This is a genomic window from Acidiphilium multivorum AIU301, from assembly GCF_000202835.1.
Taxonomy (GTDB): domain Bacteria; phylum Pseudomonadota; class Alphaproteobacteria; order Acetobacterales; family Acetobacteraceae; genus Acidiphilium; species Acidiphilium multivorum.
The window spans coordinates 2,350,599-2,801,763 of sequence record NC_015186.1 but is presented as its reverse complement, the minus strand read 5'-3'; the positions used below and the strand labels follow the sequence as shown (position 1 = coordinate 2,801,763).

Genomic DNA, 451,165 nt, shown 5'->3' with positions numbered 1-451,165 from the left:
CGATCGGATGGGCACGCCGCTGCTGGTCGGCCGCACCGCGGCGATCATGCAGCGGATCGCCGCACTCGGCCTGCGGATGAAGCCGGAGCAGGATTTCCGCATCGTCGATTTCGAGCGCGAGCAGGGGCTGTTCCGCCGGCTGCTGGAGACGTACCAGCACATCGTCAACCGCCGCGGCGTGCCGCCGGATGCGGCGCAGCGCCAGCTCTCGCGCCGGCCGACCGTGGCCGCCGGGATGCTGCTCGCCGCCGGCGAGGCGGATGCGGCGATCTGCGGCGGGCTCGGCGACTGGTCGCGCCAGTTCCGCTACGCGATGCCGATCATTCCGCGCAAGCCTGGGATCAAGCGGGTATCGGCGATGACGGCGCTGATCCTGCAGAGCGGCAACCTCTTCTTCTGCGACACGCATGTGAACGAGGACCCCTCGTCGGAGGACATCGCCGAGATGACCCATCTGGCGGCGGGAATGGTCTCGCATTTCGGGATCACGCCGAAGGTGGCGCTGCTGTCGCATTCGAATTTCGGGGCGTCGAACTCGGCCTCCGCGCGCAAGATGCGCCGGGCGCTGGCGCTGATCCACGCGCAGGATCCGGAACTCGAGGTCGATGGCGAGATGCACGCCGACGCGGCACTGTTCGAACCGATCCGCGCCCGCGCGGTGTGCGACAGCCGGCTGACCGGCTCGGCCAACCTGCTGGTGATGCCCTCGATCGACGCGGCGAATATCGGCTTCAACCTGCTCAAGGCCGCTGGCGAGGCGGTGACGGTCGGCCCGTTCCTGCTCGGCTTGTCGAAGCCGCTACATATCGCGATCCCGAGCGTGACCGCCCGCGGCCTCGTGAACATGAGCGCTGTCGCCGCGATGGAGGCCGCGCTGATGGCGGGGTAACGGCGCTGCGGTTTTTGCACCGCAGCACTTTCAGATTTCAGGGAAACTTGCCATACTCGAAAGAAATTTAAGGAGGAACCAGGCATGTCGCAGCCCGAAACCATTCCCGTGAAGCCGGAGATCGCCGCTAACGCGCTTGTCGATCGTGCGAGATACGGCGACATGGCGCGCCGCGCGGCGGAAAATCCCGAGGCGTTCTGGGCCGAGGAATCCAAGCGCATCACCTGGATGACGCCGCCGACCCGCATCAAGAACGTCACCTTCACCGGCAATGTCTCGATCAAGTGGTTCGAGGACGGCGTGCTGAACGCATCGGCCAACTGTCTCGACCGGCATCTCGCCACCCGCGGCGACCAGGTTGCGATCATCTGGGAAGGTGACGATCCCGGCGAACAGAAGCATGTGACCTATCGCGAGTTGCACGCCGAAGTGTGCCGCATGGCGAATGTGCTGAAGTCGCTCGGCGTGCGGAAGGGCGACCGCGTCACCGTCTACATGCCGATGATCGTCGAGGCGGCGGTGGCGATCCTCGCCTGCGCGCGCATCGGCGCGGTTCATTCCGTGGTGTTCGGCGGGTTCTCGCCGGACAGCCTCGCCAACCGCATCCAGGATTGCGACAGCTCGGTCCTGATCACCGCCGATGAAGGCCGTCGCGGCGGCCGCAAGGTGCCGCTGAAGGCCAATGTCGATGCCGCGGCGAAATCCTGCCCGATGCTGAAGAAGGTTGTCGTGGTGAAGGCGACCGGCGGCCAGGTCGACATGCAGGACGGCCGCGACGTCTGGTATCACGAGGCGGCGGCGACCATGCCGCTCGACTGCCCCCCCGAGCCGATGAATGCCGAGGACCCGCTCTTCATCCTCTACACCTCCGGCTCCACCGGCAAGCCCAAGGGCGTGCTGCACACGACCGGTGGTTACATGGTCTGGGCGAGCTTCACCCACCAGTATGTGTTCGATTACCATGACGGCGAGGTCTACTGGTGCACCGCCGATGTCGGCTGGGTGACCGGCCATACCTATATCGTCTATGGTCCGCTCGCCAACGGCGCCACCACGCTGATGTTCGAGGGGATTCCGAACTACCCCGACACCAGCCGCTTCTGGCAGGTGGTGGACAAGCACAAGGTCAACATCTTCTACACCGCCCCGACCGCGATCCGCGCGCTGATGCGCGACGGCGAGGGGCCGGTGAAAAAGACCTCGCGCGCCTCGCTGCGGGTGCTGGGTTCGGTCGGCGAGCCGATCAATCCCGAAGCCTGGCTCTGGTACTATCGCGTCGTCGGCGACCAGCGCTGCCCGATCGTCGATACCTGGTGGCAGACCGAAACCGGCGGCATCCTGATCTCGGCGCTGCCCGGCGCGATCGACCAGAAGCCAGGCTCGGCGACGCTGCCGCTGCCCGGCGTGAAGCCGGTTCTGGTCGATGGCGACGGCAACGTCCTGGAAGGGGCGACTGAAGGCAATCTCTGCCTCGCCGACAGCTGGCCCGGCCAGATGCGGACGGTTTACGGCGATCACGAGCGGTTCATCCAGACCTATTTCTCGACCTTCCGGGGCTTCTACTTCTCCGGCGACGGCGCCCGCCGCGACGAGGATGGATATTACTGGATCACCGGCCGGGTGGACGACGTCATAAACGTCTCCGGCCACCGGATGGGCACGGCCGAGGTCGAGAGCGCGCTGGTCGCGCACGCCAAGGTGGCCGAGGCCGCGGTGGTGGGCTTCCCGCACGACATCAAGGGACAGGGCATCTACGCCTATGTGACGCTCGTCGCCGGCGAGGAGCCGACCGAGGAACTGCGCAAGGAACTGGTGATGTGGGTCCGCAAGGAAATCGGCCCGATCGCCGCGCCGGATGCGATCCAGTGGGCGCCCGGCCTGCCCAAGACGCGCTCGGGCAAGATCATGCGCCGAATCCTGCGCAAGATCGCCGCGAACGAGACCGACAGCCTGGGTGATACCTCGACCCTCGCCGACCCGGCGGTGGTCGACGATCTTGTCCGCAACCGGATGGCCTGATTGACCGGCGCCGAAGTGAGCGGGATGATCGAGCACGAGGCCGGCCGGGTCCATCGGGTGATGGGCTCGGGCGGTGTCGGATTGCATGTGCGGGAATGGGGGAGCGAGCACGCGCAACCCATCCTGTTCATCCATGGCTGGTCGTCCTGCTACCTTGCATGGCGGTCGCAGTTCGACAGCGCGCTACGCGAGCGGTTCCGCCTGGTCTGCATCGACCTGCGCGGGCACGGGTTTTCCGACAAACCGCTCGATCCCGCGATGTACCAGACCAGCGCCCACTGGGCCGACGATATCGCGGCGGTGATGATCGCGCTCGGGCTCAGGCGGCCGGTTCTGGTGGGCGCGAGCTATGGTGGCTACGTGATCGGCGATTATCTGGCCCGCCATGGCACCAAGAATGTGAGCGCTGTAAACTTCGTGGGTGCCGCCGTGATTTCGTCGAACCCGCCCGTCAATATCGGTCGCCGCTTCATCGAGGGGGCCTTGATGGCGGCCAGCGACGATCCCGCCGTGATGATCGAGGGGGCGCGCAGCGTGATCCACGCCACCACGCATCGCCCGCTGCCGCCGGCCGATGCCGAGCGCGCGCTGGTCGCGTTCGCGCTCACGCCACCCGCGATCCGCGCCTTCCTGCTGATGCGGACGCTCGATTTCACAAGGACATTGGCCGAACTCGACCGTCCGGTGCTGATCACCCAGGGGGATGAGGATGCGATTGTTCTGCCGTCGATGGCCGAGCATATTGCCGCAACCGTCCCTGAGGGACGGTTGTCTCTGTATCCGGAATGCGGTCACACGCCACAATACGAATTTGCTGAACGGTTCAACGGGGAACTCGCCGAATTTGCGGGCGCGATCTGACGAAAGGCGACTTATGCAGGTTATGCGATAAATTCATGGCGGGTTCACAGAGTGAACCCTTTATTCCCGTCTGTGCCGTCTTATGTGACAGACAGGCCGGTTGCTCCGGTCGAGAGTTCGGCAGAGATGCCGCGAGTGATCCGGTCCTGACCGACCGGATAGGGATCTTCGGATCCCGACGTCTCCCAGACGTGAAGCCTCCCTGTTGACTTCCCCGCCGGTCCGCCGGCGGGGATTTTTTTGTGTCAGATCGGCAACACCATGATTTTGTAGCCAAATGTTGCGGAAATCGCAATCTATGCAATCGTTCCGCCGCTAATTCGCGGTCCGGTGTTGCCATCGAGACACGCTTTGATCACGGCGCGGCCTGCCGCGATCATCCGATCGAGTGGCAGGGATGCGGCGCCGTCCTGGGCGGCGGGCATATCCGGCAAGCAGGGCACATGCACGAACCCGACCAGAGCCGGCCGGGCCATTGTCTCCGCGATGTGCTGCGCGAGATAGAAGGTGGCGTTGCACACGAAGGTGCCCGCGGTATGCGAGACGGCGACGGGTATGTCGGCCGCGCGCACCGCCTGCAGCGCGCCCTTGACGGGCAGAGTGCTGAAATACGCCGCGGGGCCGTCGAAGGCGACAGGCTCGTCGATCGGCGCATTGCCGTCATTGTCGGGAATGCGCGCGTCGACCAGGTTGATGGCCACCCGCTCGATGCTGATGCCCGATCGTCCGGTGGCGAGGCCGAAACCAATCACCACGTCGGGCGCCCAGTCCGTCATCGCCTCGCGCAGGGCGCTTTCGAGCGGCGTGAACGCGCAGGGCAGGACGTGCCGGCGGGTCTCGGTGCCGGCGACAGGTTCCGCGGCAAGTCGCTCGACGAGCAGGGCGGAGGGATTGACGCTGTCGCCGCCGAACGGCTCGAACCCGGTGACGAGGATTTTCATGCCTTCGATATAGGCACCGGCGCATGCCGACGCCACCGGGCAGCGGCGCTACCCCAGTTTGTCTCCGCCGCGCGAGTGTGGAATTCTGCCTGCTCATCGAGCGGAGGAGCGGATGACATTCAAGCAAATCTGGGAGTCGGGCCGTGCCGTGCTGAACGGCTGGCTGTCGGTTCCGGCCGGGTTCGCCACCGAACTCATGGCGCGTCAGGGCTGGGACAGCCTGACGGTCGACATGCAGCATGGGCTGATCGAGTATGGCGACGCGGTTCGGATGCTCACCGCGATCACGACGACCGGGGTGATCCCGATGGTGCGGGTGCCCTGGTTCGAGCCCGGCATCGTCATGAAGTCGATCGACGCCGGCGCGCTCGGCGTGATCTGCCCGATGATCAATTCCCGCGCCGAGGCCGAAGCCTTCGTCTCCTGCCTGCGCTACGCGCCGCGCGGCCGGCGCAGCTACGGCCCGATCCGCGCCGCGCTGATCCATGGCGCCGACTATGCCCAGCGCGCCAACGACATGGTGACAGGCTTCGCGATGATCGAGACCCGCGCGGCGCTTGAGGCGATCGACGACATCGTCTCGCTTCCGGAACTCGACGCGGTCTATATCGGCCCGAGCGATCTCGCGCTGTCGCTCGGCGAGGCGCCGCGGTTCGATCCGGTGGACTCTCCCGTTCACGACGCGATCCTGCATATCCTCGCCCGCGCCAAACACCACGGCAAGCGTGCCGCGGTGCATACGGGCTCGGCCGCCTATGCGCGCAAGATGGTCGATGCGGGTTTCGATCTCGTCACCGTCGGCTCGGATGCCGCCTTCATCGCGCAGGGCGCCTCGGCGGCGGTGCAAGCCTTCCACGGAGGGACCTGACGCCGATGCCGCCGCCCCGGCAAGACTGCCGGATTTGACGCGCCCCGTGCCGGCGAGGTCATGCGCGGCAACTTTCATGTCGCTGCGCATGCGGGTCATGTTCGGCATCATCCTGGTCACGCTTGGCGCCGTCGTCATCTGGAACGGATGACGGCATGTGCATGCCGAGCTGAACGCGGCGCAGGAGGTCGCGAAAGCAACCGTTCTGAACGATTTCCGGCTGTTGCGCGACCGGCCGGATCGCAACGGCGTTCTGCGCGGCCTCGTGCATATCTTCGACGGCTCGCGCAACATCCGCGCCATGCTTTACGATTCCGCGCGCCGGGAACTCGCGGCGTCGCGACTGCGGGAGCCCACGACATCATCGTGCTGGATCTCTCGGCGCGCGACGAGACATCCGAGGTGTGAGCCAACATCTCGGATGACACGCTGTTCGTCGTTCTCTTCGTTGGCGCCTCCCTGCTGCTGGGCTGGCGGCTGATCGGCTGGATCCTGGCGCCGCTCGCCAAGCTGGCAAGCGGCATCGCCGATCTGCGCGCCGGCCGCACCGCCGGCCCGCGTGAACGGCGCTCGTTGGTCGCCGCCTTCAACGGTCTGGTGCGCGGCCTCGCGGCACGCGCGGCCGAGGCACGCCAGCTCAGGATCAGATGGACCGGATTCAGGAGGAAGAGCGGGTCGACCTTGCCGTGACCTGCACGACGATGTCGGTCCGCAACTCTCTCTCACCAAGATAGAGTTCGACACGCCGAGGCCATGCCGGTGCGATGCTGGTGGTGACGGTGTTCAGATCCGGATGTCCTCGCGCGCGCTGGCCAGAAGCCGTCCCGAGAGCCTGAGGTCGACGCCACGCTCTCGCCGCGCCAGGCGGAGATCGTCCATCTGCTCGGCATGGGCAATTCGATCGGCCAGATCGCCGATGCGATGGGGGTGAGCTACAAGACGATCGCCAACAACTGCACGCGGATCCGCGGCAAACTCGGGCTTGCCGATGTAAAGGAGCTGGCGCGCCACGCGGTCGAGCGCCGCTTTCGCGGCACCGGGTTCGGTTAGAGCATCTTTATCAATACAATCGAGCATTACATCCGATCTGGAAGGATCGGAAAATGCTCGAGGTTCTGTACCATTTCCGTGACTACAGAGCGTTAGATTCAAGCCTCCACGCAGGGCTTGGAACATGGCGGACCGCTTCTGACTGAACGACACGCGATGGGCGGCGATCGGCCGATCGAGGGGTGGACGAACGACCAGGATCCACGCCGCCGCGGATGAGCAGGGTGCGCATCGCCGCCGTCCTCCTGACGCCGGGACAGGTATCCGACATCAGCGGCGCCCGATCGCTTCTGCCGACCATGCCGCCGCCAGAAGACCTGATCGCCGACAAGGCCTACGACGCCGATGACCTCCGCGCCTTCCTCACCCGGCAGGGCACAAGGCTCGTGATCTCGACGATGCCCAACCGCCGCGCCATACCGGCTTTCGACTCCGTCGCCTACAGATTGGGCAATCTCATCGAGTGCGCCTTCTGCAGGCTCAAGGACCGGCGCGCCATCGTCACACGCTAGGACAAAGCCGCACGTGACGTTCTTGCTGTTAGATGCCTCGTCCTCGCCGTCACGGCATGGGTCTGCTGAGTCCAGAACCTAGGACTAACATTCCGTAGTCCCAAATCTTTCGACATGGACACCATATGATCATATTTTATGTAATCAAATGATATACTTCATCTGAAAGCGTCATCACTCGGCACCCCTCCTTGATGCAGATCAAAGTGACATTTTGAATTGTCACTATAACCTGACATATCAAAATCACCGGGAGGGATGGATGCGGATCCTGCTGTTGCATCCGAATTATCATTCGGGCGGCGCCGAAATCGCCGGAAACTGGCCGCCCGCCTGGGCCGCCTACATCGCCGGCGCGCTGAAATCCGCCGGCTTCACCGATCTGCGCTTCATCGACGCGATGACCAACGACCTGTCGGACGACGCCCTGCGCGACATCCTCCGCGCCGAACGGCCGGACATCATCGGCAGCACCGCGATCACCCCCTCGATCTACAAGGCCGAGCGCCTGCTCAAGATCGCGCGCGAGGAACATCCCGGCGCGCTGACGGTTCTCGGCGGCGTGCACGCCACCTTCATGTATGGCCAGGTTCTCGCCGAAGCCCCCTGGATCGACGTGATCGTCCGCGGCGAGGGCGAAGGGATCATCGTCGATCTCGCCCGTGCCGTGGCGGCGGGGAATTTCGCGGCAACCCGCCACGACATCCGCGGCATCGCCTTCCGCGAGGCGGGCAAGGTCGTCGCAACCGAAGCCGCCCCCACCGTCAAGGATCTCGACGCCCTCGCCCCCGACTGGAGCATCCTCGACTGGGACCGCTACCGCTACATCCCGCTCGGCACCCGTGTGGCCATCCCGAACATGGCGCGCGGCTGCCCCTTCACCTGCTCGTTCTGCTCGCAATGGAAATTCTGGCGCGACTACCGCTACCGCGATCCCTCGAAAGTGGTCGATGAAATCGTGCGTCTGCGCGATGAGCACGGCGTCGGCTTCTTCATCCTCGCCGACGAGGAACCGACGATCAACCGGAAGAAATTCGTCGCCTTCTGCGAGGAGCTGATCGCACGCGATGTCGGCCTGCTCTGGGGCATCAACACCCGCGTCACCGACATCCTGCGCGACGAGGCGCTGCTGCCGCTCTACCGCCGCGCCGGGCTCATCCACGTCTCCCTCGGCACCGAGGCCGCCGCCCAGATGAAGCTCGACCGTTTCAACAAGGAAACCACGATCGAGCAGAACCGCAAGGCGATCGCCCTGCTGCGCGCCGCCGGCATCGTGGTCGAGGCGCAGTTCATCGTCGGGCTGGAGAACGAAACACGCGAAACGCTGGAGGAAACCTACCGCATGGCGCGCGACTGGGCGCCCGATCTCGCCAACTGGTCGATGTACACGCCCTGGCCCTTCTCCGACCTGTTCCGCGACCTGGCCGACAAGGTCGAGGTGTTCGACTACGAGAAATACAATTTCGTCACCCCGATCATCCGCCCCGCGGCAATGGACCGCGCCGAACTGCTCGACCGGGTGATGCACAATTACCGCCGCTTCTACATGCGCAAGGCGTTCTTCTCCTACCCCTGGGCCGGCTCCGGCGCGCGGCGGCGCTACCTGCTCGGCTGCCTCAAGGCGTTCATGAAATCCGGCTTCGAGCGGAAATTCTACGATCTCGGCCGGGTCGGCTACTGGGGGCCGCAATCGAAGCGCAAGGTCGATTTCCATTTCGACGGCGCGCGAAGCAGGGCCGGCGCGGAACAGGTCGAATGGCGCACCATGCATGACAACAAGCGGCACCCAAGCAAGGCGCCCAGCCCTGCGGAACCACCACCCTGACCGCGCTCGACAATCCGTCGGGGCCGCGCATCGGGCCGAACGCGATCCTCCAGGTCTTCGCCGCCCTCGCCGCCGCCGGCGGGCCAGCCTGCGTTGCCAGGGTCGCGCGCGTGGCTGGCGCCGATCCCCATCTCGCCCATCCGCCCGCCGCGATGGTCCCAGCGGCGGAGGTGCTGGGGCTGCACCGCGCGGTGCGCGCCTGCCTCGGCGCCGGGCCGGGCGGGGCGGTGCTGCGCGCGGCGGGCGAGGCGACCGGGCGCTATCTCCTCGCGCACCGGATTCCGCGCCCGGTCCGCCTCGCGCTCCGCGCCGCCCCGGCGCCGCTCGCCGCCCGCCTGCTGGTCGCGGCGATCCGCCGCCACGCCTGGACTTTCGGCATGCCGGACGGGCTCGATGCCGCCTGGCGCGGCGGGCTGCGCCTGTTCCTCGCGGCAAACCCTATCGCGGTGCCCGGCGCGGCCGGTCCCGGCTGCGACTTTCACGCCGGCACCTTCGAGGTGCTGTTCCAGGCGCTGGTCGACCGCCACCTTGTCGTGCGCGAAACCGCCTGCCGCGCCGCCGGCCACCCCGCCTGCGTCTTCGCGATCCGGCGCGGCTGATCTCCCGGCAATAGACCGGCGGCGCGGATGATGCTCTACCGGCCTGCCCGATACCCACCCGGCCTCGCCGCCGCGAGGGCTTCGCCTTCGATTTCGGCGCCCAGTTCTGGGTCTGAACCAAACGCCGTGCGGCCTTGAGGGGATTGATCTGTGGTCTGCCCACTTCTGCTACCAGATGGCCTGGAGGAAAAGGTCGGTGGGTATAAAGACGTGGGACAGCAGCCTGTCGCTGCCGGGCTTGATCGTGGAGCGCAAGATGCTCGTTGGCGGTGTTGTGCAGATGTCGGGCCGGCTGTCCGCTTCGCAGGCAACGTGTCCGGACTACGGCACGCCGTCGACATCCTGCCACAGCCGGCGCGATCGCATGCTCTCGGAAATGCCCGTCAGTGGGAGCGCGGTCCAGCTTCGGCTATTGATACGACGTTTCGGTGCGGACACGCCTCTTGCCGGCGGCAAACGCTCAGCGAGCTGTTAGCACCCGCATTTGGCCGCCGGTACGGTCGGTGGGTCGGGCGCTGCAATGCGCTGGTGTGCGGGGTGATCCGCTGACAGAGCCACCGCCGCCCGCGCGGGTGATCGGTATCGACGACTTCTCCTGGCGCCGCGGGGATAGCGACGGCGGCATCGTCGTCGATCTCGAAGTCGTCAGGTCATCGACCTGTTGACGGACAGGTGGCGCGAGACCGTGACCGCCTGGCTTGAGCAGAGCCCGCAGGTCGAGATCATCTGCCCCGTGATCGCGGCCCTGGCTATGGCGCTGCCGCCACCGCAGCGGCGCCCCAGGCGCGTCAGGTAGCCGAGCGCTGGCACATGTTCGAGAATGCGTCTGCGGTGTGCTTGCGCGGTTCGATCCGAGATGCAGTGCCTGCGCCGTACGCCCGCACCCGCGCGGCCGGTCATCCCGCGACCCTGACCCGCGCCGAGCATATCCAGTGGGATGGCACTCAGCTTCGCCAGGCACTCAACCGACAGATTGTGGATCTTGCCGGGCGAGGCGTGCCGATCAAGACGATGGCGCGCACCACCGGCGCGTCGTGCCAGACGTTCCGCAAGATCCTGAGCGGCCAGCGCCACGATACATTCCGGCAGCGTCAGAGCGCGCTCGATGCCTGGTCGCTCACGCTCGAGGCCGAGTGGAACGCAGGATGCAGGGTTGGTTCCGAACTCTGGCGGCGCCTGAAGGCATCAGGCTTTACAGGCCGCTGCGCATGGTCAGCGAACGGACCACGCGCCGCCGCTGTCTCGTCGCCATGGGCCAGCGGTCAGGTCGAAGGCAAAATTACACGCCTCAAATCCATAAAGTGCCAGATGTACGGCCGCGCCAAGATCGATTTGCTCAAGGCACGGTTCATGGTGCCCGCATGACCACATCTGCAGGGAATTTGAGTCAGACCCTGCCATCCATGCCGACCACCTTCACCAGTACGGATTCTGGATCAGAATTCTGCGCAAGCTGGAATCGCCCATCAATTCAATCCGGTCGAAAAACACCCGAGGATAAATCTCCATGATCTGGAATACATCTTTATTATCTGGTTCACAATTTCATTATCCTTCGACAACTAAAATTCGTCCCGATGATTGATTATTCGACGGTTACCGATTTCGCAAGATTACGAGGCTGATCGACATCGGTGCCCTTGAGGACGGCGACATGGTAGGCGAGAAGCTGAACCGGGATCGCGTAGAGAATGGGCGCGACGAACGGATCGCACTCGGTGATGATGATGGTCCGGTTCGCGATGCCAGCGAGGCGGGCGGCGCCGGCCTTGTCGCTGAACAGTATGATCCGTCCACCGCGTGCCGCGGCTTCCTGCAGGTTGGACGCAGTCTTTTCGAAGAGCGGGCCGGAAGGCAGCACGGCGATGACCGGCACCGAGGGATCGATCAGCGCGATCGGCCCGTGCTTCATTTCGCCGGCGGGGTATCCTTCGGCGTGGATATAGCTCAGTTCCTTCAGCTTCAGCGCGCCTTCGAGGGCGATCGGCATCATCGAGCCGCGGCCGAAGAACAGCACGTCGCGCGCATCGCGGATGTCTTCGGCAAGGGCGCGGATCTCCGTATCATCGGCAAGGAGCTGGGCCATCTTGCCGGGAAGCTCCATCAAGGCGGCGACCAGCGGCGCGATTTCCGCATCGCTCCGCGCGTCGCGGGCGCGGGCGAGGGCGAGGGTGAAGCCGGCGAGCACGGCGAGCTGTGCGGTAAAGGCCTTGGTGCTGGCAACACTGATTTCCGGGCCGGCGATGGTTTCCAGCATCAGGTCGCTCTCGCGCGCCATCGTGCTTTCCGGCACGTTGACCACCGACATCACCTTGCAGCCCTGGCGCTTCATGTAGCGCAGCGCCGCCATGGTATCGGCGGTTTCGCCGGACTGGCTGATGACGAGGCCGAGCCCCGCGGGGTCGAGCGGTGGCTCGCGGTAGCGGAACTCGCTGGCTACATCGGCATCCATCGGAATCCGCGCGATCTCCTCCAGCCAGTAACGCGCCGTCAGACCGGCATAGTAGGCCGAGCCGCAGGCCGAGAGGCTGATGCGCGGAATGGCGGCGAGGTCGACCGCGAGGTCCGGCAGGACCGGCAGGCGGGTTGCCGGGTCGATCATGCGGTTCAGTGTGTCGCCGATGATCGCGGGGTTCTCGTGCAGCTCCTTTTCCATGAAATGGCGGAAATTGCCCTTGCCGATGGACGCGCCGGTCAGGCGGGTCAGCTTGACCTCGCGGGCGACCGGGTTGTTCGCGGCGTCGCGGAATTCGGCACCGCTGCGCGAGACGATCACCCAGTCGCCATCGTCGAGATAGGCGATGCGGCGGGTCAGCGGCGCGAGGGCAAGGGCATCGGAGCCGAGATACATCTCCTCCTCGCCGAAGCCGACCGCGAGCGGGGCGCCGCGCTGCGCGCCGATGATCAGCTCGGGATGACCGGCGAAGATCAGCGCCAGCGCATAGGCGCCTTCGAGCCGGGCGAAGGCGGCGGCGGCGGCCTCGACCGGGGCGAGGCCGCGGGCGAGATGAAGATCGACGAGCTGGGCAACGGTTTCGGTGTCGGTCTCGGTGGAGAAGACCTGGCCGGCGGCTTCGAGCTCGGCGCGCAGTTCGGCATGGTTCTCGATGATGCCGTTATGCACGACGGCGACGCGGGCGGTGCCGTGCGGATGGGCGTTGCCTTCGGTGGGCGCGCCATGCGTCGCCCAGCGGGTGTGGCCGATGCCGGTGGTGCCGGCGAGCGGTGCCGCGGCGAGGCTGGCGGCGAGGTTGGCGAGCTTGCCCTCGGCCCGGCGGCGGGTGATCGCGCCCTCGACCAGGGTGGCGATGCCGGCGCTGTCATAGCCGCGATAGGCGAGGCGGGAGAGACCGTCGAGCAGCAGGGGAGCGGCGTCGTTCCGCCCGATCAGTCCGACAATGCCGCACATCAGCGTTTTCCCTTCGTCATGCGCAGTTCGGCCGCGCGGCCGGGTTTTTCGACCTGCCGGCCGCGCGCGAGCGCCAGCGCATCCGCCGCTACCGGGTCGGTGATGACGCTGCCGGCGGCGATGATCGCGCGGTCGCCCACCGAAACAGGGGCGATGAGGGCGACGTCCGAGCCGATGAAGGCGTCGGCGCCGATCGTGGTGCGGTGCTTGGCGAAGCCGTCGTAATTGCAGGTGATGGTGCCGGCGCCGATATTGGCGCGCGGACCGATTTCGGCATCGCCGAGATAGGTCAGGTGGTTGGCCTTGGCGCCGGCACCGAGGCGGGCGGCCTTGAGCTCGACGAAATTGCCGACATGGGCGCCGGCGCCGATGTCGCTGCCCGGGCGTAGCCGCGCATAGGGGCCGATGATGGCGCCGGCGGAGATGGCGCAGCCCTCGAGATGGGAGAAGGCGCGGATCGTGACATCCGGCCCGACCGTCACGCCGGGGCCGAAGACGACATGCGGCTCGATCGTGACATCGGCGGCGAGTGCCGTGTCGGCGGCGAGGAAGACGGTTTCGGGGGCGGTCATCGTCACCCCGGCGGCGAGGGCGGCGGCGCGCAGGCGGGACTGCATCGCCGCCTCGGCGGCGGCGAGCTCGGCGCGGGAATTCACGCCCCGGCATTCGTCCCACGGCGCCTCGACCACGGCGACGGAGGCACCTTCGGCGCGGGCGACGGCGACGAGGTCCGTCAGGTAGTATTCGCCTTTCGCGTTGTCGTTGCCGATGCTCCCGAGCCAGCGGCGCATGTCGGCGGCGGCGGCGGAGAAGCCGCCGACATTGCACAGGCCGATCGCGCGCTCGGCCTCGGTCGCGTCGGCGAATTCGACGATGCGTTCGGCGAAGCCGGCGGGCCCGATGATGCGGCCGAAGGCGCCGGGTTCCGGCGGGCGGGTGCCGAGCAGCACCAGCGCCGCATCCCCCGCGCCGAGCCGCGCGCCGAGGCGCTGGAGAGTCGGGCCGGTGACCAGCGGATTGTCGCCATAGACGAGGGTGACGGCGCCGGCGCCGAAATGGTCCGCGGCGGCGAGGGCGGCATGGGCGGTGCCGAGGCGCTCGCGCTGGATCACGGTCGGGTGCGGGGCGGCGGCGCGGGCGACCTCGTCCATGTCCGGCCCGGTGACGACCACGGTGGCCGCGAAGGCCGTCTTGCAGGCGGCGAGGAGATGGGCGAGCATCGGCCGGCCGGCGATGTGGTGCAACACCTTGGGTCGGCTCGACTTCATGCGGGTGCCGAGGCCGGCGGCAAGAATCACGGCGGTATTGTGCATGAGCGAAGCGGTAGCCCTGGCCAGCCGCGCCTGTAAAGTGTCCGGCCATCAAATAGGATTTCGGAGTGTGTCATGAATGCTGCACGCGGTGTTGTTTTCGATCTGGACGGCACGGTCATCGACAGCCTGCCGGATCTCGCGGCAGCGCTGAATCGCTCCCTCGCGCGCCATGGCATGGCGCCGGTCCCTCGGGAAGAGGTGGCGCCGATGGTCGGCGATGGCGCGAAAATGTTGCTGAAACGGGGCTATGAAGCCCGCGGAATGACGCCGGATGACGAGGACGAGGCCATCTTCCTCGCCGATTACGAGGCCCATGTGACCGACCTGACCGAGCCCTATCCGGGCATCGCCGAGGCGCTCGGCACGTTGGCCGCGCGCGGCTACAGCCTGGGGATGTGCACCAACAAGCCGGAGGCCTCGGCGCGCAAGGTGCTGGCGGCGCTGGACCTCGATCGCTTCTTCCCGGTCCTGATCGGCGGCGACGCCACCACGTTCCGCAAGCCCGACCCCCGCCATCTCGGCGCGGTGCTCGAGGCAATGGCGGTCGGCAAGGATGCGGCGGTGATGGTCGGCGACCACCACAACGACATCGCCACCGCGGACGGGCTGGGCGTGGCGTCCATCTTCGTCCGTTGGGGGTATGGGCGCGCGGAAGCGACGGTGTCGATCGACGAAACGGCGGCGCTCGTGCCGGCGGTGGAGCGCCTGCTCGGGGCGGGCTGATCGGCTGCCCCGCGCACGCGGCCGATTCGCGTGGGCGCCATCCCGCAACCGGCCTTGACGGGCGCTGCCCGATAGCCCATGTGCGGAAACAGGACCTGCATTGTCCGCAATCGGGTGAGCCATGTTGAGATTGTCACGACTGACCGACTACGCCGTGGTGGTTCTGGTGCGTCTGGCCCAGGCTGGATGCGTCGAGACCGCGCCCTCGATCGCCGCCGGAACCGGCATCCCGGAGCCGACCGTGGCGAAGGTGCTGAAGGGATTGGCGCAATCCGGCCTCGTGTCGTCGCAGCGTGGCGCGCATGGCGGGTATCGGCTCGGGCGGCCGCTCGCCGCGATTCCGATCGCCGATGTGATCGTGGCGATCGACGGACCCATTGCGCTGACCGCCTGCGTCGAAGGCACCGGCGGATCGTGCGACAGCGCTTCGCTGTGCCCGATGGCGGGGCGCTGGGGCGTCGTGAACGATGCGATCAGCGATGCGCTCAACGCGATCTCGCTGGATGACATGCAGGCGGCCGCATTGCCCAGGGCGTTGCGGGTCGAAGGATCGGATGTCGCGGCGCGCGCGCCGTCAACTGTCGAATAGGGGTTTCCATGCCTGCCGTGAACGAGACGATCGAGACCGTCGACCGGATATCCGGCGGCGGCTACAAGTTCGGCTTCGAGACCAATATCGAGATGGAGTTCGCGCCCAAGGGGCTGAACGAGGACATCGTCCGGCTCATCTCGGCGAAGAAGGGTGAGCCGGAATGGCTGCTCGAATGGCGGCTCAAGGCCTATCGCGCCTGGCTCTCCATGGAAGACCCGGCTTGGGCGCGCATCCGCCATCCGAAAATCGACTATCAGGACCTGCATTATTACGCGGCGCCGAAGAAGCCGGCGCCGAAGTCGCTGGACGAGGTCGATCCCGAACTTCTCGCGATGTACGAGAAGCTCGGCATTCCGCTGAACGAGCGCGCGGCGCTGGCGGGAATCGCCGTCGATGCCGTGTTCGACAGCGTTTCGGTCGCGACCACGTTCCGCGAGTCGCTGGCCAAGGCCGGGGTGATCTTCTGCTCGATTTCCGAGGCGGTGCGCGAGCATCCCGATCTGGTACGGAAATATCTCGGCAGCGTCGTGCCGGCGGGCGACAACTATTACGCGGCGCTGAACTCGGCGGTGTTTTCCGATGGCAGCTTCGTCTTCGTGCCGAAGGGCGTGCGCTGCCCGATGGAGCTTTCGACCTATTTCCGCATCAACGCCCGCAACACCGGCCAGTTCGAGCGCACACTGATCGTCGCCGAGGCTGGGGCCAGCGTGTCGTATCTCGAGGGCTGCACGGCGCCGATGCGCGACGAGAACCAGCTTCACGCCGCGGTGGTCGAGCTCGTGGCGCTCGACGAGGCGACGATCAAGTATTCGACCGTGCAGAACTGGTATCCGGGCGATGCCGAGGGGCGCGGCGGCATCTATAACTTCGTGACCAAGCGCGGCGCCTGCCGGGGGCGGAACTCGAAGATTTCCTGGACCCAGGTGGAAACCGGCTCGGCGATCACCTGGAAATATCCCTCCTGCATCCTGCAGGGCGAGGGCTCGACCGGCGAGTTCTACTCGGTGGCGGTGACGAACAATTTCCAGCAGGCCGATACCGGCACCAAGATGATCCATCTGGCGCCGAACACGACGAGCACGATCGTCTCCAAGGGGATTTCGGCCGGACGCTCGAACAACACCTATCGCGGCCTGGTGCGGATCATGCCGCGGGCGACGAATGCGCGGAACTTCACCCAGTGCGACAGCCTGCTGATCGGCGATCGCTGCGGCGCGCATACGGTGCCCTATATCGAGAGTCGCAACCGCACCGCCAAGGTGGAGCACGAGGCGACAACCTCGAAGATCGCCGATGACCAGCTGTTCTACTGCCGCTCGCGCGGGCTTTCGGAAGAGGACGCGGTGGGGCTGCTGGTCAACGGGTTCTGCCGGGACGTTTTGAAGGAATTGCCGATGGAGTTCGCGGTCGAGGCGCAGAAGCTGCTCGCCGTGTCTCTCGAAGGCTCCGTGGGCTGAGGACGCAACATGCTTGAAATCAAGGGACTGACCGCGACCATCGATGGCAAGGAGATCCTGCGCGGGATCGACCTGACCGTGCCGGAGGGCGAGGTGCACGCGATCATGGGGCCGAACGGGGCGGGAAAATCCACCCTGTCCTACGTGCTGTCGGGCCGCGAGGGCTACGAGGTCACCGGCGGCAGCGTGACGTATAACGGCGCCGACCTGCTGGCGATGGAGCCGGAGGAGCGGGCGGCGGCGGGTGTGTTCCTCGCCTTCCAGTATCCGGTCGAACTGCCGGGGGTGGGCAACGCCAATTTCATCCGCACCGCGCTGAACGCGATCCGCCGGGCGCGCGGCGAGGCGGAGCTCGACGCCGTTCAGTTCCTCAAGGAAGCGCGGGCGGCGGTGAAGGCGCTGAAAATGCCGGACGACATGCTGAAGCGGAACGTCAATGTCGGGTTCTCGGGCGGCGAGAAGAAGCGCAACGAGGTGCTGCAGATGGCACTGCTGAAGCCGACCCTGGCGCTGCTCGACGAGACCGACTCCGGGCTCGATATCGATGCGCTCAAGATCGTCGCCGAAGGGGTGAACGCGCTGCGCGGGCCCAGTTTCTCGGCGTTGGTGATCACGCATTATCAGCGGCTGCTCGACCATATCGTGCCGGACCGGGTGCATGTGCTGGCGGCCGGCAAGATCGTCCGCTCCGGTGGGCCGGAGCTTGCGCGCGAACTGGAGGCCAACGGTTATGCGGGGCTGGAGGCGGCATGAGCGGGACTGACCTGCTCGACGGTTTCGATCTCGCCGCGCTGCCGGGCGCGGCCGCGCGGGAGGCGGCGGCAGCGCGGGTGCGCGCCGGCGGCTGGCCGACGAAGCGCGACGAGGCCTGGCACTATACCGATCTCGCGGCCGGGCTGCGCGGTTTTGCTCTCGGCCCCGCCCCGGCGGTGGAGGTCGCGGCTGAACTGCCGGAGGGGCCGCGCGTCGTGTTCGTCAACGGCCGGTTCGATGCCGCGCGTTCGGCGGCGCCCGACTGGGTGAGCCAGCTGGGCGATGCGGCGGCGGATCCGGCGCGCGGCGGCGTGGTCGTCGCGCTGAACACCGCGCTGGCGGAGGATGGCGTGGCCATCACCCTGGCGCCGGGCCAGCAGGGCGGCACGCTGTTCCTGGTGGCGCTGGCGGCGGGCCGGGGCGAGACGATGCCGGCCATCGCGCCGCGCCACCGGATCGTGCTCGGCGCCGGTGCGACGCTGACGCTGATCGAGACGGCGCGTGGCGAGGGCAGCTACCTGCATGCGCCGGTCTTCGAGGTTGACCTCGGCGCGGGGGCGCGGCTCAACCATTATCGGCTCCAGGACGAATCCGCCGAGGCGGTGCATGTCGCGACCATCTTCGCCGAGATCGCGGGCGGAGCGGGCTATGAGAGCTTCACCCTCAATCGCGGCGCCCGGCTCAGCCGCAACGAGACCCATGCGCGGCTGACCGGCCCTGCGGCGGATGTGCATCTCAACGCGGCGCAACTGCTCGCCGGCACCCAGCATGGCGACGTGACCACGGTGGTGCGGCACGACGCGCCGGACTGCGCCTCGCGGCAGACGGTGAAATCGGTCCTGGCCGGGGCGGCGCGCGGTGTCTTCCAGGGCCGGATCGAGGTCGATCGCATCGCGCAGAAGACCGACGGCTATCAGATGAACCAGGCGCTGCTGCTCTCCGACGAGGCGGAGATCGACAGCAAGCCGGAGCTGGAAATCTTCGCCGACGACGTGAAGTGCAGCCATGGCGCGACGATCGGCGCGCTCGACCCCGAACAGCTTTTCTACCTGCGCAGCCGCGGCGTGCCGGCGGCGGAGGCAAAATCGATCCTGATCCGCGCCTTTCTCGACGAGGCGCTGGAGCCGGTGACCGATGAGGCGGCGCGGGCCGTCTTCGAGGCGGCGATCGGCGCCTGGTGGCGGGAGGGGGCATGAGCGCGGCCATCGAGCAGCCCGGCTTCGACATCGCGCGCATCCGCGCCGATTTCCCCATCCTGTCGCAGACGGTGCATGGCAAGAAACTGGTGTTTCTCGATAGCGGCGCCTCGGCGCAGAAGCCGCGCGCGGTGATCGATGCGATGGTCCGCTCGATGGAGACACGCTACGCCAATGTCCATCGCGGGCTGCACTGGCTGAGCGAGCGCGCCTCGGACGACTACGAGGCCGCGCGCGACAAGGCGGCGGCTTTCCTTAACGCGGCGCGGGAGGAGATCGTCTTCGTGCGCAACGCGACCGAGGGGATCAACCTCGTCGCCGCGACCTTCGGCCGGTCGGCGCTGCGTCCGGGCGATGCGGTGGTGGTGAGCGAGATGGAGCACCACGCCAATCTCGTGCCCTGGCAGATGCTGCGGGATTCGCACGGCATCGAGCTGCGCATCGCGAAGATCACCGATGCCGGCGAGCTCGACTTCGCCGATCTGGAGCGGCAATTCGCCGATGGGCGGGTGCGGCTGCTGGCGATCACCCATATGTCGAACGTGCTCGGCACCTACACGCCGGTGGAGCGGCTTGCCGCCTTTGCGCACGAGCGCGGGGCGCGGCTGCTGCTCGATGGCGCGCAGGCGGTGGTGCACCGGGCGGTGGACGTCCGTGCGATCGATGCGGATTTCTACGTGTTCTCCGGCCACAAGCTCTACGGGCCGTCCGGCATCGGGGTGCTGTTCGGCAAGCGCGAGCTGCTCGACGCGATGCCGCCCTTCCTCGGCGGCGGCGACATGATCCGCAGCGTGAGCTACGAAAAATCGACCTGGGCGGAGCCGCCCTACCGGTTCGAGGCGGGCACGCCGGCGATCGTCGAGGCGGTGGGTCTCGCGGCAGCGATCGATTATGTGAACGCGATCGGGTTTCCGGCGATCGCGTCGCATGAGCGGGCGCTGACCGATCACGCGCTGGCGACGCTCGATGCGATCGGCGGCGTCCATGTGGTCGGGCGGGCGCAGGACCGCGGCGGGGTCGTCGCCTTCACCATGGACGGGGTGCATGCGCACGACGTCGCCACCCTGCTCGACAAGCAGGGGATCGCGGTGCGGGCCGGGCACCATTGCGCCGAACCGCTGACCCGCCGGCTCGGGCTTGACAGCACCGCCCGCGCGACGTTCGGCGTCTATACGACGATGGAGGAGATCGACGCGCTGGCGGCGGGGCTGCGGCGCGTGCAGCAGGTGTTCGGCGGATGAGCGGTGCGGCGGATGTCGGCGATCTCTACCAGCGGCTGATCATGGAACGCGCCCGCGCGCCGCTGCATGCCGGCCGGCCGGCGCGCTTCGATGCCGAGGCGGAGGGCGACAACCCGATGTGCGGCGACCGGGTGCATCTGCGCCTGAGCTGCGCGGGCGGGGCGATCGGCGAGGTGTGGCACGAGACCCGCGGCTGCGCGATCTGCGTCGCCTCGGCCGATCTGATGGCGGATGCGGTGGCCGGGCGCTCGCGCGCGGCGGCCGAGGAGCTTGCCGGCGCCTTCGAGGCGATGGTGGCGACCGGGGCGGTGCCCGACCGCGAGGAGTTCAGCGAATTGCGGGCGCTGTCGGGCGTTCATGAATATCGCTCGCGCCACCGCTGCGCCACACTTCCCTGGCAGGCGCTGCGCGCCGCGCTGACCAAGACGATGGAGACCGGACATGGCGGATGACATGGCCAGGACCGAACCCGTGACCACCTGGACGCCGGAGGGCGAAACCGCGCCGCTGGTGAGCGAGGAGAACGTGATCGCGGCGATTTCCACGGTCTATGACCCGGAAATTCCGGTGAACATCTTCGAGCTCGGCCTGATCTACGCGATCGAGATCGAGGGTGGGGCGGTGAAGGTGGAGATGACGCTGACCGCGCCAGCCTGCCCCAGCGCGCAGGAACTGCCCGAGGCGGTGCGCCTCGCGGTGGGGACGGTGCCGGGGGTGAGCGAGGTAGAGGTCGAGACCGTGTGGGATCCGCCCTGGGATCCCTCGCGGATGAGCGACGAGGCGCGCCTCGCCCTCAACATGTTCTGAGGAGTCTGCGATGACCACGATCCGCACCGAATCCGCACCGCCCCGCCGCAGCCTGCCGCCGCTGATGCAGCTGACCGACGCCGCCGCCGATCGCCTTCGCGCGCTGTATGAAAACGGCCAGCAGGGCCGGCTGCTGCGAATCAGTGTTGGTACCAAGGGGTGTTCCGGCCTGTCCTACGAGATGAACTGGGTGGACGAGCCGGCGCCGACCGACGAACAGGTGAGCGACAAGGGGGTCACGGTGCTGATCGACCGCAAGGCCACCCTGTTCCTCATCGGCACGGTGATGGACTACAAGGTGGAAAAATTCACCTCGGGCTTCACCTTCGAAAACCCGAACGAGAAGGGCCGCTGTGGCTGCGGCGAGAGTTTCCACGTCTGACGCGCCGCGTTGACGCCGCGGCCTGACGGCCGAAAACTGCTTAGAGCATCATCCGATCAGATGGAGTCATCTGATCGGATGGAGATGCTCTGTTTATCAATATGATAGAGCACTACATCCGATCCGAAAGGATCGGAAAGTGCTCTAGGCGATCTCCTCCAGCCCGTCTTTGGTGACACGGCGGAAGAAGCAGTTATGCGCGCCGGTGTGGCACGCCGGCCCGGTCTGCTCGACAAGGAGCAGCAGCGTATCGCCATCGCAGTCGAGCCGCATCTCTACGAGGCGCTGCACATGGCCCGAGCTTTCGCCCTTGCGCCAGAGCTTCCCCCGGCTGCGGCTGAAATAGCAGACCTGCCCGGTGGCGAGGCTCTCGGCGATCGACTCCGCGTTCATCCAGGCCATCATCAGCACCTCGCCGGTATCGTGCTGCTGCGCGATGGCGGGAATGAGTCCGGCTTCGTTGAAGCGGGCGGCGGTGATGACGGGGTGGGTCATGCCGTGCCGTCCGGGCTGAAGCCGTCTTGCAATTCCCCGGCCATGCAGGGGGGCGAGGCGCAGGTGGTGCGGGCTTGGCCGCGCAGCACGGCGAGGCCCTGTTCGAGATCGGCGATCAGGTCGTCGGTGTGTTCGAGGCCGATCTGCAGCCGCAGCATCTCGCCGCCGAAGCGGCCGGTGCCTTCGGTGCGGGTGATGGTGTTGGTGGTCGGCAGGGCGAGGCTCTCATAGCCGCCCCAGGACGCGCCGATGCCGAACAGGCGCAGCGCGTCGGCCATCGCGCAGACGGCATCGTAATCATGCTCGGGCTGGAACACCACGCCGAACAGGCCGCAGGCGCCGGTGAAATCGCGCTTCCAGAATTCGTGGCCGGGGCAGGAGGGCAGGGCGGGATGCAGCACGCGCAGCACTTCCGGCCGGTCCGCGAGCCAGGTGGCGACGGCGAGGGCCGCGCGTTCCTGCTCGGCGAGGCGGACCGTGAGGGTGCGCGCGCCGCGCAGGGCCAGCCAGCAATCGTCCGGCGAGGCGTACTGGCCGAGATCGAGCGCGCCGGCGCGCAGCCAGGCCCAGTCCTCATCCGTCGCGACGGTGATGGCGCCGAGCACGATGTCGGAATGGCCGCCGACATATTTCGTCAGCGCCTGGATCGACACGTCGACACCGTGGCGGAAGGGCTGGAAGGTGCGGATGCCCCAGGTATTGTCCATGAACAGCTTGGCGCCATGCGCGTGGGCGACGCGGGCGAGCATCGGCACGTCCTGCACCTCGAAAGTGTGGCTGCCGGGGCTCTCGGAAAAGATGGCCGTGGTTTGCGGGCGCATCAGCGCCGCCAGCCGGTCTTCGGTAATCAGCGGATCGTAATAGGTGGTGGCGACGCCATAGCGGGCGAGTACACTGTCGCAGAAGCGGCGCGTCGGGCCATAGACGGAGTCCGGCACCAGCATGTGGTCGCCCGCCTTCAGCCAGGCGAGCAGCGGCACGGTGATGGCGGCAAGGCCCGAGGAGACGATCTGGCAATGCGTGCCGCCCTCGATTTCGGCGACAACGTTTTCCAGCGCGAAATGGGTTTCGCTGCCATAGAGGCCGTAGATCTCCTCCTGTTCGAGGCGGCGCTTGCCGATTTCGCGGCGCGCGGCACAGGAGGGATAGAGCACGGTGGAGCCGCGGACGAGCTTGGGATTCACATAGCCGTGCGACTTGACCGGCCGGCGTGAGGCCAGGGAGAGGCGGGTTTCGAAGCGATCTTCAGTCATGCGGGATCCTCTCCGGTGGCAACCGGGGTGTCGGGCAGGGCGCCCCATTCGGCCCATGAGCCGTCATAGAGCGCGCCCATCGGCAGGCCGGCGCGCGCCAGGCCGAGGGTGAGAACCGCGGCAGTGACGCCCGAGCCGCACATCGTGACCGGGCGGCTGGTATCGTCGATGCCGGCGGCGGCGAAGCGGGCGCGCAACGCATCCGGCGGGAGCATGGTTGCGTCAGCGCCCAGAAGTTCGGAATAGGGTAGCGAACGGGCGCCGGGGACGTGGCCGCCGCGCATGCCGGCGCGCGGCTCCGGCACTGTGGCGGCGTAGCGGCCGGCGGCCCGGGCATCGAGCACGGTTTCCGCTCGACACGCCACATTGGCTTCAATCGCCGCGCGGTCCCGCACACGGGAGGGATCGAAACGGGCAATGAAGCGGCCAGGTGGTCGCAGGTTGGCTTTGCCCTGTTCGAGCGGGCGGCCCTCGGCGCGCCATTTCGGTAATCCGCCGTCGAGCACGAAGACGTTCTCGTGGCCAAAGACGCGAAACATCCACCAGCCGCGAGCCGCCGAAAACAGGCCTCGCTGGTCATAGACCACGATCCGACTGTCATTGCCGACCCCGAGCGCCTCGACGGCAGAGGCAAAACCTCCTTCATCCGGGAGCATATGGGGCAGGTGCGAGGTCGTATCGGCAATGCGCTCGATATCGAAGAAGGCGGCGCCCGGCAGGTGCGCCTCGTCAAACAGCGACAGCGCATCCTGTGGCTCGTTCGGCAGGTAAAACGACGCGTCGAAAACGACGAGGGCCGGGTCGTCGAGCGTTGCAGCGAGCGCTTCCGTCGAGATCAGTGGGGATGACATGCCCGAGCATTAACCCGCCGGCGAAGATTTGTCTCCCCGCCGGCGCGTCGGGTCAGGCCATGGCAGGCTCGAGCATCCGTCGCACCTCCGCGGCGGCGGCGCGGCCCTTGATGGCATCGCGCCAGGCGCCTTCGGCGATACGCTGATGCGTCATCACGGCATCTTCCGCGCTCGTAATCATGGCGACGCCGGTCTGAGCATCCGGCGGCGCGTCGGTCGAGAAGGGATTGATCGACAGCGATGCGCGCTCGCGCGCGCGCAGAATCGTAAAGGGGCCGTTCGGTTCGGCCCCGGACATGAGGCCGAATTGCAGGCCGATCGGCTCGCTCTCCATCAGTTCGACCATGCGTTCGACTTCCCTGCGAGCGGTTTCGCGGCACTTCCGACGCAGCTTTTCGGAAAGCGGCAGCGCGCTGGCGATGCCCTGCTCCATGAATCGTCGTAGCGCGGTGGTCGTGAAAATCGCGATGACCGACGGGCGGCGCGCCACGAACATGCGTTTGCGAACCGAGAGCACGCCCAGAACCTGTTCCGCCGCCGAGCGGGCCATGGCCCGATCCTGTCCGCTCGATTCCGCGTTTTCCTCGAACACCTGGGTCAGGGTCGAGTCATATTCATCCGAGGTCGTCAGGTAGCAGACCGGCCCGAAAAATTGCAGGATTTGATCGGATGTCTCCTCGATCTGTCGCAGCCTTTCGAGGTAGCCGATCGGACGGCTGTAATATTCGATGCCGATCCCGAGCAGGGTCAGCGGCGAGATCTTGAGCAGCTCCGCGAGGCGCTTGACGGTGTCGAGCTTGATGACCTCGCCTTTCTCATAGCGGTAGAGAGCCGCGCGGGATACGCCGAGACGGGCAGCAATTTCCTCGGCCTTGAGACCGGATTCCATGCGGTAGGCCCGGAGTTGCTGACCAATATCGTTAAAATGCATCATCCGTTCTCACTTTTAAAACACGAATTCGTTCCAAATGCGGAGCCTAATTTTCAATCCGTTTCTATCAGAAATAGATCGGGACGCAAAACATTATCGGCATACTAAATTCTGGGCATGAACCTCGATTATCCTGACATCGGACCGAATCGTCATGGCTATGGCATCTGAAAAATTGCATATGCCGTATTCTTATTAATTTGTCGAGACAATCGGTGTGAGAAACGAATCTGAAAGACGGGCAGCCGCCCGTCGGCGGGCCGAGCATCGAGGGCGCGATGCCGAGAGGCGTGTCGCCGGATGGTACGCCGCACAAGGCTTTGTTGTGCTTGCGCAAAGGCTGCGCACGGCGGCGGGCGAACTCGACCTCGTGGTGGCCGACCGCACAACGCTCGTCTTCGTGGAGGTAAAGGCACGGAATGCTCTGCGGTCCGCGATCGAATCGGTTGCGCCGCGCCAGCGCCGGCGTCTTGTCGCCGCGGCGGCCATCGTCCTCGCCGGCCAGCCGGACTGGGGGCGAGCGGAGACACGTTTCGACGTTGTGCTGCTCGTCGGGGATGACGTGCACGCGATACGCGACGCGTTCCGCGCCGATGATCCCTGACCTGTTTGGCCGAGCGGCCCGGGAACGGCTATAAGCCTCTCATGAGTGATCCCATGCCCGAGCCGGCCCGGCTCACCGGTACCCGCGCAGACATGCCGGTGAGTGCCGAACTGCGTCGGAACGTGGCGTTCTGGATGCTTCGCGAAATGGAATGTCGCCTTGGCGAGGCGCGGTCGGACCTCGTGATCGACTTCGCGGCCCGCCGAACGACGATCGATGAAGCCGCGGGGGCGGCCGTTGCGCGCGTTGCCGCGAGACTGGCCGGCGAATGGATGCTCCTGGCGCGCGCGGGCGTTCCGCTTCCTCTGGCCGGACTTGCGGCTGCGCGCGTCGCGGCCCAGTTCGCGGAAGCCGAACATCTGACCCTGCCAGACGGCATGGGCTGGGCAGCGACGATGGCGGCGGAACTGCCGCCCAGTGCCGCCAGCTTGGCAGATGTGTCGCGCCGTCTGGCGGACTATGTGGCCGGCGCCGGGGCGGCCGTGGCGGACGAGGCGGCCATCGCGAGGCTGCGCGCCCTATGGCCGGTGATCGGGATCGCCGAGTCGATCATGGAGACGGGGGGCGACATCCGTCTGATGCGCGATCCCCAGAGCGATCTGAACGGCTATGGTTGCAGCCATCGGCCCCGCCCCTGGGCGGTGACCTTTGCCTCGTCGACCGCATCGTCGGTCTCCGAACGGGGATACGAAGCGGCGGACCGCCTCCGGCTGAAGATCACGGCCGCGATGCTGCTGGAGGGTACGCGTCGCCCGATCGAGCGTCAGGCCATAGCCGTAAGGCGGACGATCGGCCGCGATTTCGGCCTTCCGCGCGGCGGAGCCGTCGTGCTTGCGGCTTCCGGCACCGACAGCGAATTGCTGGCGCTGGCGCTGAGCCATCTGCCGGACGCGGTGCGCCCCATCACGACCATCCTGCTCGCGCCCGAGGAGACGGGAAGCGGTGTGCCGATGGCGGCGGTCGGGCGGCATTTTGCGATCGATACGGCAAACGGGCATGACGTTTCGCGCGCGGCACCCATCGAGGGCTTCCGTCCGGATACCGAACTGGTTTCGATTCCGTTGCGGGACGAACGCGGCGCTCCGCGTCATCGCGATGCGGTCGAGGCGGAGATCGTCGCAGCTGTCGAGGCCGCCGTGGCATCAGGCCGGCGCGTGATCCTGCATGCGCTCGATCTGTCCAAGACCGGGCTGCTCGCACCATCGATGGCGTTGCTGCGGCGGCTGAGGGCCCGCTTCGGCGACAGTCTGGATATCGTCGTCGATGCCTGTCAGCTGCGGATGGCGCCGGCGCGGATCCGCGCCTATCTCGGCCTTGACGCCGTCGTGCAGGTGACCGGCTCGAAGTTTCTCACCGGCCCGCCCTTTGCGGGGGCCGCGCTGATTCCGCCGGCGATCGCCCGGCGGCTGGGGCGCGGCAGGCTGCCCGCGGGGCTTGAGGCCTATTTCAGCCGGGGCGAATGGCCCCCCGCGGCAAAGGCGGCGCGGGCGCTTCCGGAGGGCGCCAATTACGGTCTGCTGTTGCGCTGGCGGGCGGCGCTCGCCGAATTCAGGGCGCTCGCCTCGGTGTCGGATGCGCGCAAGGCCGAGGTGATCCTGCGCTTCCGCAAGGCAGTCGAGGCGGCGGTTGCCCGTCATGATGTCTTCGTGCTGCAGGATGTGCCCGATCCGGCGCGCGAGGGCGAAGGATGGGATACGCTGCGCAGCGTCTTTGCCTTCGCCGTGCGCGCGCCGGGGGCGGCGGAACGCCTGCTCGACCCGGCGGCGGCCCGGCGGCTTTATCACTGGCTGAATGCGGATTGCGCTGCCCTGTTCGACACCGCCGCCGAGCGGCGCGTGGCGGCGCGGATCTGCCATATCGGCCAGCCTGTCGCCCTGCCGGACGGCGCGGGCGGGCAGGTCGGCTGGCTCAGGGTCTCGGCGGGGGCGCGGCTGATTTCCGGCGAGCCGTCGCATCGCGGCCTTGCCACCGAGCGGCGCCTTGCGCGCGAAATGGCGGACCTCGCACTGGTGTTCGACAAGATCGCGCTGCTGCGCGCGCACTGGGAGCGGGTGGCCGAGGCCGACCCGCGCCCGTGTTACCGATAGGCCGGCTCAGCCGTCGAGGGCGGCTTCCAGCGCGTCCATCCCCTCGCCCAGAACCGTGTCGCTCACCGTCAGCGGCACCAGCAGGCGGATGGCGTTGCCATAGACGCCGCAGGAAATCACGATGAGCCCGTGTTCGCGGGCGCGCGCGATGACCTGCTTCGTAGTGTCGGGGTCGGGCTCGTAGCTGCCGCGCTGCCTGACGATGTCGAAGGCGATCATCGCCCCCGGACCGCGGATCGCGGTGATCGGCGCCACATCGTTGCGCGAGGCGATGCGTTCCAGCCGGCTCTTCATCGTGGCGCCGATCGCATTGGCGCGCTCCACCAGGTTTTCATCCCGGATGACGTCGAGCACGGCGAGGGCGGCGGCGCAGGCGAGCGGATTGCCGGCATAGGTGCCGCCGAGGCCGCCCGGCTCCGGCGCATCCATCACCGCGGCGCGGCCGATCACGCCGGAGAGCGGGAAGCCGCCGGCGAGGGATTTCGCGATCGTCATCAGGTCCGGCTTGACGCCCGAATGCTCGATGCCGAACATCTTCCCGGTGCGGCCGAAACCGGTCTGCACCTCGTCGACGATCAGCAGGATGCCGTGGCGGTCGCAGATCTCGCGCAGCGCCACCAGCAGCTCGGTCGGCGCCGGGATGAACCCGCCCTCGCCCTGGACAGGCTCGATCACGATGGCGGCAACGCGCTCGGGCTCGATATCGGCACGGAACAGCATGTCAATGCCGCGGATACTGTCGGCCACGCTGACGCCGAAGGGCTCGTACGGGAAGGGCGCGTGGTAGATCTCGGCCGGCATCGGCGCGAAGCGCTTCTTGTAGGGAATGACCTTGCCGGTCATCGCCATGGTCAGCAGGGTGCGGCCGTGATACCCGCCGGCGAAGGTGATCACGCCGGGGCGGCCGGTGGCGGCGCGGGCGATCTTGATCGCGTTTTCCAGCGCCTCGGCGCCGGTGGTCAGGAACACGGTCTTGGCCGGCCCCTCGATCGGCGCGATCGCGTTGAGCCGTTCGGCGAGCGCCACGTAAGGCTCGTACGGCGTGACCTGGAAGCAGGTATGGGTGAAGCGGTCGAGCTGCGCCTTCACCGCCTCAATCACCTTCGGATGGCGATGCCCCGTGTTGAGCACCGCGATCCCGCCGGCGAAGTCGATGTAGCGCTTGCCGTCCGCGTCCCACAGCTCGGCGTTCTCGGCGCGGGCCGTGTAGGCCATCGGGTGGCTGATGCCCACACCGCGGGCCACGGCGGCCTCGCGCCGCGCATGGAGGTCGGTATTCGTGCTCATTCCTCGATCTCCGCGGCGGCGGGGTTACGGTGCATCGTGCTGTGCACCACGAAATCGGCTTCGGTCGCGTCGCGGATCTGCTCGATCGTCACGTCGTCGGGCTTGTCGACCAGGACGAGCGACGGGGATCGCGCATGGTCGACCTCGAACACCGCCATGTCGGTGACGATCATGCTGACCACACCCTTGCCGGTGAGCGGCAGCGTGCATTTCTTCAGGATCTTGGGCTCGCCCTTCGCCGTGTGCTCCATCAGCACGACGACGCGCGGCACGCCGGCGACGAGGTCCATCGCCCCGCCCATGCCCTTCACCATCTTGCCGGGGATCATCCAGTTCGCGAGATCGCCGTTCTCGGCCACCTGCAGCGCGCCCAGGATCGAAATATCGATATGCCCGCCGCGCACCATGGCGAAGGATTGGGCAGAATCGAAATAGCTCGTGGTCGGCAATGCGGTCACGGTCTGCTTGCCGGCGTTGATCAGGTCGGCGTCCTCCTCGCCCTCGTAGGGGAAGGGGCCGATGCCGAGCATGCCGTTCTCCGAGTGCAGCTGCACGGAGATGCCCTCGGGAATGTGGTTCGCCACCAGCGTCGGGATGCCGATGCCGAGATTGACGTAGAAGCCGTCCTTCAGTTCACGGGCGGCGCGGGCCGCCATCTGATCGCGTGTCCAGGGCATGTTTCCCTCCTCAGGCCCGCTCGCGGACGGTGCGTTTCTCGATGTGCTTCTCGACGTGCGCGAGCTTGACGATGCGTTTGACGTAGATGCCGGGGGTGACGATGTGGTCGGGGTCGATCGTGCCGGGTTCGACGAGTTCCTCGACCTCGGCGACCGTCACCTTCGCGGCGGCAGCGCAGATCGGATTGAAGTTCCGCGCCGTCTTCCGGTAGACGAGATTGCCCTCGGTATCGCCCTTCCAGGCATGGACCACGGCGAGATCGCCGAAAATGCCGCGTTCCATCACGTAGTGCCGGCCGTCGAACTCGCGGGTTTCCTTGCCTTCGGCAACCTGCGTGCCATAGCCGGTGGCGGTGAAGAAGGCGGGGATGCCGGCGCCGCCGGCGCGGATGCGCTCGGCCAGCGTGCCCTGCGGGTTGAACTCGATCTCCAACTCGCCGGCGAGATACTGCCGGGCGAAGGTGGCGTTCTCGCCGACATAGGAGGAGATCATCTTCTTCACCTGCCGCGTGTCGAGCAGGATGCCGAGACCGACCCCGTCGATCCCGGCATTGTTGGAGACGATGGTCAGGTTGCGCACGCCGCTTTCGCGGATCGCCTCGATCAGCGCCATCGGCACGCCGCACAGGCCGAAGCCGCCGGCGAGGATGGTCATGTCGTCGCGCAGCAGACCGGCGAGCGCCTCGACGGCGCCGGAATAGACCTTACGCATCCGGTTGGTTTCCTCCCTGGTGTTTCAGCGTTCGACGCACATGGCCACGCCCATGCCGCCGCCGATGCACAGCGTGGCGAGCCCCTTGCGGGCGTCGCGCTTCTGCATCTCGAACAGGAGCGTGGTGAGTACCCGCGCGCCAGAGGCGCCGATCGGGTGGCCGATGGCGATGGCGCCGCCGTTCACGTTGACCTTCGCCGGGTCGAGATTGAGGCCCTTGTTCACCGCGCAGGCCTGTGCCGCGAAGGCCTCGTTCGCCTCGATCAGGTCGAGATCGACGACCGACCAGCCGGCGCGGGCGAGCGCCTTCTGCGAGGAGGGGATCGGCCCGGTGCCCATCACCGCGGGATCGACGCCGGCGGTGGCGAAGCTGGCGATGCGGGCCAGCGGCGTCAGGCCGCGCTTCGCCGCTTCCTTCGCCGACATGACGACGAGGGCGGCGGCGCCGTCATTGATGCCGGAGGCGTTGCCGGCGGTCACGGTGCCGTCCTTCGAGAAGGCGGGCTTGAGCTTCGCCATGCTCTCGGCCGAGGCGTCATGGCGGATGTATTCGTCATCGGCGATCACGACCTCGCCCTTGCGGGTAACGATCGTCACCGGCGCGATCTCGTCGCGGAAGCGGCCGGACTTCTGCGCCGCCGAGGCCTTCTGCTGCGAGGCGAGGGCGAGGGCGTCCTGCTCCTCGCGGGTGATCTGATAGGACCGGGCGACGTTCTCGGCGGTGGTGCCCATGTGGTAGCCGTTGAAGGCATCCCACAGCCCGTCCTTGATCATGGAGTCGATGAACTTGACGTCGCCCATCTTGGTGCCGGCCCGCAGATGGGCGACATGGCTGCTGAGCGACATGCTCTCCTGGCCGCCGGCGATGACGATGTCGGACTGGCCGGACATCACCTGCTGCGCGGCCAGCGCGACGGCGCGCAGGCCGGAGCCGCAGACCTGGTTGATGCCGAACGCGGTCTTGGCATCCGGGATGCCGGCATTGCGCGCGGCCTGGCGGGCGGGGTTCTGGCCCGCGCCGGCGGAGAGCACCTGGCCGAGGATCACCTCGTCGACCTCGTCGGCGGAAAGTCCGGCACGCTCCATGGCGGCCCTGATGGCAACCTCGCCCAGCACATGCGCCGGGGTGGCGGCAAAGGCGCCGTTGAAGCTGCCGACCGGCGTGCGGGCGGCCGCGGCGATGACGATGTCGTCCATTGTGCTCCTCCTCTCGGTTCCGTGCGGTGCAGCATAGACCTTTGCCGCCGCAAGGGCTACAGCCCGGCCACCCATTCGCCGAATGGTTGCCATAGGGCTTGCGGCGCGCTCATGCCGGCGATCATGCCGATGTGGCCGGCCTTCGGCGCGATCACCGTAGCGTGCGGAACGACCGTGGCGAGGGCGGCGGCGGAGGCCGGGGGCACCAGCCGGTCGCGCGCCGGTGTCGCGATCAGGGTGGGACAGGTGATGGCGGCGGGGTTCACCGGCAGGCCGGCGATGCGCCATGCGCCCTGCGCGGTCGCGTTCTCGCCATACCATCCGCCAAGGGTTTCCCGCGCCACCGGGGCGGCGAGCGGCACGCCGTCGTTCAGCCAATCCTCGAGCGCAACGAAGCGGACCGCGCGCGGGCTCGCGGGGTCGAGGGCGGCGAATGCCCGGTATTTCGCGGTGACGCCGAACGGATCGAGGGTTGCGAACAGCGTCTGCAGAGCGTCGATCGGCACTGTGCCGGTGGCCGCCATCAGCGGTTCGAGGATGGGCAGGCTGGTGGCGAGGCTGCGCGCCGCCTCCTCGTCCTCGGCATGGAAATCCCACGGCGTCGCCAGCAGGGCGAGGGCACGGATACGCTCCGGCGCGCGCAGGGCGGCGGCCAGGGCCAGCAGCCCGCCCATGCAGTAGCCGACCAGGACGACCGGACCGGCCACCGCCTCCAGCGCCCGTTCAAGGCGGCCGGCGACATAGTCGGTCAGCGTGAATTGCCGTTCGATGGCGCCGGGCCAGCCCCAGTCGAGCAGCAGCGGATGGGCGCCATGCGCCGCGAGAAAACGCAGGAACGAGGCGTCCTCGGCGAGATCGAGGATATGGGCGCGGTTGACGAGGCTGGGGACGAAGAACAGCACGGGTCCGGTGCCGCCGTAGTCGAGTAGACGCGAAGAGCCCTCGGCCCACACGGCAGGCGGATCGGCCAGGGTGCGGCGCCACGGGTGGCGGCGATAGGCGGCGATGCCGGCAAGCAGGGCGGCATCCTGCGCAAGGGCCTCGCGCACCACCGCCGCGGCGAAATCAGGATCCGCCAGACTGTCCGTCGCGTTCCAGTGCGGCCAGACGTGCCTCAAGTTCGGCAATGCGGCGATGGAGGCGTTCGACCGCATCGCCGCCAGCATCAGGTGCAGCAGGAGAGGACGCGGGCCGCGGCGCTCCATCGGGCCGGGCGCGTCGGGGCGGGTCATGGCGGGACAGCGCCTCGGCCGTGCCGATCGCGGCGGTCGCGGCGCCGGCCCAGAGCGTCATCAATCCGGTCCAGCCCTCGCGCCACTCGCGATCCTGCGCGAGGGCGGTCAACTCGCTCTGCCAGAGCGTGATCCAGTCGCGCGCAAGCTCGCCGAGGCGCGATTCGGCGTTCGGAGGTTCGGCTTCGTGCTTGTCGCCCTGTCCGGCGTCTGTCATGAGGCATCCTGGCAACCGCGCTATACCGAGAATTTTCTAGCGCGAAAGGCGTCCCTTCTGCCAGTGGTCGCCTGACAAGGAGTGGCCATGTCGCCGGCATTCGTGCTCACCGGGTTCGTCGTCGGCCTGCTCATCGGGCTCACCGGCGTGGGCGGCGGATCGGTGATGACGCCGATCCTCGTTCTGCTCTTCGGCATCCGCGCCTCCACCGCAATCGGCACCGACCTGCTGTTTGCGGCCTTCACCAAGGCGGTCGGGACCGCGGTTCACGGCGCGAACCGCACCGTGGCGTGGCCGGTGGTCTGGCGCCTTGGCGCCGGCAGCGTGCCGGGCGCCGCGCTGGCGATCCTGCTGCTTGCCCGCCTCGGCGTTCACGGTGCCGCGGCGAACCGGCTCAGCCTGCTGCTGCTCGGCGCGATGCTGCTGTTCGCGGCGGCTTCGCTTGCCGTGAAGCCCTGGGTCACGCATCGCGGCGCCGGCGGATTGCATCGTGCGCCACCGGCATGGATGACCATCGCTCTCGGGATCGTGCTGGGCGTGACGGTGACGCTCTCCTCGGTCGGCGCCGGCGCGCTCGGCACGGTCGCGCTCATCTATCTCTACCCGCGGCTGTCGATGCGGGAGGTGGTCGGCTCCGACATCGCCCATGCGCTGCTGCTGACGCTGGTTGCCGGGTTTGGCCGGCTCTGGCTGCACGGAATCGATGCGCCGATGCTCGGCGCCCTCCTCGCCGGATCGCTTCCCGGCGTCGTGATCGGCAGCCTGTTCGTGAAGCGCGCCCCCGAGCGCCTGCTGCGGTTGCTGCTCGCCGCGATGCTCGGCCTGGTCGGACTGCGGATGCTCCTCGAACTGGCATGAGGCGGCGCTGGCCTTTGCCGTTCGTCTCTGTCATGGTGTTGCATTGCAAACTGCCGAATCAACGGCGACCGGATTCCACGCCTTGCGACGAGGGGAAAGGGCGAAGAAAATGCCTCAGACGCCGGACGGCACCAAGCCGATCGTCATCAAGAAATACGCCAACCGGCGCCTGTACAATACCGAAAGCTCGACCTACATCACGCTCGAAACCCTTTCGGAAATGGTGCGGGAAGGGCGCGATTTCGAAGTATTCGACGCCAAGACGGGTGAGGACATCACCCGGGCGGTGCTCACCCAGATCATCGTCGAGGAGGAGAGCAAGGTTGGCCAGGCCATGCTGCCGACCAATTTCCTCCGCCAGCTTATCGGTCTGTACGGAAACAACATGCAGGGCGTCGTGCCGCGCTTTCTCGAGCAGGCGATGAGCCAGTTCAGCCGCCAGCAGTCGCAGATGCGCGCGGCGATGCAGCAGACGATGGGAAATTTCATCCCCCCCGGCATGGAAGAGATCGGCCGCCAGAACATGGCGATGATGGAACGGGCCATGAGCCTGTTCTCGCCGTTCGGGGCGCAGGGCGAGGCATCCGCCGCCGGTGCGGACGATCATGGCGCCGCCGAGGAAATCGAGACCCTGCGCGCCGAGGTCGAGAGGCTGCAGGCGGAACTTGCCGCGCTCAGGGCGAGGGCGCCGAAGCGGGCGTGACGACGTCCCGCCGACGGAACGGCTCATGAGCGAACGGACGGTACTGGTCAGCGGGGCCGCCGGGTTCATCGGCCGGGCGGTGACTGCCCGCCTTGCCCTGTCGGGCGCGGAAGTCGTCGTCGCGCTGCGTCGGGCGCGCGCGGTGCCCGGGGCGGCGCGCGCGGTCGACGCCGGGGACCTTGCCGCCCCCGCTCCCGCCCTCGTCAACGCGATGCGCGGGGTCGGCGCGGTGGTTCACGCGGCGGGACTGGCGCATCGCACCGGCGTTGATCCGGCGGCGCTGGCGGCGGCGAATGTGACGGCGGCCCGCCGGGTGGCCGAGGCCGCGGTCGCGCGCGGGGTGCCGCGCCTGGTTCTGGTTTCCTCGGCGGCGGTGTTCGGCAAGCGGCGGGACGAGATGTTCGACGAGATCAGCGCCCCCCGGCCGGACGACGCTTATGCCGCAAGCAAGCTCGAAGGCGAGGCCGCCGTGCGGGCGGCGGTGGCCGGCAGCGCGACGCGGCTGGTGATCGTGCGGCCCTGCGCGGTGATCGGGCCGGGATGTGCCGGCAACATTCCGCGACTTGTCCGGCTGATCCGCCGTGGCTTGCCGCTGCCCTTCGGCGCCATCAGCAATGCCCGCAGCTTCATCGCGGTGAACGATCTCGCCCTCCTGATCGAGCGGGCGGTGAGCGCGGAAGATCCGCCGGACTGCGTGATCGGCGCGCATCCCGAGCCGGTTTCAACGACAGGGCTGATCCGCGCGCTGGGCCGTGGCCTCGGCCGGCGGGTCACGCTGCTGCCGTTTCCGCCCTCATGGCTGGGCGCGGCCGCACGCATGGCCGGGCAGGGTGAGTCGTGGCGGAGCTTCGCCGGCTCGTTTCATGCCGATGTCGCCCTTGCCAGGGATTCCCTCGGATTTTCGGCATCCACGCCGGTGCCGACGGCCCTGGAAGCGACCGCGTCCGCTTTGCGGTAATCGGTTACCGCTCACTGATCCGCTTGACGCGATGGCGCATTTCGCGCATACGCGCCGCCATCGTATGGATGATGTCACGAGGACTCCCGTCATGAAGACCACCGTTTCGCTGAAACCGGCGGACGTGCAGAAGGACTGGGTGCTGATCGACGCCGACGGGCTTGTGCTCGGCCGGCTCGCCGCCCTGATCGCCAATCGTCTGCGCGGCAAGCACAAGCCGCAATTCACCCCGCATGTCGACTGCGGTGACCACATCATTGTCGTCAACGCGGAAAAGGTGAAGGTGACGGGCAAGAAGATGGACGATTCCGTCTTCTACTACCACACCGGCTATCCGGGCGGCATCAAGGGGCGGTCAATCCGCCAGCGCCTCGAAGGCAAGAATCCGGAAAGCGTGATCGAAAAGGCGGTCGAGCGAATGATCACCCGTGGACCGCTGCAGCGCCAGCAGATGAAGAACCTGCACATCTATGCCGGTCCGTCGCATCCGCATCATGGCCAGCAGCCGCAGGCGCTCGACGTCGCGGCGCTGAACCGCAAGAACACCAACCGTAACGCGAGGGCGTGAACATGTCCGGAACCGGTACGCTCGCCGATCTGAAGACCATCATCACCCCGACCGCCGGCACCGCCGCCGACGCCGAGGCCCCCAAGCGCGAGCCGAAGCGCGATGCGTTGGGCCGCTCCTACGCAACCGGCCGCCGCAAGGACGCGGTCGCCCGGGTCTGGATCAAGCCGGGTAAGGGCGAGATCGTGATCAATGGCCGCAAGGCGGCACAGTATTTCGCGCGGCCGGTGTTGCGGATGCTGATCACCCAGCCGTTCCTCGTCGCCGACCGCTACAATCAGTTCGACGTGATGGCGACCGTCACCGGCGGCGGGCTTTCGGGCCAGGCCGGCGCGGTGCGGCACGGCATTTCCCGCGCGCTGACCTATTACGAGCCGGACCTGCGCGGCATTCTCAAGGCGGCGGGCTTCCTCACCCGCGACCCGCGCACGGTGGAGCGCAAGAAATACGGCAAGGCGAAGGCCCGCCGGAGCTTCCAGTTCTCCAAGCGCTGAGCGAAGCGGATTTCGGCATGCAGCCGCCCCGGCACCGTCCGGGGCGGTTCGTATTTGTGCCGTTTCCATTTTTTTGTCATTTAGGCTCTGGCGGTGGTGCACGGGGCGATTCGGAACGCGCCTGCCGATTTGGCAAAAGCAACGGGATCGGGTCAGATGGCCGCAGCGCGTGAGGGTTTCAGCAATCTGTGTCTGGGCGAGCAGCTCTGTTTCGCGCTCTATGCCGCGACACATGCGATCACGCGGGTATATCGCCCCCTGCTGGCCGAGTTCGGCCTGACCTATCCGCAATACATCGTCCTGCTCGTGCTGTTCGAGCGCGCCGAGTCCACGGTCAACGGCATTGCGGAGGCGCTCCGCCTCGATGCGGCGACGGTAACGCCGCTGCTCAAGCGTCTGGCCGAGGCCGGGTGGGTGTCACGGGAACGCAGCCAGGCCGACGAGCGCGTGGTTGTCGTCAAGCTGACCGCCAAGAGCCACGCTGCCGCCGCCCAGCTTTCCGCCGTGCAGCATAAGGTGCGCTGCCGCGCAGGTCTCGACGATCTGCAGTTTGAACGGCTGCGGACGGAACTCATCGACCTTACGCAAAGGCTCAGTGTCGAGGTCGAAGAGCCTGCGTGATCGCGGGACTCCGGCGCTCGTGCCCGGCATGACGACGGGCATCGGGCGCAATATCGGGCAATAGGCAGGGCCTCCCCTGGCCAGCCTCAGGAAAATCAGTGCGGCAGATGGCGTTCGATGGCTGTGGCCATCCGGTCGGCCACGCGGTCGAGCATGATGTGGTCGTCGGATTTCACTTCGAAGGTTCTTCCCATCAACTCGCGCCCGGAACGCAGGTCGAGCAGATAGCCCTTCAGATAGACGATCAGATCGCTGACCCGGTGCAGGGTGCCGACGAAGAGGAACCGGGCGTGCGCCTTCCTCGCGGCGGTGGCGAGGCATTCCGGGCATGTCGACGGATGATCGTAATCGTCGTTGATCGGCGCCATTCTCGCGCGCGTCTCCGCGGTACCGACGGCCTTGACCGGACCCGCATGGTCGAGATCGGCCCGGATCCGGGCGGCGGCCTCATGTAGCCAAAGACGCTGGTCGGCGACGGCGGCCGGCCTTTGGTCGGCCGCCGTGTCGAACAAGTCGATCGGGGCGACGAACACCGTCGCCCGCGGTGCAGCGGTTGCGGTGGGAACGATGCCGGCCAGCATCGATGGCAGAAAGAGCGGTGCGGCAAGAAGAGGCCGGAGCCGCATCCGATCAGGTCACCCTGCCGTGGCAGTATTTGTATTTCTTGCCCGAGCCGCATGGGCAGGCGGCATTGCGCGGCGTGGACGCCCAGGTCTCCGGTCGGTTGGGATCAACCGATTCGGCCCGGTAGGTGCTGACCGCCATCTCCGGCGCGAGCGTCGGCTGCGGTTCCGCCAGGGCGACGCCGTCATACGGGCCGCTGGCGGGATGGCTGGTGAACATCGATGCCGGATCGAAGGCGGGCGCCGGTGCCGTGGCCGGGTCGGAGCCGAGTTCAACATGTGCGAGCACCGACGAGACCTGTTCCTTCAGGTCCTCGAGCATCGCGGTGAACAGGGCGAAGGCCTCGGCCTTGTATTCGTTGAGCGGGTCGCGCTGGCCATAGGCGCGCAGGCCAATGCCCTGACGCAGATGGTCAAGCGCGAGCAGATGTTCCTTCCAGAGATGATCCAGCGTTTGCAGCAGGATCGATTTCTCGAGGAAGCGCATGAAATCCGGGCCGAAATTGGCGGCCTTGGCGGCCATGTGGGCCTCGACCGCCTCGCTGATGCGCTCGCGCAGATGGCTCTCGTCGATGCCTTCCTCGGCGGCCCAGTCGATGACCGGCAGCTCCAGGCCGAACACACGCTTCACGTCCTCGGCGAGTTCCGCGCTTTCCCACTGCTCGGCATAGGCCTTCTCGGGGATTCGCCGCTCGACCATCTGGGCGATCGTGTCGGCGCGCATTTCGCCGATCACATCGGCGACGCTTTCGGCGCGCATGAACTCGCGGCGCTGGGCATAAACCTCCTTGCGCTGGTTGTTCATCACGTCATCGTATTTGAGAAGGTTCTTGCGGGTGTCGAAGTTCCGCGCCTCGACCTTCTTCTGGGCCTTTTCGAGGGCCTTGTTGATCCACGGATGGATGATCGCCTCGCCGTCCTTGAGGCCGAGCTTCTCCAGCATCGGGCCCATCCGGTCGGAGCCGAAGATCCGCATCAGGTCGTCTTCGAGGGAGAGGAAGAAGCGCGAGGCGCCGGGGTCTCCCTGGCGGCCGGAGCGGCCGCGCAGCTGGTTGTCGACCCGGCGGCTCTCGTGCCGCTCGGTACCGATCACGAACAGGCCGCCGGCGGCATGGACGATGTCGTGCGCCGCCTCGATCTCGGCGCGGATCTCCGCCTCGCGTGCCGGGCGGGCGGATTCGGGCAGCCTTTCGAGTTCGGTCTTCAACCGCATCTCGAGATTGCCGCCGAGCTTGATGTCGGTGCCGCGGCCGGCCATGTTTGTCGCGATCGTGACAGCACCCGGCGCGCCGGCTTCGGCGACGATCGCCGCTTCCTGCTCGTGAAACCGCGCGTTCAGCACGGCGTGGGGAATTTTCCGGCTGTTGAGCAGGTTCGAGATGATCTCCGATTTCTCGATCGAGGTGGTGCCCACCAGCACCGGCTGCTGGCGCTGGCGGCATTCCTCGATCAGCGCGGCGACGGCCTCGTATTTCTCGTCGGCCGAGCGATAGACCTCGTCATCGCCGTCCTTGCGGGCGACGGGCACGTTGGTCGGGATTTCGACCACCGCGAGCTTGTAGATCTCGTCGAACTCGTCGGCCTCGGTCATTGCCGTGCCGGTCATGCCGGAGAGCTTGGGGTAAAGGCGGAAATAGTTCTGGAAGGTGATCGAGGCGAGGGTCTGGTTCTCGCGCTCGACCGTGACGTGCTCCTTGGCTTCCAGCGCCTGGTGCAGCCCGTCGGAATAGCGGCGGCCCTCCATCATGCGGCCGGTGAACTCGTCGATGATGATGACCTGGCCGTCCTTGACGATGTAGTCCACATCGCGGGTGAACAGCGTGTGCGCGCGCAGCGACTGGTTCGTGTGATGCACCAGCGAGACGTTGAAGACGTCGTAGAGATTGCCCTCGGTGAGCAGCCCGGCCTCGGAGAGCATCTGCTCGACCCGCTCGGAGCCGAGCTCGGTGAGGTTCACCGTCTTGAACTTCTCGTCCTTGTCGTAGGTCTCGGGGTCCTCGACAAGCTGCTTCACGATGCCGTCGACCTGGTTGTAGAGTTCGGTCGGCTCGTCGGAGGGGCCGGAGATGATCAGCGGGGTGCGGGCCTCGTCGATCAGGATCGAGTCGACCTCGTCGACGATCGCGTAATTGAAGTCGCGCTGCACCATGTCGGCCAGCGCGTATTTCATGTTGTCGCGCAGATAGTCGAAGCCGAACTCGTTGTTGGTGCCGTAGGTGATGTCGGCCGCGTAGGCCTCGCGCCGCGCATCGTCCTCCAGCCCGGGCACGATCACGCCGACGGACAGGCCGAGGAAGTTGTAGAGCTGGCCCATCCAGCCGGCGTCGCGTTTGGCGAGATAATCGTTGACGGTGACGACATGCACGCCCTTGCCGCTGAGCGCGTTGAGATAGACCGGCAGCGTGGCGACGAGCGTCTTGCCCTCGCCGGTCTTCATCTCGGCGATCTTGCCATCGTGCAGCACCATGCCGCCGATCAGCTGCACGTCGAAATGGCGCATGCCGAGCACGCGCTTCGCGGCTTCGCGGCAGACGGCGAACGCCTCGGGCAGCAGGCGGTCGAGGCTTTCGCCGGCGGCGAGGCGGTCGCGGAATTCGGAGGTCTTGCCCTGGAGGGCCGCATCATCGAGCGTGGCCAGGGCGGCTTCGTGGCCATTGATTTCGGCGATGCGGCGGCGATAGGCTTTCAGCGCGCGGTCGTTGCTGGTGCCGATGATGGCGCGGGCGATGCTTGAGAACATGTTGGAGCGAGCTTCCGGTCTATCCGCGAGTCTGAAACTGTCTGTCCCGAGTGGTCTGGGTGTGAAGGCAGCCCGCCCGCGCGCCATTCTGCGCGGCGGCCGGACTGCGGGCGCTGATCTGACATAAGAGTGTGCGCCGATCTGGTCAAATCAAGCATCGTTACGGGTGGGGGCATGGCCGCAAATGTAAGCGAAGCCGGAGGCGGGCGGGTTGCGGGCGATGCGCGCTTCAGTCATGGTGCGGCCGATTTCCACTAGGGACCAGCAGCATGAAGCGTTCTCTCTCAGGATATTCGGTCGGTTTCGCCTTCGCCGCGGTGATTGCGCTGGGGTTGGCCGGCCCTGCGCAGGCGGCCACCGGCGGCGATGCGGGTGCAACGGCACCGGCGGCCGCAACCAAGGCCCAGCCCGCCGCGAAGGCGCAGAAGGACACGGTTGTCGCGATCGTCGATGGCCATGACATCCACCTTTCGGACGTCGCCAAGGCGGCGCAGGATCTCCCGCCGCAGTTGCAGAACGCGCCGCCGCAGGAGCTTTTCCCGGTGCTTCTCAACCGCCTCGTCGATGAGCGCGCCCTGCTGGTCAAGGCCCGCAAGGCCGGCACCGCCAAGGATCCGAAGGTGGCCGCCGAAATGAAGGCGGCAGCGGACCAGGCGCTTGAACGCGCCTATCTCCGCGCGCTGGTCGAGCCGAAGCTGACGGATGCGGCGGTGAAGGCCTATTACGACTCGCATTACGTGAAGGCGAAGCAGCCCGAGGAAGTAAAGGCGCGGCAGATCCTGGTGAAGACCCAGCAGGAAGCCGAGAAGATCATCGCCCAGCTGGGCAAGGGTGCGAAGTTCTCCGCCCTAGCGAAGAAGTACAGCATCGATCCCGGCGCCAAGAACGGCGGCGAACTGGGCTGGTTCACCAAGGACGAGATGGTGAAGCCCTTCGCGGATGCGGCCTTTGCCCTGAAGCCGGGCACCTACACCAAGACACCCGTTCATTCGCAGTTCGGCTGGCATGTCATCGAGAGCCAGGGCAAGCGCGAGAAGCCGGTGCCGCCGCTGGCGGATGTGAAGGACCAGATCCGGCAGCAGATCACCAACAAGGCGGTCACCGCCGCGCTGGAGGATGCGCGCAAGGGGCTGGATATCAAGCTCTTCAATCCGGACGGCACGCCGGTGCAGGGCGGCGCTTCCGCCGCGCCCGCGAAGAACTGAGCGGGACGCCGTGGCGAAGGACCTGCCGGTATCGCCGCTGGCGGTGCCGTTGCCCGAGCTTCCGGCCATCGGCGGCGTGCGGTTTGCGACCGCCGCCGCCGGCATCCGTTACCGCGGGCGGGATGACGTGCTGCTCGCTTCCTTCGCGCCCGGCACGACGGTTGCGGGCGTCTTTACCCGCAACAAGTGTCCCGGCGCGCCGGTGACCTGGTGCCGCGACATCCTGCCCGGCGGAACCGCGCGGGGCCTCGTCGTCAATGCCGGCAACGCCAACGTCTTCAACGGCGCGGCAGGTGCGGCGGCGGCGCGGCTGAGCGCCGAAGCTGCGGCGCGCACGCTCGGATGCGCTCCGGAGCAGGTGTTCCTGGCGTCGACCGGCGTGATCGGGGAGCCGATGCCGGCGGAGCGGATCGTCGCGGTCATGGATGGGCTCGCCGCCGATCTGGCGCCGGAGCGCTGGGCGCAGGCCGCGCGCGCGATCATGACGACCGACACCTTTCCCAAGGCGTCGACCCGCACGGCGAAGATCGGCGGGGTCGAGGTGCGGATTTCCGGGATCGCCAAGGGCAGCGGCATGATCGCGCCCGACATGGCGACGATGCTCGCCTTCATCGTGACCGACGCGGCGGTGCCCGCCGCGACCCTGCAGGCGCTGCTCCGCCGCGGCGTCGGCCCCAGCTTCAATTCGATCACCGTGGATTCGGACACGTCGACGTCCGATACGGTGCTGCTGTTCGCGACCGGCGCGGCCGGAAATCCACCCGTCGAAGACGCGCGCGACCTGGCCGCCTTTCGCCGGGCGTTGAACGCCGTGCTGCATGATCTGGCCCTGATGGTGGTGCGCGACGGCGAAGGGGCGCGGAAACTGATCGAGATCAACGTCGCCGGCGCCGTCTCCGCGCGCTCGGCGCGGCGGATCGGGCTCGCAATCGCGAATTCGCCGCTGGTCAAGACCGCCGTGGCGGGCGAGGACGCAAACTGGGGGCGGATCGTCATGGCGGTGGGCAAGTCCGGCGAGCCGGCCGACCGCGACCGGCTGGCGGTGGCCGTCGGCGGCGTCTGGATGGCCCGCGACGGGCGGGTGGTCGAGGGCTACGACGAGGCGCCGGTGGTCGCGCATATGCGCGGGTCGGACATCCGTATCGATGTCGATCTCGGCTTGGGGCGCGGGCGCGGGCGGGTTTGGACCTGCGACCTCACGCATGGCTATATCGACATCAACGGCAGCTATCGCAGCTGATCTGCCGGCGGGGCGGCACGAATGGCCGCCTCGCACTCCTGTCCTCACGATCTCGTGACCGAGGAAATCTTTCCGCAACTCATCCGTTTGAATGCCCGCTGCGTAACCGGGGCATGAGATCGCCGCCGGCGATCGAGCAGAGGAGATAACGGACCATGAAACTCAGCCATCTGGCCCTGGGCAGCGCGCTTGCCCTCGCCGCCTGCGGCGCGGCCTTCGCCGCGATGACGAACGATTCGGTGATGGTCGGCGGCGCGCCGATGTATCCCACCCGGAACATCGTGCAGAATGCCGTGAACTCGAAGGACAACACGACGCTGGTGGCCGCCGTGAAGGCCGCCGGCCTCGTGAAGGCGCTCGAGGGCAAGGGGCCGTTCACCGTTTTCGCGCCGACCAACGAGGCTTTCGACATGCTGCCGAAAGGCACGGTCGCCACGCTTCTCGAGCCGAAGAACAAGGCGGAACTCACCTCGATCCTGCTTTATCACGTCGTCCCTGGTGACTTCACCTTCGACACCCTGCGCGCCGACATCGAAGGCCATGGCGGCATGGTGAAACTGCCCACCCTCGACAAGGGGCACGACCTCACCTTCCGGATGAACGGCCCGCACAATATCGAGGTCGTCGATGACAAGGGCAATGTGGCGCAGATCGAGACATACGACGTCAATCAGTCGAACGGCGTCATTCAGGTGATCGACCGTGTTCTGATGCCCTGAACCGGGTTTCCCGCGATCCGGCGGGGCCCCGCCCGGCCGGAATTCGAGCCAGCGGCATGCACGCCGCTGGCTCTTTTTTGATGCGAAACGCATCCGGATGTCTCCCGGGGCAGGCGCATCGTGGATCTGAATCGGCGAGCGGTCTTCTGCGGCAAGGGAATTTCACGAAGCTGGGGAGTGCCGCGGCTACCGGTTTGGAGCACCATCCGATCCATCCGGATCGGATGTAGTGCTCTATGATATTGATAATTAGAGCATCTTTATCCGATCAGATGACTCCATCTGATCGGATGATGCTCTAGCCGGGCGCGCGGAGAATGCGGGCACGGTAGGCGGCGCGGATATGGGCGCGGGCCTCGCGCTCGGCGCCGGCGGAATCCCGCGCGGCGATCCGCTCGACGACCGCGCGGTGCTCCGCGACGGAGTCGGCTCCGCGCCCCTGGACCGCGAGGGTGGTGCCGCCCAGCAAAGCGAGGGAGAGGCGCATGCTTTCGAGCATTCCGTTGAGGTAGCGGTTGCGCGCCGCGTTCCGGATCTGCCGGTGAAAGATGCGGTTGTTGGCCGCCAGCTCCTCGGGCCGGTCGACCAGCGCCGCGTCGCGCTCGACGAGGGCGGCCAAGAGCGAAATCTCCGCCTCGGTCGCGTGAAGCGCGGCGAGGCGCGCGGCGGTTCCTTCCAGGACCTCGCGCATTTCATAAAGCTCCGCCAGCTGGGTATCGTCGAGTGTCGCCACGATCGCGCCGTGATGGGGTTCGTGGACGACAAGCCCCTGATGCTCGAGGCGCTTCAACGCCTCGCGGACCGGCGTGCGGCTGATCCCGAAGCGTCGCGCGAGTTCGACCTCGCGGAGCCGGGCGCCGGGCGCGAACTCGCCGCCCTCGATGGCCGAGAGCAGGCTTTCATAGGCATCCAGGGAACTCGGCCGGCCGGCTGCCTTTGCGCCGGCCGGTTCCGTCCCACCCAGCTCGTGCTCACCGGCAGGCGTCATTCCGCACTCATACGCGACCGTGGTGAGGCCTCCAAGCCTGGCCCGCCGCCTTCCGCATCATGCGTGGGGGGCGGCGTCCCGCGTCGCGATGCGCTGGACGGTGGGCGGCGCGGCGGGCAGCGCCACGCCCGGCGTTGCCAGTTCGACACGTTTCAGGGCCTGCCGCGCCGCGAGCCGGTCCGGATGGCGCGGCGGCTTCCTGTGCGCGAGGATATAGGCGTAGGCATTGGCGCCGGGCGGAAACGGATGACCCGGGCCGAGCGCGGTGCGCCCCGGCGGAACGGGAGGGTCGAGCGGAATGTCGAACCGCCGGTTCACCTCGGCAAGCCGTGCGCCTTCCAGGGGGGCGATGCCGAGCATCGGGCCGATCCGCGCAATGATCCGCCCGACCGCCGGCGCGGCGACATAGCCGCCGGTGGTGAAGCCGTGCGAAAATCCGGCCATCTTCTTCGTCGGCCTCGGATGGATCACCAGCACGTAGATGACGTAGCGCGGATCGTCGGCCGGAAACACCGCCATGAAGGACGAGTTGTTGAGATGGTTCCGATAGCGGCCATCCCGGCCGACGACCTGCGCCGTGCCGGTCTTGCCGCCAACGCGATATCCCTTCACCCGCGCGTAGACGCCGGTTCCCGACAGCACGACGCCCCGCATCAGCCGCCTCATCGTTTCCGATACGCCCGGCCGCATGACCCGGACGCCCGTGCGCGGCGGCGCGCCGGGCCGGCGCGCGAGCAGCGTCGGGCGGAAGAGGATGCCGCCGTTCACGTCCGCGACCACGGCATTGACCAGCGTCAGCGGCGCCATGGCGATGCCGTTGCCGAAGCTCACCGTCATCGTCGTCAGCAGCTTCCAGGTATCGGCGGGATGCCAGATCGGCGGCTGGGCGCCGGTCATCTGGATCGGCGGCGGCTTGAAGAATCCCATCTTGCGCAGCCAGGCGCGCTGCAGTTTCGGCCCGAGGATGGTCGCGATCCGCGAGGCGCCGATATTCGACGAATACGCAAGGATCGACGGCATCGCCAGCCAGCGGTGCACCGGCTCGTAGTCGGTGATCGCGAAACCGTTCATGACGAGCGGATGGGTCGTGTTGAACTTGTCCCAGTAATGCATCAGCCCCGATTGCAGCGCCGCCGGCAGGGTCATCAGCTTCATCACGCTGCCAGGCTCGTAGTCGCCCGAGATGCAGCGGTCGAACAGGGTGTCGGCCGGCGCGTCGTGGTAATCGTTGGCGTTGTAATCCGGCAGGCTGACCATGGCGACGATCCGCCCGCTCATCGATTCCACGATTCCGCAGGCGCCGCGTGCCTTGTAGTCGCGCATGGCGCGCGCGACCTCGTGGTGGACGATGGCCTCCACCCGCAGGTCGATCGACAGGCGCAGCGGCTGGCCGGGCTTGCTCAGCAGCCGCTTGTCGTAATAGGCCTCAACTCCGGAAAGGCCGTGCTGGCCCGGGGTGACGCCGCCCAGGATATGCGCGGCAAGGTCGCCCTGCGGATAATGCCGCTGCCAGGTTCTCTGGAAATACAGGCCGGGAATGCCGAGCCGGTTCACCGCGAGCTCCTGCGTGGCGGTGAGGTGCCGGGAGATATAGACGAATCCGTAATGCTTCATGCCGAGCCGGCGCGCCGTCGATCTGACGTCCAGGCCCGCGATCTTCCTGGCCAGCGCCCTGGCGTCGCGCCACGGATGGCGAATCTGGCGCGGATCGGCATAGAGCGAGGCGCCGGGCAGCGAGACGGCCAGCAGCCGCCCATTGCGATCGAGAATGGCGGCGCGGTCCGGTTCCAGGGGTCTGGTGCTCAGGTCGGGCCTGAGCGCCGAGAGCGCCGCCTGGTTCGGCGGAAGCGGATCGATGACCGTGGCATCGGTCAGCTTCACCGCGACCGCCACGAACAGCACGACGAATCCGGCGGCGCCGAGGCGCATCCGCCGCCGGAACCGGCGCGCCCAGCCGGACGTCGCGGACTCGCCGGAAGCAGGCGGTCTCGGCGTCATCGCTCACCGCGAGGTGAAGAAGTCACAATAGCCTCGCGCCCCCACGAGACCCGCGACGACCATGCAGTTTCCGGTCGGCGCCCCCGGGTGTGCGGGTTCGTAGAACTGGCATACGGCGCAATCGGCGCCGCCCGGCCCCGGATGCGGCACGTAGCGGGCGCTGGCCTTCGACTGCATGTCGGCCGCGGCGAAAGAGATCGGCAGTCCCCGCAACGCCCAGCCAGAGCGCCCCTGCGGCGCGGTCCCGGCATCTGCCCCCATGTTCGGCATCCTCGCAAATCCATCCCGCGGGCGGCCCCAATGCGCCCGCGCGCCGCGAGTGTAGCCCGAACTCGTCAAAAACGATCATCAAATATATGATATTAAATAATATTCCCGGCCAGTTCGGAAATTCCGGCAGCCGGGCCGCGAAACCGGCCTGCCTTGGGGCGGGGCATTGTCCGGCGGCGGTGCTCCGGGCGGGCGCGGGGGCGATCAGACCGGGCAGTTGGAGAAGGCGAGGTCGCGCGAAATCCGTTCCGCGGCGCTTCTGACCTCGGGCGCCAGCGCGGCGACGCGATCGTCATTCATGCGAACGGCTGGTGCGGTCACGCTGACGCTGGCGACGGGATGGCCCTGCCGGTCGAAGATCGGCGCCGCGACGCAGACGATGCCTTCCTCATGCTCCGCGCGGTCGAACGCGACGCCGTCGCGGCGGATCCGCTCGAACTCCGCGCGCAGGCCGGCCCGCGACGTGATGGTGCTCGGCGTATGGCGCGTCAGGGTGAGGCGGGCGAGGACATCGTCGCGCTCGGCGGCGGGAAGATGCGCGAAAATCGCCTTGCCCACGCCTGTGCAGTACAGCGGCCCGCGCCGCCCGATCGAGGAAAACAGCCGCAGCGCCTTCGGACTTTCCCGCTTGTCGACATAGATGATCTCGATGTCGTCGCGCACGGCGACGTGCACCGTCTCCTGCGTGCTGTGCCACAGCGCGTCGACATGGCGGGCAGCCACCTGCCGCAGGTCGATCGAGTCCCAGGCGCGGCTGGCGAGTTCCAGCAGGCCGAGCGCCGGCCGATAGGTGCGGTCGGGCGAATGATGGCGGACCAGCCCGGCATCGGCGAGTTCGCGCAGCAGCCTGTGCAGCGTCGCCTTCGGCAGGCCGGTCCGCTCCAGCAGGGCGTTGAACCCGGCGGGCGGCTCGGCGAGGCTGACGGCACGCAGCAGCGCCAGGGCCTTGGCAACGCTCGATGACGCCTCGTTGGCGGGAGTGTCGATCCTCATGGGGCCTTCAGCGTAGAGCGGGACGTTGCGCTGTCAATTCGCTAACCCCCCCCCCTTGGTTGCAAAAAACCGAATTTATCCGCAGCGGCCAGAACGGGCTGCGAAATCCCCGCCATTCGCGGCGGCATCCCGGGCCGTGGCGCCGATGTCCGATCCGCATTTGACAGCTTGTAACAGCCCGCTTAGCATGAATATAGAACTAAGTTCCATTATACGGAACTACAACGGCCAACCGGCCCGATAACGCCGAAGAGAGCGAATGGAGGGGACATGAAGACCAGAACGATATTGCTTGCGGCCACGTGCATCGGCGCTGCCATGCTGACGGTCGCATCCGCACAGGCGGCGAAGCAGACTGCCGCGCAGATGATCCTGGGAACGTCGAAGGCGGTGTGTGTGAACCCGCACCCGAGCCACGCGAAGCTGTCGAGCCTCGTGGTCGGCTTCTCCCAGTCGCAGGGCAACCAGAACCCGTTCCGCGCCGAAGAGACGCGGTCGCTGCGGGAAGCCGCGCATCAGGTGCACGCGAAGCGTTACATCTACACCAACGCGCATTCCAACGAGGCGAAGCAGGTCGCCGATGTCGAGAGCATGATCAACCAGGGTGCGCAGGCCCTGGTCATCGCGCCGCTCAACTCGACCGGGCTGCAGCCGGCCTTCGCCCAGGCGGTCGCGAAACATATCCCGATCATCACGATCGACCGCGAGACGGCCGGAACCCATTGCTCCGACTTCCTGAGCTTCGTCGGGTCGGATTTCTACAACCAGGGTGTGATCGACGGCCGCGAACTGGCCAAGGCGACGGGCGGGCACGCCGTGATCGCCGAGATCCAAGGCGCCTACGGCAATTCGGTGGAAACCGCGAGAACCAAGGGCTTCGCCGCCGCGATATCGAAATATCCCGGCATGAAGGTCATCGCCGCGCAGACCGGCAACTGGTCGACGACCGACGCGCAGAAGGTGGTCAGCCAGATTCTGCTCGCGCATCCCGATGTCAACGCGATCTACACGCAGAGCGACACGATGGCCTACGGCGCCATCACCGCCCTGCGCGACGCCGGCAAGAAGCCGGGGCAGGTCAAGATCGTGACCATCGACGGCACCAAGCAGGGCGTGCAGGACATCGTCTCCGGCTGGATCTATGCCGATGACGAGACCAATCCGCGCTTCGGGCCGATCGCCATGCACGAGATCCAGAACTGGCTCGACGGCAAGCCGGTGCCGCAGAAGATCACGATCCGCGATCATCTCTACACGCCCGCCAATGCCAAGGCGGCGCTGGCCAGCGGCGTTCCCTACTGACGCCCATGTCTGTGCCGGTTCTTGAAACGGTCGCCGTTTCAAGGCGTTTCGGTGCGGTGCGGGCGTTGGAGGGGGTGTCGCTGACGCTCAATGCCGGCGAGGTGCATGGACTTGCCGGCGAGAACGGCGCCGGCAAGTCGACGCTGATCAAGCTGCTGACCGGGTTCCATCAGCCTGACGACGGAACGATCAGGCTGGGCGGCGCGGCGGTGCGGTTCGACTCCCCCCGCACCGCCCAACGCCACGGCATCAGCGCCGTCTACCAGGAGATCAACCTGATCCCCGAACGGGACGTGGCCGAGAACCTCTTCCTCGGCCACGAGCCGAGGCGGTTTGGCTGGCTGATCGACCGGCGCCGGATGGAGGCGGAGGCGCAGTCGCTGCTGGCGCGCTACGAGTTGCGCATCGACCCGCGGGCGCGGCTCGGCACGCTCGGGCTCGGGCTCCAGCAGATGGTCGCGATCGCCCGCGGCATCCGGCTCGGCGCGAAGGTCGTCATTCTCGACGAGCCGACCTCCGCGCTCACCGGCGGCGAGGTCGAGACCCTGTTCCGCGTGGTCGACCGGCTGAAGGCCGAGCGCATCGCGATCCTGTTCGTCAGCCACCGGCTGTCGGAATGTTACCGGCTGTGCGACCGCTTCTCGGTGCTGCGCGACGGCCGCCTGGTCGCCAGCGCGCCGGCCGCCGACCTGCCGCGCCAGGCGCTGATCGCCGCGATGCTGGGGCGGAGCGCGGAGACGCTGCAGCGCCAGCACGCGCCGCGCGCGGCGGCTTCGGGCGCCCCGGCGCTGGCCGCGCGCCATCTCACCTGGCGCAACCGGGTGCGGGACGTGTCCTACGAGGTCATGCCCGGCGAGGTGGTCGGCCTGGCCGGCCTGCTCGGCTCCGGCCGCACCGAGACGATGAAGGCGAGTTTCGGGATCGAGACGCCGGGTGCCGGCACGGTCGAGGTCGGCGGCCGGCCGCTGCCCGCCCCCGCGCCGGAGCGGTCGATTGCCGCCGGCCTCGCCTTCCTGTCGGAAGACCGGCGGGCGGAGGGGATCTTTCCGAAGCTCTCGGTCGCCGAGAACCTGACGGCCTGCGCGCTGCGGCGCATCTCCCGCTACGGCTTCGTCTCCCGCCGCCGGCAGGCCGAAATGGTGGCCGAGTTCGTCCGCCTGCTGGGGATCAAGACGGCGGGCGCCGAAGCGCCCATCACCTCGCTTTCGGGCGGCAACCAGCAGAAGGTCCTGCTGGCCCGCTGCCTCGCCACCGACCCGCGCGCCATCATGCTCGACGACCCGACGCGGGGGATCGATGTGGGCGCCAAGGCCGAGGTGCATGACGCGATCCGCCGCCTGGTCGAGCGCGGCCTCGGTGTGCTGGTGACGTCTTCGGAAATGGAGGAGCTGATGGTGCTGGCCGACCGGCTGGTGATCCTCGACGAGGGACGTGTCGCGGACACGATGGAAACCGCCGGCGCCGGCGTGCAGGACGTGCTCGACCGGCTGGCCGCCCCGCACGAGCGGGCGGGAGCATGAGCGCCGTCATGAACAGGCCGTCCCGCCTTGCCGGGCTTGCGGCGCGCGCCGGCCACGACACGCCGGCGGCGATGCTGCGCGCGCAGAGCGTCTACATCGCCTTCGCCCTGCTGGTGATCGTCGACCTGATCTTCACGCCGGGGTTCCGCAACCCGATCGTGATCCGCAACCTGCTGTTCCAGGCCGCGCCGATCATCCTCATCACGCTCGGGCAGAGCCTGGCGATCGGCACGCGGGGGATCGACCTGTCGGTCGGCTCGTCGATGGCGCTCGCCGCATCGGTGATGGCCCTGGCGCTGCCGGGCGGCGCGGGTGTTTCCGTCGTCGCGGCGCTGGGCACCGGCCTCGCGGTGGGCCTGCTGAACGGCGCGCTCATCGCCTTCCTCGACATCAATCCGCTGATCTCGAGCCTGGCGCTGCTGGTCACCGCCCGCGGCCTGGCCGAGGCGCTGCTGGACGGATCGCGCGTGTCGCTGCCCACGGGCGGGGTGTTCGACTGGCTCGGCATCGGCGCCGTGTCGCTGGTGCCGATGGTCGCGATCATCGCCCTCGCGCTGGCCGCCACGGTCGCCCTCGTCGTGCGCACCACCGTCTTCGGGCGCAGCCTCGTCTTCATCGGCGCCAACCAGGCGGCGGCGGTGATCGCCGGCATCAAGGTGCGGCGGACGCTGTTCGCCGTCTATGCGGCGAGCGGCCTGCTTGCGGGGCTTGCCGGCCTGTTCGCCGCCGCCCGGCTCGGCGCGGCGGATCCCAACTATATCGGGCTGAATTTCGAGCTTGACGCGATCGCCGCGGCCGTGATCGGCGGCACGCCGCTCTCCGGCGGCCGGGTCTCGATCGCCGGCGGCGTCTTCGGCGTCCTGCTGCTACAGGTCCTGGGAGCGAGCTTCATCATGAACGACATCAATTTCAGCTACGCGCAGATCCTCAAGGCGGCCTTCATCGTCGCCGCGCTGTACCTGCAGCGGGCCGGCGGATGAGCGGCGCGCCAGCCGCCGGTGCGGGCATCGCAGCACCGGACACCGAACGCCGCGCGCGGATCATCGCGCTGATCCGGTCGCGCGGCGCCATCGTGGTCCTCGCCATCGCCGCGATCATCGCCAGCGCGGTCTTCCCGTATTTTGCGACGGTCAACAATTTCGAGAATATCGGCGTCGCGGCGAGCTTCGTCGGCCTGGTGACGATCGGCCAGACCTTCGTGATCATTCTCGGCGGGTTCGACCTGTCGGTCGGCTCGGTCATCGGCCTCGGCTCGGTGCTGGCGGCCTATGCGGTGCCCTATGGCTGGGTGCCCGCCCTGCTGGTGCCCTGCCTGGCGGGCGCGGCGGTCGGGCTGATCGACGGGCTGCTGATCGCCCGCGCCGGCATGGCGCCGTTCATCGTCACGCTCGCCGCCCTGCTCGGCGTGCGCGGCCTCGACCTCGTCCTGGCCAGGAGCAGCATGGTCATCCTCCACCCCGGCCTGTTCGGCCAGATCGCCAACGGCACATTGCTCGGGGTCGGCAACCTGATCTGGATCCTGCTCGCCGGCTTCGCGCTGGCGGCGCTGGTGCTGAACCGGTCGCGCTTCGGCGTCGCCGTGTTCGCGATCGGCGGCAACGAGGAGGCGGCGCGGATGCTCGGCGTCCCGGTCGCCACCGTCAAGGTCGCGACTTACGTGCTGTCGGGCACGCTGGCGGGCCTCGCCGGCGCGCTGCTGGGCGCGCATCTCTCCTCCGGCCTGTCGACGGCGGGGCAGGGCGACGAACTGCGCTCGATCGCCGCCGCCGTCATCGGCGGGGTGCTGCTGACCGGCGGCGTCGGCACCATGGCCGGCGCCCTCTCGGGCGTGCTGCTGCTCGGCGTCATCGAGAACGTAATCGACCAGATCGGCAATCTCAGCTCGTATTACCAGAACCTCGCCTCCGGCCTCTTCCTGCTGATGGCCGTCCTGATCCAGACTGGGCTGGTGCGGAAGCGGTGATAGGCTCCGCTGTCCCGACGCTGGACTCAGCGCCCTGCGCAGGCCCGGGAATCAGGGGCTGGCTGGCGGTGGAGGCGCGGGTCGGGCGCAAAGCGCTCTTGATGCCTGATCGTATAGCCGGACTAGTCTGCTTCTCCGAGGAAGATCAGATTCCAGCTATACGTCGACACGGTGCTCGGGATCAGAAAACACCGATGTTGCCTCAACAGTTCGTCCCCGAATTTCTGCTGGCCAGCCGACGGTATACCCGGACGAAGTCAGTTGGGGTTTGGAACCATGCGGCGGTCCACAACGTAAACCTGCGCCGGGTCGTCCACGGTTATTGCCGTGAGCGTGTGGGGGATGTGTCGAGTATGCCAAATCCCTTGTGCACGGCGACCTCGAGAATCGCGGTCGCCGGATATAGCGAATAATAGACTGCGCGCACGCCTCTGCTGTTCCAGCGCCCTCCGCCGAGGTGGGCGCCTTCGCCGTTATCCCAACTGGCCGCATACACCTCCTGGTCAATGCGCCACGCTACAAGCCCGGTCCCTCCAAGGGCGGCCGGCAGTGGCGTCATGTGTAAACGCCGTATTCGAGGCGCGTCAGATAATCCTCCACGAGTGTTACTCCAGCAGGTGTTTCGAGAAGATCGATTGGTCGGCGCCGATCGAGGCCGATCACCGGCTCCTCAAGCCACTGCTCCGCCCGAAGCTGTGAGCCGAAGACGTCGGTTGCCCTGGACAGGATCTCGGCAAACTTCCATGCCCGGCCGTTTTGCTCTCGGCTTAGCGACTTTGCTTGCGTCTCCCTCAATCGCTGGTAGGTGCGGAGGCTCATCCCAATCGCCTTTGCCAGCGAATCCATCTTGCGGATAAGAGTGAGTTGCGCAAGCAAATGATCAAGCGCCGTGGCCGGTAGCCCCTTGAAAAGTAGCTCATGAGCCTCAATAGGGCCGGTGTTGCGCAGCGAAAAAGCGCGCGGGCCGCCGAACAGCGCGGTTACCTTCTGTAGGGACTCGCCGCAATCAGGGTCGGTTGGCTTTCGATCGTCGCAGTCATGATCGACCTCCATGCGTCATGTGTCATCTATTAATATGACAGATGGCGCTAGCAATCTCAAGGATGCATTTTGAGTACCGCCCATGCTGAACGAGCCGGAGCCCGATCAATCCTTCGGTAGGATAGGCAGTGATCTGCAGAACTCTTCGATCAAAGGGATGAGTTGTTCAGCGGCCTCCAGCATTAACAAATGCCCAGTGCTCGGCAGCAGGGGCTACGCATGAAAATTTCGGGCATAGTTGACGGCATGGAATCGGGTGTGATTCGGGGAGTCTCCTTGAGATTGGGAGACGTGCATGTCGGTGAGGCGGCTTGTGGAGGAATTTTCGGCGTTGGAAGACCCCCGCTGCGGCGGCAAGGTTGAGCACCGGCTAATTGATATTCTGGTGATTGCGGTGTGCGCGGTGATTGCCGGGGCGGAAAGCTGGGAGGATATGGCACTGTATGGCCGTAGCAAGCAGGAATGGCTGGGCACGTTTTTGGCGCTGCCGAACGGCATTCCATCGCACGACACCTTCCGGCGTGTGTTCATGCTGATCGATACCGGGCGTTTCGAGGCATGTTTCGAAGCGTGGGCGCGCTCATTCGGGACGACTTTGGACCGGGAAGTGGTGGCGATTGACGGGAAAACGATCCGCGGCTCGTTTGATCGCAGCCGGGACCAGGCGGCGCTTCACGTTGTGAGTGCATGGGCGAGTGATCGGGGGCTGGTGCTCGGCCAGCGTCAGGTCGGCGACAAATCGAACGAGATCACCGCGATCCCGGAATTGCTGGATGTGCTGGACATCAAGGGCGCCATTGTCACGCTGGACGCGATGGGGTGCCAGCGAGCCATCGCGTCCAAAATTCTCGAGCGGGGTGCTGATTATCTCGTCACCCTCAAAGCAAACCAGGGGAAGAAACACAGCGCCGTGCAGGAGTATTGCGCAACCACCTGCTTCAGCCGCTCACCCGTTGATCGGCCGGTGCATGACGAATTCGATGATGGTCATGGTCGTCTTGTTCGGCGCCGGGTGTTCGTCTGTCCGGACGCCGTAGCGCTGGAACCGCTGCGCGACTGGCCGGGGTTGAAGAGCGTTCTGGCCGTGGAAACCATCCGCGGCGTCAACGGATCCGGCAAGATCGAAGCCGAAATCCGCTACTTCCTGTCCAGCAGCGACGATCAACCCGAAATCCTGGCGAAAGCGATCCGTCAACATTGGCAGATCGAGAACAGCCTACACTGGGTGCTCGACGTCACCTTCAACGAAGATCACTGCCGGATCCGGGATCGCAACGCCGTCCAGAACTTCTCCCTGCTTCGCAAGATCGCAATCAACCTCGTTCGCCGCCATCAGGCATCAAAGGCCAGTCTCAAGGGGCGCCGCAAAATGGCCGCCTGGGATAACCGTTACATGGAGCAAGTGCTCACCGGCTTCTTTCATGCGTAACCCCTGTGCTCGGCAGCACGCGCATTGCCGCTTGCGGAACACGAGTTAGCAATTCCACCTGAAGAAGTGCTGGGCTATCTACGCGATCGCTTTCGCCGACAATGACGATGACGGGTACATTGATGATACCGACCTGGCCGGTGATATCTTCCAGACTAGTTGCTTTCGGCCAGGCGATCTTTGCCGGCGGCGCGCCGCGCAAGCTATCCGCGATCACCTGCTCGCGATCCTCTGCCGAGAGAGGCCGTGCTGTCAGCACGTTGTCTATGGTCGCCTCCACGGTTGCGCGGGTGGTGTATGCCCCCGCCATCATCTCTCGCGCTTCGTCCGGCATGGCCATGGGCTGGGGCGGAGAAGGAGCCACAAGAACGAGGCCGACCAGCCCGGCAGGCCGGCGCGATGCCATGAGCTGAGCCACCTTGCCGCCCATTAAATGGCCGACCAGCACATAGCGCCGCAACTTCAGCGCCTCGATGACACCTTCCGCGTCGGCCGCGAGATCCGTCAGGGCATACCCGTCATTTGGCGCGTCGGATTGTCCCCATCCGCGATTGTCGATGGCAACGGTATGAAAGGCGGGAGCCAAGCCGGTTGTGACGTGTTTCCAGGTACGGCTTGAACCGCCCCAGTAATGCAGGAAGACAAGGGCTAGCTCGCCATCGCCCTGCTCTTCGACATGAAGCACTATCCCGTTCGTGGCGACTTTCATCGTCGATCTCCTTTCTAAGCCAGTCTGAGCGACCGGACACGGATCAGAGATTAGGCTTTATAAGAACGCGCCATAATTGCCTCAATCTTATCTGCATCTGATAATGAGATTATCGAATGGGGGACGAGGATGGATCGGCTGGTCAGTATGTCGGTGTTTGTAGCTGCGGTTGAGGAGGGCAGTCTTGTCGGGGCCGGCAGGCGGTTCGGCCTGTCGCCATCTATGGCGGGGAAACATGTCTCCGCGATCGAGGATCAACTTGGGGTACGCCTACTTCAGCGCAGTACGCGAGTGCTGAAGCTGACAGATGTGGGGCAAGCGTACTTCAAGCGGTGCAAGCTCATACTGGAAGACTACGAGGACGCAAATCGGGAGGCCCAGCGGGCGCACCAGACGGTGCGGGGCGTGCTACGTGTTGCTGCACCGACAACCTTTGGCGCGATACACCTTGGTCCCGTGGTCGCAAGATATCTGGCTGCGTATCCCGAGGTTACAGTCGAGACCACGCTCAGCGACCGCTATGTCGATCTGCTGATGGAAAGCATCGATGTGGCCATTCGCATCGGCCGGCTTAAGGATTCCGACCTCGTGGCCCAACGGCTTGCCCCGTGCCACATGGTATTCTGTGCGGCCCCGTCCTTTCTGGCGCGCCATGGTGTGCCGAAAACCGTGGAACAGCTCCGTCAGGCCCCGCGAGTGGCATTCACCGAAGCCGTTTCCGCCGGTGACTGGACGCTAACGGATCCAAGTGGCCGTACCCACCTTATCGATGGCCCGCTGCGACTAGCGGTGAACAATATGCAGATGCTATTGGCTGCGGCATTGGCGGGAATAGGTGTAGCATACGGGCCGAGCTTCGTGTTCGGCGAATCCATCGCTTCTGGGACGCTGCAGATTCTGATGTCCCAGCATAAGACATCGGAGCTAGCGATTCATGCCATCTACCCGACGAAGCGGCACGTCTCTCTGAAACTTCGTCGATTCATCGAGCATCTGCAGGCGAGCTTCGGAACTGCGCTGACTTTGGACCCAGCACACCGGATTTAGGCGTACACCGGTGCGCCTTTAACTGTCTCATTCACATCCGATATCCAGCGGGCCGCTATCCTTGACTTCCTTCATCACGAAAAAGGTGCGCGCCTGGCGCACGCCTGGGAGGGCGATCAGCGTTTCGGCGTGGAGGCGGTTGAAGTCGGGAAGGTCCCTGACACGGATTTTTAGCAGATAGTCAAAATCGCCAGCGACCAGGTGGCAATCGAGAACCATCTTGAGGCCCATTACCGCCTGTTCGAACATCGCGAAACTTTCCGGGGTGGAGCGGTCGAGGACGACGCCCACCAAGGCGACCGCACCGAGGCCGACCCGTGACGGCGCGATCATCGCGCGCACGCTGCCGATATAGCCCTCGGCAAAGAGACGCTGTGTCCGGCGGTGACACGTGGCGGGGCTGACATTCACCTGGTTCGCGAGGTCAATGTTGGACAGTCTCCCGTCGGCCTGGAGCAGGCGCAGGATTTCAAGGTCGATGCGGTCTAGGTCATGACTCATGATTTCTCCCGGAAAGCCACCGAAAAGTGAAAGAATCCGCCGAAACAACGTAGCATGACAAGAAAACAAGGAAAAAAAATAACAAAAATAGAAAGCACATTTCTCGGGAACCTGGATAGGCTGAGATCAGAAACACGACTGGAATCAACGGCTTTCGCAAATATCGGTGCAGCCGTCGCGGCCCGGATCGTTGCGGCGGAGGCCGGGGGAATGGCATGAATCTGGACAAGTTCGAGCGCTACAGACTCACTTTCGGGCCGACGCCGGTCGAACCGCTGCCGCGCCTGTCGCAGGCGCTGGGCGGGGCGGTTGAAATCTGGGCGAAGCGGGATGACTGCAACTCCGGCCTCGCTCTGGGCGGCAACAAATTACGCAAGCTCGAATATATTATCCCCGACGCGATCGCCAGCGGCGCGGATACGCTAGTCTCGATCGGCGGGGTGCAGTCAAACCACACGCGGATGGTGGCGGCGACGGCGGCGAAACTCGGCATGAAATGTGTCGTGATTCAGGAAAGCTGGGTCCCGCATAACGACGCTGTGTATGACCGCGTCGGCAACATCCAGCTGACACGGCTGATGGGGGCGGACAGCCGGATCGTCGAGGACGGATTCGATATCGGCATCCGGCAAAGCTGGGAGGATGCGCTGCAATCGGTCCGGGATGCGGGCGGGGTGCCTTACGCGATTCCGGCCGGCGCCTCGGTGCATCCGCTCGGCGGTCTCGGCTATGTCGGCTTCGCCGAAGAAGTGCGCGCGCAGGAGCGGGAGCTCGGATTCAGTTTCGATTACGTCATCGTTTGCGTGGTCACCGGTTCAACCCAAGCGGGCATGATCGTCGGCTTTGCGGCGGACGGGCGGGCGGATCGGGTCATCGGGATCGACGCTTCGGGAACGCCGGAGCGGGTGCGCGAGCAGGTGCGCGGGATCGTCGACAACACGGCGAGCCTAGTTCAGCTGGGGCGGCGGGTCGAAGACCGGGAAATCGTCATTGTCCCTGATTATGCCTATCCGGCCTATGGCGTGCCAAGCGAAGCGACCAACGACGCCATCCGCCTCGCCGCGCGCACCGAGGCGATGATCACCGATCCGGTCTATGAGGGAAAATCCATGCAGGGCATGATCGATCTTGTTCGCAAGAGGGTCTTCCCGGCGGGATCGCGGGTGCTCTACGCACATCTGGGCGGGGCGCCCGCGCTGAACGGATACAGCTACACCTATCGGAATGGATGAGTCAGGGAGGATGGCATGACTAACGGGGGGCTAGTCGGTGGGTAGCCGCGACGGGGCGGTAATGCGCGCGGCCGGGCTGTTCGACTCGGGTACGTTTCGCGAGCGCCTCGCCGAACTGGTTGCCGTGCCGAGCACGTCGCAGGATGCGACATTCGCGCCGGACGTCGCACGTTATCTGGCGGCGCAGATGACGCCATGGCTCGAGCGGCTGGGCTTCACGGTTGCCATCCATCCAAATCCGGAGCCTGCATTCGGACCGATTCTGGTGGCGGAACGGATCGAGGATCCGGCCCTGCCGACGGTGCTGACGTACGGCCATGGTGATACGGTGCGCGGACTCGACGAGCAATGGCGCGAGGGGCTGGCACCATGGCGGCTGACCGTGGAGGGCGATCGCTGGTACGGGCGCGGCACGGCGGATAACAAGGGCCAGCACGCGATCGACCTCGCCGCGCTGGAGGTCGTGATCGCCGAACGGGACGGGCGGCTCGGTTTCAATGTCCGCATGGTCATCGAGACCAGCGAGGAATGCGGCTCGGTGGGGCTGCACCGCTTCGTCGGCACGCATCGCGATGCGTTGAAGGCGGATGTGCTGATCGCCTCCGACGGGCCGCGCGTCCGACCGGACGTGCCCACGATCGCGGCCGGCTCGCGCGGGACCTATCATTTCGACCTCGTCTGCGCTCTGCGCCCGGGCGGGGTGCATTCCGGCCATTGGGGCGGATTGGCACCCGACCCCGCCGTAATCATGGCGCATGCGCTGGCATCGATCTGCGATCGTCATGGCCGGATACTTGTGCGCGGCTGGCTGCCGGCGGGCGGGGTACCGGCGGAGGTGCGCGCGGCACTGAAGGACTGCCCGGTGGGAGACGGAACCACCCGCGCAGTCGGGCCGGAATGGGGCGAACCGGGCTTGACCGACGCCGAGAAAATCTATGGCTGGAACAGCTTCATCGTCCTTGCGATGATTTCGGGACGGCCTGAAAACCCGGTAAATGCAGTCGCACCAGACGCCCGGGCGCATTGCCAGATCCGCTATACTGCGGATTCCGATCCGGCTGATTTCGCACCGGCATTGAGACGGCATCTGGACGAGGTCGGGTTTCCCGATGTAGCCATCGAGAACGCGGGGATGCGGATGGCGGCGAGCCGGACCAATCCCGCATCGGTCTGGATACGCTTCGCGGCGGAGAGTTTCAGGCGGAGCCTGGGACGCAACGTGCAGGTGATTCCGAACATGTCGGGCGGGCTGCCGGGCGATGCGTTCGTCGATCACCTCGACGTGCCGCTGGTATGGATCCCGCACAGCTACAATGGTTGTAGCCAGCATGGCCCAGACGAACACATGCTGGCGCCGATGGCGCGCGAGGCCCTTATCGGCTTTGCCGGATTGTGGTGGGATCTTGGCGAGGGTAGTGCGCCGCCGAAAAAAGCCGATTGAAAAGGAATAATGAATGGTCACCGGGGAGGTTTGTCAGAATGGCAAAATGAAACTAACGTCGATGTCGGTGGCGCGCACGTCACAGCACACGGAAACGAGTCCCCGGATACACTGCGGCCTGATGGACAAATATATCATGTGCTGACGAAGTAGCGTTGAATGCTGCGTTCAGGTATTTGACCTGGCGATGGAGGTTAGCCTCGGGACATTTGCCTTCGGCTTTCAGTTCCGCAATGGCGATGGCGTAGGTCGGCGCCTTGTAGGTATTGATGCCCTCGGGCTTCTCCCAGTCCCTCAACCCGCTCAGGGCCTTGCCCAGAAAGCGCTTTGCCGCTTTCGCGTTCCGCGTCGGCGAAAGAAAGAAATCGATCGTGTTCCCATGCTTGTCGACTGCACGATATAGATATGCCCATTTGCCGCGGACCTTGATAAAGGTCTCATCGACCCGCCAGCTCGTCAAGGTCGGCCGCCGCCATTGCCAGCGCAGCAGCTTCTCAATCTCCGGGGCATATCGCTGAACCCAGCGGTACATCGTCGAATGATCAAGGTTCACGCCGCGCTCACACATCACCTGCTCAAGATCCCGGTAGCTGATCCCATACCGTCAATACCAGCGTACTGCCCAAAGCACGATCTCACCCTCGAAGTTCCGCCCTCTGAACGCCGACACCACCGCTCTTCCACCAGCCTGCATCAAATCCCATCAGAGCAAGCCAGAATTTGCAACAGAGCCGTCTGGGACCTACCGGCCCAGCCTTTGTGCATCTTGGGGCCTATCAGCCTCAGTCTTTGCTTTTTTGTCTCCGGCTCGGTGAGCGGAGCGGGCAGGAGGAGGTGGCTGGCGGCATCAGGTGTAGAATACGGCGCGCCTTTTACCGTTCTCGCCCTGTTCCACTACGCCACGCTTGATCGTGTTGTGCTGCAGCGAAAAGACCTCGGTGCCGAGATCCTGTTTGCCGATGGTCTTGCCGTTGAGAATGATCAGTGGCTGCTGGTAGATTTTGTAGCCTTGCGCGTAGCAGCAGACCGTGGTTGAGGAGCCGTGGGCGCTGTCGCGCTTGGCGAGCTTACTGAGGTGTACCCGCATGCCCTCCGGGAGCACGCCGGCTGACACAAACTGGTCGATCAGCCAGGACCACTCCTTGCGCTCGGCGCCCATAGCGTCGGCCAGCCGTTTCACCCGGATCGGTGTCCAGATCAGGTTGTTCGAGACGCCGAAGCCGAGCGGCTTCGTGTTGCCGGCGAGCAGCACCCGTGAGACGATGGTCGAGCAGTTCTTGCGCAAAAATCTGTAGGTACTTTTTGGCTTGTTCCTGATCTCGGCCCACTTCGACATGGCGGCGTTAGTGTTGAAGACGGGGATCCGCAAGATGTGGTCCGGCGCGTAATTCTCCTCGGACAGATCGGCGAACACGCTCAGGCTTGGGCTCGAGTTATTATCCTCCTCGCTTTCTGGCCACCAACTCACATAGGAAGAGGCCATCGCCTTCCAGTTCGAGTCGATAATCATTGCTGCATGACCGCAATACGAATTTCCAACCGGGCGCAGGTGGTTGTTCCAGATCAGAACGGTGGCAGCCATACGAGAGTCCTCCTCGGTGCGCCGTTCCGCAGGCGCCTTCCCCGACGCCGGTCTCCAACGGGACCGGTGATCCACAGATTTTCGGGCAAGCTCCCGGCCGGAATGGCCGTTGTTATCGGGATGTTATATCGTAAAAAAATGTCCGACAAGATGGTATGAGCGGCGGTTGGCGGGATGAGGAGCCGGATGCCAGGCAGACAATCGCGAGCTACATCCTATGGTTTTGGCGATTATCTGCTGTCGTTGTGGCGCTCCCGTGGTGAACCTGGCCCATAGGGCTCTGGTGCAAATAGCCTGACGAGTCAAAGGTTGTGGCGGCGAGGCTGCGGTGTTGTCGCTTTATTGGGCTGCCAGGACGGCCTCCCAGACGGCAGGTGCAGGTCGACCCCGAAGACGTAGCCGACCGAGGCGGAATTGCCCCTTGCGGATCCGTCGCAGCAATTCGATCCCGGCCACCGTGATCGCGGCGGTCTCGAACCGCTTGAACCCGAGCATCGGACCGACCCGCGACTTCACGCCCCGATGGTCCTTCTCAGGGAGGTTATTCAGGTACTTCGACGATCGCAGCTTCGTGTCAGCAGCCAGTTCACCGTCAGCCTTCATCTCGCGCACTGCGCGGTGCGATGCGGCCTAGCCGTCCAACGTGACGGTCCGCGGGCCCGAGCCCTGACCTTTGATCGCCTTGCGGAAGAACGCCTTGGCCGCGGCAACGTCACGCTTTGGGCTGAGACGGAAGTCAACGGTATTTCCTGCGCGATCGACCGCCCGGTAGAGATAGACCCATCCACCCTGGACTTTCACTTAGGTCTCGTCCACACGCCACGACGCACCGGCCGGCTGCGCGAAGCGGTTCCACCGGCGCTCGAATTTCGGCGAATAGTTGTGCACCTACCGCATGATGGTGGTGTGGGCTATCGACAGGCCGCGCTCCTCCATCATCTCCACGAGTTCCCGGAAGCTGAGCTTGAAGCGCAGATATCACCGCACGCACAGGATGATCACTTCGCGGTCGAAGTGCCGCCACTTGAACAGATCCTCCAAGTCCAGGAACCTGGCCATCGCGCCGCCCTCAAAGCCACTAAATGGCTAGCAAGATACCGGGGCCAGCCGTTTGCACCGGAGCCCATGCGAGCAGGTTTCAGGGAAGGGAGTGCGACGATGATGGACGCTCCTCAAAAGGATACCGCGGTGGTGTTGCCCCCGCTAATGATGACACCGACATTCTCACCTAGTGCAGGTCGGTAGCGCCCGGAGAGCAAAGCGGCGAGAGCCGTAGCGCCGCCTGGCTCAGCGGCCACGCGCGCCACTTTCCACAAGCGACGCTGGGCATCGGCGATTGCGTCATCCCCGACCAGAACGACGTCGGCGACATGATCACGGGCAATAGGGAAGACCAGATCGCCGACCCGCCTCGGTGCCAGCGAGTCTGCCGCAATTCCGCCGGTTTCGGCATCAACCGGTCGGCCGGCGGCGAGCGCCCTCGTCAGGGTTGGCGATGATTCGGGCTCGACGCCCACGACCTTGATGTGCCCGTGATACCAACTGGCGATCCCTCCGATCAGTCCACCACCGCCGACAGCGACCAGTAGGGTATTGAGCCCAGCCACTTGCTCCTCCATTTCAAGCGCAATCGTACCCTGTCCGACCAACGTTTCGCGTTGATCGAAGGCATGGATGGCAAGGGCACCGCTATTTGCGATCCATGCCTCGCTCGCGGCCAGCGCATCGGAATAACCTTCGCCGCCGACGACAAGTTCGGCGCCGAAATCGCGGATGCGTTGGATCTTGGCCGGAGACGAGATCGCCGGCACGAAGATGCGCGCAGGGATTCCGAGCCTAATCGCCGCATAAGCCACGGCGGCACCGTGGTTTCCTCCCGAAGCGGCAACCACGCCGACCGTCGGGATTTCTCTTGTCAGCAGGTTTGTGAAGGCGCCCCGTGCCTTGAAGGAGCCGGCATGCTGCAGCAATTCGAGTTTGAGAGTGATCGGCTGTGAGGCTAGACCGAAATCAACGCCATTGCAGGCCAGAACCGGCGTGCGTCGTATGTGCGGCCGAATCAATCTCTCCGCAGCCTGAATGTCACTTCTGCCGATCATCGCAACGTCACCCTGTTTCTCAATTCGGTCTCTCATCGCAGGTTGTCTTTCAAGTATTCCCTTGCTGGGAAGATGTGCCGGGCATTGGGAAAGGTCGGCACCCGGCGATAACCTGCTAGCATCGTGTTCCAGCCGATATGATCGCCATGGATATGGGCGTGCAGAATGAATAAATCTCCTCGGATAAGAGGTGGCCAGCACCCTGAGAGAGGAAATACAGGAAAAAAGCGGCGCACTCTCAGGCCAGAGCATGACGAACGATTTGGTCGATGTGAAGCTGAGCCAGATCGATATGTGGGAAATCCGGCTGATGTTCCGCATAAAACGACGATAGATCGGTTCCCGCTAGAAGAATTGCCTGCGCATTCTTCCTTTGCAAAAGCCGATTGGCCAGTCTGCTGAATTCCGTCATTTCAGGCTGCGTCGCCCGTTTCCCGTGAATGGCGATCTCGGCATACGTATTGTGCACCCAATCGAGATCATCCCTGTCCAGCGAGATATCCCGTTGTTTCGCAACGGCTCCGAAGACGCGCGTATGCATGACAGCACGGTTGCCGAACACAGCAACGCGATCCGTCCCGGCGGCAGCAAGTCCTGCGGGAACGGCATCCAGGGGCTACGCATGAAAATTTCGGGCATAGTTGACGGCATGGAATCGGGTGTGATTCGGGGAGTCTCCTTGAGATTGGGAGACGTGCATGTCGGTGAGGCGGCTTGTGGAGGAATTTTCGGCGTTGGAAGACCCCCGCTGCGGCGGCAAGGTTGAGCACCGGCTAATTGATATTCTGGTGATTGCGGTGTGCGCGGTGATTGCCGGGGCGGAAAGCTGGGAGGATATGGCACTGTATGGCCGTAGCAAGCAGGAATGGCTGGGCACGTTTTTGGCGCTGCCGAACGGCATTCCATCGCACGACACCTTCCGGCGTGTGTTCATGCTGATCGATACCGGGCGTTTCGAGGCATGTTTCGAAGCGTGGGCGCGCTCATTCGGGACGACTTTGGACCGGGAAGTGGTGGCGATTGACGGGAAAACGATCCGCGGCTCGTTTGATCGCAGCCGGGACCAGGCGGCGCTTCACGTTGTGAGTGCATGGGCGAGTGATCGGGGGCTGGTGCTCGGCCAGCGTCAGGTCGGCGACAAATCGAACGAGATCACCGCGATCCCGGAATTGCTGGATGTGCTGGACATCAAGGGCGCCATTGTCACGCTGGACGCGATGGGGTGCCAGCGAGCCATCGCGTCCAAAATTCTCGAGCGGGGTGCTGATTATCTCGTCACCCTCAAAGCAAACCAGGGGAAGAAACACAGCGCCGTGCAGGAGTATTGCGCAACCACCTGCTTCAGCCGCTCACCCGTTGATCGGCCGGTGCATGACGAATTCGATGATGGTCATGGTCGTCTTGTTCGGCGCCGGGTGTTCGTCTGTCCGGACGCCGTAGCGCTGGAACCGCTGCGCGACTGGCCGGGGTTGAAGAGCGTTCTGGCCGTGGAAACCATCCGCGGCGTCAACGGATCCGGCAAGATCGAAGCCGAAATCCGCTACTTCCTGTCCAGCAGCGACGATCAACCCGAAATCCTGGCGAAAGCGATCCGTCAACATTGGCAGATCGAGAACAGCCTACACTGGGTGCTCGACGTCACCTTCAACGAAGATCACTGCCGGATCCGGGATCGCAACGCCGTCCAGAACTTCTCCCTGCTTCGCAAGATCGCAATCAACCTCGTTCGCCGCCATCAGGCATCAAAGGCCAGTCTCAAGGGGCGCCGCAAAATGGCCGCCTGGGATAACCGTTACATGGAGCAAGTGCTCACCGGCTTCTTTCATGCGTAACCCCTGGAACGGCATCCAATATGCTGATCAGGGGAACACGGGCCACACGTGTTATGTCCGATATGGCGATATGAGGCGCGACGGCGGAAATGGCGACGATTTCGCACCCGGCATCGGCGAGTTCATTGGCCAGGCCCCCGAGATAGGCGCCAAGAGCAATCCTGTCCTCTGCGGCTACATAAGATAACACCCGCAAGACGTCTGCGTGGCTGAGGACGAGTTGCAGTGGAGCTTGGCTCGCGGCGAACCTTTTTTGGATCTGCTCGTAATAGAAAATACCCGCCCGGAGCGCGAGACCTCCGATAAGACCTATCTTGCGCATCAGGAACTCCATTATTGTCTCAACCTTGATGCGCGTGAAGATGACGCATCCGGGAAACGTGCCAATCATGGCTTGTGATTCGCGTGAAGGAGCGTGGCGCGCTTCCCTGCGCCATACCCCGTCGTGGTATCGGTCGGAGAGCCCCGACCTCAGATCACCATCCCACCGGAGGCTTCAATGCGTTGCGCATTGATCCATCGATTGTCCTCCGACAGGAGGGCAGCGATCATCGGACCGATATCGTCGGGCAAACCCGCCCGTCCAAGCGCTGTCAGGTCTGAAATGCGCTTGTTTACCTCGGGATTGTCTCGCACGATGCCGCCGCTGAAATCGGTCTGCACCGCGCCGGGAGCGACGACATTGGCGGTAATGCGCCGGGCGCCAAGTTCCCTCGCCATGTATCTCGTCATCACCTCAACAGCACCTTTCATCGACGCATAGGCAGTACTGCCTGGATAGGCCACGCGGGTCAGCGCCGACGAGACGTTCACGATCCGGCCGCCATCGACGATCAGCGGCAGCACGGCCTGTGTAAGAAAGAAAACGCCCTTCACGTGCACCCGAAACAGCGCATCGAAATCCGCCTCGGTGATATCGCTGATCGGTGCGTGGTGGGACGTTCCGGCATTATTGATGAGATAGTCGAACTGCTCCACCCCCCACTCGGCCAGAATCCTGCGCAGTTCGGCGACAAAGGCCGGAAAGGTCGCGGTATTCCCCGTATCGAGTTGCAAGGTTGCGGCACGCGCGCCTGCCCGCTCGGTTGCGGCGACCACCTCATCTGCTTCTGCCCGTCTGCGATGATAGGTGAAGATCGACCTGACGCCGCGCCGGGCGAGCGCCTCAACGGTCGAACGGCCAATGCCCCGACTGCCGCCGGTGACGATTGCGATATGAGATTGTGCGGGCATGAGGGTCTCCTGTTCCGGTGCTACGGATTTGGCCCGCCCGCCCGACGGAATAAGGCCGCTGTTGCAGACGACTTTGTTTTGCAGGACAGAATAATGACCATGGATCGCCTCGCCGCCCTCGAGCTATTCGTCCGTATCGTCGATCGTGGCAGTTTTACCGCTGCGGCGGCGGATTGCTCCATCTCCCGACCGGCAGCCACCGCCACGATCAACGCGCTGGAGAAGAGGTTGGGAACCAGGTTGCTGCAACGCTCGACACGGCATGTGCAGCCGACCGTCGAGGGTGAAGCCTACTACCGACGCTGCATTGGTATCCTTGCCGATCTCGAGGATGCGGACCGGGGGGCCAGCGGTGCCGTGGCAGGGCTGCTGCGCGTCGACATGGTCGGCACGCTGGCGCGCATCGTGTTGCCGGCACTACCGACCTTTCTAGCTCTGCATCCAGCCGTGACGGTGCATATCGGTGAGGGCGAGCGCTTTGTCGATTTGGTACGCGAAGGGGTTGATTGTGTCGTGCGAGCGGGCACTCTTCCTGATAGCGATATGATCGTCCGGCATCTCGGCGTGTTGGAGGAGATCATCTGTGCCAGCCCCGCCTATCTCAGCGAACATGGCGTGCCAGCAACGCCGGATCAGCTGGACGGGCATTTCATGGTCGGATTCGTCTCCTCGCGCACGGGCCAGCCCTTGCCGCTGGAATTCATGGTCGATGGCGTGAAGGTCGAGAGGACGTTGCCGGCTCGCGTCATGGTTAATGGGGCGGACACGAGTGCTGCTGCGGCGCGCCTCGGGATGGGGCTGGTGCAGGCGCCGCGCTTGCGGTTCAAGGATGATCTAAACACCGGAGCACTCGTGGAGATTCTCCAGGACTTCCAGCCCAGTCCCACTCCGATTTCCGTCATCTATCCGAATCATCGCCAGCTTTCGCCGCGCGTGCGGGTCTTTGTCGACTGGCTCGTTGAAACGATCGCACCTCTGCTTGGCCGCTCTGGATACAAGGTGCCGTGATCGGTCTGCCGCCGCATCCATCGGCGCCGTGGCGCTTGCTCCGCATCTTATTCCGCATAGTGTAATGTGATCGGGTGTTGAACTGGCCGGCCGCAAACCGTTCGGAAGTCGGTTCCAGCATGCGCCCGGCTCGCGTGTCGCCATTGGATCGATATGATGAAGGTGCGCTCTTGATCGTGCGCGAAAAGATCTACGGGCAAGTGCGTGATCCCGTTTTAGATGCCCTGCAACTGGACCGTTCAACCGCGCAAAGAGCTTTTCGCCACGAGGCTTCGGCCCGACCAATTACCTTGGAAAAAAGCCGCTCGTCAGCTACCCGGCCTATAAGCAACTATCTTGGCGGAACCTCCATCAACTCGTGTTACATGCTATCGGAGCGCACGAACAAAATCGGGTTAGAACCCGATGAGAAGGACATCGAGGGCGCGGGTAATGCTGTCGCGCTCCGCAGCCAACGAGCAAATATGCTGACTCAGCTCGCGCCGTGGTATGCTGGCGATTGCCTGCGTCATCATGACGTGACGCGTGCCGTCAACCTCGAACACTGGATTGAGGTCGCTGAAGGGTTTTGGCGCCATCTCTGCCGGCAGGAGCGGGACAACGATCCGCGTCGCCAATTCCGAGAGCAGATCGGCCTGAACGTCGAGTACGTAACCCGGTCTGCCTCCGGGCATAGGGTGCACATCGAACCGTGCCATCAAAACTGCCGGTATGCCGCCAAGGGCAAGCCGTGCGACTCGACATGCTCATTCCACGCCTGAAATGCTGCACGGTTTTCATCGAGCCAGCGTTGTCTCCGGGCCGCGGCAACGGCCGTTGCCACGCCCTGTTCGCAAGCTTGCGACAGATTGATGCCAAGGCTCCGGGCGTCCTGCAGCAATGCTGCGGGCAGTGTGACATTGGTTGCGCGCCGCGAAGAAGCCATAGTGCGGTCGCTGGGTTGTGGCATAGACATCCGCTGCTCCTCCAGAAGTAAGTGTGCAGGATATGCGCATATATCATGCGCATATCCTGCACACAACATTATTTGCCACAACATACTGCGGGCGATGTGTCAAACACCCACTCCACCAAAAGTGGACCAGACCCCAGCAGGAACCCCACTCCATCACGGCCCTGGATGGCCGCCGAATGGGCCTGGAGCTTGATCGCCCGACCGTCGACATCGACCGTGGCGTGACGCTTGCAGCCTTGATCTTCTTGCCTGCGTCGTATCCCGGATGCCGCCGCTCTCGGTCGTCTTGACGCTCTGACTATCTATCACAGCCGCCGTGTGGCTCGCGCCCTGACCCGTCCTCTCGCGGTCGAGCATCAAGGTGATGGTTTATCCGCTCCCAGGTGCCGTCGTTGCGGAACCAGCAAACCAGCGATAGGTCGTGGGCCAACGCGTAAAATCCTTCGGCAGCAGGCTCCATGCAATCCCGCCACGCAGTACGTAGAAGATCGCATTGACAATTTCGCGCATCTTCCACTTCCGATGCCGGCCGCATGAGCTCGGGGCGGGCAGGAAAGGCGACAGGAGCAGCCACTCCTAGTCGGTCACGTTACTTCCATAGCGTAGCCCGTTGCGGCTATGCTGCGCACGGGTGGTTGGCGTCCACACAGTGTCTCAGGCAAGGCTTCGAACACCTGCCAGGAATCACGTATGGCCCAACCATTCAACTTTCAATCAAAGACGCTCCGACTCCATTCCGAAATGGCCTGCTACGTTTTTGCGAGCGAGCAAATATTCGTGCTGGAGCGATGGTCTGACAGAGTAGACTGGGCGAATACTACTTAAGAATGATGCTTGTATCGAGAATTTTCTGAAGATTTTGATATCGAATGAACGAATAGAAGCGACACAATGTAATCAACCTGTAGTATAGTATTGAATTGATTTCAACCCATAGTATAAAATGAAATAATATTTTGTCGGAATTCCTTACGTCTCATAAAATGAGACGCGATATCTGTTTGATTTTATTAATATTGCAAATACGGCACAATTTTTGCGTGATCATTGAACGCACTTCAATGTATGAAGTGTCCGTGGTCATTCATGGCATGATTTCTCAAACGTTTGGAGATTGAACATGTCTAGCGTCCGCAAATATCTGTTACATGGAGCCGTGGTGCTCCTCGGCCTCACGGGAATAGCGCGGGCGGATATTTATAATCCGACCTGGCTAGTAACGGCCTGGACCACAACGACCGGTAAAATTGGCGGCACCAACTTCATAAACGCTGCAAGCCAGCCTGCGCCATCGGCCGTAGATGCACTGGCTTCCTTCACATACTCAGGGCAGTTGAATTTCGACAACACCAATAATCAGGGACAGTCGAATACGTACGCCGACTTCTTTACGAATACCGCCAACATCTCAAATTTCAGCGGTACGGGTGGCAAGGCTGCGTTCCTTGGAACCACGATGAGTTCTCCAGGAAGCTCGAATTATTCATATCTGGAGTTCTCGCTCCAAGGCCCCGCTGCGAATATAGCTGCAGGCACCTACGTCACGATCACCCACGACGATGGCGCCAGCAGCTATGCAAACGGCAACAAGGTGACTTACTCGCCTGGCGAAACTCAAGCCGTCAGCGATACCGGCACGTTACCTGTGGGATCGATGACAAGTTTCGCTGTCGACTACGTTGAGGCGAACGGAGCACCGGCAGTTCTCAAAGTGGACGTACCGGAACCGGGCAGTGTTCTGCTCCTCGGAACAGGCTTGCTCGTTCTCGGTCTCGTCGTTCGCCTGCGGCAGAAAGCCCTCTGAGACCCGCTGGTCGATCTTGACTGATGCGGTCCCGCTCACCCGGGACCGCCTTTCAGTGGGCATATTCGCCAGTATCGAGGAGAGCGTGCAAGCGGACGAATCGACGCACAGGGGTTTGGCGGATTTGAGTACGTCACCTACCCCGTCACGGTCCTGAATACCGGCATGATGAACCACGGCGCTGACGGGGTGGCCGATTGTATCCGTGATGATGTGGCGCTTGCGCCCGTGATCTTCTCCCCGGCATCGAACTCGCGCGGCCCGCCGGCTTCGGTGGCCTTGACCGACTGGCTATCGATCACGCCGGCTGTAGGCGAGGCCTCGCGTCTGGCCAACTCCCGCGCTTGTATGACCAGGACGTGATTGAGCCGATCGAGGGTGCCGTCGCGGCAGAAGCGGTGGAAATACCCCTGCGCGGTGGCGAACGGCGCGAATTGCTTCGGGATCTGCCACCTCCGGCGGCATTCCACCCGCTCCGCAGGCGGAACCTTGAGCCGCCTCCGCCACTGGCAACCGGTTAGAAGATGGCCTCCATAATCCGCCGCAGCGGCACCGTCCGGGGCCGGCTTCGAGGCAGTCGAGTCGGCATGAACGGTGCGATCAAGGCCGATTCGGCATCGGTCAGGTCGCTTGCGTAGCGCAATCCAGACCGGCGATATCGTCGCCGAGCGATTTCAGTCTAGGTCATCGTGCCTCCATCCGTCTTCGCAAACGAACTGAATCACAACCTACTGTAATCGTTCAACTATATTTTTCGGTCCGGCTCTGAGATAGGGGCTGTCCGCAAACGCACGCCTTCCTGCTGTGCTGCGAGATGCATGGTTCGATCAGCTGACCATCTGCCCCGGCCTGCCGGCGAACGGCATCGAGCCTGAACCGGTAAATGAACGCGTTGCGCAAAGGGTGCATGTCAGAGCTTGGCCAGCCGGGCGAAGCTCGCCGAGACCCATGAAGGTACCGGTTTCGGACAAAATACCAATACAAACCGAGGTCTTGAGGAACTTGCCTGCTAAGCCTGGCGATGATTGCGACGGACAGGACTGCGGCATGATCTCGGCGCGGCCGGCGGGCGTTTCAGGAGCACGCCCGGGGGGATTTCCGCGGCATGGCGGCAAGGGCCCGGGCCGGCGAGATCAACCTCGACAAGTCCATCTGGGGCCTGCGCGCCCAGGCGGATAACCACACCCGCCCGCGAGCCCGAGGAAAAGAGGCACCGGGTCGGCCAGGGCAACCGGAGGCGACGAATACCGGTAGATTGCCAGCGTAAAGTCGGCACTGGCAGGGAATGTCGAGACAGATCGGCATCATATGGAAGGATTAAATCCTATTTCGAAGGGAGCATAAGCGATGTGCTCGACCCGGCTGAGCATCACCTTGCCAAAGGAAATGGCACAGCAGATCCCTGCCAAGGTTGCCGCCGTCGAGTATGCGAGCGAAAGCGAGGTGATCCGCGACGGGCTGCGCACCTTGCTGGCGCATGACCGGGTGGTGGAAGCGTGGCTGCGTGATCAGGTGGCCCCGGCTCTTGATGCGCTGAAAGCCGATCCGTCACGCGCTGTCACCATGGACGGGATGCGCGCTGCCGTGGCCGCCGAACATGCGAAAGCCACCGGTTCCCGGTGAAGCGCTATCCGGTTGATTTCACGCCGGAGGCGCGTGGCCAGCTGGTTGCGCTGTAGCGGCGGATCGCGACCGAGGCTTCGCCGGACATCGCGTTGCGTTACACCGACACGATCATGTCCCGCTGCGAGGGGTTGAGCCTGTTCCCGGCGCCTCCTTTGCGGGGCGTTCATTACGACCGACACAAAAGATATATCTTGATCGGTCTTGCATGGGCCTAATTAAGATATATCTTAGTGCCATCATATTGGAGTGACGAGGACAGTCATGTTTGGAAGACACATGGGCCGGCATGGCCTGAATGAAGAAATGATGCGCCTTGCCGGGCGATTCGGCGCCGGTCGCCGCGGTTTCGGGGGCGGTCGCGGCTGGAGCGACGACGATGACGGCGGCTTTGGCCGCCATGGTCATGGTCGCCGCCGCATGTTCGAGGGAGGCCAGCTCCGCCTGGTCCTGCTCAAACTGATCTCCGAGCAGCCGCGTCATGGCTATGAACTGATCCGGGCGATCGAGGAGCGGACCGGCGGCGCCTATGCGCCCAGCCCGGGCATCGTCTATCCGACGCTCACGCTGCTCGCGGAAACGGGACTGGCCAGCGAGCAGGTCACGGACGGTACGCGCAAGCTCTACGAGATCACCACTGAAGGCCAGGCATATCTCGCCGAACAGGCAGACGAGGTCACGCTGATCCTTGCCCGGCTGGATGCGGTGGGGAATGCGCGCGGCCGTCTCGATGCGGTGCCCGTGCGGCGGGCCATGCACAACCTGCGCAACGTAATCATCAACCGGCTGCAGGGCGGGCTCGACAAGGAGCGCGTCCATGAGGTCGTGGCGCTGATCGACGAGGCTGCCGGCAGGATCGAACGGCTCTGACCGGCAGAGCCGGCTCAAACGGAATGTCGCGGGCACCGGACCTGCCCGCGACAGGGGAACAGAATCTACCGGATCACGTGCATCTTCACGGTCGTGGCGCAGGAAGCCCCCTGCCGGGTTTAGTGATGCCGGCGGCGCATGTGCGGATGACCTCTGCCGCGGATTATGGCGTTTTGCCGAGCCGAGACGCGGCATGAGCGGCGCGATCGAGACGCCGCAGGTGCTGCTGGCTCATCATCTGAAGGCGTTGAAGCTGCCGACCTTCCTGCGCGACTATGCCAAGGTCGCTGCGAGTGCGCGAAGGATCGCGCGGATCATCCGAAATTCCTGCTGCGGCTGGCGGAGCTGGAACTGCTCGATCGCGAACGCCGGCTGGTGGAGCGGCGGATCCGTGCGACGCACTTCCAGGCGGTCGAAAGCCTCGATACCTTCGACTTCACCGCGATCCCGTCGCTGAACAAGATGCTGGTGCTCGATCTGGCGCGCTGCGACAACATCATCGCTCTGGGAAATTCCGGCACCGGCGCGCTGCTCGATCGTCTCACGCAGCACGTCCAGATCCTGGAGCTGAACGGCGAAATCAACGACAGCTGATACCCACCGCCAATCAGGCAGCTGATATGAGAACGGCCCCTGCAGGGGCCGTTCTCATATCTGTCACGTCACAACCCGGTGGCTGGTTTTTACGTCGCCGCGCCGGCCTGGCTTTGATCCGCCGTTGACATCCGAACCGACCAACTCCGCCCAGCCGGGCGAATAAAGTCGGAAAGGGAGGGCGAATTAATCTTGGAACCGGTGGAGGAATAATTCCCGGAGACCGTGCAAGTTAAATTCGGAATACTTGACAATTTCGGAATACTTGGGGGTTCGGCAAGGTCCCGCCTTCGGTTTTGTTCACGAAAACGGGTATTTCTTCCTTTCTGTTCTTCATTTATACGATCTGATGAAAAAATATAATTGACAGGTTTTTGATCGCTTGTTATCGATAAAAAACTATCAACTAGCCGCCGTCAAGGCGGTCATGAAGGAGGAAACATGATGATTTTCAGGAGCGCTTCGGCGCTTGGCGCGATGGCGGCCGTCTTGAGCTTCGTGGGAGTCGCGCGGGCGGCGCCAGCCCTGGATACGGCAAAAATGACCCAGATGCAGTCGAAGGCGGTGTGCGTGAATCCGCACCCTACGCATGTCAATTTGTCGAAGCTCGTAGTCGGATTCAGCCAGTCTGAATCGAATGCCAATCCGTTCCGAGCCGGTGAGACCAAGTCGGTCCGGGATGCGGCGAAAGCGTTTCATGTCCGCCGGCTGATCTATACAAACGCGCATAGCAACCAGTCGCGCCAGGTCGCCGATGTCGAGAACATGATCAACCAAGGCGCGCAGGCGCTGATCATCGCGCCGCTGGATTCGACCGGCTTGCAACCGGCTTTCGCGCAGGCCGCAGCCAAGCACATTCCCATCCTCACCCTCGACCGGCGGACCGCGGGCTCGAAGTGCAGCGATTATCTGAGCTTCCTGGGCTCCAACTTCTATTTCAAGCAAGGCGAGATCGACGCGCGAGAACTAGCGAAGGCGACCGGCGGCCACGCGATGGTGGCAGAGATTCAGGGCGCCTACGGCAATTCGGTGGAGGTGGCGCGCACCAAGGGCTTCGCCGCTGGGCTCAAAGCCTATCCTGGCATGAAGATCGTCACCGAGCAGACCGGTAACTGGTTCACCACCGACGCGCAGAAGGTGATGAGCCAGATTCTGCTCGCGCATCCGAATGTGAATGCGGTCTATGCCCAAGCGGATACGATGGCGTTCGGCGCGATCACCGCGCTGCGCGACGCCGGCAAGAAGCCGGGACAGGTCAAGATCGTGTCGATCGACGGCACCCGGCAGGGGGTTCAGGACATCGTTGACGGCTGGATCTATGCCGATGACGAAACCAATCCGCGCTTCGGGCCGATCGCGTTTCACGAGCTGCAGAACTGGTTCGACGGTAAGCCGGTGCCGCGGCACATCGTGCTGACGGATCATATCTACACCCCGGCGAATGCAGCGGCGGCGCTGAAGAACAACGTGCCGTTCTAACGGCGGAGGAGCGGCATGGCCGGGTGCAAGCATGCTGAGGCGGTTCTGGAAACTGTGGGGGTTTCAAGGCGTTTCGGTGCGGTGCGGGCGTTGGAGGGGGTATCGCTGACGCTCAATGCCGGCGAGGTGCATGGACTTGCCGGCGAGAACGGCGCTGGCAAGTCGACGCTGATCAAGCTGCTGACCGGGTTCCATCAGCCTGACGACGGAACGATCAGGCTGGGCGGCGCGGCGGTGCGGTTCGACTCCCCCCGCACCGCCCAACGCCACGGCATCAGCGCCGTCTACCAGGAGATCAACCTGATCCCCGAACGGGACGTGGCCGAGAACCTCTTCCTCGGCCACGAGCCGAGGCGGTTTGGCTGGCTGATCGACCGGCGCCGGATGGAGGCGGAGGCGCAGTCGCTGCTGGCGCGCTACGAGTTGCGCATCGATCCGCGGGCGCGGCTCGGCACGCTCGGGCTCGGGCTCCAGCAGATGGTCGCGATCGCCCGCGGCATCCGGCTCGGCGCGAAGGTCGTCATTCTCGACGAGCCGACCTCCGCGCTCACCGGTGGCGAGGTCGAGACCCTGTTCCGCGTGGTCGACCGGCTGAAGGCCGAGCGCATCGCGATCCTGTTCGTCAGCCACCGGCTGTCGGAATGTTACCGGCTGTGCGACCGCTTCTCGGTGCTGCGCGACGGCCGCCTGGTCGCCAGCGCGCCGGCCGCCGACCTGCCGCGCCAGGCGCTGATCGCCGCGATGCTGGGGCGGAGCGCGGAGACGCTGCAACGCCAGCACGCGCCGCGCGCGGCGGCTTCGGGCGCCCCTGCGCTGGCCGCGCGCCATCTCACCTGGCGCAACCGGGTGCGGGACGTGTCCTACGAGGTCATGCCCGGCGAGGTGGTCGGCCTGGCCGGCCTGCTCGGCTCCGGCCGCACCGAGACGATGAAGGCGAGTTTCGGGATCGAGACGCCGGGTGCCGGCACGGTCGAGGTCGGCGGCCGGCCGCTGCCCGCCCCCGCGCCGGAGCGGTCGATTGCCGCCGGCCTTGCCTTCCTGTCGGAAGACCGGCGGGCGGAGGGGATCTTTCCGAAGCTCTCGGTCGCGGAGAACCTGACGGCCTGCGCGCTGCGGCGCATCTCCCGCTACGGCTTCGTCTCCCGCCGCCGGCAGGCCGAAATGGTGGCCGAGTTCGTCCGCCTGCTGGGGATCAAGACGGCGGGCGCCGATGCGCCCATCACCTCGCTTTCGGGCGGCAACCAGCAGAAGGTCCTGCTGGCCCGCTGCCTCGCCACCGACCCGCGCGCCATCATGCTCGACGACCCGACGCGGGGGATCGATGTGGGCGCCAAGGCCGAGGTGCATGACGCGATCCGCCGCCTGGTCGAGCGCGGCCTCGGCGTGCTGGTGACGTCTTCGGAAATGGAGGAGCTGATGGTGCTGGCCGACCGGCTGGTGATCCTCGACGAGGGACGTGTCGCGGACACGATGGAAACCGCCGGCGCCGGCGTGCAGGATGTGCTCGACCGGCTGGCCGCCCCGCACGAGCGGGCGGGAGCATGAGCGCCGTCATGAACAGGCCGTCCCGCCTTGCCGGGCTTGCGGCGCGCGCCGGCCACGACACGCCGGCGGCGATGCTGCGCGCGCAGAGCGTCTACATCGCCTTCGCCCTGCTGGTGATCGTCGACCTGATCTTCACGCCGGGGTTCCGCAACCCGATCGTGATCCGCAACCTGCTGTTCCAGGCCGCGCCGATCATCCTCATCACGCTCGGGCAAAGCCTGGCGATCGGCACGCGGGGGATCGACCTGTCGGTCGGCTCGTCGATGGCGCTCGCCGCATCGGTGATGGCCCTGGCGCTGCCGGGCGGCGCGGGTGTTTCCGTCGTCGCGGCGCTGGGCACCGGCCTCGCGGTGGGCCTGCTGAACGGCGCGCTCATCGCCTTCCTCGACATCAATCCGCTGATCTCGAGCCTGGCGCTGCTGGTCACCGCCCGCGGCTTCGCCGAGGCGCTGCTGGACGGATCGCGCGTGTCGCTGCCCACGGGCGGGGTGTTCGACTGGCTCGGCATCGGCGCCGTGTCGCTGGTGCCGATGGTCGCGATCATCGCCCTCGCGCTGGCCGCCACGGTCGCCCTCGTCGTGCGCACCACCGTCTTCGGGCGCAGCCTCGTCTTCATCGGCGCCAACCAGGCGGCGGCGGTGATCGCCGGCATCAAGGTGCGGCGGACGCTGTTCGCCGTCTATGCGGCGAGCGGCCTGCTCGCGGGGCTTGCCGGCCTGTTCGCCGCCGCCCGGCTCGGCGCGGCGGATCCCAACTATATCGGGCTGAATTTCGAGCTTGACGCGATCGCCGCGGCCGTGATCGGCGGCACGCCGCTCTCCGGCGGCCGGGTCTCGATCGCCGGTGGGGTCTTCGGCGTCCTGCTGCTGCAGGTCCTGGGAGCGAGCTTCATCATGAACGACATCAATTTCAGCTACGCGCAGATCCTCAAGGCGGCCTTCATCGTCGCCGCGCTGTACCTGCAGCGGGCCGGCGGATGAGCGGCGCGCCAGCCGCCGGTGCGGGCATCGCAGCACCGGACACCGAACGCCGCGCGCGGATCATCGCGCTGATCCGGTCGCGCGGCGCCATCGTGGTCCTCGCCATCGCCGCGATCATCGCCAGCGCGGTCTTCCCGTATTTTGCGACGGTCAACAATTTCGAGAATATCGGCGTCGCGGCGAGCTTCGTCGGCCTGGTGACGATCGGCCAGACCTTCGTGATCATTCTCGGCGGGTTCGACCTGTCGGTCGGCTCGGTCATCGGCCTCGGCTCGGTGCTGGCGGCCTATGCGGTGCCCTATGGCTGGGTGCCCGCCCTGCTGGTGCCCTGCCTGGCGGGCGCGGCGGTCGGGCTGATCGACGGGCTGCTGATCGCCCGCGCCGGCATGGCGCCGTTCATCGTCACGCTCGCCGCCCTGCTCGGCGTGCGCGGCCTCGACCTCGTCCTGGCCAGGAGCAGCATGGTCATCCTCCACCCCGGCCTGTTCGGCCAGATCGCCAACGGCACGTTGCTCGGGGTCGGCAACCTGATCTGGATCCTGCTCGCCGGCTTCGCGCTGGCGGCGCTGGTGCTGAACCGGTCGCGCTTCGGCGTCGCCGTGTTCGCGATCGGCGGCAACGAGGAGGCGGCGCGGATGCTCGGTGTCCCGGTCGCCACCGTCAAGGTCGCGACTTACGTGCTGTCGGGCACGCTGGCGGGCCTCGCCGGCGCGCTGCTGGGCGCGCATCTCTCCTCCGGCCTGTCGACGGCGGGGCAGGGCGACGAACTGCGCTCGATCGCCGCCGCCGTCATCGGCGGGGTGCTGCTGACCGGCGGCGTCGGCACCATGGCCGGCGCCCTCTCGGGCGTGCTGCTGCTCGGCGTCATCGAGAACGTGATCGACCAGATCGGCAATCTCAGCTCGTATTACCAGAACCTCGCCTCCGGCCTCTTCCTGCTGATGGCCGTCCTGATCCAGACCGGGCTGGTGCGCAGGAGTTGACGCCGTCCGCCGGGCGGGTTCGTTGTCCCATGCAAATAAATGACGCGGTTTGATCTAGGTCATATCGGGAGCACTCGCGTCTCCTGTATCAACCGGATGAACGTTTCTCCCAGACGTTGAATTCCCTGTTCCCAACTGGGCCCCGGAGTCATCCGGGGCCCTTTTTGTCGGGGCCGCTCGCCTGTCCCGCCGGACGCGCTATGCTGCGGCATGTCGCAACCGAATCGCGCAGGCAGGAGAAAGAGTCCGATCGGCCGGGACGCATGCTTACAGGCCGACGCCCACGTCACGGTCGTGATCCCGACCCTCGACGAGGGGCATCGCATTGGCGCCCTGCTGGCCGTCCTGGCCGGGGCGCCGGCGCTCGTCGCGCGCATCGTCGTCTCCGATGGCGGCAGCGTGGATGACACCGTGTCCATCGCGCGGCGTCACGGCGCGGATGTGGTGGCAGGTCCGCCCGGCCGCGGCGGCCAGCTTCGCCGCGGGGCCGAACGGATCGCCGACGGCTGGATCTGGCTCCTGCACGCCGACAGCGAACTGCCGCCGGGCTGGGCGGAATCTCTCCGCGACACGCTCGCCCGGGCCGACCCCGCGCGGGCCTATTATGGAAGGCTGCGCTTCGCGTCGGGCGATATTCGCGCGCGGATCGTCGAGCGCCTCGCGGGATGGCGGTGCCGCGTCTTTCGCCTGCCCTATGGCGACCAGTCCCTGCTGATCCATGCGCGCCTGCTCGCGGCGCTGGGTGGCGTGCCCGACCTGAAGCTGATGGAGGATGTCGCGCTGGCCCGCCGCCTCGGCCGCCGCCTCGCCCTGATGGATCTCGTGATCGGGACCAGCGCCCGGACCTACCAGCGCGACGGCTGGTTTCGCCGGGCCGCGGGAAACCTCATCCGCCTGGCGCTGTTTCTGGCCGGGCGCGACCCGGCCAGGCTGGCTAAAACCTACCGGCGCTAGAGCACTTTCCGATCCTGTCGGATCGGATGTAGTGCTCCATCATATTGATAACCGGAGCATCATCCACCCGGCCGGATCTTCGCCGCCTGGATCGCCTCCCACACACGGCGCGGGGTGGCCGGCATGTCGATATGCGCGATGCCGAAGCCGGACAGCGCATCGGCCACCGCGTTCATCACCGCCGGCAGGCTGCCGGCGCAGCCGGCCTCGCCGCAGCCCTTGACGCCGAGCGGATTGGTCCGCGCCGGCGCCGGGTGGCTGGCGAAGCCGATCCCCGGCACCGCATCCGCCCGCGGCAGCGCATAATCCATGAACGAGCCGGTCAGCAGCTGGCCGGCCTCGTCATAGGCGACCAGCTCGTGCAGCGCCTGGCCGATCCCCTGAGCCACACCGCCATGCACCTGGCCGGCGACCAGCATCGGGTTCACCAGCACGCCGAAATCGTTGACCGTGTGATAGGCGACGACCTCGATCACCCCGGTTTCGGGATCGAGCTCGACCTCGGCGATGTGGCAGCCATTGGGGAAGGCCGAGGGCACGCCGTGCGTGACATGGCCGACATCGAGCGTGGCGGGCACACCCTCGGGCAGGGTGCCGGCGGTGCGCAGCCGTTCGGCGAGGTCCATGATGTCGATCCCGAGATCGGTGCCGGCGACACTGAAGCGCCCGTTGGCGAATTCGATGTCGGCCTCGCCGGCTTCGAGCAGATGGGCGGCGGCACGGCGGCCCTTTTCGATCACGAGGTCGCCGGCCTCGATGATGGCGGCGCCGCTCTGCATGATCGAGCGCGAGCCGCCGGTGCCGCCACCGGCGAGGAGCTGGCTGGAATCGCCCTGCACCAGCCGGATGCGCTCGAAGGGAATGCCGAGCTTGCCGTGCAGCACCTGGGCGAAGGGGGTCGCGTGGCCCTGGCCGTAATCGAGCGTGCCGGTGACGATCGTCACCCCGCCATCGGCATCGAAGCGGATGCCGCCCATCTCGGGGCTCGCATCCGCCGTCACTTCCAGATAGTGCCCGATCCCGCGCCCGCGGATCCGCCCGCGCGCTTCGCTCTCCGCCCGCCGTGCCGCGAACCCGTCCCAGTCCGCCGCGGCCAGCGCGCGGTCGAGGGTCGCGGGGAAATCGCCGCTGTCATAGGTCAGGCCCGAGGGCGCGCGATGCGGGATCGCCTCCGGGCGGATCAGGTTGCGCCGGCGCAGCGCCAGCGGATCGAGCCCCATCTCGCGCGCGGCGGTCTCGACCAGCCGCTCCATGTAGTAATTGCCTTCCGGCCGCCCCGCGCCGCGATAGGCGCCGACCGGGGTGGTGTTGGTGAAGACGCTGCGGCTGGAAACCTCCATCAGCGGGGTGCGGTAGACGCCGACGAAGTTCTTCACCGCGTTCAGCGTCGCCGGCAGCAGCACCACGTTGGAGAGATAGGCGCCGAGATTGGCAAACCCGGTCAGCCTGGTCGCGAGGAAATTGCCCTCGGCGTCGAGGGCCAGTTCGGCCAGCATCTCGTGGTCGCGGCCGTGGCTGTCGGAGAGGAAGCTGCCGGAGCGCTCGTCGGTCCACTTCACCGGCCGGCCGAGTTGCCTGGCGGCGAGCAGGGCGCAGACATATTCGGGATAGCACGAGGCCTTCATGCCGAACGAGCCGCCGACATGGCCGGCCAGCACCCGGACCTGCTCTTTCGGCACGCCGAGCACGGTGCAGAGCAGCCCCCGCATGTTGACGGCCCCCTGGCAGCCGAGCCGCAGCACGTAGCCCTCCGCCGGATCGAACTCGCCGATCGCAGCACGAGGCTCCATCGGGCTGACGATCACGCGGCTGCTGCGCAGGCTCAGCCGGGTGACATGCGCGGCCCGGGCGAAGGCGGCGGCGACGGCCTCGGCATCGCCGAAATGATAGTCGAGCACGAGATTGCCCGGCGCCTCGTCGTGCAGTTGCGGCGCGCCGGGGGTGGCGGCGTCGCGCGCGTCGGTCACCGCCGGCAGCGCGTCGATCTCGGCCAGCACCGCCTCGGCCGCGTCGCGCGCCTGCTGGAGCGTTTCGGCGACGACGAAGGCGATCGGGTCGCCGACATACCTGACGCGGTCGGTCGCCAGCGCGAATTGCCGGGGCCTTGGCGTGTCCGACCCGTCGCGGTTGCGGCTCGCGGCCGCCGGCATCGGGCCGAAGCCCGACGCCGCGATGTCGGCGCCGGTGATGATCGCGGCAACGCCCGGCATCGCCGCGGCGGCTGCGGTATCGACGCCGCGCAGAATGCCATGCGCGACCCCGCTGCGCACCACGACGCCGTAGAGCTGGCCCGGCCGGTCGAGATCGTCGGTATAGCGCCCCTCGCCGCGCAGCAGCACCGGGTCTTCGCTACGCGACACCGGCTGGCCGATCGCGAAGCGCCCGGTGGCCAGCGCGCGATCCAGCCCTTCCGGCTGGCGGAGGATGCGTGTCATGCGGAATGTCCTTCGAAGAACGTCAATAGGGTTGCCCCTTATGTTCGGTCCCGACAGGGCGGGCGCAAGATGCGGTACCGTGAAACCCGGCCGTACTAACCAGATGTCAGTGGATTTCCGGCTCCGCGATCGTCCCCGGCCGGGCCAGCACGTCGAAATCGCAGCCGGTATCGGCCTGGCCGATATGGGCGGCGAAGATCGCGCCATAGCCGCGCGGGAAGCGCGGCGGCGGCGGCGTCCACGCCGCGCGGCGCCGGGCGAGTTCCTCATCGGACAACCGCACGTCGATCCGCCGTGCCGCGACGTCGATGGCGATGACATCGCCGGTGCGGATCAGCGCGAGCGGCCCGCCGACGAAGGATTCCGGGGCGACATGCAGCACGCAGGCGCCGTAGCTGGTGCCGCTCATCCGCGCGTCGGAAATCCGCAGCATGTCGCGCACGCCCTGGCGGAGCAGCTTCACCGGGATCGGCAGCATCCCCCATTCCGGCATGCCCGGCCCGCCCTGCGGCCCGGCATTGCGCAGCACCAGCACATGATCGGCGGTGACGTCGAGATCGGGATCGGCGACGGCCTTCGCCATCGCGTCGTAATCGTCGAACACCAGCGCTGGGCCTTCATGCTTGAGCAGGCGCGGCTCCGCGGCGGAGGGTTTCATCACGCAGCCGCCGGGAGCGAGATTGCCGCGCAGCACCGCGAGCCCCTCGGCGCGGGAGACCGGATTGTCCAGCGGACGGATCACGTCGTCGTTCCACACGGTCGCTCCGGCGATGTTATCGCCGAGCGTCATGCCGTTCACCGTGCGGGTCGCGAGGTCGAGCCGGTCGGCGAGGCGGGTGAGGAAGGCCGGCAGGCCGCCGGCGTAGTAGAAATCCTCCATCAGGTATTGGCCGGAGGGGCGGATGTTGGCGAGCACCGGCACGCCGGCGGAGAGCGCGTCGAACCGGTCGAGATCGAGCTCGATCCCGGCGCGGCGGGCCATCGCGATCAGGTGGATGATCGCGTTGGTCGAGCCGGCCAGCGCCGCGCTGGCGACGATCGCGTTCTCGAAGCTCGCCTGGCTGAGCAGGTCGGCGGGGGTGACGTCGCCCCAGACCATCTCGACGATCCGCCGCCCGGTCGCCGCCGCCATGCGGGCATGGCGCGAATCCGGCGCCGGGATCGAGGTCGCGCCCGGCAGGGTGAGGCCGAGCACCTCGGCGAGCGAGGTCATCGTCATCGCCGTGCCCATCGTCATGCACACGCCATCCGAGCGGGCGATGCCGGATTCCATGTCTTCCCATTGCGCCTCGGAAATGTTGCCGGCGCGCTTCTCGTCCCAGTATTTCCAGACATCCGAGCCGGAGCCGAGGATGCGCCCGCCCCAGTCGCCGCGCAGCATCGGCCCGGCGGGCATGAAGATCGCCGGCAGCCCGGCGCTGATCGCGCCCATGATGGTGGCCGGCGTGGTCTTGTCGCAGCCGCCCATCAGCACCGCGCCGTCCACCGGCAGCGAGCGCAGGCTTTCCTCGACCTCCATCGCGAGCAGGTTGCGATAGAGCATCGTCGTCGGCTTCACGAAATTCTCCGGCAGCGCCATCACCGGAATCTCGACCGGAAAGCCGCCCGCCTGCAGCACGCCGCGGCGGATCGCCTCGACGCGGGCTGGAAAATGCCCGTGGCAGTGGGCGAGGCCGCTCCAGGTGTTGACGATGGCGATGACCGGCTTGCCGGCGTAATCCTCGGGCGCGTGGCCGAGCTGCTTGATCCGCGAGCGATGGCCGAAGCTGCGCAGGTCGGACGCGCCGAACCAGCGGTGGCTGCGCAACTCCTCGGGTGTCTTGCGCGTCTTGGTCATCGTCGGTCTCCTCGCCTGCCGGCGCCGCAGGGCGCGGCGCCGCCTCCGGTTCTGGAATCTAGCAAGGATCGACGCAAGGGCCACGCCGCGCCGGCCGATGGGCGGGCGGGCGATCAGCCCGCCGCGCCGCGCGCGCCGCGATGGGCCAGCAGCGCCGCGCCGAAGCCGAGCGTGGCCGCGATCCCGCCGATCAGGAACACGCTGGCATAGCCGGTGCGGTCGGCCAGCAGGCCGACGACCGGGCCCGTCGCGCCATAGGCCAGGTCCTGGAACGCGGCGAATCCGCCGATCGCCGTGCCGCGCAGATGCGGCTCCACCCGGCGGATCGCTTCCTTGCCCATCGAGGGAAACACCATCGAGCAGCCGAGCCCGGTCATCAGGGCGCCGAGCAGCGCGACCCATGCCTCGGGCGCAAGCCAGATCAGATATTGTCCCGTGGCTTCGACCAGCAGCGACCCCGCCGCCACCGCGGTGCCGCCGACCCGGTCCGGCAGGTCGCCGAAGGCGAGGCGCATCAGCACGAAGCCGATTCCGAAACAGGTCAGCCCAAGCCCGGCGCCCGGCCAGCCCTTGCTCAGGAAGTCGAGCGACATGAAGGCGCCGAGCGCGGCGAATCCGATCCCCTGCAGCCCGACCGCGGCACCCGGCAGCGCGATGCGCCGCACCACCCGCCAGAGCGGCTGCCGCTGTCCCGGCGTCGGCGGCGCGTCGGGAAAGCGGAACGCGATGGCGGCGCCCAGCACCGACAGGAGGGTGCAGGTTGCCATCAGCCCGGCAAAGCCGAGCGCGCGGAACAGCGCGAGGCCGAGCGGCCCGCCGACCGCGAGCGCGCCATACATCCCCGCGCCGACCAGCGCGATCACCTTGCCCGAGCGGGCATGGCCCATCAGCCCGATGCCCCAGCCGATCATGCCGACCGCGACCTGGCTTTCCCCGACGCCGAGCAGCGCCCGCCCGGCGAGCAGCACGGCGAAGCGGAGATGCGGCGCGGCCGGCACGGCGGCGGCCATGCAGATCGCGCTCGCCACGGTGTAGACGCCGAGGCCGCGCAGCATGCAGCGCCGCCCGCCCCGCTCGTCCGCCAGGCGGCCGGCCTGCGCGCGGGTCAGCAGCGTGGTCAGGAACGGCAGGCCGACGGCGAGCCCGCCGAGCGCATTGTCGAGCCCGAGCCGGTCGTGCACCTCGATCGGCACGGTCGGCAGCGCCATCGCGACGGTCAGGTAGGAGACGAACAGGATCCCCGTCAGCACGATGACGCGGCGCTGGGCTGCGGCGGGGGATGCGGCGATCGGCATGCGGAACGGGCTCCGGCGGCGGGTTGCGGCCGATGCCGGTGTATCCGCGATCGGCCGCGCCGCAAACGCCGCCCCGCGCGGTGCCGGCCGGATGGCGCGCATCCGGCCGGCGGGCGGGATCAGGCCGGGATCGCCTCCGCCCGCAGCCGCCGCGCGGCGCCGACCAGGTTCTCCAGCGCCGGAATCACCTCGCGCCAGTTGCGGGTCTTCAGCCCGCAATCCGGGTTCACCCAGAGCTGGTCGTCCGCCAGCTTCCGCCGGGCGAGGCGGAGCAGGGCGAGGATTTCCTCCTCGGGCGGGATTCGCGGGCTGTGGATGTCCCACACGCCGGGGCCGATCTCGGCCGGGTAGGCGGAGGGGCCGTGGCCGGCGAAGGCCTCCAGCAGTTCCATCCGGCTGCGGGCGGTCTCGATCGAGATCGCGTCCGCATCCATCGTGGCGATGGCCGGCATGATGTCCTGGAATTCGGCGTAGCACATATGGGTGTGGATCGCCGTGTCGTCGCGCACCACGGCGGTGGCGAGGCGGAAGCAGGACAACGCCCAGCGCAGATAGGCCTCGCGGTCGGCGGTGCGCAGCGGCAGCCCCTCGCGGAAGGCCGGCTCGTCCACCTGGATGATGGCGAGGCCGGCGGCCTCGAGGTCGGCCACCTCGTCGCGCAGCGCCAGCGCGATCTGCCGGCAGACCGTCTCGCGCGGCAGGTCGTCGCGCACGAAGGACCATTGCAGCATCGTCACCGGCCCGGTCAGCATCCCCTTCACCGGCCGGGCGGTGAGCGACTGGGCATGGCGCGCCCAGCGCACCGTCATCGGCCGGGGCCGCGCGACATCGCCCCAGATGATCGGCGGCGCCACGCAGCGGCTGCCATAGGACTGCACCCAGCCATGCCGGGTGAAGGCGAAACCGTCGAGCTGCTCGCCGAAATACTTGACCATGTCGTTGCGCTCGAACTCGCCGTGCACCAGCACGTCGAGCCCGATCCGCTCCTGCAGGCGGATCGCGTCCTCGGTCCAGGTCGCGATCGCTTCGTCGTATTCGACGGCGCCGATCTCGCCGCGCGCGAGCGCCGCCCGGGTCCGGCGCACGCCCGAGGTCTGCGGCAGCGAGCCGATCGTCGTGGTCGGAAAGGCGGGCAGGGGCAGGCGCTGCCGCTGCCGCGCGCGCCGCGCGGCGTGCGGGGCGGGGCGGCGTTCCATCTCCGGTGTCGCGCCCAGCAGCCGGGCGGCGACGTCGGTCCGGTGGACCCGCGCGCTGTCGCGGCGGGTGCGGAGTGCGGCGTCAGAGACCTCCAGCGCCTCGGCGATCGCGCCCTCCCCCTCGTCGAGGCCGCGGGCGATGGTCGCGACCTCGGCGAGTTTCTGGGTGGCGAAGGCGAGCCACGGGCGGATCGCCGGATCGAGCCGGTCCTCCTGCGCGAGGTCGACCGGCACGTGCAGCAGGCTGCAGCTCGGCGCGATCATCAGCCGCTCGCTGCCGCCGAGCGCGCGCGCCGCCTCGCGCGCGGTGGCGAGGGCGGCGCGCAGGTCCGCCCGCCAGACATTCCGCCCGTCGACCAGCCCGAGCGAGAGCCATGTCGCCGGGCCGATCGCGGCGAGGACCGGCGCGAGATCGTCCCGGCCGCGCACCAGGTCGAGATGCAGGCCGGCGACCGGCAGGGCCAGCGCGGTCGGCAGGTTGTCCGCGATCGGCGCGAAATAGCTGGCGAGCAGCAGGCGCGGCGTCGCCCCGCGGGCGAGGGTCTCATAGGCGTGGCGCAGCGCCGCCCGCGCCTTCGGCGCGAGGTCGAGGGCGAGAACCGGCTCGTCCATCTGCACCCAGGCGCAGCCCTCGGCGGCCAGCTCCGCCAGCACCTGCGCATAGCAGGGCAGCAGGCGGTCGAGCAGGTCGAGCGGATCGGACCCGTCATCGGTCTTGGCGAGCAGCAGGAACGAGACGGGGCCGAGCACCACCGGCCGGGTGCGGCGGTGGCGGGCCAGCGCCTCGCGGAACAGCGCGAGCGGACGGTTGGCGGTGACCGCGAAATGCTGCCCCGCCGCGAGCCGGGGGACGAGATAGTGATAGTTGGTGTCGAACCACTTGGTCATTTCGAGCGCGGGCAGGCCGGCCGCGGCATCGCCGCCGCCGGTGCCGCGCGCGAGGGCGAAATAGGTCGGCAGCGTCACCTCGCCGCCGCGCCAGCCATAGCCCGGCGGAATCGCGCCGACCATGCAGGCGGTATCCAGCACATGGTCGTAGAGCGCGAAATCGTTCGAGGGGATGTGGCCGATGCCCAGCCCCTGCTGCAGCGAATGGGACTCCGCGCGCAGCAGGCGCGCCGCCTCCTGCAGGCCGGCTTCGGACAGCTCGCCCGCCCAGTGCGCCTCGAGGGCCGATTTCAGTTCCCGCCTGCGGCCGATGCGGGGAAAGCCGAGACTGGTCGCGATGCTCATGCGCGGCCTCCCCGGTGGGCGTGGGACCGCGAACGGCGCGATGAGGGGGAAACGAGAGGACGCGCGCGGCAGGCGCTGCCGCTGATGCGTGCAGTCATGGGTCGGCTCCGGCTTCCGGTGCACCCCGCCCGGCAGCAAGGTTGGTGCGACACCGGCAGGTCTCCTGGCTCGCGGCTCGACGCTGGTGGCCCTGCCTTCCCGAACCGCTACCGGTTCAGTGGCTCGCCCTTGCGGGCGGACGGACCACCGGCTCGCCGCTGACAGTTGCGGGGGCAGCCATCGACTTGCTTCCGGGACAATGAAGCCCGGCCGAAGCGCACGATGTTCCCTTTTCACCCGCTCGCGCGGGACCGGTGACGAATGTCGTATGCCGCCCGGACGGACATTCGGCAAGGGTGGCGGCATCCGCCGCGCCGGCAAATAATCGCGTCGTCCGCGCAGAATCGTTGCAGTCATGGATCGAGTTCGATCGGTATTTCATCCCCGGGGCGAAAATCGGCAATCACGGCTTGTTTATTGCTTGCCTATCCGGTTGTTACCCACACCCACTAAATGTAGGGTGTGTCCATTCCCCGGAATAAAGCTCGTCAAAGGTTGGTGCGGCTGCCCTACCCGCGATTCCGAGCAGCGAGCGGAACGCGTTGAAGGGATAGAGGCGCCGGTTGAACCGAAACGTGAATTCATTGAGGTAGGCTTGTAGATGTTTGGCGCTGACCCCGTGATGGATGCCGTTGATCCAGGTCTTCAGGTTGGTAAAGACCAAGTGGACGATCGGCAGGAATTCTTCTGCCACCTCCGGGTCGCCGCATTCGGCGATTGCATGGTGGTCGAACCCGCGCCTTCCGAGACCGGCATAGCCGCTCCAGTCGTCGGTAACGATCAGCGATCCGGGAGCAACGGCGTTTTCGACGAATCCGCAGAGCGAATTGGCGCTACGGTCGGGGACAACAGCGAGACGAACGCGTCCCGCGTAGCGACCGTCTTTCCGATTGTCGAGCTTGGTTCCCGGTTTCCGGTGGCGCACCTCCACGGCACAGGCGACGAGAACCTTGTGATGGACACCCCGTCCATCGCCTCGGGTTCGTCCTCCAACCCACGTTTCATCCACTTCGACGTGTTCTTGCGGCGTGTCGCCAATCTTGTCGCGCTCGGGGCGCACCATCCCGGCGCGCAGCTTATGAAGGATGCCGAAGGCGGTCTCGTAGCGCGACAGGCCGAGTTGCCGCTGAAATTGGACGGCCGACATTCCGGGCGTCTGGCTGGCGATCAAGTAAGCCGCCCAGAACCAAGTCGACAGCGGCGTGTGACTGCGTTCCATAACGGTCCCAGCCATCAGGCTTACGTCTTTGCGACAGGCCCGGCAGCGCAGAACGCCCGGGCGCGCCTCGAAACGGAACGGCTCGCCAACGACGCCGCACCTTGGGCAGGCGAACCCTCCATTCCAGCGGGCGCTTTCGAGATAGGCGGCACAGGCCGCGTCGTTCGGGAAAATACGCTGGAATTCCGGCAGAGACTGCGGGAACGGCAGGTCTTCACGGGCCAGGACATCCATGCCCAACACTAGATCTAGTAGGTATGGGAGTCAACCGGATAGGCAAGGTTTATTGGTTGCGAGTATTGACCGTCCGGCTTCTGTGGTCATATCGGTCGGTCAAATTTCAACAATTGGCCGTGACTGGCTCATTGCATCAAGGGGAGCAACCATGCGGGCACAATTCAGACGCGCCTGGGGTTTTTGCGCGGCGGGAGTCCTGGCCTCGGGCCTGGCGCTGGCGGGCATCGGCCAGGCGTCCGCCGCGACGGCGCCGTCGGTCCTGAAGATCGGCACGCTCTATGCGAGCAGCGGGTCTTTCGCGGTGGCGTCCGAGGGGCAGTATCACGGGCTCGAATACTGGGCGAAGACGGTCAACAAGTCCGGCGGCGTCTTCGTCAAGGCGTTCGACAAGAAGATCCCGGTCAAGATCGTCGCCTATGACGACCAGAGCTCGACCGCGACCGCGACGACGCTGTACAACCAGCTCATCACCCAGGACCACGTGAACCTGCTGGTCGCCGATTTCGGCTCGGTGCTCACCTCGGTCGCGATTCCGCTGGCCGCCGAGCACCACATGCTGCTGATCGACCCGACCGGCTCGGGGGCGAACTTCTTCACCAAGAAGACCGACTATCTCGCCGATGTCAGCATTCCCGCCTCCACGGTGTGGCCGCTGCCGCTCGGCCATTTCCTGCTCGACCACAAGATCAAGCGCGTCGCCGTCATCTACGATTCGAACGATTTCGATGCCTCGCAGGCGGAAACGCTGAAGGCGACGCTGAAGAAGGGCGGCGTCACGCCGGTGTATTATCACGGCGTGCCCACCAGCGAATCCAACTACACCGTGCTGCTGCACACGATCGCGGCGCACCGGCCGGATGCGGTGATCGAGTTCGGCTATCCGCCGAACGACATCGCCTTCCTGCACACGCTGGCCGGCAGCGGCCTGCACTTCAAGATGACGTTCACCATCTTCCCCGGCCAGCTTCTCGCCCTGATGACGAAGAATGTCGGCGCGAAAACCCTCGCCTATACCTACACCTATCCGACGCCGCCGCTCGTCTCCTTCGCCAAGACCACCTATGGCCCGAACACCGCGACCTTCGTGAAGGAGTTCACCGCGGCGACGCATAACGCGCCGAACTTCCTCGATGCGGCCGGCTACAATACCGGGCTGATCATGCAGGACATGCTCGGCACCGCGCCGAAATTCACCCAGCTCGCCTTCCATCAGGCGCTGATGGACATGTCCGGCAAGACGACGACGGTGCTCGGCCAGTTCAAGATCAACGCGAACGGCGCCCAGCTCGGCGAGCTGCTGCCGGTGGCGCAGCTCGTCCCCGCCGGCAAGACCAACAAGATCGTCGTGGTCTATCCGCAGGACAAGGCGACCGGCAAGCCGGTCTATCCCGCGCCGCACCACTGACCGGCGCCCCGGAACCGCAGGATCCCGGCCCGTGACGGGCCGGGATCTTTCGTCGATCCGGACCACTGGTTTCCAACTTCCCTGCAAGAAAGGGCGCGCCGTTGGCACTTCTCGAATACGCGCTGATCGGCGGCATTCTCTACGGCATCTTCTTCAGCCTTGTCGGCATCGGCCTCAATCTCGTCTTCGGCGTGATGCGGATGATCAATCTCGCCCACGGCCAGTTCATCATGCTGGGCGGGTTCGGCGCGTGGCTTCTGGTGCATGACCTTCACCTCAACCCGATCTTCGGCATTCCGCTGGCGATTCTCGGCGGGATCCTGATCGGCTATCCGCTCTATTACGGCGTGGTGCCGCGCCTGCAGCGCAGCCAGGACCCGGAGATGCTGTCCTTCATCCTGTTCTTCGGCATCGCCCAGATGATCGAGGCGGTGATGCTCCTCATCTTCGGCGCGGACCAGCGCTCGCTGCCCGGTAACGCGCTGGGCTCGGGGAATATCGGCGCGTTCGGCCAGGAATTTCCGGACAGCTGGTGGGTCGCCGCCGCGGTCAGCGTCATCTGTATCGGCGGGCTCTGGCTCTATTTCACGCGCACGCGGCTCGGCTTCGCGACGCGCGCCATCATGGCCGACCGCGACGAGGCGCGGGCAACCGGCATCGATGTCGACAGGGTGTCGGCGATCGCCTTCATGATCGGCCTCTCGCTCGCCGGGATCGCCGGCGTGTTCGTGCCCTACATGGTCGGCTCGGTGTCGCCCTCGATCGGCGACGGGCTGACCACGACATCCTTCGCCATCATCATCATCGGCTCGCTCGGCAATCCGCTCGGCACCGTGGTCGGCGGCCTCGTGTTCGGCGTGGGAACGATGCTGATGCAGACCTACTACGCCTCGTGGTCGAATCTCGTGCCCTATGCGCTGCTCCTCATCATCGTGCTGATCCGGCCCTCCGGCCTGCTCGGCAAGGCGGTGCGCAGTGCGTAAGCGGAACAGTACAATGCGTTATCCCGTCGCGGTGCTGGCGATCCTCGCCGCCGCCTTCCTGGTCCTGCCGCATGTCTATGGCAACCAGTCCGTGCTGTTCACCATGATGACGTTCATGGCGCTCGCCCAGGGGCTGAACCTGCTCTACGGCTTCACCGGATATCTGCCGTTCGGCTATGTCGGCTTCTTCGGCACCGGCGCCTATGCCACCTCGCTGCTGGTCACCTTCACCGGCCTGCCGGTGCTGGTCTGCGTGCTTGGCGGCGGGTTGGCGGCGGTCGTGGTCGGGCTCATCCTCGGGCCGCTGCTGCGCCTGTCAGGCGCGTATTTCTCGATCGCCAATCTCGCCGCCTCGCAGATCATCTACTACGTGGTGGCGAACGAGGCGCTCAAGCATGTGACCGGCGGGCCCTATGGCGTGAAGATCGAGCAGGTCTACGCGCCCACGGCGAGCTACGCGACGATGCTGGCGATCCTGTTGCTCGCCACCGGGCTTGCCGCGTATTTCCGCCGCTCGCGATTCGGGCTCGGGCTGCGGGCGATGCACCAGGACCCGATCAGCGCGGGGCTCGCGGGTGTCAACATCGTGCGCGAGCGCCTCATCGTCTGGCTGGCCTCGGCCGGCATCGCCGGGCTGGTCGGCGGCGCCTATGCGTGGAACCTGTCGGTGTTCTACCCCGACGCGGTGTTCACCCTGCAGATTTCGGTCTTCGCCATCGTCTTCGCCCTGTTCGGCGGGGTGGGCACGGTGATCGGCCCGCTGCTCGGCGCGGCCCTGCTCTATGCGTTCTACGCGGTGATCGGCGTCTCCGCGCCGCAATATTTCGAACTGCTCTACGGGCTGCTGATCGTGCTGCTGGTGCTGTTCCTGCCCAACGGCCTGATGTCGCTGCTGATCCGGAGAAATGTCGATGTCCTCTGAACCGCTGCTCCGGCTGGACGGGGTGAGCAAGCGCTTCGGCGGGCTCACCGTGCTCGACCGGCAGAGTTTCTCGATATCCGAAGGCGAGATTCTCGGCCTGGTCGGCCCCAACGGTTCCGGCAAGACGACGACGATCAACGTCATCTCCGGGGTGCACCAGGCCGATGCCGGGCGCATCCTGTTCGAGGGGCGGGAAATCCAGCGCCTGCCGCTGTACCGCATCGCCCGGCTCGGCATCAACCGCAGCTTCCAGGTGCCGAAATGCTTCCGCGCGATGCGGGTGCGCGAGAACATCGAGGTTGCCGCGACCTTCGCCGGGCGCGGCGCGGTGGATATCGACGAGATCCTCGCCGGCATCGGGCTCGCCGACCACGCCGACGCGATCGCCGGGGCGCTGACCGTCAACCAGCAGAAGATGCTCGATCTCGGCCGCGCGCTGGCGACCAATCCGCGGCTGCTGCTGATCGACGAGATCGGCGCGGGGCTCAATCCGGCGGAGCTCGGGGGCATCGCCGAACTGCTGAAATCGCTCGCCGCGCGGGGCATCGCGCTCATCGTCGTCGAGCATCTGCTCGATTTCCTCAACCGCATCACCGACCGGGTGATCGTGCTGGGCGCGGGGCGGATGCTGTTCGAGGGTTCGCTCAAGGCGGCGTCGCGGGACCCGGACGTGGTCGCCGCGTTCATCGGAGGCTGACGGCATGACCCTTCTCGCACTCAAGGGCGTCGAGTCCGGGTATGGCCCGATGCAGGTTCTCTGGGGCATCGACCTCGCGGTGAACGCGGGCGAGACGGTGATCCTGCTCGGCGCCAACAGCGCCGGCAAGACCACGCTGCTGCGCACGATCATCGGCCTGCTGCCCTGCACCGGCGGGACGATCACCTTCGATGGCGAGGCGGTCGGCGCCCTGCCGCCGGACCAGCGCATCCGCCGCGGCATCGCCTTCATGTCCGAACTCGGCGTGTTTCCCGGCCTGACCATCGAGGAGAACATCCGCCTCGGCGGCTATTTCCTCTCGGCCGCCGAGGTGCGGCGGCGCAGCGCCCGGCTCTACGACCTGTTTCCCGCCCTCGCCGGCAAGCGGCGCGACCTCGCCTCCAGCCTGTCCGGCGGGCAGCGCAAGATGCTCGGCATCGCCAAGGTGCTGGTCTGCGAACCGAAGCTGCTGCTGATGGACGAACCCTCGTCCGGCCTCGCGCCGGTCTTCGTCAAGCAGGTGGTCGACGTGCTGAAGACCGCGATCACCGGCGGGATGACGCTGCTGATCGCCGAACAGAACGTCGCCTTCCTGCCGCTGGCCGACCGGGGCTACCTGATCGATGGCGGGCGGGTGCGGCTTTCCGGCACGCGGGCCGAGCTCGAGGCGAGCGACGCCGTGCACGAGGCCTATTTCGGGCTCTGAGCAGGTCCGCCTTCGGCCATCTGGCGGTTGCCGCCGGTTGCGTGCATGTTGCACGGCAGCAGAAGGAGGGGCTCCGATGGCCGACACGCACGAGATCGTCCTGCGTCAGATCGAGAATTTCCGCTTCGAGACCGAATTCGGCGGCGGGCTGCCGAAGCTGGTGTCCGACGAGCCGCCGCCGCTCGGCGGCGGGGCGGGGCCGGAGCCGGTGCAGCTGCTGCTCGCGGCGGTGGGCTCGTGCATGTCCTCCAGCTTTCATTTCGCGATGACCAAGTTCCGCGAGGCGCCCGGCGCGATCACCACCACCGCGCGGGCCACCGTGGACCGGGACGAGAACCGGCGGCTGCGGGTGCAGGCGATCCAGGTCGCGATCGGGTTTGCCGCCGAGGCGGGGACGATCGGGCATCTCGATCGGATTCTCGGCCAGTTCGAACAGTTCTGCACGGTCGGCGCCTCGGTCGCCCGCGGCATTCCGATCGAGGTGAGCGTGACCGACGGCACCGGTGCCAGGGTCAAGGGCTGAGCCCGTCCAGGCCGGCGAAACCGGCCAGCCGCCTCGGCAATCTCCGGCGAGTTGTCCACAGAAATCTGAATAAGCCTGTGGACAAGCGCGGGGGAAACCGCAAGGACGCTTTCCGCAAGACGCATGTTTGCGATTCCCCGGCGCGCCGGTCCGCCATCTTGCAAGCGCGGGGCAGATGGGCGCAGAACGCACGAATGTCGTCCCTGTCCGCCGATTCCATCCAGCCCGCCCCGCCGGCCGCCGCGCCGGCCAATCCGCGCGACCATGTCGAGAGTTTCGCCCGCGGCCTTGCCATCCTCTGCGCCTTCGGGCCGGACCGGCCGAAAATGACCCTGTCGGACGCCGCCCGCGTCACCGGGTTGCAGCGCTCGGCGGCGCGGCGGTTCCTGCTCACCCTGTGCGATCTCGGCTACGCCGTGCAGACCGACCGGTGGTTCGCGCTCACCCCGCGCGTGCTGGAACTCGGTTACGCCTATCTCGGCAGCCTGCGTTTTCCCGAACTCATCGAACCCTATCTGACCGGGCTGACGCGCGAGCTCGGCGAATCGAGCTCGGCGGCGGTGCTGGACGGGACCGACATCGTGTACGTCGCGCGCTCGGCGGCGCCGCAGCGGCTGATGGCGCTGTCGCTCGGGGTCGGCACCAGGCTGCCGGCGCATGCGACCTCGATGGGCCAGGCGCTGCTCGCCACCCTGAGCGATGACGAGGTGCGCGCCCGGTACGGGCGGGCGCCGTTGCAGGGGTTCACGCCCGCGACCATCACCGATGTCGGCCGGCTGCTCGAACGGCTGGCGACGGTGCGGCGGGACGGGTTCGCGCTGAACGACCAGGAACTCGAATTCGGCCTGCGCTCGGTCGCGGTGGCGGTGCCGGGCAAGGGGCAGCGGCAGGCGGTGGCGCTGAATGTCGCCACCAACGCGGCGCGGGTGTCGCATGACGAGGTGATGCGCCGCATCCTGCCCGCGATTCGCGAGGCGGCGGCGCAATGCGCGCGGGCGGTCGCCCTGCTCGGCTGAGCGGGCGCGCCTGACGGGATCATCATCGGGACCGGACGAGCGGCGGGGCGCGGTTGCGCCGGCGCGGCGGCGCGCAGGCGGCGGGCGGGCGGAACCGGCACGCCAGCGGCCGTGATTCTGCTCCTCTCGCATGCGCGCTGCTTGCGGGGGCGGGCTTGGTCCGCTTCCTGCTGCCTGCGCGCGGCGGGAGGCGGAGCGGCGCGGGGAGTTTCACGCCGAGGCAGCGGCAGAGCGGGCGGAGGATGCGGCCGAGGCGCGGTTCCTCGCCGATGCGGCGCTGCAATTCGGGATCGGCGAGCAGGGCGCGGAGCTGGCCGGCGGCGGCGACGGCCTCGGGGACCGGAGCGAGAAGCCAGGCGGTGCGGCGCGGCAAGGCGAGCCTTGCGGGATTGGCCGGCGGGCGCGCCCGGCGGCGAGAGGGACGCGGGCGCGGCGCAGAAACATCGTCGGCGCAGAGGCGGAGCAAAGATGTGGCGTAGCGGCGCAGGCGGGTCCAGAGCAGGATGGTGAGGGCGCCGCTCCCGGGGCCGAAGGCGCCGGCAGCCCCGCGCCGGGCGACGGCGTCGCATAGCGTGTCGATCAGGGCGCGGAAACGGCGGGCGACATCCATGAACGGAACAAGAACACACCTGCGCCAGGGTGGGCAAGAATTTTGCTCCCTTTTTGCTTCTTCTGCTCCGCTCCCGTTCGGGCGCCGCCTTCGCCCGAAGGAACGGAGGAGCAAAAAACTAGCGCAGGTCGGGCGGGGTGGCTTCTGCCTTGAGGGTGGCGACGGCCTCGTCGAGGGTCATGCTGTCCTGTTTGTCGGAGCCGAGGCGGCGGATCGAGACGGTTTGCTGCTCGGCCTCGCGCCGGCCGACGACGAGGATGTTCGGCACCAGGGCGAGCGAGAGATCGCGCACCTTGGCGTTGATCTTTTCGTTGCGGGTGTCGGTGGCGACGGCGAGGCCGGCTTCCTTGAGTTTCGCCGCGACCGTCTCGGCATAGTCGTTGGCGTCGGTGACGATGCTGGCCACGGCCGCCTGGGTGGGGGCGAGCCAGAGCGGGAAGCGGCCGGCGCAGTTCTCGATCAATATGCCGATGAAGCGCTCGAAACTGCCCACGATCGCGCGGTGCAGCATGACCGGGCGGGCGCGGCCGGACTCGGCGGTGACGTAGGAGGCGTCGAGCCGCTCGGGGAGGACGAAATCGACCTGGAGCGTGCCGCACTGCCAGTCCCGCCCGATCGCGTCGCGGAGGACGAATTCGAGTTTCGGGCCGTAGAAGGCGCCCTCGCCGGGATTGACGGTGAAGGTGACGCCGGCGGTTTCGCAGGCCGAGCGCAGCGCGGCCTCGGCCTTGTCCCACACCTCGTCCGACCCGGAGCGCGGGGTCGGGCGGTCGGCGAATTTCACCGCGAATTCGGGGAAGCCGAAATCGGCGTAGACGCGGCGGAGCATCTCGACGAAGCGGACGGTTTCATCGGCGATCTGGTCCTCGGTGCAGAAGATATGGGCGTCGTCCTGGGCGAAGGCGCGGACGCGCATGATGCCGTGCAGCGCGCCGGAGGGCTCGTAGCGGTGGCAGGCGCCGAACTCGGCCATGCGCAGCGGCAGCTCGCGGTAGGAGCGCAGGCCGTGATTGAAGATCTGCACGTGGCAGGGGCAGTTCATCGGCTTGACGGCGAGGACCTTGTCCTCGTCCTCGACCTCGGCGATGAACATGTGGCTGCGGTAATTGTCCCAGTGGCCGGAGGCTTCCCAGAGCTTGCGGTCGAGCAGCTGCGGGGTGCGGACCTCGATATAGCCGAATTCCTCCTGGCGGCGGCGCATATAGGCCTCCACCGTGCGGTAGAGGCGCCAGCCCTTCTCGTGCCAGAACACGCTGCCGACGGCTTCCTCCTGCATGTGGAAGAGGTCCATCTGCCGGCCGATCTTGCGGTGGTCGCGGCGTTCGGCCTCCTCAAGCTGCTTCAGATGGGCATCCAGCTCCTTCTGGTCACGCCAGGCGGTGCCGTAGATGCGGCTGAGCATCGGGTTGCGGTGATCGCCGCGCCAGTAGGCGCCGGCGACCTTGGTCAGCTTGAAGGCGCCGCCGATATCGCCGGTGCCGCGCATGTGCGGGCCGCGGCAGAGATCGAGCCAGTCGCCCTGGCGGTAGATGGTGATGGTCTCGCTGGCTGGCAGGTCGCGGATCAGCTCGGCCTTGAAGCGCTCGCCGCGGGCTTCGAAGAAGCGGATCGCCTCGTCGCGGTCCCAGACCTCGCGGGTGAAGGGGGCGTTGGCGGCGATGATCTCGCGCATCTTCGCCTCGATCGCCGGCAGGTCGTCCGGGGTGAAGGGCTCGTTGCGGAAGAAATCGTAATAGAAGCCGCCCTCGATGGCGGGGCCGATGGTGACCTGGGTGCCGGGGTAGAGCGCCTGCACCGCCTCGGCCATCACATGGGCGGCGTCGTGGCGGATGAGCTCGAGGGAGTCGGCATCGCGGCGGGTGATGAAGCGGAGGCGCGCATCGGCATCGAGCGTGCGGGAGAGGTCCATCATCTTGCCGTCGACCTCCATCGCCAGCGCCGCCTTCGCGAGGCCGGGGCCGATGGAGGCGGCGATCTCGGTGCCGGTGACGGGGCCCGGATAGTCGCGGACGGAACCGTCGGGCAGGGTGATCGCGGGCATTGCGTGCTCCTTCAGGGCGGGGATGACGCGTCGTTATGCCCATCCTGCGCGGCGGCGGCAACGTCCGCCACCGCAAGGGCGGCGAGATCGGGGCGGCGGAGGATGGCGGGCCAGCCGCCATCGGGGGCGCGCGGGGCGGTCAGCGCGGGATCGGAGGCGCCGCCGAACAGCACGACGGAACGGACGCCGAGGGCGGCGGCGAGGTGCATCGGGCCGGTATCGTTGCCGATGGCGAGGCTGGCGCGGGCGAGGGTGCCGGCGAGCTGGGGGATCGTGGTGCGGCCGGTGAGGTCGAGCGTGCGCGGGGCGCGGGCGGCGATGGCGGCGGCGAGCGGGGCTTCGGACGCGGTGCCGAGGACGACGGAGGGGAGGTCGAGCCCGGCGGCGAGGGCGCCGAAGTTTTCCGCCGGCCAGCGCTTTTCCGGCCGGTGCGGGGCGGCGCCGGGGATCAGCGCGACGAAGCGCTCCGGCAGGGGGATGGGCGGGGCGGCGAGCGTCCAGGACAGGTCGGGGAGGGGCAGCGGCAGGGGGATGCGCGCGGCTTCGAGCTGGCCTTCGATCCGTTCGCGGGTGTGGGTGCGGTCGCGCGCGGGGTCGGCGTGGGGGAAGGCGCAGCCGGAGGCGATGCCGGACCAGGGCGGGCGTCCGGCGAGGCGGAAATAGCGGCTGGAGCGGCCGGAGGTTTGCAGGTCGTAGACCATCGCGAAGCCGCCGAGGGCGCGGCGCAGGCGGCGCAGGCCGGCGAGGTCGAGCGGGCCGGGCTTCGGGTCGATCATCACGCGGTCGAACCAGGGGGCGGCTTCGAGCCAGGCGGCGAAGGGTTTCGTGGTCAGGAGCGAAATCTCGGCGGCGGGATGGGCGGCGCGGATGGCGGCGAAGGCGGGGAAGCTGAGGACGATGTCGCCCAGCGCGCCGTGGCGGATGACGAGGATGCGCGGCGTCGATGTCATCCCAGCAGCTCGTCGTAGACGGCGAGATTGCCGTTCTGCATCGCCGCGATCGAGTAGAATTCGGCGACATAGGCGCGGGCGGCCTCGCCCATCGCGAGGCGGGATTCGGGCGGCAGGTCGAGCGCGGCGTCGAGGGCGGCGGCGAGGTCGGCGGGGTCGCCGGGTTTGGTGCGCCAGCCGGTTTCGCCGTGGCGGATGGTTTCGCGGGCGGCGCCGTGATCGGTGGCGATGGCGATCCGCCGCATCGCCTGGGCCTCGACGATGGTGCGGCCGAAGGCTTCGGGGTCGGTCGAGGCGTTCACCACGATGTCCGCCAGCTTGTAGGCGGCGGGCATGTCCGCGCAGTCGCCGGCGAAGACGACGCGGGGGACGAGATCGAGCCGGCGGATCGTCTCGACCAGGGAGCGGCGATAGGCCTCGCGCCCCTGGGCGGCGCCGACGAGGAGGAGGATCGGGTCGCGGTGGCGCATGCGGGCGAGCGCCTCGATGGCGACGCGCTGGCCCTTCCAGCCTGTGAGCCGGGCGGGGAGCATGATCACCGGCGCGCCGTCGGGCAGGGGCCAGGCGCGGGCGAGTGCCTCCATCCGCCGGCCGCCCACGGCGTCGGGGTCGAATTTCGCGCAGTCCACCCCGCCGGGGACGATGCGCAGGCGGTCCGCCCCGACGCCGTGGCGGGCGCGGACGAGATCGGCGATGAAGCCGGAGATCGCGATCACCCGGTCGCCCGAGGCCATCACCGCGTTGTAGCGCGCCTTGAGCGGGCCGCGCTGGCCATAGGCGCCGTGATAGGTGGTGACGAAGGGCACGCCGCAGCGGCGGGCGGCGAGGCGGGCGGCGATGGCCGGGGCGCGGGAATGGGCGTGGACGAGGGAGATCCGCTCGGCGCGGATCAGCCGGGCGAGGCGGCGCGCGGCGGCGAGGATCTTCAGCGGGTTGCGGGATTCGAGGTCGATCCCGACATGCCGTCCGCCGGCGCGCTCGACCGCGCGGACCAGGCGGCCCGGTTGGCTGGCGACGAAGGCGCGGGCGCCGGTGCGGGCGACGGCCTCGGTCAGCTCGACCACCACCTGCTCCACGCCCCCGGTTTCCAGACGCGGCAGAACCTGTAGAATCGCATAATCCGAGGGATGGCGCATGGCGGACCTTTCGTGCGCCGCGCCGATACCATGCGCGGGCAGCGAAGGGGAGGGCCGGATGGACGAGAGCGTGGCGCGGATCGGGGCGAACGGGACCAGCCTCGCCTGTGCCCTTCTGCGCGGCGCGGGGCCCGTGGTGGTGTTCCTGCCCGGCTTCGCCTCGGACATGCAGGGGACCAAGGCGCTGTTCCTGCGCGACGAATGCGCGGCACGCGGGCGGGCGATGCTGCGGCTCGACTATTCCGGGCACGGGCAGTCGGGCGGGCGGTTCGAGGAGGGGACGATCGGGCGCTGGGCCGACGATGCCGCAGAGGTGATCGCCGCCATGGTGCCGGAGCAAAAGCTCGTGCTGGTCGGATCGTCGATGGGAGGGTGGATCGGGCTGCTGCTGGCGCGGCGGCTCGGGGCGCGGCTGGCGGGGTTCGTCGGCATCGCCGCGGCACCCGATTTCACCGCCGAGCTGATGGAGCCCGCCTTCGATGACGCGGCGCGGGCGGCGCTGGCGCGGGATGGCATCTTGCACCTGCCCAATCCCTATGGCGCGCCGACGCCGGTGACCGCGGCGTTGCTGGAGGATGGGCGGCGGAACCTCGTGCTCGGCGGGCCGATTCCGATCGATGCGCCGGTGCGGCTGATCCAGGGGCAGCGCGACGCCGAGGTGCCGTGGCGGACCGCGCTGCGGATCGCCGAGGCGGTAACGGGCGAGGATGTGCGGGTGACGCTGGTCAAGGACGGGGAGCACCGGCTGTCGCGCCCGCAGGACCTCGCGCTGATCGGCGCGGAGGTGTTTTCGCTCCGAGCCGGCGCGGCGTCATAACCGGCGCGCATTGCCCCCCTGCGCAGGGGGGGTAAAATTTCATCGAAGAACCTTGAAAAACCCCTTGCAAGTCCAGAGGTTTTTCCGCATATCGCGCGCTCTTGGCCCCGGGGGGCGCGGCGCGGTGCCGCGTTCTACAGGCTGTCACTGGTTGAGGGGGTTCGCGATGAACGCACTTGCCCGACTGGGGATGGTCTCGGAAATTCCGAGCGAAAACCAGACTGTTGCTCAGGACGCGACCGATGAGGTCGCCGTGCCGAAGGATTATTTCGTCGAGCGTGACGGCGTGAAATTCGCCGGGACGCATCTGCTCGTGGATTTGTGGGGGGCCGAGAAGCTCGACAGTCCCGAGCTGATCGACGCGACGCTGCGCGAGGGCGCGCTCGCCGCCGGGGCGACGATCCTGCACAGCCATTTCCACCATTTCACGCCGAATGGCGGCGTGTCCGGCGTGGTGGTGCTGGCGGAGAGCCATATCTCGATCCACACCTGGCCGGAGCGCAACTACGCCGCGATCGACATCTTCATGTGCGGCGTGTGCGATCCCTACAAGGCGATCCCGTTCCTGCGCGCGGCGTTCTCGCCGAGCGACGTGCAGGTGGGCGAACAGCGCCGCGGCGTCACCGCCTGAGGCGAAACCGTTGATGACGACACACCGCCTTGCCACCGGCAGGGCGGTGTTTTCGCATGGAGCGAAGACATGACCGACATGTGGGTGAACGAGACGCTGTATCCGTTCTGGGGCCAGCGCTTCGGGGTGACGCGCGAGCTGGCGCGGACGAAGAGCGACTTCCAGGACATCGCGATCTTTGAGAGCGAGTTCCACGGGCGGGTGATGATGCTGGACGGCATCGTGCAGATCACCGAGGGCGACGAGTTCGTCTACCAGGAGATGCTGACGCATGTGCCGCTGCTGGCGCATGGGGCGGCGCGATCGGTGCTGATCATCGGCGCCGGCGATGGCGGCGTGCTGCGGCGGGTGCTGATGCACAAGGGCGTCGAGCGGGCGGTGATGGTCGAGATCGACGGCGAGGTGATCCGGCTGGCGAAGGAGTTCCTGCCGAAGATCGCGGGCGAGGCCTGGGACGATCCGCGCGCGGAGGTGATCGTCGGCGACGGGATCGACTATGTGAAGAAGGCGCCGGATGCGAGTTTCGACGTCATCATCGTCGATTCGACCGATCCGATCGGGGTGGGCGAGGTGCTGTTCACCGACGATTTCTATGCCAATTGCGCGCGCATCCTGACCGCGCGGGGGCTGGTGGTGAACCAGTGCGGCGTGCCGTTCATGCAGGCGGACGAGCTGCGCGAGACCTCGGCGCGGCGGCGGAAATTCTTTCCGCACGTGACCGCCTATGTCGCCGCGGTGCCGACCTATGTCGGCGGGTTCATGACGCTGGGCTGGGCCGGCAAGGACCCGGAACTCACCCGTCTGCCGGCGGCGACGATCCGCGCGCGGGCGGAAGCGGCGGGGATTCTCGGGACCACGGAATACTGGTCGCCGGAGATGCACGCGGCGAGCTTCGTGCTGCCGCCCTATATCGCGAAGCATCTGCCGGGCTGACCGCAAGCACACGGTCAGGCCGGCAGGGCCTGACCGGGACACAAGTCTGTCAGGCCGGCAGGGCCTGACCGGGAAACGAGTCGGTCAGACCGGCAGGGTCTGGCCGATGGCGAGGAATTTCTCGCGGCGTTTCGCGCGCAGGGCCTCGGGCGCGAGGGCGGCGAGGCCGGGCAGGGTTTCGGCGATCGCGGCGCCGAGGGCGGTGATCGCGGCCTGGGGGTCGCGATGGGCGCCGCCGAGCGGCTCGGGCACGATGCGGTCGATGATGCCGAGGCGCTTGAGGTCCTGGGCGGTGATCTTCATCGCCTCGGCGGCCTGGGCGGCGTTGGCGCGGTCTTCCCACAGGATGGCGGCGCAGCCCTCGGGCGAGATCACGGAATAGATCGCGTGCTCGAACATCAGCACGGTATCGGCGGCGGCGATGGCGATGGCGCCGCCGGAGCCGCCCTCGCCGATGATGGTCGCGATGAAGGGGACCGGGGCGGCGAGGCAGGCATCGATGCCGCGGGCGATCGCCTCGGCCTGGCCGCGCGCCTCGGCATCGACGCCGGGATAGGCGCCGGAGGTGTCGACGAAGGAGAGCACGGGCAGGCCGAAGCGGCCGGCCATCTCGATCAGGCGGCGCGCCTTGCGGTAGCCCTCCGGCCGGGGCGAGCCGAAATTGTGCTTCAGCCGCGATTCGAGATCCCAGCCCTTCTCGATGGCGATGACCATGACCGGCTCGCCCTTGAAGCGGCCCGGCCCGGCGACGATGGCGGCATCCTCGCCGAAGCCGCGGTCGCCGGCCAGCGGGGTGAATTCGGTGATCAGCCCGGCGATGACGTCGCGCGCCTTGGGCCGCTCGGGATGGCGGGCGACCTGGGTCTTCTGCCAGGGCGAGAGCCTGCCGTAGAGGGTGCGCAACTGCCGCTCCGCCTTGTCGGACAGGAGGGTGACCTCTTCGGCGATGTTGAGCTCGCCCGGATCGGTCATCCGGCGCAGCTCCTCGATCTTGGCTTCCAGCTCGGCGACCGGCTTCTCGAAATCCAGGAAATGGCGCATGGCCGCTTCCGGTGCCGCAGTTTTTCGCCGGCGTCAAATCCCCCCTGGCGCGGGCCGCGGGTCAGGCGGTTTCGCGGAAGAGTTCGCGGCCGATCAGCATCCGGCGGATTTCCGAGGTGCCGGCGCCGATCTCGTAGAGTTTCGCGTCGCGCAGCAGGCGGCCGGTGGCGTAGTCGTTGATGTAGCCGTTGCCGCCGAGGCACTGGATCGCCTCCAGCGCCATCCAGGTCGCCTTCTCGGCGGCGTAGAGGATGGCGCCGGCGGCGTCCTTGCGGGTGGTCCGGCCACGGTCGCACGCCTTGGCCACCGCGTAGACATAGGCGCGGGCGGCGCTCATCGTCACGTACATGTCGGCGAGCTTGCCCTGGATGAGCTGGAACTCGCCGATCTTCTGGCCGAACTGCTCGCGCTCGTGGACATAGGGGATCACGATGTCGAGCGCCGATTGCATGATGCCGAGGGGGCCGGCGGCGAGGACGGCGCGCTCGTAGTCGAGCCCGCTCATCAGCACGTTGACGCCGCGGCCGACCCCGCCGAGCACGTTCGATTCGGGGACGACGCAATCCTCGAAGACCAGCTCGCCGGTGTTGGAGCCGCGCATGCCGAGCTTGTCGAGCTTCTGGGCGCAGGAGAAGCCGGGCATGGTCTTCTCGACGAGGAAGGCGGTGATGCCGCGCGGGCCGGACTCGGGGTCGGTTTTCGCGTAGACCACCAGCGTGTCGGCCTCGGGGCCGTTGGTGATCCACATTTTCGATCCGTTCAGCACGTAGGAATTGCCGCGCTTCTCGGCGCGCAGGCGCATCGAGACGACGTCCGACCCGGCATTGGGCTCGGACATCGCGAGCGCGCCGACCTTGCGGCCGGAGACGAGGTCCGGCAGGTAGCGCTCGCGCTGGGCCTCGGTGCCGTTGAGGCGGATCTGGTTGACGCAGAGATTGGAATGTGCGCCGTAGGACAGGCCGACCGAGGCCGAGGCGCGGGAGATTTCCTCCATCGCGACGCAATGGGCGAGATAGCCCAGGCCGGCCCCGCCATATTGCTCGGGCACGGTGATGCCGAGCAGGCCGATGTCGCCCATCTTCGACCAGAGATCGTGCGGGAAATCGTTGTCGCGGTCGATCGCGGCGGCGCGGGGGGCGATTTCGGCCGCGGCGAAGCGGCGGACCGAATCGCGCAGGGCGTCGATCTCCTCGCCGAGGTCGAAATCGAGCATGGTGTGGCTATTCGCGCGCATGGCGTTGTCCTTCTCCCCGGTCGAAAGCGGCGGGCATCGCGGCTTCGAGCCAGCCCCACAAGGCGAGGGCGGCGCCGACGATGCCTTCGGTGCCGTTGTAATTGATGACGGCGACGATGCCGAGGGCTGCGCCGGCGACGCCGAGCGCGCGGCTGGCGAAGGCGAAGGCGAGCAGGCCGAGCAGCAGGGCGGGAAAGCCGAACAGCCGCTCGTATTGCAGCCAGAGCACGGCGTGGCGCGGGGCGCAGACGAGCGGGGCGTGGGCGGCGGCGCAGAGGCCGACATAGGCGCGGGGCTCGATCGTCGCCATGCGGAAGCCGGCGGCGGCGGCGGCGAGCGCGATCACCACCGCGATTCCGATCAGGTCGGCCCGTCCGAATCTTGCCCTCATGCCCCTTGCCTCGTAATGGTGCATCGCGAAAACGCCTGCGAAATCACCGGCTCCATATCACGGACCCATGCAAGACCAGAAACACGCCCTGAGCTTTCAGGATATCATTCTCGCGCTGCACCGGTTCTGGGCCCGCCAGGGCTGCGTGATCCTGCAGCCCTACGACATGGAAATGGGGGCCGGAACCTTCCATCCGGCGACCACGCTGCGCTCGCTCGGGCCGAAGCCGTGGGCGGCGGCCTATGTGCAGCCCTCGCGCCGGCCCTCGGACGGGCGGTATGGCGAGAATCCGAACCGGTTGCAGCATTATTATCAGTACCAGGTGATCATGAAGCCCTCGCCGGCGGACGCGCAGGAACTGCTGCTGGCGAGTTATCGGGAGATCGGGCTCGATCCGCTGCGGCACGATTTCCGCTTCGTCGAGGATGACTGGGAGAGCCCGACGCTGGGCGCCTGGGGACTCGGCTGGGAGATCTGGTGCGACGGGATGGAGGTGGGGCAGTTCACCTATTTCCAGCAGGTCGGCGGGATCGCGGTGGATGTGCCGAGCTTCGAGATGACCTACGGGCTGGAGCGGCTGGCGATGTATGTGCAGGGGGTGGAGAACGTGTTCTCGCTCCGCTTCAACGACGCCGAGGGGCCGCACGCGCTGAGCTATGGCGATGTTTTTCTCCGGGCGGAGAAAGACTATTCGGCGCATAATTTCGAATTCGCCGATACCGAAATGCTGATGCGGCATTTCGGGGATGCGGAGCAGGAATGCGGGGCGCTGGTGGGGCGGGGGCTGGCGCAGCCGGCCTATGACCAGTGCATCAAGGCGAGCCATCTGTTCAACCTGCTGGATGCGCGGGGGGTGATTTCGGTGACCGAGCGCGCCGCGTATATCGGCCGGGTGCGGGCGCTGGCGAAGGCGTGCGCGGAGGTCTGGGTCGCCGGCGAGCGGGCCGAGGCGGAGGCGCGGAAGAATGGCTGAGTTCTTTCTGGAGCTTTTCTCCGAGGAAATTCCGGCGCGGATGCAGGAAGCGGCGGCCGAGCAGCTCGCGAAGCTGGTGGGCGCGCAGCTCGCGCCGCTGTCGCCGCGCGATATAAAGGCCTTCGGCGCCGCGCGGCGGATTGCCGTCGTGGCGACGATCGACGCCGAGGTGCCGGAATCGGCGAGCGAAGTGCGGGGGCCGAAGCTCTCGGCACCGCCGCAGGCGCTGGAGGGGTTCCTGCGCAAGAACGGTGCGGCGCGGGAAGAGCTGGTCGAGGAGGACGGGTATTTCCTGCTCCGGCGGAACCTGCCGTCGCGGCCGGCGGGCGAGCTGATCGCGGGTGAATTCGCGCAGGCGCTGGCCGGTTTCGGCTGGCCGAAATCGATGCGCTGGGGGCAGAGCGGGGCGTTCACCTGGGTGCGGCCGTTGCGGCGGGTGGTGTGCCTGCTCGATGGCGCGGTGATTCCGTTCACGCTCGGGCCGGTGGCGAGCGGGGATCAGAGCGAGGGGCATCGGTTTCTCGCGCCGGGCGCGTTCCGGGTGACCTCCGCCGCGCAATGGCAGGAGGAGCTGCGGGCGCGGCGCGTGATCGTCGATGCCGATGAGCGGAGAAAAACGATCGCGGAGGGGCTGCGCGCGGCGGCCGGAGCAAAGGGGCTGAGCGTTGCCGGGGATGCGGGGCTGCTGGACGAGGTCGCGGGGCTGGTGGAGTGGCCGGTCTGCCTGATCGGGGCGATCGATCCGGGGCAGATGGCGCTGCCGCCGGAGGTGCGCGAACTGTCGATGAAGGTGAACCAGCGCTATTTCGCGACGCGCGACGCGGCGGGGAACCCGGCGCCCTATTTCGCCTTCGTCGCCAATATCGCGGCGAATGACGGCGGGGCGGCGATCATCGCCGGCAATGAGCGGGTGCTGCGGGCAAGGCTCGCGGATGCGGAGCATTTCTGGGCGCAGGACCGGAAGCAGACGCTGGACTCGTGGCTGCCGAAGCTCGATGCGGTGACGTTCCACGCGAAGCTCGGCACCCAGCATGCGCGGGCCGGGCGGATCGAGGCGCTGGCGCGGGAGATCGCGCTGGCGCTGGGCGCGGATGCGGCGGCGGCGGATGCGGCGGCGCGGGCCGGGCGGCTGTGCAAGGCGGATCTCGTGAGCGGGATGGTCGGCGAGTTCCCCGAGCTTCAGGGCATCATGGGCGGGTATTACGCCGAGGCGTCCGGCGAGGGCGACGCGATCGCCGGGGCGATCCGCACGCATTACCAGCCGAAAGGCCCGTCGGACGAGGTGCCTTCGGGGGTTGTTTCCGCCGCCGTGGCGCTGGCGGACAAGATCGACACGCTGCGGGAGTTCTTCCGCATCGGCGAGACGCCGACCGGGTCGGGCGATCCGTTCGCGCTGCGGCGGGCGGCGCTGGGGGTGATCCGCATCGTGCTGGAGAACGGGCTCAGGCTGAACCTGATGCCGCTGGTGGGCGCGGAGGTGTTCGACTTCCTCATCGAGCGGCTGCGGGTGAAGCTGCGCGGCGAGGGCAAGCGGTTCGACGTGCTGAATGCCGTTCTGGATACCGCACGGGATGACGACCTGACCCGGCTGATCGCGCGGACCGAGGCGCTGGGGGCGTTCCTGGCCAGCGAGGACGGGGCGAACCTGCTCGCGGCGTATCGGCGGAGTACAAACATCCTCAGGATCGAGGATGCGAAGGACGGGCCGCACGAGGGCACGATCGATCCCGGGTTGCTGGCCGAGGCGGCGGAGATCGCGCTCGCGGATGCGCTGGAGGCGGTGGATCGCGAGGCCGTGCGGCGCCTGGCCGATGAGGATTTCGCTGGCGCGATGCGGGGTTTCGCGGCGCTGCGCGCGCCGGTCGACGCGTTTTTCGATCATGTGACCGTGAACGCGACGGGAGCAGAATTACGCCGCAATCGTTTGCGATTGCTGGCCCGCCTGCGCGACGTGATGCATCGCGTCGCCGATTTCTCGAAACTGGAAGGGTAATGCCCCGATGAGCAAATACGTCTACAGCTTCGGTCCCGGCGCCAGCGACGGTTCGGCGGCAATGCGCAACCTGCTTGGCGGCAAGGGGGCGAACCTGGCCGAGATGGCGAGCATCGGCCTGCCGGTGCCGCCGGGTTTCACCATCACCACCGAGGTGTGCACCGCGTTCTACGACAATGACCGCGCCTATCCGGAAGGGTTGCGCGAGCAGGTGGACGCGGCGCTGGCGAAGATCGAGAGCGAGGTGGGGCGGCGCTTCGGCGACAAGCACAACCCGCTGCTGGTGTCGGTGCGTTCGGGCGCGCGGGTGTCGATGCCGGGGATGATGGATACCGTGCTCAATCTCGGGCTCAACGACGTCACCGTGCAGGGCCTGGCCGAGGGGGCGGGGGATGCGCGCTTCGCCTGGGATTCGTACCGGCGGTTCATCCAGATGTACGGCTCGGTGGTGCTGGGTGTGGCACATCACCGCTTCGAGGAGATCATCGAGAACGTGAAGCTCGATGAGGGGGCGACCGAGGATACCCAGCTTTCGGCGCAGGACTGGCACCGCGTGGTCGAGGCCTACAAGGACGTGGTGCAGGCCGAGACCGGCCATCCGTTCCCGCAGGACCCGCACGACCAGCTCTGGGGCGCGGTGGGGGCGGTGTTCGGCTCGTGGATGAACCAGCGGGCGATCACCTATCGGCGGCTGCACGAGATCCCGGCCGACTGGGGCACGGCGGTGAACGTGCAGGCGATGGTGTTCGGCAACATGGGCGAGGATTGCGCGACCGGGGTTTGCTTCACCCGCGATCCCTCGACCGGGGTGAACGAGTTCTACGGCGAATATCTGCCGAACGCGCAGGGCGAGGACGTGGTGGCGGGCATCCGCACGCCGCGGCCGCTGTCGAAATCCTATGCGAAGCCGGGCGAGATCAGCCTGGAGGAGGCGATGCCGCAGGCCTATGCCGAGCTGGTGCGGGTGCGCGAGACGCTGGAGCGGCATTACCGCGACATGCAGGACATCGAATTCACCATCCAGCGGCAGAAGCTGTACATGTTGCAGACGCGCAACGGCAAGCGGACCGCGCCGGCCAGCGTGCGGATCGCGGTGGAGATGGCGGAGTCGGGGCTGATCGACCAGCGCGAGGCGGTGACGCGGGTGAACCCGCAATCGCTCGACCAGCTGCTGCATCCGACGCTCGATCCGAAGGCGAAGAAGACGCTGCTGGCGCGCGGGCTGCCGGCCTCGCCGGGGGCGGCGTCGGGCATCGTGGTGTTCTCGGCCGACGAGGCGGAGATGCGGGCGCAGAAGGGCGAGGCGGTGATCCTGGTGCGGATCGAGACCAGCCCCGAGGATATTCACGGGATGCACGCGGCGCGCGGCATCCTGACCACGCGGGGCGGGATGACCAGCCACGCGGCGGTGGTCGCGCGCGGGATGGGGCGGCCCTGCGTTGCGGGTGCGGGCGGCATTCACGTCGATTACGGTGCGAAGACGCTCGCCGCCGGCGGGGTGGTCGTGCGCGCGGGCGACACGATCACGCTGGACGGGGCGACGGGCGAGATCTTCACCGGCTTCGTGCCGATGATCGAGCCGCAGCTGTCGGGCGATTTCGCCAAGCTGATGGGCTGGGCCGACGAGGTGCGCCGGCTGCGGGTGCGGGCGAACGCGGAGACGCCGCTGGACGCCGAGACGGCGCGCAAGTTCGGCGCCGAGGGGATCGGCCTGTCGCGCACCGAGCACATGTTCTTCGACCCGGAGCGGATCGGCGCGGTGCGGCAGATGATCATGGCGCATGACGAGGCCGGACGGCGGGCGGCGCTGGCGAAGCTGCTGCCGTATCAGCGGCAGGATTTCGTGGCGCTGTTCCGCATCATGGCGGGGCTGCCGGTGACGATCCGCCTGCTCGACCCGCCGCTGCACGAATTCCTGCCGCATGGCGAGGCGGAGCTTGAGGAAGTGGCGGCGGCGCTGGGCATGGGCGTCGAGGCGATGCGCCAGCGCGCGGCCGAGCTTTCCGAGGCGAACCCGATGCTCGGGCATCGCGGCTGCCGCCTCGGCATTTCGTTCCCGGAAATCTACGAGATGCAGGCGCGGGCGATTTTCGAGGCGGCGCTGGAGGTGGAGACCGAGACCGGCAAGGCGCCGGTGCCGGAGATCATGATCCCGCTGGTGGGGATGAAGCGCGAGCTGGACATCACCCGCGGGCAGGTGGAGCGCGTGGCCAGCGCGGTGTTCGACGAGGCGGGGCGGGTGCTGGACTACAGCATCGGCACGATGATCGAGCTGCCGCGCGCGGCGCTGACGGCGGACACGATCGCGCAGTCGGCCGATTTCTTCTCCTTCGGCACCAACGACCTGACGCAGACGGTGTTCGGCCTGTCGCGCGACGATGCCGGCAAGTTCCTGCCGAAATATGTCGAGAGCGGAATCCTGCCGAAGGACCCGTTCGTCTCGCTCGACATCGAGGGCGTCGGCGGGATGATCCGCATCGCCGCCGAGCGCGGGCGGGGCACCAAGGGCGGGCTCAAGCTCGGGATCTGCGGCGAGCATGGCGGCGATCCGGCCTCGATCGCGTTCTGCGAGGAGATCGGGCTCGATTACGTGTCGTGCAGCCCGTATCGGGTGCCGGTGGCGCGGCTGGCGGCGGCGCAGGCGGCGATCGGCGCGGGCGGCGACCGGACGGCGTAAGCCGGATTTTTGCTCCGCCGACCGGATGGCGGAGCAGAAATACGGTCTGAGGCGCGCTGGAGCGGGTGTCTGGTCTGGCGCGCGGGCGGGCGCAAAAACGGTCAGGCGCTGATGGCGTCGAGGATCCGGCGGACCGTGGCCTCGAAGGGGGCCCGGCCGTTTTCCGCGGCGAGGCGGCGCAGGGCGGAATCGCGCAGCGCGGTCCAGCGGGTTTCGTCGCGGTAGAGCGAGGCGATCTCGGCGGCGAAGGCGGCGGCGTCGGCGGTGGCCGGGGTGGCGATGTCCTTGCCCGGGGTCCAGCCGAGCTGGCGGCAGAGCAGCTTCGTTGCCACGCAGGGCAGGCCGAACGAGGCGGTTTCATACACCTTGTAGGGTGTTCCGGCGGCGAAGCGGGTGGGGGCGATGAACAGGCGGTGCTCGTCATAGGCGGGGCGCAGCTCGGCCACCGTGCCGCGCAGCTCGATGCCCGGGATGCCCTGGAATTCGGCGAGGTCGAGATCCGGCGCGGTGTAGCCGACGAAGCTGAGGGTCGGCGGCTCGTCCATGATCCGCCGCAGGGCGGGCAGGATTTCGTCGCGATACCAGCGCAGGCTGTCGAGATTCGGGCTGTCCTCGCGGTGGATGCTGGCGACGAAGAGCAGGCCGGCGCGCGCGGCGAAGGGGCGCGGCGTGGGATCGGGCGCGCGGATGGTGCCGAGCACGGCGACGCCCGGCAGGCCGGCGGCGCGGAGCAGGGCGGCTTCCGCCTCGTTCACCGCGGTGACATGCCGGCAGACCATGGCCGGGCGCATTTCGGCGGCGACGGCGGCGGCGAGGTCGAACGCGGCCTCGCCGCGCAGGGCGGCGGCCTCGGCCTCGCGGGTGGCGGCGACGGCCTCGGTATCGACCACGAAGGGCGTTGTGGCCGGATCGATCCCCGCCGCCTCGAAGATCGGGGCGGTGCGCATCAGGTTGTGGGTGCGGGAGATCCAGACCGCGTCGTAGAAGCCGGGGCGCTCGGCGAGCAGGGCCGGCAGGGTCATGATCGAGCGGTCGTGCAGCACCTCGGCGGTTTCGGGCAGGTCGCCGAACTGGCTCATCAGGTCGTGCCGCGCGCCGTTCACCGGCAGGACCGAGACCTGCCAGCCGGCATCGGCGATGGCGTGCACCACGTCGTTGGCGCGGACGAAGCCGGAGCCGAGGCGGCGGAGCGGCACGGTATCCTCGAGGAACAGCAGCCGCCGTCCGGCGCCGTTGCGCGCGCGGGCGCGGATTTCGCCGCCCGGCGCCGGCGCCTGCTGGAAGTGCAGGAACGCCTTGTGCTTGCGGACGAAGACGCGGCGGTTGCGGCGCATCTGCTGCATCGCCGCCTCGGCGTTGCTCGAACTGCCGTATTCGAGGTGGTGGATGGTGACGTCCGGGTCGTAGACGACGCGGAAGCCGGCCTCGATCATCCGCACGCAGAGATCGACCTCCTCGTAATAGGCGGGGCGGAAGGCTTCGTCGAAGCCGCCGAGGCGGCGCACGAGATCGGTGCGGCAGAGCAGGAAGACGCCGGAGCAGAAATCGACGTCGCGGACGAAATTCGCCTCGGGGGCCAGCGGCGAGGCGTCGCGCAGGTAGCCCTGGGTCGAGCCGTCGGCCCAGACGATGGAGCCGGCTTCCTGCAGGCGGCCATGGGTGCGTATGACCTTGCCGCCGACGGCGCCGATATCGGGTGCCGAGGCGAGGCGGCGCAGGGCGGCGGCGATGGCGCCGAAGCCGAGTTCGACATCGTTGTTGAGGTAAAGCACCGCCGGGGCGCGGACCTCGCGCAGGCCGCGGTTGCAGGCGAGCAGGAAGCCGGGATTGCCGGGCTCGCGGAGGATGGTCGCGCCGCGGACATAGGTCTCGATCCGGGCGGTGGCGTCGGTCGAGCCGTTGTCGATCAGGATGAGGTCGAGATCGCCGGGGAAGTTGGCGCGCAGGGAGGCGAGCGCCTGCATGGTCAGCTCGAATTTCTCGTGCAGCACCATGATGACCGAGAGCGTGGGCGGGGCGGACGGGGCGAAGTCGACCCGCAGGCGGGCGAACAGGGCGGACTGGTTGCGCGCGCGCAGTTCGAAGAGCTGGCGGGCGGCGCGTTCGGGCAGGTCCGGCACGCGCTCGGGCGGGCAGTGGTCGAGCCCCTCGCGCAGGCCGATCGTGCGCAGATGGGCGAAGGCGTCGCGCACCGCGCCGGCGGCGAGATCGTTGCGGACGCGGGGGTTGGTGTCGCGGTAGTAGATCAGGTCGATGTCGGCGCGGGGGCGGCGTAGTTCGAGCGTGCCGTAGCGGACGAAATGATGGTAGCCGCTGCGGAACACGCCGGCCTCGACGGCGGCGGCGATGTCGTCATAGGTGTCGAGATGGTAGCGCTCGGAGAATTCCGGCACCGGGTCGAAGCCGGCGGCCTCGCCGCGCGTGACGTAGTGGTGCAGCGCGTTGCGGGCGCGGCCCTCGGCGATGTCGTCGCGCGCGGATTCGTGCATCGCGGCGTACCAGGCGGGGTCGAAATAGGGCGAGGTGGCGCGTTCGGGCGTGTCGTCCCAGAGCGCGTAGAGATAGTGGACGAAGGGGCCCATGGACTCGAGCCGCGCCGCGCCCTCTCCCGCCGCCTCGACCTCGCGGCGGTAGAACGCGCTGTCGAACAGGAAGTGGCAGATCCGCTGCTCGCGCTGGCCGGATTTCAGCCAGTGGTCGTAGCGGCCGAAGCAGCGGTGGCGGTCGAGATTCTCGAGCGACATGTCGGCGTGCAGGTCGCCGTAGAGCGTGTCGTCGAACAGCCAGTGCGGCGAGAGGCCGCGATGGCCGTACTGGCAGAAATGATCGAAGCCCGAGGCGTAGCCGCCCTCGGCGACCAGCGCCGCGATGTCGGGGTTGCTGGCGCGGTAGAAGCCTTCGTCGAAGAGCGGGCTCGGGCTGTGCCCCAGCCGGCCGCCGACGGCGAGGTAGTATTCGAGCAGGGCGGCCTCGTCGCGCCCGGCGGCGATGTCCGGATGGCGGAGGGCGTACCAGACCGGATCGAAGAGCGCCCAGGCGGGTCGTTGCTCGGCGGGGAGGCGCAATAGGAGATGGGCGGGCTGGGGCACCTGAAATGGTCTCGCGGCTGAAATGACGGATCGAAAATGGACGGCGAATGCACGGCGACAGAACTGCAAAAACCGGTCGAGCGCAAGAACGGCTGAGAAACGGTTAGCTGATCAGCGGGTCGTGGCCGGAATCGGCGAGCGCGGCCCAGGCCGTGGGGGCGAGGGCGGGGACGGGATAATACAGGAACGGCTTCGCGCCGCGGCCCGGCCCGACCGCGAGGCCGGTGGACAGCACGGCGCCGCCCGTCGCCCGGAGGAATCCGGAGCGGGTGCGCGCGGCGCGCAGCGTGGCGGCGAAGCGGGCGGCCGTTGTCTGGTGGCCGCCGGCGCGGCGCAGGGCGAGCAGCGCGAAGCCGGTGCCCTCGGTCCAGAGTCCCTGGCTGGCGGCGCTGAAGCCGATTCCGGCCGGGGCGCCGCGCGGCTGGCCGAGCGCGCCGAGGCAGGCGGCGATTCCGGCGGGCGGGCCCAGGCCGGCGAGGACCGGCCAGAGATTGGCGTCCGCGGCGACGAGGCGGTTGGGGGCGCCGCCGGGCAGCAGGCCGGCGGCGAACAGGCCGGTGGCGGGATCGCGCATGGCGCGGACGAAGCGCGCGGCGTGGGCGGCCTCCGCCCGCCGGCCGAGCCGGGCGAAGGCCACCGCGAGATCGGTGTTTTGTTCCGTGCTGGTCCAGCGCAGGCGCTGCGGATGCGGCGGGAAGCCGAACACGCCGCCGGTGAAGCCGCGCGGGGCGCGGCATTGGGTGACGATCCAGTCCGCCGCGCGTGTTGCCGCCTCGCGGTAGCGGGCCGCGTTGACCCTGGCGCGGGCGAGTGCGGTCCAGAGCAGGATGGCCCAGGCGATCGGGCCGGTTTCGCTGCCGGTCTGGTACGGGTCCTCGGCCCAGTGGCCGCCCGCCGCGTCCCACCAGCCGGGCAGGGGGACGGCGCCGTGGAGCAGGCGCATCGTCCCGGCGCGGTAGGCGTTGCGCAGGCGGAAATCGCGGTGATCGGGGTCGTGGGTCTGGGCGAGGACGAGGGCGTCGGCGATGCGGGCGGCGCGCGGCGCGTCGCCCGCGGCGATCAGCGCGAGGCCGGCGAGGGCGTTGTCATAGACATAGGCGACGCCGTCATTGGCGGGGAAGAAGGCGGGGAAGCGGCGGTTGGCTTCGGCGTCGGGGTAGCTCGCCAGCAGGGCGGGGCCGGGGGGAATCGAGTCGATCGCGGCGGCGATGGCGGTGGTGGGGGATGGCGGCGCGGCGGCGCGGGCGGTGGTGTGGGCGAGGGCCGGGCTCGTGGCGAGCCCGGCGAGCAGGGCGCGGCGGCGGATCGGCCGCGCCGCGCCCCGCATGGTCAGGACAGCGCCTCGACCAGCGCCTCGGCGGTGCGGCCATTGGCGATGGTGGCGGCGCGGCGGTCGAAATGCACGCCGTTGACGCGGGCGAAGGCGTGGTGGACGGCGGGATAGACATGCGAGGAGACCAGGGCGTTGCCCTTCGTCGCCGCCATCACCGCGTCGCGCGCCTCTTTCGGGGCGAACTCGTCGAGCTCGGCCATGTGCATCACCAGCTTGCGGCCGATGTTGCCGAATTCGGGGATCAGCTTGTCGAGCATGACGCCGTAATAGGAGATGTTCACGTCGGCGTCCGACCGTGTGGCCATCATCACCGCGAGGCGGCCGCCGAGGCAGAAGCCGACGGTGCCGACCTTGCCGTTGCAGCCCGGCAGGGCGCGGGCGGTGGCGAGGGTGGTCTTGAGATCCTCGATCCCCTTGTCCTGGTCGAAGCCGTTCATCAGCTCGAAGGCGCGCTTCCACTCGGCCTCGGACTTGTCGGTGAGGTCGACGCCCGGCTCCTGCCGCCAGAACAGGTCCGGCGCGATGGCGATGAAGCCCATCTCGGCGATTTCCTGGCAGGTCGCGCGCAGCGCGTCGTTCACGCCGAAGATTTCCTGGATCACCACCACCGCGCCGGTCGGCTTGACGGAGGGGGTGACGGTGTAGGCCTTGAACGCGCCCGAACCGTCGGCGGCCTTGATGTCGATGCTGCCGATGGTCGTCGTGATCTTGTCGGTCATGAGGCTCTCCCTGAGCGCTGGTTGCAACAACGCGCCGCCCGGACGCCGGGCGGCGCGACTGCGTCAGAGATAGTGTTCTTCCGGCGGGAGAAAACCGTTGAACCCCTGGCTCGCGTAACTTGTCACGTAGGCGCCGGTATCGTGGATCAGCACGCGGTCGCCGGCGGCGAGGGATGCGGGCAGCGGGCAGGGGGTTTCGCGATACATCACATCCACGCCATCGCAGCTCGGCCCGGCGAGCACGGCGGGCGCGTCGGCGCCGGCGACGCCGGGGGCGGTGATGCGGTAGCGGATCGCCTCGCCCTCGGTTTCGGCGAGGCCGCCGAAACGGCCGAGATCGAGATAGACCCAGCGGCGGCCCTCATCCTCGTGCCGGGTGCAGGCGAGCACCACCTCGCTCACCGCAACGCCGGCATCGCCGACGATGGCGCGGCCGGGCTCGATCAGCAGGTCCGGCACGTTGTTGCCGAAGGCTTGGCGCACGGCATCCATGATCGCGGCGCCGAAATCGCCGAGCGGCGGGATGTCGTCGCGGTAGCGGGTGGGGAAGCCGCCGCCGAGATTGAGCAGCCGCAGGTCGATCCCGCGCGCCCGCAGGTCGGTGAACACGGCGGCGGCCTGGCCGATCGCGGTGCGCCAGGCGCCGACGCCGGTCTGCTGGCTGCCGACATGGAAGGACACGCCCCAGGGGATCAGGCCGCGTTCGGCGGCGCGGACCAGCAGGTCGCGCGCATGGGTGCCGCTGGTGCCGAACTTGCGCGAGAGCGGCCAGTCCGCCCCGTCCTGGCTGACGGCGAGGCGGCAATAGACTTTCGCGCCGGGCGCGGCCGCGGCGAGCTTGTCCAGCTCCTCGTCGGAATCGAAGGCGAAGAGATCGACGCCGCGCGCATGCGCCTCGGCGATGGCGGCGCGCTTCTTGACCGTGTTGCCGAAGCTGATCGCGGCGGGGGCGGCGCCGGCGGCGAGGCAGGCGCGGATTTCCTCGATGCTGGCGGCATCGAAGCGCGAGCCGAGGCCGACCAGGCGATCGAGCACCGGGGCGGCCGGATTGGCCTTCACCGCGTAGTAGATCGCGGCATCCGGCAGGGCGGCGCGCAGGGCGGCGAAATTCGCCGCCACGCGATCGAGATCGACGAGGATGGCCGGCGTGGAGACCATGCCGGAATCGAGAAAACGGGCGAGCTTGGGGGTCATGACCCACTCCCTTCCCAGATCCATGGGCCCGGCGCTTGCGGCGCAGGGCGGGTTGCGAAACGGTCGAACGAACCAGCGACCAGACGAAACCGGCACGAATGCCGGGTTGTTGCCAGAACGCTTGACGTCGTTGCGTAACCCCCGACGGGAGGCAGAGGCACGTGCGTTGCTGCGTGGAGCGCGACATAGGGCCATCACCCCGGGGGCGCAAGTAAAATCTTGGACGCCGGGGCATGATCATTTTGCGTAAGGAAATGCAACGGTGCGCCCAAAGTGAAACGATCCCGGCTATTGTAACAGCCATGGACATCATGCCGCACATCCTCGTGGTCGACGATGACCGCGAAATCCGTGAACTGCTCGCCCGCTTTCTCGAACGCCAGCGCTTCCGCGTCACCGCCGTGCGGGATGCGCGCGAGGCGCGGCGGGCCTACCTCAACGGCCATTACCAGCTCGTCGTGCTCGATCTCATGCTGCCCGGCGAATCGGGGATCGATTTCGCCCGCTGGCTGCGCGGGGAATCGCAGGTGCCGATCATCATGCTCACGGCGCTGGGCGAGGAGCCGGACCGGATCATCGGCCTCGAACTCGGCGCCGACGACTATGTGACGAAGCCGTTCAACCCGCGCGAGCTGGTGGCGCGGATCCGCGCGGTGCTGCGCCGCGTCGGCGAGAACGAGACCCCGGGCCGCGAAAGCTCGGCGCGGCTCTACCGCTTCGCCGGGTGGGTGCTGGAGACGTCGCGGCGCCGGCTGCTCGACCCGCACGGGGTCGAGGTGCCGCTGACCGGCGGGGAATACGACCTGCTGCTCGCCCTGCTCGACCGGCCGAACCGGGTGCTGACCCGCGACATGCTGCTCGACCTGCTGCGCGGGCGGCAGGCGGGGCCGTTCGACCGGGCGATCGACGTCGCGATCTCGCGGCTGCGGCGCAAGCTCGAGGATGACGGGCGGCACGCGCAGATCATCAAGACGGTGCGCGGCGGCGGCTATGTGCTGGCGGCGCCGGTCGAGCGTTCATGACCCTCGGCCGGATCTGGGCACGGTTGAAATTCTGGCCTTCCAGCCTCGCCTGGCGCACCGGGCTCGTTCTGCTGCTCGGGTTTTCGCTGATCCAGGCCATCGGCCTCGGCGTTCATGTGCTCAACCAGATCGAGGTGAACGGGATCGTCGCCGAACGCGCGATCGCGACGCGCGACGGCGCGCTCTATCGCCGGGTGGTGAGCGCGCCGAAGCCGCTGCGGACGCAGATCGTGGCGGAGGCGAACGGCGTCGCCGGCGACCGGGTCAGTCTCGATCCGGTGCCGCCCTATTCGGGCACCTTCACCCTGCCGCTGCCGACCCGGCAGATCATCCAGGGTTCGCTGCTCGCCTTTCCGATGCCCGATTTCCTGCAGCCGAGGCAGGTGGTGATGCGGGGCACGACCGCGCCCTCGACCACGATCCTGAGCTTCGAGCTGCCGGATGGCGGCTGGCTGACGGTGCAGAGCCCGTTCCGGCCGCGCCCGCCCTGGGAACAGCCCGGCTTCGCGAGCGCCTTTCTGGTGATGTTCGCGCTCGGCGCGCTGCTGATCTTCTGGGGGGTGGTCAGGCTGACCGCGCCGGTCCGCACGCTGGCCGCCGCCGCCGAGCAGCTCGGGCGCGACATCGCCCATGCGCCGTCGCTGCCGGAGGGCGGGGCGACCGAGATCGCCACCGCGGCCATCGCGTTCAACACGATGGCCGCGCGCATCCGCCGCTTCGTCGAGGACCGGACCTTCCTGCTCACCGCCATCGGCCACGACCTGCGCACGCCGATCACCCGGCTCCGGCTGCGCGCCGAATTCCTCGACGACGACGCGCAGCGCGAGAAGATCCTCGCCGATCTCGACGAGCTGGAGGCGATGCTGACCTCGACCATCGCCTTCGGGCGCGACGTGGCGCAGACCGAGGCCTCGGTGCCGGTCGACCTCGCGATCCTGCTGCGCACCGTGATCGACGAGACGGCCGATATCGCCCCCGCCGCTTCGGCCAGGCTCGCCTATCAGGGGCCCGATCACATCACCATCCGCGGCCGGCCGCTCTCGCTCAAGCGCGCCTTCGCCAACCTGATCGGCAACGCGGTGAAATACGGCCAGTCGGCGCGGGTCTCGCTGCACCAGGCGGAGCGGCATACGCTGCGCGTCGATATCGAGGATGACGGGCCGGGCGTGCCGCCGGGCGAGCTGGAGCGGGTGTTCGAGCCGTTCCGCCGGCTGGAGACCAGCCGCAACCGCGAGACCGGCGGCTCGGGGCTCGGCCTCGCCATCGCCCGCAACGCGATCCGCGCGCATGGCGGCGACATCACGCTGGCGAACCGGCCGGGCGGCAAGGGGCTGATCGCCAGCGTGTATCTGCCCGAATGAACGCAGGCGCATCGCCGCGAGGCCGGATCTGGCGGCGATGCGCCGGTTGAGGAAGATCGAGTAAAATACAGGGATATTTCCGCGCGTTCGCCGGGAATGACATGAATCCTGCGATTTTTTCTTGATCCGTGAGCTGCCGCCTCCATATCTGGATCGAGACTGCAATCTCAGATGGTGCCCGTCGGGCGCCTGATTCATGAGCCGCCGCGTGCCCCGGTTGCCGGGGCGCGGCGGGCCGGGCGCCGCGACGAGGCGACCGGCGCCGTGATGGCGCGCTGACGCCGTCCGGCCGCAACCCAGGACCCGACCGGTTCGCCCCGCGCCGCCCCTCACCGGGGCGCGGCGATGCGTCGCCGCCGTTCGGGAAGAACGAAAGCGAGGTCCAAGATGCCGCACCCTGCTTCTGAGCCGCACCCGGCTTCCTCCGCCACCGCGCCCTCGCGGCGCAGGAAACGCCGCACCCTCTCGCTCGGCAATCTCAGCGCCGGCACGATCGGGAACGTGCTGGAATGGTACGATTTCGGCCTCTACGGCTATCTCGCGCCGATGATCGCCAGCCTGTTCTTCCCCTCGTCCGACAAGATCGCCTCGCTGCTCGGCGCCTATGGCGGGTTCGCCATCGGGTTCATGATGCGGCCGATCGGCGGGGTGATCTTCGGCCATCTGGGCGACCGGGTGGGGCGGCAGACGGTGCTGGTGACCTCGGTGGTGATGATGGGGCTGGCGACCACGGCGGTCGGGCTGTTGCCGACCTATCAGCAGATCGGCTTCTGGGCGCCGGTGCTGCTGCTGGTGGTGCGGCTGTTCCAGGGCCTGTCGGTGGGCGGGGAGTTCACCGGCTCGGTGTCGTATCTCGTGGAAACCGCGCCGGCCAACCGGCGGGGCTTCGCCGGCAGTTTCGCGAATTTCGGCTCGACCGGGGGCTATCTGCTCGCCGCCGGCTTCGCCGCGCTGACCACGCTGATGGCGGGCCATCATGCGGTGCAGGGCTGGGCCTGGCGCGTGCCGTTCCTCGCCGGCGGCGTGCTCGCGGTGCTGGCCTATCTGGTGCGTTCGCGGCTGACCGATACCGGATATGAGCCCGACAAGGCGGCGGAGGATGACGAACTGCCGATCCGCCAGGCGTTCCGCCGCAGCCCGAAGATCATGCTGCTGGCGATGCTGTTCACCTGGGGCTATGGCGTCGCGGATTATCTCACCCTCGTGTTCCTGCCGACCTTCGGGTCCAAGTTCGGCGCGATTTCCGACAGCCTGGCGCTGGAGATCGTCACCGTCACGCAGCTTTTCGTGCTGGTCCTGATCCCGCTGACCGGCTGGCTGACCGATCACTGGATCCTGCGCCGCTCCTGGCTGATCGGCAATTTCGGCGCGCTGCTGGTTCTGGCGCTGCCCTTCTTCGCGATGGCGCAGGGGGCGTTGACGCCCTTCGCCATCGCCCAGGTGGTCTCGGGCCTGATGCTCGGCTCGATCATGGGCGTCGCCCCGGCGATGCTCTCCGAGCAGTTCCGCTCGGAATACCGGCTGTCGGGCTATTCGCTGGCGTTCAATGTCGGGCTCGGGATCGGCGGCGGCACGGCGCCGCTGATCGCCACCGCGCTGATCGGGCTGACCGGAGTGAAGCTCGCCGCCGGCGCCTATCTGCTGGTCGGCTGCGCGATGTCGGTGGTCGCGCTGTGGATGCTGAAGGACCGCGGCCGCCAGCCCCTGAGGTGAGCGCGGTGCGGCGGCGGGGCGATTGACGCGCCCGCCGCGATCGGACAGGTTTCGGGCGAGGAATGTCATGAAACCTGCTCCATTCGATTACGTCCGTGCCGGGTCGGTCGCCGAGGCGGTCGGGCTGCTCGCCGCCCATGAGGGGGCGAAGCTCCTCGCCGGCGGGCAGAGCCTGCTGCCGGCGCTGAACTTCCGGCTGTCGGCGCCGGGCCTGCTGGTCGATATCGGCCGGATCGCGGACCTGCGGCGCATCGACGTCACCGCGACGATGCTGCGGATCGGCGCCGGCTGCACCCATGCGATGCTGCTCGAAGCACCCGAGATCGCCGCCCATGCGCCGCTGATCGCGACCGCGCTCGCCCATGTCGCGCATCCGGCGATCCGCTCGCGGGGGACGATCGGCGGCAGCCTCGCCAACGCCGATCCGGCGGCGGAACTGCCGGCCTGCATGCTGGCGCTCGATGCGACGATCATCGCCGAGGGGCAGGCGGGCGCGCGGCGGATCGCGGCGGCGGATTTTTTCACCGGCCTGTTCGAAACCGCGCTGGAACCGGGGGAGATTCTGACCGCGGTGGAGATTCCGCTGGTGCCGGGGCGGCGGTATGGCTTCGCGGAGCTGGCGCGGCGGCATGGGGATTACGCGCTGGTCGGGCTTGCCGCCGCGGCGGAGGGGGATGCGGTGCGGCTCGGGTTCTTCGCGGTCGGCCATGCGGCGCTGCGCGCGCCGGCGGCGGAGCGCGCACTCGCGGACGGGGCGGCGGGGATCGAGGCGGCGTGCGCGGCGCTCGCGGAGGATTTGCCGCCGCATGCGGACCCGGAGATTTCGGCGCCGGTGCGGCTGCACCTGGCGCGGGTGCTGCTGCGGCGGGTGATGAAGGAATGTCTGGCTCCATGACGGCGATTTCCCTGATCGTGAATGGCGAGCGCGTCGAGGCCGAGGTGCCGGCCCGGCTGCATCTGGCGGATTTCCTGCGCGAGCGGCTCGGCCTGACCGGCACGCATCTCGGCTGCGAGCATGGCGTGTGCGGCGCCTGCACGGTGCGGCTGGACGGGGCGATCGTGCGCGGCTGCCTCGTCCTCGCGGTGCAGGCGGCGGGATGCGTGGTCGAGACCATCGAGGGGGTGTCGGATTCGGGCGAGCTGGCGGATTTGCAGGAGGCGTTCTGGCGCCGCAACGCGCTGCAATGCGGCTATTGCACGCCGGGGATGATGCTGGCGGCGGCGGATTTCCTCGCCCATGCGCCCGACCCGACCGACCGCGCGGCGATCCGCGCGCATCTTTCGGGCAATTACTGCCGCTGCACCGGGTATGAGGCGATCATCGACGCGGTCGAGGCGACGGCGCGGGCGCGGAGGGCGGCATGAACGGCGCCGACCGGCCGATCGGGCGGGCGATGGCGCGGCCGGATGCGCGGCGGCTGACCCAGGGGCGCGGGCTGTTCGCCAGCGATATCGCGCTGCCGCGCATGGTGCATGCGGCGTTCCTGCGATCGCCCTATGCGCATGCGGAGATCGGGGCGATCGACCTGGCGCCGGCGCGGGAGATGCCGGGGGTGGTCGGCGTGTTCGACGCGGCGGCGCTGGAGGGGCGGTGCGCGCCGTGGGTCGGCGTGCTGACGCATCTCAAGGGGTTGAAATCGGCGCCGCAATATCCGCTGGCGCGAGGCCGGGTGCGGTTCCAGGGCGAGCCGGTGGCGATGGTGGTGGCGGCGAGCCGGGCCGAGGCGGAGGATGCGGCGGAGCGGATTCTCGTGGAGTATGAGCCGCTCGCGCCGGTGGTCGATCCGCTGGCGGCGCTCGCGCCGGGGGCGGCGGCGATCCATCCCGAACTCGGGGATAATCTCGCGTTCGCGCGGACGATCGAGGCGGGCGGCGGGGCGGCGGCGATCGACGCGGCGGCGGAGCGCGTGGCGCTGGAGTTCGATTTCGCCCGGCATACCGGGGTGACGCTGGAGCCGCGGGCGCTGGTGGCGGACTGGAACGAGGGCGAGCAGCGGCTGACCGTGCATCTCGGCACCCAGGTGCCGCACATGTTCCAGACCGTGCTGGCCACATTGCTCGGCCTCGCCGAGCGGCAAATCCGTGTGATCGGGCCGGATGTGGGCGGGTCGTTCGGGATCAAGATCCATGTCTATCCCGACGAGATGGCGGCGGTGGCGGCGAGCCGCATCCTGCGCCGGCCGGTGCGGTTCGTGGCCGACCGGCTGGAGAGTTTCACCGGCGATATCCATGCGCGCGGGCACCGGGTGTCGGCGCGGATCGGGGTGGCGGAAGACGGGCGGATCGAGGGCTTCGCGGTGGACGATCTGACCGGGGTGGGGCCGTATTCGGCCTATCCGCGCACCTCGGCGGTGGAGGCGAACCAGGTGATCAATCTGGTCGGCGGGCCGTATGATTTCGCGCATTACGCGGCGCGGGCGCGGGTGGTGTTCCAGACCAAGGCGATGATGTCGCAATATCGCGCGGTGGGGCATCCGATCGCGACCGCGGTGACGGAGGCGCTGGTGGACGAGGCGGCGCGGCGGCGGGGGATCGACCCGGTCGAGATGCGGCGGCGCAACCTGATCGCCGACGACGCCTATCCCTGCGCCTCGCCGGCGGGGATGAAGTTCGAGGCGCTGTCGCACCATGCCTGTCTCGACGAGCTGGTCCGGCTGATGGACTACGACGCGCTGCGGGCGGAGCAGGCCGGGCTGCGGGCGCGCGGGGTGTGGCGGGGCATCGGGATTGCGAGTTTCATCGAGATCACCAATCCGGGGGCGGCGTTCTACGGCGTCGGCGGGGCGCGGATCGCCGCGCAGGACGGGGCGACGGCGCGGCTCGATGCGGCCGGCGACGTGGTGCTGCATGCCGGCGCCACCGAGCAGGGGCAGGGGACGACGACGATCCTCGCCCAGGTGACGGCCGCGGCGATGGGGGTGGACCCGGCGCGGGTGCTGGTGAAGCTCGGCGATACCGACGCCACACCCTATGGCGGCGGCACCTGGGCCTCGCGCGGGGCGGGGGTGGGCGGCGAGGCGGCGTTCCGCGCGGCATCGGCGCTGCGGGAGAACGTGCTGGCGCTGGCGGCGAGCATCCTGCAGGCGGCACCGGAGGCGCTCGATATCAGGGATGGCGTGATCGTCGATGCGGCGGGCGGGGCCGAGCGGATGAGCCTCGCCGAGCTGGCGCGCATCGCCCATTTCCGGCCCGACACGTTGCCGCAGGGGGTGGAGCCGGCGCTGGTCGCGAGCCGGCATTACGTGCCGCGGGAGTATCCCTTCGCCTTCACCAACGGGGTGCAGGCGGCGGTGGTGGAGGTGGACGCCGAGACCGGTTTCGTGCGGCTGCTGAAGCATTTCGTGGTCGAGGATTGCGGGACGATCATCAACCCGCTGCTGGTGGACGAGCAGATTCGCGGCGGCGTGGTGCAGGGGCTGGGGGCGGCGCTGTTCGAGGAATGCCGCTACGATTCCGAGGGGCAGATGCTGAACGCGACGATGGCGGATTATCTGGTGCCGATGGCGGCCGAGATGCCGGACATCGTGATCGGCCATGTCTGCACGCCGACGCGGGAGAGCCATATCGGCGCCAAGGGCGTGGGCGAGGCCGGCACGGCGGCGGCGGCGGCGGCGGTGCTGAACGCGGTGAACGACGCGCTCGCGCCGCGCGGCGCGCGGATCACGGCGCTGCCGATCACGCCCGCGCGCGTGCTGGAAGCCCTCGGCATCGGCTGACGCGGAGGGCGCCGGCCGCGGTCAGCGGCCGGTGAGGATCTGACGCGGTCAGCGGCCGGTGAGGATCTGACGCGGTCAGCTTCCGGTCAGGATCTGACGCGGTCAGCGGCCGGTGAGGATCCGTTCGATGAGCTGCTTCACCGTCGGGATGAAGCCGTTGGAATAGAACGGATCGGTCGCGAAGCGGTAGCCGTTGTGGCCGCTGAACATCAGGTTGTGGTCGACCGAATCGGGGTCGTTATGGGTGTGGGCGATGTCCTGCAGGGTCTTCTGGATGCAGAAGCTGCGCGGGTCGGCCTTCTTGCCGGTGGAGAAATCGGGCTCTTCCTGCGACCAGTTGGAGAAGCGGCACTGCGAGAGGCAGCCCATGCAGTTCACCTGGTCGAGCCGGATTTCCTCGGCGGTTTCGGGGGTTTCGAAGACGAGGGTGGAATCCGGGGTGCGCATCGCCTCGGTGAAGCCCTCGCGCTCCCAGGCGTGGACGTCCTTGAGGTCGGCCGGGGTGAGCCAGACCGGGCGCTTGCGCGGGCCGACGCCGTATTCCTCGGTATGCTCGCCGACCGGCTCGGTGGTGTAGGCGACCTGCCGCTCGTTGCGGGCGCGCAGGCCCTGGATGAAGCCGTTGTTCACCGCGCTGGAATAGAAGCCGGTGGGCGAGAAGCGGTTGAGGAAGACGTCGCCCTGCTTGAGGGTGAGGAGCTTCTGCTTCCAGACGTCGCTGATCGGGCTTTCCCTGGTCAGCAGCGGGCGGGTGCCGAACTGGAAGGCGACGGGGCCGAGATCCGGATTGTCGATCCAGTCCTCCCATTCCTCGAGCCACCAGACGCCGCCGGCCATGATGATCGGCGTCTCGCCGAGGCCGAACTCGCGCATCTGCCGGCGCAGCGCGATGACGCGGGGCAGCGGGCTTTCGGGCCTGGTCGGGTCTTCGGAGTTGGACAGGCCGTTATGGCCGCCGGCGAGCCAGGGGTCTTCGTAGACGACGCCGCCGAGCAGTTCCTGCGCCTTGTGGTAGGCGCGGCGCCAGAGCGCGTTGAAGGCGCGGGCGGAGGAGACGATCGGGTAGTAGTGGATGTTGAATTTCGAGGCGATTTCCGAGAGCCGGTAGGGCATGCCGGCGCCGCAGGTGATGCCGTTCACGAGGCCTTTCGCGCCTTCGAGGATGCCGGTGATGACGCGCTCGGCGCCGCCCATCTCCCAGAGGATGTTGGCGTGGATGCGCCCCTGGCCGCCCGATTCCTCGTGCGCGCGCCGGGCCTGGGCGATGCCGCCCTCGATCGCGAAGGCCACGAGCTCCTCGTGGCGGGCGCGCCGCGTGGTGCCGTGATAGACCTGCGGGACCGGACGGCCGGAGTCGTCGTAGCTGTCGGCATTGACGGCGCTGAACGTGCCGACGCCGCCCGAGGCGGCCCAGCTTCCGGCCGAAAGTCCGTTGGAGACCGCCACACCCTTGCCGCCTTCGACCAGCGGGAGAACATCGACGCCGCCCATCCTGATCGCGTTGATCGTCTTCATCGTCTCGATAACCTGTTCATCGCCTGCGCGATGCCATCCTGAGTTTCACTGCCGCCCGCCGTCCATCGTCGCGCGCCGCCCCGTGCCGGGCCGGCCGTGGGCGAGGATCGGGTGTCGGGCGGGGGTGCCGCCGAAACGCCGATCCGGCTTGCTGGGCCGGCTTGCGGTGCCGCATCGCGAACGCCTGCACCGTCCGGATACGAATTCATATCATCATTCGGATGCACGAGAAACCGCCGCGTGAGACGCCGATACACGAAACCGTCATGCACCGTCCACAAAATCCGCACGCGCCGCGCGCCAGCGCTGCCAGCCCGCCGCGCGCAGCTCGCAGGCCGGGCAGGTGCCGCAGCCATAGCCCCAGTCGTGCAGCGTGGCGCGCTCGCCGCGATAGCAGCTGTGGCTGCCGGTCCGCAGCGCCTCGACCAGCGCAGCGCCGCCGAGTTCGGCGGCGAGCTCCCAGGTGGCGGCCTTGTCGCGATACATCAGCGGCGTCTCGACCGTGACGGCGCGGTCGAGGCCGAGCGAGAGGGCGAGCTGCATGGCCTGCATCGTCGTGTTCCGGCAGTCGGGGTAGCCGGAATAGTCGGTCTCGCACATGCCGCCGACCAGGGTGCCGATGCCGCGGCGATAGGCGAGGGCGGCGGCATAGGTGAGGAAGAGCAGGTTGCGGCCGGGGACGAAGGTGTTGGGCAGGCCGGCCTCGGTGGTCTCGATCTCGATCTCGGCGGTCATCGCGGTGGCGCCGAGGGTGGCCAGCGCGGCGCTGATGTCGAGCATCGTGTCGGCGCCGAGAGTGGCGCGCCAGGGGCGCAGGCCGGCGATGGCGGCGCGCAGCGGGGCGCGGCACTCCAGCTCGACCGCGTGGCGCTGGCCGTAGAAGAAGCCGATCGTCTCGACCCGGTCGTAGCGGTCGAGCGCCCAGGCGAGGCAGGTGCCGCTGTCCTGGCCGCCGGAAAAGAGGACGAGGGCCGCGCCGGATGCGGCGGGAGGGGAGGTGGTCATGGCCGGAACATGCCGGGCCGGCCGGCCGCGATCAAGCGCGATCGGGGGCGTAGATCCGCGCCCTTGCGGCGGGGCGGCGCGGATGCGATTCTATGCGGCATGGATCTCGACTTCACCGAAACCGAAATCGCCCGGTATTCGCGCCACATCCTGCTGCGCGAGGTGGGCGGCACCGGGCAGGCGCGGCTGCGCGCGGCCTCGGTGCTGATCGTCGGCGCGGGCGGGCTCGGCTCGCCGGCGGCACTTTATCTCGCGGCCGCCGGCGTCGGGCGGATTTCCATCGTCGATGACGACGTGCTGGAACTCTCCAACCTGCAGCGGCAGATCGCGCACGGGGTGGCGTTTCTCGGCGCGCCGAAGGTGGAGAGCGCGGCGGCGGCGATGCGCGGGCTGAACCCGGAGGTGAGCGTCAACCCGGTCCGCGCCCGGCTGGACGCGGGGAATGTCGGCGCACTGGTCGCCGCGCACGACATCGTGCTCGACGGGACCGACAATTTCGCGACCCGCTTCCTCGTCGCCGATGCCTGTGTCGCGGCGCGGCGGACGCTGGTTTCGGCGGCGGTGCTGCGCTTCGAGGGGCAGCTTTCCACCTTCAAGCCGCATGCGGGGCCGGATTGCCCCTGCTATCGGTGCCTCTATCCCGAGGCGCCGCCGGCGGGCATGGTGCCGACCTGTTCGGAGGCCGGGGTGCTCGGCCCGGTGACGGGGGTGATGGGCACGTTGCAGGCGACGGAGGCGATGAAGGAGATTCTCGGCATCGGCACCTCGCTGGCCGGGCGGCTGCTGCTGTGGGACGCGCTGGATGCGCGGTTCCGCACGATCACGATCCCCCGCGTGCCGGACTGTGCCGCCTGTGCGGGCGTCTAGCCGCCTCGCCCGGCTCGGGCTGGTCGTCGTGGCGCTGGCGCTCGGCGCGTGGCACGCGCCGAAGGTCGGGCCGGGACCGGGGCCGGGCAAGGGGTCGGCCACCGGCTGGCCGGTGCCGCGCTTCGAGAGTTTCCGCTCCAGGGAAATCTACATGCGGGCGGGGCCGGGCTTCCAGTATCCGATCATCTGGGTCTATCACCGGCTCGACCTGCCGGTGGAGGTGACCGGGGAATTCAATGTCTGGCGCCACGTCGTCGCGCCGGATGGCGGCGACGGATGGGTGCACGAGGCGCTGCTGCACGGCCTGCGCAGCTTCATCGTCATCGGCGGCCGGCACACGCTGCGCGCGGGGCCGCACAAGGATGCGGCGCCGGTCGCCTATCTCGACAAGGGCGTGATCGGCGTGATCCGGCGCTGCAAGGCGGGGGCGGCGTGGTGCCAGGTGGAGGTCGATCACCGCGCGGGGTGGCTCCGGCGCGACCAGTTCTGGGGCTCGTTCGCCGGCGAGGCGATAAAATAGCCCTTCGACGTGGGTTTTCCACAGAAAACTGCAAGGCAGAACTCAACTAGATGTTGAGTGAGGCCGGTCGCTCGGCTACAGAATGTTGTAGCACATGAGAGGGACAGGACAGGCCATGGAATGGACCGACGAGATCATTGCCCGCCTCCGCCAGCTCTGGGACGAAGGGCTTTCGACCGCCGAAATCGGGCGACGGCTGAATATTTCCAAGAATTCGGTGGTCGGCAAGGCGCACCGGCTTGATCTGCCGGCCCGTCCCTCGCCGATCCGGCGCGACATCAGTGGCGCGCGGCCGTCGCGCCCCGCGCCGGCGCGGGTGACCGGGCCGACCCTGCCTTCGCTGGCGATCGCGGCGGAGCCGGTTCCGGTGATGCCGCACGTGACGGCGGCGCCGGCGGGCGGCGCATCGACGGTTGCGGCGGTGCGGACGGCGCCGCCGCGCCCGACCCTGGTGGCATCGCGTCCGGCGGCGGCGCCGCGGGCGGTGGCCCGGGTGCCGGCCTGCTGCTGGCCGATCGGCGAGCCCGGAACGCCGAGCTTCCGGTTCTGCGGCGATCCCGCGATGAACGGCAAGCCCTACTGCCAGCCGCATGCCGAGATCGCCTATGTGCGGGTGCGCGACCGCCGCGAGGACGTCGCCTGAGGTGTTTTGCCGCCGGAGATGAATTCCGGGCTTGCATGTCCGGCCCGCTTCACGCAGTGTTTGTCCTGCCCGCGCCGCGGGCATGAGGCACGCGCCTTCGGTCTGCTGTCTTGCGCCCCTGGCGGGCGTGCTGCGCTGCCGATCGTCGGTCGCAAGTGACGGGTCGACAGGAGCAGCGTCCGAAAATGAGCGAAGCCTACAAGAGCGCCCCCAACACCGGCGAGGCCGAGAGGCTGGCCAGGCGCGCTTCCGCGCTCGACGCCGATGCGGTGCGGGCTGCGTATCGGCGTTGGGCCGGGATCTACGACGGCGTGTTCGGCGCGGTTTCGGCGCCGGCCCGCCGCGCCGCGGTGGACGCGGTGAACAGGGCGCCGGGCACCGAGGTGCTGGAGGTGGGCGTGGGCACGGGCCTCGCGCTGCCGCACTACCGGCCGGAGAAGCGGATCACCGGCATCGACCTCTCGACCGACATGCTGGACCGCGCGCGGGCGCGGGTGAAGCGCGAAGGGCTGCGGAATGTCGAACAGCTGCTGGAACTCGACGCCGAGGCGACCGGGTTCGAGGACGGGCGGTTCGACATCGCGGTGGCGATGTTCGTCGCCTCCGTGGTGCCGAATCCGCGCCGCCTGGCGGCGGAACTCCGCCGTGTGGTCCGGCCGGGCGGGCTGATCCTGTTCGTCAACCATTTCGCCGCCGAGTCGGGCCCGATGGTGTGGATCGAGCGGGCGCTGGCGCCGGCCTCGCGGGCGCTGGGCTGGCACCCCGATTTCGCGATCGAGCGGCTGATACCCGCCGACCAGCGGGGGCGGCTGAGTGTGGCGCGGATGCGACCCTTCGGGCTTTTCAGGCTGATTTCGTTCCCCAATCCGCGGGGCGAGGGGAACCAGCCCGCTTTGTGACATCAGGTCTCTTGATCGAGGGGTGGGCCTGTTATATCCAGTTTGTTGAATGCGCGTGAAAGGGGCGTAATCGGCCCCGGCTGCGCTGTGACGTATTTTTATTTCAACTGACTTCGACGGCCGCGCCGAACGCGGTCCGAGTACACGGAACTGGCGGAGCTGATGAAACGATCCAACAAATATCTGTTCCTGGGCCTGGTCGGCTTCGCGGTTCTCGCCGCGGGCGCGCCGATGGCGCTTGCCGCCGCGAAGAATGCCGTCGGGTTTCCGGTGCATGCGCCGACGCCGTGGGAATGGTGGTTCCAGCCCGCCGCCAGCCCGATCCAGAAGAGCATCGACTGGCTCATGCAGTTCGTGCTCTGGATCATGGCGGGCGTGGTCGGGCTGGTGGGCCTGCTGCTGGCCATCGTGATCATCCGCTTCCGCGCCTCGAAGCACCCGGTGGCGACGACCACGACGCACAACACGCTGATCGAGGTGATCTGGACGGTGGTGCCGGCGTTGCTGCTGGTCGTGATCTTCGTGCCGTCGCTGAACCTGATCTACGAACAGTCGAACTACACGCACCGCTACATGACCGTGAAGGTCACCGGGCACCAGTGGTATTGGGAATACGACTATCCCGCCGCCAAGGGGGTCGATTTCACCTCGTACCCGATCCCCGACAACCAGATCAAACCCGGGCAGATCGCGCGGCTTTCGGCGGATCACCCGCTGGTGCTGCCGGCGAACGAGAAGATCGTCTTCAAGATCACCAGCGCCGACGTGCTGCACTCGTTCTTCATTCCCTCGCTCGGCGTGCAGCGCTACGCCATTCCCGGCCAGTACTGGCACCAGTGGACCAAGATCGACGCGCCGGGCATCTATTACGGCGAGTGCAACCAGATCTGCGGCATGAACCACGACAACATGCCGATCGAGATCGTCGCGCTTCCGCTGAAGCAGTTCAAGGCGTGGCTGGCCGAGGCGAAGGCCGACGCCGCGCAGGGCAATGTGCCGCCCGTGCGCAAATACGAGGTGCTGGCCATGGCCGATGCGGCGAAGAGGGCCGCATCGCGCGCGCAGGGGCACATCGCCCTGGCCAGCGCAACCACCGATGAAACGACGCGTTAATCTGTAGTCGGCGATCATCAGGAGCATATGACAATGTCCGCGACCGCACTGCACGATGCCCATGGCGAACATGCCCACCACCAGCCGGGATTCTTCCGGCGCTGGGTGATGAGCACGAACCACAAGGATATCGGCACGCTCTACATCACCTGGGCGATCATCGCCGCGATCGAGGGCGGCGTGCTCTCGATGATCATGCGCGCGCAGCTGGCCCATCCGAACAACACGATCATCACCTCGGGCCAGACCTGGAACGCGATCGTGACCGCGCACGGCCTGCTGATGATCTTCTTCTTCGTCATGCCCGCGCTGATCGGCGGTTTCGGCAACTGGATGGTGCCGATGATGATCGGCGCGCCGGACATGGCGTTCCCGCGCCTGAACAACATGAGCTTCTGGTTCCTGTTCATGGCGTTCATCTTCGTCAACCTGGGCCTGCTGGTCGGCGCCGGCTCCGGCGTGGGCTGGACGCTGTATCCGCCGCTGTCGGACATCACCTACCAGCCCGGGGTGGCCGTCGACTTCACGCTGTTCTCGCTGCATCTGGCCGGCATTTCCTCGCTGCTCGGCGCGATCAACTTCATCGCGACGATCCTGAACATGCGCGCGCCCGGCATGACGATGCACAAGATGCCGCTGTTCGTGTGGTCGATCCTGGTGACGGCGTTCCTGCTGCTGCTGGCCATTCCGGTGCTGGCCGGCGCGATCACCATGCTCATCATGGACCGCAATTTCGGCACCTCGTTCTTCGAGCCGGCGGGCGGCGGCGATCCGGTGCTGTTCCAGCACCTGTTCTGGTTCTTCGGCCATCCCGAAGTGTACATCATGATCCTGCCGGCCTTCGGCGTGATCAGCCACGTGGTCTCGACCTTCTCGAAGAAGCCGATCTTCGGCTATCTCGGCATGGTCTACGCGATGGTGGCGATCGGGTTCGTCGGCTTCGTGGTCTGGGCGCACCACATGTTCGTCTCGGGCATCTCGGTGGACAGCAAGGTCTATTTCGAGGCCGCGACCCTGGTGATCGCGGTGCCGACCGGCGTGAAGGTGTTCTCGTGGATCGCCACGATGTGGGGCGGGTCGATCGAGCTGAAGACGCCGATGCTGTGGGCGATCGGGTTCATCTTCATGTTCGTGCTCGGCGGCGCCACGGGCGTGGTGCTGGCGAATGCCGGCCTCGATACCGAGCTGCACAACACTTATTTCGTGATCGCCCACTTCCATTACGTGCTGTCGATGGGCTCGGTGTTCGCGATCTTTGCCGGCTTCTACTACTGGATCGGCAAGATGTATGGCCAGCCCTATCCCGAGGGCGCGGCGAAGCTGCATTTCTGGCTGTTCTTCATCGGGGTGAACCTGACCTTCTTCCCGCAGCACTTCCTCGGCCTCGCCGGCATGCCGCGCCGCTACCCGGACTATCCGGTGGCGTTCGCGGGGTGGAACTACGTCTCCTCCGTGGGGGCGCTGATCTCCGGCATCAGCACGCTGGTGTTCTTCTACATCCTGTTCAAGATCTTCACCGGGCGGCAGCAGCTGGCCGCCAACTACTGGGGTGAGGGCGCGACGACCCTCGAGTGGACGGTTCCCTCGCCGGCGCCGCACCACACCTTCGAGGATGTTCCGGTAATCCGCTGACGCGCGGGTTGCCACTGACGAAAGCGGGCGGGTGATGGTTCTCTCCGGCGGGGAGAACCATCCTCGTTCCCGCGAGGCAAAATCCGGATGCGAATCCTCGCGCCGGCTGGATTGATGGAATGAGCGATACGATCCTGCGCACCTCTGCCACCGCTGTCCCCGATACGGCGCTGCTCGACCAGTCGCTGCTCGGCGCGACGGCCGGCGACTGGCTCGCCCTGCTCAAGCCGCGGGTGCTCTACCTCGTGGTCTATACGGGCGCGGCCGGACTGCTCGTGGCGCCCGGCGGGATCAATCCCATCCTCGGCTTTGCCGCGATCCTCTGCATCGCCATGGCCGCCGGCGCGGCGGGGGCGATCAACATGTGGTATGATCGCGACATCGATGCCGTGATGCGGCGGACCGCCGGGCGGCCGATCCCGACCGGGCGGATTTCGCCGGATGGCGCGCTGGCCTACGGCGTTGCGCTTTCCGCATTGTCGGTGCTGTTGATGTGGCTCGCCACGAACCTGCTGGCCGCCGGGCTGCTGGCCGCCTCGATCGGGTTCTACGTGTTCATCTACACGATGTGGCTGAAGCGGCGGACGCCGCAGAACATCGTGATCGGGGGCGCGGCGGGGGCGTTTCCGCCGGTCATCGGCTGGGCCGCCGCGACCGGGCATGTCGGATTGCTGCCGGTGCTGCTGTTCGCGATCATCTTCTTCTGGACGCCGCCGCATTTCTGGGCCCTGTCGCTCTTCGCGTCGGCCGATTACCAGAAGGCGGGCGTGCCGATGCTGCCGGTGGTGGCCGGCCAGAAGGCCACGCGCCTCGCGGTGATGCGCTACACGCTGTGGCTGGTGCCGCTCTCGCTGCTGCCCTACGTGCTGCACCTCGCGGGCCCGGTCTACGGCGCGAGCGCCATGGTGCTCGGCCTCGCGTTCGTCTGGTATTCCTGGCGGGTGCTGCGCGACCGGCAGGATGAAAATGGCGTCAGCCTGACGCGGGACGCGCCGGCGAAGGCGGCGTTCAAGTTCTCGATCCTGTACCTTTTCCTGATCTTCGGCGCGCTCGTTCTGGACCATCTGGTATGACCGGGGTGGAACGGGCCAGCAGCAAGGACTGGAGCCGGGAGGAGCGGGCGGAATTCATCCGCCGGCGGCGGGGGCGGAACTGGGCGCTGCTCGCGGCGCTCGTGGCGCTCTGCGGCCTCATCTACGCGATTGCCGTCGTCAAGCTTTATCATGCCGGGCATATGTGGTGAAACGAATCATGGCCTTAGCGGCCGGCTTCTATCGGGAGAGAGTGTCTTATGAGTGCTGAGAGTCATACCGCCGAAGGGCAGATCGCGGGGCACGTGCCGCACCCGTATCACCTGGTAGAGCCCAGCGTCTGGCCGCTGACGGGGGCGATGTCCGCCATCCTGATCGCGACCGGCATCATCTTCGTCGCGCATTTCAACGATTACTGGTTCCTCATTGCCGGCTTCATCGGCGCGGTCAGCACCATGTTCGTCTGGTGGCGCGACGTGGTGCGCGAAAGCCGCACGCCCGGCCTGCACAAGCTCGTCACCCAGATCGGCCTGCGCTACGGCATGGCGCTGTTCATCTCTTCCGAGGTGATGTTCTTCGTCTCCTTCTTCTGGGCCTATTTCAACTTCTTCTTCTTCCCGGCGCACCAGGGCTACATGCACCAGCCGGTCTGGCCGCCGGCGCATATCACCACGATCGACCCGTTCGCGGTGCCGCTGTTCAACACGATGGTGCTGCTGCTCTCCGGCACGACGATCACCTGGGCGCACCACGCGCTGATCGAGGGGGACCGCCGCGGGCTGATCCAGGGCCTCGGCTGCACCATCATTCTCGGCCTCGCCTTCCTCTGCGGCCAGACCTACGAATACACGCACTCGCCGTTCAACTTCTATCATGGCGGCATCTTCCCGTCGGTGTTCTTCATCGCGACCGGGTTCCATGGGTTCCACGTGATCGTCGGCACCAGCTTCCTGATCGTGAACTTCTTCCGCGCGCTGAAGAACCAGTTCACCCAGAAGCGGCATTTCGGCTTCGAGGCCGCCGCGTGGTACTGGCACTTCGTCGACGTGGTGTGGCTGTTCCTGTTCGTCTGCATTTACTACTTCGGCCGCAGCGCCATCACCGCCGCCTGACCGCATGACCGATCAGGCCTTGCCGCGCTCGCGCTGGCGGCGCCTGATCGGGATGGGGGCGATCAGCCTGTTCATGCTGGTCGCCCTGATCGCCCTTGGCGTCTGGCAGGTCCACCGGTGGCACTACAAGGACCGGATCCAGCGCGAGATTCATGCCGCCCAGCTACGGCCGCCGGTTCCGCTCTCCGCAAAACCCTCGCCCTATGAAAAGGTGGCGCTGACCGGGACCTGGGTTTCCGGCAAGGCGGCGTTCTATGGCGACCAGATCCGCAATTCGCCGACCGGCCCGCTGCGGGGCGGTCAACTGATCGTGCCGTTCCGCCGCGCGGACGGCGGCGTGGTGCTGGTCGATCTCGGCTGGGTGCGGGGACGGGTGCCGAAGCCGGTGCCCTTGCCCGCGGGGCCGGCGGTGGTTTCGGGCTATGTCCAGGCGCCGCAGAAATTCGGGCCGTTCGCCCCAAGCCCCGATCTGGCCCGGCTGGTTTTCTACAAGCTCGATCCGCGGGCGATCGGGGCCGCTCTCGGGTTTGCGGATGCCGCGCCGTTCACCCTGGTGATGCTGGGGCCGAAGCCGGTCGCGGGCGGGCCGATCCCGGCGCCGAGCCTGCCGACGCCGCCGAACAATTCCGAGCAATACGCGCTCACCTGGTTCGGCCTCGCCTTTGTCGTCGTGCTCGAATATATTTTTTACATCCGAAAAGTGCTGCTGGAGACCGCGTGAACGACCTGAGCATCGAAGGGGCGGTGACCCCGTATCAGCGCCTGACGTCGCGGTTCGAGCGGCTGGCGATCATTGACGAGGCCAGCGCGATGCTGGGCTGGGACCAGGCGGCGGTGATGCCGGAAGGCGGCGCCGCGGCGCGGGGCGACCAGCTGGCAACACTCGCCGGCGTCGCCCACGGGATGCTGGCGGCGCCGGAGGTCGAGGAGGATCTCGCCGCCGCCGAAATCGCGCCGCCCGCCGATCGGGTCGAGCGGCGCAATCTCGCGCTGATGCGGCGGGCGTATCGGCGGGCGACGGCGGTGCCGGCCGATCTGGTCGAGGCCGTGGCCCGCGAGAGCGCGGCCTGCGAGACGGTGTGGCGCGGCGCGCGGCGGGATGCCGATTTCGCCGCCGTCCGCCCGAGGCTGGAGGTGCTGCTCGGGCTGATCCGCGAACAGGCGGCGGCACTGGGCGCGACGCTCGGCCTCTCGCCCTACGATGCGCTGATCGATTCCTACCAGCCGGGAATCACCGCGGCCGAAATCGAGCCGGTGTTCGACCGCTACGAGGCGTTCCTGCGGGACCATCTCGCCACCGTCGAGGCGCGGCAGGCGGGGCGGATGGCTGGCCTGCCGGGCACGCCACCCTTCGCCGAGGCGGCGCAGGAGGCGCTGTGCCGCCGCCTCGCCGAGCGCGTCGGGCTCGATTTCCGGGGCGCGCGGCTGGACCGCTCGCTGCACCCGTTCTGCGGCGGCACGCCGACCGACATCCGGATCACCACGCGGTATGACGAGGCGGATTTCGCCTCCGCCCTGATGGGCGTGCTGCACGAGGCCGGGCACGGGCTGTACGAGGCCGGATTGCCGCGCGCGCGCGCGCGCCAGCCCGTCGGCGCGGCCGCCGGCATGGCGGTGCATGAAAGCCAGTCGCTGATTGTGGAATTGCAGGCGGCGCGATCCGATCCGTTCCTGCGCTGGCTCGGCCCGCAACTCGCCGCCGCCTTCGGCCAGGCGCCGGCGGATTTCGCGCCGGACCGGCTGGCGGCGCGGCTGCGGCGGGTCGAGCGGAGTTTCATCCGCGTCGAGGCGGACGAGGTGACCTACCCGGCGCATGTGATTATGGGATGGCCCGCCCCTCTCGTGGCGATCTGGTAGGATCGCCGCTGGTTTGGAGAGAGGAGCAGACCGATGGATATCATGATTCTCGGCATCGATCTTGGGAAGAACTCTTGCAGCGTGGTGGGCATGGACGCCGCCGGCCGGGTTGTTTTGAGGCGGAGACTTCGGCGGGGAACGTTGGAAAGTTTCGTTGGCGAGCTTGGGTCGTGCATTGTGGCAATGGAAGCATGTTGCGGCGCTCATCACCTCGGGCGGATTTTCGCCGCGCGGGGCCACGAGGTGCGGCTGATGTCGCCGGAATATGTCCGTCCGTACGTGAAGGCGCAGAAGAACGATGATCTCGACGCGGAGGCGATCGCAGAGGCTGCGACGCGGCCAACGATGCGTTTCGTGCCTGTGAAGAGCCAGGACCAATCTGATCTCCAGGCTTTGCACCGAGCCCGGGAGCGCCTCGTCTCGGAACGGACGGCGCTGATCAATCACTTGCGGGCGTTGCTGCTGGAGCGAGGGATCGTCGTTCCGCAAGGCCGGAGGAAACTGGAAGCCGAGCTTGAGACATTGGCCGAAGATGGCGGTTTTGCCGCGTTGAGCCCGCGCATCCGGACGTTGATCGAAGATCTTCGGGCGGAATGGCGTTCACTCGACCAGAGGATCACCGGCTTCGACGCCGAGTTCGTTCAGTTGGCTCGTGACGACGTGGCTGTGCGACGTTTGACCAAAATCCCAGGAATTGGAACGATAAACGCTACGGCGCTGGCGGCGGCGGTCGGCGAGGCGCATGCATTCAAACGTGGGCGGGACATGGCGGCGTGGCTGGGGCTCGTTCCACGGCAAATGACAACGGGTGGAAAACCGCGCCTGCTCGGCATCAGCAAACGCGGCAATCGTTATTTGCGGAAGAACTTGATCCATGGCGCACGAGCGGCGCTGCCTTATCTTGTCGAACGCGATACGCCGTTGGGCCGCTGGGCGCGGGGATTGCTCGATCGAGCGCATAAGAACGTGGTCGTAGTCGCGCTGGCCGCGAAGCTGGCTCGGATTGCATGGGCCGTTTTGGCGCACGGTTGCGATTACGACGCCCAATTCGAAGCGGCGGCTGCGGCCGCATGACGGAATCGCCCGAACAGCGCTCACAGTTGGGCGCGAAAGGGCAGTCGATGTCTGCGTGAGGTGAAAGGAAGATGGCCTGACAGTCGAACGGCGGCTTGAAAACCTGACGCAGTGAACGGCCTCCGAGGCCGGTGTGATTATGAGGATCAGGCCGCGCGGATCTCCATCTTGGCCGGGTTCGAAGCCCGAGACCGGATACGTTGAAGCAGACTGATTAGAGCCAGATGAAAATCACCCCTTGCGGACGGGGCGGGCCATACGTTCTCCGCTTCCGCCTGGAGGCGGCGATGGTGGCCGGCGACCTCGCGGTTGCCGACCTGCCGGCGGCCTGGAACGACGGGATGCGCGCGCTGCTCGGCATCGTGCCGCCGGACGACGCCAGGGGCTGCCTGCAGGACATTCACTGGTACGCGGGGCTGTTCGGCTATTTTCCGTCCTACACGCTTGGCGCGATGGCCGCGGCGCAGCTGATGCAGGCGGCGCGGCGGGCGCGGCCGGACATCGACGCCGCCCTGGCGGAGGGCGATTTTGCCCCGCTGCGGGACTGGCTGCGCGCCAATGTCCACGGCCACGGCGCGCGCTATGGGTTCAACGAACTGTTGGTCGAGGCGACCGGCAAGCCGCTCGACCCCGCTTCGTTCGAGGCGCATCTGCGGGCGCGTTACCTGGCCTGAGGCCGCCCGCCGCCGGGCGGGTCAGGCGGCGACGCGCTTGAGGCCGGCCTTGAGCGAACGGCGGGAGGTCGCGAGATGAACCGCCATGGCAAGCTCGGCCTTTTCCATCGCACCGGACCGCAGGGCGATGAGCACCGTCATGTGTTCGGCGATGGCGACGCGGGTGCGTTCGACCTCGTAGTTCCGGTCCCACTGGTAGTGGTAATGGAACAGGAAGGACACGATGTCGAAGAAATCGTAGGCGAAGCGGTTGTTCAGGAAGCCGATGATCCAGAGATGGAAATCCCGGTCCAGCGCCGCGAACTCGGTGTAGCGCCTTGCGATTGCCGCCTCGATGTCGCGGTGGCGGGCGATCATCGCATCCGCCGCCTCGGTGAGGGCGGCGCTGCCGGCGCGAGGCATGCGCGCGAGGGCGGCCATTTCGATCAGTTCGCGCATGTCGGCCACCTCGGCGGCGAAGCCGTCATGGAATTCCCGCAGGATCCAGCCGCCGCGCGGCTGCTTGGCGATGAGCCCGAAGCGGGAGAAGCCGATCAGGAATTCGCGGACGGAAACGGTGCTGGCATTGCTGTCGCGCGCCAGCTCGGCTTCGGAGAAGGTGTGCCCGGGCCGCCAGTCGCCAAGGAGTACGCGCTGCATGAAGACGCGTTCGATCTGCTCCTGCGGACCGTCGGTTTCCGACTCGGTGTAATAGTCCGCGCGTTCCGGGCGGCGCACGATCCGCAGGCCGGCCGAGCCGCGTTCCAGGATGCCGCTCCCGATCATGGTTTCGATGGCGGCGCGCACCGTGGTGCGGCTCACCCCGAACTGGCGGGCGAGCGCGCTGTCCGACCCGAGTGCGGCTGACTCCTCCGGAAGGTCCTTGATGTAGTCGAGTAGGGCGTTGCTCGTTCGTTTCAGCAACGTATTCGGCTTTGCCATCCGTTCTGCCCGGCGCTTCCTCTTGATTGTCGGGCCGGCGGTCGAACCGCCGGCCTAGTCGGTTTGCAATATTTATTGTGCGGCGAGCTTTGCCGCGTTGGCAAGCCCTGATTCGTAGATCCCGGAAATCGCCTTGATCGCGGCGGCGTTGTCCTCGCCCTTCTTCGGATGGGCGGAGAGATCGAGGCGGCGGAAATGGCCGCTCCAGACGAGGCGGGTCTCGTTCGCGCCGAGCCGGTGCACCGAAATCGTCGAGACATAGTCGCGCACCGGCAGGATCTTCATGTTGTTGGCGGTGTGCTGGATTTCATAGGTGTAGGTCATGTGCCGGGCGTCATACCGGATGAGCTGTTCGGTCAGCACCGGGCCGCCGAGGTCGAGATGGCGCACCGAGCCGGGGTGGTTGCCCTTGTCGGCCTTGCTGGTCTTGACGGCGGGAACCCAGGTCAGCTTGCCGAAATCATGCACGATCGACCACACCTTCGCGGCCGGCGCCTTGATGACGACGCTTTTCGTCACGTGCAGCACGGGGGCTTTCGCCTGGGCGGGAGCGACGGCGGCGAGCAGGGTCAGCGGCAGCGCGACGAGGACGGCGCGGCGCAAGATCGGTGCTTTCAAGTGTTCCTCCTGTTGACGGTCCGGTGAAGCCGGTCCTATGCGTTTACATGCATGGATCGCTCTATGCCATAGTTTTGCGTGCGTATGAAAATTTAGCGGGCACGGGCTTCTGGGCGAACGTCGTTCGGACGAGGCTGCCCTGACGAGGCCGGTTCAGGATGACCCTCGATCAGTTGCGGATCTTCATCGCGGTCGCCGAACGCGAGCATGTGACACGGGCCGCCGAGGCGCTGGGGCTCACCCAGTCCGCCGCCTCGGGGGCGGTGGCGGCACTGGAGCGTGAATTCGGCACCAGGCTGTTCCACCGGGTCGGCCGCGGCATCGCGCTGACCGAGGCGGGCCGCGTGTTCTTCACCGAGGCGCGGGCGATCCTGAACCGGACGGAGCAGGCGGCGCTGACGATGCGCGAGATCGCCGGCCTCGCGCGCGGGCGGCTGGCGATCAAGGCCAGCCAGACCATCGCCAACCACTTCCTGCCGCTGCGCCTCGTCGCCTTCCGGCAGGCCTATCCGGGCATCGGGCTCGCGGTCTCGATCGGCAATTCGGCCGAGGTGGCGCGCGCGATCCTGGAAGGGGATGTCGAGCTCGGCTTCGTCGAGGGGCCGGGCGATACGCTGATCCAGCCGCGGCTCGCCGCCGAGCCGATCGCGCAGGACCGGCTGGTCATGGTGGTCGCCCCCGGTCATCCCTGGGCGAAGCGGCGCGCGCTGCGGCCGGCGGAGCTCGCCTCCGGCAGCTGGGTGCTGCGCGAGGACGGGTCGGGGACGCGGGCGGTGCTCTTCGAGGCGCTGGCCGGGCTCGGGATCGACCATGCGGCGGTCGATGTGGCGATCGAGCTGCCGGCGAACAATTCGGTGCTGACGGCGGTGAGCGGCGGCGCCGGGGCGACGATCCTCTCCGAGCTGGTCTGCGCCGATGCGCTGGCCGCGGGCAAGGTGGTGGAGGTGCCGGTGAAGCTGCCGCGGCGGACCTATTTCGCGGTCCAGCACCAGGACCGCACGCGCACCAGGGCCGCGGCGGCGCTGCTCGCCCTGCTGCGCGAGTCCCCGCCGGAGGACGGCCACGGCTGACGCCGCGGCCGCCGGGGGGATCAGGCGGCGTCCAGATCCTTCATGGTCTGCACGACGCGGCTGACCATGCCGTAGGCGATCGCCTCCTCCGCGCCCATCCAGTAGTTGCGGTCGGTATCCTTCTCGACGCGGGCGTAGTCCTGCCCGGTCTCGCGGGCGATGATGCGGTTGATCCGCTCGCGCATCTTGATGATCTCGCGGGCCTCGATGTCGATATCGGTCGCCGGGCCGCGCACGCCGCCCATCGGCTGGTGCAGCAGGAAGCGCGTGTTGGGCAGGCAGAAGCGGCGGTCCTTGTGGCCGGCGAGGTAGATCAGCGCGCCGGCGCTGGCGACCCAGCCGGTGCCGATCATCCGCACCGGCGCGGTGGCGTCGACGAAGCGGATCACGTCATGGATCGTGTCGCCGCTCTCGACATGGCCGCCCGGCGAGTTGACGAACACGTCGATCGGCTCGTCGCTCGCGCCGGCGAGGGCGAGGAGCTGGCCGGTGACGGCGCGGGCGATGCGGTCGTGGATCTCGCCGAAGATCAGCACCTTGCGCTGCTTGAACAGACGGTTTTCGAGTTCGGGCCCGACCTTGCCGGCCTTGGCGGCCTCGGGCGCCTCCTTCTCGGGGGCGTCCTCGTCATCGGCGCGGGGGGCGAGCCTGTTGCTCATGTCGCTTGTCATGCCTACTCCTCAGAACCAGTCGCACTATTGTGGGGTATGCGGGTCCCCCTGTCGAGACGATCGGGCGCGCATGGGTGCCGTCTTGACAGCGCGGCCCGCGCATGGTGCGAGATTGCGGGACCGTTATCACATCTGTGGCATAATTGCTGCTTTGAATGGTGCGGTGCGACACAATATTTCGGACGCCGGGGCGCACGATCGTTGCGCGGTGTTGAACGAAGGGATGGATATGATGCGTCTTGCGGTGTTGAAAGAGCGTCTGCCGGGCGAGACCCGCGTCGCCGCGGTGCCGGATTCGATCAAGAAGCTGAAGGCCCTCGGGCTCGACGTGGTGATCGAGGCGGGGGCCGGCGAGCGGGCCTCGGTCTCCGACGCGGCGCTGCGCGAGGCCGGCGCGGAGATCGCGCCGGATGCGGCCTCGGCACTGAAGGGGGCCGGCATCGTGTTCACGGTGCAGCCGCCCGGGGACGAGATTCTGGCGCAGATCGAGCGCGGCGCGCTGCTGGTCGGCACGCTCGGCGCGATGGGGAACCAGGAGCGGGTGCAGGCCTATGCCAAGGCCGGGATCGACGCCTGCTCGATGGAGCTGCTGCCGCGCATCACCCGCGCGCAGTCGATGGACGTGCTGTCGAGCCAGGCGAATCTCGCCGGCTATCGCGCCGTGATCGAGGCGGCGGAGGCGTTTCCGCGCGGCTTCGCGATGATGATGACGGCGGCCGGCACCGTGCCGCCGGCGCGCGTGTTCGTGGTCGGCGCCGGGGTTGCCGGGCTGCAGGCGATCGCCACCGCCCGCCGGCTCGGCGCCATCGTCTCGGCGACCGACGTGCGGCCGGCGGCGAAGGAGGAGATCAAGTCGCTCGGCGCGACCTTCGTCGGCGTCGAGGACGAGGAGAGCAAGGCGCAGACCGGCGCCTACGCGAAGGAGATGAGTGCGGAGTTCCGCGCCAAGCAGGCGGCGCTGATCGCCGAGACGGTGGCGAAGAACGACATCGTCATCTGCACCGCGCTGGTGATGGGGCGCAAGGCGCCGACCATCGTCACCGCCGACGCGGTGGCGAAGATGCGGATGGGTAGCGTGATCGTCGATATCGCGGCGGATGCCGGCGGCAACTGCGAGGCGACGGTGCCGGGCGAGCGGATCGTGACGGAGAACGGCGTGATCGTGCTCGGGCACAGGAACTGGCCGTCGCGCATCGGCGTCGCCGCCAGCACGCTCTATGCGCGCAACCTCTCGACCTTCCTCACCGGGTTCTGGGACAAGGAGGCCGGGCGGCCGAAACTGCCCGCCGACGACGATATCGTGAAGGGCGTCCTGCTCACGCGGGATGGCGCCGTCGTTCATCCGAACTTCCAGCCGCAAGCAGCTGCCTAGGAGCCACATCATGACCCCTGCACAACTCGCGGACCAGGCCGACGCGCTCGCGCACAAGGCCACCGTGCTGGCGCAGAACGCCGCCGGCTTCGCCGCCCAGGCGGCGGCGCACGCGCCGCACGGCGCCCCGCTGATCGACCTGTTCGCCATTTTCGTGATGGCGGTGTTCGTCGGCTATTACGTGATCTGGAGCGTCACCCCGGCGCTGCACTCGCCGCTGCTGGCGGTGACCAACGCCATCTCGTCGGTGATCATCGTCGGCGCGATGCTCGCGACAGGGCTGAAGGGCGGCTATGCCGCGCATGCCTTCGGCTTCATCGCGGTGCTGCTGGCCAGCGTGAACATCGTGGGCGGCTTCCTCGTGACCCAGCGCATGCTGGCCATGTTCAAGAAAAAAGCGAAGTAAGGGCGGCGCGACAATGAATTACGCATCCGATCCGGGGATCACGCTCGCCTATCTGGTGGCGGCCGTCCTGTTCATCCTGGCCCTGCGCGGGCTTTCGCATCCCGAGACCGCGCGGCGCGGCAACCTGCTCGGCATGGCCGGCATGGCGATCGCCGCGCTGGCGACGCTGGCGCATCCGGCGATGCTGCTCTCGGGCGTGGGGCTCATCGTGCTCGGCGTCGTCATCGGCGGCGCGATCGGCGCGGTGGTGGCGCGGCGGGTCAACATGACCGCGCTGCCGCAGCTCGTCGCCGCGTTCCACTCGCTGGTGGGGCTTGCCGCGGTGTTCGTCGCCGCCTCGGCGCTGAACGCGCCGCAGAGCTTCGGCATCGGCACGCCGGGGCACCTGCATCTCGAAAGCCTCATCGAGATGTCGCTCGGCCTGTCGATCGGCGCCATCACCTTCACCGGCGCGGTCATCGCCTTCGCCAAGCTGCAGGCGCTGATGAGCGGCGCGCCGATCAACTTCCCCGGCCAGCACAAGCTCAATCTCGGCCTCGGCATCCTGCTCGTGGTGCTGATCATCGCCTTCGTCGCCTCGGGCGGCTCGCAGGTGCTGTTCTGGATCATCGCGGCCCTCGCGCTCGCGCTTGGCGTGCTGCTGATCATCCCGATCGGCGGTGCGGACATGCCGGTGGTGATCTCGATGCTGAACTCCTATTCCGGCTGGGCGGCGGCGGGCATCGGCTTCACCATCAGCAACATCGCGCTGATCGTGACCGGCGCGCTGGTCGGCTCGTCGGGTGCGATTCTCTCCTACATCATGTGCAAGGGGATGAACCGCTCGATCCTCAACGTGCTGCTCGGCGGCTTCGGCACCGATGCCGCCGCCGCGGCCGGCCCCGCGGGGGCCGCCGGCGACAAGGCGGTGAAGATCGGCTCGGCCGAGGATGCGAGCTTCATCATGAGCAACGCCTCGAAGGTGATCATCGTGCCGGGCTACGGCATGGCGGTGGCCCAGGCGCAGCACGCGGTGCGCGAGATGTCCGACCTGCTGAAGGAGGCGGGCGTCGAGGTGAAATACGCGATCCATCCGGTCGCCGGCCGCATGCCGGGGCACATGAACGTGCTGCTCGCCGAGGCGCAGGTGCCGTATGACGAGGTGTTCGAACTCGAGGAGATCAACAACGAGTTCTCGACCGCCGACGTGGTCTACGTGATCGGCGCGAACGACGTGACCAACCCGGCGGCGAAGACCAATTCGTCGAGCCCGATCTACGGCATGCCGATCCTCGAGGTCGACAAGGCGAAGACGGTGCTGTTCGTCAAGCGCTCGATGGCCTCGGGCTATGCCGGCGTGGAGAACGAGCTGTTCTTCCGCGACAACACGATGATGCTGTTCGGCGACGCGAAGAAGATGACCGAGGAGATCGTGCAGTCGCTCGGCAAGTAAGCCGGGCGAACGCGGGACGATCCGGCGGCGGGGCCACTGGCTCCGCCGCTTTCGTTTGGGGACGCGCTTGCCAGCGGCGGCAAATTCGGCCATAGGCGGAGCGGAATAGAGCCGTCGCGCTGCGAGTTTCGCACCGCGGCGCGTTTTTCGTTGATGGAGCGGGTTGCGATGTTTGACGCCCTGTCGGGCAAGCTCGGGGATGTTTTCGACCGGTTGCGCCGGCGCGGCGCGCTGTCCGAAAGCGATGTGATCGAGGCGATGCGGGATATCCGCCTCGCGCTGCTCGAAGCCGACGTCGCTTTGCCGGTGGTGCGGGATTTCATCGCCAAGGTGCGGTTGCAGGCGGTGGGCGCGGAGGTGCTGCGGGCGGTCTCGCCGGGGCAGCAGGTCGTCAAGATCGTCAACGACGCGCTGGTCGACGCCCTCGGCGGCGAGGGGGCGGTGCCGCTCAACCTCAACGCGGCATCACCCATTCCGTTCCTGATGGTCGGGTTGCAGGGCTCGGGCAAGACCACGACCTCGGGCAAGATCGCGCTCCTGCTCAAGGAGAAGCAGCGCAAGAAGGTGCTGCTGGCGAGCCTCGATACCCAGCGTCCGGCCGCACAGCTCCAGCTCGCGCAGCTGGCCGAGCGCGCCGGGGTGGCGAGCCTGCCGATCGTGCCGGGGGAGACGCCGGTGCAGATCGCGCGGCGGGCGATGGAGACCGGGCGGCGCGAGGTGTTCGACGTCGTCATCCTCGACACCGCCGGACGGCTCGCGATCGACCAGGCGCTGATGGACGAGGTCAAGGCGATCCGCGACGTGACCGCGCCGGCGGAGACGCTGCTGGTGGTCGACGCGATGACCGGCCAGGACGCGCTCGCCACGGCGACGGCGTTCAACGAGGCGGTGAGCATCACCGGCATCGTCATGACGCGGCTCGATGGCGACGCGCGGGGCGGCGCCGCGCTGTCGATGCGGGCGGTGACGGGCGCGCCGATCAAGCTGATGGGCATGGGCGAGAAGCTCGATGCGCTGGAGCCGTTCCATCCCGAGCGCATCGCCGGGCGCATCCTCGGCATGGGCGACATTGTCAGCCTGGTCGAGAAGGCGGCGGAAAACGTCGACCAGCAGAAGGCCGAACAGCTCGCCAAGAAGATGGCGCGCGGCAAGTTCGACCTCGAGGATTATGCCGAGCAGCTCAAGCAGATCACCAAGATGGGCTCGCTGTCGGGCATCATGGGCATGCTGCCCGGCGTGGGGAAGATCAAGCAGCAGCTCGCCGAGGCGGATCTCGACACCTCGATCCTGAAGCGGCAGGCGGCGATCATCTCCTCGATGACCAAGGCCGAGCGGGCCAATCCGGACATCATGAAGGCGAGCCGGAAGAAGCGCGTGGCGGCGGGTTCGGGCACCTCGGTGCAGGAGGTCAACCGGCTGCTCAAGCAGTTCGAGCAGATGAAGGACATGATGAAGCGGGCGCAGAAGCTGGGCCAGAAGGGCCTCGCGCGCGGCGGGTTGGCCGCGCTGCTGCCGCAGGGAGGCGGGCGCCGCCCGTTCTGAGACCCGGGCTTGCGCCCGTTTCGAGACCACGGGTTTTTGCTCGTTTTGAGACCGCGGGTTTCGGCCCGGACTGAAAAACGACGGGCTTCGGCCCGTTCTGAAACCACGGCGGCCGGGCTGGCCGCCATCGAGACTACTGACCAGGAGACAATGGAATGTCGTTGAAGATCAGACTGGCCCGCGCGGGTGCGAAGAAGCGGCCGTTCTACCACATCGTCGTCGCCGACTCGCGCAGCCCGCGCGATGGCAAGTTCATCGAGCGGATCGGCACCTACAACCCGATGCTGCCGGCCGATCACGAGGATCGCATCCGCCTCGTGACCGATCGCGTGACGCACTGGCTGAGCCAGGGCGCGCAGGCGACCGACCGCGTCGCCCGTTTCATCGGCAAGGCCGGCCTCGCGCCGATGCCGGCGTTCCGCGAGCAGCCCGTGCAGTCCGCGCCGAAGAAGAAGGCGCAGGAGCGCGCCGCCGAGCGCGCCAAGGCCGCCGAGGCCTGATTTCGCGGCTGAGCGATGGATGATCGCCTGATCCTGATGGGCGTGATCGGCCGGCCCCACGGTGTGCGCGGGGCCGTGCATGTCACCACCTATTCGCCGGACCCGGAGGGGCTGGCCGAGCTGCCGTTGCGCGACGAGCGCGGCCGGCGGGTCGGGCTGGCCTGGACCGGGGCGGGGATCGCGCGCGTCACCATCGGCGAGGGCGACGAGGCCGCCGCGATCGCCGACCGCGATGCGGCGGCGAAGCTGACCAATCTTCGGCTCTATGTGCGCCGGGCCGACCTGCCGCCGCCCGAGGACGAGGACGAATTCTACTTCGCCGACCTCATCGGGCTGCACGCGGTGGGGCCGGATGGGGCGGCACTCGGCACGATCCGCGCGGTGCATGATTTCGGCGCCGGCGCGAGCATCGAACTCTCCGACGGCTCGCTGCTGCCCTTCACCCGCGCGGTGGTGCCGGAGATCGACCTGCCGGGCGGCCGCGCCGTGGTGGTGCGGCCGGTCGAGGTGGAGATGCGGGAATGAGCTTCCGCGCCACGATCATCACCCTGTTCCCCGAGATGTTTCCGGGGCCGCTCGGCCAGTCGCTGGCCGGACGCGCGCTGGAGACGGGCATCTGGGCGCTGGACTGCGTGAACCTGCGCGATTTCGGCCTCGGCCGGCATCGCGCGGTGGACGACACGCCGTTCGGCGGCGGCGCGGGCATGGTGCTGCGGCCGGACGTGCTGGATGCCGCGATCGGCCAGGCGCGGGACGGGCGACCGTTGATCGCGCTGACGCCGCGCGGCGCGCCGCTGACCCAGGCGCGCATCCGCCGGCTCGCCGAAGGGCCGGGTGCCGTGCTGCTCTGCGGCCGGTTCGAGGGGTTCGACCAGCGCGCCCTCGACGCCAACGAGGCGGAGGAGATCAGCCTTGGCGATTTCGTGCTCTCGGGCGGCGAGATCGCGGCGCTCGCGCTGCTCGATGCCACCATCCGCCTGCTGCCGGGCGTGATGGGGGCGGCGGAGAGCGCCGAGGAGGAAAGCTTCTCGGACGGCACGCTGCTCGAATATCCGCATTATACCCGCCCGGCCGTGTGGCAGGGGCGGGCGGTGCCGGAGGCGCTGCTCTCCGGCCATCATGCCGCCATCGCCGCCTGGCGCCGCGCCGAGGCCGAGGCCGTGACAAGGCGGCGCAGACCAGATCTATGGGCCCGGCACATTGCCAGCCAGCCGGCTCTTCCGTAAATGAACTCCCCCGAAAGGATGCCAGACATGAACGTGATCCAGACCATCGACGCCGAGCAGATCGGCAAGCTCGCGGAAGCCCGCGCCGTGCCGGACTTCAAGCCGGGCGACAATCTCCGCGTTTCGGTCCGGGTGACCGAGGGCGAGCGCACCCGCATCCAGGCGTTCGAGGGCGTGTGCATCGCGCGGTCGAATCGCGGCATCAACTCGAACTTCACCGTACGGAAGATTTCGTATGGCGAGGGCGTGGAGCGCGTGTTTCCGCTCTATTCGCCGAATGTGACCGAGATCGCCGTCACCCGCCGGGGCGTGGTGCGCCGGGCGAAGCTGTATTACCTGCGCGGCCGCCGCGGCAAGTCCGCCCGCATCGCCGAGGCCGCGCGCGAGACCAACGCCGACTGACGCGCCGGGGGAGCGCCGGGGGGCCACGCGCCCCCTGCCATCCCCGCCGGGCGGCGCGCCGCCCGCGCAGCACGGTTTCAGCCGGAGGGGCATCACGCGGGCGCTTGCGCGTCTGCCGCCCGATGCCGCTCTGACCGAAACCTTGAAGGTGTCCGGAGCGTGATGCTCATGTCGGGCGCGGGTGATTCCCGCCCGGTCCGGCACCTTGAGCCGGAGGACGCACGCATGGCTTCGACATTGTTCGACAAGATCTGGGCGGCGCATGTCGTCGATCGCATGCCGGACGGCACCGCGGTTCTCTATATCGACCGGCATCTCGTCCATGAGGTGACCAGCCCGCAGGCCTTCGAGGGGCTGCGGATGGCCGGGCGCAAGGTGCGGCGGGTGGATGCGACCATCGCGGTCGCCGACCATAACGTGCCGACCGAGGACCGCGCCGCCGGCATCGCCGAGCCGGAGAGCGCGCTGCAGGTCGCGACCCTCGAACAGAATGTCGCCGCCTTTGGCGTGCCCTATATTCCGGTGACCGACGCGCGGCAGGGCATCGTTCACGTGATCGGGCCGGAGCAGGGGATCTCGCTGCCGGGGATGACGATCGTCTGCGGCGATTCCCACACCTCGACCCATGGCGCGATGGGCGCGCTGGCCTTCGGCATCGGCACCTCCGAGGTCGAGCACGTGCTGGCGACGCAGACGCTGTTGCAGAAGCCGGCGAAGAACATGCTGGTGCGGGTGGATGGCACGCTGCCGCCGGGCTGCTCGGCGAAGGACATCGTGCTGGCGATCATCGGCGAGATCGGCACCGCCGGCGGCACCGGGCATGTGATCGAATATGCCGGCGCGGCGATCCGCGCGCTCGACATGGCCGGGCGGATGACCGTCTGCAACATGTCGATCGAGGCGGGGGCGCGGGCCGGGCTGATCGCGCCGGACGAGACGACGTTCGAGTATGTGCGCGGCCGGCCCTACGCGCCGAAGGGCGAGGCGCTGGAGCGGGCGATCGACTACTGGAGGACGCTCGCCTCCGACGAGGGCGCGCAGTACGACCGGGTGGTGACGATCGATGCGTCCGCCCTGGTGCCGCAGGTGACCTGGGGGACCAGCCCGGAGACGGTGGTGCCGATCACCGGCCATGTGCCCGACCCCGCGGCCGAGCCGGATGCCGGCCGCCGGGCGCAGATGGAGCGGATGTTGCAGTATATGGACCTCGCACCGGGGCAGGCGCTGAAGGGCACGAAGATCGACGCGGTGTTCATCGGCTCCTGCACCAATTCGCGGATCGAGGATTTGCGGGTTGCCGCCGGGATCGTGCGGGGGAAGAAGGTCGCCGGCCATGTCCGCGCCATGGTGGTGCCGGGCTCGGGGCTGGTGAAGGCGCAGGCCGAAGCCGAGGGGCTCGCGCAGGTGTTTCTCGATGCCGGGTTCGAATGGCGCGAGGCGGGGTGTTCGATGTGCCTCGGCATGAACCCCGACAAGCTGAAGCCGGGCGAGCGATGCGCCAGCACCTCGAACCGGAATTTCGAGGGCCGGCAGGGGCCGGGCGGGCGCACGCATCTGGTGTCGCCGGCGATGGCGGCGGCCTCGGCAATTACCGGCGCGCTCGCCGATCCGCGGGAGATGGCATGATGGACAGGTTCGAACGGCTGGAGGCGGTCGCCGCCCCGCTCAGGATGGCGAATGTCGATACCGACAAGATCATCCCGGCGCGCTTCCTCAAGACGATCAAGCGCTCGGGGCTGGGCAAGCACGCCTTCGCCGGGCTGCGCTACAACGAGGATGGCAGCGAGAACCCGGATTTCGTGCTGAACCGCGAGCCCTACCGGCAGGCGCATATCCTCGTCGCCGGAGAGAATTTCGGCTGCGGCTCGTCGCGCGAGCACGCGCCCTGGGCGCTGCTGGATTTCGGCATCCGCTGCGTGATCGCGCCGAGCTTCGCCGACATCTTCTTCAACAACTGCTTCAAGAACGGCATCCTGCCGATCGTGCTGCCGCGCGAACAATGCGAGGCGCTGATGGAGGATGCGGAATCAGGGGCGAATGCGCGGATCATCGTCGATCTCGCGGCGCAGACCGTCTCGCGGCCGGATGGCGAGACCTACGGGTTCGAGATCGATCCGTTCCGCAAGCGCTGCCTGCTGGAGGGGCTCGACGATATCGGCCTGACGCTGGAGAAGGCGCCCTCGATCGACGCCTATGAGGCGAAGCTGGACGGCGCGGCCTGGCGGCCGCGGATCGAGACCGTCTGATCCGCCCGCCCCGCTCCACCACCGCCGAACGCGACCCCAAGGGAGAGACGACCATGATTGCGAACCGGAAACTGCTGCTCCTGCCGGGGGATGGCATCGGCCCCGAGGTGATGGCGGAAGCCCGCCGGGTGATCGACTGGCTGGCGCGCAGCGGCCGGGCGCGGTTCGAACTCGCCGAGGACCTCGTCGGCGGCGCCTCGATCGAGGCGACCGGCAAGCCGATCACCGAACCGGTGATCGAGCGCGCGCTGGAGGCGGATGCCGTGCTGTTCGGCGCGGTGGGCGGGCCGCAATGGGATTCGCAGCCTTTCGACAACCGGCCGGAAATCGCCATTCTCGAACTGCGCAAGCGCCTCGGCCTGTTCGCCAACCTGCGCCCCGCGCCGGTGTTCGACGCGCTGATCGACGCGAGCCCGCTCAAGCCCGAGATCGTGCGCGGGCTCGACATCATGATCGTCCGGGAATCGACGGGCGGCATCTATTTCGGCGAGCCGCGCGGGATCGAGACCCTGCCGGATGGCACGAAGCGCGGGATCAACACCGAGGTCTACACCACGCCGGAGATCGAGCGGGTGGCGCGCGTCGCCTTCGAGCTGGCGCGCAAGCGGCAGGGGCGGCTGACCAGCGTCGAGAAGGCGAACGTGATGGAATCAGGCCTGCTCTGGCGGCAGACCGTCACCGCCCTCGGCGCGGCGGAATATCCGGACGTGCAGCTCTCGCACATGTACGCCGACAATTGCGCGATGCAGCTGGCGAAGAATCCGCGCCAGTTCGACGTGATCGTGACCGGCAACCTGTTCGGCGACCTGCTCTCCGACCTGGCCTCGATGCTGACCGGCTCGCTCGGGATGCTGCCCTCGGCGACGCTCGGGGCGCCGGATGCGGCGGGGCGGCGCCATGCGCTCTACGAGCCGATCCACGGCTCGGCGCCGGACATCGCCGGCAAGGGCTTGGCCAATCCGCTGGCGCAGATCCTCAGCCTCGCGATGCTGCTGCGCTACTCCTTCGACATGCAGGAGGATGCGGCGGCGATCGAAGCCGCCGTCTCCAACGTGCTCGCGAGCGGCATGCGCACCGCGGATATCGAGCAGAAGGGCACGGCGCGGATCGGCACGCGGACGATGGGCGACGCGGTGCTGCGCGAGCTCGACAAGCTCGGCGGCTGATCCGGGCCGGAAAAGGATCGGGGCGGCAGGTTTGCGCCTGCCGCCCCGTTTTCGTTTCAGCCGGAGGAAGCGCGGTCAGTCGCCGGCCGCGGTGCGCGCGCTGATCGGCATCCGCGATTGCGGCAGCAGCGCCGGCGCCTTGATCCGCGTCCGCTTCGGCGCCTTCGCCGGCATCGACGCGATGATCGAGACCAGGACCGAGGCCAGATAGGGCAGCGACTGGGTGAACAGCACCGCGCACCAGAGCCGGCTTTCCGGCGTGGCCCAGTGATGCCCGAAGCCGACGCCGAGCAGCGCCGCCCAGGTGAGGGCAAGCAGGATCAGCTCCTCGCGCACCATTACCAGCCCCTGCACCAGGGCGGGCGCGTTTTCCATCTTCGGCGTGCGGATGAAGGGCAGCGAGTTGGTGAACAGGCCTTTCCACACCGCCTTGCCGATCGTGTGCGAGAGCGCGAGCCCGGCGACGGCCGCCCCCAGCCGGTCGCCCACGCCGCACGGCACCCGCGCCGCGTAAAGCGCGAAAATCTGCACGATCTTGAAGGCGAACAGGCCGATCGAGGGCAGCATGAACAGCAGGATCGGGAATTCGAACCGCACCGGATCGAGGATCAGACCGGCCGACCAGGCGAGGCCCAGCAGCAGGAAGGCGAGACCCAGCGCATCGCCGATCCAGGGCAGCCAGCCGGTGACGAAGTGCCAGCGCTGGCCGATCGTCAGCGTGCGGTCGAAGGGCGAGAGGAACGCCTTCCAGTGCCGGCGGGAAATCCGCATCGCGCCATAGGCCCAGCGGTAGCGCTGCTTGCGGAAGGCGTTGAAATCGTCCGGCATCACGCCGCGGCCGAAGCTCCGCTTGGAATAGACCGCCTCGTACCCCTCGCGGAACAGCCGCAGGCCGAGCTCGCTGTCCTCGGTGATGCACCATTCGGCCCAGCCGCCCTCGGCATCGAGGGCCGCCTTGCGGATCAGCGTCATCGTGCCGTGCTGGATGACCGCGTTGCGCTCGTTGCGGTTGACCATGCCGATATGGAAGAATCCGGCATATTCCCAGAACATCATCCGCTTGAAGAGCGAGCCGTCATTGTCGCGGTAGTCCTGCGGCGACTGGGTGAAGCCCACATTCGGGTCGGCGAAGGCGGGGACCATGCAGCGCAGCCAGTCGGGGTCGACGATATAGTCGGAGTCGAGCACGCCGACGATCTCGGCATCCGGCGCGGTCTCGCGCAGGGCGAAGTTCAGCGCGCCGGCCTTGTAGCCGGGATGCTTGCCGAGGGTGAAGAAGCGGAACTGCTTGCCGAGCCGCGCGCAATGCGCCGCCACCGGTTCCCATACCGCCGGGTCCTTGGTGTTGTTGTCGATCACCAGCACCTCGAAATTCTCGTAATCGAGGGCGGCGAGGGCGTTCAGCGTCTGCTTCACCATCTCGGGCGGTTCGTTGCAGATGGCGAGATGCAGCGAGACCTTGGGCAGTTTCGTGCCGGGGGCCGCGGGCACCGGCTCGAAATGGCGCATCCGCACCCGGCCGAACAGGGTTTCCACGAGGTCGAAACTGTCGGCGACGAGCAGGAAGAGCAGCAGCGCCTGGCCGGCGGCGAGCGCGGCCCAGACCGCGGCGGCGGACCAGGAGAGATAGGTCTCGCCCATCGTCATCAGCAGCGAGGCGAGGGCGGCGCCGAAACCCTGCACCAGGGCCGCGAACAGGATCTTGCCGGGCCAGCGGATGTCGGGCCTGACGCCGAGCATCAGCAGGGTGACGAGGAAGCCGAGCAGGCTGGAGCCGAGCGCCCAGGCGAGCCAGGCGCGGTTCTGCTGCACCGGGCCGGTGAGCGACCATTTGGCCTGGCGGTCGAGCGACCACATGCCCCAGTAGCCGGCGGCGCGGCCCTCGAAGCTGGTCTTCCAGGGCTGGTCGAACGCTTCCATCACGAAATAGTCGAGATGCTGCTTCTGCGCGATGTTGAAGAAATCGCGCAGGAAGCGGGCCTGCAGCACGCGCGAGGCGCGGGCGGCGCCGATATCGATGCCGTCCGACGGCCAGCCGATCTCGCCGATCACCACCTTCTTGCCGGGGAAGCGCTTCTCGACCTCATGCAGCCGCATCAGCGCATACTGCACGGCGTCCTTCTCGGGCACGCCCTCCCAGTAGGGCAGCAGATGCACGGTGATGAAGTCGACCGACTTCGCAAGCTTGGGGTGGTGCAGCCAGACATGCCAGGGCTCGGCGGTGGAGACCGGCACATGCACGCGCTTCTTCACGTATTCGATGTCGGCGGCGAGTTCGGGCACCGTGAGGTTGCGACGCAGGATCACCTCGTTGCCGACCATGACCGACTTCACGTCGGCATTGGCGTTGGCGACCTTGACCACCTTCTTCAGCTCGGCCTCGTTCGCCTTCGGATGCTGGTCGATCCAGGCGCCGAGCGTGACGTTCAGGTGGTAGGGGGCGGCGAGCGCCGGAATCTGGCCGAGATCGCCCTGGACGGTGTAGGTCCGGATGTCATGCGTGTGCTTCGCGACGAGTGCGAGGTCCGACCGGATCTGGGCGATTGAGGGGTAGATCCCGCTCTGCGGGCTTTCGCCGGCGTGAAAGGGCGAGAAGGCGAAGCCGCCGATTTCGCCGCGATAGGGCGGCAGGTTCGTCACGGGACGGTTCAGCGCGGCCCAGATGCCAAAGGTGGCGCCCGCAGCGCCAAGAGCTGCAAGCCATGTGCCCGGGTGACGCCAGCCCGCCCTGGTCTGGCGGGGGCTGACCCGGGGAGCGATCGGGCGGAGGCGCGCGAGATGCGTCATGAACCATCATCCGGTTGACCCGCGGAAAAAGTCCGCGTTGAACATCTCCCATGACGGTGCAGTGCGGCATCGCGTCGGCTGGATTATGGCTAAAGAGTGGCGTGTGGTTCATGTCCTGCGCATCCGCTATGCTGCTGGATCGGAGATCGTTACGCCGGTGAAGCTCGGTTTCGTTGTCCTGGGTTCATGTCAGAACTGAAGTAAGGTATGCACGTTGTTGTTCTGATACTGATTTTGACCTTGCTGATCCTGCTCAATGCCGGATTCGCCCTCGCCGAGATGGCGCTGGTGTCGTCCCGCAAGGCGGCGCTCGCGCTGTTCGCCCGAAAAGGCGTGCGTGGCGCCGAGCGCGCGCGCCTGCTGGCCGAGACGCCCGAGCGCTTCCTGCCCACGGTGCAGATCGGCATCACCGCGATCAGCGTCCTGACGGGCGTGGTGGGCGGGGCGCAACTCGCCCATTCGCTGGCGCCGGCGATCGCGCTGATCCGCCCGCTCGCCCCGCTCGCCGACACGATCGCGCTGGCGCTCACCGTCGTCGGCGTCACGCTGCTCACCCTCGTCTTCGGCGAACTCGTGCCGAAGCAGCTCGCCTTGCGCAATGCCGAGCGGATCGCCTGCCTCGTCGCCTGGCCGATCGACATGTTCGCCCGCGCCGCCTCGCCGCTGGTCTGGCTGCTCGGCTTCACCTCCGATCTGGTGCTGCGCCTGTTCGGCCCGGTCGATCCGCACCGCCGGGCGATCAGCGAGGAGGAGCTGAAGGCCATCCTCGCCGAGGGCACCGAATCCGGCATGCTCGAATACGAGGAGCGGGACATGATGGAGCGGGTCATGCGCCTCGCCGACAAGCCGATCCGCGCGATCATGACGCCGCGGCAGGACATCGCCTGGCTCGACCGCACCGCCCCGCGCGGCCAGGTGATCTCCTCGCTGAAGGCCGCGCCGCATTCCCGCTTCGTGGTCTGCGACCGCAGCATCGACAATGTGGTCGGCATCGTCCAGGCCAAGGACATCCTCGACCGGATGCTGGACGGCAAGGACATCTCGATCGCCACCGCGCTGCGCCAGCCGCTCGCCGTGCCGGACGCGATCTCCGCGCTCGATGCGCTGGAGCGCCTGAAATCCGACCCGCTCGGCGTCGCCTTCGTGCTCGACGAATATGGCAGCTTCGAGGGCATGGTGACGGTGGGCGACCTGCTCGAGGCGATCGTCGGCGATGTCGAGGAGGCGGGCTATGGCGAGGCCGGCGAACCCGCGCCCGACCGCTACGAGCTCGACGGTCTCGAACCGATCGACGAGGTGGCGCACAAGTTCGGGCTGGAGAACCTGCCCGCCCACGGCTCGTATCACACGCTGGGCGGCTTCCTGCTCGCCCTGCTCAAGCGGGTGCCGCGCCAGGGCGACGCGATCGCCTTCGGCGGCTGGCGCTTCGAGGTGCTGGCGATGAACGGCCGCCGGGTGGAACTCGTGCGCGTCAGCCGCGATCCCACGGCCGTGCCGTGAAATTAGGCTTTCATTAAGTCCCGCCTGCTATGCGGGGTCGGTGATCCACGCTGCTAGGCCCAGCCTGTCAAGGGGAGCCCGATCCATGAAACGCCATCCCGTCAGGATTGTCGTCCCGTCCGCCGGCCGGTCGCGGGGCCGGTGACGATGGTCTGGATACTGGCCGGCATCGTCCTGGCCGCGGCCGGCGCCATCGCCGCCATTCTGCTCGGCGTCCGCCGCCGCATCTCCACCCTCGCGCGGGATCTGAACGCCGTGGCGATCGCCGCGAGCGAGGCGCATCGCGACATGGTCGCGCAGAACGGGCTCGACCGGAACATCGATGGCCTGCGCGCCCGTCTCGCGGCCCTCGGCCCGGCGCGCATCGAGAACGACGAACTCTGGTTCGGCGCCTACCGCATCAATGGCGACGATCGTGTCGTCGACGAGATCAAGACGCAATACGGCGGCGCCGTGACCATCTTCATGCGCGACGTCCGGGTGGCCACGAATGTTCAGAAGCCTGACGGCACCCGCGCGGTCGGCACGAGGCTCGCCCCCGGCCCGATCCACGATGCCGTGCTCGGCATGGGCAAGACCTATCGCGGCGAGGCGGAAATCCTCGGCGAACCCTATTTCGCCATCTACGAGCCGGTCATCGCCAACCACGAGACGATCGCGATCATCTTCGTCGGCGTCAGGAAGCTGGACCTGCCGGAGGGGACGGTGACCGGCGATCCGCGCAGCATGGCCTGCATCCGCGCCGATCTCGATTCCCTGCGGAAGGTGCTCGCCGAGCAGGTCAGGACGGCCGGGGAAGCGATCGCCCTGCGGCAGCTCTCCGAGGATACGCGGCGCGCCCTCGATGCCGAGCGTGTCACGCGCGCCCACCAGCAGGCGCACGCGATCGCCGCCCTCGGCACCGGCCTCGAGCGCCTCGCCGGCGGCGACCTGCTGTTCCGGCTCGACGAGAAGCTGGCCGCGGAATACGAAAAGCTCCGCACCGACTTCAACGGCGCGATCCGCCAGCTTCACGACGCGATGGCGATGATCGCCCGCAACGCCGACGCGGTGCGTTCGGGCGCGCAGGAAATCACCGCGGCGTCGGACGATCTGGCCCGCCGCACCGAACAGCAGGCCGCGACGCTCGAACAGACGGCCGCGGCGCTGGAACAGATCACCGCCACCGTGCGGCGCACCGCCGCCGGCACCGGCGAGGCCCGGAAACTGGTCGGCGACGCGCGCTCCGAGACCGATCATTCGGGCGAGATCGTGCAGCGCGCGGTCGCGGCGATGAGCGCAATCGAGGCGTCATCCCGCCAGATCGGGCAGATCAGCGGGCTGATCGACGAAATTGCCTTCCAGACCAACCTCCTCGCCCTGAATGCCGGCGTCGAGGCGGCGCGCGCGGGCGAGGCCGGCCGCGGCTTCGCCGTCGTCGCCACCGAGGTCCGCGCCCTGGCCCAGCGCTCGGCCTCCGCCGCGCGCGAGATCCAGCAGCTGATCGCCACCTCGGATCGCGAGGTCGGCGCCGGCGTCGAACTCGTGGGCGAAACCGGCGCCGCGCTCGGGCGCATCGCCCGGCAGGTCTCGGCGCTCAACGGCCTGATCGTCGACATCGCGGCCTCGTCGGAAGAACAGTCGACCGGGCTCGCCGAGGTCAACACCGCCGTCAACCAGATGGATCAGGTGACCCAGCAAAACGCCGCCATGGTCGAGCAGACCACCGCGGCCAGCCACGGCATGTCGTCCGAAGCGGCGACCCTGGCGGAGTTGCTCAGCCGGTTCCGCATCGCCGCCGGCGCCAACGTGGTGCGGCTGCCCGCAAAGGTCGCCTGAACCGCGCGGGGTCCGCTCGCCGCCCGGCGGAAAGCCCGCCGGGTGCCGCCCTCACGCGTGGATCAGCGTGCCGATGCCGCCTTCGGTGAACAGTTCCAGCAGGCAGGCATGGGGCACGCGGCCATCGACGATCGTCGCCCCCTTCACGCCCTGCCGCACCGCCTCGATGCAGGTTTCGACCTTCGGAATCATCCCGCCGGAAATCGTCCCGTCGGCGCGCAGCGCCTCGACCTCGGCGATGCTGAGATCGGGAATGAGCTTGCCGTTGCGGTCGAGCACGCCGGCGACATCGGTCAGCATCAGCAGCCGGTTGGCGCCGAGCGCGCCGGCGATGGCGCCCGCCACCGTATCGGCGTTGATGTTGTAGGTCGCGCCATCCGCGCCGACGCCGACGGGGGCGACGACGGGGATGAGCCCGGCGCCGGTCAGCGCATGGATCACCCGGACATCGACATGCTCCGGCTCGCCGACGAAGCCGAGATCGAGCGCGCGCTCGATCGCGCCCTCGGGGTCGCGCGTCGTCCGCGTCAGCTTGCGCGCGCGGATCAGCCCGCCATCCTTGCCGCAGATGCCGACGGCCAGCGCGCCGGCCCGGTTGATCAGCCCGGCGACCATCTTGTTGACGGTGCCGGCGAGGACCATCTCGACCACTTCGACCATCGCCGCGTCGGTCACCCGCAGGCCATCGACGAAGGTGGACTGGATCGCCAGCCGCTTGAGCATCGCGTTGATCTGCGGCCCGCCGCCATGCACCACCACGGGATTGATGCCGACCTGCTTGAGCAGGGCGATGTCGCGCCCGAATTCCTCGGCGAGCGATTCCTCGCCCATCGCGTGGCCGCCATATTTCACCACGATCGTCGCCCCGGCATAGCGGCGCAGATAGGGCAGAGCGAGGGCGACGATGCGGGCCTGTTCGGCGGCGTCGGCGTGGCGGTCGGAAATCGTCATGACGGCAGGATCTTTCCTTGCTTTTCCGGCGGTCCAGAGCGTCACCCGACCGGATGGGGTCATCTGGTCGGATAAAGATGCTCTAATTTTCAATACGATAGAGCACTGCATCCGATCCGGCAGGATCGGAAAGTGCTCTATGGAACCGGGCGCGGGCGGTCAAGCCAGCAGGCCGTGGATCACCGCGCGCAGTTCGGCAATGCCGGCGCCGGTTTCGCCGGAGGTGACGAGCACCTCGTTCAGCGCCGCCGGATGCCGCCGGGCGATCGCCCCGATCGAGGCGAGCTTGCTGGCGAGGGCCTCGGGTTTCATCTTGTCGGCCTTGGTCAGCACGACCTGGAAGGACACCGCCGCCTGGTCGAGCAGCTCCATCACCGCGTGGTCGGCCGGCTTGTCCTCGATCCGCGCGTCCATCAGCAGCAGGACGCGGCGCAGGTTGGGCCGGCCGCGCAGATAGCGGAACATCAGGCCCTGCCAGTCCCGCTTCACCGCCTTGGGGGCGGCGGCGTAGCCATAGCCCGGCATGTCGACGATGGTCAGCGGCCCGTCGCCAATGCGGAAGAAGTTGAGCTGGCGGGTGCGCCCCGGCGCCTGGGCGACGCGGGCGAGCGCCACCTGGCCGGTGATCGCGTTGATCAGCGTCGACTTGCCGACATTCGAGCGGCCGGCGAGGGCGATCTCGATGCCTTCCGGCTCCGGCAGGCCCTCGGCGGTCTGCGCGGCATGGAAGAACCGCGCCCCGCGGGCGAAGAGTTTCCGCCCTTCCTCGATCGGGTCGGTCTCTTCCATGGCGCCGCGCTCAACCCTTGGCGTTGAGGTTGGCGGCGGCGCGCGGGGCGGCGTTGGTGCCGCGCATGATCGTCCATTGCTGCAGGATCGTGAGCGTGTTGTTCACGCAGTAATACAGCACCAGCCCCGCGGCGAAGCGGCCGAGCATGAAGGTGAAGATCACCGGCATGAACTGCATCATCTTCGCCTGGGTCGGGTCCGGCGGCGGCGGATTCAGCCGCTGCTGACCCCACATCGTGATGCCCATGATGATCGGCAGGATGCCGAGATGCAGGAAGGGCGACAGCGCGCTCGGGTGGAACGGCAGCAGGCCGAAGAGGTTGAAGATGTTGGTCGGGTCCTCGGCCGAGAGGTCATGGATCCATAGCACGAAGGGCGCGTGGCGCATGCCGATCGAGATGAAGATGACCTTGTAGAGCGAGAAGAAGATCGGGATCTGCGGCAGCATCGGCAGGCAGCCGGCGGCGGGGTTGACGCCCTCGGCCTTGTAGAGCGCCATGATCTCCTTCTGCTGCTGCATCTGGTCGTCCTTGTAGCGCTCGCGCAGCGCCTGGACCTTCGGGGTGATCGCGCGCATCCGCGCCATCGAGCGGTAGGAGGTGCGGACCAGCGGGAACAGCACCAGCTTCAGCCCGATGGTGAAGACGATGATCGCCACCCCCATGTTGCCGAACACGCCAGCGAGGTAGTCGAGCGCGATGAAGATCGGCTTGGTGAGGAAGAAGAACCAGCCGAAATCGATCGCGCGTTCGAACAGCGGGATGCGGTATTGCGTTTCGTAGTGGCTCAGGATGCTCAGCACCTTGGCGCCGGCGAAGACGTGGGTCGTGGTCGACGCGGTGGCGCCGGGGGCGGCATCGACGGGCTTCGCGGTCATGTAGTCGACCTGGTATCCGCCGTGCTCCGGCTGGCCGGGATCCGCGAGGTAGCGATAGGCGCCGATCACCTCGCGGCCCTGGCTCGGGATGAGCGCGGTCAGCCAGTATTTGCCGGTGATGCCGGCCCAGCCGCCGAGATTGGTCGTCTGATACGCGGTGCCGGGCGCATCGCCGGCGGCGGGATGCTTCCCGCCCGACTTCACGCCCTCATAGCCCATCTCGTGCAGCGTGCCGTGAAAGACGCCGATGGGCCCCTTGTGGAGGGTGAACGAGCCCGGCTCCTCCGGCAGGAAGTCGCGGCGGATGCGCGACCAGGGATAGACCTCGACCGCCGCCGCGCCGTGATTGATCACGCGCTGCTGGACCGTGAAGAGATACTGGCGGTCGACCGCAAGCTTGAGTTCGAAGGTCACGCCGGCGCCGTTGTTCCATGACAGCGTCACCGGGTGGGCGGGCGAGAGGTCCCCGCCGGAGCTGGTCCACACCGTATCGGGACCGGGCACCTTGAGGGAGCTGCCGGGTGCTGCATCCCAGCCGAACTGGACGTAATAGGATTTCGCCGTGCCGGCCTGCGAGAGCAGCTGCACGAGCGGCGACGTCTTCTTGACCGTCTGGTGATAGCGGGTGAGCACGAGGTCATCCAGCCGGGCGCCGACCAGGCTCATCGATCCGCGCAGCAGCGGGGTCGAGATCGCGAGGCGCGGGCCGGCGGGTATCTTCGCCGCGACGCCGCCCGGCGCGGCCGCGGGCGGCACCGCGCTGGGGGCCGGCACGCCCGGCGCGGGCTGGCCGGAGACCGGCTGTGTCTGCGCTGTCTGCGTGGCCGGGTGCGGCGGCGCCTTTTTCGGCGGCGGCAGCACGTAGCTCGCGATGACCTGGAACAGCACGAGGATCACCAGAGAGATCGAGATCGAGTAGAGAAGCCGTCGATTATCCATTCTGTTTCATCTCATCGTGGTGATGGGCCGGTGGGACGGGATCGACCCCGCCCGGATTCCAGGGATGGCAACGCAGGATGCGCCGTGCGGCGAGGGCGGAACCATGCAGCGCGCCATGAACCGCGAGCGCTTCCATCGCATAGGCGCTGCACGAAGGATAGAAGCGGCACTGCCCGCCGAGGACAGATGACAGCGTCAGCTGATAGGCCCGCACCCCGCCACGCAGCAACTTCGTCGCCGTGTTCATCGCGCGTCTGCCGCCGCAGGGGGAAAAGCCGCGTCGAGCACGGCGCGGAAATCCGCGCGGAGGCTTGAAAATTCGGCGGTTGCCGTGCCTTTGCGGGCGATCAGGACGATGTCCGCCCCGGAAACCGATCGGTGGCGCAATTCTTCGCGAGCGAGCGCACGAAGCCGGCGGCGTGCCCGGTTCCGGATGACCGCGTTGCCGACCTTCCGGCTCGCGGTCAGGCCGAGGCGGACGGGCGCGCCGGGCATTGTCAGCAGGATTTGTACGACGAAACCTTCGCGCGCCGCCTTCCGCCCATGGGCAGCGGCACGGAGGAAATCGGCACGCTGGGGCAGAGACTGGAAGGGCGCGGCGCGCATGATCGTGACTGGTTCCGGGCCCGGCCACGCAGCGCGATGTGCGGGCCCGGGCGAACGCGAAGGAACGTCAGGCGGAAAGACGCTTCCGGCCCTTCGCGCGACGGCTTGCCAGCACCTTGCGGCCGCCGACGGTCTCCATCCGCGAGCGGAAACCATGGCGGCGCTTGCGAACGAGCTTGGAGGGTTGGTAGGTGCGCTTCACGGTCTCTACTCCAATGACTGCCGTATGGCGGTGGTTGCGGGCAACCTGCCGCCGGTTGAATTCGGAAAACAGGCAGAGCGCCGCGTTCCGTCCGGAGCGGCTCCCTTCGGTCCGTCCTCTTAGGCATTGTCCTGCCCGACGTCAACAAAGACGGCTGAACCGCCGCGTGCCGGCGCGGTTCCGCTTGCCCAACCCATATGCGATTGTGCAGATTGCGATGATGACCTCACAGCAACCGTATCGTTGTCGCACTGCGCTGGCCCTGCAGGGCGGCGGCTCGCACGGCGCCTATGCCTGGGGTGTTCTCGATGCATTGCTGGCCGCCGGGGAGGTGTTCGACGCCGTCTGCGGTGTTTCCTCCGGCGCCATTCTGGGCACGATGGCCGTCCAGGGTTTCGTTCGCGGCGGGGCGGACGGCGCCCGGGCGGCGATGGCGCAGTTCTGGGACCGGGTGGTGGCGACCAACGTGCTGGCGCCGCTGACGTCGCATCTCGACCGCTGGCTACCCGGCTTCGAGGTCGGGCGCGAATTCGGCAGCAACCTTGCAATGCAGGGTATTGCGACGGTTCTCAGCATGTTTGGACACGCGTCGATCAACCCGCTGGGGCAGAATCCGCTGCGTCCCATCCTGACGGATTTGCTCGATCGTGCCGCCTTGGCCGATCCTTCGGCGCCGCGGCTGTTCATTGCGGCGACCGCCGTGGAGTCGGGGTTGTCACGCATATTCACGAATCAGGACATCACGGTCGACGCCCTTCTGGCTTCCGCCTGCCTGCCGACCCTGTTTCCGACGGTGCTGATCGATGGAATCGCTTACTGGGACGGGGCGTATTCGGGCAATCCGCCTCTCGGTCCGTTGCTGGCGCTCGATCCCGAGAGGCTGGTGCTGATTCGGGCGCAGAGCCGGCTTCGGGCCGGCGTGCCGAGCCAGCCGGCCGATATTCTCAACCGGGTGCAGGAACTCGCCTTCCAGACGGCGATCGACGCTGAATGCGCCCTGCTGCCGCCGACGCTGACCTTCATCGAATATCCGGCCGATCGTGCCCTGGCCGGCCTTTCGCCCGAATCGCGGGCCTATGCGGACCGTGCCTTTCTCGATCGCCTGTTCGAGGAAGGGCGCGCCGCTTTCCGCGCGAGGGCCGCCTGACCGCCATGAACAAAGTCTTCGGGCGATGGATCGGCCACAGCCTGTCGGCGCGGCTGCTCTGGCTGACCGTGATCGTGACGCTGCTTGTCGAGGTCATGATCCTGTTGCCGAGCCTCGGCCATGAACGCAGCGCCTGGCTGATGAACAGAGTGACCGAGGCCCATCTCGCGGCGCTGACGGTATCGACCGCGCCGCATGGGGTCGTCGATCTGTCGACTCGCAACGAATTGCTCCGTCTGTCCGGCACCGAGGCGATCCGGCTCGTGCAGGGCGGACGCAGCATCCTGGTGTTGCCGCCGCGGGGGACGGTGCGCGCCGAGGGCTCGATCAACCTCGCGCACGAAACCCTGTTTGGTTCCGTTCTCAGGGCTCTCGATGTGCAGTTCGGCCTTGCCCCGCGCGATGTGCTGGTCACCGCGCCAAGTCCGCTGCAGCCGAATGTCATCGTGCAGATCGTCGTCCACAACCCCGTTCTCGCAAGGCATCTGTGGCACTATGCGGACCATACCGCGGCCCTCTCTCTCGCCATCGCGCTGCTGACCGGACTGGTGGTCTATGTCGCGCTCAACCGGGTGCTCGTGCTGCCGATGCGCCGGCTGACGGAAAGCATCACCCGCTTCCGGGAAGATCCCGAGCACGCCGCGCCGCTTGCGATCCGGCCGGCGGATGAGTTCCGGGACGACGAGATCGCGGTTGCCGCGCGCGAACTCGCAAGCATGCAGACGGAGCTTCGTGCCGCGCTGTGGCGCAATGCCAGGCTGGCGGCACTCGGCACGGCGGTGGCCAAGATCAGCCACGATCTGCGCAACATATTATCGACGGCGCTGCTGGTCGCTGACCGGCTTTCCGGAAGTGCTGACCCCGCGATCCCCAGCGGCGCGACGACCCTGGTCGACGCGGTCGAACGCGCGACGGATCTCGTCACTCATACGCTCAGTTTCGCCCGGGAGGGCCCGCCGCCTCTGGTCAGAGCGGCCTGTCCCCTGGCGGAACTGGTCGCAGACGTCGCCGCGCAGACGCGCCTGCTGCACGAGCGCCTGACCATCGAAACGAACATTCCAGCCGAAATCATGCCGTCGCTGGACAGAACGCAGATGCAGCGCGCCTTGCTGAACCTGATGCGCAACGCTGCCGAGGCGGGGGCGGGCCGGCTCGTCATCAGCAGCGGCATCGATGCCGGCCAGGTCATCATCGACATCGTGGATGACGGACCTGGTCTGCCCGAGCGGGCGCAGGCCAATCTGTTCAGGCCCTTCACAGGGTCTGCCCGCAGCGGTGGAACGGGCCTGGGCCTCGCCATCGCCCGTGACCTGGTGCGCGCCCATGGAGGCGAGCTTACGCTCGTGGCGACGAGCAGCAGAGGAACGCATTTCAGGATATCGATCCCGCTCGACCCCGGCTGACCGGCCGTCACGCAGGGTGAGGAGACGTTCCAGTCGCAACTAGAAATGTATGGGCGGAAAGCTTCTCACCAGGCTGCCGCAGACGAGTTGCCAGCCATCGACAAGAACGAAAAAGATGATCTTGAATGGCAGTGACACCGCGGTGGGCGGCAGCATCATCATGCCGAGGCTCATCAGGATCGAGGAAATGACGATGTCGATCACCATGAACGGCAGGAAGATCATGAAGCCCATTTCAAATCCGCGGCGCAACTCACCGACGACGAAGCCGGGAATCAGTGCGCGCCAAGGAACATCCTGCATGTTTGCCGGCGGCTTGATGTGTGCCAGCGAGAGGAAGACCCGCACATCGGCGGGGCGGGCATTATCAGCGAGAAAGGTGTGAAACGGCGCGGCGGCGAGCTTCAGCCCCTCCAGCGTGCCAACATCGCCCTGGGTCATCGGCAGGAGACCGGTGTGCCACGACTGCGAGAACACCGGGGCCATGACAAAATAGGTGAGAAACAGAGCAAGTCCGATCAGCACCGAGTTTGGCGGTGTCGTCTGTGTGCCGAGGGCCGTGCGCAGCAGACTCAGCACGATGACGATCCGCGTGAAGGCCGTGAGCATGACAAGTAGGCTGGGCGCCAGCGAGATGACGCCGATCAGCGCGATGAGCTGGATAAGCTTCGCGGTTTCGGGCGCGCCTCCCGACCCGAGATCGAGATTGACCGACTGGGCATGGGCGGCGTGAGGCAAGGCCAGGAGGGCAAGGCCGAGGCCGGCCCCCAGCAGCACGCCGGTGCGTGTACGCCGGTTCATCAGGTGTCGTTCCCGTGCCGAGCCGTCGGCAAGAGCTGTATTTGGTCCGATCGCGGGCCATTCATGACAACAAAACTGAAGTCGCCCAGTGTAACGATCGACAATGTCGTGCTGCGGCCGACTCGGCAGGACTGTGTCTGGGCCGTCACGCCCCAAGCGGAGGCAATCCCTGTCAAGGCGCTGGTCAGACGGAGTCGGCGCAGAATTGCGGCAAGTCCCGCAATCAGGAGCAAGACGACCCCCAGCGCGATAACAACGTGCTCTATTCCTGCCATGCCCATTCTGCAGCAGTCTCCGGATCTGATCCCGCCGACCTGGCTTCGTCCGAATCGGCGGCAGGTCGGTCTGCGGAAGAAAGCCGGAAAAAGATTAATATTTCATTGAACCTGCGCGTCGGGTTCGCAGAAATAAAAAAATTAATGCCCATTATCCTTGACGGAATTTTAACTTTTCAAAGGCATCATCCTTCCGGTTTCGGAGGGCAAAATGACCTTGAATCTTATCGGCCTCGCCGCCGATCGGCTGGTCTATCTGGCGCAATCGCAATCGGTATTGGCGCAAAACATAGCGAATATCGATACCCCAGGATATGTGTCCAGAATGCCGGTTGCGTTCTCGGATACGCTGAACGGCACTGGCAATCTTGCCTTGGCCACGACGAGTGCCCTCGATATTCCGTCATCCTCCGGTCAATCCGTTGGCACGGAGACCGCCACCGTCGCGGCACGCGCGCCCGATGGAAACGCGGTTTCGCTTGAAAGTCAGCTCGCGGCGGTCGCCGGAACCCAGATCAACCAGCAATATGCAGTGAATATCTACAAGACCTATCTTGGCATGTTCACTACGGCGCTTGGTCCCAACCCGTAAAATCCGAGGAACTATAATGAAATTCGGTACCACACTCGACATTACGGCTGCGGGACTGTCAGCGCAGGATGCGCGGCTGCAGGTCATCGCGCAGAATCTGGCCAACGCGGACAGCACGGGCTCGACGCCGGGCAGCAATCCATATCAGCGAAAGACCATCTCATTCCAGGACGTCTTTAGCCAGACCACCGGCACTGACCTGGTGCAGGTTGCGAATATCGGCAAGGACACGGCGCCATTCCCAATGAAATACGATCCCTCCAATCCCGCGGCCAACGCCCAGGGCTACGTCAAGTTGCCAAACGTAAATAGTCTGGTGGAACTCATGGATATGCAGCAGGCCGAGCGTTCCTACGATGCCAATCTCTCCGTCATGAATGCCACGCGCGGCATGATGACCCGTACGCTGGGGCTGATCTGATGTCCGGAACGATCTCGGCTCTCGTAAATCCGTCCAATGCAATCTCTGCCTATGGTCGCGCTGCCGGCACGGGCGCGGCCGGTTCGCCCAGCTTTGGCGATTACATGTCGAACGTCATCACGAGCGCAATTCATCAGAGCGCGTCGACGGAGCAGGCAGCCAGTTCCGGTTTGATGGGAAAGGGAGACCTTACCCATGTCGTTGCCTCCGTTGCCCAGGCTCAGGTTGCGTTGCAGACGACCGTTGCCATCCGTGATCGTCTGATCCAAGCCTATCAATCGATCATGAGCATGCCGATCTGATCATGGGCGGTGGTGCTTCAGCGATGATTGGCAGACAAAAGGAGCAGCGGTCCGGCATCGCTTGCGGTTCCCGGTATGACTGATCCCGCGGTCATCACGTCGCTCCACGAGGCATTTCTTGTTGCGGCGCAACTGTCGGCGCCGCCTTTGCTCGCCGCGCTCGTGGCGGGCGTCGTGATATCGCTGCTGCAGGCGGTGACGCAAATCAACGAGGCGACCATTGTCTTTTTGCCAAAGATGGCTGCCGTCGCCGGAACATTGATGATCATGGGCAGTTTTTTGCTCGGTACGTTATCGCAGTTCGCGCACGAGATATTCACCGCCATGATTCACGTCGGCTGATCATGTTTCCGCACGGCCTTGCCGATATGGTTTTCGGGCCGTTGCTGATTTTCATCAGAATTTCGAGTCTAGTCATGGCGCTACCCTTCATGGGGGCGGGGAATGCGCCGCCGCAGATACGCATCGGGCTGTCGATCGCTCTTACGGCAATCGTGGCGCCGTTGATCGTCTCCGGTACGATTGGCGTTCCATCCTCGATTCCGGTTTTCGTGTTTCTGGTTCTTCGTGAGATCGTTGTCGGGCTATCTCTCGGCTGGCTCACGGCGGCGATCATGCTGAGCCTGCCCGTAGCGGGACAGATCATTTCCTATCAGATGGGCCTGTCCAGCGTGTTGCTGCCGAATGTCGAGATTGGTCCGAACAGCACGCTGGTGGCGAATGCCCTGAGCGTCATGTTGCCGGCTGTAGTGTTCACCACCGGTCTTTTTATGTTGCCGGTCCTCGCCATAATCCGGTCGTTCCGGGTAATCCCGCTGACGTCGACAATCATTGGCGCTCACCTTCCCCCGGCGGGGCTGCTGCTCGGCTTCGCTGTCCGGGCCGTGTCGGCAGAGTTCGTGACGGCCTTGCATCTTGCCGCGCCTTTTCTGTTCATCGGTCTCCTGTGGCAGGCCGGTCTTGGACTGATGTCCAAGGTCGCCCCGAGCATGCAGGTTTATTTCGTTGCCGCCCCGCTGCAGCTGCTTGGCGGCATGTTTCTGCTCGCGATCCTCGCCTCCCCGATGCTCACTGTCTGGCAGGATGCGATGCTGCCGCTTCTGCATGCTTACGCGAGCTGGTGAGATGCAGGCCGGAATCCGTGATATCGCATGAGGTCGTGTCATAGCGGCTGAAGACAAGGAAGATCGGACCGAAGCTGCGACGCCAACGCGCCTTGCGAAGGCGTTGGACGAGCAGGGGCCCGGAACGTCCAGGGAAGTGGCGACACTGGCCAGTCTCGGTGTTGCCCTTGCGGTGATGATCGGTGTGCTGCCGTCTTCCGCCGAACGCCTTGCGAATACGCTTGCGAGCGCCTTCACCAGGGCTGCAACGGTCGACAGTGGGGCCGGTCTCAGCCGCGCCTTATGGCAGGCTGGAATGGCATCGCTCGGCGTTTTCATTCCGTTTGCAGGCGCGATTGCACTATCGGCAATCGTCGTATCGCTCCTGCAGACCGGCTTCAGGACGAACTGGGGGGCGATTGGCCTGAACTTCGCCAGGTTGAACCCGCTTGCCGGCATCGGCAAACTGTTTGGGACTCCAAACCTCGCCGCTTCCGGACAGTCCATCCTCAAGTTGGCGGCGATTGGTGCAGCGCTTTATGTCGTCATGGACGCAAGGCTCCACGGCCTGGAGGCGATGCTGCTCGGTTCGGAAAAGACGCTTCTTGCGGCGATCTTTGGTTCGATCGTTGCCATTCTGTCTGCGGCCGTCATGATTCAGGTTGTTTCGGGCGCAGTCGACTTCGTGTTGGTGCGCAACCGCTTTTCGACTTCAGTCAAAATGTCACGGCAGGAAGTCAAGGACGAACAGAAGGAAACGGATGGCGATCCCCACGTTCGCGCGCGGATCAAGGCGGCGCGAAGTGCCCTTGCCAAACGAAGCCTCAACGTGGCGATGGCCCGGGCGGCCGTCGTCATTACGAACCCGACACATTATGCGGTTGCGCTGGAATACCGTGCGGGCCAGGCGGAAGCGCCGAAGATCGTCGCCAAGGGCGCAGATGAACGAGCGGCGCGGATCCGGGATCTTGCGCGCGAGGCCCGCATTCCGATCGTGGCAAATCCGCCGCTCGCCAGGGCGCTGTTCCAGCAGGATGTTGAAACCGAGATCCTGCCCGAGCATTACCGGGCGGTGGCCGAAATCATCGCCTATATCTGGAAGCTTGCGGAGCGGCAGATGTCGCGGATCTGAACGTCGATCAGGAACGACGGGAGTGGATCTCAAGGATCGCCAGCAACGATCGCACACGTTCTGCGTCGGTCCGGGCTTCGAGAAGTGTCTGCTTCTCGATCGGGCTGAACGGGCACGCCATGCACAGGGTAACAATCAGCGCATCGTCCGAGATTTCATTGATCGCATCCCAGTTCGCATCGACGCCGATCGCTTCGAAATAGCGTCGTAGCGCGCCGGTCAGCAGCTCTCGCGAAACGAGGGGAGGGGCTCCGATGGCGCCATTCGACTGTATCGCGAAATCGTCGCGGAATGCGGACACATCGCCCTGCACCCGGCGGTAGCCGCGCCGCATTTCCGCTTCCTCGACGACCTCGAAGCGAACGAGACCCGTCAGGGTGATGAGATAGCGTCCGTCATCCGTCTCGCTGAAGGCCGTGATGCGGCCGAGGCAGCCGAGGCGATAGATGGCCGGCCCGTTCGCGGTTCGCGGTGTGTCGGGAAGCGGCTGGATCATGCCGAACATTCGCCCCGCGGCCATCGCGTCGTCGACCATGGCCAGATAGCGCGGCTCGAAAATGTTCAGCGGCAGACGCCCGCCCGGAAACAGCACGGCCCCGGTCAGTGGAAAGATCGGAAAGATCTCCGGGACGCCCTCGAACCGTGCGGACGTCCCCGACATGCCGAAGAGTGAACTCAACTGAACAGCAGGGCCGAGAGTTTGCGCCGGGCGGCCATCGTGTCGGCGTCATCGACGCCCCAGGCGTCGAAGAACTTGAGAAGCTGAAGTCGGGCCGCGTCATCCTTCCAGTTGCGCTGACGTCGCATGATGTCGAGCAGGGCCTCGGCGGCGCCGGTGCGGTCGCCGGTGGCGTTGAGGGCGGCAGCGAGAGCGAACCGGGTGTCGTGGTCGTTCGGATCCGCGGCAAGCCTGGCCTGGAGTTCGGCCAGTTGGCGGGCGGCCATGCGGCCTTCGCGGGCGACGGAAACCGCCGTCTTTGCCGCCTGGATCTCCGCGTGCTCGGCGAGGGATTGCGGGACCTCGGCCAGGATGGCCTCGGCCCTCTCATCCGCGCCGAGGGCGACAAGCGCCCGCACGAGGCCGGCCCAGGCCTCGGGGCGGTTCTGGTCCTCATCGAGCGCGGCGCTGAACAGGGCGGCGGCCTGCTCCGGCTGATCGTCCTCCATCGCCTTGCGGGCCTGAGCGATCAGGTCTGCCGAGGGTGCCGAGGAGCCGGCCAGCTTGAGCAGCGCGTCGACGAACCGGCGCACCTCGCTTTCCGGCAGGGCGCCCTGGAACAGATCGGCGATCTGTCCCTGCCAGAATGCGGCGACGGTCGGCACCGACTGCAACGGCAACCCGAGGCTCGAAAGCTGCTGAACGAGCGCGCGGTTCTCGTCGATGTCGATCTTGACCAGCCTGATCCTGCCGCCATAGGCGCGGACGACTTTCTCGAGCGTCGGCGTCAGAGTCTTGCAGGGACCGCACCAGGTAGCCCAGAAATCGACCAGAACCGGGACCTTTCTCGATGCCTCGACGACATCGGCCATGAACGTGGTCTGGCTGCCCTCGATGATTGCGGCGTCCGCGCCTGTTGGGCGCCGTGCGTCCGAGTCGGTGAAATGATCCATGGTCGCTGATCCGTTGCTATGACTCCCTAGATGATAGTCAACCGCGCCCGCGCAAGCCAGTCGGACGCATGGATGCCCCCGGACCGGCGATCAGCGGCCGCCTTGTGAGCCAAAGGGATGTGTGCAAGCCGTCCGCGCGGCGCGGGATCAGCCGGGATCGCGGGAGAGGCCCGCGGCGTCGAGCGCCTTCAGATAAGCGGGCCACCGCTGATCCTGCTCGCGCCCCAGCCTGTGAAGATAGTCCCAGGAATAGATGCCGGTGGAGTGCCCGTCGTCGAAGGTGATTCGCACCGCGTAGTTGCCGTTCGGCTCGAGGCGGGAGATGCCCACCGCCTTCTTGCCGGCGACCAGTTGCCGCTCTGACGGGCTGTGGCCCTGCACTTCGGCACTCGGGCTCTCGACGCGGAGATATTCGGCCGAAAGCTCGAAGCGAGCGCCATCGGCGAAGGTGATCTCGAGCACCCGCTCGGCCCGGCGCAGGCGGATTTCGGTCGGTTCCGGCGCGGTCACGGGTCGATCTGGCGCGCTTCGTCGACCAGCATGATCGGGATGCCGTCCCGGATCGGAAAGGCGAGGCCGGCTTTCGTGCTGATCAGTTCCCCGGCCTCGCGATCATAGATCAGCGGCCCCTTGGTGAGCGGGCAGACCAGGATTTCCAGAAGGCGGGGGTCGATCGGCGCCGGATCGGCCATTGGCGGGCATCCTCTGCGGCGGGGACTGGCGGACCCGAAGAGACTCGAACTCCTAACCCCCAGATTCGTAGTCTGGTGCTCTATCCAGTTGAGCTACGGGTCCGCCGTGGAGGGCGAATTAGCGGATCGGCGGCGATCCCGCAACCCCATAACGCGGTTGTGCCCCATGCACGCCATTCGCGGCCAGCCAGTGCGACATCGCGTGGCGCAAATCCGGTTTCGCGCCAGGGCCGGGCGTGCTAAGGCCCCGCCATGAGCGAAAACATGACACTGGTGGTCGGCGCCGACCATGCGGGGTTCGAATTGAAGGACCGGCTGGCAGAGGCCGCGCGCGCCGCCGGCTGGGCGGTGATCGATTGCGGCACGAATTCGGCCGCGAGCGTGGATTATCCCGATATCGCGCATGAGGTGAGCATGCGGATCGAGGCCGGATCGGCCCGTTTCGGCCTGCTTGTGTGCGGTTCCGGCATCGGCATGGCGATCGCGGCGAACCGCCACACCGGCGTTCGTTGCGCGCAGGCCCATGATGCAACCGAGGCGCGCCTTTCGCGCATGCACAATAATGCCAATATCCTCGCCCTGGGTGCCCGGCTGACCGGCGAAATGGTCGCGCTGGACGCGCTCAATGCGTTTCTGACCACCGAATTCGAAGGCGGCCGGCACGAGAAGAGGCTCGCCAAACTGACCCCGGAGCCGAAAACATGAACCAGCAGAGCCCGATCGCGAACATCTCGCGCTTCTTCAACGCCCCTCTCGCCGAGACCGATCCTGATCTCGCGGCGGCGATCGGCCGCGAACTCGGCCGCCAGCAGGACGGCATCGAGCTGATCGCCTCCGAGAATATCGTCTCCCGCGCCGTGCTCGAGGCCCAGGGGTCGGTGCTGACCAACAAATACGCCGAAGGCTATCCCGGCAAGCGCTACTATGGCGGTTGCGCGGCGGTCGATATCGCCGAGGAACTGGCGATCGCGCGCGCGAAGGAGCTGTTCGGTTGCGCCTTCGCCAATGTCCAGCCGCATTCCGGCGCGCAGGCCAACCAGGCGGTGTTCCTCGCCCTGCTCAACGCGGGCGACACGATTCTGGGCATGAGCCTCGCCGCGGGCGGCCATCTGACCCATGGGGCGGCGCCGAACCTGTCCGGCAAATGGTTCGACGCCGTGCAGTATGGCGTGAAGCGCGAGGATGGCACCCTCGACTACGAGGAGCTGGAGCGCCTCGCGCGCGAGCGCAAGCCGAAACTGATCATCGCCGGCGGCTCGGCCTATCCGCGCTTCATCGACTTTGCCCGCATCCGCAAGGTGGCGGACGAGGTCGGCGCCTATTTCATGGTCGACATGGCGCATTTCGCCGGGCTCGTCGCGGCCGGGATCTTCCCCTCGCCGGTGCCCCACGCGCATGTCGTTACCACGACGACGCACAAGACCCTGCGCGGCCCGCGCGGCGGCATGATCCTCTCCAACGACCTCGACCTCGGCAAGAAGATCAACTCGGCGGTGTTCCCCGGCCTGCAGGGCGGCCCGCTGATGCATGTGATCGCGGCGAAGGCGGTCGCCTTCGGCGAGGCGCTCCGCCCCGAATTCCGCGCCTACCAGAAGGCGCTGGCCGACAATGCCAAGGTGCTGGCGGAAACGCTGGTCGAGGGCGGTCTCGATATCGTGACCGGCGGGACCGACTGCCATCTCATGCTGGTGGATCTCCGCCCGAAGAACGTGACCGGCAAGGCGGCGGAGGCCTCGCTCGAGCGCGCCCACATGACCGCGAACAAGAACGCGATTCCGTTCGACCCGGCGAAGCCGGCGGTCACCTCCGGCATTCGCCTCGGCACGCCGGCGGCGACGACGCGCGGTTTCGGGCCCGACGAGTTCCGCATGGTCGGCCGTTTCATCGTCGAGGTGCTGGACGGGCTCTCGGCATCGAACGACGGTGACAACGCCGCCGTCGAGGCGGCGGTGGGCGCCAAGGTGCTGGAGCTCTGCGCCCGGTTCCCGATCTACCGGTAAAAAAGCGTGCGCTGCCCGTTCTGCGGCGAGGCCGATACCCAGGTCAAGGACAGCCGGCCGACGGAGGATGGCGCCGCCATCCGTCGCCGGCGCTTCTGCCCGCAGTGCAGCCAGCGTTTCACCACGATCGAGCGCGTGCAGCTGCGCGAGCTGGTCGTGGTGAAGGCCGATCAGCGGCGGGTCGCGTTCGATCGTGACAAGCTGGCCCGTTCGATCCGCACCGCGCTGCGCAAGCGACCCGTCGATGACGAGCGGATCGAGCGGATCGTCAACGGCATCGTCCGCAAGCTGGAAGCCTCGGGCGAGGCGGAAATTCCGTCCAGCGAGATTGGCGAGCTGGTGATGGATACGTTGAAAGAGGTCGATGCGGTGGCCTATGTGCGCTTCGCCTCGGTCTATCGCGATTTCCGGGAAGCCAAGGATTTCAAGGCCTTCCTGGGTACGATGGACCCATCGAAATAGGCATGGACGATCTCGCGCATATGCGGACGGCCCTCGCGCTCGCACGGCGCGGCCTGGGCGAGACCGCGCCGAATCCGACCGTCGGCTGCGTGATCGTGCGCGGCGGGCGGGTGGTCGGGCGTGGCCGCACGGCGCAAGGCGGGCGGCCGCATGCCGAAACCGAAGCCCTTGCCGCGGCGGGCGACGCGGCAAGGGGCGCCACCGCCTATGTCACGCTCGAACCCTGCGCCCATCACGGCCGGACGCCGCCCTGCGCCGATGCGCTGGTCGCGGCCGGCATCGCGCGCGTCGTCGTCGCCATGACCGACCCGGACGAGCGGACCAACGGCGCGGGCCTCTCCCGCCTGCGCGAGGCGGGACTCGAGGTGGTCGAGGGAATTGGCGGTGCCGAAGCCGCGGAAATCAATGCGGGGTTCTGCAAGTGCATCCGCGAGGGGCGGCCGCTGGTGACGCTGAAGCTCGCGACCTCGCTCGACGGGCAGATCGCGACGCGCACCGGCGCCAGCCAGTGGATCACCGGTGCGGCGGCCCGCCAGGCGGCGCACGCGTTGCGCGGGACGCATGACGCCGTGATGGTCGGCGTCGGCACCGTGCTGGCCGATGATCCGGAACTGACCTGCCGCCTCGAGGGCTTCCGCAGCACGCCGGTCATCCGCCTGATCGTCGATTCGCATTTGCGGATCCCGCTCGACGGGCGGCTGGTGCGCGGGGCCGCGGACCACCCCCTCTGGATCGTGCATCGCGACGGCGCCGACCCGGCCCGGCGCGCGGCGCTGCTCGATCTCGGCGCCCGGCTGTTCGAGGTTCCCGCCGCCCCGGTGGGGATCGACCTTGCGGCGGCGCTCGCGGCGGTGGGCGAGGCGGGGCTGACCCGCGTGCTGGCCGAGGGCGGCGGCACTCTTGCGGCGGCGCTGATCCGTGCCGATCTGGTGGACCGTCTGGAGTGGTTCACCGCCCCGGTCGTGATCGGCGATGACGGGATCGGCGCGGTGGCCGGCTTCGGTGTGGAGGAGTTGGGCCGGGCGGCGCGTTTCACGCGCATCGACGCGTCGGTTTGCGGCGGCGACATCCGCACGCGCTATCGGAGGGATTGAACGATGTTCACCGGGATCATCACCGGGGTTGGCGATGTGCGCGACGTGCGCCCGGCGGACAGCGTCAGCGATACGCGTCTCGTCATCGGCGTGCCGGCGGGCAATCCCGACTGGGCCGGGATCGGCGAGGTCGCGCTCGGCGCCTCGATCGCCTGTTCGGGGTGCTGCCTCACGGTGGTCGAGCGCGGGCCGGACTGGTTCGCCGTCGAGGTTTCCGGCGAGACGCTGTCGAAGACCACGCTCGGCGCGTGGCGCACCGGCACCAGGATCAATCTCGAGCGCGCGCTGCGCATGGGCGACGAACTGGGCGGCCATGTCGTCTCCGGCCATGTCGACGGGCTGGGCGAGGTGGTGTCGACGCGGCCGGAGGGCGGCTCGACGCGCTGGCGTTTCCGGGTGTCGCGGGACCTGGCGCGCTTCATCGCGCCGAAGGGCAGCGTTGCGGTGAACGGTGTCTCGCTGACGGTGAACGAGGTTGACGGCACTGAATTCGGGGTGAACATCATCCCGCACACGGAAACGCACACCAATTTCGCCACGCTGGCGGTCGGCGATGCGGTGAATATCGAAATCGACATGCTGGCCCGCTATGTCGCGCGGCTGGCGGAGGTAGCCTGATGGATCAGCTCAAGACCGCATCGCTGCAGCAATACCTCGCCTCGGCCGAGGAGATCATCGAGGAAGCGCGCGCCGGGCGGATGTTCATCCTGGTGGATGACGAGGACCGGGAAAACGAGGGCGACCTCGTGATCCCCGCCCAGTTCGCGACGCCCGACGCCGTGAATTTCATGGCCCGGCACGCGAGGGGGCTGATCTGCCTCGCGCTGACCCGCGCGCGCTGCGAGACGCTCGGGCTCAAGCTCATGGCGCAGTCGAACGGGTCGCGCCACGAAACCGCCTTCACGGTCTCGATCGAGGCGCGCGAGGGGGTGACCACCGGGATTTCCGCGGCCGACCGGGCGCGGACCATCGCGGTCGCCATCAATCCCGAATGCGGCGCCGCCGACATCGTCTCGCCCGGCCACATCTTTCCGCTGATGGCGCGGGACGGCGGCACGCTGGTCCGCACCGGCCATACCGAGGCGGCGGTGGACATTGCCCGCCTCGCCGGCCTCACGCCGGCCGGGGTGATCTGCGAGATCATGAACGAGGACGGGACGATGGCGCGGCTGCCGGACCTCGTCTCGTTCGCGCAGTACCATAATCTCAAGCTCGGGACGATCGCCGATCTGATCGCCTATCGCCGGCGGATGGAGAAGCTGGTCCGCCGCGCGGGCGATGGAATGATCACGGATGGCGCGGGGCATCAGTGGCGCAGCGTCGTCTTCGAGAACACGATCGACCAGGTCGAGCACGTCGCTCTCATCAAGGGCGACATTGCCGCCGACGAGCCCGTGCTGGTGCGGATGCACGCGATCAGCACGATCGACGACATTCTGGGCGGCGACCATATCCGCGACCTGCGCCGGGCGATGGCGCAGATCGCCCAGTCCGGGCGCGGGGTCGTCGTGCTCATCCGCGAGGCGCGGCCCGATGCGGTCTCCTCGCGGTTGCGGCAGATCGTCGGCGGGGCGCGCACCGGCGCCGTGCTGCGCGACTATGGCGTGGGCGCGCAGATCCTCGCGGATCTGGGCGTGCGTGACATGGTGCTGCTCTCGAACCACAAGCGCGCCGTGGTCGGGCTGGAAGGCTACGGGCTCAACATTGTCGAGCAACTGCCGATCGAGGAGCCTTCGAAGCCATGAGCACGGCCGATGCCCCTGAAGCCGAGGTGCCGGATGTGCCTGGCCCGGCGCCGCGCATCCTGCTGATCCGCGCGCCCTATTACCGGCAGATCGTCGACGGCATGACGGATGCGGCGGTGCTGCTCCTCGGCCGGGCGAATGCGACGGTCGAGACGGTCGACGTCGCCGGCGCGTTCGAGCTGCCGCAGGCGCTCGCCATCGCGCTGCGCGGGCGGACGCGCTACGATGGCTATGTGGCGCTCGGCTGCGTCGTGCGCGGCGAGACGGACCATTACGATTTCATCTGCGATTCGGCGATGAACGGGCTGATGCAGGTGGCGATCGACTATGCGGCGCCGCTCGGGACGGCGCTGCTGACCGTCGATACCCTGGCTCAGGCGGAGGCGCGCTCGGCCGAGACCGGATCGAACAAGGGGGCCGAGGCGGCATCGGCCTGTCTGCGGCAGATCGCCCTCGCGCGTCGTCTGGGGGCGGCATGAAACCGGCGGGAAGCAAGGCGCGGCCGCGCACGCTCGCCCGCGCCGCGGCGGTGCAGGCGCTCTACCAGTGCGAGCATGCCGGCGAGACGGCCGAAACCGTGATCGACCAGTTCGTCCGCCACCGTTTCGGGCGGATGGCGGGGATGCTCGGCGTCGAGGAAGGCGAGGTTCCGCCGCCCGATGTGCCGCTGTTCTCGCGCATCGTCCGCACCGCGACGGCGCAGCAGGACGTGGTCGACCCGCTGATCGCCGGCGTGCTGCCCGAAGCCTGGCCGATGCCGCGGCTCGATCCGGTGCTGCGAGCCCTGTTGCGCGCCGCCGGCGCCGAGCTTTGGATGACCGACGGGCCGCCGGCGCGGGTCGTCATCAACGAATATCTCGACGTGGCGCACGGCTTCCTCGAAGGCGATGCGGTGCAGATGGGCAACGCCGTGCTCGACCGGATTGCCCGCACGCTGCGCGAAGGCGAGTTCACCGACCCCGTCAGGGCATGAGGTGAGCGGCGAGTTCGGCCGCATCGCCCGGTATTTCGCGCCGCTCGCCTCGGCGGAAGCGCTCGGCCTGGCCGACGATGCCGCGCTCTGGACGCCGCCGGCCGGGCGCCAGGCCGTGCTGACGGTGGATCAGATGATCGAGGGCGTGCACTTCCTGCCGGATGATCCCGCCGATCTGGTCGCCCGCAAGCTGATGCGCCGGAATCTTTCCGATCTCGCCGCCATGGGCGCGCGGGCGGAGGGATACCTGCTCACGACCGCCTTGCGCGCCGACACGCCCGAGACCTGGCTTTCGGCGTTTGCCGAAGGCCTCGCCGCCGACCAGGCGCGGTTCGGCCTGCCGCTCTGGGGGGGCGACAGCTCGTCCACGCCCGGTCCGGTGATGACGTCGATCACCATGATCGGCAGTGTCGAACCCGGGGCGGCGCTGCGGCGCGGTGGGGCGGTTGCGGGCGACGCGCTCTACGTCACCGGCACGATCGGCGATGCGGTGCTCGGGCTGCATGCCGCCCGTGGCGAGATCGCCGATCCGACCGGCCATTTCCGCGCGCGCCGCCTGCTGCCCGAGCCTCGCATCGGTCTTGCGCTCGCGGGTCTCGTTCATGCCGCGATCGATGTCTCCGACGGGCTGGTGCAGGATCTCGGCCATGTGTGCCGAGCATCGGGCTGCGGCGCGGTGATCGAGGCGGACCGCGTTCCGCTGTCGCCGGCGGCGCGGGCGGCGGGACCCGCCTGGCGGGAGACGATCCTCACCGGCGGCGACGATTACGAATTGCTGATCGCCGCCCCGGCGGGATCGGAACACGCGTTGCGGCAGGCCTGCGCCGGCACGCCGCTCACGCGGATCGGCCATTTCGTGGCGGGGGCGCCCGCGGTGACGGCGGTGGACAAGGATGGCCGGCCGGTCACGCTGGCGCGAACCGGCTGGCAACATTTCTGACGAAGCGTCAGTTCTGCGGCGCCTTGAAGGCGACCTCCCGCTTGAGCGAGAACGGGTCGCTCGGGTCGCGCTGGTTCAGGAGATCCTGCATCCGCAGTTCGACCGCGCCGAGAATCTTCGGATGCGTCAGGCAGTAGAAGCGTCCCTCTTCGATGCATTCGAAGGTTCTGGCCGCAACCTCCGGCGCGCCGATCCGCCCCGAGGTGACCGCCTTGCGGGTCTGCTCCTCGGCCAGGCGCTGGCTGGCCGTCGGCGGCGCGTCGTTGGCGAGTTCGGCCGGGCGATTGCGCGCCGCATCCTTGATGCCGGTATCGACGAAGGCGGGGCAGAGCACGGTCACGCCGAGGATCGATCCGGAAATCCGCAGATCCTGGAACAGCGTTTCCGACAGCGTGACGACACCGTGTTTGGAGACGTTATAGACGCCCATGGTCTGTGCCGAGATCAGCCCGGCGACCGAGGCGGTGTTGACGATGTGGCCCTCGTCGCCGTTGGCGATCATGCGCGGGACGAAGCAGCGCACGCCGTGGATCACGCCCCAGAGGTTGACGCCGAGCACCCATTGCCAGTCGCGCACCGAGTGCTCCCAGAGCAGCCCGCCGCCGCCGACGCCGGCATTGTTGAAGAGCAGATGGGCGTTGCCGTACTGCGCGAACACCGAATCCGCGAACCGCTCCATCGCTTCGGCGTTGCTGACATCGACGCGTTCGGCCAGCACCTCGGCGCCGGCCGCGCGCAGTTCGGCGGCGATGGCCTCCAGCGCGTCGGGCTGGATGTCGGCGAGGGCGAGGCGCATGCCGCGGGCGGCGGCGATGCGGGCGAATTCGCGGCCGAAGCCGCTGCCCGCGCCGGTGATGACGGCAACCCGGTTGCTGAACTCTTTCATGGCAGGATCACGATCTTTCCGGTGACGCGGCGTGCCGCCATGTCCCGCAGCGCCTCGTCCGTCTGGTCGAGGCTGTAGGTTTTCGACACGAGCGGGCGGATTTCGCCGCGCGCCAGCATGGCGAACAGGTCTTCCATCATCCGGATCTGGTTCTTCGGCTCGCGGCGGGCGAACTCGCCCCAGAACACGCCGACCAGCGACGCGCCCTTGAGCAGCGGCAGGTTGAGCGGCAAGGACGGAATGGTGCCTTCGGCGAAGCCGATCACCAGATAGCGCCCGCGCCAGGCGATCGAGCGGAAGGCCGGCTCGGCCAGGTGCCCGCCCACGGGATCGAAGATGACGTCCGGTCCCTTGCCGCCGGTGTGTTCGCGGATCGCGGCCCGCAGGTCCCCGGTGCCGTAATTGATCGTGGCGTCGGCGCCATGCGCGCGGCAGATCTCGAGCTTTTCCTCTGACGAGGCGGCGGCGATCACCCTGGCACCCTTGGCCTTGGCGATATCCACCGCGGCGAGACCGACGCCGCCGGCGGCACCCAGAACCAGGATCGTCTCGCCGGGCTTGAGTTCCCCGCGGTCGACGACGGCGTGGTGCGAAGTGCCGAAGGCGAGCATCAGCCCGGCGGCGACCTCGAACGAAACGCTGTCCGGTATGGGCACGCAGCGATGCGCGTCGAGCGCGATCTTTTCCGCAAATCCGCCGGTCGAGCAGAGGGCGAGCACGCGGTCACCAGGCTTGTAGCCGGTGACGCCCTCGCCGACCGCCTCGATCTCCCCGGCGATTTCGGCGCCGGGGGTGAAGGGCAGTTCGGGCTGCACCTGGTACTTTTTCTGGATGATCAGCACGTCGGGGAAATTCACCCCGGCGGCGTGAATCCGGATCAGCACCTCGCCTTTCTGCGGGACGGGATCGGGGATGTCGCGCAGGCGCAGCGTCTCCGGCCCGCCCCATTCCTCGCAGCGGATCGCGCGCATCAGGCCTGGCCCGGCTCGGACAGCCCGTCCGCGATCAGCACATTCGGATAGCCGCCCGTGCGTGCCGGATCGGTGTTGCGGTAGCGCCGGTGTTCAAGCCGGGCGAGCTGGTCGCGATGCACTTCGTCCGGCCCGTCGGCCAGACGCAGCGTGCGCTGGTGCGCATAGGCCGAGGAGAGCCAGGTATCGGCGACGCCGCCGCCGCCGAAGGCCTGGATCGCCCAGTCGACCACCTTGCAGGCGACGTTGGGGGCGACGACCTTGATCATCGCGATCTCGGCGCGGGCTTCCTTGTTGCCTACCGTGTCCATCATGTGCGCGGCCTTGAGGGTGAGCAGGCGGGCCTGGTCGATCATGATGCGGCTTTCGGCGATGCGCTCGCGCCAGACGCTCTGCTCGATGACCGGCTTGCCGAAGGCGGTGCGGCTTTCGAGCCGGCGGACCATGCGCTCCAGCGCCCGCTCGGCCACCCCGATCGAGCGCATGCAGTGATGGATGCGTCCCGGCCCGAGCCGGCCCTGGGCGATCTCGAAGCCGCGGCCCTCGCCGAGCAGCATGTTGGCGGCCGGCACCCGCACCTTGTCGAAGATCATCTCGGCATGGCCGTGCGGGGCATCCACATCGCCGAACACCGGCAGGGCGCGCTTCATCGTCACACCCGGATGCGGGAAGGGCACCAGGATCATCGACTGGCGCTTGTAGGGGTCGGGGTTCTCGGGGTCGGACTGGCCCATCACGATCAGGATGCGGCAGCGCGGGTCGGGCGCGCCGGAGGTCCACCACTTATGGCCGTCGATGACGTATTCGTCGCCCTCGCGGCGGATCGAGGTCTCGATGTTCTTCGCATCCGAGGAGGCGACGCGCGGCTCGGTCATCGCGAAGGCGGAACGGATCTCGCCGGCGAGCAGCGGCTTCAGCCAGGCTTCCTTTTGCTCCGGTGTTCCGTAACGGGTCAGCACTTCCATGTTGCCGGTATCGGGGGCGGAGCAGTTGAAGGCTTCCGGGCCGAAGGGCGAGCGGCCCATGATTTCGGCGAGCGGCGCGTATTCGACGTTGGTCAGCCCGGCGCCATGCTCGGATTCGGGGAGAAACAGGTTCCACAGCCCCGCCGCCTTCGCCTTCTGCTTGATCTCCTGCAGCAGCTCCAGCGGCTTCCACTGGTTGGCCTGGGTGTGGGCGGTGTGGAACAGCGCCTGTTCGTTCGGATAGATGTGCTCGGCCATGAAGTCGGCAACGCGCTGGCGCAGCGCCTCGGTCTTGGCGGAATAACGGAACTCCATGGTAGCATATTCCTCGCTGTTCTGATTCTGCTGAGCCGTCTGTTTGACCCAACTGTGCGAGGTGCGCGCGGGTTATGCAAGTCCCCCAAGCGGCAGGCTCGATACGGCTGGGGCAATGACGCTTGACAGCGCGCCGCCTGCCCCCGATTTTCCGGCGCGATCGGGAGGAGGGAACCGGATGAGCACGGAAAGCCAGCCGCGACTTGTCGAGATGCTGCCACAGCACAGGCTCGATGAGGCGAGGCTGTTCGCCTACCTGGCCGGCCATGTCGAGGGATTCGCGGAACCGGCGACGATCCGCCAGTTCCAGGGCGGGCAGTCGAACCCGACCTACCTGATCGAGACGGCGGCCCGGAACTATGTGCTGCGCAAGAAGCCGCCGGGAACCCTGCTGCCCTCGGCGCACCAGATCGACCGCGAATTCCGCATCCAGAGCGCGCTGGCCGCGACCGACGTGCCGGTGGCGCCGATGCTGCATTACTGCACCGATGCCGCGGTGATCGGCACCGAGTTCTACGTGATGGGTCACGTGGCGGGCCGGGTGTTTCACGACGTGATGATGCCCGGGCTTGCGCCGGAGGAGCGCGGCGCCATCCATCGGCAGATCTTCGAGACCATCGCGGCGCTGCACAAGGTCGACTACAACGCGGTGGGCCTGACCGGCTTCGGCCGGCCGGACCACTATGTCGCCCGCCAGATCGAGCGCTGGACGAAGCAGTACGAAGCCTCGAAGACCGAGGACTTCGCGCCGATGACCGACCTGATCGCCTGGCTGCGCGCCAACATTCCCGAGCGCGACGAGAGTGCGATCGTGCATGGCGACTTCCGGCTCGGCAACATGATGATCCACCCGACCGAGCCGCGGATCGTCGCCGTGCTGGACTGGGAGCTTTCGACCATCGGCCACCCGCTCGCGGATCTCGCGTATTGCTGCATGTCCTATCATCTGCCGCCCGGCTCCGGCCCGGCGATGGCGGGCTACCAGGGGGTGGATCTCGCGGAACTCGGCCTGATGAGCGAGGCCGAGGCGCTGGAGCTGTATTGCCGGCGGACGGGGCGCGAGCGGATCGACAACTGGCGGTTCTTCATGGGCTTCTCGCTGTTCCGCTCGGCGGCCATTGTCGAGGGCGTCTATGCCCGCGCGCTGGCCGGCAACGCGGCCGACCAGCGCGCGCATCGCATGCATGACGTGTTCCTGCAGGTCGCCAAGACCGGCTGGAACATCGTGCGCGGGGATTGAGGCGGGGCGTGCCCGTCTCCGGCGCTTGCCTCCCCGCGCGCGGGGGCGCTATCCGCCTCGGTGGCAACGGCGCCTGCGCGCCGATTTCATGATGGCTCCGCCCAGGAAAGGTTCCGACGCATGAAGCTCTTCCACTCCCCGACCAGCCCGTATGTCCGCAAGGTGATGGCCTGCGCGATTGCCCGCGACATCGACCGGAGGATCGAACTGATCCCGACCAATCCGCACGAAAGCCCCGCGGCGCTGATCGCGAACAATCCGCTCTCCAAGGTGCCCTGTCTGGTCAATGACGAGGGCGTGGCCCTCTTCGACAGCAGGGTGATCTGCGAATATCTCGACCAGATCGGCGATGCGCTGCCGCTGTTTCCTGCCAGCGGGTCGGCCAGATGGGTGGCGCTGCGCTACCAGGCGATGGGCGACGGCATTCTCGATGCCGCGGTCGGCGCCCGGATGGAGAGCATGAAGCCGAGGGAAGCCGCGCGCGAGGCCTTCATCGAGCGGCAGATGCACGCCATCGACCGGACCCTTGCGATGCTCGAACAGGATCCGCCGGGCCGGATGCTCGATATCGGGTCGATCGCGGTGGCCTGCGCGCTTGGTTATCTTGATTTCCGTTTCGCGGCACGGGAGTGGCGGAAGTCCTGGCCTGGCCTCGCCGCCTGGTTCGCCGCCTTCGGCAAGGAACCGGCCATCGCCCGGACCGAGCCGCCGGCGGCCTGAGCGAACCGGTCAGGCGGCGACCCAGTGCGCCGCCAGCCCGCCCGCGCCGTCCATCACGCCGATGGCGCGGCGATGGCCGGCGGCGCGCAGATACAGCACGTCGATCATCGATGCGGTGAGGCGGCAGACGGTGAAGTGCCGCTCGGCTTCGTCCTCGCCGATCGTTTCATCGAGCACGCGCGGTTCGGCCCGCATGCCCGGCGCTCGCGCGCCGCGGTAGATTTGACGGGCGCCATCCGGCAGGCCGCGCCAGACCGCAGCGCTGTCCGCATCGTCGCTATGCAGCTCGACCTGCCCCTCGATCCGGATCTGCAGCTTCGCTCCGGCATCGTAGGCGAGGATGGCGGCGCGCCGGTCACGGGAGAGTTCGGCGAACTTCGCGGATCGCGAGTCGGTGTGGAAGGTGAGCCGGACGCCGTGTGGCTCGAAGCTGCGCAGCACGACGGAGCGCAGGCGGGGCGCACCATCGGCACCCAGCGTCGCAATGCCGATGACATGGAAATCGCTGCACCGGCCGCGCGCGCCGCTGGCAAGGCGGGCCAGCGCGGCAGAGATGAAGTCCGCTGCCGGATGATGGGCGGGATCTTCGTCCTGAAATGGAAGGGGTGGGGTGTTCGATCCGGTCATGGGCGGAAATCTGGTCCGCTTCAGCCGGTTGAAAACCCCACCCCGGAACAGGAAGGCGGGCGGAGGTCATCCGCCCGCCGCCGATTGCCCTTACTCGGCCCCGAACATTTCCGGTTCGCCGGCGAGGATCGTGGCTTTCGCCTCTTCCGGGTCGGGAATGCCCGAATTCATGGCGATGACGAGGATGACAAGGCTGAAGACGATCAGGATGACCGAGGCCGCAACCTGTCCGAGCGCTCCGGTTCCGCCGGTGAGGCCCTTCGGCCCGAGATAGGTGATCAGCCACATGCCGAAGAAATACGGCGCAAGCCACCACGCGCCGCTCCAGTGGAGATTGCTCAACCCGACGCCGGCAATCGCCTCATAGCCGACATAGATCACCGTGAACGCCAGGATGAGCTCGAACAGGAAGGTGTCCGTCGAGGAGCCGCTCCAGAAGATGATGAAGTTCGAGATGATGAAGGCCACCGCGGAAATCAGCATGCCGCCGGAAAGCAGGTAGGGGCGCTTGTACTTGTCGACCGGCATGGTCTTGCGCAGCGTCATGAGCACGACGGGGCCCGTGCCATACGACAGCACGGTTGCCGAGGAGATGAACGTGACGATGCCCTGCCACGACGGGAACGGAACAAGAAACAGCAGGCCGACCAGGAAAGACACGATCACCCCGACAATCGGCACGCCGGCGACAGAGAGCCGCGCAAACGTGTTGCCGCCCAGCAATCCTTCCTTGCCGGTCGCATACAGCACGCGGGACGTGGTGGTGAAATAGATGATACCCGTCCCGGACGGCGAGATGAATGCGTCGATGTAGAGGAGAACCGCCAGCCAGCCCATGCCGATCAACGAGGCCAGGCCGGCGAACGGACCGAACGCCCCCTTGAAGGTGACCTTGGCCCAGCCATTCGCGATATCGCTGGGGTTGAGCGCGCCGATGAACGCGATTTGCAGGCCCATGTAGATGACGAGGCCGATGACGACCGACCCGACGATCGCGATCGGGAGGTTTCGGCGCGGATTGCTTGATTCGCCAGCGAGTTCGACGGCCTGGCGGAAGCCCAGATAGGAGAAGACGATACCCGACGTTGCGACCGCCGAGAATATGCCGGAGGCGCCGCCAGGAGCAAAGCGATGAGAGCTGAAATTCGCGCCGTGGAACCCCACGATGACGAAAACAAGGATCGTGAGCACCGGAATGGCGAGTTTCCACCAGGTCAGCGCGCTGTTGATGGCAAGCACAATGCGGATGGCCAGGGTGTTGATGATCGCGAAGATGGCGAGGAGCACGGCCGAGGCAATGAAGCCTTCGCTCGTCAGCACGCCAGCCTTGTCGATGAGACCCGAAACGTAGTTGCTGCCGTACGTGATCACGGCGGACGCTTCCGCCGGCGCGACAGAGGCGTATCCCAGGAACACCACGAAGCTGAGCACCGTGGCCATCAGATTGCCGTGGGACAGTTTCGGGAATGCGATCACCGCGCCGGCCCGTGGAAATGCGGTCGCCAGCTCGGCATAGACAAAAGACAGCAAGAGAACGGCAAAGCCGCCGATGGCCCATGCGATGATCGCCGACGGACCGGCAATCTTTGCCGCGTTCAACGGGCCCAGCAGCCAGCCCGATCCGATGATACCTCCCAGACTTGCGAACAGCAGGCCGATCACGCCTGCGTCGCGCTTGAGTTTAACTCCGGTTCCTTCAGCCATTATACGTGCCCCCATTAGAGTTTATGTCAAAACCCTAATCCGGTTTTTGATCTGAGGAAACCTTTCCGTGAAGCTGCCATGACAAAATCAGGCTTTACAACCTAGGCGATCAGGAAAGGCGAGATACACCGGCTTGTCCGGGATGGCTTCGGCCCCCATCTCCCGAGTTCTGATCCGACATGCCGAAGGAGGAAAACCCGATGGACAAGGATGAGATCGAAGGTGGAGCCCGCGCTTTTGCAGGCAAGGCCGAGGAAGCTCTTGGCGAGGCGACCGGCGACGAGGATTTGCAGCGGGAAGGAATGCGCCACCAGGCCGCGGGCGAAGCGCAGAAGCTCTTTGGCGCGGCGAAGGATGCCGCGCGCTCGGCAAGCCATACGGCAGGGGCCGCTTTCGAGTCCGTGCGTGACTCGGTGGCGGGGGGTGCCGGCCGGGCGCCGGAGGATCGGGCGGCGGCGCCGGCGAGTGACGGCGCGGCATGGGTGGCGGACTTCGTGCGCGAACAGCCCGTTCTCGCCCTGTTCGGCGCCGCGACGCTCGGCTACGCGCTGGCCTTCCTCTTCCACGGGGGGCGGCGCTGAGGCCGCAGGATCAGCACCATCGAGACGAACAGGGCGGCAAAGCCCATTGCATCGCCCCGGGTGAACGGTTCTGCCAGAACGAGCACGCCCATCAAGGTGGCCGTCGCGGGGAGCAGCGCGGTGAACGTGCCGGCAATGCCGGCCTGAACACGCCGCATTCCGTGATACCACAGGATCACGGCCAGCACGCTTGAGGTCAGGCTGTTCACCAGCAACAGCCCGGCGATCAGCCAGGTGAAGTGGACCTGTCCGAAACTGGCGATGGCGAGCGGGGCCGTCATCGCGGCGCCGCAGGCTTGCATCCAGAATGTCGCCTGCATCACCGGCAGCAGGCCGGCGGCGCGGCGGGCGAACAGGGCATATCCGGCCTCGCCGCACACCGCGCCGAAGATGAGTGCATCACCCACCAGGCTGAAACCGCCGCCGCCGCGCGCGAGGGCGGCGATGCCGACGCCCGCCAGCACCACCGCCGCCCATTGCAGCGGCCGCAGGTGCTCGCGCAGGAACAGCGCCGCGCCAAGCGCGATCACCGCCGGAAGACTCGCGAGGACCAGTCCCGCCTGCACCGCGCCGGTGAGCTTCAATCCGGCGACCATCATGCCGTTGTAGAGCAGGGTGCCACAGGCGGCTTGCATGAACAGGATGGCCAGCGTGCGCGGCGCCGGCAGGCGCGGTGCCACCAGCGGGGCAAGGCACAGCGTGGCGAAACTGGTGCGCATGAACAGCAACGGGAAGGTCGGCAGGTGCGCGGCCAGCAGCTTGAGCAGGACGACATTGCCGCCGACGATCACCATCGAGGCGGCCAGCGCCGCATAGGCGGCGATCACGGCGAAATATCGCTGCGATAGGGGGATTGCTCGCCGAGCATCGCCATTTCCTCCTCCACCGCCGGGCGCTCGGCCTCGAGGAAGCGGGCGACGGCATCGCTCAGGCCGGGATGGCCGATCCAGTGCGCGGAGAAGGTGCGGCTCGGCAGGTAGCCGCGCTGGATCTTGTGCTGGCCCTGCGCACCGGCCTCGACGCGGGCGAGGCCGGCGCCGATCGCGTAGTCGATCGCCTGATAGTAGCAGAGTTCGAAATGCAGGAAGGGGACGTCTTCCAGCGCCCCCCAGTTGCGGCCGTAGAGCGCGTCCGGGCCGCGCAGGTTGAGCGCGCCGGCGATCGGGCGGCCGGCGCGGAAGGCCATCATCATCACCACGGCATCGCCGAGGCGCTCGCCGAGCAGGGGGAAGAAGCGCTCGGTGAGGTAGGCGCCGCCCCATTTGCGGTCGACGGTGGAGAGATAGAAGTTGTAGAAGGCGGCCCATTCGCGCCGCCCCATCTCGCTGCCGCGCAGGGCGCGGATCTCGAGCCCGGCCTGCGCGTCGCGCCGTTCGCGGCGGATCGCCTTGCGCTTGCGCGAGGACAGGGCGGCGAGGAAATCCTCGAACCCTTCATAGCCGCGGTTGTGCCAGTGATATTGCACGCCCATGCGCCGCAGCCAGCCGGCCTCGCCGAGCGCGTGCCACTCGGCCTCGGTGCAGAAGGTGGCATGGACCGAGGAGCAGCCGAGCCGCTCGGCGGCGATCTCCAGGCCGCGGGCGAGCAGCGACGGGGGCAGGCCTTCGGCCATCAGCAGGCGCGGGCCGGGCACCGGGCTGAACGGGGCGGCGACTTGCAGCTTCGGGTAGTAGCGCCCGCCGGCGCGTTCGAAGGCGTTGGCCCAGCCGTGATCGAACACGTATTCGCCGTAGGAATGGGCCTTCACATAGGTGGGGGCGGCGCCGAGCAGGCGGCCGGCGCCGTCGCGCAGCACCGCGTGCTGGGGATACCAGCCGCTGTCGCCGCCGACGGAGGCGCTGTCTTCCAGGGCCGAGAGGAAGGCGTGGCTGACGAAGGGGTTGCCGCCGGCCAGCGCATCCCAGTCCGGCGCCGGGACCTCGTGGATGCTCTGGTGCAGCGAGAGGGAGAGGTCGTCTGCGGTGCCGTTCATGAATCCCGTGCGCGATGCGGGAGGGAGCGTGGCGTCCCGCGTAACTTCGACGAAATCATAGGTGGTGATGCTGCGGATGCAACCATCCGCCGGGCAGGGCGGAGTCCCGTTCGCGGCATTCCGGGGGGCGGTGAGGCGATTTGCGCGCCGGCAGCCGGCGAGGCACATAAAACGGCGCTGCAAGGAGAGTCCGATGACCGAACGCCCCGTCCCGCTGCCCGACGCCGCCCCGCGCCGCCTTGACGAATACCGGCCTCCGGCCTTTCTGGTCGATACGGTCGATCTCATCTTCGATCTCGATCCGGCGGCAACACGGGTGCGCGCCAGCCTGACGCTGCGGCGCAACAAGGCGCACGGGATCGCGGATGCGCCGCTGGAACTCGATGGCGAGGGGCTCGACCTGCGATCGGTGCTGCTCGATGGCGAGGCGCTCGGCGCCAACCGCTACGCGCTCGGCGATCATGGCCTGACCATTCGCGACGTGCCGGACGAATTCACCCTCGATACCGAGGTGATCATCGCGCCGGAGCGCAATTCCGAGCTTTCGGGACTGTATGTCTCGGGCGGGGATTTCTTCACCCAGTGCGAGGCCGAGGGGTTTCGCCGCATCACCTTCTTCCCCGACCGGCCGGACGTGATGGCCCGCTACACGGCGACGCTGATCGCCGATCCGGCGCGCTGCCCGCTGCTGCTGTCCAACGGCAATCCGGTCGATCGCGGCACGCTGCCGGACGGGCGGCACTGGGCGAAATGGGAGGACCCGCACCCCAAGCCGTCCTATCTGTTCGCGCTGGTCGCGGGCGACCTGGTTTCGGTGCATGACGCGTTCGTCACCCGCTCGGGGCGGCAGGTGCAGCTCGGCATCCATGTCCGCCGCGGCGACGAGGACAAGGTCGACCACGCGATGGCCTGCCTCAAGCGGGCGATGCGCTGGGACGAGGAGGCGTTCGGCCTCGAATACGACCTCGACATCTTCAACATCGCCGCCGTGTCCGACTTCAACATGGGGGCGATGGAGAACAAGGGGCTCAACATCTTCAACACCGCCCTCGTCCTCGCCCGGCCGGATACCGCGACGGATGCCGACTACCAGCGGATCGACCGGGTGATCGCGCATGAATATTTCCACAACTGGACCGGCGACCGGGTGACCTGCCGGGACTGGTTCCAGCTCTCGCTCAAGGAGGGACTGACCGTCTTTCGCGACCAGGAATACGGGGCGGCGACGACCGATGCGGCGCTGTCGCGGATCGACGACGTCAAGATGCTGCGCGCCCGGCAGTTCGCCGAGGATGCCGGGCCGCTGGCGCACCCTGTCCGCCCCGCCGCCTATCGCAAGATCGACAATTTCTACACCGCGACCGTCTATGAGAAGGGGGCGGAGGTGGTGCGGATGATCCGCACCATCATCGGCCACGCGGCGTTCCGCCGCGGCTTTGATCGCTACATCGCGCGCAACGACAATTCGGCGGCGACGATCGAGGATTTCGTGGCCGCGATGCGGGAGGAATCGGGGTTCGATTTTTCGCAGTTCATGCGCTGGTACGAGCAGGCGGGCACGCCGCAGCTGCGGTTCGAGGGCGAATACGACGCGGCGGCGCGGCGCTACACGCTCACGCTGCGGCAGATGACGGCGCCGACGCCGGGGCAGGCGCATAAGGAGCCGTTCCTGATCCCGGTGGCGATGGGGCTGATCGGGCCGGATGGGGCGGAGCTTGAAGCGCGGCTGGAGGGCGAGGCGGACGCGCATCGCGGCACTCGGGTGCTGCTGCTGCGCGCGGCCGAGCAGCGTTTCGTGTTCGAGGAGGTCGCGGCTCCGCCGGTGCCCTCGCTGTTGCGCGGGTTCTCGGCGCCGGTGAAGCTCTCCGGGCATGATACGGCCGGGCTCGCGCACCTTGCCGCGCACGATACCGACGGGTTCAGCCGCTGGGAGGCCGGGCAGGAATATGCGACGCGCGCGCTGCTCGACGCGATCGCCGCATTGCAGCGCGGCGAGGCGGTGGCGACCGATCCGGCGCTGGTGGCGGCGATGGCGGCGGCCCTCGACCTCGCGCAGGAGGCGCCGGCGCTCGCGGCGCGGATATTGTCGCTGCCGGGCAAGGACGTGCTGGCGGACCGGATGGCGGTGATCGACCCGGATGCGATCCACGAGGCGCTGGAGACGAGCCGGGCGGCGATCGGCCGGGCGTTGCGGGACCGCTTCGCCGCGCTGTGCGGGGCGGAGGATGCATCGGCGCCGTTCAGCCTCGATCCGGCGAGCATGGGGCGGCGGGCGCTCGGCAATGTCGCGCTGGCCTATCTGATGGCGGCGGACCCGGCGGCGGGGCTGGACGCGGCACAGCGCCGCTTCGAGACGGCGCCGACGATGACCGGGCGGCTCGGCGCGCTGGCGCTGCTCGCCGATACCGCGACGCCGGCGCGCGATGCCGCACTCGCGGCGTTTCACGCGCGCTGGCGCGGCGATGCGCTGGTGAGCGACAAGTGGTTCCGCATCCAGGCGATGGCGACGGCGCCGGACACGCTGGACCGCGTCGAGGCGCTGACCCGGCACGCCGATTTCGACCTGCGCAACCCCAACCGCTTCCGCGCCCTGGTGCAGGCGTTCGGCGCGGGGAACCAGCGCTGGTTCCACGATGCGTCGGGGCGGGGCTATGCGCTGGTGGCGCGGATGATCGGCGAGGTCGACCGGGTGAACCGGCAGATCGCGGCGCGCTGCATCGACGTGTTCGCGAGCTGGCAGCGCTTCGATCCGGCGCGGCAGGCGCTGATGCGGGGCGCGCTGGACGCGCTGCTCGCCGATCCCGCTTTGTCGGCCAATGCGCGGGAGATGGCCGAGCGGGCGCGGGCGGGGTCGTGAAAAATCACGGGCCGGATCGGGGATCCGGCCCGCGACATCGGGAGACTGAAGCTCAGCGCGCGGCCGCCAGCGCCTGATCCAGATCGGCGATGATGTCCTCGATGTGTTCGAGGCCGATCGACAGCCGGACATAGCCAGGCGTGACGCCCGTGGCCGCCTGTTCCTCGGCCGAGAGCTGCGAGTGGGTGGTGCTGGCGGGGTGGATGGCGAGGCTGCGGGCGTCGCCGATATTGGCGACGTGGTAGAACATCCGCAGCGCCTCGATGAATTTCCGCCCCGATGCGGCGCCGCCGGCCAGTTCGAATCCGACCAGCGCGCCCCTGCCGCCGGTGAGGTAGGTTTCCGTGCGCCGCCGCGCCTCGCCGGTGGCGACGCCGGGGTGGATCACCCGCACCACGTCGGGATGGCTGGAGAGGAAATCGACCACCTTCTCGGCGTTCTCGCAATGCCGCGCCATGCGCAGCGGCAGCGTCTCCAGCCCCTGGATGAGCTGGAAGGCGTTGAACGGCGAGAGCGCCGCCCCCTCGTCGCGCAGGATCACGGTGCGGGCGCGGATGATGTAGGCGATCGGGCCGAGCGGCTTGACCGCCTCGACCCAGACCGCGCCGTGATAGGAGGGGTCGGGCGCGTTCAGCAGCGGCTGGCGCGCGGGGTGGGCGGCCCAGTCGAAATTGCCGGAATCGATGATCATCCCGCCGATCGAGGTGCCGTGGCCGCCGATATATTTCGTGGTGGAATAGATCACGATGGCCGCGCCGTGGTCGAAGGGCCGGCAGAGCAGCGGCGCGGCGGTGTTGTCCATGATCAGCGGGATGCCGAGCGGGCGGCCGATCGCCGCGACCTCCGCGATGGGGAAGACCGCGAGCTTCGGGTTGGGCAGGGTTTCGGCGTAATACGCGCGGGTCTTGTCATCGGTCGCGCGGCGGAAATTCTCGGGGTCGGTCGGGTCGACGAAGCGGATCTCGATGCCCTGGTCGCGCAGCGTGTTGGCGAAGAGGTTCCAGGTGCCGCCGTAGAGATCGGTGGAGGCGACGACGTTCTCGCCCGCGCGCGTCAGCGTGCGGATCGCGCTCGCCGAGGCGGCCTGGCCGGAGGCGAGGGCGAGCGCGGCGACCCCGCCCTCGACGGCGGCGAGGCGCTGCTCGAGCACGTCCGTCGTCGGGTTCATGATGCGGGTGTAGATGTTGCCGAGCTCGGACAGCGCGAACAGGTTGGCCGCGTGTTCGGTGCTGTTGAACTGGTAGGAGGTGGTCTGGTGGATCGGCACCGCGACCGAGCCGGTGGTGGGATCGGCGCGCCAGCCGGCGTGCAGGGCGAGCGTTTCCGGGTGTCGGCTCTTGACCGTCATGGGGCTGTCTCCATCGGGCATCTGTTCTCGTGGGAGCGAAAGCTAACGCCCGCGCGCCCGCCGTGGCAAGGGCGTGGCCCGTCAGGCCATGCGTGAGCGGCCCTGCAGGAGCGCGGACAGGCCGTTCCGGTCCCGCACCGTGATTCGGCCCGGGGTGAGTTCGATGAGGCCGCGGGCCTCGAGATCCCTGAGTCGCCGGTTCACCGTTTCGCGCGTCGATCCGACGGCGCGGCCAAGCGCGCTCTGGGTGGTGTCGATCCGCGCGCGTTCCAGCCCCTCGGAACGCTGCAGCAGGAAGGTGACGACTCTCTGGCTCACATCCTGGAACAGGATGGAGTCAAGCTGCGCGAGTGTGGCGCGCAGTCGCATGCAGATGATTTCGATCACCCGCATGGCGAATTGCGGATCACGCTCGATCAGCCGCACCACCGAGGCGCGTTCCAGCACCAGAAGCCGGCCATTGGTCGCGGCGACCACGTCCGCGCTGCGGGGCTTGCCGTCGAACAGCGCGATTTCGCCGAAAACCGCGCCCTCGCGCAGCGTGTTGAGATCCTGGTCGTTGCCATCGATTCCGGGGAGCACGACCCGCACCTCGCCGGCAAGGATCAGCATCATCGACGTGCCCGGATCGCCGCGCTGGATCAGCATTTCGCCGGTCGTCATGTTGCGCTCGTAGGTGCAGGCATAGAGCGCATCCAGCTCTTCCGGGCTGAAGGGGGCGAAGAGCGGGATGCGGGCCATGTAGTTTCGTGCGTTCCGGGTCATGCCGTTGTCCTCGCGAGCACGGCGAGCACGGCGTCGCCGTAGCGTTCGATCTTGCTGGTTCCCATGCCGGGCACGGCCGCCAGATCGCGCCGGCTGCTTGGCCTCGCGGCAGCGAGGGCGGCCAGCGTCGCATCGTGAAAAATGACATAGGCAGGCACTTGCTGCGAGCGGGCGACCTCGCGCCGCCATTCCCGGAGCGCCTCGAAACCGGGGGCTTCGATCGCCGGTGATGGCCCCGCCGTGCTGCGCTGCCCGCCCCTCCTGCCGGTGGCGGGGTCGCGGCGCAGGCGGAGCGCCTCCTCGCCGCGAAGCACCGGCCGGGCCCGCTCCGTGATGCGCAGCGCGCCATAGGCCTCGTGGTCGATCTCGACCAGCCCGGCCACCGCGAGCTGACGGAAGACCGAGCCCCACTGGCGGCGGTCGAGATCCGCGCCGACCCCGAACGTCGGCAGCCTGTCGTGACCAAGATGCCTGATCCGGTCGGTCGCGGTGCCGCGGAGAATATCGGTCAGGTGGCCCACACCGAAGCGCTGCCCCGTGCGCAGTATCGCCGAAAGCGCCTTGCGCGCGGCTTCGGTACCGTCCCAGGTCTGCACCGGTGTGCGGCAATTGTCGCAGCGGCCGCAGTCTCCGGGATAGGTTTCGCCGAAATGCGCGAGCACCGCGCGCCGCCTGCACCCGGCCGTCTCGCAGACGCCGAGCAGCGCGCCGAGCTTGGCCCGGGCAATGCGCTTGACCTCGTCCGGCGCGTCGCTCTGGTCGATCAGGCGTCCACGCAATGCCACATCCTGCATACCATAGAGCATCAGGGTCTCGGCCGGCGCGCCGTCGCGGCCGGCGCGGCCGGTCTCCTGATAATAGGCCTCCAGGCTCGATGGCAGGTCCAGATGGGCGACGAAGCGGATGTCCGGCTTGTCGATCCCCATGCCGAAGGCGATGGTGGCAACCAGTATCAGGCCGTCCTCGCCGAGGAAGGCGTCCTGGTTCCGGTTCCGCGTCGCCGCATCCAGCCCGGCATGATAGGGCAGGGCCCGCAGGCCCTGGCCGGCAAGCCAGCTCGCCGTTTCCTCGACGGCGGCGCGGCTCAGGCAGTAGACGATGCCGCACTCGCCCTCATGGCCGCGCAGGAAGGCGAGAAGCTGCCGCCGTGGCTCGATCTTGGGCGCGATCGCGTAGGTCAGGTTCGGCCGGTCGAAACTGGAGATGAACAGGCGCGCCCCGTCGAGCCCGAGGCGGCGCGCGATGTCATCGCGCGTCTGCGGATCGGCCGTGGCGGTGAGTGCGATGCGGGGCACGCCCGGAAATCTCTCGCCGATCGTTGCGAGCTGGAGATATTCGGGCCGGAAATCATGGCCCCATTGGCTGACGCAGTGGGCTTCGTCGATCGCGAAGAGTGCGATCCGCACCGACCCTAACAGGGCGAGGAAATCCTCGGTGACCAGCCGCTCCGGCGCCACGTAGAGCAGGTCGAGCTCCCCTGCCCGAAGTGCCCGGAGAACCGTCGCGCGTTCGGCGGCCTCGAGGCTCGAGTTGAAGGCCGCGGCGCGCACACCCAGCTGGCGCAGCGCCTCGACCTGATTGCGCATCAGGGCAATCAGCGGCGAGACCACGATTCCGACGCCCCGCCGGCAGATTGCGGGAAGTTGATAGCAGATCGACTTCCCGCCGCCGGTGGGCATCAGCACGAGGGCGTCATGCCCGGCGATGACATGGGTGACGATGTCGCGCTGCGGCCCCCGGAAACCGTCATGGCCGAAAACCCGCCTTAGAACCGCTTCGGGTTCTATGGCGATATCTTCCGTAGGCCGTCGGGGCGGGTCGATTCGCACGGGACAAGGTGTAGGGCTTTCGCCGGGCCGGCGGCAATGGTGCACACCTGCAACATGCGGTCACAAGCCGTCACAAATTGATCTCGATCAACGACCACGATTTTGGGCCCTGTTAATCGGATGCTCGTCACTGAATGAAAGTCAACGGGAGACTGCAAATGAAAACCCGGTCACATCCCTATTCCTGGCGGCTTGCGGCCGCTGGCATGGTTGCCGCAGCCTGGCTTGCGGCGCCTCGCGCTGCCTACGCGATCCCCGCCTTTGCAGCGCAGACCGGCGAACCGTGCTCGGCCTGTCATATCGGCTTTCCGCAGCTCACGCCGTATGGGCGGGATTTCAAGCTCGAGGGCTACATCGCCGGCGGCACCTTCCCGACCTGGAAGAATTTCGCCGTGATGTCCCAGATCGGATGGACCCAGCAGCACGACAAGGTCCCGGGCGGCCTGCAGCCCGGCTTCAAGTCGAACGATGCCTGGGCCGCGCAGCAGACCAGCCTGTTCTATGGCGGCGCGCTCGATTCGGCGATCGGCCTCGGCGCGTTTGTGCAGGTGACGTATGACGGCGTCGCCAGGCAGTGGAGTTGGGACAACACCGATATCCGTCTTGCCCGGCCCGGCAGCCTGTTCGGTCACCCGCTGTTCTGGGGCATTACCCTCAACAACAACCCGGCCGTGACAGACCTCTGGAACACGCCGCCGAGCTGGGGCTATCCCTATATCCCCTCGGGTCTCGCGAACGCCCCCGCGGCCTCGCAGCAGATCGCGTCGCTGGCGCAGACCGTGTATGGCGCGGGCGTCTACGGCGCGCTCAACGTCACGCCGTCCGACATGATCTATGCCGAGGCGGACCTCTACAAGTCGTTGCCGCAACGCATGGGCTACGCGCTCGGCGCGGGCGGCGGCCCCAAGATCGATGGTGTGGCGCCCTATCTGCGGCTCGCCTTCCAGCATCAGTGGGGTAACTCCTCGATCGAGGTCGGCAGCTATGCGCTGATGGATCGGGTCTATCCGACGGGTGTGGCGAGCGGCCCGACGGATCAATTCTTCGACATCGCGGCCGACACGCAGTTCCAGTACATCACGCACAATCAGGCGTTTTCGGTTCAGGCGAACATCATCCACGAGTCGCAGGACTGGGCGGCAAGCTATCCGCTCGGCAGTGTCAGCAACCGTGCCGACAGTCTGAACGTCGCCACGATCACGCTGTCCGAACTGCTCTACCAGAAGTTCGGGATCACAGAGTCGTTCAACACGATTTACGGGAATTCCGATCCGGTTTATTACGGAAACGCGAACGGCAAGCCGAACAGCAACAGCTGGACGACGGAGCTCGATTACTACCCGTTCAACGATGGGGGACCGAAATGGCTGCCCTGGCTGAATGCCAAGTTCTTCGTCGAGGATACCGTCTATCCGATCTTCAATGGCCTTGCGCACAATTATGACGGCCAGGGAACCAACGCACAGGCGAACGATACGCTGTTTGCCGGTGTATGGCTGGCTTTCTGAGGACAACACGCACCCGCCCGGACGGGCGGGTGCCCGACAGGAGAGACCAAAATGAAATCCACTCTTCTCATCGCCGTTGCCGCGGGTGCATTCTGCATCGCGAGCGCGCAGGCGGCGAACGTGGCACATGGCAAGGCACTGTTTCAGGCCCAGTGCGCAGCCTGCCATAGCGTGAGCCCGGGGCAGAACGGGATCGGCCCGTCATTGGCGGGCGTCTACGGCGCGAAGGCCGCTGCGACCCCGGGATTCCAGTTCTCCCCGGCGCTCAAGAAGTCCGGAATCGTGTGGAACGCCTCGACGCTCGACAAGTTCCTGGCCAATCCGCAGGCGGATGTGCCGGGCACCAAGATGCCCTATATGGGCATGGCCAATGCCACCGATCGGGCCGACGTGGTCGCCTATCTGCAGACGCTCGGCAAATAATCGATCATTTGGGTCTCGTATCAAGCAATATGGCGGCCGTGGCGACGCGGCCGCCTTTTTGCGTGATCGTCGAAAGCGCGGACTGAAGCTGTCCTGGCCATGCTTTCGTCGATGTTAGCTGATCGCCCGTGGCCAGCGGCAGCGGGGCGGTCGAGGCGATGGCAACGATCATGTCCCTCCCGAACGGCGCGCCAACCTGACCCAGCGTGTCGCTGATGATCCCGTCCTTCCGGTCCGCGGCGGGGTGGAGACGATAGATCTGCCCATTGCTCGAGACATAGTCGATCTCGAGATCATGGGCCCATGCGGGCGGCTTCACGCGCACAGTGATCGGCTGCCCCTTGGCAAGGCGGTTGACGCCGCCCGCAAGCCTGAAGCCGAGTCGCTGGGCGGCATCCGCGAAGACGGGTGCATAGGGCTCGATCGTCGAAACCATGCCGCAATACGGGCCGGTGAAATCGTCGAGCGTGACGGCAACATGCGCCGAGGGAATCGCGCGGGCGACATCGTCGATCGCTGCCGCCAGCGCGGGCTTGTTCGCAGCGCGAACGAGAGCCGAGACCTGGAAGTCTCCGTTCCGGGCGCTTCCGGTTGCCATCGCGCAGGAGGTCTGACGCACGGCGGCGGTCAGTCGCGCCTCGATCGTGGCGGCCGAGGGCGGCGGCACGGGTGTGGGCGCCGATGCGGGCGCGGGCGTCGCTTGAGCGGCAACCGGTGGCGCGGGCGCCGGCGCCGGCGTCTTGACGCTTCTGGCTGAGGCCGGCTTCGTCGCGGAGGGGTGGGACGGCGCGGCTTGCTGCGCGGCATGGTGCCCGCCGCCCAGCAGGAAATAAGTGCCGCCGCCGGCGACGATCAACGCGGCCGCGGCAATTCCGCCGATGAGGAGGCCACGCCGGCCGCCGGTCTCGCCCGCGGGTGCGGGAGGGGTGGGCAAGCGGACGGAGGCTTCCGGTGCGGCGGCGGCATGACGGCCGGAAGAGGCGATCATCGTCGCATCTCCATCAACTCCCTCGCCAGCGAGCGAGAGGCTGCCGGAACCGGTGTCGGACTCCGCGGTTGCCAGGGCTTGCGCGAATTCCCTTGCGTCGGCGAAACGGTCGTCCGGCCGTTTCGCCATCGCCTTGCGGACGATTGCATCGAGCCTCGGCGGCACCGAGATCGACAGGGCCGAGGGCGCTGGCGGCTCGACGTTCAGCACCTTGTGCATGATCGCGGTGATCGAGCCTTCGAACGGCTTCTCGCCAGTGAGTAGCTGATAAAGCATGACGCCTGCGGAATAGATGTCGGTCCGCATGTCGATCGTCTGCCCCATGAACTGCTCGGGAGACATGTACGAAGGCGTGCCGATCATCGTCCCGGCCTGGGTGAGGCTCGAACTTTCGATTCTGGCGACGCCGAAATCGGCGAGCTTCACCTGGTCATCTCTCGTGATCATCACATTGGCAGGCTTGATGTCACGATGGATAACGCCGTTGTCGTGGCTGTAGGCCAGTCCTGCGAGCAGCGACCGCATCATTCGCAGCGCGTCGACCGTGGCAAAGCGTTCGCCTCTGTCGAGCACCGATTTCAGTGTTTCGCCTTCGACATATTCCATGACGATATAGGCAAGCCCGTCGGTCTCGCCGTAATCGTAGATGCCCACGATGTTCGGATGCGTCAGCCGTCCGGCGGCCTGCGCTTCCCGCCGGAACCGGAGCAGCCCCTCGGCGGCCTCGGCGTCGTCGGTATCATCGAGATTGACCGTCTTGATGGCGACGCGACGCGCAATGATCGGATCGAAGCCTTCGTAGACGGTGCCCATGGCGCCCCGGCCGAGAATACGGACGATGTCATATTTTCCGAGCTTCGTCAGATCTGGCGCTGCCATGAGGGGATGTCTCGCTTTCTGATGCGTGATGATCGCTACTTGGCCAGATTGCGCGTGCCCTGTCCACCGTCGCCGATGACCACGAAAGGCGCCCAGAAGAACGGATCGGCGAGCTTGGCCGGCAGGGTGCCGGACGCGGCGCCCCTGATCAGGTCGAGCTGGGCGCTCCGCAGGCTCGCGGCCGCCCCCTCGCCCGTCGATGAGGCCAGATGGGTGAGCGTGGTTGCGACCAGATAGGAACTGACCTGGTCGTTCACCGACCATTGCGTGACCATCAGCGCGCGGGCGCCGGCGAAGAAGAACGCGCGGGCAAGGCCGGAAAGCGCTTCACCGCCGGCCTTTCCGTCGCCCCCGCCCGTATTGCATGCCGACAGGATCACGAGGTCGGCGTTCAGTTTGAGATTGGTGATGTCGGAGGTCGTCAGCATCGAGTTCGCCGCGGACCTGGCGCCGGGCGGCGGCGAGGTGACGATCGCCGGTTCATGAGCGCAGGGCAGTTCGGAGGGCAGCAGCGCGTGGGTCGCGAAATGCAGGATCCGGTATTGCTTCAGGTCGGCGTGCTCGACATTCGGGACCGTGAAGGCCGCCCCCAGCAGCTCGTCCGATGCGGGTGCCTTGAAGATCGCGCGGGCGGCGTCAAGTTCGAGCTTCGCATACGGCAGGTGGGGCAGGCCGGCGAAGAGCCGGGCGCTGTCGCCGCAACTGGGGCCACTAAACGTGGCCTCGGCCTGGGCCAGGCTCGTGTTCTTGAAGTCCCCGAAGCCAAACCAGGGCTGCTTGGCGGGCGACGTGCCGGCGATGGCGCGCAGCGAGACGAAATTCGCGGCCGCGGGAACGTAGACCAGCGTCATCTTCCTGATCAGCCAGGGCACCTTGGCCAGCGGCGTGCCGGGGGCGACCGGCTCGGTGGGCAGCAGCGCGAATGGCAGCGACAGCAGCGCCCCGGCCGGTGAAACCACCATCGCCGTGGTCTTCGCGAGGTCGGTCGCGAAGGGGGCCAGGGTCGCGCGATAGATCGCTTCGGCAGACGTCATCGCGAAGGTCGGCAATCCCGCCTGCGTCGGCACGACGCTTTGGCGCACTTTGCGGACCAGTGCGGTCATGCGCGTCTCGTCGACCTTCGTGTGCGCGACGGCGATCCGCCCGTCGTGCAACAGGAACGTCCACGTGCCGTCCGGCGCCGGCATGATATCGAGAAAGGCTTCGCCAGGCCTCAGCCGGTCGAGCACGGTGCCGGCGGGCACGACCTGCTGGACCAGCTGGCCGAAATTCGGTGCCGCCGCCTCGACGGACTCGTCCGCTTCGGCGAGCCGCCGGGTTGCCGCCGCGATCTTCATGTCGATTGCGTTGATGGCGGCCGGCGTTGCCTGCCGTTCATGGGCGATGCCGTCACGCTCCCGGTAGAGGCGCGACAGGGCGATGACGGCATCCTGATGGGCGCGGATCGCGGCGGCGACTTTGGGGCTCTTTGAGTCTGCGGCCAGCCGCGCGGCGGACTCGGCGATTTCACGGCTGGTCGTGCTGCCTTGCGCGAGTTCCGCCATCGCGAACATCTCGGCGCGAAGCACCCCGGCCCGGGCAGGATTCTTCTCCGCTTCCCGATTGGCCGCGTCGAGGCACGGAGCAACCAGGGCCGCAGAGGTGCCGAGGCGCAGGCGGGCGAGAAGCTTTATGCCGGCCCGGCAAGCCTCCAGGGCCTTTCCGGGTTGACCGGCGAGGTCGAGCACGCCGCCGCGCAGCAGGTGCGTGTCGGCGACGGGGCGCGAACCGGGCAGGGCATGTTCGAAATCATACGAGGCTTGCGCCAGCCTGGCGGCAGCCGAGGCGGTCCTGTCAAACGCCGTGTCGACGGCGGCCGTGCTCCGGTCAAGCCTGGCGCGAAGCACGGGAGGAGCAATACCGTTCGCCGAAGCGATCGCCGATGCACGGTCAATTTTCACGGCGGCCTGCTTGTGATGCCCGGCCGCATCGAGCACCACGCCCTCATACCGCAGTGTTTCGATCACGCCGAGCAGGGCCTGCTGCCCGATCGGGCTCAACAGGGTCGACTGGGCGGCGAGGAGCGATCCCCCCCGGCTTCCGGCCGAAAGGCCGAAGCCATCGTCGGACCCGGTCGCGGCAGGGTGGGGGCGCAACACGGAGCGGGGCAGAAGCGATGCATAATCCCGGTTTGCGGCCGAGAGCAGCCGCAGCGCACGGCGATCATGACCCTGATTGAGTTGATCGAGACCCCGATAATGGTCGAGTCGCGCGACCGCCGTGGGATCCACGGCCAGGGGAGCCAGCTTCGCCGCCTGCGCAAGCAGGGCGTCAGCCTGGCTATAATCGCCCTGATCCGAGAGATTCAGGGCAAGATCCAGCATCGGCGTCACCGTATTCGGATTTTCCGGCCCAAGCGCCTTTTGCTGCAGCGCGAGCGCGGCCCGGTAGGCGGTGATGGCGGCAGGGTAATCCTCGGCCTGGTTGGAGCGGTTGCCGAGCGTCATCAACTTGCCGTACTCGTGGATATCACCCGAGGTGAAGGCGGCGGCGGCGAGGCGGTCGGCAAGCTGGCTGTCGGAAACCGAAGTGGTCATCGCGCCGGCATCGGCGGCTGGCACTGCGCCGCTGATCACGCCGACGGCGCGTTCCATGGCTGGAAAAGCCGGTTGCACGCCATCGGCAAACCACACATGGCCGCGGATCAAGGCTGCCAGGGCGACATGCGGCCAGCCGCCGATCCGCTGCGTGCAGAGCAGAACCTCTCCAGGGTAGTGCCCGAGCACCGTTGTCGGCTTTGGATTGCCGCACGCGTAGCGCTGTTCGAGACCGGCCCGCCAGTTTCCTCGCGTAACGATTGCATTCAGGTTCGCCCGGTTCGCCTCCGGACCCGCATGCACTTCGGCGCTGGGCTGGTGCCAACTGCCGCAGTAGATCAATGCGCCGCCGGAGGTCGTGCGGCTGGCGGTGCAGGTTTCGCCGCTGGTATTTTTGCCCAGCGCGAGTTGCCGGCCGCTGGCCGATTGCGGGGAATCCGTGTCATGCGCATAGGCGCCCGGCGGCGGCCGCGTGCACGCGCTCAACAGCGCCAGGCCGGCAAGGGCGGCCAGAACCAGGACCGTTCGGCGCATGGTCAATAGTCCTTTGCCGCCACACCTGGCAGCCGGACATTCGCATCCAGCTTGCGTCGCCGCCGTGGACTGATGTCGAAATCATCCAGCGGGTTGCGCTCCGGCACGATCGCCACAGGCAACACGGTGCAACTCACCGATCCGATAATGCACGAGTTGAAGCGATAGCTGGATCCCGGCACAGGAACGACCTTGCCGTTATGCGCCGCGGCCGAGCCGGCAAGACCGGCGATCTGGCCGACGAAAGCCGTTTGTCCATTAAGGCCGCCCGCCACCAGCAGATAGTGCAAATACAATGTTCCCTGTGCATATCCGTTGATCAGCGAAATCGCCAGATCCGTGCTGCGGGCATTGAGATCGTTGAACTTCGCGTCGGCACCGTCCGGCAGAAGCATAAACAGCGTGTTTGGCTGACCTTGAAGGGGACCGGTGTCGATGTTGAACTGGCCGGTCTGTACGATGCCGTTAGCCGGCGCTCCATTCGCGATCACCTGCAGAACCGAATCGATGCCGTTACGTGGCGAGAGGCCATTGTAGACGTATGTCGGGAGAAATTGGCCGCCGATCGAGAAGGAACCGCCATCCGCCCCGTCCAGAGTGATCTGGCCGGTTGCCGTTATGGTCAGCGCCTTCGCCGAAACAGGTCCGGCCACGGTTAACACCGTGGCATCGGTCAACGCGAAGAGATGGCCGGCGGCATCGAATCCGCCGAGAGTGCCTATGACGTTCTCCGTTCCAGTCAGCGCCACGTCGCCGATGACGGCACTGTTGCTCGTAAGCGTCGCGGCGGTGATGGGACCGTTTCCGGAAATCGGGCCATAGCCCAGACCGAGCGTGCCGGGCGTGTTGATCGCGCCGGGAATATACATGGCGGGTGAATCAAGTGAGATATTGAGGGCGTATACGGGGCCGTTCACCGTGAGAGGCACCTGATCCACCAGCGCCAGGTTTCCCAGAGGCACGCTGACCGACCCAAGAGCGTCGATCGTATTGCTGCCGGTCAGCAGCACGTCCCGCGCCCCTGCGATCTGGAGCAGGGTGGGGTCGATCGTCCCGGTCTCGGAGATCGTTCCGGACGTCGCCAGGCTTAACGCGCCATCGACAAGAATGACGCCTGGAATGGTGAGATCGGCGGCCGAGATTGCTGCGCGCTGCGCAACGAGACTTCCGGCGATGGTGAGGGGCGCATTGTCGTCGAGGGTGAAGGTGCCGACATTGATGCTGCCGAGAGTGGTGATGACATTGCTGCCGGTGAGGGCGACGAGGCTTGCGGCGGCATCGAGGGTCGGTGCGGAGATGGAACCGGTGCCCGAGCTGGTGATGGATCCGCTTGTTGCGGAGAGGGCGAGGAGCGAGGCGAGGCTGACCTGTCCGGCGATGTCCAAGCCACCGGCGCTGGTGTCGGCAAAACTTGCATTGGTGGCGTTGAAGGAACCGGCGATGGTGAGGGGCGCATTGTCGTCGAGGGTGAAGCTGCCGGCGCTGATGCTGCCGAGAGTGGTGATGGAGTTGCTGCCGGTCAGGGCGACGAGGCTTGCGGTGGCATCGAGGTTCGAGGCGGTGACGTAGCCGGTGACGGAGCCGGCATTGGTGATGGTGCCTGCGTTGGCATCGAGGCTGAGGGTCGTAGCGTCGAGATTGGCGTTGATGCGGATGTCCGAGGCGGCGAGGCTTGCGTCGGTGGCGTTGAAGGAACCGGTGATGTCGAGAGAACCAGTGTTGGTGATGCTTGCGTTGGTGGCGGTGAAGGGTCCGGCGATGGTGAGGGGCGCGTTGTCGTCGAGGGTGAAGCTGCCGGCGGCGCTGATGCTGCCGAGAGTGGTGATGGAGTTGCTGCCGGTAAGGGCGACGAGGCTTGCGGCGGCACCGAGGGCAGCTACCGTAATGCCACCATTGCCGGTGAATTCGCCACCTGCCTGCACGATCAACGAGCTATGTTGCGCAAGGAACGGCTGGTTGATGTTGATAGTGCCCGCATCCATCAGGATGTTTGGGATTGAAAGACTGATCGAGCCATCGTCTTCGATCAGCCCGGTCTGGACAGTGCCGATCTGAAGGGAATTCGCACCGATGGCGTTCAAGAGCTGATTTGAAAGATCGAGCGCCGTAGTCGAGGTCCCACCGAGGGCGATGGTATCGAAGCTAAGTGGAGCAAGCGTCACCGCGCCCGAATTCGCCAGGATCGTTCCACCGGCCAGATCCATTCCATTGGCGCTGAGAACGATATTTCCGCCAGACGCTACACTCAGCGTGCCGGCAATAGTGAGCGGCGCGTTGTCGTCGAGGGTGAAGCTGCCGGCGTTGATGCTGCCGAGAGTGGTGATGGAGTTGCTGCCGGTGAGGATGACCGAACTGGCGGTGACGATGTCGAGACTTGATGCGTTGATATAGCCTGTGCCCGAACCTGAATTGGAGATGGTGCCTGCGTTGGCGTCGAGGCTGAGGCTGCCTGTGGCGGAGACGGCTCCGGTGATGTCGAAGCCGCCGGCGCTGGTGTCGGTGAGGCTTGCGCTGGTGGCGTTGAAGGAGCCGGCGATGGTGAGGGGCGCGTTGTCGTCGAGGGTGAAGCTGCCGGCGTTGATGCTGCCGAGAGTGGTGATGGAGTTGCTGCCGGTGAGGATGACCGAACTGGCGGTGACGATGTCGAGACTTGATGCGTTGATATAGCCTGTGCCCGAACCTGAATTGGAGATGGTGCCTGCGTTGGCGTCGAGGCTGAGGCTGCCTGTGGCGGAGACGGCTCCGGTGATGTCGAAGCCGCCGGCGCTGGTGTCGGTGAGGCTTGCGCTGGTGGCGTTGAAGGAGCCGGCGATGGTGAGGGGCGCGTTGTCGTCGAGGGTGAAGCTGCCGGCGTTGATGCTGCCGAGAGTGGTGATGGAGTTGCTGCCGGTGAGGATGACCGAACTGGCGGTGACGATATCGAGACTTGATGCGTTGATATAGCCTGTGCCCGAACCTGAATTGGAGATGGTGCCTGCGTTGGCGTCGAGGCTGAGGCTGCCTGTGGCGGAGACGGCTCCGGTGATGTCGAAGCCGCCGGCGCTGGTGTCGGTGAGGCTTGCGCTGGTGGCGTTGAAGGAGCCGGCGATGGTGAGGGGCGCGTTGTCGTCGAGGGTGAAGCTGCCGGCGTTGATGCTGCCGAGAGTGGTGATGGAGTTGCTGCCGGTGAGGATGACCGAACTGGCGGTGACGATATCGAGACTTGATGCGTTGATATAGCCTGTGCCCGAACCTGTGCCCGAACCTGAATTGGAGATGGTGCCTGCGTTGGCGTCGAGGCTGAGGCTGCCTGTGGCGGAGACGGCTCCGGTGATGTCGAAGCCGCCGGCGCTGGTGTCGGTGAGGCTTGCGCTGGTGGCGTTGAAGGAGCCGGCGATGGTGAGGGGCGCGTTGTCGTCGAGGGTGAAGCTGCCGGCGTTGATGCTGCCGAGAGTGGTGATGGAGTTGCTGCCGGTGAGGATGACCGAACTGGCGGTGACGATATCGAGACTTGATGCGTTGATATAGCCTGTGCCCGAACCTGTGCCCGAACCTGAATTGGAGATGGTGCCTGCGTTGGCGTCGAGGCTGAGGCTGCCTGTGGCGGAGACGGCTCCGGTGATGTCGAAGCCGCCGGCGCTGGTGTCGGTGAGGCTTGCGCTGGTGGCGTTGAAGGAGCCGGCGATGGTGAGGGGTGCGTTATCGTCGAGGGTGAGGGTGCCGACGTTGACGCTACCGAGAGTGGTGATGGAGTTGCTGCCGGTGAGGGCGACGAGGCTTGCGGTGGCATCGAGGGTCGAGGCGGTGACGTAGCCGGAGACGGAGCCGGCATTGGAGATGGTGCCTCCGCTGGCATCGAGGCTGAGGGTTTGGGCGTCGATGTTGGCGTTGATGTCAATTTTGTTGGTTGGGCTGCTGGTAGTGTCGAGCAGCGAGATGCTGCTCGCGCCAGAGATGCTGCTCGCGCCAAGAGCGCCGCTGACCTCGATGGTCCCGTTGGCTGTTGCCTCGATTGATCCGGCGGTAAGCGTCACCGGCGCTGCAATACGAATATCGCCGCCGGAATTCATCGCCAGTGTGGAGATCGACGAACTCGAAATGGCCGAGGCAATCGAAATCAGGGACGATGCGCTGAGTTCGACCGCGCCGGTCTGCGAATCCAGTATCGATGCATCGATATAGGAAGACGTGCTACTGTCCGTGCCGACCGTGAGAGTGCCGGACGTGGTGGTCGTGCCCGCACTCGGAGTGCCGCTCGACGACGTGACGATGAGGGTCTGCGGATCGAGCAGGATGGTGCCGTTGCGCCCGCTGGGTGCGAAGGTGGTGTCGGTTCCCGAGAGGGAGATCACGCCGTCGCTGGAGATTTCGATCAGGCCACCGTCGCCATTCCCCGCGCCCTGGGCGGAAATCGTGCCGGCCGCCGTCGTTCTGTCGCGCGAAAGAACGGTGATTCGGCCGCCATTGCCGTTCCGTGTTGCATCGGCGGAAATTGTCGCCCCCTGGGCGATCGCGACCCGCGCGGCCTTCGGCGCCGTTGTGTCGGATGGTCCCTGCAACGCGCGCGCCGCATCGGTGCCGAGCGCCACGACACCGCCGCCCGCCGGGCCCGAGGCATCGATCCGCGCGGTGCTGGCCACGCTCACATTGCCTGTCGCATCGACGGCGATCGTTCCGCCGGAACTGCCAGGCGTCTCTCCCCGTGCCAGTAGCTGGCCGGCAACCTGGAGGTCGCCGCCGACTCCCTGAATGGTGATCGCGCCGGGCTGCCGGCCAACGCTGTCGGCCCTGAGTGTGCCGCCGACATCGAGAAGCTGCTGGATCAACCCGTCCACCGCCCGCGCCGTGAGGGTGATGTGCCCGCCATTGGCGATGATCGTTCCCTCGTTGGTCACCAGTGCGGTGACCTTCCGGCCGCCGAGGTCGATCTGCCGAACCGCCTGCGTCACGTTGATCGAGATCAGCCCATCGCCCGAAAGGTTCAGCGTGAAGGCCGATGCCCCGGCGAGCACGACATGGCCAAGCTGCGCGGTGATCGTCCCCCGGTTGATCACCTCCGGCGCCACGAAAGCGGCGAGGCCCGCCTGCTTCATCGTGATCCGCCCGTCGTTGACGATGCGGGCGCCGGGCTTTGGCTGCTGGTCGAAGATCAGCTTGCCCGCCATGAAGTTTTTCGGCGATATCCCCGAGGTGCTGACGACCAGGCTCTCGGCGTTGACCTCCGAGCCGGGCGTGAACACGACGCCATCCTGGTTGACCAGCACGATGCGCCCGTTGGCGTCGATCCGCCCGGCGATGATCGAGGGATTGTTGGCGATCACCCGGTTGAGCGCGATGGCCTGGGCGTTCGGCTGGTTGAAGGTGACGCGCGCCTTCGACCCGAGATTGAAGCTCTGCCAGTCGATTGCGGCGCGCTGGCTGGTCTGGGTGATCGTCGTCGTGCCGGGTGCCTGGGAAATCGTCGCCGAGCCGCCGACGACGGTGCCGCCCTGCGGCGTCGTCATCGGCGCCGGTTGCCCCGCGCGGCCCTGGGACGGGGCGAGCAGGGCCGCGGTCAGCGCTGTCGAGGCGAGCAGCAACCGCCGGCGGCCGGCACGGCGGCCCGGACGGGAGACGGCGATCCGATGCTGGCTATTCGTCATTCCCGCGCATCCTTGCCCCATCAATAGCGTGCGAGCACGCCCCAGTAGACAGCCGTTTCTCGAAGCGGCGGCACGCCGCTCGCCGGCGGCTGCAACTGCGTGACGAAACGGTGCACGGCGGCGATATCGAATTCGATCCGGCGCGTCAGGCGTAACCGGACCCCACCGCCAAACGAGGCGAGCCGCTTGTCGTTCGGCTTCTGTCCCAGCGTTCTCGGCTCATTCTGCCAGACCTGGCCCCAGTCGTAGAAGGTGTAGAATTGTGACCCGATGAAAAAATGTCGGCCCAGCAACCGCAGATTGAGCGGTGTATTGAGTTGAAGTTCGGCACTTGCATAAAGAGCGTCGTCGCCGGTCACCTGCCCGGAATAATAGCCTTGGGCGATATGGTTGCCGCCGAGATAGAAGGTTTCGGAGGAGGGCAGGATGTCGGGCGAATACTGGCCGCCAAACGTCCCTTCGAGGGCGACGCTCGCATTCCGCCAGGGGTTGAACAGCGTCTGGGTGCGGTCGAGCGAGAGATCGATCTTCCAGAAATCGAACCGTTCCCCGAGGCGTCCCGCGTTCGACCTGCCGTTCGCGGACGCCCCGAAAAGCCGCAATCCACGTGACGCCTCGAGCGTGGCGGTGGTCAGGGCGGGCCGCGCGGCGCCGAGCACATCATCGCTGAACGCCTCGTCGAGTTCGATGCGCAGGGCTCGCACCGAGTCGGTCGAAGCGGGCGTCTCCGCGCCACTGAAGCCGGAGGCCGTGTAGACGATGTTGTCCGTGCCGTCGAAACGGGCCTTCAGTTCAAGCGACTGACCACGTTCGAGCCAGAGCGGGTAGCTGGCATAGAGACCGAACACGTCGAGATGCGCCCGATATCCCACCTCGCGCAAGGTTCCGGAGGGAATGGCCCGGCCGGCGCCGAAGTAGATCCCGATGCGAAGGCCGCTCGTCCCGGCGAAGAAACTCTCTGAAAACTGGCCGAAATTGTTGGTTCCGCCGGATGTGTGAAAGAACGACGCCTGGCTCTGCTCGCCGAGCGAGGTGAAGCTGTTCATGTCGCCGACGACGAGCCCTTCGGCGGGGCCGGTCTCGTCGAAGCCGCGGTTGTCGGCGGTCACAAGGGCCGAGAACGGTCGGCGGACGACGTCGGCCACCAGGGTGAGCGCACCGGGCGCCGCGGCATTGGGCTGCAGAACGGCGCCGACCGCGACACCCGGTATCTGCTGCGCGAGCAGCAGCCAGTGTTCAAGCGAGGCCTGCCGGACCGGCCGCTCATGGGTGAGGTGGTCCAGAAAGCCAAGGACGAGCGTGCCGACCGGACCGATATTCCGCGACAGCTTGACGCTGACGATGTGGCCCTCGGTGACGATGAAGCGGAGGTCGCCTGATCTGTTGATTTCCGCGGATACCGCGGTGAGCACGTAGCCATGCCCGCGGTAGAGCGCGAGCAACCGCAGCCGCGCGGCCTCGATCGCCGGTAGCGGCGTTGCCGCGCCAATCAGCTTGCCGACGGTTGCGCGGAGTTGCGCCGGGGAAAAGGCGGTTGCCCCCAGCACGGCGACGGAGTGCACCGGCACGGACTGGTCCGGCACGGCGCCCTCCCGCCCGACCGGGCGGAAATCCGGCAATGATTGGCCGAGATTCGGCGCGGCATGCGGCATGATATGTTGCAGGGGCGACACTTGCGGCACGGTCGGCAAGGCGGTCGGGGCCGCGTGCGCGCCCGCCGCGCCGAAGACCGCCAATCCGAATGCCATGATCCCGGCACGGCATCCTTGCCGGCCCGCTACGCCCCGTCCGATCCGCATCGCCGTTCCCTAAGTCGTTAAGGATGTATAACCGAACGACGAATTCATATGAAGCCACGTAAAAGATTTAACGCACGCTGCCTCAAAATTTGAGAAATTGAGAAATTTGAATTCAAGGCGCGATATTTAGTGTGGAGTGCGGATTTTCGCTCCTTGCCATTGCAGTTTGCGTAGCTTCTGCGGCTTTGTTAACTATCAGGAAGAATGGGATGTCCGGCGGCTGGATGGAAAATACCTGTGCGGCGGGTCACGCGGCGCGCCGGCTTGCGGTGCTATGATGTATCGGGCTGGCGTTGCTGCGCGGGCGCGGAACGGCGCCGCCCGGGGCAAATCGTGATCGGGGGTTGGCGGAATGACGACTAATATCGATCTGCTTGACCTCCAGACATCGCTTGGTAGCGGCGTCCTGACGCTGGTCGGGGTCAATGGCCAGGCGGCGCTCAGCCAGTGCTTCCGGTATACGCTGTCGGTGCGCGCGGGTGCCGGCGGGCTCGATCCGAACGATCTTCTATACACGTCGGTCACCGTCGCGATCGGGTCCGACGGGACGAACCAGACCTACATCAATGGCCTCGTCTCGTCCGTGGTCCAGAAGCCCGGCAACGCGGCCGGTACCGCGATCGCCGCCGGCCTCGAACTCTGGGATCATGAACTGACGGTCGTTCCCGCCCTCTGGTTCCTCGGGCAGACACTCGATTGCCGGATATTCCAGAACAAGACCGCCGTTGCCATCGTCAAGGAAGTTCTGGACGAATTCGAGATTACTTCATACGAGCTGCCGAGTGGCGGGACGAGCTATGACTATACAGTCATGTTCAATGAGACTTATCTGGACTTCATAAATCGCATCCTCGCGCGCGATGGGCTTTTCTATTATTTCGTCCACGAAAAGTCCGGACACAAGTTCGTCGTCGCCAGCAGCTCGCAATCTCTCCCCAAGTTGGGAGCCGTCAAATTCGCCGGGCAGACCGCGACCGAAGTCGGGGTTCATACGCTCAGCCGCGCCGACAGCACGACCATCGGCAAGTTCATCGGGAACGACTACAACTATGAAACGGCATCCACCGGCCTCGTCTCCGATGCGGATACCGTGCTCAAGGCGAAGGGGGCGGCAACCCGCAAATTCTATCGCTACCCGTCGGAAAATCCCGTCAAGGAGGCGATCGGACAGCAGGTGCGCCATCAGAACGAGGCGGCCGAGGTTCGTGCCGGGTTGTTCGCCGGTGGCGGCAACACCCCGTCGATGCTCGCTCCCGGCAACGCCGTCACCATCACCGGCGATCCCTTCGGCATCGGCGATTACGTCATTGCGGCGGCCGCGCTCAGCGTGACCGATCACGCCGGCATCGGCGGAGGGACGGCCACCGTCGATGTCGCATTCACCCTGTTCGACGCATCGGTTCCCTGGCGGCCGGAACTCCTGCCGAAGCCGCAGATCGCCGGCTTGCAGTCCGCCCTCGTCGTCGGGCCCTCGGGCGATGAAATTTACACGAACAAGTACGGCCGGGTGAAGGTTCAGTTCAACTGGGACACGCGCGGCAAGAAGGACGAGAACTCGAGTTGCTGGGTTCGCGTGATCCAGCCCTGGGCCGGCGCCGGCTGGGGGTTCCAGTTCCTTCCGCGCATCGGCCAGGAGGTCGCCATCAGCTTCCTCGAGAGCGACATCGACCGGCCGGTCGTGATCGGTTCCTTCTACAACTCCGGCCAGGTCAGCCTGTTCAATCTCCCCGCCGAGCAGAACAAGGCGGGATTCCGCTCCCGCTCAACCAAGAGTGGCGGGACGTCGAACTACAGCGAATTCAGTATCGACGATACCAAGGGGTCGGAGGTTGTCCTGCTGCATGCGGAGCGGGATTATACGGTCGAGGTCGAGCATGATGAAACCCGCACGATCGGCAACAACCGCACGGTGACCGTCAAGAAGGACGAGGCGATCACCGTGGACGGCAACCAGACCGAGACGGTGAAAGGAAATCGTACCTTCGAGGTCAAGCAGGACCATTCCGAGACGGTCGATGGCAACCAGTCCGTCACGGTCAAGGGCAAGCAGAGCGTGTCGGTGCAGGGGCAGCAATCCGTATCCGTGACCGGGGCCGTCACCTATGAGTCGATGGAGTCGATCACGCTGAAAGTGGGCGGAAACAGCATCAAGATCGACATGACGGGCATCACGCTCTCCGGCACCCTCATCAAGATCAATGCCCAGGCCGAGCTGTCGACGAGCGGCGCGATTGCGCAGCATTCCGGCTCGGGGATGCTGAAACTCCAGGGCGGGATCATCATGGTGAACTGAGGTGGATGCACGGAAGATGGACAAGATACAGGCAGCCGTGCGTGAGACCGTACTCGCCCATGCAGCCCTTGGCGAGGAAGCGCTGGCGGCTGCCGGCGGCGCGGCCACCGTGCCCGCCCTGATCGACGCGCTGGAGGGAGCCGGCTTCCTGGTGGAGGCGACGCGGTGCTTCGCCCATGCCCTGCCGCGGCGCGAGGCGGTCTGGTGGGCGGCGATGTGCGCGCGGCACACCGCTCCCGCGGACCTCGCGGAGACCGGGCGCGCCACCCTCGATGCGGTCGAGCTTTGGGTTCGCCAGCAGAACGAGGAGGGGCGCCGCGCCGCGATGAGCAGGGCGGAAGCGATCGGGTTCCAGACGCCGGAGGCCTGGGCGGCGGTCGCCGCCTTCTGGTCCGGCCCGAGCATTTCCCCGCCCGACCAGCCGCCGGTGCCGCCGCCTGCGCATCTGACCGGCGTGGCCGTGGCCGGTGCCGTTGCCCTTGCCGCCGTGCGCGGGGACGCGCAGCGCGGCCCGGCCCGTCTCGCGCTCTTCCTTCGTTCGGCCCGTGAGATCGCCGCCGGCGGCGTCGGCCGACTGCCGCCGGAGGCCGAACAATGACCCTCACCCTCAGCGTGCTCCGCTGCCCGGATGCGGCCCCGCCGGAAACCCGCAGCATCGAGGGCGGGGAATTCCGCATCGGCCGCGGTCCGGACAATGACTGGGTGCTCACCGATCCCGATCGCGTGCTGTCCAAGCGGCATTGCGTGATCGCCTGGCGTGCCGGCGCCTGGCAGATCGCCGACACCAGCACCAACGGCACATTCGTCAATCAGGACATCGAGCCGCTTGGCGCCGGCCGCGTTCACGCGCTGAGCGACGGCGACCGGATCCGGCTGGGCAGCTACGAAATCGAAGCCCGTCTCGTCGAGCGCGGCTTCGGGGATGCGGGATATGGCGGTGGTTTCGGCGCCGCGCCCGCGACCCGGCCGGACCCCTTCGCCGATCCGTTCGGCGAGGACCCGTTCGCCAAGCCCGCGGCACCCGCTTCCTCTCCCGTATCCGACGAGTGGTTCGGCGGCGGCAATTCGATTTCGATGCCCGACGACTTTGCCGGCCTGCCGGATGACGATGCCCTGTTCGGCCCGACGCCGGTGCCCGACCACTCGCCGGCGCAGAACGACGTCTTCCGCCCCGCGCCGATGGCGCCGAAACTTCTGCCCGATGACTGGGATCTGGGCCTCGAACCCGGCGCCAACACGGCGTCGGCCGGCCCGGCATGGACGGCGCCTTCGCCGCTGCCGCCGCCCGCCGAGATCCAGCCGCCCCCGCCAGCCGCTCCGGCGCCGCCCGCTCCCCTGTCGCCCGCCCCCGTTCCGCCCGCTCCCCTGCCGCCCGCTCCCCTGCCGGCCGGCGCGCCCGGCGGCGATCTGCTCAGGATCTTTCTCGAGGCCGCGGGCATGGACGGGCTGCCGCCGCCGGCGGATCCGGAACTGCTGATGCGTCGCCTCGCCGGTCTGTTCCGCGCCATGGTGGGCGGGCTGCGCCAGGTGATGATCGCCCGCGCCGCGATCAAGGGCGAATTCCGGATCGAACAGACGATGATCCGCGCGCGCGGCAACAACCCGCTCAAATTCTCGGCGGATGACGACGATGCGATGGCCGCGCTGATCGGCCTCGGCCGCCGCACCAGCGATCTGCAGGCCGAGGAGGCGGTGCGGGACGCGCTGCGCGATATCCGCCTGCACGAGATCGCGGTGATGAGCGGCATGCAGGCCGCGGTGCGCGCCCTGTTCGCCCGGCTCGATCCCGCGCCGCTGCGGGCGGAGGCCGAATCGGCGCGCGCGCTGCTGCCGGCCCAGCGCAAGGCGCGCGCCTTCGAGGCCTATGAAACATTGTATGGCCAGCTCAGCGCGGCCCTTGCCGACGATTTCGACAACGTCTTCGGCAAGACCTTTGCCCGCGCCTACGAGCGCGCCCTGTCGGATGCGGAGGCCAGTGAAACGTGAAGCGCCGTTCGATCATCCTCGCACTTCCTGTCCTCCTTGCCGGCTGCGGCACGCCGCCGCCGAAGCCGCCAGCGGTGCTGTCGCTGACCATCACGGGCGGGGCCAACCAGAACCCCGATGCCTCGGGCACTGCCGAGCCGGTGGCCGTGCGGGTCTACCCGCTGGTCACCGCCGGCAAGTTCAATGCCGCCGACCCGTATTCGTTGCTCGGCAAGGCCACGTCCCTGCTCGGCAGCGACCTCGCCGGTCCGTCGGAGCAGACGATCGTCGCGCCCGGCGCCACGGTGAAGCTGACGCACAAATTGCCGGATCAGGCGCAGTCGATCGGCATCGCCGTGTTCTTCCGGGCGATCGACCGGGCGACATGGCGCCTCGTCGCGCCGGTGAAGGCGCATGAAACGAACGCGCTGACCTTGCGGATCGACGGATTGGACGCCAAGCTCGTCCCAACCAAACCGAAGGGCTGAACGTCGATGAGCTGGACCAACAGGGTCGTCTGGCAGGAAGGCATGTTCCTGCGCTCGCAGCATTTCCAGCAACAGGACCGTTGGCTCGAAGCCCAGGTGCGCGGCCGGGTGGCGGCGCTGCGGCCCTATCCGTGGGGAATCTCCCGTCTCGCGGTCAACCGGGAACTGCTCGGCACCGGCCGTTTCGCCCTGGCCGAGGCTGAAGGCGTGTTCGAGGACGGAACCTGCTTCTCCCTGCCGGGCGAGGCCGATCATCCGCCGCCGTTCGAGGTGCCCGAGAACACGCGCAACATGCTGCTTCACCTCGCGCTGCCGGTGCGCCAGCCCGGCGCCGCCGAGATCGCCGCGGAAGACGGCAGCACCGAGGGACGCTACGGCGCCGCCCGCTTCGAGGCCTACGACACGCATTCCGCCTCGCCCGAGCCGGCGGAGCTGCTGATCGCCCGGCTGCGCCTGCGCTATCTCCTCGACAGCGAGGACCGCGCCGGCTTCCTCTGCCTGCCGGTCGCGCGGATCGTCGAGGTTTCGGCCGACCGGCGCGTCACGCTGGATGACCGCTGGATTCCGCCGGCGCTGGTCTGTCACGCGGCGCCGCCGCTCGCCGGGCTGATCGCCGAATTCTCCGGCATGATCCACCAGCGTGGCGAGGCGCTCGCCGCCCGGCTCAACGCGCCGGGCACGCGCGGCGTCGCCGAGGTGCAGGATTTCATGCTGCTCCAGGCGATCAACCGCTGGCAGGCGATGCTTCAGCACTGGGCCGACGCCGCCGTGATCCATCCGGAGACCCTCTATTCCGCCTTCGTCTCGATGGCCGGCGAGTTCGCCACCTTCATCGAGGGCAGCCGCCGGCCCACCGCCTATCCCGGTTACCGGCACGACGATCTGCAACGCAGCTTCGCGCCGGTCGTCGCCGATCTGCGGCGGGCGCTCTCGGCGGTCATCGAACAGAACGCCGTGCCGATCCCGCTGCAGGAGCGGCGCCACGGCGTTCATGTCGGCCCGATCGTCGACCGCAGCATCCTGCGCGCCGCGAATTTCGTCCTGACCGTGCAGGCCGACGTGCCGGCCGAGACCCTGCGCCGGCTGTTCCCCGCGCAGGTGAAGATCGGCGCCGTCGAGCATATCCGCGAACTGGTCAACGTCGCGCTGCCCGGCATCTCGGTGCGGCCGCTCCCGGTGGCGCCCCGGCAGATCCCTTTCTATGCCGGCGCCACCTATTTCGAGCTCGATCGCGGCAGTCCGCACTGGCAGCAGATGCAGAATTCAGGCGCGTTCGCACTGCACGTATCGGGCGAATTTCCGGGGCTGAAACTCGAACTCTGGGCGATCCGCGGCTGAAGAGGGTGGCATGAGCGACAATCCGTTTGCCGAACCAGACGATTCCGACCGCACGATCATCAGGCCGGCGCCGGGCGGCCGGCGTCCCCCGCCCGCGCCGCCGCCGCCGCCGCCAACCGGCGGTGGCGACCCGTGGAGCGAGCCGCCGCGGCCGGCATCCCCGCCGCCCGCGGGCGGCGCGGAGACGCTGAATATCGGCTCGACGCCGCTGATGGCGGCCGCGGCCCCGCTGCTGCAGTTGCTCGCTCGCCTGCGCAACACCCTGGCCCAGCCCGATTCGGGCGATCTGCGCGAACGCACCGCCCGCGCGTTGCGCGACTTCGAGCAGGCGGGCCGCAATGCGGGCATTCCGAACGACCAGCTGCGCCCCGCGCATTACGCCCTGTGCGCCAGCCTCGATGACGTGGTGCTCGCCACCCCCTGGGGCAGCAGCGGCGCCTGGGCCGCGCGCTCGATGGTGTCCACCTTCCATCAGGAGGTCCGCTCCGGCGAGCGCTTCTTCGACATCCTCAAGCAGATCATGCAGAACCCGGGCCGGTTCCTGCCGGTTCTCGAGCTGATGTATATCTGCCTCTCGCTCGGCTACATGGGGCGCTACCGGCTCAGTCCGCGCGGCCCCGCCGAGATCGACCGGCTGCGCGAGGATGTCTATGCCGTCCTCCGCCGCGCCCGCCCGGCCGCCAGCCCCGAACTGGCGCCCCACTGGCAGGGCGTTGCGGCGCCCTACCGCCCGCGCCGCCCGTCCCTGCCGGTCTGGGTCGCCGCGGTGGCGGCCGCCGGGGTGCTGGCCCTTGTCTACACGGCCTTCGACTACGGGCTCGGCGGCCAGTCCGCCACGCTCTACGCGCAGTCGGTCGCCGCCCACCCGGCGCGGATGCCGAAGATCGTCCGCGCCGCCGCCGTCGTGCCGCCGCCGCCGCCGGTCACCACCGGCCCGAACGTGCTCGACCGGCTGCGCGGCTTCCTGCAACCCGAAATCACCAAGGGCGAGGTCGCCGTGCTCGGCACCGTCAACGCGCCGGTCATCCGCATCAACAACACCGGCCTGTTCGCCTCCGGCAGCGCGACGGTCGAGAGCACCGCGCTGCCGCTGATTTCCAAGATCGGCCAGGCGCTGGCGCGCGAGAAGGGCAAGGTGCAGGTGATCGGCTATACCGACAGCCAGCCGATCCACACGCTGCGCTTCCCCAACAACCTGGTCCTCTCGGAGGACCGCGCGAAGGCGGCGGCCGCCGTGCTCGACCGCGCGATCGGCGATCAGAGCCGCATCACCGCGGAGGGGCGCGGTGCCGCCGACCCGATCGCGACCAACGCGACGCCGCAGGGGCGCGCCCTGAACCGGCGGATCGAAATCGTGCTGATCCGGAGTGAAACCCAATGAGCGCACGGCTGGTCCGCTGGCTGCTGAGCGGCGTCGGCGCCGCGATCATCGCGGCCCTGGTCTGGTTCTTCGGCCCCTTCCTCGCCGTGCTCGCCGGCATCCTGCCGCGCGCGGCGATCGCTGTCCTGGTGTTCGTGATCTGGCTTGCGGCCAATCTCTGGCTCGATCGCCGCGCCCGCAAGAAGGCGGCCGCCGTCGAAGAGGCGATCACCGAGACCCAGGCCGACCCCGAGGCCGGCATGCGGGCGGAGGAAGTCGCCGCGCTGGCGGACAAGATGAAGAAGGCGCTTGGCATCCTCGCCCGGGCGCGCGGCCGGCGCGGCTTTCTCTACGAACAGCCCTGGTACGTCATCATCGGCCCGCCCGGCGCCGGCAAGACCACCGCGCTGCTCAATGCCGGGCTGAACTTTCCGCTCGCCGCCGAGCTCGGCCAGGGGGCGGTCGCCGGTGTCGGCGGCACCCGCTATTGCGACTGGTGGTTCACCGACCAGGCGGTGATGATCGACACCGCCGGCCGCTACACGACGCAGGATTCCTCGGCGTCGGTCGACCAGGCCGGCTGGCACGGCTTCCTCGACCTGCTGCGCCGCACCCGGCCGCGCCAGCCGCTGAACGGCGTGATCGTCGCCATCGCCCTGTCCGACATCGCCCAGGCCGACGCCGCGGCCCGCGCCGCCCATGCGCGCGCCATCCGCGCGCGGATCAAGGAGATCAACACCCGCCTCGGCGTCACCGTGCCGGTCTACGCGCTGTTCACAAAGGCCGACCTGATCGCCGGCTTCACCGAGTTCCATGACGATCTCGACACCGCCGGCCGCGCGCAGGTCTGGGGCATGACCTTTCCGCCCGATCGCACGCCGGCGGGCATGGCGGGCCGGTTCGCCGCCGAGTTCCGCGAGCTGGTCGGCCGCGTGGAAGAGCGCATGCTCGACCGCCTCGCCGCCGAACGCAGCCCGGATCGCCGCTCGCTCATCGCCGGCTTCCCGATGCAGGTCGCGAGCCTGCAGGCGCCGCTGGAGGCCTTCCTGAACGAGGCGTTCGCCGGCTCCCAGCTCGATCCCGCGCCGTGGCTGCGCGGGGTCTATCTCTGCTCGGGCACGCAGGAAGGCACGCCGATCGACCGTCTGACCGGCGCGCTGGCCCGCAGCTTCGGCATCGACCAGCGGCGCGCGCCCAGCCTGCGGCCGCAATCCGGCCGCTCCTATTTCCTCGGCCGGCTGATCGGCGAGGTGATCTTCGGCGAGGCCATGCTGGGCTCGGCGGACCGGTCCGGCGCCCGGCGCCGCCTCGCGCTGCGCGGCGCGGGGTTCGGCGCGGTCGGCCTCGTGTTCGTCGTGCTGCTCGCGGCGCTGTTCCGCAGCCATGCCGACAATGCCGCCGCCATCGCCCGCGCGCGCGCCGGGCTTGCCGCCGAACAGAAGGTCGCGGCGCAGATCCGGCTCGATCCGGTCGCCAGCGCCGATCTGTCGCGGATCGCGCCGCTGCTGCGCGAGGCCCGCGACCTTGCCGGCGCGCCCCCCGAGCGCGGCTATCACGGCATCGGCCTCGACCAGGGCGCCTCGATCAGGGCTGCGACAGCCGCCGTCTACCGCAACGTGCTCGACCACGCGCTGCTGCCGCGCCTCGTGCTTCAGCTCGAGGCGGAAATGCGCGGCGGGCTCGACCGGCCGGATTTCCTGTATCAGGCGACCCGCGTCTATCTCATGCTCGGCAATCAGGGACCGCTCGACGCCTCGCTGGTCGAGGCCTGGATGAAGCTCGACTGGCGGCGCCTCTATCCGGGCTTCGGCCAGACCGCATTGCGCCATTCGCTGATGCGGGACCTGACCGCGCTGCTCGCCCGCCCGCTGCCGGACGTTCCGCTGGACGGCCAGCTGATCGCCACCGCGCGCGCGACCTTCTCGCGCGTGCCGATCGCCGAGCGGGTCTATTCCCGCATCCGCGATTCCGAGGCGGCGTCCCGCGTGCCGGCCTGGACGCCGGCGGCGGCGCTGGGGGCTGCCGGAACGCCCTATTTCGTCAACGCCACCGGCAAGCCGCTGACCGATGGCGTGCCCGGCTTCTTCACCAAGCGCGGCTTCTACACCGTGCTGCTGCCGGCCCTCACCCATGCGACACAGGATGTCGCCAGGGAAAGCTGGGTGCTCGGCGCGCAGGACCGGATCAAGCCGGATTCGCCGCAGATGCAGTCGCTCGAGCAGGATGTGATCCGGCTCTACGACACCGCCTATGCCCGGCACTGGCAGTCGATGATCGACGACCTCAATATCGCGCCCCTCGGCTCCGCGGGCCAGGCCGTGCAGGCGCTCTACGTGCTTGGCTCGCCCCAATCGCCGATGGTGCGGCTGCTGTCGTCGATGGCGGACGAGCTTACGCTCACCAAACCGCCGAAAGACCTTGCGAAGGCCGCCAAGGGGGCGACGGGCGCCGAGGCGAAGCTGCGGGCACCGGCCAAGCTGAACGAAGCGGCGACGCGGCTGAAGCAGTTGCTGGGCCCGCAGGCGTCAGGCGCCCCGGCCCCGAAGCCCGGGGCGGCAATCAACGCCGAGTTCGCGCCGCTGCGCAATTATGTGGGCACCGGCGCGGCAGGCTCTCCGCTCTCGCTGACATTGCAACTGATCGACCAGGTGCAGAAGCAGCTGGCAACCCTCGCCGCCACGGCGCCCGGCGCGGCGGGCCCCGCGTCCCCCGCCGCCGGCGGCGATGCGGCCCAGCTCCTTGCCGGCGAGGCACAGCACGATCCGCAGCCGGTCAGCCGCTGGCTCGGCGCGATCGTCGCGACATCGAACAGCCTGCGCGGCGGCAGCGCCGCGGCGGCGGCGGCGGCGGCGTTCAAGGCGCCGGGCGGTGCCGCGGCACTCTGCGAGAAGGCGGTGACCGGCCATTACCCGTTCGATGCAAGTGCCGCCTCGGGCATTCCGCTTGCCGATTTCGCCCGGCTCTTCGCGCCGGGCGGCGTGATGGACAATTTCTTCAACACGCAGGTGCGGCCCTTCGTGAACATGACCGGGCAGGTATGGACGGTGCAGCCGGTGAACGGCGTGGCGCCGCCGGTCAGCCAGGGGGCCGTCGCGGAATTCCAGCGCGCGCAGGAAATCCAGCAGATGTTCTTCCTGGGCGGCACGCAGCCCAGCGTGCAGTTCACGGTCACGCCCGCCGGCCTCTCGGCGGGCGCGGCACAGGTCGTGCTGCAGCTTGGCGGCGTCGATGTCAGCTACGCCCACGGCCCGACGGTGCCGACCTCGGTGAACTGGCCGGGTGCCACCGGCATGCAGACGGCCCGGCTGATCATCACGCCGGCCGCCGGCGGCACGCCGGTCACGCTTCAGGCCAGCGGTCCCTGGGCGGTGTTTCGCCTGTTCGGCATGGGGCGGCTCACGCGTGACGGCAGCTCCGCCCGCTACACCCTCACCTTCGATCAGGGGGGCATGCAGGCGCGCTTCACGCTCGAGGCGGGGTCGATCTTCAACCCGTTCGCGCCGGGCGTGCTGAACGACTTCCGCTGCCCGAGCCTCAAAGGATGAAGATGTGGCGCGGGTGAGCGGCTTTTACGGCAAGATTCCGGCGCGCGGCGACTTCGTCGGCGCCGGCCTGCCGCCGGCCGTGGTGGATGCGCTGGATGGCTGGATGCGGGCGTGCCTCGCGGCCAGCCGCACCGCGCTGGGCGAGGACTGGATGCCCTGCTGGATGGAGGCGCCGGTGTGGCGTTTTTCAGCGCCGGTGGCGGGCGTGGCGCTCGGCGGCGTGTGGCTGCCGAGCGTCGACCGCGTCGGGCGTGCCTTTCCACTGGTGCTCGCGACCGAAGCGGCGCTCGCCGGCACGGCCTGGCTCGATGCGGCCGAGGAGGTCGGCATCGCCGCCGTCACGACCGACCTGCCGCCGGATGCGCTCGCCGCCCGTCTGGCACATCTCCCGCCCGATTCGTGTGAACCGGCATTCGGCTGGTGGTCTGCCGGCGGCCCGCATCGCGGCCCGGGGCGGATCGAGATGGCCGCCCTGCCCGATCCCGCCGGTTTCGCGGCGTTCCTGCGCGATGAGGCCGGGGAGGCGGTACGATGATCCCGCGCGCCGTGACCTGGGCGGAGACCCATGTCGGCGCGGTGCGCAAGCACAACGAGGATGCCTATATCTGCCGCCCCGATCTCGGCCTCTGGGCGGTGGCCGACGGTGCCGGCGGACATCAGGCGGGTGAGGTGGCCTCGGGCATGATCGTCGCCGGGCTGGACCGTCTGGAACCGGGGCTGACCGCCGCCGAACTCCTGCCAGAGGTCCGCCGCGTGGTGAACGAGACGCATCACACGCTGCTGCACGAGGCGTCCCAGCGCGGCCCGCGCGCGGTCATCGCCTCCACCATCGCGATCCTGATCCTGCGCGATGACCATTTCGCCTGCCTCTGGGCGGGGGATTCGCGCGTCTATCTGCTGCGCGGCGGCGAGTTGACCCAGCTGACCCGCGACCATTCGCTGGTGCAGGCGCTGGTGGACGAGGGCCGGCTCACGCCCGAGGCCGCCGAGCACCATCCCCAGGCGAACGTGATTACCCGCGCCGTCGGCGCCGACGACGCGGATCTCGAACTCGACAAGGTGATCGGCCGGATCGAGCCGGGGGACCGGTTCCTGCTCTGCTCGGACGGGCTGAGCAAGACATTGCCCGAGGCGGAAATCGCCGCCCTGCTCGGTTCGCCGGACGGCGTGCCGCCGCCGGAACTGCTGATCGCGGCCACCCTCGCCCGCAAGGGCAACGACAACGTGACGGCCGTGGTCGTCGCGGTCTGACCGCCCCTCACCGTGAAAGCCGCGCCGCGATCCGGTCGGCGAGCCGGCCGAGCGCGACGCTCATGGCGTGCGCTTCCGCCGCCGCGCCTCCGCCGCAACGCTCGGCGATGCGCACCCGCCCAGCCGCCACGGCCTTGCCCGCCCGCACGCCGCGCCAGTCCGCGGCGAGCTCGACATGGCCCGGATGCGGCATGAACTCCGTCACCTCGACATGCACCAGCAGCGCCGCTCGCGGGACGGGATCGCCGGGCATGGCCACGCGCCGCTCGGGCAGGCGGCGCGCCAGGTCGCGTGCCAATATGGCCTGCGCCTGTCCCGCCAGCGGGGCGGTCCATCGCGCCCGCCGCGAGACGGCGCGCGTGTTCGGGCCGGTCGCGGTGGTCAGGTAGATCCGGTCGATCGTCGGCGGCATCAGCACGTGCGCCACCGCGATCGCCGCTCCACGGGTGTGGAATGTCGGCCCCGATGTCGGCGATAGCGCGAGATAGATGGTCCGCTGGCCGGCGCAGCCGGCAAGGCCGAGGGTCAGGGCCATCGCGAGTGTGGCGATCGTTCGGGTCATCAGCGTCCCTTGCCGAGGATCAGCGCATTGGGATGCGCGTTCAGTTCATCGACCAGTTCGCGCAGAGCCCGCGCGGCCCGGCCGAGTTCGTAGAGCGTATGCGGCATCGTCTGCGACTCCGGGGCGTTGGCCGCGCTGCCCTGGGCGCCGATCATGCCGCGCAGATCGCGCAGCGCTTCATCCGCCTCGTTCGCTGTCCGTCGCAGGTCGGCGAGAAGGTGCGGCGCCTGGCCGCGCGTCGTGCGGGTGATGGCCGCGACGTTCGCGGCGGTTTGCGCGAGCCGCTTCAGCGCGGCCCGCGTCCGCGGCGCCCGGCTGAGCGCGGCGAGACGCGCGCTGACGGCATGGAGGTTGGCCAGAATGCCGCCGGCTTCGGCCATGAGCCGGCCGATCGAGCCGCCGGCGACGGCTGGAACCGCGGGCGGCGCGCCCTTGCCGAGCGTGGCCGGCGCTGCCCCGCGCATGATGGCGAGGGCGAGTTCCTGCTGGCCGATCACCGGTGTCGCGCGGGCGAGGTGGGCGCGCAGCCCCCGGTGGATCAGGCGCGCGAGCATCGCGTTCATCTGCGGGCGCGGATGCCGCAGGTTCCACGTCGCACCGGCAAGGCCGATCCGCGACGGATCGAGCGCGAAGCGGACCGTGCTCCGTATCGCGCCCGCGCGCGGCGCGTAGGCCATGGCCACGCCGGTCACCGCGCCGACCGTGGCGCCCTCCAGCGTTACCGGCGCGCCGACCGCGAGGCCCCGTGGCCCGCCTGGCAGCACCGTTCTGTAGGCGACGGCATGCGGGCCCGGCGCGTCGCGCGCCGCGGCGGCGCTGTGGTAGAGGCGGAAACGGGCGCCGTCGATGGCCTGGCGGCCGCCGGGCGGCGTCGTCACTCCCAGCGCGCCGGAGACGAGCGCGGGTACCGACTGCATCGCGAGGCGGGGGCCGCCGCCGGAAGCCGTCACCCGTACGCCGCCGGCGTTCCAGAAGCGGCTGCGCGTGGTGATCAGGCGCTGGTAGCGCCGGCTGATGAAGGCGCCGATGGCAAAGCCGCCGCCGTTCGGGCCGAGCGCGATCTTCCGCACGGTTCCGATCCGCAACCCCTTGTAGAAGATGCCCGCGCCGGTCGAGATGTTGCCCTTCTTCGCCGCCGTGAGCATGACCGTCAGTCCGGCCTTCGCGGGATTGACGGCTGGCGCATGGGCGAGGCCGGCGGCATGATGCCGGATCGGCCCGTTCCGTGGCGCCACCGCGATATGCGGACCCGCGATCACCGATTTCAGCGAGGCAAGGTTGCCGAAACTGACGTGCCGCCCGGCGATCCAGTATCTGGTGCCGCGCCCCAGATGTCCGTCCATGTCGGGGTCGAAGCGCAGGCGCACCTTCATGGCGGCGAGCGAGGCATCGAGATGCACGCTGACCACGTGGCCCACCGTCGCGCCGCGATAGGTCACGTCGGTGCCGCCGGGCCTGATGCCGCCGGTGATCGGGAACGTGACGACGACTTCCGGGCCGCGCGTCGCCAGTGCCGCGACGCCGAGCCAGGCGACGATGAGCGCCGCGGCCACCGGAACCGCCCAGATCAACCCCGGCCAGCGCGTGCCACGGAAGCGGGCCTCCGGCGCGTCCGGATCAGCCATGGGCCGGCTCCCGTGCGGCGATCCAGATGCGGCGGGGATCGAGCGCCCGCGCGGCCAGCATGGTCAGCACGACGACGGCGAGAAAGGCCGGCAGCCCATCGGCGACATCGATGCTCAGCAGGCCGGAGAGGTGCAGCAGCGGCAGGAACACGGCGACGGTGAAGACATCGATATGCGACCATCGGCCGATCTCGACGATGAGGCGGCAGACATGCCCCTTGAGCCGCAGCCGCCGGGTGGAATGGCGGTGCGAGGACAGGATGATCCAGGCGATGCCGAACAGCTTGATCAGGGGAATTGCGACGCTGGCGGTGAAGATGATGAGGCCGAGCGGCCACAGCCCGGCCTGGAACAGCTTCATCACGCCGGAGAGGATCGAGTGCGCATGCGCGGTGCCGGCGCGCATGTCGATTTCCATCGGGTAGAGATAGGCGATCGGGTAGAAGATGAAGCCGGCCAGGGTGAGGGCGAGGGCCCGCGCCGTGGCGTGGGGGCGCTGGCGCCAGAGCGTCGCGCGGCAGCGCGGGCAGCGCGTGCCCGCATCGGCGGCGGCGGCGACGTGGCCGCAGGCCGCGCAGGCGATGGCGTCGTGCCCGGCATGGCTGGATTCCGGCCCGATGGACCGCCAGATCGCCCGGCGCTCGAGCGTTGCCCGGGTGATCATCGTCATGAAGGCGGCGGCGATCACGCAGGCGCCGCCGGCGCCGATCCGCACCGGCAGGAACGGTGCGACGCGCGAATAGCCGATGATGCAGCCGATCAGGAAGACGTCGATGGTCGCCCACTCGTCGAGCCGCTCGGCGATGCGGAAGGCGGGGCCGAGCCATGCCGCCCGGCGTCCGGCGCGCAGCATCGCCAGGACCGCCGCGAGCAGGCCGAAGCGCGCCAGCGGCAGCGCGATCAGTTCGGCGGCCAGGACGATGCCGGCCAGCGGCCAGCCCTGATGCCAGAGCCCGGCGATGCCGGCGGTGATCGTGCTGCGGTTGGCGGCGCCGAGCAGCGAGACGCGCATCAGCGGCAGCAGAATGGCCGGCGGCAGCAGGACCAGCGTGGCCACGGCGCAGGCGAGGGCGGCATCGAGCCCGCGGCCCGACATGCGTTCGAGCGGCGCATCGCACCGGCGGCAATGGATGACGCCGGGCCCTGAACGCGCCGGCAGGCGCTGCACGAGACCGCACCAGGCGCAACCGATGACCCCATGGGGCGGGTCGCGCACGGCGTCCGGCGTGCCGAACAGGAAGGACGCCAGGCTCATGCGCGCCACCGATGGTGGAGGCGGCGGGCATTCATCTGGCGTGACATAAGAAGGCGGCGGCGGCGGCGCAGCCGGAACGGCCGCGAATCGGCCGATCTCACGCGACAGTGATCGACGGACTCAGGGGCGGCGGGCGATCGCGAGGCCGAGGGCGGCGCCGCAGAGCAGGCCGCCGCCGATCCGGTTCGGCAGCCGCCCGACGCCGGCGAGGCGCCGGCCCAGCGCGCCGCCGAGCAGCACCCAGAGACTGTCGATCGCGAGGGCGAGGCCGAGAAAACTGCCGGCGAGCACGGCGACCTGGGACGAGGCGGGGCGCGCCGGGTCGATGAACTGGGGAAACAGCGCGCCGTAGAAGAACAGCGTCTTCGGGTTGGTGAGCGAGACGACGAAGCCGCGCACCCAGATGGCGCGCCGCCCGGGCGGGCTGGCCGGTGGCGCCGCCGCATCCACCGGCGGGCGCCGCCAGGTGGCGATGCCGATCCAGAGCAGGTACGCGACCCCGGACCAGCGCAGGACGCCGAACCAGGCGCCCAGATGGGCGAGCAGGGCGGTCAGCCCGAAGGCCGTGACCGCGAGCTGCACCGCCATGGCCGACGCCGTGCCCGCCAGCGTGGTGAAGCCGGCGGACCGCCCGTGCGAGATGCTGTTGCCGACGAGCAGCATCACGTTCGGCCCCGGCAGGAGCATCAGCAGCGTCACGGCGGCGATGAAGCCGAGGAACAGGTCGGGCGGCGGCATGGCGGGCATCCTGACGGAAACCGCGCGCCGCGTCATCCCTGAACGCGAGGATGACGGCGAAGCCGCGGGATGGGCGCGCGCGGGCGCATCCGGCGGCGTTCGCCGTCGGGGGTGAAAGGCGTCCGGTTGTCGGGTCAGGCGGGAGCGGGCGGCGCGCGCGGGCGGCGCGGCGGGCGCGGATGCGGGCCGGTCCGGGCCGGGCGGTGCGGCCGGGTCGGCGGGTCGGCGGCGGCCGGGGTGCCGGGTGCGCGGGGGCGGCGCGGGCAAGATTGCGGTGCGGGGAGCAAAATCCCGAGGGTGCGGCAGAGCGGGCGGAGGATGCGGCCGAGCCGGGGTTCGGCGGCGATGAGGGCGCGGGTTTCGGGTTCGGCGAGGAAGGCGCGGAGTTGCGAGGCGGCGGCGGTGGCTTCGGGCACCGGGGCGAGCAGCCAGCCCCGGCGGCGCGGCAGGTCCGGCGCGCTGCGGGCGCGGGCCGGGCGCGCGGGGGGTTTGCGCGGGCGCGGCGGCGGGGCGCCGGCGGCGAGGCGGGCGAAGCGGGCGATGGCGCGTTGCAGGCGGGACCAGAGCAGGACGGTCATGGCGTGCGGATCGGCGAAGGCCGAGCCGGGCCGCGACGTTTCGCCCACGAACGCCCCGTTAGCGCCGCGCCTCGCGACTGCGGCGCAGAGGGCGTGGAGGATGGCGGCGAAGCGGGCGGCCAGGTTCATGCGGAGCAAAAGACCATGGAGGGGCGGGGGTGGGCAATCGCTTTTTCGCCGCCGCGGTGGCGTGAGAAAATCTAACGGAGTCGCCGCGCCTGTTCCGGGGCGAGGGCGAGGACGTGAAGCTGGAGCAGGGCGGTGAGCGCGTGGCGGTCGGTGATGGCGGCGAGGCGCTCGTAGGGGATCACCTCGCCGATCCGCACCTTGAGCGGAAGGCCGATGCGGCGCACCGCCTCGGGCACGATCAGCGAGAGGCGGAGGAACATGCTCACCCGGCTCGCCGCGTGGAACAGCGGGCTGTTCTGGCCGGGGAAATGGACCGGCAGCACATCCGCCCGGGCGAGATGGATCAGCTTCGCGGTGAACAGTTTCCAGGGCAGGTCCTCGGCGCGGCCGAACGGGTTGCGCGCCGTCGCGATGCCGCCGCTCGGGAAGACCGCCACCGTCTCGCCGCGATCGAGGCAGGCGAGCGCCTCCTTGCGGCTTTCGAGATTCCGGCGCAGCGCCTCCTTCGTTTCGGAAAAGTCGATCGGCAATGCGTAGCGCGCCATCTCGGGGACGCGCAGCAGGTCGTTGTTGATGAGGATGCGGACCGGACGGTCGAGCTGCTCGGCGAGGGCGAGGATGGCGATGCCGTCGGCGATGCCGAACGGGTGGTTCGCGATCATGACCAGGCGGCGGCCGGGCGGGTGCTCGACCGGCCAGCGCGGCGCCTGCACGTTCAGCGCGATGTCGAGAAGTTCGAGCAGGCGGTTCATCGGCCGCGCTTCCGCTCCGGCCAGCAGCGACTGCCAGGCGGCATAGCAGCGATTGGCGCGCGAGATGCCGCACATCGCCTCCAGCGACAGCAGGAACAGGCGGCGGGCGAGCGACATCTCCGCCGACGCGTAGCTCAGCGCGCTGCGGGGCAGGAACCTCGGCGAAGCCATGAGCGTGTTTCGTGCTGCCTTGACTGGAGATATGTGACGACTGGAGATATGTGACGGTTCGATGACGCGCTGTCGTGTTTTCTGACAGCATAAGTCTTTCGGGCCCGCATCGCAACGATGATCGGCGGCGCAAGCGGGCCGGCGCGTCAGTGCTCGGCGAGGAAGATCATCGCGTCGGTCGCGGCGGCGGAGGGGAGCGGGCGGCGCTTGTGGCGGAGGAAGGACAGGATGTCGCCGATCGGGGTGCGGCGTTCATGGTCGAGCAGCATCAGGTGATCGTCGGCGGGATACCAGGCGAGGGTTGCGCGGGCGCCGCGCGGAATGGCGCGCCAGCAGGCGGCGGTGGCGTGCGGCGGGATGACATCGTCATGCCCGCCATACATCAGCAGGACGCGGGGCGCGGCGAGGCGGGCGCAGTCGCGCTGGGCCGCGCCCATCATCCGCACCATGCCGGCGAGCATGCCGAGCGGGGCGGCGTGGAGGGTCAGCGGGTCGGCGGCGAGCGCGCGGAGGGCGGCGAGATTGTCGCTGAGGCGCAGGTGCAGGCTCCGGCCGGTCAGGCGCAGGCGGGGGGCGAGCGTGCCGGCGGCGGCCACCACCCAGTGCAGCGGCAGCGGAAACGTCGCGGCACCCCAGACGGCGGGGGCGATCGCGACATAGGATGAAATGGCGGGATCGCCGGCGGCGGCGACGATGATCGCGATGGCGCCGCCCATGCTCTCGCCCATCAGCGTCAGGGGAATGAAGGGGTCGCGGCGGTGGAGGATGGCGGCCATCTGCCGCGCGTCGGAGACCAGGGCGGCGGTGCCGGGCCAGCGCCCGCGCCCGGGCGCGGCGCCGAAGCCGCGCTGGTCGGGGGCGTAGACCGCGATGCCATCCGCGGCGAGCACGGGGCCGAGCGTGGACCAGGCGTTGCGGCTGTCCTCGAAGCCGTGCAGGGCGAGGACGACGGCGCGCGGCCGGCCGGGCGGCAGCCAGTCGCGATAGGGCAGGCCGATGGTCTCCCGCGGCGCGGGCGAGGCGGCGATGCGGAAATATCCGTCGGTGACGATCCGGGCGCGGGCGGTGGCGGATGGCGTGGGCGCGCGCGCCGCGCAGGCGGCGAGGCCGGCGGAAAGGGCGAGGGCGGCGATCAGGCGCAGGCAGGCGGCGGTGCGGCGGATCATGGCGGGGACGATCCTCGTCGGCAGGGCGGCGGGCGCGGGCATGACCGGCCGGCGCGGGCCGCGGCGAGGGACGGTGGGCGGGGTGCGGCGGGGCGTCAAGCTCATCGGTGTTTTCGCGGGATGATTTTCTGAAACGAAACTGTAATGGAATAAACGGTGGGCAGTCACGGCGGAACCGGCGATAGTGCGGACGGTCGGGGAGAGCCGACCCTATGACAAAAAATCAATTGAACTTGACTATATTTCACGCCAGACTGCCCGATGACAGGGAGATTTGAAAAAAACAACGGCGCGGGCAGGGTTTTTCGCGCCTCGCGCGGCGGCGCGCCGCGCGGGATAACGGAACGGAGAACGGGGACATGAAGTTCAGACTGCCGAACCAGCAGGCGCGTTCAGGGCTCGACGAGCTGCAAAATCACGTGATCGACGAGTTCCTGGCCGGGCGGATCGACCGCCGGGGGCTGCTGCGGCATGGCAGCGCCTACGGGATTTCCGCCGCCCTGCTCGGCGGCATGATCGGCGAGGCGCCGGGGCGGGCGCTGGCCGCGGGCGGGGAGGGTGCGACCATCCGCGTCTCCATCACCGCGCCGTCGACCGCGATCAACCCCGTCGTCGCCGGGGATACCGGCAGCCTGTGCATGTTGCAGCAGGCGGGCGAATTCCTGCTGTTCGACAATCCGAAGACGCTGCGGCTGGAGCCGATGCTGGCGACGTCGTGGAAGTCGAGCCGGGATGGCAGGGTGTGGACGTTCACGCTGCGCAAGGGGGTGAAATTCCACAGCGGCGGCACGATGACGGCGGATGACGTGGTCTATTCGCTCGCCCGCCTCGCCGACCCGAAGAACGGCTCCAACGCGCTTTCCACCTTCAAGGGCGTGCTGAAGCCGGAGGGGGTGGTGAAGGTCGACGATCATACCGTCGCGTTCCATCTCGAAGCGCCGAACGGGAATTTCGCCTATCTCGTCTCCTCGGACAATTACAACGCGATCATCCTGCCGAAGGGATCGGTCGCCGCGGATTACGAGAAGACCTTCGATGGCACCGGGCCGTTCCGGCTCGACGCCTACACGCCGGGGCGCGGCGCGAGCTTCGTGCGCAACCCCGCCTGGTGGCTACGGGATTCACGGATTTGACTGAGCTGCGATGAAGAAGCCTGTGGCCATAGAAGCGAAGCGTGCCCACCCTGCGCGCATGGTCTTTGGTCCTGGCGGCTTGTAGTAGCAATTCCAGCCGCCGAGGCGGGCGATGATCCAGGCGAGCCATGCGAGGGATCGGGGTGGATGGGGGTTTTTCTGTCGCGGCGTCTTGCCTTCGAGAGTGGGGGCAATGGCATCGGCGGCCGGGAGTAATCCGGGATCGATGACATCGGTTGCCGGCCGGTTGCTGCCGTCGCGGGCATCGACGAGTTGTACGGTGCGGGTCGCAGCGGCGAGGCCGATCAGGGCCAGCTTGAACAGCCGTCCGGCATCTTGCATCTGGGTTTCTTCAAGCCTGAGACCGTCACTTTTCAAAGACCGGAACACTTCCTCGATTCTCCATCTCAGCCGGTAGAGGCGTACGATTTCGGCGGCACCGTCTGCGTCGATGGTCTCGATCGTGGTCAGCAGGCGCCACAAGAGCGGGACGCTTTCGCCATTCCCGTCAACCTCGCGCGCCTCGACCATGGTCAGGGACAGATGCTCTGGCCCTTCCGTGTCGCTGGCATGGCGCGGCCTGCGGATCGTCACTGTTCCAGCCCGCAGCGCCACGGTTGCGATCCGTGCGGCGACGCCGGTGCGCGAGGGGGCGACACGAACCGAGGTCCGGGTCAGTTCGGGCCAGGCTGCCGGGGCGGTGAACAGGCGGCGACCGTCATCCAGAACACGATCCTGGGCGGCACGGACGATCAGGTCGACCGATGCCGGACGCCTGGCAAAGCCCGCATAGATGTCACTCTCGCGGTCGGCCACGACCACGACCGAGGCGGCACCGCTCAGACGCCCGGCGGCGCGCGCAGCACCGTCCAGCCACCGCATGCTCTCCTTGTCTTCCAGCGCCCGCTCGCGTGCAGGGGTCGCATCGAACTCATCCGAACGGGTCCAGATCTTCGCGTCCACCAGGCCGAGCACCGCCTCCGTCTCACTGTCGATGGCGATCACCGGATGCAGGAAAAATCCCGCCGATACCCCATCACCGGCCGGTCCAAGCCCACGGCGACGCGCCTCACGGCCGGAAAAATTGATCTCCGTCGTGTCCTGCGCGGCCACAATCCGACGCCCCCGGCAGGCAGCGGCCGTGCGATCCGCCAGCGTCTCCACCATCTCCGCACACGTGACCGACGGGGCTGACAGGAAGCGATGGATCGCAATCTCCCGCGCTCGTGTGCCACCAAGCTTGCGGATGACCAGAGACCCGGTCTCCACCACCCGTTCAACCAGCGTGCTGCCCATCGCCGCACGTCGCGCATCTCCGAAGTAACCCAAATCTCCAGCACGTAACGCCACCATCTTCTCCATCAGCCTCAAAATCATGGAGAATCAGGCGCAAGCTACCTGCGCAAGTAAAATCCGTGAATGCCGTAGCGCCTGGTGGGGCGGCAAGGTGATGCCGGCGCGGACCGAGTTCGGCTTCTACAGCAACCAGCAATCGCAGGTGCTGGCGCTGCAGGGCGGGCAGGTCGACGTGATCCAGCAGATCGTGGTGCAGGGCGCGCAGGGGCTGCTGCACGACCCTTCGGTGAAGATCCTCAACATCCGCTCCTCGAACCATCGCGAGGTGCACATGCGCTGCGACAAGCCGCCCTTCACCGACAAGCGGGTGCGCCAGGCGGTGGCGCTGACGCTGAACCGGCCGGGCATCGTGCACGCGCTGTTCGGCGGGCTTTCCGACCTCGGCAATGACAGCCCGTTCGCGCCGATCTATCCCTCGACCAACACGAGCGTGCCGCAGCGGCACCGGCAGATCGCGCGGGCGAAGCACCTGATGGCGGAGGCCGGGCTCGCACATGGCGCCGAGGTGACGCTGACCACCGAGCAGGTGCAGGAAATCCCCGACTATGCCGTGCTGATCCAGAACGCCGCGGCGGAGATCGGGCTGAAGATCAACCTCAAGATCGAGACCAGCGCCGCCTATTACGGAAAGGCAACGTTCGGCAATTCGGACTGGCTCGATTCCACCATGGGAATCACCGATTACGGCCATCGTGGCGTGCCCAACGTGTTTCTCACCGCGCCGCTGGAATCGGGCGGTTCGTGGAACGCCGCGCATTTCAACAACAAGACCTACGACAAGCTGGTGGCCGATTACATCGCCACCGTCGACCTCACGCGCCAGCGCGAATATTCCGGGCGGATCGAGCGGCTGCTGCTCGACGAGACGCCGATCATCTTCGCGTATTTCTACAACTACCTCGCGGCCACGAAAAAGACCGTCAGCGGGGTGGTGGTGACCGGGATGTCGCAGGTGTTCCTGCAGCACGCCACGGTGGCGTAGGGCATGGCGCGGCGGCTGCTCGGCCTGCTCGCGGGGCGGCTGATGCTCGGCCTCGTGACGCTGCTGCTGCTGAGCATGGTCGTCTTCGCCGGGGCGCAGCTGCTGCCCGGCAATGTCGGCCGGGCGATCCTCGGGCCGCTGGCGAGCCCCGTCGCGGTCGCCGCCCTCGACCGCCAGCTCGGCACCAACCTGCCGGTGCCGGTGCAGTACTGGCACTGGATCAGCCGGTTCGCCGCCGGGAACATGGGCGAGTCCTACGCGTTCCGCCGGCCGGTGGCGAGCTTCGTGGTGCCGGCGCTGCTCAACTCGCTGAAGCTCGCGGCCATCGCCTTCGTCATCGTCGTGCCGCTGTCGATCGGCGCCGGGGTGTATGCGGCGATCCACGCGCGCTCGCGGATCGACCGGGCGATCAGCCTCACCGGCCTGTCGATGACGGTGATTCCGGAATTCGTCTCCTCGATCGTGCTGATCCTGATCCTCGGCATCTGGCTGCGGGCGCTGCCGGTGACCGCGACGGCGCCGCGCCATGCCGGGGCGCTGGGGCAGATCCATCACCTGATCCTGCCGGCGCTGCCGCTGGTGTTCGTGCTGTTCGGCTATATCGCGCGGATGGCCAGGGCGGGGACGATCGAGGCGCTGGAGTCGGATTACGCGCGCACGGCGACGCTGAAGGGCCTGCCAAGGCGGACCGTGATCGTGCGGCACGTGCTGCGCAACGCGCTGCCGCCGACGATCACCGTGGTGGCCACCCAGGTCGGCTATCTCGTCGGCGGGCTGGTGATCGTGGAGACGCTGTTCCGCTACCAGGGCATCGGCAGCCTGATCCTGACCGCCGCGCGGAACAAGGATTTCCCGATGCTGGAGGCGGGGATTCTCGTCATCGGCGCGGTGTATGTGCTGGTCACCGTCGCCGCCGACATGCTGCTGATCATGCTCAATCCGCGGCTGCATCGCGGGGCGGCGAAATGAGCGGCGCCGAGGCGGCGATGCCGGAAGCGGCCGCCGGGCGGGCGCGGCTGATCCTCGGCTCGGGCAGCGCGCGGGCGGGCATCGGCATCGTGCTGTTCTGGACCATCTGCGCGCTGTTCGGCCCGTGGATCGTGCCCTGGAACCCCTATCACGACAGCCTGATGCACACGCTGGCGCCGCCGAGCCTCGCGCATCCGTTCGGCACCGACCAGCTCGGCCGCGACATCTTCTCGCGCGTCATCGTCGGCTCGCGCTCGATCCTTTCGGTGGCACCGCTGGCCACGCTGCTCGGCACCGTGCTCGGCACCTCGATCGGGCTGGTCACCGGCTATTTCGGCGGGCTGATCGACACCGTGCTGAGCCGGCTGATCGAGGTGCTGCTGGCGCTGCCGCTGATCATCGTCGCCCTGCTGGCGCTCGTCGCGCTCGGCCCGTCGACGCCGACGGTGGTGATCGTCATCGGGCTGATCTTCGCGCCGCTGATCTCGCGCACGGTGCGCGCCGCGGTGATCGCGGAGCGCGAGCTGGACTACGTCGCCGCCGCGGAGCTGCGCGGGGAGGGGGCGGCGCACATCATGTTCGTCGAGATCCTGCCCAACGTGCTGCCGCCGATCCTGGTGGAGGCCACGGTGCGGCTCGGCTACGCGATCTTCACCGTCGCCTCGCTCAGCTTTCTCGGCTTCGGCATCCAGCCGCCCTCGGCCGACTGGGGGCTGGCGATCTCGCAGAACTACGCCATGATCACCGGCGGCTACTGGTGGACCGTGGTGTTCGACGCCATCGCCATCGCCTCGCTCGTGGTCGGCGTGAACCTCGTCGCCGACGGCGTGCAGGCGGCGCTGGAATGAGCGCGGTGCTGGCCGGCACGGAGCGGGACGGCGCCACCGCGGCGACCCCGGCCCTGGCGGTGGAGGGGCTCGAGGTCGCCTATCGCACGCGGGGGCAGGAACTCGCGGTGCTGCGCGGCGTGTCGTTCTCGATCGCGCCGGGGGAGTCGTTCGGCCTGGTCGGCGAATCGGGGTGCGGCAAGTCGACCGCGGCGCTGGCCGCCCTCGGCGCGCTGCCGCGCAACGGGCGGGTGCGGGCGGGCAGCATCCGCATCGGCGGCGAGGATCTCGCCCGCCTCGACGCCGGAGCGCTGCGGCGGCTCAGGGCGCGCCGGGTCTCGATGGTGTATCAGGACGCGAGCCGCGCGCTGAACCCGGCGCTGACCATCGGGGTGCAGCTGCGCGAGGCGTTCGAGCTGCTCGGCATCGCCGGGGCGGCGGCCGGGGCGCGCTCGCGCGAGGCGCTCGACCAGGTGCGGATCGCAGCGCCGGGGCGGGTGCTTGCCGCCTATCCGCACGAGCTCTCGGGCGGGATGCTGCAGCGGGTGGTGATCGCCATGGCGCTGGCGAAGGACCCGGCGCTGCTGGTGCTCGACGAGCCGACCACGGCGCTCGACGCCACGGTCGAGGCCGAGGTGCTCGACCTGATCGCCACGCTGCGGGCGGTGCACGGCACCTCGGTGCTGTTCATCAGCCACAATCTCGGCGTGATCGAGCAGATGTGCGACCGGATCGGCGTGCTCTATGCCGGCAGCCTGGTGGAGCAGGGCGGTGCCGCGCGGCTGCTGGAGCGGCCGCTGCATCCCTACACGATCCGGCTGCTGCGCTGCCTGCCGGCGCCGGGGCGGAACAAGGTGACGTCGCGGCTCGACACGATTCCCGGCTTCCTGCCGCCGCCGGGGGCGATGGTTCCCGGCTGCGTGTTCGCGCCGCGCTGCGACCTGGCCGATCAGACCTGCCGGACCCGCCCGCCGCCGCCGCACCGCGAGGGGGAGCAGACGACGCGCTGCCATCACTGGCAACGCGCGGGCACGCTGGCGGACGCGCCCGCCGCCGCACTGGCGCCGCCGGAGGCCGCCCCGGCGGAGACCGTGCTGCGGGCGGAGAATCTTTCCAAGACCTTCGCGATCGGCGGGCGGGCGCTGCGCGCGCTCGGCGAGGTGTCGCTCACGCTCGGGCGGGGGGAGACGCTCGGCATCGTCGGCGAGAGCGGCAGCGGCAAGACGACGCTGGCGCGGCTGCTGCTCGGCCTCGTCCGCCCGGATGCGGCGAGCCGGGTGGAGCTTGCCGGGGAACTCGCCGCGCCGGAGGCGGCGGGGCGGAGCGATGCCCAGCGCAAGGCGTTGCAGATCGTCTTCCAGAACCCGGATTCGGCGCTGAACCGCGCGCACAGCGTGCGCCACCTGATCGGCCGGGCGCTGCGGCGGCTGGCGGGGCTGGCGCCGGGGCAGGCCGAGGCGCGACTCGCCGAGCTGGTGGCGGCGGTGCGGCTGACCGAGCGGCATCTCGCGATGCGGCCGCGCCAGCTTTCGGGCGGGCTGAAGCAGCGCGTCGCCATCGCCCGCGCCTTTGCCGGCGAGCCGCGCGTGATCATCTGCGACGAGCCGACCTCGGCCCTCGACGTCTCGGTGCAGGCGGCGATCCTCAACCTGCTCGCCGACCTGCAGCGCGAGCGGCAGGTGAGCTACATCTTCATCTCGCACGATCTCGGCGTGGTCCGTTACATCTCCGACCGGATCGCGGTGCTCTATCTCGGGCGGATCATGGAACTCGGCCCGGCGGAGGCGGTGTTTTCCGGCCCGCACCACCCCTATACCGAGGCGCTGCTCTCGGCGGTGGCGACCCCGGGCGGGCGCAGCGGGCGGATCCGGCTCGCGGGCGAGATCCCGAGCCCGCTCAACCCGCCGCAGGGCTGCGCGTTCCACACCCGCTGCCCGCGCAAGCTCGGCGCGGTGTGCGAGACGACGGAGCCGGCGCTGGAGACGATCGGCGATCACGCGATCCGCTGCCACATCCCGCGCGACGCGCTGGGGCGGCGCGGGGCGTAGCGGCCGGCGGGCGTGGCACCCCTTGCGCGCGATTCGTTAGAGAGGCAACCTGACGATCCGCATGGTCGTGGCATGACAGACAAATCGCCGATCAACCGACGCTGGCTGCCGCTCAACGCCCTGCGCGCCTTCGAGGCGGTCGGCCGGCATTCCAGCTTCACCGCCGGCGGCCATGCGCTCAACGTCTCGCAATCGGCACTCAGCCGGCACGTGCAGACGCTGGAGGCGCTGCTCGGCTGCCCGCTGCTGATCCGCCATCCGCACGGGCTGGAGACCACCGAGGCCGGGCGGCGGCTGCTGCCGGCGATCAGCCGCGGCTTCGACGGCATCGAGCGCGAGATGAACGAGATCATCCGCAACCGCGGCCGCGACCGCCACCTGCGCACGCTGCGCGTGCACATGCCGCCGAGCTTCCTCCAGCAGGTGGGGCTGCCGGCGCTGAAATCGTTCCGCCGGGAATATCCCGACATCATCATCGACGTCGCCTCCTCCTACGTGACCGGCTGGCCGCGGGAGGAGCCGGACATCGCCGTGGTGTACGACCGGCCGCAGGCGGGGCAGTCGGTCACCGACCTGCTGTGGATGATCCATGTCGCCCCGGCCTGCGCGCCGGAGATCGCCCGCGAGCACGAGGGCAAGACGCTGGAGCGGTTCCTGCGCGACACCGAGCTGCTGCACGTGAAGCTCCAGGGCCAGGCGCGGGGGCTGATGTGGGCGAGCTACATCCGCCAGCGCGGGCTGGAGGTGGACACCGATCGCGGCCTCGCCTTCGAGACCGCGAGCGCGGCCACCGGCTATGCGATGACGGGCGGCGGGGTGGCGCTGATCGACCTCGTGCTGTTCGCGCAGGAGATCGCCGCGGGGCGGCTCGTGGTGCCGTATCCGGAGCCGGCGGAGGAGGGCTACGGCTATTTCCTGACGATGCGGCCGGAGGACATGGCGGACCCGATCCTCGCGCTGTTCCGCACCTGGATGATCGAGCATTGCGCGCGGCCGGAGCCGCCGCCGCTGCTGCGGGCGGCGGCCGCGCCGTAGGGTGACTCAGTCCGGGATGTCGAGCCCGGCGGCCCAGCGGGTGAGGGACGCCGCGTCGCGCTCGCCGGCGACGGCGCCGGCCACCGCGTCGCCCATCAGCACGCCGAGCTTGAAGCCGTGGCCGGAGCAGGCGCTGCACAGCCAGGCGCGCGCGCCCTCGCGGCGGAGGATGAAGCGCTCGTCCTCGGTCACCGTATAGAAGCAGGCCTTGCGCTCCAGCACGGTGTAGCGATCGAAGCCGCGCCAGGCGCGGGACGCGGCATCGAGCAGGCGGGCGACGTCCTCGTCGGTGCCGGCGCGGTCGCCGTCGGGGTCGCCGGCGCGGGTGAAGCGGTGATCGCCGATTTTCAGCCGCGTGCCGGCGCGCGGCGGCAGGGTGTAGGTGCCGCTTTCCTCGCCGAGATCGATCATCACCGGGGCGGCGGCCCAGGCGGCTTCGAGCTCGGGCGGCGGGGCGAGGAACATCACCGCCTGGCGCGAGGGCACCGCCGCCGCCGCGAGCGAGGGGACCAGCCGCGCCGCCCAGGCGCCGGCGGCGACGATGACGGCGTCGCCGCGCACCGTGCCGGCGGCGGTGCGGATCGTGCCGGCCTCGGCGTCGATCGCCTCGACCCTGGTGTTGGCGTGCAGCGCGACGCCGCGCCGGCCGAGCAGCTTCACGAGATCGGTCAGGATGCGGACGGGGTAGAGGATGCCGCCGCCCGCCGTCCGCATCACGCGGGTGAGGCCGGCGGGCTCGATCATCGGGAAGCGGGCGGGGATCTCGGCCAGCGGGATCTCCGCGTGGGCGATGCCGAGACGGTCGAGCGAGCGGCGGGTGGGCTCGTACCAGGCGGTTTCGCCGCGCATGAAGTAGATCACCGGCAGGTCGTCGTAATGGCGCGCGCCGGTTTCCGCCCAGAGCGCCTCCCACAGGCGGAAGGCGGCGGGCATCATGTGGGCGTAGCCCTCCAGCTCGCCATAGGCGTGGCGGATGATGCGGTGCTCGTCATGCGAGGAGGCGCGGGGGTTGGGCAGCGGGCCCTGTTCGAACAGCTCGACCGCGAAGCCGCGCCGGCTGAGCCCCCAGGCGGCGGAGAGGCCGGCGATGCCGCCGCCGACCACCAGCACGCGCGGCGCGCTCATGCCGGCATCTCCTCGCGCGCCGGGGCGGCGGCCGGGGTGAACCATCCCTGACGGCGCCGCCAGTCGGGGTCGAGGTCGCGGAAGCGGGCGAGGGAGAGCTTGCCGAGATCGGCGAAGGTGCAGCGCCCCTCCACCACGATGTCGCGCAGGGCGCGGCCGGTGGCGGGCGAGAGGCCGAAGCCGACGCTCGACATCGTCGCCACCGTCACGTTGCCGGGATCGGCCGGGCGGTCGAGCACGGGCCGGCCATCGGGCGTGTTCTCGACGATGCCGGCCCAGGAGCGGATGACCCGCGCGTGCGCCGCCTTCGGGAAGAGCTCGGCGAGGCGGCGGGCGAGAGGGCGGATCGTCGGCGTCGAGGGGCGGGGAAGCGGGTTGTCCGCCGGCACGGCGTCGAGCCATTCGTGCCAGCCGCCGCCATAGGCGAGGTTGCCGCGCAGGGTCTGCCGCCCGTAGAGCCCGTTGCCGTCGACGCCGCCGAGCGGCATCGGCGGCAGCGCCTCGGTGACGATCATCTCGGCGCGGGCCGGGGCGAGCGGCAGGTCGAGCCCGGCGTCGCGGGCGAGGCGGTCGGATTGCGGGCCGGCGGCGATCACCAGCTGGTCGCAGCCGATCACGCCCGCCGCCGTGCGGACGCCGACGGCGCGACCGCCGGCCATCGCGATGCCGAGGGCGGGGGTGTGCTGGAGGATGCGCGCGCCATGATCCTGCGCCGCCCAGGCATAGGCCTGCACGGTGCGCTGCGGGTTTGCCTGGCCGCCGGTGCGGATGTGCACGCCGCCGAGATTGGCGCCGGCGAGCGGCACGGCGTCGCGCACCTGCCGCGGGTCGAGCAGGTCGACCCGGTAGCCGAGCTCGCCGACGATGCCCTGGATGCGGTGGTAGCGGGCGAGCTGCGCCTCGGTCACCGCGATGACGATCCGCTCGCCGCGCCATTCGGTGGGGTAGCCGAGCAGCTCGTCCATCCGCGGCCAGAGGCGCTGCTCCTCGTGGAAGAGCGGGCTCTGGTAGTGGGTGCAGCCGCCGCCGTTGCGGCTCGAGGCCTCGTAGCCGACCACGCCCTTGTCGAGCACGAGCACGTCGACGCCGTCGCGCGCCAGCCAGAACGCCGCCGACAGGCCGGTGACGCCGGCGCCGACGATGACGACCGAGGCGCCGTTCGCCACGGCGCTCACAGGTGCATGCTCCCGGCGCGCCAGGCGTCCTCGCGCTCGGTGCCGATGGCGGCGTAGGGCACCCACTGGCTCAGGATGCCGAACCATACGTCCCACCCCGCCTCGTCGTCGCCGCCGCCGGCGAGGGCGGAAAGCGGCAGCGGGCGGACCGGGGCGCGGTAGCCGGCGAGGCCGATGGACGCGGCGGGCAGGCCGGCGCCGATCGCCATCAGCATCGCCACCTGCTCGCGGCAGCGGCGGGCCTGGCAGGGGCCCATCGAGACGCGGGTGAGGCGCTTCATCTGGTCGTGGTCCGGCGGGCCGTCGCGCAGCAGCGCGGCATAGTCGCGCGCCGCCATCGCCGGGGGCGGCGGGCCGAGATAGCGCGGCGGGTTGAGGGCGAAGACGTCGGCTCGCGTCACCTCCTCGCACAGGCAGGCGGGCGCGTCGGCGCCGCCGGTGGCGAGCAGCGCGCGCATCCAGCCCATCCGGTAGTCGAGCCCCGGATCGTCGGCGATGCCGGCGCAGTCGCCCGCCGCGACGACGCCGGGCGCGGTGCTTCGCCCGGCATCGTCCAGCACCGGGACGTAGCCGCCGCGCGCCGCGTCCATGACGAGGCGCGCGCCGGCGACGTCGAGCAGTTCGACCGCCGGCACGAGGCCGATGGCGAGGCAGACCGTGTCGCAGTCGAGGCGCCGGGCCGGGCCGCCGGCCACGGGGACGACATCGAGCCCGGCGACGCCGGCGGGCGAGGCCACCGCCGCGAGCGGGACATGGCCGCAGAGGATCTCGACGCCGCGCGAACGCACGGCCTCGACCATCGGCGCCGGGCCGACGGGTGCGGCAGCGGCCTCGACCAGCGCCGGCACGGCGATGCCGCGATCGAGGGCGAGCAGCGCGGTGTCCAGCGCGAGGCGGCCGGTGCCGAGGATGACGATCTCGCGGCCCTCGAACGCGTCGTAGCGGGTCAGCAGCGCGGCCAGGCCCCGCGCGCCCATCACACCCGGCTGGTCGGCATCGCGGAAGGAGAGCACGAGGTCGCGCGCGCCGGCGGCGACGACGAGGCGGCGGAAGCCGCACATCCACGAGCGGCTGCCGTCCGAAAGCCCCGCCAGGCTGCAGGGCAGCACGGCGAGGCCCGGCCGCTCGACCCAGGCGCCCCAGGCGGAGACGCCGAGCAGGACCTCGACGCCGGCGTCATACGCTTCGACGAGGCCGGGGGTGGCGGCGGCGACCCGCTCGACCATGCGCGCCGGGTTGGCGAGGGCGGCGCCGGCGCGGCCGCCGAAGAGATAGGGCACGTCGAGCCCGGCGAGGCCGACCGGCACCGGATGCTCGTCCACCAGCAGGACCGAGGCGCCGGAGCGCGCCGCCTCCAGCGCCGCGGCGAGGCCCGCCGGGCCGGCGCCGACCACCAGCACGTCGACCATCTGTTCGGGGGCGGGGAATTTGCCCACCGCGGATTTCGGGTCGGCCATGCCGTGCGGCGGCAGCGTCGTGTCCATGCTCATGCCTTTTCCAGCGCCTGGGCGAGGTCTTCGATGAGGTCGGCCTCGTGCTCGATGCCGACCGAGATGCGGATGGTGCCGTCGGTGACGCCGGCGGCGGCGCGGCGTTCGGGCGGGACGGAGAAATGCGTCGTCGTCGCCGGGTGGCAGATCAGCGATTCGGTGCCGCCGAGGCTGACCGCGAGGCGGAACACCCGGAGCGCGTCGAGCAGGCGGAAGCAGGACGCCTCGCCGCCCGCGACATCGAAGGCGAAGGTGGGGCCGGCGCCGTCGCACTGGCGGCGCAGCAGGGCGCCGGCCGGGCTCGCCGGATCGGCGAAGCCGGCCCAGGTGACGCGCGAGACCTTGGGATGCGCGGCGAGGAAGCGCGCCACGGTGGCGGCGTTCTGCCCCGCCCGCTCGACGCGCAGGCCCATCGTCTCGATCGAGCGCAGCAGCAGCCAGCTGCCATGCGGGTCGAGATGGGTGCCCATCAGCGTGCGCCGCTTGCGCAGCGGCTCGACCAGCGCCGTGGCCCCGGAGATGGCGCCGCCCAGCAGGTCGCTATGGCCGCCGGCATATTTGGTCAGCGAGGTCATGCACAGATCGGCGCCGTGGCGGAGCGGCGCCTGCAGGGTGGGGCCGAGGAAGGTGTTGTCGACGATGACGACGGGCGGCCGGGCCTGGCCGGCGGCGGCCTCGCGCGCGACGCGGGCGATCAGCGCGATGTCGGCCAGGCCGGCGAGCGGGTTGGAGGGCGTCTCGATCCAGACCGCGGCGAGCGGGCCGCGCGCCAGCGCCGCGGCCGCGGCCTCGCGCACCGACCCCTCGTCCAGCGCGTCGGCGATGGCGACGGGGCGGACGCCGAGTTCGGGCGCCATCACGCCGGTCAGCAGCCCGTCGGTCCCGCCATAGAGCGGGCTCGTGTGCAGCACCGAGTCGCCCGGGCGGACCAGCGAGAGCAGCGCGGTGGCCACCGCCGCCATGCCGGAACCGAACGCCGCACAGGCTTCCGCGCCGTCCAGCGCCGCCATGCGCGCCTGCAGCATCTGCAGGTTCGGATGGTCGAGCCGGGCGTAGATGTAGCCCTCGGCGTCGCCCGCGTCGGGGGCGCGGCCGGCGGCGTAGCCCTCATGCGCCGAGCGGGCGTGCGCGGCGTCGCGATAGACGAAGGTGGAGCTCATGTAGACGGGCGGTTTCGCCGCCCCGTTATGCCTCGCCGGATCGTAGCCGTGGCCGACCGCGATGGTCTCGACGCGCCGCCCCGCCACGTCAGGCGTCGACCAGCTTCTGGACCGGCGCCGCCGCGCCGATGCGGCGGGAAACGCTGTTCACGTACCAGTCGGTAAAGCCGATGGCGAGACTCTCCGACGCCTCGCTGTAGGGGCCGGGCACGTAGCCGAGCGAGTTGACGCCGCGCTGGTTCAGCTCGACCAGCGCGCGGTCCTGCAGGTTGGTCTCGTTCCAGACATGCATCAGCCCGTCCCGCGTGTAGTCGACGCCTTCCTCGGCATCCTTGTGGACATACCACTTGGCGACGACCAGGGTTTCCTGCGGCGCGAGCGGCAGGGCGGAGAAGATGATGAGGAAATCGCCCACCGCATGGGCGAAGCAGTGCGGCTCCAGCGCCCAGCGCAGCGAGCCGACATCGCCGCCGTTGACGTGGCAGAGCGGCTTGGCGACGCAGGGCGTGCCGTCCATCGTCATCGACACGTTGCCGTCGCGCAGCGGGAAGCGCGAGGCCTGCCACCATTCGCCCTGCACCGCGGCGGAGGGCAGGCCGAGCGCCTCCATCCGCGCGATGAAGCCGGGCAGGTCGACCATGCCGGCGGTGCTGAAATTGCCGCGCACGTCGGTCGGGAAGGAGCGGGCGAGCTCGGGATGGCCGGCGCCGCAGTGATAGCACTCGCGCGCGTTCTCCATCACCAGCTTCCAGTTGCCGCGCTCGAACAGCGTGCATTCGGCGGCGAGCTTGGCGTTGCCGAGATCGTGGCCGGCGAGCATCGGCGCGAGATGGTCGTGGAAGGCGTCGAATTCGGGCGGCTCGGCGGCGAGGCAGACATAGACGGTGCCGGCGACGGTGCGGACATGGATCGGGTTCAGACCGTGGGCGGACTTGTCGAACTCGCGCGGCATGCGGCCGGCGCCGCGCAGGGCGCCGGTGTCGTCATACATCCACTGGTGATAGGGGCAGAGCAGGCGCTGCGCGTGGCCGCAGCCATCGGCCAGGATCTGCGCGCCGCGATGGCGGCAGGTGTTGAAGAAGCCGCGCAGCACGCCGTCCTGCCCGCGGAGCAGGAGGATCGGCGAGCGGCCGATGGTCATCGCGAGATAGCTGCCGGGGTCGGGGATCTCGGTTTCCAGCCCGATGAGCAGCCAGCTGCGGCCGTAGATCTCGCGCAGGTCGAACTCGAAGATCTCGGGATCGGTGTAGAAGGCCTGCGGCAGCGTGTGCCGGGGCGGACGCTGGGCGAGAAGCGCGGAGAGGCGGTTGCGCAGGGGCGTATCCGGCATCGGTGACCTCCAGTGGACACCGGACGTTAGTCAGCACGCCGGGGCGGCGGCAAATCGCATTTGTGCATAAGCCTATGAGCCGGCGCGCTGGCCCCCGGCGGCCCGGGTGGTCCGGAAGGGTGCGGCCGGTGGCGGCGAACGCCGCGTCATGTCCGGCGTTCGTCCGCCGTGTTGATGGACCGCGTTCAGGGGCGTTCGGGGATGGACGAGGTGGCACCGGCGCGGGTGGAACCGGCCGGTGCCTTCGTCAGCTTGGTGCTAGACTATTGTTCTTATCGTTTTCCAGTGTCCGGGACACTGGCTCATTCGGCGGGGCTGACCGCGGGGCCGTGCACGGTCGGGGCCGTTTCGCGGACCCTGATCGTCAGCATCACGAGGCCGGCGGCGAACAGCGAGATGGCGAAGAGGATCGCCGTGGCGTAGAAATTGTGCGTCTTGTCCTGGAGATAGCCGCCCAGGAACGGCCCGAGATAGCCGCCGAGATTGCCGAGCGCGTTGATCAGCCCCATGGCGCCGCCGACGAGGGCGACGGGCAGCGTGCGCGAGGCGGCCGCCCAGAACGGGCCGTCATAGGACATCGCGCCGCCCATCGCGAGGCAGAGGAAGAAGATGGACAGCAGGATCATGCCCTCGCCGACCGTCACCGACAGGATGAGGCTGACGGCCGCCAGCGTCATGGGCAGGAAGACGTGGCGGGAGTAGCGGCGGTTGGTGTCCGCCCACCAGCCGTTGAACCAGAGCATCAGCCCCGCGACCACGTAGGGCAGTGTCGCGATCAGGCCGACCGCGCCGAAGCCCGCATGGGTGAGGGACTTGAGCAGGGTGGGCATCCACATGTTCAGCCCGTAGAAGCCGACCTGCACGAGGAAATAGACCACCACGAGGCGCCACACCGTCGCCGACTTGAAGATGTCGCTGAACGGTCCCGGCTCGGGTTCGTTGGCGCGGTCCTGGGCGAGCGAGCGGTTGATGTAGTCGCGCTCGGCGGGCAGGCACCAATGGGCGTCTTCGGGCCGGTCCTTGATGAAGATCAGCCAGAGCGGCAGCGCGATGATGAAGGGCAGCGCGCCTTCGACGAAGAAGAGCGTGCGCCAGTCCGAGCCGGCGACGATGAAGCCCGACAGCGGCTGGGTGATGATCGACGAGATCGCCAGGTTGGCGATCCAGAAGCCGTAGGCGCGGGCGCGCTCCTGCACGGGGAACCAGTGCGACAGCAGCACCAGCGTGGCCGGCCAGATCCCGCCCTCGGCGACGCCGAGAAGGAACCTGAAGATCACGAGCTGGGTGAAATTCTGCGCGAGCCCGCAGGCCAGCGCCATCAGCCCCCAGAAGCAGATCATGATGGCGACGAATTTCTTGGCGGACCAGTGTTCGGCCAGCCAGCCGCCGGGAATCTGCAGCAGCACGTAGCCGACGAAGAAGATGCCGCCCGCGGTGCCTTCGTCCGCCTTGGTGATGTGGAAATCGTGGCCGATTCCCGAAAAGGCGTAGGCGATGTTGGTGCGGTCCATGAACGAGATGATGTAGACGATCATCGCGATGGGAATGAGGCGGAACCAGCGGGTCATGCCCACCTCCGCCGCTCCTGTGCTTGAACTCATCGGTTTCCTCCGTATTGACGTGGCGTCGGGATCAAATTTTGCTCTTGCGGCCGGGCGGCCGTTGGTTGCGCTATCATCGGCATAGCAAAAGAGGCCCACCTCTCCCAAGTTGAGATTTATCGTTAAACTACCACCGATCGGACGGCAATCCGGCAGGACGCGGGATGTGGGTGTTCCGGCCGGAGACGCGCTTCGAGCGGCCGGTCAGCGGGCAGGTCATCCCTGATATGCCCCGGGATTTCATAACGATCCATTAAGAATTGCCGTGCTTAAGGCGCGGGAGGGAGTGGCGGGCGCCGCAAGGGGGGCCGCCGGTCCGCGAGTATGGCGCCGGATCGTCAAGCCGATCCCCTGTCGGGAATTCACATGCGTAAGCCCAAGCGATCAGAGCCTGACGAAACAGCCGATCCCGAACTGGAGGAGCTGATCGAGAGGGATCGTGCCGAACTGCTCTATTCGTTGGGCGGCGGCAGCGTGTTCGTCACGGTCGCGGTGTCGTTCCTGCTCATCCTCCTCGTGCAGGCGCCGGGCGAGTGGTCCGCCCTGCTGGCCTGGTTCGCCGCCATCGTCCTCGTTTCCGCGATCCGCTCCGTCGACATCTTCATCCTGTTTCCCCGGGTCCGCCGGAAGCCTTTCGACGGCCGGAAGATGATCCGCCGCTTCGGGCTCGGCACGTCGACCCTGGCCCTGCTGCTCGGCAGTTTCCCGATCTTCTTCTTTCCGCATCTCGCCGTCGTCGAGCGGGCGTATGCGTTCATGGTGTGTTTCGGCATGGCGGGGGGGAGCGTCACCGTCCTGAGCGCCAGCTTTCCGCTGATCGTGACCTATTGCACCGCCGTCCTGCTGCCGGGGGTTGCGGAGACCCTGATCGCGTATCAGCCGGGCGGGCAGAAATTCGCGGTGATCGGCATCGTCGGCTACATCTCGTCGTTCTTCTTCGCCCGGACCACGTCGCGGACGGTGCTGCGCGGCTTGCGCCTGATGCGCACGAACCAGGTGCTGACGCTGCGCTCCGAGCAGGAGAGGGTTCATCTCGAAGCGATGAAGAGCGACCTCGCGGACGCCAACGAGAGCCTGGAGCGCCGGGTGTGCGAGCGGACCGCCCAGCTCGCGCACGAGGTGGCCGAGCGCGAGCGCTACGCGGCGGCCCTGAGCCGGCTCGCCTCGACCGATCCGCTGACCGGGCTCTACAACCGCCCGACCTTCACCGCCCGCCTCGCCGGGCGCGCGGAGGGTTCGGTGGGGGCGCCCGGCCGGGTCGCGCTGCTGTTCATCGATCTCGACAGCTTCAAGCAGATCAACGACCTGCGCGGCCACGAGATGGGGGACCAGGTTCTGCGGCAAACCGCCGAGCGCGTCGCCCGGGTGATCGGCGCGACGGGGGACGTCGCGCGGTGGGGCGGCGACGAGTTCCTCGTCGCCCTGCCGGACTGCGGCGGCGAGGAGGCGCTCCGCCATGCCGAGCGGCTGATCGAGGCGATCAAGACGCCGATCACGGTGGGCGCGGATGTCTGCCGGGTCGAGGCCTCGGTGGGGGTGGCGCTCTATCCCGACAATGGCGATACCGCCGACAGCGTGATCCGCGCCGCCGATGTCGCGATGTATGCGGCGAAGCGCGAGGGCAAGAGCCGGGCCAAGCGCTTCGACCCGGTTCTCGCCGATGACATGGCGGATCGCTACGACCTCGAACAGGGCCTGCGGGACGCCATCAAGGGCGATCAGTTCCGCCTGGTGTTCCAGCCGATCATCGACGCGCGGACCGGCGCCTGCACGGCGTTCGAGGCGCTGCTGCGCTGGAATCACCCCGTGCGCGGCGCGGTCAGCCCGGCGACGTTCATCCCGGTCGCCGAGCAGAGCGGGCAGATCGAGCGGATCGGCCGCTGGGTGCTGGAAGAGGCGTGCCGCGCGGCGACCGGCTGGCCGGACCCCTCGATCGCCGTCACCGTCAACATCTCGGTCTCGCATGTGCTGGTCGGCAGCCTGCTCGATGACGTCGAGCACGCGCTGGCGGTTTCGGGTCTGCCGCCATCGCGCCTGAAGATCGAAATCACCGAGACGATGTTCCTGCACGACGCCGACCGGTCGGCGCCGCTGTTCGACAGGCTGCGGCAGATGGGCGTGGGAATCCTGCTCGACGATTTCGGCACCGGCTTCTCGTCGCTGTCCTTCCTCGGCAACCTGCCGATCGACGTGATCAAGATCGACCAGTCCTTCGTGCGCGACGCCGGGCGCAACGGCTATGCGACGATCGAGGCGATCCTCTCGATCGCCCGCGCGCTCGGGCTGCAGGTGACGGCCGAAGGCGTCGAGACGCCGGAACAGAACCGCAACCTGGTGGAGCGGGGCGTCGGCAGCGTTCAGGGGTATCTGTTCAGCCGTCCGATTCCCGCCGCGGGCGTGACGGACTGGCTGCGGATGACGGGGCGGGTGCCCGATCGTCCGTTCGATCCGGCCGCCGCGCCCGCCCTGGCGGCGAGCGCCTGAACGCGGGCTGGCCGGTCAGGCCGAGCGCGACACCCCGGCCTTGACCCGGCGCAGCGGGATCGAGCTCTCGATCGAGGCGACGCCGCGCACCCGCGTCAGTTGCCCGACCAGGAACTGCTCGAACGCGGCGAGGCTCGTCGTCACCACCCGGAGCAGGTAGTCGCGGTTGCCGGTCATCAGCCAGCAATCGACCACCTCGGGGAACGAGGCGATGGCCGCCTCGAAACGCACCAGCGCGTCGTCCACCTGCTTGTCGAGCTTGACCGAGACGAACACCGACACGTCGAAGCCGAGGGCCGCCTCGTCGATCATCACGGTATAGCCGCGGATGATGCCCTCGCGCTCCAGCCGGCGCACGCGGCGGGCCACCGGGGTCGCACTCAGCCCGACCCGCTCGGCGAGGTCGAGCATGGAGATCCGCGCGTCGCTCCGCAGGGCGGACAGGATCTCCCTATCGAAATCGTCGATCGTGCCGGATTTCACCATGATGGCGCGGTTCCTTGCAGACTATCGCCACGATATTGCCCTGGGCCGCGCGAATCGCAAGGATTCGCTCCGCCCGCCCGCCTAGACTCGGCGCACCGCCCTCACGCCGGGAGACCGCGAATGACGCCGCATCTGAAAACCGCCGAACAGCGCCTGCTCTGGCTGTCGCACTGGATGATCCACAACGCCAACCACCTCCGGCCGAAGGTGGATGGCATCAAGACCGGCGGGCATCAGGCCTCCTCCGCCTCGATGGTGGGCATCATGGCGGCGCTCTATTTCACCGCGCTGCGCCCGGAGGACCGCGTCGCGGTCAAGCCGCACGCCGCCCCGGTGTTTCACGCGATGCAATACCTGATGGGCAACACCACGCGCGAGCGGCTGGAGACTTTCCGCGGCTTCGGCGGCACCCAGAGCTATCCGAGCCGCACCAAGGACGATGACGACGTCGATTTCTCCACCGGATCGGTGGGCCTCGGCGTCGCCATCACCTCCTTCGCCGCGCTGGTGCAGGACTATATCGCGGCGAAGCCATGGGGGCGGGATGTGCGGCGCGGCCGCATGGTCGCGCTGATGGGCGATGCCGAGATCGACGAGGGCAACATCCACGAATGCCTCCAGGAAGGCTGGAAGAACGGGCTGCGCGATGTCTGGTGGGTGATCGACTACAACCGCCAGTCGCTCGACGGGGTGGCCCGCGAGGGGCTGTGGCAGCGCATCGAGAAGATCTTCGAGGCCTTCGGCTGGGATGTGGTGCGGATCAAGTACGGCGCGTTGCAGCGCGCGGCCTTCGCCGAGCCGGGCGGGGAGGCGCTGCGACGCTGGATCGATTCCTGCCCCAACCAGCGCTACGCAGCACTCACCTTCCAGGGCGGCGCGGCCTGGCGCAAGCGGCTGCTCGACGAGCTGGGCGACCAGGGCGCGGTCTCGGCGCTGATCGCCCGGCGCAGCGATGCCGAGCTGGCCGCGCTGATGGAAAATCTCGGCGGCAACTGCGTGCAGACCATGGCGGATGTTTTCGCCGCCATCGATCATGACCGCCCGACCTGCTTCCTCGCCTACACGATCAAGGGCTGGGGCACGCCGATCGCCGGGCACAAGGACAATCACGGCGGGGTGATGACGGTCGAGCAGATGCAGGCCTGGCAGCGCCACATGGGCGTGGGGCAGGGCGAGGAGTGGGAGCGGTTCGCCGCGGTGGCGGACGTGGACGGCTTCCGCGCCTGGCTCGACGCGGTGCCCTTCTTCGCCGCCGGCCGCCGCCGGCACGACGATGCGCATCTGCCGGTCCCCGCCCTCGCTTCACCCGGCGAGCGGGAGATCTCCACCCAGGCCGCCTTCGGCCGCATCCTCGACGATCTCGCCCGCGGCGACAGCGCGCTCGCCGCGCGCATCCTCACCACCTCGCCCGACGTCACCGGGACCACCTCGCTCGGCCCCTGGGTCAACCGCCGCCGCCTGTTCGCCCGCGAGGCGATGGCGGACCTCTTCCGCGCCGAGAAGATCCCCTCGACCGCGCGCTGGGATTTCGCGCCCGAGGGCCAGCATCTCGAACTCGGCATCGCCGAGACCAACCTGATGCTGCTGCTCGCCGCCGCCGGCCTCGCCCGTTCGCTGTTCGGCCGCCGCCTCATCCCCATCGGCACCGTCTACGATCCGTTCATCGCCCGCGGGCTCGATGCGCTGAACTACGCCTGTTACCAGGATGCCCGCTTCCTGCTGGTCGGCACGCCCTCCGGCGTCACCCTCGCGCCGGAGGGTGGGGCGCACCAGTCGATCGGCACGCCGGCGATCGGCATGACCCAGCCTGGCCTCGCCGCCTTCGAGCCGGCCTTCGCCGACGAGCTGGCGGCGATCATGGAATGGGCGTTCGACCATCTCCAGCGCGACGACGCCGATCCGTATACCGATCCGCGCACCGGCCTCGCCGATGCGGCGGGCGGCTCGGTCTATCTCCGCCTGTCCACCAACCCGGTCGAGCAGCCGGGCCGGCGCGGCACCGCCTGGCGGCAGGGGGCGACCGACGGCGCCTACTGGCTGCGCGAGCCGGGGCCGAACGCCGAACTCGTCATCGCCTATCAGGGGGTGGTGGCGCCGGAGGCGATCCGCGCCGCCGGGGCGCTGGCGGAAAGCCGGCGCGATATCGGCGTGCTCGCCGTCACCTCGGCCGACCGGCTGCATGCCGGCTGGAGCGCATCCCAGCGCGCGCGCTGCCGCGGCGAGGCGGTGACCTCGCTGGCCGAGCGCCTGCTCGCCCCGCTCCCGCGCGACTGCCGCATCGTCACGGTGATCGACGGCCATCCCGCCACCCTGTCCTGGCTCGGCGGCGTCGCCGGCCATGCGGTGCTGCCGCTCGGCGTCGAGCGCTTCGGCCAGACCGGCACCATCGCCGATCTCTACCGCGCCAACGGCATCGACGCCGCCGCGATCATCGAGCGCGTCGGCACCTTCACCAGCGGCCGCCCGGTGCTGGCCTTTCCGGCCCGCCCGCGCGCCCGGTCCGGGGCGGCCGCGCTGGCGGGGTGATGCCGGCGGGCTTGGCATCGGCCCGCATATCGTCCTACCTGCGGATCAGGAGGAGCGGCGATGACGGACTGGGACTGGCGGCGCCCGCAAGGGCGGCATGATGCCCCGCCCCGCGCGTTGACGGCATGAGCGCCCCGCTCGGCACGGACCTCGCGCGGCCGCGCCTGCCGCGCGCGATCTGGGCGCTCGGCTGCGTGAGCCTGCTGATGGATATCTCCTCGGAGATGATCCACGCGCTGCTGCCGGTCTTTCTCGTCGTCACGCTCGGCGCCGGCACCGAGATGGTCGGGCTGATCGAAGGGGTGGGCGAGGGCACGGCCTCGATCGTCAAGGTGTTCTCGGGCTGGCTCAGCGACCGGCTCGGCCGGCGCAAGGCGCTGGCCGTCGCCGGCTATGCGATGGGGGCGCTGTCGAAACCCGTCTTCGCGCTCGCCCCGGCGGCGGGCTGGGTGCTCGGCGCGCGCGTGTTCGACCGGATCGGCAAGGGGGTGCGCGGGGCGCCGCGCGATGCGCTGGTGGGCGATCTCGCGCCGCCCGGGATGAGCGGGGCGGCGTTCGGCCTGCGCCAGTCGCTCGACACGGTGGGCGCCTTCGCCGGCCCGCTGCTCGCGATCGTGCTGATGGCGGCGAGCGGCGACGATATCCGCCTCGTCTTCTGGCTGGCGCTGCCCTTCGGCCTTGCCGCCGTGCTGCTGCTCGCGGTCGCGGTGCGCGATCCGCCGCGCAAGGCGAGCCACCGGCCCGCGCGCCTGCCGCTGCGGCGGAGCGAATTCGTCCAGCTCGGCCCGCGCTTTCGCGCCGTCGTGCTCGCCGGCGCGGTGCTGACGCTCGCCCGCTTCGGCGAGGCGTTCCTCGTGCTGCGCGCCCGCAGCCTCGGCCTGCCGCTGGCGCTCACCCCGGCGGTGCTGGTGGTGATGAACGTGGTCTACGGGCTTGCGGCCTATCCGGCCGGGCGGCTGGCGGACCGGCTGGACCGGCGGGGCGTGCTGGCGGCCGGATTCGGGGTGCTGGTGCTCGCCGATCTGTGCCTCGGTTTCGCGCCGGGCCTTGTGGTGGGCATGGCCGGCATCGCCCTGTTCGGCCTGCATATGGGGCTGACCCAGGGCGTGCTGTCGGCGCTGGTGTCCGACGCGGCGCCGGAGACGGCGCGGGGCACGGCGTTCGGCATCTTTCACCTCGCCGGCGGGGTGGCGCTGCTGGCGGCGAGCCTGCTCGCCGGCGTGGCGTGGAGCCTGGCCGGGCCGGCGGCGACCTTCCTGGCCAGCGCCGGCTTTGCCGTGATCGGGCTGATCCTGCTTTTCGCGCTGGTGGATGCCGGCCACGCGCGCGCGCGGTAACGGGCGCCTCAGCCGGCGCCGCCGGCGCGCGGCAGCAGATCGTGCCGTTCCAGCGCCGCCCGGAAGGCGGCGACGATATCGCCGGTGATCCGCGCCGAGATGAAGCGTTCGCCGGCGTCGAACCAGAGATTGGCCAGCAGCCCCGAGATCTCGTCTTTCTGCGCGATGGCGAGAAGGGCGGCCACCCGCTGGCCGAGTGCCGGGCGCAGCGTTTCGGGGTCGAGTTGCCCCGCGGGCCAGGGCAGGATGCTGGCATGGCCGCCGGGCGCCGGGCCGAGACTGTCGGGGATCACCGGCAGCCAGTAGGCGGCGGGGGGTGTCGCGCCGTCTACCGTGGGCAGGGGGGCGCCATCGGCATCGAGCGCGTGGCGTTGCCGCTCGGCGAGGCTCCAGCCGTCGAAGAGCGGGTTGTCGGCGCGCAGGATCAGCACGCGGCGCAGATAGTCGCGCATGTTCAGCCGGCCGAGCATGAAATCGTGGACCCGGAAGGCCCGGCAGAAGAAGCCGCCGAAGGCGTGCAGGACGGTGGTGGCGGCGGCGGCGGCGCCCGCCGTCTTGCGGTCCGGCCGGACCGGCACGAGCTGGAAATGGCTGAAGATCCGCGGGTCGGCCATCATGTCGAGATCGGCGGTGAGGTAGTTGGCGCCGGCCTCCATCGCCCCGAGCGCGGCGAGGCCGATGCCGCCCATCCCGCCCGCCACGCGGCCGGGCGCGCGGGGCTGGTGCAGCGTGGGGTCGATCAGCAGCAGGGCGCGCCGCGCCGCGTCCGGCCCGGGTTCGAGCGGGGCGGCCATGCCGGCGAGTTCGCGATGCGCGAGCAGGACCGGATTGTTGTCGAACACGCCGCCATCGATGCCGGTGAAGCCGACCTGCCCGCCGGTGGTCGGCAGGCTGGACCAGTCGGGGACCAGCGGCTCGCAGATCGCGCCGGCCGGCGTCCGCAGCACATGCGGGCGATAGCGGTACTGCGCGGCCGGGCGGGTGAGCGCGCGGGGCCGCAGCGCCATCGGGTAGGCGCCGCCGGCCAGCGCATATTGCATCAGCGTGCCGAAATCGGCGAAGCCCTCGCCGGACGGGTTCAGGCCGATCCAGAATTCGTCCGGCCGCCGCGCCCCGGCGGGGTCGGCGGCGATGCCGCTCGCGGGCAGCGCGAAGCGGGCGTAGTCGGCGTGCTGGGCGTAGTTTCCGCCCGTCCAGCCGGTGAAGGCCGGGACGTCGAACCGGTAGGGAATGCCCTCGACATTGGTGACGGACAGGATCATCCGGTACGGGTCGGGCAGATAGGCGCGGCCGAACCCGTTGGGCGTTTCGCCATAGCGGACCATGTCCCGCGCGATCTCGTCGAGGCGCCGGCAGTTGAGCAGCGAGGCCGCCGTGCCGCCCGCGAGGTCGGACGGGTCGAGAAAGGCGAGGCCGTCGACCCGGTTGACCCAGACATCGAAGAGCGGATTGTCCGGCATCGCGGCGGTCGCCATCAGGGCGGCGAAATCGTCCGGCATCGGGTGATGGGCCTTGCGGGCGTAAAGGCCGAGAATCCCCGCCGTGATGCCGCCGCCCGAGCAGCCGGTGACGATCGGCAGGCGAACCCTGTGCGGCGGGTCGGTCGCCTCCCAGGCGTCGAGCAGCTCGACCAGCGCGTCGAGCGCGCCGGCGGTATAGGCGCCGGCCGAGACGGTGCCGCCGAGCACGAGGCCGAGTTCGAAGGTGCGTGGCGGCGGCGGCGGGCGCTCCAGGGGGAAATACCGGGCGAAGCCGGGCGGCGGGGCGGGCGCCGCCAACGGCGCGTCATCATCGTCCATCGAAGGATCCCCTTCAGCCGCCCGGCGGGGGCGGCTGCGCCATGTGTAACAAGTCGAAACGAAATTCGCCAGTCGCCGGAACGCATTTCGCCGGACCGCATTGTAACCCGATCGGACGACTGCGTTGCCCCTGATTCTGCTCTAGCCTGCGGGCATGACGACATCGAACGGAGGGCCGGTGATGAAGGCCGCAAGTCTCGATACCTCGGTGCAGCGGGCGCATGAGTGGCTGCATGAAATCGCCGGCGAACTCGGCTTCGACAACGAGCGGGCGGCCTATGCGGCGCTGCGGGCGACGCTGCACGCCGTGCGCGACCGGCTGCCGGTCGGGCTGGTGGCCCATTTCGGCGCCGAGATGCCGACCATCGTGCGCGGGGTCTATTACGAGGGCTGGCATCCGTCGCCGGAGCGCCTGCGCGCCGCGCACAATCGCGATTTCGCCGAGGCGTTGCGCGCGGAACTCGCCGGGCATGACGAGTTGCAGGATGTCGGGCGCGTCGCCGGCGCGGTGATCCGCGTGATCGAGCGGCGGATGGCGCCGGGGCAGCTCGCCCACGTGATCGAGGCGCTGCCGCGCGGGGCGCGGGCATTGTGGGCGGCGGCGCAGGCCGCGCCGGGCTGAACCCCGCCCCATGTTCCGCGACCGCGCCGATGCCGGGCGCCGCCTCGCGGCCCGGCTGCGCCACCTGCGGCACCGCCATCCCGTCGTGCTCGCCCTGCCGCGCGGGGGCCTGCCCGTCGGGTTCGAGGTGGCGGCGGACCTGGAGGCGCCGCTCGACATCGTCATCGTCCGCAAGATCGGCGCGCCGGACCAGAAGGAACTCGCCATCGGCGCCGTCGCCGAGGGCGATCCGCCGCTGGTGTATCTCGACGACGGGCTGATCCGCGCGCTGGCGGTGCCGGCGCGCTACGTCGAGGCCGAAACCGCGCGCCAGATCGAGGAGATCGCGCGCCGGCGCGCGGTCTATGGCGCGGGCCGGACGCGGGTGCCGGTGGCCGGCGCCGCGGCGATCGTCGTCGATGACGGGATCGCGACCGGGGCGACGATGCGCGTCGCGCTGCGCGCCACGCGGGCGCTGCGGCCGGCGCGGCTCGTGCTCGCCGTGCCGGTCGCGGCGCCCGACTCGCTGGCGGCGCTGCGCCCGCTGGCGGACGAGATCGCCTGCGTGGAGACGCCGGCCTCGCTCGGCGCGGTCGGCGCGTTCTATCTCGATTTTCCCCAGCTCGAGGACGGCGAGGTGACCGCCATCCTCGCCCGCGCCGCGGCGCGGCCTCAGCGCAGCGGCGGCAGCGTGTAGAGGGCGAGGCCGAGTTCGGCGAGGATCAGCGCGACGATGTACCACTCGACCCGCAGGCTGCTGCGCGCCTGGACGAGACCGAGCAGGGTCTCCACCGTCCGGCCGGCGAGATCGAGCTTGCGGTCGAGCGCGCGGTCGCGCTCGCGGAGCTCGTATTCCTCGGCGAGATGCAGGTGCAGGCGTTCGAGTTCGGGATGGTCCCAGAGCAGTTCGGGCTTTTCCGCCGTCTCGGCGCGGCCGACCATGCGGTGCTGGATGCCGAGGACGACGCCGATCTGCCGCAGCAATACCCGCCCGCGCGCGTTCACCCGGCCCCGCGCGCGCAGTTCCGCGGCGAGCGGCTCGATCCGGTCGAACATCCCGGCCATCACCGTTTCGTAACGCGCCAGCACCAGGCTCTTCGCCAGCACGTCGGCGATCAGTTGCAGATGCTCGATCGCGCAGTGCGGCAGCACGATGGCGCCCTCGTCGCCGGCCGGCGGCGGCCCGGGGCCGATCCGCAGGCGGGCCGTCTCGGTCTCGGGGCTGGCGAAGGGCTCGGCGACGAAGGGCGCGAGCGCGGCGAGAAGGCGGGCCGTTGCCCCCTCGTCGGCGCCGAACAGCACCGCGGCGCCGTAGCGGAACAGGACCGCGACGCCGCCGGCCGCCGGAAGCGCGAGCGCGAGCGGCGCCGTCGCCAATGGCTTCGCCCGGTCGAGCCGCCGCAGGTCCAGCCGCTCGCCGAGCAGCAGCGCCCGGACCGCGATGTCGCCCCGCGCCGCCAGCGCCGCGATGGCGTCCGCCGCGGCGGGGAGGGGAGGGTCAGCCGGCATCGTGGCAGGCGGCGATCGCCCGGGCGAGCGGCTCGGCGGCGTCGAGGATCGTCAGCCGCGCCCTGGCCGCCCCGGCGAGGCGAAACGGCGGCACCGTGCTGCTGACCACGACGCTCTCGAACAGGCCGGCGGCGAAGAGGTCTTCGGCGCCGCCGGTGAACAGGCCGTGCGCCGCGGCGGCGTGGATTTCGGCGGCGCCGGCCTCGCGGCAGGCGCGGGCCGCGCGCAGCAGCGTGCCGCCGGTGCTGATCAGGTCGTCGACGATGATGGCCACGCGGCCGCGCACGTCGCCGGCGAAGAGCGTGCCGGTCACCACCCCGCCGGAGCGGTGCTTTTCCATGAAGGCGGCGCCCACCGGCGCGCCGCGCAGGGATTCCAGCGCCTCGCGGACCTGTTCGGCGCGCTTGGCGCCGCCGGTATCCGGCGACACCACCACCGCCGGAACCCGGCGCAGCAGGGGCGCGAAATGCGCGGCGAACAGCGGTGCGGCGGGGACGTGCAGGCTCGGGCAGCGGAAGGCGTTCTCGAACGCGGCGAGGTTGTGCACCTCCAGCGTGATCACCTGGCCGATGCCGACCGCCTCGAACATCGCGGCGACGTAGCGGGTGGTGACGGGATCGTTGGTCTTGGTCCGCCGGTCCTTCCGCGCGTAGCAGAGATAGGGCGCAACCGCCGTGACCCGCGCGGCGCCGGCATCGCGCAGCGCGCCGCAGAAGAACAGCAGGCGGCAGAGCCGGTCATTCGCCGAATCGCCCTCGCCGCCGTGCAGGGTGTGCAGCACGAAGGCGTCGTGGCCGCGCACGTCCTGCAACGGGCGGGCCTTGTGCTCGCCATCCTCGAAGTCGCGCTCCTCGTGCGCGGCGAGGGCGATTTCCAGCCGGGCGGCGACCTGTTCGGCGAGCGGTCGGCTGCCATGCAGGCCGAACAGCGAGAGCGGGGCGCGGGTCATGGGGATGTCCTTTTCGCGGCATCGGGCGGGCGCCAGGCGGCGGCATCCGGCGGCACCGGGCCGAGGCTCCACAGCCCCTCGAACGGCGCGGCGTGGGCGGTGGCGAGGGCGAGGGCGCGGGCGCGGGTGGCTTCGTCGCCGAACGCCGCATCGATCACGACCGAGCAGCCGGCGGCGAGGGTTTCCGCCGCCTCGTGCCAGGCGGCGTCGCCCGCCGCATCCGGCCTCACGATCCGCGCGCCGGGCGCGGGCGCGGCGCGGCCGGCGCATGCCGCGGCACGGTGGCTCCGGTCCGCGCCGCCGCCGCCGACGGCGATCACGCGCGGCCGGGCCGGGGCGAGGAAATCGAGGCCGGCGGCGACATGGCGCCTGGCCTGCGCCGCCAGCAGCAGCGCCCGCGCGGAATCGGTCTGGCGCCGCGCGCCGCCGGCCAGCGCGTAGCTGCGGGTCGCGGCGCGCAGGGCGAGGAAAAGCGGCATGGCGCGCAGCCCCATCGCATCCGGCGCGACATCCGCATGGGCGTTGAACACCGCGTTGGCGAGGTCGCGCCGGCCGCGCAGCTCGAGGTCCATCAGCAGGAAGGCAAGGTCGTAGAGCAGGTCGATGCAGCCGATCTCGTCGCTGAACTCGATGCAGTCGAACATCGTCGGACGGCCGCCGAACAGGCAGATATTGGCGAGCCGCAGATCGCCGTGGCAGCGCCGCACCCGGCCGCTCGAGCGCCGCCAGTCGAGCAGCGGCGCGAGCCCGGCCAGGGTGGCGCGGGCGTGGCGGCTCAGCGTGTCGACCGCGGCACCGTCGAGCGTGCGGGCGGTCAGGGCCAGTTCGCGCTCGTTGGCGGCGATCACGCGCTCGATCGCCTCGCTGCCGCCGTGGTCGGGCCGGGATTCGGCGGCGAGATGAAAGCGGGCGATGGCGGCGCCGAGCTCGCGCATCAGCGCCGGCGTGAGCGCGTCGCGCGCGGCCATCGCGTCGAACAGGTCGGACTGGTCGAAGCGCCGCATGACGACGACATGATCGACCGCGGTACCCGGACCATCGAAGGCGAGGTGGCCCTTTTCGTCGCGGGTGATGGCGCGGACGGTGAGATAGAGCGTCGGCGCGGTGCGGCGGTTGAGCACCAGCTCGGCCTCGCAGGCGGCGCGGCGGGCGGCGGGCGTGGTGTAGTCAAGCGCCGAATAGCGGATCGCCCGCTTGAGCTTGAAGGCGTGCGGACCGGCGAGAAAGACGATCGAGCAATGGGTCTCGATCCGCTCCACCGTGCCGGTGGCGAGGCCGTGGCTCTCCGGGCGGGAGAGGAAGGCGATGACGCGCCGCTGATCCTCGGGGTGCGGCGACATGCTCAGGGTTCACCGGCCGCCGCGCGGTCCGCCGCGGCGGCGAGGGCGCGGATGGCGGGGCTGATCGTCACCGGCACCGTGCCGGGTTCGAGCCGGCGCAGCGCCGGGGGCAGGCTGGCGAGCGCGGCGGCGGCCCGCTGCCGGGCGGCGGCGAGATCCGCCGTTGCCGGGTCGACGCGCCGGCCGGCGCGCATCACCGGGCGCAGCAGCGCCGTGCCGGTGGGCGGTTCGTCGTGCAGCCCGACGGTATCGCCGAGGATGGTTCCGTCGGCGGCGAGGCGGCGCCAGACCTGCTTGGCGCCGGGCCAGGTGGCCTTGCCCTCGCTGCGCTTGCGCCGCGGCCGGCCGGCATAGGCCTGCAGCTTGTAGGCGCAGTCGAGCGCCGGGGCGTCGCTCGCGGTGGTCAGCGCGGTGCCGATGCCGAACCCGTCGATCGGCGCGCCGGCGAGGCGCGCGATCCGCGCCTCGTCGAGCCCGCCGCTGGCGAAGATCCGGATCGCGCCGCATCCCGCCGCGTCGAGAATGCCGCGCACCGCCCTTGCGTGATAGGCGAGATCGCCGCTGTCGAGCCTGACCGCCGCGATCGCGATGCCCTCCGCCGCGAGGCGGGGCGCCAGCGCCGCGACCCGCGCGGCGCCGCGCTCGGTGTCGTAGGTGTCGATCAGCAGGCAGAGCCCGGCGGGGCGGGTGCGCGCGAAGTCGAGGAAGGCCTCGGTCTCGCCGTCATGCGCCTCGACGAAGGCATGGGCCATCGTGCCCATGAGCGGAATGCCGAACCGGCGGCCGGCGAGCACGGTGGCGGTGGCGTCGAAGCCGGCGAGCCAGGCGGCGCGGGCGGCGAACAGCCCGGCCTCGCCGCCATGGGCGCGGCGCAGCCCGAAATCGACGAGCTGGCGCCCGCCCGACGCGAGCACCATCCGCGCCGCCTTCGAGGCGATGACGGTCTGGAAATGAACGATGTTGAGGAGGCGGGTTTCCACGAACTGCGCCTCGGGCAGCGGCGCGGTGACCCGCAGCACCGGCTCGTCGGCGAAGACGGCCGTGCCCTCGGGCACCGCATCGACGTCGCCGGTGAAGCGGAACCCGGCGAGACTGTCGATGAAGCCCGGCGCGAACCGGCCGGTATCGCGCAGCCAGGCCAGATCCTCGGCGTCGAAACGCATGCCCTCGAGGAACGTCACCGCCTGGTCCAGCCCTGCCGCGAGCAGGAAGCCGCGCTCGGGCGGCAGGCGGCGGAAGAACAGCTCGAACACCGCGCTGCCGGTCATGCCCCGCGCCGCGTAGGCTTCGAGCATCGACAGCTCGTAGAGGTCGGTCAGCAATGCGCTGGCGTCCGGCATGGCGGAATTCTGCGCGGCGCGGGTGGTGTGTGTCGTTGATTCTCGTCAACCGACGCCGCGGCTTGCCCGGGTCGGCGGATCGGGCCACATGGACGCGATGACCGAAAACGACCCTGAAGCCGCGCTCCGTCGCTCGCTCTTCCGGCATCGTGCCTTCGCGACCGGGCTGCTGGCGCTGATGGCGGCGCTGATGGCGGCGGGATACGCCATGCCGCCCGACCCCGCCGCCCTGTTCCTGCGCGATGCCGCCAAGGCCGGGCTGATCGGCGGCATCGCCGACTGGTTCGCCGTGACCGCGCTGTTCCGCCACCCGCTCGGCCTGCCGATTCCGCACACCGCCATCCTGCCGGCGCAGAAGGAGCGGCTCGGCGCCGCCCTGGGCCGGTTCGTCGCCAACCACGTGTTCACCGGCGCCGATGTGACGCGGTTTCTCGCCGGGCTCGACATTCCCGCCCTGCTCGGCCGGTTCCTCGCCGATCCGGCGATGTCCACACCGCTGGCGGAGGCCATCGCCGGGGCGCTGCCGCGCCTGCTCGATTCGGTCGAGGATGGCCGGGCGCGGCGGGTGCTCGGCCGCCTGCTGCCGCGCATGGCGGGCGGGCCGACCGCCGGCCGCCTCGTCGCCCGCGCGCTGGCCTCGCTGGTCGAGAGCGGGCGGCACCAGGAGGTGTTCAGCTTCATCCTCGGCCAGCTCCGCCTGCTGCTGCAAAGCCGCGAGGCCGAGCTGAAGCAGGCGGTGCGCGAGCGCGTGCGCGAGCAGGGCGGCGCGCTGGTCGGCTGGGCGGTGGGGGCGAACATCGCCGCGCGCGTCGTCACCGCGCTCAATACCGAGCTGGAGCGCGTCGACCCCGATGGCTCCGAGCTGCGCGCCGCCTTCGACGAATGGGTGCGCCGCGAGATCGTCCGCCTCACCGAGGACCCCGAACGCGCCGCCGAACTCGGCGCCGCGCTGCGCGGGGTGGTGGGGCATGAGAGCGTGCGCGCCTGGGGGGCGGAGCTGTGGTCGCGGCTGCGCGCCGCGATCGCGGCGGACGCGGCGCGGCCGGGCGGGCACGCGCAGCAGCTGATCGCCGGCGCCCTCGCCAATTTCGGCGCGCTGCTCGCCGGGGATCCCACCATGCGCGCGCGCATTTCCGCCGGCGCGGGCATGGTCGTCACCCGCCTGCTGCCGGGGGCGCAGGCCGAGATCGCCGGGTTCATCGGCCGCGTGATCGGCAACTGGGACGCCGCGACGATCACCGAGCGGCTGGAACTGCGCGTCGGCAAGGACCTGCAATATATCCGCGTCAACGGCACGCTGGTCGGCTTCCTGATCGGCGGGCTGATCTTCCTTGTCCTGCATTTCGGATTTCACCAGCCGGGGTAAGCATGCACATCCACATCCAGGAATTCGCCGACAGCCCCTATCTCAAGCTGACGGCGGCCGAATTTCACGAGGCCGCCGCGCTGGCCGGCGGGATCGGCGAGGGGCATACGCTGACCGTGGGCGAGACCGAGGCGGAGTTCGCCGCCGCGGCACCCGGGATCGAGGCGCTGATCGCCACGCCCGCCGCGATCCGCCGGCTCGACCTCTCGATCGCGCCGAAGCTGCGGCTGATCCAGTCCACCTCCGCCGGCGTCGACCCGCTCGCCCCGTTCGACATGATCCCCGACGGGGTGATGCTGCTGAACAATCGCGGCGTGCATGCCGACCGCGCCGGCGAGTTCGCGATCATGGCGATGCTGATGCTGGCGACCCACATGCCCGCCTTCGCGACCGACCAGCGGGCGCATCGCTGGCAGCGCCGGTCCTCCGGCACGGTGGCCGGCATGCGGGCGACGATCGTCGGCGTCGGCGGGCTCGGCGGCGGCGCGGCGCGGCGGGCGCGGCAGTTCGGCATCCATGTCACCGGCGTGCGCAACGGCGCCGCGCCGCACCCCGATTGCGACGCGACGCGGCCGGTCGGCGATCTCGACCTGATCCTGCCGCACACCGATTTCCTGCTGCTGACCTGCCCGCTCACCGCGGCGACGCGCAACCTGCTCGATGCGCGGCGGCTGGCGCTGCTGCCGCCGCATGCCGGGGTGATCAACATGGGCCGCGGCGCGCTGGTGGATCAGCCGGCACTCTGTGCTGCGCTGCGCGCGGGCAGCATCGCCGGCGCGGTGCTCGACGTGTTCACGACCGAGCCGGTCCCGCCGGACGATCCGGTGTGGGACACGCCGAACCTGGTCATGACGCCGCATATCTCGTCGGACGATCCGGCGCGCTACAACGCGGCGACGCTGGCCAGCTTCTTCGCCGCGCTGCGGGCGCTGGCCGCCGGGCGCGTCCCGGCCACGCTGGTCGATTTCGCGAGAGGCTACTGAGGCGCGTGGCGGGCGCCGAACAGCGCCGAGCCGACGCGCACCTCGGTCGCCCCGCAGGCGATCGCGGTCTCGAAATCGTCGGACATGCCGATCGAGCGCACCGGCAGCCCGTGCGTGTCGGCCATGGCGACGAGGGTGCCGAAATGCGGCGCGGGGTCCTCGCCGAGCGGGGGAATCGCCATCAGCCCCCGCAACCGCTCGCCGAACCGGGCGCGCATCGCGCGGATGAAGCCATCCGCCTCGGCCGGGCTCACCCCGGCCTTCTGCGGCTCGTCGCCGACATTCACCTGCACCAGCAGCCGCGGCATTTGCCCGGCGCGCTCGGCCGCCGCCGCCAGCGCATCGGCGAGTTTCGGCCGGTCGAGCGAATCGATGCAGTCGAACAAAGCCACCGCCTCGCGCGCCTTGTTGGTCTGCAACGGCCCGATCAGGTGCAGCGCGAGGCCCGGATGCGCCGCGCGCAGGAGCGGGAACTTCGCCGCCGCCTCCTGCACCCGGTTCTCGCCGAACACGAGTTGCCCGGCGGCGAGTGCCGCCTCGATCGCCGCGACCGGCTTGGTTTTCGACACCGCGATGAGCGTGACCGCGCGTCCCTGCGCGGCCGTGGCGATGCGCGCGCGGATGGAATCGAGGGCGGGCCTGATCGTCTCGGGCCTGATCGTCTCGGGGCTGAATTCGCTCATGGATGAACAACTGATCGCGGCGGCACGGGCGGTCAAGCGGCGCCGTCGCTGCCGCCACCCCACGCTCTGGCTGTTCACCGATCGGGCCCGATTGCCCGACCCGCTCGGCGCGATCGCCCGCCTGCCGCCGGGACTCTCCGGCGTGGTGCTGCGCGACGATGCGGCGCCGGACCGGGCCGCGCTCGCGGCGGCGGTGGCGAAGCTCTGCCGGCGCCGGCGAATCGCCCTCGTGGTCGCCGGCGATGCGCGGCTGGCGGCCCGTCTGCACGCCGGGCTGCACCTGCGGCGGGGCAGGGTTGCGCCGGGCCGCAAGCCGGGTCTGGTGACCGCCTCGGCGCATGGCCGGCAGGAGCTGGTGCGCGCGCGCCGGGCCGGCGCCGGGCTGGTGTTTCTCTCGCCGGCCTTCCCGACGGCGAGCCATCCTGGGGCGCCCGCCCTCGGGCCGGTGCGCTGGGCGGCGCTGGCGCGGCTGGCCGGCGGGGTTCAGGTGGTGGCCCTTGGCGGCATCGAGGGGCGGCGGATGCGGGCGCTTGGCCCGGCCTGCCGCGGTGTTGCGGCGATCGGGGCTTTGTCAAATCAGTGTCATACAGTGTGGCGTTGATACCACAGCGCAGCCAAATAGCCTTCACCGGCGCTTTCGGATGTTGCTTCCTGAGACTGAAATGCCTTTTATCCGCCTGTCTGACGCCTCGCCGCGACGGCTTTCGGGCCTTGAAGCGGCGCAGGCGGCAAAGAATTCACGCCGGTCTGACCGGCAACATGGAGGTTTGAATGCGCAAGTATCTTCTGGCGTCTGCCGCATCGCTCGGCTTGATGGTCGCCGCGTCCGGTGCCGCTCACGCCCAGGCTGCCAAGGCCCCCGCTCCGGGTCAGATCGTCGTCCACCTGAACGGCCTGTTGAACGACCAGATCAACATGATCGGCGCGACGGGTGATAGCGTCCAGGGCGGCACCAAGCTGAACCCGATCGGCATGTCCGGCTTCCTGCGCCTGTATCCGGGCTTCGACGGTACGACTGAGAATGGAATTCAATATGGTGTCGCGACAGAGTTGCGCACCACTTACACGCCCGCTGGCGTCGGTACACACGAAGGTTTCGGGGCTGAAGGTGGTAATGGTTATACTACCCTAGCTATCCGTCGTGCTTACGGATATATCGGAACACCTCAGACCGGTTTCGTTCGATTTGGGCAGACTGATGGTATTTGGTGGCTGCTGGCGACCGGCGAATACTATAATTTCGGCGATGGCAATTTGTGGAATTCTGATGGTGGTGTTGGTACGGCTGTGCCGTCTCCTTCTGATGGTGGTGTTGGTACGGCTGTGCCGTCTCCTGATGCACCAAAGGGGCTCTTCACGTCATCTGGTGCGCTCTACACGACCAACAAGATCGTCTACATCTCGCCTGACGTCGACGGCTTCAAGGCTGGCTTCGACTTCGAGCCTAATTCTAACGCCTTTAACGAGGGTGCGCTTTGCACAATCGGAAGCACGAATTGCGCAACGCTTGCCAGCGCTCCGGGAGGGGTGAAGTCACGCCGCAAGAACACCATCACAGGCGGTCTTGAATATTCGGGCGAGTTTAGTGGAACGGGCGTGACGCTAGCTGTCGACTACCTGCACGCCGCTCCAATCGGCGACAGCACCGGCACGGGGGTTGGATACAAGTCGATGGGCATCGCCGAGTTCTCCGGTCAGGTGAAATACGCCGGCTTCACGCTGGGTGCGAACGTCAAGACCGGTCAGGTGAACAACGGTTACACCTTCCTGACGCCGGGCCAGCGCGACCTGTTCTTCTATGAAGTGACGGGTATCTACGATTTCGGCCCCTATACAGTCGGTGCCTACTACTTCAACAACCAGGCCGCTGGTGCTTACACGCCGGGTTCGAACATCGGCCGCACCGAGACCGATTACGGCATAGCCGTCGGCGCGAACTATGCGCTCAGCAAGAATCTCGGCGTGTATGCGACCTACCTTTATGGTCACCGTCATCAGGATGGTTACACTTTCGGAACAAACAACGGCGTTGCTCTGACGAACAACGTGCAGTCCCAGGCGTTCAGCCTCGGTGCCGCTCTGAAGTGGTAATCTGACCCGAAAGGTGTTCAGGTGGGGCGGCGGAGCGATCCGCCGCCCTTTTCATTTGCCGGTGCCGCGTGGCGGTTGTCGCCTGGCGGCCTTGAGGGCGTTGTTTGGCGGCCTTGAGGGCCGTAGTTTGGCGGCCTTGATGGCCGCGCGGGCCTTGGCGCGGCCGCGCGGCAAGGTTAAAGACCATCGTTGCCGGCCGGATCCTCCGGTCCGAACTGCGGAGACGAATGTGCGCTTTCCAGACATGACCTGCCCGAACAACTTCCTCCGGCCTGCTCTGAAAGCCGCGGCGCTGGGCTCCGCGCTCGCGCTCGTGGCGTGCAGCAACGCGAAGCAGCCCAACCTGCCGAACATGGAAACCTATCGAACCCCGCAGGCGATGGCCTCAAGCGGCAATGGCGGGCTCGGCACGCTGTTCACCTTCGGCGGCAAGAGCCACGCGGAGCAGACCGGTGTGGCGGTCAATGCCTATCTCTGGCGCGCCTCGCTCGTCACGCTCAGCTTCATGCCGCTGGCCTCGGCGGACCCCTTCGCCGGCGTGATCGTGACCGACTGGTATTCGCCGCCGGCCAAGCCGGACCGGCGCTTCAAGGTGTCCGCCTATGTGCTCGGCACCACGCTGACCGCCAACAACCTGAAGGTTTCGGTCTTCGAGCAGGATCGCCAGGACGGCGCCTGGGTCGACCAGCCGGTCGATCCCGCGGTTGCCAACGGCCTCGAGGATCGCATCCTCGCCCGCGCCGCCCAGCTGAAGGCGGCGGGGCAGCTGAACGGCTGAGACCATGGACCAGACCACGCACGACGCCTCCGCCTATGATTTCACCGCCGCCGAGGCGCGCTGGCAGGCGGCGTGGGAGGCGCGGAACTGCTTCGCCACCGCCGACGCGCCGCAGGGCGGCCGGCGGAAATGCTACGTGCTGGAGATGTTCCCCTACCCGTCGGGGAAGATCCATATGGGCCATGTGCGGAACTACGCGATCGGCGACGTGATCGCCCGCGCCCGCCGCGCCCAGGGCTATGACGTGCTGCACCCGATGGGCTGGGACGCGTTCGGCCTGCCGGCCGAGAACGCGGCGCGGGAGCGCAATGTCGATCCCGCCAAATGGACGCGCGACAACATCGCGGCGATGAAGGCCGACCTGAAGCGCGTCGGCCTCTCGGTCGACTGGTCGCGCGAATTCGCCACCTGCGACCCGGAATATTACGGGCACCAGCAGAAACTCTTCCTCGACCTCTGGCGCGCCGGCCTGGCCTATCGGCGCGAATCGGCGGTGAACTGGGACCCGGTGGACATGACCGTGCTCGCCAACGAGCAGGTGATCGACGGGCGGGGCTGGAAATCCGGCGCGCCGGTGGAAAAGCGCAAGCTGCGCCAGTGGTTCTTCCGCATCACCGATTTCGCCGCGGACCTGCTCGCCGGGCTCGACACGCTGGAGAACTGGCCCGAGCGGGTGCGGACCATGCAGCGCAACTGGATCGGCCGCTCCGAGGGCGCGGAATTCACGATCCGGCTGGCGGCGCCGTGCGGCGGCATCGAGAGCGTGCCGGTCTATTCCACGCGGCCGGACACGCTGTTCGGGATGAGCTTCGTCGCCCTGGCGCCGGATCATCCGCTCGCCACCGCCGTTGCCGCGGCCAATCCCGAGGCCGCCGCCTTCATCGCCGAGTGCCAGAGCGCCGGCACCTCCGAAGCCGCGATCGAGGCGGCCGAGAAGCGCGGGTTCGATACCGGGCTGCGCGTCGTCCACCCCTTCGATCCGTCGCGGACCCACCCGGTCTGGATCGCCAATTTCGTGCTGATGGACTACGGCACGGGCGCGATTTTCGGCTGCCCGGCGCATGACCAGCGCGACCTCGATTTCGCCCGCAAATACGGGCTGGACGTCACCGTCGTCGTCGCGCCGAAGGACGATCCGGGCCTCGCGGTGGGGGATGTCGCCTTCACCGGCGATGGCGTGATCGTCAATTCCGGCTTCCTCGACGGGCTCGACGTCGCGGCGGCGAAGTCCCGCGCCATCGCCGAGCTCGAATCGCGCGGCGCCGGCAAGGGCGTGGTCAACTGGCGCCTGCGCGACTGGGGCGTGTCGCGCCAGCGCGCCTGGGGCTGCCCGATCCCGATGATCCATTGCGAGGTCTGCGGCACCGTTCCCGTGCCGGAAAAGGACCTGCCGGTGCGGCTGCCGGACGACCTGCCGTTCGACCGGCCGGGCAACGCGCTCGACCATCACCCGAGCTGGAAGCACGTGGCCTGCCCGCAATGCGGCGCGGCCGCCCAGCGCGAGACCGACACGTTCGACACCTTCGTCGATTCCTCGTGGTATTTCGCCCGGTTCTGCGCGCCGCACGCGCCCGTGCCGGCCGACCCGGCGGCGACCTCGCACTGGATGCCGGTCGATCACTACATCGGCGGCATCGAGCACGCGATCCTGCACCTGCTCTACGCCCGCTTCTTCACCCGGGCGATGCACCGGCTCGGCCAGGTCGGCGTCGCCGAGCCCTTCGCCGGCCTGTTCACCCAGGGCATGCTCACGCATGAGAGCTACCGCACCGAGGACGGCAAGTGGCTCTACCCCGAGGAGGTGATCCGCCACGCCGATCACGCGACGACGCTGGATGGCCGCAAGGTGATCGTCGGGCCGATCGAGAAGATGTCGAAATCGAAGCGCAACACGGTCGATCCCTCGGCCGTGATCGCCCGCTTCGGCGCCGACACCGCGCGGTGGTTCGTGCTGTCGGACAATCCGCCGGAGCGCGACGTGGAATGGACCGAGGCGGGGGCGCAGGGCGCGTTCCGCTATGTCCAGCGGCTGTATCGTCTCGCCCGCAGCGTCGCCGCCGACCGGGCCGACGACGTGGCGCTGGAGCGCGCCGAGGGCGAGGCCCGCAAGCTGCGGCAGGCGACGCATCGCACCATCGCCGCGGTGACCGAGGCGATCGACGGTTTCGCCTTCAACGTCGCCATCGCCCGGCTCTACGAGCTGGCGAACGCCATCGCCGAGACCGAGGGGCGGGATGCGCCGGGGCTGCCGGCGGCGCGGCGGGAGGCGATGTCGGCGCTGATCCGCCTCGCCGCGCCGATCATCCCGCATGTCGCGGAAGAGGCGAACGCGCAGGTCTCGCCGGAGGCCGGGCTGGTCGTCAACCAGCCCTGGCCGGTCGCCGAGCCGGAGCTGCTCAGGCGCGATTCGGTGACGCTGGCGGTGCAGATCATGGGCAAGCTGCGCGGCACGATCGAGCTGCCGCCGGGGGCGGACGCCGAAACCGCCATCGCGGCGGCGATGGCCGAGCCGCGCATCGCGCAACTTCTGGAAGGGGCGACGATCGTCAAGCGCATCCACGTTCCCGACCGGATCGTGAACTTTGTCGTCCGTCCTTAAGATCCTGCCCCTCGCGGGCCTGCTCGCGCTCGCGGGGTGCGGGTTCCGCCCGCTATATGGCGGCGGCCAGGCGGGAACCGCCGTCGTCTCGCAGCTCGACGAGATCGATGTCGGCTTGCTGCCGGACCGGCAGGGGCAGTTGCTGCGCCAGGCGCTCGAAGCCGAGTTGCAGCGCGCCGGCGCGCCGTCCTTCTATCGCTACCATCTCGCGGTCGACTATGGCTGGAACGTGCAGATCGTGGGCGTGCAGCCGGACAGCTCGAACACCCGAAACCGCTACATCGCCACCGCGCAATGGACGCTGACGCCCGAAGGCGACCGGAGCCGGATCATCGCCCGCGGCTCGACGCAGGCGATGGATGCGATCGACAACATCGACAACCAGAACTTCGCGGGCACCCTGGATCAGGGCGTGCTGCGCCATCGCTTCGCGAAGCGGCTCGCCCGGCAGATCACCCAGCAGCTCGCGGTCTATTTCCGCAATCACCCCGACCGGGGGTAAGCCGGTGAAGATCGACGCCCGCCACGTCGAGACATTCCTCGCCGATCCGGGCCGCGCGCGGTTCGTTCTTGTCTATGGACCCGACACGTCGCTGGTTGCCGAACGGGCGCGCCGGCTGGCGAAGCTGGTCGCGGGATCGCTCGACGATCCGTTCCGGCTCACCGAACTCGATGCCGACACCGCCGAGCGCCTGCCCGAGGAAGCCGGGGCGCAGGCCTTCGGCGGCGGCCGCCGGGTGGTGCTGCTGCGCGATGCCGGCGACCGGCAGGTGGCACCCGTCGAGGCCGCGCTGGAGGGGAAGGGCGATGCCCTCATCGTCGCGATCGGCGGTGATCTGCCGGGGCGGTCGAAACTCCGCGCCCTGGCGGAAAAACACGCGGAGGCGGCGGCCATCGCCTGCTACCTGCCGGATGGCGCGGCCCGCGGCCCGGCGCTCGAGGCGGCGCTGCGGGCGGCCGGCGTGGGCATCGGCCGCGAGGCGCTCGCCCTCGCCGCGAGCCGGCTCGGCGGCGAGACCGGGGCGCTGCGCGACGCGGCGGAACGGCTCGCCCTCTATGCCGGGCCGAACGGCGCGGTGGATATCGAGGCGGTCGAGGCGGTGCTCGATGATCAGGGCTCGGCCTCGATGCAGGATGCGATCGATGCCGCCCTGGCCGGCGACGTGAAGGCGGCGGACCACGCGATCGGGCTGGCGCTGGAGGAAGGCGCCGCGCCGGTCGCGGTGATCCGCGTGCTGCTCGGCGAACTCGCCGGGTTGCGGCTGATGGCCGACGCGGTCGCCGGCGGCGCGAGCCCGCGCGATGCCGTTGCGGCGCGCCGGCCGCCGGTGTTCTTCAAGCGCCAGCCGGTCGTGATGAAGGCGGTGGCGCGCTGGCGGGAGCCGGCGATCATGGCGGCGATCGAACGGGGCCTGCGCGCCGAGGCGGACTGCAAGCGCACCGGGGCGGTGCCCGAGGCGATCGTGCGGCAGATGCTGCTGGGGCTCGCGCAGCGCGCCGCCCGCGCCTGAGGTTCAGGCGCCGTAGCCGCCGCACGCCGGCGATCTCGGTCTCGAAGGAACGGGCATAGGCGCCGTCGCAGAGCGCGACATCGGTCGAGGTTCCGCCCATGTCGAAGCCGACGATGCGGGTGAAGGTGCCGCCGCGATCGATCCAGAACTGCCACGGCCCGCCCATGAACCCGCCTCTTGACGATGCGCGCGCCTGTCCATCATGCGTCCGCCGGGCGCGCATCTGCCTCCACCCCCTTTCCAGCATGCGCGGACGGGGCCATATCGTCGCGGGGACATTTCGGGAACATGGCTATGGCAGGGTCGGGCTACATCACCGTGCGCGGCGCGCGTGAGCACAATCTGAAGAACATCGACGTCCGCATCCCGCGCGACCAGCTCACCGTGATCACCGGGCTGTCCGGCTCCGGCAAGTCCTCGCTCGCCTTCGACACGATCTATGCCGAGGGGCAGCGCCGCTATGTCGAGAGCCTGTCCGCCTATGCGCGGCAGTTCCTCGAACTGATGGGCAAGCCGGATGTGGACAGTATCGAGGGCCTCTCGCCGGCGATCTCGATCGAGCAGAAGACGACCTCGCGCAACCCGCGCTCCACGGTTGGCACCGTTACCGAAATCCACGACTACATGCGCCTGCTCTGGGCCCGCGCCGGCGTGCCCTATTCGCCGGCGACCGGCCTGCCGATCGAGGCGCAGACGGTGAGCCAGATGGTCGACCGGGTGATGGCGATGGCGCCCGGCACCCGCCTGCTGCTGCTCGCCCCGGTGGTGCGCGACCGCAAGGGCGAATACCGCAAGGAACTCGCCGAATTGCAGCGCCGCGGCTTCACCCGCGTGAAGGTGGACGGCAAGCTCTACGAGATTGCCGAGGTGCCGGCGCTCAACAAGAAGATCAAGCACGAGATCGAGGCGGTGGTGGACCGCATCGTCGTGCGCGAGGGCGCGGAACAGCGGCTTGCCGATTCCTTCGAGACCGCGCTCGCCCTCTCGGATGGCATCGCCTATGCCGAGAACGCCGACACAGGGGAGCGCACGGTGTTTTCCGCCCGCTTCGCCTGCCCGGTCTCCGGCTTCACGATCGAGGAGATCGAGCCGCGCCTGTTCAGCTTCAACTCGCCGCACGGCGCCTGCCCCGAATGCGCCGGGCTCGGCACCGAGACCGTGTTCGACCCCGCGCTGATCGTGCCCGACGAGCGCCGCTCGCTCGCCGACCAGGCCATCGCCCCCTGGGCCAACGCGCAGTCGCCCTATTACGACCAGACGCTGGCCTGCCTCGCGAAGCATTTCCGGGTGAAGCTGACCACACCCTGGGAAGACCTGCCCGAGACGGTTCGCGAGGCGATCCTGTTCGGCGCCGGCAAGACGGAGATCGACTTTTCCTACAAGGACGGGGTGCGCGCCTATACCGTCACCCGCCCGTTCGAGGGGGTGGTGCGCAATCTCGAACGCCGGATGCGCGAGACCGACAGCGTGTGGGTGCGCGAGGAGCTGGCGCGCTACCAGGCCGAGCAGCCCTGCCGGCGCTGCCAGGGCGCGCGCCTGCGCGACGAGGCGCTGGCCGTCCGGGTTGCCGGGAAAAACATCGCCGAGGCCTCGGATCTTTCGATCCGCGAGGCGCGCGACTGGTTCGCCACCGTGCTCGACACGCTGACCCCGCAGCGCCAGGACATCGCCCGCCGCATCCTCCGCGAGATCAACGAGCGGCTGCAATTCCTCGTCGATGTCGGGCTCGACTATCTCTCGCTCGCCCGCAGCTCGGCCACGCTGTCGGGCGGGGAAAGCCAGCGCATCCGCCTCGCCAGCCAGATCGGCTCCGGCCTGACGGGCGTGCTCTACGTTCTCGACGAACCCTCGATCGGCCTGCATCAACGCGATAACGAACGGTTATTGGGCACGCTGCGCCGGCTGCGCGATCTCGGCAACACGGTGCTGGTCGTCGAGCATGACGAGGATGCGATCCGCAGCGCCGACCACGTGATCGATATCGGCCCGCGCGCCGGCGTGCATGGCGGCGAGCTGGTCGCCGAGGGCTCGGTCGCGGACATCGCCGCCAATCCGCGTTCGCTCACCGGCGACTATCTCTCCGGGCGACGTTCCATTGCGGTTCCGGAACGGCGACGGCCGGTCGATCCCGCGCGGATGCTGAAACTCGTCGGCGCCCGCGGCAACAATCTCAAGACCGTCACCGGCGAATTCCCCCTCGGCGTGTTCACCGCCATCACCGGCGTCTCCGGCGGCGGCAAGTCCACCCTGGTGATCGACACGCTCTACAAGGCGGTCTCCCGCCGGCTGATGGGCTCGGGGCAGGTGCCCGCGCCGTTCGAGCGGCTCGACGGGCTCGACCTGCTCGACAAGATCATCGAGATCGACCAGTCGCCGATCGGCCGCACCCCGCGCTCCAACCCCGCGACCTATACCGACCTGTTCGCCCCGATCCGCGACTGGTTCGCCGAACTGCCGGAAAGCCGCGCGCGCGGCTACAAGTCCGGCCGCTTCTCCTTCAACGTCAAGGGCGGGCGCTGCGAAGCCTGCCAGGGCGACGGGGTGCTGAAGATCGAGATGCACTTCCTGCCCGACGTCTTCGTCACCTGCGACACCTGCAAGGGAAAACGTTACAATCGCGAAACGCTGGAAATCCGCTTCCGGGAGAAATCCATCGCCGATGTGCTCGACATGAATGTCGACGAGGCGATGGGCTATTTCTCCGCCCAACCCCGCATCCGCGACCGGCTCGAACTGCTCGGCAAGGTCGGGCTCGGCTATATCAAGCTCGGCCAGGCGGCCACGACCCTTTCCGGCGGCGAGGCGCAGCGGATCAAGCTCGCCAAGGAACTCGCCCGCCGTGCCACCGGCCGCACGCTCTACATCCTCGACGAGCCGACAACCGGCCTGCATTTCGAGGATGTGAGGAAATTGCTGGAGGTTCTCCATGCGCTGGTGGATGCCGGCAATACCGTGATCGTCATCGAGCACAATCTGGAAGTGATCAAGACCGCCGACTGGATCATCGATCTCGGCCCCGAGGGCGGGGATGGCGGCGGCGAGATCGTCGCTGCCGGCACGCCGGAAGAGGTCGTGACGAACGAGCGGTCTCATACCGCGAGCTTCCTCGCGCCCCTGTTGCCGAAGCCGGCGGCGCGGAGCGCCGGGCGGCGTCGCAAGGTGGCGTGATGCTGCCGGCCTGGAAGCGGGCGCTGCTCCGCTTCCCGCCGCTCGCCCGCATCGCCGCGCGGGAGGGCGCGCTGCACAACCGGGTCGCCGCCCTCGAAGCCGAGCTCGCCGCCCTGCGGCCGCCGCCGGCGCCGCCATTCCCGATCGTTCACGCGATCGAGCATTTCTGGTGCGACCGCTGCGGCGTGTTTGTCTGCGGCTGGATCCATGCCCATGCGGTGAAGGTGCGCGCGGTCGCGCTGCGCGTCGGCGACCGCCGCACCGATCCGGTGCCGCCGGCGCCGCGCCCGGACGTGCAGTCGCATTATCCCGAGATCGGCGACAGCGGCTTCAGCCTCTACCTCGAGGCTCCGCCTTTCCAGCCCGCCAGCCTCGAGATCGCGACCGATGCAGGCGACGTCTCGATCCCGCTCGAACCGCCGCCGCTGCCGCCGCCGCCGCCCTCGCCGCTGGTGATCCGGCCCTTCATCGACGAACTCCGGCAACGGCGCGGCCGGGTGCTGGAAATCGGCGCCCGCCTCGTCAGCCCCGGTGCCTATGCGCGGGCCCGCGATTTCGAACCGGACTGCCATTATGTCGGCTGCGACATTCATCCCGCGCCGGGCGTGGACCTCGTGGCCGACGCGCACTCCCTGTCGGCGGCGACCGGCCGGGGCGCCTTCGAGGGCATCTTCTCGGTCGCGGTGATGGAACACATCGCCGAGCCCTGGCGCGTCGCCGCCGAGATCAACCGCGCCCTTACCCCAGGCGGCCTGACCTTCCACATCACCCACCACACCTTTCCCCTGCACGAGACGCCGAACGATTTCTGGCGCTATTCGGACGAGGCGATGCGGATCCTGTTCGGCCCGGCGCGCGGCTTCGAGATCGTCGATGCCGGCATGCGCAGCCCGGTCAGCCTGGTGCGGCTGTTCCCCGGCCGCGCGGCGGCGGACATGGAGATCACCCGTCACGCCGGCTATGTCGGCACCTGGGTGCTGGCGCGGAAGGTCGCCGAAATCGCCGACGACGCGCCGGATGCCGGGATGACCGGCGATCTCGCCGAACGCAGCCGCGCCTATCCGAAGCGCGGCTGAGCCTCGGGGACGTTCCGGCCGGATGGGTCCACCCGACCGGACAGCGAGGCCCCGTTATTCCCCGGCGGCGAGCGGCGCCACCGTCACCGGCACCGACTTGTAGGTCGGCGTGCCGCTCTGCCGGTCGTGCCGGGCCAGCGGCATCAGCACGTTGGCCTCCGGGTAATAGGCGGCGACCGAGCCTTCCGCGATGTCGTATTCGATGGCGGTGAACCCGGCGAGGCGATGCGCCCCGTCCTCGGCATGGGCGACGTCGATCCGCCCGCCATGCTCGATGCCGAGCCGCGCCATGTCCGCGCGGTTCATGAACACGACGTCGCGCCGGCCGAACACGCCGCGATAGCGGTCGTCCATCCCGTAGATCGTGGTGTTGTACTGGTCATGGCTGCGGATCGTGGTCAGCAGCAGGGGGGCCTGCGCCGCGCCGGCACCGGCCGGCGGCATGAACTCGGCGCGGCCCGAGGCGGTGCGCCAGACGCGCTCGGCCGGCGGGATCGGCAGGCGGAAGCCGCCCGGCACGGCGATCCGCGCGTTGAAATCGGCGAATTCGGGGAACACCGCCTCGATCGCGTCGCGGATCAGGCTGTAATCGGCCACCATCTCGCGCCAGGGCACGGTGCTGTCGGGGAGGGTGGCCATGGCGATGCCGGCGACGATCGCCGGCTCCGAGCGCAGCAGTGGCGAGGCCGGCGCGAGCTTGCCGGCCGAGGCATGCACCATCGACATCGAGTCCTCGACGGTGATGACCTGCGGCCCGCTCTCCTGGATATCCTCCTCGGTGCGGCCGAGGCAGGGCAGGATGATCGACTCCCGGCCGATCAGCAGGTGCGAGCGGTTGAGCTTGGTGGCGACATGCACGGCGAGATCGAGCCGCCGCATCGCCGCGGCGCAGGCCTCGGTATCCGGCATGGCGATGGCGAGGTTGCCGCCGAGGGCGATCAGCGCGCGGGAGTCGCCGCGCAGCATCGCCTCCATCGCAGCGACCGCGTCATGCCCGTGGGCGCGCGGCGGGGTGAAGCCGAAGCGCTGCGCGATCCGCTCCAGCATCGCCTCGCCCGGCTTCTCGGTGATCCCCACGGTGCGGTCGCCCTGCACGTTGGAATGGCCCCGCAGCGGGCAGATCCCGGCACCCGGCCGGCCGAAATTCCCGCGCAGCAGCAGCAGGTTGGCGATCTGCCGCACATTCTGCGTGCCGGTCGCGTGCTGGGTGATGCCCATGCCGTAGGTGACGATGGTCGATTTCGCCCGCGCGTAATGCCCGGCCACGGTGGCGAGATCGGCGCGCGAGAGCCCGCTCGCCGCCTCGATCCGCTCCCACGGCGTCGCCCGCAGGTCGGCGGCGAGATCCTCGAACCCGTTGGTGTGCGCGGCGATGAACGCCCGATCGAGGATGCCGGCGTCCGGCCCCGCCTCGGCGTCGAGTTCGAGCAGCGCCTTCATGATGCCCGAGAGTGCCGCGGCATCGCCGCCGACCCGCACCTTCAGGTAGGTCGAGGCGATCGGCGTCGCCCCCCGCGTCGCCATCTCGACCGCGTTCTGCGGGTCGGCGAAGCGTTCCAGCGCCCGCTCGCGCATCGGGTTGAACACGATGATCGGCACCCCGCGGCGCGCGACCTCGTGCAGCGTGCCCATCATCCGCGGATGGTTGGTGCCGGGATTGTGGCCCATCGCGATGATCAGGTCGCAATGGTCGAAATCGTCGAGCGAGACGGTGCCCTTGCCGAACCCGATCGACTGCGGCAGCCCGACGCTGGTGGCCTCGTGGCACATGTTCGAGCAGTCGGGGAAATTGTTGGTGCCGTATTCGCGGGCGAAGAGCTGGTAGAGGAACGCCGCCTCGTTCGAGGCGCGGCCGGAGGTGTAGAACTCCACCATGTCGGGGTCGGGCAGGGCGCGCAGCACCGCGCCGATGCGGGCGAAGGCGTCGTCCCAGCCGATCTCGCGATAGGTGTCGCTCTCATGGTCGTAGGCCAGCGGGTGGGTGAGCCGCCCGGCATCCTCCAGCGCGTGGTCCGACCAGCCGAGCAGCTCGCTGACCGTGTGGGCGGCGAAGAAATCGGGGCCGACGCGCTTGCGCGTCGCTTCCCAGGTCACCGCCTTGGCGCCGTTCTCGCAGAACTGGAAGGTCGAGGTGTGTTCCTTGTCCGGCCAGGCGCAGCCGGGGCAGTCGAACCCGGTGGGCTTGTTGGTGCGCAGCAGCAGGCGGGCGGCGTCGCCGGCATCCATCTGGGTGCGGATCGCCTTGGCGGTGGCGCGCAGCGCGCCCCAGCCGCCGGCCGGCGCGTCATAGCGCCGGATTCCCTTCAGGTTGTGATCGGGCACGATGCGACGTCGGGTGGTCATGGGCAGCATCTCCGCTAGAGCGCCTTCCGATCCTCCCGGACCGGATGCCGTGCTCTATGATATTGACAATTAAAGCATCGTTACCGGACCGGACGATTCCATCCGGGCGGGTGACGCTCCAGGCTGGCCGCGCCGGCCCGGATGCCGGGCGCGTCCCGCACGTGACGCCGCGGGCCGGCCTCCGCAACCCCTCGGGCAGCAAAACTCCTGTGCAGGGCGGGGCAGGGCGCGCGGCCCCGCCGCCCCTTGCGGCGCGGCGGCGTATGGCCGACATCAGGGCACCGGCGCCGCGTGCGGGTGCCGCCCCTGCCGGAGGTCGGAACGTGGATTACCTGGGAGCCTTGCGCCTGTTCGGCCGCGCGGTCGAGCTTGGCAGTTTCTCGAAGGCGGCCGAGGCGCAGGGGGCGAAGGTCTCGACCGTCTCGCGCGCCGTCGCCGCGCTCGAGGCGGATCTCGGCGTCGCCCTGTTCCACCGCTCGACCCGCCGCCTGCACCTCACCGAGCCGGGCGAGCAGTTCTATGCCCAGGTGCAGGCCATCCTCCGCAATCTCGACGAGGCGCGCGATTCGGTCGCGGCGATGCAGGCGCGGCCGCAAGGCCTGCTGCGGCTCAACCTGCCCGGCGCCTTCGGCCGCCGCCATGTCGTGCCCTTCATTCCCGACTTCCTGAAGCTCTATCCCGGCCTCAGGCTCGAACTCTCCTTCACCGACGTGCGGATGGACCTGCTGGCCAGCGGCGCCGACCTCGCCATCCGCATCGGCCCGCTGATCGACTCGACGCTGATCGCCCGCAAGCTCGCCGGCCACCGCCGCGTCGTCTGCGCGAGCCCGTCCTATCTCGCCGGCGCCCCGCCGCTCGCCGCGCCGCGCGACCTGCTGCGGCACAACGCGCTGATCTACACGCTGCAGCCGACCGACCGCTGGTTCTTCCGCCGCGGCACCGAGGCGGGCGAGCCGGAGGAGGAGGTGCCGATCGCCGGCATCCTCCGCTCGGATGATTCCGAGGCGCTGCTCGACGCGGCACTCGCCGGCGTCGGCATCGCCCTGCTGCCGGTCTGGCTGGTCGGCGAGGATATCGCGCGCGGCCGGCTGGTCCGCCTGCTGCCCGACTGGTTCTCGATGATCTCGACCCGGCCCGGCGGGATCTATGGCATCTATCCGCCGCATGCGCGGATTTCCCCCAAGGTGCGCGCCTTTCTCGATTTCATCGAGACCAGGTTCGGCCGCCCGCCCTACTGGGATGCCGGCACCGGCTGAATGCCGCCCCCGTCAACCGCACAAAGGACAAAGCCCGCGATGATCGTCCGCGATCGTGCCGATACGCTGACCCTGCTGACCACCCTGCGCGGATCGATCCTGCTGCGCGTCGCGCCGCGGCTGCTGGCCGTCTTTGTCCTCGCGCTCGGCGTGACGCTCGCCCATGCCGCCTATCCGCTCCCGCGCTGGCCGTTGGCGACGCTGCCGTTCACCCTGCTCGGCCTCGCCCTTTCGATCTTTCTCGGCTTCCGCAACAGCGCCTGCTACGACCGGTGGTGGGAGGGGCGGCGGCAATGGGGCGCGCTGATCGCGGAATCGCGCGCCCTGATCAGGGAGGTCGGCGCGCTCCTGCCGGAGGACGCGGCGCTGGCGCATCGCCTCGGCGGCCGCATCGTCGCCTTCGCCCATCTGCTGCGCGACCATCTGCGCGGCGAGGCGGGGGCGGAGTGGGAAGACTGGATCGCGCCCGCCGAGCGGGACTGGCTGGCCGGCCGGCAGAACCGGCCCGATGCCGCGCTGCGCCGGCTTTCGGGCGAACTCGCCGCCCTGGTCGCGGCCGGAAGGCTGAGCGACATGCTCTACCGCATCCTCGCCGAGCGGATTGCCGCGATGACCGGCATCCAGGCCGCGTGCGAGCGGCTGCGGGCCACGCCGCCACCCTTCACCTATTCCCTGCTGCTGCACCGCACCGCATGGCTGTTCTGCATCTTCCTCCCCTTCGGCTTCGTGCAGACCCTTGGCCTTGCGACCCCCGTCGTCACCGTGATCCTGGCCTATGCGTTCTTCGGCCTCGATGCGCTCGGCGACGAGCTCGAGGAGCCTTTCGCGCTGTCGCAGAACGCGCTGCCGCTCAACGCCTTCGTGCGGACGATCGAGATCGCGGTGCTCGAGGCGCTCGGCGCGGCCGACCTGCCGCCGCCGCTTCTGCCGGTCGATCACGTCCTGACCTGACCGCCCGCCTTGACAGGGCTGGATCAATGTCTACTTGGATTTTAGAAATTTCTGAAAGTTCAGGCAATGCCGTTATCCCCCCTCACCGAGGCCTTCGTGCTGCATTTCGGCGAAATGGGCAGCCATTGGGGCATCAACCGCACGGTGGGGCAGATCTATGCGTTGCTTTATGTCTCCGACCGCCCGCTGCCGGCCGACGAGATCGCCGAAACCCTGGGCTTCTCGCGCTCGAACGTGTCGATGGGGTTGAAGGAGCTGCAATCCTGGCGCCTGGTGCGGCTGCAGCATCTGCCGGGTGACCGGCGGGAGCATTTCTCCACCCCCGACGATATCTGGCAGATCGTCCGCACCCTCGCCGAGGAGCGGCGCCGCCGCGAGATCGACCCCACCCTCACCGTGCTGCGCGACCTGCTGATGGAGGCCCCCCGCTCGGAGGCGGACCGCCGCGCCCAGCGCCGCCTCGCCGAGATGCACGACCTGATCGAGCTGCTGATGCGCTGGTCGGAAGACGTGCAGAAGCTCGACAACAAGGATCTGGTCCAGCTCCTCCGCCTCGGCGGCCGCGTCGTCGCGCTGCTGGAACTGAAGAACCGTCTGCCGCTGCTCGGGCGCGGCAAGGCTGGCCGCTCCCGGCCCGAGGCCACCGAAGCCGACACCCTCGCCGGCGCCGACGACAACCACAACAACGACGATACGGACAGAGAATGACAAGCTTGCATGCCGGCGGACTGGCGCTCGTGCTCGCGCGCGCCCAGTTCGGGTTCACCATCGCCTTTCACATCATGTTCCCGGCCTTCTCGATCGGGCTCGCCGCCTATCTCGCGGTGCTCGAGCTGATGTGGCTGGTCACCAAGCGCCCGGTCTATCTCGACGCCTACCGCTACTGGCTGAAGATCTTCGCCGTGATCTTCGCGATCGGCGTCGTCTCCGGCCTGGTGATGGCCTACGAGGTCGGCGCCAACTGGGCGGGCTATTCGGCCAAGGTCGGGCCGATCCTCGGGCCGCTGCTCGCCTGGGAGACGATGTCGGCCTTCTTCCTCGAGGCCGGCTTCCTCGGCATCATGCTGTTCGGGATGTCGCGCGTCGGCCCGAAGCTGCATTTCGCGGCGACCGCGCTGGTCTCGATCGGCACGCTGATCTCGGCCTCGTGGATCCTCGCCGCGAATTCGTGGATGCAGACGCCGCGCGGCTACGCCCTTGCCCCGGATGGCGCCTTCATCCCGAAGAACTGGCTCGCCATCATCTTCAACCCGACCTTCCCCTATATGTGGCTGCACATGGTGCTCGCCGCCTTCATCGCGACGGCGCTCGCCGTCGGCGCGGTCGGCGCGTTCCACCTGCTGCGCAACCCGAAGAATCCGGTCAGCCGGCTGATGTTCTCGATGGCGATGTGGCTGCTGACCATCGCCGTGCCGGTGCAGGGCTTCGTCGGCGACGAATCCGGCCGCGCGACGATGACCGACCAGCCGCTGAAGCTCGCCGCGATGGAGGGCGACTTTCACACCCGCGCCGGCCAGGCGCTGCACCTGTTCGGCTGGCCAAGCCGCAGCCTCGGCCGCCTGCTGTATGACGTGAAGATCCCCGATCTCGGCTCGCTGATCATCACCCACAAGCTGCATGGCGTGGTGCAGGGGCTGGATGCCTTTCCGAAGTCCGACTGGCCGGTGCTGATCCCCACCTTCTGGGGCTTCCGCGTCATGGTCGGGCTGTGGTCGCTGATGCTGTTGCTCGCCCTCGGCGCGCTGGCCCTGCGCCGCGGCGGCCGGCTCTACGAGAACGCCTGGTTCAAGCGCTTCGCGGTGGCGATGGGCCCGGCCGGCTTCCTCACCATCATCGCCGGCTGGGTGGTCACCGAAACCGGCCGCCAGCCCTGGACGGTCTATGGCGTGCTGCGCACGGTGCAGAGCGCCTCGCCGCTCACCCTGGGCGAGATCGTCTGGTCGTTCGGTATCATCATCGTGCTCTACACGCTCGTCTTCGGCGTCGGCATCCGCTACGTGCTCGGCCTGATGGCGCATGAGCCGACGGTGGGCGAACCGCCGCTGCGCGACGACAAGCCGCTGCGCAGCCACGGCCCGCACCGCCTGCACGATCCCGCGCCGGCCCCGAGCCCGGCGGAGTGATGGCCATGCTCAACGCCCATACCCTACCGATCATCTGGGGCTGCATCATGGCCTTCGTGATCTTCGCCTATGTCGTGCTCGACGGGTTCGATCTCGGCGTCGGCATCCTGTTCGCGGCCGAGCGCGGCCGCGCCGAGCGCGACATCATGGTCAATTCCATCGCCCCGGTCTGGGATGGCAACGAAACCTGGCTCGTGCTCGGCGGCTCCGGCCTCTACGGCGCCTTCCCCGAGGCCTACAGCGTGATCCTGCCGGCGGTCTACCCGCTGGTGATCACCATGCTGATCGGCCTCATCCTGCGCGGCGTCGCCTTCGAGTTCCGCTTCCGCGCCCATACCGAGCGGCACCGGCTCAACTGGGATTACGGGTTCTGGTTCGGCTCGGTCATCGCCGCCTTCTGCCAGGGAGCGATCCTCGGCGCCGTGCTGCACGGCACCAAGGTCGCCGGCGGCCAGTTCGCCGGCGGGCCCTTCGCCTGGTTCTCCGCCTTCTCGGTGTTCACCGGCCTTGCGGTGGTCTGCGGCTACGCGCTGCTCGGCGCCGCCTGGCTGGTCTGGCGCACCGAGGGCGGGCTGCAGCTGCGGATGCGCCGCGAAGCCGCCCGTCTCACCGTGGGGATGCTCGCGGGCATCCTCGCCGTCAGCGTCTGGACCCCGCTGCTCGACCACGCCTATGCCGTGCGCTGGTTCACCTGGCCGGGCCTCGCCGTCACCGGCCTCGCCCCGCTCGCGGTGGCGGCGCTGGCCTTCTTCCTGTTCCGCGCCCTGCGCCACGGCGGCGCGGTGCATGACAGCACCGCCTTCCTCTGCGCGCTCGGCCTGTTCCTCGCCAGCTTTCTCGGCCTCGGTTTCTCGCTGTTCCCGCACATCATCCCGCCCGGCGTGACGATCTGGCAGGCCGCATCCCCCGTCGGCTCGCAGGAATTCCTGCTTGTCGGCGCGGTCGTCCTCATTCCGGTCATCATCGCCTACAACGCCTTTGCCTACACCATCTTCCACGGCAAGGTTGATCACGCGGCGTTCGATCATTGAGCCCGCGCCCGCCGGTCCGCCACCGGACCGGCGGGATGGCTGGACAGCATGTCCAAGCCGTGTTGATACCATAGCCGCAGGCAGCCACTCGCTGCCGCGCGGTTCCGGATGCAAAGGGGAAGACGATGGCGGGTAGTGTGAACAAGGTGATCCTGGTTGGAAATCTCGGGCGGGATCCTGAAATGCGGACGACCCAGTCCGGCATGAAGATCGTCAATCTCGCGGTCGCGACCTCGGAAACCTGGAACGACAAGATGAGCGGCGAGCGGCAGGAGCGCACCGAGTGGCACCGCGTCGTCATCATGAACGACCGGCTGGCCGACGTGGCGGAGCGCTTCCTGAAGAAGGGCTCGAAGATCTATCTCGAGGGCAAGTTGCAGACCCGCAAATGGACCGACCAGTCGGGCCAGGAGAAATACACCACCGAAATCATGTTGGGCCGGATCGGCGCCGAGCTGGTGCTGCTCGACCGTGCTGGCGCCGGGGCGGGCGGTGACGACATGCCGCGCCCGGCATCGCGGCCCTCCGGTGGCGGCGGCGGTGCGCCGCGTGCCGGCGGATGGGATGCCGGGCGGGCCGGCGGCGGCGAACTCGACGACGAAATTCCGTTCTAGAGCACTTTCCGATCCTTTCGGATCGGATGTAGTGCTCTATCATATTGATAAACAGAGCATCTTTATCCGATCAGATGACTCCATCTGATCGGATGATGCTCTAGTGTCCTGCCCCTGAAATTCGTGGGTGAATTTCAGGGACAAGCAGGCCACTAAACTATTGTTTTTCCCAGTGTCCACTTTGAATCTGAAATCCGATGGATTTCAGATTCGGGACACTAGAGCACTTTCCGATCCTGTCGGATCGGATGTCGTGCTCTATCATGTTGATCACCAGAGCATCCTGATCCGGTCAGATGGAGCCGTCTGACCGGATGATGTTCTGGTTCGAATAAACCTCCGTGGTCGAGCCCAGGGGGTTCACTCCAGGTCCGCATCGGTCGCTGGGCCGCGCACTTTCGATATTCGACGGCCGGCGCATCAGAATTTGACACGGACACCGGCATACCCCCCGATTGGCGCCGCGACCGAATAGGCCCGGGGATTGTTATAGCCGGAACCGAGGGTCAGCGCCTCGCCGGCGGGGCTGGAGAATCCGCCGAACTCGTAATATTTGGCGTCAGTGAGGTTGTCGACCTCGCCAAACACGGTGACGCGAGGCGTCACCTTGTAGCTCGTGTTGAAATTCAGCGTCACAAAGCCAGGCAACGGCGGCTGTTGATTCGACTGGTCGCCGTGCAGATAGGTATAGGTCTGCGCGTTGCCAGCCAGTCCGACCGTCCATTGTGGCGTGATCTTGTAGTCGGCGCCGAACTTAAAGATGTTTTTCGGAATGGCGGGCAGGAAGTCGCCTGGCTGGACAGTGATGACGCCGCCGACCGCCGAGGGATTGTGCGAACTAACCAGAAAGCCGCTCTGGTAAGTGGCCTGAATGCGCGAGTAGGTGAAATACGCGTCCCAGCGCCGTTCGTTGAGCTTCAGCGCCAGATCGACGCCCTGTCGCAGAACGCTGCCGATATTGGCAAAATATCCCGTATATTGGCCGAGATAGGGCGACTGGAGAAACTCGATGTCGTTGTTTGCGACGGCATGATAGTAATCGACGTTATAGGTTAGCGTGCCATTGTCCGGCACCAGGAAGGCGCCGCGCAGACCGGCTTCGAACGTGTGGGCAACGACCTGTTTCAGGTTCGGATCCGTCGCGATGAAGTTCGCCAGCGTGCACGAAGCGGTGGGGGACGCACAGGACAGTTCCGCAGGTGTCGGCACCGCGTTCGCCTCCGAATAGCTGCCATAGAGCGTGGCGAGCGGCGTCAGCTTGTAGGCGAAGCCGATATCCGGATTGAAGTGCTTGTAATAGTGCCGCGCGTTGAGCCCCTGCCCGCCGACATATTGATCCGGCGGATTGTGATTGTGCAGGGCGATGTTCGCGATGTTGAACCGGCCGCCGAGCGTCAGGGTCAATCGTCTGGTGAGGTCCAGCGTGTCGAGCAGGTAGAGGCCGTAATACGCGTTGCGCACCACGATTCCGACGGGGACGGCTCCCGCCTCGTCCGATTTGTAGCCCGGATAGGCGATCCCCGGCGGCGGCGCATAGTTGCGCTCGGCATTGAGAATGCCGTCGTAACTTGCCGCCGTGTAGTTCGTGAAACCTCCGTCGAAGCTGACGCCGGCGACAATGTGGTTTCGCAGTCCGAACACGCGCTGCTTGCGGGTGAGCTGCAGCGAGGCGCCATAGCCGTTTGTGTTGGTGGTGTTGACGGCGAGCGATCCGTAACGGCCGGTCGGAGACGCATAATACGGGACATAGCCGCCACCCGCGAGCGTGGCGGGCGTGTTGGAACCGCCCTGACACATGTCGCCACCATACGGGCCGGCGCCGCAGGGAAGATCGTTCGGCCCGTTGCCGTTGATCAGATGCTCCCAGAGATTGTCGTAGTACAGAACCGCCTGCAGCGATGTCCTGGCATTGATCCGGTCCGTCAGCGTGGCTGACAGCTTGGCGTATTTGTCCTCGATGGAATTGGGGCCGGTATATTCGGCATTCGGGTTGACGGCGAGGAGCTGAACGGGCGTCGCGGCCGGGCCGTTCAGGAACGAATGTCCCAGCGTGGCGTTGACGTGCAATTCCGCGCCGGGCCCGCGCCAGCCAAGATCGCCGTAGAAGCTTTCGAGCGCCGAGGATTGCGCATCGCGCCAGCCTGAACTCCGCGCTCCCTGGATCGCGGCGTAGGCGGCCACGTTGCCGTGCTGCACGCCGTATTGCGCGTTGCCGCGGAACGTGCCGAACGATCCGCCCGAGGCCTCGACCTCCGCGCCATGATAGGTGAAGCCGTTCTTCATCTGAACGTCGAGCGCGCCGCCAAGGGCGTTGAGGCCGAATAACGGGTTGGCGTCCTGCACGCTGATGGACCGGATGGCGACCTGGGGCAGCACGCTCCATAGCGCGAGGTCGCCGAACGGCACGTTGAACCGGGCGCCGTTCACGTAGACGCTGATGCCCTCCGGCGTTCCCTGGATCGGCGAGAGCGTGAACCCGTGATAAATGATGTCCGGCTGATACGGATTGGCCTGGCTGTTCTGCAGGTTCACGCCCGAGGCGGAGCGGTCCAGCGCCGAAACCACGCTCGGGTTGCCGTTCCGGTTGATCTGCCTGCTGCCGAACTGCTGGATCGCCGCCGGCCATTTTCCTGCATTGATCTCGGCGCCGCCAAGCGGCGCCACATTGACGCGGATCGTCCGGATCCCGATCGGGGATTTCGATGGTGCGGCCTTGGCCGGCGGCGTTTCGGCACCGGCTGCCGGCGCGACCACGATCGGGTTCTGGGCCGGCGGGACGACCTGCCCGTCGGCGATGCCGGCACTTGCCGCCAGACCGGCCGATACGGCCATGGCGCAAAATGAAAACGAGCGTATTCCGCCGCTCGGGAAATCCCGCTTTTCCATCCCTGTTTCCTCCGCGGCTGAGCCAGCTACAAATGCTTATCGTCGAATATTTATCTTAAACTGCAAGTGGTGTATCGGGAAAAAATCCCGAATCGACCGCGCGCCGGGGAATAAGATCGTGAGGCGAGCCCGCCCTCTCATCCGCCGCTGGAACGGTCTTCCGCACCGATGCCGAGCTGTTTCAGCTTGCGATGCAGCGCGCTGCGCTCCATGCCGACGAAATGGGCGGTCCGGCTGATATTGCCGCCGAACCTCAGCAATTGCGCCTGCAGATACTGGGTTTCGAAAACGTCCCGTGCCTCGCGCAGGGGCAGGGCCATGATGTCGGCAAGCGGATCGATCGCCAGCGCGCGGGGGGCGTGCGCGCCGATCTCCGCGGGCAGATGCTCTGCGCGGAACGGTTCGCCGGACTCGCCGGGATGCATGATCATCAGCCAGTCCATCACGTTGCGCAACTGGCGCACATTGCCTGGCCAGTCATGCACCTGCAACGCCGCCAGCGCTTCCGAGGACAGGGAGCGCAGCGGCAGGCCCGAGGTTTCGGCCGCGCGGTTGAGAAAATGCCGCGCGAGCGCGGGGATGTCCTCGCGTCGTTCCCGTAGCGACGGGACGCGCAGCGGAACGACAGCGAGCCGATAATAGAGATCCTGCCTGAACTTGCCGGCTCCGATCGCGGTTTGCAGGTCGCGCGCGGTACTCGCGATGATCCGCACGTCCACCTTCACCCGCGTCGAACCGCCGATGCGCTCGAAGCTCTGGTCTTGCAGCACGCGAACGATCTTGCCCTGCGTTTCCAGCGGCATGTCGGCGATTTCGTCAAGCAGGAGCGTGCCGCCATGCGCGCGTTCCAACACGCCCGCACGCCGCGGCGGCGCCTTGGGATCGGCGCTGGCCTCGGTGCCGAAAAGCTCCACCTCGAATCGCTCGGGGGCGAGGGTCGCGCAGTTCAGCACCACGAAAGGCTGGTCGGCGCGTTTCGAGCGCGCATGGATCATCCGCGCCACCACTTCCTTTCCCGATCCCGCCGCGCCCGAAAGCAGCACGCGCGAGCCGGTGGGCGCGACCTTCTCGATCGCATGGCGCAGGCCGGTGACCGCGGCGCTCTCGCCCGTCAGGTTCGTTTCCGTGCCGGCCCGCAAGCGGAGTTCGGCGTTTTCCGCGGCAAGGCGGGCGGCTTCCAGGGCCCGCTGGATCACCAGGAGCAGGCGGTCGGACTTGAAGGGCTTTTCGATGAAGTCGTAGGCACCGTGCTGGATCGCGTTCACCGCCATCTCGATCGTGCCATGGCCGGAGATGATGACCACGGGGACGTCTTCCGCCTCGGCCTTCATCACCTTCAGCAGGTCGATCCCGTCGAGCGGGGAATTCTGCAGCCACACATCCAGCACGACGAGCGACGGCCGGCGGTCCCGAAAGGCGGCGAGCGCCTCATCCGAATTGCCGGCATTGCGCGTCGTGTAGCCTTCATCCTGCAGGATGGCCTCGACCAGAAGCCGGATGTCGGGTTCGTCATCGATGATCAGAATCTCGGACATTTGTCTCCTAACCCGCCTTCAGCACCAGCGTTACGGTGGCGCCCGGCCCGTCCTCGCGGTCGGCAAGCTCGAGCCTGCCGTGGTGATCTTCCATGATCTTGCGCACGATGGCGAGGCCGAGGCCGGTGCCCTTCGGCTTCTGCGTTATATATGGTTCCGCAAGCCTTGTGCGATCCTGCACCGGCAACCCGATTCCGTCATCCGTCACCGCCAGGCGGAATTCATCGCCATGCGGGTCGATCCGCAGCCTCACATGGCCCCGGGCCGCTTCGCGCCCGGCATTGTCCGGGCGCATCGCGATGGCATCCGCGGCATTCTGCAACAGGTTCGTCAGTGCCTGGCCGATCAGCCGGGCGTCGCACGCGGCGCGCGGCGCGGGATCGGGGCATTCGACCGACCACTCGATTCCAGGATGTGCCGCGCGTTGCAGGATCACGGCCTCGCGCGCGATCCGGCCGAGGTCTTCGGGCTTGATGATCGGCTGCGGCATCCGCGCGAAGGCGGAGAACTCGTCCACCATTCGGCCGATGTCGCCGACATGGCGCACGATCGTGTCGGCGCATTGGGTGAAGCTGTCCTTGTCCGAGGTGATTTCCCGGGCGAAGCGCCGTTTCAGCCGCTCGGCGGAAAGCTGGATCGGGGTCAGGGGGTTCTTGATCTCATGGGCGATCCGCCGCGCCACGTCGGCCCAGGCGGCCTTGCGCTGGGCGGATTGCAGTTCGGTGATGTCATCGAAGGTGACGACAAAGCCGGTCGGCCGCTCGCCCTTCAGGTCAGCGCCGATCCGGACCAGGAACACGCGCCGCTCGGAACCCTTCGCATAGTCGACCTCCCCGGTCGCCGGCCGGCTCGGATTGTCCCGCGCCTGGTCGAGCAGCGGGGCGAAATCCGGCACGATTCCGGCCAGCTCTCCTCCGAGATGGTTCAGCAGGTCGATGCCGAGCAGTTCCGACGCCGCGCGATTCGGCAATTCGATCCGCCCTCGCGGGTCGAGGCCGATCACGCCGGCCGAAACGCCGGCCAGCACCGTTTCGGTGAAGCGGCGGCGTTCGTCGATCTGGCCGTAGGCGTTCATCAGTTCGGCGCGTTGCTCGGCGATCTGCCCGGTCATGCGGTTGAAGGCCCGGGACAGTCCGGCGACGTCGTCTCCCGTGTCGCCTTCCGGCACGCGGACATGATAGTCGCCGCCGCGAACCCGCTCGGCCGCCTCGATCAGGTAGGAGATCGGCCGGGCGATCTGGTTGGCGAACAGCAGCCCGATCAGCGAGGCGCCGGAGAGCACCAGCAGGGCGACGGTCGCGAAGATCAGCGCGAAGAACAGCTCGAACTGGGCGCGATGATGTTCGAGCCGGTTGTATTCGGCAACGGCCTGGCGGGTGCGGTCGACATGGGCGAGGATGGACGGGTCGATCGGCCGCTCGACCATCAGCATGAGCGTCGGCGTCGCCTCCAGTTCGACGACGGCGCGCTCGAGCATGGAGTTGGGCGTGCTCCATACCGCGACCTGGTGCTTCTCCGCTTCGGCGATGATGCGGTCGGGGGGCAGCGTCACGCCTTCCGAGGAGAACAGCCCGGCCGAGGCGACCACCTTGTTGGTCAGGGGCTCGAATATCGCCGACTGGGTCAGGCCGTGCAGGGCGGTCTGCGCGACCAGCACGTTCAGGAAGCCCTGATCGAAGAAGTTCTGCGGATTGCCGAAGAAGATCGGCCCGTTCTGGTTGAGCTGGTTGGCGATGGCCAGGGCATCGAGCCGGATGCTGTTCTTCTTGGCGTCGAGATATCCCTCGGCCACCTGCTGGCTTTCGGCCAGCGCCGTGCGCACCCGCTGGTTGAACCAGGCCTGGATGCCGAGATTGAAGAACACGGCGGCGAAGATCGCGACCAGGATGGCCGGCACCGCAGCCACGCCGCCGAACAGCAGCACGAGCCGCACATGCAGCCGCGCGCCCGCCGCGCCGCGGCGGCTTTCCATCAGCACCCGCGTGACGCTCGCCACCAGCACGGTGATCAGCAGCAGGAGGATCGCGATGTCGCCGATCGCGAGGCCGACGGCCGCACCCGAATGCAATTCGAGCTTGATGCCGCCGGCGAGATAGGCGAACGAACCGATCCCGAGCAGCAGGGCGAGGGTCGCCAGGATCAGGGTCGAGACCCGGCCAAGCAGGAAATCCAGCGGTCCGCTCCGGCGCGGCCTCGCCGGCAGTTTCAGAAGTTCGGCCTGCGGTTCCACGTTGCCCTCAGCCCACCCGGCGCGTGACGCCGATTTCGTGCTCTCGGATCTTCTTGCGCAGCGTGTTGCGGTTGAGGCCGAGCAGGGCCGCGGCGCGAATCTGGTTGCCGCGCGTCTCCCCGAGCACGAGGCGGATCAGCGGCGCCTCGAAGGCGGCGAGCACGCGGTCGTAGAGCACGCCGTCCTCGCCCGCTTCGCGCGCCTCGGTCATCAGCCGGGCGACATGCCGCTCGATGACGCGCTCAAGCGCCTGCGGCGTATCCGGCGTCGGCTCGGCCCCGGCAGGGGGTGGGGCATCCTCGATCGCGCGATCGGAAAGTTCGGCCTCGATGATCTCCTCGCTGATCGTCGACTGCGGCACCAGAGCGGACAGGCGGCGCATCAGGTTTTCCAGTTCGCGCACATTGCCCGGCCAGCGATACTGCGACAGCCGGACCATGGCCTCGGGGGCAAGGGTCTTGGATGGCAACCCTTCGGCTTGCGCGCGGTTCAGGAAATGCTGCGCGAGCAGCGGAATGTCGCCCGGCCGTTCGCGCAGGGATGGCAGGCGGATCGGCACGACATTGAGGCGGTAGAACAGGTCTTCGCGGAACTGGCCCGAGCGGATCAGCACCCGCAGGTCGCGATGGGTCGCGGCGACGATGCGGGCATTCGCGCGGATCGGCTGGCGGCCGCCGACCGTCGTGAACTCGCCTTCCTGCAAGACACGCAGCAGGCGGGTCTGCGCCTCCGGCGGCATGTCGCCGATCTCGTCGAGGAACAGCGTGCCGCCGGCGGCCTGCTCGAAGCGGCCGACATGCCGGTTGGCGGCGCCGGTGAAGGCGCCGCGCTCGTGGCCGAACAGCTCGCTTTCGATCAGTTCGCGCGGGATGGCGGCCATGTTGATCGCAACGAACGGCCCCTGCCGCCGGCGTCCGTAATCGTGCAGGGCGCGGGCGACGAGCTCCTTGCCCGAGCCCGATTCGCCGGTGATCATCACGGTGAGGTCGGTCGTCGTCAGCCGGGCGATGACGCGGTAGATCTCCTGCATGGCGGCCGAACGGCCGATCAGCGGGAGATTGTCCTCCGGCGCGCCGGAAGGTTCGGCCGGCGCCTGCATCGCCGGCTGCTTCAGGGCGCGATCGACGATTGCGAGCAGCTCGCCGAGATCGAACGGCTTCGGGAGATATTCGAAGGCGCCCCGCTGGGTGGACTGCACGGCCGTCAGGATGGTCGACTGCGCGCTCATCACCAGCACCGGCATTTCCGGCCGGATGCGCTTGATCCGGGGAACGAGGTCGAGCCCGTTTTCGTCGGGCATCACCACATCGGTGATGACGAGGTCGCCCTCGCCATCCTCGACCCAGCGCCAGAGCGTTGCGGCGGAGGAGGTGGTGCGGACCTGGTATCCCGAACGTCCGAGCGCCTGGGTCAGCACCGTGCGGATCGAGCGGTCGTCATCGGCGATCAGGATGGTCGGCAGGGTGGTCATGGCGGGCCCTCGGCGCGATCTTCGAACTGCGGCAGATGGATACGGAATTCGGTGCGGCCGGGCCGGCTGTCGACATTGATGAGCCCGCCGTGATCGGCCACGATCTTGGCGACCAGCGCGAGGCCGAGGCCGGAGCCGGCCGCCTTGGTGCTGACGAAGGGCTCGAAGAGGTGGCGGCGGATATCCTCGGGGATTCCCGCGCCGTTGTCGCGCACGGAAATGAAGATCGGCAGGTTGCGCTGGCCGCGGGCAGGGGAGGCGGCGAGCCGCACGCCATGCTGGAAGCCGGTGGCCAGCGTGATCTCGCCATCCGGCCGTTCCGTCTCGCTGATCGCCTCGGCCGCGTTCTTCATGAGATTCAGCAGAACCTGGACGAGCTGGTCGCGATTGCCGAGCACCGGCGGCAGTGACGGATCATAGGCCTCGACGAAGCGGATCCGCGCGCCGAAGCCGGACTGGGCCAGGCGCCTGACATGCTCGAGCACGCGGTGAATGTTTACGGCCGTCACATCGATCGGCTTGTCGCTGAACACCTCGATGCGTTCGACGAGTTCGCGGATGCGGTCGACCTCGTCGCGGATCAGCACGGCGAGTTCGCGGTCCTCGGGCGCCGCGTTGGCCTCGAGCAGCTGCGCGGCGCCGCGGATGCCCGACAAGGGATTCTTCACCTCGTGCGCGAGAACGGCGGCCATGCCGGTGATGCTGCGGGCCGCGTTGCGGGCCGAAAGCTGCTGGTCGAGCGCCCGGGCGGCCGAACTGTCCTGCATCGTGACCGCGAGATGGCCCGGCGCATCCACGATCGCGGCAACCTGCATCGACACGCCGCGCCGGGCGAAGCGCGGGCCTTCGAGCACGAGGTCGTGTTCGGCGATCGGCGCTTCGTCGCGTCGGGCGCGGTCGAGCAGGATGAAGATGGGATGGTCGGCCGGGATGAATTCGTGCAGCGGCTTGCCGGCAAGGAAGGCCTGCGACGAGCCGAACATTTCCTCCGCCGCGTAATTCGCGAAGAGGAACCGGTCGTCCGCGTCGAGTTCGATGACGGCGAGAGGCAGCGCCGCCAGCAACTGGCGGGAATCGATCGGCGGTTCCGGCTGCCTCGTCACCGCCCCCCGGCGCCGGAATGCGCCGCGCAGGCCGCTCATGCGGCCGCCTGCACCGGTGCGTCCGTCTCGCCCATCGCCCGCGCGTGGATTTCGTGGATCATCGCCTCGACGGCGGCGGAATCGTCTTGCCGGTTGACGGCCGCACGGAATTCGGCGGCGCCCGGCAGGCCGCGCACATACCACCCGATATGCTTGCGCGCCACGCGCAGCCCGGGCTGTTCGCCGTAATGCGCCCGCATCGCGCGGTAATGGCCGATGAGCACATCGCGCCGCATTTCCATGTCCGGCGCCGGCAGCTTCTGGCCGGTGGCGAGATACCGCGCCACCTGGGCGAGAAACCAGGGGCGTCCGTAGGCGCCGCGGCCGATCATCACGCCGTCGGCCTGCGAGCGGCGCAGCGCTTCCTCGGCCTCGTCCTCGGTCGTGATGTCGCCGTTGGCGATCACGGGGATGGCGACGGCCGCCTTCACCGAGGCGATGAAATCCCAGTCCGCCGTGCCTTCGTAGAATTGCTGGCGGGTGCGGCCATGCACCGTGACCATGGCGATGCCGCTTTCCTGGGCGATCCGCGCGAGGGTGGGCGCGTTCAGGCTCTGCCGGTCCCAGCCCATGCGCATCTTCAGCGTCACCGGCACGTCGACCGCCTTCGCCGTGGCTTCGAGGATGCGGCCGGCCTGCACCTCGTCGCGCATCAGCGCCGAGCCTGCCATCTGTCCCACCGCCACCTTCTTCACCGGGCAGCCGAAATTGATGTCGACCAGATCGGCGCCGCCGGCGACGGCGATGCGCGCGGCTTCCGCCATCGCAGCCGGGTCGCAGCCGGCGAGCTGAACCGAGTTCGGCCCCGTGCCCTCGTCGACCGAGGCCATGCGAAGTGTCGCCGCGTTCTCGCGGATCATCGCCCAGGAGGCGATCATCTCCGACACCACGAGCCCGGCACCCATCGACTTGACCAGCCGCCGGAACGGCAGGTCGGTGACGCCGGACATCGGCGCCAGGATCACCGGCGTCTCGATCGTCACGTCGCGCGCGGCGCCGCCCGGCGCCTTGAGCCGGATCGGGTGCAATTTCGGGAAGCTTCTCATCTCGTTGCCCATGAATTAAGCACTACAGGCCCGGGCATTGACGCGCAATCGTCCAGTTGCCAAAGCCGCGCTGTTCCTGCGCACATTGTGCCTGCAAGCCAACTGGAGAACCCGGCCCATGGATATCAAGACCCTTCTCGCCAGCGGCGCGCTGCCCCGCGTGGGCACCGGCTACGACGTGCATGTGCTGGCCGAGGGACGGAAACTGATGCTGTGCGGCATCGAGGTGCCGCACGAAAGGGGGCTCGCCGGGCATTCCGACGCCGATGTGGCGCTGCATGCGCTCTGCGATGCGATCTACGGCGCGATGGCCGAGGGCGATATCGGCCGGCATTTCCCGCCCTCCGAAGCGACGTGGAAGGATGCCGATTCGGCGCGCTTCCTGCGGCATGCCGCGGGCCTCGTCGCGGAAAAGGGCGGGGCGATCGCGAATATCGACATCACCATCATCTGCGAGCGCCCCAAAATCACCCCGCATGCGCTGGCGATGCGCACCCGCGTGGCCGGGCTTGCCGGCGTGCCGCTCGATCGTGTGTCCGTGAAGGCGACGACCTCGGAACGCCTCGGCTTCACCGGTCGGGGCGAGGGGATCGCCGCCCAGGCCGCGGTGCTGCTGCTGATGCCGTTCGCCGCGTGAGCGGGAACGGCCTGCGGGGCTAGCCGCCCTGCGGGCGAGGCTTCTTGAGCACGACAAGCGAGACCGCCGCGGCCCCGAGGCAGATCCAGGCGGAGAGACGGAGCGCGTCGTCGAGGCTCCAGGTGCTCGCATCGAGTTGCAACCGGCCGGCGATCATCGCCATGGTCTGCGCGTGGGACATGCCGTCCTGCCGCGCGTGGGCGAGCGCCTGGCGAACCAGCGACTCGCTCATGGCGCTGCGGGTCAGCGCCGCGACGGATTCGGTGTGCCGCTGCCATAGCGTCTGCAACATGGTGACCCCGACGATGTCGCTGGCAAGGCGGATGAAATTGCTCGTCGTCGAGGCCGCGGCCAGATCGTCCGCCGGGATCTCCGACAGGATGATCATCGTGAGCGGCACGAACAGCATGCCCACGGCAATGCCTTGCAGCAATTCGCTCGGCACCGTCGCCGCGAGGCCGATCTCGGGATTGTAGACCGCCATCGCGAAGGCGATCGCGAAAAGCAGGAAACACAGTGCCGCGAGCATGCGCAGGCTGACATGCCGGGCGATGCGCCCCATGGCGGAGGCCACCGGGATCGCGGTCAGCGCCAGCGGGATCAGCAACACGCCGCCCCACCAGCCATTGTAGCCGAGATCGACCTCGGTCCAGAGCGGGAGGATCGAACTCCAGCCGACGAAGATCGACCAGCCGAGGCACAGCAGCAGCAGGCCGAACCCGAAATTCCGGTTGCTCACGAAGCGCAGTTCGAGCAGCGGCGCCTCGCTCGTCAGTTCCCAGATGATGAAGCAGCCGAGCAACAGGATCGCGGCGACCGTGTAGCGCTGGATGAAGGGCGAGCCGAACCAGCCGAACTGCTCGCCCTGGTTCAGGACGATCTGCAGCGCGATCAGCCCGAGCCAGAGCAGGGCGAGGCCGACAAGATCGAAGGGCGGCGGCGGCGCCGTCGGGCGGTCTTCCGGCAGGGAGACGCGGATCAGCACGAAGGCGAGCAGGGCGAAGGGGATGACCAGCCAGAACAGGTCGATCCAGTCGTAATTCACCGCCAGCCAGCCGCCGAAGGCCGGGCCGAAGAAGAACGGCACCAGCATCGAATTGCTCCAGAGCGCCGTCGCCAGCGTGTGATGGCGCTTCGGGAAATGGCGCAGCAGCAGCGTCTGCACCAGCGGCACCAGCAGGCCGGACGAAATGCCCTGCACGCCGCGCGCGACCAGCATCGTCATCAGCGAATGGGACAGGATTCCCATCCCCGCGCCGATCGCCAGCATGACCATGCTGGCGAGGAACAGTCGCTTGAAGCCGAGCTTGCGGGCGAACCAGGGCATCAGCGCGATGCCGAGGGCCCAGTGAATGAGGAAGTAGGTGAGCGTCCACAGCGCGTGATCGCTGCTGGTCGCCAGCCGGCCGGCGACATAGGGGTAGATGCTCTGCAGCGAGCCGCCGCAGAATGAGCCCGCGGCAAGGCCGAGGCAGGCGCCGATCGTCATCGGCACCAGGGCGACCTCGTTCTTCCGGCCCGCGCGCGAGCGGGCATCAAGTTCGCGTGTGGATGATGAGACAGACATACTGCCCGAAAATAGAAAAGCCGCCGTCCATGTCCAGATGGCGCGGCGGGGTTCAGCCCTGCGAAAACGGGAACATGCGCCAGCCTGGCGCAGATTTCGTTAACCGTTTCGTGCAAGGATCCCGGCATTCCGTCGGGGCTGCCATTTGTTGCGCTGCGGTAGCATCGGCGGACCGGCAGGCGTATACGCGCAACCACAACCAGACCATGGGGGATCAACGATGATCGCAACCTCGCCCGCCCTCGCCAAGACCCTTGTCACCGCCCTGCCGGGCGATGGGATCGGCCCCGAAGTCTTCGAGGCGACGCGCCGCATCTTCGAGGCCGCCGAAGCGCCGGTCGAGTGGGAGGTTGCCGAAGCCGGCGCCGCCGTGTTCAGGAAGGGCATCGCCTCCGGCGCGCCGCGCGAAACCCTCGATTCCATCGCGCGCAACCGCATCGCCCTCAAGGGGCCGCTGGAAACGCCGGTCGGCTACGGCAACAAGTCGGCCAACGTCACCCTGCGCAAGCATTTCGAGCTCTATGCCAATATCCGCCCGGTCCGCGAGCTGCCCGGGGTGAAGACGCCGTTCACCGGGCGCGGGATCGACATGGTCATCGTCCGCGAGAACGTGGAGGACGTCTATGCCGGCATCGAGCACATGCAGACTCCGGATGTCGCCCAGTGCCTCAAGCTGATGACGCGGCCGGGCTGCGAGCGCATCATCCGCGCCGCCTTCGGCCTTGCCCAGGCGGAGGACCGCCGGAAGCTGACCTGTGCCACCAAGGCGAACATCATGAAGCTCACCGAGGGCATGATGAAGCGCGTCTTCGAGGAAGTCGGTCCCGATTATCCGGATATCGCGCAGGATCACATCATCATCGATAACTGCGCCCACCAGCTCGTCATCGCCCCCGAGCAGTTCGACGTGATCGTGACCTCGAACATGAATGGCGACATCATTTCCGATCTCGCCGCCGGGCTGGTCGGTGGCCTCGGCATCGCGCCATCCTCCAATCTCGGCGATCACGCGGCGATTTTCGAGGCGGTGCACGGTTCGGCGCCGGCCATCGCCGGCAAGGGGCTCGCCAACCCGACCGCGCTGCTGTCCGCCGCGATCATGATGCTCCGCCATATCGGCGCCTTCGAGACGGCCGAGACGATCGAGCAGGCGCTGTTCATCACCCTCGCCGAGGGGGAGAACCTGACCGGCGACCTCTCGCCGCGCGGCCATGGCGTCGGCACCGACAAGTTCGTCGGCCAGGTCATCGAGAATCTCGGCCGCACGAGCAATCTCCCGTCGCGCGCCTACCGGCCGCTCGAGCTCAAGGCGTGGCCCGACCGCACCGCCCATACGGAGCCCGCAAGCCGCGAACTGCTTGGCGTCGACATCTTTCTGGAAAGCAGCCTTTCCGCGGCCGAGCTGGGCGCCTCCCTCACCGCGATTGCCGAGGGCAGTGCGCTCCGCCTCGACTCGATCTCGAATCGCGGCGTCCAGGTCTGGCCGGCGACCGGCGGCAGGACCTTCCTCGTCGACCATTTCGATTGCCGCTTCATGCTCAATGAACCCGCGGCCGGAAACGGGCCGCAGGGCATTTCCGACCTCGTGAAGGCGATCGGACAGAAGCATTCCTGGATGCATGTCGAGAAGCTGCAACGGTTCGATGGCAAGGACGCCTTCGAACGGCCCCAGGGCGAAAGCTGATCGGCGCTATTTGAAGATGCGCTGGCGGACGAAGCGTCGTGCCGCCAGCCAGCCGCACAGCGAGGCGAGACCGGAAACCACACCACCCCAGACAATGTCGGTCAGGCTCAGCCCGAGAGTCCAGTATTTCAAGGTGGCGAGATTGGTAAGGTCGTAGAGGCCGTAGGTGAACACGCCGAAGCAGAACCCGTATCCAAAGGCTGCGGCCCGGCCGGCCGCGACGGCGCGCGGCCGCACGAACATCGTGAGCCCGAGCACTTGCAGCAGATAGACGGCAAGGGCTGGCGCAGGCCTGAACCCCGGGATCATGATGCCCCCGAGCGAGGCGCGATAGATGGCGTTCGCGGTCAGGCCCAGCCAGACCGCATCGAGAAGCAGATAAGCCAGCAGGCAGGCCGTATAGAACACGATGATTGCGCGCATGGGGATCTCCCGGACCGTTCTGGCGGATATGCTCGGTTTGCGATCATTCACAAGCCGCATTGCGATAGGGTGGATTCCGCCGCTCGATCAACCTTCTGTCAATCTCAATGATTTAACGTGCATTCCTGATACCATGGTGGCACTTCATGCCGGAAGCCAGTCTTAAAGGTTGACAGAAAGGAGGCTTGCGATGCGTCTCTCCCGTCGCTTCCTGCTCGATTCGGGGGTCAAGGCCACGATCACCCTGCCGCTCTGGATGCAGTCGGCGCTGGCGCGTGCTGTTCCCGGCCCTGCGCCCCGCCTGAGCCGGGCCGCCTGGCGCGAGGCCACCGGCAGGCGTCTCGTGGTCATCGATCCCGGTCATGGCGGCCACGATCCGGGCTGCATCGGTCAAGGCGACATTTACGAAAAGACGGTCGTGCTCTCCACGGCATACGACCTGCGGCACGCGCTCGAGCGTGCCGGCTATGACGTGGTGATGACGCGTTCGCGCGATATCTTCATCCCGTTGCAGACGAGGGTGGATATTGCCGAGCGGCATAAGGCGGCGCTCTTCCTCTCGATCCACGCGAACTCGGTGGCGCACGATCCCGCGGTGCGGGGCGCCAGCGTCTATACGTTCTCGAACCATGCCTCCGATGCGCTCGCCGCCAAAATCGCGCGTTCGGAGAATAGCGTCGAGCGGATATCGAACCCCAATTTCCGCGGCGTTTCGCCCCAGGTGGCAAAAATCCTGTTCGCGCTGATGGCGCACAGCACCAAGATCGAGTCGCATCTTCTGCAGCAGAAAATGGTCGGCGCGCTTGGCCAGCATGTGCCGTTGCTGCCGAATCCGGCCCGCCACGCAACCTTCGCGGTGCTCCAGTCCTCGGCAATTCCGAGTGTTCTCGTCGAGACGGCTTTCCTGTCGAATCCGCAGGACGAGGCGGAACTGCGCACGCCCGTCTTCCGTCGCCGCGTTGCGCAGTCGATGAAGTCGGCGGTCGATGCCTGGTTCCTCGCCCGGCAGCACGCCGTCGCAAACTTGTAGGAGTATATCCCTACGGCGGCGATGATGTCCGCATCCGGAAATAGGGCGGACTCTCGACCGGCTTGCCGCCTCGAAAGGTGAGGATCGCCGCGGCGCGGACGATTGTTGGATCGACGAGGGGCGCACCCGGCGCGTAGTAGGGCCCGGCAAGGCGAACCTCGCCATGCCCGATCGCGACATCCAGCGCGCACGGGTTCCGGACCGTGACGAGTTCGCCGCGTGAACCGACGAGCCCAACGGTTCCCTCGCCGCAATCCGCGCCGGTGTTGTGCTCGGCAACAATCGCGAAGCGCCGTCCGCCAAGCACGGCGATGCCGGCCAGATGCGCGCGCTGCTGCGGAAACCAGCGCGGCGCGCCGGCCGGCCGGACAAGGCGCGGGATCAGCTGTGTGGGGTCGCCGGGGCTTGAAAAGATGACCCTTCCGTTGTTCCGGACGGAGAGAAAATACTGGAAATTTCCCGGCCCGCGGGGAGAGCGGCGCAATGTTGCCGAGAGCGGTCCGGATGCGGCGTGCCCGACGGGTTCCGATCCCTGCCCCGTCGAACAGGCAACCAGCAAGACTGCGAGCGCGGGAAGCGCTGCCCGCACCGGTCAGTGGCCAGAAGCTCGGCGAGCCTCGATCCGATCCCAGATCGTTGCTTCCAGATGCAGGCCGTTGAAGCGCGCGACCTGTTGCAGCCCGGTCGGGGAGGTGACGTTGATCTCGGTGAGGTAGTCGCCGATCACGTCGATCCCGGCAAAAAGCAGTCCGCGCTCCTTGAGCGTCGGTCCGATCCGCGCGCAGATCTCACGGTCGCGCGCCGTCATTTCGGTGGGTGCGGCGATGCCGCCCGCGTGCATGTTGGATCGGGCGTCTCCCTCCGCCGGCACACGGTTGATCGCGCCCAGCGGCTCGCCATCGATCAGGATGATCCGCTTGTCGCCGGCCCGCACGGCCGGCTCGTAGCGCTGCACCATCAGCGGTTCGCGCGAGCCGGCGAAATGCGTGTCGAGCAGGGCGCCGAGATTCTCGTCATCCGGCTTGATGCGGAAGATGCCCATGCCGCCATTGCCGTAGAGCGGCTTGACGATGATGTCCTTGTGACGGGCGCGGAATTCGCGGATGGCGGTGCGGTCCCAGGCAATCAGCGTGGGCGGCATCAGGTCCGGAAAGTCCGTCACCAGCAGCTTTTCCGGTGCGTTGCGCACCGCGGCGGGATCGTTGACCACGAGCGTGCGCGGATGGATGTGCTCGAGCAGGTGCGTCGCCGTGATGTAGCCCATGTCGAACGGTGGATCCTGGCGCATCAGCACCACGTCCATCACCGCGAGATCCATCGTTTCCGCGGGGCCGAACGCGAAGTGGTTGCCGGCTTCGCGCCGCACCGTCACCGGCCGGAGCCGCGCGTTGAGCGCGCCGTTCTCGAGCCACATGTCGCGCACGGTATAGTGCCAGAGCGCATGGCCCCGGCGTTGTGCCTCGAGCATCAGAACAAAGGTCGAATCACCGTCGATATCGACGCTTTCCATCGGATCCATCTGGACCGCGACCCGCAAACCGCTCATGCGCCCTCCCGTGATCTTCGGCCGCCGGTTCGCGCCACGTGAACCGCTCCGCCTTGTCGGCTTGCTGGATATCAGGAGGCGCGCTGCTGTTCCAGACTGGCAACGCAGGTCGCATCCGCGACGCCGCGAGGGGCCGCCCGCGCAAGGCGCACGACGGGCGCGCCTTTTGCGCCGCGATACAGAATCACGTCGAGCCTGCAGATCGGCGAATGATAGAGCCAGACCTCGGCAGGTCCGTCGACGCGAAGAAGGGATGGTTCGCCAAGATCAGCCTTCAATGTTTCCGGCGTTGCCCCGATCAGCCTGGCCGAGGCGGGCTTGGGCCCGGTATCGGCCAGACCGGTCTTCGGGTTGTGCGGTGCGGCACAACCCGCCAGCGCGCCGGAGGCGAGCAAGATCAGAACGCGGCTGCGTTTCATTCGGAGGCGGTGTCTCCCGTCGCAGGACGGTCAGCAACTCAGTCGGTGGAGGAAGCGCCCGCGTTGCCTTCGGTGATCATTTCGATCCGGCCGGTGATCTGTCCGCCATCCTCGACTTGCAGCCGCCGGCAGCGCGCGGTGCCGAGAACCCGCCCCGTCGCGCGCACGATGAGCGAATGGCGGGCTGTCAGCGTGCCATCGATCACGCCGGCGACTTCCGCCTCCTCGACCTCGACCTCGCCCTTGAACACGCCGCCCTGGCTGATCGACAACTCGGTTGCCTTGATCATCGTGGCCTCGACGGTGCCTTCGACGACGAGACGCTCGGCATCCTGCACCACCCCCTGCAGGCTGATCCCGCGCCCCACCACCAGCGTGCGGCGCTCGGCGGCCTCCGGGTTGCGCATGGTCGGCCGGAAGCTGGCGCCAGAGGCCGGTGCGACGGCCGGCGCGCCGCCGGTTGACGGAGCGGCCGAGGGCTGGTTGGGCGAGAAGGGGGTTCGGGCCATAGGTATCTCCTTAGCCGTTGCGTCTCCCGCCTGGTGCGGGGCAGATTCGGAGGAAGCGGGGCGGAAGGGCGGCATGCTCAGACCGTCATCGGTGGCGCCGTCCTGTCGTGCAGGGGTCAGTCGCGATTTGGTCTCCGCCGCCTGCTCGTCGCGTTTTCTGAAGCTGATCACGAAACCTCCACACCATTCACGTCATGTCCGCTAGCACGCTGCGTGGCCTGCGGACAATCGGCTTGCTGACAAAAATCGCGCATTTTCCCCAAGGTTCCGCAATGCCATCATCTCTCCGCGAGGTAATCCGGCGTTCATGCTCAAGGCGGCATTTGGCACCGGCCCGTGCTGATGATACGCGGTCGCGTGAATACCACGAATGGCTAACAGGACGGGACTGGCAGGAGAGACGCATGAACTCAACCCGGTACGACATCATCGGCATCGGCAATGCGATCGTCGATGTAATCGCCCGCACCGACGACATGTTCCTTGACCGGCATGACATGCGCAAGGGGGCGATGCGTCTGATCGATGCCGAGGCGGCCGAACGGATCCTTACGGCGATGCCGCCTGGCCAGATCGCTTCTGGCGGATCGGTCGCGAACAGTTGTGCCGTCGCCGCGGGACTCGGCGCCCGCACCGCCTTTCTCGGCAAGGTGGCGCGGGACGAGCTTGGCGTGGCCTTCGCCGCCGATCTCCGGGCGATTGGGGTCGACTTTCCGCATGCGCCGCTTCCCGAAGGTGCGCCCACCGCGCGTTGTCTCATCCTTGTGACGCCTGATGGCCAGCGCACCATGAACACCTATCTCGGGGCCTGCATCGATTTCGATCACACCGATCTCGACGCGGAGGCGATCCGCGACTCGTCGATCCTCTACCTTGAGGGCTATCTCTTCGATCCGCCGCGCGCCCAGCACGCGTTCCGCGAAGCGGCGCGAATTGCCCGCGCCGCGGGCCGTCGGGTCGCGCTGTCCCTTTCGGATGCGTTCTGCGTCGATCGCCATCGCTCCGGCTTCCTCGACCTGATTGCGTCCGGCAATGTCGATATCCTGTTTGCGAACGAAGCCGAAATCTGCTCGCTTTTCGAGCAGAACACCTTCGAGAGCGCGGCAGCGGAGGCGGCTCATGTCGTTCCGCTTGCCGTGCTCACGCGCAGCGAGGCGGGCAGCGTGATCGTCTCGGGGGCCGAGCGGCATGTCGCCGCCGCGCTGCCGGTCGATGTCGTTGATACGACCGGTGCGGGCGATGCCTATGCCGCGGGCTTCATGGTCGGCTTCTCGCGCAATGCGCCGCTCGCCGAATGTGCCGCCCTTGGCAGCCGCGTCGCCGCCGCCGTCATCGGGCGGATCGGTGCGCGCCCCGATTTGGCGACGCTGGCTGCCCTCGCGCCCGCTGTTGCCTGACCCGCCGGGCGAAGAATCGGTAGATCCTGATATATTAACGTTTTGGAAAGCTTGTTTTGGTTTGATGGCGCCGTGAATTTCCGGCCCGTGCGCTGACGCCGCGGGCCGTCTGCCAGCAAAATTCTGGCGCCGTCATCATCATCGCCGCGCAGGCAGTTGCCATGCGGCGGACAGGAGACCTGACAATGCTTGACTATGCAAAGACCTGGCTCGCGCTGCGCGGCCTGACATTCGCGAAGGACAATCGCGGCGTGACCGCGATGGAATATGGCCTGATTGCCGCGCTGATGGCGGTTGTCATCATTGCGGCGTTTGGCATCCTTGGGAATGGTCTTGGGAATGTCATGACCGAGTTGAATAACAAGCTCGCTATCTGACCCGAATTGGTGCCACCCTTTACCCTGACGTCTGAGTTTTTGCTGAGACGTCGGGGTATTGTTCAGTGTGGCCGCACCATGCGTGCGTGTCATTTCTTCCTCCTGCCATCAGCCGCCGCGGCCTATGCGTGCAGGCGCTTCTTCCGAGATGTGTCGTAATGCTGCTGCGTATTGCCCTGTTCATTCTCCTCGCATTGGGACTTGCCGGGTTCGGAACCGTCGCGTGGCTCGACATGCATCCGTCGCATCCTCATGCAAAGGCGCCGAAAATGGTGGCGTTGCTCGCGACCGGGCGGCCGCTGGCGCCGGGCACGTTGCTGCAGCCCGCGGATTTCGTCGCTGAAAACCGACCGCCGTCGAAAGTGCCGGCGGACGCCGTCCCCGACACGCCGGCGAACCGGGCGGCCTACACGGGGGCGATGGTCCGTCACCGGCTCAGCGCGGGAGACTTGCTGGCAACCGACATTGTCATCCGGCCCGGTGATCACGGCTTTCTCGCGGCGGTGCTGCAACCCGGCATGCGCGCCGTATCTGTCGGTGTCGATGCGATCACGGGGGCGGCCGGTCTGATCTGGCCCGGCGATCATGTCGACCTGCTTCTGACCCAGCACCTGACCGGCGCCAATCTCCTGCCCACCCAGCGCGTTGCGGCGGAGACGGTGTTGTCCGATGTCCGCGTGATCGCGATTGATCAGCGATTGGTGCAGGGGGCGAGCGGTACCCATCCGGCCGCCAAGAACACTGCCCGGACCGTAACCCTTGAAGTGACGCCCGAACAGGCCGAGCGGGTCGAGGTCGCGGCGCATCTCGGGCCTCTTTCGCTGATTGTCCGCCCGAGCGAGGCCGCGCGCGGTCCGACTCCGAAGCCGCCGCCCGTGTTCAGCGGTCAGGTTTCCCCTGCTCTTGCCGCCCTGAATGTGCCCGGCCAGACGGGAATCACCGTGTTTCAGGGTGACAAAGGCACGACAGAGTATCATCCTCAATGAACGAACTGGCGCTTCCTGGCCCGGCAGAGCCCACCTCGCGGCACCATAGCGAACGGGGCGGCGGACGACCGGCCTTCATGGGCTTCGTGCGGGACGATGCCAGCCTGCAGGTCATCCGCTCGGCACTGGCTTCGGCTTTTCCGACCGGCGTGCCGTTGCAGCGCGTATCCTTCGCCGAGACGCTGGACTATCTCGCCCGCGTCGACACCCCACGAACGGTTCTGATCGACATTTCCGGTGAAGAGCAGCCGATGAGCGCCGTGCATCGGCTCGAGCCGGTGATCGATCCGGGAACCAGGGTGCTGATCATCGGCGAGGAACGGAGTATCGGCTTCTACCGCAGCCTTACGCGCACGCTCGGGGTCAGCGAATATCTCTCCAAGCCGCTCGACGCGGCGCTGGTCAGCCGGGAATTGGCGCCCTGGGCGGTTGGCGAGGTTCCCGCCTTCGAGACGTCCCGCGGCGGATCGATGGTGGCGGTATGCGGTGCTGCGGGCGGGGTTGGCGCCACCACCATCGCGACCGGCCTCGCATGGCTCATCGGCGGCGAAATCCGGCGTCACACAATCCTGCTCGATGCGGATTTGCAGCGCGGCAGTGCGGCGCTTGCATCCAATGCCCCACCCAGCACGGGCCTGCGCAACGCACTGGACACTCCTGACCGCATTGACCCATTGCTGATCGAGCGCGCGGCGCAGCCCTCGATCGGCCGGCTTCATGTCCTGGGCGCGGAGGAACCGCTCACCGAACCCTGGGAATATCATCCCGGTGGCGGGCGCGCGCTGCTCAATGCCCTGCGCCAGCGCTACAATCTCGTGGTTGCCGACATACCGGCCCGCCCGACGGGCTTTGCTGCCGAACTGCTCGCCCTTGCGCATATGCGGGTGATCGTGACGACCGGGGCCCCCCGAAGTCTCGGCAACGCCGCCCGGTGGCTGGCTCTTCCCCCGGGCCAGATGCAGACGTCGGCGCCGATCGTGGTTCTCAATCGCTACCAGCGCAAGCGCTGCCCCCCGATCAGCACAATCGCTTCGACCCTCGGCACCGAAATCGCCGTCGTTGTGCCAGAACTTCGGACCATCGTTGCGAAGGGCAGCGACTTGGGCGAACCTCCCGTCGCGCGCAAGGGGCCATTTCGAAAGGTGCTCCTCGATCTTGCCGGCCGGCTCGGCGTCGGCACCGCGGCGCTGGCAACATGATGGACGCCCTGCCCGTGTTCGGCCGACGTGCCGTCGAACCTTCCGCCCCGGTCCAGCAGACGATCCGGTTACGGCTGGAAGACGTCGAGATGATCCGCGCGCTCTGCCTGTCGAATATCGACGCTTCGTCGATCGCCGGGTTGACCCATGCGCGGCTGTTGCAGCGCGTCGAGGGCATGGTCGCTGAACTCGCCACCGAGCACAGGATCCAGCTGAACCGGAACGAGCAGAACCAGATTGCCGCCGAGCTTGTGGACGACATGCTTGGCCTGGGACCGCTCGAGCCGCTGCTGGAGGACGAAACGATCACCGACATCATGGTGAACGGTCCGGAACGGGTTTTCGTGGAGCGGCGCGGCCGGCTTGAGCAGCTTGCGGTGCGCTTCCGTGACTCCGCCCATCTCGCGAACATCTGCCAGCGGATCGCCGCCTCTGTCGGCCGGCGCGTCGACGAATCGAGCCCGATGGTCGATGCCCGGCTCAAGGATGGCTCGCGCGTGAATATCGTGCTGCCTCCGCTTTCGATCGACGGCCCCTGCCTGTCGATCCGCAAATTCGCCAAAAAGCCGATCAATTTCGGCAAGCTGATCGAGTATGGCTCGCTCACGCCGCCCGTTGCCCGGCTGCTGGAAATTGCATCCCGTTGCCGGCTCAACGTCATCATTTCCGGGGGCACCGGCTCGGGCAAGACCACGATGATGAACGCGATGAGCAGCTTCATCGATCCGACCGAGCGGGTTGTCACCGTCGAGGATGCCGCGGAACTGCAACTCCAGCAGCCGCACGTGGTCCGGCTTGAGACCCGCCCGATGAATCTCGAGGGCAAGGGAGAGATTACCCAGCGCGATCTCGTTCGCAACGCGCTGCGCATGCGGCCCGACCGGATCATCATCGGGGAGGTGCGTGGCCCCGAGGCATTCGACATGCTGCAGGCGATGAACACCGGCCATGACGGATCGATGTCGACGATCCACGCCAACAACACGCGGGATGCGCTGGCCCGCATCGAAAACATGGTGCAGATGGCCAGCATGGGTCTTTCGCCGCGTGCGATCCGGATGCAGGTCGTCTCGGCCGTCAACCTGATCGTCCAGGTCGAGCGCCAGCGCGACGGCGGCCGGCGCCTCGTGCAACTCACCGAGATCGCCGGAATCGAAGGGGAAACGCCTCTTCTCAACGACATCTTCAAGTTCGAAGTGCTGGGCGAAGATGCGACGGGCCGGATCATCGGTCGCTATGCGATTTCCCATACGCGGGCGAGCTTCCACGAACGACTCAATTATTTCGGCCTGCTTCGTGCCTGGAAGGCCGCACTGGAAGAGGCAGCGGCATGACCGGCCTCCTCTCGCTCATCCTGCCGCTTTCCGCAGTCATGGCGAGCGCACTCGTGCTGCTCGGATTGAATTTCGTGCGGGCCGACCGGATGCAAAAGGCGCTCGACGCGAGGCTGGCGCGGGTTTCCGGACGACGGCTGGTCGTCAGTTCCCAGGATGCGGCTGCTGCGAGCGATCCCCTGGCGCGATTCCGCCGGCCGCTCAATTCCGCCCTGTTGCTTCTGGGGGTCGATCTGGTGCGGGCTCCGGACTACCCGATGCCCTGGTGGGCGATTGTCATTGCCGCTGCGGTGATATCCCGCGGCATTGCCTATCTCGTCGGTGCCCTCATCCCCGGGCTCGGCTGGATCGTCTGGCCGCCGCTGTTTCTTCTTGCTTCACGTCTCGCCTTTGGCGCCGTTCATGCGCGGCGGGCGACTGCGTTGCTGAACCAGTTCCCCGATGCGCTGGCGACGATCGTGCGCTGTGTTCGCGTTGGCATTCCGGTGCAGGAGGCCCTGCGCGTGGTCTCGCAAGACATGCCAGCGCCGACCAGCAGGGAATTCGGCCGGATTGCGGACCAGGTGGCGATCGGCACGCCGCTCGAACTGGCGCTTCGTCAGATGGCGGACCGGGCGCATCTTGCGGAATATGGTTTTTTTGCCACGGCAATTAGCCTGCAGGCCCGGTATGGCGGTGGCCTCGCGCAGACGCTGGAGGGCCTGGCCGAAGTCATCCGCAAGCGGGTGGCGATGAAGGCACGCGGTTATGCCCTGGCGTCGGAAGCGCGGACCAGCGCTCTCATCCTCGGCATCATTCCGCTCGTTGCCGCCCTCGCCATCGAGGTTATCCAGCCGGCTTATCTCCGCGTCCTGTTCGTGACCCATGGCGGCAATATCGTGCTGGCGGCCGCGGTGGGGCTCCTCGCTGGCGGAGCGCTGGTCATGCGTGAAATCATCCGTCGCAGTCTGAACTGACATGAGAGCCGCCATCCTCTGGGTTCCCGCCCTGTTCCTGCTGGTATCCGTCACGGCGGTGCTGATGCTTCGGCTCGTTATCGTCGAGGAGAAGCTCCAGCGGCGGATCGATCGTGCGGCAGGCACGGCTTCCGGGGCGGCGGAAAAGGGGGGCGAACCTGCTCAGCCCATCCATGTGCGGATCGTCATGGGTCTCGGTCTCGCGGTGGCGCGCAGCGGCCTGCTCAGTCCCCGCACCCTCGAGGAATTGCGGCATACACTGCGCATGGCCGGTATTCGCGACAAGGGAGCGCTTGCCCTGTTCGTCGGCACCAAGCTTCTTTCATTGACCGGCTTGTCTGTCCTGTCCCTGCTCATGTCCCGGTTCTTGCACATGACCGCGGGCCATGCCGTGATAGCTGCCGTGGTGGGAGCCATCGGGGGGCTGCTGTTGCCCGACATTATCATCCAGCAGCGGCGCAAGCGCTTCATCCAGAAGGTCGAGGGGGGGCTCGCCGATGCGCTCGACCTGATGGTGATCTGCGCTGATGCTGGCTTGAGTCTCGAATCGGCGCTGGTTCGCGTTGCCGGTGAATTGCAGTTGACCCATCCGGCTGTGGCGCAGGAGTTCACTCTGACGGCCCAGGAAATGCGGATCGGCGGCAATATTCGTGATTCGCTGAACGCCCTGGGTGTTCGGACGGGTCTCGACAGTCTGAAACGTCTGGCGTCGACTCTGATCCAGACCCTGCAATACGGCACGCCACTGACTCAGGCCCTGCGCACCCTGTCATCGGAATTGCGGCAGGAACAGCTGACCCGGTTCGAGGAGCGCGCGGCACGCCTGCCCGTACTGCTCACGCTGCCGATGATCATCTTCATCCTGCCCTGCGTGTTCCTGGTGGTGGGCGGACCCGCGGTGCTCAAATTGCTGGCGTCTTTCTGATCCAAAAGGCCTGTCGCGTTTTTGTTGCGCGCCGCTACAGTGGCAACAATTCTTGATGCAAAAAGCGCACCATGCGCGTTCTGCCCGTTCCGCATTGCTGATGGCTTTGGTATGATCCATGCATGGCAATAGGACCTCGTCTCGATCTGCGACATACTCAGTCGCTGGTGATGACGCCTCAGCTGCGGCAGGCGATCCAGTTGCTGCAGTTCACGAATGCCGAGGTCAGCCAGTTCATCGAGGATGAACTTCTCAAGAACCCGCTGCTCGAACGGGTGGAGCCCGAAGCCGACGCGGCGCTGCCCGTGCCGAGGAACGACGCTGCTTCCACCGAGAAGCCGACGGGCGATATTGGCGCGGAACATGTGGTCGATCCGGATCCCTCCGGCGCGAGCACGCCGCTCGATGTCGATTTTTCGAATGTCTATGACGCTGGCGGCGTGGGTGATGGAACCAGTTCCGGCCTTTCGCCGGAGCGGGATGACTGGATCGGCCAGATTGCCGACCGGCCGCCGGGGTTGCGGGAAAGCCTCGATCAGCAGGCGAGGCTCGCCTTTGCCGACCCGGTGCGCCGCAGGATTGCGTTCGCACTCATCATGGCGCTCGACCCTGCCGGACGCCTGGCCGACCCGCCCGAGCAGATCGCCGAACGTCTTGCAGTCGCCCCCGACATGCTGGAGGCGGTGCGTCAGACAATGATGCGTTTCGACCCGACCGGCATGTTTGCCCGCGATCTGGCCGAATGTCTCGCGGTTCAGCTCGACGAGCGCAATAGGCTGGACCCTGCCATGCGCGCGCTGCTTGCCAATCTCGAACTTCTTGCCAGGCGCGATCTTCGGTCACTGATGGAGATCTGCGGCGTCGATGCCGAAGATCTGCGCGACATGATTGCCGAAATCCGCCGCCTCAACCCCAAGCCGGGGGCGACCTTCGATGTCACCCCCATGACGCCGTTGATCCCTGATGTCCTGATGCGCCCGGGGCCGGATGGCGACTATTTTCTCGAACTGAACCCCGAGACCATGCCCCGCGTGCTCATCCGCCGAGGGTTCCACGCCCAAATCGTCGCTCGTGCGTCCCGCGAGACGCGGCAATTTCTTTCCGAACGCGTACAAAGCGCGAACTGGCTGGTACGTGCCCTCGAGTCCCGCGCGGAGACGATCCTGCGCGTCGCCGGCGAGATTGTGCGACACCAGGACGCCTTCTTTCGCCATGGGATCGGGTTTCTCCGGCCATTGACCCTGCGCGAAATTGCCGCCGCTCTCGAGATACATGAAAGTACGGTTAGCCGTGTCACGTCGAACAAGGTGATCGCCACACCGCGCGGCATTTTCGAGATGAAATTTTTCTTCACGACCGCGCTTGCGGGCGCGAATGGCGAAAGCCACAGCGCCGAGGCGGTGCGCCATCGCATCTCGACGCTGATCGAGGGTGAGGCGGCGAACCGAATCCTCTCCGACGATGCGCTTGCCAGAATGTTACAAAAGGAAGGCATAGACATAGCCCGCCGAACTGTGGCCAAATACAGGGAAGCGTTGCGCATTCCCGGCTCGGCGCAACGCAAGCGCGAAAAAGGGCTTCTGGCAGGAGGCTGAAGCGCGTCGCGCGAGGGCCGGCGTCATAAAGACTTGTCGATTATTGAGACGTATCCGTGCCGACGTAAACGCCCGCTTCACCTGGCGGCCCTACAATGCTCGGGTAAGGCTCTAACAAAAAGGATCTCGCTATGCAGATCACGGTCTCCGGCAAACAGGTTGACCTCTCAGACGCGCTGCGCGTCCATGTTGCGAACCAGCTCGACACCATCACCAACAAGTATTTCGATCACGCGCTCGAAGCGAATGTCACCTTCAGTCGTGCCAGAAGCTTCTTCACGTGTGACATCAACGTCCATGCCGGGCGAGGCCTGACCCTGCGCGGGGAAGGCGAGGCGGCCGATGCTCATGCTGCGTTCGACGATGCCGCCGAGCACATTGCCAAGCGGCTCCGGCGCTATCGGCGCCGGGTGAACGACCATGCCCGCGAGAGCGCCACACGTGATCGCCCGGAAACCGCGCGCCAATACGTCCTCCAAGAGGTTTCCGAACAAGCCGAGGTTCCGAAAGGCAACGGGTCGGGTGAGCCGGATGCCGGGCCTTACGCGGCGGTCGTCGCGGAAACGCCGGCTGAAATCGCTTTTCTTTCGGTCAGCGAGGCGGTGATGCGGATGGACCTCGCGGACCAGCCGGTGCTGATGTTCCGCAACTCCGCCAATCGGGCGTTGAACGTTGTCTACCGTCGCAGTGACGGCAATATCGGCTGGATCGACAGTTCCGCGGCGAGTTGAACCTGATTTGCGTGCCTGCGCGGATCAGCCCAACAGGGCCGCCGCGCAGGCATTGAGGATCGAGTCCGCGTCGATGCCATAAATCCTGTAAAGGTCAGGGATGTCGCCCGATTGGCCGAACCGGTCGACCCCCAGTGTCTGCACCCGCTGGCCGCGCACGCCGCCGATCCAGGCGTGCGTTCCAGGGTGTCCGTCCAGCACCGTCACGAGAGAGGCATCCGCCGCAAGCGGGGCGAGCAAGCGTTCGATATGCGAGGTGGCGTCGGCCCTGCCGCTTTGCCGGGCCTGCTGCGCCACCCGCCAGTCGGCGAACAGGCGGTCCGGGCTGGTCAGGGCGAGAAGACCGGCACCGGGCACATCCTCCAGCAGCGCGGCATGGGCGGCCTCCGCCTCCGGCGCCACCGCTCCCTGGTAGACAATCGCGATCCGCGTCCCCGGTTCGGGTGGACAGACCCAGTGGCCGCCGGCGATTACGTCCGCTGGCTCGATCCGCCGGTCCGGCTGGCAGATCGCACGGGTCGAAAGGCGGAACCAGATCGACGACCCCTCCGGCCGCTGCATCCAGTCGAAGCCGTAGCGCATCAGGAGAAGAAGCTCGTCGCAATAGGCCGGTTCGAATGCAGCGATGCCGTCCTGCACCATGCCGAGCAACGGCGTGTTGTTCGACTGGTGCTGCCCGCCCTCCGGGGCGATGCTGATGCCTGACGGGGTTGCAACCAGCATGAACCGCGCATCCTGATAGCAACCATAAACCAGGGCATCATGACCGCGATTGACAAAGGGGTCGTACACGGTGCCGACCGGCAGAATGCGCGCGCCATAAAGTGGCGCCGCAAGCCCGGCCGCGGCCAGTAATAGGAATAAATTCTGCTCAGCGATGCCGAGCTCGATATGCTGACCTTCGGGGCTCATGCCCCAGCGCTGCGCCGAGGCGAGTTTCGAGTCGCGGAAGACATCGTTGCGGGTGTGCCGATCAAAGATGCCCCGACGATTGACCCATGGGCCGAGGCTGGTGGTAACGGTCACATCCGGGCTCATGGTGACGACGTGCCGTGCCAGTTCGGCCGCCTCACCGGCGCCACGGCCGATTTCGGACAGGATTTCACCGAAGCCGCCCTGCGTCGATAGCCGCCGTCCGGCGAAGGGCGTGTGCGGCAGGGTGGCCGGCACATGTATTCGCGGCGCCTCAAGCATGCGCCCTGACGGCGTCAATGGCGTCGCGTAGGGTACGCCGGCGATGAACCGGGCCACTCCGTCAGGATCGTCGAGCCCCTCGAAAGGGTCCCATTCATGACCTTCGCGGATCCGCATCTGGCGGCGGAATGCCTCCATCTGCTCCGCGTTCATCAGTCCCGAATGATTGTCCTTGTGCCCCGCGAAAGGCAGGTTGGCCCCCTTGGTCGTATAGGTCAGAAAACAGGTGGGCTGGTCCGACTGAGCCGCTTTCCCGAACACCTCGACAAGTGTGGGCAGGTCGTGACCGGCAAGATTGGTCATCAGCGACGCCAGGGCCTGGTCGCTCATCGGGTCGATGATCGCGCGAACCCCCCGCGAGCGCCCGAGGTCCGTGACCAGCGCCTGCCGCCATGCCGCTCCTCCCTGGAAGGTGAGGGCGGAGTAGAGGCTGTTAGGGCAATCGTCGATCCACGCACGCAGCGCCGCCCCGCCCGGCTGGCGAAAGGCGGCCTCGAGGGCCTTGCCATATTTCAGGCTGACGACGTTCCAGCCCATATCGCGGAACAGGCCTTCGAAGCGGCCGAACAGCCGGTCGGGCATCACCGAGTCGAGGCTCTGGCGATTATAATCCACCACCCACCAGACATCGCGGATATCGTGTTTCCAGCCCTCGAGCAGCGCCTCGTAGATGTTGCCTTCGTCCAGCTCGGCGTCGCCCGCGACCGCAATGTGGCGTGACGCAATCCGGTTCTGTCCGACCATGCCATGCGCCCGCAGGTAATCCTGAACCAGGGCCGCAAATGACGTGATGGCGACGCCAAGTCCGACCGAACCAGTCGAAAAGTCGATTTCGGACCCGTCCTTGCTGCGTGACGGATAGGCCTGGGCCCCGCCGAGGCTGCGCAGCCTGGCCATCTTCTCGACCGTCTGCCGACCGAACATGTAGTTGATCGCGTGCAAAACCGGCCCTGCATGTGGCTTTACCGCGACACGGTCCTGCGGCCGCAGCACATGAAAATAGAGCGCGGTCATGATGGTGACGGCGGACGCGCAGGAAGCCTGATGACCGCCGACTTTCAGTCCGTCGCGATTGGGCCGGATATTGTTTGCATGGTGGATCATCCAGGCTGAAAGCCAGAGCAGCTTGCGTTCAATCTGACGCAGGGCCGCATAGTCGGCGATGCCCGCAATGTTGCTGCCCGACCGTTCGCCGGGAGCGAGCAACTCATTCATGCCTGAATCCCGTCCTGTCCGTTTCCTTGATCCGTATAACCAAAAATCAGGCGCGCTTCATGCGCTTTGTGGCCGGCGTGACCTCAATCACGTTTCGTTTTCGTGTAAATCGGCTAACAGAAAACCACACAAGGTGGTATTCACGACAAAAGCAGACTCGAAGAGGTTCCCGCCTCCCTGATTTGATCGACCCATAATCGGCAAGGCGTGCCGACAGAACAAAGCGCCGCGCTTTCCACGCATCCGCGGATCGCCGGAATTACCCGGCGCCCATGTCCGCGGATGCGATCAACTTCGAAATCCAGAAACGTGAATGGAAAATAATTTTATGACCAAACGCCACCGGTCGCAACCGTGATCTGCCTGATTGTGTGGCTGGGGGACCTGGATTCGAACCAAGGCTGCCCGGGTCAGAGCCGGGAGTTCTACCGCTAAACTATCCCCCATGCAGATCGTCAGCGATGTCTTGTCGGGCCTTTAGCACCCTCGGCGATATGAGGCAATCACCGACTGGCCGCGTTGTCGGTCCCCGAGGTGCGTGCAAATCTGTCTTGCTCTCAGCCCATGGGTCTGCCCATTATATCAATGTCATGGCAACCAACGTCGCCGTTCCGCGCTTGTCCGACTCAACGCCCGCCGGTGCAGAACGGCGCGGTGAAGGGCGTGGCGCACCTGACCGCCGGGCGCGGCCGCCGGCTTTCGCGGCGATTGATCTCGGCACCAATAACTGCCGGATGCTCATCGGCGTGCCGAGCGGCGGCGGTTTCCACGTTCTGGACAGTTTCAGCCGGGTCGTTCGTCTGGGCGAGGGCTTGTATCGCACCGGCATGCTCTCGGATGCGGCGATGGACCGCGCTATCGAGGCCCTCTCCATCTGTGCGGACCGGCAGCGCCGCTGGCAGGTGAGCGCCACCAGGGCGATCGCCACCGAGGCGTGTCGTCAGGCCGAGAATGGCCATGCCTTCATCGCCCGGGCGCGTACCGAAACCGGCCTGCCGATCGAGACGATCTCTCCGCGTGAAGAAATCTGCCTTGCCATGGAGAGCTGCGCCTCGCTCATCACCCAGGCGGAACGGAGGGCTCTCCTGTTCGATATCGGCGGCGGATCCACCGAGATCGCATGGGTCCGCGTGCCCGCCGCGCATGGTGGGTCCGACCGCGTAACGCCTCAATTGATCGGGTACCACACAATTCCCGTCGGAGTCGTCACGCTCTCGGAGCGCTGCGCTGGCTGGTGCGAGACGGAAGCCGGATTCGCCGGCGTGGTGGACGAAGTCAAGGCGCTGCTCCGCCCGTTCGAGGAAACCCACCGCATCAGCCAGGAAATCCGCATGGGCGGTGTCCGTCTGGTCGGCACCAGCGGCACCGTGACCACTATCGCGGGAATTGCCCTCAATCTCGACCGATATCGCCGTGGCGCGATCGACGGCACGGTGCTGCCGCACGATGTCGTCGCCGCCGGTCTCGAGTCGATCCGCGCAATGGGCCGGGCCCGCCTGACCGAGCATCCCTGCATCGGCGCCGACCGGGTGGATTTCGTCCTTCCCGGTTGCGCGATCTTCGCGGCGATCGAGGAGATGTGGCCGGCCGCCGATCTCGCTGTGGCCGACCGCGGCCTGCGCGAGGGGATGCTGATGCGCCTCATCCGCAACGCGCGTTCACGTCCGCGCCGCTGCCAGGCATGACCGAGGAAACCATCGGCTCGCGCCGCCGCGCCGCCGTGCGGCTCAAGGCCGCGCGCAAGCACAAGCCCTCGTCGCAGAAATGGCTGCTCCGCCAGTTGAACGACCCTTATGTCGCCGCGGCGAAGGAGCGGGGGTTCCGTTCCCGAGCGGCGTTCAAGCTCATCGAGCTCGACGAGAAATTCGGACTGATCGGCAAGGGGGCGCGGGTGGTGGATCTCGGTGCCGCTCCCGGCGGCTGGACGCAGGTCGCACTTGAGCGCGGCGCGTCACGCGTCGTCGGCATCGACCTGCTGGACATCGACCCGATCGCGGGGGCAACCCTGATCAAGGGTGATTTCCAGGACGAATCGATGGAGACGGCACTTGCCGAGATACTGGGCGGACCTGCCGATGTCGTGATGTCCGACATGGCGCCCAACACCACCGGCCATACCGCGACCGACCATCTCAGGATCATGGGCCTCGCCGAACTCGCGCTCGATTTCGCCTTCAAGCATCTCGCGCCTGGCGGTGCCTTCGTGACCAAGCTGTTTCAGGGTGGGGCGCAGGGCGACATGCTGAACCTGCTCAAGCGCCGCTTCGCCCAGGTGCGCCATGCGAAGCCCGAGGCAAGCCGCAAGGATAGCCGCGAGCTTTACCTCGTCGCCACCGGTTACCGCCCCGACGCATCCTGAGACGCGAGATGCCGCCGCAGTTCCGCGCGGCACGCATCCCCGTCCGGCAGACAATCGTGCGCCATCCACCATCTGCGCACCGCGGCGAGCGCGGCGCCGATCGCGGGCCCTGGGGCAACACCGATGGCTACCGCATCCCGTCCCTTGAGCGGAAAGACCGGACGCTCCATCGTCGCAAGGCGTGCCCGCAGCGCCGAGCGATCGGCATCGTCCGCCGCCAGCCAGCTTCGATCGATCAGCGTTTCCGCCGGCCAGTCGGCCAACGCGTGGCGTAGCACGGCCTCGCCCGCATCAGCGGCGAGGTCCGGTGCCGTGCCAATCGCCTCCAGCCGCGCGCGTTCGGCTTCGGCGAGCCTGAGGCGGCGGGCCAACGGCCGCACCGCCCCACCGATCAGCGCCGCGACCCTGAGCAACGGATCGGCCGGTGCGCCGCGTGTCTGGAGCCGTTGGAGCGCCATGATCCCGGCCGCTTCCGGCAGAACGACTTGCAGCACGCCTGTCTCCGCCATCAGGTTGAGCGCCGCCAGCGGGTCGGGCGCTGCGAGAATGCGCTTGATTTCCTGCCACACCCGTTCCGCCGAGAGCCGGGCAAGTCCGCCCTTCAACGCCCGGATCGCCGCGACCGCCGCCTGGTCTGGAGGACCCGCTTCGTATCTCGCGTGGAAGCGGAAGAACCGCAAGATTCTGAGAAAATCTTCCTGTATCCGTGTCGTTGGGTCGCCCACGAAGCGAACGATGCCGGCGGCGAGATCGTCCCGCCCGCCGAAATAGTCGTGGATCGTGCCGTCCCGCGCCATCGACATGGCGTTGATGGTGAAATCGCGCCGTGCCGCATCCTCCCGCCAGTCATCGGTGAAGGCGACGACGGCGTGGCGGCCGTCCGTCTCGAGATCCCGCCGCAGGGTGGTGATCTCGAAATGCCGTCCGTCGAGAACCGCGGTGATTGTGCCGTGATCGAGACCGGTGGGCACCGCGCGGATACCGGCTTTCGCAAGCCGCGTCGCGACCGCCTCCGGTGGTAGCGGGCTCGCGAGATCGATGTCGCTGATCGGCCGTCCGGCGAGCCGGTCGCGCACCGCGCCGCCAACCACCCGCGCCTCGGGCAAGACGGTCCACAGCCGTTCGAGCTGCGGATCGTCGGCGATCATGGGATTCGGTTCCTGCTCCACGCGCTCTGTCCGCTTGACCATGCGCGCATCTCTACTCGATCGGATGGCGCGTTTGCAGGGCGAGTCGTCCGCTCAGGCGCTGGCCGCTTCGGCGGCGGCGGCGGAGACACCTTCGCGCAGTGTGAGGGCGAGCTGATAGAGAATCCACGCTGTCGCGCCCCAGATCACATGGTCCGGGTGCGGCCAGACGGGGAACTCCCGCGTGCCGCCGTGCCAGGTGCCCTTGCGCCACTCCGGCAGGGCCGGATCGAGCAGATGTTCAAGACGGAGCGGGAACACCGCCACCACCTCGTCCGGCGCCATGCGAAACTCCGGTGTGCCGTGGATCAGCGCGGTGACCGGGGTAATGTGAAATCCGGTGCCGGTTCCGAAATCGTCGAGTCGGCCCAGTAGCTCGACGGCGCCGGGATCGAGGCCGATCTCCTCCTCGGCTTCGCGCAGCGCCGCCGCTTCCGGCGATGCGTCGGACGGATCGACAGTGCCGCCCGGCAGTGCCACCTGTCCCGCATGATGGACGAGATGCGCGGAGCGCCGGGTCAGCCAGACGCCGCGCGCCGGCTCGATTCCGACCAGCACCGCAGCGGCGCGTGCCGTTCCCGGCCCCGCGCTCCGCCGCGCCTTGCGCTCGCGCAGCAGGCGGCGCAGCGTGGTCTCGTCGATCGTCACCGGATCACTCGACCGGATGGGCGATCTCGCCCAGCGAGAAGAACGCACTCTGGCTCCAGACCCCCAGCACCCGCTTGCCGAACTGCACCCCCGGCTCCGCCAGCGCGACGAGTTCGTAGTAGACCGAGCGGCTGACCCGCGCCTCAATCGGGAAGGGACCCTGGCCGGCACGCACGACCACATACGGTGTTGGCTCGCAGGTCAGCAGGTCGTGCGCCACGCGCAGCGGATGGTCCGGTCCGATCGCGATCGTCTCGTCGACATTGGTCCGAAGATAGAGAACCTGGTCGCGCCCCTGGCCATGCCAGTCGAGCTCGACAGCGACGAACGGCGCATCCTCCACCTCGATCCGGCCGCGCTCCACCGGTGTTTCGAGAAGGAAGGCGCCTGTCGGGTCCCGCTTCAGCACGCTGGCGAACAGGCAGACCATGGATTTGCGCCCGATCGGGCTACCGCGATAGAGCCAGGTTCCGTCACGCCTGATCAGGAACGGCAGATCGCCGCAATCCACCGGCGTGCGGGTTCTGGCCGGAGCCGTGACCCCGTCGCAACCGGGCGGACGCAAGGGCACGATGCCGCCGCCGGTTATCGCATTCACGTCGCTGGCAGGACTTCGCAGGGCCGCGGAGGCCGCTTTCGAAGATATTCCCGCCACGTGTCGAGGATCGTCCACCACTAGCCCCTATCCAACATCCTCATATGCAATACATTGGATATAGGCAGCGCGCCGTTCCGGGAAAACCACGCAGGCGATCACAAATGACGGGAATGTTGCAGAACGATGGGCGGGTTGTAAGTTCGACACACCCGGGTGACATCCTTGACGCTTTCGCCGCCGCCGCGGCGCGGCTCGGTGATGCGCGGGAGCAGGTGCGCCGCGTCATCATCGGGCAGGACGTCGTGATCGACCAGTGTCTCGCCGCCATTCTCGCCGGCGGCCATGCGCTCATCGTCGGTGTGCCGGGGCTTGGCAAGACCCGTCTTGTCGAAGCGCTTGCCGCCGCTCTCGGCCTGTCCACGCGGCGGATCCAGTGCACGCCGGATCTGATGCCAGGCGATATCCTGGGCAGCGAAGTGCTCGAAACGGGTGCTGACGGCGCCCGTGCCTTCCGCTTCATCGAAGGGCCGGTGTTTACCGAGCTGCTGATGGCGGATGAAATCAACCGCGCCAGCCCGCGCACCCAGTCGGCCCTGCTGCAGGCGATGGCGGAGCGCCGGGTCGCGGTGGCCGGGCTCAACCGTCAGCTGCCCGATCCGTTTCACGTGCTCGCCACCCAGAACCCGCTGGAACAGGAAGGCACCTACCCGCTGCCCGAGGCCCAGCTCGACCGGTTTCTGTTCGAGATCCGCATTGAATATCCCTCGGTGGCGGATGAGCGGCGCATGCTGTTGGCGACGACCGGGCTCGATCAGACGGAGGTTGAACCGGTGCTCGACCCTGAAGGACTGCGCGCGGCCCAGCATGTGGTCCGCGCCATGCCGGTGGGGGCGAAGGTGGTTGATGCCATCCTGGCGCTGGTGCGGGGCGCGCGCCCGGAAACGGCGGGTGATCCGAAGATCGCCGCTGCGCTTGCCTGGGGGCCCGGCCCTCGCGCGGCGCAGGCGCTGATGCTCGCGAGCCGTGCCCGCGCCCTGCTGGATGGGCGCGAAGCGCCGAGCCTTGATGACGTCGCGGCGCTGGCGGCGCCGGTGCTGCGGCACCGTATGGGCCTTTCTTTCGCCGCCCGGGCTGAGGGTGAGAGCGTCGAGGCGCTGATCGGTCTCGCCGTTGCGCGGATCCTTGGCTGAAGCGGATGCCCGCGTCGCGGCGGTCGCGGCGGCCGCTGCACTGGCCGCGCGGCTACCGGCCCTGGTGCTCGCCGCGCGGCGCCTGGCCGCGGGAGTGGCGCCGGGCCGGCATGGCCGCCGCCGTGCGGGCGCCGGCGAGCAGTTCTGGCAATATCGCGAACTCCACGAGGCCGACTCCGCCCGCAGCATCGACTGGCGGCGCAGCGCACGCGGCGAACGGCTGTATGTCCGCGAGCGGGAGTGGGAAACCATCGAAACGCTGATGCTGGATATCGCCGATCATCCCGGCATGGCGTTCCACTCCGCCGGCGCGAGCGAACCGAAATTCGACCGCGCGCTGGTGCTCGGTCTCGCCCTGGCCGCGCTCGCGCTCGATGGCGGCGAACGCGTCGCTGCCTGGCGCCGCACGGCACCGCTTGGCGGACCCGGGGCGCTTGAACGCCTCGCTGCCGGCTTTCTGCTGCCGAAGACAGTCGCGCCCGGCCCCGGCCGCCTTGCGCTGATCGGAGACTTCCTCGACCCTCCGGAGGAGGTCGCGGCCGCGCTGTCGGCCATGGGGGCCAGTCTGCGGGGTGGCGTCCTGCTTCAGGTGCTTGATCCCGCCGAATGCGATTTTCCGTTCCGCGGTCGTGTGCTGTTCGAGGATCCGGCGGGAGGGCGTCCGGAAGATGTCGCTTCTGCCGAGGATGTTGCCGTCGCCTATCGCGCGCGCCTGGCCGCGCAACGTGCCGCCGTCGTCCGTGCCGCCGAAACGGCGCGGCTGCGTCCGTTGTTCCACCGCACCGACACTCCTGCCGGCCCGGCGCTCGCCGCCCTGCGGTCTGCGCTTGAACCGGCGCGATGATCGGCCCGGTCAGTTTCGCTGCTCCTGCCGTCCTCGCCGGGTTACTGCTGCTCCCGGGACTATATTTCATCCTTCGTGCGACCCCGCCGGCGCCGCGCCGGCAGCTGTTTCCGGCGATCCGACTGCTGCGCGACGTCCCGCCCACCGCCCGGAGCCCGGCGCGCATGCCGCTCTGGCTGCTGCTTCTGCGACTGGTTGCGGCTGCCGCAATCATCATCGGCTTCGCCGGCCCGCAGATCGTACCGCCTCCAATCCTTGGCGGCGCAGGCCCGGTTCTGCTGGCGATCGACAATGGCTGGGCCAGCGCGGCCGACTTTCCGGCGCGGCAGGAGGCGGCGCGGCGCATCGTCGATCAATCGGGCCGGCGCGGCGTGATCGTGCTGCCGACGGCACGAGATGCCGCGGGGCATCTGCCTCGCGCCAGCGCCCTGCTGGACCGCTCCGCCGCGCTGGCCGCGATCGGCGGGCTTCGTCCCGAGGCCTGGCCGACGGACCGTGCCGCCGCTGCGGCCGCTGTCCGCGCGGTGCGGCGCGCGCATCCTGATCTTACCGCCGTATACGTCGCCGACGGTCTGGCCGCGCAAGGCCTTCGCGGTTTTGTTGCCGCACTCCGCCCGGCGCGAATCGTTGCCGCATCGCCCGCGCGGCTTCGACTGCTGGAGCCGCCGGGCCTCTTGCCGGACGGATCTCTCCTTGCCCGGGTCGGCGTCGTGCCGCAGGCGGCAGCGGTCTCGGTTCCCGTCCTCGCCGAAGACGGCGCAGGGAGCGCGCTCGCCCGCGTGGACATAAAGGTGCAACCTGGAACGTCTGAAGGTGCAGCCCGGATCGACCTGCCGGTTGCACTTCAGGCGCGGGTGAGGCGCCTCGTCATTCCCGGCATTGCCGGGCCAGCGGCGGTCGCCCTGCTGGACGGCGCGTCGAAGGGGCTGCTGGTCGGGCTTGTGGCGGGCGGCGCGGCCGATGCCGAGCAGCGCTTCACCGGCGCACTCTATTACGTGCGCCGGGCTCTCCCCAATGGAACGAAAGTGGTCGCCGGATCGTTCAGCAGTGTGGAGGGGGCTGATCCCGGCGCGCTCATCCTGGCGGATGTGAACCTGCATCCGCGCGAGATCGCGTGGCTGCGGCGCTTCATGTCGGCGGGCGGGGTCGTCATCCGCTTTGCCGGGCCGCTCATCGCATCAAGGCCCGATTCGCTGAATCCAGATGCGCTTCTGCCCGGCGTTCGCGACCTGGCGGGTGCCCTGGCCGGCGGACACCCGGAGGCCATCGCGTCCTTCGCGCCGGATTCGCCGCTGGCAGGAATGGCCTTGCCGCGCGATGCGCGCGTCCGCCGCCAGAGCCTCGCGGACCCGGCGCGGCTCGATCCGGCAACCGTCTGGGCCAGTCTGGCCGATGGCACGCCGATCATACTCGGCAGGCGCGAAGGGCGCGGTGCCTTGGTCGATGTGTTGACGGCCGCCAATCCGGGCTGGTCGGATCTGCCGCTTGCTGCCGATTTTCCCGCGCTGATTCGCCGCCTGGTCCGTCTCGGGGCGGGTCGTGTGCCGAAATCCGGTCAACTCACGCCGGTTCGCGTGCTTGACGGCGAAGGCCGGCTGGTGCCGCCCGGCGCAGCCGCGCGGCCGCTGGATGCGGCGAAACTGGGCAACATCATGGTTTCGCCCGCTCATCCACCAGGATTGTGGGGCAATGCCCGCGGTTCGGCGGCGCTCGATCTCGGCGGTCATGTGCCGGGACTCGCCGCGGCCTCGTGGCCTGCACTGGTGCCGGTGACCGGGCTCGATGCCTTGCCGCGAGCGCGCCGCTTCGGCCCCGACCTGCTGGCCGCCGCGATGGCCCTGCTGCTCGTCGACATGGTGGCGACGCTGCTGCTCCGTGGCGCCCTTCAGCTGCGTGTTCTGGCCGGCGCGGCCGGTCTTTGCATGCTTGTCCCGGCGCCGCATGCGCGCGCGGCGCCACCGGCGGCGGCGCTGACCGCATCGCTCGCCTATGTCCGCACCGGCGATCCGGCAACCGACGCCATCGTGCGTGCCGGACTGACGGCGCTCTCCACCCAGGTCAACGAGGAGACCGCCGCCGTGCTCGGCACACCGCAGGGCGTGGTGCCGGGGCAGGGCAATCTCAATCTCTATCCGCTGCTCTATTGGATGGTGACGTCTGCGACCCGTCCGCCAGATCCGGCTGCCTGTGCGGCGCTCGACGCGTTCATGCGCGGCGGTGGCCTGCTGGTGATCGACACCGATGGCGGCAATCCCGGAAGCGCCGGTTCGGGTGCCGGGTTCGACCCGGGCGCCGGCGCCGCACTGCGCCGGGCGACGGCCTGTCTCTCCCTGCCGCCCCTCAGACCGCTGACCGACCGTGACACCCTGGCGCACACCTTCTTTCTCACGCGCAGTTTTCCCGGCCGTTTCGACGGAGCGCCGGTCTACATTGCCGCGCCAGGCGGCCGCGACGCCGACGGCGTGAGCCCGGTGGTGATCGGCGCGAATGACTGGGCCGGTGCCTGGGCACTCGACCAGGCCGGCAATCCCTTGCAGGCTCTTCTGCCCGGAACCCCCGGCCAGCGCGACAAGGCCGGCAGGTTCGGCGTCAATCTGGTGATGTATGCGCTGACCGGCACCTATAAGGCGGATCAGTTGCAGATCCCCGCCATTCTCCGAAGACTCGGCGAATGACGATACCCGTCGTCTTTGCGCCGCTGGTGCCTTGGCCTCTGATTGCGGGACTGGCCGCGATTGCGCTCGCGTTCGGCGGCATCGGCCTGCTTCGCCGGGCGCGCGGCGCCTGGCTGCGACTCGCCGGCCTTCTCTTCCTGCTTGCCGTGCTGGCCGGACCGCGCTGGCAGGTGCGCACGACCGCGCCCTTGCCGGACACGATCGTGGTCATTCGCGACCGCTCACCCTCGATGGCGATCGGGCGGCGCGCGGCGCTTGCCGCTGCCGCCTATCGGCATCTTGCTGCCACGGTGCCGAAAGGTGTCACCCTCCGCACCGTTGCCGTCGCCGGCGACGGGCATGATGGAACGCCGCTTTTCTCCGCGCTGAAGGCGGCGCTCTCCGGAATTCCGCCCGGGGAACTCGCGGGCATCGTCGCCATCACCGATGGCGAAGCCACCGACGCACCGCCGAGCCGACTGCCCGACGGCGTGCCTGTCTCGGCATTGATCCCCGCCGCGCCGGGCCAGACGGATCGGGCGCTGAGCCTGATTTCAGCACCGCGCTACGGGCTGGTCGGCCACAAGGTGACGCTGCGTTTCGTCGTCCGGGACCATGGCGTCGAGGATCGCGGCACCGCGGTTCCGGTCGGCATCTCGGTCGATGGGCACACGGTCCATGTGGTCAGCGCACGGGTGGGACAGACGGAGACAGTGCCGCTCGACGTCTCGCATGCCGGGCGCGCGGTCGTTGCGGTGTCGGCGGCGCCGCTGGCGGGTGAGGTGTCCCGCACCAATGACCAGGCGGTGTTCCATCTCGATGGCGTGCGGCGGCGGCTGACGGTGCTGCTGATCGCCGGCCGGCCCAATCCGGGGCTGCGGGCCTGGCGGCTGCTGCTGAAATCCGATCCCGCCGTGCGGCTGGTGAATTTCACCATCCTCCGCCTGCCCGACGAGCCGATGCCGGCGCCGCTGCGGGACATGGCGCTGATTCCCTTTCCGGTGGACCAGTTGTTCGACCGGGATATCGGAAAGTTCGACCTGATCATTCTCGACCAGTTCGCGAATGATGATCTGTTGCTGCCGCCCTATCTCGCGAATATCGCGCGCCATGTCCGCGCCGGCGGCGCGCTGCTGGTCGAGGCCGGGCCGGAATTCGAAGGGAACCGGTCGATCGCCGATTCGCCGCTCGGGCCGATCCTCCCGGTGCGCCCCTATGGTGCCGGCACGGTGACTGGCGCCTTCACGCCCCAGCTCACGCGTGAAGGGCTGCGCGACCCGGTGACCGCCCGTTTCGCGCGTGATTCACTCGGTCCCTGGTATCGCTACGAAACGGTGCAGCGGCGCCGCGGCGTGACGCTGCTTCGCGTGCCGGGCGTGGCGGCGCCGCTGCTCGTTCTTGCGCATGAGGGCAAGGGGCGGGTCGCAATGCTGCTTTCCGATCAATTCTGGCTTTGGGCACGCGGCGCGCTGGCGGGCGATGCGGCGATGCGCGGGCCGGCGGCGGCGCTGCTTGGTCGCACGGTCCACTGGCTGCTCGGCGATCCGTCACTTGCGGCGCGTCAGTTGCATGCGTCCATTGCGGCGGGGCGGCTGAGCATACGCCGGATCGGGCCGGATGGCCCCCCAGGTTCGGTGACGGTGACGGCGCCGGACGGCCGGACCATGACCATCGCGCTGCACCGCACTGCGCCCGGGAGGTTTGCGGCCTCCCTGTCGGCCGGCGGGCCCGGTGTGTGGCGGGTTGCCGGCGGCGGCCGCACCGCCTATGCCGCCGCCGCGGACGAGGATCCGGCAGAGCAGCGGGATCTGGCCGCGAGCAGCCGGATTTTCGCGCCGCTCGCGCGCCGCAGCGGCGGGCGGATCGTCTGGCTCGCACATGACCCGGCGCCAGGCTGGCAGGGGCTGTACCGGCGACGCCATGCCAGCATCGTGACCGGTGAGCGTGATGTGAAACTGCCACCGGCAATTCCGGGCGTGCTTCTTGGACTTCTGCTGATTGTCGCCGGCTGGTGGCGCGAGCGCGCGTGAGCCGGCGGCGCGACGACCTCAGGCCGAGATGGACTTCGCGAAACGCGTCTTGCCGTCCATGTCGATGAAGGCGAACGCAATCGCCTCGCGTGTGACTGACGTCGTCAGGAAGCCATGTGCGCCAAGGCAGAATCCCGCGCGGCTCGGCGTGCCGGGATCGTAGATTTCCGATCCGACGCCGTTGGTCACGTAGGAAACTCCGCCCATCTCGACATATTGCATCGAGTGGTCATGGCCGTTGATGTAGAGCTTCACGCCATGGCGGCGCAGGACCGGTTCGAGTGCCGCGATCAGGTCGGGCTGGTCGTGGCCGGGTCCGCCAAGGGCGGTGTAGAGCGGATGATGCCCCACCACGATCTTCCAGCGGGCGGCCGATCGACCGAGCGCATCATCGAGCCAGGCGCGCTGGGCGTGCGGGTCCTGCCCGGAAATATCGGTGACTGTGCCAACATATTTCCGGATGAAGGGCGAGGTATCGAGGAAGAAGATCTCCGCCTCGCCGCCGCCGGGCAGCGTTTCGGTGTGGGTGTAGTAGCGGGCCGGCAACTGCCAGCGCTTCGAGCGTTTCGAATATTCGATCTGCGCGGGCACGTTGCCGCGATAATCATGGTTGCCGAGGATTACTTTCCACGGGCGCTGCAGCGAGGCCTGATCGTAGACGTCCTCGAAGCTGGTTTTCCACTGCGGATCGTTGACGGATTTCACACCGGATTCATAAAAATTGTCGCCAAGCGAAAGGATGAAGCGCGGCGAATCGGCGGCGGCCCGATCAGCCATGGCCTGGGCGACGTTGCGCTGGTGATGCGCGCCGTCGCGGCCCCAGTCACCGATCGAGAGGAAGCGAAATGCATCGACCGTTCCGGCATGCGCGGCCGGCGCGGCGGCAAGCAAGGAGGCGGCCGTGAGTTCGGCGCCGGTGCCCAGAAAACCGCGGCGGGATATTGTCATGCGGGACCTCCATCGATCAATTCGGCCCCCGTCTACCCCGCTGTCCCGGTGAAGTCATATGACAAGACGGGGACAAAGGGCGGCCCTTGCGGCGCCGCCCGTTCGTCCGTTTAGCCGGCGAGCTTTGCGGCGATCCCGGCGACATGCTTGCCCTGCGCGCGGGCAATGGCGAGTTCGTTGGCGCTTGGCTGGCGGGAACCGTCGGCGCCGGCCAGTGTGGTTGCGCCATACGGCGTGCCGCCGGTGATCTCGTTCATGTTGGTCAGCTCCGGGTTGGAATACGGAACGCCGACCACGATCATGCCGTGATGGAACAGCGTGGTATGGAACGAGGTGATGGTGGTTTCCTGGCCGCCATGCTGGGTGCCGGTCGAGGCGAAGACCGAGCCGACCTTGCCGATCAGCGCGCCCTTGGCCCAGAGGCCGCCGGTCTGGTCGAGGAAATTGCGCATCTGGCCGCACATGTTGCCGAAGCGCGTGGGCGTGCCGAAAATGATCGCGTCGTAGTCGGCGAGTTCCGCCGGCGTTGCGACCGGCGCGTCCTGGTCGGTCTTTGCGTGGATCGCCTTCGCGGTGTCTTCCGGCATGGTCTCCGGCACGCGCTTCAGCGTCACCTCCGCTCCGGCGGCCTTCGCCCCTTCCGCCACGGCCTTGGCCATCGTCTCAACATGGCCCCAGGTGCTGTAGTAGAGCACAAGAACTTTCGCCATTTCGACTCTCCGTCAGGTTGTGATGCGCCCGCTATACGACGCAATTCGTTCGATATCAAACGTTATCTGATGACAATTCGGTGTCTGGTTCAATGCTCCTCGGCAATCCAGTCATCGATCAGCTTGCGCGCGATCGAATCCCGTGGCGGCAGGTTGAAGCCCGCCTCGCGGCGGTTCGCGAGATCCGCGCGGGTGAACCACGCGGCGGCGCGCATTTCCTCGGCGTCGAGCGTGATCGCCTCGCTCACCGCTTCGGCACGGAAACCCAGCATCAGTGAGGCCGGAAACGGCCAGGGCTGGCTGCCGGTATAGGAAACCGTTCCCACGTGAACGCCGACCTCTTCAAGGGTTTCGCGGCGCACCGCATCTTCGAGACTTTCGCCCGGTTCGACGAAGCCGGCGAGGGTCGAGAACATGTTCCGCTCGGGCGGAAATTTCTGTGACTGGCCGAGCAGCACGCGGTCGCCTTTCGCAACCAGCATGATCACCGCCGGATCGGTGCGCGGGAAATGCTCGGTGCCGCATTGCGCGCAGCGCATGGTGTGGCCGCCGCGTTCGGGAGCGCAGGCGCCGCCGCACACGCCGCAGAATTTGTGGCGGGATTGCCAGTAGAGCAGGCCGCGCGCCGTGGCGAGCAGCCCGGCCTCCTCGGCCGGCAGCGTTGCAGTCAGCCCGCGCAGTTCGAGAAACGCGCCGCGCGGACGGTGCAAAGCATCGAGTGGCGCGTCATGTGCCGAAAGATCGACGGCGAAGACCGGGCTGCCGTTCATCAGCCCGAGAAAGACGCTTTCCCCCGCGTCCTCGCGCGGCGGGGCATCGAGCACGGCGCGGGGTTCCGGTTCGGGAGCGATCAGCAGCTTGCCGCGCCAGTAGGCGACGAAGCCGGCGCCCGTATCGGCGCGGGCCGCGGCCAGCCAGTCGGCATCGGTGCGGCGGTGGCTGGCGCGGTCGAGCCGGGCGGAGCTGTAGAGCAGGGCGGAAGGGAGCGAAATATCGTGCATGGCGGGAAGGTGGCACCGGTCCACGGTGCCGGCAAGCCGGCCTTGCAAAGAGGCTTCAAAGGATAGATATGGAAAGCGGGAGGCCGGTCGCGGACGGGCGCCTCGCCAACCCGGTCAGGGCCGGAAGGCAGCAGCCGCAACGAGTTTCCGCACGGGTCGCGGTTCCGGTCTCCCACCTCTCAATCCAGCCCAGCTCATCGGAGGCGCATGGCCGGTCTGTTCGACGACGACGAGACGGACGATCAGCCCAGGTCCGAGCCGCCGCCGCCGGGACCGTCGCTGTTCGGCGACGACGAATTGCCCGAGGCCGCCGCCCCGGTCCATGCCGAGTCCTACCGCGTCCTCGCCCGCAAATACCGCCCGACCACCTTCGATGACCTGATCGGCCAGGACGGGCTGGTCCGCACCCTGCGCAACGCCTTCGCGATGAACCGCATCGCCCACGCCTTCATGCTCACCGGCGTGCGCGGTGTGGGCAAGACGACAACGGCGCGGATCCTCGCCCGCGCGCTGAACTGCACCGGGGCGGACGGGCAGGGCGGTCCCACGCCCGATCCCTGCGGCGTGTGCGATAATTGCGTGGCGATCCTCGCCGACCGCCACCCCGACGTGGTGGAGATGGACGCGGCCTCGAACACCGGGGTCGACGACGTGCGCGAGATCATCGAGGCGACGCGCTTCCGCCCGATGATCGCCCGCACCAAGGTGTTCATCGTCGACGAGGTCCACATGCTCTCGCGCAACGCGTTCAACGCGCTGCTCAAGACGCTGGAGGAACCGCCGCCGCACGTGAAATTCGTGTTCGCCACCACGGAAATCCGCAAGGTGCCGATCACCGTGCTCTCGCGCTGCCAGCGTTTCGACCTCAAGCGGGTGCCGGTCGATGTGCTGGCCGCGCATTTTGCCCGCATCGCGGAGAAGGAGGCGGTCGCGGTCGAAGGTGGCGCGCTCGACGCCGTCGCGCGCGCCGCCGACGGGTCGGTGCGCGACGGGCTCTCCCTGCTCGACCAGGCGATCGCCCGGGCCGATGAGGGGGCGCCGGTCACGGCCGAACTGGTGGCCGACATGCTCGGCCTGGCCGATCGCGGCATGGTCTTCGATCTGCTGGAGGCCGTCGCCGCCGGCGATCCCGCCGGTGCGCTCGGCGTGATGGACCGCGCGCATGAAGCCGGCGCCGATCCGGTATTGGTGATGCAGGATCTGCTCGGCCTCGCCCATACGCTCTCGCGCCTGAAGGCGATCCCGGCCCTGGCCGAGGGCAGCGAATTGCCCGAGCTCGACCGCGCCCGTGGCGCGCCGCTGGCCGCGCGGCTTTCGGTGCCGTTTCTCGGCCGCCTCTGGCAGATGCTGCTCAAGGGCGTCGCCGAGGTGGAGCAGGCGACCGACCGGCGCGCCGCCGCCGACATGATCCTGATCCGCCTCTGCTACGTGTCCGACCTGCCGCCACCCGGCGAACTGGTTCGGCGCCTGTCTGGCGAGGGGACGGTGGCCCGCGGCAATGCCGCGCCCGCGTCCGCGCCCGGCCCGGCCCCAAGGGCGGTGGTGAACGGCGCCCCGGTCGCGCCGGCCGAGACCGCCCCGGCAACGGCCCCGCGCCTTGCCCGGTTCGAGGACGTGATTGCCCTGGCCGGCGAGAAGCGGGACGCCTTGCTCTATGCCCATCTCCGCCACGATGCCCGGCTGGTGCGGTTCGCGCCGCCGGTGATCGAACTGAACCTTACCCCCGAGGCGCCTCGCGATCTTTCGTCCCGCCTCGCCAGGTTTCTCGAGGCGGAAACCGGACGGCGATGGACCATCGCCCTGTCCCGCGCCGCCGGCGCACCGAGTATGGTCGAGGCCGAAACCACGGCACGCGAGACGGCGCGCAACGAGGCACTCGACCATCCGCTGGTCAGGGCCATCTTCGAGACGTTTCCTGGGGCGAAGATCGCGAGCGTCGAGGTCGACGCGCCGCCCGCCCTTGCGGAGCCGCCCGTGATGGATGATGACCGCTTCGACGATGTCCCGCCGATTTCCGACGACGATATCGCCGATGCCATGGAGATCGACTGATGAAGAACCTCGCCGGCCTGATGAAGCAGGCCCAGCAGATGCAGCAGAACATGCAGGAGATGCAGGCGCGTCTCGAAGCCATGGAGATCCGGGGCGAGGCCGGCGCCGGCCTGGTGAAGGTCACGCTGTCCGGCAAGGGGGAGATGAAGGGGATCGAGATCGATCCCAAGCTGATCGACCCGAACGATGCCGAGATGCTTCAGGACCTGATCGTCGCCGCCCATCGCGACGCCAAGTCGCGGCTGGAAACCCTCGCTGCCGAGGAAATGCAGAAAGTGACGGGCGGGATTTCGCTGCCGCCCGGCATGAAGCTGCCGTTCTGAGGCTGCATAGGCGGATATTCCTGCGATGATGGGCCCGGAGATCGAGCGGCTGGTCGGGCTGATGGCGCGGCTGCCGGGTCTCGGGCCGCGTTCGGCGCGGCGCATCGTGCTGCGGCTGATGGCCGAGCGCGAGCAGCGCCTGCTGCCGCTGATCGCGGCCCTTGATGCCGCTTGCCAGCGCGTCGCCGTCTGCCCGACCTGCGGCGGACTGGATTCCCAACAACCCTGCATGATCTGCGCCGATGCCGCCCGCGAACCGCTGATCTGCGTGGTCGAGACGGTGGCCGATCAATGGGCGCTGGAACGCGCGGCAGTCTATCGCGGCCGCTATCATGTCCTCGGCGGCCTGTTGTCGGCCATTGCCGGCCATGGCCCCGAAGATCTCGGCATCGACCGACTCGTCGCCCGGCTCGACGGATCGGTGCGCGAGGTGATTCTCGCCCTGCCGGCCACCGTCGATGGCCAGGCCACCGCGCATTATCTCACCGAACGGCTCGCAACCTGTGGCGTGAGCGTTACCCGGCTTGCCCAGGGCGTTCCCGTCGGCGGCAGTATCGAAATCCTCGACGAGGGCACACTCGCCCTCGCGCTTTCCGCCCGCCGCGCTGCCGGATGATGCAACTCGTCCGCGACGGGCGCGACCTCAGGGTCGATTTCTTCCGCGGCATCGCGCTGTTCTGCATCTTTCTCGACCATATCCCGCACGACACGCTGGCCCGCTTCACCGTGCGCAACCTCGCACTGAACGACGCGACGGAAATCTTCATCCTGCTTGCCGGCTTTGCCGCCGCCCTTGTCTATGGCCGCAAGATGGATCGCGCGGGGCCACTTTCCGCCTCGGCCGACATGCTCAAACGCGCCTGGACGCTCTATATCGCGCATATTTTCCTCTTCGTGCTGTTCGCAGCGCAGGTGGCGCTTGCGGCCATCTGGTTCGCGCGGCCGCAATACATTTCCGGGGTGGGAATCGATCATCTGGTTGCGAAGCCGCTTTCGGCGATCATCGAGGCCGTGCCGCTGCTCTACCAGCCGGCCTATCTGAATGTCCTGCCGCTCTATGTCGCCATCATGGGCGGCATCGCGCCGTTGCTCTTCATGCTGCGCTTTCCGCGCGCACTGCTCGTGCTCAGTTTCGCGCTCTATGCCGGCGCACGGATCTATGGCTGGAACCTGCCGACCCACAGTGGCCACGGCTGGTACTTCAACCCGTTCACCTGGCAGTTGCTCTTCGTCCTCGGCATGCTGTTCTCGCGCTATGGCAAGCCGGATTTGCCCGTTCTCGCGACCGATGCGGTTGCGGTCGTGCTGCTGCTGATCGGCTTCGCGATCCTGCTGACCACATGGATCGAGCCGTCCCTCGCGAAGCACATCCCGCCACTGCTCAAGCCATTCGTGAGCAATATCGACAAGACCGGCCTGCATCCGTACCGGCTGGCCTCCATTCTCTCGCTTGCCTGGCTCGCCTCCCGCCATGTCCGCGCCGAAGGACGGTTTCTGAGCAGCCGCCTCGCCCGCGTCTTCGTCCTGATCGGCCAGTACGGCCTGCCAACCTATTGCGCGAGTATCCTGCTCTCCTATGCCGGGCGCATCGTGATGGACACCGATGACGGCTGGGCGATGCAGATCGTCGTCAATCTCGCCGGTCTCGCCGCGCTGCTCGGCGTCGCCGCGATCGCCGCCTGGTACAGGGTGAAAGATGCCAAACCGTCTGTTTCCTAGTCTCCTGCTGCTTTTCGCATTGGCCGGGACGGCGGCGGCCGCGCCGTCCTGCCCGACCGTGCCGGTGCAATATCTGCGTCTGCCGCATCTGCGGGCCGCGATCCACCAGGGCCAGCCGGTCGTGATCGCGGCGATCGGTTCGTCATCCACCTGGGGGGCGATGGCGCACGACATCGGCGATTCCTATCCCGCGATGTTGCAGGACGACCTTGGCGACCGGTTGCCGGACGCGGAGATCAGCGTGATCAATCGCGGCATCAGCGGCGAGGACGCGCTGCGCGAGGACCGCCGGATGGAGCGCGATGTGCTCGCCCTGCGGCCCGTGCTGGTCATCTGGCAGGTCGGCGCCAATGCGGCGATGCGCGGCGAATCACCGGACCGGTTCACCGCTCTGGTGGAGCAGGGATTGCGCAGACTTCGCGCAGCCAATCTCGATGTGGTGCTGATGGATAACCAGCGGTCGCGCCGCCTGTTGCACTCGCCCGACAATGCGCGGATCAACGCCGCCCTTGCTCATCTGGCCCGGCGCTACCGGGTGGGCCTGTTCTCGCGCGATGTGCTCATGCGCGCCTGGGCGCGCGCCGGCGCCGATCCCTCCGGTTTCCTCGCCGCCGATGGCATGCACATGAACGATCGGGGCTATGCCTGCACCGCGGCGGCGCTGGCCGATTCGATCGTCGCTGCGGTGAAATAGCGTTCAGGCGTCCGGTTCGAGAGCCTCGGGCGCATAGCCGAGCGCGTTCAGCCCTTCCTCGAGCATGTCGCCGAGGCCGGTTTCGCCGAGCAGGTCATCAGCAAGGTTGCCGTTGATCTGCTCCGCCGCCTGGGCGCGGGCGTCGGCCCACTCCTCCCTGCCGAAATCACCGCGGCCGACAAGAAAGAGAGCCAGCAGGTCGGTCGCGGCCTCGTCGGACAGAAGGTCGATGGCCTCCCGCAACTCCGTCTCGCTTTCATCGCCGGCCTGCTCGTCGAGCATGTCGGTCTCCTCCTCGGGCGGAGGCGTGCCCGCTTCGGGCTCTTCCTCCGGCTCGACCGGCGGCAAATGGGCCTCGACGGCGCGTGCCTTGAGGATAATGAAGGCGACATGCTCGGGCGGGATTTCGAGCGGAACCGGCTCGGGTTCCTCGGTGTCGATCACGCGTTTCCTGTCACGATCCGGATCGGCCATGGCGGGGTCTCCTCATCGGTGCGACTCCGGATCTGTGCATTGCGCCTTCGGGTTTGAAGTCCTCCGGAAGGCGAGTCTCTCAGCGCGAGGCGCGGGCCGTGTCCTTCGCGACGGTCGGATCGTCGGCGACTTTCGGGTTGCCCCGGCGCAACCGGTGCTCGCCGAGCAGCAGCAGGATCGGCGCCGCGATATAGATCGACGACGAGGTGCCGACGACGATGCCGAACAGCATCACCCAGGCGAAGCCGGAGAGCGAGGCGCCGCCGAACAGGGCAAGCGGCAGGGCGGCGAGGAACACCGTGCTGGATGTGCCGAGCGTGCGGTTGAGGGTTTCGTTGATCGACAGGTCGATCAGCTCGCGCAGCGGCATGGTCTTGTATTTGCGCAGGTTTTCCCGCATCCGGTCATACACAACCACCTTGTCGTTGGTCGAATAGCCGATCACGGTCAGGATCGCGGCGATGGTCACCAGGTCGAAGGGCAGGCGGGTGATGACCATGAAGCCGATCGTCTTGGTCACGTCGAGGATCAGCGTCGCCACCGCGCCGACGGCGAACTGCCACTCGAAGCGGAACCAGATGTAGACCAGGATCATCAGGAAGCTGATCCCGAGCGCGATCAGCCCCTGCTGGAACAGTGTCGCCGAGACCGAGGCGCCGATCGCCTGGGTCGAGAGGATCTTCGCACCGGGCAGGTTCTGCTTCACCACTCCTTCCGCGGCGGCGAGGGATTTCTGCGTATCCTTCGCATTGTCCTGGGATTCGAGGCTGATCAGCACGCCCTTGTCGCCGCCGAAGCTCTGCAGCGAGGCACCGGGGAGGTGAACGGCCGCGAGTTCCGCGCGCAGCCTGGTGAAGTCCGGCTTCTGCGGCGTTGCCACCTGAATGACGACGCCGCCCCGGAAATCGAGGCCGAGATTGAGGCCGGGATGAAAGAACAGGATCACCGACGCGGTCGAGAGAATGGCCGAGACCGCGAGGCCGATGAACCGTCCCTTCATGAACTGGATGCGCGTGCCGTCCGGCACCAGGCGGAAGGCGGGGCGGGTGAGGAATTTCATGGCGCGGGCCTCAGAGAACCGGCAGCGCGGCGGGACGGCGCGCGACATACCAGCGCGCCGTGATCAGCCGGACCAGCACGGTCGACGTGAACAGGGTTGTGATGATGCCGACACAGATGGTCACCGCGAAGCCGCGCACCGGCGGCGATCCGAAGATGAACAGCATGATGTGGGCCAGCAGCGTCGTCACGTTACTGTCGATGATGGTGCCGTAGGCGCGCTTGTAGCCGGCCTCCAGCGCCGCGAGCGGCTTGCGGCCGAGCTTGACCTCCTCGCGCACGCGCTCGTTGATCAGCACGTTCGAGTCCACCGCCATGCCGAGCGTCAGCAGGATGCCCGCCATGCCCGGCAGCGTCAGCGTCGCCCCCATGAGCGACAGCACGGCGATCAACAGCAGCAGATTGACCACGAGGGCGATGTTCGCGAACCAGCCGAACAGGCCATAGAAACTCGCCATGAAGGTGATGACCAGCACGAAGCCCACCGCCAGCGAGACGATGCCGGCGCGGATCGCGTCGGCGCCGAGTTCCGGCCCGACGCTCTGCTGCTCGACCACCTTGAGCGGGGCGGGCAGGGCCCCGGCGCGCAGCAACAGGGCGAGGTCGGATGCGCTCTTGGCCGTGAAGCTGCCCGATATCTGTCCCCGCCCGCCGACGATCGGCGTGCGGATCACCGGCGCCTCGATGATCTTGCGGTCGAGCTCGATGGCGAACAGCTTGCCGACGTTATGGGTCGTGATGTCGGCGAATTTGCGGGCGCCGACACTGTTGAAGGTGAAGTTCACCACCCATTGCCCGCTCTGCGGGTCCTGCCCGGCCTGGGCGTTGGTCAGGTCCGCGCCGTCGACCGCGACGCGCGAGCGGATCGCGAGCTTCCGGCCGCTGCCATCGCTCATCGGCAGGATCTCGACGCCAGGCGGCGGTGTCTTGGTCTCCGGGTTGACGTCCTCCGCGACCATGTGGAAGGTCATGTGGGCGGTCTTGCCGAGCAGTTTCTTGATCTGGTTCGGGTCGGACACGCCGGGCAACTGGATGACGATCTGGTCCGCGCCCTGCCGCGCGATCTGCGGGTCCACCACGCCGCTGCCGTCGATGCGGCGGCCGATGATGGTGATCGACTGGGCGATGGCCTGCGTCTGCTTGGCGATCAGTGCCGGACGCGAGAGGGTCAGCGTTGCGGCTCCGGCATCCGACACCTTCACGTCCAGATCCGGCGCGCCGCCGGCCGCCGCCACCGGCGAGACCAGCTTCGCGAGGATCTGCCGCACCTTCGGCGCCTCGCCCGGCTTGACGAGATTGAACTGGACCCGCCGCGCTGCAACGTCCCCGCCGAGATCAGTATAGCCGATATCGGCCTGGAGCAGGGCGTGGCGCACCTCGTCGGTCAGGTTCGCAAGCTGCTCCTTCACGACGGCGTTCATGTCGATCTGCATCAGCAGGTAGGATCCGCCGCGCAAGTCGAGGCCGAGATGGATCTGTGGCCAGGGAATGCCCGGCACCGGCCGCTTGATCAGGTTCGGCAGCGTGAGCAGCACGCCGATCGCGCAGAACAGCACGATCAGGGTGGTTTTCAGGCGCGTGAAATAAAGCATGACAGGCGAAGGGCTCCCAACGGCAAGGCATGGGTGGTATGGCGGCCTCGGCTTGCGGGTGCAAGCCCGCTGCGGTCGGGAACGGAAAGTGATGCAGAAACTCGGGGTTGGTGTGATCGGGGTCGGCCATTTCGGCCGCTACCATGCGTTGAAGACGGCCGCTTCCGAGCGGGCCGATCTGGTCGGCGTGTCCGATTCCGATGCGGGCCGTGCCGCGGCGGTGGCGGCGGAAGCCGGTTGTGTCGTCCGCCCGCTCGACGAACTGATCGCGACGTCCGACGCGGTGATCGTCGCCGCTCCGGCCGACTCCCATTTCGCCCTGGCCCGGCGCGCGCTCGAGGCCGGGCGTCATGTTCTCGTCGAAAAGCCGATTGCCGCGACGGTGGAAGAAGCGGAAATCCTCGGGCGCCTCGCGTGTGAGCGCGGCCTCGTGCTCCAGGTCGGGCATCTCGAGCGGTTTTCCGCCGCCCACGGCGCGGTCGCCGCGCGGATGGGCAAGCCTCTTTATATCGAGGCCGTGCGAATCGCCCCGTTCAAGCCGCGCGGCACCGACGTATCGGTGATCCTCGACCTGATGATCCACGATCTTGACCTCATTCTCGCCCTGGTAGCCCAGCCGATCGAAAGCATCGATGCGGTCGGCGCGGCAGTCGCCAGCGCGCATGAGGATATCGCCAATGCACGGGTGCGCTTTGTGAACGGCTGTGTCGCCACCGTCACCGCGAGCCGAATTTCCCTCAAGACCGAGCGGCGGATGAGAATATTTTCCGAGGCGGGCTATCTCGCGGTGGATTTCGCGGCGCGCCGGCTGAGCCTTGTCGGGCGAGGGCAGGGCGGAGGTCCGCGGATGCCCGGTTTCGAGGAATTCGGCATCGAGCAGGCCGGCTGGGAAGACCATGATGCGCTGGCCGCCGAGCACGCCGCGTTCCATGCCGCGTGCCTGGACGGCGCACCGGTGCTGGTCGACGCCGAAGCCGGGCGTCGCGCGCTGGAGGCGGCGATCGGCGTTGGACGATCGATCGCGGAAAGCCGTGCGAGGGCCGAGGCATCGGGTCTGATCGGCGGGCACTGAAAAGAGGGGAGCAGCCACGCCGAGTCGCGGCCTGCCGGGCCATCTATCGGGCGCATGCGGGCCAACCGGAAAAATCCAGTCCTGTCCTTGATCGTTTCGCTGGCTTCTGGACTTTTCCAAAATCCCTTGTTGACGCGCCAAGCCGCGGCCCGCTACGTCGGTCACGTGTCTGAAACAGCCATTCCGCTTCCTGCGATTCGAATCCGTGGCCGTACCTTCATGGCCATGGTCGTCATGCCGGAATCGCCTTTCGGCGCCTGGCTCGATGCGCTCGACCGGCAGATCCAGCGCTCCGTCGGCTTTTTCGAGGGCCGCCCCGTTGTGGTCAATCTCGCCCTTCTTGCGACGACCGGCGATGATCTTCCCGCCGTTCTCAAGGCGCTCGAGGCGCGTGACCTGCGCATCATCGGCGTCGAGGGGGTGGAGATGGAGCGGCTGGCCGGAACGCCCTGGTTTGGCGTCAATCTCGCTCCGCCGGGTCGGGAAGGTCGTAGCGACCGTGCGATCGAGATTCCGGAACCCGAAGCCGCCATGGCGGTCGAGGCACCAGCCGCACCCCTTGTTCCTTCGGCCCGCCCGTCGCTGCTGATCGACCGCCCGGTCCGTTCCGGCCAGTCGATCGTCTTCGAGGATGGCGACATCACGGTGATCGGCCCTGTTGCCTCGGGCGCCGAACTTATTGCCGGCGGGTCGATCCATGTTTACGGCACGCTCCGCGGCCGTGCCGTCGCCGGTCTCGCGAACGGTCACGAGGCGCGGATCTTCTGCTCCCGCCTCGCAGCCGAACTGCTCGCGATCGACGGTCTCTACCGCACGGCGGATCACTGGGGCACCGGCCTGCAGGGGCGGGCGGTGCAGGTCTGGCTGGATGACAAGGAGCTGCGCCTCGCAGCATTGGGATAGGAATTCATTCATGGCGAAGGTTCTCGTAGTCACATCGGGCAAGGGCGGCGTCGGCAAGACGACCTCTTCGGCCTCGCTGGGCGCAGCTCTCGCCCAGGCTGGGCAGAATGTCGTGGTGGTCGATTTCGATGTCGGCTTGCGCAATCTGGATCTGGTCATGGGTGCCGAGCGTCGTGTCGTGTTCGACCTGGTCAACGTCGTGCAGGGCGATGCGAAACTCGCGCAGGCGCTGATCCGCGACAAGCGGGTCGACACGCTGTCGCTCCTGCCCGCGTCGCAGACCCGCGACAAGGATGCGCTGACGCCTGAAGGCGTCGAACGGGTGATTGGCGAGCTGCGCGAGAAGTTCGACTGGATCATCTGCGACAGCCCCGCCGGCATCGAGCGTGGCGCCACGCTCGCGATGCGCCACGCCGACGTCGCCGTGGTGGTGACCAACCCCGAGGTGTCCTCGGTGCGCGACTCCGACCGGATCATCGGCCTGCTGGATTCGAAAACCGTGCGGGCCGAGGCGGGCGAAACGATCGAGAAGCACCTCCTGCTCACCCGCTACGACGCCGGCCGCGCCGCCCGTGGCGAGATGCTGAAGGTCGAGGATATCCTGGAAATCCTCGCGATCCCTCTGATCGGCATCATCCCTGACAGCGAGGACGTGCTGCGCGCCTCGAATGTCGGCTGTCCCGTCACGTTGCACAGTCCAACATCCGCGCCCGCCCGCGCCTATATCGATTCGGCCCGGCGGCTGATGGGCGAGACGATCGAAATTACCGCACCGGTCGAAAAGAAGACCTTGATGAGCCGTCTGTTCGGCAGGAAGGTCGCATGAACCTGTTCAATTTTTTCACCCGCTCGCGCAGCACCGCTCCGGTTGCGCGCGAGCGGCTGCAACTCCTGCTCGCCCATGAACGCGCGCTCTCCGGCCAATCCGATCTCGCCGTGGTGCTGCAGGAAGAAATTCTTGCCGTGATCGCCAAGCACGTATCGATCGACCGCGAGAAGGTGAACGTCAAGCTGGGCCGCGATGGCACGGTGTCCACGCTCGAGATCGACATCGAGATGCCGGAGGCGGCCCTCGTAAAGAACTGAGCGCGCGCGGCAGCCATCGCCGGTTATTGCAGGGTGATGACTTGATGCGCGCGCCGGCTTCGGCTAAACCCCGCGTCGCGCTGATTGCGCCGTGCCCAGGTAGCTCAGTTGGTAGAGCATGCGACTGAAAATCGCAGTGTCGGTGGTTCGATTCCGCCCCTGGGCACCACTGCCCCCAATGTCCCAGACCGATGATTGGCGCTTTACCCTGACACCGATGGCGGCGTGATGGACGGTATTGAAACGGCGACGGACAGTCTCGAACGCCACAAGCATTTGCGCGAACACCCCGAAAACCGTCACGCCCGGCGCATGGCGCTGCTGATCGGCATTCTCGCCGCCGCTCTCGCTATTTGCGAGATGGGCGAGAAATCGGCGCAGAACGACTATATCTCGAAGCAGATTGCCGTGAACGACACTTGGTCCTTTTACCAGGCCAAGGCGATCAAGGCCGATATCGCACGTTCGCAGGCGCAGTTGCTCAAGGCGTTTGCCACCCAGGACAACGACCCTGCAACAGCCCGCGCGGCGCAGGCGGCCGAAGCAAGGGCAGACAAGGAAGCCTCCGATCCGCAAGGCCGCGAAGGAAAGGCACAACTGCGCGCGCAGGCGCTGCGCCAGACCGAGGCGCGCGACCATCAGCTTGAGCGTTACCACCTTCTCGAAATCGTCGTCGGTCTGCTGCAGATCGCGATCGTCCTGGCATCGGTTTCCGTCGTTACCGACGTCCTCACGTTCGGTCTTGCCTCTGCTGCGTTGGGAAGCCTGTCGTTTTTAGCCGGTTTGGTGGTGATGGCGTTCGTCTAGGCCTCATCATCCGGCGTAATGGGTTTGACCGGCCAGGGGATACATGCCGTTCCTATCAGGCCAGCATCGCCATCCATCCGATCCAGTAGGGTCTGAAGATGCCAAGCGGACCTGGCCTGTGAATTCGTAGGCGAATATCAAGGATCAGCGACCGGCAATGCATCGATATCCCGATGCCCTCGCCACTTGGATTGGCCAATCTCGCTCGATTGAACGGATTTTCTTGCCGATTGATGAACAATCGGGCTGCGGTGTCGTCGCAACTTCGCCACGAGCGCGCAAATTGGCAGTCAACGCATTTTCGTATGTTGAATAATACGGCGAATCGCTACAAGATTCGCCGCCGATCGATTCGTTGTTGGTCGATTCGTCAATTTATCCAACCTGCCGGAAACGCCGGCATCGGCCCGAAAGCCGATCTTAGACAGGAAAGAGGCTTCGACCATGTCGAAAGCGTTTATCGCCGAGGTCATTCAGGGCTCCGCCGAAATCACGGGCGTGGCCGCCAACCGCGCCGCGACGGACCTGATGGAAGCAATCGTCAAGGAACTGAAAAAGAACGGGAAGTTCACGCTTCCAAGCTTCGGCACGTTTACCGTCCGCAAGACCAAGGCGCGCAAGGGTGTGAACCCCCGCACCGGCGAGGAAATCAAGGTCAAAGCAGGTAAGACTGTGCGATTCAAGGCATCGCCGTCGCTCAAGAAGATGGTCTGACCCTTCAGCTCCGGGGTCCGGTTTCTGCGTATTGTGACCGGAGCGATCCGCCGAGCGGGTCGCTCCGGTTGTGTTTCATGCTTTCACCCTGCGGCATTTGTCTCGCTACCCGGGAGATCGAAATAAGAAAGAAAGTTTTGTAACGAAAATGTTTTGCGTTGCCATCTTCAAATAACCGATAATAAATTTGATCAAATTTCAGAAATCATATACGATACTATCAAGTATAAAAAAAAAGATAAAACTGAAAATTTTTCAAATTTTGAACTTACCCGGATTTTTATGCCTGTTATGGGCCAGGCACGACGTTCCGGTGGGAGAAGAAGATGAGCAGGATGACGAAGCCGGGCGGAAAGGCTCCGGAACCGGCACGGTCCGCGGCAGTGCGCAATCGCGATCCCGAAGCCAGGACGTTTGGTATCCTGGATCTCCAGTTCACATCCGTTGATCCGATCACGATCAGCGGCACTATCGGCGGAACCGCCGATGTCGAATATGCCGATGAACTCCTGCTGTCGGTCCTGACGCCCATTGCCATGCCGCGCATCGATTCCAATCCGTCCGATGATCCGGACGAGTCGTTCGATATCGAGCAAAATGACCTTCACGAACACGCGGAAGACCAGGTCAGCACGGTTGCACCGTTGCAGCAGACGGACATGCACGGCACGACCGGCCTTGTCGACCTGACGCGTTTCGCCGCGGAGGCTGCCTCACCGCAAGCCGCGATGTCTCCCTTCGATCTGGCGCCCAGAGGCGTTGCGGACCAGACGGCCGCTTCCGCCGGGTCTGCGGATCTCGCGCCGCAGCCGGCCAGTGACAGGAATGCCGGCGTCACCACCTCGGTTTGTTTCCTCGAAGGAACCAGGATCTTCGGCCTGAATGGCGACATCCCGGTTGAGACCATGAACCGTGGCGATCGGCTGATCACCAAATCCGGAGCCATGCGGCCGGTGCGCTGGGTCGGACGCCGGACGATCGACAGCCAGCGCCATCCCCGGCCCGAAACAGTCTGGCCCGTGCGGATCGAGCGCGGCGCAATCGACGATGGTCTGCCCGAGCGCACACTCTATCTCTCACCCGATCATGCGATCTATCTCGATGGTTGCCTCGTGCCAGCCAAGGCGCTGGTGAACGGCCGCTCGATCGTCCAGGAGCAACGCCGCAACTTCACCTATTATCACATCGAACTCGAGACCCACGACATCCTGCTCGCGGAAGGACTGCCCACCGAGTCCTATCTCGACACGGGCAATCGCCGCTTCTTCGAAAGCGACGATGATGCGATGACCCTTCATCCCGATTTCGCACAGACGATGCGCGAAACCCGCAGTTGTGCGCCCTTTGTCGAATCGGGGCCGATGCTGGCCGCGATCCGGGCGCGCATCGATGCGCGGCTGCCCGCTGCCGAGATAACGACCGATCCCGGCCTGCGCGTGCTCGCGAACGGGCGTTTCCTGCCCGTCTCGTCACTCGATCCGACGACCTATGCCGTGCAGCTGCCTGCGTCGCCGACCGATCTGCGGCTCATGTCGAATGTCGTCGTCCCCGCCGAACTCCATCCGGACGCCGAGGATCGCCGTCGCCTCGGTCTCGATGTCGTCCAGCTGCTGATAATGAACGAGGGACGGATGGTTCATGTGCCGATCGAGAGCGAAATGCTGGGGGAAGGCTGGTACGCGCTGGAGTCCGGGCATCGCTGGACCAATGGCGATGCCATCATCCCGGCTTCACTGACGGCCGGCGCCAAGACGCTGCTGGTGCGCCTCGCCGGGCAGACGAGCTACCCGGTTGCCGGCGCCATTGCCGCCGGGGTCGGATCCTGATCAGCCGACCAGGCGGGTGAATCCGTTGGTGATCGGATAGCGACGGTCGCGGCCGAAGGCGCGCGCGGTAATCTTCACGCCGGGTGGCGCCTGGCGCCGCTTGTATTCAGCTCGGTCGAGCAGCTTCCACACGCGTGCCACGGTCGCCCGATCATGCCCGGCCGCGACCAGTTCCTCGATCGATTTCTCGCCCTCAACCAGTCCTTCCAGCACGGCGTCGAGCACGTCGTAGGGCGGCAGGCTATCCTGGTCGGTCTGGTTCTCCCGCAGCTCTGCCGAGGGCGGTTTGGTGATCACGCGTTCGGGCATCACTGCTCCGGCCGGCCCCAGCGCGTCCGCCGGGCGATTGGCGTTGCGCCAGTGCGACAGCGCGAAGACCGTCGTCTTGTAGACATCCTTCAACACCGAATATCCGCCGCACATGTCGCCGTAGAGAGTCGCGTAACCCACCGACATTTCCGACTTGTTGCCGGTGGTCAGCACCATGTGGCCAAGCTTGTTGGACAGCGCCATCAGGATCAGACCGCGCGCGCGGGACTGGATGTTCTCCTCGGTGATATCCGGTGTCCGGCCCTCGTAGAGCGGTTCCAGCACGGCGGCGAAAGCCTCGGTGGCGCCGCCGATCGGCACCGTGTCGCAGCGGATGCCGAGCAGATCCGCGCAGGCGGCGGCATCCTCGAGGCTGTGCGCGCTGGTATAGCGGCTCGGCATCATCACCGCGCGCACCCGCGCCGGCCCGAGCGCATCCACCGCGACCGCCGCCGAAAGCGCGCTGTCGATCCCGCCCGAGAGGCCGAGAATGACGCCGGGAAACCCGTTCTTGTTCACATAATCGGCCAGTCCCATCACCATTGCCCGGTAGACCAGGTCGAGCCGCTCAGGCTCGGGCGGCAGAACGTGCGGTTCCGCGACCAGGCCCGTGGTTGTCCGCTTCCAGACGAGCGTCTCGATTGCCGCACGGAAATGCGGCATCCGCAGCGCCAGCGAGCGGTCGGCATTCAGCGCGAAGGATGCGCCGTCGAAAACGATCTCGTCCTGCCCGCCCGTCATCGCCGCGAAGACGAAGGGCAGGCCGGTCTCCACCACGCGATTGAGCGCGAGTTGCAACCGCACGCCCAGCTTGCCGTCCTCGAACGGCGAGCCGTTGATCGAGATGAGCAGTTCCGCGCCGGTCTCCGCCAGGGTTTCCGACACGGCCGGCAGCCACCAATCCTCGCAGATCATCACCCCGAGGCGAAACCCGCGGAACATCACCGGGCCGGGGGCCGGGCCGGGCGCGAAGACCCGCTTTTCGTCGAATACGCCGTAATTCGGCAACTCGTGCTTGGCCCGCCGGGCGATGATCCGTCCGCCATCAAGCACGAAAGCCGCATTATGCAGCGCGCCTTCCGCCCTCCAGGGCAGCCCGACGATGACGCCCGGCCCGCCATCCGCGGTATCGGCGGCAAGTTCGGCGGCAGCCGCTTCACAGGCGGCAACGAAGGCTGGCTTCAGCACGAGATCTTCCGGCGGATAGCCGGCGATGCCGAGTTCCGGCGTGACCAGCAGGTCGGCGCCGCGGCGCGCGGCTTCGGCGCGGGCCGCGCGGATCGCCGCGAGATTGCGGTCGATCGCGCCGACATGAAGGTCGAGCTGGGCGATGGCGAGCGTGAGTGTGTCGGTCATGCCGGCTAGATAGGCGGTTTTGGTGCCGTCGTCACCGCGTGCCGGATTATGACGGATTGTTACGAACCTGCCATCATTTGGCCTCAACGTCTGGTTACCGCCCTCTCACGGCCTGGCGGACCGAATCGCCAGGCCGCAAGACAAGCCAACCTCTTATCGGAGAGATCTCCCATGACCATCGGCACGATCCTGCGCGCGACAATTCCCGCGCTCGCGCTCGCCTTCACCATGAGCGCCGCCGGCACCGCCCAGGCCGCCACCAAGAAGGCGCCGGACAGCAAGGCGAAGACGCATCATGTCGCCCACGCCGCCGCCCTGCCGGGCTACAAGACGCTCGGCGCGGCGAAGGCCGCCTGCCACGGGACGGTGGTTTGGCACGCGACGGGCAGCAAGGTCTTCCATGGCGAAAAGTCGAAGTATTTCGGCAAGACCAAGCGCGGTGCCTATGTGTGCGAGAAGGTGGCTCTCGAACATCATCTGCACGCCAGCAAATACTGAGTCCCTGACCACGATCCCGACAGGGATTGCTTGATTCGCGGCCGGAACGTGTGCAACGTTTCCGGCCGTATTTGGTTAGGGAGATTTCAAATGGGTCTGTTCAACGGAATTTCCGGTCTGATCAGCGGCCTTGCCGAGGGGCAGCCGGCCGGCTCCCTGGCGGAGGCGCTGGAGGGCAGTGGCATCAGTCTGTCCGACCTCACGCAAACACTCCGGCAAAGCGATCTCGGCCCGCATGTCGCTTCCTGGCTCGGCGCGGGAGAGAACCTGCCGGTCAGCGTCGAAGATGTGCGGCAGGCACTCGGTGACCCGCTGGTGGAAAGGATCGCGGCGCAATTCGGGATCGATACGTCGGCGGCGGCTCAACTTCTCGCGCAGCACCTTCCCGCCGCGGTCAGCCAGGCTGCGCCCGGTGACGAAACGACAGACGACGAGTGAGAGACGTCCGAGCTAGCCGCGTCAGGCCCGCTCGCGCAGCAGGAATTCGCGGCCGAGCTTGACCCGCGGCTCGCCGTCATAGGCGACGACATCCGCCGTTGCGTAAGTCTCGCTCCATGTCTCGGGAATGAAGCTCCCTGTCCCGACGACGTCGACGGGCACATGCGCATCCGCCATCACGCTGCACTTCTCGACACCGAAGCCGGACGAGGCGACGATTTTCACCCGCACGAAACCCGCATCGTCCAGCACCTCGCGCAGCCGCCAGATCGCGGCGGCGGACACCCCGGTGCCGATCAGGTAGCGCAATTCGCTATGGCTGCGGTAACGGCGGATCGCGCCGGGCGCGTGCCGCTCCATCACCGCGTAGCTCTCCTGCGGGTCAAGCCCTTCGAGAAAGCGGCCGCCATGGGTGTCGAGCCGGATCGACAGCCGGCCCGCATCGGCCAGCTCGGGAAACCGCCGGCAGACGGCAAGCGCATCGGTCACTTCCCGGCCGAAATAATCGGTCAGCACCGTGAGGTCGGATTCGGGAAAGGTCTCGTGGAACATCTCGGCCGCGCGCACGGTGCTGCCGGCATATCCGATCAGCGCATGCGGCATGGTCCCATAGCCATGGGGCGCACCGAAATAATGCGCGGTCTCGTCAGTGGCGTTGCCGATGAAGCCGCGCGCGCCCTCGGCCCGCGCCGCCCGCGAACCGACCGACGCCGCATAGGCCATCATCTCTTCCATTTCGGCGCCCGCGCAGTGGCGGGATTCCATCGCGAGAAAGGCGGCTTTCGGCAGGGCGGCGCACATCTGATAGGCATTGTGCGCGGCCACACAGGCCGGGCCGAGCTTCTGCAGCAGGATCGTCTCGAGATCCACCAGGGCCACGAAACTGCCGGTCACGTAGGCAATCGGCTCGCCTGCGCCGACCCAGGATCCCTCGGGCCGGGCGAGTTCGACCTCGACATGCTCGCCGCGCGCCTCCATCACCTCGTCGAGCCAGCGCAGCATCAGCATCGGCGCGGAGACAACGGGGCGGCGCATGAACAGGGCGTAGGTGACCCGCGCATCGCCGAACCGGGCGACGATCGCCCTGGTCCGGTTGAAATAGGCATCGGTCCGCGCCGCGATCCCGGCGTCGAGATCGGGGCGCGGGACCGCCCGGCGTGCGGCGCGGGTCATTTACTCGGCGGCGATCGCGGTGCCGCGGGGCGCGCGACGGGTCTTCAGTTCCGCCGCGATCAGGAAGGCGAGTTCGAGCGACTGCTCGGCATTCAGCCGCGGGTCGCAGAACGTCTCGTAGCGGGCCCCGAGATCGGCCTCGGAAAGCTGCCGCGCGCCGCCGACGCACTCGGTCACGTCCTGCCCGGTCATCTCGACATGCACGCCGCTCGGCGTGGTTCCCTCGGCCTCGTGAATGTCGAAGAAGCCGCGCACTTCCGACAGGATCGCATCGAACCGGCGGGTCTTCACCTTGCCGGATGTGGTGATCGTGTTGCCGTGCATCGGGTCGCACAGCCAAGCCACATTGCGGCCCTCCCGCTTTGTCGCCCGCACCAGTTTCGGCAGCTTGGCGGCGATCTGCTCCGCGCCCATCCGCGCGATCAGCGTCAGCCGCCCGGCCTCGTTCGCCGGATCGAGGCGCTCGATCAGGCGCAGCATGTCGTCCTCGTCCATGCTCGGGCCGACCTTCATGCCGATGGGGTTCTTCACGCCGCGCATGAACTCGACATGCGCGCCGTCGAGCTGGCGGGTGCGGTCGCCGATCCAGAGGAAATGCGCCGAGCAGGCGTAATGATCGCCTGTCGTCGAATCGACGCGCGTCAGCGCCTGCTCGTAGGGCAGCAGCAGCGCTTCGTGGCTCGTGTAGAATTCGGTCTCGTGGATCTGCGGGGTCGACTGGCTGGTCATGCCGCAGGCGGCCATGAACTGTAGCGTCTCGTCGATCCGTGCCGCGAGGTCGCGGTAGCGCTCGGCGAGCGGCGAGCGGCGCACGAAATCCAGGTTCCAACGATGCACCTGGTGCAGGTCGGCATAGCCGCCCGAGGCGAAGGCGCGCAGCAGGTTGAGCGTGCCGGCCGACTGGAAATAGCCGAACTCCATCCGCGCCGGATCGGGAATGCGGGCTTCGGCGGTGAAATCCGGCCCGTTGATGATGTCGCCGCGGTAGGAGGGCAGGGTGACGCCGTCGATCGTCTCGCTGTCCGAACTGCGCGGCTTGGCGAACTGGCCGGCCATGCGGCCGAGCTTTACCACCGGCACCGACCCGCCGAAGGTCAGCACCACCGCCATCTGCAGCAGCACGCGGAACGTGTCGCGGATGACGTTGGCGGTGAAGTCGCCGAAGCTCTCGGCGCAGTCGCCGCCCTGCAGGATGAACGCCTTGCCTTCCGTCGCCAGCGCGAGCGAGGCCTTCAGGCGGCGCGCCTCGCCGGCGAAGACGAGCGGCGGATAGCCGTGCAGGCGGGCCTCCATCGCAGCGAGCTTCGCCGCGTCGGGATAGGTCGGCACCTGCTTGATCGGCTTCGCCCGCCAGGATTCCGGGCTCCAGCCCGCCGGATCATGCATCGTCGTGTCAGCGTCGTTCATGGCGATCTCCTTGGAGAAGGGCCTATAAGCCAAAACCGGGCGGGCGCGCTACTCCGCCGCCCGCGGCTTCGCCGATTCGCCGCCGCGGTTCACCCGTCGTGTCTCCGTCCGCAGGGTTACGAATTCCTCCGCCGCAGTCGGGTGGATGCCGATCGTGCGGTCGAAATCCGCCTTGGTCGCCCCGGCAGTGATGGCCACGGCAAGCCCCTGCATGATCTCGGCGGCGTCCTCGCCCAGCATATGCGCGCCGATGACCTGGTCGGTCTCCGCGTCGACGATCAGCTTCATCATCGTTTTCCGCGCGCGTCCGCTGAGCGTGTGACGCATGGGCGTGAACCGCGCGACGAACACTTTCGCGCCGTCGGGTGCCGCGTCCTCCGTCACGCCGACGGTGGCGAGCGGCGGGATCGAGAAGACCGCACTCGCCACATTGGCGAGGGAGATGCGGCGCGGCCGGTTGCCGAACAGCGTGTCCGCCAGGGCGTGGCCCTCGGCGGTGGCGACCGGGGTGAGGTTCAGCCGGTCGGTCACGTCGCCGAGCGCGAAGATGTGCGGGACATTGGTGCGATAATCCTCGTCGATCGGGATCGCGCCGCCGGGCCTGGCCGTCACGCCGGCCTTGTCCAGCCCGAGGCCCGCCACGTTCGGTGCCCTTCCGGTGGCGAAAAACACGCAATCCGCCTCGATCATGTGCCCGTTCGACAGATGCAGGCGCCGCCGCGCGCCCGCCGCCTCGATCCGCACGGGCTCGACGCCGTGATGCACGCCGATGCCGTTCGCCGCCAGCGCCTCCGCCAGCCCCGCCCGCAGGTCGGGGTCAAACCCGCGCAGCGGCAGCGGCTGGCGGTAGACGATGTCCACCTTCGAGCCGAGGCCGGCAAGGATTCCGGCGAATTCCACAGCAATATAGCCGCCGCCAACCATCACGACATGCTCCGGCCGCGCCGGCAGGTGGAAGGCGTCGTCCGAGACGATCGCGAGGTCCGCGCCGGGAATGGCGGGCCGGAGCGGCTGGCCGCCGGTCGCGATCGCGATCCGGTCGGCGGTGACGTGCTGCTCGCCCACCATCAGCGTATGCGGGCCGAGAAACCGCGCCCGCGCATTGAAGATCGTGGCGCCCGCCCGCTCCAGCAGTCCCGTATAGGCGCCGTTCAGCCGGCCGATCTCGCGGTCCTTGGCGGCGATGAAACCGGGCCAGTCATGCGCGACGGCGCGCATGTCCCAGCCGAAGCCGCGCGCATCGGTGGCGCCAAGCCCGTACTCCGCCGCCATCACCATCAGCTTCTTTGGCACGCAGCCGATATTCACGCAGGTGCCGCCCCAGTGCCGGTCCTCGGCGATGCCGACGCGCGCGCCATGCCCCGCCGCGATCCGCGCGAGCCGCACCCCCGCCGAGCCGCCGCCGATGACGAAAAGGTCGAAATCGTGGTTCATCCCGATCATCCTGTTCTCACGCCGCCTTACGTAAGGGTTTGTCGCACGATTGGCATGGGATGGAAACGGAATGGCCGCCCTGTCGCGATCGGGCCGGTTGGCGGGCGCGCCGGCCGGTGGCAGGGTCATTCCGCCGGTCCGCTTCCGCGCGCCGGTACTGCCTGACCATCCGCGGCCCACAATCCACGCTCATGCCTGTTTCGGGGAACCGGCCCAATGATCATCACCCTCGTCGCACTGCTCGCGGCCACGGTCGTCACGGTGCCGCTGGCGCGTCGCCTCGGGGTCGGCAGCATCGTGGGCTATCTGTTCGCCGGGCTCATCATCGGTCCGGCCGGCCTGCGCCTCGTCACCGGCATCTCCGAAATCCGCAGCGTGTCGGAGCTCGGGGTGACCATGCTGCTGTTCCTGATCGGGCTGGAGATTCGCCCGCACCGGCTCTGGATCCTGCGCAAGACCATCCTGGGCCTCGGTTTCGGTCACATGATCCCGAGCGCCGCCATTCTGGCCGTCCTTGCCCATTTCGCCGGACTCGGCTGGCCGGCGGCGACGGTGGTCGGCCTCGGCCTGTCGCTCTCCTCCACCGCCATCGTCCTGCCGATGCTGAACGAGCGCAACCTGCTCAGCGCCGCCTCCGGCCGCGATGCCTTCGCCGTCCTGCTGTTCCAGGATATGGCCTTCATCCCCCTGGTCGCCCTGGTGCCGCTGCTCGTCGGCAATACGCTGGCGAGCCATCTCGCCGCCGGCGCGGCCCCGGCGGATGTCGCCGCGCATTTCGCCCACAATGTCCCCTGGCTCGCGGTCGGGCGGGCGGTGCTGGCGGTGGCGGCGATCCTGTTCGGCGGCATGGTCCTCGCCGACCGCGTCTTCCGCCTGATCGGCGGTGCGCGCACCCCCGAGGTGTTCACCGCGATGACGCTGCTGATCGTCGTCGGCACGGCGGCTCTGGCCCACTGGGCCGGACTGTCGGCCTCGCTCGGCGCCTTCATGGCGGGCGCGCTGCTGTCGGATTCGGAGTTCCGTCACGCCATCCAGGCCGATATCGAGCCGTTCGAGGGCCTGCTGCTCGGCTTCTTCTTCATCTCGGTTGGCATGTCGGTCGATTTCTCGCTGTTTCATAGCGAACCGCTGCTGATCGTCGCTTCCGTGGCCGCGCTGCTTGTGGTGAAGACCGCGGTCGGGTTCGTGGTCGCCTTCGCGAAGCGCCGCAACGTAGCCACCGCGCTGCGCTTTGCCGCGGCGCTGCCGGAAGGCAGCGAGTTCAGCTTTGTGGTCTTCGCCGCCGCCGTCGGTGCCGGGGTGCTGAACCGGGCCCAGTCTGGGCTGGCGACGCTCACTGTCGCCCTGTCGATGTTGGTGGTGCCGCTCGGTTTCGCCGGCATCGAGCGCTGGGTCATGCCGCGCATCGCCCGCCGGCAGACGCCGCCGAGCACCCCGATCGAGGAGGGCGCCGTCGTCCCGGTGCTGATCTGCGGCTTCGGTCGGGTCGGCCAGATCGTCGGCCGGCTGCTCTCGGTGCGACGGATTCCCTTCGTCGCCCTCGACCAGAACGCCGACCATGTCGCCTTCGTCCGCCGCTTCGGCGCGCGGGCCTATTTCGGCGATCCGGCCCGGCTCACCGTCCTGCGCGCCGCCGGCGCGGGCAATGCGAAGCTGCTGGTCATCGCACTCGACGATCCCGATGCGGCGCTCCGGGTGGCCGACCTCGCGCGCCGCCACCTGCCGCACCTGACCATCCTGGCGCGGGCGCGGAACCGCCGCCATGCCCAGTTGCTGATGGATCGCGGCGTCGAGCACATCGTGCGCGAAACCTTTGCATCGAGCCTCGAACTCGGCGAACGCGCGCTGCGCGAACTCGGCATTCCGGCCGAGGAGGCGGCGCGCACCATCTTCACGTTCCGGCAGCGGGACGAGGCGCTGCTCACCGAAACCCTCGGCTTTGCCGGCGACCCGTCGCGCGTGGTCGCCAGCATCGAGCAGAGCGTCGCCGAACTGCAGTCCCTCTTCGAGGCCGATCGCGGCGGCTGAGTTGGGCTATTTCATCGCCTTCTGCCGGGCCACCAGCGCGTCGACGATCTTCGGGATGTCGGCCTCCGCGTAGGGCGCGCCGAACGCTTTCTTCATCTTCGTCACCTCCACTGTCCAGGTCGATGCGGAAAGCTTCGGTTGCCGCTCAACGAATCCCGCCGAGTGGCAGGTGACGCAGTGCTGGTTCAGGATTTCCGCCCCCGTGCCCTGGAAATAGCCACCCGGAGAAGGAACGTTGACCGAGAGCGGCCCCAGCGTCGGTCCGGGTGCAGCCGCCAGTGCAATGGTGCCGCAGACGGTCGCCGCCGCGAGCGCAACAAGAGCGGCGCGCGCGGAATATGTGCTGATGATCTTCATGGCTTGCCGTCCTTTCTCAGGCGACCGTGACGTCGACATGTTCGATGGCGTTGTAGAGGAACCCGCCCGGATTCCAGCCTGCCTTCGCGGGCTGCACGTGCCCTGCCGCGTTGGTGGCCCGGACCATCAGCCGATAGGCCCCCGGTTTCGGGAAGCGCACCGGAATTTGCCAGTCCCGGAAGCCATAGGCACCATGGTTTTGCCCGAGCCTGGCCGGGCGCCAGCTCGCCCCGCCGTCGATCGACACGGCAACGGACTTCAGGGCGCTGCCGCCGCCGAAGGCAAAGCCGCGAACCACGACGGGTCTGCCGGCGGGTAGCCGCGCGCCGTTGGTGACGCTGCCGAAGAAGCTGCGCGGCTTCATCTCGTTGATCGGCACCATCTTGATCCCCGGCTCACCGGGTGTCATCGATCCGGTCGGCGTGTCAGGGATCTTGTAGGCGGTTGCCATCCAGAAATCGGTCGAGGGGTGATCCATCACCTCGATCTCGGTGAGCATCTTCACCCAATAGGTCGAATACCATCCCGGCACGATGAGGCGGACCGGGTAGCCATTGAGCAGCGGCAGATTCGCGCCGTTCATCTGGAAGGCGATCATCACCTCGCCGTCATTGGCGCGTGACAGCGGAATGGCCTTCTCGAATCTGACATCCGCCGGATACAGCCCGCCGCCCTGCTCCAGGCTGCGGAACGCAACATGCGTCGCCCCGGCCTTCACTCCGGCGCGGGCCAGCAGATGCCTGAGCGGCACGCCGGTCCACATTGCATTGTACATGGCGCCATGCGCCCATTGCGCGCCGGGCACCCGCGGTTCGATGAAGCCCCGGCTGTTGCCCGAGCACTGGTTCACCGCAGCGATCTTGCGGATCGGAAAGCCGTGCATCAGCTCGTCGAGGGTGATCTCGACCGGCTTGTCGACGAGGCCCGAAACCCTGATCCGGTATTTCGCCGTGTCGATGCTTTCCGGGAAGTCGGCCATGTGCCAGCGCACGAAGGCGCGGTCGTTCGGTGTGAACAGGTTGTCCCGGAACACCTCGAACGGCGTTTCCAGCAGCGGCGCGCGGGTCCGCTGCAGGATCATCTCGCCTTTTTGCGGAAACGTTCCCGCCGGCACGATGGGCCGCTCGCCATTGGCGAAGGGCAGGGTGACGGTCTGCGGCGCCGCCGCGCCGGCGCGCGAGGCAAGCGCAAGTCCGGCGATCGAGGCGGTGCCCAGCAGGGTCGCACGACGCGTGGCGCCGCCCTCGCTGGAAAAGCATTGTTTCATGGCGTGTCTCCAAATATCGTTTCTTGAGCCCAACGGGTGTGTCCGTCAGCCTTTTGAGTGTAACGGAATTGTGATATTCTCGAAAGTGAATAAATGTGATGACATGCTACGGATGGTTGCGTGCGGTGCACGGCGCCGCCGCGTCTTGCACGCCGGTGCCGTCCTGCGATAACGCCGGTTCATGCGCATTCTACATCACCTCCCGCTCTCGCCCTTTGCCCGCAAGGTCAGGCTCGTGCTGGCCGAAAAGCGGCTGCCCTTCGAACTCAAGCTCGAACGGACATGGGAGCGCCGCCCGGAATACCTCGCGATGAACCCGGCCGGCACGGTGCCGACCCTGGTCGAGGAGAACGGGCTGGTGGTGCCCCATTCCAACGCCATCTGCGAATATCTCGACGAGGCTTACCCGGACATTTCCCTGATCGGCCGCACGCTGGCCGAGCGCGCCGAGATCCGCGCCGTCACCGCCTGGTTCGACGAGCGCTTCGCCACCGAAGTGTCGCGCAACCTGCTCTACGAGAAGGTGATGAAGCCGGCGGCCAAGCGCGGCGCCCCCGACCCCTCGCGCATCCGCGACGGCTATGCGGCGTTACGCGCCCATCTCGGTCATATCGGCTTTCTCGCCGAGCGGCGGAAATATCTTGCTGGCGCCAATCTCTCGCTGGCCGATTTCGCCGCCGCGGCGCATCTCTCGGCCCTCGATTTCATTGGCGATATCGACTGGTCGGTGAATCCGGCCGCCCGCGAATGGTATGCGCGGATCAAGTCCCGCCCGGCCTTCCGCCCGCTGCTGAACGATCGTGTCTCCGGCTTCACGCCGCCGCCGCACTACGCCGACCTCGATTTCTGATCCCTGCCACCCGGCGGCGCGTCAATCCGCCGCCGCCGGCGGCTGGGCGGCGAGCGCCGCCCGCACCCGGCCGCTCGGATCGGCGAGCACGCCGTGGCGGAGCAGGAAATCGATGATCACGAGATTGACGTTGAACTTTACCTCATCGGTCCCGGCGACGATGCCGAGCATCTCCCGGGCCGGGACGAGGCTGAAGGATTCCACCTCGCCATCCGCCGCTTCGGGGCGGAACGACTCGTCCAGCTCGAGATCGTAGCAGACCAGCAGGTCGCGCCGCAGCCCCTCCGGCCGCTCCATGTCATAGGCGATCCGCGCCACCGCCCGCGCTTGGGCGATCGTGCCGGCGGGAATGCTCGCCTCTTCGGCAGCTTCCTTCGCCAGCGTGTCGAACGCGCCCATTCCGGCAGAGACGCCGCCGCCGACCAGGTTGTCCAGCTTGCCGGGATCGAGCTTCTTCGTCGCGCTCCGCCGGCCGATCCACAGATGGGGCCCATCCGCCCGCCGCACATAGCCGTTCAGATGCACGCCGACGCCGATGACTCCGAAGGCGGGCAGCGCCCCGCGGTCGAGCGTTGCGAGCACCGGTCCGTCGATCCGGCTGCGCACGTCGAACAACTCGCCCCGCGTGCGGAAGCCGTGCGCCGGGCCGAGCGGGGTCGCCACCGCGTTCAGCCGCGCGGCCTCTTCCGGCGGAATGCTCAGCCCGCCGGGATGGGGACGCGCATAGGACGCAAGGTCCGCGGCCAGGGCGGCGCCGACATAGCCGACCGGCTCGTCGCCGATATGGAGCGGAATCCGTCGCCCCGGCAGAACCGCCGTGCGGCACCGCGCGATACGTTCGAGCAGCGCGGCCGATACCTGCTCCTCAGTGCCGGCCATTTGCATTTCGTGAACTGCATGCCATCTGCCGGACATGGCCCGAACCGTCGACATTGCCAAGAGCGAAAGCAGTCTCGCCACCGTGCGCTCCCTGCTGCCCTATCTCTGGCCCAAGCGCGAGCCCGGATTGCGCGTCCGCGTCGTGCTCGCCTCCCTGTGCCTGGTCCTCGCCAAGGTCGCGACCGTCATCATCCCGATCCTCTATGCGCGGGCGGTGGACGTGCTGTCGGCCAAGGCCGGCCCGCTCGCCGTGCCGGCGGCGCTGATCGTCGCCTACGCGCTGGTGCGCATCGCCTCGTCCGGCTTCGGCGAACTGCGCGACGCGCTCTTCGCCGCCGTGCAGCAGCGCGCGGCGCGGGTGATCAGCCGCGAGACCTTCGAGCATCTGCACAACCTCTCGATGCGCTTTCATCTCGACCGGCAGACCGGCGGGCTCTCGCGCATCATCCTGCGCGGCACCACCGGCATCCAGACGGTGCTGCGCCTTGCCGTGTTCAACGTGGTGCCGACGCTGATCGAACTGCTGCTGACGGTCGGCATCCTCTGGCACATGTTCAACTGGATCTATGCCGCGATCACGCTGGTCGCGGTCGGCGGCTATCTCGGCTTCACCTTCGGCTTCACCTCCTGGCGCATCAAGTTCCGCCGCCAGATGAACGAGACCGACAACGCCGCCCAGACCAAGGCGATCGACAGCCTGCTGAATTTCGAGACGGTGAAGTATTTCGGCAACGAGGCGCATGAAAGCGTGCGCTTCGACGCGAGCCTCGCCGCCTACGAGACGGCGGCGGTCCGCTCGCAGGTCACGCTCAACGCGCTCAATCTCGGCCAGGCCGCGATTATCGCCGTCGGCCTTGCCGTGCTGATGCTGATGGCGGCGAACGGCGTCGTCGCCGGGCGGCTGAATGTCGGCCAGTTCGTGCTGGTGAACACCTACCTGATCCAGCTCTACCAGCCGCTCAACTTCGTCGGCTTCGTCTATCGCGAGCTGAAGCAGGGCCTGGTCGACATGGAGCAGATGTTTTCACTCCTCCGCACCCCGCAGGAGATCTCCGACCGGGCGGATGCGAAAACCCTGCCGGCGCGGGGTGCTCCCGTGCCGGTCGAGTTCGTGGATGTCCGCTTCGGCTACAGCCCCGATCGGGAGATCCTGCACGGCATCTCCTTCCGCGCCGAACCCGGCCGCAAGATCGCCCTGGTCGGGCCGACGGGGTCGGGCAAGTCGACCATTTCGCGGCTGCTCTTCCGCTTCTACGACGTGAGCGAGGGCGCCGTGCTGGTCGATGGCATCGACGTGCGCGACCTGACACAGGCGAGCCTGCGCGCCGCGATCGGCGTCGTGCCGCAGGACACCGTGCTGTTCAACGACAGCATCCGCTACAACATCGCCTATGGCCGCCCCGGCGCGTCGGATGCCGAGGTCGAGCGCGCGGCCCGCCTCGCCCAGATCCACGATTTCATCATGTCGCTGCCGCAGGGCTATGCGACCACGGTGGGCGAGCGCGGCCTCAAGCTCTCGGGCGGCGAGAAGCAGCGCGTCGCCATCGCCCGCACCATCCTCAAGGATCCCCGCCTGCTGATTCTCGACGAGGCGACCAGCGCCCTCGACACGGCGACGGAGCAGGATATCGGCGCGGCGCTGCGGCAGGTCGCGCGCGACCGCACCACGCTGGTGATCGCCCATCGCCTGTCCACGGTGATCGACGCCGACGAGATCCTCGTCCTGCGCGACGGCAACATCGTCGAGCGCGGCACCCATGCCTCGCTGCTCGCCGCCGGCGGCATCTACGCCGCGATGTGGGCCGCGCAGTCCGAGCAGATCGAGGCGGCCTCGGCCGAACAGGACCTCGCCACCGGCCCGCGCACCCGCGAGCTTCCCCTCCGCCCCGCGACGACTCCGGCCTGAGGGGCCGGCCGCCGCCATAACGATTTCATGACGCAAGGGAATGATCAGATGCACCAACAAGCAACCGAGGCGCAGATCCTCGAGGCCGGCCAGATCATCGACCAGCTGGTTCATCATATGGTCGAGAAGGAGATCCCGACCATCGCCATCGCCTCGGCCCTGCTCGGCGGCGCGCTGAACCTGCTGAGCGCCTCGCTGCCCGACGAGGCCATCCTGCGGATCCTCGACAATGCGATGGAAAGCGTGCGTTCCGGCGCGCTGCGCGAGATCGACGAACCCAAGCAATAGGGCCCCGCCGGCCGAGCGTCCGCGACAAGTCTGCATTTCCCGCTTGACAATGGTTCGGGCTTCACGATAGCAACCGATTTACTACAAGGGTCAAATTAATTGGAGCTCCGCGGTTCGGCGGAGGACCGGAATTCGATCCATCATTTCTTGGAAGAGGAAACACCATGAAAATCGCGTTCCCGACGATTATTGCCGCGTCCGCGCTGGCGGTTGGCGCCTTCGGCCTGACGGCCGCGCACGCCCAGTCGGTCACCCAGCCTTCCGTGCACCAGATCAGCAGCAAGAAGACGACGATCGCCTTCCTGCTGCCCGAGAACTCCTCGCCGCGCTATGAGCAGGTCGACCGTCCCTGGTTCATCAAGATGGCGCACGCGGCCGATCCGAACGCCAAGCTGATCGTCAGCAACGCCAATTCGAGCCCCGACACCCAGCTCAACCAGGCCGAATCCGCGATCTCGAACGGTGCGGACGTTCTCGTCGTCGATCCGGTCGACGGCAAGGCCGGTGCCGCGATCGTCAACTACGCCGCGCGCAACCACGTCAAGGTCATTTCCTACGACCGTCTGATCCAGGATTCGAAGCCCGATTACTACGTCTCGTTCGACAACACGAAGGTCGGCGAGCTGCAGGGCGAGTATATCGCCAAGCACACCAAGCCCGGCGGCAGCGTGATGATGATCAACGGCGCGCCGACCGATCCGAACGCGTTCGACTTCCGCAAGGGCGCGATGAACGTGCTCGGCCCGCTCTTCAAATCCGGCAAGCTGCACCTCGCCTACTCGGTGATGACGCCGGACTGGAGCCCGCAGAACGCGTTCGAGGAAAGCCAGCAGGCGCTGACCCGGCTGCACAACAAGGTCAACGCCGTCCTCGCCGCGAATGACGGCACCGCCTCCGGCGTGATCCGCGCGCTCCAGGCGGTCGGCCTCGCCGGCAAGGTGCCGGTGACCGGCCAGGATGCGACCAATGGCGGCCTGACCTTCATCCTCGAAGGCCTGCAGTCGATGACCGTGTTCAAATACGTCCCCGAGGAAGCCGCCGCGGCGGCGGAACTCGCGGTGGCGGTGGCGACCGACACGAAGCCGCCGGCCGGCCTGCTGAACGGCAAGACCAACAACAAGATGATCGACGTCCCGTCGGTCCTGCTGAAGCCGCTCGTGGTCACCAAGGCGAATATCGCCGGCTCGGTGATCAAGTCGGGCTATACCACCTGGAAGGCGATCTGTGTGGGCCCCGCGGCCCAGGGCAAGATCTGCAAGGCCCACGGCGCCTGATCCGGGACCATTGACGGCGCGGCGGACGCCCCGCGCGTCCGCCGTTTGCTTGGGAGGACGAGAGATGAGTGCGGCAATCGCGGCTGAACCCGCCGCAGCACCCCTGCTTGAGGTGCGCGGCCTGCAAAAGCGCTACGGCGCCGTGGTCGCCCTGCGCGACGTGAACTTCACCGTCCGCCGCGGCGAGGTGACCGCCCTGCTTGGCGACAACGGTGCGGGCAAATCCACGACCATCAAGGCGATCGCCGGCGTCGCGCCGATCGACGAGGGAGAAATCCTGCTCGAGGGAAGGCCGGTCTCGATCCGCCACCCGTCCGAGGCGACGGCGCTGGGCATCCAGACCGTGTATCAGGATCTCGCCCTCTGCGACAATCTTGGCATCTGCGCCAATCTCTATCTCGGCCGCGAACTCGTCAGCACGCCGACCGCGCTCGGCCCGCATGTGCTGCGCGATGTCGACATGGAACTCGAAGCGCGGCGGGTGCTGAAGACGCTGCGGATCAACCTGCCCGCGCTCGATACGCCGGTGGCCTCGCTCTCCGGCGGGCAGCGCCAGGCAGTCGCCATCGCCCGCGCCGTGCTGTGGGATTCGAAGCTCGTCATCATGGACGAACCCACCGCCGCCCTCGGCGTCGCCCAGACGGCGGAGGTGCTCCGCCTGGTGCGCGACCTCGCCGAGCAGGGCTATGGCGTCATTCTCATCACCCACAACATGCAGAACGTCTTCCAGGTGGCGGACAACATCGCCGTGCTGCGCCTCGGCGCCACGGTGATGGAAGCCCGCAAGAGCGACGTGACGCCGGAGCAGGTGGTCGGCGCCATCACCGGCACGCTCGCCATTCCCGGGACCGGCGCGGCAGGAGCCATGGCATGAGCAGCGTGCAGCATCCGGAGCAGAAATCCGAGCAGAAATCCCCGTTCAGGCGCTGGCTGACCGGGGTCGCGCAATCGACCGATCTCGGCATGCTGCCGGTGATCGCGGCACTCATCGTCATCTGGATCGTGTTCGAGACGCTGAACGCCAACTTCCTGACCCCGCGCAACCTCTCCAATCTCGCGGCCCAGATCGTCGTCACCGGCACGCTGGCGCTGGCCGAAATCTACATCATCCTGCTCGGCATGATCGACCTGTCGATCGGCTGGAACTCGGTTCTCGCCGCGTCGGTGTTCTCGCTGGCCACGGTGTTCTTTCACCTGCCGGTCGGCGTCGGCATCGTGCTTGGAATCGCGCTGGCGACCGGCCTTGGTTTCCTCCAGGGCATGGTGGTCTCGCGGATCGGCGTGCCGAGCTTCGTCGTCACCCTCGGCGGCGGCATGATCGCCGAGGGCCTGACGCTCGCGATCCTGACGCCGCATGGCGGATCGGTGCCGCTGGCGGACAATTTCACCACCGCGATCGGCACGCTCAATCTCGATCCGCTGTGGTCGTGGGTGCTGAGCCTGCTGCTGTTCGGCGCCTATGCCGCGGTCACGCTGAACGGCATCCGCAAGCGCACGGCGAGCGGCCACGAGGGTGGGTTCGCCGCGACGATGCGGCTGGTCGGCGTCGCCATCATGCTGTTCGGCGCGGTGTTCATGCTGAACGCCTATCGCGGCGTGCCGTTCCTGCTCATGATCTTTCTGATCGCGCTGTTCGCCTCGGCCTTCGTCACCAAGTCCACCCGCTTCGGCCGGCATCTCTACGCGGTCGGCGGCAATGCCGAGGCGGCGCGCCGCGCCGGCATCTCGGTGAAGGGGATTCAGCTCTCCGTCTTCATCATCGCCGGCTTCCTTGTCGGCCTCGCCGGCTATCTCGATGCGGCGCGCCTCGGCGTCGCCTCCGCCTCGGTCGGCAATGGCGACATCATGCTCAACGCCGTCGCCGCGGCGGTGATCGGCGGCACCTCGCTGTTCGGCGGGCGCGGCAGCGTCTATGGCGCGCTGTTCGGCGCACTGGTGATCGCGAGTGTCAGCAACGGCATGAACCTGCTCGGCGCCGCCTCATCGGTGCGCTTCATCGTCGAGGGGCTGATCCTGCTGGCCGCGATCACCATCGACACCATCCTCCGCCTCCGGCGGATGCGCAGCGGCCGGGCCTAACGCCCGGCTGCCACGCCAGCCGCGGGAAGGCCGCCGCCATGTTGCGCATTCATGGCGGCGGCTGCCTCGGCGGCGGCCAGCGCGCCCTCGAGATAGCCGCCGAATTCGGGCGCGCTCTCCGATCCCGAAAGCAGGACGCGGTCGCGCCACGGCGCGGGCAGGGCGAGCGGCGCATAGGCCGGATGCCCGGCCAGCGGCGGGGCGTCGGCCGGAGTCGCGGTCAGCTCGTCGGTCGACCAGTCCTGGATCAGCAGCGCGCGCGGTGATCCGGCCGCCGGGCCGAACAGCGATGCGAGCTGGGCGCGCACCGCATCCTCCAGCCTTGCCCGGCGCGCCGCCCGCATCGCGGCCGGCCAGGCGAAGAAGCCGAACAGCGCCGCCTCGCCCGCGGCACCGGGCAGGCTGGCATCGTGAATCTCGCCCAGCGGCCCGCACCGGCTGAAGGCCCCGCCGGATAGGCCGGAAGCGCGCCAGACCGGCGCGTCGTAGATCGCCAGCGCCTTGGCGTGCCCGGCCATCCAGGTCGGCACCGCCTCGAACTGCCGCAGCGAAGCGGCGGGCAGGGCGGGCGCAAAGCCGATCGTCGCCGCCAGTCGCGGCGGCAGCGCCAGCGCCACGCGCCGCGCCCGCAGCGCTGCCGCCCCGGTCTCGACGCCGACCGCATCCGACTCCAGGACCAGCCGCTCGACCCGGGTGCCGAGCCGGATCGTGCCGGGGGCGAGGCGGGCGGCGAATCCTTCGGCGAGGGCGGCGATCCCGCCCTCGACCCGCATGCTCGGCGGCTCCTGCGCGAAGCCGTGGGGCAGGCGCTGGGCCGTCCCGTCGCTGTCCTGGAACACGAAGCCGCCTTCATCCGCCTGGCGGTAGAGCCGGAGGCCGAGTGCAGCGGCGGCCCGCGCCACGCGCGGCTGCATGGCCGGCCAGATCCAGGCCGGGCCGAGATCGTAGCAGCCTGAAGCGGTGCGATGCACGAGGCTTCGCCCGCCGATTCGCGAACGCGCCTCGATCACCGCGACATCCTGGCCCGCTTCCTGCGCGCGTGCCGCGAGGGCGAGCCCGGCAAGGCCCGCCCCGACCACGATCAGGTCGTGCATGGCGTCAGGCGGCCGCCGGCAGATGGCCGCTCTTGCGGTAGAGCAGCGCTCCGTCGGCGCTGGCCAGCGCGAGCCGGCTGCCGGCGGGCAGCCGCAGCCATGTGCCGGCGCCGAGCGTCGCGCCGTCCCGCGCGATCGACCCCTCGACCACGAAGATCTCGACGCCGCGCGGATAGGCCTGCTCCGCGCTCTCGATCCCGGCGGCGAGGCGAATCATGTCCACCTGCTCCCAGGGCGCCGAAAACAGCAGCGCTTCCGACCACCCCGGCGCCCGCTCGCGCCACAGCCCGGGATCGGTGGTGTCGATGCGCACCGGCGCGGCCTCTTCCGGCGGCATCTGCCGCAGCTTCACCAGGATCGTCGCCCCCGGCGCGCTGGAGGGCGTGTGCCGCGACCCGGGCGGATTGCGCACGTAATGCCCGCGCGGAAAATCTCCGGTCTCGTCCGAGAACACGCCGTCCAGCACCAGGAATTCCTCGCCCTCGTCATGCCGGTGCGGGCTGAAGGCCGAACCCGGCGCGTAGCGCACCAGCGAGGTCGCCCGCGCCACCTCGCCGCCGTCGCGCTCCAGCATCCGTCGCTCCACGCCGGCCATCGGCGAGGCGATCCAGTCGAGCGCCGCCGAATCGACGAGCGCCGGCTGGCGAAGATCGGCGTTGATCTGCATGTCTGCTCCTTTCGGCCCGTGGCCGGTCCCAAACACATTCTATCGCCTGCATATGGCCTGTTTCGTGCCGAGGGCAAACCGCTGTTGCCTTGCCGGTCTATTGTATTTTCCCGACCGACCCATATCCTGAGCGCAGGGAAGGCGCGCTGCGGCCGCCGTCAGCAACTGGAAGATGAGGAATCGATCATGGTGAAATTCGGTCTTGCCCAGCCGGTCAAGCGCGTCGAGGATTCGCGGCTGCTGCGCGGCGCTGGACAATATACCGACGACGTTCCGGGCGAGGGCGCGCTGCACCTGCACGTCCTGCGTTCGCCGCACGCCGCCGCGACGATCACCGGGATCGACGCCGAGGCCGCCCGCGCGGTGCCGGGCGTCGTCGCCATCGTCACCGGCGCGGATCTCGCCGCCGAGGGCATCGCGCCGATTCCCTGCATGGTGCCGATCAAGAACCAGGACGGCACGCCGCGCGCCCAGGCCGATCGCCCGGCCCTCGCCCAGGGCGCGGTGCGCCATGTCGGCGAGCCGGTGGCCTATATCGTCGCTGAAACCGCGCAGGCCGCGCGCGATGCCGCCGAGCTGGTCGACGTCCGCTACGACACGAAGCCCTCGATCACCGATCTGGCCAGCGCGATGTCCGACAGCGCGCCGCGCGTGCATGACGACGCGCCGGCCAACCGCGTCTTCGACTGGGCGGTGGGCGACGCCGCGAAGGTGGACGAGCTGTTCGCCGCCGCCGCGCATGTGACGAAGCTGCGCATCGTCAACAACCGCATCGTCGTCAACTCGCTGGAGCCCCGCGCCGCCCGCGCCGAGTTCGACGCGGCGTCCGGCCGCTGGACGCTGACCACCAACACCCAGGGCGGCTGGCTGCTGAAGGACTGCCTCGCCGGCGCCGTGTTCAAGGTGGAGCCGGCGAAGTTCCGGGTCATCACCCCGGATGTCGGCGGCGGCTTCGGCATGAAGCTGTTCGTCTATCCCGAGCATGTCATGGTCTGCCACGCCGCCCGCAAGCTGGGCCGGCCGGTGAAATGGACCTCCGAGCGCAGCGAGGCGTTCCTCTCCGACACGCATGGGCGCGACCACATCACCATCGGCGAGCTGGCGCTCGACGCCGATCACCGGATCACCGCCATGCGGGTGACGGACACGGCGAACATGGGCGCCTATCTCTCGAATTTCGGCCCCTTCATCCCGACCCTCGCCGGCACCAAGGTGCTGGCCAGCGTCTATGGCATGAAGGCGATCCATGCGCGGGTGTTCGGCGTGTTCACCAACACCGTGCCGGTCGACGCCTATCGCGGCGCCGGCCGCCCGGAGAGCAACTATCTCGTCGAGCGGCTGATCGACGCCGCCGCCCGCGAACTCGGGATCGACCGCGCCGAGCTGCGCCGCATCAACATGGTGCCGGCGAGCGCCATGCCCTTCACCACCGCGATGGCGCAGACCTACGATTCGGGCGATTTCCACAAGGTGCTCGACCATGCGCTCGACATGATCGACTGGAAGGGCTTCCCCGCCCGCCGCGCGAAGTCGGCTGCCGCCGGCAAGCGGCGCGGCATCGGCATGGCCTATTACCTCGAGGCGACCGGCGGCGCGCCGGAGGAGCGCGCCGAGATCCGTTTCACCAGGGATGGGCATGTCGATGTCTATGTCGGCACCCAGTCCACCGGCCAGGGCCATGAAACCGCCTATGTGCAGCTGGTGAACGACCGGCTCGGCATCGATCCTGACAAGATCCGTGTCCGCCAGGGCGATACCGACACGATTCCGCAGGGTGGCGGCACCGGCGGCGCGCGCAGCCTTTATTCCGAGGGCCAGGCCATCGCGCTGACCACCGCGACCATTCTCGAAAAGGGCCGCAAGGCCGCGGCCGATCATCTGGAGGCCGCGGAGGCCGACATCGTGTTCCAGGACGGCGCGTTCCGCATCGTCGGCACCGACCGGGCGATCGACGTCATCACCCTGGCGGCGGACCTGCACGGCGATCAGGGCAACGCGCTCGATACCGCCGAGATCGCCAAGATCGAGAAGCACACCTTCCCGAACGGCTGCCACATCGCCGAGGTCGAGATCGATCCGGAAACCGGCGTCACCTCGGTGCTGCGCTATCTGGTGTGCGACGATGTCGGCACCATCGTGAATCCGATGATCGTGCGCGGCCAGGTGCATGGTGGCGTCGCCCAGGGGCTCGGGCAGGCGCTGCTGGAGAACACCGCCTACGACCCGGAGTCGGGCCAGCTCGTCGCCGGCAGCCTGATGGATTATGCGCTGCCCCGCGCCGACGACCTGCCGGATATCGAGGTGGAGTTCGTCTCGGTGCCCTGCGCCTCGAACCCGCTCGGCGTGAAGGGCGCGGGCGAGGCCGGCGCCGTCGGCTCGCCGCCGGCGCTGATCAACGCGGTGATCGACGCGCTTGCCGTCGACGGTATCCGCGAGATCGACATGCCGGCGACGCCCGAGCGCGTCTGGCAGGCGATCTCGGCGCGGCAGGCCGCTTGATCCACCTGGTCAAGCTCGCGGTCGGCGTGAAGGATCCCGGCCACCTGGCCGAGATCCAGCGCCGCCGCGCCGTGGCCGATCCGCCGCTGCGCCACCAGACCCGCAGCTTTCCCAAGCGCGCGGCGGAGCTGACCGATGGAGGGTCGATCTACTGGGTCATCACCGGCGCCGTGCTGGTTCGCCAGCGTGTGCTCGACGTCACCGAGGATGTCTGGGATGACGGCACGCGCTGCACCGGCCTCGTGCTCGACCCCACGCTCGTCCGGGTCGAGGCGCGGCCGATGAAGCCCTTCCAGGGCTGGCGCTACCTCGCGCCGGACGACGCGCCCGCCGACCTGCCGGAAGGCGGCCGCACTTCCGGCATCGAGGACTTGCCGCCGGCGCTGCGGCGCGACCTGCGCGCCCTGGCGCTGCTGCCATGACGTTCCGCCTGCCGTGGTCGCGCCCGTGCGTGCCGGTGATCCGGCTTGCCGGGCTGATCTCGCCGCGCGAGGGGGCGGTCAATCTCGAACGCTTTGCTCCGGCCATCGACCGCGGTTTCGACCTCGCGAAGGGCGGGACGAAGCTGCTGATCCTCGCGATCGAGAGCCCCGGCGGCTCGCCGGTGCAATCCGACCTGATCGGCCGGCATATCCGCCGCAAGGCCGAGGAGACGGGCGTGCGCGTTCTCGCCGTGATCGGCGATGTCGGCGCCTCGGGCGGCTACTGGATCGCCTGCGCCGGCGACGAGATCTTCGCCAATCCGATGTCGATCGTCGGCTCGATCGGGGTGGTCGGCGGCGGTTTCGGCCTGCATGACCTGATCCGCCGCTTCGGGATCGAGCGCCGCGTCGTCACCGCCGGCGCCAACAAGCTGCGCAACGATCCGTTCTCGCCCGAACGGCCGGGGGACGCCGCATTCAACCAGGCGCTGCTCGACGACATTCACGACGCCTTCAAGGCGTGGGTGCGGGAGCGCCGCGGCGCCGCCCTGAAAGGCGACGACACGGTGTTCGACGGCTCCTACATGCTGGGTAGCGCGGCGAAGGCACGCGGTCTGATCGACGGATTCGGCGATGTGCGCGGCCTGATCACCGGGCGCTGCGGCCCGCGCGCGAAGCCGGTCTTTCTTGGCCCGAAGCGGAAATTCTCGCTGCTGCGGCTGTTTGGCCGCTCCAGCCTGATCGAACTCGCCAATGCGATGGAGGCCGAGGCGCTCACGCCGAAACTCGGCTGAGCGCCCCGGTCGCTTCGGCGTCTTACGACGCCTGGGTCACGAACTTGGTGGCGAGATAGGCCTCGATCGCCTCGGCGCCGCCTTCCCAGCCATAGCCGCTGTCCTTCATGCCGCCGAACGGCGTCTCGGGCAGGGCGATGCCGTGATGGTTGATCGAGATCATCCCCGATTCGATGCGGTCGCCCAGCGCCGTGACCGTTCTGGCCGACCGCGAATAGGCGTAGGCGGCGAGGCCGTATTCCAGCCGGTTGGCCTCGGTCACCGCGTCCTCGAAGGTCGAGAAACGGTTGACCAGCGCGAGCGGGCCGAACGGTTCCTCGTTCATCACCCGCGCCGTGGTCGGAATGTCGGTCAGCACGGTGGGCTGGAAGAAATATCCCTTGTTGCCGATCCGCTCGCCGCCTTCGGCCACCTTCGCGCCGTGCTTCGTCGCGTCGGCGATGAAGCCCTCGATCGCCGGGATGCGGCGCTCGTTGGCGAGCGGCCCCATCGTCGTGCCCTCCTCGAGCCCGTTGCCGACCTTGATTTTCCGGACCGCGCCGAGGAAGCGCTCCATGAACCCGTCATAGACGCTCTCCTGCACGAGGAAGCGCGTCGGCGCGACGCAGACCTGGCCGGCATTGCGGAACTTGTTGGCGGCGAGGATCTTCGCCGCCGCGTCGAGATCGGCGTCCTCGAAGACGATCGCCGGCGCGTGGCCGCCGAGTTCCATCGTCGCCCGCTTCATGTGCGCCCCGGCGAGGGCGGCGAGATGCTTGCCCACCGCGGTCGAGCCGGTGAAGGAGATCTTCCGCACCGCGCGGTGCGGGATCAGATATTCGGAAATCTCGGCCGGCACGCCGTAGACGAGGTTGAGCACGCCCGGCGGCAGCCCGGCATCGGCGAAGGCGCGCACCAGCTCGGCGCAGGCGCCCGGCGTTTCCTCCGGCCCCTTCAGGATCACCGCGCAGCCGGCGGCCAGCGCGGCCGAGACCTTGCGCACCGCCTGGTTGATCGGGAAGTTCCACGGCGTGAAGGCGGCGACGATGCCGACCGGCTCCTTGACCACGAGCTGGTAGACGCCCGCCGCCCGCGCCGGGATCACCCGGCCATAGGTGCGCTTCGCCTCTTCGGCGAACCAGTCGATCACGTCGGCGGCGACCGTGGTTTCGCCCTTCGCCTCGGCGAGCGGCTTGCCCTGTTCCATCGTCATGATCGTGGCGATCTCGGGAATCCGCGCCCGGATCAGCTCGGCGGCCTTGCGCAGCAGCGCCGCGCGCTGGAATGCCGGCGTCGCCCGCCAGGTCGCATAGCCAGCCTCCGCCGCTGCGATCGCGGCGTCGAGATCCTCGCGCCCCGCATGGGCGGCGGTGCCGATCACCTCCTCGGTCGCCGGGTTGATCACGTCGAGCGTGCGGCCCGAGGCGGATTTCGTCCATGCCCCGCCGATATGCAGCAAAACGTCCTTGTACATCTATGATCCTGTCTCTGTGTCCTGTCTGGCCGCCGGTTCAGACGGTGGCCAGCACCTTGCGCAGCTTGTCGAACATCTCGTCGAGCTGGTCGTCGGTGGTGATGAAGAGCGGGGCGAAGATCACCGTATCGCCGGCAACCCGCAGCACCAACCCCTGTTCGAAGGCGCGGCGCAGCACGGCGAAGCCACGCTTGCCCGGCCCGCCCTCGGGCGCGAGGTCGACCGCGCCGAGCAGGCCGAAACCGCGGGTGTCGATGACGATCGGGACGTCGCGCAGTGCCGCGATGCGTTCGAGGAATTTCGGCGCCAGCGCCGCGCCGCGCGCGAACAGGTCATCCTCGCGGAAAATCTTCAGCGTCGCCAGCGCGGCGGCGCAGGCCACCGGATGCGCCGAATAGGTGTAGCCGTGGAAGAACTCCACCGCCTCCGGCCCGGCGGCATCGAGAATCGCCTGCTGCACGTCCTCCCGCACGGCGACGGCGGCCATCGGGATGTTGCCGTTGGTGATCGCCTTGGCCATGGTCAGCATGTCCGGCACCACGCCGAACGCATCCGCCGCGAAGGGCGCGCCGGTGCGGCCGAAGCCGCAGATCACCTCGTCGAAGATCAGCAGGATGCCGTGCTTCGTGCAGATCTCGCGCAACCGCTCCAGATAGCCCTTCGGCGGCACCAGCACACCCGTCGATCCCGCGATCGGCTCGACGATGCAGGCGGCGATGGTGTCGGCGCCATAGAGATCGATCATGCGCTGCAGATCGTCGGCGAGATCGACGCCGCCATGCTCGCCCTGGCCCATCTGGAAGCGGTTCTCGGGGATGTGCGTGTGCCGCATATGCGCGACACCCGGCAGGCCAAGGCCGAATGCCTCGCGGTTCTTCACCATGCCGCCGACCGACCAACCGCCGAAATTGACCCCGTGATAGCCGCGCGCCCGGCCGATGATCCGCTGCCGCTGCCCCTGGCCGCGCACGCGGTGATACTGGATCGCGACCTTGAGCGCGGATTCGACCGCTTCCGATCCCGAGCCGGCGAAGAACACGCGGTTCAGCCCGGCGGGCAGCATCTGCGCCAGTTCGGTGGCCAGCCGGAACGAGCCGGGCACGCCGAACTGGAAGGCCGGCGCGTAATCCAGCTCCTCGAGCTGCCGCGCCACCGCGTCGCGGATCTCGCGCCGCCCGTGTCCGGCCGGCGTGGTGTAGAGGCCGGAGACCGAGTCCAGCAGCTTCTCGCCCGCCGTATTCCAGTAATGCACCCCCTCGGCGCGGGCGATGATGCGCGGCGCATCATGGAACTGCTTGTTGGCGGTGAAGGGCATCCAGTGATGGATCAGCGGCTCGTTCGAGCGCGAAGCGGGCTGGTTCATGGAACGGTCCTCGCAGAAAGGAAATATCGTCAGCTTATTATTTTAATCGGAACACGCGCAAGCCTGGCGGTTGATGTGCCGTTTCGTGACAGTCTGTCGATTATCCTGAACACATCACCGTCGTTTCGCCGCCCCTTGGCCCGCGCCGCCGCCGGGCCTAAAAGCGGTGCTCGACTATAATGGGAGTTTAAATATATGAAACTGTTCAGGCATGGCGCCAGCGGCGCCGAACGTCCGGGAATTGTCGATGCCTCCGGCGCGCTGCGCGACCTCTCCGGCGTCATTGCCGAAATCGACGCCACCGTTCTCTCCGATGCCGGGCTTGCGCGCCTCGCCGCGCTCGACGCCGCGACGCTGCCGCTGGTGCCCGCCGGCACGCGGATCGGCGCGCCGGTTCCCCGGCCGGTCAATTTCATCTGCATCGGCCTCAACTATGCCGACCATGCGGCCGAATCCGGGCTCAAGGTGCCGGAGGAGCCGATCATCTTCCTCAAGGCCGGCAGCGCGTATTCGGGCCCGAACGACGATATCGTGATCCCGCCCGGCTCGAAGGAGACGGACTGGGAGGTCGAACTCGGCGTGATCATCGGCACCGGCGGCTCCCATATCGCCGAGGACGCGGCGCTCGATCACGTCGCCGGCTACTGCGTGGTCAACGATGTCAGCGAACGCGAATACCAGATCCGCCGCGGCGGCACGTGGGACAAGGGCAAGGGCTGCCCGAGCTTCGGCCCGACCGGCCCCTTCCTCGTCACCCGCGACGAGGTGCCCGATCCGCAGGCTCTCGATCTCTGGTGCGAGGTCGACGGCAAGCGGATGCAGAACGGCAACACGCGGACGATGATCTTCGGCGTGAAGACGCTGGTCTCCTATGTCAGCCGCTTCATCCGGCTCGAACCCGGTGACATCATCGCCACCGGCACACCGCCCGGCGTCGGCATGGGCATCAAGCCTGAGCCGGTCTTCCTGCGGCCCGGCCAGACCGTGCGCCTCGGCATCGCCGGGCTTGGCGAGCAGACGCAGAAGACGACCGGCGGCTGATTCGCGCCCGGCATGACCGGAAAGGCCGGATTGCCCGGTGCCGCGCGCGGGCTGTATTGCACCCCGGCGGCACCGGGCCCGGCCATCCGGACGCCGTGCCGCGCGATCTGGATTTTCGTTAATTCTCCTGCCATTGCCGCCGGGGCCAAGCTTCAGTAAAGGCCGATCATGCGCCGCTCGACCCTCACCCTTGTTCTCCTCCCCGCGATTCTCGCCGGCTGTGCCGTGCCCGGCCGAAGAACGCCCGGACCCTATGCCGGGGCGCCGTCGCTGGTCGACGTTGCGGCCCTCACCAGCTTCAACGGCCGCCTGCCGCTGGTCACCATCCCCGAATCCACGGAAATCTGGTCGCCATCGGTGAAATACGCGGTGGATGCCGCGTTGAAGATCAATCCCAAGGCGCGCTTCCGCGTCTATGTCACCGGCCCGACGGCGGGCGGTCCCGCCGCCGCCGAAATGGCGATGGCGCGCCTCGCGCCGCGCGCGGCCCAGGTCGCGGATGCCATCGTCGCCGACGGTGTCGCGCCCGATCACGTCTCGCTCGGCGCCTCGGCGCCGCTGCACGCGGTACCGCCGCCCGCAACACCCGAGATCGTGGTCTTCGCGAAGTAATGCCCGTCGCTGATCTGGCGACGGCCGCGCTGCGCCTTCTCGAACCGGAGACGGCGCACAACGCCGCCATTGCGGCGCTGCGCCTCGGCCTCGCCGGAAGGCAGCGTGTTCCCGCCGATCCGCGCCTCGCCATGCCGGCCTTCGGACGGACCATCGCCCTGCCGATCGGCCTCGCCGCCGGGTTCGACAAGAACGCCGCCGCCCTCGCCGGCCTGTCCCGCCTCGGCTTCGGCTTCGTCGAGGCCGGCACCGTCACCCGCCGGCCGCAGCCGGGCAATCCGAAGCCCCGCCTGTTCCGCCTCGAGGATGACGGCGCGCTGATCAACCGCATGGGCTTCAACAATCTCGGAATCGAGGGTTTCGCCGCCCGCCTTGCCAGGACTGACCGCGCGCTCACGGCGCTCGGCGCCAATCTCGGCATCAACAAGGAGGGCGCCGATCCGCTGGCCGACTACCCCGCCCTGGTCGCCGCGGTCGCCCCGCATGCCGACTACGTCGCGATCAACGTCTCTTCGCCGAACACGCCTGGCCTGCGCGACCTGCAGGCCGCCGACCGTCTGGCCGCGATCCTCGACGCGATCCGCGCCGCCGTGCCCAACGCGCCGCCGCTCTTCGTCAAGCTGGCCCCCGATCTCGACGAGGCGGCGCTGCCCGAGCTGGTCGACATGGCGATCGGCCGCGCGGTGGCCGGGCTGATCGTCAGCAACACCACGCTCGCCCGGCCCGAGAGCCTGCGCGGCGCGGCGCGCGGCGAGGCCGGCGGCCTGTCCGGCGCGCCGCTGTTCAACCGGGCGACGCGCATGCTCGCCCGCGTCCGCCTGCTCGCCGGCGACCGGCTTCTGCTGATCGGCGTCGGCGGCGTGGCGACGCCGGAACAGGCCCTCGCCAAGTTCCGCGCCGGCGCCAGCCTCGTGCAGGTCTATACCGCCTTCGTCTATCAGGGGCCGTCATTGCTGCCCCGCCTCGCCGCCGGCCTGTCCGCCCTGCTCGACCAGTACGGCGCCGCCACCCTCGCCGAGCTCGTCGGCCGCGATGCCGACCGCCTCGCGGAGATCGCTCCATGACCGCCGATACGATGAGCGTCGAAACCCTCGCCCATGATCACGACGGCTTCATCGTCGATCTCTGGGGCGTGGTGCATGACGGCGTGCGCCCCTATCCCGGCGTTCCCGCCTGCCTGCGCCACCTGCGCGAGGCCGGCAAGCGCGTCGTCTTCCTCTCCAACGCGCCCCGCCGCACCGCGCCGGTCGCCGCCGCCCTGGCCGCGATGGACATCGGCCCCGAGCTATACGACGGCATCATGACCAGCGGCGAAGCCGTCCGCGCTGCGCTGGTCTCACGCACCGAGCCCGATTTCGCGGCCCTGGGCGACCGTCTGTTCCATCTCGGCCCGCCGCGCGACCGCAACCTGTTCGATGATCTCGGCCTCGCCGAGGCCGACCGCCCCGGCGCCGCCGATTTCCTGCTCAACACCGGCCCGGACGATCTCGCGCCGCCCGACGATCCCGCCGCCTTCGATCCGTTGCTGCGTGAGGCCCTCGGGGCCGGGTTGCCGATGGTCTGCGCCAACCCGGACCTGGAGGTGATTCGCGACGGGCGCCGCATCATCTGTGCCGGCACGCTCGCCCAGCGCTACGCCGCCTGGGGCGGGCGGGTGATCTGGCGGGGCAAGCCCGATCCCGCCGTCTATCGCCCGACCCTCGACCTGCTCGGCACCGAACCTGGCCGGACCATCGCGTTCGGAGATTCGCTGCGCACCGACATCGCCGGCGCGAAGGCGGCCGGCATCGCCTCGGTGCTCGTGCTGTCCGGCATCCACGTCGCCACGCCGGCCGAGGCGCGGGCGGATTGCGCGGCCGCCGGGCTCGATCCGCGCGCCATCATCGGCGGGTTCCGCTGGTAAGGGTTCATCCCCGCGCCGTTTCGTGATAGCGCCGGGGTCATGACAATCCGCGTCCGTTTCGCGCCGTCGCCCACCGGCATGCTCCATATCGGCGGCGCCCGCACCGCCCTGTTCAACTATCTCTTCGCCCGCCATCACGGCGGCCAGTTCCTGCTCCGCGTCGAGGATACCGATCGCGAGCGCAGCACGCCCGAGGCAACGAAGGTCATCCTCGACGCGCTCGACTGGCTCGACCTGAAGCCCGACGAACCGCCGGTCTACCAGTCGACCCGCTATGCCCGCCATCGCGAGGTGGCCGAGCAGATGCTCGCCGCCGGCCAGGCCTATCGCTGCTACTGCTCCCGCGAGGAGCTTGCCGAGATGCGCGCCGAGGCCGAGCGGAGCAAAAAACCGTTCCGCTATGACGGGCGCTGGCGCGACCGCGATCCGGCCGAAGCGCCGGCCGGCGTCGATCCGGTCATCCGCCTGCGCGCCCCGCGCGAGGGCGAGACCGTGATCCACGATCTCGTCCAGGGCGAGGTGCGGGTGAAGAACGCCGAGCTGGACGACATGATCCTGCTGCGCTCCGACGGCACGCCGACCTATCTGCACGCCGTCGTGGTGGATGACCACGACATGGGCATCACCCATGTCATCCGCGGCGACGACCATCTGACCAACACGTTCCGCCAGGCCCAGATCTACGACGCGATGGGCTGGGCGCGGCCGAATTTCGCCCATATCCCCCTGATCCACGGCGCGGACGGTGCGAAACTCTCGAAGCGTCACGGCGCCGTCTCGGTCCTGCAGTTCCGCGACGAGGGCTATCTGCCCGAGGCGCTCTGCAACTACCTGCTCCGCCTCGGCTGGGGCCATGGCGATGCCGAGATCCTGCCCCGCGAGGAGCAGGTCGCGCTGTTCGACCTCGATGGCGTCGGCCGCGCCGCGAGCCGGATGGACTATGCCAAGCTGCTCCACGTCAACGCCGTCTTCCTCCGCGCCGCCGAGGACGAACGCCTTGCCGCCGATGTCGTCGCCCGGCTCGAACGCGATCACGGCTTTCCGGTGAGCACCGAGGCGGCGGGCCGCATCGCGATGCTGATGCCGGGGCTGAAGGACCGCGCCCGCACCCTGGCCGAACTGGCGGAATCCGCCCTGTTCGTCGTTCGTGAGGCGCCGTTGCCGATGACCGAGAAGGCCGAAGCCCTGCTCACCGAGGCGGCGCGCGACGACCTCGCCGCCCTGCTGCTCGATTTCGACAAGACCGATTTCTCGAAGGCGGCGCTGCACGAGGCGATGAAGGCCTATGCCGAGCGCGAGGAGAAAAAGCTCGGCGCCATTGCCCAGCCGCTCCGCGCGGCGCTGACCGGCAGCACCGTCAGCCCGCCGATCGACGCGGTGATGGAAGCGCTCGGCCCGATCGAGGTCCGCAAGCGGATCTTTGCCGTCCTCGGCGAATAGCGCCGCCGTCGCCGGCCGAAAAAATGGCGGGCGCCGCAAGGCCGCCCGCCATTCGCGTTTCAGCCGGGGAGGGAACGGAACATCAGCGATTGACCGCCTTCAGCCCCGCTTCCGGATAGCGCGTTCCCGCCACCGCATCCGCCGGCATGATCCGCTCGATCGCGGCGAGGTCTTCCGGCGTCAGCGTCACGTCGAGCGCGCCGATATTCTCGTCGAGATAGGCCCGCCGCTTGGTGCCCGGAATCGGCACGATGTCCTCGCCCTGCGCCAGCACCCAGGCCAGCGCGAGTTGCCCGGCGGTGCACTTCTTCTCCGCCGCAAGCGCCTTCACCTTCCCGACCAGTTCGAGATTCTTCGCGAAATTCTCGCCCTGGAAGCGTGGGGCGTGGCGCCGCCAGTCATCGGCGGCGAGATCCTCGGGCCTTGCGATCGCCCCGGTCAGGAAGCCGCGGCCGAGCGGCGAATAGGGCACGAAGCCGATTCCGAGTTCGCGCACGGTGGCGAGAATCTCGCCCTCCGGCTCGCGCGACCAGAGCGAATACTCGGTCTGCAGCGCGGTGATCGGATGGACCTTGTGCGCCCGGCGGATCGTGGCCGGCGCCGCCTCGGACAGGCCGAGATGCCGCACCTTGCCGGCCTTCACGAGGTCCGCCATCGCGCCCACCGTCTCCTCGATCGGCACGTTCGGATCGACGCGATGCTGATAGTAGAGATCGATCGTGTCGATCCCGAGCCGCTTCAGCGAGGCGTCGCAGGCGCGGCGCACATAGTCAGGCCGCCCGTTGATGCCGACCCGCTGCCGGTCCTCGGTGAATTCATTGCCGAACTTGGTCGCGAGCACGATCCTGCTCCGGTTCGCCTTCACGAAATCCGACAGCAGGCGCTCATTGTCGCCAAAGCCGTACATGTCGGCGGAATCGAAGAAGGTGATGCCGCGTTCCAGCGCGCGCTCCAACGTCGCGCGCGCTTCCGCCTCGTCGCGTCCGCCATAGAAATCCGACATGCCCATGCAGCCGAGGCCCAGGGCGGAAACCGTGAGTGATCCGAGTTTCCTTGTCTTCATGCGTCTCTCCGTCAGTTGATCCGCCGCCCATATGGGGCGTTCCGCCCCGTCATGCAGCCCCGTGCCGGCCAATGGCGCAACTTGTCCTTGATCCCGATCAAGGCTCGGCTTGTTGCGGTGCAGCAACATGGTGCCATGCCCGGCGCGCCGTGCGCCGGCACTTCGAGAAGGATCCGACCATCATGAAGGCTTGCATGACGGCTGCCGGCGTCGCTGCGTTGCTCCTCGCCTCGGCGCTGCCGGCCGCCGCACAGGTGACTGGCCCGACCGGCTTTCACGCCGGCGACATCCTCGTCCGCCTGCGGGCGGATGGCGTCCTGCCGCGCAATTCATCGAGCGACGTATCGGTCATCGGCGGTCATGTGAAGGCGTCGGACACCGCGATTCCCGAGATCGACCTCTCCTATTTCTTCACGCCCCACATCGCGGTGGAGGCGATCGCCGGCACCTCGCGCCACAATGTCGAGGTCACCGGCTCGGCGCTCGGCACGGTGAAGGTGGGCAGCGTCTGGGTGCTGCCGCCCACCGTCACCCTGCAATACCATTTCGGCGGCATGGGGGATTTCGTCCCCTATGTCGGTGCCGGCCTGTCGGTCCTGTTCTATTACGGCCAGAGCACCGCCTCCGACCTCAAGTCCCTCGGGCTCGACTCGGTAACCTACCGCACGGGCATCGGCCCGGCGATCGAGGCCGGGTTCGACTGGCACGTGCAGGGACGCTGGTATGCGAACTTCGTGGTCAAGCAGATCTTCGCCGGCACGCGGGCGAGCGTCGGCCATGGCACGATCGTCGCGCATGCCGCGATCAACCCGACGATCGTCGGCGCCGGCATCGGCTACCGGTTCTGAACCGCACCGCACGGGCCGGCGCCCGCTGGCGTTGACGCCGGCCCGAGGCGCGCTTCCCGACTCGACAGACGCGCCGCCGCCCTGTATAGCGCGCCTCTCAATCGGAACGCGGGAGGCTCGGCCACGGGTGGCTGGGCCGTTGGAACCGCGGTCCATTGGCGTGTTCCGGGCTCGCCCGGCGGCACGCCTTCGGATCAGGAGTGCGCCTCATGGCGAAGAAAGTCGTCGGCTATATCAAGCTGCAGATTCCTGCGGGCAAGGCGAATCCGTCGCCGCCCGTCGGCCCCGCGCTCGGCCAGCGCGGCCTCAACATCATGCAGTTCTGCAAGGATTTCAACGCGGCCACGCAGGGGATGGAAGTGGGCATGCCGGTGCCGGTGGTGATCACCGCCTATGCCGACCGCACCTTCAGCTTCATCACCAAGACGCCGCCGAACACCTATTTCCTCAAGAAGGCCGCGGGCATCCAGAAGGGTTCGACCGCGACCGGCAAGGGCGCCGCCGTCGGCAAGGTGACGATGAGCCAGCTGCGCGAGATCGCCCAGACCAAGATGGTGCACATGAACGCGAACGACGTCGACGGCGCGGTGCGCATGCTGGTCGGTTCGGCCCGCTCGATGGGCCTTTCGGTGGTGGAGGGCTGATCATGGCAAAGAACAAGCGGCTCGCGAAGGCCCAGTCCGCCGTCGATCGCGCGAAGCTCTACCCGGTGGTGGAGGCGATGGCGCTGGTGAAATCCAATGCCACCGCGAAGTTCGACGAAACCGTCGAGCTCTCGCTCAATCTCGGCATCGATCCGCGTCACGCCGACCAGATGGTCCGTGGCCTGATCTCCCTGCCGAACGGCACCGGCAAGACGCTGCGCGTCGGCGTGTTCGCCCGCGGCCCGAAGGCCGAAGAGGCGAAGGCCGCCGGTGCCGACGTGGTGGGCGCGGAAGACCTCGCCGAACTGGTGCAGAACGGCACGATCGAATTCGACCGCTGCATCGCGACGCCGGACATGATGGCCCTGGTCGGCCGGCTCGGCAAGATCCTCGGCCCGCGCGGCCTGATGCCGAACCCCAAGCTCGGCACCGTGACGATGGACGTGAAGGGCGCGATCACCGCGGCCAAGTCCGGCCAGGTCGAGTTCCGCGCCGAGAAGGCGGGCATCATCCATGCCGGTATCGGCAAGGCGAGCTTCGAGGCCGAAAAGCTGATCGAGAACGCCAAGGCTCTGGTCGATGCGATCCAGAAGGCCAAGCCGACGGGTGCGAAGGGCACCTATCTGCAGAAGGCCGCCCTGTCGTCGACGATGGGGCCCGGCGTGCGGGTGGATGTCAGCAGCCTGACAGCCTGACGAGATGCGCCGGGGCCTCGGCCCCGGCCATGACGGGATCGGCCGGTTCACGCCGGCGGTTCCGGACCTGTCCAAGACGGTATGTGGCGCAAGCCTTGAAGGGAGTTCTCCCGCACACCGGAGACGGGGATCGGAGCGTTTCGTTCCGATGGTTCCGATCTGAGGACAGGCGAACGGCGGCCGGGATGGTCCCGGCCGCTTGGGCAACCCGGCGGGATGCGGTCCAAACGCACCCCGCCTGACGAGTGGAGATCGACGTGGATCGCGCACAGAAGCGTGAATTCGTGGACCAACTCGCCGCGGTGTTCGCCGAGACGTCGATGGTCGTGGTCAGCCGTAATGACGGTCTGACCGTGGCCGATGTCACGGCGCTGCGCGTGAAGATGCGGGAAGCGGGCGCGCAGTACAAGGTGGCGAAGAACCGTCTGGCTCACCTCGCTCTGGAAGGGACCCGATTCGACGGACTGAAGCCGATGCTGAAGGGGCCGACCGCGCTTGCGTGGTCGCAGGACCCGGTGGCGGTGGCGAAGGTGGCCGTCGAGTTCGCCAAGACCAACGAGAAGTTCGTGCTGGTCGGCGGCGCGCTGGGGACGCAGATGCTCGATGCATCCGGCGTCAAGGCGCTCGCCGAACTGCCGTCGCTCGATCAGCTCCGCGCCAAGCTCCTGGGTCTCATCCAGGCGCCGGCGACGAAGGTGGCGGGTGTGCTGCAGGCGCCGGCCGGCCAGCTCGCGCGGGTCTTTGCGGCCTATGCCAGGGCGGATGAGGCCGACGCGGCCTGATACGACATGAGGCGGGCCGGCACTCCCGGCTTGCATGGAACCAACTGAACGACTATTCTAAGGAATTGAACAATGGCTGATCTGGCAAATCTGGTTGAACAGCTTTCGAGCCTGACGGTTCTCGAAGCGGCGGAGCTTTCCAAGCTGCTCGAGGAGAAGTGGGGCGTTTCGGCTGCGGCTCCGGTCGCGGTCGCGGCGGCTGCACCCGCCGGCGGTGGCGCTGCCGCCGCGCCGGTCGAGGAGAAGACCGAATTCAACGTGATCCTCAAGTCCTCTGGCGACAAGAAGATCAACGTGATCAAGGAAATCCGCACGATCACCGGTCTCGGCCTGAAGGAGGCCAAGGATCTGGTCGAGGGCGCGCCGAAGACCGTGAAGGAAGGCGTGAACAAGGACGAGGCCGAGAAGATCAAGAAGGTTCTGGAAGAGCAGGGCGCATCTGTCGGCATCGAGTGATGTTACCCCGCGCCGCACGGCCTTCGGGCCGGCGGCGCGACAGGACTGAAACTGGCGGGGCGCCCCCTGGCGCTCCGCCCGTTTGCCGTTGCGTGCCTCGGGTGAGGGCGGAGCGGCGGTTGATGACTGGCGGGGTTTCCCGCCGCTGACGCGGCGACGCCCGGGCTGATGGTAGCCCCGGGCCGCGGCGCGGTCACTGGAATATAGATCGGGGTCTGAGCATGAATGCGATTTCGGGTGGCCTGAACAAAGTTTCCTTCACCAATCGCAAGCGCATCCGCAAGAGCTTCGGGCGTATCCCTGAAACCACGCCGATGCCCAATCTGATCGACGTGCAGCGCGCAAGCTACGATGCGTTCCTGCAGATGCACGTCTCGCCCGACTCCCGCACCAATTCCGGCCTGCAGGAAGTCTTCAAGTCGGTTTTCCCGATCGACGACTTCGCCGGCCGCGGCCGTCTCGAATTCGTCTATTACGAGCTCGAGGAGCCGAAATACGACGTCGAGGAATGCATCCAGCGCGGCATGACCTACGCGGCCCCGCTGAAGGTGGTGCTGCGCCTGATCGTCTGGGACGTCGATGAAGACACCGGCGCCCGCTCGATCCGCGACATCAAGGAACAGCCCGTCTACATGGGCGACATGCCGCTGATGACCGACAACGGCACCTTCGTCGTGAACGGCACCGAGCGCGTCATCGTCAGCCAGATGCACCGCAGCCCCGGCGTGTTCTTCGACCACGACAAGGGCAAGACCCACAGCTCCGGCAAGTATCTCTTCGCCGCCCGCGTCATTCCCTATCGCGGCTCCTGGCTCGATTTCGAGTTCGACGCCAAGGACCTCATCTATGTCCGCATCGACCGCAAGCGGAAGCTGCCGGTCACCACGCTGCTCTATGCGCTGGAAGGCCGCGCCACCGAGGCGCTGCGCGCCGCCCGCGAGGCGAAGGGCGAGTCGCTGGAGATCGGCGAGATCCGCGGCATGGATGCCGAGGAAATCCTTACCTATTTCTACGGCAAGGTGCCCTTCACCCGCACCCGGACCAGGGACGGCGAAACCGCCTGGGCGCGCCCCTTCGAGCCGGAGACGTTCCGCGGCGCCAAGCTGGTCGAGGACCTGGTCGACGCCGAGACCGGCGAGGTCGTTGCCAAGGCCGATGACAAGCTGACCGCGCGCGTCGCCCGCCAGATCGCCGTGAAGACCCGCACGGTCCTGGTCAGCCGCGCCGACCTGATCGGCCGCTACGTCGCCGAGGATCTGTTCGACCCCAACACCGGCGAGATCTTCGCCGATGCCGGCGAGGAGATCTCCGAGGCCAAGCTCAAGACCTTCGAGGATGCCGGGCTCGACGAGATCCCGACCCTCGCGATCGACCAGGCCAAGGGGCCCTGGATCCGCAACACCCTCGCCGCCGACAAGAATGCCAGCCGCGAGGACGCGCTGATCGACATTTACCGCGTCATCCGCCCCGGCGAGCCGCCGACCTCGGAGACCGCCGAGGCGCTGTTCCGCGGCCTGTTCTTCGATGCCGAGCGCTACGACCTTTCGGCCGTCGGCCGGGTGAAGATGAACATGCGCCTCGGCCTTGAATGCGAGGACACGGTGCGCGTGCTGCGCAAGGAAGACATCCTGCGCACCATCCAGATCATGTGCGAGCTGAAGGACGGCCGCGGCCAGGTCGACGACATCGACAATCTGGGCAACCGCCGCGTCCGCTCGGTCGGCGAGCTGATGGAGAACCAGTACCGCATCGGCCTGCTGCGCATGGAGCGCGCCATCCGCGAGCGCATGGGCTCGGTCGATATCGACGGGGTGATGCCGCACGACCTGATCAACGCGAAGCCGGCGGCCGCCGCGGTCCGCGAGTTCTTCGGCTCGTCGCAGCTCTCCCAGTTCATGGACCAGACCAACCCGCTCTCGGAAGTGACGCACAAGCGCCGCCTCTCGGCCCTCGGTCCGGGCGGCCTCACCCGCGAGCGCGCCGGCTTCGAGGTGCGCGACGTGCACCCGACGCATTATGGCCGCATCTGCCCGATCGAGACGCCGGAAGGCCCGAATATCGGCCTGATCAACTCGCTCGCCACTTTCGCCAAGGTGAACAAGTACGGCTTCATCGAGACGCCCTACCGCCTCGTGAAGGACGGCAAGGTGCTCGACGAATACAAGTATCTCTCGGCGATGGAGGAAGAGCGCCTCACCGTCGCCCAGGCCGATGCGCCGAAGCTCGCCGACGGCACGCTGACCGAAGACCTCGTCTCGGTCCGCCGCAACGGCGATTTCCGCCTGGTCAAACCCGACGAGGTCACGGCGATCGACGTCTCGCCGCGCCAGCTCGTCTCGGTCGCCGCGGCGCTGATCCCGTTCCTCGAGAACGACGACGCCAACCGCGCGCTGATGGGCTCGAACATGCAGCGCCAGGCGGTGCCGCTGATCAAGTCCGATGCCCCGCTGGTCGGCACCGGCATGGAAGCGCCGGTCGCGCGCGACTCGGGGGCGACCATCGTCGCCCGCCGCGCCGGCGTGATCGACCAGATCGACGGCGCCCGCATCGTCGTCCGCGCCACGGGCGAGGACGGCACGACCCAGGGCGTCGACATCTACCGCCTGCGCAAGTTCATGCGCTCCAACCAGTCCACCTGCATCAACCAGCGCCCGCTGGTCCGCGTGGGTGACCGTGTCGGCGCCGGCGACATCATCGCCGATGGCCCGTCGACCGAGCTCGGCGAACTCGCGCTCGGCCGCAACGTGCTCTGCGCCTTCATGCCCTGGAACGGCTACAACTTCGAGGACTCCATCCTGATTTCCGAGCGGGTCGCGCGCGAGGACATGTTCACCTCGATCCATATCGAGGAATTCGAGGTCATGGCCCGCGACACCAAGCTCGGCCAGGAGGAGATCACGCGCGACATCCCGAATGTCGGCGAGGAGGCGCTCCGCAATCTCGACGAGGCGGGCATCGTCTATATCGGCGCCGAGGTGAACCCCGGCGACATCCTGGTCGGCAAGGTCACGCCGAAGGGCGAGAGCCCGATGACGCCGGAGGAAAAGCTGCTCCGCGCGATCTTCGGCGAAAAGGCGTCGGATGTGCGCGACACCTCGCTGAAGCTGCCGCCGGGCGTGAACGGCACGGTGGTCGACGTGCGGGTGTTCAACCGCCGCGGCGTCGACAAGGACGAGCGCGCCCTGGCGATCGAGCGCGCCGAGATCGAGCGCCTCGCCAAGGACCGGGACGACGAGCGGGCCATTCAGGAGCGCGCCTTCCTGAACCGCCTGCGCGAGAAGCTGCTCGGCCAGGTCGCCGGCTCCGGCTACAAGGGTGTGCGCTCGGGCACCGAGATCACCACCGAGCTGCTCGCCGAGATCCCGCGCGGCGCCTGGCGCAACCTGACCGTCCAGGACGATCGGGTGATGGCCGAGATCGAGACGCTGAAGCGCGAGTTCGACGCTTCGGTCCACAAGCTGCAGCAGCGTTTCGAGAGCAAGGTCGAGAAGCTGCAGCGCGGCGACGAGATGCCGCCCGGCGTGATGAAGATGGTCAAGGTCTTCATCGCGGTGAAGCGCAAGCTGCAACCGGGCGACAAGATGGCCGGCCGCCATGGCAACAAGGGTGTCGTCTCCAAGGTCGTGCCGATCGAGGACATGCCGTTCCTTGAAGACGGCACGCCGGTCGATGTCGTGCTCAACCCGCTGGGCGTGCCCTCGCGCATGAATGTCGGGCAGATCCTCGAAACCCATCTCGGCTGGGCCTGCGCCAATCTCGGCCGGCAGATCGGCGAGGCGGTCGAGGCCTATCAGCGTGACGTCGCCGAGCGCGAGCGCCTGCACGCGATGCTGAAGAGCGTGTATGGCGAGGAGATCTACAACGAGCAGATCGCCTCGATGTCGGATGCCGAGCTGCGCGAGCTGTGCGGCAACATCCGCAAGGGCGTGCCGATCGCGACCCCGGTGTTCGACGGTGCCCGCATCACCGACATCGAGGACATGCTGGCCAAGGCCGGCCTCGACGTCTCCGGGCAGATGACCGTCTGCGACGGCCGCACCGGCGAGCAGTTCGAGCGCAAGGTGACGGTGGGCTACATGTACATGCTCAAGCTCGGCCACATGGTGGACGACAAGATCCATGCCCGCTCGATCGGCCCCTACAGCCTGGTCACCCAGCAGCCGCTGGGCGGCAAGGCGCAGTTCGGCGGCCAGCGCTTCGGCGAGATGGAGGTCTGGGCGCTCGAGGCCTATGGCGCGGCCTACACGCTGCAGGAAATGCTCACCGTCAAGTCGGACGACGTCTCCGGCCGCACCAAGGTCTACGAGGCGATCGTGCGCGAGCAGGACAATTTCGAGGCCGGCGTGCCCGAGAGCTTCAACGTTCTCACCAAGGAACTGAAGTCGCTCGGCCTGAACGTCGATCTCAACCTGTCCGTGGACTGACCAGGACCGTTCGGATTTGTCATGGCGCGGGGCGGCGACCCCGTCCCGCGCTGATGAAAGGGACTATCGCATGAACGATTTGATGAAGATTCTCGGCCAGACCGGTCAGGCCGCCACGTTCGACCAGATCCGTATCCAGATCGCCTCGCCGGAGCAGATCCGCTCCTGGTCGTATGGCGAGATCAAGAAGCCCGAGACCATCAACTACCGCACCTTCAAGCCCGAGCGCGACGGCCTGTTCTGTGCGCGCATCTTCGGGCCGATCAAGGACTACGAGTGCCTGTGCGGCAAGTACAAGCGGATGAAGTTCCGCGGCATCATCTGCGAGAAATGCGGCGTCGAGGTCACGCTGGCCAAGGTGCGCCGCGAGCGCATGGGCCATATCGAGCTCGCCTCGCCGGTCGCGCATATCTGGTTCCTGAAGTCGCTGCCGAGCCGCATCGCGACGATGGTCGAGATGACGCTGAAGGATCTCGAGAAGGTTCTCTATTTCGAGAACTACATCGTGCTCGACCCCTACACGACCGACCTCAAGCGCTACCAGCTCCTCTCCGAGGACGATCTCTACGCGAAGCAGGACGAGTTCGGCGAGGACGGGTTCAAGGCCGGCATCGGCGCCGAGGCGGTCAAGTCGATCCTCGCCGGCATCGATCTCGAGGCCGAGCGGGCGATCATGCGTGCCGACCTGAAGGAGGCTACCTCCGAGGCGAAGCGCAAGAAGCTGGTCAAGCGCCTGAAGCTGGTCGAGGCCTTCATCGAATCCGGCACCCGTCCGGAATGGATGATCATGGATGTCGTCCCGGTCATTCCGCCCGAACTGCGCCCGCTCGTCCCACTCGATGGCGGCCGTTTCGCGACGTCGGACCTGAACGATCTCTATCGTCGCGTCATCAACCGCAACAACCGCCTCAAGCGGCTGATCGAGTTGCGCGCGCCGGACATCATCGTGCGCAACGAGAAGCGCATGCTCCAGGAATCGGTCGACGCGCTGTTCGATAACGGCCGCCGCGGCCGCGCGATCACCGGCACCAACAAGCGCCCCCTCAAGTCGCTGTCGGACATGCTGAAGGGCAAGCAGGGCCGCTTCCGCCAGAACCTGCTCGGCAAGCGCGTCGACTATTCGGGCCGTTCGGTCATCGTCGTCGGGCCGGAGCTGAAGCTGCACCAGTGCGGCCTGCCGAAGAAGATGGCGCTGGAGCTGTTCAAGCCCTTCATCTACGCCAAGCTCGAGAAATACGGCCTCGCCACCACGATCAAGGCGGCGAAGCGCATGGTCGAGAAGGAACGTCCCGAGGTGTGGGACATTCTCGAGGAGGTGATCCGCGAGCATCCGGTGCTGCTCAACCGCGCGCCGACGCTGCACCGTCTCGGCATCCAGGCCTTCGAGCCGATCCTGATCGAGGGCAAGGCGATCCAGCTGCACCCGCTGGTCTGCACCGCCTTCAACGCCGACTTCGACGGCGACCAGATGGCGGTCCACGTGCCGCTCTCGATCGAGGCGCAGCTCGAGGCCCGCGTGCTGATGATGAGCACGAACAACATCCTCAACCCGGCCAACGGCAAGCCGATCATCGTGCCGAGCCAGGACATCGTGCTCGGCCTCTATTACCTCTCGCTCGAAACTCCGGCCTTCACCGGTGTCGAGGACAAGGAAGCGCCGCTCTTCGGCACGATGGGCGAGATCGAGCACGCGCTCGATTCCGGCTATCTGAAGCTGCACGACAAGATCCGCGCCCGCGTCGTCCGCACCCATCCGGACGGCAGCCGCACCACCGAGGTGGTCCCGACCACGCCGGGCCGCATGATGATCGGCCAGCTTCTGCCCAAGCATCACGACGTGCCGTTCGCCCTGGTCAACCAGCTGCTGACCAAGAAGAAGGTGTCGGACGTGATCGACGCCGTCTACCGTCATTGCGGCCAGAAGGAGTCGGTGATCTTCTGCGACCGGCTGATGGGCCTCGGCTTCCGCCAGGCGGCCAAGGCCGGCATTTCCTTCGGCAAGGACGACATGGTCATCCCGGCCGAGAAATACGGCCTGCTGGAAAAGACCCAGGCCGAGGTCAAGGAATACGAGGCGCAGTATCACGACGGTCTCATCACCGCCGGCGAGCGCTACAACAAGGTGATCGACGCGTGGTCGCGCTGTAACGACGAGGTCGCGGCGGCGATGATGCGCGAGATCTCGCGCCAGGATCCCGGCAAGCCGACCAACTCGGTCTGGATGATGAGCCATTCCGGCGCCCGCGGGTCGCCGACCCAGATGCGCCAGCTCGCCGGCATGCGCGGCCTGATGGCCAAGCCGTCGGGCGAGATCATCGAGCAGCCGATCCTGTCGAACTTCAAGGAAGGCCTGACCGTCGCCGAATACTTCAACTCGACCCACGGCGCCCGCAAGGGCCTCGCGGACACCGCGCTGAAGACGGCGAACTCCGGCTACCTCACCCGCCGCCTGGTCGACGTGGCGCAGGACTGCATCATCGTCACCGCCGATTGCGGCACCGAGCGCGGCCTGACCATGCGCGCGGTGATGGATGGCGGCGAGGTGGTCTCCTCGCTCTCCGAGCGCATCCTCGGCCGCACCGCGGCGGAAGACGTGCTCGACCCGGCCGACGGTTCGGTGATCGTCAAGGCGAACGAGCTGATCGGCGAGATCGACTCGATGCATATCGAGAAGCTCGGGGTCGAGAGCGTGAAGATCCGCTCGGTGCTGACCTGCGAGGCCAAGGTCGGCGTCTGCGCCAAGTGCTACGGGCGCGACCTCGCGCGCGGCACGCCGGTCAATATCGGCGAGGCCGTGGGCGTCATCGCCGCGCAGTCGATCGGCGAGCCCGGCACCCAGCTGACCATGCGCACCTTCCATATCGGCGGTGCCGCGCAGCGTGGCGCCGAGCAGTCGAGCGTCGAGGCCAGCCATGACGGCACGGTGACCATCCGCAACCGCAACGTGGTGTCGAACTCGGCCGGCGCGCCGATCGTCATGAGCCGCAACTGCGAGATCGCGCTGAACGACGCCTCCGGCCGCGAGCGCGCCCGCTTCCGCGTTCCCTACGGCGCCCGCCTGCTGGTGGACGAGGACCAGACGGTCACGCGCGGCCAGAAGCTCGCGGAGTGGGATCCCTACACCCTGCCGATCATCACCGAGCGCGCCGGCCTCGTGGAATACGCCGACCTGCTGGAAGGCGTGACCCTGGTCGAGCGGGTCGACGAGGTGACCGGCCTGACCTCCAAGGTGGTGGTGGACTACAAGCAGTCGGCCAAGGGGGCGGATCTGCGTCCGCGCCTGATCCTGAAGGACGAACGCGGCGAGGTGCTGCGCCTCGCCAACGGCGCCGAGGCCCGCTACTTCCTCAGCCCCGACTCGATCCTCTCGGTCGAGAACGGTGCCAGCGTGCATGCCGGCGACGTGCTCGCCCGCATCCCGCGTGAGGGCAGCAAGACGCGCGACATCACCGGCGGTCTGCCGCGCGTGGCCGAACTGTTCGAGGCCCGCCGTCCGAAGGATCACGCGATCATCGCGGAAACCGACGGCCGCGTGGAATTCGGCAAGGACTACAAGGCGAAGCGCCGCATCATCGTGAAGAACGACGAGACCGGCGAGGAAACCGAGTATCTGGTGCCGAAGGGCAAGCACGTCTCGGTGCAGGAGGGCGACTACGTCCACCGCGGCGACCCGCTGGTCGACGGCCCGCGCGTCCCGCACGACATCCTGCGCGTGCTCGGCGTCGAGGCGCTGTCCGAATATCTCATCAACGAGATCCAGGACGTCTACCGGCTCCAGGGCGTGAAGATCAACGACAAGCACATCGAGGTGGTCGTCCGCCAGATGCTGCAGAAGATCGAGATCACCGAGCCCGGCGACACCACCTACCTGGTGGGCGAGCTGGTCGACCGGATCGAGTTCGACGAGGAGAACGAGCGCCGGCTGCGCGCGGGCGAACGCCCGGCGGGCGGCCTGCCGGTGCTGCAGGGCATCACCAAGGCGAGCCTGCAGACGCTCAGCTTCATCTCGGCGGCCTCCTTCCAGGAGACCACCCGCGTCCTCACCGAGGCGGCGACGGCCGGCAAGACCGACCAGCTGCTCGGCCTCAAGGAGAACGTGATCGTCGGCCGCCTGATCCCGGCCGGCACCGGCAGCGTGATGAGCCGTCTGCGCTCCATCGCCGCCGGCCGCGACCGCTCGACCCTCGCGGCGACTCGCCCGGCCCTGCCGGCGCGCGACGAGGTCTCGGCGGACTGATCTCCGGCCCGACCGGGCTTCGATCGGAACGGCTCCCGGGCAACCGGGAGCCGTTTTTTCGTTCCCGCCCGGCGGGAGCGGGCTTTTCCTCCGCTCATGGCAGCCAGAACGGCCGGTCATTCTGCCGATTTTCATGCCCCGCACGGATTCAGGACGGGCAGAACGCTTGACTTGCCGCGGCTCTCCTCTTAAGGGTGGCGACCTCAGCGAGGCCCGGTAACGCCCGGCCGCGTCGTTCATTTACTCTCACGCTTGCGGCGCCGCCACCCGGCCCAACGGGTGGCTTAGGTCGCAGGTCTGGGTTTCCGCAGGCGGGGATTACTCCGCCCTGCGGCATTGTTATGAGCGCCCGGCAGAGCGTAACCGGCAAGAAGGATCAGGATCGAGCATGCCGACTATCAACCAGTTGATCGCCAAGGGGCGCGAAGTTCGGGCCAAGCGCAACAAGGTGCCCGCGCTGCAGGGCTGCCCGCAGAAGCGCGGCGTCTGCACCCGCGTCTACACGACGACCCCGAAGAAGCCGAACTCGGCGCTCCGCAAGGTTGCCAAGGTTCGCCTGACCAACGGCTACGAGGTCGTGAGCTACATCCCTGGCGAGGGGCACAACCTTCAGGAACACTCGGTCGTGCTGATCCGCGGCGGGCGCGTGAAGGACCTTCCGGGCGTGCGCTACCACATCCTGCGCGGCGTGCTGGATACGCAGGGCATTGCCAAGCGCCGGCAGCGTCGTTCGCTCTACGGCGCCAAGCGGCCGAAGTAAGGAGAGTTTCCGTGAGCAGACGCCATTCCGCCGTCAAGCGCGAAGTATTGCCCGACCCGAAGTTCGGCGACGTGGTGATCAGCCGTTTCATGAACGTGCTGATGTACGACGGCAAGAAGTCGGTCGCCGAGTCCATCGTCTACGGTGCCCTGGACAGCCTCAAGAAGCGCGGCGGGCAGAATGCCGATCCGGTCCGCCTGTTCCACGAGGCGCTGGACAATGTGAAGCCGGCCATCGAGGTGCGGTCCCGCCGTGTCGGCGGCGCGACCTACCAGGTTCCGGTCGAGGTGCGCTCCGAGCGCCGCCAGGCTCTCGCGATCCGCTGGATCATCGAGTCCGCCCGCAAGCGCGGCGAGCACACGATGGAAGACCGTCTTTCGAACGAGCTGCTCGATGCGGTGAACAATCGCGGGGCGGCCGTGAAGAAGCGTGAGGACACGCATCGCATGGCTGAGGCGAACAAGGCGTTCAGCCACTACCGCTGGTAAGCAACCGTCAGACTCCACCCCATCACGCCAGCACGGCGCTGAAGCAGATACGTTACGGAGAAACCCATGGCCAAGGCTAAATTCGAGCGGACGAAGCCGCACTGCAACATCGGCACGATCGGCCACGTCGATCATGGCAAGACCTCGCTCACCGCGGCGATCACCAAGGTGCTGGCCGAATCCGGTGGTGCGACCTTCCGCGCCTATGACAGCATCGACGCCGCTCCCGAGGAGCGCGCCCGCGGCATCACGATCGCGACCGCGCATGTCGAGTACGAGACCGCGAACCGCCACTACGCGCATGTCGACTGCCCTGGCCACGCCGACTACGTGAAGAACATGATCACCGGCGCGGCGCAGATGGATGGCGCGATCCTGGTCGTCTCCGCCGCCGATGGCCCGATGCCGCAGACCCGCGAGCACATCCTGCTCGCCCGTCAGGTCGGCGTGCCGGCGCTCGTCGTGTTCCTCAACAAGATGGACATGGCCGACCCCGACCTCGTCGAGCTGGTCGAGATGGAAGTCCGCGACCTGCTGAGCAAGTATGAGTTCCCGGGCGACGACATCCCCATCATCAAGGGTTCCGCTCTCTGCGCGCTCGAGGACAGCAATGCCGAGCTCGGCCGCGAGGCGATCCTGAAGCTGATGGAAGCGGTGGACAGCTACATCCCGCAGCCGGAGCGCCCGAAGGACAAGCCGTTCCTGATGCCGGTCGAAGACGTGTTCTCGATCTCCGGCCGCGGCACCGTGGTGACCGGCCGCGTCGAGCGCGGCATCATCAAGGTTGGCGACGAAGTCGAGATCGTCGGCCTCAAGGCCACCGTGAAGACGACCGTCACCGGCGTCGAAATGTTCCGCAAGCTGCTCGACCAGGGCGAGGCGGGCGACAACATCGGCGCGCTGCTGCGCGGCACCAAGCGTGAAGACGTCGAGCGTGGCCAGGTTCTCGCCGCGCCGGGCTCGATCACCCCGCACACCAACTTCTCCGGTTCGGTCTACATCCTGAACAAGGAAGAAGGCGGGCGCCACACGCCGTTCTTCACCAACTATCGCCCGCAGTTCTATTTCCGCACCACCGACGTGACCGGCGTGGTCACGCTGCCGGAAGGTGTCGAGATGGTGATGCCGGGTGACAACGTGACGGTGAGCGTCGAGCTGATCGCGCCCATCGCGATGGACGAAGGTCTCCGCTTCGCGATCCGCGAAGGCGGCCGGACGGTTGGTTCGGGCGTCGTCGCGAGCATCACGAAGTAACCGCCTGGCTGGTTAGCGAGGCGGCCGCCATCCGGTCTCAACCGGGTGGCGGCCGCTGGATTTGGTTCGGACTAGCGCGCGGCCCGAATGGGCGGACCGGGCGTTCCGTGTAAAGATTGCAGGTTTCGACGATGGACAGTCAGAATATTCGCATTCGCCTGAAGGCGTACGATCACCGGGTGCTGGACAACAGCACCAGGGAGATCGTGAACACGGCGAAGCGCACGGGCGCCCAGGTGCGGGGACCGATTCCGCTGCCGACGCATATCGAGCGGTTCACCGTGAACCGCTCGCCGCATGTCGACAAGAAGAGCCGCGAGCAGTTCGAAATCCGGACCCATCGCCGTCTGCTCGACATTGTCGAGCCGACCCCGCAGACCGTGGACGCGCTGATGAAGCTCGACCTCGCGGCCGGCGTCGATGTCGAGATCAAGATCTGAGCAGAGATGAGTGTGATGCGCACCGGTATTATCGCGAAGAAGCTGGGCATGACCCGGTTGTTCAGGGAAGACGGCACCCACGTGCCGGTGACCGTGCTGCACATGGACGATGTGCGCGTGGTTGCCGCCCGCACCAAGGAACGTGACGGCTACGCGGCCGTTCAGCTCGGCTTCGGCCATGCCAAGACGAAGAACGTGACGAAGCCGATGAAGGGCCATTTCGCCGCGGCGAAGGTCGAGCCGGCGAACCGGCTGGTCGAATTCCGCGTCGCGGACGATGCGGTGCTGGAAGCCGGCCAGGTGCTTTCGGCGGCGCATTTCACCGTCGGCCAGAAGGTCGATGTCGCCGGCATCAGCAAGGGCAAGGGCTTCGCCGGCGGCATGAAGCGCTGGAACTTCCGCGGCCTTGAGGCCTCGCACGGCGTCTCGATCAGCCATCGTTCGCTGGGGTCGACCGGTAACCGCCAGGATCCGGGCAAGACCTTCAGGAACAAGAAGATGGCCGGCCATCTCGGCGGCGAGCGCATCACGACCCTCAATCTCGAGGTCGCGGCGATCGATGAGGCGCGCAACCTCATCATGATCAAGGGCGCGGTGCCGGGCGCCAAGGACGGCTACGTCCTGGTGCGCGACGCGGTCAAGACGGCCCGCCCGGCCGATGCTGCCTATCCGGCGGCGCTGAAGGCCTGAGGAGAGCGACATGCAGATCGACATTTCAACCCTCGATGCCGGCTCGGCCGGCAAGGCCGAGCTGCCCGAGGAATATTTCGCCGCCACGCCGCGCGCCGACATCATGGCCCGCGTGGTGCACTGGCAGCTCGCGAAGCGCCGTGCCGGCACCCACAAGGTGAAGGGCATGGGCGAGGTCAGCGGCACGACGAAGAAGCCGTATCGCCAGAAGGGCACCGGCAACGCCCGCCAGGGCTCGCTGCGCGCGCCGCAGTTCCGCACCGGCGGCGCCGTGCACGGCCCGGTCGTTCGCGATCATGGCTATTCGCTGAACAAGAAGGTCCGCCGTCTCGGCCTGATCTCGGCGCTGTCGCAGAAGCTGGCCGAGGGCAAGCTGGTCGTGCTCGACACGGTCGCCGGCGTCTCGAAGACGAGCGAACTGAACGTCAAGCTGAAGAAGCTCGGCTGGGGCCGCACGCTGGTGGTGGATGCGGTGGTGGACGAGGGCTTCGCCCGCGCCAGCCGCAATCTGATCGGGATCGACGTGCTGCCGGTCGTCGGCGCCAACGTCTACGACATCCTCCAGCACGACACGCTGGCGATCACCGCCGCCGGGCTCGAGGGACTGAAGCGGCGTCTTGACGGCATCAAGGCCGGCGCCAACGAGGAGATCGCGGCATGAGCGAGACCGCTGAAAAGAAGGCGGCGCCGAAGAAGCCGGTGCTGTCGCGCGAGGCGATGTTCGACATCATCCGCGGGCCGCTGATCACCGAGAAGGCGACGGCCCTGTCGGAAAAGAACCAGGTCGGCTTCAAGGTGTCGCTCGATGCGACCAAGCCCGGCATCAAGGCGGCGGTCGAAACCCTGTTCGGCGTGAAGGTGCTGAGCGTGAACACGCTCGTCCAGAAGGGCAAGACAAAGCGCTTCAAGGGCCGCCCGGGCCGGCGTTCGGACTTCAAGAAGGCGTTCGTGACGCTGGCCGAGGGTCAGTCGATCGATTTCACGACGCGGCTGGCGTAAGGCGAGACTGAAACATGGCACTCAAGCATTTTAAACCGGTCACGGCGAGCCTTCGCGGCACCGTGCTGGTGGACCGGTCCGAGCTCTGGAAGGGCAAGCCGGTCAAGGGCCTGACCGAAGGGCTGACCAGCTCTGGCGGGCGCAACAACCATGGCCGCACCACGGTCCGGTTCCGTGGCGGCGGACACAAGCGCGCCTATCGCGTCGTCGACTTCAAGCGCCGCAAGTTCGACGTGGCGGCGACGGTCGAGCGCCTCGAATACGACCCGAACCGTTCGGCCTTCCTCGCCCTCGTGAAGTATGAGGACGGCGAACTGGCCTACATCCTGGCGCCGCAGCGCCTAAAGGTGGGTGACCAGGTCGTCGCCGGCGTCAAGGTCGACGTGAAGCCCGGCAATGCGATGCCGCTCTCGGCGATCCCGGTTGGCACGATCGTCCACAATATCGAGCTGAAGGCCGGCGCCGGCGGCAAGCTGGCCCGTTCGGCCGGCACCTTCGCCCAGCTGGTCGGCAAGGACCAGGGCTATGCCCAGGTGAAGCTGATGTCCGGTGAGCTGCGTCTGATCCGCGGCGAGTGCATGGCGTCGATCGGCGCGGTGTCGAACCCCGATCACTCCAACCAGCAGCTCGGCAAGGCGGGTCGCAAGCGCTGGCTGGGCCGGCGTCCTCACAACCGCGGCGTCGCGATGAACCCGGTCGACCATCCGCTGGGTGGTGGCGAGGGGCGCACCTCTGGTGGTCGCAACCCGGTCACGCCGTGGGGCAAGCCGACCAAGGGTGCGAAGACGCGTGCGAACAAGCGGACTGACGGCCTTATCATCCGCCGTCGCAAGGTCGGGAAGGGCTGATCGAGATGACACGTTCCGTCTGGAAGGGCCCGTTCGTCGACGGGTACATGCTGAACAAGGCCGACGCCTCGCGCGCGTCGGGCCGCAACGAGATCATCAAGATCTGGTCGCGCCGCTCGACCATCCTGCCGCAGTTCGTCGGGCTTACCTTCGGCGTCTACAATGGCCGGAAGTTCCTGCCGGTGCAGGTGACCGAGAACATGGTGGGTCACAAGTTCGGCGAGTTCTCGCCGACCCGCACGTTCAATGGCCACGCGGCCGACAAGAAGGCGAAGCGAGGCTGACATGAGCAAACCGAATCATCCGCGCACGCTGGCCGACTCCGAGGCCGAGGCGGTTCTGCGCAACCTGCGCTGCAGCCCGCGCAAGCTCAATGTCGTCGCGGCATCCATCCGCAACAAGCCGGCGGGCAAGGCCGTGGCCGACCTCACGTTCAGCAAGCGCCGCATCGCGAAGGACGTGAAGAAGGCGCTGGAGTCGGCCATTGCCAACGCCGAGAACAACCATCAGCTGGATGTCGACCGCCTGGTCGTCACCACCGCCGATGTCGGCCGCTCGATCGTGATGCGCCGCTTCCATGCCCGTGGCCGTGGCCGCGCGGCGCGGGTCGAGAAGTGGTTCAGCCATCTGCGCATCGTCGTGGCCGAGCGCGACATCGAGACCAAGGCCGACCGCCGCGCCCGGCGCGCCGCGGCCAAGCCGGCGGCAAGTGCCAGCCCGGCGGCGAATGAAGGGGTGCCTGCGTAATGGGTCACAAAGTCAATCCGGTCGGGCTGCGGCTCGGCATCAACCGCACCTGGGACAGCCGCTGGTTCGCGGGCGCCGACTATGCGTCGCTGCTGCATGACGACCTCAAGCTGCGCGAACATCTGCTCGGCCGCCTGTCCGGCGCCGGCGTCTCCAAGGTGCTGATCGAGCGTCCGGCGAAGAAGCCGCGCGTGACGATCTATGCCGCGCGTCCCGGCGTGGTCATCGGCAAGAAGGGCCAGGACATCGAGGTACTCAAGAAGGAGCTCTCCTCGATGGCGAAGGCCGACGTGTCGCTGAACATCGTCGAGATCCGCAAGCCCGAGATCGATGCCGCGCTGGTCGCCCAGAACATCGCCCAGCAGCTCGAACGCCGCGTCGCGTTCCGCCGCGCCATGAAGCGCGCCGTCCAGTCGGCGATGCGCCTCGGCGCCCAGGGCATCCGGATCAACTGCAGCGGCCGTCTCGGCGGCGCCGAGATCGCCCGCATGGAGTGGTATCGCGAAGGTCGTGTGCCCCTGCACACGCTGCGCGCCGACATCGATTTCGGCGTCGCTACCGCGAAGACCACCTATGGCACCTGCGGCGTGAAGGTCTGGATCTTCAAGGGCGAGATCATGGCTCACGACCCGATGGCGCAGGACCGCCGCGCCGCCGAACAGGCGCCGCAGCGCTGAGCCGGAGCAGATAACATGTTGTCACCGAAGCGAACGAAATTCCGCAAGGCGCACAAGGGCCGCATCCACGGCACCGCCAAGGGGAACACGCAGCTCAATTTCGGCCAGTTCGGCCTCAAGGCGCTGGAGCCGGAGCGGATCACCGCGCGGCAGATCGAGTCCGCCCGCCGGGCCATCACGCGCCAGATGAAGCGCGCCGGCCGCGTGTGGATCCGCATCTTCCCGGACCTGCCGGTCTCCACCAAGCCGGCCGAAGTCCGCATGGGCTCGGGCAAGGGCGCCCCGGAATACTGGGTGGCGCGCGTCCAGCCGGGCCGCATCATGTTCGAGATCGACGGTGTTGCCGAAGGCATCGCGCGCGAGGCACTGAAGCTCGGCGCCGCGAAGCTGCCGATCAAGACCAAGATCGTCACCCGTATCGGAGAGGCCTGAGATGACGAAGGCGACCGACATCCGGACCAAGACGCCGGACGAACTGAACGACATGCTGCTCGAACTGAAGCGCGAGCAGCTGAACCTGCGGTTCCAGCGGGCCACCGGCCAGCAGGAGAACACCAGCCAGATCCGCAAGGCGCGTCGGGACGTGGCACGTGTGAAGACGATTCAGGCCGAGCGCGCCCGCGCCGCGGCCAAGGCTTGAGGGGTTTAGAGTTATGCCGAAGCGCGTCCTGACCGGACGGGTCGTGAGCGACAAGATGGACAAGACCGTCACGGTGCTTGTCGAGCGTCGCGTCATGCATCCGCTTTACAAGAAATTCATCCGCCGCTCGAAGAAGTATGCGGCGCATGACGAAGGCAATGTCTGCGCGATGGGCGATCTGGTGCGGATCGAGGAGTGCCCGCCGATCAGCAAGCGCAAGGCCTGGCTCGTGACCGCGCGCAACGGCGAGCCGGTCGGCGCCGCCGCCGAAGCCCAGGGAGCGTGAGATGATCATCGTTGAATCCAATCTCGACGTTGCCGACAATTCGGGCGCGCGCCGGGTGCAGTGCATCAAGGTGCTGGGCGGCTCTAAGCGCCGCACCGCCTCGGTCGGCGATGTCATCGTCGTCTCGATCAAGGACGCGATCCCCCGCGGCAAGGTGAAGAAGGGCGATGTGCACCAGGCCGTCGTCGTTCGCACCGCCTACCCGGTGCGCCGCGCCGATGGCAGCGTGATCCGCTTCGACCGCAATGCGGCCGTGCTGATCAACAAGCAGATGGAGCCGATCGGCACCCGTATCTTCGGGCCGGTCACCCGCGAGCTGCGCGCGCGCAAGTTCATGAAGATCATCAGCCTGGCGCCGGAGGTGCTGTAATATGGCCGCGCGTATCCGTAAGGGCGACCGGGTGGTCGTGATCGCCGGCGCGAGCAAGGGCCGCGAAGGCGAGGTTCTGCGCGTGCTGCCGGCCGAGAACAAGGCCGTGGTCTCGGGCGTGGCGGTGGCGAAGCGCCACACCAAGGCCCGTGGCATGGGCGAGCAGGGCGGCATCATCCAGAAGGAGATGCCGGTCCATCTGTCGAATATTGCACTGATCGATCCGGAGACGAAGAAGCCGACCCGCGTGGGCTTCCGCGTTCTCGAGGACGGTCGCAAGGTCCGGGTCGCCCGCAAGAGCGACTCCGTGATCGATGGTTGAGGATAGAGCGATGAGCGAGGCCATTGCCAAGACCCGGCTTCAGCAGCACTACGAGACCGTGGTGCGGGAGGCGCTGCAGAAGGAGTTCGGCTACACGAACCCGATGCAGGTGCCGAAGCTTGAGAAGATCGTGATCAACATGGGCGTCGGCGAGGCGGCCGCGGACCAGAAGAAGCTCGACGCCGCGGTGGCCGAGCTGACGCTGATCGCCGGCCAGAAGCCGGTCAAGACGGTGGCGAAGAAGGCGATCGCCGGCTTCAAGATCCGCAAGGGCCTGCCGATCGGCTGCAAGGTGACGCTGCGCCGCGCGCGGATGTACGAGTTCCTTGACCGGCTGGTGACGATCGCGCTCCCCCGCGTGCGCGACTTCCGCGGCATCTCGGGCAAGGGTTTCGACGGCCGCGGCAATTTCGCCATGGGTCTCAAGGAGCAGATCGTGTTCCCCGAGATCGAGTACGACAAGGTCGACGACATGCGCGGCATGGACATCGTGTTCGTGACCACGGCGCCGACCGATGCCGAGGCGAAGGCACTGCTCAAAGGGTTTGAGATTCCGTTCGTCAACTGAGCGGATTTTCAGGCGCGTAAACGGATTTAGTGGAAAACCGCCGGGAAGTGCCGGCAGGTTCCGGAGGATAGAAGACGATGGCGAAGACCTCTCAGGTCAATCGGAATAAGCGGCGCGAGAAGATGGCGGCGCGTGATGCGGCGAAGCGCGCGGCGCTGAAGGCGATCGTGAACGACCGTTCCCTCCCCGTGGAGGACCGGTTCGACGCGACGCTGAAGCTCGCGCAACTCCCGCGCAACGGCGCGAAGACCCGCGTGCGGCTGCGCTGCGAACTGACCGGGCGCGCCCGCGGCAACTATCGCAAGTTCAAGCTCTGCCGTGTCGCGCTGCGCGACCTCGCGAGCGCCGGGCAGATTCCGGGCATGGTCAAGTCGAGCTGGTAAGGGGATAATACATGTCGATGTCTGATCCCCTGGGTGACATGCTCACCCGCATCCGCAACGCGCAGCGCGCCCGCCACGCGGTGTGCGTCGCGCCTGCGTCGAACCTGCGCGCCAACGTGCTCGACGTGCTGAAGCGCGAAGGCTTCATTCGCGGCTTCTCCAAGGAAGAGCTTCGCCCCGGCGTGGCCCAGCTGCGCATCGAGCTCAAGTACAACGACGGCGAGCCGGTGATCAAGGAAATCACCCGCGTTTCCCGTCCGGGCCGCCGCGTGTATTCCAAGATCAAGGAGCTGCCGCGCGTCTATGCCGGGCTCGGCGTGTCGATCCTGTCGACCCCGCGCGGCGTGATGAGCGATGTCGAGGCACGCACCGCCAATGTCGGCGGCGAAGTGCTCTGCCGCGTCTTCTGAGGAGGCAGCATCATGTCACGAGTTGGTAAATATCCGGTCGCGCTGCCGCAGGGTGTGTCGATCACCGTGGTCGACGGCATCCTGACCGCGAAGGGCAAGCTGGGCGAGCTGAAGATGCCCCTGTCCGAGCGGGTCGAGACGGTGGTCGAGGACGGCAAGGTGACGGTGTCGCCGCGCGACAAGGAAGCGGCCTCGCGGATGATGTGGGGCACCACCCGCGCCAATGTGGCCAACATGGTCCAGGGCGTTTCGCAGGGCTACGCCAAGACGCTCGAGATCAACGGCACGGGTTTCCGCGCCGCGGTCCAGGGCAGCAACCTGGTGATGAATCTCGGCTTCTCGCACGATGTGGTCTATCCGGTGCCGCAGGGCATCAAGATCACCTGCGAAAAGCCGACCTCGATCAAGGTCGAGGGTATCGACAAGCGTCTGGTCGGGCAGGTCTGCGCCGAGCTCCGCGCCTTCCGTCCGCCCGAACCCTACAAGGGCAAGGGTGTGAAGTTCGAGGGCGAGGCGATCCGCCGCAAGGAAGGCAAGAAGAAGTAATGAGCGCTGTACACGAAAACGAGGCGCGGCGCCGCCAGCGCCTCCGCTACCAGATCCGCCTGAAGGCGCATGGCCGCCCGCGGCTGTCGGTGTTCCGGTCGGGCAAGCACATCTACGCCCAGGTGATCGACGATGCCGCCGGCCGCACGCTGGCCGCGGCGTCCTCGCTCGATGCCGGGTTGCGTTCGGCGCTGAAGACCGGCGCCGACAAGGCGGCCGCCGCGGCGGTGGGCAAGCTCGTCGCCGAGCGCGCGAAGGAGGCCGGGGTCACCCAGGTCGTCTTCGACCGTGGCGCCTACATGTATCATGGCCGGGTGAAGGCCCTGGCCGAAGCCGCTCGCGAGAGCGGTCTGGATTTCTGAGGAGCAGGGCATGGCACGCGAACCGAGAGAAGGCCGGGGCCGCGAGCGCGAGCGGGATCGCGATGGCGACGAGCTGATCGACAAGCTCGTCACCATCAACCGCGTCGCGAAAGTGGTGAAGGGCGGCCGTCGCTTCGCCTTCGCCGCCCTCGTGGTGGTGGGCGACCAGAAGGGCCGGGTCGGCTTCGGCGCCGGCAAGGCGAAGGAAGTCCCGGAAGCCATCCGCAAGGCGACCGAGCGCGCGAAGCGCGGCATGATCCGCGTCCCGATGAAGGAAGGCCGCACGCTGCATCACGACATCGAGGGCCGTTTCGGCGCCGGTCATGTCGTCCTGCGCGCGGCGCCCCCCGGCACCGGCATCATCGCCGGCGGTCCGATGCGCGCGGTGTTCGAGACCCTCGGCATCGGCGACGTCGTGGCGAAGTCGCTCGGCAGCCGCAACCCGCACAACATGGTGAAGGCCACGGTCGCGGCGCTTTCGCAGTGCGCGAGCCCGCGCAGCGTCGCCTCGCGTCGCGGCAAGAAGGTCGCCGACCTGTTCGGCCCGAAGCGCGAGAAGGAGGCCCCGGCCGATGTCTGAGCAGGTGAAGCGGGTGCGCGTCACCCAGGTCGGATCGCCGATCGGCCGCAAGCCGGGCCAGAAGGAGACCCTGATCGGTCTCGGCCTGCACCGGATGAACGCGAGCCGTGAACTCGCCGCCACCCCGGAAACGCTCGGCCGCATCCGCAAGGTCAAGCATCTCCTGAAGGTCGAGGAGCTGTCGTAATGAAACTGAACGAACTGCGCGACAATCCGGGCGCGCGTCCCAAGTCGAAGCGGCTCGGCCGCGGCATCGGCTCGGGCAAGGGCAAGACGTCCGGCAAGGGCGTCAAGGGCCAGAAGGCGCGTGAGGGCGTGTCGCTGAACGGGTTCGAGGGCGGCCAGCTCCCGATCTACCGGCGTCTGCCGAAGCGCGGCTTCAACAACGTCAACCGCAAGGACTACGCGCCGCTCAATGTCGGCACCCTCGCGGCGCTGATCGAGTCCGGCAAGATCGACGCCGGCCAGAAGATCACCGAGGCGACGTTGCGCGCCGCCGGCGTCTATGCCGGCTCGAAGCTCGCCGGCGTGCGTCTGCTCGGCCGCGGCGAGATTTCGCAGAAGGTCGAGATCGAGGTGTCCGGCGCGTCCGCCGGCGCGATCGCGGCGATCGAGCAGGCCGGCGGCAGCGTGACCACAACGGTCGCGCGCGCGGAGCCGGCATCTGCCTGAACCACTTGCCGTGACCACCAAGGTTGCGGCACACTAGAGCCTGACGAACGGCGCTGCAGGTCGTGAGTTTTCACTGACCCGCGGCGCCGTTCCGGTTTCCGGAGATACGGCACGCTGCCGTTGGATGAGGGATATTCATGGCGTCCGCCGCTGAGCAACTCGCTTCGAGCTTCAACCTCGAAACCCTGTCGAAGGCGACCGATCTCAAGAAGCGGATCTGGTTCACCCTCGGCGCGCTGATCGTTTTCCGCCTTGGCACCTATATCCCGATCCCCGGGGTCGACCCGACGGTGATGGAGCACATGCTCGCCCAGAACGGCGGCGGCATCCTCGGCATGTTCAACATGTTCAGCGGCGGCGCGCTCGGCCGCATGACCGTGTTCGCCCTGAACATCATGCCCTACATCTCGGCCTCGATCATCATGCAGCTGCTCCAGGCGGCCGTGCCCCAGCTTGAGGCGCTGAAGAAGGAAGGCCAGACCGGGCAGCAGAAGATCAACCAGTACACCCGCTACCTGACCGTGCTGATCGCGCTCGCCCAGTCCTACGGCATCGCGATCGGACTTGAGAGCATCACCTCCACGGTCGGCCCCGCGGTGCTCGATCCGGGCCTGTTCTTCATCGTCACTACCGTGATCACGCTGACCGGCGGCTCCGTCTTCCTGATGTGGGTGGGCGAGCAGATCACCTCGCGCGGCATCGGCAACGGCTCGAGCCTGATCATCTTCGCGGGCATCGTCGCCGCCCTGCCGGGCGCGATCGCCAGCGTGCTCCAGCTCGGCGCCTCCGGCGGCCTGTCCACCGGCTTCGTCATCGGCTTCTTCGTGCTCTCGCTCGCGGTGGTCGCCTTCGTCGTGTTCATGGAGCGTGCCCAGCGCAAGGTGCTGATCCAGTATCCGAAGCGCCAGGTCGGCAACCGGATGTTCGGCGGCGATTCGTCGCATCTGCCGATGAAGGTGAACACCTCCGGCGTGATCCCGCCGATCTTCGCCAGCTCCCTGCTGCTGATCCCGGCCACGGTGATCGGCTTCAGCCACGGCACCGGCCCCGGCTGGCTGCAGTTGCTGGCCCGCGAACTCTCCAACGGCCAGCCGGGCTACATGCTGCTCTATGCCGGCCTGATCATCTTCTTCTCGTATTTCTATACGGCTGTCGTGTTCAACCCGGAAGAAACCGCCGACAATCTCAAGAAATATGGCGGATTTGTTCCAGGAATCCGCCCAGGCGCAAATACAGCCAAATATTTCGACACGGTGCTGACCCGCCTCACCACGATCGGCGCGGCCTATCTCGTGATCGTCTGTCTCATTCCACAGTTCCTGATCGGCCAGTTCGACCTTGCTGCGGGATATTATTTCGGCGGCACCTCGCTGCTCATCGTGGTATCTGTTACGATGGATACGGTAGCGCAGATCCAGTCGCACCTTCTGGCACACCAGTATGAAGGCCTGATCCGAAAAGGCCGAGGGAGAACACGCGGTCGATGAACATCATTCTTTTGGGACCACCCGGTGCCGGCAAGGGCACCCAGGCCAAGATCCTGCAGGATCGTTACGGTGTTGCCCAGATCGCGACCGGCGACATGCTGCGGGCCGAGGTGAAGGCGGGCACCGAGCTGGGCCGCGCGGCGAAGGCGGTGATGGAGTCGGGCGCGCTGGTTTCGGACGAGATCATCATCGGCATGCTGCGCAACCGCCTGTCCCAGCCGGACTGCCGCAACGGCTTCATCCTCGACGGTTTTCCGCGCACGGTGCCGCAGGCCCAGGCGCTGGACACGATGCTCGCCGAGCAGAAATTCGATCTCGACGCCGTCATCCTGCTCAAGGTCGACGAGGCGGTGCTGGTCGAGCGCATTTCCGGCCGCTTCACCTGTGCGCATTGCGGCGCCGGCTATCACGACAAGTTCCACCCGACCAGCGTCCCCGGCGTGTGCGACAAATGCGGCAGCCATGATTTCGTCCGCCGGCCGGACGACAAGGCCGAGGTCGTGAAGGACCGCCTGGTCGCCTACAATGCGCAGACCGCGCCGATCCTGCCCTATTACGAGCAGAAGGGCCGCCTTCACGTCGTCGACGGGATGGCCGCGATGGATCAGGTGACGGCCGAGATCGAGGGCGCGCTGCGCCGCGCCGGGGTCGCCGCGCCGGCAACGGCATGAACGGCCCCGATCACGCAAATTTGATCAAGGTCGATTGACTCTGACCGGGTCGGGCTTTAGACAACCAGTCTTGCGGCGCTCCCTGGCGGGGCGCCGCACTTTGTTCAGGCGATGCCGGCCCGCCGGGCCCGAGCTTCGCCTTCCGTTGGATGATCTTCCCTGCCGCCGGCGCGATCCGGCGGCGATCTAAGGAGCAGACCGTGGCGCGTATTGCCGGCGTAAACATTCCTTCGAACAAGCGCGTGCTGATCAGCCTGCGTTACATCTACGGCATCGGGCCCGCCAAGGCGCGCGAAATCTGCCAGTCCCTCGAGATCGGCGAAGACAAGCGCGTGAACCAGCTCTCCGAAGACGAGATCATGAAGATCCGCGAGCTGATCGACAGGGACTATCGCGTCGAGGGTGACCTGCGTCGCGAAGTCGCCATGAACATCAAGCGGCTGGTCGATCTCGGCTGCTATCGCGGGTTGCGCCATCGCAAGGGCCTGCCGGTCCGCGGCCAGCGCACCCACACCAACGCCCGCACCCGCAAGGGCAAGGCGGTCGCGATCGCCGGCAAGAAGAAGGCGACCCGCTAAGCCCTTCCGCCGCGCCCTACCGACTGACCGCGCCGCCCGCCCACGGGCCGGCGTATCGAGACAGAGACAGGATTATCCATGGCCAAAGCAGCCTCCACGCGTCCCCGCCGCAAGGAACGCAAGAACATTTCCTCGGGCGTCGCTCACGTGCTCGCGAGCTTCAACAACACGATGGTGACGATCTCCGACGCCCAGGGCAACGCGATTTCGTGGTCCTCGGCCGGCAGCCAGGGTTTCAAGGGCAGCCGCAAGTCGACCCCGTACGCCGCCCAGGTTGCCGCCGAGGATGCCGGCCGCAAGGCGCGCGAGCATGGCATGGAGACGCTGGAAATCGAAGTGAGCGGCCCCGGGGCCGGACGCGAGAGCGCGCTGCGCGCCCTGCAGACGATCGGCTTCTCGATCACCGCGATCCGCGACCTGACCCCGATTCCGCATAACGGCTGCCGCCCGCGCAAGCGCCGTCGCGTCTGACCGCGCGGGCCGCGTCGGCGGCCCGGCCCGGAGCGCGCGGCTCCACCGCGCCGCCGGAGAGTCGGCACGTTTTTGGATGGGGTGAGGGTGGCATCGCCGCCCGACCGGAGGGACTGATGTTGAGAGACACGCACTTGGCCTTGCAGCGGAACTGGCAGTCGCTGCGCAAGCCGGAAAAACTGGATATCGAACCCGGCGCGGACGACACGCGCGTCGCGACGATCATTGCTGAGCCGCTCGAGCGCGGCTTTGGCCTGACCCTCGGCAACGCCCTGCGCCGCGTCCTGCTGTCGTCCCTGCACGGCGCCGCCGTGACCTCGGTGCGGATCGACGGCGTGCTGCACGAATTCTCCTCGATCGCCGGCGTGCGCGAGGATGTGACCGACATCGTGCTCAACATCAAGCAGATCGCCGTGCGCATGCATGGCGACGGTCCGAAGCGGATGACCGTCTCCGCCACCGGCCCCTGCGAGGTGACCGCCGGCATGATCCAGACCGGACACGACATCGAGGTCATGAACCCCGAGCTGGTGATCTGCACGCTGGACGATGGCGCGACGCTCGGCATGGAATTCACGGTCGAGTCCGGCCGCGGCTACCTCCCCGCCGCCGCCAACCGCCCGGAAGACGCGCCGATCGGCCTGATCCCGGTCGACTCGATCTACTCGCCGGTCCGCCGCGTGTCCTACCGCGTCGAGCCGACCCGCGTCGGCCAGGTGACCGACTATGATCGGCTGATCCTGAACATCGAGACCAACGGCGCCGTCACGCCGGAGGATGCCGTGGCCCTCGCCGCCCGCATCCTGCAGGACCAGCTCGGCATGTTCATCAACTTCGAGGAACCGCAGCGCCTCCGCGCCGAGGAGCCGCGCCCCGAGCTGCCGTTCAACCCGAACCTGCTCCGCAAGGTCGACGAGCTGGAGCTCTCGGTCCGGTCGGCGAACTGCCTCAAGAACGACAACATCGTCTATATCGGCGACCTCGTGCAGAAATCCGAACAGGAAATGCTCCGCACGCCGAATTTCGGCCGCAAGTCGCTGAACGAGATCAAGGAAGTCCTCTCCGCCATGGGCCTCGGCCTCGGCATGGTGGTGCAGGACTGGCCGCCCGAAAACATCGAGGAGCTGGTCAAACGCTCCGACAACCCGTTCTGATCGCCTTTCCACACAACGCTTTTCGTCTTTACTGATCCGGAGTCACTCCCATGCGTCACGGCCTTGCAGGACGTAAACTCGGCGTCACCGCGTCCCACCGCGCGGCCATGTTCCGCAACATGGCGGTCGCCCTGCTCAAGCACGAGCAGATCACCACCACGCTGCCCAAGGCCAAGGAGCTCCGGCCCGTTGCCGAGAAGCTGATCACCCTTGGCAAGCGCGGCGGCCTGCATGCGCGCCGCCAAGCCCATGCGCTGCTGCGCGACGACGTCATCGTCGCCAAGCTCTTCGACTCGCTGGCCGACCGCTACAAGGAACGCCAGGGCGGCTACACCCGCGTCCTGAAGGCCGGCATGCGCTATGGCGACGCGGCCGACATGGCCGTGATCGAACTGGTCGACCGCGATCCCGCCGCCAAGGGGCAGGACAGCGGGCCGAAGCCCGAGGTTGCGTCCGACGAGGACGAAGCCGGCGAGGCGGCCGCGGCCTGATCGCCGCCGCATTTCCGGTCCGGATGAAGGGCGCGGCGCCAGCCGCGCCTTTTTTCGTTCCGCGGTCGCCCCACATCACATCCCGACATCCAGACACGGAGCGACGATGCGATTCGACCAGATCACCGCCGAAACCCCGACCGAGTCCGGCCTCGCCGCCGCCTACCGGGCGCTCCACGCGGAGCTCGACGCCGGCGCCGTCGGCCCCGCGATCGACGCCTGGGAAGCCCTGCGCCGGGACCACGGCACCTGGTCCAGCCTCGTCCATCTGCGCTTCTCGCAGGACACCGCCGATCCGGCCCGCAAGGCGGCGCGGGAATTCGCCGATGCGCTCGGCCCCGTCGTCGCCGATCACGAGACGACGTTCAAGGCCCGCCTGCTGGGCCTCGATCCGGCCCCGCTCGAAGCCCGCTTCGGCGCCCACGCGCTGGCGATGTGGCGCAACGACGTCACCACCTTCCGCCCCGAAATCGCCGCCGATCTCGAAACCGAATCCCGCCTCGCCGCCGACTACACGGCGCTGCTCGCCAGTGCCCGCATCGCGTTCGACGGCCAGACGCTGAACCTCTCCGGCCTCGGCCCCTATGCCGAAAGCCCCGACCGCGCGGTCCGCCACGATGCCGCCGCCGCCCGCTGGGCCTTCTTCGCCGAGCACGGCGCCACGCTCGACGACCTCTACGACCGGCTGGTGAAGCTCCGCCACCGCATCGCCCGCACCCTGGGCGACGCCAGCTTCACCGCGCTCGCCTATCGCCGCATGGGCCGGCTCGACTACGGCCCCGCCGAGGTGGCGACCTATCGCGAGGAAGTCCGCCGCCACGTCGTCCCCCTCGTCGCCCGGCTGATGGAACGCCGCCGCGCCGAAAACGGGCTCGACCGCCTGATGGCCTGGGACGAGCCGATGATCGACCCCGAGGGCAATCCGAAACCCGTCGGCGGCCGGGCGGTGCTGGAGCAGGCAGCCACCGAGATGTTCGCGGCGATGGACCCGCGCCTTGATGCCTTCTACCGCGCGATGCGCGAGGGCGGCTTCATGGATCTCGACAACCGCCCCGCCAAGGCCGGCGGCGGCTTCTGCACCAGCTTTCCCAGCATCGGCATGCCGTTCATCTTCGCCAACTTCAACGGCACGCATCACGACGTCGACGTGTTCACCCACGAGATGGGCCACGCGTTCCAGAATTACATGAGCCGGCAACAGCCGGTCTCCGACTATTTCTGGCCGACCATGGAGGCCGCGGAAATCCATTCGATGAGCCTGGAATTCCTCGCCCATCCGCATATCGCGCCGATGTTCGGCGCCGCCACCGCGCGCTACCGGCGGATGCACCTGATCGGCGCGCTGGAATTCCTGCCCTACGGCGTCTGCGTCGATCACTTCCAGCACGAGATCTACGCCGATCCCGATCTCACGCCGGCCGATCGGCACGCCATCTGGCGCCGCCTCGAACAGCTCTATCTCCCCTGGCGGGACTGGGGCGACCTCGCCTATCCGGCGATGGGCGGCCGCTGGCAGGCGCAGATGCACATCTACCGCTCGCCCTTCTACTATATCGACTACACCCTGGCGCAGTGCTGCGCGCTGCAGTTCTGGGTCGCCTCGCAGCGCGACGAGCGCGCCGCCTTCGACACCTATGTGAACCTCTGCGCCCTCGGCGGCTCGCGCCCCTTCGGCGGCCTGGTCGCCGCCGCCGGCCTCGTCTCGCCCTTCACCCCGGGCGCCCTGCGCGATGCCGTGCGCGCCGCCGCGCAGGCGCTGGATCTGTCATAGAGCATCAACATGATGGAGCACGACATCCGATCCGGAAGGACCGGAAAGTGCTCCAGACCGGGAGCCGAAGAATGACCTTCCCCACCGTCGCCGCCGGCTATGGCGCCCTGCTCGCCCTGATCTACCTCGTCCTCTCGCTCTGGGTCGGCTTCGGCCGCTTCGGCTTCCGGGTGATCCACGGCGATGGCGGCAACGATCGCCTCGCCCGCCGCATCCGCGCCCATGCCAATTTCGCCGAATACGTCCCGCTGATCCTTCTCCTCGCCGCCCTGCTGGAGGCGAGCGGGGCCGGGCGGCTCGAGATGAACGCGCTGCTCTTCCCGCTGCTGGTCGCGCGCATCATCCACCCGTTCGGCATGATCGCGCCGGAGAATTCGCCGCAGCAATTCCTCTGCCGCGCGCCCGGCGCGCTCATCACCTGGCTCGTCCTCGGCGCGGAGGCGATCCTGCTGCTGGCGCGCCTGCGATGAGCGATGCCGCCCTGGCCCGGGTCCGCGCCGCCCTGCGCGCCGCCGGCCTCGCCGATGGCCTGATCCGCGAATTCCCCGCAGGCACTGCGACCGCCGCCGATGCCGCCGCCGCCCTCGGCTGCGATGTCGCCGCGATCGCCAAGTCGATCGTCTTCCGCGCCGGCGATGCGCCGGTGCTCGCGATCGCCTCCGGGGCGAACCGCGTCGGCAAGAGCCGCCTCGCCGCCGTCCTCGGCGCGAAACTCGCCCCCGCCAGCCCCGATTTCGTGCGCGATGCCACCGGCTTCGCGCCCGGCGGCGTGTCCCCCGCCGGCCACGATCCGGCGATGCGCATCGTCATCGACCGCGATCTCTTCGCCTTCGCCGAGGTCTGGGCCGCGGCCGGCACGCCCCGTCACGTCTTTCCGGTCACGCCTGACGGCCTGGTCCGCCTGACTGGCGGCCTGGTCGCCGATATCAGGCAGGAGGGCTGATCACGGATCGCGCCGCATCACCATCCGCACGCCGATATTGATCGCCAGCACGACGAGCATGACCAGCAGTGCCGCGGCGAAGGCGAGGGCGTGCGATTCCGGGTTCGGTTCGTTGATGAAGGTCCAGATCACGTAGGTCAGGTAGCCGATCGGCTCGTTGGTGAGCTTCCCGGTCCAGAGATAGTTCGACCACCCGGCGGTATAGATCAGCGGCGCCGTCTCGCCGACCGAGATGGCGAGCGAGAGCAGCACGCCGGTGATCACCCCCGGCGCCGCCGCCGCCAGCACGATGCGCGAGGCCACGGTGTGGTCCCGCGCGCCCAGCGCGTAGGCCGCCTCGCGCATGCTGGTCGGCACCCGCCGCAGCGACAGCTCGGTGATCCGCGCCAGATAGGGCACGACCATGATGGCGAGCGTGATCGCCCCGGCCAGCGCCGAGAACTTCCAGCCCAGCCCGATCACCATCGTGATGTAGGAGAAATAGCCGAGCACGATCGAGGGCGTGCCGGTCAGCGTGTCGGCCAGGAATCGCACGGTCGCGGCGAGGCGGTTCGAGCCGTATTCCGAGAGATAGATCCCGGCGCCGATCCCGATCGGCGTGGCGATCAGGAGCGAGCCGAGCGAGAGCACCAGCGTGCCGATGATCGCGTTCTGCAGCCCGCCGGTCACCCCGTTGGTCGAGGTGGTGAAGAGTTCGATCGAGAAGGCCGAGGCCCCCTTGAGCGTCACCGTCAGCACGAGGTCGAGCAGCGGCACCGCGATCAGCAGGAAGGCGAGGGTGCACAGCCCCCACCCGACGATATTGGTCGCGTAGCGCCGCCGCTCCAGCGTGGTCAGCCGCGCCGGCGCGGCGTCATGCATTGCGGACATTGATCGTCCTCCTGACCAGCAGCCGCGCCGCGGCGTTCACCAGCACGGTGATGACGAACAGCACCAGCGCGATTTCCGCAAGCGACTTCACCGCCATGTTGCTCGGGTCCTGCAACGCGCTGTCGAGCTGCGAGAGGATGAAGGCGGCCATCGTGCTGATCGGGGTGAAGATCGTCCCCGGCAGGTAGTTGAGCGCGCCGCCCGAGACCATCAGCACCGCCATCGTCTCGCCCAGCGCGCGGCCGAGCGCCAGCACGATGCCGCCGATCAGCGTGACGCGCGCGGTCGGCAGCATGGTGCTGGTGACCACCTCGAAATGCGTCGCCCCCAGCGCATAGGCCGATTCCCGCAGCTCGCGCGGCACCTGGTTCAGCGCGTCGTAGAGCGTCGTGGTGATGATCGGCGTGATCATCAGCGCCAGCACGATCGAGGCGGCGAGCAGCCCGTAGCCGCTGCCGGTGCTGTTGCTCATGTTGAAGAAGGGGATGAAGCCGAGCGTCGCGGTGATCGCCGGGCTGATCCAGTTCGCGATCAGCGGCACCAGCACGAAAATGCCCCACAGGCCGAACACCACGCTCGGCACCACGGCGACCAGCTCGACCAGCATGGTCAGCCAGGGCCGCATCCGCGCCGGCGCCTTTTCCGAAAGAAACATCGCGGCGCCGACGCTCACCGGCACGGCGAACAGGATCGCGAGGAAGGAGGAGAACAGCGTGCCGACGATGAAGGCGAGAATCCCGTAATTCGCTCCCGGCGGCACCTCGTAGCCATGGCGCATCACCGTGTTGCCGTAGAGATTTCCGAGATTCCAGTTGATCGTCCACAGGAAGCGCAGCCCGTTGAACCCGATCGCCTGCCACGAATAGCGCGCGAGGAAGAAGACGATGGCGGCAAGGGCGAGCGGAATCACCAGGGCGACCGCCGCCATGGCCAGCCTGAACGGTTTCACCTTCGACATGCGGGTGCCTTTACACGAAACTGCCCTCCCGGCGAAGCCGGAAGGGCAGGGTAGGCTTGTTCCGGCCTGCGGCCGCCCGGATCAGCTGCCGATCTGGGCGATCTGCTTCGCCGAGAGTTCGCGGATCTTCTTCGGCAGCGCCTTGAAATGCACCTGCTTCAGATACTGCTCCGAGTTGCCCTCGTTCGAGGCCCAGGTCAGCAGCGTCTTCACCGCATCGGCGGTGGCCTTGTTCGGCTGCTTCTTGTTCACGATCGCATATTCGTAGTTGATGATCGGGTAGCTGTTCGCCCCCGGCGCGAAGACGAGGCTGATGCGCTCGTCCGCCGGCGTCTTGTCGCCCAGCGCGGCGGCGGCGGCGCTGATCGTCGAGGCGGTCGGCAGCAGCGCCTTGCCCGCGCGGTTCACCAGCTTCGCGGTGCCGAGCTTCGCCGCGTCGATCTGCTTGGTGAAGCTGACGCCGACATAGGCGATCGAAAACTTGTTGCCCTTCAGCGCCTCGACCATGCCGGGGTTGCCCTGCGCGCCGAGCCCGCCCTGCACCGCCGGCCAGGAGATGCTGGTGCCGTAGCCGACCTTGCTGTTCCACTCCGGCGTCGAGAAGCTCAGATACTGCGAGAAGATGAAGGTGTCACCCGAACCGTCGGTGCGGTGCACCGGGATGATCTTGTGGTTCGGCAGCTTCACCCCCGGGTTCAGCTTCGCGATCGCCGGCGAATCCCAGTTGGTGATCTTGCCGGAATAGATGTCGGCGAGCACCGGGCCGGAGAACACCAGGTGGTGACCGTTCAGGCCGGGGATGTTGTAGTTGATCGACTGCGCCGAGATCGCCAGCGGGATGTTCAGGATGCCGGGGTTCTGCTTCAGCTGGCCGTTCGACATGTAGGCGTCGGACGCGCCGATCTGCACGAGACCCTTGATCGCCTGCGCGATGCCGGTGCCCGAGCCGGTGCCCTGGGTCGTCACGCGGATGCCCGGATGCGCCTTCTCGAAATGCGGCACCCAGATGTTGAACAGCGGGTAGAGCAGCGTGGAGCCGGTCTCGGTCAGCGTGACGGTCTGCGCGGCAGAGGCGACGCCGGCGCCGATGCCGGCGACGAGCAGCGCCGCGGCGCCGGAGCGCAGAAGGACGGAGCGCCGAAGTTTGTTGTCTGATCGCACGATGGATCTCCCTGTCGGTTGCGATGGGCAGCAGGTGGGTTGAACGCATCGCTGCGTCCTGACGCGCCCTCTAGATGATCCTGTGTGACAAGGCGACCGGCTGTCGGTTAAGCTTTTATGACAACCGATCGCCCTTTGTGACAGCCGCGCCGTTTTTCAACCCTTGCGCGATCCGTCCGCGCAGCATCTCAACCGGTGTTTCCAATCCCGCGTAGCGGATCGCCCGCCGCAGCCGCTTGCCATCCTCGCCGCGCACCTGAAGCGTGAGCGTCGTCGGCGTCACCTCGGCGGCGGCGATGTCCGCCCAGACATGGTGCTCCGTCTCCGCCGGCCGGCGCAGCAGCGCGACGCCGTCCGCCCCGATCACCGCGCGCGTCCGCACCGCCCGGTCGCCATGCCGCCGCCGCATCGACTCGACCGAGCCGATCACCGCGATCGTGCCCGACAGCGGCAGCAGCAGCGCCATCGCGGTCAGGAACGGGCTGGGCCTGGCCGTGTGCACGAACACGAACGGCGCCGCGAGGCCGAGCAGCAGGATCATCAGCGCCACCGGCAGGGGCGGGCTGGTCTTCGCCGGCCCCGCGCGCAGCGCGAGGTCGTCCTCCAGCAGGTTCCGATCGTCGCTCCCGTCATCGCTCATCTGCGCAAATTGCCGGAGCGCCGCCGGTTTGTCGATCATCCCCCCCAGGGCATAGTAACGGCGATGGACCCCGAGTCGCCCCGCCCCGGCCTTGCCGAACTCTTCGCCGGCTTCTTCGCGGCCGGCCTGTCGGGTTTCGGCGGCGTGCTGCCCTTCGCCCGCCGCATCATGGTCGAGCGCCGCGGCTGGCTCACCGGGGCCGAGTTCGCCGACCTGTTCAGCCTCTGCCAGTTCCTGCCCGGCCCGAACGTGGTCAACCTCGCCGCCGCCTTCGGCGCCCGCCAGCGCGGCCCGAAGGGGGCGGTGGTCGCCATCGCCGGCCTGCTCGCGGCGCCGGTCGTCATCGTCATCGCGCTGGGTGCGGTCTATGAGCGGATCGGCGGCATCCCCCTCGTCCATCACGCCCTGCTCGGCCTCGCCGCCGGCGCCGCCGGCCTGTTCGCCGCCGCCGCGCTGCGAATCGCCTGGCCCGTGCTGCACCGCCCCGCCCGTGCCGCCATCGTCGGCCTCGCCTTCGTCCTGTTCGGCGTGCTGCATCTCGCCCTGCCGGTGGTGATCGGCATCGCCACGCCCCTCTCCGTGCTGCTGGCCTGGCGGTTCAGGGCATGATCCTGCTGGTCCTGCTCGGCCTGTTCGCCGGCCTCTCCCTGATCGCGATCGGCGGCGTCGCCAGCACCCTGCCGGCGATGGCCCGCGCCGTCGTCGCCCATCACTGGATGACCGCGCCGCAATTCGCCGCCCTGTTCGGTCTTGCCCAGACCAGCCCGGGGCCGAACATGCTGGTCGTCACGCTGATCGGCCTGCACGTCGCCGGCCTCGCCGGCGCGCTGGTCGCCACGCTGGGGATGATCGGCCCGTCCAGCGTGCTGACGGTGCTGGTCTCCGGCGTGTGGGAGCGGTTCCGCACCGCGCGCTGGCGGCTGCTCCTGCAGGCGGCGATCACGCCGGTCTCCGGCGGGCTGATCCTTGCCGCCGCCTCCGTCGTCGTCCGCGCGGCGGATCGCGGGCCGCCGGCCTGGGCGCTCACGCTCGGTGTCATGCTGGCGGCGCTCCGCTTCCGCCTGCACCCGCTGGCGCTGCTCGCCGTCGCCGCCGCCCTGGGCACGCTGCTGTTTTAGGGCCTCTCGGGAAGGATCGGAGATTGCTCTACGGCCGCCCCCGGCGCGCCGTTGCCTTGGCCGCGCCCACCGGGTCCCGGCGCGGCGGCACCAGCAGGCCGCGATTGGGCAGCTGCGCGAACCGGCCGATATCCGCCGCCGGCTGGCCGAACAGGTAGCCCTGCACGAAATTGCAGCCGCACTCCCGCACGAAGGCCAGCGCCTCCGGCGTCTCGATCATCTCGGCGATCGTCGAGATCCCCATGCGCCGGCACAGCTCGGTCAGCGCGCTGAGGAAGGCGCGGCCCTTCTGCGCCCGCTGGGCGTGGCGGATCGCCGCGCCGTCGAACTTCACCGCGTCGACCTCCAGCACCGAGAGATAGCGGAACGACGCGGCGCCGGCGCCGAAATCGTCGAGCGTCACGCCGAAGCCGCGCCGCCGCAGCCCCTGGATGAAGCCGTTCGCCGCGTCGAGATCGGCGATCTGCGCACTCTCCGTGATCTCGAACGACAGCCGGCGGCGCAGCCAGATATTCTCCTCCAGCAGCCGGTGCAGCCCCTCGGCATAGGCGGCGCTGTTGATCGACCGGCCGGAAATGTTGACCGCGATGCAGACATGCTCGTCGTTCAGTGGCAGCCTTCCGAGCCAGGACACCGCCTTGCGCGCCATCGCGAGGTCGAAATCCTCGATCAGCCCGGTTTCCTCGGCCAGCAGGATGGTCTCGAAGGGCGAGCCGGTGCCCGCCTCGTCGAACCGGGTCAGCGCCTCGAAGTGATGGATCGCGCCGCTGCGGATATCGACGATCGGCTGGAAGGCGATGCCGAACACCCCATCATCGATCGCGCGGCGCAGCCGCGTCACGCTGCCCATCGCGTCGCTCAGCCGCTCGCGCAGCCGCTGCCCCGCCTCGTGCAGCGACAGTTCGCTGCCCTCGCCGAACCGGTGCATCGCATAGACCAGCCCGCGGGCGAGGTCGCCCTCGCTCATCCCCTCCGCCTGCATCGGCAGCGTCATCGACTCGATCCGCGGCGGCGGCGCCGTCGGATCGGCGGCATGGATCATCGCCTCGATCTGGTGGATCACCGCGCCGAAGGTCCGTCCCGCCTCGTGCAGCACCGAATAATGCCCCGAATCCAGCCGCATCGCCGTGTCGCCGCCGAGCGAATGGGCGCGCAGCAGGTCGCCGAGCGTCTCGCCGAGCGGCTGGCCGCCCTCCTGCGCGATCCCCGGAATCGCGAACAGCGTCATTTCCGCCCCCTGCGCGCCGGCGGCGGCGAGGCGTTCGGCGAGGCGCGGCACCTCCTCGATCTCTTCCGGCTCGTCCGGCGCGTCCTCCGCCAGCTTGCGCATGGACACGTAGATCGCATCCCGCGCGGTATCCAGCCGGTGCGCCGCGACGCTCACCCGCGCCCCCACGGCGCCGTCCCGCCCGGCGAGGCGGATCGTCCCCGCCAGCACCCGGCGCGTCGGCGTCAGCGACTCGAGCACCGCGGCAATGCGGCCGCGGTCCTGTGCCGCGATCAGGTCGGTGAGGTTCCGGCCGGTCCAGGCCTGCTCGGGCAGTCCGGTCAGCGCCTCGCTCGCGCCGGAGGCGGTCTCGATCCTGAGGCGCGGATCGAGGGTGAGAAGCAGGTCGCCCCAGCAGAACGCCAGCAGCGCGTATCTGTCCCGCTCCAGCCGCAGCGCAGTCGTGGCGGCTTCGGTATTCAGCATCCCGGTTCCAACTCCGCCCAGGCCGTCGCCAGGCGGCGGCATCTCGCCGCACTATCCGGAACTCCGGTTAATCCCGAGTAAATCGAAACAATCCGGAGCGCGTTCCGATCCTCCCGGACCGGACGTAGCGCTCTACCCGGTCGACAGGATCACCAGAGCATCCTTGTCCGACCGGACGATGCCCTATCCCAGCGCCGCGGCCAGCAGGTCGAGCGCGTGGTCCACCGTCGCCCGCCGCACCGCGTCCCGGTCGCCGGGGAAGACGCGCCGCTCGGCCAGCGTCGCGCCGTCCTTCCGGGCGAGGCCGAACCAGACCGTGCCGACCGGCTTCTCCGCCGATCCCCCCTCCGGCCCGGCGATCCCCGTCACCGCCACCGCGAGATCGGCCCCCGCCCGCGCCCGCGCGCCCTCGGCCATCGCCCGCGCCACCGTCTCGCTCACCGCGCCCTCCCGCGCGATCAGCCCGGGCTCGACGCCGAGCATCGCCTCCTTCGCGTCGTTCGCGTAGCTGACGAAGCCGTGGCCGAACACGGCGGACGCGCCGGCGATGTCGGTCAGGGCCGCGGCGATCATCCCGCCGGTGCAGCTCTCCGCCGTCGCGATCGTCCGCCCCGCCTCCCGCGCCCGCCCGATCACGGCTGCCGCCCTCGGGTTCACAGCCCCGTCCCCGGCCAGACGAGGCGCAGCGCCGCCAGCACGATCGCGGCGAATGCGCCGGCGATCCAGTCATCCGCCATGATCCCCAGCGCGTCGTGCCGCGCATCGGCCAGGCTGATCGGCCAGGGCTTGCGGATGTCGAAGACGCGGAACAGCAGGAAGGCGAGCAGCACGCCCGAGCCGGTCAGCCAGGGCAGGCCGAGCAGGGCGATCATCTGCCCCGCGACCTCGTCGATCACGATCCAGCCGGGGTCGCGCCCCGCCATGCCGGTCCGCGGAATCGCGATCATCCCCGCCGCGCTGGCGATCACGATCCCGGCGGCGAGCGCGACGGTGCCGTAAGTATAAAGTATGCCGCCGGCGAGCAGCCCGAGCAGCGCGCCCGCGGTGCCCGGCGCGCGGGGCACGAAGCCGATGCCGAGGCCCGAGGCCACCGCCCTTCCCAGCACGTCCGATGCGCTCACCGCGACGCGGTCCACCGCACCACCGGATCGGTCGCCGGCTTCCCTTCCAGCGCGCGATAGATCACGATCCCCTCCGTCACCCGTTCCACATAGTTGCGCGTCTCCCCGAACGGGATCTCCTCGATCCACGTCACGAGATCGACGCCGCCCTGCGCCTTCGGCATGCGCGGGTCGCCATTGGCGGCGATCCATTTCTCGACGTTGCGCGGCCCGCCGTTATAGGCCGCGATCGCGAGCGGCAGGCAATCGCCGAAGCGCTGCAGCAGACGGGCGAAATACGCCGAGCCGAGGGCGACGTTCCGCGCCGGGTCATCGACCAGCGCGCCCGGCGGCAGCGCGAGTCCGGACTGCCGCGCCACCTCCCGCGCCGTCCCCGGCATCAGCTGCATCAGCCCCTCCGCGCCCGAGGGGCTGGTCGCGCGCGGATCGAAACTGCTCTCCTGGCGGATCAGCGACAGGATCACGCTGCGCGGCGGCGGCGCCGGCGGCGGCGGAACCGTGGCCGCGGCGGGTTCGAGGCGCGGCTGCCCCGGCGCCGGCAGCAGCCCCGGCGGGATCGGCCAGCCGAGATGCACCAGCATGTCCCCCGCCGTCCCGGCCATCCGCGCCACCATCACCGAGGCCGAAACCTGGCCGATCCCGTCGGCCAGCCGCGCGTCGAGATAGCGGTCGGCAAGGCTCGGGCTGAGTTCGGCCATCCGCAGCAGGAAGGCCCGCGCCCGGCGCGGCGCGCCCATCTCGGCCAGCAGCACGGCGGCCTGCGGCAGTTCGCGCTCGGCGAAGGCGGTGGCCTGCCCCGTCGTCAGCCGCGGCGGGCCGAGGGCGCGGATCCGCGCCGCCAGCTGCGCCGGCGTTTCCCCCGCCTGAAGGGCGGCCAACTGGCCGTAGAACGTGTCCGGCCAGGCGGCGGCGCGCAGCAGGTCGGCCCGCGCCGCCTGGCCGCTCTCGGTCTGCGCCAGCCAGTAGAAGGCGCGGGCGCGGGTGATCACCGCGGTCGAAAGCCCGCGCAGCCGAACGAACCAGGGCCGCGCCGTGGCCGGCTCGTGCAGCATCCGCAGGGCGATGAACCCGGCGAGGAAGTCGCGGCTGGCCCGCGCGTCCTCGCCCGGCGGCCGCGCGGCGGCGACCAGCGCATAGGCGTCCTTCGCATCGCCGGCGGCGAGCAGGTCGCGCGCGAAACTCTCCCGCCGCCGCCAGAGCAGCGCGCGCGCCAGCCCCGTCGCCTGCTTCTCCGCCTCCGCCCCCAGCGCCTGCCACAGCGCGAGCCGCGCGGCCTGATCCTGTGCCGCGGCGAGTTCCGCGAAGAACAGGAACGGCGTCGCCCGCTGCGCCGTGGTCAGCGCCGCGACCGCCGCCTGCGCCTGCCTGCCGCCATGCGCGAGGGCGATGAAGGCGCGCGCGGTCGCGGCCTCGCCCGCCGGCAACTGGTCGAGCAGCATCGTCGCCACGTCGAGCTTCCCGGCGATGGCGAGGCGCGAGAACCGCGCCCAGTTGGTCTCCGGCGTCAGCAGCGCGGCGTATTTCGCCTCGAACGTCGCCGCGCCGGCCGGGCTGTCGAACCCGTCGATCCAGGCGCGCCGGGCGAAGCGCGCCGCCTCGCGCGGCGCCACCTGGTCGAGGGCGGCGGCGCAGCGCGCATTGGCGGCGGCGGTCTCGGGCAGCCGGGTGCGGCATTCGCGCCGCACCGTGGCGTCGTCCGGGTCGGCGGCCAGCGCCTCATTCCACCGCCGCGCCAGGATTCCCTGCTCCGGCCAGTCGGGATATCTGGCCATGAACGTGGCGATCTCGGTCTCGCTCGCCGCCCCGGGGTCGAGCACCCGGTAATAGGTCACCAGCCGCGCCACCAGCCGGTCCGGCTGGGCGGCGGCCAGCGTTTCCGCCTCGGTCCAGTGATTGGCGCGGATGTCGTTCATGATCCGGGCGAGGGCGGGGGCGGGCTGCAGCGGGGCGGCGATCGCGACCGCGCCCAGCGGCGCGGGGGCGGCGCCGAGAGCGAGCAGGGACGTCAGCAGCAGCAACATCCGGACCATGCGCGAACCAATAGCAGGACTGCTCCCGCGCTCCCATACCTTGCCGCCGCCGAATGCTGCGAATAGGTTACGCGCACTCACGGAGAACACAATGTTTCACGGCTCACTGGTCGCGCTGGTCACCCCGATGCACGAAGACGGTCGCATCGACGAGGCGGCGCTCGAACGTTTCATCGAATGGCAGATCGCCGAGGGCACCAACGGCCTCGTCCCGGTCGGCACCACCGGCGAATCCCCCACGCTCAGCCATGACGAGCACAAGCGTGTGGTCGAGATCACCGTCGAGGTGGCGAGGAAACGCGTCCCGGTGATCGCCGGCGCCGGCTCGAACGCCACGCGCGAGGCCATCGGCCTCGCGAAGCACGCCGAATCCGTCGGCGCCGACGGCGTTCTCGTCGTCACCCCCTACTACAACAAGCCGACGCAGGACGGCCTGCTCCGCCACTTCACCGCGGTCGCCGACGCGATCGGTATTCCGCTCATCATCTACAACATCCCGCCCCGCTCGGTGATCGACATGAGCGTGGCGACGATGGCCCGCCTCGCCCAGCACCCCAACATCGTCGGCGTGAAGGACGCGACGGCGAACCTCACCCGCCCGCTGCACACCACCGCCGCCTGCGGCGCGTCGTTCTGCCAGCTCTCGGGCGAGGATCACACCGCGCTCGCCTTCCTCGCCGCCGGCGGCGTCGGCTGCATCTCGGTGACCGCCAACATCGCCCCGCGCCTCTGCGCCGAGATGCAGGCGGCCTGGCGCGCCGGCGACCTGAAGACCGCGATGGCGATCCAGTCCCGCCTGCTGCCCCTGCACGATGCGATGTTCGCCGAGAGCAATCCCGCCCCGGCGAAATACGCCGCCTCCCTGCTCGGATTCGGCTCGGAATTCTGCCGCCTGCCGCTCGCCCCGCTCGCCGAGGCGACGAAGGCGCAGATGCGCGCCGCGATGACCGGGCTCGGGCTGCTCGCCTGATGGCCGAGCCCCGGAAATCCGGGCTGATCTCCCACGGGATCGCGGCGCAGAACCGCAAGGCCCGGTTCAACTACACGATCAAGGACACGGTCGAGGCGGGCATCGTGCTGCGCGGCGCCGAGGTGAAGTCGCTGCGCATGGGCCGCGCCACGCTCTCCGAGGCCTTCGCCGGCGAGCGCGACGGCGAGATGTATCTCTTCAACATGTACATCCCCGAATACCAGGGCGGCGTGCTCTCCCGCTTCGACACCAAGGGCCCGCGCAAGCTGCTGCTCAAGCGCAAGCAGATCGACCAGCTCCTCGGCGCCATCGCCCGCCAGGGCTCGACCGTCGTCCCGCTCGACGTGCATTTCAACCCGCGCGGCCTCGCCAAGGTCACGCTCGGCATCGCCGAGGGCCGCAAGCAGCACGACAAGCGCCAGGCCATCGCCAAGCGCGACTGGGAACGCGACAAGGCCCGCATCCTCAAGAACCGCTGACCCCCGCCGCGCGCTGGACCGCGCGCCCCTTCACCCCATATCATCGTCCGGCCCGGAAGGAGAACGGCGATGGACGAAGCGGACAAGCAGGGAAACGACGGACCGGAAATCAGCCTGATCGGCCAGATCCGCGACAAGCTGATCGGCCGCAAGCAGGACTGGTCGCGCGAGGGGCGGGGCCTGACCGGCGCCACCGCGCCGCCGGCGCAGCGCCTCCCGCCCGGCCAGCGCCTCGTCACCGACTGGCCGGTGCTCGATCTCGGCGTCCAGCCCGAGGTGCCGAAAGCCGCCTTCCGCCTCGCGATCGACGGCGCCGTCGCCAATCCCGTCACCCTCGACTGGGACGGGTTCATGGCCCTGCCGCAGCAGGACAGCGTGTCGGACATGCACTGCGTCACCACCTGGTCGCGCTACGACAATCACTGGCGCGGCGTGTCGATCCGCACCATCCTCGACCTGGTGCGGCCGCACCCGGAGGCGACCCACGTCCTCTTCGAATCCTATGACGACTACACGACCAATCTCCGCCTCGACCAGTTCGCCGCCGAGGACTGCTACCTGGTGCACAGCTGGGAGGGAAAGCCGCTGACCCGTCAGCACGGCGGCCCGGTGCGGGTGCTGGTGCCGCGCTACTATCTCTGGAAATCCGCCAAATGGGTCCGCCGCATCACCTTCGCGACGGCCGACCGCAAGGGCTTCTGGGAAACCCGCGGCTACAACAACAACGCCGATCCCTGGGCCGAGGAACGCTACGCCTGAACCGCCCGCCTTCACGCGCGGCCCGGCTTCGGCTACCAGTCTGCTCGAACAGGCCATCCAATCAGGAGAGACGCGATGATCAAGGTGGGCGACAGGCTCCCGGCCATGAAGCTGATGACCCCCGGCGCCGAGGGACCGCAGGAGATCGACACCGGCGAGCTGTTCGCCGGCAAGACGGTGGTGCTCTTCGCCGTTCCCGGCGCCTTCACCCCGACCTGCAGCGCGAAGCACGTTCCCGGCTTCCTCGAGCATTACGACGCGCTGAAGGCGAAGGGTGTCGACGAGATCGCCTGCATCGCGGTGAACGACGTGTTCGTGATGACCGCCTGGGCCGAGAGCCAGAAGGCCGGCGGCAAGATCACCTTCCTCGCCGACGGCTCCGGCGCCTTCACCCGCGCCCTCGGCCTCGAGCTCGACCTCATCGCCCGCGGCCTCGGCGTCCGCAGCCAGCGCTATGCCCTGGTCGCGCAGGACGGGCTGGTGACGCACCTCGCCATCGAGCAGCCGGGCGGCTTCGAGGTCAGCCGGGCCGAGGCGGTGCTGGAGGCGCTCGGCGGCTGAGCCTGCCCGCGTGACGGCCTGCCGCAGCCCGGTCCTCAGCGTCGTCGTTCCCTGCTATCGCGAGGAGCCGAACGTCGCCCCCATGGTCGCCGCCCTCGATGCCGCCCTCGCCGGCATCGACTGGGAGGTGATCTTCGTCGACGACGACAGCCCCGACGGCACGGCCGACGCCGCCCGCGCCCTGGCGCGGACCGACACCCGCGTCCGCTGCCTCCGCCGCGTCGGCCGCCGCGGCCTGTCCTCGGCCGTCATCGAGGGGGCGCTGTCCAGTTCCGCCCCCTTCGTCGCGGTGATCGACGGCGACCTCCAGCACGACGAGACCATCCTCCCCGCGATGCTCGACGCCGTGCGCGCGGGGGCGGACATCGCGGTGGGCAGCCGCCACGTCGGCGGCGGCGACGCCGCCGGCCTCGCCTCGCCGCTGCGCCAGCGCCTTTCCGCCGCCGGCATCGGCCTCGCCCGGAAACTCGCCGGTGTTGCGATCTCCGACCCGATGAGCGGCTTCTTCCTCCTCCGCCAGTCGCTGTTCGAGGACCTGGCGCACCGGCTGAACGGGCAGGGCTTCAAGATCCTGCTCGACCTGCTGCTCTCCGCGCCGACCCCGCTGAAGGTCGCCGAACTCCCCTACCGCTTCCGCCCCCGCGCCGCCGGCGAAAGCAAGCTCGACATCCTGGTGATGGTCCAGTTCGCCGGCCAGTTCGTCGACCGCGCGCTGGGCGGCATGGTGCCGCTGCGCTTCATCGCCTTCGCCCTGGTCGGCCTGTTCGGCATTTTCGTGAACCTCGCGGCAATGCAGGCGAGCCGCGCCGCCGGGCTCGGTTTCGGCCCGGCGCAGACGCTCGGCACCATCGTCGCGATGGTCGCCAATTTCGAGCTGAACAACCGCCTGACCTACCGCACGATGAAGCTGCGCGGCGTGCGCTACTGGCAGGGTCTCGTGCTGTTCATGCTGGTCTGCGGCCTCGGCGCCATCGCCAATATCGGCATCGCCGGCGCGCTCTATCACCGGGGCGACGCCAACGGCCTCGCCGCCAGCGCCGCCGGCTCGGCGATCGGCGTGGTCTGGAACTACGCGGTCTCCGCCACCCTGGTCTGGCGCGTGCGATGAGCGCGCAAAAGTCGTGCGTGCGATGAGCGCGCAAAAGCCGTGCGTGCGATGAGCGCGCAGAACCGATGCGTGCGATGAGCGCGCCGGACCGGTCCGGGCGATGAGCCGCCAGGCCTGGCTGGCGGCCCTGGCCGGCCTCACCCTCCTCCGCCTCGTCCTCGCCGCCCTCATCCCGCTCTCGCCGGACGAGACCTATTACTGGCTGTGGTCGAGGCACCTCGCCACCGGCTATTACGACGACGCGCCGCTGATCGCGCTCTGGATCCGGGCCGGCACGTTCATCGCCGGCAACGGCGCGCTCGGCATCCGTCTGCTCTCGCCGCTCTCCGCCGCGATCGGCACGCTGCTGCTCTGGCGCGCCGGCGAGGATCTCTTTCCCAACCGCCGCGCCGGCCTCACCGCCGCGCTCCTGCTCAACGCCACCCTGGTGCTGAATGCCGGCGCCATCATCACCACGCCGGACACGCCGCTCCTGCTGTTCTGGACCGCTTCGCTCTGGGCGATGGCGCGCTGGCTCGCCACCGGCGACGACCGCTGGTTTCTCGCCGCCGGCCTCGCCGCGGGGCTCGGCTTCGAGGCCAAATACACCGCCGCCCTGCTCTTCGTCGCCATCGGCCTGTTCATGCTCGCCACGCGCGAGGGCAGGGCGGGGCTGCGCCGACCGCTGCCCTGGCTCGGGCTGCTGCTCGGCCTGCTGGCGATGCTGCCGGTGGTCCTGTGGAACGCGGCGCATGGCTGGGCGAGCTTCGCCAAGCAGGGCGGCCGCTCCGCGCATCTCGACCTGGCCGGGACGCCCGGCCACCTGCTCGGGCTGATCGGCGGGCAGGCCGGCCTCGCCACCCCGATCGTCCTCGGCCTGATGGCCTGGGGCGTCTGGTCGCTGCGGCGCGACCGTTCCGCCCCCGCCCGCCTGGTCCTGCTCGCCGTGCTGGTGCCCGCCGCCGTCTTTGTCGAGCACACGCTCTCCGGCCCCGTGCAGGCGAACTGGCCCGCCATCCTCTACCCCGGCGCCGCCCTCGCCGCCGGCGCCATCGCCCCGCGCATCGCCCGCGCCTGGCTGCGGGCCGCCGCGGCGCTCGGCTTCCTGCTCGCCGCGATCGTCTGGCTCCAGGCCGCCGCCGCCCCGTTCCCGCTGCCCCCGCACCGCGACCCGACCGCGATCCGCCTCGCCGGCTGGCGGGCGCTGGCGCGCGATGTCGCCCGCGCCGCCGCCTCGCGCCACCTCACCGTGATCGCCAGCACCGACTACAGCACCCTGTCCGAACTCGCGCACGACCTGCCGCCCCGCTTCGCCGTGGTCGGACTCGGTCCGCGCTGGCGGTTCTTCGCCGCCCCGCCGGCCCCGCCCGGCACGCCGGTCCTGCTGGTCGAACCATCCTGGCTCGCCGGCTTCGCGGCAGGCCAGGTCGCAGCCGCCGTCCCCGCCGGCCACGCCGCCCGCCGCCGCGCCGGCGTCGCGATCGAATCCTACGTCCTGTCCGCCGCCCGGCTCGCCGCCGCCCCCGCCGCACTCATGAGGCCCAAGCAATGACCCGCCTGCCCACCGCCGAGGATGTTCTCGCCGCCCGCGCCCTCATCGCCCCGCACATCGTCCGCACCCCGGCGCTGCGCTCTCCCGCGCTCGACGAGCGGACCGGCGCGGAGGTCTTCATCAAGGCCGAGCCGCTGCAGCGCACCGGCAGCTTCAAGCTGCGCGGCGCGACCAACGCGATCCTGCGGCTCGCCCCCGCGGCGCGCGCGGCCGGCGTCGTCGCCTATTCCTCGGGCAATCACGGCCAGGCGGTGGCCTGCGCCGCCGCCGCCCTCGGGATTCCCGCCACCATCGTGATGCCGCGCGACGCCCCCGCCATCAAGCGCGACTCGACCGCCGCCTGGGGGGCCGACATCGTGCAGTACGACCGCCGCACCGAGGACCGCGAGGCGATCGGCGCCGCCATCGCCGCCCGCACCGGCGCCGCCCTGATCCCCCCCTACGACCATCCGGACGTGATCGCCGGGCAGGGCACCCTCGCCCTCGAACTGGTGGAGGATGCGCGGGCGGCGGGCGCCGAACTCGATCTCGTCTTCGTCTGCACCGGCGGCGGCGGCCTGACCGCCGGCTGCGCCCTCGCCCTCGAACACGCCTCGCCCGCGACCCGGCTGATCGCCGTCGAGCCCGAGGGCTGGGACGATACCGGCCGCTCGCTGGCCGCCGGCACCCGCCTCGCCAACGACGGCGCGGGCTCCGCGCTCTGCGACGCGCTGATGGCGATGACGCCCGGCGAACTCACCTTCGCGCTCAACGCGCCCCGCCTCGCCGGCGCCGTCGCCGTCGGCGAGTCGCAGGTGCTCGCCGCGATGGGCTTCGCGCTGCGCCATCTCAAGCTCGCGGTCGAGCCCGGCGGCGCGGTGGCGCTGGCGGCGGTGCTGGCCGAGGCGCTGCCGCTCGACGGCCTGGCGGTGGGAGTCGTTCTCTCCGGCGGCAATGCCGATCCCGGAACGCTGGCCCGCGCCCTCGAAGTCACCTGCTGACGGTCTCCGATTCAGCCTTTTTTAACCCCCACCCCCGATACTCCGCCCCGAAAGGTGGCAAGGGGTTCATGGCGCAGCGCAAGAAGAAGGGCGGCAAGGGGGGCGATCAGGCGGTCAACCTGATCATCCGCCGCGAGGAGATCGTCGAGGGCGGCCATCACGGCGGCGCCTGGAAGGTCGCCTATGCCGACTTCGTGACCGCGATGATGGCCTTCTTCCTGCTGATGTGGCTGATCAACGCGACGACCGAGGCGCAGCGCGTCGGCCTCGCCGACTATTTCAGCCAGGCCAACGTGCTCAACCGCGCCGCCTCCGGCGAGGGCAAGCCGTTCGGCGGCAGCACCCCGTTCGACAAGGGCGCCCTCTCGTCGGATCGCGGGGCGGTGCGCGTCACCGTCGGCCACAACCCGGTCTCCTACGAGGTGCCGCACACGCCGCAGGGCCAGCAGATCCGCCCGGATCATCCCACCGGAAACGACATGGTGAACACCTCGCCCGGCGCCGGCCACAAGCCGCGTGCCTCCGGCGCCACCGCGTCGAACGCGGCGCCGAAGCCCGCGCCCGAGTTGCAGAAGCCCGCTTCGCCCGCCGCCGGGGCGCGGTCCGCGCCGTCCGGCGAGAAGGCCGCCGCCGGCACCGGCGGCGCCATCGGCGGCCTCGCCCCCGGCAATCTCGGCGAAGCCCGCTTCAGGACGGCGGGCTCCGAGATCCGGCAGATGATGGCGCAGGACCCGGATCTGGCGTCGCTCTCGAAACAGGTCAGCGTCCACGTCACGCCGCGGGGCCTGCGCATCCAGATCATGGACGCGCACAAGCGGCCGATGTTCGCGCTCGGCTCGGCCCGGCCGAACCCGATGACGCTGGAACTGCTCACCAAGATCGCGCCGATCCTGTCCCGGCTGGGCGACCGGATCCGCATCGCCGGCTACACCGATGCCCGGCCCTATGTCGCCGGTCCCAAGGACAACTGGGACCTGTCCGTCGAGCGCGCGAACGCGACGCGCGCGGTCCTGGTCAAGGCCGGCTTTCCGAAGCGGCTGATCGCGCGCGTGAGCGGCTATGCCGACCGCAAGCTGCTCATCCCATCCAATCCGCTGGCGGCAGCCAATCGGCGGGTGGGAATACTGGTGGTGCGTCCGGCACTGCCGGAAGGGGTCAAAACAGATGGTGCCAAGGCGCCATGACCCGAACGGAGATGCAATGTTCTGAGATTTCGGTGAAATATGCTCACTTTGGGAGGCGTTGCATTCCTGCTCGTCTGCGTGTTCGGCGTCTTTATCGTGACGGGCGGGGCGATCGGTCCGCTGCTGAAATCGATGCCCTTCGAACTCATCACGATCGGCGGCGCCGCGGTCGGCACCTTCGTGGCCGGCAACTCGATGCACGACATCAAGCACACGCTGGCCGGCTTCAAGAAGGTGCTGCGCGGCGGCGCCTTCAAGAAGGCCGACTACACTGACCTGCTGTGCCTGCTGTTCTACCTTGTCCGCCTCGCCGCGACGCGCGGCGCCATGGCGCTGGAGCCGCATATCGAGCGTCCGGAGGAAAGCCCGGTCTTCAAGCACTTCCCGGCCATCCTCAAGAACGAGGAAGCCACCGCGATCATCTGCGACTATCTGCGGATGGTCGGCATGAACGCCGACGATCCGCACCAGATCGAGGACGTGATGGCCCGCGAACTGCGCAAGACCCTGGCCGAGGAGCTGCACGGCGCCCACACGCTGCAGACGATGGCGGACGGCCTGCCCGCGCTCGGCATCGTCGCCGCGGTGCTCGGCGTGATCAAGACGATGGCGCATATCAGCCAGCCGCCCGCCGTGCTCGGCGAAATGATCGGCGAGGCGCTGACCGGCACCTTCCTCGGCGTGCTGCTCGCCTATGGCGTGGTGGGGCCGCTCTCGGTGCGGCTGCGCGGCGTGGTCGAGGAGGATTCCCGTTATTTCGAGGTGATCCGCGCGGTGCTGGTCGCGCATCTGCACGGCAACGCGCCGCAGGTCAGCGTCGAGGTCGGCCGCAAGATGGTGCCCAACCTGTTCATGCCGACCTTCCAGGAACTGGAGGAATCCGTGGAGTCCCTCAAGATCGCCGCCTGACCGTCCTCAACCCTGGCCGCCGAGATGGCGCTGCATGATCACCACGTCGATCCAGCGGCCGAACTTGAACCCCACATCGCGGAGCGTCCCCACCCGCTGGAAACCGAGACTGGCATGCACCCCGATCGAGCCGACATTCTCCGAATCGCCGATCACGGCGAGCATCTCCCGGAATCCGGCGGCGCGCGCCTCGTCGAGCAGCCGCGCGACCAGCGCCTTGCCCACCCCCTGGCCGCGCACGTCCTCGCGCACATAGACGCTGTCCTCGGCGGTGAACCGGTAGGCCGAGCGGGCGCGGTACTGGTCGAAATAGGCGAAGCCGAGAATGCCCGTCGCATCGGCGGCGACCACCCAGGCGCGTCCCGCGCCGGTGACCTCGCGAAACCGCGCCGTCAGCGCTTCGAGGGAGGGCGGCACCTCGTCGAACGTTCCGGTCCCCTCCAGCACGTGATGGGCATAGATCGCCTGGCAGGCGGGCAGGTCTTCCGGGGCGGCGGGGCGGATATCCATGGTCGCGTGCTCCTTGGCAGATCGCTGCCTGATCCAGCACCGCCGGGGCCGAAACGCAAGACCCGTTTCGCGGCGGGTTCAAATCTATGGAAAAAGCGTCCGCACATGTGCTAACGGAGTGTTGAATGTTTGATTTGATATTTGATTTCGTAACCGGGTGCGGTTTTGGCACCCCGCGGCGCCGGTTCACGGCGTGGCAGACCGGCAGGCGCGCCCCGGACGAAAGATCTATCGCAACGGGGAAAGATCTTGTCTGATGAGCGAGACAATCGAGCCGGTGGATGCCGCGCCGGATGGCGGCAGGGAGCTTCACGTGCGCGTGCTGGCGGTCAGGGCCGCGGCCCGGTTCCACGGAATCGACCTCGATCCTGAACTCCTGCGCAAGGAGGGCGGCGGCGCGCCGCCATCCTCCGCCGGTCTCGTCGAATGGACGCGCGATGCCGGGCTCTGGGCCCGCGCGATCCGCGTCAATTTCCGCCAGCTCCTCAAGATCGAGACGACGGCGCCGGTCATCCTGCTGCTGAAGGATGGCGGCGCGGCGATCATGGTCGCCGCCGACCGCGAGCGCGCCGTCGTGTTCCTGCGCGACCCCCGCGCCCCGCAGGGCACCGCGCCCGTCCCGGTCGACGAGCTGCAGCTCGGCCAGCTGTGGGACGGCACGGTGCTCCTCGTCCGCGGCGAGCGCGGCGAGGACGATGCCGAGCCGGTCTTCAACTTCGCGCTCCTCTTCCGCATGGTCTGGCGCGAGAAGCGCATCCTGCGCGACATCGCGATCAGCTCGGTCACGCTCACCGTGCTGCAGGTGATCCCGGCGCTGCTGGTCATGGTCGTGCTCAACTCGGTGATCGAGTACCACGCGATGAACACGCTGGCGCTGATCTCGATCGTCTTCGTCATCGCCATCCTCTGGGAGGCGGTGCTCACCTGGGGCCGGCAGATGATGCTGGTGATGCTCTCCACCAGGCTCGACGCCCGGCTGAACCTGATGATCTTCGACCGGCTGATGACGATCCCGATCGAGTTCTTCGAGCGCAACCAGGCCGGCCAGATCGGCTACAAGGTCGGCCAGATCTACCGCGTGCGCGACTTCATCACCGGCCGGCTGCTGACCACCTTCATCAACATCTTCATGATCGCCCTGGTCCTGCCGATCCTGTTCTACCTCAACGCCTTCCTCGCCTGGACGGTGCTGATCGCCTCGGCCACCATCGCCGTCATCATCACCGCCTTCCTGCCCGCGCTCGCCCGGCTGACCGGCCGCATCATCGAGGCCGAGAGCCGGAAGGGCGCGGTGCTGGTCGAAAGCCTCTACGGCGTGCGCACGGTCAAGGCGCTGGCGCTCGAGAAGGTCCGCTCCGATGACTGGGACGGCCGGGTGGCGCTCACCAGCCAGCTCAATCTCGAGATGGGCCGGCTCTCCGCCTGGCCGCAGGTGCTGTCGCTGCCGCTCGAGCGCTACGCGACGATCGGCGTGCTGCTGCTCGGCGGCTATGTCGCGCTCACCTCGCAGAACCCGCTCGCCGCCGGCTCGCTGGTCGGCTTCATGCTGCTCGGCGGCCGCGTCGCCGGCCCGCTGATCTCCTTCGCCCGCCTCGTGCAGGACGCGCAGGAGGCCCGCGCCGCCGTCGGCATCGTCGGCGAGGTGCTGAACCGGCCGACCGAGCGCCGCGCGATGAACACCGGCCTGCGCCCCGCCTTCCGCGGCGCCGTCGCCTTCGAGGAGGTCACCTTCACCTACGAGGGCGGCAAGACGCCGGCGCTGAACAAGGTCAGCTTCTCGATCCCCGAGGGCACCATGCTCGGCATCGTCGGCCGTTCCGGCTCGGGCAAGTCGACCATCACGCGCCTGCTCCAGGGCATCAACCGCGACTATCTCGGCGCCGTGAAGATCGACAACACCGAACTGCGCGAGATCAATCTCCGTCATCTGCGCAAGAGCTTCGGCGTCGTCCTGCAGGACAATTTCCTCTTCCGCGGCTCGGTGCGCGACAACATCATCGCCGGCCGTCCCGGCCTCACCTTCGAGGATGCGATCCGCGCCGCCCGCCTCGCCGGCGCGGAGGAATTCATCGAGCGCCTGCCCCAGGGCTACGAAACCTTCGTCGAGGAGGGCTCGCCCAACCTCTCGGGCGGCCAGAAGCAGCGCCTCGCCATCGCCCGCGCCCTGATCGCCGATCCCCGCCTGCTCATCCTCGACGAGGCGACGAGCGCGCTCGACCCCGAAAGCGAGGCGCTGATCAACGCCAACCTGCTGCGCATCGCCCGCGGCCGGACGATGGTGATCGTCTCCCACCGTCTCGCCTCGCTGGTCGACTGCGACATGATCCTGGTCATGGATGCCGGCCGTGTCGTCGATATCGGCCGGCACGCCGATCTCGTCGAGCGTTGCCCGATCTACCGCCATCTCTGGCTCCAGCAGAACCGCCACATGAATCCCGAAGGAGGCCGCCATGCGCCGACCCCGACCCTCGCGCAAGGCGACTGACCGGCTGCCGCCCTCCGGCGGCAGCCTCGCCCTGGCCGATCCCGCCTCGCTGTCGGACCTGCCGCTGCCGCTGCTGGAATTCCAGTCGCCGACGGCGGCGGTGATCGCGACGCCGGTGTCGATCGTCTCGCGCTACACCATGCTGCTCGTCACCGCCCTGGTGGCGACGCTGATCGCCGTCGCGGCCGTCGTGCGCATCCCCAAGGTGGTCTCGGCGCCGGGCCGGCTGGTCTCCACCGCCCCGAACGTCCTGCTCCAGCCCTTCGACACCTCGATCGTCCAGGCGATCGACGTCCACGAGGGCGAGATCGTCCACAAGGGCGAGATCCTGGCGAAGCTGAACCCCACCTTCGCCAGCGCCAATCTGCGCGCGCTGAGCGCCGAGGTGATCCAGCTCGCCGCCCGGCGCGACCGTCTCGCCGCCGAGGCGGGCGGCACCACCTACGCGCCGGCGCATCCCAACGCGGCGCAGCGTCTCCAGGCCGCGATCTTCCAGAGCCGCAAGGCCGAGCGCATCTACACGATCGAGAATTACGACCAGAAGATCGCCGAGCTGCGCATGATCATCGCCAAGAGCGACAGCGAGGCGGGGTTCTACCGCAAGCAGGTCGGCGTGGCGAAGGATGTCGAGCACATGCGCGACCAGCTCCAGCGCATGCAGGTCGGCAGCAAGCTCAACTCCCTGCTTGCCCGGAACGACCGGCTGACCGTGTCCAGTTCGCTCTCCAGCGCGCTGGCCACCGCCGCCGCCGGCGAGCGCGACCTCGCCGCCCAGCAGGCCGAGCGCGACGCCTATGAAAAGAAATGGATCGCCGATGTCGGGGAGAAACTCGCCGAGACCGACAGCAAGCTGATCGCCACCGAGCAGGACCTCGCCAAGGCGCGGCTGCAGAGCCAGCTCGTGGTGATGCGCGCGCCGCGCGACGCCATCGTGCTCACCGTCGCCCATGTCTCGGTCGGCTCGGTGCTGCGGTCGGGGGCCAAGTTCATCACCCTGGTGCCGCTGGACGCCCCGCTCGAGGTCGAGGCCGATATCAGCGGCGCCGAATCCGGCCATGTCCATGTCGGCGATCCGGTCACGGTGAAATTCGCCACCTTCGATTACCTGCGCTACGGCACCGCCCGCGGCACGCTCCGTTCGGTCAGCGCCGACAGTTTCAGCTCCGACCAGCCGCCGGCGGAGGGCGCCTCGCCGCTGCCCAACCGGCCGCGCGGCCTCTACTACAAGGCCCGCATCTCGATCGACAGGCTGATGCTGCACGGCGTGCCGCCCAGCTTCCGCCTCACCCCCGGCATGCCGCTCACCGCCGACATCAAGACCGGCCGGCGCACCATCCTCTCCTATTTCATGACCAAGCTGCTGCCGGTCGCGACCGACAGCATGCGCGAGCCCTGAGGGGGGCATCCCGCGCCGATGCGACTGCTGGACCATCTGGCGGCGCTTTCGCCGCCCAGGGCCCTCCGCCGGGCGCGGCGCCTCGCCGCCGCCGGCGCGCGGGCGCGGGCGGCGCGGCTCTACAGCGTCGCCGCCGCCGCCGGACTCGTCGAGGCGCAGAACGAGGTGGCGCACGCCTATCTCGCCGGCACCCTGTTCCCGCGCAACCCGGCCGAGGCCGCGCGCTGGTTCCGCGCCGCGGCCGAGGCCGGCCACGTGCCGAGCCAGTGCCGCCTCGCCAGCCTGCACCTGCAGGGGCTGCGCGCCGCCGCGTCCGGCCCCGGCCTGTTCCCGGACGATCACTGGGCCGCCGATGACGCCCCCGGCGCCGACTATCCGGCGGCCCTGGCCTGGGCCCGCAAGGCGGCGGACTCCGGCTCGGCGGACGGCCAGTCCCTGCTCGGCTTCATCCTCGCCAACGGCCCCGAGGGCATTCTCGACCGCGATGCCGCGCTCGACTGGTACCGCAGGTCCGCCGCGCAGGACTGGCCGCAGGGCCATCTCGGCCTCGGCATGCTGCTGATGTCCCGCGCCGACACGGCGGAAAAGACGATCGAGGCGATGGCCCCGATCGAGCGCGCCGCCGAGGCCGGCCTGCCCACCGCGCATTTCCTGCTCGGCGTCATCCACGAGCAGGCGGTCGGCGTCCTGCCCGACCCGTCGCGCGCCCTGATGCACTACCGCAAGGCGGCGATCCACGGCATCCGCAACGCCCAGGCGAAGCTCGGCGCCATGCTGCTCGCCGGCAGCGGCTGCGCGCCGGACCCGGTCGAGGGCGAATCCTGGCTCCGCCGCGCCGCCGTCGCCGGCGATCCCGAGGCCGCCGCCCTGGTCGGCGATCTCTACGCCCGCGGCGGCGACCTGCCGCCGAACTATGCCGAGGCGGCGATCTGGTTCCGCGCCGCGGCCGAGGCCGGCCACCGCACCGCCGCCCGCGCCCTCGGCATGCTCTACCTCACCGGCGCCGGCGTCGTGCGCGATGCCGACGAGGCGGCGCGCTGGCTCGCCCGCGCCGCCAGCGGGGGCGATGCCGCCGCCCAGGCCAACCTCGCCAACCTCATCCTCCACCGCCAGGTCCGCAGCGCCTCGGTCGATGGCCTGCCGATCCACGAATGGTTCGAGCGCGCGGCGGGCTCCGGCGACGCGATCGGCGCCTTCAACTACGCCGTCTGCCTCACCGAGGGCATCGGCGTCGCGCGCGACGAGGCGAAGGGGGCGATGTGGCTGCGCCGCGCCGCCGAAAACATCGTCAACGCGCAGTACTGGTATGGCCGCATGCTGCTGGAGGGCAGGGGCGTTCCCGCCGATCCCGAGGCCGCCTATGGCTGGATCAGCCGCGCCGCCGACACCGGCATGACCGACGCCCTGGCGCTCCAGGCCGAGATGAAGCTGCATGGCCGCGGCACCGCGCGCGACCATGCGGGCGCGCGCGATCTCTTCCTCCGCGTCGCCGAAACCGGCCATCCCGGCGCCATGTTTGCCCTCGGCGCCCTGCATGGCGGCGGGCACGACATTCCGGTCGACCGCGCGGCGGCGCTGCACTGGTATCGCCGCGCCGCCGAGGCGAACCACCCGCTCGCCCAGCTCATGCTCGGCCGCTGGCTGCGCAAGGGGCTGGCCGGCCCGCCGGAGCCGGCGGAGGCCGAAACCTGGCTCCGCCGCGCCCTCGCCCAGGGCGTCGAGGAGGCGCGGTCCGACCTTGTCGACCTTGCCGCCGGGCCGGAACCCGCCGCCAGCCGTGCCGCCGGGGACTGACGCCGCCTTCGCGCGCGTGCGCGACCGCCGCAACGACGAAGCGGTGGACGCCTGGCGCCGCGCCCGCCTCGCCATCGCCGCCGGCGATCCGGCGGAGGCGGCGTTCTGGCTCGACCGCGTCTGCCGCCTCGCGCCGGATGACGGCCGCCCGCGTTACGAGCGCGCCCTCCTGCGCGCCGCGACCGGCGATCCCGAGGCCGCCGCCGCCCTCGCCGACATCGCCACCCGCTTCGACCATGCCGGGGCCTGGATCGCGCTCGCCCGCCTGCGCCATGCCGCCGGCGCGCATGACGAGGCCGCCGCCGCTCTCGCCGAACTCCTCGCCCGCCACGAGGTTCCGCCGGCGCTCGACGATGGCGGCCGGTTCGAAACCCTCGCCACCGCCATCGCCCGCGCCGCCGGGTTCGCCGGCTGGCGCGGCATCGCCGAGGGCCGGCGCGTCGGCGACGGTCCGCACGGCGCGAATCTGCTCGGCGCGCCCGACCTCGCCGCGATCCGCCATCACGACGGCATCGCCATGCCGGCGGGGCAGGGGATCGAGGGCTGGGTCGCCCATCCCGCCGCCCCTTGGCGGGTGCCGCGCCTCACCCTGGTCGACCGCGCCGGCACCCGCCGCGCCCTCACCCCGCGCCGCCGCCTCGGCCCGTCCGACCAGCGGCCCTTCGTCGAGCGCCACGGCTTCCGCATCGGCCCGGCGCGCCTCGCCGGTCTCGTCCCGCCCTTCATCCTCGAAACCGCGTCCGGCGCCGCCCTCGCCGGCACGCCGATCGACCCCGCCGCCCTCGCCGCGCTGAAGCCGGCCCGCATCCGCCGCCGCCGCCCCGTCCTGCCGCCGCGCGCCCCGCTCTGCGCCGTCATGCCCGCCTATCGCGACGCGGCGGCGACGGCGGATGCCATCGCCTCCTTCCGCCGCGCCGCCCCGCGCTGCCCGCTGGTGGTGGTGGACGATGCCTCGCCCGAGCCCGCCCTCGTCCGCCTGCTCGATGAAGCGGCCGCGGCCGGGCGTATCGCGCTCCGCCGCCACCGCCGCAACCGCGGCTTCCCCGCCGCCGCCAACGCCGGCATCGCCGCCGCCCGCCGCCTCGTCCCCGGCTGCGACATCCTGCTGCTCAACGCCGACATCCTGCTGCCGCCGCGCGCCCCCGCCCGGCTGCACGCCGCCCTCTACCGCGCGCCCGACATCGCCAGCGTCACCCCGCTCTCGAACGAGGCGACGATCATGAGCTACCCGGCCCGCCAGGGCGGCAACCCCGCGCCGGACCTCGCCGCCACCACCCGGCTCGACGCGCTGGCCCGCCGCGTCAACGGCGCCGCCCTGGTCGACGTCCCGACCGCGATCGGCTTCTGCATGGCGATCCGGCACGACGCGCTCGACGCCATCGGCGGGTTCGACGCCGCGCTCTTCGCCCAGGGCTACGGCGAGGAGAACGACTGGTGCCGCCGCGCCGCCCTGGCCGGCTGGCGCCATGCCGGCGCGCCCGGCATCTTCGTCGCCCATCGCGGCGGCGCCTCCTTCGGCGCCACCACCGCCGCGCTCTGCGCCCGCAACCTCGCCGTCCTCGAACGCCGGCATCCCGGCTACGCCGCCCTCATCGCCGCCCATCACGAGGCCGATCCGCTGCGCGACGCCCGCCGCCGGCTCGACCTTGCCCGCTTCGCCGCCGGCCGCGTCCGCCACGGCGCGGTCGCCCTCGTCGCGCATGACCACGGCGGCGGCATCGCCCGCGTCGTCGCGGCGCGGATGGCGGCGCTGCGGGAAGCCGGGCTGCGGCCGATCCTGCTCAGCCCCGACCTGATCCGCGCGGACGGCTCGATCGCCGGCACCGGCCCCGCCCGCCTCGCCGATGGCGGCGCCGAACCGTTCCCCAACCTCGTGTTCGATCCCCGCACCGGGATGCGCGCCCTCGTCGCCCTGCTCCGGCGCGAGCGGGTGCGCCATGTCGAGTTCCACCACACGCTCGGCCACGACCCGGCGATCCACACCCTGCCGGCCCGGCTCGGCGTCCCGGCGGATCACGTGGTCCACGACTACGCCCATTTCTGCAAGCGGGTGAACCTGATCGGCCCGGCCCGGCGCTATTGCGGCGAACCCGGCATCGACGGCTGCGAAACCTGCCTCGCCGCCGCCGGCAGCGCCTTGGCCGACCCGATCGCGCCCGCCGCCCTGCGCGCCCGCTCCGCCGCCGCCTTCGCCGCCGCCCGCCGCGTCACCGCCCCCTCGGCCGACGCCGCCGCCCGCCTGCGCCGCCATTTCCCCGGCCTCGCCGTCGCCGTCACCCCCTGGGAGGACGATGGCGACCTGCCGCCGCCCCGCCCGCCCGCGCCCGGCGCGCCCCGCCGGATCGCGCTCGCCGGCGGCATCGGCCCCGCCAAGGGGTTCGACGTCCTGCTCGCCTGCGCGCGCGATGCCGCCGCCCGCGCCCTGCCGCTCTCCTTCGTCCTCGCCGGCACCAGCGAGGACGATGCCGCGCTGATCGCCACCGGCCGCGTCCGCGTCACCGGCGCCTACGAGGAGGGCGAGGCCCAGGCCCTGCTGCGCGGCGCCGGCGCCGCCCTCGGCTTCCTGCCCTCGATCTGGCCGGAAACCTGGTGCTTCGCCCTCGGCGAGCTCTGGCGCGCCGGGCTCTACGTCCTCGGTTTCGACATCGGCGCCCCGGCCGCCCGCATCCGCGCGACCCGGCGGGGTGACGTCCTGCCCCTCGGCCTGCCGCCGGCCCGCATCAACGACATCCTGCTCGCCTGGCAACCGCCCGCGCCCGCCGCCCGTCCTCCGGCCCTGACGGCCGCATCCCTTTCCCCCGCCTGACAATGGAGACACGCCCCATGGCCAAGACCCCGGCCCCCGCCCGCAAGACCCCGACCCGCGCCGCGTCCCGTCCCGCCGCGGCCCGCCCTGTCGCGCCGCCGCCGGCCGCCGCCCCGGCGCAGGCCGCCGCGAAGGCCGCCGGCGTCGAGGAGCTGAAGGTCTCCGCCCACATGATGACGCTCGATGCCGGCCTGTTCTGCATCGTCAACGAGGCGAATCCCGTGGCGGCGCAGCGCGGCGGCCTGCCCGGCGTGCGCGTCTCGCCGCCGCCGCTCGCGCCCGACAGCGTCGAGATCCTCGCCTTCCGCCCGGATGGCTGGCTCTCCGGCCTGGGCGATGCCGCGCTGGTCCGCGTCGCCCGCGGCCCCGCCCGGGTGATGGTGACGGTCTATCAGCTTCCCGGCCAGGCCGATTCGGCGCCCCGCCTGCAGGTGCTCCGCCTCGCCGCCGCCACCGGCGCGCCCGCCGCCCCGCCGGTCCCGCCGCCGGCCGCCGTCCCGGTCGCCGCCGCCCCCGCCGCCCCGGTGCGGATGGACCTGCTCGCCCATATCCAGACCCGCGGCGATGTCGGCGCCCGCTTCGGCGACTGGCTGGGCGAAGCCGGGTCCGGCCACTGGATCGAGGGCATCGCCATCGCCGCCCCCGAGGGCATCGACCCGGCCGACCTCACCTACCAGGCGGTGCTCGGCCGCGGCTGGCTCTCCCCCTGGGTCGAGGCCGGGCACTATTGCGGCAGCCGCGGCATGGCGCTGCCGCTGCTCGGCTTCCGCGTCCGCCTGCAGGGCGAGGCGGCGAAGCGGTTCGACCTGCGCTGCGAGGCAACCTTCATCGACGGTTCGAAGACCCGCCCGGTCGGCAACGACGAAACCTGCGAGTCCGAGAGCCTGGCCGCGCTGGAGTCGATGCGCGTCACCCTGCTGCCGCGCGCGGCGGCGAAACCCGCCCCCCGCGGCCGCCGCTGAGCCGGGGCGCGCCGTGAAGTTCCTCTTCGTCCACCAGAACTTTCCGGGCCAGTACCTGCACATCGTGCGCGACCTGCTGGCCGAGGGCGGGCACGAGATCGTGTTCATGACCGAGCCGAACCGCAACGCCATTCCCGGCGTGCGCAAGGTCACCTACGCGGCGCCACCCCGCGTGCCGGACGGCGTCCACCCCGCCGCCCGCGAATACGACATGGCGATGCGCCGCGCCGAGGCCGGCTATGCCGGGGCGATGCAGATCCGCGCCCTCGGCTTCCGGCCGGACATCATCGTCGGCCATCACGGCTGGGGCGAGATGCTCAACCTGTGCGACGTGTTTCCCGGCGTGCCGATCCTCGGCTATTTCGAGTTCTACTACCGGATCGACGGGACGGACGTGAACTACGATCCCGAATTCCCGATGCCGCCCGAGCGCTTCGGCGCGGTGCGGGCGAAGAACGGGGTGAACCACCTCGCCTTCGCCCTCGGCCAGCACGGCCAGACGCCGACCGAATGGCAGCGCAGCACCTATCCCGCGTGGATGCACGGCCGGCTCTCCATCGTCCGCGAGGGGGTCGATCTCGGCATCTGCCGCCCCGATCCCGCCTTGCGCCGCCGCACCCTGAAGGTCGGCCCGCTCAGCGTCGCGCCGCGGCAGAAGCTCATCACCTATGTCGCCCGCAACCTCGAACCCTATCGCGGCTTCCACACCTTCATGCGCGCCCTGCCGCGCATCCTCGCCGCCCGCAGCGACGTGGTGGTCTCCCTCGTCGGCGGCGACGAGATCAGCTACGGCGCGCCGCCGCCGCAGGGCAACTGGCGCGGCGTGATGATGCAGGAACTCGCCGGCCGGATCGACCTTTCGCGCGTGCATTTCCTCGGCCGCGTCGAATACGAGGACCATATCGCCCTGCTCCGCCGGTCGGACGCGCATGTCTACCTGTCCTACCCCTTCGTCGCCTCCTGGAGCCTGCGCGAGGCGATGGCGGTCGGCGCGCCGATCGTCGGCGGCGACACGCCGACCGTCACCGAATTCATCGCCGATGGCGAAACCGGCCTGGTCGCCGCGAATCTCGACCCCGATTCGGTGGCCGACGCCGTGCTCCGTATGCTGGAGGAGCGCGACCTCGCCGCCCGCCTCGGCGAAACCGCCCGCGCCTATGCGGTCGCGAATCTCGATCTCGCGCAATACCTGCGCGATTTCCGCGCCGAGATGGCCCGCGTCGCCGGCCGCGACATCGTGCCCGAGGCGCCGTCGCCGCGCCCCGGCGCCAAACCCGCGCGCGCCGTGAAGGCCGCCGCGGCAAGGCCGACCGGCGCGAAAGCTTCCCCGGCGAAGCCCGCCGCCGTAAGGAAGGCGGCGGCCGCGAAACCCCGGGCGGCCGCGCGCCGGCGCTGAACCTCGGGGCGACAGGAGATCGGGATGCAGGCAATGCCGGACAACGTCATGGTGGTCGATCACCCGCTGGTCGCGCACAAGCTCACCCTGCTGCGCGCCGCGGCGACGCCGACGGGCGATTTCCGCCGCCTCGTCCGCGAGATCAGCCTGCTGATGGGCTACGAGGTGCTGCGCGACCTGCCGACCGAGCCGGTCCATATCGAAACCCCGCTGGAGCCGATGACGGCCCGCCAGGTCTCCGGCAAGAAACTCTGTTTCATCTCGATCCTGCGCGCCGGCAACGGCATTCTCGACGGCATGGTCGATCTCGTACCCTCGGCCCGCATCGGCCATGTCGGCCTCTACCGCGACCCGCTCTCGCACGAGCCGATCGAATACTACTTCAAGGTCCCGGACGACATGGACCAGCGCCTGACCGTGGTGGTCGACCCGATGCTCGCCACCGGCCATTCGGCGGCGGCGGCGGTCACCAGGCTGAAGCGGGCAGGGGCGGGGGCGATCAAGTTCGTCTGCCTCATCGCCGCCCCGGAAGGCATCGCCGCCCTGCACGCCGCCCATCCGGACGTGCCGGTCTACACCGCGGCGATCGACCGGCAGCTCGACGAGCACGCCTATATCCGCCCCGGCCTCGGCGACGCCGGCGACCGTCTCTTCGGCACCAAGTGATTTCGCGCCTCCCCCGCCGCGCGGGCGGGTGGAGGCGCAAAATCACTCCATGACCGCCATTTCCGGCTTCTCCGCCTTCGCGGCCATGGCGGCCTGCGGCGGGCGGCGCATCAGCAGCAGGCACAGCATGGTCGGGATGCTGATGACCATCATGAACTTGAACGCGTCGATGAAGGAGATGATCTGCGCCTGCTGGTCGAGTGTCGCGTTCAGCAGCGCCGCCCCGGCATGGGTCATCGGGTCGAGCAGGCGCGAGACCGCGCCGCCCACCTGCAGGTTGCGGCTGAACGGCGTCACGTGGTCGGCGAGCGTGGCGTGGTTCACCTGCGCCATCTGCACCTGCACCGCCTCGGTGACGGAAATGCCCACCGCCATGCCGATATTGCGCATCAGGCTGAGCAGCGAGGTGCCCTGGGTGCGCAGCGCCTGCGGCAGCGTGTAGAAGGCGACGACCTGCAGCGGGGTGAACACGAAGCCGAGCCCCATTCCCTGCACGATCAGCGTCTCGATCATGTAAGACTGCGGCGAGGAGGGCAGCCACTGCATCATCATCCAGAACGAGACGACGAGCAGCGCGAAGCCCGCCGCCATCAGCGCGCGCGGGTCGATCCGGTTCGACAGCCGCCCCGCCAGCATCATCGCCCCCATCGTGCCGATGCCGCGCGGCGCCATCACCAGCCCCGCCGTCTCCACCGGGTAGTTGCCGAGCTTCTCGAGGAAGGGCGGCATCAGCGTCGCCGACGAGAGCAGCACCGAGCCCACCGCGAACATGGTGATCAGCCCGGCATTGAGGTTGCGGTCGGCGAACACCCCGCGCGGGATGAACGGGTTCTTCGCCGTCATCATGTGGACGATGAACAGATAGAGCCCGATCACCGCCAGCACCGCGAAGGTGACGATCTCCGGCGAGCCGAACCAGTCCTTCTCCTGCCCGCGGTCGAGCATGATCTGCAGCGAGCCGAGGAAGAGCGACAGCACGGCGAAGCCGATCCAGTCGAACTGCCCGCTCGCCGGCCGCCGCGCCCGCTTCGGCATGAACGCGCCGAGGGCCAGCACCGCGGCGATGCCGAACGGCACGTTGACGAAGAACACGTAGCGCCAGTTGTAGAAATAGGTGAGATAGCCGCCCAGCGTCGGCCCCAGGATCGGCCCGATCATGACGCCGACGCCCCAGATCGCCATCGCCGAGCCGCGCTTCTCGACCGGGTAGATGTCCAGCATGGTGGACTGGCTGAGCGGCACCAGCGCGGCGCCGAACACGCCCTGCAGCAGCCGGTCCATCACCATCTCGCCGAGCGAGGTGGCGACGCCGCACATCATCGAGCTGACGGTGAAGCCCACCAGCGAGATCAGGAAGATGTTCTTCCGCCCATACTGCGCGGCCAGCCAGCCGACCGGCGCGGTCATGATCGCGGCGGCGATGACGTAGGAGGTCAGGACCCAGGTGATCTCGTCATACGAGGCCGAGAGCGAGCCCTGCATGTAGGGCAGCGAGACGTTGGCGATGGTCGCGTCCAGCGCCTGCATCAGCGTGCCGATCATGCAGCCGACCGTGACGATCGCCCGCGGCAGCCCGCTGAGCTGCATTTCCTCCTCGTGCGAAGCCGGCCCGGCCATGGTTCAGCGCTCCCGCCGCATCCCGGCTCAGAACAGGTCCGAAAGCCGGTTCTGGTGCCCGGTGGTGATGGTGATCTCGGCGGTCATGCCGTTGCGCAGCACGAGGTCCTTCGGCCCGCCGGTGATGTTCACCCGCAGCGGAATGCGCTGCACCACCTTCACCCAGTTGCCCGAGGAATTCTCCGCCGGCAGGATCGAGAAGCTCGACCCGCTGGCCGGCGAGATGCTGGCGACCACGCCCTGCCAGGTCTGCCCCGGATAGGCGTCGACATGCACCTTCACCTTGTCGCCCGGCTTCACCCAGGTCAGCGAGGTCTCCTTCGGCTGCGAGCGGATCCACACATCGCTGGTCGAGACCAGCGCGAAGGCCGAGGTGCCGGCCGGCAGGAACATGCCCGGCTCCAGCTTGTCGGTCTCCGTCACCACCCCGGCGAAGGGCGCGCGCACGATCGAGTGGCGGTAGTTCAGCTCGGCGGTGGCCAGCGCCGCCTTCGCCGCCTTGTATTGCGGCGTATCCCCGATCTTGATCTTCGGGTTGCCCGACAGTTTCGCGAGATCGACGCCCGCCTGCGCCGTCATCGAGGCGAGCGTCGCCTCGTCGCCCTGGAGCTTGTATTTCGCATCGTCATAGGCGGTGCGCGTCACGCCGCCGGTGTGCACCAGCGCCGCGTAGCGCGCGAAGTTCAGCCTGTCGTTGTCCACCACCGACTGCTGGGTGCGGATCTTCGCGATCTCGGCGCGATAGCCGGCCCGCGTCGCCTCGATCTCCTGGCCCACCTCGGCGAGGTTCGCCTTCGCCTGGGCGATCGCCACCCTGAAGCGCGACGGGTCGAGGGTGAACAGCACCTGCCCCTTCTTCACCTGCTGGTTGTCATGGACATCGACCGTCTCGACGAGGCCCGACACGTCGGTCGACAGCGCGACCCGCGCCGCCCGCACATAGGTATCGGTCACGTTCACCGTGCCGCCGCTCAGCAGCCAGTAGACCAGGATCGCGCCGAGGATCACCAGCACGCCGCCGATCATCAGCAACGGGCGCAGCATCCGCCCGGAGCGGCTGCGTCCCCTCGTCGCCTCCTGGCGCATCTCGGCTTCGCGGGCCACGGGGCCGGTTGCGGTACTCGTTTGGGACATCAGACCATCTCCTGTTCGGCTTGTGCCGTGGTATCGTCGCCGGAAGCGGCGGCCATCCCGCCCGGCGCCGCCGCGCACGCTCCCGTTTCGTCATGTGCCGCGCCGCCGCAGCGCCCGGCGCCGAGCAGCGTCGTCTTGATCCGCAGCAGCTCCCCGACCAGCGTATCCATCGTCTCCGGCGCGAGCCCGCTGCCGATCAGCGCCGCGACCGCGCCGCGCTGGGCCTCGATCTCGGCGAGCAGCGGCCGCGCCGCCTCGGTCAGGTGCAGCCGCCAGATCCGCCGGTCGCGCGGGTCGGCCCGCCGCTCCACCAGGTTGCGCGCCGCCAGCCGGTCGGTCAGCCGCGCGACGCTCATCGGCTCCACCTCCAGCAACTCGGCGAGATCCTTCTGCGACAGGCCCGGATGCCGGGCGAGCTTGATCAGCATCGCCCATTGCGCGCGGTTCATGCCGTGCAGCCTCGCGCGGCGGTCGATTTCAAGCCGCAGCAGCCGCGCCACATCGTGCAGCAGCAGCAGCAGGTCGGGTTCGGCGGGCAACTGGGACATAGCAGCCGAGATGATAAGGTGCGTTACGAGTAAGTGCCACTGCCGCAGTTCTGCGTTTTTCGCAGGGGCCGTTCCCGGCCCGCCCCCCTTGCGCGCCGGCGCCCGCTCAGGCGCTCACCCGGCCAGCGCCTGGTGCAGCACCGGAATGGCGCCGGACAGCATGATCTGCACGCCGATCCCGAGCAGGATGAACGCCGCCAGCCGCGACAGCACCCGCCGCCCGGTCGCGCCGAGGATCACGTCCAGCCGGTCGGCCGCCGCATAGCTCACCCAGGTGATCGCCGCGATCGCCACCGCCGCGAGCGACATGCCGGCGTAGAACGCGCCGAGCGGCGTGCCGAAGGCGCCCCGTTCCGTCCCCAGCGTCACCGCGACGGCGATGGTCCCCGGCCCGGTGGTGAAGGGCAGGGTGAGCGGAAAGAACGCCATCGAGGCGATCTCGTCCGGGTCCTGGTCCGGCGCCGGCAGCGAACTCGCCGCCTGCGCCTGCTTGCGCGCCTCGGTCACCTCCGGCGCGTTCAGCATCTGGAACGCCCGGCTCGCCACCACCGCGCCGCCGGCCAGCCGCAGCGCGTTCAGCGTGATGCCGAAGAAGCTCAGGATATAGCTGCCCGCCCAGAGCGAGACGAGCATCACCGCGGCGCTGTTCATCCCCACCTTGCGCGCCAGCGTCGCCCGCACCGGCCGGCTCGCATTGCCGGTGATCTCGTTGAAGATGATCGCCCCGGCCAGCGGATTGACGATCGACAGCAGCGCCGGAAACCCGAGCAGGAAGGCGTTCAGCCCGGGCCCGAGCAGGTTCAAGCCGGCAGTTCCCGCGCGGCGATCGCGGCGAACAGCGCCGCCCCGAGCGGGATGATCGCGTCGTTGAAGTCGTAGCGCGGATGATGCAGCGGCACCGAGCCGCGCTCGCCGTCCGCCTGGCCGATGCGGAAGAAGCAGCCCGGCCGTTCCAGCGCGTAGAAGGCGAAATCCTCCCCGCCCATCGAGGCCGGCATGGTGGTCCGCACCTGCGCCGCGCCCACCACCCCCCGCGCCGCCTCGGCGAAGGACGCGGCGGCGCCGGCATCGTTGACCACCGGCGGATAGCCCCGCTCGTAGCCGACCTCCGCCGCCACCCCCGCGGCGGCGGCGAGTTCGGCCACCAGGCCCGGAATGTCGCGCGCCATCTGGTCCTGCACGTGCGGCATCAGCGTGCGCACCGTGCCCGACAGGGTCGCCACCTCGGGAATCACGTTGTTGGCGCTGCCGGCGTGGAAGGTGCAGACCGAGACCACCGCCGAATCGAGCGGCGCCACCCGCCGCGCCACCAGGCTCTGCAACCCGACCACGATCTGCGCCCCGGCGACGATCGGGTCGATCGCCTGGTGCGGCCGCGCCGCGTGCCCGCCCTTGCCGGTCAGCCGGATCCGCAGCGTGTCCGACGCCGCGTTCACCGTCCCCGGCGAGGCCGAGACCACCCCCGCCGGCAGCAGCGGGTCGTTATGCGCGCCGAACACCGAATCGAACGGGAACCGCTCCAGCAGCCCGTCCTCCAGCATCGCCCGCGCCCCGGCGCCGCCCTCCTCGGCGGGCTGGAAGATGAAATGGATCGTCCCGGAAAACCGCCGCGTCGCCGCGAGGTAGCGCGCCGCGGCGAGCAGCATCGTGGTGTGCCCGTCATGCCCGCAGGCATGCATCGTCCCCGGCGTGGTCGAGCGCCAGGGCGCGTCGCCCGCCTCCTCGATCGGCAGCGCGTCCATGTCGGCGCGCAGCGCGATGGCCCGGTTCCCCGACCCCGCCCGCAGCGTGCCGACCACCCCGGTGCCGCCCACCCCGGTCGTCACCTCCAGGCCGAACGCCGCCAGCCGCTCCGCCACCAGCGCCGCGGTGCGGCGCTCCTGGTAGCCGAGTTCGGGATGCGCGTGGAAATCGCGGCGCCAGGCGGAAAATTCCGGCGCCCAGGCGAGAAGCTGCTCGTCGATCGTCATGGCGCGCAGAATAAGGCCAAAAACGCCGCGCCGTCACCCATACGGAGACGGACGGGGCCGGCCGCCCCGCCGCCGGTTTCATGCCGCTGCCGTATAGGTGATAGGTGTACCCAACCCGTTATTGCACCGCAGCAAATGTGCCATATGGACGGTCAGACGGAGCGCCGCTCCGGGATGACAAGCCTGAACACGAAAGCATAAAGGAAGACTCCCATGAACAAGCTGACCCGCGCCATCGCCCTCATCGCCGCCCTCGGCGCCATCGCCCCGGTCGCCGCGAACGCCGCCACCTTCGGCAACACCCACGACCAGCTCGTGCAGAAGATCAACAACGCCTACGGCACCCAGTTCAAGACCGGCCACGCCGCCCCGGCCGCGCCGGCCCAGGCCCAGCACAACAACTGATCCGCGCGGCGCCCCGCGCGGGGCGCCGAAGCGACAGATAAAAAAAACGAACAAACGCCGCCCCGAGGCTCCCCGGGGCGGCGTTTTCGTCGGTGTCGGCGGGCGGCGGCGTCAGGCCGCCGGGCGGATCGCCGCGTTGCGGATCTCGTCGTCCACCGTCTCGGCGAAGCGCTTGAAGTTCTCCTCGAACCGCGCCACCAGCTCCGCCGCCTGCCGGTCATAGGCGGCCTTGTCGGCCCAGGCCTCGCGCGGGTCCAGCACCGCCGACGGCACGCCCTCGACCGCATCGGGAATCATCAGCCCGAACGCCCGGTCCGGATGGAAGCTCGTGCCCTCCAGCGCGCCCGAAAGTGCCGCGTTCAGCAGCGCGCGCGTATGCCGGATCGACATCCGCCGCCCGGTCCCGAACGCCCCGCCGGTCCAGCCCGTGTTCACCAGCCAGCACGAGACGCCATGCTCGGCGATCAGCTTCGCCAGCAGCTCGCCATAGACCCGCGGCGGCCGCGGCAGGAACGGCGCGCCGAAACAGGTCGAGAAGGTCGCCTGCGGCTCGCGGCCCAGCCCCTTCTCGGTGCCCGCCACCTTCGCCGTGTAGCCGGAGAGGAAGTGATACATCGCCTGCGCCGGCGTCAGCTTCGCGATCGGCGGCAGCACCCCGAACGCATCCGCCGTCAGCATCACCACGTTGCGCGGCATCCCGCCCCGCCCGGTCGGCTCGACATTGGGGATGAACTCGATCGGGTAGCACGAGCGGGTGTTCTCGGTCAGGCTGCGGTCGGCGAGGTCCACCACCCCCTGCGCGTCCGCCACCACGTTCTCCAGCACGGTGCCGAAGCGGTGGCTCGCGGCGAAGATCTCCGGCTCCGCCTCGGCCGAGAGGTCGATCACCTTGGCGTAGCAGCCGCCCTCGAAGTTGAACACGCCATCCGGCCCCCAGCCATGCTCGTCATCGCCGATCAGCCGGCGCGCCGGGTCGGAGGAGAGGGTGGTCTTGCCGGTGCCCGACAGGCCGAAGAACAGGGCGACGTCGTCGTCCCGGCCGATATTGGCGCTGCAATGCATCGGCAGCACGCCGCGTTCGGGCAGCAGCCAGTTCATCACCGTGAAGATCGATTTCTTGATCTCGCCGGCATATTGCGTCCCGGCGATGACGATCCGCCGCTCCGCGAAGGACAGCGCGATCGCGGTCGAGGAGCGCACCCCGTCCACCGCCGGGTCGGCCTCGAATTCCGGCGCGTGCAGGATCACGAAATCCGGTTCGAACCCGTCCAGCTCCGCCGCGGCCGGGCGGATGAACATGTTCCGCGCGAACAGCGCCTGCCAGGCGTTGGTGGTGACGAGGCGCACCCGGATGCGGTTTTTCGGATCGGCGCCCGCGAACAGGTCCTGGGTGAACAGCTCGCGCCCCTGCAGGAAGGCCTGCACCCGGCCGCGCAGCGTCGCGTAATGCGCGGCGGAGAGCTTCTGGTTCACGCTCCCCCACCAGACATCGGCGCTGGTCTGCGGCTCGTCCACCACGAACTTGTCGGCGACCGAGCGGCCGGTATGCACGCCGGTCTGCACCATCAGCGCGCCATCGGCGGAAAGCCGGCCTTCGCCGCGGCGCAGCGCGTGGGTGACGAGGGCGGGGGCGGTCAGGTTCGCGTGCAGGGCGGCGGCGCGGGCAATGCCCGCCGGGGCCAGGATGGCCGCCTGTCGGGCGGCCTCGGAGTCGGGATTCGTCGGGTTTGGCGTCACGGCTCTGGTCTTTCTTGGCTTCGACTTCATGTTCGATTTTCGCTATATGCCGTCCCTTACGGGTTTTTCCAAACCCGAAAAGCGAAAATTCGACCGCGCTCAGCGAAACTCAACCATGCGTCGCGCCGTCTGCCAAATTCGTGAGCGCATCTTCATAAACCCGCAACATCCGCCCGAAGGCGACGCGCAGCACGATGTCCTCGCGCCCGAGATCGAACCCGTCGGGGTCGAGCGCCACCATCCGCCAGCCGCTGCCGCTGCCGCCGTGCCGCGCCGCCACCTCGTCGAGGCGCGCGCCGAGCCCGTCATTCGCCGCCGCCATCGCCGCGCGGCACGCCGCCTGGTCCTGCAACGCCGCCGTCCTTGGCGCCAGCCGCTCGACATCGAGCGTCGCCGCCCGCGCGAATCCGCCGACGAACCGCGCGCCCACCGGGCTCAGCCGGTAGATCCCGAAATCCGTGAACCCCGCGTAGCCGCGCGCATAGGGGTGGATGGCGAGGTAGCGCTCGCGGTCCTCCGGCGCGTCCGAGCGCGCCGCGTCGCACACCAGCGACAGGCGCGGGCTGGTCTGCGGATTCGCCTCCGCCGGCGGCCCGCTGACCATCAGCGCGCAGCGCGGATCGCGGTCCAGCGCCCTGGTATGTGCCGAAAGCTGCGAGAGCAGCACCACCACGTCGCCCTCCGGCGTCACCGCCGGGGTGACGAGGGCGATCGCCGGATACTCGTCCTCGATCACCGCGAGGCTGCCCACCCGCGCCGCCCGCAGCAGCAGCCGCGCCTCGCGGTGGATGTCGTTCTGGATGTCCCTGGGCTCTTGCATCGGCGCCATATTCCCGTCACGTCAGATCCGGATACTGCGACGAAAGACGGCTGCAAGGCAAAACCCATGAAACAGACGATCGCCCTGGTCGACGACGACCGCCACATCCTCGAATCGGTGCAGATGACCCTCGAGCAGGAGGGCTTCGCCGTCCGCACCTATACCGACGGCGAATCCGCCCTCCAGGGGCTGATGACCCGCCCGGCCGACCTCGCGGTGCTCGACATCAAGATGCCGCGGATGGACGGGATGGAGCTGCTCCAGCGCCTGCGCGCCCGCTCGGCCATGCCGGTCATCTTCCTCACCAGCAAGGACGACGAGCTCGACGAGCTGATGGGCCTGCGCCTCGGCGCCGACGACTACATCACCAAGCCCTTCAGCCAGCGCCTGCTGCTCGAGCGCATCCGCGCCCTGCTGCGCCGCAACGAGGCCAGCCGCGCCGAGGGGTCCGGCGCCGCCCCCACCGGCGTCATCGGCCGCGGCGACCTCACGCTCGACGAAACCAAGCACCAGTGCCTCTGGAAGGGGCAGGACATCCAGCTCACCGTCACCGAGTTCCTGCTGGTCAAGGCGCTCGCCGCCCGCCCCGGCATGGTCAAGTCGCGCGACCAGCTGATCGACGCCGCCTATGGCGAGAACGTCTATGTCGACGACCGCACGATCGACAGCCACATCAAGCGCCTGCGCCGCAAGTTCCGCGCCGTCGATGACGAGTTCGACCAGATCGAGACGCTCTACGGCATCGGCTACCGCTACAAGGAAGCATGACCGCGGCGGCCTCCTTTCCCGCCGGCGGGCGCGGCTGGCGGCGGGTCTCGCCGCTGCTGCGGCGCATCCTGCTGGTCAACGCCCTGCCGCTCGCCCTCATCGTCGCGGCGCTGCTCTATCTCGACCAGTACCAGCACGGCCTGCTCACCGCCGAGGTCACCGCGCTGCGCGAGCAGGCGCGGATCTATGCCGGCGCGCTCGCCGAATCGGCGGTGCAGTCCAACGCGTCGGACCAGCCCTCGCTGAAGCCGGACCTCGCCCGCCCGCTGCTCTACCGCCTGACCGAGCCGACGCCGAACGCCCAGGCCCTGGTCTACGGGGCGGATGGACGGGTGATCGCCAATTCGCGCATCCGCCAGGGGCCGGGCGGGGCGATCGTGACCGAGCCGCTGCCGCCGGTGCAGCCGCGCGGCGACTTCGCCCGCGCCGTCAGCTTCCTCTACGACCAGTTCGTCGCCTTCCTGCCGAGTTCCGAGGTCACCTCCGGGCAGGACGGCAAGGGCGGCTCCGGCCTCGGCTGGCAGCCCAGCGTGCGCGAGGTGCTGAAGCTCACCGGCGCCAAGCCCTCGCACGCGGCGCCGCCCTTCATCCGCCGCGCCGCCGATGGCCGGCTGCTGATCACCGTCTCCGAACCCATCGTCCGCGCCAAGAACACGGTCGGCGCCGTGCTCCTCACCCGCGAGGCGACCGAGGTCGACCGCGCGGTCTTCGCCGTGCGGGTATCGATCCTCGGCCTGTTCGTGCTCGCCCTGGTGCTCACCGTGCTGCTTTCGGTCTATCTCGCCCGCACCATCGCGACGCCGCTGCTCCGCCTCGCCGCCTCGGCCGGCCGCCTGCGCGAGGGCCGCGGCGCGATGACCGAGCCGGTGCCCCCGCCGATCGCCGCCCGCGACGACGAGATCGGCGTCCTCGCCCGCGCCCTCGAGGAATCCGCCCACGCCCTCTGGGCGCGGATGGACGCGATCGAGCGCTTCGCCGCCGATGTCGCGCACGAGATCAAGAACCCGCTCTCCTCGATCCGCTCCGCCGTCGAGACCGTCCGCCGGACGGACGATCCCGCCCGCGCCGCCCGCCTGTTCGACATCATCTCGCAGGACGTCCGCCGGCTCGACCGGCTGATCTCCGACATCAGCGATTCCTCGCGCCTCGATTCCGAAATGTCGCGCACCGCGCTGGAGCCGGTCGACCTCGCCCCCATCCTCGCCGCCCTCGCCGAGATCCACCAGTCCACCCGCGAGGGCGACGCGCCGGTGATGGTGCTCGACGCGCCGAAGACCGGCCTCGTCGTCCGCGGCGCCGAGGGAAGGCTGGTCCAGGTCCTGCGCAACCTGATCGGCAACGCGATCTCCTTCAGCCCGCAGCGCGGCAAGATCTGGCTGCGCGGCCGCGTCACCGGCAGCATCGTCGAACTCGCCGTCGAGGACGAGGGCCCCGGCATCCCCGACGCCAAGCTCGACCACGTGTTCGACCGCTTCTACTCCGAGCGCCCGCAGAGCGAGGGCTTCGGCAACCATTCCGGCCTCGGCCTGTCGATCTCCCGGCAGATCGTCGAGGCCCATCAGGGCCGCATCACCGCCGAGAACCGCCGCGACCCCGAGGGCGCGGTCATCGGCGCCCGCTTCGTCATCCGCCTGCCGCGCGGATGACCGGGAAGCACCGTCATGCCTCCGTGCCGACCACCGAACGCCCCGGCAACCGCCCCTTCGGGATCCCGGCGAACGCCAGATGGGCCGGCGTCCCGATCCCCGGGTTCCTCGCCATCGCGATCGCCGCCCTGGATGCCTGGACGGTCTGGTGCAACGCCTCCCCCGCCACCTATTTCCACTACGGCAAGATCATGTTCTTTCCGCTGATCGCCGCCGGCGTACTCATGGCCTGGGCGCTCAATTCCGGCAAGCTGGTGATGATCCGCCTGTGGCACGTCTTCGCCCGCCTCGTGGTCGCGGCCTATGCCGTGCTCGCGGTCATCTTCATCGCCGAACTGGCGGTCTATCCGTTCGCCCGCGCCTTCGGCGCCGTCATCGGCCTGGTCATTTTCCTGCTGACCGCGCCGTTCTTCCTGCTGATGCGGCGCGATTTCCGCCGCAGCCGCTGGCTCGACCCCGATTCGCTGCCCTCGGAATGGGAAATCGCCGCCATCCACGACCCGAATTCGATCAACTACCAGCCACCGAAACGCAAACGAAGCTGACCGCCCGGCCATGAAAAAAGGGCCGGCGCAACCCGCCGGCCCTTCCCGCATCCGAACGCCCGCCGGAGATTACCCCTGGCGTTCGACCATCATCTGCTTGATCTTGCCGATCGCCTTCGCCGGGTTCAGCCCCTTCGGGCAGGTCTGCGTGCAGTTCATGATCGTGTGGCAGCGATAGAGCTTGAACGGATCTTCCAGCGCGTCGAGCCGCTTGCCGGTCGCCTCGTCGCGCGAATCCGCGATCCACCGATACGCCGCCATCAGAACGGCCGGGCCGAGATAGCGGTCGCCGTTCCACCAGTAGGACGGGCAGGAGGTCGTGCAGCAGAAGCACAGGATGCACTCCCACAGCCCGTCCAGCTCCGCGCGTTCCTCCACGCTCTGCTTGCGCTCGCCATCCGGCGGCGGCGGCGTCTCGGCCTGCAGCCACGGCTCGATCGAGCGATACTGCGCATAGGCCTGGTTGAGATCCGGCACGAGGTCCTTGACCACCGGCATGTGCGGCAGCGGGTTGATGTTCACCGCCTCCTTCACCTCCTCGATCGGCTTGAGGCAGGCGAGCGTGTTGGTCCCGTCGATGTTCATCGCGCAGGAGCCGCAGATCCCCTCGCGGCAGGAGCGGCGGAAGGTGAGGGTGGGGTCGATCTCGTTCTTGATCTTGATCAGCGCGTCCAGCACCATCGGCCCGCACTTGTCGAGGTCGATCTCATAGGTGTCGGCGCGAGGATTGGCGTCCTCGTCGGGGTTCCAGCGATACACCTTGAAGCTCTTCACCCGGGTCGCCCCCGGCTCGGCCTTGTAGGTCTTGCCCTGGGTCACGCGGCTGTTCTTCGGGAGGGTCAGTTCGGCCATGGTTCGAAACCCTTTCTCAGTAGACGCGCTTCTTCGGCGGGAACACCGAAACGTCGTTGGTCAGCGTCTGCATCCGCACCGGGCGGTAGTCGAGCGCCACCTCGCCTTCATCCGTGCAATGGGCGAGCGAATGCTTCATCCACTCGGCGTCGTCGCGCTCGGGGAAGTCGTCATGCGCGTGCGCCCCGCGGCTCTCGTGCCGCGCCTCGGCCGAGGCCATGGTGGTGATCGCGTTGCCCATCAGGTTGTGCAGCTCGAGCGCCTCCATCAGGTCGGAATTCCAGATCAGCCCGCGATCGGACACCGAGATGTCCTTCAGCCCCTGCCACAGGCCGGACATCTTCGCGACACCTTCCTTCAGCGTCTTGGAGTTGCGGAACACCGCGGCGTGGTTCTGCATCGTCCGCTGCATCTGGTCGCGGAGTGCGGCGACGGTGGTGCCGCCCTTGGCGTGGCGCGTCGCGTCCAGCCGGTCGAGCGAGGCCTCGCCGGCGCGGGCGGGCAGGGCGGGCTGGCTCGCGCCCGGCGTGACCACCTTCGCCGCCTGGTGCGCCGCCGCCCGGCCGAACACCACGAGGTCGAGCAGCGAGTTGGTGCCGAGCCGGTTCGCGCCGTGCACCGAAACGCACGCCGCCTCGCCCACCGCCATCAGCCCCGGCACGATCGCGTCCGGATTGTCCCTGGTCGGCCGCAGCACCTCGGCGCGATAATTCGTCGGAATGCCGCCCATGTTGTAATGCACGGTCGGCAGCACCGGGATCGGCGCCTTGGTCACGTCCACGCCCGCGAACACCCGCGCCGTCTCCGAAATCCCCGGCAGCCGCTCATGCAGCTGCTCCGGCTTCAGCCCTTCGAGGTGCAGCAGGATATGGTCCTTGTTCGGCCCGCAGCCGCGCCCTTCCATGATCTCGATCGTCATCGAGCGCGAGACCACGTCGCGCGAGGCGAGGTCCTTCGCCGTCGGCGCATAGCGCTCCATGAAGCGCTCGCCCTCGGCGTTGGTCAGGTATCCGCCCTCGCCGCGCGCGCCCTCGGTGATCAGGCAGCCGGCCGGGAAAATGCCCGTCGGGTGGAACTGCACGAACTCCATGTCCTGCATCGGCAGCCCGGCGCGCAGCGCCATGCCGCCGCCATCGCCGGTGCAGGTATGCGCCGAGGTGCAGGAGAGATAGGCGCGGCCATAGCCGCCGGTCGCCAGCACCACCAGCTGCGCGCGGAAGCGGTGGATCGTCCCGTCCTCCAGGCACCAGGCCATCACCCCGCGGCACGCGCCCTCGTCGTCCATGATGAGGTCGGTCGCGAAATACTCGACGAAGAACTCCACATCCGCCTTCAGGCTCTGCTGGTACAGCGTGTGCAGGATGGCGTGGCCGGTGCGGTCGGCGGCGGCGCAGGCGCGGCGCACCGGCGCCTGGCCGAAATCCTTCATGTGCCCGCCGAACGGCCGCTGGTAGATCTTGCCGTCCTCGGTGCGGCTGAACGGCACGCCGAAATGCTCCAGCTCGTGAATCGCCGGAATCGCCTCGCGGCACATGTATTCGATGGCGTCCTGATCACCGAGCCAGTCCGAGCCCTTGACGGTGTCATACATGTGCCAGCGCCAGTCGTCCGGCTCCATGTTGCCGAGTGCGGCGCCGATGCCGCCCTGTGCGGCCACGGTATGGCTGCGGGTCGGGAACACCTTGCTGATGCAGGCGGTCTTCAGCCCGGCCTGGCCCATGCCGAGCGTCGCCCGCAGGCCGGACCCGCCGGCGCCGACGACGATGACGTCATAGGTATGGTCGATGATCGTGTAGGCGCCGAGCGACGGCTTCGACATTGCGTTCATGACGGTGATTTCCCCAGGCGGCGGATCAGAAGGACAGTTTCAGGACCGAGATGATGGCCAGCAGCCCGAAGAACCCGGCCGTCGCCCGCATCGCGAGCATGACCGCGAGCCGCTTGCCCTCGGAGCGGATGTAGTCCTCGATCACCACCTGCAAACCCAGCTGCAGGTGATAGAACAGCGCGATCACGAGGGCGAGGAACAGCACCCCGTTCCACGGCTCGGCCATGTAGCGCAGCATCTCGGCCTGGCTCGCGCCCTCCAGCAGCAGCACCGACAGCACGGCGTAGAGCGCGAGCGGCAGCAGCGCCAGCGCGGTCAGCCGCTGCGCCCACCAGTGATGCACGCCCGATTTCGCGGCCCCCATGCCGCGGGCGCGGCCGAGTGCCGAACGCATGATCCTCATCGACTTGTCTCCCCCCGCCGCGCTCACAGCAGCACCAGCCCGACCAGCCAGACCAGCACGGTCAGCCCGCCGGCCGCCACCACCACCGCCACGCCGGAGCGATGCACGCTCGGCAGCTCGAAGCCGACCCCGGCATCCCACAGCAGGTGCCGGATGCCGTTGCAGAAGTGGTAGAACAGGGCGAAGGTGAAGCCGAACAGCACGATCATCCCGAGAATCGAGCCGACGATCGCCTGCGCCACCGAGAACGCGCCCGACGAGGTCGCCGCCGCCGCCAGCCAGAGCGAAAGCAGCACCGCCCCGGCCGACAGCGCGACGCCGGTGATCCGGTGCAGGATCGACAGGGTCGAGGTGATCTGGGGGCGATAGACTTGCAGATGGGGTGACAAGGGCCGGCGGACCGTCCCGCCTGTCGAGTTGCGCCCCTGCATGAGCGCTTCGCGCACATCCTGCATGCTCGTCACCACCTTTCTGCCGGTCGTCTCATGACGAAATTGAAATGCTGCACCTGCTTAGTCCCCGAGGTGGCGAGGGTCAATTCACTGTCAAGCGCCCGCGATCCGATACAGCACGGTCTCCCGCGCGCTCCGGCTTTCGAGTTCGTGCAGGGTCGGAACCGTGCGGCGCGCGAATTCCGCCAGCCCCGCGCGCGGCACATAGGCGCGGCCCGGATCGGCGATCCACACCTCCGCCGTCGCAGCGCAGCGTTGCAGCCACGGCCAGATATGCGCGGTCATCGGTTTCTCATAGCAGACATCCCCGCAGAGAATGAGGTCCTGCGCCGGCGCGGTGCCAGTCGCGTCGCCGATCACGATCTCGACCGCGACCCCGTTCGCCGCCGCGTTGAGCCCGATCGCCGCCCCCGCCACCGGGTCGATCTCCACCGCCGTCACCCGCGCCGCCCCCGCCTTCGCCGCGGCGATCGCGGCCAGGCCCGACCCGGCGGCGAAATCCATCACCCGCCGGCCGCGCACGGTCTCCGGGTTGTCGAGCACATGCCGCGCCAGCGCGATCGAGCCCGGCCAGGCAAACGCCCAGTAGGGCGGGGCGATGCCGCTCTCGGCGAGGAATTCCTCGGTCGCCTGCCAGATCGGCGTGATCTCGGTGGCGAGATGCAGCCCGATCTCCGGCACCAGCGCCGGCGCCGTCCACGCCGTGCTCGCGCGGATGAACGCGGCCGCGTCCCTCATCGCCCGATCAGGATCGCCAGCCCCACCAGCAGCCCGACCCACCGGTTCAGCTTGAACAGCGCGAGGCAGCGCGCCGGATCGTCGATATCGAGCCGCACGACCTGCCAGGCCAGCAGCGCGCCCGGCAGCGCGAGCGCGATCAGCCCGTCCCGCCCGATCCCGGCCACCGCCATCGCCGCGGCGATGAGCGCCAGCATCCCCGCATACCACAGCGCGACGAACAGCCGCGTCCGCCCGCCGAGCCGGAGTGCCGAGGACTTGATGCCC

At 68.1% G+C, this 451,165-nt stretch carries 418 protein-coding genes, 3 tRNA genes, 1 other RNA gene, 6 pseudogenes and 1 riboswitch (2 of these 429 only partly in view); of the genes and pseudogenes, 266 read left to right on the top strand and 162 right to left on the bottom strand.

Annotation, left to right across the window (positions count from 1 at the left end):
• The 3 genes from ACMV_RS12630 to ACMV_RS12620 form a co-directional block, all read left to right on the top strand.
• On the top strand, positions 1-889 hold the end of the coding sequence (locus ACMV_RS12630; RefSeq protein ID WP_012039939.1) for an NADP-dependent malic enzyme. It extends 1,385 nt beyond the left edge of the window; only the last 889 of its 2,274 coding nucleotides appear in the window; its start codon lies off the left edge, out of view; its stop codon occupies positions 887-889.
• An 84-nt stretch (positions 890-973) separates the two neighbouring features.
• Positions 974-2,908, top strand: a complete 1,935-nt coding sequence (gene acs, locus ACMV_RS12625; protein ID WP_013640655.1) for an acetate--CoA ligase — start codon at positions 974-976, stop codon at positions 2,906-2,908.
• On the top strand, positions 2,909-3,769 hold the full coding sequence (locus ACMV_RS12620; protein WP_013640654.1) for an alpha/beta fold hydrolase: 861 nt from the start codon (positions 2,909-2,911) through the stop codon (positions 3,767-3,769).
• 296 nt (positions 3,770-4,065) lie between these two features.
• Here the strand turns inward: ACMV_RS12620 and pcp are convergent, their stop codons facing one another.
• Complete coding sequence (pcp, locus tag ACMV_RS12615; protein ID WP_231844405.1) at positions 4,066-4,710, bottom strand: pyroglutamyl-peptidase I; 645 nt, start codon at positions 4,708-4,710, stop codon at positions 4,066-4,068.
• Between the two features lie 112 nt (positions 4,711-4,822).
• Here pcp and ACMV_RS12610 point away from each other — a divergent pair, with 112 nt between their 5' ends.
• The gene (locus tag ACMV_RS12610) at positions 4,823-5,578 is read left to right on the top strand and encodes an HpcH/HpaI aldolase family protein (RefSeq protein WP_013640652.1); all 756 of its coding nucleotides are present in this window, start codon (positions 4,823-4,825) and stop codon (positions 5,576-5,578) included.
• Positions 5,579-5,636: 58 nt separating this feature from the next.
• Here ACMV_RS12610 and ACMV_RS12605 read toward each other — a convergent pair whose 3' ends face one another.
• Positions 5,637-5,849: a hypothetical protein gene (locus tag ACMV_RS12605; protein WP_041665081.1), complete on the bottom strand. Its 213-nt coding sequence runs from the start codon at positions 5,847-5,849 to the stop codon at positions 5,637-5,639.
• Between the two features lie 617 nt (positions 5,850-6,466).
• Here ACMV_RS12605 and ACMV_RS19950 point away from each other — a divergent pair.
• The 5 genes from ACMV_RS19950 (at position 6,467) to ACMV_RS12585 (ending at position 10,929) form a co-directional block, all read left to right on the top strand.
• Positions 6,467-6,628 (top strand): LuxR C-terminal-related transcriptional regulator, encoded by a 162-nt coding sequence (locus tag ACMV_RS19950; protein WP_013640651.1) that lies wholly within the window; start codon positions 6,467-6,469, stop codon positions 6,626-6,628.
• Positions 6,629-6,843: 215 nt separating this feature from the next.
• Positions 6,844-7,140 (top strand): transposase, encoded by a 297-nt coding sequence (locus tag ACMV_RS12600; protein WP_081479251.1) that lies wholly within the window; start codon positions 6,844-6,846, stop codon positions 7,138-7,140.
• A 262-nt stretch (positions 7,141-7,402) separates the two neighbouring features.
• Positions 7,403-8,965 carry a magnesium-protoporphyrin IX monomethyl ester anaerobic oxidative cyclase gene (gene bchE / locus ACMV_RS12595; RefSeq protein ID WP_013640649.1) on the top strand — a complete coding sequence of 521 codons (1,563 nt, stop codon included), beginning with the start codon at positions 7,403-7,405 and terminating at the stop codon, positions 8,963-8,965.
• Positions 8,962-9,564 (top strand): bacteriochlorophyll 4-vinyl reductase, encoded by a 603-nt coding sequence (bchJ, locus tag ACMV_RS12590; RefSeq protein ID WP_331429019.1) that lies wholly within the window; start codon positions 8,962-8,964, stop codon positions 9,562-9,564. The genes bchE and bchJ overlap by 4 nt, the downstream gene beginning before the upstream one ends.
• Before the next feature lie 810 nt (positions 9,565-10,374).
• Positions 10,375-10,929 carry a transposase gene (locus ACMV_RS12585; RefSeq protein ID WP_148360995.1) on the top strand — a complete coding sequence of 185 codons (555 nt, stop codon included), beginning with the start codon at positions 10,375-10,377 and terminating at the stop codon, positions 10,927-10,929.
• 220 nt (positions 10,930-11,149) lie between these two features.
• On the opposite strand, the gene glmS is transcribed toward ACMV_RS12585, so the two are convergent.
• Both glmS and glmU read right to left on the bottom strand, forming a co-directional pair.
• Complete coding sequence (gene glmS / locus ACMV_RS12580) at positions 11,150-12,973, bottom strand: glutamine--fructose-6-phosphate transaminase (isomerizing) (RefSeq protein ID WP_013640646.1); 1,824 nt, start codon at positions 12,971-12,973, stop codon at positions 11,150-11,152.
• Positions 12,973-14,286: a bifunctional UDP-N-acetylglucosamine diphosphorylase/glucosamine-1-phosphate N-acetyltransferase GlmU gene (glmU, locus tag ACMV_RS12575; RefSeq protein ID WP_013640645.1), complete on the bottom strand. Its 1,314-nt coding sequence runs from the start codon at positions 14,284-14,286 to the stop codon at positions 12,973-12,975. Before glmU ends, glmS begins: the two co-directional genes overlap by 1 nt.
• A gap of 72 nt (positions 14,287-14,358) precedes the next feature.
• Here glmU and gph point away from each other — a divergent pair, with 72 nt between their 5' ends.
• From gph to ACMV_RS12530, 9 genes are all read left to right on the top strand, one after another.
• Positions 14,359-15,009 carry a phosphoglycolate phosphatase gene (gph, locus tag ACMV_RS12570; protein ID WP_012039927.1) on the top strand — a complete coding sequence of 217 codons (651 nt, stop codon included), beginning with the start codon at positions 14,359-14,361 and terminating at the stop codon, positions 15,007-15,009.
• A 121-nt stretch (positions 15,010-15,130) separates the two neighbouring features.
• A complete protein-coding gene (locus ACMV_RS12565) occupies positions 15,131-15,598 on the top strand; it encodes an SUF system Fe-S cluster assembly regulator (RefSeq protein ID WP_007422812.1) in 468 nt (155 codons plus the stop codon).
• Between the two features lie 8 nt (positions 15,599-15,606).
• Positions 15,607-17,058, top strand: coding sequence for a Fe-S cluster assembly protein SufB (gene sufB, locus ACMV_RS12560; RefSeq protein WP_007422813.1), 1,452 nt, complete (start codon positions 15,607-15,609; stop codon positions 17,056-17,058).
• Positions 17,059-17,067: 9 nt separating this feature from the next.
• Complete coding sequence (gene sufC / locus ACMV_RS12555) at positions 17,068-17,811, top strand: Fe-S cluster assembly ATPase SufC (RefSeq protein ID WP_012039925.1); 744 nt, start codon at positions 17,068-17,070, stop codon at positions 17,809-17,811.
• Complete coding sequence (gene sufD / locus ACMV_RS12550; protein WP_012039924.1) at positions 17,808-19,007, top strand: Fe-S cluster assembly protein SufD; 1,200 nt, start codon at positions 17,808-17,810, stop codon at positions 19,005-19,007. The genes sufC and sufD overlap by 4 nt, the downstream gene beginning before the upstream one ends.
• Positions 19,004-20,248 carry an aminotransferase class V-fold PLP-dependent enzyme gene (locus ACMV_RS12545; protein WP_012039923.1) on the top strand — a complete coding sequence of 415 codons (1,245 nt, stop codon included), beginning with the start codon at positions 19,004-19,006 and terminating at the stop codon, positions 20,246-20,248. The genes sufD and ACMV_RS12545 overlap by 4 nt, the downstream gene beginning before the upstream one ends.
• Positions 20,245-20,700, top strand: coding sequence for a Fe-S cluster assembly sulfur transfer protein SufU (sufU, locus tag ACMV_RS12540; protein ID WP_013640643.1), 456 nt, complete (start codon positions 20,245-20,247; stop codon positions 20,698-20,700). Before ACMV_RS12545 ends, sufU begins: the two co-directional genes overlap by 4 nt.
• Positions 20,690-21,055, top strand: coding sequence for a DUF59 domain-containing protein (locus ACMV_RS12535; protein ID WP_012039922.1), 366 nt, complete (start codon positions 20,690-20,692; stop codon positions 21,053-21,055). The genes sufU and ACMV_RS12535 overlap by 11 nt, the downstream gene beginning before the upstream one ends.
• A 10-nt stretch (positions 21,056-21,065) precedes the next feature.
• Positions 21,066-21,437, top strand: a complete 372-nt coding sequence (locus ACMV_RS12530) for a HesB/IscA family protein (protein WP_012039921.1) — start codon at positions 21,066-21,068, stop codon at positions 21,435-21,437.
• Positions 21,438-21,581: 144 nt separating this feature from the next.
• Here ACMV_RS12530 and hisI read toward each other — a convergent pair whose 3' ends face one another.
• From hisI to ACMV_RS12510, 4 genes are read right to left on the bottom strand one after another with little or no spacing between them, the layout of a single operon-like run.
• Positions 21,582-21,932, bottom strand: coding sequence for a phosphoribosyl-AMP cyclohydrolase (hisI, locus tag ACMV_RS12525; RefSeq protein ID WP_007422206.1), 351 nt, complete (start codon positions 21,930-21,932; stop codon positions 21,582-21,584).
• Positions 21,929-23,185 carry a cystathionine beta-lyase gene (metC, locus tag ACMV_RS12520; RefSeq protein ID WP_013640642.1) on the bottom strand — a complete coding sequence of 419 codons (1,257 nt, stop codon included), beginning with the start codon at positions 23,183-23,185 and terminating at the stop codon, positions 21,929-21,931. The genes hisI and metC overlap by 4 nt, the downstream gene beginning before the upstream one ends.
• On the bottom strand, positions 23,182-24,036 hold the full coding sequence (locus ACMV_RS12515) for a sulfurtransferase (protein ID WP_013640641.1): 855 nt from the start codon (positions 24,034-24,036) through the stop codon (positions 23,182-23,184). The genes metC and ACMV_RS12515 overlap by 4 nt, the downstream gene beginning before the upstream one ends.
• A 52-nt stretch (positions 24,037-24,088) precedes the next feature.
• Positions 24,089-24,967, bottom strand: coding sequence for a helix-turn-helix domain-containing protein (locus tag ACMV_RS12510; protein WP_007422203.1), 879 nt, complete (start codon positions 24,965-24,967; stop codon positions 24,089-24,091).
• 217 nt (positions 24,968-25,184) lie between these two features.
• Here ACMV_RS12510 and ACMV_RS12505 point away from each other — a divergent pair, with 217 nt between their 5' ends.
• Together ACMV_RS12505 and ACMV_RS12500 are read left to right on the top strand one after the other, a co-directional pair.
• Entirely contained in the window at positions 25,185-25,571 is a 387-nt protein-coding gene (locus ACMV_RS12505) for a YraN family protein (protein WP_012039917.1), read from the top strand.
• 53 nt (positions 25,572-25,624) lie between these two features.
• On the top strand, positions 25,625-27,658 hold the full coding sequence (locus ACMV_RS12500) for a hypothetical protein (RefSeq protein WP_012039916.1): 2,034 nt from the start codon (positions 25,625-25,627) through the stop codon (positions 27,656-27,658).
• Positions 27,659-27,664: 6 nt separating this feature from the next.
• Here the strand turns inward: ACMV_RS12500 and gabT are convergent, their stop codons facing one another.
• Genes gabT through ACMV_RS21545 form a run of 6 tightly spaced genes read right to left on the bottom strand, consistent with a single transcriptional unit; the run spans position 27,665 to position 32,980 of the window.
• On the bottom strand, positions 27,665-28,945 hold the full coding sequence (gabT, locus tag ACMV_RS12495; protein ID WP_013640640.1) for a 4-aminobutyrate--2-oxoglutarate transaminase: 1,281 nt from the start codon (positions 28,943-28,945) through the stop codon (positions 27,665-27,667).
• A complete protein-coding gene (locus tag ACMV_RS12490) occupies positions 28,942-29,622 on the bottom strand; it encodes a CoA transferase subunit B (protein ID WP_007422199.1) in 681 nt (226 codons plus the stop codon). The genes gabT and ACMV_RS12490 overlap by 4 nt, the downstream gene beginning before the upstream one ends.
• Before the next feature lie 10 nt (positions 29,623-29,632).
• Positions 29,633-30,334 (bottom strand): CoA transferase subunit A, encoded by a 702-nt coding sequence (locus ACMV_RS12485; protein ID WP_012039915.1) that lies wholly within the window; start codon positions 30,332-30,334, stop codon positions 29,633-29,635.
• A gap of 24 nt (positions 30,335-30,358) precedes the next feature.
• Entirely contained in the window at positions 30,359-31,531 is a 1,173-nt protein-coding gene (locus ACMV_RS12480; RefSeq protein ID WP_013640638.1) for an acetyl-CoA C-acetyltransferase, read from the bottom strand.
• A 56-nt stretch (positions 31,532-31,587) separates the two neighbouring features.
• Complete coding sequence (locus tag ACMV_RS12475) at positions 31,588-32,649, bottom strand: alpha/beta fold hydrolase (RefSeq protein ID WP_231295265.1); 1,062 nt, start codon at positions 32,647-32,649, stop codon at positions 31,588-31,590.
• Positions 32,597-32,980 (bottom strand): hypothetical protein, encoded by a 384-nt coding sequence (locus ACMV_RS21545; RefSeq protein ID WP_231295264.1) that lies wholly within the window; start codon positions 32,978-32,980, stop codon positions 32,597-32,599. The genes ACMV_RS12475 and ACMV_RS21545 overlap by 53 nt, the downstream gene beginning before the upstream one ends.
• 87 nt (positions 32,981-33,067) lie before the next feature.
• Between ACMV_RS21545 and ACMV_RS12470 the strand changes: the two genes are divergently transcribed.
• From ACMV_RS12470 to ACMV_RS12445, 6 genes are all read left to right on the top strand, one after another.
• On the top strand, positions 33,068-33,838 hold the full coding sequence (locus ACMV_RS12470) for a sulfite exporter TauE/SafE family protein (protein WP_012039912.1): 771 nt from the start codon (positions 33,068-33,070) through the stop codon (positions 33,836-33,838).
• Between the two features lie 109 nt (positions 33,839-33,947).
• Positions 33,948-34,541 carry a polyhydroxyalkanoate synthesis repressor PhaR gene (gene phaR / locus ACMV_RS12465; protein WP_012039911.1) on the top strand — a complete coding sequence of 198 codons (594 nt, stop codon included), beginning with the start codon at positions 33,948-33,950 and terminating at the stop codon, positions 34,539-34,541.
• Positions 34,542-34,566: 25 nt separating this feature from the next.
• Positions 34,567-35,499 (top strand): NAD-dependent epimerase/dehydratase family protein, encoded by a 933-nt coding sequence (locus ACMV_RS12460; protein ID WP_012039910.1) that lies wholly within the window; start codon positions 34,567-34,569, stop codon positions 35,497-35,499.
• A 91-nt stretch (positions 35,500-35,590) separates the two neighbouring features.
• Positions 35,591-36,067 carry a 50S ribosomal protein L13 gene (rplM, locus tag ACMV_RS12455; protein ID WP_012039909.1) on the top strand — a complete coding sequence of 159 codons (477 nt, stop codon included), beginning with the start codon at positions 35,591-35,593 and terminating at the stop codon, positions 36,065-36,067.
• A gap of 2 nt (positions 36,068-36,069) precedes the next feature.
• A complete protein-coding gene (gene rpsI / locus ACMV_RS12450; RefSeq protein ID WP_007424752.1) occupies positions 36,070-36,561 on the top strand; it encodes a 30S ribosomal protein S9 in 492 nt (163 codons plus the stop codon).
• Positions 36,562-36,717: 156 nt separating this feature from the next.
• Positions 36,718-37,182 (top strand): MarR family winged helix-turn-helix transcriptional regulator, encoded by a 465-nt coding sequence (locus ACMV_RS12445; protein ID WP_007424751.1) that lies wholly within the window; start codon positions 36,718-36,720, stop codon positions 37,180-37,182.
• Between the two features lie 95 nt (positions 37,183-37,277).
• Here ACMV_RS12445 and ACMV_RS12440 read toward each other — a convergent pair whose 3' ends face one another.
• Both ACMV_RS12440 and secA read right to left on the bottom strand, forming a co-directional pair.
• A complete protein-coding gene (locus ACMV_RS12440) occupies positions 37,278-37,763 on the bottom strand; it encodes a DUF2380 domain-containing protein (RefSeq protein ID WP_231844404.1) in 486 nt (161 codons plus the stop codon).
• 49 nt (positions 37,764-37,812) lie between these two features.
• A complete protein-coding gene (gene secA, locus ACMV_RS12435) occupies positions 37,813-40,545 on the bottom strand; it encodes a preprotein translocase subunit SecA (RefSeq protein WP_013640635.1) in 2,733 nt (910 codons plus the stop codon).
• 269 nt (positions 40,546-40,814) lie between these two features.
• On the opposite strand from secA, the gene ACMV_RS12430 reads away from it, so the two are divergent.
• The 3 genes from ACMV_RS12430 (at position 40,815) to ACMV_RS12420 (ending at position 43,709) form a co-directional block, all read left to right on the top strand.
• Entirely contained in the window at positions 40,815-41,750 is a 936-nt protein-coding gene (locus tag ACMV_RS12430; protein ID WP_013640634.1) for a peptidylprolyl isomerase, read from the top strand.
• A 10-nt stretch (positions 41,751-41,760) separates the two neighbouring features.
• Positions 41,761-42,990 (top strand): bifunctional glutamate N-acetyltransferase/amino-acid acetyltransferase ArgJ, encoded by a 1,230-nt coding sequence (gene argJ, locus ACMV_RS12425; RefSeq protein ID WP_007424747.1) that lies wholly within the window; start codon positions 41,761-41,763, stop codon positions 42,988-42,990.
• A 155-nt stretch (positions 42,991-43,145) separates the two neighbouring features.
• Positions 43,146-43,709 (top strand): fasciclin domain-containing protein, encoded by a 564-nt coding sequence (locus tag ACMV_RS12420; protein WP_007424746.1) that lies wholly within the window; start codon positions 43,146-43,148, stop codon positions 43,707-43,709.
• Between the two features lie 298 nt (positions 43,710-44,007).
• Here ACMV_RS12420 and ACMV_RS12415 read toward each other — a convergent pair whose 3' ends face one another.
• The 4 genes from ACMV_RS12415 to ACMV_RS12400 all read right to left on the bottom strand — a co-directional run bounded on the left by ACMV_RS12415 (position 44,008) and on the right by ACMV_RS12400 (position 47,958).
• Entirely contained in the window at positions 44,008-44,697 is a 690-nt protein-coding gene (locus tag ACMV_RS12415) for a GntR family transcriptional regulator (RefSeq protein ID WP_007424745.1), read from the bottom strand.
• 57 nt (positions 44,698-44,754) lie between these two features.
• Positions 44,755-46,695: a peptidoglycan D,D-transpeptidase FtsI family protein gene (locus ACMV_RS12410; RefSeq protein WP_035186808.1), complete on the bottom strand. Its 1,941-nt coding sequence runs from the start codon at positions 46,693-46,695 to the stop codon at positions 44,755-44,757.
• A 3-nt stretch (positions 46,696-46,698) separates the two neighbouring features.
• Positions 46,699-46,956: a hypothetical protein gene (locus tag ACMV_RS12405; RefSeq protein WP_013640632.1), complete on the bottom strand. Its 258-nt coding sequence runs from the start codon at positions 46,954-46,956 to the stop codon at positions 46,699-46,701.
• Between the two features lie 213 nt (positions 46,957-47,169).
• Entirely contained in the window at positions 47,170-47,958 is a 789-nt protein-coding gene (locus ACMV_RS12400; RefSeq protein ID WP_007424743.1) for an IclR family transcriptional regulator, read from the bottom strand.
• Between the two features lie 270 nt (positions 47,959-48,228).
• Between ACMV_RS12400 and ACMV_RS12395 the strand changes: the two genes are divergently transcribed.
• Genes ACMV_RS12395 through ACMV_RS12380 form a run of 4 tightly spaced genes read left to right on the top strand, consistent with a single transcriptional unit; the run spans position 48,229 to position 52,743 of the window.
• Positions 48,229-49,260, top strand: coding sequence for an ABC transporter substrate-binding protein (locus tag ACMV_RS12395; protein WP_007424742.1), 1,032 nt, complete (start codon positions 48,229-48,231; stop codon positions 49,258-49,260).
• Positions 49,261-49,265: 5 nt separating this feature from the next.
• On the top strand, positions 49,266-50,780 hold the full coding sequence (locus tag ACMV_RS12390) for a sugar ABC transporter ATP-binding protein (protein ID WP_041665076.1): 1,515 nt from the start codon (positions 49,266-49,268) through the stop codon (positions 50,778-50,780).
• Between the two features lie 8 nt (positions 50,781-50,788).
• Positions 50,789-51,760, top strand: a complete 972-nt coding sequence (locus ACMV_RS12385) for an ABC transporter permease (protein ID WP_007421931.1) — start codon at positions 50,789-50,791, stop codon at positions 51,758-51,760.
• Entirely contained in the window at positions 51,757-52,743 is a 987-nt protein-coding gene (locus tag ACMV_RS12380) for an ABC transporter permease (RefSeq protein WP_013640630.1), read from the top strand. Before ACMV_RS12385 ends, ACMV_RS12380 begins: the two co-directional genes overlap by 4 nt.
• A 319-nt stretch (positions 52,744-53,062) precedes the next feature.
• Here ACMV_RS12380 and ACMV_RS21985 read toward each other — a convergent pair whose 3' ends face one another.
• Both ACMV_RS21985 and parS read right to left on the bottom strand, forming a co-directional pair.
• Complete coding sequence (locus ACMV_RS21985; RefSeq protein WP_197535784.1) at positions 53,063-53,302, bottom strand: RES family NAD+ phosphorylase; 240 nt, start codon at positions 53,300-53,302, stop codon at positions 53,063-53,065.
• A complete protein-coding gene (gene parS, locus ACMV_RS12375; protein ID WP_013640628.1) occupies positions 53,299-53,796 on the bottom strand; it encodes a type II RES/Xre toxin-antitoxin system antitoxin in 498 nt (165 codons plus the stop codon). The genes ACMV_RS21985 and parS overlap by 4 nt, the downstream gene beginning before the upstream one ends.
• 283 nt (positions 53,797-54,079) lie before the next feature.
• Between parS and ACMV_RS12370 the strand changes: the two genes are divergently transcribed.
• Positions 54,080-55,213: an ISAs1 family transposase gene (locus ACMV_RS12370; RefSeq protein ID WP_013634879.1), complete on the top strand. Its 1,134-nt coding sequence runs from the start codon at positions 54,080-54,082 to the stop codon at positions 55,211-55,213.
• On the opposite strand, the gene ACMV_RS12365 is transcribed toward ACMV_RS12370, so the two are convergent.
• Entirely contained in the window at positions 55,191-55,922 is a 732-nt protein-coding gene (locus tag ACMV_RS12365) for an alpha/beta fold hydrolase (protein WP_013640627.1), read from the bottom strand. The genes ACMV_RS12370 and ACMV_RS12365 overlap by 23 nt on opposite strands.
• A 129-nt stretch (positions 55,923-56,051) precedes the next feature.
• Between ACMV_RS12365 and ACMV_RS12360 the strand changes: the two genes are divergently transcribed.
• The gene (locus tag ACMV_RS12360) at positions 56,052-56,969 is read left to right on the top strand and encodes a LysR family transcriptional regulator (RefSeq protein WP_013640626.1); all 918 of its coding nucleotides are present in this window, start codon (positions 56,052-56,054) and stop codon (positions 56,967-56,969) included.
• Between the two features lie 27 nt (positions 56,970-56,996).
• Here ACMV_RS12360 and ACMV_RS12355 read toward each other — a convergent pair whose 3' ends face one another.
• Positions 56,997-57,470, bottom strand: coding sequence for an Lrp/AsnC family transcriptional regulator (locus tag ACMV_RS12355; RefSeq protein ID WP_013640625.1), 474 nt, complete (start codon positions 57,468-57,470; stop codon positions 56,997-56,999).
• 215 nt (positions 57,471-57,685) lie between these two features.
• Here ACMV_RS12355 and ACMV_RS12350 point away from each other — a divergent pair, with 215 nt between their 5' ends.
• The gene (locus ACMV_RS12350; RefSeq protein ID WP_013640624.1) at positions 57,686-58,702 is read left to right on the top strand and encodes a 1-aminocyclopropane-1-carboxylate deaminase; all 1,017 of its coding nucleotides are present in this window, start codon (positions 57,686-57,688) and stop codon (positions 58,700-58,702) included.
• A 37-nt stretch (positions 58,703-58,739) separates the two neighbouring features.
• Entirely contained in the window at positions 58,740-60,143 is a 1,404-nt protein-coding gene (locus ACMV_RS12345) for a M20/M25/M40 family metallo-hydrolase (RefSeq protein ID WP_081479249.1), read from the top strand.
• A gap of 151 nt (positions 60,144-60,294) precedes the next feature.
• Here the strand turns inward: ACMV_RS12345 and ACMV_RS12340 are convergent.
• From ACMV_RS12340 to ACMV_RS12320, 5 genes and pseudogenes are all read right to left on the bottom strand, one after another.
• Positions 60,295-60,813, bottom strand: a pseudogene (locus ACMV_RS12340) (IS6 family transposase); the annotation flags it as partial.
• Positions 60,814-60,990: 177 nt separating this feature from the next.
• Positions 60,991-61,725: a hypothetical protein gene (locus ACMV_RS19375; protein WP_013640621.1), complete on the bottom strand. Its 735-nt coding sequence runs from the start codon at positions 61,723-61,725 to the stop codon at positions 60,991-60,993.
• Positions 61,726-62,064: 339 nt separating this feature from the next.
• Positions 62,065-62,526, bottom strand: a pseudogene (locus ACMV_RS21540) (DDE-type integrase/transposase/recombinase).
• A gap of 371 nt (positions 62,527-62,897) precedes the next feature.
• Positions 62,898-63,824 carry a threonine/serine dehydratase gene (locus ACMV_RS12325; protein WP_048858121.1) on the bottom strand — a complete coding sequence of 309 codons (927 nt, stop codon included), beginning with the start codon at positions 63,822-63,824 and terminating at the stop codon, positions 62,898-62,900.
• 238 nt (positions 63,825-64,062) lie between these two features.
• A complete protein-coding gene (locus ACMV_RS12320) occupies positions 64,063-64,437 on the bottom strand; it encodes an aspartate/glutamate racemase family protein (protein WP_331429018.1) in 375 nt (124 codons plus the stop codon).
• A gap of 85 nt (positions 64,438-64,522) precedes the next feature.
• Between ACMV_RS12320 and ACMV_RS12315 the strand changes: the two genes are divergently transcribed.
• Positions 64,523-65,656 (top strand): ISAs1 family transposase, encoded by a 1,134-nt coding sequence (locus ACMV_RS12315; protein WP_013634879.1) that lies wholly within the window; start codon positions 64,523-64,525, stop codon positions 65,654-65,656.
• Here ACMV_RS12315 and ACMV_RS12310 read toward each other — a convergent pair.
• Positions 65,634-65,990, bottom strand: coding sequence for an aspartate/glutamate racemase family protein (locus tag ACMV_RS12310; protein WP_231844403.1), 357 nt, complete (start codon positions 65,988-65,990; stop codon positions 65,634-65,636). The genes ACMV_RS12315 and ACMV_RS12310 overlap by 23 nt on opposite strands.
• Positions 65,991-66,127: 137 nt before the next feature.
• Positions 66,128-66,889 (bottom strand): SDR family NAD(P)-dependent oxidoreductase, encoded by a 762-nt coding sequence (locus ACMV_RS12305; RefSeq protein ID WP_013640614.1) that lies wholly within the window; start codon positions 66,887-66,889, stop codon positions 66,128-66,130.
• A 99-nt stretch (positions 66,890-66,988) separates the two neighbouring features.
• Here ACMV_RS12305 and ACMV_RS12300 point away from each other — a divergent pair, with 99 nt between their 5' ends.
• A complete protein-coding gene (locus tag ACMV_RS12300; RefSeq protein WP_012039898.1) occupies positions 66,989-67,897 on the top strand; it encodes a LysR family transcriptional regulator in 909 nt (302 codons plus the stop codon).
• A gap of 77 nt (positions 67,898-67,974) precedes the next feature.
• Positions 67,975-68,658 carry a hypothetical protein gene (locus tag ACMV_RS22105; protein ID WP_456236369.1) on the top strand — a complete coding sequence of 228 codons (684 nt, stop codon included), beginning with the start codon at positions 67,975-67,977 and terminating at the stop codon, positions 68,656-68,658.
• Here the strand turns inward: ACMV_RS22105 and ACMV_RS19940 are convergent.
• Both ACMV_RS19940 and ACMV_RS19935 read right to left on the bottom strand, forming a co-directional pair.
• On the bottom strand, positions 68,595-68,822 hold the full coding sequence (locus ACMV_RS19940; RefSeq protein WP_231844525.1) for a type II toxin-antitoxin system CcdA family antitoxin: 228 nt from the start codon (positions 68,820-68,822) through the stop codon (positions 68,595-68,597). The two genes, ACMV_RS22105 and ACMV_RS19940, sit on opposite strands and share 64 nt — an antisense overlap.
• Before the next feature lie 179 nt (positions 68,823-69,001).
• Positions 69,002-69,500, bottom strand: a pseudogene (locus tag ACMV_RS19935) (IS5 family transposase); the annotation flags it as partial.
• Positions 69,501-69,972: 472 nt separating this feature from the next.
• On the opposite strand from ACMV_RS19935, the gene ACMV_RS19930 reads away from it, so the two are divergent.
• A complete protein-coding gene (locus ACMV_RS19930) occupies positions 69,973-70,656 on the top strand; it encodes a PEP-CTERM sorting domain-containing protein (RefSeq protein WP_231844402.1) in 684 nt (227 codons plus the stop codon).
• Between the two features lie 126 nt (positions 70,657-70,782).
• On the opposite strand, the pseudogene ACMV_RS12290 reads toward ACMV_RS19930, so the two are convergent.
• A pseudogene (locus ACMV_RS12290) lies at positions 70,783-71,245 on the bottom strand (transposase); the annotation flags it as partial.
• Positions 71,246-72,003: 758 nt separating this feature from the next.
• Here ACMV_RS12290 and ACMV_RS12285 point away from each other — a divergent pair.
• From ACMV_RS12285 to ACMV_RS12250, 8 genes are all read left to right on the top strand, one after another.
• Positions 72,004-72,279: a ribbon-helix-helix domain-containing protein gene (locus ACMV_RS12285; protein WP_013640607.1), complete on the top strand. Its 276-nt coding sequence runs from the start codon at positions 72,004-72,006 to the stop codon at positions 72,277-72,279.
• Between the two features lie 279 nt (positions 72,280-72,558).
• A complete protein-coding gene (locus tag ACMV_RS12280) occupies positions 72,559-73,149 on the top strand; it encodes a PadR family transcriptional regulator (RefSeq protein WP_013640606.1) in 591 nt (196 codons plus the stop codon).
• A gap of 165 nt (positions 73,150-73,314) precedes the next feature.
• The gene (locus tag ACMV_RS12275) at positions 73,315-73,743 is read left to right on the top strand and encodes an ATP-binding protein (RefSeq protein ID WP_013640605.1); all 429 of its coding nucleotides are present in this window, start codon (positions 73,315-73,317) and stop codon (positions 73,741-73,743) included.
• A 441-nt stretch (positions 73,744-74,184) separates the two neighbouring features.
• Positions 74,185-75,222 (top strand): ABC transporter substrate-binding protein, encoded by a 1,038-nt coding sequence (locus ACMV_RS12270; protein WP_012039886.1) that lies wholly within the window; start codon positions 74,185-74,187, stop codon positions 75,220-75,222.
• A 15-nt stretch (positions 75,223-75,237) separates the two neighbouring features.
• Positions 75,238-76,767 (top strand): sugar ABC transporter ATP-binding protein, encoded by a 1,530-nt coding sequence (locus tag ACMV_RS12265; RefSeq protein ID WP_013640604.1) that lies wholly within the window; start codon positions 75,238-75,240, stop codon positions 76,765-76,767.
• Positions 76,768-76,775: 8 nt separating this feature from the next.
• Positions 76,776-77,747: an ABC transporter permease gene (locus ACMV_RS12260; protein ID WP_231844401.1), complete on the top strand. Its 972-nt coding sequence runs from the start codon at positions 76,776-76,778 to the stop codon at positions 77,745-77,747.
• A complete protein-coding gene (locus ACMV_RS12255) occupies positions 77,744-78,730 on the top strand; it encodes an ABC transporter permease (RefSeq protein WP_013640602.1) in 987 nt (328 codons plus the stop codon). Before ACMV_RS12260 ends, ACMV_RS12255 begins: the two co-directional genes overlap by 4 nt.
• A 294-nt stretch (positions 78,731-79,024) precedes the next feature.
• The gene (locus ACMV_RS12250) at positions 79,025-79,684 is read left to right on the top strand and encodes a glycosyltransferase (RefSeq protein ID WP_013640601.1); all 660 of its coding nucleotides are present in this window, start codon (positions 79,025-79,027) and stop codon (positions 79,682-79,684) included.
• Between the two features lie 59 nt (positions 79,685-79,743).
• Here ACMV_RS12250 and ACMV_RS12245 read toward each other — a convergent pair whose 3' ends face one another.
• The 5 genes from ACMV_RS12245 to ACMV_RS12225 all read right to left on the bottom strand — a co-directional run bounded on the left by ACMV_RS12245 (position 79,744) and on the right by ACMV_RS12225 (position 89,232).
• Entirely contained in the window at positions 79,744-82,119 is a 2,376-nt protein-coding gene (locus ACMV_RS12245) for a xanthine dehydrogenase family protein molybdopterin-binding subunit (RefSeq protein ID WP_013640600.1), read from the bottom strand.
• A gap of 106 nt (positions 82,120-82,225) precedes the next feature.
• Positions 82,226-83,956, bottom strand: coding sequence for an L-arabinonate dehydratase (gene araD, locus ACMV_RS12240; RefSeq protein WP_013640599.1), 1,731 nt, complete (start codon positions 83,954-83,956; stop codon positions 82,226-82,228).
• A 113-nt stretch (positions 83,957-84,069) separates the two neighbouring features.
• A complete protein-coding gene (locus ACMV_RS12235) occupies positions 84,070-85,251 on the bottom strand; it encodes an MFS transporter (RefSeq protein ID WP_041665345.1) in 1,182 nt (393 codons plus the stop codon).
• Positions 85,252-85,370: 119 nt separating this feature from the next.
• Entirely contained in the window at positions 85,371-87,680 is a 2,310-nt protein-coding gene (gene metE, locus ACMV_RS12230) for a 5-methyltetrahydropteroyltriglutamate--homocysteine S-methyltransferase (protein WP_013640597.1), read from the bottom strand.
• A gap of 136 nt (positions 87,681-87,816) precedes the next feature.
• Positions 87,817-88,050: riboswitch (cobalamin riboswitch) on the bottom strand.
• Positions 88,051-88,215: 165 nt separating this feature from the next.
• Positions 88,216-89,232, bottom strand: a complete 1,017-nt coding sequence (locus ACMV_RS12225) for an IS1595-like element ISAcr1 family transposase (RefSeq protein ID WP_007421341.1) — start codon at positions 89,230-89,232, stop codon at positions 88,216-88,218.
• Positions 89,233-89,383: 151 nt separating this feature from the next.
• Between ACMV_RS12225 and ACMV_RS12220 the strand changes: the two genes are divergently transcribed.
• The 7 genes from ACMV_RS12220 to ACMV_RS12190 all read left to right on the top strand — a co-directional run bounded on the left by ACMV_RS12220 (position 89,384) and on the right by ACMV_RS12190 (position 95,487).
• On the top strand, positions 89,384-90,640 hold the full coding sequence (locus ACMV_RS12220) for an ABC transporter substrate-binding protein (RefSeq protein ID WP_007422458.1): 1,257 nt from the start codon (positions 89,384-89,386) through the stop codon (positions 90,638-90,640).
• A 101-nt stretch (positions 90,641-90,741) separates the two neighbouring features.
• Positions 90,742-91,623 carry a branched-chain amino acid ABC transporter permease gene (locus ACMV_RS12215; RefSeq protein WP_007422457.1) on the top strand — a complete coding sequence of 294 codons (882 nt, stop codon included), beginning with the start codon at positions 90,742-90,744 and terminating at the stop codon, positions 91,621-91,623.
• A gap of 13 nt (positions 91,624-91,636) precedes the next feature.
• On the top strand, positions 91,637-92,545 hold the full coding sequence (locus ACMV_RS12210) for a branched-chain amino acid ABC transporter permease (RefSeq protein ID WP_007422456.1): 909 nt from the start codon (positions 91,637-91,639) through the stop codon (positions 92,543-92,545).
• Complete coding sequence (locus tag ACMV_RS12205; RefSeq protein WP_013640596.1) at positions 92,535-93,242, top strand: ABC transporter ATP-binding protein; 708 nt, start codon at positions 92,535-92,537, stop codon at positions 93,240-93,242. Before ACMV_RS12210 ends, ACMV_RS12205 begins: the two co-directional genes overlap by 11 nt.
• 4 nt (positions 93,243-93,246) lie before the next feature.
• Complete coding sequence (locus ACMV_RS12200; RefSeq protein WP_013640595.1) at positions 93,247-93,948, top strand: ABC transporter ATP-binding protein; 702 nt, start codon at positions 93,247-93,249, stop codon at positions 93,946-93,948.
• A gap of 76 nt (positions 93,949-94,024) precedes the next feature.
• Entirely contained in the window at positions 94,025-94,471 is a 447-nt protein-coding gene (locus ACMV_RS12195; RefSeq protein WP_007422452.1) for an OsmC family protein, read from the top strand.
• Positions 94,472-94,665: 194 nt separating this feature from the next.
• Positions 94,666-95,487: an IclR family transcriptional regulator domain-containing protein gene (locus ACMV_RS12190; protein WP_013640594.1), complete on the top strand. Its 822-nt coding sequence runs from the start codon at positions 94,666-94,668 to the stop codon at positions 95,485-95,487.
• A gap of 22 nt (positions 95,488-95,509) precedes the next feature.
• Here the strand turns inward: ACMV_RS12190 and ACMV_RS12185 are convergent, their stop codons facing one another.
• The 4 genes from ACMV_RS12185 to ACMV_RS12170 form a co-directional block, all read right to left on the bottom strand.
• Positions 95,510-96,097 carry a hypothetical protein gene (locus ACMV_RS12185; RefSeq protein WP_013640593.1) on the bottom strand — a complete coding sequence of 196 codons (588 nt, stop codon included), beginning with the start codon at positions 96,095-96,097 and terminating at the stop codon, positions 95,510-95,512.
• 118 nt (positions 96,098-96,215) lie between these two features.
• Positions 96,216-98,138, bottom strand: a complete 1,923-nt coding sequence (gene thrS, locus ACMV_RS12180; RefSeq protein WP_013640592.1) for a threonine--tRNA ligase — start codon at positions 98,136-98,138, stop codon at positions 96,216-96,218.
• 11 nt (positions 98,139-98,149) lie between these two features.
• Entirely contained in the window at positions 98,150-99,088 is a 939-nt protein-coding gene (locus ACMV_RS12175) for a glycosyltransferase family 9 protein (protein WP_012039870.1), read from the bottom strand.
• Complete coding sequence (locus tag ACMV_RS12170; protein WP_013640591.1) at positions 99,085-100,224, bottom strand: glycosyltransferase family 4 protein; 1,140 nt, start codon at positions 100,222-100,224, stop codon at positions 99,085-99,087. The genes ACMV_RS12175 and ACMV_RS12170 overlap by 4 nt, the downstream gene beginning before the upstream one ends.
• 58 nt (positions 100,225-100,282) lie before the next feature.
• Between ACMV_RS12170 and ACMV_RS12165 the strand changes: the two genes are divergently transcribed.
• From ACMV_RS12165 to speE, 3 genes are all read left to right on the top strand, one after another.
• Positions 100,283-101,041 carry an alpha/beta hydrolase gene (locus ACMV_RS12165; RefSeq protein WP_007423466.1) on the top strand — a complete coding sequence of 253 codons (759 nt, stop codon included), beginning with the start codon at positions 100,283-100,285 and terminating at the stop codon, positions 101,039-101,041.
• A gap of 166 nt (positions 101,042-101,207) precedes the next feature.
• Positions 101,208-101,672: an adenosylmethionine decarboxylase gene (gene speD, locus ACMV_RS12160; RefSeq protein WP_007423467.1), complete on the top strand. Its 465-nt coding sequence runs from the start codon at positions 101,208-101,210 to the stop codon at positions 101,670-101,672.
• 69 nt (positions 101,673-101,741) lie between these two features.
• Positions 101,742-102,605: a polyamine aminopropyltransferase gene (gene speE / locus ACMV_RS12155; protein WP_007423468.1), complete on the top strand. Its 864-nt coding sequence runs from the start codon at positions 101,742-101,744 to the stop codon at positions 102,603-102,605.
• 84 nt (positions 102,606-102,689) lie between these two features.
• Here the strand turns inward: speE and ACMV_RS12150 are convergent, their stop codons facing one another.
• The 3 genes from ACMV_RS12150 to ACMV_RS12140 all read right to left on the bottom strand — a co-directional run bounded on the left by ACMV_RS12150 (position 102,690) and on the right by ACMV_RS12140 (position 105,271).
• On the bottom strand, positions 102,690-103,646 hold the full coding sequence (locus ACMV_RS12150; protein ID WP_007423469.1) for an acetyl-CoA carboxylase carboxyltransferase subunit alpha: 957 nt from the start codon (positions 103,644-103,646) through the stop codon (positions 102,690-102,692).
• Between the two features lie 61 nt (positions 103,647-103,707).
• On the bottom strand, positions 103,708-104,880 hold the full coding sequence (locus ACMV_RS12145; RefSeq protein WP_012039867.1) for an isovaleryl-CoA dehydrogenase: 1,173 nt from the start codon (positions 104,878-104,880) through the stop codon (positions 103,708-103,710).
• Positions 104,867-105,271 (bottom strand): hypothetical protein, encoded by a 405-nt coding sequence (locus tag ACMV_RS12140; protein ID WP_041665072.1) that lies wholly within the window; start codon positions 105,269-105,271, stop codon positions 104,867-104,869. The genes ACMV_RS12145 and ACMV_RS12140 overlap by 14 nt, the downstream gene beginning before the upstream one ends.
• 67 nt (positions 105,272-105,338) lie before the next feature.
• Between ACMV_RS12140 and ACMV_RS12135 the strand changes: the two genes are divergently transcribed.
• Genes ACMV_RS12135 through ppdK form a run of 3 tightly spaced genes read left to right on the top strand, consistent with a single transcriptional unit; the run spans position 105,339 to position 110,914 of the window.
• On the top strand, positions 105,339-106,244 hold the full coding sequence (locus ACMV_RS12135) for a glycine--tRNA ligase subunit alpha (protein WP_013640589.1): 906 nt from the start codon (positions 105,339-105,341) through the stop codon (positions 106,242-106,244).
• Positions 106,237-108,237 carry a glycine--tRNA ligase subunit beta gene (glyS, locus tag ACMV_RS12130; protein WP_013640588.1) on the top strand — a complete coding sequence of 667 codons (2,001 nt, stop codon included), beginning with the start codon at positions 106,237-106,239 and terminating at the stop codon, positions 108,235-108,237. Before ACMV_RS12135 ends, glyS begins: the two co-directional genes overlap by 8 nt.
• Positions 108,238-108,244: 7 nt before the next feature.
• Positions 108,245-110,914 (top strand): pyruvate, phosphate dikinase, encoded by a 2,670-nt coding sequence (ppdK, locus tag ACMV_RS12125; RefSeq protein WP_013640587.1) that lies wholly within the window; start codon positions 108,245-108,247, stop codon positions 110,912-110,914.
• A gap of 101 nt (positions 110,915-111,015) precedes the next feature.
• Here the strand turns inward: ppdK and ACMV_RS12120 are convergent, their stop codons facing one another.
• The 4 genes from ACMV_RS12120 to ACMV_RS12105 all read right to left on the bottom strand — a co-directional run bounded on the left by ACMV_RS12120 (position 111,016) and on the right by ACMV_RS12105 (position 117,249).
• Entirely contained in the window at positions 111,016-114,003 is a 2,988-nt protein-coding gene (locus ACMV_RS12120; protein WP_013640586.1) for a glycosyltransferase, read from the bottom strand.
• A gap of 103 nt (positions 114,004-114,106) precedes the next feature.
• Positions 114,107-115,330: a hypothetical protein gene (locus tag ACMV_RS12115; RefSeq protein ID WP_013640585.1), complete on the bottom strand. Its 1,224-nt coding sequence runs from the start codon at positions 115,328-115,330 to the stop codon at positions 114,107-114,109.
• 2 nt (positions 115,331-115,332) lie between these two features.
• Positions 115,333-116,055, bottom strand: coding sequence for a dienelactone hydrolase family protein (locus tag ACMV_RS12110; RefSeq protein WP_013640584.1), 723 nt, complete (start codon positions 116,053-116,055; stop codon positions 115,333-115,335).
• Between the two features lie 63 nt (positions 116,056-116,118).
• On the bottom strand, positions 116,119-117,249 hold the full coding sequence (locus ACMV_RS12105) for a type III PLP-dependent enzyme (RefSeq protein ID WP_007423382.1): 1,131 nt from the start codon (positions 117,247-117,249) through the stop codon (positions 116,119-116,121).
• Between the two features lie 302 nt (positions 117,250-117,551).
• Between ACMV_RS12105 and ACMV_RS12100 the strand changes: the two genes are divergently transcribed.
• From ACMV_RS12100 to ACMV_RS12075, 6 genes are all read left to right on the top strand, one after another.
• The gene (locus ACMV_RS12100; protein ID WP_007423383.1) at positions 117,552-118,271 is read left to right on the top strand and encodes a response regulator; all 720 of its coding nucleotides are present in this window, start codon (positions 117,552-117,554) and stop codon (positions 118,269-118,271) included.
• Positions 118,268-119,632, top strand: a complete 1,365-nt coding sequence (locus tag ACMV_RS12095) for an ATP-binding protein (protein ID WP_013640583.1) — start codon at positions 118,268-118,270, stop codon at positions 119,630-119,632. Before ACMV_RS12100 ends, ACMV_RS12095 begins: the two co-directional genes overlap by 4 nt.
• Positions 119,633-120,019: 387 nt before the next feature.
• Positions 120,020-121,345, top strand: a complete 1,326-nt coding sequence (locus ACMV_RS12090; RefSeq protein WP_013640582.1) for an MFS transporter — start codon at positions 120,020-120,022, stop codon at positions 121,343-121,345.
• A 67-nt stretch (positions 121,346-121,412) separates the two neighbouring features.
• Positions 121,413-122,240, top strand: coding sequence for an FAD binding domain-containing protein (locus ACMV_RS12085; protein ID WP_013640581.1), 828 nt, complete (start codon positions 121,413-121,415; stop codon positions 122,238-122,240).
• Positions 122,237-122,710, top strand: coding sequence for a (2Fe-2S)-binding protein (locus ACMV_RS12080; protein WP_013640580.1), 474 nt, complete (start codon positions 122,237-122,239; stop codon positions 122,708-122,710). The genes ACMV_RS12085 and ACMV_RS12080 overlap by 4 nt, the downstream gene beginning before the upstream one ends.
• Positions 122,707-125,061, top strand: a complete 2,355-nt coding sequence (locus ACMV_RS12075; protein ID WP_013640579.1) for a xanthine dehydrogenase family protein molybdopterin-binding subunit — start codon at positions 122,707-122,709, stop codon at positions 125,059-125,061. Before ACMV_RS12080 ends, ACMV_RS12075 begins: the two co-directional genes overlap by 4 nt.
• Positions 125,062-125,163: 102 nt before the next feature.
• Here the strand turns inward: ACMV_RS12075 and ACMV_RS12070 are convergent, their stop codons facing one another.
• Complete coding sequence (locus ACMV_RS12070) at positions 125,164-126,576, bottom strand: NAD(P)H-dependent flavin oxidoreductase (RefSeq protein WP_007423180.1); 1,413 nt, start codon at positions 126,574-126,576, stop codon at positions 125,164-125,166.
• A 264-nt stretch (positions 126,577-126,840) separates the two neighbouring features.
• Positions 126,841-127,581, bottom strand: a complete 741-nt coding sequence (gene queC, locus ACMV_RS12065) for a 7-cyano-7-deazaguanine synthase QueC (protein ID WP_007423181.1) — start codon at positions 127,579-127,581, stop codon at positions 126,841-126,843.
• Between the two features lie 99 nt (positions 127,582-127,680).
• Between queC and ACMV_RS12060 the strand changes: the two genes are divergently transcribed.
• The 13 genes and pseudogenes from ACMV_RS12060 to ACMV_RS12005 all read left to right on the top strand — a co-directional run.
• Complete coding sequence (locus tag ACMV_RS12060) at positions 127,681-128,448, top strand: HesA/MoeB/ThiF family protein (protein WP_007423182.1); 768 nt, start codon at positions 127,681-127,683, stop codon at positions 128,446-128,448.
• Positions 128,435-128,968 (top strand): SH3 domain-containing protein, encoded by a 534-nt coding sequence (locus ACMV_RS12055; RefSeq protein ID WP_012039854.1) that lies wholly within the window; start codon positions 128,435-128,437, stop codon positions 128,966-128,968. Before ACMV_RS12060 ends, ACMV_RS12055 begins: the two co-directional genes overlap by 14 nt.
• A gap of 115 nt (positions 128,969-129,083) precedes the next feature.
• On the top strand, positions 129,084-129,611 hold the full coding sequence (locus ACMV_RS12050) for a GcrA family cell cycle regulator (protein ID WP_013640578.1): 528 nt from the start codon (positions 129,084-129,086) through the stop codon (positions 129,609-129,611).
• A 185-nt stretch (positions 129,612-129,796) separates the two neighbouring features.
• On the top strand, positions 129,797-130,510 hold the full coding sequence (locus tag ACMV_RS12045; RefSeq protein ID WP_007421649.1) for a class I SAM-dependent methyltransferase: 714 nt from the start codon (positions 129,797-129,799) through the stop codon (positions 130,508-130,510).
• 162 nt (positions 130,511-130,672) lie between these two features.
• The gene (gene coxB / locus ACMV_RS12040) at positions 130,673-131,623 is read left to right on the top strand and encodes a cytochrome c oxidase subunit II (RefSeq protein WP_013640577.1); all 951 of its coding nucleotides are present in this window, start codon (positions 130,673-130,675) and stop codon (positions 131,621-131,623) included.
• 33 nt (positions 131,624-131,656) lie between these two features.
• A complete protein-coding gene (gene ctaD, locus ACMV_RS12035; protein ID WP_007421647.1) occupies positions 131,657-133,255 on the top strand; it encodes a cytochrome c oxidase subunit I in 1,599 nt (532 codons plus the stop codon).
• Between the two features lie 119 nt (positions 133,256-133,374).
• The gene (locus ACMV_RS12030; protein WP_007421646.1) at positions 133,375-134,328 is read left to right on the top strand and encodes a heme o synthase; all 954 of its coding nucleotides are present in this window, start codon (positions 133,375-133,377) and stop codon (positions 134,326-134,328) included.
• Complete coding sequence (locus tag ACMV_RS21210; RefSeq protein ID WP_013640576.1) at positions 134,325-134,498, top strand: hypothetical protein; 174 nt, start codon at positions 134,325-134,327, stop codon at positions 134,496-134,498. Before ACMV_RS12030 ends, ACMV_RS21210 begins: the two co-directional genes overlap by 4 nt.
• Positions 134,499-134,546: 48 nt before the next feature.
• Positions 134,547-135,398: a cytochrome c oxidase subunit 3 gene (locus tag ACMV_RS12025; RefSeq protein ID WP_007421645.1), complete on the top strand. Its 852-nt coding sequence runs from the start codon at positions 134,547-134,549 to the stop codon at positions 135,396-135,398.
• A gap of 4 nt (positions 135,399-135,402) precedes the next feature.
• Positions 135,403-136,119 (top strand): SURF1 family protein, encoded by a 717-nt coding sequence (locus tag ACMV_RS12020; protein WP_013640575.1) that lies wholly within the window; start codon positions 135,403-135,405, stop codon positions 136,117-136,119.
• Positions 136,116-137,255: a gluzincin family metallopeptidase gene (locus ACMV_RS12015; protein WP_013640574.1), complete on the top strand. Its 1,140-nt coding sequence runs from the start codon at positions 136,116-136,118 to the stop codon at positions 137,253-137,255. Before ACMV_RS12020 ends, ACMV_RS12015 begins: the two co-directional genes overlap by 4 nt.
• Before the next feature lie 33 nt (positions 137,256-137,288).
• Positions 137,289-138,329, top strand: a complete 1,041-nt coding sequence (locus ACMV_RS12010; protein WP_011930570.1) for an IS110 family RNA-guided transposase — start codon at positions 137,289-137,291, stop codon at positions 138,327-138,329.
• A gap of 260 nt (positions 138,330-138,589) precedes the next feature.
• Positions 138,590-139,003 (top strand): annotated as a pseudogene (locus tag ACMV_RS12005) (carboxypeptidase M32); the annotation flags it as partial.
• A 21-nt stretch (positions 139,004-139,024) separates the two neighbouring features.
• Here ACMV_RS12005 and ACMV_RS12000 read toward each other — a convergent pair.
• Positions 139,025-139,924 (bottom strand): GntR family transcriptional regulator, encoded by a 900-nt coding sequence (locus tag ACMV_RS12000; RefSeq protein WP_013640572.1) that lies wholly within the window; start codon positions 139,922-139,924, stop codon positions 139,025-139,027.
• Between the two features lie 72 nt (positions 139,925-139,996).
• On the bottom strand, positions 139,997-140,542 hold the full coding sequence (locus tag ACMV_RS11995) for an SRPBCC family protein (protein WP_012039848.1): 546 nt from the start codon (positions 140,540-140,542) through the stop codon (positions 139,997-139,999).
• Between the two features lie 158 nt (positions 140,543-140,700).
• Here ACMV_RS11995 and ACMV_RS11990 point away from each other — a divergent pair, with 158 nt between their 5' ends.
• Entirely contained in the window at positions 140,701-141,612 is a 912-nt protein-coding gene (locus tag ACMV_RS11990; RefSeq protein ID WP_007421694.1) for a LysR family transcriptional regulator, read from the top strand.
• A gap of 20 nt (positions 141,613-141,632) precedes the next feature.
• Here ACMV_RS11990 and ACMV_RS11985 read toward each other — a convergent pair whose 3' ends face one another.
• Positions 141,633-142,283, bottom strand: a complete 651-nt coding sequence (locus ACMV_RS11985) for an ATP-dependent Clp protease proteolytic subunit (RefSeq protein WP_012039847.1) — start codon at positions 142,281-142,283, stop codon at positions 141,633-141,635.
• Positions 142,284-142,512: 229 nt separating this feature from the next.
• On the opposite strand from ACMV_RS11985, the gene ACMV_RS11980 reads away from it, so the two are divergent.
• The 11 genes from ACMV_RS11980 to leuB all read left to right on the top strand — a co-directional run bounded on the left by ACMV_RS11980 (position 142,513) and on the right by leuB (position 152,575).
• Positions 142,513-143,655 carry a Re/Si-specific NAD(P)(+) transhydrogenase subunit alpha gene (locus ACMV_RS11980; protein ID WP_007421696.1) on the top strand — a complete coding sequence of 381 codons (1,143 nt, stop codon included), beginning with the start codon at positions 142,513-142,515 and terminating at the stop codon, positions 143,653-143,655.
• Positions 143,656-143,665: 10 nt separating this feature from the next.
• Positions 143,666-144,061 carry an NAD(P) transhydrogenase subunit alpha gene (locus ACMV_RS11975; protein ID WP_007421697.1) on the top strand — a complete coding sequence of 132 codons (396 nt, stop codon included), beginning with the start codon at positions 143,666-143,668 and terminating at the stop codon, positions 144,059-144,061.
• A 13-nt stretch (positions 144,062-144,074) separates the two neighbouring features.
• Complete coding sequence (locus ACMV_RS11970; protein WP_007421698.1) at positions 144,075-145,493, top strand: NAD(P)(+) transhydrogenase (Re/Si-specific) subunit beta; 1,419 nt, start codon at positions 144,075-144,077, stop codon at positions 145,491-145,493.
• A gap of 168 nt (positions 145,494-145,661) precedes the next feature.
• A complete protein-coding gene (ffh, locus tag ACMV_RS11965) occupies positions 145,662-147,035 on the top strand; it encodes a signal recognition particle protein (RefSeq protein ID WP_012039846.1) in 1,374 nt (457 codons plus the stop codon).
• Between the two features lie 155 nt (positions 147,036-147,190).
• On the top strand, positions 147,191-147,535 hold the full coding sequence (gene rpsP, locus ACMV_RS11960; protein WP_007421700.1) for a 30S ribosomal protein S16: 345 nt from the start codon (positions 147,191-147,193) through the stop codon (positions 147,533-147,535).
• A gap of 15 nt (positions 147,536-147,550) precedes the next feature.
• Complete coding sequence (rimM, locus tag ACMV_RS11955; protein WP_012039845.1) at positions 147,551-148,060, top strand: ribosome maturation factor RimM; 510 nt, start codon at positions 147,551-147,553, stop codon at positions 148,058-148,060.
• On the top strand, positions 148,057-148,761 hold the full coding sequence (gene trmD / locus ACMV_RS11950) for a tRNA (guanosine(37)-N1)-methyltransferase TrmD (RefSeq protein WP_007421702.1): 705 nt from the start codon (positions 148,057-148,059) through the stop codon (positions 148,759-148,761). The genes rimM and trmD overlap by 4 nt, the downstream gene beginning before the upstream one ends.
• A gap of 27 nt (positions 148,762-148,788) precedes the next feature.
• Positions 148,789-149,163, top strand: a complete 375-nt coding sequence (gene rplS / locus ACMV_RS11945) for a 50S ribosomal protein L19 (protein ID WP_012039844.1) — start codon at positions 148,789-148,791, stop codon at positions 149,161-149,163.
• 225 nt (positions 149,164-149,388) lie between these two features.
• Entirely contained in the window at positions 149,389-150,789 is a 1,401-nt protein-coding gene (leuC, locus tag ACMV_RS11940) for a 3-isopropylmalate dehydratase large subunit (protein WP_013640568.1), read from the top strand.
• Positions 150,789-151,409 (top strand): 3-isopropylmalate dehydratase small subunit, encoded by a 621-nt coding sequence (leuD, locus tag ACMV_RS11935; protein WP_035186728.1) that lies wholly within the window; start codon positions 150,789-150,791, stop codon positions 151,407-151,409. Before leuC ends, leuD begins: the two co-directional genes overlap by 1 nt.
• A 53-nt stretch (positions 151,410-151,462) precedes the next feature.
• A complete protein-coding gene (leuB, locus tag ACMV_RS11930) occupies positions 151,463-152,575 on the top strand; it encodes a 3-isopropylmalate dehydrogenase (RefSeq protein ID WP_013640567.1) in 1,113 nt (370 codons plus the stop codon).
• 75 nt (positions 152,576-152,650) lie between these two features.
• Here leuB and ACMV_RS11925 read toward each other — a convergent pair whose 3' ends face one another.
• The gene (locus ACMV_RS11925) at positions 152,651-155,362 is read right to left on the bottom strand and encodes a glycosyltransferase (RefSeq protein ID WP_013640566.1); all 2,712 of its coding nucleotides are present in this window, start codon (positions 155,360-155,362) and stop codon (positions 152,651-152,653) included.
• Here ACMV_RS11925 and ACMV_RS20860 point away from each other — a divergent pair.
• The 3 genes from ACMV_RS20860 (at position 155,361) to ACMV_RS11915 (ending at position 158,680) form a co-directional block, all read left to right on the top strand.
• On the top strand, positions 155,361-155,561 hold the full coding sequence (locus tag ACMV_RS20860) for a hypothetical protein (protein ID WP_138919191.1): 201 nt from the start codon (positions 155,361-155,363) through the stop codon (positions 155,559-155,561). The genes ACMV_RS11925 and ACMV_RS20860 overlap by 2 nt on opposite strands.
• 8 nt (positions 155,562-155,569) lie before the next feature.
• Positions 155,570-156,862 (top strand): hemolysin family protein, encoded by a 1,293-nt coding sequence (locus tag ACMV_RS11920; RefSeq protein ID WP_012039839.1) that lies wholly within the window; start codon positions 155,570-155,572, stop codon positions 156,860-156,862.
• 147 nt (positions 156,863-157,009) lie between these two features.
• Positions 157,010-158,680, top strand: coding sequence for a methyl-accepting chemotaxis protein (locus ACMV_RS11915; protein ID WP_013640565.1), 1,671 nt, complete (start codon positions 157,010-157,012; stop codon positions 158,678-158,680).
• A 51-nt stretch (positions 158,681-158,731) separates the two neighbouring features.
• Here the strand turns inward: ACMV_RS11915 and argB are convergent, their stop codons facing one another.
• From argB to rpmH, 6 genes are all read right to left on the bottom strand, one after another.
• Positions 158,732-159,631, bottom strand: coding sequence for an acetylglutamate kinase (gene argB, locus ACMV_RS11910; protein ID WP_013640564.1), 900 nt, complete (start codon positions 159,629-159,631; stop codon positions 158,732-158,734).
• A gap of 159 nt (positions 159,632-159,790) precedes the next feature.
• Positions 159,791-160,420: a ribosome biogenesis GTP-binding protein YihA/YsxC gene (gene yihA, locus ACMV_RS11905; protein ID WP_007423594.1), complete on the bottom strand. Its 630-nt coding sequence runs from the start codon at positions 160,418-160,420 to the stop codon at positions 159,791-159,793.
• A gap of 10 nt (positions 160,421-160,430) precedes the next feature.
• Positions 160,431-162,236: a membrane protein insertase YidC gene (gene yidC, locus ACMV_RS11900; RefSeq protein WP_012039836.1), complete on the bottom strand. Its 1,806-nt coding sequence runs from the start codon at positions 162,234-162,236 to the stop codon at positions 160,431-160,433.
• Positions 162,229-162,483 carry a membrane protein insertion efficiency factor YidD gene (gene yidD / locus ACMV_RS11895; protein ID WP_007423334.1) on the bottom strand — a complete coding sequence of 85 codons (255 nt, stop codon included), beginning with the start codon at positions 162,481-162,483 and terminating at the stop codon, positions 162,229-162,231. The genes yidC and yidD overlap by 8 nt, the downstream gene beginning before the upstream one ends.
• Positions 162,480-162,842 (bottom strand): ribonuclease P protein component, encoded by a 363-nt coding sequence (gene rnpA / locus ACMV_RS11890; protein WP_007423335.1) that lies wholly within the window; start codon positions 162,840-162,842, stop codon positions 162,480-162,482. The genes yidD and rnpA overlap by 4 nt, the downstream gene beginning before the upstream one ends.
• A gap of 67 nt (positions 162,843-162,909) precedes the next feature.
• Positions 162,910-163,044 (bottom strand): 50S ribosomal protein L34, encoded by a 135-nt coding sequence (rpmH, locus tag ACMV_RS11885; RefSeq protein ID WP_007423336.1) that lies wholly within the window; start codon positions 163,042-163,044, stop codon positions 162,910-162,912.
• A gap of 220 nt (positions 163,045-163,264) precedes the next feature.
• Here rpmH and ACMV_RS11880 point away from each other — a divergent pair, with 220 nt between their 5' ends.
• Both ACMV_RS11880 and ACMV_RS11875 read left to right on the top strand, forming a co-directional pair.
• On the top strand, positions 163,265-164,191 hold the full coding sequence (locus ACMV_RS11880) for a patatin-like phospholipase family protein (protein ID WP_231844400.1): 927 nt from the start codon (positions 163,265-163,267) through the stop codon (positions 164,189-164,191).
• Positions 164,192-164,196: 5 nt separating this feature from the next.
• Entirely contained in the window at positions 164,197-165,594 is a 1,398-nt protein-coding gene (locus tag ACMV_RS11875; protein WP_013640563.1) for a sensor histidine kinase, read from the top strand.
• 39 nt (positions 165,595-165,633) lie between these two features.
• Here the strand turns inward: ACMV_RS11875 and fliP are convergent, their stop codons facing one another.
• Complete coding sequence (gene fliP / locus ACMV_RS11870; protein ID WP_007423339.1) at positions 165,634-166,395, bottom strand: flagellar type III secretion system pore protein FliP; 762 nt, start codon at positions 166,393-166,395, stop codon at positions 165,634-165,636.
• A gap of 486 nt (positions 166,396-166,881) precedes the next feature.
• Here fliP and ACMV_RS11860 point away from each other — a divergent pair, with 486 nt between their 5' ends.
• From ACMV_RS11860 to ACMV_RS11835, 6 genes are all read left to right on the top strand, one after another.
• Complete coding sequence (locus ACMV_RS11860) at positions 166,882-167,262, top strand: flagellar basal body rod protein FlgB (protein WP_013640562.1); 381 nt, start codon at positions 166,882-166,884, stop codon at positions 167,260-167,262.
• 16 nt (positions 167,263-167,278) lie between these two features.
• Complete coding sequence (flgC, locus tag ACMV_RS11855; protein WP_007423341.1) at positions 167,279-167,683, top strand: flagellar basal body rod protein FlgC; 405 nt, start codon at positions 167,279-167,281, stop codon at positions 167,681-167,683.
• The gene (locus ACMV_RS11850; RefSeq protein WP_007423342.1) at positions 167,683-167,985 is read left to right on the top strand and encodes a flagellar hook-basal body complex protein FliE; all 303 of its coding nucleotides are present in this window, start codon (positions 167,683-167,685) and stop codon (positions 167,983-167,985) included. Before flgC ends, ACMV_RS11850 begins: the two co-directional genes overlap by 1 nt.
• A 75-nt stretch (positions 167,986-168,060) precedes the next feature.
• The gene (locus ACMV_RS11845) at positions 168,061-168,327 is read left to right on the top strand and encodes a flagellar biosynthetic protein FliQ (protein WP_012039834.1); all 267 of its coding nucleotides are present in this window, start codon (positions 168,061-168,063) and stop codon (positions 168,325-168,327) included.
• 2 nt (positions 168,328-168,329) lie between these two features.
• Positions 168,330-169,109: a flagellar biosynthetic protein FliR gene (locus ACMV_RS11840; protein WP_007423344.1), complete on the top strand. Its 780-nt coding sequence runs from the start codon at positions 168,330-168,332 to the stop codon at positions 169,107-169,109.
• A gap of 40 nt (positions 169,110-169,149) precedes the next feature.
• Complete coding sequence (locus ACMV_RS11835; RefSeq protein WP_081432887.1) at positions 169,150-170,220, top strand: EscU/YscU/HrcU family type III secretion system export apparatus switch protein; 1,071 nt, start codon at positions 169,150-169,152, stop codon at positions 170,218-170,220.
• A gap of 7 nt (positions 170,221-170,227) precedes the next feature.
• On the opposite strand, the gene ACMV_RS11830 is transcribed toward ACMV_RS11835, so the two are convergent.
• The 5 genes from ACMV_RS11830 to ACMV_RS11810 all read right to left on the bottom strand — a co-directional run bounded on the left by ACMV_RS11830 (position 170,228) and on the right by ACMV_RS11810 (position 172,626).
• The gene (locus tag ACMV_RS11830; protein ID WP_012039832.1) at positions 170,228-170,881 is read right to left on the bottom strand and encodes an LON peptidase substrate-binding domain-containing protein; all 654 of its coding nucleotides are present in this window, start codon (positions 170,879-170,881) and stop codon (positions 170,228-170,230) included.
• A 14-nt stretch (positions 170,882-170,895) separates the two neighbouring features.
• Complete coding sequence (locus tag ACMV_RS11825) at positions 170,896-171,831, bottom strand: tetratricopeptide repeat protein (protein ID WP_007423347.1); 936 nt, start codon at positions 171,829-171,831, stop codon at positions 170,896-170,898.
• A 147-nt stretch (positions 171,832-171,978) separates the two neighbouring features.
• The gene (locus tag ACMV_RS11820; protein WP_013640561.1) at positions 171,979-172,341 is read right to left on the bottom strand and encodes a gamma-butyrobetaine hydroxylase-like domain-containing protein; all 363 of its coding nucleotides are present in this window, start codon (positions 172,339-172,341) and stop codon (positions 171,979-171,981) included.
• Entirely contained in the window at positions 172,338-172,523 is a 186-nt protein-coding gene (locus ACMV_RS11815; RefSeq protein ID WP_007423349.1) for a Trm112 family protein, read from the bottom strand. Before ACMV_RS11815 ends, ACMV_RS11820 begins: the two co-directional genes overlap by 4 nt.
• Before the next feature lie 26 nt (positions 172,524-172,549).
• Positions 172,550-172,626 (bottom strand) — tRNA-Arg (locus tag ACMV_RS11810).
• Between the two features lie 149 nt (positions 172,627-172,775).
• Between ACMV_RS11810 and rpiB the strand changes: the two genes are divergently transcribed.
• Genes rpiB through thiL form a run of 9 tightly spaced genes read left to right on the top strand, consistent with a single transcriptional unit; the run spans position 172,776 to position 179,737 of the window.
• Positions 172,776-173,228, top strand: coding sequence for a ribose 5-phosphate isomerase B (gene rpiB / locus ACMV_RS11805; RefSeq protein ID WP_012039830.1), 453 nt, complete (start codon positions 172,776-172,778; stop codon positions 173,226-173,228).
• Positions 173,225-174,523, top strand: coding sequence for a serine hydroxymethyltransferase (gene glyA / locus ACMV_RS11800; RefSeq protein ID WP_007423351.1), 1,299 nt, complete (start codon positions 173,225-173,227; stop codon positions 174,521-174,523). Before rpiB ends, glyA begins: the two co-directional genes overlap by 4 nt.
• A 6-nt stretch (positions 174,524-174,529) precedes the next feature.
• On the top strand, positions 174,530-174,985 hold the full coding sequence (gene nrdR / locus ACMV_RS11795; protein WP_007423352.1) for a transcriptional regulator NrdR: 456 nt from the start codon (positions 174,530-174,532) through the stop codon (positions 174,983-174,985).
• Positions 174,986-174,987: 2 nt separating this feature from the next.
• Positions 174,988-176,079, top strand: coding sequence for a bifunctional diaminohydroxyphosphoribosylaminopyrimidine deaminase/5-amino-6-(5-phosphoribosylamino)uracil reductase RibD (gene ribD, locus ACMV_RS11790; protein WP_013640560.1), 1,092 nt, complete (start codon positions 174,988-174,990; stop codon positions 176,077-176,079).
• Positions 176,080-176,082: 3 nt separating this feature from the next.
• On the top strand, positions 176,083-176,697 hold the full coding sequence (locus ACMV_RS11785) for a riboflavin synthase (protein ID WP_013640559.1): 615 nt from the start codon (positions 176,083-176,085) through the stop codon (positions 176,695-176,697).
• Positions 176,697-177,824: a 3,4-dihydroxy-2-butanone-4-phosphate synthase gene (gene ribB, locus ACMV_RS11780; protein WP_007423603.1), complete on the top strand. Its 1,128-nt coding sequence runs from the start codon at positions 176,697-176,699 to the stop codon at positions 177,822-177,824. The genes ACMV_RS11785 and ribB overlap by 1 nt, the downstream gene beginning before the upstream one ends.
• Positions 177,821-178,303 carry a 6,7-dimethyl-8-ribityllumazine synthase gene (gene ribH / locus ACMV_RS11775; RefSeq protein WP_007423604.1) on the top strand — a complete coding sequence of 161 codons (483 nt, stop codon included), beginning with the start codon at positions 177,821-177,823 and terminating at the stop codon, positions 178,301-178,303. The genes ribB and ribH overlap by 4 nt, the downstream gene beginning before the upstream one ends.
• Entirely contained in the window at positions 178,300-178,797 is a 498-nt protein-coding gene (gene nusB / locus ACMV_RS11770; RefSeq protein ID WP_007423605.1) for a transcription antitermination factor NusB, read from the top strand. Before ribH ends, nusB begins: the two co-directional genes overlap by 4 nt.
• Before the next feature lies 1 nt (position 178,798).
• Positions 178,799-179,737, top strand: coding sequence for a thiamine-phosphate kinase (gene thiL, locus ACMV_RS11765; protein ID WP_013640558.1), 939 nt, complete (start codon positions 178,799-178,801; stop codon positions 179,735-179,737).
• Positions 179,738-179,744: 7 nt separating this feature from the next.
• Here thiL and ACMV_RS11760 read toward each other — a convergent pair whose 3' ends face one another.
• The 3 genes from ACMV_RS11760 to ACMV_RS11750 are packed head-to-tail and all read right to left on the bottom strand — an operon-like array spanning position 179,745 to position 182,874.
• On the bottom strand, positions 179,745-180,623 hold the full coding sequence (locus ACMV_RS11760; RefSeq protein WP_013640557.1) for an SDR family oxidoreductase: 879 nt from the start codon (positions 180,621-180,623) through the stop codon (positions 179,745-179,747).
• Positions 180,620-181,594, bottom strand: a complete 975-nt coding sequence (locus ACMV_RS11755) for an NADPH:quinone oxidoreductase family protein (RefSeq protein ID WP_013640556.1) — start codon at positions 181,592-181,594, stop codon at positions 180,620-180,622. Before ACMV_RS11755 ends, ACMV_RS11760 begins: the two co-directional genes overlap by 4 nt.
• Positions 181,594-182,874 carry an acyl-CoA dehydrogenase family protein gene (locus ACMV_RS11750; RefSeq protein WP_007424433.1) on the bottom strand — a complete coding sequence of 427 codons (1,281 nt, stop codon included), beginning with the start codon at positions 182,872-182,874 and terminating at the stop codon, positions 181,594-181,596. Before ACMV_RS11750 ends, ACMV_RS11755 begins: the two co-directional genes overlap by 1 nt.
• A gap of 178 nt (positions 182,875-183,052) precedes the next feature.
• Here ACMV_RS11750 and ACMV_RS11745 point away from each other — a divergent pair, with 178 nt between their 5' ends.
• Together ACMV_RS11745 and ACMV_RS11740 are read left to right on the top strand one after the other, a co-directional pair.
• Positions 183,053-184,114, top strand: coding sequence for a phosphotransferase (locus ACMV_RS11745; protein WP_007424432.1), 1,062 nt, complete (start codon positions 183,053-183,055; stop codon positions 184,112-184,114).
• A gap of 120 nt (positions 184,115-184,234) precedes the next feature.
• Entirely contained in the window at positions 184,235-184,834 is a 600-nt protein-coding gene (locus ACMV_RS11740; protein WP_013640555.1) for a glutathione S-transferase, read from the top strand.
• Positions 184,835-184,843: 9 nt separating this feature from the next.
• Here the strand turns inward: ACMV_RS11740 and ACMV_RS11735 are convergent, their stop codons facing one another.
• Positions 184,844-185,461, bottom strand: a complete 618-nt coding sequence (locus ACMV_RS11735; RefSeq protein WP_013640554.1) for a pyridoxamine 5'-phosphate oxidase family protein — start codon at positions 185,459-185,461, stop codon at positions 184,844-184,846.
• Positions 185,462-185,551: 90 nt separating this feature from the next.
• On the bottom strand, positions 185,552-187,165 hold the full coding sequence (locus tag ACMV_RS11730; protein WP_012039819.1) for an APC family permease: 1,614 nt from the start codon (positions 187,163-187,165) through the stop codon (positions 185,552-185,554).
• 200 nt (positions 187,166-187,365) lie between these two features.
• Here ACMV_RS11730 and ACMV_RS11725 point away from each other — a divergent pair, with 200 nt between their 5' ends.
• Positions 187,366-187,746 (top strand): CsbD family protein, encoded by a 381-nt coding sequence (locus tag ACMV_RS11725; RefSeq protein ID WP_012039818.1) that lies wholly within the window; start codon positions 187,366-187,368, stop codon positions 187,744-187,746.
• Here the strand turns inward: ACMV_RS11725 and ACMV_RS11720 are convergent.
• Both ACMV_RS11720 and ACMV_RS11715 read right to left on the bottom strand, forming a co-directional pair.
• The gene (locus tag ACMV_RS11720; protein ID WP_012039817.1) at positions 187,707-188,573 is read right to left on the bottom strand and encodes a DMT family transporter; all 867 of its coding nucleotides are present in this window, start codon (positions 188,571-188,573) and stop codon (positions 187,707-187,709) included. The genes ACMV_RS11725 and ACMV_RS11720 overlap by 40 nt on opposite strands.
• Positions 188,570-189,718 (bottom strand): GNAT family N-acetyltransferase, encoded by a 1,149-nt coding sequence (locus ACMV_RS11715; RefSeq protein WP_013640552.1) that lies wholly within the window; start codon positions 189,716-189,718, stop codon positions 188,570-188,572. Before ACMV_RS11715 ends, ACMV_RS11720 begins: the two co-directional genes overlap by 4 nt.
• Before the next feature lie 193 nt (positions 189,719-189,911).
• On the opposite strand from ACMV_RS11715, the gene pepN reads away from it, so the two are divergent.
• On the top strand, positions 189,912-192,575 hold the full coding sequence (pepN, locus tag ACMV_RS11710) for an aminopeptidase N (protein WP_013640551.1): 2,664 nt from the start codon (positions 189,912-189,914) through the stop codon (positions 192,573-192,575).
• 52 nt (positions 192,576-192,627) lie between these two features.
• On the opposite strand, the gene ACMV_RS11705 is transcribed toward pepN, so the two are convergent.
• The 3 genes from ACMV_RS11705 to recQ all read right to left on the bottom strand — a co-directional run bounded on the left by ACMV_RS11705 (position 192,628) and on the right by recQ (position 196,517).
• Positions 192,628-193,923, bottom strand: coding sequence for an O-acetylhomoserine aminocarboxypropyltransferase/cysteine synthase family protein (locus ACMV_RS11705; protein ID WP_007424426.1), 1,296 nt, complete (start codon positions 193,921-193,923; stop codon positions 192,628-192,630).
• 81 nt (positions 193,924-194,004) lie between these two features.
• On the bottom strand, positions 194,005-194,688 hold the full coding sequence (locus ACMV_RS11700; protein ID WP_041665062.1) for a Crp/Fnr family transcriptional regulator: 684 nt from the start codon (positions 194,686-194,688) through the stop codon (positions 194,005-194,007).
• Entirely contained in the window at positions 194,685-196,517 is a 1,833-nt protein-coding gene (gene recQ / locus ACMV_RS11695; RefSeq protein WP_013640549.1) for a DNA helicase RecQ, read from the bottom strand. Before recQ ends, ACMV_RS11700 begins: the two co-directional genes overlap by 4 nt.
• Before the next feature lie 134 nt (positions 196,518-196,651).
• On the opposite strand from recQ, the gene ACMV_RS11690 reads away from it, so the two are divergent.
• Positions 196,652-198,025 (top strand): hypothetical protein, encoded by a 1,374-nt coding sequence (locus ACMV_RS11690; protein ID WP_231295258.1) that lies wholly within the window; start codon positions 196,652-196,654, stop codon positions 198,023-198,025.
• Between the two features lie 51 nt (positions 198,026-198,076).
• Positions 198,077-198,448, top strand: coding sequence for a c-type cytochrome (locus ACMV_RS11685; RefSeq protein ID WP_007424422.1), 372 nt, complete (start codon positions 198,077-198,079; stop codon positions 198,446-198,448).
• A gap of 4 nt (positions 198,449-198,452) precedes the next feature.
• Here ACMV_RS11685 and ACMV_RS11680 read toward each other — a convergent pair whose 3' ends face one another.
• Genes ACMV_RS11680 through ACMV_RS11665 form a run of 4 tightly spaced genes read right to left on the bottom strand, consistent with a single transcriptional unit; the run spans position 198,453 to position 210,794 of the window.
• Complete coding sequence (locus ACMV_RS11680; protein ID WP_013640548.1) at positions 198,453-200,315, bottom strand: serine/threonine-protein kinase; 1,863 nt, start codon at positions 200,313-200,315, stop codon at positions 198,453-198,455.
• Positions 200,316-200,350: 35 nt separating this feature from the next.
• Positions 200,351-203,425 carry a CHAT domain-containing protein gene (locus ACMV_RS11675; RefSeq protein WP_012039812.1) on the bottom strand — a complete coding sequence of 1,025 codons (3,075 nt, stop codon included), beginning with the start codon at positions 203,423-203,425 and terminating at the stop codon, positions 200,351-200,353.
• Positions 203,426-203,427: 2 nt separating this feature from the next.
• Complete coding sequence (locus tag ACMV_RS11670; protein WP_013640547.1) at positions 203,428-209,046, bottom strand: two-partner secretion domain-containing protein; 5,619 nt, start codon at positions 209,044-209,046, stop codon at positions 203,428-203,430.
• 20 nt (positions 209,047-209,066) lie between these two features.
• Positions 209,067-210,794, bottom strand: coding sequence for a ShlB/FhaC/HecB family hemolysin secretion/activation protein (locus tag ACMV_RS11665; RefSeq protein WP_013640546.1), 1,728 nt, complete (start codon positions 210,792-210,794; stop codon positions 209,067-209,069).
• 403 nt (positions 210,795-211,197) lie between these two features.
• Between ACMV_RS11665 and ACMV_RS11660 the strand changes: the two genes are divergently transcribed.
• From ACMV_RS11660 to ACMV_RS11620, 9 genes are read left to right on the top strand one after another with little or no spacing between them, the layout of a single operon-like run.
• The gene (locus ACMV_RS11660) at positions 211,198-213,138 is read left to right on the top strand and encodes a type VI secretion system Vgr family protein (RefSeq protein WP_007421657.1); all 1,941 of its coding nucleotides are present in this window, start codon (positions 211,198-211,200) and stop codon (positions 213,136-213,138) included.
• Positions 213,139-213,154: 16 nt separating this feature from the next.
• Positions 213,155-213,736, top strand: a complete 582-nt coding sequence (locus ACMV_RS11655; protein WP_007421658.1) for a DUF6931 family protein — start codon at positions 213,155-213,157, stop codon at positions 213,734-213,736.
• Entirely contained in the window at positions 213,733-215,124 is a 1,392-nt protein-coding gene (gene tagH / locus ACMV_RS11650) for a type VI secretion system-associated FHA domain protein TagH (RefSeq protein ID WP_013640545.1), read from the top strand. The genes ACMV_RS11655 and tagH overlap by 4 nt, the downstream gene beginning before the upstream one ends.
• Entirely contained in the window at positions 215,121-215,591 is a 471-nt protein-coding gene (gene tssJ / locus ACMV_RS11645; RefSeq protein WP_007421660.1) for a type VI secretion system lipoprotein TssJ, read from the top strand. Before tagH ends, tssJ begins: the two co-directional genes overlap by 4 nt.
• A 6-nt stretch (positions 215,592-215,597) precedes the next feature.
• Positions 215,598-216,929: a type VI secretion system baseplate subunit TssK gene (gene tssK, locus ACMV_RS11640; RefSeq protein ID WP_007421661.1), complete on the top strand. Its 1,332-nt coding sequence runs from the start codon at positions 215,598-215,600 to the stop codon at positions 216,927-216,929.
• Positions 216,930-216,939: 10 nt separating this feature from the next.
• Entirely contained in the window at positions 216,940-218,310 is a 1,371-nt protein-coding gene (icmH, locus tag ACMV_RS11635) for a type IVB secretion system protein IcmH/DotU (protein ID WP_013640544.1), read from the top strand.
• Positions 218,307-221,834 carry a type VI secretion system membrane subunit TssM gene (tssM, locus tag ACMV_RS11630; RefSeq protein WP_013640543.1) on the top strand — a complete coding sequence of 1,176 codons (3,528 nt, stop codon included), beginning with the start codon at positions 218,307-218,309 and terminating at the stop codon, positions 221,832-221,834. The genes icmH and tssM overlap by 4 nt, the downstream gene beginning before the upstream one ends.
• Before the next feature lie 4 nt (positions 221,835-221,838).
• Positions 221,839-222,369: a type VI secretion system-associated protein TagF gene (tagF, locus tag ACMV_RS11625; protein WP_013640542.1), complete on the top strand. Its 531-nt coding sequence runs from the start codon at positions 221,839-221,841 to the stop codon at positions 222,367-222,369.
• Positions 222,366-223,085 (top strand): PP2C family protein-serine/threonine phosphatase, encoded by a 720-nt coding sequence (locus ACMV_RS11620; protein WP_013640541.1) that lies wholly within the window; start codon positions 222,366-222,368, stop codon positions 223,083-223,085. Before tagF ends, ACMV_RS11620 begins: the two co-directional genes overlap by 4 nt.
• A 7-nt stretch (positions 223,086-223,092) precedes the next feature.
• On the opposite strand, the gene ACMV_RS11615 is transcribed toward ACMV_RS11620, so the two are convergent.
• The 7 genes from ACMV_RS11615 to ACMV_RS11585 form a co-directional block, all read right to left on the bottom strand.
• Positions 223,093-223,647, bottom strand: a complete 555-nt coding sequence (locus ACMV_RS11615; protein WP_007423405.1) for a PqiC family protein — start codon at positions 223,645-223,647, stop codon at positions 223,093-223,095.
• Positions 223,647-225,272: a PqiB family protein gene (locus ACMV_RS11610; protein ID WP_013640540.1), complete on the bottom strand. Its 1,626-nt coding sequence runs from the start codon at positions 225,270-225,272 to the stop codon at positions 223,647-223,649. The genes ACMV_RS11615 and ACMV_RS11610 overlap by 1 nt, the downstream gene beginning before the upstream one ends.
• Complete coding sequence (locus ACMV_RS11605) at positions 225,265-226,527, bottom strand: paraquat-inducible protein A (protein WP_013640539.1); 1,263 nt, start codon at positions 226,525-226,527, stop codon at positions 225,265-225,267. The genes ACMV_RS11610 and ACMV_RS11605 overlap by 8 nt, the downstream gene beginning before the upstream one ends.
• A 120-nt stretch (positions 226,528-226,647) precedes the next feature.
• Positions 226,648-227,265 (bottom strand): LysE family translocator, encoded by a 618-nt coding sequence (locus ACMV_RS11600; protein ID WP_012039801.1) that lies wholly within the window; start codon positions 227,263-227,265, stop codon positions 226,648-226,650.
• Positions 227,266-227,399: 134 nt separating this feature from the next.
• The gene (locus ACMV_RS11595) at positions 227,400-227,972 is read right to left on the bottom strand and encodes a hypothetical protein (RefSeq protein ID WP_013640538.1); all 573 of its coding nucleotides are present in this window, start codon (positions 227,970-227,972) and stop codon (positions 227,400-227,402) included.
• Positions 227,973-228,043: 71 nt separating this feature from the next.
• On the bottom strand, positions 228,044-228,895 hold the full coding sequence (locus tag ACMV_RS11590; RefSeq protein ID WP_007424700.1) for a lysophospholipid acyltransferase family protein: 852 nt from the start codon (positions 228,893-228,895) through the stop codon (positions 228,044-228,046).
• A gap of 146 nt (positions 228,896-229,041) precedes the next feature.
• Positions 229,042-230,166, bottom strand: a complete 1,125-nt coding sequence (locus tag ACMV_RS11585) for an alpha/beta fold hydrolase (protein ID WP_231844399.1) — start codon at positions 230,164-230,166, stop codon at positions 229,042-229,044.
• A gap of 254 nt (positions 230,167-230,420) precedes the next feature.
• Here ACMV_RS11585 and ACMV_RS11580 point away from each other — a divergent pair, with 254 nt between their 5' ends.
• Positions 230,421-231,194 (top strand): ABC transporter substrate-binding protein, encoded by a 774-nt coding sequence (locus ACMV_RS11580; protein WP_013640536.1) that lies wholly within the window; start codon positions 230,421-230,423, stop codon positions 231,192-231,194.
• On the opposite strand, the gene ACMV_RS11575 is transcribed toward ACMV_RS11580, so the two are convergent.
• On the bottom strand, positions 231,183-232,571 hold the full coding sequence (locus ACMV_RS11575; RefSeq protein WP_013639304.1) for an IS4 family transposase: 1,389 nt from the start codon (positions 232,569-232,571) through the stop codon (positions 231,183-231,185). The genes ACMV_RS11580 and ACMV_RS11575 overlap by 12 nt on opposite strands.
• Between ACMV_RS11575 and ACMV_RS11570 the strand changes: the two genes are divergently transcribed.
• From ACMV_RS11570 to ACMV_RS11550, 5 genes are all read left to right on the top strand, one after another.
• Positions 232,570-233,532: an ABC transporter substrate-binding protein gene (locus ACMV_RS11570; RefSeq protein ID WP_231844398.1), complete on the top strand. Its 963-nt coding sequence runs from the start codon at positions 232,570-232,572 to the stop codon at positions 233,530-233,532. The two genes, ACMV_RS11575 and ACMV_RS11570, sit on opposite strands and share 2 nt — an antisense overlap.
• Before the next feature lie 3 nt (positions 233,533-233,535).
• A complete protein-coding gene (locus ACMV_RS11565; RefSeq protein WP_013640534.1) occupies positions 233,536-234,501 on the top strand; it encodes an ABC transporter permease in 966 nt (321 codons plus the stop codon).
• A complete protein-coding gene (locus tag ACMV_RS11560) occupies positions 234,498-235,349 on the top strand; it encodes an ABC transporter permease (protein ID WP_013640533.1) in 852 nt (283 codons plus the stop codon). The genes ACMV_RS11565 and ACMV_RS11560 overlap by 4 nt, the downstream gene beginning before the upstream one ends.
• Complete coding sequence (locus ACMV_RS11555; RefSeq protein WP_013640532.1) at positions 235,346-237,376, top strand: ABC transporter ATP-binding protein; 2,031 nt, start codon at positions 235,346-235,348, stop codon at positions 237,374-237,376. Before ACMV_RS11560 ends, ACMV_RS11555 begins: the two co-directional genes overlap by 4 nt.
• A 72-nt stretch (positions 237,377-237,448) precedes the next feature.
• Positions 237,449-238,411 carry a LysR family transcriptional regulator gene (locus ACMV_RS11550; protein WP_007423581.1) on the top strand — a complete coding sequence of 321 codons (963 nt, stop codon included), beginning with the start codon at positions 237,449-237,451 and terminating at the stop codon, positions 238,409-238,411.
• Between the two features lie 6 nt (positions 238,412-238,417).
• Here ACMV_RS11550 and ACMV_RS11545 read toward each other — a convergent pair whose 3' ends face one another.
• The 6 genes from ACMV_RS11545 to ACMV_RS11520 form a co-directional block, all read right to left on the bottom strand.
• Positions 238,418-239,536, bottom strand: a complete 1,119-nt coding sequence (locus tag ACMV_RS11545) for an NAD(P)/FAD-dependent oxidoreductase (protein ID WP_013640531.1) — start codon at positions 239,534-239,536, stop codon at positions 238,418-238,420.
• Complete coding sequence (locus tag ACMV_RS11540) at positions 239,533-240,711, bottom strand: NAD(P)/FAD-dependent oxidoreductase (protein ID WP_013640530.1); 1,179 nt, start codon at positions 240,709-240,711, stop codon at positions 239,533-239,535. The genes ACMV_RS11545 and ACMV_RS11540 overlap by 4 nt, the downstream gene beginning before the upstream one ends.
• Positions 240,708-242,201 (bottom strand): FAD-dependent oxidoreductase, encoded by a 1,494-nt coding sequence (locus tag ACMV_RS11535; protein ID WP_049796632.1) that lies wholly within the window; start codon positions 242,199-242,201, stop codon positions 240,708-240,710. The genes ACMV_RS11540 and ACMV_RS11535 overlap by 4 nt, the downstream gene beginning before the upstream one ends.
• A complete protein-coding gene (locus tag ACMV_RS11530) occupies positions 242,198-243,448 on the bottom strand; it encodes a cystathionine gamma-synthase family protein (RefSeq protein ID WP_013640528.1) in 1,251 nt (416 codons plus the stop codon). The genes ACMV_RS11535 and ACMV_RS11530 overlap by 4 nt, the downstream gene beginning before the upstream one ends.
• 1 nt (position 243,449) lies before the next feature.
• A complete protein-coding gene (locus ACMV_RS11525; protein ID WP_013640527.1) occupies positions 243,450-244,691 on the bottom strand; it encodes an aromatic ring-hydroxylating oxygenase subunit alpha in 1,242 nt (413 codons plus the stop codon).
• Positions 244,692-244,993: 302 nt separating this feature from the next.
• Positions 244,994-246,292 (bottom strand): MFS transporter, encoded by a 1,299-nt coding sequence (locus tag ACMV_RS11520; RefSeq protein ID WP_007423676.1) that lies wholly within the window; start codon positions 246,290-246,292, stop codon positions 244,994-244,996.
• A 366-nt stretch (positions 246,293-246,658) separates the two neighbouring features.
• On the opposite strand from ACMV_RS11520, the gene ACMV_RS11515 reads away from it, so the two are divergent.
• Positions 246,659-248,776 carry a putative bifunctional diguanylate cyclase/phosphodiesterase gene (locus ACMV_RS11515; protein ID WP_231844397.1) on the top strand — a complete coding sequence of 706 codons (2,118 nt, stop codon included), beginning with the start codon at positions 246,659-246,661 and terminating at the stop codon, positions 248,774-248,776.
• Between the two features lie 15 nt (positions 248,777-248,791).
• Here ACMV_RS11515 and ACMV_RS11510 read toward each other — a convergent pair whose 3' ends face one another.
• Positions 248,792-249,262, bottom strand: coding sequence for an Lrp/AsnC family transcriptional regulator (locus ACMV_RS11510; protein ID WP_007423678.1), 471 nt, complete (start codon positions 249,260-249,262; stop codon positions 248,792-248,794).
• Positions 249,263-249,382: 120 nt separating this feature from the next.
• Between ACMV_RS11510 and ACMV_RS11505 the strand changes: the two genes are divergently transcribed.
• Both ACMV_RS11505 and ACMV_RS11500 read left to right on the top strand, forming a co-directional pair.
• On the top strand, positions 249,383-251,788 hold the full coding sequence (locus tag ACMV_RS11505; protein ID WP_013640524.1) for a transketolase family protein: 2,406 nt from the start codon (positions 249,383-249,385) through the stop codon (positions 251,786-251,788).
• Positions 251,789-251,913: 125 nt separating this feature from the next.
• Entirely contained in the window at positions 251,914-253,125 is a 1,212-nt protein-coding gene (locus tag ACMV_RS11500) for an MFS transporter (RefSeq protein WP_013640523.1), read from the top strand.
• 8 nt (positions 253,126-253,133) lie between these two features.
• Here the strand turns inward: ACMV_RS11500 and ACMV_RS11495 are convergent, their stop codons facing one another.
• A complete protein-coding gene (locus tag ACMV_RS11495) occupies positions 253,134-254,924 on the bottom strand; it encodes a patatin-like phospholipase family protein (RefSeq protein WP_013640522.1) in 1,791 nt (596 codons plus the stop codon).
• A gap of 181 nt (positions 254,925-255,105) precedes the next feature.
• On the opposite strand from ACMV_RS11495, the gene ACMV_RS11490 reads away from it, so the two are divergent.
• Positions 255,106-255,546 carry a DUF2267 domain-containing protein gene (locus ACMV_RS11490; protein ID WP_013640521.1) on the top strand — a complete coding sequence of 147 codons (441 nt, stop codon included), beginning with the start codon at positions 255,106-255,108 and terminating at the stop codon, positions 255,544-255,546.
• Between the two features lie 10 nt (positions 255,547-255,556).
• Complete coding sequence (locus ACMV_RS11485; protein ID WP_013640520.1) at positions 255,557-256,222, top strand: phosphoribosyltransferase; 666 nt, start codon at positions 255,557-255,559, stop codon at positions 256,220-256,222.
• On the opposite strand, the gene ACMV_RS11480 is transcribed toward ACMV_RS11485, so the two are convergent.
• From ACMV_RS11480 to ACMV_RS11465, 4 genes are read right to left on the bottom strand one after another with little or no spacing between them, the layout of a single operon-like run.
• On the bottom strand, positions 256,198-257,034 hold the full coding sequence (locus tag ACMV_RS11480) for an RMD1 family protein (RefSeq protein WP_013640519.1): 837 nt from the start codon (positions 257,032-257,034) through the stop codon (positions 256,198-256,200). The two genes, ACMV_RS11485 and ACMV_RS11480, sit on opposite strands and share 25 nt — an antisense overlap.
• On the bottom strand, positions 257,024-257,983 hold the full coding sequence (locus tag ACMV_RS11475; RefSeq protein ID WP_013640518.1) for a ribose-phosphate diphosphokinase: 960 nt from the start codon (positions 257,981-257,983) through the stop codon (positions 257,024-257,026). The genes ACMV_RS11480 and ACMV_RS11475 overlap by 11 nt, the downstream gene beginning before the upstream one ends.
• A complete protein-coding gene (locus ACMV_RS11470; protein ID WP_012039783.1) occupies positions 257,980-259,323 on the bottom strand; it encodes a phosphotransferase in 1,344 nt (447 codons plus the stop codon). The genes ACMV_RS11475 and ACMV_RS11470 overlap by 4 nt, the downstream gene beginning before the upstream one ends.
• 2 nt (positions 259,324-259,325) lie before the next feature.
• Positions 259,326-260,663 carry a nicotinate phosphoribosyltransferase gene (locus ACMV_RS11465; protein WP_013640517.1) on the bottom strand — a complete coding sequence of 446 codons (1,338 nt, stop codon included), beginning with the start codon at positions 260,661-260,663 and terminating at the stop codon, positions 259,326-259,328.
• 88 nt (positions 260,664-260,751) lie between these two features.
• Between ACMV_RS11465 and ACMV_RS11460 the strand changes: the two genes are divergently transcribed.
• Together ACMV_RS11460 and ACMV_RS11455 are read left to right on the top strand one after the other, a co-directional pair.
• The gene (locus ACMV_RS11460; RefSeq protein WP_012039781.1) at positions 260,752-262,029 is read left to right on the top strand and encodes a DUF445 domain-containing protein; all 1,278 of its coding nucleotides are present in this window, start codon (positions 260,752-260,754) and stop codon (positions 262,027-262,029) included.
• 2 nt (positions 262,030-262,031) lie between these two features.
• The gene (locus ACMV_RS11455) at positions 262,032-263,012 is read left to right on the top strand and encodes an NAD(P)-dependent oxidoreductase (RefSeq protein WP_013640516.1); all 981 of its coding nucleotides are present in this window, start codon (positions 262,032-262,034) and stop codon (positions 263,010-263,012) included.
• On the opposite strand, the gene ACMV_RS11450 is transcribed toward ACMV_RS11455, so the two are convergent.
• Positions 263,006-263,695 carry a YggS family pyridoxal phosphate-dependent enzyme gene (locus tag ACMV_RS11450; protein ID WP_013640515.1) on the bottom strand — a complete coding sequence of 230 codons (690 nt, stop codon included), beginning with the start codon at positions 263,693-263,695 and terminating at the stop codon, positions 263,006-263,008. The genes ACMV_RS11455 and ACMV_RS11450 overlap by 7 nt on opposite strands.
• Between ACMV_RS11450 and ACMV_RS11445 the strand changes: the two genes are divergently transcribed.
• The 6 genes from ACMV_RS11445 to holA all read left to right on the top strand — a co-directional run bounded on the left by ACMV_RS11445 (position 263,694) and on the right by holA (position 270,674).
• Positions 263,694-264,296 (top strand): thiamine phosphate synthase, encoded by a 603-nt coding sequence (locus ACMV_RS11445; RefSeq protein ID WP_013640514.1) that lies wholly within the window; start codon positions 263,694-263,696, stop codon positions 264,294-264,296. The genes ACMV_RS11450 and ACMV_RS11445 overlap by 2 nt on opposite strands.
• Positions 264,297-264,466: 170 nt before the next feature.
• Positions 264,467-265,786: a porin family protein gene (locus tag ACMV_RS11440; protein ID WP_013640513.1), complete on the top strand. Its 1,320-nt coding sequence runs from the start codon at positions 264,467-264,469 to the stop codon at positions 265,784-265,786.
• Positions 265,787-266,015: 229 nt separating this feature from the next.
• Complete coding sequence (locus tag ACMV_RS11435) at positions 266,016-266,564, top strand: DUF3576 domain-containing protein (protein ID WP_013640512.1); 549 nt, start codon at positions 266,016-266,018, stop codon at positions 266,562-266,564.
• A 4-nt stretch (positions 266,565-266,568) separates the two neighbouring features.
• A complete protein-coding gene (gene leuS / locus ACMV_RS11430) occupies positions 266,569-269,163 on the top strand; it encodes a leucine--tRNA ligase (protein WP_013640511.1) in 2,595 nt (864 codons plus the stop codon).
• On the top strand, positions 269,147-269,665 hold the full coding sequence (gene lptE, locus ACMV_RS11425) for an LPS assembly lipoprotein LptE (RefSeq protein WP_012039776.1): 519 nt from the start codon (positions 269,147-269,149) through the stop codon (positions 269,663-269,665). Before leuS ends, lptE begins: the two co-directional genes overlap by 17 nt.
• Positions 269,666-269,669: 4 nt before the next feature.
• Entirely contained in the window at positions 269,670-270,674 is a 1,005-nt protein-coding gene (gene holA / locus ACMV_RS11420) for a DNA polymerase III subunit delta (RefSeq protein WP_012039775.1), read from the top strand.
• Between the two features lie 31 nt (positions 270,675-270,705).
• On the opposite strand, the pseudogene ACMV_RS21980 reads toward holA, so the two are convergent.
• Positions 270,706-270,840 (bottom strand): annotated as a pseudogene (locus ACMV_RS21980) (hydantoinase/oxoprolinase family protein); the annotation flags it as partial.
• A 128-nt stretch (positions 270,841-270,968) separates the two neighbouring features.
• On the opposite strand from ACMV_RS21980, the gene uvrA reads away from it, so the two are divergent.
• Positions 270,969-273,842: an excinuclease ABC subunit UvrA gene (uvrA, locus tag ACMV_RS11415; protein WP_013640510.1), complete on the top strand. Its 2,874-nt coding sequence runs from the start codon at positions 270,969-270,971 to the stop codon at positions 273,840-273,842.
• Positions 273,842-274,918 carry a class I SAM-dependent methyltransferase gene (locus tag ACMV_RS11410; protein ID WP_041665057.1) on the top strand — a complete coding sequence of 359 codons (1,077 nt, stop codon included), beginning with the start codon at positions 273,842-273,844 and terminating at the stop codon, positions 274,916-274,918. Before uvrA ends, ACMV_RS11410 begins: the two co-directional genes overlap by 1 nt.
• Before the next feature lie 54 nt (positions 274,919-274,972).
• On the opposite strand, the gene ACMV_RS11405 is transcribed toward ACMV_RS11410, so the two are convergent.
• Positions 274,973-277,261 carry an FdhF/YdeP family oxidoreductase gene (locus ACMV_RS11405; protein WP_048857956.1) on the bottom strand — a complete coding sequence of 763 codons (2,289 nt, stop codon included), beginning with the start codon at positions 277,259-277,261 and terminating at the stop codon, positions 274,973-274,975.
• A gap of 323 nt (positions 277,262-277,584) precedes the next feature.
• Between ACMV_RS11405 and ACMV_RS11400 the strand changes: the two genes are divergently transcribed.
• The 6 genes from ACMV_RS11400 to ssb all read left to right on the top strand — a co-directional run bounded on the left by ACMV_RS11400 (position 277,585) and on the right by ssb (position 283,236).
• Complete coding sequence (locus tag ACMV_RS11400) at positions 277,585-278,517, top strand: LysR family transcriptional regulator (RefSeq protein WP_007424563.1); 933 nt, start codon at positions 277,585-277,587, stop codon at positions 278,515-278,517.
• A 39-nt stretch (positions 278,518-278,556) separates the two neighbouring features.
• Complete coding sequence (locus tag ACMV_RS11395) at positions 278,557-279,468, top strand: bestrophin family protein (RefSeq protein ID WP_013640506.1); 912 nt, start codon at positions 278,557-278,559, stop codon at positions 279,466-279,468.
• Positions 279,469-279,534: 66 nt separating this feature from the next.
• On the top strand, positions 279,535-280,176 hold the full coding sequence (locus ACMV_RS11390) for a GbsR/MarR family transcriptional regulator (RefSeq protein ID WP_013640505.1): 642 nt from the start codon (positions 279,535-279,537) through the stop codon (positions 280,174-280,176).
• Complete coding sequence (locus ACMV_RS11385) at positions 280,173-281,591, top strand: cytochrome ubiquinol oxidase subunit I (RefSeq protein ID WP_013640504.1); 1,419 nt, start codon at positions 280,173-280,175, stop codon at positions 281,589-281,591. Before ACMV_RS11390 ends, ACMV_RS11385 begins: the two co-directional genes overlap by 4 nt.
• Positions 281,592-281,596: 5 nt before the next feature.
• Positions 281,597-282,622, top strand: a complete 1,026-nt coding sequence (cydB, locus tag ACMV_RS11380) for a cytochrome d ubiquinol oxidase subunit II (protein WP_013640503.1) — start codon at positions 281,597-281,599, stop codon at positions 282,620-282,622.
• A gap of 125 nt (positions 282,623-282,747) precedes the next feature.
• On the top strand, positions 282,748-283,236 hold the full coding sequence (gene ssb, locus ACMV_RS11375) for a single-stranded DNA-binding protein (protein WP_013640502.1): 489 nt from the start codon (positions 282,748-282,750) through the stop codon (positions 283,234-283,236).
• 420 nt (positions 283,237-283,656) lie between these two features.
• Here ssb and ACMV_RS11370 read toward each other — a convergent pair whose 3' ends face one another.
• From ACMV_RS11370 to dusB, 6 genes are all read right to left on the bottom strand, one after another.
• The gene (locus ACMV_RS11370; protein WP_231844396.1) at positions 283,657-286,068 is read right to left on the bottom strand and encodes a TonB-dependent receptor; all 2,412 of its coding nucleotides are present in this window, start codon (positions 286,066-286,068) and stop codon (positions 283,657-283,659) included.
• Between the two features lie 191 nt (positions 286,069-286,259).
• Positions 286,260-287,657, bottom strand: coding sequence for a nitrogen assimilation response regulator NtrX (ntrX, locus tag ACMV_RS11365; protein WP_007424570.1), 1,398 nt, complete (start codon positions 287,655-287,657; stop codon positions 286,260-286,262).
• A gap of 7 nt (positions 287,658-287,664) precedes the next feature.
• Entirely contained in the window at positions 287,665-289,887 is a 2,223-nt protein-coding gene (locus ACMV_RS11360) for a sensor histidine kinase NtrY-like (RefSeq protein WP_007424571.1), read from the bottom strand.
• A 7-nt stretch (positions 289,888-289,894) separates the two neighbouring features.
• Positions 289,895-291,358 (bottom strand): nitrogen regulation protein NR(I), encoded by a 1,464-nt coding sequence (gene ntrC / locus ACMV_RS11355; RefSeq protein ID WP_013640501.1) that lies wholly within the window; start codon positions 291,356-291,358, stop codon positions 289,895-289,897.
• On the bottom strand, positions 291,355-292,500 hold the full coding sequence (locus ACMV_RS11350) for a two-component system sensor histidine kinase NtrB (RefSeq protein WP_007424574.1): 1,146 nt from the start codon (positions 292,498-292,500) through the stop codon (positions 291,355-291,357). Before ACMV_RS11350 ends, ntrC begins: the two co-directional genes overlap by 4 nt.
• Entirely contained in the window at positions 292,497-293,546 is a 1,050-nt protein-coding gene (dusB, locus tag ACMV_RS11345; RefSeq protein WP_231844395.1) for a tRNA dihydrouridine synthase DusB, read from the bottom strand. Before dusB ends, ACMV_RS11350 begins: the two co-directional genes overlap by 4 nt.
• A gap of 118 nt (positions 293,547-293,664) precedes the next feature.
• On the opposite strand from dusB, the gene ispF reads away from it, so the two are divergent.
• A complete protein-coding gene (gene ispF, locus ACMV_RS11340) occupies positions 293,665-294,183 on the top strand; it encodes a 2-C-methyl-D-erythritol 2,4-cyclodiphosphate synthase (protein ID WP_013640499.1) in 519 nt (172 codons plus the stop codon).
• 19 nt (positions 294,184-294,202) lie between these two features.
• On the opposite strand, the gene ACMV_RS11335 is transcribed toward ispF, so the two are convergent.
• Positions 294,203-295,672 (bottom strand): DHA2 family efflux MFS transporter permease subunit, encoded by a 1,470-nt coding sequence (locus ACMV_RS11335; protein ID WP_231844524.1) that lies wholly within the window; start codon positions 295,670-295,672, stop codon positions 294,203-294,205.
• A gap of 298 nt (positions 295,673-295,970) precedes the next feature.
• Between ACMV_RS11335 and ACMV_RS11330 the strand changes: the two genes are divergently transcribed.
• On the top strand, positions 295,971-297,434 hold the full coding sequence (locus tag ACMV_RS11330; RefSeq protein ID WP_013640497.1) for an NADP-dependent isocitrate dehydrogenase: 1,464 nt from the start codon (positions 295,971-295,973) through the stop codon (positions 297,432-297,434).
• 6 nt (positions 297,435-297,440) lie between these two features.
• On the opposite strand, the gene ACMV_RS11325 is transcribed toward ACMV_RS11330, so the two are convergent.
• Complete coding sequence (locus ACMV_RS11325; protein WP_012039762.1) at positions 297,441-297,857, bottom strand: DUF2177 family protein; 417 nt, start codon at positions 297,855-297,857, stop codon at positions 297,441-297,443.
• 190 nt (positions 297,858-298,047) lie between these two features.
• Between ACMV_RS11325 and ACMV_RS11320 the strand changes: the two genes are divergently transcribed.
• Positions 298,048-298,887, top strand: a complete 840-nt coding sequence (locus ACMV_RS11320; protein ID WP_007424579.1) for an N-acetylmuramoyl-L-alanine amidase family protein — start codon at positions 298,048-298,050, stop codon at positions 298,885-298,887.
• A 10-nt stretch (positions 298,888-298,897) separates the two neighbouring features.
• On the opposite strand, the gene ACMV_RS11315 is transcribed toward ACMV_RS11320, so the two are convergent.
• From ACMV_RS11315 to ACMV_RS11300, 4 genes are all read right to left on the bottom strand, one after another.
• Positions 298,898-299,476 carry a hypothetical protein gene (locus ACMV_RS11315; RefSeq protein ID WP_041665055.1) on the bottom strand — a complete coding sequence of 193 codons (579 nt, stop codon included), beginning with the start codon at positions 299,474-299,476 and terminating at the stop codon, positions 298,898-298,900.
• 3 nt (positions 299,477-299,479) lie between these two features.
• Positions 299,480-300,433, bottom strand: coding sequence for a glutathione synthase (gene gshB, locus ACMV_RS11310; protein ID WP_013640495.1), 954 nt, complete (start codon positions 300,431-300,433; stop codon positions 299,480-299,482).
• Between the two features lie 71 nt (positions 300,434-300,504).
• Entirely contained in the window at positions 300,505-300,852 is a 348-nt protein-coding gene (locus tag ACMV_RS11305) for a hypothetical protein (RefSeq protein WP_007424582.1), read from the bottom strand.
• Positions 300,853-300,890: 38 nt separating this feature from the next.
• On the bottom strand, positions 300,891-301,361 hold the full coding sequence (locus ACMV_RS11300; protein WP_007424583.1) for a bactofilin family protein: 471 nt from the start codon (positions 301,359-301,361) through the stop codon (positions 300,891-300,893).
• Positions 301,362-301,765: 404 nt separating this feature from the next.
• On the opposite strand from ACMV_RS11300, the gene ACMV_RS11295 reads away from it, so the two are divergent.
• The 9 genes from ACMV_RS11295 (at position 301,766) to hpf (ending at position 310,861) form a co-directional block, all read left to right on the top strand.
• On the top strand, positions 301,766-302,758 hold the full coding sequence (locus ACMV_RS11295) for an adenosine kinase (protein ID WP_013640494.1): 993 nt from the start codon (positions 301,766-301,768) through the stop codon (positions 302,756-302,758).
• A gap of 185 nt (positions 302,759-302,943) precedes the next feature.
• On the top strand, positions 302,944-303,135 hold the full coding sequence (locus ACMV_RS11290; protein WP_013640493.1) for a Flp family type IVb pilin: 192 nt from the start codon (positions 302,944-302,946) through the stop codon (positions 303,133-303,135).
• Positions 303,136-303,293: 158 nt separating this feature from the next.
• Positions 303,294-304,121, top strand: a complete 828-nt coding sequence (gene cpaB, locus ACMV_RS11285) for a Flp pilus assembly protein CpaB (protein ID WP_012039757.1) — start codon at positions 303,294-303,296, stop codon at positions 304,119-304,121.
• A complete protein-coding gene (locus ACMV_RS11280; RefSeq protein ID WP_012039756.1) occupies positions 304,118-305,320 on the top strand; it encodes an AAA family ATPase in 1,203 nt (400 codons plus the stop codon). Before cpaB ends, ACMV_RS11280 begins: the two co-directional genes overlap by 4 nt.
• Positions 305,320-306,654: a CpaF family protein gene (locus ACMV_RS11275; protein ID WP_013640492.1), complete on the top strand. Its 1,335-nt coding sequence runs from the start codon at positions 305,320-305,322 to the stop codon at positions 306,652-306,654. Before ACMV_RS11280 ends, ACMV_RS11275 begins: the two co-directional genes overlap by 1 nt.
• Positions 306,651-307,610: a type II secretion system F family protein gene (locus tag ACMV_RS11270; protein WP_007424589.1), complete on the top strand. Its 960-nt coding sequence runs from the start codon at positions 306,651-306,653 to the stop codon at positions 307,608-307,610. The genes ACMV_RS11275 and ACMV_RS11270 overlap by 4 nt, the downstream gene beginning before the upstream one ends.
• Position 307,611: 1 nt before the next feature.
• Positions 307,612-308,535, top strand: coding sequence for a type II secretion system F family protein (locus ACMV_RS11265; RefSeq protein WP_007424590.1), 924 nt, complete (start codon positions 307,612-307,614; stop codon positions 308,533-308,535).
• Positions 308,536-308,657: 122 nt separating this feature from the next.
• The gene (gene rpoN / locus ACMV_RS11260; RefSeq protein ID WP_013640491.1) at positions 308,658-310,130 is read left to right on the top strand and encodes an RNA polymerase factor sigma-54; all 1,473 of its coding nucleotides are present in this window, start codon (positions 308,658-308,660) and stop codon (positions 310,128-310,130) included.
• 131 nt (positions 310,131-310,261) lie between these two features.
• The gene (gene hpf / locus ACMV_RS11255) at positions 310,262-310,861 is read left to right on the top strand and encodes a ribosome hibernation-promoting factor, HPF/YfiA family (RefSeq protein ID WP_007424592.1); all 600 of its coding nucleotides are present in this window, start codon (positions 310,262-310,264) and stop codon (positions 310,859-310,861) included.
• Between the two features lie 24 nt (positions 310,862-310,885).
• On the opposite strand, the gene ACMV_RS11250 is transcribed toward hpf, so the two are convergent.
• The gene (locus tag ACMV_RS11250; protein ID WP_013640490.1) at positions 310,886-313,270 is read right to left on the bottom strand and encodes a 1-deoxy-D-xylulose-5-phosphate synthase N-terminal domain-containing protein; all 2,385 of its coding nucleotides are present in this window, start codon (positions 313,268-313,270) and stop codon (positions 310,886-310,888) included.
• Positions 313,271-313,642: 372 nt separating this feature from the next.
• Positions 313,643-313,716, bottom strand: a tRNA-Gln gene (locus ACMV_RS11245).
• Between the two features lie 144 nt (positions 313,717-313,860).
• Between ACMV_RS11245 and ACMV_RS11240 the strand changes: the two genes are divergently transcribed.
• On the top strand, positions 313,861-314,955 hold the full coding sequence (locus ACMV_RS11240; RefSeq protein WP_012039752.1) for a Ppx/GppA phosphatase family protein: 1,095 nt from the start codon (positions 313,861-313,863) through the stop codon (positions 314,953-314,955).
• A complete protein-coding gene (locus ACMV_RS11235; protein ID WP_007424595.1) occupies positions 314,952-315,629 on the top strand; it encodes an RlmE family RNA methyltransferase in 678 nt (225 codons plus the stop codon). The genes ACMV_RS11240 and ACMV_RS11235 overlap by 4 nt, the downstream gene beginning before the upstream one ends.
• Here ACMV_RS11235 and ACMV_RS11230 read toward each other — a convergent pair.
• From ACMV_RS11230 to ACMV_RS11220, 3 genes are all read right to left on the bottom strand, one after another.
• Positions 315,608-316,777 carry a CCA tRNA nucleotidyltransferase gene (locus tag ACMV_RS11230; RefSeq protein ID WP_041665053.1) on the bottom strand — a complete coding sequence of 390 codons (1,170 nt, stop codon included), beginning with the start codon at positions 316,775-316,777 and terminating at the stop codon, positions 315,608-315,610. The two genes, ACMV_RS11235 and ACMV_RS11230, sit on opposite strands and share 22 nt — an antisense overlap.
• Before the next feature lie 93 nt (positions 316,778-316,870).
• Positions 316,871-317,464 (bottom strand): NUDIX hydrolase, encoded by a 594-nt coding sequence (locus ACMV_RS11225; protein ID WP_007424597.1) that lies wholly within the window; start codon positions 317,462-317,464, stop codon positions 316,871-316,873.
• Between the two features lie 4 nt (positions 317,465-317,468).
• Positions 317,469-318,140: a DUF1285 domain-containing protein gene (locus ACMV_RS11220; RefSeq protein WP_013640488.1), complete on the bottom strand. Its 672-nt coding sequence runs from the start codon at positions 318,138-318,140 to the stop codon at positions 317,469-317,471.
• A gap of 83 nt (positions 318,141-318,223) precedes the next feature.
• On the opposite strand from ACMV_RS11220, the gene ACMV_RS11215 reads away from it, so the two are divergent.
• From ACMV_RS11215 to ACMV_RS11200, 4 genes are read left to right on the top strand one after another with little or no spacing between them, the layout of a single operon-like run.
• On the top strand, positions 318,224-319,252 hold the full coding sequence (locus ACMV_RS11215; protein WP_013640487.1) for an AAA family ATPase: 1,029 nt from the start codon (positions 318,224-318,226) through the stop codon (positions 319,250-319,252).
• On the top strand, positions 319,245-320,096 hold the full coding sequence (locus tag ACMV_RS11210; protein ID WP_231844394.1) for a DUF58 domain-containing protein: 852 nt from the start codon (positions 319,245-319,247) through the stop codon (positions 320,094-320,096). Before ACMV_RS11215 ends, ACMV_RS11210 begins: the two co-directional genes overlap by 8 nt.
• Positions 320,093-322,771, top strand: coding sequence for a DUF4159 domain-containing protein (locus ACMV_RS11205; RefSeq protein ID WP_013640485.1), 2,679 nt, complete (start codon positions 320,093-320,095; stop codon positions 322,769-322,771). The genes ACMV_RS11210 and ACMV_RS11205 overlap by 4 nt, the downstream gene beginning before the upstream one ends.
• Positions 322,768-324,780, top strand: coding sequence for a hypothetical protein (locus ACMV_RS11200; protein ID WP_013640484.1), 2,013 nt, complete (start codon positions 322,768-322,770; stop codon positions 324,778-324,780). Before ACMV_RS11205 ends, ACMV_RS11200 begins: the two co-directional genes overlap by 4 nt.
• Positions 324,781-324,798: 18 nt before the next feature.
• Here the strand turns inward: ACMV_RS11200 and ACMV_RS11195 are convergent, their stop codons facing one another.
• The 3 genes from ACMV_RS11195 to nudC all read right to left on the bottom strand — a co-directional run bounded on the left by ACMV_RS11195 (position 324,799) and on the right by nudC (position 327,439).
• Positions 324,799-325,728, bottom strand: coding sequence for a purple acid phosphatase family protein (locus tag ACMV_RS11195; protein ID WP_013640483.1), 930 nt, complete (start codon positions 325,726-325,728; stop codon positions 324,799-324,801).
• 110 nt (positions 325,729-325,838) lie between these two features.
• Positions 325,839-326,438, bottom strand: coding sequence for an NAD(P)H:quinone oxidoreductase (gene wrbA, locus ACMV_RS11190; RefSeq protein WP_012039745.1), 600 nt, complete (start codon positions 326,436-326,438; stop codon positions 325,839-325,841).
• Positions 326,439-326,527: 89 nt separating this feature from the next.
• Positions 326,528-327,439 carry an NAD(+) diphosphatase gene (gene nudC / locus ACMV_RS11185; RefSeq protein WP_041665051.1) on the bottom strand — a complete coding sequence of 304 codons (912 nt, stop codon included), beginning with the start codon at positions 327,437-327,439 and terminating at the stop codon, positions 326,528-326,530.
• A gap of 78 nt (positions 327,440-327,517) precedes the next feature.
• Between nudC and ffs the strand changes: the two genes are divergently transcribed.
• From ffs to ACMV_RS11160, 6 genes are all read left to right on the top strand, one after another.
• Positions 327,518-327,615: signal recognition particle sRNA small type (gene ffs, locus ACMV_RS19395), an RNA gene on the top strand.
• Positions 327,616-327,646: 31 nt separating this feature from the next.
• On the top strand, positions 327,647-329,491 hold the full coding sequence (locus tag ACMV_RS11180) for a DNA polymerase III subunit gamma/tau (protein ID WP_013640481.1): 1,845 nt from the start codon (positions 327,647-327,649) through the stop codon (positions 329,489-329,491).
• Positions 329,491-329,814 carry a YbaB/EbfC family nucleoid-associated protein gene (locus ACMV_RS11175; protein WP_007421991.1) on the top strand — a complete coding sequence of 108 codons (324 nt, stop codon included), beginning with the start codon at positions 329,491-329,493 and terminating at the stop codon, positions 329,812-329,814. Before ACMV_RS11180 ends, ACMV_RS11175 begins: the two co-directional genes overlap by 1 nt.
• A gap of 25 nt (positions 329,815-329,839) precedes the next feature.
• A complete protein-coding gene (gene recR / locus ACMV_RS11170) occupies positions 329,840-330,430 on the top strand; it encodes a recombination mediator RecR (protein ID WP_007421990.1) in 591 nt (196 codons plus the stop codon).
• Positions 330,430-331,533 carry an OpgC domain-containing protein gene (locus ACMV_RS11165; protein WP_007421989.1) on the top strand — a complete coding sequence of 368 codons (1,104 nt, stop codon included), beginning with the start codon at positions 330,430-330,432 and terminating at the stop codon, positions 331,531-331,533. Before recR ends, ACMV_RS11165 begins: the two co-directional genes overlap by 1 nt.
• Positions 331,511-332,227: an SGNH/GDSL hydrolase family protein gene (locus tag ACMV_RS11160; RefSeq protein ID WP_012039739.1), complete on the top strand. Its 717-nt coding sequence runs from the start codon at positions 331,511-331,513 to the stop codon at positions 332,225-332,227. Before ACMV_RS11165 ends, ACMV_RS11160 begins: the two co-directional genes overlap by 23 nt.
• 3 nt (positions 332,228-332,230) lie before the next feature.
• Here ACMV_RS11160 and ACMV_RS11155 read toward each other — a convergent pair whose 3' ends face one another.
• The 3 genes from ACMV_RS11155 to secD form a co-directional block, all read right to left on the bottom strand.
• The gene (locus ACMV_RS11155; RefSeq protein ID WP_007421987.1) at positions 332,231-332,701 is read right to left on the bottom strand and encodes a DUF3775 domain-containing protein; all 471 of its coding nucleotides are present in this window, start codon (positions 332,699-332,701) and stop codon (positions 332,231-332,233) included.
• Positions 332,702-332,780: 79 nt separating this feature from the next.
• Complete coding sequence (gene secF, locus ACMV_RS11150; protein WP_007421986.1) at positions 332,781-333,761, bottom strand: protein translocase subunit SecF; 981 nt, start codon at positions 333,759-333,761, stop codon at positions 332,781-332,783.
• 10 nt (positions 333,762-333,771) lie between these two features.
• On the bottom strand, positions 333,772-335,352 hold the full coding sequence (secD, locus tag ACMV_RS11145) for a protein translocase subunit SecD (protein WP_007421985.1): 1,581 nt from the start codon (positions 335,350-335,352) through the stop codon (positions 333,772-333,774).
• Positions 335,353-335,443: 91 nt separating this feature from the next.
• Between secD and ACMV_RS11140 the strand changes: the two genes are divergently transcribed.
• The 8 genes from ACMV_RS11140 (at position 335,444) to ACMV_RS11105 (ending at position 341,760) form a co-directional block, all read left to right on the top strand.
• Entirely contained in the window at positions 335,444-336,424 is a 981-nt protein-coding gene (locus ACMV_RS11140) for a Gfo/Idh/MocA family protein (protein WP_041665050.1), read from the top strand.
• A 54-nt stretch (positions 336,425-336,478) separates the two neighbouring features.
• Entirely contained in the window at positions 336,479-337,327 is an 849-nt protein-coding gene (gene minC / locus ACMV_RS11135) for a septum site-determining protein MinC (protein WP_138919154.1), read from the top strand.
• A gap of 10 nt (positions 337,328-337,337) precedes the next feature.
• Entirely contained in the window at positions 337,338-338,153 is an 816-nt protein-coding gene (gene minD, locus ACMV_RS11130; protein ID WP_007421982.1) for a septum site-determining protein MinD, read from the top strand.
• Positions 338,150-338,413 carry a cell division topological specificity factor MinE gene (gene minE / locus ACMV_RS11125; protein ID WP_007421981.1) on the top strand — a complete coding sequence of 88 codons (264 nt, stop codon included), beginning with the start codon at positions 338,150-338,152 and terminating at the stop codon, positions 338,411-338,413. Before minD ends, minE begins: the two co-directional genes overlap by 4 nt.
• Positions 338,414-338,506: 93 nt before the next feature.
• Positions 338,507-338,582, top strand: a tRNA-Phe gene (locus tag ACMV_RS11120).
• Between the two features lie 59 nt (positions 338,583-338,641).
• Complete coding sequence (locus ACMV_RS11115) at positions 338,642-339,220, top strand: DUF4337 domain-containing protein (RefSeq protein WP_231295250.1); 579 nt, start codon at positions 338,642-338,644, stop codon at positions 339,218-339,220.
• A 444-nt stretch (positions 339,221-339,664) separates the two neighbouring features.
• The gene (locus ACMV_RS11110) at positions 339,665-339,934 is read left to right on the top strand and encodes an HU family DNA-binding protein (RefSeq protein ID WP_007421979.1); all 270 of its coding nucleotides are present in this window, start codon (positions 339,665-339,667) and stop codon (positions 339,932-339,934) included.
• Positions 339,935-340,260: 326 nt separating this feature from the next.
• Positions 340,261-341,760: a Hint domain-containing protein gene (locus ACMV_RS11105; protein WP_013640476.1), complete on the top strand. Its 1,500-nt coding sequence runs from the start codon at positions 340,261-340,263 to the stop codon at positions 341,758-341,760.
• On the opposite strand, the gene ACMV_RS11100 is transcribed toward ACMV_RS11105, so the two are convergent.
• Positions 341,761-343,425, bottom strand: a complete 1,665-nt coding sequence (locus ACMV_RS11100; RefSeq protein ID WP_013640475.1) for an NAD+ synthase — start codon at positions 343,423-343,425, stop codon at positions 341,761-341,763. It lies immediately after the preceding gene.
• A gap of 171 nt (positions 343,426-343,596) precedes the next feature.
• Between ACMV_RS11100 and ACMV_RS11095 the strand changes: the two genes are divergently transcribed.
• Positions 343,597-343,923 (top strand): hypothetical protein, encoded by a 327-nt coding sequence (locus tag ACMV_RS11095; RefSeq protein ID WP_007421976.1) that lies wholly within the window; start codon positions 343,597-343,599, stop codon positions 343,921-343,923.
• Between the two features lie 90 nt (positions 343,924-344,013).
• On the top strand, positions 344,014-344,361 hold the full coding sequence (locus ACMV_RS11090; RefSeq protein WP_007421975.1) for a YidB family protein: 348 nt from the start codon (positions 344,014-344,016) through the stop codon (positions 344,359-344,361).
• 21 nt (positions 344,362-344,382) lie between these two features.
• On the opposite strand, the gene ACMV_RS11085 is transcribed toward ACMV_RS11090, so the two are convergent.
• Genes ACMV_RS11085 through gorA form a run of 3 tightly spaced genes read right to left on the bottom strand, consistent with a single transcriptional unit; the run spans position 344,383 to position 348,375 of the window.
• The gene (locus ACMV_RS11085) at positions 344,383-345,534 is read right to left on the bottom strand and encodes a beta/alpha barrel domain-containing protein (RefSeq protein WP_007421974.1); all 1,152 of its coding nucleotides are present in this window, start codon (positions 345,532-345,534) and stop codon (positions 344,383-344,385) included.
• Positions 345,535-346,941: a class II 3-deoxy-7-phosphoheptulonate synthase gene (locus ACMV_RS11080; protein ID WP_007421973.1), complete on the bottom strand. Its 1,407-nt coding sequence runs from the start codon at positions 346,939-346,941 to the stop codon at positions 345,535-345,537. It abuts the gene before it with no gap.
• A gap of 48 nt (positions 346,942-346,989) precedes the next feature.
• A complete protein-coding gene (gorA, locus tag ACMV_RS11075) occupies positions 346,990-348,375 on the bottom strand; it encodes a glutathione-disulfide reductase (protein ID WP_041665046.1) in 1,386 nt (461 codons plus the stop codon).
• 216 nt (positions 348,376-348,591) lie between these two features.
• Between gorA and ACMV_RS11070 the strand changes: the two genes are divergently transcribed.
• Positions 348,592-350,403 (top strand): cation:proton antiporter domain-containing protein, encoded by a 1,812-nt coding sequence (locus ACMV_RS11070; RefSeq protein ID WP_013640473.1) that lies wholly within the window; start codon positions 348,592-348,594, stop codon positions 350,401-350,403.
• 6 nt (positions 350,404-350,409) lie between these two features.
• Here ACMV_RS11070 and ACMV_RS11065 read toward each other — a convergent pair whose 3' ends face one another.
• Positions 350,410-350,760, bottom strand: coding sequence for a hypothetical protein (locus ACMV_RS11065; RefSeq protein WP_007421970.1), 351 nt, complete (start codon positions 350,758-350,760; stop codon positions 350,410-350,412).
• A gap of 16 nt (positions 350,761-350,776) precedes the next feature.
• Positions 350,777-352,027: a molybdopterin-dependent oxidoreductase gene (locus ACMV_RS11060; RefSeq protein ID WP_013640472.1), complete on the bottom strand. Its 1,251-nt coding sequence runs from the start codon at positions 352,025-352,027 to the stop codon at positions 350,777-350,779.
• A 181-nt stretch (positions 352,028-352,208) separates the two neighbouring features.
• Here ACMV_RS11060 and ACMV_RS11055 point away from each other — a divergent pair, with 181 nt between their 5' ends.
• Positions 352,209-352,877, top strand: coding sequence for a glutathione S-transferase family protein (locus ACMV_RS11055; RefSeq protein ID WP_007421968.1), 669 nt, complete (start codon positions 352,209-352,211; stop codon positions 352,875-352,877).
• 21 nt (positions 352,878-352,898) lie between these two features.
• On the opposite strand, the gene ACMV_RS11050 is transcribed toward ACMV_RS11055, so the two are convergent.
• Positions 352,899-353,756: an NUDIX hydrolase gene (locus ACMV_RS11050; protein WP_013640471.1), complete on the bottom strand. Its 858-nt coding sequence runs from the start codon at positions 353,754-353,756 to the stop codon at positions 352,899-352,901.
• 34 nt (positions 353,757-353,790) lie between these two features.
• Between ACMV_RS11050 and ACMV_RS11045 the strand changes: the two genes are divergently transcribed.
• The 5 genes from ACMV_RS11045 to ACMV_RS11025 all read left to right on the top strand — a co-directional run bounded on the left by ACMV_RS11045 (position 353,791) and on the right by ACMV_RS11025 (position 359,303).
• The gene (locus ACMV_RS11045) at positions 353,791-355,662 is read left to right on the top strand and encodes an ABCB family ABC transporter ATP-binding protein/permease (protein ID WP_007421966.1); all 1,872 of its coding nucleotides are present in this window, start codon (positions 353,791-353,793) and stop codon (positions 355,660-355,662) included.
• Between the two features lie 48 nt (positions 355,663-355,710).
• Complete coding sequence (locus tag ACMV_RS11040; RefSeq protein WP_007421965.1) at positions 355,711-355,950, top strand: hypothetical protein; 240 nt, start codon at positions 355,711-355,713, stop codon at positions 355,948-355,950.
• 164 nt (positions 355,951-356,114) lie between these two features.
• Positions 356,115-357,224 (top strand): sugar ABC transporter substrate-binding protein, encoded by a 1,110-nt coding sequence (locus ACMV_RS11035; protein WP_007421964.1) that lies wholly within the window; start codon positions 356,115-356,117, stop codon positions 357,222-357,224.
• A 64-nt stretch (positions 357,225-357,288) separates the two neighbouring features.
• Positions 357,289-358,098 (top strand): ATP-binding cassette domain-containing protein, encoded by an 810-nt coding sequence (locus ACMV_RS11030; RefSeq protein WP_007421963.1) that lies wholly within the window; start codon positions 357,289-357,291, stop codon positions 358,096-358,098.
• Positions 358,095-359,303, top strand: a complete 1,209-nt coding sequence (locus ACMV_RS11025; RefSeq protein ID WP_013640470.1) for a sugar ABC transporter permease — start codon at positions 358,095-358,097, stop codon at positions 359,301-359,303. The genes ACMV_RS11030 and ACMV_RS11025 overlap by 4 nt, the downstream gene beginning before the upstream one ends.
• On the opposite strand, the gene ACMV_RS11020 is transcribed toward ACMV_RS11025, so the two are convergent.
• Both ACMV_RS11020 and ACMV_RS11015 read right to left on the bottom strand, forming a co-directional pair.
• Positions 359,300-360,397: an FAD-dependent oxidoreductase gene (locus ACMV_RS11020; protein WP_013640469.1), complete on the bottom strand. Its 1,098-nt coding sequence runs from the start codon at positions 360,395-360,397 to the stop codon at positions 359,300-359,302. The two genes, ACMV_RS11025 and ACMV_RS11020, sit on opposite strands and share 4 nt — an antisense overlap.
• Positions 360,398-360,401: 4 nt before the next feature.
• On the bottom strand, positions 360,402-361,064 hold the full coding sequence (locus tag ACMV_RS11015) for a cupin domain-containing protein (RefSeq protein ID WP_007424341.1): 663 nt from the start codon (positions 361,062-361,064) through the stop codon (positions 360,402-360,404).
• Positions 361,065-361,250: 186 nt separating this feature from the next.
• Between ACMV_RS11015 and ACMV_RS11010 the strand changes: the two genes are divergently transcribed.
• The 3 genes from ACMV_RS11010 to ACMV_RS11000 are packed head-to-tail and all read left to right on the top strand — an operon-like array spanning position 361,251 to position 364,779.
• Positions 361,251-363,563: a xanthine dehydrogenase family protein molybdopterin-binding subunit gene (locus tag ACMV_RS11010; protein WP_007424342.1), complete on the top strand. Its 2,313-nt coding sequence runs from the start codon at positions 361,251-361,253 to the stop codon at positions 363,561-363,563.
• Positions 363,560-363,985: a DUF1489 family protein gene (locus ACMV_RS11005; RefSeq protein ID WP_007424340.1), complete on the top strand. Its 426-nt coding sequence runs from the start codon at positions 363,560-363,562 to the stop codon at positions 363,983-363,985. The genes ACMV_RS11010 and ACMV_RS11005 overlap by 4 nt, the downstream gene beginning before the upstream one ends.
• Positions 363,982-364,779, top strand: a complete 798-nt coding sequence (locus ACMV_RS11000) for a S49 family peptidase (protein ID WP_013640468.1) — start codon at positions 363,982-363,984, stop codon at positions 364,777-364,779. Before ACMV_RS11005 ends, ACMV_RS11000 begins: the two co-directional genes overlap by 4 nt.
• Positions 364,780-364,801: 22 nt before the next feature.
• On the opposite strand, the gene ACMV_RS10995 is transcribed toward ACMV_RS11000, so the two are convergent.
• Together ACMV_RS10995 and ACMV_RS10990 are read right to left on the bottom strand one after the other, a co-directional pair.
• Positions 364,802-366,232 carry an NAD-dependent succinate-semialdehyde dehydrogenase gene (locus tag ACMV_RS10995; RefSeq protein ID WP_007424338.1) on the bottom strand — a complete coding sequence of 477 codons (1,431 nt, stop codon included), beginning with the start codon at positions 366,230-366,232 and terminating at the stop codon, positions 364,802-364,804.
• A gap of 37 nt (positions 366,233-366,269) precedes the next feature.
• A complete protein-coding gene (locus ACMV_RS10990; protein WP_012039728.1) occupies positions 366,270-367,595 on the bottom strand; it encodes an aspartate aminotransferase family protein in 1,326 nt (441 codons plus the stop codon).
• Positions 367,596-367,790: 195 nt separating this feature from the next.
• On the opposite strand from ACMV_RS10990, the gene ACMV_RS10985 reads away from it, so the two are divergent.
• The 5 genes from ACMV_RS10985 to gltX all read left to right on the top strand — a co-directional run bounded on the left by ACMV_RS10985 (position 367,791) and on the right by gltX (position 372,591).
• A complete protein-coding gene (locus ACMV_RS10985) occupies positions 367,791-368,636 on the top strand; it encodes a fumarylacetoacetate hydrolase family protein (protein ID WP_007424336.1) in 846 nt (281 codons plus the stop codon).
• Positions 368,637-368,804: 168 nt separating this feature from the next.
• The gene (locus ACMV_RS10980; protein ID WP_007424334.1) at positions 368,805-369,248 is read left to right on the top strand and encodes a hypothetical protein; all 444 of its coding nucleotides are present in this window, start codon (positions 368,805-368,807) and stop codon (positions 369,246-369,248) included.
• A complete protein-coding gene (locus ACMV_RS10975; RefSeq protein ID WP_013640467.1) occupies positions 369,248-370,312 on the top strand; it encodes a quinone-dependent dihydroorotate dehydrogenase in 1,065 nt (354 codons plus the stop codon). The genes ACMV_RS10980 and ACMV_RS10975 overlap by 1 nt, the downstream gene beginning before the upstream one ends.
• The gene (locus ACMV_RS10970) at positions 370,309-371,151 is read left to right on the top strand and encodes a TIGR01459 family HAD-type hydrolase (RefSeq protein WP_007424159.1); all 843 of its coding nucleotides are present in this window, start codon (positions 370,309-370,311) and stop codon (positions 371,149-371,151) included. Before ACMV_RS10975 ends, ACMV_RS10970 begins: the two co-directional genes overlap by 4 nt.
• Before the next feature lie 39 nt (positions 371,152-371,190).
• Positions 371,191-372,591, top strand: a complete 1,401-nt coding sequence (gltX, locus tag ACMV_RS10965) for a glutamate--tRNA ligase (protein WP_013640466.1) — start codon at positions 371,191-371,193, stop codon at positions 372,589-372,591.
• Between the two features lie 82 nt (positions 372,592-372,673).
• Here gltX and ACMV_RS10960 read toward each other — a convergent pair whose 3' ends face one another.
• Positions 372,674-373,654 carry an aldo/keto reductase gene (locus ACMV_RS10960; RefSeq protein WP_007424161.1) on the bottom strand — a complete coding sequence of 327 codons (981 nt, stop codon included), beginning with the start codon at positions 373,652-373,654 and terminating at the stop codon, positions 372,674-372,676.
• A 194-nt stretch (positions 373,655-373,848) separates the two neighbouring features.
• On the opposite strand from ACMV_RS10960, the gene ACMV_RS10955 reads away from it, so the two are divergent.
• The 40 genes from ACMV_RS10955 (at position 373,849) to ACMV_RS10760 (ending at position 405,348) form a co-directional block, all read left to right on the top strand.
• The gene (locus ACMV_RS10955) at positions 373,849-374,502 is read left to right on the top strand and encodes an OmpW/AlkL family protein (protein ID WP_231844393.1); all 654 of its coding nucleotides are present in this window, start codon (positions 373,849-373,851) and stop codon (positions 374,500-374,502) included.
• 209 nt (positions 374,503-374,711) lie between these two features.
• Positions 374,712-375,146, top strand: coding sequence for a 50S ribosomal protein L11 (gene rplK / locus ACMV_RS10950; RefSeq protein WP_013640464.1), 435 nt, complete (start codon positions 374,712-374,714; stop codon positions 375,144-375,146).
• A 2-nt stretch (positions 375,147-375,148) separates the two neighbouring features.
• A complete protein-coding gene (gene rplA, locus ACMV_RS10945) occupies positions 375,149-375,841 on the top strand; it encodes a 50S ribosomal protein L1 (protein ID WP_007424164.1) in 693 nt (230 codons plus the stop codon).
• Between the two features lie 257 nt (positions 375,842-376,098).
• On the top strand, positions 376,099-376,623 hold the full coding sequence (gene rplJ, locus ACMV_RS10940) for a 50S ribosomal protein L10 (protein ID WP_012039724.1): 525 nt from the start codon (positions 376,099-376,101) through the stop codon (positions 376,621-376,623).
• A gap of 72 nt (positions 376,624-376,695) precedes the next feature.
• Entirely contained in the window at positions 376,696-377,079 is a 384-nt protein-coding gene (rplL, locus tag ACMV_RS10935) for a 50S ribosomal protein L7/L12 (protein ID WP_012039723.1), read from the top strand.
• Positions 377,080-377,300: 221 nt separating this feature from the next.
• The gene (gene rpoB, locus ACMV_RS10930) at positions 377,301-381,503 is read left to right on the top strand and encodes a DNA-directed RNA polymerase subunit beta (RefSeq protein WP_012039722.1); all 4,203 of its coding nucleotides are present in this window, start codon (positions 377,301-377,303) and stop codon (positions 381,501-381,503) included.
• Between the two features lie 70 nt (positions 381,504-381,573).
• The gene (gene rpoC, locus ACMV_RS10925; RefSeq protein ID WP_012039721.1) at positions 381,574-385,740 is read left to right on the top strand and encodes a DNA-directed RNA polymerase subunit beta'; all 4,167 of its coding nucleotides are present in this window, start codon (positions 381,574-381,576) and stop codon (positions 385,738-385,740) included.
• A gap of 388 nt (positions 385,741-386,128) precedes the next feature.
• A complete protein-coding gene (gene rpsL / locus ACMV_RS10920; RefSeq protein ID WP_007424169.1) occupies positions 386,129-386,500 on the top strand; it encodes a 30S ribosomal protein S12 in 372 nt (123 codons plus the stop codon).
• An 11-nt stretch (positions 386,501-386,511) separates the two neighbouring features.
• Positions 386,512-386,988: a 30S ribosomal protein S7 gene (gene rpsG, locus ACMV_RS10915; protein WP_007424170.1), complete on the top strand. Its 477-nt coding sequence runs from the start codon at positions 386,512-386,514 to the stop codon at positions 386,986-386,988.
• Positions 386,989-387,054: 66 nt separating this feature from the next.
• The gene (tuf, locus tag ACMV_RS10910; RefSeq protein ID WP_007424171.1) at positions 387,055-388,242 is read left to right on the top strand and encodes an elongation factor Tu; all 1,188 of its coding nucleotides are present in this window, start codon (positions 387,055-387,057) and stop codon (positions 388,240-388,242) included.
• A 131-nt stretch (positions 388,243-388,373) separates the two neighbouring features.
• The gene (rpsJ, locus tag ACMV_RS10905) at positions 388,374-388,682 is read left to right on the top strand and encodes a 30S ribosomal protein S10 (protein ID WP_007424172.1); all 309 of its coding nucleotides are present in this window, start codon (positions 388,374-388,376) and stop codon (positions 388,680-388,682) included.
• 15 nt (positions 388,683-388,697) lie between these two features.
• Positions 388,698-389,372: a 50S ribosomal protein L3 gene (rplC, locus tag ACMV_RS10900; protein ID WP_041665042.1), complete on the top strand. Its 675-nt coding sequence runs from the start codon at positions 388,698-388,700 to the stop codon at positions 389,370-389,372.
• Positions 389,373-389,382: 10 nt separating this feature from the next.
• Positions 389,383-390,033, top strand: a complete 651-nt coding sequence (gene rplD / locus ACMV_RS10895) for a 50S ribosomal protein L4 (RefSeq protein WP_007424174.1) — start codon at positions 389,383-389,385, stop codon at positions 390,031-390,033.
• 41 nt (positions 390,034-390,074) lie between these two features.
• Entirely contained in the window at positions 390,075-390,371 is a 297-nt protein-coding gene (locus tag ACMV_RS10890) for a 50S ribosomal protein L23 (RefSeq protein WP_172637351.1), read from the top strand.
• Between the two features lie 14 nt (positions 390,372-390,385).
• On the top strand, positions 390,386-391,219 hold the full coding sequence (gene rplB / locus ACMV_RS10885; RefSeq protein WP_007424176.1) for a 50S ribosomal protein L2: 834 nt from the start codon (positions 390,386-390,388) through the stop codon (positions 391,217-391,219).
• A gap of 5 nt (positions 391,220-391,224) precedes the next feature.
• Entirely contained in the window at positions 391,225-391,503 is a 279-nt protein-coding gene (gene rpsS, locus ACMV_RS10880; RefSeq protein WP_007424177.1) for a 30S ribosomal protein S19, read from the top strand.
• A gap of 1 nt (position 391,504) precedes the next feature.
• On the top strand, positions 391,505-391,966 hold the full coding sequence (rplV, locus tag ACMV_RS10875) for a 50S ribosomal protein L22 (protein ID WP_007424178.1): 462 nt from the start codon (positions 391,505-391,507) through the stop codon (positions 391,964-391,966).
• Positions 391,966-392,643, top strand: coding sequence for a 30S ribosomal protein S3 (rpsC, locus tag ACMV_RS10870; protein ID WP_007424179.1), 678 nt, complete (start codon positions 391,966-391,968; stop codon positions 392,641-392,643). Before rplV ends, rpsC begins: the two co-directional genes overlap by 1 nt.
• 15 nt (positions 392,644-392,658) lie before the next feature.
• The gene (gene rplP, locus ACMV_RS10865; protein ID WP_007424180.1) at positions 392,659-393,075 is read left to right on the top strand and encodes a 50S ribosomal protein L16; all 417 of its coding nucleotides are present in this window, start codon (positions 392,659-392,661) and stop codon (positions 393,073-393,075) included.
• A gap of 1 nt (position 393,076) precedes the next feature.
• The gene (gene rpmC, locus ACMV_RS10860) at positions 393,077-393,283 is read left to right on the top strand and encodes a 50S ribosomal protein L29 (protein ID WP_007424181.1); all 207 of its coding nucleotides are present in this window, start codon (positions 393,077-393,079) and stop codon (positions 393,281-393,283) included.
• Positions 393,284-393,296: 13 nt separating this feature from the next.
• Complete coding sequence (rpsQ, locus tag ACMV_RS10855) at positions 393,297-393,569, top strand: 30S ribosomal protein S17 (RefSeq protein ID WP_007424182.1); 273 nt, start codon at positions 393,297-393,299, stop codon at positions 393,567-393,569.
• Between the two features lies 1 nt (position 393,570).
• The gene (rplN, locus tag ACMV_RS10850; protein ID WP_007424183.1) at positions 393,571-393,939 is read left to right on the top strand and encodes a 50S ribosomal protein L14; all 369 of its coding nucleotides are present in this window, start codon (positions 393,571-393,573) and stop codon (positions 393,937-393,939) included.
• Between the two features lies 1 nt (position 393,940).
• Complete coding sequence (gene rplX, locus ACMV_RS10845; RefSeq protein WP_012039719.1) at positions 393,941-394,261, top strand: 50S ribosomal protein L24; 321 nt, start codon at positions 393,941-393,943, stop codon at positions 394,259-394,261.
• A 10-nt stretch (positions 394,262-394,271) separates the two neighbouring features.
• A complete protein-coding gene (gene rplE / locus ACMV_RS10840) occupies positions 394,272-394,829 on the top strand; it encodes a 50S ribosomal protein L5 (RefSeq protein ID WP_007424185.1) in 558 nt (185 codons plus the stop codon).
• Positions 394,830-394,906: 77 nt separating this feature from the next.
• Entirely contained in the window at positions 394,907-395,212 is a 306-nt protein-coding gene (gene rpsN / locus ACMV_RS10835) for a 30S ribosomal protein S14 (RefSeq protein ID WP_007424186.1), read from the top strand.
• Between the two features lie 11 nt (positions 395,213-395,223).
• On the top strand, positions 395,224-395,622 hold the full coding sequence (rpsH, locus tag ACMV_RS10830; protein ID WP_007424187.1) for a 30S ribosomal protein S8: 399 nt from the start codon (positions 395,224-395,226) through the stop codon (positions 395,620-395,622).
• A 12-nt stretch (positions 395,623-395,634) separates the two neighbouring features.
• Positions 395,635-396,168, top strand: a complete 534-nt coding sequence (gene rplF / locus ACMV_RS10825; RefSeq protein WP_012039717.1) for a 50S ribosomal protein L6 — start codon at positions 395,635-395,637, stop codon at positions 396,166-396,168.
• Positions 396,168-396,530, top strand: coding sequence for a 50S ribosomal protein L18 (rplR, locus tag ACMV_RS10820; RefSeq protein ID WP_007424189.1), 363 nt, complete (start codon positions 396,168-396,170; stop codon positions 396,528-396,530). Before rplF ends, rplR begins: the two co-directional genes overlap by 1 nt.
• A gap of 10 nt (positions 396,531-396,540) precedes the next feature.
• Positions 396,541-397,110, top strand: coding sequence for a 30S ribosomal protein S5 (gene rpsE, locus ACMV_RS10815; RefSeq protein ID WP_007424190.1), 570 nt, complete (start codon positions 396,541-396,543; stop codon positions 397,108-397,110).
• Positions 397,103-397,297: a 50S ribosomal protein L30 gene (gene rpmD / locus ACMV_RS10810; protein ID WP_007424191.1), complete on the top strand. Its 195-nt coding sequence runs from the start codon at positions 397,103-397,105 to the stop codon at positions 397,295-397,297. The genes rpsE and rpmD overlap by 8 nt, the downstream gene beginning before the upstream one ends.
• Positions 397,297-397,782 (top strand): 50S ribosomal protein L15, encoded by a 486-nt coding sequence (gene rplO / locus ACMV_RS10805; RefSeq protein WP_013640460.1) that lies wholly within the window; start codon positions 397,297-397,299, stop codon positions 397,780-397,782. The genes rpmD and rplO overlap by 1 nt, the downstream gene beginning before the upstream one ends.
• A gap of 137 nt (positions 397,783-397,919) precedes the next feature.
• Positions 397,920-399,269: a preprotein translocase subunit SecY gene (gene secY / locus ACMV_RS10800; RefSeq protein WP_007424193.1), complete on the top strand. Its 1,350-nt coding sequence runs from the start codon at positions 397,920-397,922 to the stop codon at positions 399,267-399,269.
• Entirely contained in the window at positions 399,266-399,940 is a 675-nt protein-coding gene (locus tag ACMV_RS10795) for an adenylate kinase (protein WP_013640459.1), read from the top strand. Before secY ends, ACMV_RS10795 begins: the two co-directional genes overlap by 4 nt.
• Before the next feature lie 200 nt (positions 399,941-400,140).
• Positions 400,141-400,518: a 30S ribosomal protein S13 gene (rpsM, locus tag ACMV_RS10790; protein ID WP_007424195.1), complete on the top strand. Its 378-nt coding sequence runs from the start codon at positions 400,141-400,143 to the stop codon at positions 400,516-400,518.
• A 78-nt stretch (positions 400,519-400,596) separates the two neighbouring features.
• Positions 400,597-400,989 carry a 30S ribosomal protein S11 gene (gene rpsK, locus ACMV_RS10785; RefSeq protein WP_007424196.1) on the top strand — a complete coding sequence of 131 codons (393 nt, stop codon included), beginning with the start codon at positions 400,597-400,599 and terminating at the stop codon, positions 400,987-400,989.
• A 134-nt stretch (positions 400,990-401,123) separates the two neighbouring features.
• On the top strand, positions 401,124-402,143 hold the full coding sequence (locus tag ACMV_RS10780) for a DNA-directed RNA polymerase subunit alpha (RefSeq protein ID WP_013640458.1): 1,020 nt from the start codon (positions 401,124-401,126) through the stop codon (positions 402,141-402,143).
• 50 nt (positions 402,144-402,193) lie between these two features.
• Positions 402,194-402,634 (top strand): 50S ribosomal protein L17, encoded by a 441-nt coding sequence (gene rplQ, locus ACMV_RS10775; RefSeq protein WP_007424198.1) that lies wholly within the window; start codon positions 402,194-402,196, stop codon positions 402,632-402,634.
• Between the two features lie 106 nt (positions 402,635-402,740).
• On the top strand, positions 402,741-404,405 hold the full coding sequence (locus tag ACMV_RS10770; RefSeq protein WP_012039714.1) for a M3 family oligoendopeptidase: 1,665 nt from the start codon (positions 402,741-402,743) through the stop codon (positions 404,403-404,405).
• Between the two features lie 71 nt (positions 404,406-404,476).
• Positions 404,477-404,875, top strand: coding sequence for an MAPEG family protein (locus tag ACMV_RS10765; RefSeq protein WP_007424200.1), 399 nt, complete (start codon positions 404,477-404,479; stop codon positions 404,873-404,875).
• The gene (locus ACMV_RS10760) at positions 404,872-405,348 is read left to right on the top strand and encodes a YbaK/EbsC family protein (protein WP_007424201.1); all 477 of its coding nucleotides are present in this window, start codon (positions 404,872-404,874) and stop codon (positions 405,346-405,348) included. The genes ACMV_RS10765 and ACMV_RS10760 overlap by 4 nt, the downstream gene beginning before the upstream one ends.
• Here the strand turns inward: ACMV_RS10760 and pstA are convergent, their stop codons facing one another.
• From pstA to ACMV_RS10740, 4 genes are all read right to left on the bottom strand, one after another.
• A complete protein-coding gene (pstA, locus tag ACMV_RS10755) occupies positions 405,349-406,218 on the bottom strand; it encodes a phosphate ABC transporter permease PstA (RefSeq protein ID WP_007424202.1) in 870 nt (289 codons plus the stop codon).
• A complete protein-coding gene (gene pstC / locus ACMV_RS10750) occupies positions 406,202-407,176 on the bottom strand; it encodes a phosphate ABC transporter permease subunit PstC (RefSeq protein ID WP_007424203.1) in 975 nt (324 codons plus the stop codon). Before pstC ends, pstA begins: the two co-directional genes overlap by 17 nt.
• An 81-nt stretch (positions 407,177-407,257) precedes the next feature.
• Positions 407,258-408,337: a phosphate ABC transporter substrate-binding protein PstS gene (gene pstS / locus ACMV_RS10745; RefSeq protein ID WP_007424204.1), complete on the bottom strand. Its 1,080-nt coding sequence runs from the start codon at positions 408,335-408,337 to the stop codon at positions 407,258-407,260.
• A 115-nt stretch (positions 408,338-408,452) separates the two neighbouring features.
• Positions 408,453-408,977: a hypothetical protein gene (locus ACMV_RS10740; protein ID WP_231844392.1), complete on the bottom strand. Its 525-nt coding sequence runs from the start codon at positions 408,975-408,977 to the stop codon at positions 408,453-408,455.
• Positions 408,978-409,040: 63 nt separating this feature from the next.
• Here ACMV_RS10740 and ACMV_RS10735 point away from each other — a divergent pair, with 63 nt between their 5' ends.
• On the top strand, positions 409,041-409,586 hold the full coding sequence (locus ACMV_RS10735; protein ID WP_013640454.1) for a chromate transporter: 546 nt from the start codon (positions 409,041-409,043) through the stop codon (positions 409,584-409,586).
• Positions 409,583-410,095 (top strand): chromate transporter, encoded by a 513-nt coding sequence (locus tag ACMV_RS10730; RefSeq protein ID WP_007423461.1) that lies wholly within the window; start codon positions 409,583-409,585, stop codon positions 410,093-410,095. Before ACMV_RS10735 ends, ACMV_RS10730 begins: the two co-directional genes overlap by 4 nt.
• 28 nt (positions 410,096-410,123) lie before the next feature.
• On the opposite strand, the gene ACMV_RS10725 is transcribed toward ACMV_RS10730, so the two are convergent.
• From ACMV_RS10725 to ACMV_RS10710, 4 genes are all read right to left on the bottom strand, one after another.
• Positions 410,124-411,788 (bottom strand): EAL domain-containing protein, encoded by a 1,665-nt coding sequence (locus ACMV_RS10725; RefSeq protein WP_013640453.1) that lies wholly within the window; start codon positions 411,786-411,788, stop codon positions 410,124-410,126.
• Positions 411,789-411,971: 183 nt separating this feature from the next.
• Positions 411,972-412,445, bottom strand: coding sequence for a CinA family protein (locus ACMV_RS10720; RefSeq protein WP_013640452.1), 474 nt, complete (start codon positions 412,443-412,445; stop codon positions 411,972-411,974).
• Positions 412,442-412,909 (bottom strand): phosphatidylglycerophosphatase A family protein, encoded by a 468-nt coding sequence (locus tag ACMV_RS10715; RefSeq protein WP_231295247.1) that lies wholly within the window; start codon positions 412,907-412,909, stop codon positions 412,442-412,444. Before ACMV_RS10715 ends, ACMV_RS10720 begins: the two co-directional genes overlap by 4 nt.
• A complete protein-coding gene (locus ACMV_RS10710) occupies positions 412,906-414,939 on the bottom strand; it encodes a lytic transglycosylase domain-containing protein (protein ID WP_013640451.1) in 2,034 nt (677 codons plus the stop codon). The genes ACMV_RS10715 and ACMV_RS10710 overlap by 4 nt, the downstream gene beginning before the upstream one ends.
• 91 nt (positions 414,940-415,030) lie before the next feature.
• Here ACMV_RS10710 and dapA point away from each other — a divergent pair, with 91 nt between their 5' ends.
• The 9 genes from dapA (at position 415,031) to motA (ending at position 423,420) form a co-directional block, all read left to right on the top strand.
• On the top strand, positions 415,031-415,909 hold the full coding sequence (gene dapA / locus ACMV_RS10705; protein WP_007423390.1) for a 4-hydroxy-tetrahydrodipicolinate synthase: 879 nt from the start codon (positions 415,031-415,033) through the stop codon (positions 415,907-415,909).
• Positions 415,909-416,388 (top strand): SsrA-binding protein SmpB, encoded by a 480-nt coding sequence (gene smpB, locus ACMV_RS10700; RefSeq protein WP_007423391.1) that lies wholly within the window; start codon positions 415,909-415,911, stop codon positions 416,386-416,388. The genes dapA and smpB overlap by 1 nt, the downstream gene beginning before the upstream one ends.
• A gap of 69 nt (positions 416,389-416,457) precedes the next feature.
• Positions 416,458-417,147: a sulfite oxidase-like oxidoreductase gene (locus ACMV_RS10695; protein WP_007423392.1), complete on the top strand. Its 690-nt coding sequence runs from the start codon at positions 416,458-416,460 to the stop codon at positions 417,145-417,147.
• A gap of 75 nt (positions 417,148-417,222) precedes the next feature.
• On the top strand, positions 417,223-417,708 hold the full coding sequence (locus ACMV_RS10690) for a peroxiredoxin (protein WP_007423393.1): 486 nt from the start codon (positions 417,223-417,225) through the stop codon (positions 417,706-417,708).
• A 10-nt stretch (positions 417,709-417,718) separates the two neighbouring features.
• Positions 417,719-418,816 carry a glycosyltransferase gene (locus tag ACMV_RS10685; protein WP_013640450.1) on the top strand — a complete coding sequence of 366 codons (1,098 nt, stop codon included), beginning with the start codon at positions 417,719-417,721 and terminating at the stop codon, positions 418,814-418,816.
• 100 nt (positions 418,817-418,916) lie between these two features.
• Positions 418,917-420,347 (top strand): ArnT family glycosyltransferase, encoded by a 1,431-nt coding sequence (locus ACMV_RS10680; protein ID WP_013640449.1) that lies wholly within the window; start codon positions 418,917-418,919, stop codon positions 420,345-420,347.
• On the top strand, positions 420,344-421,327 hold the full coding sequence (locus ACMV_RS10675) for a threonine ammonia-lyase (protein ID WP_013640448.1): 984 nt from the start codon (positions 420,344-420,346) through the stop codon (positions 421,325-421,327). The genes ACMV_RS10680 and ACMV_RS10675 overlap by 4 nt, the downstream gene beginning before the upstream one ends.
• 68 nt (positions 421,328-421,395) lie before the next feature.
• Entirely contained in the window at positions 421,396-422,511 is a 1,116-nt protein-coding gene (locus tag ACMV_RS10670; protein ID WP_007423894.1) for a flagellar motor protein MotB, read from the top strand.
• A gap of 39 nt (positions 422,512-422,550) precedes the next feature.
• Positions 422,551-423,420 carry a flagellar motor stator protein MotA gene (motA, locus tag ACMV_RS10665; protein WP_007423895.1) on the top strand — a complete coding sequence of 290 codons (870 nt, stop codon included), beginning with the start codon at positions 422,551-422,553 and terminating at the stop codon, positions 423,418-423,420.
• Positions 423,421-423,426: 6 nt separating this feature from the next.
• Here the strand turns inward: motA and ACMV_RS10660 are convergent, their stop codons facing one another.
• On the bottom strand, positions 423,427-423,930 hold the full coding sequence (locus ACMV_RS10660) for a GNAT family N-acetyltransferase (RefSeq protein ID WP_007423896.1): 504 nt from the start codon (positions 423,928-423,930) through the stop codon (positions 423,427-423,429).
• Between the two features lie 256 nt (positions 423,931-424,186).
• On the opposite strand from ACMV_RS10660, the gene ACMV_RS10655 reads away from it, so the two are divergent.
• From ACMV_RS10655 to upp, 7 genes are read left to right on the top strand one after another with little or no spacing between them, the layout of a single operon-like run.
• A complete protein-coding gene (locus ACMV_RS10655; protein ID WP_013640447.1) occupies positions 424,187-426,415 on the top strand; it encodes a peptidase domain-containing ABC transporter in 2,229 nt (742 codons plus the stop codon).
• The gene (locus tag ACMV_RS10650; RefSeq protein WP_007423898.1) at positions 426,381-427,811 is read left to right on the top strand and encodes an HlyD family type I secretion periplasmic adaptor subunit; all 1,431 of its coding nucleotides are present in this window, start codon (positions 426,381-426,383) and stop codon (positions 427,809-427,811) included. Before ACMV_RS10655 ends, ACMV_RS10650 begins: the two co-directional genes overlap by 35 nt.
• 18 nt (positions 427,812-427,829) lie before the next feature.
• The gene (locus tag ACMV_RS10645; RefSeq protein WP_013640446.1) at positions 427,830-429,605 is read left to right on the top strand and encodes a tetratricopeptide repeat protein; all 1,776 of its coding nucleotides are present in this window, start codon (positions 427,830-427,832) and stop codon (positions 429,603-429,605) included.
• Entirely contained in the window at positions 429,550-432,411 is a 2,862-nt protein-coding gene (locus ACMV_RS21830; protein WP_041665035.1) for a glycosyltransferase, read from the top strand. Before ACMV_RS10645 ends, ACMV_RS21830 begins: the two co-directional genes overlap by 56 nt.
• A gap of 17 nt (positions 432,412-432,428) precedes the next feature.
• Positions 432,429-433,373 (top strand): hypothetical protein, encoded by a 945-nt coding sequence (locus ACMV_RS10635; protein ID WP_013640444.1) that lies wholly within the window; start codon positions 432,429-432,431, stop codon positions 433,371-433,373.
• A gap of 13 nt (positions 433,374-433,386) precedes the next feature.
• Positions 433,387-434,769 carry a glycosyltransferase gene (locus tag ACMV_RS10630; RefSeq protein WP_013640443.1) on the top strand — a complete coding sequence of 461 codons (1,383 nt, stop codon included), beginning with the start codon at positions 433,387-433,389 and terminating at the stop codon, positions 434,767-434,769.
• 24 nt (positions 434,770-434,793) lie between these two features.
• Positions 434,794-435,435 (top strand): uracil phosphoribosyltransferase, encoded by a 642-nt coding sequence (upp, locus tag ACMV_RS10625; RefSeq protein ID WP_007422581.1) that lies wholly within the window; start codon positions 434,794-434,796, stop codon positions 435,433-435,435.
• Between the two features lie 42 nt (positions 435,436-435,477).
• On the opposite strand, the gene ACMV_RS10620 is transcribed toward upp, so the two are convergent.
• From ACMV_RS10620 to ACMV_RS10600, 5 genes are all read right to left on the bottom strand, one after another.
• On the bottom strand, positions 435,478-437,052 hold the full coding sequence (locus ACMV_RS10620) for a DHA2 family efflux MFS transporter permease subunit (RefSeq protein ID WP_007422580.1): 1,575 nt from the start codon (positions 437,050-437,052) through the stop codon (positions 435,478-435,480).
• Positions 437,053-437,079: 27 nt separating this feature from the next.
• Positions 437,080-438,186: an HlyD family secretion protein gene (locus ACMV_RS10615; protein ID WP_012039699.1), complete on the bottom strand. Its 1,107-nt coding sequence runs from the start codon at positions 438,184-438,186 to the stop codon at positions 437,080-437,082.
• Positions 438,186-438,734 carry a MarR family winged helix-turn-helix transcriptional regulator gene (locus tag ACMV_RS10610; protein ID WP_013640441.1) on the bottom strand — a complete coding sequence of 183 codons (549 nt, stop codon included), beginning with the start codon at positions 438,732-438,734 and terminating at the stop codon, positions 438,186-438,188. The genes ACMV_RS10615 and ACMV_RS10610 overlap by 1 nt, the downstream gene beginning before the upstream one ends.
• Before the next feature lie 114 nt (positions 438,735-438,848).
• Positions 438,849-439,538: a MarC family protein gene (locus ACMV_RS10605; protein WP_012039698.1), complete on the bottom strand. Its 690-nt coding sequence runs from the start codon at positions 439,536-439,538 to the stop codon at positions 438,849-438,851.
• Positions 439,535-440,704, bottom strand: coding sequence for an amidohydrolase (locus ACMV_RS10600; RefSeq protein ID WP_007422576.1), 1,170 nt, complete (start codon positions 440,702-440,704; stop codon positions 439,535-439,537). Before ACMV_RS10600 ends, ACMV_RS10605 begins: the two co-directional genes overlap by 4 nt.
• A gap of 213 nt (positions 440,705-440,917) precedes the next feature.
• Here ACMV_RS10600 and ACMV_RS10595 point away from each other — a divergent pair, with 213 nt between their 5' ends.
• The gene (locus tag ACMV_RS10595) at positions 440,918-441,109 is read left to right on the top strand and encodes a hypothetical protein (RefSeq protein ID WP_013640440.1); all 192 of its coding nucleotides are present in this window, start codon (positions 440,918-440,920) and stop codon (positions 441,107-441,109) included.
• A 111-nt stretch (positions 441,110-441,220) separates the two neighbouring features.
• Here the strand turns inward: ACMV_RS10595 and ACMV_RS10590 are convergent, their stop codons facing one another.
• Positions 441,221-442,876, bottom strand: coding sequence for a phosphoenolpyruvate carboxykinase (locus ACMV_RS10590; protein WP_012039696.1), 1,656 nt, complete (start codon positions 442,874-442,876; stop codon positions 441,221-441,223).
• Between the two features lie 79 nt (positions 442,877-442,955).
• Complete coding sequence (locus ACMV_RS10585; RefSeq protein WP_231844391.1) at positions 442,956-443,666, bottom strand: HugZ family pyridoxamine 5'-phosphate oxidase; 711 nt, start codon at positions 443,664-443,666, stop codon at positions 442,956-442,958.
• Positions 443,667-443,732: 66 nt separating this feature from the next.
• On the opposite strand from ACMV_RS10585, the gene ACMV_RS10580 reads away from it, so the two are divergent.
• Genes ACMV_RS10580 through ACMV_RS10570 form a run of 3 tightly spaced genes read left to right on the top strand, consistent with a single transcriptional unit; the run spans position 443,733 to position 446,625 of the window.
• A complete protein-coding gene (locus ACMV_RS10580) occupies positions 443,733-444,434 on the top strand; it encodes a response regulator transcription factor (RefSeq protein WP_007422574.1) in 702 nt (233 codons plus the stop codon).
• Positions 444,431-446,080, top strand: a complete 1,650-nt coding sequence (locus ACMV_RS10575) for a stimulus-sensing domain-containing protein (RefSeq protein WP_013640438.1) — start codon at positions 444,431-444,433, stop codon at positions 446,078-446,080. The genes ACMV_RS10580 and ACMV_RS10575 overlap by 4 nt, the downstream gene beginning before the upstream one ends.
• 23 nt (positions 446,081-446,103) lie before the next feature.
• Positions 446,104-446,625 carry a hypothetical protein gene (locus ACMV_RS10570; RefSeq protein WP_231844390.1) on the top strand — a complete coding sequence of 174 codons (522 nt, stop codon included), beginning with the start codon at positions 446,104-446,106 and terminating at the stop codon, positions 446,623-446,625.
• Positions 446,626-446,694: 69 nt separating this feature from the next.
• Here ACMV_RS10570 and ACMV_RS10565 read toward each other — a convergent pair whose 3' ends face one another.
• The 6 genes from ACMV_RS10565 to ubiA form a co-directional block, all read right to left on the bottom strand.
• Positions 446,695-447,477 (bottom strand): succinate dehydrogenase iron-sulfur subunit, encoded by a 783-nt coding sequence (locus ACMV_RS10565; RefSeq protein ID WP_013640436.1) that lies wholly within the window; start codon positions 447,475-447,477, stop codon positions 446,695-446,697.
• Between the two features lie 16 nt (positions 447,478-447,493).
• Positions 447,494-449,305: a succinate dehydrogenase flavoprotein subunit gene (gene sdhA, locus ACMV_RS10560; protein WP_013640435.1), complete on the bottom strand. Its 1,812-nt coding sequence runs from the start codon at positions 449,303-449,305 to the stop codon at positions 447,494-447,496.
• A gap of 25 nt (positions 449,306-449,330) precedes the next feature.
• Positions 449,331-449,708 carry a succinate dehydrogenase, hydrophobic membrane anchor protein gene (sdhD, locus tag ACMV_RS10555; protein WP_007422568.1) on the bottom strand — a complete coding sequence of 126 codons (378 nt, stop codon included), beginning with the start codon at positions 449,706-449,708 and terminating at the stop codon, positions 449,331-449,333.
• A 23-nt stretch (positions 449,709-449,731) separates the two neighbouring features.
• On the bottom strand, positions 449,732-450,163 hold the full coding sequence (gene sdhC / locus ACMV_RS10550) for a succinate dehydrogenase, cytochrome b556 subunit (protein ID WP_012039693.1): 432 nt from the start codon (positions 450,161-450,163) through the stop codon (positions 449,732-449,734).
• A gap of 90 nt (positions 450,164-450,253) precedes the next feature.
• Positions 450,254-450,898 carry a class I SAM-dependent methyltransferase gene (locus ACMV_RS10545; protein WP_007422566.1) on the bottom strand — a complete coding sequence of 215 codons (645 nt, stop codon included), beginning with the start codon at positions 450,896-450,898 and terminating at the stop codon, positions 450,254-450,256.
• Positions 450,895-451,165: the 3' portion of a 4-hydroxybenzoate octaprenyltransferase gene (gene ubiA, locus ACMV_RS10540; RefSeq protein WP_041665324.1), read on the bottom strand. 647 nt of this gene lie beyond the right edge of the window; the window shows 271 of its 918 coding nt (coding positions 648-918); the start codon falls outside the window, past its right edge; the stop codon is at positions 450,895-450,897. The genes ACMV_RS10545 and ubiA overlap by 4 nt, the downstream gene beginning before the upstream one ends.

What these genes read in the sequence shown, in the direction of transcription:
- acs (WP_013640655.1), top strand. Translation starts at nt 974, where the DNA reads ATGTCGCAGCCCGAAACCATTCCCGTGAAGCCGGAGATCGCCGCTAAC.
- pcp (WP_231844405.1), bottom strand. Translation starts at nt 4,710, where the DNA reads ATGAAAATCCTCGTCACCGGGTTCGAGCCGTTCGGCGGCGACAGCGTC.
- ACMV_RS12610 (WP_013640652.1), top strand. Translation starts at nt 4,823, where the DNA reads ATGACATTCAAGCAAATCTGGGAGTCGGGCCGTGCCGTGCTGAACGGC.
- ACMV_RS12605 (WP_041665081.1), bottom strand. Translation starts at nt 5,849, where the DNA reads ATGCACGAGGCCGCGCAGAACGCCGTTGCGATCCGGCCGGTCGCGCAA.
- ACMV_RS19950 (WP_013640651.1), top strand. Translation starts at nt 6,467, where the DNA reads ATGGGCAATTCGATCGGCCAGATCGCCGATGCGATGGGGGTGAGCTAC.
- ACMV_RS12600 (WP_081479251.1), top strand. Translation starts at nt 6,844, where the DNA reads ATGAGCAGGGTGCGCATCGCCGCCGTCCTCCTGACGCCGGGACAGGTA.
- bchE (WP_013640649.1), top strand. Translation starts at nt 7,403, where the DNA reads ATGCGGATCCTGCTGTTGCATCCGAATTATCATTCGGGCGGCGCCGAA.
- ACMV_RS12585 (WP_148360995.1), top strand. Translation starts at nt 10,375, where the DNA reads ATGTTCGAGAATGCGTCTGCGGTGTGCTTGCGCGGTTCGATCCGAGAT.
- glmS (WP_013640646.1), bottom strand. Translation starts at nt 12,973, where the DNA reads ATGTGCGGCATTGTCGGACTGATCGGGCGGAACGACGCCGCTCCCCTG.
- glmU (WP_013640645.1), bottom strand. Translation starts at nt 14,286, where the DNA reads ATGCACAATACCGCCGTGATTCTTGCCGCCGGCCTCGGCACCCGCATG.
- gph (WP_012039927.1), top strand. Translation starts at nt 14,359, where the DNA reads ATGAATGCTGCACGCGGTGTTGTTTTCGATCTGGACGGCACGGTCATC.
- ACMV_RS12565 (WP_007422812.1), top strand. Translation starts at nt 15,131, where the DNA reads ATGTTGAGATTGTCACGACTGACCGACTACGCCGTGGTGGTTCTGGTG.
- sufB (WP_007422813.1), top strand. Translation starts at nt 15,607, where the DNA reads ATGCCTGCCGTGAACGAGACGATCGAGACCGTCGACCGGATATCCGGC.
- sufC (WP_012039925.1), top strand. Translation starts at nt 17,068, where the DNA reads ATGCTTGAAATCAAGGGACTGACCGCGACCATCGATGGCAAGGAGATC.
- sufD (WP_012039924.1), top strand. Translation starts at nt 17,808, where the DNA reads ATGAGCGGGACTGACCTGCTCGACGGTTTCGATCTCGCCGCGCTGCCG.
- ACMV_RS12545 (WP_012039923.1), top strand. Translation starts at nt 19,004, where the DNA reads ATGAGCGCGGCCATCGAGCAGCCCGGCTTCGACATCGCGCGCATCCGC.
- sufU (WP_013640643.1), top strand. Translation starts at nt 20,245, where the DNA reads ATGAGCGGTGCGGCGGATGTCGGCGATCTCTACCAGCGGCTGATCATG.
- ACMV_RS12535 (WP_012039922.1), top strand. Translation starts at nt 20,690, where the DNA reads ATGGCGGATGACATGGCCAGGACCGAACCCGTGACCACCTGGACGCCG.
- ACMV_RS12530 (WP_012039921.1), top strand. Translation starts at nt 21,066, where the DNA reads ATGACCACGATCCGCACCGAATCCGCACCGCCCCGCCGCAGCCTGCCG.
- hisI (WP_007422206.1), bottom strand. Translation starts at nt 21,932, where the DNA reads ATGACCCACCCCGTCATCACCGCCGCCCGCTTCAACGAAGCCGGACTC.
- metC (WP_013640642.1), bottom strand. Translation starts at nt 23,185, where the DNA reads ATGACTGAAGATCGCTTCGAAACCCGCCTCTCCCTGGCCTCACGCCGG.
- ACMV_RS12515 (WP_013640641.1), bottom strand. Translation starts at nt 24,036, where the DNA reads ATGTCATCCCCACTGATCTCGACGGAAGCGCTCGCTGCAACGCTCGAC.
- ACMV_RS12510 (WP_007422203.1), bottom strand. Translation starts at nt 24,967, where the DNA reads ATGCATTTTAACGATATTGGTCAGCAACTCCGGGCCTACCGCATGGAA.
- ACMV_RS12500 (WP_012039916.1), top strand. Translation starts at nt 25,625, where the DNA reads ATGCCCGAGCCGGCCCGGCTCACCGGTACCCGCGCAGACATGCCGGTG.
- gabT (WP_013640640.1), bottom strand. Translation starts at nt 28,945, where the DNA reads ATGAGCACGAATACCGACCTCCATGCGCGGCGCGAGGCCGCCGTGGCC.
- ACMV_RS12490 (WP_007422199.1), bottom strand. Translation starts at nt 29,622, where the DNA reads ATGCCCTGGACACGCGATCAGATGGCGGCCCGCGCCGCCCGTGAACTG.
- ACMV_RS12485 (WP_012039915.1), bottom strand. Translation starts at nt 30,334, where the DNA reads ATGCGTAAGGTCTATTCCGGCGCCGTCGAGGCGCTCGCCGGTCTGCTG.
- ACMV_RS12480 (WP_013640638.1), bottom strand. Translation starts at nt 31,531, where the DNA reads ATGGACGACATCGTCATCGCCGCGGCCGCCCGCACGCCGGTCGGCAGC.
- ACMV_RS21545 (WP_231295264.1), bottom strand. Translation starts at nt 32,980, where the DNA reads ATGACAGACGCCGGACAGGGCGACAAGCACGAAGCCGAACCTCCGAAC.
- ACMV_RS12470 (WP_012039912.1), top strand. Translation starts at nt 33,068, where the DNA reads ATGTCGCCGGCATTCGTGCTCACCGGGTTCGTCGTCGGCCTGCTCATC.
- phaR (WP_012039911.1), top strand. Translation starts at nt 33,948, where the DNA reads ATGCCTCAGACGCCGGACGGCACCAAGCCGATCGTCATCAAGAAATAC.
- ACMV_RS12460 (WP_012039910.1), top strand. Translation starts at nt 34,567, where the DNA reads ATGAGCGAACGGACGGTACTGGTCAGCGGGGCCGCCGGGTTCATCGGC.
- rplM (WP_012039909.1), top strand. Translation starts at nt 35,591, where the DNA reads ATGAAGACCACCGTTTCGCTGAAACCGGCGGACGTGCAGAAGGACTGG.
- rpsI (WP_007424752.1), top strand. Translation starts at nt 36,070, where the DNA reads ATGTCCGGAACCGGTACGCTCGCCGATCTGAAGACCATCATCACCCCG.
- ACMV_RS12445 (WP_007424751.1), top strand. Translation starts at nt 36,718, where the DNA reads ATGGCCGCAGCGCGTGAGGGTTTCAGCAATCTGTGTCTGGGCGAGCAG.
- ACMV_RS12440 (WP_231844404.1), bottom strand. Translation starts at nt 37,763, where the DNA reads ATGCTGGCCGGCATCGTTCCCACCGCAACCGCTGCACCGCGGGCGACG.
- secA (WP_013640635.1), bottom strand. Translation starts at nt 40,545, where the DNA reads ATGTTCTCAAGCATCGCCCGCGCCATCATCGGCACCAGCAACGACCGC.
- ACMV_RS12430 (WP_013640634.1), top strand. Translation starts at nt 40,815, where the DNA reads ATGAAGCGTTCTCTCTCAGGATATTCGGTCGGTTTCGCCTTCGCCGCG.
- ACMV_RS12420 (WP_007424746.1), top strand. Translation starts at nt 43,146, where the DNA reads ATGAAACTCAGCCATCTGGCCCTGGGCAGCGCGCTTGCCCTCGCCGCC.
- ACMV_RS12415 (WP_007424745.1), bottom strand. Translation starts at nt 44,697, where the DNA reads ATGACGCCTGCCGGTGAGCACGAGCTGGGTGGGACGGAACCGGCCGGC.
- ACMV_RS12410 (WP_035186808.1), bottom strand. Translation starts at nt 46,695, where the DNA reads ATGACGCCGAGACCGCCTGCTTCCGGCGAGTCCGCGACGTCCGGCTGG.
- ACMV_RS12405 (WP_013640632.1), bottom strand. Translation starts at nt 46,956, where the DNA reads ATGGGGGCAGATGCCGGGACCGCGCCGCAGGGGCGCTCTGGCTGGGCG.
- ACMV_RS12400 (WP_007424743.1), bottom strand. Translation starts at nt 47,958, where the DNA reads ATGAGGATCGACACTCCCGCCAACGAGGCGTCATCGAGCGTTGCCAAG.
- ACMV_RS12395 (WP_007424742.1), top strand. Translation starts at nt 48,229, where the DNA reads ATGAAGACCAGAACGATATTGCTTGCGGCCACGTGCATCGGCGCTGCC.
- ACMV_RS12390 (WP_041665076.1), top strand. Translation starts at nt 49,266, where the DNA reads ATGTCTGTGCCGGTTCTTGAAACGGTCGCCGTTTCAAGGCGTTTCGGT.
- ACMV_RS12385 (WP_007421931.1), top strand. Translation starts at nt 50,789, where the DNA reads ATGAACAGGCCGTCCCGCCTTGCCGGGCTTGCGGCGCGCGCCGGCCAC.
- ACMV_RS12380 (WP_013640630.1), top strand. Translation starts at nt 51,757, where the DNA reads ATGAGCGGCGCGCCAGCCGCCGGTGCGGGCATCGCAGCACCGGACACC.
- ACMV_RS21985 (WP_197535784.1), bottom strand. Translation starts at nt 53,302, where the DNA reads ATGACGCCACTGCCGGCCGCCCTTGGAGGGACCGGGCTTGTAGCGTGG.
- parS (WP_013640628.1), bottom strand. Translation starts at nt 53,796, where the DNA reads ATGGAGGTCGATCATGACTGCGACGATCGAAAGCCAACCGACCCTGAT.
- ACMV_RS12370 (WP_013634879.1), top strand. Translation starts at nt 54,080, where the DNA reads ATGTCGGTGAGGCGGCTTGTGGAGGAATTTTCGGCGTTGGAAGACCCC.
- ACMV_RS12365 (WP_013640627.1), bottom strand. Translation starts at nt 55,922, where the DNA reads ATGAAAGTCGCCACGAACGGGATAGTGCTTCATGTCGAAGAGCAGGGC.
- ACMV_RS12360 (WP_013640626.1), top strand. Translation starts at nt 56,052, where the DNA reads ATGGATCGGCTGGTCAGTATGTCGGTGTTTGTAGCTGCGGTTGAGGAG.
- ACMV_RS12355 (WP_013640625.1), bottom strand. Translation starts at nt 57,470, where the DNA reads ATGAGTCATGACCTAGACCGCATCGACCTTGAAATCCTGCGCCTGCTC.
- ACMV_RS12350 (WP_013640624.1), top strand. Translation starts at nt 57,686, where the DNA reads ATGAATCTGGACAAGTTCGAGCGCTACAGACTCACTTTCGGGCCGACG.
- ACMV_RS19375 (WP_013640621.1), bottom strand. Translation starts at nt 61,725, where the DNA reads ATGGCTGCCACCGTTCTGATCTGGAACAACCACCTGCGCCCGGTTGGA.
- ACMV_RS12325 (WP_048858121.1), bottom strand. Translation starts at nt 63,824, where the DNA reads ATGATCGGCAGAAGTGACATTCAGGCTGCGGAGAGATTGATTCGGCCG.
- ACMV_RS12315 (WP_013634879.1), top strand. Translation starts at nt 64,523, where the DNA reads ATGTCGGTGAGGCGGCTTGTGGAGGAATTTTCGGCGTTGGAAGACCCC.
- ACMV_RS12310 (WP_231844403.1), bottom strand. Translation starts at nt 65,990, where the DNA reads ATGGAGTTCCTGATGCGCAAGATAGGTCTTATCGGAGGTCTCGCGCTC.
- ACMV_RS12305 (WP_013640614.1), bottom strand. Translation starts at nt 66,889, where the DNA reads ATGCCCGCACAATCTCATATCGCAATCGTCACCGGCGGCAGTCGGGGC.
- ACMV_RS12300 (WP_012039898.1), top strand. Translation starts at nt 66,989, where the DNA reads ATGGATCGCCTCGCCGCCCTCGAGCTATTCGTCCGTATCGTCGATCGT.
- ACMV_RS19940 (WP_231844525.1), bottom strand. Translation starts at nt 68,822, where the DNA reads ATGGCTTCTTCGCGGCGCGCAACCAATGTCACACTGCCCGCAGCATTG.
- ACMV_RS19930 (WP_231844402.1), top strand. Translation starts at nt 69,973, where the DNA reads ATGTCTAGCGTCCGCAAATATCTGTTACATGGAGCCGTGGTGCTCCTC.
- ACMV_RS12285 (WP_013640607.1), top strand. Translation starts at nt 72,004, where the DNA reads ATGTGCTCGACCCGGCTGAGCATCACCTTGCCAAAGGAAATGGCACAG.
- ACMV_RS12280 (WP_013640606.1), top strand. Translation starts at nt 72,559, where the DNA reads ATGGGCCGGCATGGCCTGAATGAAGAAATGATGCGCCTTGCCGGGCGA.
- ACMV_RS12275 (WP_013640605.1), top strand. Translation starts at nt 73,315, where the DNA reads ATGGCGTTTTGCCGAGCCGAGACGCGGCATGAGCGGCGCGATCGAGAC.
- ACMV_RS12270 (WP_012039886.1), top strand. Translation starts at nt 74,185, where the DNA reads ATGATGATTTTCAGGAGCGCTTCGGCGCTTGGCGCGATGGCGGCCGTC.
- ACMV_RS12265 (WP_013640604.1), top strand. Translation starts at nt 75,238, where the DNA reads ATGGCCGGGTGCAAGCATGCTGAGGCGGTTCTGGAAACTGTGGGGGTT.
- ACMV_RS12260 (WP_231844401.1), top strand. Translation starts at nt 76,776, where the DNA reads ATGAACAGGCCGTCCCGCCTTGCCGGGCTTGCGGCGCGCGCCGGCCAC.
- ACMV_RS12255 (WP_013640602.1), top strand. Translation starts at nt 77,744, where the DNA reads ATGAGCGGCGCGCCAGCCGCCGGTGCGGGCATCGCAGCACCGGACACC.
- ACMV_RS12245 (WP_013640600.1), bottom strand. Translation starts at nt 82,119, where the DNA reads ATGACACGCATCCTCCGCCAGCCGGAAGGGCTGGATCGCGCGCTGGCC.
- araD (WP_013640599.1), bottom strand. Translation starts at nt 83,956, where the DNA reads ATGACCAAGACGCGCAAGACACCCGAGGAGTTGCGCAGCCACCGCTGG.
- ACMV_RS12235 (WP_041665345.1), bottom strand. Translation starts at nt 85,251, where the DNA reads ATGCCGATCGCCGCATCCCCCGCCGCAGCCCAGCGCCGCGTCATCGTG.
- metE (WP_013640597.1), bottom strand. Translation starts at nt 87,680, where the DNA reads ATGAGCATCGCGACCAGTCTCGGCTTTCCCCGCATCGGCCGCAGGCGG.
- ACMV_RS12225 (WP_007421341.1), bottom strand. Translation starts at nt 89,232, where the DNA reads ATGGATGTCCTGGCCCGTGAAGACCTGCCGTTCCCGCAGTCTCTGCCG.
- ACMV_RS12220 (WP_007422458.1), top strand. Translation starts at nt 89,384, where the DNA reads ATGCGGGCACAATTCAGACGCGCCTGGGGTTTTTGCGCGGCGGGAGTC.
- ACMV_RS12210 (WP_007422456.1), top strand. Translation starts at nt 91,637, where the DNA reads ATGCGTTATCCCGTCGCGGTGCTGGCGATCCTCGCCGCCGCCTTCCTG.
- ACMV_RS12205 (WP_013640596.1), top strand. Translation starts at nt 92,535, where the DNA reads ATGTCCTCTGAACCGCTGCTCCGGCTGGACGGGGTGAGCAAGCGCTTC.
- ACMV_RS12200 (WP_013640595.1), top strand. Translation starts at nt 93,247, where the DNA reads ATGACCCTTCTCGCACTCAAGGGCGTCGAGTCCGGGTATGGCCCGATG.
- ACMV_RS12195 (WP_007422452.1), top strand. Translation starts at nt 94,025, where the DNA reads ATGGCCGACACGCACGAGATCGTCCTGCGTCAGATCGAGAATTTCCGC.
- ACMV_RS12190 (WP_013640594.1), top strand. Translation starts at nt 94,666, where the DNA reads ATGTCGTCCCTGTCCGCCGATTCCATCCAGCCCGCCCCGCCGGCCGCC.
- ACMV_RS12185 (WP_013640593.1), bottom strand. Translation starts at nt 96,097, where the DNA reads ATGGATGTCGCCCGCCGTTTCCGCGCCCTGATCGACACGCTATGCGAC.
- thrS (WP_013640592.1), bottom strand. Translation starts at nt 98,138, where the DNA reads ATGCCCGCGATCACCCTGCCCGACGGTTCCGTCCGCGACTATCCGGGC.
- ACMV_RS12175 (WP_012039870.1), bottom strand. Translation starts at nt 99,088, where the DNA reads ATGACATCGACGCCGCGCATCCTCGTCATCCGCCACGGCGCGCTGGGC.
- ACMV_RS12170 (WP_013640591.1), bottom strand. Translation starts at nt 100,224, where the DNA reads ATGCGCCATCCCTCGGATTATGCGATTCTACAGGTTCTGCCGCGTCTG.
- ACMV_RS12165 (WP_007423466.1), top strand. Translation starts at nt 100,283, where the DNA reads ATGGACGAGAGCGTGGCGCGGATCGGGGCGAACGGGACCAGCCTCGCC.
- speD (WP_007423467.1), top strand. Translation starts at nt 101,208, where the DNA reads ATGAACGCACTTGCCCGACTGGGGATGGTCTCGGAAATTCCGAGCGAA.
- speE (WP_007423468.1), top strand. Translation starts at nt 101,742, where the DNA reads ATGACCGACATGTGGGTGAACGAGACGCTGTATCCGTTCTGGGGCCAG.
- ACMV_RS12150 (WP_007423469.1), bottom strand. Translation starts at nt 103,646, where the DNA reads ATGCGCCATTTCCTGGATTTCGAGAAGCCGGTCGCCGAGCTGGAAGCC.
- ACMV_RS12145 (WP_012039867.1), bottom strand. Translation starts at nt 104,880, where the DNA reads ATGCGCGCGAATAGCCACACCATGCTCGATTTCGACCTCGGCGAGGAG.
- ACMV_RS12140 (WP_041665072.1), bottom strand. Translation starts at nt 105,271, where the DNA reads ATGAGGGCAAGATTCGGACGGGCCGACCTGATCGGAATCGCGGTGGTG.
- ACMV_RS12135 (WP_013640589.1), top strand. Translation starts at nt 105,339, where the DNA reads ATGCAAGACCAGAAACACGCCCTGAGCTTTCAGGATATCATTCTCGCG.
- glyS (WP_013640588.1), top strand. Translation starts at nt 106,237, where the DNA reads ATGGCTGAGTTCTTTCTGGAGCTTTTCTCCGAGGAAATTCCGGCGCGG.
- ppdK (WP_013640587.1), top strand. Translation starts at nt 108,245, where the DNA reads ATGAGCAAATACGTCTACAGCTTCGGTCCCGGCGCCAGCGACGGTTCG.
- ACMV_RS12115 (WP_013640585.1), bottom strand. Translation starts at nt 115,330, where the DNA reads ATGCGGGGCGCGGCGCGGCCGATCCGCCGCCGCGCCCTGCTCGCCGGG.
- ACMV_RS12110 (WP_013640584.1), bottom strand. Translation starts at nt 116,055, where the DNA reads ATGACCGACAAGATCACGACGACCATCGGCAGCATCGACATCAAGGCC.
- ACMV_RS12105 (WP_007423382.1), bottom strand. Translation starts at nt 117,249, where the DNA reads ATGACCCCCAAGCTCGCCCGTTTTCTCGATTCCGGCATGGTCTCCACG.
- ACMV_RS12100 (WP_007423383.1), top strand. Translation starts at nt 117,552, where the DNA reads ATGGACATCATGCCGCACATCCTCGTGGTCGACGATGACCGCGAAATC.
- ACMV_RS12095 (WP_013640583.1), top strand. Translation starts at nt 118,268, where the DNA reads ATGACCCTCGGCCGGATCTGGGCACGGTTGAAATTCTGGCCTTCCAGC.
- ACMV_RS12090 (WP_013640582.1), top strand. Translation starts at nt 120,020, where the DNA reads ATGCCGCACCCTGCTTCTGAGCCGCACCCGGCTTCCTCCGCCACCGCG.
- ACMV_RS12085 (WP_013640581.1), top strand. Translation starts at nt 121,413, where the DNA reads ATGAAACCTGCTCCATTCGATTACGTCCGTGCCGGGTCGGTCGCCGAG.
- ACMV_RS12080 (WP_013640580.1), top strand. Translation starts at nt 122,237, where the DNA reads ATGACGGCGATTTCCCTGATCGTGAATGGCGAGCGCGTCGAGGCCGAG.
- ACMV_RS12075 (WP_013640579.1), top strand. Translation starts at nt 122,707, where the DNA reads ATGAACGGCGCCGACCGGCCGATCGGGCGGGCGATGGCGCGGCCGGAT.
- ACMV_RS12070 (WP_007423180.1), bottom strand. Translation starts at nt 126,576, where the DNA reads ATGAAGACGATCAACGCGATCAGGATGGGCGGCGTCGATGTTCTCCCG.
- queC (WP_007423181.1), bottom strand. Translation starts at nt 127,581, where the DNA reads ATGACCACCTCCCCTCCCGCCGCATCCGGCGCGGCCCTCGTCCTCTTT.
- ACMV_RS12060 (WP_007423182.1), top strand. Translation starts at nt 127,681, where the DNA reads ATGGATCTCGACTTCACCGAAACCGAAATCGCCCGGTATTCGCGCCAC.
- ACMV_RS12050 (WP_013640578.1), top strand. Translation starts at nt 129,084, where the DNA reads ATGGAATGGACCGACGAGATCATTGCCCGCCTCCGCCAGCTCTGGGAC.
- ACMV_RS12045 (WP_007421649.1), top strand. Translation starts at nt 129,797, where the DNA reads ATGAGCGAAGCCTACAAGAGCGCCCCCAACACCGGCGAGGCCGAGAGG.
- coxB (WP_013640577.1), top strand. Translation starts at nt 130,673, where the DNA reads ATGAAACGATCCAACAAATATCTGTTCCTGGGCCTGGTCGGCTTCGCG.
- ctaD (WP_007421647.1), top strand. Translation starts at nt 131,657, where the DNA reads ATGTCCGCGACCGCACTGCACGATGCCCATGGCGAACATGCCCACCAC.
- ACMV_RS12030 (WP_007421646.1), top strand. Translation starts at nt 133,375, where the DNA reads ATGAGCGATACGATCCTGCGCACCTCTGCCACCGCTGTCCCCGATACG.
- ACMV_RS21210 (WP_013640576.1), top strand. Translation starts at nt 134,325, where the DNA reads ATGACCGGGGTGGAACGGGCCAGCAGCAAGGACTGGAGCCGGGAGGAG.
- ACMV_RS12025 (WP_007421645.1), top strand. Translation starts at nt 134,547, where the DNA reads ATGAGTGCTGAGAGTCATACCGCCGAAGGGCAGATCGCGGGGCACGTG.
- ACMV_RS12020 (WP_013640575.1), top strand. Translation starts at nt 135,403, where the DNA reads ATGACCGATCAGGCCTTGCCGCGCTCGCGCTGGCGGCGCCTGATCGGG.
- ACMV_RS12010 (WP_011930570.1), top strand. Translation starts at nt 137,289, where the DNA reads ATGGATATCATGATTCTCGGCATCGATCTTGGGAAGAACTCTTGCAGC.
- ACMV_RS12000 (WP_013640572.1), bottom strand. Translation starts at nt 139,924, where the DNA reads ATGGCAAAGCCGAATACGTTGCTGAAACGAACGAGCAACGCCCTACTC.
- ACMV_RS11990 (WP_007421694.1), top strand. Translation starts at nt 140,701, where the DNA reads ATGACCCTCGATCAGTTGCGGATCTTCATCGCGGTCGCCGAACGCGAG.
- ACMV_RS11985 (WP_012039847.1), bottom strand. Translation starts at nt 142,283, where the DNA reads ATGACAAGCGACATGAGCAACAGGCTCGCCCCCCGCGCCGATGACGAG.
- ACMV_RS11980 (WP_007421696.1), top strand. Translation starts at nt 142,513, where the DNA reads ATGATGCGTCTTGCGGTGTTGAAAGAGCGTCTGCCGGGCGAGACCCGC.
- ACMV_RS11975 (WP_007421697.1), top strand. Translation starts at nt 143,666, where the DNA reads ATGACCCCTGCACAACTCGCGGACCAGGCCGACGCGCTCGCGCACAAG.
- ACMV_RS11970 (WP_007421698.1), top strand. Translation starts at nt 144,075, where the DNA reads ATGAATTACGCATCCGATCCGGGGATCACGCTCGCCTATCTGGTGGCG.
- ffh (WP_012039846.1), top strand. Translation starts at nt 145,662, where the DNA reads ATGTTTGACGCCCTGTCGGGCAAGCTCGGGGATGTTTTCGACCGGTTG.
- rpsP (WP_007421700.1), top strand. Translation starts at nt 147,191, where the DNA reads ATGTCGTTGAAGATCAGACTGGCCCGCGCGGGTGCGAAGAAGCGGCCG.
- rimM (WP_012039845.1), top strand. Translation starts at nt 147,551, where the DNA reads ATGGATGATCGCCTGATCCTGATGGGCGTGATCGGCCGGCCCCACGGT.
- trmD (WP_007421702.1), top strand. Translation starts at nt 148,057, where the DNA reads ATGAGCTTCCGCGCCACGATCATCACCCTGTTCCCCGAGATGTTTCCG.
- rplS (WP_012039844.1), top strand. Translation starts at nt 148,789, where the DNA reads ATGAACGTGATCCAGACCATCGACGCCGAGCAGATCGGCAAGCTCGCG.
- leuC (WP_013640568.1), top strand. Translation starts at nt 149,389, where the DNA reads ATGGCTTCGACATTGTTCGACAAGATCTGGGCGGCGCATGTCGTCGAT.
- leuD (WP_035186728.1), top strand. Translation starts at nt 150,789, where the DNA reads ATGGACAGGTTCGAACGGCTGGAGGCGGTCGCCGCCCCGCTCAGGATG.
- leuB (WP_013640567.1), top strand. Translation starts at nt 151,463, where the DNA reads ATGATTGCGAACCGGAAACTGCTGCTCCTGCCGGGGGATGGCATCGGC.
- ACMV_RS20860 (WP_138919191.1), top strand. Translation starts at nt 155,361, where the DNA reads ATGAACCATCATCCGGTTGACCCGCGGAAAAAGTCCGCGTTGAACATC.
- ACMV_RS11925 (WP_013640566.1), bottom strand. Translation starts at nt 155,362, where the DNA reads ATGACGCATCTCGCGCGCCTCCGCCCGATCGCTCCCCGGGTCAGCCCC.
- ACMV_RS11920 (WP_012039839.1), top strand. Translation starts at nt 155,570, where the DNA reads ATGCACGTTGTTGTTCTGATACTGATTTTGACCTTGCTGATCCTGCTC.
- ACMV_RS11915 (WP_013640565.1), top strand. Translation starts at nt 157,010, where the DNA reads ATGGTCTGGATACTGGCCGGCATCGTCCTGGCCGCGGCCGGCGCCATC.
- argB (WP_013640564.1), bottom strand. Translation starts at nt 159,631, where the DNA reads ATGACGATTTCCGACCGCCACGCCGACGCCGCCGAACAGGCCCGCATC.
- yihA (WP_007423594.1), bottom strand. Translation starts at nt 160,420, where the DNA reads ATGGAAGAGACCGACCCGATCGAGGAAGGGCGGAAACTCTTCGCCCGC.
- yidC (WP_012039836.1), bottom strand. Translation starts at nt 162,236, where the DNA reads ATGGATAATCGACGGCTTCTCTACTCGATCTCGATCTCTCTGGTGATC.
- yidD (WP_007423334.1), bottom strand. Translation starts at nt 162,483, where the DNA reads ATGAACACGGCGACGAAGTTGCTGCGTGGCGGGGTGCGGGCCTATCAG.
- rnpA (WP_007423335.1), bottom strand. Translation starts at nt 162,842, where the DNA reads ATGCGCGCCGCGCCCTTCCAGTCTCTGCCCCAGCGTGCCGATTTCCTC.
- ACMV_RS11880 (WP_231844400.1), top strand. Translation starts at nt 163,265, where the DNA reads ATGACCTCACAGCAACCGTATCGTTGTCGCACTGCGCTGGCCCTGCAG.
- ACMV_RS11875 (WP_013640563.1), top strand. Translation starts at nt 164,197, where the DNA reads ATGAACAAAGTCTTCGGGCGATGGATCGGCCACAGCCTGTCGGCGCGG.
- fliP (WP_007423339.1), bottom strand. Translation starts at nt 166,395, where the DNA reads ATGAACCGGCGTACACGCACCGGCGTGCTGCTGGGGGCCGGCCTCGGC.
- ACMV_RS11860 (WP_013640562.1), top strand. Translation starts at nt 166,882, where the DNA reads ATGACCTTGAATCTTATCGGCCTCGCCGCCGATCGGCTGGTCTATCTG.
- flgC (WP_007423341.1), top strand. Translation starts at nt 167,279, where the DNA reads ATGAAATTCGGTACCACACTCGACATTACGGCTGCGGGACTGTCAGCG.
- ACMV_RS11850 (WP_007423342.1), top strand. Translation starts at nt 167,683, where the DNA reads ATGTCCGGAACGATCTCGGCTCTCGTAAATCCGTCCAATGCAATCTCT.
- ACMV_RS11845 (WP_012039834.1), top strand. Translation starts at nt 168,061, where the DNA reads ATGACTGATCCCGCGGTCATCACGTCGCTCCACGAGGCATTTCTTGTT.
- ACMV_RS11840 (WP_007423344.1), top strand. Translation starts at nt 168,330, where the DNA reads ATGTTTCCGCACGGCCTTGCCGATATGGTTTTCGGGCCGTTGCTGATT.
- ACMV_RS11830 (WP_012039832.1), bottom strand. Translation starts at nt 170,881, where the DNA reads ATGTCGGGGACGTCCGCACGGTTCGAGGGCGTCCCGGAGATCTTTCCG.
- ACMV_RS11825 (WP_007423347.1), bottom strand. Translation starts at nt 171,831, where the DNA reads ATGGATCATTTCACCGACTCGGACGCACGGCGCCCAACAGGCGCGGAC.
- ACMV_RS11815 (WP_007423349.1), bottom strand. Translation starts at nt 172,523, where the DNA reads ATGGCCGATCCGGCGCCGATCGACCCCCGCCTTCTGGAAATCCTGGTC.
- rpiB (WP_012039830.1), top strand. Translation starts at nt 172,776, where the DNA reads ATGAGCGAAAACATGACACTGGTGGTCGGCGCCGACCATGCGGGGTTC.
- glyA (WP_007423351.1), top strand. Translation starts at nt 173,225, where the DNA reads ATGAACCAGCAGAGCCCGATCGCGAACATCTCGCGCTTCTTCAACGCC.
- ribD (WP_013640560.1), top strand. Translation starts at nt 174,988, where the DNA reads ATGGACGATCTCGCGCATATGCGGACGGCCCTCGCGCTCGCACGGCGC.
- ACMV_RS11785 (WP_013640559.1), top strand. Translation starts at nt 176,083, where the DNA reads ATGTTCACCGGGATCATCACCGGGGTTGGCGATGTGCGCGACGTGCGC.
- ribB (WP_007423603.1), top strand. Translation starts at nt 176,697, where the DNA reads ATGGATCAGCTCAAGACCGCATCGCTGCAGCAATACCTCGCCTCGGCC.
- ribH (WP_007423604.1), top strand. Translation starts at nt 177,821, where the DNA reads ATGAGCACGGCCGATGCCCCTGAAGCCGAGGTGCCGGATGTGCCTGGC.
- nusB (WP_007423605.1), top strand. Translation starts at nt 178,300, where the DNA reads ATGAAACCGGCGGGAAGCAAGGCGCGGCCGCGCACGCTCGCCCGCGCC.
- ACMV_RS11760 (WP_013640557.1), bottom strand. Translation starts at nt 180,623, where the DNA reads ATGAAAGAGTTCAGCAACCGGGTTGCCGTCATCACCGGCGCGGGCAGC.
- ACMV_RS11755 (WP_013640556.1), bottom strand. Translation starts at nt 181,594, where the DNA reads ATGCGCGCGATCCGCTGCGAGGAATGGGGCGGGCCGGAGACGCTGCGC.
- ACMV_RS11750 (WP_007424433.1), bottom strand. Translation starts at nt 182,874, where the DNA reads ATGGAGTTCCGTTATTCCGCCAAGACCGAGGCGCTGCGCCAGCGCGTT.
- ACMV_RS11745 (WP_007424432.1), top strand. Translation starts at nt 183,053, where the DNA reads ATGAGCACGGAAAGCCAGCCGCGACTTGTCGAGATGCTGCCACAGCAC.
- ACMV_RS11740 (WP_013640555.1), top strand. Translation starts at nt 184,235, where the DNA reads ATGAAGCTCTTCCACTCCCCGACCAGCCCGTATGTCCGCAAGGTGATG.
- ACMV_RS11735 (WP_013640554.1), bottom strand. Translation starts at nt 185,461, where the DNA reads ATGACCGGATCGAACACCCCACCCCTTCCATTTCAGGACGAAGATCCC.
- ACMV_RS11730 (WP_012039819.1), bottom strand. Translation starts at nt 187,165, where the DNA reads ATGGCTGAAGGAACCGGAGTTAAACTCAAGCGCGACGCAGGCGTGATC.
- ACMV_RS11725 (WP_012039818.1), top strand. Translation starts at nt 187,366, where the DNA reads ATGGACAAGGATGAGATCGAAGGTGGAGCCCGCGCTTTTGCAGGCAAG.
- ACMV_RS11715 (WP_013640552.1), bottom strand. Translation starts at nt 189,718, where the DNA reads ATGAACGGCACCGCAGACGACCTCTCCCTCTCGCTGCACCAGAGCATC.
- pepN (WP_013640551.1), top strand. Translation starts at nt 189,912, where the DNA reads ATGACCGAACGCCCCGTCCCGCTGCCCGACGCCGCCCCGCGCCGCCTT.
- ACMV_RS11705 (WP_007424426.1), bottom strand. Translation starts at nt 193,923, where the DNA reads ATGACGGTCAAGAGCCGACACCCGGAAACGCTCGCCCTGCACGCCGGC.
- ACMV_RS11700 (WP_041665062.1), bottom strand. Translation starts at nt 194,688, where the DNA reads ATGACCCGGAACGCACGAAACTACATGGCCCGCATCCCGCTCTTCGCC.
- ACMV_RS11690 (WP_231295258.1), top strand. Translation starts at nt 196,652, where the DNA reads ATGAAAGTCAACGGGAGACTGCAAATGAAAACCCGGTCACATCCCTAT.
- ACMV_RS11685 (WP_007424422.1), top strand. Translation starts at nt 198,077, where the DNA reads ATGAAATCCACTCTTCTCATCGCCGTTGCCGCGGGTGCATTCTGCATC.
- ACMV_RS11680 (WP_013640548.1), bottom strand. Translation starts at nt 200,315, where the DNA reads ATGGCAGCGCCAGATCTGACGAAGCTCGGAAAATATGACATCGTCCGT.
- ACMV_RS11675 (WP_012039812.1), bottom strand. Translation starts at nt 203,425, where the DNA reads ATGCGCCGAACGGTCCTGGTTCTGGCCGCCCTTGCCGGCCTGGCGCTG.
- ACMV_RS11670 (WP_013640547.1), bottom strand. Translation starts at nt 209,046, where the DNA reads ATGACGAATAGCCAGCATCGGATCGCCGTCTCCCGTCCGGGCCGCCGT.
- ACMV_RS11665 (WP_013640546.1), bottom strand. Translation starts at nt 210,794, where the DNA reads ATGGCATTCGGATTGGCGGTCTTCGGCGCGGCGGGCGCGCACGCGGCC.
- ACMV_RS11660 (WP_007421657.1), top strand. Translation starts at nt 211,198, where the DNA reads ATGACGACTAATATCGATCTGCTTGACCTCCAGACATCGCTTGGTAGC.
- ACMV_RS11655 (WP_007421658.1), top strand. Translation starts at nt 213,155, where the DNA reads ATGGACAAGATACAGGCAGCCGTGCGTGAGACCGTACTCGCCCATGCA.
- tagH (WP_013640545.1), top strand. Translation starts at nt 213,733, where the DNA reads ATGACCCTCACCCTCAGCGTGCTCCGCTGCCCGGATGCGGCCCCGCCG.
- tssK (WP_007421661.1), top strand. Translation starts at nt 215,598, where the DNA reads ATGAGCTGGACCAACAGGGTCGTCTGGCAGGAAGGCATGTTCCTGCGC.
- icmH (WP_013640544.1), top strand. Translation starts at nt 216,940, where the DNA reads ATGAGCGACAATCCGTTTGCCGAACCAGACGATTCCGACCGCACGATC.
- tssM (WP_013640543.1), top strand. Translation starts at nt 218,307, where the DNA reads ATGAGCGCACGGCTGGTCCGCTGGCTGCTGAGCGGCGTCGGCGCCGCG.
- ACMV_RS11620 (WP_013640541.1), top strand. Translation starts at nt 222,366, where the DNA reads ATGATCCCGCGCGCCGTGACCTGGGCGGAGACCCATGTCGGCGCGGTG.
- ACMV_RS11615 (WP_007423405.1), bottom strand. Translation starts at nt 223,647, where the DNA reads ATGACCCGAACGATCGCCACACTCGCGATGGCCCTGACCCTCGGCCTT.
- ACMV_RS11610 (WP_013640540.1), bottom strand. Translation starts at nt 225,272, where the DNA reads ATGGCTGATCCGGACGCGCCGGAGGCCCGCTTCCGTGGCACGCGCTGG.
- ACMV_RS11605 (WP_013640539.1), bottom strand. Translation starts at nt 226,527, where the DNA reads ATGAGCCTGGCGTCCTTCCTGTTCGGCACGCCGGACGCCGTGCGCGAC.
- ACMV_RS11600 (WP_012039801.1), bottom strand. Translation starts at nt 227,265, where the DNA reads ATGCCGCCGCCCGACCTGTTCCTCGGCTTCATCGCCGCCGTGACGCTG.
- ACMV_RS11595 (WP_013640538.1), bottom strand. Translation starts at nt 227,972, where the DNA reads ATGAACCTGGCCGCCCGCTTCGCCGCCATCCTCCACGCCCTCTGCGCC.
- ACMV_RS11590 (WP_007424700.1), bottom strand. Translation starts at nt 228,895, where the DNA reads ATGGCTTCGCCGAGGTTCCTGCCCCGCAGCGCGCTGAGCTACGCGTCG.
- ACMV_RS11585 (WP_231844399.1), bottom strand. Translation starts at nt 230,166, where the DNA reads ATGAGCTTGACGCCCCGCCGCACCCCGCCCACCGTCCCTCGCCGCGGC.
- ACMV_RS11580 (WP_013640536.1), top strand. Translation starts at nt 230,421, where the DNA reads ATGAAGTTCAGACTGCCGAACCAGCAGGCGCGTTCAGGGCTCGACGAG.
- ACMV_RS11570 (WP_231844398.1), top strand. Translation starts at nt 232,570, where the DNA reads ATGGAGAATCAGGCGCAAGCTACCTGCGCAAGTAAAATCCGTGAATGC.
- ACMV_RS11575 (WP_013639304.1), bottom strand. Translation starts at nt 232,571, where the DNA reads ATGATTTTGAGGCTGATGGAGAAGATGGTGGCGTTACGTGCTGGAGAT.
- ACMV_RS11565 (WP_013640534.1), top strand. Translation starts at nt 233,536, where the DNA reads ATGGCGCGGCGGCTGCTCGGCCTGCTCGCGGGGCGGCTGATGCTCGGC.
- ACMV_RS11560 (WP_013640533.1), top strand. Translation starts at nt 234,498, where the DNA reads ATGAGCGGCGCCGAGGCGGCGATGCCGGAAGCGGCCGCCGGGCGGGCG.
- ACMV_RS11555 (WP_013640532.1), top strand. Translation starts at nt 235,346, where the DNA reads ATGAGCGCGGTGCTGGCCGGCACGGAGCGGGACGGCGCCACCGCGGCG.
- ACMV_RS11550 (WP_007423581.1), top strand. Translation starts at nt 237,449, where the DNA reads ATGACAGACAAATCGCCGATCAACCGACGCTGGCTGCCGCTCAACGCC.
- ACMV_RS11545 (WP_013640531.1), bottom strand. Translation starts at nt 239,536, where the DNA reads ATGAGCGCGCCGCGCGTGCTGGTGGTCGGCGGCGGCATCGCCGGCCTC.
- ACMV_RS11535 (WP_049796632.1), bottom strand. Translation starts at nt 242,201, where the DNA reads ATGAGCATGGACACGACGCTGCCGCCGCACGGCATGGCCGACCCGAAA.
- ACMV_RS11525 (WP_013640527.1), bottom strand. Translation starts at nt 244,691, where the DNA reads ATGCCGGATACGCCCCTGCGCAACCGCCTCTCCGCGCTTCTCGCCCAG.
- ACMV_RS11520 (WP_007423676.1), bottom strand. Translation starts at nt 246,292, where the DNA reads ATGAGTTCAAGCACAGGAGCGGCGGAGGTGGGCATGACCCGCTGGTTC.
- ACMV_RS11515 (WP_231844397.1), top strand. Translation starts at nt 246,659, where the DNA reads ATGCGTAAGCCCAAGCGATCAGAGCCTGACGAAACAGCCGATCCCGAA.
- ACMV_RS11510 (WP_007423678.1), bottom strand. Translation starts at nt 249,262, where the DNA reads ATGGTGAAATCCGGCACGATCGACGATTTCGATAGGGAGATCCTGTCC.
- ACMV_RS11505 (WP_013640524.1), top strand. Translation starts at nt 249,383, where the DNA reads ATGACGCCGCATCTGAAAACCGCCGAACAGCGCCTGCTCTGGCTGTCG.
- ACMV_RS11500 (WP_013640523.1), top strand. Translation starts at nt 251,914, where the DNA reads ATGAGCGCCCCGCTCGGCACGGACCTCGCGCGGCCGCGCCTGCCGCGC.
- ACMV_RS11495 (WP_013640522.1), bottom strand. Translation starts at nt 254,924, where the DNA reads ATGGACGATGATGACGCGCCGTTGGCGGCGCCCGCCCCGCCGCCCGGC.
- ACMV_RS11490 (WP_013640521.1), top strand. Translation starts at nt 255,106, where the DNA reads ATGAAGGCCGCAAGTCTCGATACCTCGGTGCAGCGGGCGCATGAGTGG.
- ACMV_RS11485 (WP_013640520.1), top strand. Translation starts at nt 255,557, where the DNA reads ATGTTCCGCGACCGCGCCGATGCCGGGCGCCGCCTCGCGGCCCGGCTG.
- ACMV_RS11480 (WP_013640519.1), bottom strand. Translation starts at nt 257,034, where the DNA reads ATGCCGGCTGACCCTCCCCTCCCCGCCGCGGCGGACGCCATCGCGGCG.
- ACMV_RS11475 (WP_013640518.1), bottom strand. Translation starts at nt 257,983, where the DNA reads ATGACCCGCGCCCCGCTCTCGCTGTTCGGCCTGCATGGCAGCCGACCG.
- ACMV_RS11470 (WP_012039783.1), bottom strand. Translation starts at nt 259,323, where the DNA reads ATGTCGCCGCACCCCGAGGATCAGCGGCGCGTCATCGCCTTCCTCTCC.
- ACMV_RS11465 (WP_013640517.1), bottom strand. Translation starts at nt 260,663, where the DNA reads ATGCCGGACGCCAGCGCATTGCTGACCGACCTCTACGAGCTGTCGATG.
- ACMV_RS11460 (WP_012039781.1), top strand. Translation starts at nt 260,752, where the DNA reads ATGGACGCGATGACCGAAAACGACCCTGAAGCCGCGCTCCGTCGCTCG.
- ACMV_RS11455 (WP_013640516.1), top strand. Translation starts at nt 262,032, where the DNA reads ATGCACATCCACATCCAGGAATTCGCCGACAGCCCCTATCTCAAGCTG.
- ACMV_RS11445 (WP_013640514.1), top strand. Translation starts at nt 263,694, where the DNA reads ATGGATGAACAACTGATCGCGGCGGCACGGGCGGTCAAGCGGCGCCGT.
- ACMV_RS11450 (WP_013640515.1), bottom strand. Translation starts at nt 263,695, where the DNA reads ATGAGCGAATTCAGCCCCGAGACGATCAGGCCCGAGACGATCAGGCCC.
- ACMV_RS11440 (WP_013640513.1), top strand. Translation starts at nt 264,467, where the DNA reads ATGCGCAAGTATCTTCTGGCGTCTGCCGCATCGCTCGGCTTGATGGTC.
- leuS (WP_013640511.1), top strand. Translation starts at nt 266,569, where the DNA reads ATGGACCAGACCACGCACGACGCCTCCGCCTATGATTTCACCGCCGCC.
- uvrA (WP_013640510.1), top strand. Translation starts at nt 270,969, where the DNA reads ATGGCAGGGTCGGGCTACATCACCGTGCGCGGCGCGCGTGAGCACAAT.
- ACMV_RS11410 (WP_041665057.1), top strand. Translation starts at nt 273,842, where the DNA reads ATGCTGCCGGCCTGGAAGCGGGCGCTGCTCCGCTTCCCGCCGCTCGCC.
- ACMV_RS11405 (WP_048857956.1), bottom strand. Translation starts at nt 277,261, where the DNA reads ATGACCACCCGACGTCGCATCGTGCCCGATCACAACCTGAAGGGAATC.
- ACMV_RS11395 (WP_013640506.1), top strand. Translation starts at nt 278,557, where the DNA reads ATGATCGTCCGCGATCGTGCCGATACGCTGACCCTGCTGACCACCCTG.
- ACMV_RS11390 (WP_013640505.1), top strand. Translation starts at nt 279,535, where the DNA reads ATGCCGTTATCCCCCCTCACCGAGGCCTTCGTGCTGCATTTCGGCGAA.
- ACMV_RS11385 (WP_013640504.1), top strand. Translation starts at nt 280,173, where the DNA reads ATGACAAGCTTGCATGCCGGCGGACTGGCGCTCGTGCTCGCGCGCGCC.
- cydB (WP_013640503.1), top strand. Translation starts at nt 281,597, where the DNA reads ATGCTCAACGCCCATACCCTACCGATCATCTGGGGCTGCATCATGGCC.
- ssb (WP_013640502.1), top strand. Translation starts at nt 282,748, where the DNA reads ATGGCGGGTAGTGTGAACAAGGTGATCCTGGTTGGAAATCTCGGGCGG.
- ACMV_RS11370 (WP_231844396.1), bottom strand. Translation starts at nt 286,068, where the DNA reads ATGGCCGTATCGGCCGGTCTGGCGGCAAGTGCCGGCATCGCCGACGGG.
- ntrX (WP_007424570.1), bottom strand. Translation starts at nt 287,657, where the DNA reads ATGTCCGAGATTCTGATCATCGATGACGAACCCGACATCCGGCTTCTG.
- ntrC (WP_013640501.1), bottom strand. Translation starts at nt 291,358, where the DNA reads ATGACCACCCTGCCGACCATCCTGATCGCCGATGACGACCGCTCGATC.
- ACMV_RS11350 (WP_007424574.1), bottom strand. Translation starts at nt 292,500, where the DNA reads ATGAGCGGCCTGCGCGGCGCATTCCGGCGCCGGGGGGCGGTGACGAGG.
- dusB (WP_231844395.1), bottom strand. Translation starts at nt 293,546, where the DNA reads ATGAGAAGCTTCCCGAAATTGCACCCGATCCGGCTCAAGGCGCCGGGC.
- ispF (WP_013640499.1), top strand. Translation starts at nt 293,665, where the DNA reads ATGGATATCAAGACCCTTCTCGCCAGCGGCGCGCTGCCCCGCGTGGGC.
- ACMV_RS11335 (WP_231844524.1), bottom strand. Translation starts at nt 295,672, where the DNA reads ATGACGATCGGCGCCTGCCTCGGCCTTGCCGCGGGCTCATTCTGCGGC.
- ACMV_RS11330 (WP_013640497.1), top strand. Translation starts at nt 295,971, where the DNA reads ATGATCGCAACCTCGCCCGCCCTCGCCAAGACCCTTGTCACCGCCCTG.
- ACMV_RS11325 (WP_012039762.1), bottom strand. Translation starts at nt 297,857, where the DNA reads ATGCGCGCAATCATCGTGTTCTATACGGCCTGCCTGCTGGCTTATCTG.
- ACMV_RS11320 (WP_007424579.1), top strand. Translation starts at nt 298,048, where the DNA reads ATGCGTCTCTCCCGTCGCTTCCTGCTCGATTCGGGGGTCAAGGCCACG.
- gshB (WP_013640495.1), bottom strand. Translation starts at nt 300,433, where the DNA reads ATGAGCGGTTTGCGGGTCGCGGTCCAGATGGATCCGATGGAAAGCGTC.
- ACMV_RS11305 (WP_007424582.1), bottom strand. Translation starts at nt 300,852, where the DNA reads ATGAAACGCAGCCGCGTTCTGATCTTGCTCGCCTCCGGCGCGCTGGCG.
- ACMV_RS11300 (WP_007424583.1), bottom strand. Translation starts at nt 301,361, where the DNA reads ATGGCCCGAACCCCCTTCTCGCCCAACCAGCCCTCGGCCGCTCCGTCA.
- ACMV_RS11295 (WP_013640494.1), top strand. Translation starts at nt 301,766, where the DNA reads ATGAACTCAACCCGGTACGACATCATCGGCATCGGCAATGCGATCGTC.
- ACMV_RS11290 (WP_013640493.1), top strand. Translation starts at nt 302,944, where the DNA reads ATGCTTGACTATGCAAAGACCTGGCTCGCGCTGCGCGGCCTGACATTC.
- cpaB (WP_012039757.1), top strand. Translation starts at nt 303,294, where the DNA reads ATGCTGCTGCGTATTGCCCTGTTCATTCTCCTCGCATTGGGACTTGCC.
- ACMV_RS11280 (WP_012039756.1), top strand. Translation starts at nt 304,118, where the DNA reads ATGAACGAACTGGCGCTTCCTGGCCCGGCAGAGCCCACCTCGCGGCAC.
- ACMV_RS11275 (WP_013640492.1), top strand. Translation starts at nt 305,320, where the DNA reads ATGGACGCCCTGCCCGTGTTCGGCCGACGTGCCGTCGAACCTTCCGCC.
- ACMV_RS11270 (WP_007424589.1), top strand. Translation starts at nt 306,651, where the DNA reads ATGACCGGCCTCCTCTCGCTCATCCTGCCGCTTTCCGCAGTCATGGCG.
- ACMV_RS11265 (WP_007424590.1), top strand. Translation starts at nt 307,612, where the DNA reads ATGAGAGCCGCCATCCTCTGGGTTCCCGCCCTGTTCCTGCTGGTATCC.
- rpoN (WP_013640491.1), top strand. Translation starts at nt 308,658, where the DNA reads ATGGCAATAGGACCTCGTCTCGATCTGCGACATACTCAGTCGCTGGTG.
- hpf (WP_007424592.1), top strand. Translation starts at nt 310,262, where the DNA reads ATGCAGATCACGGTCTCCGGCAAACAGGTTGACCTCTCAGACGCGCTG.
- ACMV_RS11250 (WP_013640490.1), bottom strand. Translation starts at nt 313,270, where the DNA reads ATGAATGAGTTGCTCGCTCCCGGCGAACGGTCGGGCAGCAACATTGCG.
- ACMV_RS11240 (WP_012039752.1), top strand. Translation starts at nt 313,861, where the DNA reads ATGGCAACCAACGTCGCCGTTCCGCGCTTGTCCGACTCAACGCCCGCC.
- ACMV_RS11235 (WP_007424595.1), top strand. Translation starts at nt 314,952, where the DNA reads ATGACCGAGGAAACCATCGGCTCGCGCCGCCGCGCCGCCGTGCGGCTC.
- ACMV_RS11230 (WP_041665053.1), bottom strand. Translation starts at nt 316,777, where the DNA reads ATGATCGCCGACGATCCGCAGCTCGAACGGCTGTGGACCGTCTTGCCC.
- ACMV_RS11215 (WP_013640487.1), top strand. Translation starts at nt 318,224, where the DNA reads ATGACGGGAATGTTGCAGAACGATGGGCGGGTTGTAAGTTCGACACAC.
- ACMV_RS11205 (WP_013640485.1), top strand. Translation starts at nt 320,093, where the DNA reads ATGATCGGCCCGGTCAGTTTCGCTGCTCCTGCCGTCCTCGCCGGGTTA.
- ACMV_RS11200 (WP_013640484.1), top strand. Translation starts at nt 322,768, where the DNA reads ATGACGATACCCGTCGTCTTTGCGCCGCTGGTGCCTTGGCCTCTGATT.
- ACMV_RS11195 (WP_013640483.1), bottom strand. Translation starts at nt 325,728, where the DNA reads ATGACAATATCCCGCCGCGGTTTTCTGGGCACCGGCGCCGAACTCACG.
- wrbA (WP_012039745.1), bottom strand. Translation starts at nt 326,438, where the DNA reads ATGGCGAAAGTTCTTGTGCTCTACTACAGCACCTGGGGCCATGTTGAG.
- nudC (WP_041665051.1), bottom strand. Translation starts at nt 327,439, where the DNA reads ATGCACGATATTTCGCTCCCTTCCGCCCTGCTCTACAGCTCCGCCCGG.
- ACMV_RS11180 (WP_013640481.1), top strand. Translation starts at nt 327,647, where the DNA reads ATGGCCGGTCTGTTCGACGACGACGAGACGGACGATCAGCCCAGGTCC.
- ACMV_RS11175 (WP_007421991.1), top strand. Translation starts at nt 329,491, where the DNA reads ATGAAGAACCTCGCCGGCCTGATGAAGCAGGCCCAGCAGATGCAGCAG.
- recR (WP_007421990.1), top strand. Translation starts at nt 329,840, where the DNA reads ATGATGGGCCCGGAGATCGAGCGGCTGGTCGGGCTGATGGCGCGGCTG.
- ACMV_RS11165 (WP_007421989.1), top strand. Translation starts at nt 330,430, where the DNA reads ATGCAACTCGTCCGCGACGGGCGCGACCTCAGGGTCGATTTCTTCCGC.
- ACMV_RS11160 (WP_012039739.1), top strand. Translation starts at nt 331,511, where the DNA reads ATGCCAAACCGTCTGTTTCCTAGTCTCCTGCTGCTTTTCGCATTGGCC.
- ACMV_RS11155 (WP_007421987.1), bottom strand. Translation starts at nt 332,701, where the DNA reads ATGGCCGATCCGGATCGTGACAGGAAACGCGTGATCGACACCGAGGAA.
- secF (WP_007421986.1), bottom strand. Translation starts at nt 333,761, where the DNA reads ATGAAATTCCTCACCCGCCCCGCCTTCCGCCTGGTGCCGGACGGCACG.
- secD (WP_007421985.1), bottom strand. Translation starts at nt 335,352, where the DNA reads ATGCTTTATTTCACGCGCCTGAAAACCACCCTGATCGTGCTGTTCTGC.
- ACMV_RS11140 (WP_041665050.1), top strand. Translation starts at nt 335,444, where the DNA reads ATGCAGAAACTCGGGGTTGGTGTGATCGGGGTCGGCCATTTCGGCCGC.
- minC (WP_138919154.1), top strand. Translation starts at nt 336,479, where the DNA reads ATGCGGGCCAACCGGAAAAATCCAGTCCTGTCCTTGATCGTTTCGCTG.
- minD (WP_007421982.1), top strand. Translation starts at nt 337,338, where the DNA reads ATGGCGAAGGTTCTCGTAGTCACATCGGGCAAGGGCGGCGTCGGCAAG.
- minE (WP_007421981.1), top strand. Translation starts at nt 338,150, where the DNA reads ATGAACCTGTTCAATTTTTTCACCCGCTCGCGCAGCACCGCTCCGGTT.
- ACMV_RS11115 (WP_231295250.1), top strand. Translation starts at nt 338,642, where the DNA reads ATGGACGGTATTGAAACGGCGACGGACAGTCTCGAACGCCACAAGCAT.
- ACMV_RS11110 (WP_007421979.1), top strand. Translation starts at nt 339,665, where the DNA reads ATGTCGAAAGCGTTTATCGCCGAGGTCATTCAGGGCTCCGCCGAAATC.
- ACMV_RS11105 (WP_013640476.1), top strand. Translation starts at nt 340,261, where the DNA reads ATGAGCAGGATGACGAAGCCGGGCGGAAAGGCTCCGGAACCGGCACGG.
- ACMV_RS11100 (WP_013640475.1), bottom strand. Translation starts at nt 343,425, where the DNA reads ATGACCGACACACTCACGCTCGCCATCGCCCAGCTCGACCTTCATGTC.
- ACMV_RS11095 (WP_007421976.1), top strand. Translation starts at nt 343,597, where the DNA reads ATGACCATCGGCACGATCCTGCGCGCGACAATTCCCGCGCTCGCGCTC.
- ACMV_RS11090 (WP_007421975.1), top strand. Translation starts at nt 344,014, where the DNA reads ATGGGTCTGTTCAACGGAATTTCCGGTCTGATCAGCGGCCTTGCCGAG.
- ACMV_RS11085 (WP_007421974.1), bottom strand. Translation starts at nt 345,534, where the DNA reads ATGACCCGCGCCGCACGCCGGGCGGTCCCGCGCCCCGATCTCGACGCC.
- ACMV_RS11080 (WP_007421973.1), bottom strand. Translation starts at nt 346,941, where the DNA reads ATGAACGACGCTGACACGACGATGCATGATCCGGCGGGCTGGAGCCCG.
- gorA (WP_041665046.1), bottom strand. Translation starts at nt 348,375, where the DNA reads ATGAACCACGATTTCGACCTTTTCGTCATCGGCGGCGGCTCGGCGGGG.
- ACMV_RS11070 (WP_013640473.1), top strand. Translation starts at nt 348,592, where the DNA reads ATGATCATCACCCTCGTCGCACTGCTCGCGGCCACGGTCGTCACGGTG.
- ACMV_RS11065 (WP_007421970.1), bottom strand. Translation starts at nt 350,760, where the DNA reads ATGAAGATCATCAGCACATATTCCGCGCGCGCCGCTCTTGTTGCGCTC.
- ACMV_RS11060 (WP_013640472.1), bottom strand. Translation starts at nt 352,027, where the DNA reads ATGAAACAATGCTTTTCCAGCGAGGGCGGCGCCACGCGTCGTGCGACC.
- ACMV_RS11055 (WP_007421968.1), top strand. Translation starts at nt 352,209, where the DNA reads ATGCGCATTCTACATCACCTCCCGCTCTCGCCCTTTGCCCGCAAGGTC.
- ACMV_RS11050 (WP_013640471.1), bottom strand. Translation starts at nt 353,756, where the DNA reads ATGGCCGGCACTGAGGAGCAGGTATCGGCCGCGCTGCTCGAACGTATC.
- ACMV_RS11045 (WP_007421966.1), top strand. Translation starts at nt 353,791, where the DNA reads ATGGCCCGAACCGTCGACATTGCCAAGAGCGAAAGCAGTCTCGCCACC.
- ACMV_RS11040 (WP_007421965.1), top strand. Translation starts at nt 355,711, where the DNA reads ATGCACCAACAAGCAACCGAGGCGCAGATCCTCGAGGCCGGCCAGATC.
- ACMV_RS11035 (WP_007421964.1), top strand. Translation starts at nt 356,115, where the DNA reads ATGAAAATCGCGTTCCCGACGATTATTGCCGCGTCCGCGCTGGCGGTT.
- ACMV_RS11030 (WP_007421963.1), top strand. Translation starts at nt 357,289, where the DNA reads ATGAGTGCGGCAATCGCGGCTGAACCCGCCGCAGCACCCCTGCTTGAG.
- ACMV_RS11025 (WP_013640470.1), top strand. Translation starts at nt 358,095, where the DNA reads ATGAGCAGCGTGCAGCATCCGGAGCAGAAATCCGAGCAGAAATCCCCG.
- ACMV_RS11020 (WP_013640469.1), bottom strand. Translation starts at nt 360,397, where the DNA reads ATGCACGACCTGATCGTGGTCGGGGCGGGCCTTGCCGGGCTCGCCCTC.
- ACMV_RS11015 (WP_007424341.1), bottom strand. Translation starts at nt 361,064, where the DNA reads ATGCAGATCAACGCCGATCTTCGCCAGCCGGCGCTCGTCGATTCGGCG.
- ACMV_RS11010 (WP_007424342.1), top strand. Translation starts at nt 361,251, where the DNA reads ATGGTGAAATTCGGTCTTGCCCAGCCGGTCAAGCGCGTCGAGGATTCG.
- ACMV_RS11000 (WP_013640468.1), top strand. Translation starts at nt 363,982, where the DNA reads ATGACGTTCCGCCTGCCGTGGTCGCGCCCGTGCGTGCCGGTGATCCGG.
- ACMV_RS10995 (WP_007424338.1), bottom strand. Translation starts at nt 366,232, where the DNA reads ATGTACAAGGACGTTTTGCTGCATATCGGCGGGGCATGGACGAAATCC.
- ACMV_RS10990 (WP_012039728.1), bottom strand. Translation starts at nt 367,595, where the DNA reads ATGAACCAGCCCGCTTCGCGCTCGAACGAGCCGCTGATCCATCACTGG.
- ACMV_RS10985 (WP_007424336.1), top strand. Translation starts at nt 367,791, where the DNA reads ATGAAACTGTTCAGGCATGGCGCCAGCGGCGCCGAACGTCCGGGAATT.
- ACMV_RS10980 (WP_007424334.1), top strand. Translation starts at nt 368,805, where the DNA reads ATGCGCCGCTCGACCCTCACCCTTGTTCTCCTCCCCGCGATTCTCGCC.
- ACMV_RS10975 (WP_013640467.1), top strand. Translation starts at nt 369,248, where the DNA reads ATGCCCGTCGCTGATCTGGCGACGGCCGCGCTGCGCCTTCTCGAACCG.
- ACMV_RS10970 (WP_007424159.1), top strand. Translation starts at nt 370,309, where the DNA reads ATGACCGCCGATACGATGAGCGTCGAAACCCTCGCCCATGATCACGAC.
- gltX (WP_013640466.1), top strand. Translation starts at nt 371,191, where the DNA reads ATGACAATCCGCGTCCGTTTCGCGCCGTCGCCCACCGGCATGCTCCAT.
- ACMV_RS10960 (WP_007424161.1), bottom strand. Translation starts at nt 373,654, where the DNA reads ATGAAGACAAGGAAACTCGGATCACTCACGGTTTCCGCCCTGGGCCTC.
- ACMV_RS10955 (WP_231844393.1), top strand. Translation starts at nt 373,849, where the DNA reads ATGACGGCTGCCGGCGTCGCTGCGTTGCTCCTCGCCTCGGCGCTGCCG.
- rplK (WP_013640464.1), top strand. Translation starts at nt 374,712, where the DNA reads ATGGCGAAGAAAGTCGTCGGCTATATCAAGCTGCAGATTCCTGCGGGC.
- rplA (WP_007424164.1), top strand. Translation starts at nt 375,149, where the DNA reads ATGGCAAAGAACAAGCGGCTCGCGAAGGCCCAGTCCGCCGTCGATCGC.
- rplL (WP_012039723.1), top strand. Translation starts at nt 376,696, where the DNA reads ATGGCTGATCTGGCAAATCTGGTTGAACAGCTTTCGAGCCTGACGGTT.
- rpoB (WP_012039722.1), top strand. Translation starts at nt 377,301, where the DNA reads ATGAATGCGATTTCGGGTGGCCTGAACAAAGTTTCCTTCACCAATCGC.
- rpoC (WP_012039721.1), top strand. Translation starts at nt 381,574, where the DNA reads ATGAACGATTTGATGAAGATTCTCGGCCAGACCGGTCAGGCCGCCACG.
- rpsL (WP_007424169.1), top strand. Translation starts at nt 386,129, where the DNA reads ATGCCGACTATCAACCAGTTGATCGCCAAGGGGCGCGAAGTTCGGGCC.
- tuf (WP_007424171.1), top strand. Translation starts at nt 387,055, where the DNA reads ATGGCCAAGGCTAAATTCGAGCGGACGAAGCCGCACTGCAACATCGGC.
- rpsJ (WP_007424172.1), top strand. Translation starts at nt 388,374, where the DNA reads ATGGACAGTCAGAATATTCGCATTCGCCTGAAGGCGTACGATCACCGG.
- rplC (WP_041665042.1), top strand. Translation starts at nt 388,698, where the DNA reads ATGCGCACCGGTATTATCGCGAAGAAGCTGGGCATGACCCGGTTGTTC.
- rplD (WP_007424174.1), top strand. Translation starts at nt 389,383, where the DNA reads ATGCAGATCGACATTTCAACCCTCGATGCCGGCTCGGCCGGCAAGGCC.
- rplB (WP_007424176.1), top strand. Translation starts at nt 390,386, where the DNA reads ATGGCACTCAAGCATTTTAAACCGGTCACGGCGAGCCTTCGCGGCACC.
- rpsS (WP_007424177.1), top strand. Translation starts at nt 391,225, where the DNA reads ATGACACGTTCCGTCTGGAAGGGCCCGTTCGTCGACGGGTACATGCTG.
- rplV (WP_007424178.1), top strand. Translation starts at nt 391,505, where the DNA reads ATGAGCAAACCGAATCATCCGCGCACGCTGGCCGACTCCGAGGCCGAG.
- rpsC (WP_007424179.1), top strand. Translation starts at nt 391,966, where the DNA reads ATGGGTCACAAAGTCAATCCGGTCGGGCTGCGGCTCGGCATCAACCGC.
- rplP (WP_007424180.1), top strand. Translation starts at nt 392,659, where the DNA reads ATGTTGTCACCGAAGCGAACGAAATTCCGCAAGGCGCACAAGGGCCGC.
- rpmC (WP_007424181.1), top strand. Translation starts at nt 393,077, where the DNA reads ATGACGAAGGCGACCGACATCCGGACCAAGACGCCGGACGAACTGAAC.
- rpsQ (WP_007424182.1), top strand. Translation starts at nt 393,297, where the DNA reads ATGCCGAAGCGCGTCCTGACCGGACGGGTCGTGAGCGACAAGATGGAC.
- rplN (WP_007424183.1), top strand. Translation starts at nt 393,571, where the DNA reads ATGATCATCGTTGAATCCAATCTCGACGTTGCCGACAATTCGGGCGCG.
- rplX (WP_012039719.1), top strand. Translation starts at nt 393,941, where the DNA reads ATGGCCGCGCGTATCCGTAAGGGCGACCGGGTGGTCGTGATCGCCGGC.
- rplE (WP_007424185.1), top strand. Translation starts at nt 394,272, where the DNA reads ATGAGCGAGGCCATTGCCAAGACCCGGCTTCAGCAGCACTACGAGACC.
- rpsN (WP_007424186.1), top strand. Translation starts at nt 394,907, where the DNA reads ATGGCGAAGACCTCTCAGGTCAATCGGAATAAGCGGCGCGAGAAGATG.
- rpsH (WP_007424187.1), top strand. Translation starts at nt 395,224, where the DNA reads ATGTCGATGTCTGATCCCCTGGGTGACATGCTCACCCGCATCCGCAAC.
- rplF (WP_012039717.1), top strand. Translation starts at nt 395,635, where the DNA reads ATGTCACGAGTTGGTAAATATCCGGTCGCGCTGCCGCAGGGTGTGTCG.
- rplR (WP_007424189.1), top strand. Translation starts at nt 396,168, where the DNA reads ATGAGCGCTGTACACGAAAACGAGGCGCGGCGCCGCCAGCGCCTCCGC.
- rpsE (WP_007424190.1), top strand. Translation starts at nt 396,541, where the DNA reads ATGGCACGCGAACCGAGAGAAGGCCGGGGCCGCGAGCGCGAGCGGGAT.
- rpmD (WP_007424191.1), top strand. Translation starts at nt 397,103, where the DNA reads ATGTCTGAGCAGGTGAAGCGGGTGCGCGTCACCCAGGTCGGATCGCCG.
- rplO (WP_013640460.1), top strand. Translation starts at nt 397,297, where the DNA reads ATGAAACTGAACGAACTGCGCGACAATCCGGGCGCGCGTCCCAAGTCG.
- secY (WP_007424193.1), top strand. Translation starts at nt 397,920, where the DNA reads ATGGCGTCCGCCGCTGAGCAACTCGCTTCGAGCTTCAACCTCGAAACC.
- ACMV_RS10795 (WP_013640459.1), top strand. Translation starts at nt 399,266, where the DNA reads ATGAACATCATTCTTTTGGGACCACCCGGTGCCGGCAAGGGCACCCAG.
- rpsK (WP_007424196.1), top strand. Translation starts at nt 400,597, where the DNA reads ATGGCCAAAGCAGCCTCCACGCGTCCCCGCCGCAAGGAACGCAAGAAC.
- rplQ (WP_007424198.1), top strand. Translation starts at nt 402,194, where the DNA reads ATGCGTCACGGCCTTGCAGGACGTAAACTCGGCGTCACCGCGTCCCAC.
- ACMV_RS10770 (WP_012039714.1), top strand. Translation starts at nt 402,741, where the DNA reads ATGCGATTCGACCAGATCACCGCCGAAACCCCGACCGAGTCCGGCCTC.
- ACMV_RS10765 (WP_007424200.1), top strand. Translation starts at nt 404,477, where the DNA reads ATGACCTTCCCCACCGTCGCCGCCGGCTATGGCGCCCTGCTCGCCCTG.
- ACMV_RS10760 (WP_007424201.1), top strand. Translation starts at nt 404,872, where the DNA reads ATGAGCGATGCCGCCCTGGCCCGGGTCCGCGCCGCCCTGCGCGCCGCC.
- pstA (WP_007424202.1), bottom strand. Translation starts at nt 406,218, where the DNA reads ATGTCCGCAATGCATGACGCCGCGCCGGCGCGGCTGACCACGCTGGAG.
- pstC (WP_007424203.1), bottom strand. Translation starts at nt 407,176, where the DNA reads ATGTCGAAGGTGAAACCGTTCAGGCTGGCCATGGCGGCGGTCGCCCTG.
- ACMV_RS10740 (WP_231844392.1), bottom strand. Translation starts at nt 408,977, where the DNA reads ATGAGCGATGACGGGAGCGACGATCGGAACCTGCTGGAGGACGACCTC.
- ACMV_RS10735 (WP_013640454.1), top strand. Translation starts at nt 409,041, where the DNA reads ATGGACCCCGAGTCGCCCCGCCCCGGCCTTGCCGAACTCTTCGCCGGC.
- ACMV_RS10730 (WP_007423461.1), top strand. Translation starts at nt 409,583, where the DNA reads ATGATCCTGCTGGTCCTGCTCGGCCTGTTCGCCGGCCTCTCCCTGATC.
- ACMV_RS10725 (WP_013640453.1), bottom strand. Translation starts at nt 411,788, where the DNA reads ATGCTGAATACCGAAGCCGCCACGACTGCGCTGCGGCTGGAGCGGGAC.
- ACMV_RS10710 (WP_013640451.1), bottom strand. Translation starts at nt 414,939, where the DNA reads ATGGTCCGGATGTTGCTGCTGCTGACGTCCCTGCTCGCTCTCGGCGCC.
- dapA (WP_007423390.1), top strand. Translation starts at nt 415,031, where the DNA reads ATGTTTCACGGCTCACTGGTCGCGCTGGTCACCCCGATGCACGAAGAC.
- smpB (WP_007423391.1), top strand. Translation starts at nt 415,909, where the DNA reads ATGGCCGAGCCCCGGAAATCCGGGCTGATCTCCCACGGGATCGCGGCG.
- ACMV_RS10695 (WP_007423392.1), top strand. Translation starts at nt 416,458, where the DNA reads ATGGACGAAGCGGACAAGCAGGGAAACGACGGACCGGAAATCAGCCTG.
- ACMV_RS10690 (WP_007423393.1), top strand. Translation starts at nt 417,223, where the DNA reads ATGATCAAGGTGGGCGACAGGCTCCCGGCCATGAAGCTGATGACCCCC.
- ACMV_RS10680 (WP_013640449.1), top strand. Translation starts at nt 418,917, where the DNA reads ATGAGCCGCCAGGCCTGGCTGGCGGCCCTGGCCGGCCTCACCCTCCTC.
- ACMV_RS10675 (WP_013640448.1), top strand. Translation starts at nt 420,344, where the DNA reads ATGACCCGCCTGCCCACCGCCGAGGATGTTCTCGCCGCCCGCGCCCTC.
- ACMV_RS10670 (WP_007423894.1), top strand. Translation starts at nt 421,396, where the DNA reads ATGGCGCAGCGCAAGAAGAAGGGCGGCAAGGGGGGCGATCAGGCGGTC.
- motA (WP_007423895.1), top strand. Translation starts at nt 422,551, where the DNA reads ATGCTCACTTTGGGAGGCGTTGCATTCCTGCTCGTCTGCGTGTTCGGC.
- ACMV_RS10660 (WP_007423896.1), bottom strand. Translation starts at nt 423,930, where the DNA reads ATGGATATCCGCCCCGCCGCCCCGGAAGACCTGCCCGCCTGCCAGGCG.
- ACMV_RS10655 (WP_013640447.1), top strand. Translation starts at nt 424,187, where the DNA reads ATGAGCGAGACAATCGAGCCGGTGGATGCCGCGCCGGATGGCGGCAGG.
- ACMV_RS10650 (WP_007423898.1), top strand. Translation starts at nt 426,381, where the DNA reads ATGCGCCGACCCCGACCCTCGCGCAAGGCGACTGACCGGCTGCCGCCC.
- ACMV_RS10645 (WP_013640446.1), top strand. Translation starts at nt 427,830, where the DNA reads ATGCGACTGCTGGACCATCTGGCGGCGCTTTCGCCGCCCAGGGCCCTC.
- ACMV_RS10635 (WP_013640444.1), top strand. Translation starts at nt 432,429, where the DNA reads ATGGCCAAGACCCCGGCCCCCGCCCGCAAGACCCCGACCCGCGCCGCG.
- upp (WP_007422581.1), top strand. Translation starts at nt 434,794, where the DNA reads ATGCAGGCAATGCCGGACAACGTCATGGTGGTCGATCACCCGCTGGTC.
- ACMV_RS10620 (WP_007422580.1), bottom strand. Translation starts at nt 437,052, where the DNA reads ATGGCCGGGCCGGCTTCGCACGAGGAGGAAATGCAGCTCAGCGGGCTG.
- ACMV_RS10615 (WP_012039699.1), bottom strand. Translation starts at nt 438,186, where the DNA reads ATGTCCCAAACGAGTACCGCAACCGGCCCCGTGGCCCGCGAAGCCGAG.
- ACMV_RS10610 (WP_013640441.1), bottom strand. Translation starts at nt 438,734, where the DNA reads ATGTCCCAGTTGCCCGCCGAACCCGACCTGCTGCTGCTGCTGCACGAT.
- ACMV_RS10600 (WP_007422576.1), bottom strand. Translation starts at nt 440,704, where the DNA reads ATGACGATCGACGAGCAGCTTCTCGCCTGGGCGCCGGAATTTTCCGCC.
- ACMV_RS10595 (WP_013640440.1), top strand. Translation starts at nt 440,918, where the DNA reads ATGAACAAGCTGACCCGCGCCATCGCCCTCATCGCCGCCCTCGGCGCC.
- ACMV_RS10590 (WP_012039696.1), bottom strand. Translation starts at nt 442,876, where the DNA reads ATGAAGTCGAAGCCAAGAAAGACCAGAGCCGTGACGCCAAACCCGACG.
- ACMV_RS10585 (WP_231844391.1), bottom strand. Translation starts at nt 443,666, where the DNA reads ATGCAAGAGCCCAGGGACATCCAGAACGACATCCACCGCGAGGCGCGG.
- ACMV_RS10580 (WP_007422574.1), top strand. Translation starts at nt 443,733, where the DNA reads ATGAAACAGACGATCGCCCTGGTCGACGACGACCGCCACATCCTCGAA.
- ACMV_RS10575 (WP_013640438.1), top strand. Translation starts at nt 444,431, where the DNA reads ATGACCGCGGCGGCCTCCTTTCCCGCCGGCGGGCGCGGCTGGCGGCGG.
- ACMV_RS10565 (WP_013640436.1), bottom strand. Translation starts at nt 447,477, where the DNA reads ATGGCCGAACTGACCCTCCCGAAGAACAGCCGCGTGACCCAGGGCAAG.
- sdhA (WP_013640435.1), bottom strand. Translation starts at nt 449,305, where the DNA reads ATGAACGCAATGTCGAAGCCGTCGCTCGGCGCCTACACGATCATCGAC.
- sdhD (WP_007422568.1), bottom strand. Translation starts at nt 449,708, where the DNA reads ATGAGGATCATGCGTTCGGCACTCGGCCGCGCCCGCGGCATGGGGGCC.
- sdhC (WP_012039693.1), bottom strand. Translation starts at nt 450,163, where the DNA reads ATGCAGGATGTGCGCGAAGCGCTCATGCAGGGGCGCAACTCGACAGGC.
- ACMV_RS10545 (WP_007422566.1), bottom strand. Translation starts at nt 450,898, where the DNA reads ATGAGGGACGCGGCCGCGTTCATCCGCGCGAGCACGGCGTGGACGGCG.